The 456912-nt window shown below is 60.8% G+C and carries 439 protein-coding genes, 2 tRNA genes, 1 pseudogene and 2 riboswitches (2 of these 444 running past the window's edge); of the genes and pseudogenes, 174 read left to right on the top strand and 268 right to left on the bottom strand.

The features are described from left to right. Positions 1–148 carry the 5' end (the start) of a PAS domain S-box protein gene (locus tag AAGF34_RS13680; RefSeq protein WP_342616282.1) on the bottom strand. The gene continues 1397 nt to the left of window position 1, outside the view, so only the first 148 of its 1545 coding nucleotides appear in the window; it begins with the start codon at positions 146–148; its stop codon lies beyond the left edge, outside the window. Between the two features lie 520 nt (positions 149–668). Here AAGF34_RS13680 and AAGF34_RS13675 point away from each other — a divergent pair. Next, positions 669–1295: a glutathione S-transferase family protein gene (locus AAGF34_RS13675; protein ID WP_342616281.1), complete on the top strand. Its 627-nt coding sequence runs from the start codon at positions 669–671 to the stop codon at positions 1293–1295. A 43-nt stretch (positions 1296–1338) separates the two neighbouring features. Here AAGF34_RS13675 and AAGF34_RS13670 read toward each other — a convergent pair whose 3' ends face one another. The 4 genes from AAGF34_RS13670 to AAGF34_RS13655 form a co-directional block, all read right to left on the bottom strand. Next, positions 1339–1683: a multidrug efflux SMR transporter gene (locus AAGF34_RS13670; protein WP_342616280.1), complete on the bottom strand. Its 345-nt coding sequence runs from the start codon at positions 1681–1683 to the stop codon at positions 1339–1341. A gap of 204 nt (positions 1684–1887) precedes the next feature. Then, positions 1888–2553 carry a hypothetical protein gene (locus tag AAGF34_RS13665; RefSeq protein ID WP_342616279.1) on the bottom strand — a complete coding sequence of 222 codons (666 nt, stop codon included), beginning with the start codon at positions 2551–2553 and terminating at the stop codon, positions 1888–1890. Between the two features lie 173 nt (positions 2554–2726). After that, positions 2727–3941 (bottom strand): MFS transporter, encoded by a 1215-nt coding sequence (locus AAGF34_RS13660; RefSeq protein WP_342616278.1) that lies wholly within the window; start codon positions 3939–3941, stop codon positions 2727–2729. Positions 3942–3968: 27 nt separating this feature from the next. After that, on the bottom strand, positions 3969–4424 hold the full coding sequence (locus AAGF34_RS13655; protein ID WP_342616277.1) for a GNAT family acetyltransferase: 456 nt from the start codon (positions 4422–4424) through the stop codon (positions 3969–3971). A gap of 443 nt (positions 4425–4867) precedes the next feature. Between AAGF34_RS13655 and AAGF34_RS13650 the strand changes: the two genes are divergently transcribed. Then, positions 4868–5617, top strand: a complete 750-nt coding sequence (locus AAGF34_RS13650; protein ID WP_342616276.1) for a response regulator transcription factor — start codon at positions 4868–4870, stop codon at positions 5615–5617. A 129-nt stretch (positions 5618–5746) separates the two neighbouring features. Here AAGF34_RS13650 and AAGF34_RS13645 read toward each other — a convergent pair whose 3' ends face one another. Further along, positions 5747–6676 (bottom strand): LysR substrate-binding domain-containing protein, encoded by a 930-nt coding sequence (locus AAGF34_RS13645; protein WP_342616275.1) that lies wholly within the window; start codon positions 6674–6676, stop codon positions 5747–5749. Positions 6677–6880: 204 nt separating this feature from the next. On the opposite strand from AAGF34_RS13645, the gene AAGF34_RS13640 reads away from it, so the two are divergent. From AAGF34_RS13640 to AAGF34_RS13615, 6 genes are read left to right on the top strand one after another with little or no spacing between them, the layout of a single operon-like run. Further along, complete coding sequence (locus AAGF34_RS13640; RefSeq protein WP_342616274.1) at positions 6881–8038, top strand: ABC transporter substrate-binding protein; 1158 nt, start codon at positions 6881–6883, stop codon at positions 8036–8038. Between the two features lie 12 nt (positions 8039–8050). Beyond that, positions 8051–9076: an ABC transporter ATP-binding protein gene (locus AAGF34_RS13635; protein ID WP_342616273.1), complete on the top strand. Its 1026-nt coding sequence runs from the start codon at positions 8051–8053 to the stop codon at positions 9074–9076. A gap of 16 nt (positions 9077–9092) precedes the next feature. Continuing rightward, a complete protein-coding gene (locus AAGF34_RS13630) occupies positions 9093–10016 on the top strand; it encodes an ABC transporter permease (RefSeq protein ID WP_342616272.1) in 924 nt (307 codons plus the stop codon). Continuing rightward, entirely contained in the window at positions 10006–10800 is a 795-nt protein-coding gene (locus AAGF34_RS13625) for an ABC transporter permease (protein ID WP_342616271.1), read from the top strand. The genes AAGF34_RS13630 and AAGF34_RS13625 overlap by 11 nt, the downstream gene beginning before the upstream one ends. A 30-nt stretch (positions 10801–10830) precedes the next feature. Then, positions 10831–12270 (top strand): gamma-aminobutyraldehyde dehydrogenase, encoded by a 1440-nt coding sequence (locus tag AAGF34_RS13620; protein ID WP_342616270.1) that lies wholly within the window; start codon positions 10831–10833, stop codon positions 12268–12270. 35 nt (positions 12271–12305) lie between these two features. After that, on the top strand, positions 12306–12839 hold the full coding sequence (locus tag AAGF34_RS13615) for an ester cyclase (protein ID WP_342616269.1): 534 nt from the start codon (positions 12306–12308) through the stop codon (positions 12837–12839). A gap of 85 nt (positions 12840–12924) precedes the next feature. Here AAGF34_RS13615 and AAGF34_RS13610 read toward each other — a convergent pair whose 3' ends face one another. Continuing rightward, positions 12925–13899 carry a quinone oxidoreductase gene (locus AAGF34_RS13610; protein WP_342616268.1) on the bottom strand — a complete coding sequence of 325 codons (975 nt, stop codon included), beginning with the start codon at positions 13897–13899 and terminating at the stop codon, positions 12925–12927. 95 nt (positions 13900–13994) lie between these two features. On the opposite strand from AAGF34_RS13610, the gene AAGF34_RS13605 reads away from it, so the two are divergent. Further along, on the top strand, positions 13995–14849 hold the full coding sequence (locus AAGF34_RS13605) for a LysR family transcriptional regulator (protein WP_342616267.1): 855 nt from the start codon (positions 13995–13997) through the stop codon (positions 14847–14849). A gap of 57 nt (positions 14850–14906) precedes the next feature. On the opposite strand, the gene AAGF34_RS13600 is transcribed toward AAGF34_RS13605, so the two are convergent. Further along, on the bottom strand, positions 14907–15908 hold the full coding sequence (locus AAGF34_RS13600) for an NAD-dependent epimerase/dehydratase family protein (protein WP_342616266.1): 1002 nt from the start codon (positions 15906–15908) through the stop codon (positions 14907–14909). A 99-nt stretch (positions 15909–16007) separates the two neighbouring features. Here AAGF34_RS13600 and AAGF34_RS13595 point away from each other — a divergent pair, with 99 nt between their 5' ends. Beyond that, on the top strand, positions 16008–16898 hold the full coding sequence (locus AAGF34_RS13595; RefSeq protein WP_342616265.1) for a LysR family transcriptional regulator: 891 nt from the start codon (positions 16008–16010) through the stop codon (positions 16896–16898). A gap of 86 nt (positions 16899–16984) precedes the next feature. On the opposite strand, the gene AAGF34_RS13590 is transcribed toward AAGF34_RS13595, so the two are convergent. Genes AAGF34_RS13590 through AAGF34_RS13575 form a run of 4 tightly spaced genes read right to left on the bottom strand, consistent with a single transcriptional unit; the run spans position 16985 to position 20397 of the window. Then, entirely contained in the window at positions 16985–17989 is a 1005-nt protein-coding gene (locus AAGF34_RS13590; protein WP_342616264.1) for a TRAP transporter substrate-binding protein, read from the bottom strand. A gap of 22 nt (positions 17990–18011) precedes the next feature. After that, positions 18012–19289: a TRAP transporter large permease subunit gene (locus AAGF34_RS13585; RefSeq protein WP_342616263.1), complete on the bottom strand. Its 1278-nt coding sequence runs from the start codon at positions 19287–19289 to the stop codon at positions 18012–18014. Next, positions 19286–19927 (bottom strand): TRAP transporter small permease, encoded by a 642-nt coding sequence (locus AAGF34_RS13580; RefSeq protein ID WP_342616262.1) that lies wholly within the window; start codon positions 19925–19927, stop codon positions 19286–19288. The genes AAGF34_RS13585 and AAGF34_RS13580 overlap by 4 nt, the downstream gene beginning before the upstream one ends. Then, positions 19900–20397: a gluconokinase gene (locus AAGF34_RS13575; protein WP_342616261.1), complete on the bottom strand. Its 498-nt coding sequence runs from the start codon at positions 20395–20397 to the stop codon at positions 19900–19902. The genes AAGF34_RS13580 and AAGF34_RS13575 overlap by 28 nt, the downstream gene beginning before the upstream one ends. Before the next feature lie 169 nt (positions 20398–20566). Between AAGF34_RS13575 and AAGF34_RS13570 the strand changes: the two genes are divergently transcribed. The 3 genes from AAGF34_RS13570 (at position 20567) to AAGF34_RS13560 (ending at position 24122) form a co-directional block, all read left to right on the top strand. Continuing rightward, a complete protein-coding gene (locus AAGF34_RS13570; RefSeq protein WP_342616260.1) occupies positions 20567–21592 on the top strand; it encodes a LacI family DNA-binding transcriptional regulator in 1026 nt (341 codons plus the stop codon). 223 nt (positions 21593–21815) lie between these two features. Then, complete coding sequence (locus tag AAGF34_RS13565; RefSeq protein ID WP_342616259.1) at positions 21816–22994, top strand: cation:proton antiporter; 1179 nt, start codon at positions 21816–21818, stop codon at positions 22992–22994. A gap of 12 nt (positions 22995–23006) precedes the next feature. Next, entirely contained in the window at positions 23007–24122 is a 1116-nt protein-coding gene (locus tag AAGF34_RS13560) for a YbdK family carboxylate-amine ligase (protein ID WP_342616258.1), read from the top strand. A gap of 49 nt (positions 24123–24171) precedes the next feature. On the opposite strand, the gene AAGF34_RS13555 is transcribed toward AAGF34_RS13560, so the two are convergent. From AAGF34_RS13555 to nirK, 15 genes are all read right to left on the bottom strand, one after another. Next, positions 24172–25989: a VWA domain-containing protein gene (locus AAGF34_RS13555; protein ID WP_342616257.1), complete on the bottom strand. Its 1818-nt coding sequence runs from the start codon at positions 25987–25989 to the stop codon at positions 24172–24174. A gap of 2 nt (positions 25990–25991) precedes the next feature. Continuing rightward, positions 25992–26804 carry a CbbQ/NirQ/NorQ/GpvN family protein gene (locus tag AAGF34_RS13550; protein WP_342616256.1) on the bottom strand — a complete coding sequence of 271 codons (813 nt, stop codon included), beginning with the start codon at positions 26802–26804 and terminating at the stop codon, positions 25992–25994. A gap of 26 nt (positions 26805–26830) precedes the next feature. Next, positions 26831–27124: a cytochrome C oxidase subunit IV family protein gene (locus AAGF34_RS13545; RefSeq protein ID WP_342616255.1), complete on the bottom strand. Its 294-nt coding sequence runs from the start codon at positions 27122–27124 to the stop codon at positions 26831–26833. Next, on the bottom strand, positions 27124–27732 hold the full coding sequence (locus tag AAGF34_RS13540) for a cytochrome c oxidase subunit 3 (protein WP_342616254.1): 609 nt from the start codon (positions 27730–27732) through the stop codon (positions 27124–27126). Before AAGF34_RS13540 ends, AAGF34_RS13545 begins: the two co-directional genes overlap by 1 nt. A 32-nt stretch (positions 27733–27764) precedes the next feature. After that, on the bottom strand, positions 27765–29162 hold the full coding sequence (locus AAGF34_RS13535; protein WP_342616253.1) for a cbb3-type cytochrome c oxidase subunit I: 1398 nt from the start codon (positions 29160–29162) through the stop codon (positions 27765–27767). A gap of 55 nt (positions 29163–29217) precedes the next feature. Continuing rightward, entirely contained in the window at positions 29218–29643 is a 426-nt protein-coding gene (locus tag AAGF34_RS13530; RefSeq protein WP_342616252.1) for a cytochrome c, read from the bottom strand. 237 nt (positions 29644–29880) lie between these two features. Then, on the bottom strand, positions 29881–31365 hold the full coding sequence (gene ubiD, locus AAGF34_RS13525; RefSeq protein WP_342616251.1) for a 4-hydroxy-3-polyprenylbenzoate decarboxylase: 1485 nt from the start codon (positions 31363–31365) through the stop codon (positions 29881–29883). 6 nt (positions 31366–31371) lie between these two features. Then, the gene (locus tag AAGF34_RS13520) at positions 31372–31959 is read right to left on the bottom strand and encodes a UbiX family flavin prenyltransferase (protein ID WP_342616250.1); all 588 of its coding nucleotides are present in this window, start codon (positions 31957–31959) and stop codon (positions 31372–31374) included. A 28-nt stretch (positions 31960–31987) separates the two neighbouring features. Continuing rightward, a complete protein-coding gene (locus tag AAGF34_RS13515; protein WP_342616249.1) occupies positions 31988–32470 on the bottom strand; it encodes an SCP2 sterol-binding domain-containing protein in 483 nt (160 codons plus the stop codon). 15 nt (positions 32471–32485) lie between these two features. Beyond that, positions 32486–33406, bottom strand: coding sequence for a U32 family peptidase (locus tag AAGF34_RS13510; RefSeq protein ID WP_342616248.1), 921 nt, complete (start codon positions 33404–33406; stop codon positions 32486–32488). Between the two features lie 28 nt (positions 33407–33434). Beyond that, positions 33435–34475 (bottom strand): peptidase U32 family protein, encoded by a 1041-nt coding sequence (locus tag AAGF34_RS13505; RefSeq protein WP_342616247.1) that lies wholly within the window; start codon positions 34473–34475, stop codon positions 33435–33437. Next, entirely contained in the window at positions 34472–34747 is a 276-nt protein-coding gene (locus tag AAGF34_RS13500; RefSeq protein ID WP_342616246.1) for a copper-binding protein, read from the bottom strand. The genes AAGF34_RS13505 and AAGF34_RS13500 overlap by 4 nt, the downstream gene beginning before the upstream one ends. Continuing rightward, the gene (locus AAGF34_RS13495; RefSeq protein WP_342616245.1) at positions 34744–35325 is read right to left on the bottom strand and encodes an SCO family protein; all 582 of its coding nucleotides are present in this window, start codon (positions 35323–35325) and stop codon (positions 34744–34746) included. The genes AAGF34_RS13500 and AAGF34_RS13495 overlap by 4 nt, the downstream gene beginning before the upstream one ends. A gap of 59 nt (positions 35326–35384) precedes the next feature. Further along, a complete protein-coding gene (locus tag AAGF34_RS13490; protein WP_342616243.1) occupies positions 35385–36176 on the bottom strand; it encodes a formylglycine-generating enzyme family protein in 792 nt (263 codons plus the stop codon). Between the two features lie 20 nt (positions 36177–36196). Beyond that, positions 36197–37687: a copper-containing nitrite reductase gene (nirK, locus tag AAGF34_RS13485; RefSeq protein WP_342616242.1), complete on the bottom strand. Its 1491-nt coding sequence runs from the start codon at positions 37685–37687 to the stop codon at positions 36197–36199. Between the two features lie 205 nt (positions 37688–37892). Between nirK and norR the strand changes: the two genes are divergently transcribed. Then, positions 37893–39422 carry a nitric oxide reductase transcriptional regulator NorR gene (norR, locus tag AAGF34_RS13480; RefSeq protein WP_342616241.1) on the top strand — a complete coding sequence of 510 codons (1530 nt, stop codon included), beginning with the start codon at positions 37893–37895 and terminating at the stop codon, positions 39420–39422. A gap of 58 nt (positions 39423–39480) precedes the next feature. Here norR and hemN read toward each other — a convergent pair whose 3' ends face one another. From hemN to dctP, 12 genes are all read right to left on the bottom strand, one after another. Beyond that, positions 39481–40869, bottom strand: coding sequence for an oxygen-independent coproporphyrinogen III oxidase (gene hemN, locus AAGF34_RS13475; protein ID WP_342616240.1), 1389 nt, complete (start codon positions 40867–40869; stop codon positions 39481–39483). Positions 40870–40951: 82 nt separating this feature from the next. After that, a complete protein-coding gene (locus AAGF34_RS13470; RefSeq protein ID WP_342616239.1) occupies positions 40952–41362 on the bottom strand; it encodes a hemerythrin domain-containing protein in 411 nt (136 codons plus the stop codon). 150 nt (positions 41363–41512) lie between these two features. Then, entirely contained in the window at positions 41513–42427 is a 915-nt protein-coding gene (locus AAGF34_RS13465; protein ID WP_342616238.1) for an acyltransferase domain-containing protein, read from the bottom strand. After that, positions 42424–43338 carry a triphosphoribosyl-dephospho-CoA synthase MdcB gene (gene mdcB, locus AAGF34_RS13460; RefSeq protein ID WP_342616237.1) on the bottom strand — a complete coding sequence of 305 codons (915 nt, stop codon included), beginning with the start codon at positions 43336–43338 and terminating at the stop codon, positions 42424–42426. The genes AAGF34_RS13465 and mdcB overlap by 4 nt, the downstream gene beginning before the upstream one ends. Continuing rightward, a complete protein-coding gene (gene mdcG / locus AAGF34_RS13455; protein ID WP_342616236.1) occupies positions 43335–43997 on the bottom strand; it encodes a malonate decarboxylase holo-[acyl-carrier-protein] synthase in 663 nt (220 codons plus the stop codon). The genes mdcB and mdcG overlap by 4 nt, the downstream gene beginning before the upstream one ends. Positions 43998–44022: 25 nt before the next feature. Beyond that, complete coding sequence (mdcE, locus tag AAGF34_RS13450; RefSeq protein ID WP_342616235.1) at positions 44023–44733, bottom strand: biotin-independent malonate decarboxylase subunit gamma; 711 nt, start codon at positions 44731–44733, stop codon at positions 44023–44025. Next, positions 44730–45635 (bottom strand): biotin-independent malonate decarboxylase subunit beta, encoded by a 906-nt coding sequence (locus tag AAGF34_RS13445; RefSeq protein ID WP_342616234.1) that lies wholly within the window; start codon positions 45633–45635, stop codon positions 44730–44732. Before AAGF34_RS13445 ends, mdcE begins: the two co-directional genes overlap by 4 nt. Next, complete coding sequence (gene mdcC / locus AAGF34_RS13440; protein ID WP_342616233.1) at positions 45632–45955, bottom strand: malonate decarboxylase acyl carrier protein; 324 nt, start codon at positions 45953–45955, stop codon at positions 45632–45634. The genes AAGF34_RS13445 and mdcC overlap by 4 nt, the downstream gene beginning before the upstream one ends. 12 nt (positions 45956–45967) lie before the next feature. Then, complete coding sequence (gene mdcA / locus AAGF34_RS13435; protein ID WP_342616232.1) at positions 45968–47644, bottom strand: malonate decarboxylase subunit alpha; 1677 nt, start codon at positions 47642–47644, stop codon at positions 45968–45970. Position 47645: 1 nt separating this feature from the next. Beyond that, positions 47646–48995: a TRAP transporter large permease gene (locus tag AAGF34_RS13430; protein ID WP_342616231.1), complete on the bottom strand. Its 1350-nt coding sequence runs from the start codon at positions 48993–48995 to the stop codon at positions 47646–47648. Continuing rightward, positions 48992–49561: a TRAP transporter small permease gene (locus tag AAGF34_RS13425; RefSeq protein ID WP_342616230.1), complete on the bottom strand. Its 570-nt coding sequence runs from the start codon at positions 49559–49561 to the stop codon at positions 48992–48994. The genes AAGF34_RS13430 and AAGF34_RS13425 overlap by 4 nt, the downstream gene beginning before the upstream one ends. Further along, on the bottom strand, positions 49558–50583 hold the full coding sequence (gene dctP, locus AAGF34_RS13420; protein ID WP_342616229.1) for a TRAP transporter substrate-binding protein DctP: 1026 nt from the start codon (positions 50581–50583) through the stop codon (positions 49558–49560). The genes AAGF34_RS13425 and dctP overlap by 4 nt, the downstream gene beginning before the upstream one ends. A gap of 137 nt (positions 50584–50720) precedes the next feature. On the opposite strand from dctP, the gene AAGF34_RS13415 reads away from it, so the two are divergent. Next, entirely contained in the window at positions 50721–51386 is a 666-nt protein-coding gene (locus AAGF34_RS13415; protein WP_342616228.1) for a GntR family transcriptional regulator, read from the top strand. Positions 51387–51411: 25 nt separating this feature from the next. Here the strand turns inward: AAGF34_RS13415 and AAGF34_RS13410 are convergent, their stop codons facing one another. Together AAGF34_RS13410 and AAGF34_RS13405 are read right to left on the bottom strand one after the other, a co-directional pair. Beyond that, positions 51412–52602, bottom strand: a complete 1191-nt coding sequence (locus AAGF34_RS13410; RefSeq protein ID WP_342616227.1) for a DUF5666 domain-containing protein — start codon at positions 52600–52602, stop codon at positions 51412–51414. Continuing rightward, positions 52599–53417, bottom strand: a complete 819-nt coding sequence (locus tag AAGF34_RS13405) for a DUF6502 family protein (protein WP_342616226.1) — start codon at positions 53415–53417, stop codon at positions 52599–52601. Before AAGF34_RS13405 ends, AAGF34_RS13410 begins: the two co-directional genes overlap by 4 nt. Positions 53418–53740: 323 nt before the next feature. Between AAGF34_RS13405 and AAGF34_RS13400 the strand changes: the two genes are divergently transcribed. From AAGF34_RS13400 to AAGF34_RS13385, 4 genes are read left to right on the top strand one after another with little or no spacing between them, the layout of a single operon-like run. Next, positions 53741–54355, top strand: a complete 615-nt coding sequence (locus AAGF34_RS13400) for a hypothetical protein (protein ID WP_342616225.1) — start codon at positions 53741–53743, stop codon at positions 54353–54355. A 2-nt stretch (positions 54356–54357) separates the two neighbouring features. Further along, positions 54358–54648 carry a hypothetical protein gene (locus AAGF34_RS13395; RefSeq protein ID WP_342616224.1) on the top strand — a complete coding sequence of 97 codons (291 nt, stop codon included), beginning with the start codon at positions 54358–54360 and terminating at the stop codon, positions 54646–54648. 35 nt (positions 54649–54683) lie between these two features. Beyond that, positions 54684–55559: an HprK-related kinase A gene (locus tag AAGF34_RS13390; RefSeq protein WP_342621090.1), complete on the top strand. Its 876-nt coding sequence runs from the start codon at positions 54684–54686 to the stop codon at positions 55557–55559. Beyond that, entirely contained in the window at positions 55556–56632 is a 1077-nt protein-coding gene (locus tag AAGF34_RS13385) for a nucleotidyltransferase family protein (RefSeq protein ID WP_342616223.1), read from the top strand. Before AAGF34_RS13390 ends, AAGF34_RS13385 begins: the two co-directional genes overlap by 4 nt. An 82-nt stretch (positions 56633–56714) precedes the next feature. Here the strand turns inward: AAGF34_RS13385 and AAGF34_RS13380 are convergent, their stop codons facing one another. The 6 genes from AAGF34_RS13380 to AAGF34_RS13355 all read right to left on the bottom strand — a co-directional run bounded on the left by AAGF34_RS13380 (position 56715) and on the right by AAGF34_RS13355 (position 64209). Then, complete coding sequence (locus AAGF34_RS13380; protein ID WP_342616222.1) at positions 56715–61085, bottom strand: PilC/PilY family type IV pilus protein; 4371 nt, start codon at positions 61083–61085, stop codon at positions 56715–56717. Between the two features lie 33 nt (positions 61086–61118). Then, positions 61119–61715 (bottom strand): pilus assembly PilX N-terminal domain-containing protein, encoded by a 597-nt coding sequence (locus AAGF34_RS13375; RefSeq protein ID WP_342616221.1) that lies wholly within the window; start codon positions 61713–61715, stop codon positions 61119–61121. Next, positions 61712–62680 (bottom strand): PilW family protein, encoded by a 969-nt coding sequence (locus AAGF34_RS13370; protein WP_342616220.1) that lies wholly within the window; start codon positions 62678–62680, stop codon positions 61712–61714. The genes AAGF34_RS13375 and AAGF34_RS13370 overlap by 4 nt, the downstream gene beginning before the upstream one ends. 89 nt (positions 62681–62769) lie before the next feature. After that, on the bottom strand, positions 62770–63432 hold the full coding sequence (pilV, locus tag AAGF34_RS13365) for a type IV pilus modification protein PilV (RefSeq protein ID WP_342616219.1): 663 nt from the start codon (positions 63430–63432) through the stop codon (positions 62770–62772). Continuing rightward, positions 63384–63842, bottom strand: a complete 459-nt coding sequence (locus tag AAGF34_RS13360) for a GspH/FimT family pseudopilin (protein WP_342616218.1) — start codon at positions 63840–63842, stop codon at positions 63384–63386. Before AAGF34_RS13360 ends, pilV begins: the two co-directional genes overlap by 49 nt. Positions 63843–63849: 7 nt before the next feature. Continuing rightward, a complete protein-coding gene (locus AAGF34_RS13355; protein WP_342621089.1) occupies positions 63850–64209 on the bottom strand; it encodes a type IV pilin protein in 360 nt (119 codons plus the stop codon). A 584-nt stretch (positions 64210–64793) separates the two neighbouring features. Here AAGF34_RS13355 and AAGF34_RS13350 point away from each other — a divergent pair. From AAGF34_RS13350 to AAGF34_RS13320, 7 genes are all read left to right on the top strand, one after another. After that, positions 64794–65945, top strand: coding sequence for a PEP-CTERM sorting domain-containing protein (locus AAGF34_RS13350; RefSeq protein WP_342616217.1), 1152 nt, complete (start codon positions 64794–64796; stop codon positions 65943–65945). An 84-nt stretch (positions 65946–66029) separates the two neighbouring features. Continuing rightward, the gene (locus AAGF34_RS13345; RefSeq protein WP_342616216.1) at positions 66030–66290 is read left to right on the top strand and encodes an SWIB/MDM2 domain-containing protein; all 261 of its coding nucleotides are present in this window, start codon (positions 66030–66032) and stop codon (positions 66288–66290) included. Positions 66291–66465: 175 nt separating this feature from the next. Continuing rightward, positions 66466–67542 carry a hypothetical protein gene (locus AAGF34_RS13340; RefSeq protein WP_342616215.1) on the top strand — a complete coding sequence of 359 codons (1077 nt, stop codon included), beginning with the start codon at positions 66466–66468 and terminating at the stop codon, positions 67540–67542. 33 nt (positions 67543–67575) lie between these two features. Next, complete coding sequence (locus tag AAGF34_RS13335) at positions 67576–69177, top strand: methyl-accepting chemotaxis protein (RefSeq protein ID WP_342616214.1); 1602 nt, start codon at positions 67576–67578, stop codon at positions 69175–69177. A 147-nt stretch (positions 69178–69324) separates the two neighbouring features. After that, positions 69325–70353, top strand: a complete 1029-nt coding sequence (locus AAGF34_RS13330; RefSeq protein ID WP_342616213.1) for a transglutaminase domain-containing protein — start codon at positions 69325–69327, stop codon at positions 70351–70353. A 66-nt stretch (positions 70354–70419) separates the two neighbouring features. Beyond that, entirely contained in the window at positions 70420–71181 is a 762-nt protein-coding gene (locus tag AAGF34_RS13325; RefSeq protein WP_342616212.1) for an MgtC/SapB family protein, read from the top strand. Between the two features lie 164 nt (positions 71182–71345). Continuing rightward, positions 71346–72467, top strand: a complete 1122-nt coding sequence (locus AAGF34_RS13320; RefSeq protein ID WP_342616211.1) for an MFS transporter — start codon at positions 71346–71348, stop codon at positions 72465–72467. A 10-nt stretch (positions 72468–72477) separates the two neighbouring features. Here AAGF34_RS13320 and AAGF34_RS13315 read toward each other — a convergent pair whose 3' ends face one another. From AAGF34_RS13315 to pal, 4 genes are all read right to left on the bottom strand, one after another. Next, the gene (locus tag AAGF34_RS13315; RefSeq protein WP_342616210.1) at positions 72478–73722 is read right to left on the bottom strand and encodes an MgtC/SapB family protein; all 1245 of its coding nucleotides are present in this window, start codon (positions 73720–73722) and stop codon (positions 72478–72480) included. Between the two features lie 34 nt (positions 73723–73756). Then, positions 73757–75520, bottom strand: a complete 1764-nt coding sequence (arsA, locus tag AAGF34_RS13310) for an arsenical pump-driving ATPase (protein WP_342616209.1) — start codon at positions 75518–75520, stop codon at positions 73757–73759. A gap of 171 nt (positions 75521–75691) precedes the next feature. After that, positions 75692–77551 carry a dihydroxy-acid dehydratase gene (ilvD, locus tag AAGF34_RS13305; RefSeq protein WP_342616208.1) on the bottom strand — a complete coding sequence of 620 codons (1860 nt, stop codon included), beginning with the start codon at positions 77549–77551 and terminating at the stop codon, positions 75692–75694. Between the two features lie 159 nt (positions 77552–77710). After that, positions 77711–78262 carry a peptidoglycan-associated lipoprotein Pal gene (pal, locus tag AAGF34_RS13300; RefSeq protein WP_342616207.1) on the bottom strand — a complete coding sequence of 184 codons (552 nt, stop codon included), beginning with the start codon at positions 78260–78262 and terminating at the stop codon, positions 77711–77713. A gap of 238 nt (positions 78263–78500) precedes the next feature. Between pal and AAGF34_RS13295 the strand changes: the two genes are divergently transcribed. From AAGF34_RS13295 to AAGF34_RS13280, 4 genes are read left to right on the top strand one after another with little or no spacing between them, the layout of a single operon-like run. Beyond that, positions 78501–79331 (top strand): serine hydrolase, encoded by an 831-nt coding sequence (locus AAGF34_RS13295; RefSeq protein WP_342616206.1) that lies wholly within the window; start codon positions 78501–78503, stop codon positions 79329–79331. A 51-nt stretch (positions 79332–79382) separates the two neighbouring features. Further along, positions 79383–79901 carry an OmpH family outer membrane protein gene (locus AAGF34_RS13290; protein ID WP_342616205.1) on the top strand — a complete coding sequence of 173 codons (519 nt, stop codon included), beginning with the start codon at positions 79383–79385 and terminating at the stop codon, positions 79899–79901. Positions 79902–79917: 16 nt separating this feature from the next. After that, the gene (locus tag AAGF34_RS13285) at positions 79918–80583 is read left to right on the top strand and encodes a response regulator (protein ID WP_342616204.1); all 666 of its coding nucleotides are present in this window, start codon (positions 79918–79920) and stop codon (positions 80581–80583) included. Further along, positions 80580–81983, top strand: coding sequence for an ATP-binding protein (locus AAGF34_RS13280; RefSeq protein WP_342616203.1), 1404 nt, complete (start codon positions 80580–80582; stop codon positions 81981–81983). Before AAGF34_RS13285 ends, AAGF34_RS13280 begins: the two co-directional genes overlap by 4 nt. On the opposite strand, the gene AAGF34_RS13275 is transcribed toward AAGF34_RS13280, so the two are convergent. Genes AAGF34_RS13275 through ytfE form a run of 3 tightly spaced genes read right to left on the bottom strand, consistent with a single transcriptional unit; the run spans position 81970 to position 85393 of the window. After that, a complete protein-coding gene (locus AAGF34_RS13275) occupies positions 81970–83139 on the bottom strand; it encodes an NnrS family protein (RefSeq protein WP_342616202.1) in 1170 nt (389 codons plus the stop codon). The genes AAGF34_RS13280 and AAGF34_RS13275 overlap by 14 nt on opposite strands. 33 nt (positions 83140–83172) lie before the next feature. Continuing rightward, positions 83173–84630 carry a cytochrome c oxidase accessory protein CcoG gene (gene ccoG / locus AAGF34_RS13270; RefSeq protein ID WP_342616201.1) on the bottom strand — a complete coding sequence of 486 codons (1458 nt, stop codon included), beginning with the start codon at positions 84628–84630 and terminating at the stop codon, positions 83173–83175. Between the two features lie 28 nt (positions 84631–84658). Then, positions 84659–85393, bottom strand: a complete 735-nt coding sequence (ytfE, locus tag AAGF34_RS13265; RefSeq protein ID WP_342616200.1) for an iron-sulfur cluster repair protein YtfE — start codon at positions 85391–85393, stop codon at positions 84659–84661. A 93-nt stretch (positions 85394–85486) separates the two neighbouring features. Between ytfE and AAGF34_RS13260 the strand changes: the two genes are divergently transcribed. After that, complete coding sequence (locus AAGF34_RS13260; protein ID WP_342616199.1) at positions 85487–85957, top strand: Rrf2 family transcriptional regulator; 471 nt, start codon at positions 85487–85489, stop codon at positions 85955–85957. A 13-nt stretch (positions 85958–85970) separates the two neighbouring features. Here AAGF34_RS13260 and AAGF34_RS13255 read toward each other — a convergent pair whose 3' ends face one another. Further along, entirely contained in the window at positions 85971–87122 is a 1152-nt protein-coding gene (locus tag AAGF34_RS13255) for a CBS domain-containing protein (protein WP_342616198.1), read from the bottom strand. Between the two features lie 53 nt (positions 87123–87175). Between AAGF34_RS13255 and AAGF34_RS13250 the strand changes: the two genes are divergently transcribed. Further along, a complete protein-coding gene (locus AAGF34_RS13250) occupies positions 87176–87580 on the top strand; it encodes a SirB2 family protein (RefSeq protein ID WP_342616197.1) in 405 nt (134 codons plus the stop codon). Positions 87581–87586: 6 nt separating this feature from the next. Here the strand turns inward: AAGF34_RS13250 and AAGF34_RS13245 are convergent, their stop codons facing one another. The 12 genes from AAGF34_RS13245 to AAGF34_RS13190 form a co-directional block, all read right to left on the bottom strand. Then, a complete protein-coding gene (locus AAGF34_RS13245) occupies positions 87587–87991 on the bottom strand; it encodes a ribonucleotide reductase subunit alpha (RefSeq protein ID WP_342616196.1) in 405 nt (134 codons plus the stop codon). Then, positions 87988–88581 (bottom strand): nitroreductase, encoded by a 594-nt coding sequence (locus tag AAGF34_RS13240; RefSeq protein ID WP_342616195.1) that lies wholly within the window; start codon positions 88579–88581, stop codon positions 87988–87990. The genes AAGF34_RS13245 and AAGF34_RS13240 overlap by 4 nt, the downstream gene beginning before the upstream one ends. A gap of 36 nt (positions 88582–88617) precedes the next feature. Further along, the gene (locus AAGF34_RS13235) at positions 88618–89484 is read right to left on the bottom strand and encodes a peptidylprolyl isomerase (RefSeq protein WP_342616194.1); all 867 of its coding nucleotides are present in this window, start codon (positions 89482–89484) and stop codon (positions 88618–88620) included. A gap of 356 nt (positions 89485–89840) precedes the next feature. Next, positions 89841–90566, bottom strand: coding sequence for a respiratory nitrate reductase subunit gamma (gene narI, locus AAGF34_RS13230; protein ID WP_342616193.1), 726 nt, complete (start codon positions 90564–90566; stop codon positions 89841–89843). Beyond that, positions 90563–91246, bottom strand: a complete 684-nt coding sequence (narJ, locus tag AAGF34_RS13225; protein ID WP_342616192.1) for a nitrate reductase molybdenum cofactor assembly chaperone — start codon at positions 91244–91246, stop codon at positions 90563–90565. The genes narI and narJ overlap by 4 nt, the downstream gene beginning before the upstream one ends. Positions 91247–91256: 10 nt before the next feature. Beyond that, on the bottom strand, positions 91257–92789 hold the full coding sequence (gene narH, locus AAGF34_RS13220; RefSeq protein ID WP_342616191.1) for a nitrate reductase subunit beta: 1533 nt from the start codon (positions 92787–92789) through the stop codon (positions 91257–91259). 12 nt (positions 92790–92801) lie between these two features. Then, entirely contained in the window at positions 92802–96674 is a 3873-nt protein-coding gene (locus AAGF34_RS13215) for a nitrate reductase subunit alpha (protein WP_342616190.1), read from the bottom strand. 358 nt (positions 96675–97032) lie between these two features. After that, on the bottom strand, positions 97033–98661 hold the full coding sequence (locus AAGF34_RS13210; protein ID WP_342616189.1) for an antiporter: 1629 nt from the start codon (positions 98659–98661) through the stop codon (positions 97033–97035). Between the two features lie 21 nt (positions 98662–98682). Then, positions 98683–99951, bottom strand: coding sequence for a nitrate/nitrite transporter (locus AAGF34_RS13205; protein ID WP_342616188.1), 1269 nt, complete (start codon positions 99949–99951; stop codon positions 98683–98685). Between the two features lie 158 nt (positions 99952–100109). Further along, entirely contained in the window at positions 100110–100796 is a 687-nt protein-coding gene (locus tag AAGF34_RS13200; protein WP_342616187.1) for a response regulator transcription factor, read from the bottom strand. Next, complete coding sequence (locus tag AAGF34_RS13195; RefSeq protein WP_342616186.1) at positions 100765–101001, bottom strand: DUF3079 domain-containing protein; 237 nt, start codon at positions 100999–101001, stop codon at positions 100765–100767. The genes AAGF34_RS13200 and AAGF34_RS13195 overlap by 32 nt, the downstream gene beginning before the upstream one ends. A 36-nt stretch (positions 101002–101037) precedes the next feature. After that, the gene (locus AAGF34_RS13190; protein WP_342616185.1) at positions 101038–102981 is read right to left on the bottom strand and encodes a type IV pili methyl-accepting chemotaxis transducer N-terminal domain-containing protein; all 1944 of its coding nucleotides are present in this window, start codon (positions 102979–102981) and stop codon (positions 101038–101040) included. Positions 102982–103161: 180 nt separating this feature from the next. Between AAGF34_RS13190 and AAGF34_RS13185 the strand changes: the two genes are divergently transcribed. Beyond that, entirely contained in the window at positions 103162–104745 is a 1584-nt protein-coding gene (locus AAGF34_RS13185) for a methyl-accepting chemotaxis protein (RefSeq protein WP_342616184.1), read from the top strand. Between the two features lie 14 nt (positions 104746–104759). Here AAGF34_RS13185 and AAGF34_RS13180 read toward each other — a convergent pair whose 3' ends face one another. The 3 genes from AAGF34_RS13180 to AAGF34_RS13170 all read right to left on the bottom strand — a co-directional run bounded on the left by AAGF34_RS13180 (position 104760) and on the right by AAGF34_RS13170 (position 108189). Next, entirely contained in the window at positions 104760–105779 is a 1020-nt protein-coding gene (locus AAGF34_RS13180; RefSeq protein ID WP_342616183.1) for a substrate-binding domain-containing protein, read from the bottom strand. 244 nt (positions 105780–106023) lie between these two features. Beyond that, positions 106024–106425, bottom strand: coding sequence for a DUF779 domain-containing protein (locus AAGF34_RS13175; protein WP_342616182.1), 402 nt, complete (start codon positions 106423–106425; stop codon positions 106024–106026). A 243-nt stretch (positions 106426–106668) separates the two neighbouring features. Then, complete coding sequence (locus tag AAGF34_RS13170; RefSeq protein ID WP_342616181.1) at positions 106669–108189, bottom strand: aldehyde dehydrogenase family protein; 1521 nt, start codon at positions 108187–108189, stop codon at positions 106669–106671. A gap of 299 nt (positions 108190–108488) precedes the next feature. Here AAGF34_RS13170 and AAGF34_RS13165 point away from each other — a divergent pair, with 299 nt between their 5' ends. From AAGF34_RS13165 to AAGF34_RS13135, 7 genes are all read left to right on the top strand, one after another. Further along, entirely contained in the window at positions 108489–110408 is a 1920-nt protein-coding gene (locus tag AAGF34_RS13165) for a sigma-54-dependent Fis family transcriptional regulator (RefSeq protein WP_342616180.1), read from the top strand. A 30-nt stretch (positions 110409–110438) separates the two neighbouring features. Next, positions 110439–111380 carry a LysR family transcriptional regulator gene (locus tag AAGF34_RS13160; protein ID WP_342616179.1) on the top strand — a complete coding sequence of 314 codons (942 nt, stop codon included), beginning with the start codon at positions 110439–110441 and terminating at the stop codon, positions 111378–111380. A 140-nt stretch (positions 111381–111520) separates the two neighbouring features. Beyond that, positions 111521–112033 carry a formate dehydrogenase subunit gamma gene (locus tag AAGF34_RS13155; protein WP_342616178.1) on the top strand — a complete coding sequence of 171 codons (513 nt, stop codon included), beginning with the start codon at positions 111521–111523 and terminating at the stop codon, positions 112031–112033. After that, positions 112030–113586: an NADH-quinone oxidoreductase subunit NuoF gene (locus AAGF34_RS13150; protein WP_342616177.1), complete on the top strand. Its 1557-nt coding sequence runs from the start codon at positions 112030–112032 to the stop codon at positions 113584–113586. Before AAGF34_RS13155 ends, AAGF34_RS13150 begins: the two co-directional genes overlap by 4 nt. Before the next feature lie 23 nt (positions 113587–113609). After that, positions 113610–116501: a formate dehydrogenase subunit alpha gene (fdhF, locus tag AAGF34_RS13145; RefSeq protein WP_342616176.1), complete on the top strand. Its 2892-nt coding sequence runs from the start codon at positions 113610–113612 to the stop codon at positions 116499–116501. A 7-nt stretch (positions 116502–116508) separates the two neighbouring features. Beyond that, positions 116509–117339: a formate dehydrogenase accessory sulfurtransferase FdhD gene (gene fdhD, locus AAGF34_RS13140; RefSeq protein WP_342616175.1), complete on the top strand. Its 831-nt coding sequence runs from the start codon at positions 116509–116511 to the stop codon at positions 117337–117339. Between the two features lie 2 nt (positions 117340–117341). Further along, entirely contained in the window at positions 117342–117566 is a 225-nt protein-coding gene (locus AAGF34_RS13135; protein WP_342616174.1) for a formate dehydrogenase subunit delta, read from the top strand. Between the two features lie 11 nt (positions 117567–117577). On the opposite strand, the gene AAGF34_RS13130 is transcribed toward AAGF34_RS13135, so the two are convergent. Then, entirely contained in the window at positions 117578–118564 is a 987-nt protein-coding gene (locus tag AAGF34_RS13130) for a TraB/GumN family protein (RefSeq protein WP_342616173.1), read from the bottom strand. A 56-nt stretch (positions 118565–118620) separates the two neighbouring features. Between AAGF34_RS13130 and AAGF34_RS13125 the strand changes: the two genes are divergently transcribed. Further along, positions 118621–119631, top strand: a complete 1011-nt coding sequence (locus AAGF34_RS13125) for a hypothetical protein (RefSeq protein ID WP_342616172.1) — start codon at positions 118621–118623, stop codon at positions 119629–119631. Positions 119632–119666: 35 nt separating this feature from the next. Here the strand turns inward: AAGF34_RS13125 and AAGF34_RS13120 are convergent, their stop codons facing one another. The 7 genes from AAGF34_RS13120 to AAGF34_RS13090 form a co-directional block, all read right to left on the bottom strand. After that, positions 119667–120422, bottom strand: a complete 756-nt coding sequence (locus tag AAGF34_RS13120; protein WP_342616171.1) for a transporter substrate-binding domain-containing protein — start codon at positions 120420–120422, stop codon at positions 119667–119669. A gap of 7 nt (positions 120423–120429) precedes the next feature. After that, positions 120430–123591, bottom strand: coding sequence for an EAL domain-containing protein (locus tag AAGF34_RS13115; protein ID WP_342616170.1), 3162 nt, complete (start codon positions 123589–123591; stop codon positions 120430–120432). Positions 123592–123619: 28 nt separating this feature from the next. Beyond that, positions 123620–124435, bottom strand: a complete 816-nt coding sequence (locus AAGF34_RS13110; protein WP_342616169.1) for a transporter substrate-binding domain-containing protein — start codon at positions 124433–124435, stop codon at positions 123620–123622. Next, a complete protein-coding gene (locus AAGF34_RS13105) occupies positions 124420–126180 on the bottom strand; it encodes a methyl-accepting chemotaxis protein (protein ID WP_342616168.1) in 1761 nt (586 codons plus the stop codon). Before AAGF34_RS13105 ends, AAGF34_RS13110 begins: the two co-directional genes overlap by 16 nt. A gap of 223 nt (positions 126181–126403) precedes the next feature. Next, on the bottom strand, positions 126404–127720 hold the full coding sequence (locus tag AAGF34_RS13100; protein WP_342616167.1) for a cytochrome c: 1317 nt from the start codon (positions 127718–127720) through the stop codon (positions 126404–126406). Continuing rightward, complete coding sequence (locus AAGF34_RS13095; RefSeq protein ID WP_342616166.1) at positions 127717–129489, bottom strand: GMC family oxidoreductase; 1773 nt, start codon at positions 129487–129489, stop codon at positions 127717–127719. The genes AAGF34_RS13100 and AAGF34_RS13095 overlap by 4 nt, the downstream gene beginning before the upstream one ends. Positions 129490–129494: 5 nt before the next feature. Beyond that, positions 129495–130229, bottom strand: a complete 735-nt coding sequence (locus AAGF34_RS13090; protein WP_342616165.1) for a gluconate 2-dehydrogenase subunit 3 family protein — start codon at positions 130227–130229, stop codon at positions 129495–129497. 106 nt (positions 130230–130335) lie between these two features. Here AAGF34_RS13090 and AAGF34_RS13085 point away from each other — a divergent pair, with 106 nt between their 5' ends. After that, positions 130336–130779 (top strand): OsmC family protein, encoded by a 444-nt coding sequence (locus AAGF34_RS13085; RefSeq protein ID WP_342616164.1) that lies wholly within the window; start codon positions 130336–130338, stop codon positions 130777–130779. Between the two features lie 21 nt (positions 130780–130800). Here the strand turns inward: AAGF34_RS13085 and AAGF34_RS13080 are convergent, their stop codons facing one another. The 10 genes from AAGF34_RS13080 to AAGF34_RS13035 form a co-directional block, all read right to left on the bottom strand. Beyond that, positions 130801–131796 (bottom strand): HD domain-containing phosphohydrolase, encoded by a 996-nt coding sequence (locus AAGF34_RS13080; RefSeq protein ID WP_342616163.1) that lies wholly within the window; start codon positions 131794–131796, stop codon positions 130801–130803. 4 nt (positions 131797–131800) lie between these two features. After that, positions 131801–135979: a response regulator gene (locus tag AAGF34_RS13075; protein ID WP_342616162.1), complete on the bottom strand. Its 4179-nt coding sequence runs from the start codon at positions 135977–135979 to the stop codon at positions 131801–131803. Positions 135980–136104: 125 nt separating this feature from the next. Further along, entirely contained in the window at positions 136105–137547 is a 1443-nt protein-coding gene (locus AAGF34_RS13070; protein ID WP_342616161.1) for an FGGY family carbohydrate kinase, read from the bottom strand. Between the two features lie 6 nt (positions 137548–137553). Continuing rightward, the gene (rhaM, locus tag AAGF34_RS13065; RefSeq protein ID WP_342616160.1) at positions 137554–137874 is read right to left on the bottom strand and encodes an L-rhamnose mutarotase; all 321 of its coding nucleotides are present in this window, start codon (positions 137872–137874) and stop codon (positions 137554–137556) included. Beyond that, a complete protein-coding gene (locus AAGF34_RS13060; protein ID WP_342616159.1) occupies positions 137871–138842 on the bottom strand; it encodes an ABC transporter permease in 972 nt (323 codons plus the stop codon). The genes rhaM and AAGF34_RS13060 overlap by 4 nt, the downstream gene beginning before the upstream one ends. Then, on the bottom strand, positions 138839–139822 hold the full coding sequence (locus AAGF34_RS13055) for an ABC transporter permease (protein WP_342616158.1): 984 nt from the start codon (positions 139820–139822) through the stop codon (positions 138839–138841). Before AAGF34_RS13055 ends, AAGF34_RS13060 begins: the two co-directional genes overlap by 4 nt. Further along, on the bottom strand, positions 139819–141354 hold the full coding sequence (locus tag AAGF34_RS13050; RefSeq protein WP_342616157.1) for a sugar ABC transporter ATP-binding protein: 1536 nt from the start codon (positions 141352–141354) through the stop codon (positions 139819–139821). The genes AAGF34_RS13055 and AAGF34_RS13050 overlap by 4 nt, the downstream gene beginning before the upstream one ends. Positions 141355–141724: 370 nt before the next feature. Next, positions 141725–142717: a rhamnose ABC transporter substrate-binding protein gene (gene rhaS / locus AAGF34_RS13045; RefSeq protein WP_342616156.1), complete on the bottom strand. Its 993-nt coding sequence runs from the start codon at positions 142715–142717 to the stop codon at positions 141725–141727. Positions 142718–142837: 120 nt separating this feature from the next. Then, positions 142838–144127 carry an L-rhamnose catabolism isomerase gene (gene rhaI, locus AAGF34_RS13040; RefSeq protein ID WP_342616155.1) on the bottom strand — a complete coding sequence of 430 codons (1290 nt, stop codon included), beginning with the start codon at positions 144125–144127 and terminating at the stop codon, positions 142838–142840. Between the two features lie 25 nt (positions 144128–144152). Then, positions 144153–146261, bottom strand: a complete 2109-nt coding sequence (locus AAGF34_RS13035; RefSeq protein WP_342616154.1) for a bifunctional rhamnulose-1-phosphate aldolase/short-chain dehydrogenase — start codon at positions 146259–146261, stop codon at positions 144153–144155. A 188-nt stretch (positions 146262–146449) separates the two neighbouring features. Here AAGF34_RS13035 and AAGF34_RS13030 point away from each other — a divergent pair, with 188 nt between their 5' ends. Together AAGF34_RS13030 and AAGF34_RS13025 are read left to right on the top strand one after the other, a co-directional pair. Beyond that, positions 146450–147478: a LysR family transcriptional regulator gene (locus tag AAGF34_RS13030; protein ID WP_342616153.1), complete on the top strand. Its 1029-nt coding sequence runs from the start codon at positions 146450–146452 to the stop codon at positions 147476–147478. Between the two features lie 59 nt (positions 147479–147537). Further along, entirely contained in the window at positions 147538–148122 is a 585-nt protein-coding gene (locus tag AAGF34_RS13025) for a cyclic nucleotide-binding domain-containing protein (RefSeq protein ID WP_342616152.1), read from the top strand. On the opposite strand, the gene AAGF34_RS13020 is transcribed toward AAGF34_RS13025, so the two are convergent. From AAGF34_RS13020 to AAGF34_RS12995, 6 genes are all read right to left on the bottom strand, one after another. Then, positions 148107–148820 carry an ABC transporter ATP-binding protein gene (locus AAGF34_RS13020; protein ID WP_342616151.1) on the bottom strand — a complete coding sequence of 238 codons (714 nt, stop codon included), beginning with the start codon at positions 148818–148820 and terminating at the stop codon, positions 148107–148109. The genes AAGF34_RS13025 and AAGF34_RS13020 overlap by 16 nt on opposite strands. Beyond that, positions 148817–149578: an ABC transporter ATP-binding protein gene (locus AAGF34_RS13015; protein ID WP_342621088.1), complete on the bottom strand. Its 762-nt coding sequence runs from the start codon at positions 149576–149578 to the stop codon at positions 148817–148819. The genes AAGF34_RS13020 and AAGF34_RS13015 overlap by 4 nt, the downstream gene beginning before the upstream one ends. A gap of 8 nt (positions 149579–149586) precedes the next feature. Then, on the bottom strand, positions 149587–150465 hold the full coding sequence (locus tag AAGF34_RS13010; protein ID WP_342621087.1) for a branched-chain amino acid ABC transporter permease: 879 nt from the start codon (positions 150463–150465) through the stop codon (positions 149587–149589). Further along, positions 150465–151346, bottom strand: coding sequence for a branched-chain amino acid ABC transporter permease (locus tag AAGF34_RS13005; RefSeq protein ID WP_342616150.1), 882 nt, complete (start codon positions 151344–151346; stop codon positions 150465–150467). The genes AAGF34_RS13010 and AAGF34_RS13005 overlap by 1 nt, the downstream gene beginning before the upstream one ends. An 86-nt stretch (positions 151347–151432) precedes the next feature. Further along, complete coding sequence (locus tag AAGF34_RS13000; protein ID WP_342616149.1) at positions 151433–152587, bottom strand: ABC transporter substrate-binding protein; 1155 nt, start codon at positions 152585–152587, stop codon at positions 151433–151435. Between the two features lie 193 nt (positions 152588–152780). Next, positions 152781–153716, bottom strand: a complete 936-nt coding sequence (locus AAGF34_RS12995; protein ID WP_342616148.1) for a LysR family transcriptional regulator — start codon at positions 153714–153716, stop codon at positions 152781–152783. Between the two features lie 73 nt (positions 153717–153789). On the opposite strand from AAGF34_RS12995, the gene AAGF34_RS12990 reads away from it, so the two are divergent. The 7 genes from AAGF34_RS12990 to AAGF34_RS12960 all read left to right on the top strand — a co-directional run bounded on the left by AAGF34_RS12990 (position 153790) and on the right by AAGF34_RS12960 (position 158478). After that, a complete protein-coding gene (locus tag AAGF34_RS12990; protein WP_342616147.1) occupies positions 153790–154197 on the top strand; it encodes a DoxX family protein in 408 nt (135 codons plus the stop codon). Positions 154198–154226: 29 nt separating this feature from the next. Continuing rightward, positions 154227–155177, top strand: coding sequence for a glutathione S-transferase family protein (locus AAGF34_RS12985; protein WP_342616146.1), 951 nt, complete (start codon positions 154227–154229; stop codon positions 155175–155177). A gap of 30 nt (positions 155178–155207) precedes the next feature. Continuing rightward, a complete protein-coding gene (locus AAGF34_RS12980; RefSeq protein ID WP_342616145.1) occupies positions 155208–156092 on the top strand; it encodes a pirin family protein in 885 nt (294 codons plus the stop codon). A gap of 30 nt (positions 156093–156122) precedes the next feature. Beyond that, a complete protein-coding gene (locus AAGF34_RS12975) occupies positions 156123–156524 on the top strand; it encodes an OsmC family protein (RefSeq protein WP_342616144.1) in 402 nt (133 codons plus the stop codon). A 117-nt stretch (positions 156525–156641) separates the two neighbouring features. Then, entirely contained in the window at positions 156642–157025 is a 384-nt protein-coding gene (locus AAGF34_RS12970; RefSeq protein ID WP_342616143.1) for a methylglyoxal synthase, read from the top strand. 77 nt (positions 157026–157102) lie between these two features. Further along, positions 157103–157684, top strand: a complete 582-nt coding sequence (locus AAGF34_RS12965) for a TetR/AcrR family transcriptional regulator (protein WP_342616142.1) — start codon at positions 157103–157105, stop codon at positions 157682–157684. A gap of 86 nt (positions 157685–157770) precedes the next feature. Next, a complete protein-coding gene (locus AAGF34_RS12960; protein ID WP_342616141.1) occupies positions 157771–158478 on the top strand; it encodes an SDR family oxidoreductase in 708 nt (235 codons plus the stop codon). A 27-nt stretch (positions 158479–158505) separates the two neighbouring features. Here the strand turns inward: AAGF34_RS12960 and AAGF34_RS12955 are convergent, their stop codons facing one another. The 7 genes from AAGF34_RS12955 to chvE form a co-directional block, all read right to left on the bottom strand. Further along, complete coding sequence (locus tag AAGF34_RS12955; protein ID WP_342616140.1) at positions 158506–159135, bottom strand: 2-dehydro-3-deoxy-6-phosphogalactonate aldolase; 630 nt, start codon at positions 159133–159135, stop codon at positions 158506–158508. Next, on the bottom strand, positions 159132–160067 hold the full coding sequence (locus tag AAGF34_RS12950; RefSeq protein WP_342616139.1) for a 2-dehydro-3-deoxygalactonokinase: 936 nt from the start codon (positions 160065–160067) through the stop codon (positions 159132–159134). The genes AAGF34_RS12955 and AAGF34_RS12950 overlap by 4 nt, the downstream gene beginning before the upstream one ends. A gap of 2 nt (positions 160068–160069) precedes the next feature. Next, positions 160070–161506, bottom strand: a complete 1437-nt coding sequence (locus AAGF34_RS12945) for an aldehyde dehydrogenase family protein (protein ID WP_342621016.1) — start codon at positions 161504–161506, stop codon at positions 160070–160072. Between the two features lie 8 nt (positions 161507–161514). Continuing rightward, positions 161515–162444, bottom strand: coding sequence for a dihydrodipicolinate synthase family protein (locus tag AAGF34_RS12940; protein ID WP_342621015.1), 930 nt, complete (start codon positions 162442–162444; stop codon positions 161515–161517). An 11-nt stretch (positions 162445–162455) separates the two neighbouring features. Further along, positions 162456–163649, bottom strand: a complete 1194-nt coding sequence (gene mmsB / locus AAGF34_RS12935; protein ID WP_342621014.1) for a multiple monosaccharide ABC transporter permease — start codon at positions 163647–163649, stop codon at positions 162456–162458. 2 nt (positions 163650–163651) lie between these two features. Then, complete coding sequence (gene mmsA, locus AAGF34_RS12930) at positions 163652–165163, bottom strand: multiple monosaccharide ABC transporter ATP-binding protein (RefSeq protein ID WP_342621013.1); 1512 nt, start codon at positions 165161–165163, stop codon at positions 163652–163654. A 105-nt stretch (positions 165164–165268) separates the two neighbouring features. Continuing rightward, positions 165269–166303, bottom strand: a complete 1035-nt coding sequence (gene chvE / locus AAGF34_RS12925; RefSeq protein ID WP_342621086.1) for a multiple monosaccharide ABC transporter substrate-binding protein — start codon at positions 166301–166303, stop codon at positions 165269–165271. Between the two features lie 189 nt (positions 166304–166492). On the opposite strand from chvE, the gene AAGF34_RS12920 reads away from it, so the two are divergent. Further along, the gene (locus AAGF34_RS12920) at positions 166493–167461 is read left to right on the top strand and encodes a LysR family transcriptional regulator (protein ID WP_342621012.1); all 969 of its coding nucleotides are present in this window, start codon (positions 166493–166495) and stop codon (positions 167459–167461) included. An 18-nt stretch (positions 167462–167479) separates the two neighbouring features. On the opposite strand, the gene AAGF34_RS12915 is transcribed toward AAGF34_RS12920, so the two are convergent. Then, the gene (locus AAGF34_RS12915) at positions 167480–168253 is read right to left on the bottom strand and encodes an SDR family oxidoreductase (protein ID WP_342621011.1); all 774 of its coding nucleotides are present in this window, start codon (positions 168251–168253) and stop codon (positions 167480–167482) included. A gap of 140 nt (positions 168254–168393) precedes the next feature. On the opposite strand from AAGF34_RS12915, the gene AAGF34_RS12910 reads away from it, so the two are divergent. The 4 genes from AAGF34_RS12910 to AAGF34_RS12895 all read left to right on the top strand — a co-directional run bounded on the left by AAGF34_RS12910 (position 168394) and on the right by AAGF34_RS12895 (position 172179). Continuing rightward, positions 168394–170118 (top strand): IlvD/Edd family dehydratase, encoded by a 1725-nt coding sequence (locus AAGF34_RS12910; RefSeq protein ID WP_342621010.1) that lies wholly within the window; start codon positions 168394–168396, stop codon positions 170116–170118. Between the two features lie 5 nt (positions 170119–170123). Then, the gene (locus tag AAGF34_RS12905) at positions 170124–171029 is read left to right on the top strand and encodes an SMP-30/gluconolactonase/LRE family protein (RefSeq protein WP_342621009.1); all 906 of its coding nucleotides are present in this window, start codon (positions 170124–170126) and stop codon (positions 171027–171029) included. A 137-nt stretch (positions 171030–171166) separates the two neighbouring features. Further along, positions 171167–171748: a DJ-1/PfpI family protein gene (locus AAGF34_RS12900; RefSeq protein ID WP_342621008.1), complete on the top strand. Its 582-nt coding sequence runs from the start codon at positions 171167–171169 to the stop codon at positions 171746–171748. A gap of 62 nt (positions 171749–171810) precedes the next feature. Continuing rightward, a complete protein-coding gene (locus AAGF34_RS12895; RefSeq protein ID WP_342621007.1) occupies positions 171811–172179 on the top strand; it encodes a ribbon-helix-helix domain-containing protein in 369 nt (122 codons plus the stop codon). 7 nt (positions 172180–172186) lie between these two features. On the opposite strand, the gene AAGF34_RS12890 is transcribed toward AAGF34_RS12895, so the two are convergent. The 9 genes from AAGF34_RS12890 to AAGF34_RS12850 form a co-directional block, all read right to left on the bottom strand. After that, positions 172187–172543, bottom strand: coding sequence for a hypothetical protein (locus AAGF34_RS12890; protein WP_342621006.1), 357 nt, complete (start codon positions 172541–172543; stop codon positions 172187–172189). 162 nt (positions 172544–172705) lie between these two features. Beyond that, positions 172706–173599, bottom strand: coding sequence for a 2-hydroxy-3-oxopropionate reductase (locus AAGF34_RS12885; RefSeq protein ID WP_342621005.1), 894 nt, complete (start codon positions 173597–173599; stop codon positions 172706–172708). A gap of 29 nt (positions 173600–173628) precedes the next feature. Further along, positions 173629–174411, bottom strand: coding sequence for a 2-dehydro-3-deoxyglucarate aldolase (gene garL / locus AAGF34_RS12880; protein ID WP_342621004.1), 783 nt, complete (start codon positions 174409–174411; stop codon positions 173629–173631). A gap of 11 nt (positions 174412–174422) precedes the next feature. Beyond that, positions 174423–175967: a galactarate dehydratase gene (gene garD / locus AAGF34_RS12875; RefSeq protein ID WP_342621003.1), complete on the bottom strand. Its 1545-nt coding sequence runs from the start codon at positions 175965–175967 to the stop codon at positions 174423–174425. A gap of 2 nt (positions 175968–175969) precedes the next feature. After that, positions 175970–177322 carry a TRAP transporter large permease gene (locus tag AAGF34_RS12870; protein ID WP_342621002.1) on the bottom strand — a complete coding sequence of 451 codons (1353 nt, stop codon included), beginning with the start codon at positions 177320–177322 and terminating at the stop codon, positions 175970–175972. Next, positions 177313–177807, bottom strand: coding sequence for a TRAP transporter small permease (locus tag AAGF34_RS12865; protein WP_342621001.1), 495 nt, complete (start codon positions 177805–177807; stop codon positions 177313–177315). The genes AAGF34_RS12870 and AAGF34_RS12865 overlap by 10 nt, the downstream gene beginning before the upstream one ends. A 2-nt stretch (positions 177808–177809) precedes the next feature. Further along, a complete protein-coding gene (locus AAGF34_RS12860; protein ID WP_342621000.1) occupies positions 177810–178796 on the bottom strand; it encodes a TRAP transporter substrate-binding protein in 987 nt (328 codons plus the stop codon). 35 nt (positions 178797–178831) lie between these two features. Continuing rightward, positions 178832–179737 (bottom strand): SMP-30/gluconolactonase/LRE family protein, encoded by a 906-nt coding sequence (locus AAGF34_RS12855; protein WP_342620999.1) that lies wholly within the window; start codon positions 179735–179737, stop codon positions 178832–178834. A 4-nt stretch (positions 179738–179741) separates the two neighbouring features. After that, positions 179742–180569 carry an NAD(P)-dependent oxidoreductase gene (locus AAGF34_RS12850; RefSeq protein WP_342620998.1) on the bottom strand — a complete coding sequence of 276 codons (828 nt, stop codon included), beginning with the start codon at positions 180567–180569 and terminating at the stop codon, positions 179742–179744. A gap of 83 nt (positions 180570–180652) precedes the next feature. Between AAGF34_RS12850 and AAGF34_RS12845 the strand changes: the two genes are divergently transcribed. The 4 genes from AAGF34_RS12845 (at position 180653) to ahpF (ending at position 185339) form a co-directional block, all read left to right on the top strand. After that, positions 180653–181426: a FadR/GntR family transcriptional regulator gene (locus tag AAGF34_RS12845; RefSeq protein ID WP_342620997.1), complete on the top strand. Its 774-nt coding sequence runs from the start codon at positions 180653–180655 to the stop codon at positions 181424–181426. A 12-nt stretch (positions 181427–181438) separates the two neighbouring features. Then, positions 181439–182767 (top strand): glycerate kinase, encoded by a 1329-nt coding sequence (locus AAGF34_RS12840; RefSeq protein WP_342620996.1) that lies wholly within the window; start codon positions 181439–181441, stop codon positions 182765–182767. Between the two features lie 292 nt (positions 182768–183059). Beyond that, a complete protein-coding gene (ahpC, locus tag AAGF34_RS12835; RefSeq protein WP_342620995.1) occupies positions 183060–183623 on the top strand; it encodes an alkyl hydroperoxide reductase subunit C in 564 nt (187 codons plus the stop codon). Between the two features lie 117 nt (positions 183624–183740). Continuing rightward, positions 183741–185339, top strand: a complete 1599-nt coding sequence (gene ahpF, locus AAGF34_RS12830) for an alkyl hydroperoxide reductase subunit F (protein ID WP_342620994.1) — start codon at positions 183741–183743, stop codon at positions 185337–185339. A 4-nt stretch (positions 185340–185343) separates the two neighbouring features. Here ahpF and AAGF34_RS12825 read toward each other — a convergent pair whose 3' ends face one another. The 13 genes from AAGF34_RS12825 to AAGF34_RS12765 all read right to left on the bottom strand — a co-directional run bounded on the left by AAGF34_RS12825 (position 185344) and on the right by AAGF34_RS12765 (position 198533). After that, positions 185344–186876, bottom strand: a complete 1533-nt coding sequence (locus AAGF34_RS12825; RefSeq protein WP_342620993.1) for a diguanylate cyclase — start codon at positions 186874–186876, stop codon at positions 185344–185346. A 160-nt stretch (positions 186877–187036) separates the two neighbouring features. After that, the gene (locus AAGF34_RS12820; protein WP_342620992.1) at positions 187037–187762 is read right to left on the bottom strand and encodes a GntR family transcriptional regulator; all 726 of its coding nucleotides are present in this window, start codon (positions 187760–187762) and stop codon (positions 187037–187039) included. A gap of 34 nt (positions 187763–187796) precedes the next feature. Next, positions 187797–188471 carry an isochorismatase family cysteine hydrolase gene (locus tag AAGF34_RS12815; RefSeq protein WP_342620991.1) on the bottom strand — a complete coding sequence of 225 codons (675 nt, stop codon included), beginning with the start codon at positions 188469–188471 and terminating at the stop codon, positions 187797–187799. Positions 188472–188519: 48 nt separating this feature from the next. Next, on the bottom strand, positions 188520–190112 hold the full coding sequence (locus AAGF34_RS12810) for an ABC transporter ATP-binding protein (protein WP_342620990.1): 1593 nt from the start codon (positions 190110–190112) through the stop codon (positions 188520–188522). After that, positions 190109–190798 (bottom strand): isochorismatase family cysteine hydrolase, encoded by a 690-nt coding sequence (locus tag AAGF34_RS12805; protein ID WP_342620989.1) that lies wholly within the window; start codon positions 190796–190798, stop codon positions 190109–190111. The genes AAGF34_RS12810 and AAGF34_RS12805 overlap by 4 nt, the downstream gene beginning before the upstream one ends. A gap of 11 nt (positions 190799–190809) precedes the next feature. Further along, complete coding sequence (locus AAGF34_RS12800) at positions 190810–191730, bottom strand: ABC transporter permease (RefSeq protein ID WP_342620988.1); 921 nt, start codon at positions 191728–191730, stop codon at positions 190810–190812. Then, a complete protein-coding gene (locus AAGF34_RS12795; protein ID WP_342620987.1) occupies positions 191727–192830 on the bottom strand; it encodes an ABC transporter permease in 1104 nt (367 codons plus the stop codon). Before AAGF34_RS12795 ends, AAGF34_RS12800 begins: the two co-directional genes overlap by 4 nt. 31 nt (positions 192831–192861) lie before the next feature. Further along, a complete protein-coding gene (locus AAGF34_RS12790) occupies positions 192862–193980 on the bottom strand; it encodes a BMP family ABC transporter substrate-binding protein (RefSeq protein WP_342620986.1) in 1119 nt (372 codons plus the stop codon). Between the two features lie 104 nt (positions 193981–194084). Next, complete coding sequence (gene hpxZ / locus AAGF34_RS12785) at positions 194085–194462, bottom strand: oxalurate catabolism protein HpxZ (protein ID WP_342620985.1); 378 nt, start codon at positions 194460–194462, stop codon at positions 194085–194087. Between the two features lies 1 nt (position 194463). Further along, positions 194464–195861: an AtzE family amidohydrolase gene (locus AAGF34_RS12780; RefSeq protein WP_342620984.1), complete on the bottom strand. Its 1398-nt coding sequence runs from the start codon at positions 195859–195861 to the stop codon at positions 194464–194466. Continuing rightward, the gene (locus tag AAGF34_RS12775) at positions 195858–196085 is read right to left on the bottom strand and encodes a DUF4089 domain-containing protein (protein ID WP_342620983.1); all 228 of its coding nucleotides are present in this window, start codon (positions 196083–196085) and stop codon (positions 195858–195860) included. Before AAGF34_RS12775 ends, AAGF34_RS12780 begins: the two co-directional genes overlap by 4 nt. A 12-nt stretch (positions 196086–196097) precedes the next feature. Then, positions 196098–197798 carry an allophanate hydrolase gene (gene atzF / locus AAGF34_RS12770; protein WP_342620982.1) on the bottom strand — a complete coding sequence of 567 codons (1701 nt, stop codon included), beginning with the start codon at positions 197796–197798 and terminating at the stop codon, positions 196098–196100. A 93-nt stretch (positions 197799–197891) separates the two neighbouring features. Further along, positions 197892–198533, bottom strand: coding sequence for an NAD(P)-dependent oxidoreductase (locus tag AAGF34_RS12765; protein WP_342620981.1), 642 nt, complete (start codon positions 198531–198533; stop codon positions 197892–197894). A 112-nt stretch (positions 198534–198645) separates the two neighbouring features. Here AAGF34_RS12765 and AAGF34_RS12760 point away from each other — a divergent pair, with 112 nt between their 5' ends. Then, a complete protein-coding gene (locus tag AAGF34_RS12760; RefSeq protein WP_342620980.1) occupies positions 198646–199551 on the top strand; it encodes a LysR family transcriptional regulator in 906 nt (301 codons plus the stop codon). A gap of 14 nt (positions 199552–199565) precedes the next feature. On the opposite strand, the gene AAGF34_RS12755 is transcribed toward AAGF34_RS12760, so the two are convergent. Then, positions 199566–199793 carry a DUF2789 domain-containing protein gene (locus AAGF34_RS12755; protein WP_342620979.1) on the bottom strand — a complete coding sequence of 76 codons (228 nt, stop codon included), beginning with the start codon at positions 199791–199793 and terminating at the stop codon, positions 199566–199568. Between the two features lie 103 nt (positions 199794–199896). On the opposite strand from AAGF34_RS12755, the gene AAGF34_RS12750 reads away from it, so the two are divergent. From AAGF34_RS12750 to AAGF34_RS12730, 5 genes are read left to right on the top strand one after another with little or no spacing between them, the layout of a single operon-like run. After that, positions 199897–200661 (top strand): ABC transporter ATP-binding protein, encoded by a 765-nt coding sequence (locus AAGF34_RS12750; protein ID WP_342620978.1) that lies wholly within the window; start codon positions 199897–199899, stop codon positions 200659–200661. A gap of 11 nt (positions 200662–200672) precedes the next feature. Then, complete coding sequence (locus AAGF34_RS12745; RefSeq protein ID WP_342620977.1) at positions 200673–201266, top strand: CbiQ family ECF transporter T component; 594 nt, start codon at positions 200673–200675, stop codon at positions 201264–201266. Between the two features lie 35 nt (positions 201267–201301). After that, on the top strand, positions 201302–201871 hold the full coding sequence (locus tag AAGF34_RS12740) for a biotin transporter BioY (protein WP_342620976.1): 570 nt from the start codon (positions 201302–201304) through the stop codon (positions 201869–201871). Beyond that, entirely contained in the window at positions 201868–203313 is a 1446-nt protein-coding gene (locus AAGF34_RS12735) for an AMP-binding protein (RefSeq protein WP_342620975.1), read from the top strand. The genes AAGF34_RS12740 and AAGF34_RS12735 overlap by 4 nt, the downstream gene beginning before the upstream one ends. Further along, on the top strand, positions 203292–204446 hold the full coding sequence (locus AAGF34_RS12730; RefSeq protein ID WP_342620974.1) for a thiolase family protein: 1155 nt from the start codon (positions 203292–203294) through the stop codon (positions 204444–204446). The genes AAGF34_RS12735 and AAGF34_RS12730 overlap by 22 nt, the downstream gene beginning before the upstream one ends. A 9-nt stretch (positions 204447–204455) precedes the next feature. On the opposite strand, the gene AAGF34_RS12725 is transcribed toward AAGF34_RS12730, so the two are convergent. The 3 genes from AAGF34_RS12725 to AAGF34_RS12715 are packed head-to-tail and all read right to left on the bottom strand — an operon-like array spanning position 204456 to position 206463. Next, positions 204456–205133 carry a nitroreductase gene (locus tag AAGF34_RS12725; protein ID WP_342620973.1) on the bottom strand — a complete coding sequence of 226 codons (678 nt, stop codon included), beginning with the start codon at positions 205131–205133 and terminating at the stop codon, positions 204456–204458. A 54-nt stretch (positions 205134–205187) separates the two neighbouring features. Beyond that, positions 205188–205943, bottom strand: a complete 756-nt coding sequence (locus AAGF34_RS12720) for a hypothetical protein (RefSeq protein WP_342620972.1) — start codon at positions 205941–205943, stop codon at positions 205188–205190. Next, a complete protein-coding gene (locus AAGF34_RS12715; RefSeq protein ID WP_342620971.1) occupies positions 205903–206463 on the bottom strand; it encodes a LysR family transcriptional regulator in 561 nt (186 codons plus the stop codon). The genes AAGF34_RS12720 and AAGF34_RS12715 overlap by 41 nt, the downstream gene beginning before the upstream one ends. A 98-nt stretch (positions 206464–206561) precedes the next feature. On the opposite strand from AAGF34_RS12715, the gene AAGF34_RS12710 reads away from it, so the two are divergent. From AAGF34_RS12710 to AAGF34_RS12690, 5 genes are all read left to right on the top strand, one after another. Next, positions 206562–207551 (top strand): zinc-dependent alcohol dehydrogenase family protein, encoded by a 990-nt coding sequence (locus AAGF34_RS12710; protein WP_342620970.1) that lies wholly within the window; start codon positions 206562–206564, stop codon positions 207549–207551. A 110-nt stretch (positions 207552–207661) separates the two neighbouring features. Beyond that, the gene (locus tag AAGF34_RS12705) at positions 207662–207949 is read left to right on the top strand and encodes a DnaJ domain-containing protein (RefSeq protein WP_342620969.1); all 288 of its coding nucleotides are present in this window, start codon (positions 207662–207664) and stop codon (positions 207947–207949) included. Between the two features lie 4 nt (positions 207950–207953). After that, positions 207954–208532 (top strand): hypothetical protein, encoded by a 579-nt coding sequence (locus AAGF34_RS12700; protein ID WP_342620968.1) that lies wholly within the window; start codon positions 207954–207956, stop codon positions 208530–208532. 106 nt (positions 208533–208638) lie between these two features. Then, positions 208639–209385 (top strand): hypothetical protein, encoded by a 747-nt coding sequence (locus tag AAGF34_RS12695; protein WP_342620967.1) that lies wholly within the window; start codon positions 208639–208641, stop codon positions 209383–209385. A 20-nt stretch (positions 209386–209405) separates the two neighbouring features. Continuing rightward, positions 209406–210647, top strand: a complete 1242-nt coding sequence (locus AAGF34_RS12690) for a hypothetical protein (RefSeq protein WP_342620966.1) — start codon at positions 209406–209408, stop codon at positions 210645–210647. On the opposite strand, the gene AAGF34_RS12685 is transcribed toward AAGF34_RS12690, so the two are convergent. Further along, complete coding sequence (locus tag AAGF34_RS12685; protein ID WP_342620965.1) at positions 210644–213970, bottom strand: error-prone DNA polymerase; 3327 nt, start codon at positions 213968–213970, stop codon at positions 210644–210646. The genes AAGF34_RS12690 and AAGF34_RS12685 overlap by 4 nt on opposite strands. 193 nt (positions 213971–214163) lie before the next feature. On the opposite strand from AAGF34_RS12685, the gene AAGF34_RS12680 reads away from it, so the two are divergent. Both AAGF34_RS12680 and AAGF34_RS12675 read left to right on the top strand, forming a co-directional pair. Next, complete coding sequence (locus AAGF34_RS12680; protein ID WP_342620964.1) at positions 214164–215090, top strand: histone deacetylase family protein; 927 nt, start codon at positions 214164–214166, stop codon at positions 215088–215090. Between the two features lie 4 nt (positions 215091–215094). Next, entirely contained in the window at positions 215095–217785 is a 2691-nt protein-coding gene (locus AAGF34_RS12675) for a bifunctional acetate--CoA ligase family protein/GNAT family N-acetyltransferase (RefSeq protein WP_342620963.1), read from the top strand. Between the two features lie 29 nt (positions 217786–217814). Here AAGF34_RS12675 and aqpZ read toward each other — a convergent pair whose 3' ends face one another. Together aqpZ and AAGF34_RS12665 are read right to left on the bottom strand one after the other, a co-directional pair. Next, a complete protein-coding gene (gene aqpZ, locus AAGF34_RS12670; protein WP_342620962.1) occupies positions 217815–218516 on the bottom strand; it encodes an aquaporin Z in 702 nt (233 codons plus the stop codon). A gap of 91 nt (positions 218517–218607) precedes the next feature. Then, entirely contained in the window at positions 218608–218904 is a 297-nt protein-coding gene (locus AAGF34_RS12665; RefSeq protein ID WP_342620961.1) for a hypothetical protein, read from the bottom strand. Between the two features lie 146 nt (positions 218905–219050). Between AAGF34_RS12665 and AAGF34_RS12660 the strand changes: the two genes are divergently transcribed. After that, on the top strand, positions 219051–219650 hold the full coding sequence (locus tag AAGF34_RS12660) for an OmpW family outer membrane protein (protein WP_342620960.1): 600 nt from the start codon (positions 219051–219053) through the stop codon (positions 219648–219650). Positions 219651–219689: 39 nt separating this feature from the next. On the opposite strand, the gene AAGF34_RS12655 is transcribed toward AAGF34_RS12660, so the two are convergent. The 5 genes from AAGF34_RS12655 to AAGF34_RS12635 all read right to left on the bottom strand — a co-directional run bounded on the left by AAGF34_RS12655 (position 219690) and on the right by AAGF34_RS12635 (position 224328). Beyond that, positions 219690–221087 (bottom strand): DNA polymerase Y family protein, encoded by a 1398-nt coding sequence (locus tag AAGF34_RS12655; protein ID WP_342620959.1) that lies wholly within the window; start codon positions 221085–221087, stop codon positions 219690–219692. Continuing rightward, the gene (imuA, locus tag AAGF34_RS12650; protein WP_342620958.1) at positions 221056–221757 is read right to left on the bottom strand and encodes a translesion DNA synthesis-associated protein ImuA; all 702 of its coding nucleotides are present in this window, start codon (positions 221755–221757) and stop codon (positions 221056–221058) included. Before imuA ends, AAGF34_RS12655 begins: the two co-directional genes overlap by 32 nt. Before the next feature lie 65 nt (positions 221758–221822). Further along, positions 221823–222305 carry a hypothetical protein gene (locus AAGF34_RS12645; RefSeq protein WP_342620957.1) on the bottom strand — a complete coding sequence of 161 codons (483 nt, stop codon included), beginning with the start codon at positions 222303–222305 and terminating at the stop codon, positions 221823–221825. A gap of 38 nt (positions 222306–222343) precedes the next feature. After that, on the bottom strand, positions 222344–222994 hold the full coding sequence (locus AAGF34_RS12640) for a hypothetical protein (protein ID WP_342620956.1): 651 nt from the start codon (positions 222992–222994) through the stop codon (positions 222344–222346). A gap of 101 nt (positions 222995–223095) precedes the next feature. Continuing rightward, positions 223096–224328, bottom strand: a complete 1233-nt coding sequence (locus AAGF34_RS12635) for a multidrug effflux MFS transporter (protein ID WP_342620955.1) — start codon at positions 224326–224328, stop codon at positions 223096–223098. Between the two features lie 139 nt (positions 224329–224467). Here AAGF34_RS12635 and AAGF34_RS12630 point away from each other — a divergent pair, with 139 nt between their 5' ends. Together AAGF34_RS12630 and AAGF34_RS12625 are read left to right on the top strand one after the other, a co-directional pair. Beyond that, complete coding sequence (locus AAGF34_RS12630) at positions 224468–226147, top strand: AMP-binding protein (protein WP_342620954.1); 1680 nt, start codon at positions 224468–224470, stop codon at positions 226145–226147. Between the two features lie 55 nt (positions 226148–226202). Next, on the top strand, positions 226203–227420 hold the full coding sequence (locus AAGF34_RS12625; RefSeq protein WP_342620953.1) for an EAL domain-containing protein: 1218 nt from the start codon (positions 226203–226205) through the stop codon (positions 227418–227420). Between the two features lie 11 nt (positions 227421–227431). Here the strand turns inward: AAGF34_RS12625 and AAGF34_RS12620 are convergent, their stop codons facing one another. Next, entirely contained in the window at positions 227432–228358 is a 927-nt protein-coding gene (locus AAGF34_RS12620) for a PfkB family carbohydrate kinase (RefSeq protein WP_342620952.1), read from the bottom strand. 143 nt (positions 228359–228501) lie between these two features. On the opposite strand from AAGF34_RS12620, the gene AAGF34_RS12615 reads away from it, so the two are divergent. Further along, on the top strand, positions 228502–229179 hold the full coding sequence (locus tag AAGF34_RS12615) for a transaldolase family protein (protein WP_342620951.1): 678 nt from the start codon (positions 228502–228504) through the stop codon (positions 229177–229179). A gap of 106 nt (positions 229180–229285) precedes the next feature. Here AAGF34_RS12615 and phaP read toward each other — a convergent pair whose 3' ends face one another. Then, positions 229286–229831 carry a TIGR01841 family phasin gene (gene phaP / locus AAGF34_RS12610; RefSeq protein WP_342620950.1) on the bottom strand — a complete coding sequence of 182 codons (546 nt, stop codon included), beginning with the start codon at positions 229829–229831 and terminating at the stop codon, positions 229286–229288. A 160-nt stretch (positions 229832–229991) separates the two neighbouring features. Continuing rightward, a complete protein-coding gene (locus AAGF34_RS12605; RefSeq protein ID WP_342620949.1) occupies positions 229992–232436 on the bottom strand; it encodes an adenosylcobalamin-dependent ribonucleoside-diphosphate reductase in 2445 nt (814 codons plus the stop codon). Between the two features lie 225 nt (positions 232437–232661). On the opposite strand from AAGF34_RS12605, the gene AAGF34_RS12600 reads away from it, so the two are divergent. After that, positions 232662–234899: an NADP-dependent isocitrate dehydrogenase gene (locus AAGF34_RS12600; protein WP_342620948.1), complete on the top strand. Its 2238-nt coding sequence runs from the start codon at positions 232662–232664 to the stop codon at positions 234897–234899. A 48-nt stretch (positions 234900–234947) separates the two neighbouring features. On the opposite strand, the gene AAGF34_RS12595 is transcribed toward AAGF34_RS12600, so the two are convergent. Together AAGF34_RS12595 and AAGF34_RS12590 are read right to left on the bottom strand one after the other, a co-directional pair. After that, the gene (locus tag AAGF34_RS12595) at positions 234948–236180 is read right to left on the bottom strand and encodes an FAD-binding oxidoreductase (protein ID WP_342620947.1); all 1233 of its coding nucleotides are present in this window, start codon (positions 236178–236180) and stop codon (positions 234948–234950) included. Positions 236181–236262: 82 nt separating this feature from the next. After that, positions 236263–237393, bottom strand: a complete 1131-nt coding sequence (locus AAGF34_RS12590) for a branched-chain amino acid ABC transporter substrate-binding protein (RefSeq protein WP_342620946.1) — start codon at positions 237391–237393, stop codon at positions 236263–236265. 164 nt (positions 237394–237557) lie between these two features. On the opposite strand from AAGF34_RS12590, the gene AAGF34_RS12585 reads away from it, so the two are divergent. Next, complete coding sequence (locus AAGF34_RS12585; RefSeq protein ID WP_342620945.1) at positions 237558–238583, top strand: proline racemase family protein; 1026 nt, start codon at positions 237558–237560, stop codon at positions 238581–238583. Between the two features lie 7 nt (positions 238584–238590). On the opposite strand, the gene AAGF34_RS12580 is transcribed toward AAGF34_RS12585, so the two are convergent. After that, complete coding sequence (locus AAGF34_RS12580; RefSeq protein WP_342620944.1) at positions 238591–239283, bottom strand: YceH family protein; 693 nt, start codon at positions 239281–239283, stop codon at positions 238591–238593. Between the two features lie 228 nt (positions 239284–239511). Between AAGF34_RS12580 and AAGF34_RS12575 the strand changes: the two genes are divergently transcribed. From AAGF34_RS12575 to hemP, 6 genes are read left to right on the top strand one after another with little or no spacing between them, the layout of a single operon-like run. Then, the gene (locus AAGF34_RS12575; protein WP_342620943.1) at positions 239512–241668 is read left to right on the top strand and encodes a TonB-dependent siderophore receptor; all 2157 of its coding nucleotides are present in this window, start codon (positions 239512–239514) and stop codon (positions 241666–241668) included. 22 nt (positions 241669–241690) lie between these two features. Then, positions 241691–242374 (top strand): Fe2+-dependent dioxygenase, encoded by a 684-nt coding sequence (locus tag AAGF34_RS12570; RefSeq protein WP_342620942.1) that lies wholly within the window; start codon positions 241691–241693, stop codon positions 242372–242374. Further along, positions 242371–243045, top strand: a complete 675-nt coding sequence (locus AAGF34_RS12565; RefSeq protein WP_342620941.1) for a TonB family protein — start codon at positions 242371–242373, stop codon at positions 243043–243045. Before AAGF34_RS12570 ends, AAGF34_RS12565 begins: the two co-directional genes overlap by 4 nt. A 16-nt stretch (positions 243046–243061) precedes the next feature. Beyond that, complete coding sequence (locus AAGF34_RS12560; RefSeq protein WP_342620940.1) at positions 243062–243790, top strand: MotA/TolQ/ExbB proton channel family protein; 729 nt, start codon at positions 243062–243064, stop codon at positions 243788–243790. Positions 243791–243794: 4 nt separating this feature from the next. Continuing rightward, entirely contained in the window at positions 243795–244217 is a 423-nt protein-coding gene (locus AAGF34_RS12555; RefSeq protein ID WP_342620939.1) for a biopolymer transporter ExbD, read from the top strand. Continuing rightward, on the top strand, positions 244214–244420 hold the full coding sequence (gene hemP, locus AAGF34_RS12550) for a hemin uptake protein HemP (protein WP_342620938.1): 207 nt from the start codon (positions 244214–244216) through the stop codon (positions 244418–244420). Before AAGF34_RS12555 ends, hemP begins: the two co-directional genes overlap by 4 nt. 23 nt (positions 244421–244443) lie before the next feature. Here hemP and AAGF34_RS12545 read toward each other — a convergent pair whose 3' ends face one another. The 9 genes from AAGF34_RS12545 to aliA all read right to left on the bottom strand — a co-directional run bounded on the left by AAGF34_RS12545 (position 244444) and on the right by aliA (position 252826). Further along, positions 244444–244875 (bottom strand): 5-carboxymethyl-2-hydroxymuconate Delta-isomerase, encoded by a 432-nt coding sequence (locus AAGF34_RS12545; protein ID WP_342620937.1) that lies wholly within the window; start codon positions 244873–244875, stop codon positions 244444–244446. An 11-nt stretch (positions 244876–244886) separates the two neighbouring features. Continuing rightward, entirely contained in the window at positions 244887–246077 is a 1191-nt protein-coding gene (locus AAGF34_RS12540) for an ABC transporter substrate-binding protein (RefSeq protein WP_342620936.1), read from the bottom strand. A 55-nt stretch (positions 246078–246132) separates the two neighbouring features. Beyond that, complete coding sequence (locus AAGF34_RS12535) at positions 246133–246831, bottom strand: ABC transporter ATP-binding protein (RefSeq protein ID WP_342620935.1); 699 nt, start codon at positions 246829–246831, stop codon at positions 246133–246135. After that, the gene (locus tag AAGF34_RS12530; protein WP_342620934.1) at positions 246828–247547 is read right to left on the bottom strand and encodes an ABC transporter ATP-binding protein; all 720 of its coding nucleotides are present in this window, start codon (positions 247545–247547) and stop codon (positions 246828–246830) included. The genes AAGF34_RS12535 and AAGF34_RS12530 overlap by 4 nt, the downstream gene beginning before the upstream one ends. A 12-nt stretch (positions 247548–247559) precedes the next feature. After that, a complete protein-coding gene (locus AAGF34_RS12525) occupies positions 247560–248555 on the bottom strand; it encodes a branched-chain amino acid ABC transporter permease (protein ID WP_342620933.1) in 996 nt (331 codons plus the stop codon). Between the two features lie 10 nt (positions 248556–248565). After that, positions 248566–249417, bottom strand: coding sequence for a branched-chain amino acid ABC transporter permease (locus tag AAGF34_RS12520; RefSeq protein ID WP_342620932.1), 852 nt, complete (start codon positions 249415–249417; stop codon positions 248566–248568). 27 nt (positions 249418–249444) lie between these two features. Beyond that, the gene (locus AAGF34_RS12515; RefSeq protein ID WP_342620931.1) at positions 249445–250251 is read right to left on the bottom strand and encodes an SDR family oxidoreductase; all 807 of its coding nucleotides are present in this window, start codon (positions 250249–250251) and stop codon (positions 249445–249447) included. 173 nt (positions 250252–250424) lie between these two features. Then, entirely contained in the window at positions 250425–251201 is a 777-nt protein-coding gene (locus tag AAGF34_RS12510) for an enoyl-CoA hydratase (protein WP_342620930.1), read from the bottom strand. Next, positions 251198–252826: a cyclohexanecarboxylate-CoA ligase gene (gene aliA, locus AAGF34_RS12505; RefSeq protein WP_342620929.1), complete on the bottom strand. Its 1629-nt coding sequence runs from the start codon at positions 252824–252826 to the stop codon at positions 251198–251200. The genes AAGF34_RS12510 and aliA overlap by 4 nt, the downstream gene beginning before the upstream one ends. 288 nt (positions 252827–253114) lie before the next feature. Here aliA and aliB point away from each other — a divergent pair, with 288 nt between their 5' ends. Continuing rightward, positions 253115–254263 (top strand): cyclohexanecarboxyl-CoA dehydrogenase, encoded by a 1149-nt coding sequence (gene aliB, locus AAGF34_RS12500; protein ID WP_342620928.1) that lies wholly within the window; start codon positions 253115–253117, stop codon positions 254261–254263. 19 nt (positions 254264–254282) lie between these two features. Here the strand turns inward: aliB and AAGF34_RS12495 are convergent, their stop codons facing one another. Then, positions 254283–254753 carry a MarR family transcriptional regulator gene (locus AAGF34_RS12495; protein ID WP_342620927.1) on the bottom strand — a complete coding sequence of 157 codons (471 nt, stop codon included), beginning with the start codon at positions 254751–254753 and terminating at the stop codon, positions 254283–254285. Between the two features lie 99 nt (positions 254754–254852). Between AAGF34_RS12495 and AAGF34_RS12490 the strand changes: the two genes are divergently transcribed. The 8 genes from AAGF34_RS12490 to AAGF34_RS12455 are packed head-to-tail and all read left to right on the top strand — an operon-like array spanning position 254853 to position 263078. Then, a complete protein-coding gene (locus tag AAGF34_RS12490) occupies positions 254853–255620 on the top strand; it encodes a glucose 1-dehydrogenase (RefSeq protein ID WP_342620926.1) in 768 nt (255 codons plus the stop codon). 34 nt (positions 255621–255654) lie between these two features. Continuing rightward, a complete protein-coding gene (gene badI, locus AAGF34_RS12485) occupies positions 255655–256437 on the top strand; it encodes a 2-ketocyclohexanecarboxyl-CoA hydrolase (RefSeq protein ID WP_342620925.1) in 783 nt (260 codons plus the stop codon). A gap of 24 nt (positions 256438–256461) precedes the next feature. Next, positions 256462–257610 carry an acyl-CoA dehydrogenase family protein gene (locus tag AAGF34_RS12480; protein ID WP_342620924.1) on the top strand — a complete coding sequence of 383 codons (1149 nt, stop codon included), beginning with the start codon at positions 256462–256464 and terminating at the stop codon, positions 257608–257610. 34 nt (positions 257611–257644) lie between these two features. Then, the gene (locus AAGF34_RS12475) at positions 257645–258394 is read left to right on the top strand and encodes an electron transfer flavoprotein subunit beta/FixA family protein (protein WP_342620923.1); all 750 of its coding nucleotides are present in this window, start codon (positions 257645–257647) and stop codon (positions 258392–258394) included. Positions 258395–258420: 26 nt separating this feature from the next. Then, complete coding sequence (locus AAGF34_RS12470) at positions 258421–259353, top strand: FAD-binding protein (RefSeq protein ID WP_342620922.1); 933 nt, start codon at positions 258421–258423, stop codon at positions 259351–259353. A gap of 11 nt (positions 259354–259364) precedes the next feature. Continuing rightward, positions 259365–261413: a 3-hydroxyacyl-CoA dehydrogenase NAD-binding domain-containing protein gene (locus tag AAGF34_RS12465; RefSeq protein WP_342620921.1), complete on the top strand. Its 2049-nt coding sequence runs from the start codon at positions 259365–259367 to the stop codon at positions 261411–261413. Positions 261414–261437: 24 nt separating this feature from the next. After that, positions 261438–262640 carry a 3-oxoadipyl-CoA thiolase gene (pcaF, locus tag AAGF34_RS12460; RefSeq protein WP_342620920.1) on the top strand — a complete coding sequence of 401 codons (1203 nt, stop codon included), beginning with the start codon at positions 261438–261440 and terminating at the stop codon, positions 262638–262640. Positions 262641–262658: 18 nt separating this feature from the next. Further along, the gene (locus AAGF34_RS12455; protein WP_342620919.1) at positions 262659–263078 is read left to right on the top strand and encodes a thioesterase family protein; all 420 of its coding nucleotides are present in this window, start codon (positions 262659–262661) and stop codon (positions 263076–263078) included. Between the two features lie 119 nt (positions 263079–263197). Here the strand turns inward: AAGF34_RS12455 and AAGF34_RS12450 are convergent, their stop codons facing one another. Next, the gene (locus AAGF34_RS12450; RefSeq protein WP_342620918.1) at positions 263198–264106 is read right to left on the bottom strand and encodes a helix-turn-helix domain-containing protein; all 909 of its coding nucleotides are present in this window, start codon (positions 264104–264106) and stop codon (positions 263198–263200) included. A 106-nt stretch (positions 264107–264212) separates the two neighbouring features. On the opposite strand from AAGF34_RS12450, the gene AAGF34_RS12445 reads away from it, so the two are divergent. Genes AAGF34_RS12445 through AAGF34_RS12430 form a run of 4 tightly spaced genes read left to right on the top strand, consistent with a single transcriptional unit; the run spans position 264213 to position 267948 of the window. After that, entirely contained in the window at positions 264213–265028 is an 816-nt protein-coding gene (locus tag AAGF34_RS12445; protein ID WP_342620917.1) for an SDR family oxidoreductase, read from the top strand. A gap of 24 nt (positions 265029–265052) precedes the next feature. After that, positions 265053–266759 carry an FAD-dependent oxidoreductase gene (locus tag AAGF34_RS12440; RefSeq protein WP_342620916.1) on the top strand — a complete coding sequence of 569 codons (1707 nt, stop codon included), beginning with the start codon at positions 265053–265055 and terminating at the stop codon, positions 266757–266759. Beyond that, positions 266756–267130, top strand: a complete 375-nt coding sequence (locus AAGF34_RS12435) for an NIPSNAP family protein (protein WP_342620915.1) — start codon at positions 266756–266758, stop codon at positions 267128–267130. The genes AAGF34_RS12440 and AAGF34_RS12435 overlap by 4 nt, the downstream gene beginning before the upstream one ends. 2 nt (positions 267131–267132) lie before the next feature. Next, positions 267133–267948: an SDR family NAD(P)-dependent oxidoreductase gene (locus tag AAGF34_RS12430; RefSeq protein ID WP_342620914.1), complete on the top strand. Its 816-nt coding sequence runs from the start codon at positions 267133–267135 to the stop codon at positions 267946–267948. Here AAGF34_RS12430 and AAGF34_RS12425 read toward each other — a convergent pair whose 3' ends face one another. Together AAGF34_RS12425 and speB are read right to left on the bottom strand one after the other, a co-directional pair. After that, entirely contained in the window at positions 267949–269070 is a 1122-nt protein-coding gene (locus AAGF34_RS12425; protein ID WP_342620913.1) for an extracellular solute-binding protein, read from the bottom strand. It lies immediately after the preceding gene. Positions 269071–269088: 18 nt separating this feature from the next. Then, complete coding sequence (speB, locus tag AAGF34_RS12420; RefSeq protein ID WP_342620912.1) at positions 269089–270051, bottom strand: agmatinase; 963 nt, start codon at positions 270049–270051, stop codon at positions 269089–269091. A gap of 89 nt (positions 270052–270140) precedes the next feature. Between speB and AAGF34_RS12415 the strand changes: the two genes are divergently transcribed. Together AAGF34_RS12415 and AAGF34_RS12410 are read left to right on the top strand one after the other, a co-directional pair. Next, complete coding sequence (locus AAGF34_RS12415; protein ID WP_342620911.1) at positions 270141–271028, top strand: LysR substrate-binding domain-containing protein; 888 nt, start codon at positions 270141–270143, stop codon at positions 271026–271028. A gap of 26 nt (positions 271029–271054) precedes the next feature. Further along, complete coding sequence (locus AAGF34_RS12410; protein WP_342620910.1) at positions 271055–271720, top strand: DUF1345 domain-containing protein; 666 nt, start codon at positions 271055–271057, stop codon at positions 271718–271720. 12 nt (positions 271721–271732) lie between these two features. On the opposite strand, the gene AAGF34_RS12405 is transcribed toward AAGF34_RS12410, so the two are convergent. From AAGF34_RS12405 to AAGF34_RS12375, 7 genes are all read right to left on the bottom strand, one after another. Continuing rightward, positions 271733–273307 carry a CoA-transferase gene (locus tag AAGF34_RS12405; protein WP_342620909.1) on the bottom strand — a complete coding sequence of 525 codons (1575 nt, stop codon included), beginning with the start codon at positions 273305–273307 and terminating at the stop codon, positions 271733–271735. A gap of 191 nt (positions 273308–273498) precedes the next feature. Beyond that, a complete protein-coding gene (locus AAGF34_RS12400; protein ID WP_342620908.1) occupies positions 273499–274659 on the bottom strand; it encodes an acyl-CoA dehydrogenase family protein in 1161 nt (386 codons plus the stop codon). A 148-nt stretch (positions 274660–274807) separates the two neighbouring features. Beyond that, the gene (locus AAGF34_RS12395; protein ID WP_342620907.1) at positions 274808–275620 is read right to left on the bottom strand and encodes a TIM barrel protein; all 813 of its coding nucleotides are present in this window, start codon (positions 275618–275620) and stop codon (positions 274808–274810) included. A gap of 22 nt (positions 275621–275642) precedes the next feature. Beyond that, positions 275643–276269, bottom strand: coding sequence for an NIPSNAP family protein (locus AAGF34_RS12390; RefSeq protein WP_342620906.1), 627 nt, complete (start codon positions 276267–276269; stop codon positions 275643–275645). A gap of 124 nt (positions 276270–276393) precedes the next feature. Beyond that, the gene (locus AAGF34_RS12385) at positions 276394–278124 is read right to left on the bottom strand and encodes an FAD-dependent oxidoreductase (protein ID WP_342620905.1); all 1731 of its coding nucleotides are present in this window, start codon (positions 278122–278124) and stop codon (positions 276394–276396) included. A 23-nt stretch (positions 278125–278147) separates the two neighbouring features. After that, positions 278148–278981 carry an IclR family transcriptional regulator gene (locus tag AAGF34_RS12380; protein ID WP_342620904.1) on the bottom strand — a complete coding sequence of 278 codons (834 nt, stop codon included), beginning with the start codon at positions 278979–278981 and terminating at the stop codon, positions 278148–278150. Beyond that, complete coding sequence (locus tag AAGF34_RS12375; RefSeq protein ID WP_342620903.1) at positions 278978–280033, bottom strand: Gfo/Idh/MocA family oxidoreductase; 1056 nt, start codon at positions 280031–280033, stop codon at positions 278978–278980. Before AAGF34_RS12375 ends, AAGF34_RS12380 begins: the two co-directional genes overlap by 4 nt. Before the next feature lie 128 nt (positions 280034–280161). On the opposite strand from AAGF34_RS12375, the gene AAGF34_RS12370 reads away from it, so the two are divergent. Together AAGF34_RS12370 and AAGF34_RS12365 are read left to right on the top strand one after the other, a co-directional pair. Further along, complete coding sequence (locus AAGF34_RS12370) at positions 280162–280956, top strand: ThiF family adenylyltransferase (protein WP_342620902.1); 795 nt, start codon at positions 280162–280164, stop codon at positions 280954–280956. Between the two features lie 2 nt (positions 280957–280958). Continuing rightward, positions 280959–282677 carry an FAD-dependent oxidoreductase gene (locus AAGF34_RS12365; RefSeq protein WP_342620901.1) on the top strand — a complete coding sequence of 573 codons (1719 nt, stop codon included), beginning with the start codon at positions 280959–280961 and terminating at the stop codon, positions 282675–282677. Positions 282678–282687: 10 nt separating this feature from the next. Here AAGF34_RS12365 and AAGF34_RS12360 read toward each other — a convergent pair whose 3' ends face one another. Further along, positions 282688–283923 carry an MFS transporter gene (locus AAGF34_RS12360; RefSeq protein ID WP_342620900.1) on the bottom strand — a complete coding sequence of 412 codons (1236 nt, stop codon included), beginning with the start codon at positions 283921–283923 and terminating at the stop codon, positions 282688–282690. Between the two features lie 171 nt (positions 283924–284094). On the opposite strand from AAGF34_RS12360, the gene AAGF34_RS12355 reads away from it, so the two are divergent. The 3 genes from AAGF34_RS12355 to AAGF34_RS12345 are packed head-to-tail and all read left to right on the top strand — an operon-like array spanning position 284095 to position 287247. Next, positions 284095–285318, top strand: coding sequence for an efflux RND transporter periplasmic adaptor subunit (locus AAGF34_RS12355; RefSeq protein WP_342620899.1), 1224 nt, complete (start codon positions 284095–284097; stop codon positions 285316–285318). Positions 285319–285326: 8 nt separating this feature from the next. After that, a complete protein-coding gene (locus AAGF34_RS12350) occupies positions 285327–286568 on the top strand; it encodes an FtsX-like permease family protein (RefSeq protein WP_342620898.1) in 1242 nt (413 codons plus the stop codon). Further along, positions 286513–287247, top strand: coding sequence for an ABC transporter ATP-binding protein (locus AAGF34_RS12345; protein ID WP_342620897.1), 735 nt, complete (start codon positions 286513–286515; stop codon positions 287245–287247). The genes AAGF34_RS12350 and AAGF34_RS12345 overlap by 56 nt, the downstream gene beginning before the upstream one ends. A 3-nt stretch (positions 287248–287250) precedes the next feature. Here the strand turns inward: AAGF34_RS12345 and AAGF34_RS12340 are convergent, their stop codons facing one another. The 16 genes from AAGF34_RS12340 to AAGF34_RS12265 form a co-directional block, all read right to left on the bottom strand. Continuing rightward, positions 287251–288204, bottom strand: a complete 954-nt coding sequence (locus AAGF34_RS12340; RefSeq protein ID WP_342620896.1) for a TIGR02285 family protein — start codon at positions 288202–288204, stop codon at positions 287251–287253. A gap of 329 nt (positions 288205–288533) precedes the next feature. Then, a complete protein-coding gene (locus tag AAGF34_RS12335) occupies positions 288534–289034 on the bottom strand; it encodes a heme-degrading domain-containing protein (protein WP_342620895.1) in 501 nt (166 codons plus the stop codon). Positions 289035–289046: 12 nt separating this feature from the next. Beyond that, positions 289047–290327, bottom strand: coding sequence for a glycerate kinase (locus AAGF34_RS12330; RefSeq protein WP_342620894.1), 1281 nt, complete (start codon positions 290325–290327; stop codon positions 289047–289049). Continuing rightward, positions 290314–290628, bottom strand: a complete 315-nt coding sequence (locus AAGF34_RS12325; protein WP_342620893.1) for a Dabb family protein — start codon at positions 290626–290628, stop codon at positions 290314–290316. Before AAGF34_RS12325 ends, AAGF34_RS12330 begins: the two co-directional genes overlap by 14 nt. Further along, positions 290625–291794 carry a dihydrodipicolinate synthase family protein gene (locus AAGF34_RS12320; protein WP_342620892.1) on the bottom strand — a complete coding sequence of 390 codons (1170 nt, stop codon included), beginning with the start codon at positions 291792–291794 and terminating at the stop codon, positions 290625–290627. The genes AAGF34_RS12325 and AAGF34_RS12320 overlap by 4 nt, the downstream gene beginning before the upstream one ends. 14 nt (positions 291795–291808) lie before the next feature. After that, positions 291809–293422, bottom strand: a complete 1614-nt coding sequence (locus AAGF34_RS12315) for a GMC family oxidoreductase N-terminal domain-containing protein (RefSeq protein ID WP_342620891.1) — start codon at positions 293420–293422, stop codon at positions 291809–291811. Further along, on the bottom strand, positions 293419–294186 hold the full coding sequence (locus tag AAGF34_RS12310) for a 3-ketoacyl-ACP reductase (protein WP_342620890.1): 768 nt from the start codon (positions 294184–294186) through the stop codon (positions 293419–293421). Before AAGF34_RS12310 ends, AAGF34_RS12315 begins: the two co-directional genes overlap by 4 nt. Further along, on the bottom strand, positions 294183–295688 hold the full coding sequence (locus AAGF34_RS12305) for a GMC family oxidoreductase (RefSeq protein WP_342620889.1): 1506 nt from the start codon (positions 295686–295688) through the stop codon (positions 294183–294185). The genes AAGF34_RS12310 and AAGF34_RS12305 overlap by 4 nt, the downstream gene beginning before the upstream one ends. Positions 295689–295698: 10 nt before the next feature. Next, positions 295699–296814: an ABC transporter ATP-binding protein gene (locus AAGF34_RS12300; RefSeq protein WP_342620888.1), complete on the bottom strand. Its 1116-nt coding sequence runs from the start codon at positions 296812–296814 to the stop codon at positions 295699–295701. A gap of 3 nt (positions 296815–296817) precedes the next feature. Further along, positions 296818–297681: a carbohydrate ABC transporter permease gene (locus tag AAGF34_RS12295; RefSeq protein WP_342620887.1), complete on the bottom strand. Its 864-nt coding sequence runs from the start codon at positions 297679–297681 to the stop codon at positions 296818–296820. Further along, positions 297674–298540, bottom strand: a complete 867-nt coding sequence (locus AAGF34_RS12290; protein ID WP_342620886.1) for a sugar ABC transporter permease — start codon at positions 298538–298540, stop codon at positions 297674–297676. The genes AAGF34_RS12295 and AAGF34_RS12290 overlap by 8 nt, the downstream gene beginning before the upstream one ends. A gap of 75 nt (positions 298541–298615) precedes the next feature. Next, complete coding sequence (locus tag AAGF34_RS12285; RefSeq protein WP_342620885.1) at positions 298616–299854, bottom strand: ABC transporter substrate-binding protein; 1239 nt, start codon at positions 299852–299854, stop codon at positions 298616–298618. Positions 299855–299967: 113 nt separating this feature from the next. Beyond that, positions 299968–301473: an aldehyde dehydrogenase family protein gene (locus AAGF34_RS12280; RefSeq protein ID WP_342620884.1), complete on the bottom strand. Its 1506-nt coding sequence runs from the start codon at positions 301471–301473 to the stop codon at positions 299968–299970. A gap of 31 nt (positions 301474–301504) precedes the next feature. Then, the gene (locus AAGF34_RS12275; protein WP_342620883.1) at positions 301505–302284 is read right to left on the bottom strand and encodes an enoyl-CoA hydratase/isomerase family protein; all 780 of its coding nucleotides are present in this window, start codon (positions 302282–302284) and stop codon (positions 301505–301507) included. A gap of 3 nt (positions 302285–302287) precedes the next feature. Next, positions 302288–303874, bottom strand: coding sequence for an acyl CoA:acetate/3-ketoacid CoA transferase (locus tag AAGF34_RS12270; protein ID WP_342620882.1), 1587 nt, complete (start codon positions 303872–303874; stop codon positions 302288–302290). 8 nt (positions 303875–303882) lie between these two features. Beyond that, entirely contained in the window at positions 303883–304911 is a 1029-nt protein-coding gene (locus AAGF34_RS12265) for a Gfo/Idh/MocA family oxidoreductase (RefSeq protein ID WP_342620881.1), read from the bottom strand. A gap of 111 nt (positions 304912–305022) precedes the next feature. Between AAGF34_RS12265 and AAGF34_RS12260 the strand changes: the two genes are divergently transcribed. Together AAGF34_RS12260 and rpoH are read left to right on the top strand one after the other, a co-directional pair. Beyond that, complete coding sequence (locus AAGF34_RS12260) at positions 305023–306039, top strand: LacI family DNA-binding transcriptional regulator (protein WP_342620880.1); 1017 nt, start codon at positions 305023–305025, stop codon at positions 306037–306039. Between the two features lie 137 nt (positions 306040–306176). Then, entirely contained in the window at positions 306177–307118 is a 942-nt protein-coding gene (gene rpoH / locus AAGF34_RS12255) for an RNA polymerase sigma factor RpoH (RefSeq protein WP_342620879.1), read from the top strand. Between the two features lie 73 nt (positions 307119–307191). Here rpoH and AAGF34_RS12250 read toward each other — a convergent pair whose 3' ends face one another. The 5 genes from AAGF34_RS12250 to AAGF34_RS12230 are packed head-to-tail and all read right to left on the bottom strand — an operon-like array spanning position 307192 to position 311242. Continuing rightward, on the bottom strand, positions 307192–307800 hold the full coding sequence (locus AAGF34_RS12250) for an SCO family protein (protein WP_342620878.1): 609 nt from the start codon (positions 307798–307800) through the stop codon (positions 307192–307194). An 11-nt stretch (positions 307801–307811) separates the two neighbouring features. Continuing rightward, entirely contained in the window at positions 307812–308708 is an 897-nt protein-coding gene (cyoE, locus tag AAGF34_RS12245; RefSeq protein ID WP_342620877.1) for a heme o synthase, read from the bottom strand. After that, entirely contained in the window at positions 308705–309814 is a 1110-nt protein-coding gene (locus tag AAGF34_RS12240) for a COX15/CtaA family protein (RefSeq protein ID WP_342620876.1), read from the bottom strand. Before AAGF34_RS12240 ends, cyoE begins: the two co-directional genes overlap by 4 nt. A gap of 5 nt (positions 309815–309819) precedes the next feature. Then, positions 309820–310512, bottom strand: coding sequence for a hypothetical protein (locus tag AAGF34_RS12235; RefSeq protein WP_342620875.1), 693 nt, complete (start codon positions 310510–310512; stop codon positions 309820–309822). Next, positions 310505–311242 carry an SURF1 family protein gene (locus tag AAGF34_RS12230; RefSeq protein WP_342620874.1) on the bottom strand — a complete coding sequence of 246 codons (738 nt, stop codon included), beginning with the start codon at positions 311240–311242 and terminating at the stop codon, positions 310505–310507. The genes AAGF34_RS12235 and AAGF34_RS12230 overlap by 8 nt, the downstream gene beginning before the upstream one ends. A 15-nt stretch (positions 311243–311257) precedes the next feature. Between AAGF34_RS12230 and AAGF34_RS12225 the strand changes: the two genes are divergently transcribed. Next, the gene (locus AAGF34_RS12225) at positions 311258–311482 is read left to right on the top strand and encodes a twin transmembrane helix small protein (protein WP_342620873.1); all 225 of its coding nucleotides are present in this window, start codon (positions 311258–311260) and stop codon (positions 311480–311482) included. A gap of 75 nt (positions 311483–311557) precedes the next feature. On the opposite strand, the gene AAGF34_RS12220 is transcribed toward AAGF34_RS12225, so the two are convergent. The 7 genes from AAGF34_RS12220 to AAGF34_RS12190 all read right to left on the bottom strand — a co-directional run bounded on the left by AAGF34_RS12220 (position 311558) and on the right by AAGF34_RS12190 (position 317359). Further along, on the bottom strand, positions 311558–312439 hold the full coding sequence (locus AAGF34_RS12220) for a cytochrome c oxidase subunit 3 (RefSeq protein WP_342620872.1): 882 nt from the start codon (positions 312437–312439) through the stop codon (positions 311558–311560). Between the two features lie 45 nt (positions 312440–312484). After that, positions 312485–312703: a DUF2970 domain-containing protein gene (locus AAGF34_RS12215; protein WP_342620871.1), complete on the bottom strand. Its 219-nt coding sequence runs from the start codon at positions 312701–312703 to the stop codon at positions 312485–312487. After that, positions 312703–313302, bottom strand: coding sequence for a cytochrome c oxidase assembly protein (locus AAGF34_RS12210; protein ID WP_342620870.1), 600 nt, complete (start codon positions 313300–313302; stop codon positions 312703–312705). The genes AAGF34_RS12215 and AAGF34_RS12210 overlap by 1 nt, the downstream gene beginning before the upstream one ends. A 3-nt stretch (positions 313303–313305) precedes the next feature. Next, positions 313306–313422: a cytochrome oxidase small assembly protein gene (locus AAGF34_RS12205; protein ID WP_342620869.1), complete on the bottom strand. Its 117-nt coding sequence runs from the start codon at positions 313420–313422 to the stop codon at positions 313306–313308. A 4-nt stretch (positions 313423–313426) separates the two neighbouring features. Then, entirely contained in the window at positions 313427–315049 is a 1623-nt protein-coding gene (gene ctaD / locus AAGF34_RS12200; protein ID WP_342620868.1) for a cytochrome c oxidase subunit I, read from the bottom strand. Between the two features lie 54 nt (positions 315050–315103). Next, on the bottom strand, positions 315104–316294 hold the full coding sequence (gene coxB / locus AAGF34_RS12195; RefSeq protein WP_342620867.1) for a cytochrome c oxidase subunit II: 1191 nt from the start codon (positions 316292–316294) through the stop codon (positions 315104–315106). Positions 316295–316471: 177 nt separating this feature from the next. Then, entirely contained in the window at positions 316472–317359 is an 888-nt protein-coding gene (locus tag AAGF34_RS12190) for a biotin synthase (RefSeq protein ID WP_342620866.1), read from the bottom strand. Between the two features lie 185 nt (positions 317360–317544). Between AAGF34_RS12190 and AAGF34_RS12185 the strand changes: the two genes are divergently transcribed. Next, on the top strand, positions 317545–318093 hold the full coding sequence (locus tag AAGF34_RS12185) for a phosphoribosyltransferase family protein (protein WP_342620865.1): 549 nt from the start codon (positions 317545–317547) through the stop codon (positions 318091–318093). A 6-nt stretch (positions 318094–318099) separates the two neighbouring features. Beyond that, positions 318100–318561, top strand: coding sequence for a tRNA (uridine(34)/cytosine(34)/5-carboxymethylaminomethyluridine(34)-2'-O)-methyltransferase TrmL (gene trmL / locus AAGF34_RS12180; RefSeq protein ID WP_342620864.1), 462 nt, complete (start codon positions 318100–318102; stop codon positions 318559–318561). A gap of 15 nt (positions 318562–318576) precedes the next feature. Here trmL and AAGF34_RS12175 read toward each other — a convergent pair whose 3' ends face one another. Next, positions 318577–319197 carry a ParA family protein gene (locus tag AAGF34_RS12175; RefSeq protein WP_342620863.1) on the bottom strand — a complete coding sequence of 207 codons (621 nt, stop codon included), beginning with the start codon at positions 319195–319197 and terminating at the stop codon, positions 318577–318579. Between the two features lie 106 nt (positions 319198–319303). Between AAGF34_RS12175 and AAGF34_RS12170 the strand changes: the two genes are divergently transcribed. Both AAGF34_RS12170 and AAGF34_RS12165 read left to right on the top strand, forming a co-directional pair. Continuing rightward, complete coding sequence (locus AAGF34_RS12170; RefSeq protein WP_342620862.1) at positions 319304–319738, top strand: DUF1841 family protein; 435 nt, start codon at positions 319304–319306, stop codon at positions 319736–319738. A gap of 9 nt (positions 319739–319747) precedes the next feature. After that, on the top strand, positions 319748–320875 hold the full coding sequence (locus AAGF34_RS12165; protein ID WP_342620861.1) for a GGDEF domain-containing protein: 1128 nt from the start codon (positions 319748–319750) through the stop codon (positions 320873–320875). Between the two features lie 37 nt (positions 320876–320912). On the opposite strand, the gene AAGF34_RS12160 is transcribed toward AAGF34_RS12165, so the two are convergent. Then, on the bottom strand, positions 320913–321578 hold the full coding sequence (locus AAGF34_RS12160; protein ID WP_342620860.1) for a c-type cytochrome: 666 nt from the start codon (positions 321576–321578) through the stop codon (positions 320913–320915). A 117-nt stretch (positions 321579–321695) separates the two neighbouring features. Between AAGF34_RS12160 and AAGF34_RS12155 the strand changes: the two genes are divergently transcribed. From AAGF34_RS12155 to AAGF34_RS12140, 4 genes are all read left to right on the top strand, one after another. Further along, the gene (locus AAGF34_RS12155; RefSeq protein ID WP_342620859.1) at positions 321696–322550 is read left to right on the top strand and encodes a MoxR family ATPase; all 855 of its coding nucleotides are present in this window, start codon (positions 321696–321698) and stop codon (positions 322548–322550) included. 31 nt (positions 322551–322581) lie between these two features. Then, complete coding sequence (locus AAGF34_RS12150; RefSeq protein ID WP_342620858.1) at positions 322582–323178, top strand: GNAT family protein; 597 nt, start codon at positions 322582–322584, stop codon at positions 323176–323178. 18 nt (positions 323179–323196) lie between these two features. Then, positions 323197–324411, top strand: a complete 1215-nt coding sequence (locus AAGF34_RS12145; RefSeq protein WP_342620857.1) for a VWA domain-containing protein — start codon at positions 323197–323199, stop codon at positions 324409–324411. A gap of 319 nt (positions 324412–324730) precedes the next feature. Continuing rightward, a complete protein-coding gene (locus AAGF34_RS12140; protein ID WP_342620856.1) occupies positions 324731–324988 on the top strand; it encodes a hypothetical protein in 258 nt (85 codons plus the stop codon). Positions 324989–325383: 395 nt separating this feature from the next. On the opposite strand, the gene AAGF34_RS12135 is transcribed toward AAGF34_RS12140, so the two are convergent. Continuing rightward, complete coding sequence (locus AAGF34_RS12135; protein ID WP_342620855.1) at positions 325384–325782, bottom strand: hypothetical protein; 399 nt, start codon at positions 325780–325782, stop codon at positions 325384–325386. Positions 325783–326024: 242 nt separating this feature from the next. Between AAGF34_RS12135 and AAGF34_RS12130 the strand changes: the two genes are divergently transcribed. After that, positions 326025–326153 carry a hypothetical protein gene (locus tag AAGF34_RS12130; protein ID WP_342620854.1) on the top strand — a complete coding sequence of 43 codons (129 nt, stop codon included), beginning with the start codon at positions 326025–326027 and terminating at the stop codon, positions 326151–326153. 318 nt (positions 326154–326471) lie between these two features. Here AAGF34_RS12130 and AAGF34_RS12125 read toward each other — a convergent pair whose 3' ends face one another. Together AAGF34_RS12125 and AAGF34_RS12120 are read right to left on the bottom strand one after the other, a co-directional pair. Further along, positions 326472–328424: a hypothetical protein gene (locus tag AAGF34_RS12125; RefSeq protein ID WP_342620853.1), complete on the bottom strand. Its 1953-nt coding sequence runs from the start codon at positions 328422–328424 to the stop codon at positions 326472–326474. 396 nt (positions 328425–328820) lie between these two features. Continuing rightward, entirely contained in the window at positions 328821–329525 is a 705-nt protein-coding gene (locus AAGF34_RS12120) for a hypothetical protein (protein WP_342620852.1), read from the bottom strand. 372 nt (positions 329526–329897) lie between these two features. On the opposite strand from AAGF34_RS12120, the gene AAGF34_RS12115 reads away from it, so the two are divergent. Beyond that, positions 329898–331370 carry a M48 family metalloprotease gene (locus AAGF34_RS12115; RefSeq protein ID WP_342620851.1) on the top strand — a complete coding sequence of 491 codons (1473 nt, stop codon included), beginning with the start codon at positions 329898–329900 and terminating at the stop codon, positions 331368–331370. Positions 331371–331605: 235 nt separating this feature from the next. Further along, on the top strand, positions 331606–332088 hold the full coding sequence (locus AAGF34_RS12110) for a hypothetical protein (protein ID WP_342620850.1): 483 nt from the start codon (positions 331606–331608) through the stop codon (positions 332086–332088). 69 nt (positions 332089–332157) lie between these two features. Here the strand turns inward: AAGF34_RS12110 and AAGF34_RS12105 are convergent, their stop codons facing one another. The 20 genes from AAGF34_RS12105 to AAGF34_RS12010 all read right to left on the bottom strand — a co-directional run bounded on the left by AAGF34_RS12105 (position 332158) and on the right by AAGF34_RS12010 (position 344679). Then, a complete protein-coding gene (locus tag AAGF34_RS12105) occupies positions 332158–332361 on the bottom strand; it encodes a hypothetical protein (protein ID WP_342620849.1) in 204 nt (67 codons plus the stop codon). Positions 332362–332781: 420 nt separating this feature from the next. Beyond that, positions 332782–333045, bottom strand: a complete 264-nt coding sequence (locus tag AAGF34_RS12100) for a hypothetical protein (protein WP_342620848.1) — start codon at positions 333043–333045, stop codon at positions 332782–332784. Positions 333046–333698: 653 nt separating this feature from the next. Beyond that, positions 333699–333971 carry a hypothetical protein gene (locus AAGF34_RS12095; RefSeq protein WP_342620847.1) on the bottom strand — a complete coding sequence of 91 codons (273 nt, stop codon included), beginning with the start codon at positions 333969–333971 and terminating at the stop codon, positions 333699–333701. A 180-nt stretch (positions 333972–334151) separates the two neighbouring features. Then, on the bottom strand, positions 334152–334391 hold the full coding sequence (locus tag AAGF34_RS12090; protein ID WP_342620846.1) for a hypothetical protein: 240 nt from the start codon (positions 334389–334391) through the stop codon (positions 334152–334154). Beyond that, positions 334378–334803 (bottom strand): DUF5681 domain-containing protein, encoded by a 426-nt coding sequence (locus AAGF34_RS12085; protein WP_342620845.1) that lies wholly within the window; start codon positions 334801–334803, stop codon positions 334378–334380. Before AAGF34_RS12085 ends, AAGF34_RS12090 begins: the two co-directional genes overlap by 14 nt. Positions 334804–334834: 31 nt before the next feature. Then, positions 334835–336925, bottom strand: a complete 2091-nt coding sequence (locus AAGF34_RS12080) for a hypothetical protein (protein WP_342620844.1) — start codon at positions 336923–336925, stop codon at positions 334835–334837. After that, entirely contained in the window at positions 336926–338752 is a 1827-nt protein-coding gene (locus AAGF34_RS12075) for a hypothetical protein (protein ID WP_342620843.1), read from the bottom strand. It lies immediately after the preceding gene. Between the two features lie 23 nt (positions 338753–338775). Next, on the bottom strand, positions 338776–339354 hold the full coding sequence (locus tag AAGF34_RS12070; protein WP_342620842.1) for a hypothetical protein: 579 nt from the start codon (positions 339352–339354) through the stop codon (positions 338776–338778). A gap of 14 nt (positions 339355–339368) precedes the next feature. Continuing rightward, positions 339369–339656 carry a hypothetical protein gene (locus AAGF34_RS12065; RefSeq protein WP_342620841.1) on the bottom strand — a complete coding sequence of 96 codons (288 nt, stop codon included), beginning with the start codon at positions 339654–339656 and terminating at the stop codon, positions 339369–339371. Between the two features lie 64 nt (positions 339657–339720). Next, the gene (locus tag AAGF34_RS12060; protein WP_342620840.1) at positions 339721–340107 is read right to left on the bottom strand and encodes a hypothetical protein; all 387 of its coding nucleotides are present in this window, start codon (positions 340105–340107) and stop codon (positions 339721–339723) included. Next, positions 340104–341057, bottom strand: coding sequence for a DnaB-like helicase C-terminal domain-containing protein (locus AAGF34_RS12055; protein ID WP_342620839.1), 954 nt, complete (start codon positions 341055–341057; stop codon positions 340104–340106). Before AAGF34_RS12055 ends, AAGF34_RS12060 begins: the two co-directional genes overlap by 4 nt. Next, a complete protein-coding gene (locus tag AAGF34_RS12050; RefSeq protein WP_342620838.1) occupies positions 341048–341521 on the bottom strand; it encodes a hypothetical protein in 474 nt (157 codons plus the stop codon). Before AAGF34_RS12050 ends, AAGF34_RS12055 begins: the two co-directional genes overlap by 10 nt. Then, a complete protein-coding gene (locus AAGF34_RS12045) occupies positions 341518–341844 on the bottom strand; it encodes a hypothetical protein (RefSeq protein WP_342620837.1) in 327 nt (108 codons plus the stop codon). The genes AAGF34_RS12050 and AAGF34_RS12045 overlap by 4 nt, the downstream gene beginning before the upstream one ends. Positions 341845–342208: 364 nt before the next feature. After that, on the bottom strand, positions 342209–342424 hold the full coding sequence (locus tag AAGF34_RS12040) for a hypothetical protein (protein ID WP_342620836.1): 216 nt from the start codon (positions 342422–342424) through the stop codon (positions 342209–342211). Next, complete coding sequence (locus AAGF34_RS12035; protein WP_342620835.1) at positions 342421–342747, bottom strand: hypothetical protein; 327 nt, start codon at positions 342745–342747, stop codon at positions 342421–342423. The genes AAGF34_RS12040 and AAGF34_RS12035 overlap by 4 nt, the downstream gene beginning before the upstream one ends. Before the next feature lie 9 nt (positions 342748–342756). Then, positions 342757–342972, bottom strand: a complete 216-nt coding sequence (locus tag AAGF34_RS12030) for an AlpA family phage regulatory protein (protein WP_342620834.1) — start codon at positions 342970–342972, stop codon at positions 342757–342759. Between the two features lie 242 nt (positions 342973–343214). Further along, positions 343215–343532: a hypothetical protein gene (locus tag AAGF34_RS12025; protein ID WP_342620833.1), complete on the bottom strand. Its 318-nt coding sequence runs from the start codon at positions 343530–343532 to the stop codon at positions 343215–343217. Further along, positions 343525–343860: a hypothetical protein gene (locus tag AAGF34_RS12020; RefSeq protein ID WP_342620832.1), complete on the bottom strand. Its 336-nt coding sequence runs from the start codon at positions 343858–343860 to the stop codon at positions 343525–343527. The genes AAGF34_RS12025 and AAGF34_RS12020 overlap by 8 nt, the downstream gene beginning before the upstream one ends. Next, complete coding sequence (locus AAGF34_RS12015) at positions 343850–344431, bottom strand: hypothetical protein (RefSeq protein WP_342620831.1); 582 nt, start codon at positions 344429–344431, stop codon at positions 343850–343852. Before AAGF34_RS12015 ends, AAGF34_RS12020 begins: the two co-directional genes overlap by 11 nt. Before the next feature lie 68 nt (positions 344432–344499). Continuing rightward, positions 344500–344679 (bottom strand): hypothetical protein, encoded by a 180-nt coding sequence (locus AAGF34_RS12010; RefSeq protein WP_342620830.1) that lies wholly within the window; start codon positions 344677–344679, stop codon positions 344500–344502. Positions 344680–345100: 421 nt separating this feature from the next. Here AAGF34_RS12010 and AAGF34_RS12005 point away from each other — a divergent pair, with 421 nt between their 5' ends. Further along, positions 345101–345886 (top strand): hypothetical protein, encoded by a 786-nt coding sequence (locus AAGF34_RS12005; protein ID WP_342620829.1) that lies wholly within the window; start codon positions 345101–345103, stop codon positions 345884–345886. 118 nt (positions 345887–346004) lie between these two features. Here the strand turns inward: AAGF34_RS12005 and AAGF34_RS12000 are convergent, their stop codons facing one another. Together AAGF34_RS12000 and AAGF34_RS11995 are read right to left on the bottom strand one after the other, a co-directional pair. Further along, the gene (locus AAGF34_RS12000) at positions 346005–346343 is read right to left on the bottom strand and encodes a hypothetical protein (RefSeq protein ID WP_342620828.1); all 339 of its coding nucleotides are present in this window, start codon (positions 346341–346343) and stop codon (positions 346005–346007) included. Continuing rightward, positions 346340–346570, bottom strand: a complete 231-nt coding sequence (locus tag AAGF34_RS11995; protein ID WP_342620827.1) for a hypothetical protein — start codon at positions 346568–346570, stop codon at positions 346340–346342. Before AAGF34_RS11995 ends, AAGF34_RS12000 begins: the two co-directional genes overlap by 4 nt. 461 nt (positions 346571–347031) lie before the next feature. On the opposite strand from AAGF34_RS11995, the gene AAGF34_RS11990 reads away from it, so the two are divergent. After that, the gene (locus AAGF34_RS11990) at positions 347032–347445 is read left to right on the top strand and encodes a hypothetical protein (RefSeq protein ID WP_342620826.1); all 414 of its coding nucleotides are present in this window, start codon (positions 347032–347034) and stop codon (positions 347443–347445) included. A 156-nt stretch (positions 347446–347601) separates the two neighbouring features. On the opposite strand, the gene AAGF34_RS11985 is transcribed toward AAGF34_RS11990, so the two are convergent. Then, complete coding sequence (locus AAGF34_RS11985) at positions 347602–347922, bottom strand: YnfA family protein (RefSeq protein WP_342620825.1); 321 nt, start codon at positions 347920–347922, stop codon at positions 347602–347604. A 106-nt stretch (positions 347923–348028) separates the two neighbouring features. On the opposite strand from AAGF34_RS11985, the gene AAGF34_RS11980 reads away from it, so the two are divergent. The 4 genes from AAGF34_RS11980 (at position 348029) to AAGF34_RS11965 (ending at position 350752) form a co-directional block, all read left to right on the top strand. After that, positions 348029–348199, top strand: coding sequence for a hypothetical protein (locus AAGF34_RS11980; protein ID WP_342620824.1), 171 nt, complete (start codon positions 348029–348031; stop codon positions 348197–348199). Between the two features lie 219 nt (positions 348200–348418). Then, the gene (locus AAGF34_RS11975) at positions 348419–348652 is read left to right on the top strand and encodes a hypothetical protein (RefSeq protein ID WP_342620823.1); all 234 of its coding nucleotides are present in this window, start codon (positions 348419–348421) and stop codon (positions 348650–348652) included. A gap of 776 nt (positions 348653–349428) precedes the next feature. Then, entirely contained in the window at positions 349429–350115 is a 687-nt protein-coding gene (locus AAGF34_RS11970; protein ID WP_342620822.1) for a hypothetical protein, read from the top strand. Between the two features lie 7 nt (positions 350116–350122). After that, positions 350123–350752 (top strand): Fic family protein, encoded by a 630-nt coding sequence (locus tag AAGF34_RS11965; RefSeq protein ID WP_342620821.1) that lies wholly within the window; start codon positions 350123–350125, stop codon positions 350750–350752. A gap of 233 nt (positions 350753–350985) precedes the next feature. Here AAGF34_RS11965 and AAGF34_RS11960 read toward each other — a convergent pair whose 3' ends face one another. From AAGF34_RS11960 to AAGF34_RS11935, 6 genes are all read right to left on the bottom strand, one after another. Beyond that, the gene (locus tag AAGF34_RS11960) at positions 350986–352500 is read right to left on the bottom strand and encodes an IS66 family transposase (RefSeq protein ID WP_342621033.1); all 1515 of its coding nucleotides are present in this window, start codon (positions 352498–352500) and stop codon (positions 350986–350988) included. 81 nt (positions 352501–352581) lie between these two features. Beyond that, on the bottom strand, positions 352582–352914 hold the full coding sequence (gene tnpB, locus AAGF34_RS11955; RefSeq protein ID WP_342616766.1) for an IS66 family insertion sequence element accessory protein TnpB: 333 nt from the start codon (positions 352912–352914) through the stop codon (positions 352582–352584). After that, positions 352911–353318 (bottom strand): transposase, encoded by a 408-nt coding sequence (locus AAGF34_RS11950; RefSeq protein WP_342616765.1) that lies wholly within the window; start codon positions 353316–353318, stop codon positions 352911–352913. Before AAGF34_RS11950 ends, tnpB begins: the two co-directional genes overlap by 4 nt. 50 nt (positions 353319–353368) lie before the next feature. Further along, entirely contained in the window at positions 353369–354595 is a 1227-nt protein-coding gene (locus AAGF34_RS11945) for an integrase arm-type DNA-binding domain-containing protein (protein WP_342620820.1), read from the bottom strand. Between the two features lie 176 nt (positions 354596–354771). Then, positions 354772–354846 (bottom strand) — tRNA-Arg (locus AAGF34_RS11940). Positions 354847–354892: 46 nt separating this feature from the next. Continuing rightward, the gene (locus AAGF34_RS11935; protein WP_342620819.1) at positions 354893–357004 is read right to left on the bottom strand and encodes a methyl-accepting chemotaxis protein; all 2112 of its coding nucleotides are present in this window, start codon (positions 357002–357004) and stop codon (positions 354893–354895) included. Between the two features lie 163 nt (positions 357005–357167). Between AAGF34_RS11935 and AAGF34_RS11930 the strand changes: the two genes are divergently transcribed. Beyond that, positions 357168–358130 (top strand): chemotaxis protein, encoded by a 963-nt coding sequence (locus AAGF34_RS11930; RefSeq protein WP_342620818.1) that lies wholly within the window; start codon positions 357168–357170, stop codon positions 358128–358130. A 30-nt stretch (positions 358131–358160) separates the two neighbouring features. On the opposite strand, the gene AAGF34_RS11925 is transcribed toward AAGF34_RS11930, so the two are convergent. The 4 genes from AAGF34_RS11925 to AAGF34_RS11910 form a co-directional block, all read right to left on the bottom strand. Further along, entirely contained in the window at positions 358161–360371 is a 2211-nt protein-coding gene (locus AAGF34_RS11925) for an EAL domain-containing protein (protein ID WP_342620817.1), read from the bottom strand. Then, positions 360364–363408: a response regulator gene (locus AAGF34_RS11920; protein ID WP_342620816.1), complete on the bottom strand. Its 3045-nt coding sequence runs from the start codon at positions 363406–363408 to the stop codon at positions 360364–360366. Before AAGF34_RS11920 ends, AAGF34_RS11925 begins: the two co-directional genes overlap by 8 nt. A 29-nt stretch (positions 363409–363437) precedes the next feature. After that, positions 363438–364241: a transporter substrate-binding domain-containing protein gene (locus AAGF34_RS11915; protein WP_342620815.1), complete on the bottom strand. Its 804-nt coding sequence runs from the start codon at positions 364239–364241 to the stop codon at positions 363438–363440. 220 nt (positions 364242–364461) lie between these two features. Continuing rightward, positions 364462–365982: a PLP-dependent aminotransferase family protein gene (locus tag AAGF34_RS11910; RefSeq protein ID WP_342620814.1), complete on the bottom strand. Its 1521-nt coding sequence runs from the start codon at positions 365980–365982 to the stop codon at positions 364462–364464. Between the two features lie 185 nt (positions 365983–366167). Here AAGF34_RS11910 and AAGF34_RS11905 point away from each other — a divergent pair, with 185 nt between their 5' ends. After that, positions 366168–366503, top strand: coding sequence for a DUF2917 domain-containing protein (locus AAGF34_RS11905; protein WP_342620813.1), 336 nt, complete (start codon positions 366168–366170; stop codon positions 366501–366503). On the opposite strand, the gene AAGF34_RS11900 is transcribed toward AAGF34_RS11905, so the two are convergent. Further along, entirely contained in the window at positions 366460–366603 is a 144-nt protein-coding gene (locus AAGF34_RS11900; RefSeq protein ID WP_342620812.1) for a DUF3149 domain-containing protein, read from the bottom strand. The genes AAGF34_RS11905 and AAGF34_RS11900 overlap by 44 nt on opposite strands. 168 nt (positions 366604–366771) lie before the next feature. Continuing rightward, positions 366772–366874, top strand: a riboswitch (guanidine-I (ykkC/yxkD leader). Between the two features lie 53 nt (positions 366875–366927). Between AAGF34_RS11900 and AAGF34_RS11895 the strand changes: the two genes are divergently transcribed. The 17 genes from AAGF34_RS11895 (at position 366928) to AAGF34_RS11815 (ending at position 385945) form a co-directional block, all read left to right on the top strand. Further along, positions 366928–367773: an ABC transporter permease gene (locus tag AAGF34_RS11895; RefSeq protein WP_342620811.1), complete on the top strand. Its 846-nt coding sequence runs from the start codon at positions 366928–366930 to the stop codon at positions 367771–367773. A 5-nt stretch (positions 367774–367778) separates the two neighbouring features. Further along, positions 367779–368618, top strand: coding sequence for an ABC transporter ATP-binding protein (locus AAGF34_RS11890; protein WP_342620810.1), 840 nt, complete (start codon positions 367779–367781; stop codon positions 368616–368618). A gap of 158 nt (positions 368619–368776) precedes the next feature. Further along, on the top strand, positions 368777–369430 hold the full coding sequence (locus AAGF34_RS11885; protein WP_342621085.1) for an urea amidolyase associated protein UAAP1: 654 nt from the start codon (positions 368777–368779) through the stop codon (positions 369428–369430). A 41-nt stretch (positions 369431–369471) separates the two neighbouring features. Then, a complete protein-coding gene (locus tag AAGF34_RS11880; RefSeq protein WP_342620809.1) occupies positions 369472–370125 on the top strand; it encodes an urea amidolyase associated protein UAAP2 in 654 nt (217 codons plus the stop codon). Further along, complete coding sequence (gene uca, locus AAGF34_RS11875) at positions 370126–373767, top strand: urea carboxylase (RefSeq protein WP_342620808.1); 3642 nt, start codon at positions 370126–370128, stop codon at positions 373765–373767. A 34-nt stretch (positions 373768–373801) separates the two neighbouring features. Continuing rightward, positions 373802–375616: an allophanate hydrolase gene (gene atzF / locus AAGF34_RS11870; RefSeq protein WP_342620807.1), complete on the top strand. Its 1815-nt coding sequence runs from the start codon at positions 373802–373804 to the stop codon at positions 375614–375616. A gap of 148 nt (positions 375617–375764) precedes the next feature. Continuing rightward, positions 375765–375887: riboswitch (guanidine-I (ykkC/yxkD leader) on the top strand. A 54-nt stretch (positions 375888–375941) separates the two neighbouring features. Beyond that, positions 375942–377003 (top strand): ABC transporter substrate-binding protein, encoded by a 1062-nt coding sequence (locus AAGF34_RS11865; protein ID WP_342620806.1) that lies wholly within the window; start codon positions 375942–375944, stop codon positions 377001–377003. Positions 377004–377127: 124 nt separating this feature from the next. Continuing rightward, positions 377128–378162 carry a fatty acid desaturase gene (locus tag AAGF34_RS11860; RefSeq protein ID WP_342620805.1) on the top strand — a complete coding sequence of 345 codons (1035 nt, stop codon included), beginning with the start codon at positions 377128–377130 and terminating at the stop codon, positions 378160–378162. A gap of 13 nt (positions 378163–378175) precedes the next feature. Further along, positions 378176–378964, top strand: coding sequence for an SDR family oxidoreductase (locus tag AAGF34_RS11855; protein ID WP_342620804.1), 789 nt, complete (start codon positions 378176–378178; stop codon positions 378962–378964). Continuing rightward, complete coding sequence (locus AAGF34_RS11850) at positions 378961–379722, top strand: 3-oxoacyl-ACP reductase family protein (protein ID WP_342620803.1); 762 nt, start codon at positions 378961–378963, stop codon at positions 379720–379722. The genes AAGF34_RS11855 and AAGF34_RS11850 overlap by 4 nt, the downstream gene beginning before the upstream one ends. Then, entirely contained in the window at positions 379719–380639 is a 921-nt protein-coding gene (locus AAGF34_RS11845) for a DMT family transporter (protein ID WP_342620802.1), read from the top strand. Before AAGF34_RS11850 ends, AAGF34_RS11845 begins: the two co-directional genes overlap by 4 nt. Beyond that, positions 380636–381400: a creatininase gene (locus AAGF34_RS11840; RefSeq protein WP_342620801.1), complete on the top strand. Its 765-nt coding sequence runs from the start codon at positions 380636–380638 to the stop codon at positions 381398–381400. The genes AAGF34_RS11845 and AAGF34_RS11840 overlap by 4 nt, the downstream gene beginning before the upstream one ends. Before the next feature lie 16 nt (positions 381401–381416). Next, complete coding sequence (locus AAGF34_RS11835; RefSeq protein ID WP_342620800.1) at positions 381417–382070, top strand: isochorismatase family cysteine hydrolase; 654 nt, start codon at positions 381417–381419, stop codon at positions 382068–382070. Further along, positions 382067–382873 carry an N-acyl homoserine lactonase family protein gene (locus tag AAGF34_RS11830; protein ID WP_342620799.1) on the top strand — a complete coding sequence of 269 codons (807 nt, stop codon included), beginning with the start codon at positions 382067–382069 and terminating at the stop codon, positions 382871–382873. The genes AAGF34_RS11835 and AAGF34_RS11830 overlap by 4 nt, the downstream gene beginning before the upstream one ends. After that, positions 382866–383579, top strand: coding sequence for a hypothetical protein (locus AAGF34_RS11825; RefSeq protein ID WP_342620798.1), 714 nt, complete (start codon positions 382866–382868; stop codon positions 383577–383579). The genes AAGF34_RS11830 and AAGF34_RS11825 overlap by 8 nt, the downstream gene beginning before the upstream one ends. A 525-nt stretch (positions 383580–384104) precedes the next feature. Further along, complete coding sequence (locus AAGF34_RS11820; RefSeq protein ID WP_342620797.1) at positions 384105–384254, top strand: hypothetical protein; 150 nt, start codon at positions 384105–384107, stop codon at positions 384252–384254. A 29-nt stretch (positions 384255–384283) separates the two neighbouring features. Continuing rightward, positions 384284–385945, top strand: coding sequence for an NRAMP family divalent metal transporter (locus AAGF34_RS11815; RefSeq protein WP_342620796.1), 1662 nt, complete (start codon positions 384284–384286; stop codon positions 385943–385945). 53 nt (positions 385946–385998) lie between these two features. On the opposite strand, the gene AAGF34_RS11810 is transcribed toward AAGF34_RS11815, so the two are convergent. The 6 genes from AAGF34_RS11810 to mnmH all read right to left on the bottom strand — a co-directional run bounded on the left by AAGF34_RS11810 (position 385999) and on the right by mnmH (position 392379). Further along, entirely contained in the window at positions 385999–386652 is a 654-nt protein-coding gene (locus AAGF34_RS11810; RefSeq protein ID WP_342620795.1) for a c-type cytochrome, read from the bottom strand. A gap of 14 nt (positions 386653–386666) precedes the next feature. Next, positions 386667–388046, bottom strand: coding sequence for a cytochrome C (locus AAGF34_RS11805; protein WP_342620794.1), 1380 nt, complete (start codon positions 388044–388046; stop codon positions 386667–386669). Between the two features lie 324 nt (positions 388047–388370). Next, positions 388371–388832, bottom strand: a complete 462-nt coding sequence (locus tag AAGF34_RS11800) for a hypothetical protein (protein WP_342620793.1) — start codon at positions 388830–388832, stop codon at positions 388371–388373. 949 nt (positions 388833–389781) lie between these two features. After that, the gene (locus AAGF34_RS11795; RefSeq protein WP_342620792.1) at positions 389782–390402 is read right to left on the bottom strand and encodes a LysE family translocator; all 621 of its coding nucleotides are present in this window, start codon (positions 390400–390402) and stop codon (positions 389782–389784) included. Positions 390403–390485: 83 nt separating this feature from the next. Beyond that, positions 390486–391289, bottom strand: a complete 804-nt coding sequence (locus tag AAGF34_RS11790) for an AraC family transcriptional regulator (RefSeq protein WP_342620791.1) — start codon at positions 391287–391289, stop codon at positions 390486–390488. Positions 391290–391323: 34 nt separating this feature from the next. After that, the gene (mnmH, locus tag AAGF34_RS11785; protein ID WP_342620790.1) at positions 391324–392379 is read right to left on the bottom strand and encodes a tRNA 2-selenouridine(34) synthase MnmH; all 1056 of its coding nucleotides are present in this window, start codon (positions 392377–392379) and stop codon (positions 391324–391326) included. Positions 392380–392420: 41 nt separating this feature from the next. On the opposite strand from mnmH, the gene selD reads away from it, so the two are divergent. Continuing rightward, positions 392421–393506 carry a selenide, water dikinase SelD gene (gene selD, locus AAGF34_RS11780; protein WP_342620789.1) on the top strand — a complete coding sequence of 362 codons (1086 nt, stop codon included), beginning with the start codon at positions 392421–392423 and terminating at the stop codon, positions 393504–393506. Here selD and AAGF34_RS11775 read toward each other — a convergent pair. Genes AAGF34_RS11775 through AAGF34_RS11765 form a run of 3 tightly spaced genes read right to left on the bottom strand, consistent with a single transcriptional unit; the run spans position 393503 to position 396070 of the window. Next, positions 393503–394609, bottom strand: a complete 1107-nt coding sequence (locus AAGF34_RS11775; RefSeq protein WP_342620788.1) for a transglutaminase-like domain-containing protein — start codon at positions 394607–394609, stop codon at positions 393503–393505. The genes selD and AAGF34_RS11775 overlap by 4 nt on opposite strands. Positions 394610–394664: 55 nt before the next feature. Beyond that, positions 394665–395189 (bottom strand): TlpA disulfide reductase family protein, encoded by a 525-nt coding sequence (locus AAGF34_RS11770; protein ID WP_342620787.1) that lies wholly within the window; start codon positions 395187–395189, stop codon positions 394665–394667. A gap of 2 nt (positions 395190–395191) precedes the next feature. Continuing rightward, complete coding sequence (locus tag AAGF34_RS11765; RefSeq protein WP_342620786.1) at positions 395192–396070, bottom strand: pirin family protein; 879 nt, start codon at positions 396068–396070, stop codon at positions 395192–395194. Between the two features lie 116 nt (positions 396071–396186). Between AAGF34_RS11765 and AAGF34_RS11760 the strand changes: the two genes are divergently transcribed. Then, positions 396187–398001 (top strand): diguanylate cyclase, encoded by a 1815-nt coding sequence (locus AAGF34_RS11760; protein ID WP_342620785.1) that lies wholly within the window; start codon positions 396187–396189, stop codon positions 397999–398001. 192 nt (positions 398002–398193) lie between these two features. After that, complete coding sequence (locus AAGF34_RS11755; RefSeq protein ID WP_342620784.1) at positions 398194–399837, top strand: GGDEF domain-containing protein; 1644 nt, start codon at positions 398194–398196, stop codon at positions 399835–399837. Here the strand turns inward: AAGF34_RS11755 and AAGF34_RS11750 are convergent. The 7 genes from AAGF34_RS11750 to AAGF34_RS11720 are packed head-to-tail and all read right to left on the bottom strand — an operon-like array spanning position 399834 to position 405543. Further along, entirely contained in the window at positions 399834–400571 is a 738-nt protein-coding gene (locus tag AAGF34_RS11750; protein ID WP_342620783.1) for a lysophospholipid acyltransferase family protein, read from the bottom strand. The two genes, AAGF34_RS11755 and AAGF34_RS11750, sit on opposite strands and share 4 nt — an antisense overlap. A 10-nt stretch (positions 400572–400581) precedes the next feature. Then, entirely contained in the window at positions 400582–401874 is a 1293-nt protein-coding gene (locus tag AAGF34_RS11745) for a dihydroorotase (protein WP_342620782.1), read from the bottom strand. A 10-nt stretch (positions 401875–401884) separates the two neighbouring features. Further along, entirely contained in the window at positions 401885–402955 is a 1071-nt protein-coding gene (gene hisC / locus AAGF34_RS11740; RefSeq protein WP_342620781.1) for a histidinol-phosphate transaminase, read from the bottom strand. A gap of 8 nt (positions 402956–402963) precedes the next feature. Continuing rightward, a complete protein-coding gene (locus tag AAGF34_RS11735) occupies positions 402964–403926 on the bottom strand; it encodes an aspartate carbamoyltransferase catalytic subunit (RefSeq protein WP_342620780.1) in 963 nt (320 codons plus the stop codon). Between the two features lie 2 nt (positions 403927–403928). Next, entirely contained in the window at positions 403929–404525 is a 597-nt protein-coding gene (pyrR, locus tag AAGF34_RS11730; protein ID WP_342620779.1) for a bifunctional pyr operon transcriptional regulator/uracil phosphoribosyltransferase PyrR, read from the bottom strand. Beyond that, positions 404525–404947, bottom strand: coding sequence for a Holliday junction resolvase RuvX (gene ruvX / locus AAGF34_RS11725; RefSeq protein WP_342620778.1), 423 nt, complete (start codon positions 404945–404947; stop codon positions 404525–404527). Before ruvX ends, pyrR begins: the two co-directional genes overlap by 1 nt. Further along, entirely contained in the window at positions 404944–405543 is a 600-nt protein-coding gene (locus AAGF34_RS11720; RefSeq protein ID WP_342620777.1) for a YqgE/AlgH family protein, read from the bottom strand. The genes ruvX and AAGF34_RS11720 overlap by 4 nt, the downstream gene beginning before the upstream one ends. A 21-nt stretch (positions 405544–405564) precedes the next feature. Between AAGF34_RS11720 and AAGF34_RS11715 the strand changes: the two genes are divergently transcribed. Further along, complete coding sequence (locus tag AAGF34_RS11715) at positions 405565–407034, top strand: deoxyribodipyrimidine photo-lyase (protein WP_342620776.1); 1470 nt, start codon at positions 405565–405567, stop codon at positions 407032–407034. Between the two features lie 10 nt (positions 407035–407044). Here the strand turns inward: AAGF34_RS11715 and AAGF34_RS11710 are convergent, their stop codons facing one another. The 6 genes from AAGF34_RS11710 to AAGF34_RS11685 form a co-directional block, all read right to left on the bottom strand. Continuing rightward, positions 407045–412867 (bottom strand): Hpt domain-containing protein, encoded by a 5823-nt coding sequence (locus AAGF34_RS11710; protein ID WP_342620775.1) that lies wholly within the window; start codon positions 412865–412867, stop codon positions 407045–407047. 27 nt (positions 412868–412894) lie between these two features. Beyond that, on the bottom strand, positions 412895–415102 hold the full coding sequence (locus AAGF34_RS11705; RefSeq protein ID WP_342620774.1) for a methyl-accepting chemotaxis protein: 2208 nt from the start codon (positions 415100–415102) through the stop codon (positions 412895–412897). Positions 415103–415113: 11 nt separating this feature from the next. After that, a complete protein-coding gene (locus tag AAGF34_RS11700; RefSeq protein WP_342620773.1) occupies positions 415114–415647 on the bottom strand; it encodes a chemotaxis protein CheW in 534 nt (177 codons plus the stop codon). A gap of 8 nt (positions 415648–415655) precedes the next feature. Further along, the gene (locus AAGF34_RS11695; protein WP_342620772.1) at positions 415656–416021 is read right to left on the bottom strand and encodes a response regulator; all 366 of its coding nucleotides are present in this window, start codon (positions 416019–416021) and stop codon (positions 415656–415658) included. Beyond that, positions 416021–416419, bottom strand: a complete 399-nt coding sequence (locus AAGF34_RS11690) for a response regulator (protein ID WP_342620771.1) — start codon at positions 416417–416419, stop codon at positions 416021–416023. The genes AAGF34_RS11695 and AAGF34_RS11690 overlap by 1 nt, the downstream gene beginning before the upstream one ends. Positions 416420–416485: 66 nt before the next feature. Beyond that, positions 416486–416638: a rubredoxin gene (locus AAGF34_RS11685; RefSeq protein ID WP_342621084.1), complete on the bottom strand. Its 153-nt coding sequence runs from the start codon at positions 416636–416638 to the stop codon at positions 416486–416488. A gap of 142 nt (positions 416639–416780) precedes the next feature. Here AAGF34_RS11685 and AAGF34_RS11680 point away from each other — a divergent pair, with 142 nt between their 5' ends. From AAGF34_RS11680 to AAGF34_RS11655, 6 genes are all read left to right on the top strand, one after another. Beyond that, positions 416781–417692: a bifunctional hydroxymethylpyrimidine kinase/phosphomethylpyrimidine kinase gene (locus tag AAGF34_RS11680; RefSeq protein WP_342620770.1), complete on the top strand. Its 912-nt coding sequence runs from the start codon at positions 416781–416783 to the stop codon at positions 417690–417692. Positions 417693–417705: 13 nt separating this feature from the next. Then, on the top strand, positions 417706–419001 hold the full coding sequence (gene hemL, locus AAGF34_RS11675) for a glutamate-1-semialdehyde 2,1-aminomutase (RefSeq protein ID WP_342620769.1): 1296 nt from the start codon (positions 417706–417708) through the stop codon (positions 418999–419001). A 19-nt stretch (positions 419002–419020) separates the two neighbouring features. Further along, positions 419021–419623, top strand: coding sequence for a hypothetical protein (locus tag AAGF34_RS11670; RefSeq protein ID WP_342620768.1), 603 nt, complete (start codon positions 419021–419023; stop codon positions 419621–419623). A 13-nt stretch (positions 419624–419636) separates the two neighbouring features. Further along, a complete protein-coding gene (locus tag AAGF34_RS11665; RefSeq protein ID WP_342620767.1) occupies positions 419637–419855 on the top strand; it encodes a hypothetical protein in 219 nt (72 codons plus the stop codon). A gap of 114 nt (positions 419856–419969) precedes the next feature. Then, positions 419970–420752, top strand: coding sequence for an SDR family NAD(P)-dependent oxidoreductase (locus AAGF34_RS11660; protein ID WP_342620766.1), 783 nt, complete (start codon positions 419970–419972; stop codon positions 420750–420752). A 14-nt stretch (positions 420753–420766) separates the two neighbouring features. After that, entirely contained in the window at positions 420767–421927 is a 1161-nt protein-coding gene (locus AAGF34_RS11655) for an MFS transporter (protein ID WP_342620765.1), read from the top strand. Positions 421928–421990: 63 nt separating this feature from the next. Here the strand turns inward: AAGF34_RS11655 and purH are convergent, their stop codons facing one another. Genes purH through dusB form a run of 3 tightly spaced genes read right to left on the bottom strand, consistent with a single transcriptional unit; the run spans position 421991 to position 424873 of the window. Continuing rightward, complete coding sequence (purH, locus tag AAGF34_RS11650; protein ID WP_342620764.1) at positions 421991–423586, bottom strand: bifunctional phosphoribosylaminoimidazolecarboxamide formyltransferase/IMP cyclohydrolase; 1596 nt, start codon at positions 423584–423586, stop codon at positions 421991–421993. A 4-nt stretch (positions 423587–423590) separates the two neighbouring features. Beyond that, complete coding sequence (locus AAGF34_RS11645; RefSeq protein WP_342620763.1) at positions 423591–423827, bottom strand: helix-turn-helix domain-containing protein; 237 nt, start codon at positions 423825–423827, stop codon at positions 423591–423593. After that, a complete protein-coding gene (gene dusB / locus AAGF34_RS11640) occupies positions 423824–424873 on the bottom strand; it encodes a tRNA dihydrouridine synthase DusB (protein ID WP_342620762.1) in 1050 nt (349 codons plus the stop codon). Before dusB ends, AAGF34_RS11645 begins: the two co-directional genes overlap by 4 nt. Before the next feature lie 123 nt (positions 424874–424996). Between dusB and AAGF34_RS11635 the strand changes: the two genes are divergently transcribed. After that, positions 424997–425464, top strand: a complete 468-nt coding sequence (locus tag AAGF34_RS11635; protein WP_342620761.1) for a YqaA family protein — start codon at positions 424997–424999, stop codon at positions 425462–425464. Further along, complete coding sequence (locus tag AAGF34_RS11630) at positions 425464–426066, top strand: hypothetical protein (RefSeq protein WP_342620760.1); 603 nt, start codon at positions 425464–425466, stop codon at positions 426064–426066. The genes AAGF34_RS11635 and AAGF34_RS11630 overlap by 1 nt, the downstream gene beginning before the upstream one ends. Here AAGF34_RS11630 and AAGF34_RS11625 read toward each other — a convergent pair. Further along, positions 426063–426962: a DMT family transporter gene (locus AAGF34_RS11625; protein ID WP_342620759.1), complete on the bottom strand. Its 900-nt coding sequence runs from the start codon at positions 426960–426962 to the stop codon at positions 426063–426065. The genes AAGF34_RS11630 and AAGF34_RS11625 overlap by 4 nt on opposite strands. Positions 426963–426974: 12 nt before the next feature. Continuing rightward, on the bottom strand, positions 426975–428066 hold the full coding sequence (gene ychF / locus AAGF34_RS11620; protein ID WP_342620758.1) for a redox-regulated ATPase YchF: 1092 nt from the start codon (positions 428064–428066) through the stop codon (positions 426975–426977). A gap of 168 nt (positions 428067–428234) precedes the next feature. Between ychF and AAGF34_RS11615 the strand changes: the two genes are divergently transcribed. Beyond that, positions 428235–429377, top strand: a complete 1143-nt coding sequence (locus AAGF34_RS11615) for a site-specific integrase (RefSeq protein ID WP_342620757.1) — start codon at positions 428235–428237, stop codon at positions 429375–429377. A gap of 206 nt (positions 429378–429583) precedes the next feature. Here AAGF34_RS11615 and gvpU read toward each other — a convergent pair whose 3' ends face one another. The 3 genes from gvpU to AAGF34_RS11600 all read right to left on the bottom strand — a co-directional run bounded on the left by gvpU (position 429584) and on the right by AAGF34_RS11600 (position 431905). Further along, a complete protein-coding gene (gene gvpU / locus AAGF34_RS11610) occupies positions 429584–430075 on the bottom strand; it encodes a gas vesicle accessory protein GvpU (protein ID WP_342620756.1) in 492 nt (163 codons plus the stop codon). Between the two features lie 245 nt (positions 430076–430320). Beyond that, positions 430321–430665 carry a hypothetical protein gene (locus AAGF34_RS11605; protein WP_342620755.1) on the bottom strand — a complete coding sequence of 115 codons (345 nt, stop codon included), beginning with the start codon at positions 430663–430665 and terminating at the stop codon, positions 430321–430323. 271 nt (positions 430666–430936) lie between these two features. Further along, complete coding sequence (locus tag AAGF34_RS11600; RefSeq protein ID WP_342620754.1) at positions 430937–431905, bottom strand: DUF2971 domain-containing protein; 969 nt, start codon at positions 431903–431905, stop codon at positions 430937–430939. A 328-nt stretch (positions 431906–432233) separates the two neighbouring features. Here AAGF34_RS11600 and AAGF34_RS11595 point away from each other — a divergent pair, with 328 nt between their 5' ends. Next, the gene (locus tag AAGF34_RS11595; RefSeq protein WP_342620753.1) at positions 432234–433454 is read left to right on the top strand and encodes a hypothetical protein; all 1221 of its coding nucleotides are present in this window, start codon (positions 432234–432236) and stop codon (positions 433452–433454) included. A gap of 891 nt (positions 433455–434345) precedes the next feature. Then, a complete protein-coding gene (locus tag AAGF34_RS11590; protein WP_342620752.1) occupies positions 434346–435020 on the top strand; it encodes a recombinase family protein in 675 nt (224 codons plus the stop codon). Between the two features lie 41 nt (positions 435021–435061). Here AAGF34_RS11590 and AAGF34_RS11585 read toward each other — a convergent pair whose 3' ends face one another. Together AAGF34_RS11585 and AAGF34_RS11580 are read right to left on the bottom strand one after the other, a co-directional pair. After that, positions 435062–435412, bottom strand: coding sequence for a hypothetical protein (locus AAGF34_RS11585; protein WP_342620751.1), 351 nt, complete (start codon positions 435410–435412; stop codon positions 435062–435064). Further along, on the bottom strand, positions 435412–435729 hold the full coding sequence (locus tag AAGF34_RS11580; RefSeq protein ID WP_342620750.1) for a hypothetical protein: 318 nt from the start codon (positions 435727–435729) through the stop codon (positions 435412–435414). The genes AAGF34_RS11585 and AAGF34_RS11580 overlap by 1 nt, the downstream gene beginning before the upstream one ends. Before the next feature lie 81 nt (positions 435730–435810). On the opposite strand from AAGF34_RS11580, the gene AAGF34_RS11575 reads away from it, so the two are divergent. Next, positions 435811–436287 (top strand): helix-turn-helix transcriptional regulator, encoded by a 477-nt coding sequence (locus tag AAGF34_RS11575; RefSeq protein ID WP_342620749.1) that lies wholly within the window; start codon positions 435811–435813, stop codon positions 436285–436287. 208 nt (positions 436288–436495) lie between these two features. Continuing rightward, the gene (locus AAGF34_RS11570; RefSeq protein WP_342620748.1) at positions 436496–438010 is read left to right on the top strand and encodes a hypothetical protein; all 1515 of its coding nucleotides are present in this window, start codon (positions 436496–436498) and stop codon (positions 438008–438010) included. 124 nt (positions 438011–438134) lie between these two features. Here the strand turns inward: AAGF34_RS11570 and AAGF34_RS11565 are convergent, their stop codons facing one another. The 5 genes and pseudogenes from AAGF34_RS11565 to AAGF34_RS11545 all read right to left on the bottom strand — a co-directional run bounded on the left by AAGF34_RS11565 (position 438135) and on the right by AAGF34_RS11545 (position 442659). After that, positions 438135–439268 (bottom strand): YaaC family protein, encoded by a 1134-nt coding sequence (locus AAGF34_RS11565; RefSeq protein WP_342620747.1) that lies wholly within the window; start codon positions 439266–439268, stop codon positions 438135–438137. 271 nt (positions 439269–439539) lie between these two features. After that, positions 439540–439638, bottom strand: a pseudogene (locus AAGF34_RS11560) (GTPase); the annotation flags it as partial. Between the two features lie 243 nt (positions 439639–439881). Continuing rightward, positions 439882–440628: a class I SAM-dependent methyltransferase gene (locus AAGF34_RS11555; RefSeq protein WP_342620746.1), complete on the bottom strand. Its 747-nt coding sequence runs from the start codon at positions 440626–440628 to the stop codon at positions 439882–439884. Beyond that, positions 440625–440948 (bottom strand): hypothetical protein, encoded by a 324-nt coding sequence (locus tag AAGF34_RS11550; protein ID WP_342620745.1) that lies wholly within the window; start codon positions 440946–440948, stop codon positions 440625–440627. The genes AAGF34_RS11555 and AAGF34_RS11550 overlap by 4 nt, the downstream gene beginning before the upstream one ends. Before the next feature lie 70 nt (positions 440949–441018). Then, positions 441019–442659, bottom strand: coding sequence for a TonB C-terminal domain-containing protein (locus AAGF34_RS11545; protein WP_342620744.1), 1641 nt, complete (start codon positions 442657–442659; stop codon positions 441019–441021). A gap of 212 nt (positions 442660–442871) precedes the next feature. On the opposite strand from AAGF34_RS11545, the gene AAGF34_RS11540 reads away from it, so the two are divergent. The 7 genes from AAGF34_RS11540 to miaB all read left to right on the top strand — a co-directional run bounded on the left by AAGF34_RS11540 (position 442872) and on the right by miaB (position 449426). Beyond that, positions 442872–444008, top strand: a complete 1137-nt coding sequence (locus tag AAGF34_RS11540) for an FAD-dependent monooxygenase (protein ID WP_342620743.1) — start codon at positions 442872–442874, stop codon at positions 444006–444008. Positions 444009–444036: 28 nt separating this feature from the next. Next, entirely contained in the window at positions 444037–444765 is a 729-nt protein-coding gene (locus AAGF34_RS11535) for a DsbC family protein (RefSeq protein WP_342620742.1), read from the top strand. Next, positions 444762–446585, top strand: a complete 1824-nt coding sequence (locus tag AAGF34_RS11530) for a peptidase M61 (protein ID WP_342620741.1) — start codon at positions 444762–444764, stop codon at positions 446583–446585. The genes AAGF34_RS11535 and AAGF34_RS11530 overlap by 4 nt, the downstream gene beginning before the upstream one ends. 30 nt (positions 446586–446615) lie before the next feature. Further along, positions 446616–447395, top strand: a complete 780-nt coding sequence (locus AAGF34_RS11525; RefSeq protein ID WP_342620740.1) for an enoyl-CoA hydratase — start codon at positions 446616–446618, stop codon at positions 447393–447395. 59 nt (positions 447396–447454) lie between these two features. Beyond that, positions 447455–447531: transfer RNA gene (locus tag AAGF34_RS11520), tRNA-Met, on the top strand. 96 nt (positions 447532–447627) lie between these two features. Then, positions 447628–447984: a hypothetical protein gene (locus tag AAGF34_RS11515; RefSeq protein ID WP_342620739.1), complete on the top strand. Its 357-nt coding sequence runs from the start codon at positions 447628–447630 to the stop codon at positions 447982–447984. Positions 447985–448085: 101 nt separating this feature from the next. Continuing rightward, positions 448086–449426 (top strand): tRNA (N6-isopentenyl adenosine(37)-C2)-methylthiotransferase MiaB, encoded by a 1341-nt coding sequence (miaB, locus tag AAGF34_RS11510; protein WP_342620738.1) that lies wholly within the window; start codon positions 448086–448088, stop codon positions 449424–449426. Here the strand turns inward: miaB and ffh are convergent. Then, positions 449423–450796 carry a signal recognition particle protein gene (gene ffh / locus AAGF34_RS11505; protein ID WP_342620737.1) on the bottom strand — a complete coding sequence of 458 codons (1374 nt, stop codon included), beginning with the start codon at positions 450794–450796 and terminating at the stop codon, positions 449423–449425. The two genes, miaB and ffh, sit on opposite strands and share 4 nt — an antisense overlap. Before the next feature lie 80 nt (positions 450797–450876). Between ffh and ccsA the strand changes: the two genes are divergently transcribed. From ccsA to AAGF34_RS11475, 6 genes are all read left to right on the top strand, one after another. Continuing rightward, positions 450877–451674 carry a cytochrome c biogenesis protein CcsA gene (gene ccsA / locus AAGF34_RS11500; RefSeq protein WP_342620736.1) on the top strand — a complete coding sequence of 266 codons (798 nt, stop codon included), beginning with the start codon at positions 450877–450879 and terminating at the stop codon, positions 451672–451674. Next, the gene (locus AAGF34_RS11495) at positions 451671–451898 is read left to right on the top strand and encodes a PP0621 family protein (RefSeq protein ID WP_342620735.1); all 228 of its coding nucleotides are present in this window, start codon (positions 451671–451673) and stop codon (positions 451896–451898) included. The genes ccsA and AAGF34_RS11495 overlap by 4 nt, the downstream gene beginning before the upstream one ends. After that, complete coding sequence (locus tag AAGF34_RS11490; RefSeq protein WP_342620734.1) at positions 451898–453643, top strand: ATP-binding protein; 1746 nt, start codon at positions 451898–451900, stop codon at positions 453641–453643. The genes AAGF34_RS11495 and AAGF34_RS11490 overlap by 1 nt, the downstream gene beginning before the upstream one ends. Further along, positions 453640–455100, top strand: coding sequence for a sigma-54 dependent transcriptional regulator (locus tag AAGF34_RS11485; protein WP_342620733.1), 1461 nt, complete (start codon positions 453640–453642; stop codon positions 455098–455100). Before AAGF34_RS11490 ends, AAGF34_RS11485 begins: the two co-directional genes overlap by 4 nt. After that, the gene (gene ampD / locus AAGF34_RS11480; RefSeq protein ID WP_342620732.1) at positions 455093–455686 is read left to right on the top strand and encodes a 1,6-anhydro-N-acetylmuramyl-L-alanine amidase AmpD; all 594 of its coding nucleotides are present in this window, start codon (positions 455093–455095) and stop codon (positions 455684–455686) included. The genes AAGF34_RS11485 and ampD overlap by 8 nt, the downstream gene beginning before the upstream one ends. A gap of 406 nt (positions 455687–456092) precedes the next feature. Further along, positions 456093–456912 carry the 5' end (the start) of a ribonucleoside-diphosphate reductase subunit alpha gene (locus AAGF34_RS11475; protein ID WP_342620731.1) on the top strand. It continues 2111 nt past the right edge of the window, so 820 of the gene's 2931 nt are visible here — the first part of the coding sequence; its start codon is at positions 456093–456095; its stop codon lies off the right edge, out of view.

Raw genomic sequence — 456912 nt, 5'->3', positions numbered from 1 at the left:
CAGGAACTTCGCAAATCAAGGATGCCACCCTTACCAAGGCGTCAAATTCCGCCTCGGGTTCGGAGTCAAGTACATCAAGGCTGCGCAGAGCCTTCAGTCGCTCGTCCTCATTTTCGTCACGAGCTGCAGGGGTGTATGCGTATTCCAACGTGTCTCCAAATTCTCGCGCCGTCATGAGTCTTCTGAACCACTACTCAGTAAGCAAAAACGTCAAAATTTTGTTTTAGATACCATTTAAACCTAACTTCGCTCAGGAACTAAGGGAGTTGGCGCGACTCAAAGCAAAAGTTGATCAGGTTCCATTTAACATTGGAACTACATTGCATATTGTGAAAAAATTCTCAATTTGGCAAATCGGAATGACTGTTTTCTGGCCCAGTCCTTGCCGGTATGAAAGGCAACTGCGGAGCAAACCTACTAGGGGTCTCCAATCCAGGAGTAGGCCAAGACCCAACATACGTGACAAATCGCAAAATGGCAGCTTTGCCCACCCTACTGACATCGGTCAACGACTATTGCAAGTCGGCAAATTCACCCACTTTCTTGCACGCTCACAGATCAAGCTTGCGCGTAATGGCTGTTGCGCAGAATGGTTTTTGTGCGTCACCGGATACATTCAGGGCTCCTTGAAAATCGCATTTGAAATTCCAATACATAGGGAACCGTCCATGATCCTCGTCGGCCAATATGACAGCCCCGTCACCCGCCGCGTCGCTATTGCGCTGCATCACTACCGCATACCCTTCACTCGCGACACCCGCTCAATTTTTGGCGATGCGGCGGCAGTGGGAAAGATCAGTCCCTTAACCCGCATTCCAGCCCTCGTCCTTGACGATGGCGAGGTGCTGATCGACAGCGCCGCCATCCTTGATCATCTCGACGAACAGGTGGGCGATGCGGCGCTGATTCCCGCCTCCGGCCCCACACGCCGACGCGTCCTCCAAATGACGGCATTGGCACAAGGCACCCTCGAAAAGATCGCGGCTGTGGTCTATGAGAGGCATTTCCATTCCACCGAACATCGAAGCGCCGACTGGCTTGACCGTTGCCTTGGACAGGCCCGCGCTGGCCTCGATGAACTGACACGGCGCCTTGCCACACCCTATGCCTGCGGGGCAACGCTCACCCATGCCGATGTCATGATCACCACGCTGATCTGGTACATGCGAGATCGGATGGACCAAGTGTTGTCACCCACCGCACACGCTGCACTGATCACCCTGGCCGAACACTGTGAAACCCTGCTCGCCTTCCAAGCTGCCGCATTGAGCGACTTCGAGAAGATGCCGCGATAGCGGTCTCAGTTTTTTTCTCAGCAATAGAGGCAATGAGCGTGCTCTACGCTGTCCCAATAAGCTGCAAGCCAACTATGCCTGCCACTACCGCGCCGATACAGATAAAGCGCATAAGTGTTGCAGGCTCGCCCAGCCAAAGCACACCTATAAGCGCCGTTCCAGCAGCTCCAATACCCGCCCAAACTGCATAGGCAGTTCCAATTGGAAGAATCTCAAGCGTAGTGCTCACAAGCCAAACGCTTAAAACTGCTGAACAGACGGATACAGCGCTGTAAAACGGGCGACTGTAGCCATCCGAGAACTTCATCGAAATAGAAAACACTATTTCAAGTGAACCAGAAAAAAATATAACGACCCACGCAAGCGCTGGCGAAGAAACCGTAAACACATTACATCTCCACATAGGAACCAAATGGCACTGCCGACGCTGGACTTTACACAGTTACTTAGATGCGTAGAGGTCCGCTTTGGAGCGCACAAAAGGACCGCTTCCGGTCCAAATTTACCAGTCGCGACCGGTCGGAATTGGCCAACGTTAGGTACCGCAATTACCGTCTGAGGAATGTTGTGTGCGTCCGAACGCACGCCGATTTCAGGACTGCTGTTTTGCAGCGACAGGATAAAGCTGATCCAATAATGCAGCAACCTTTGGAAGGAGCTGTCTTTTGTCCGGGAACAGCAATTCGGCCTCAGCAACAAGCGGCTTTGCGTAAAGGGCCTCGTACACCCGCTTAACAACGCCCGGTGCGACAAGTTCCCTGTCAAACCCGGGCACGATGCCGGCTAACTGGTAGCCAAATTGCTCACAGAGCATTTGGACGGGTGGATAGTGCAATGTAACCATTGCGTAGGAATACTCACAACCCATTGCCCTGCCGACTGGTTCTAGAAGTTGGAAGAGCCAGTGAAACACACCGCCTTTCCGGTGCGCAGGACAGATGACGGTCAAACGGTTCTGAATCGTCAGGGTATCCTGGTCTCTCGCATTGGCTGACATCCCGATCACCTCCTCGCCCTTTCTGATAACGCATACCGCGACGTCAGTTTCTGATTCTCCACGTAGGGACACTTCCTTAAGATAGAAGGCCTCTCGTGAATACGGAGCGGAAGCTCCAACAGACACTGAGGGATGCCATGACTTGATTAATTCGATGATGGTGAGAATGTCCTTACGGTGAAGAAACTCAAGGCTGTAGCCCTGCGGCGCAGGCACCATCGCTTCCATATCTGCAACGGTAGGCCATCTCATGTGTGTCATCGCCATCTCCTTTTGTGTTGAATTCAGGGTGCAATTAGATGCAACGATCGGGCAAGCAAAGGTTCTCAGTTACCGCAATCGCCAAAAAATTTTCAGTGGCATCGTACTGGAGTCCGAAAACATTGCGAAGCGACTCTTGAACTCGCACAACTCCCAATTCATATGCGTAACGACTAATTCCAATTTGTCGTAATGTGAGACCAGCGTCCAAACGAATACCAGAATGCGAAGAGTGCAACGGTGGCCAGCGTGCAAAAACAATAGATTACTTGATTAAGTCCTATTAACGCCGACATTGGCCCCACACCAATCAGCGCCAAGGATGCAGCTTGCGAAACCAGGAATGCGTTGCCCATAACCCTGCTTCGGAATCGGTCGTCCAGATTGCTTTGAAGAAGGATGAGCGTAGACGTCAATGTGGATTCAGCTGCTATCCCAAACACCAGTCTGCTGATGGTTGCTTGCCAAATGCTATTGGTTGCCACAAAGCTTATGGTGGTAACAACAGCAAATGCAAAGCCCAGCTGGATGATGTACCAGCTCTTTTGGTGCGAACGACTTCTCGACAACGCAATAGAGGCCAGCGCCGCACCAACGCCAGTCACTCCTGCTAGCAGCGCCAAGCCACTGGATGCGGCAGTGGGGAATATCCTGTCGGCGAAAACCGGCATCAGTTTGCCGGTGAGTCCACGCAGACCATCATTGAAAAATGTAAGTAAAAGCAGGAGACCGACCATTGGATGCTTCATCGCATATCTCAAGCCGTCCAGGTAGTCGCCCAGAACGCTGGTTCCAGAACTTGCGACAGGCGCCACCGGGCTCGTGAGTCGCATCTTCGCAAGGACAACCAAGAACAGCAGATATGCAAGCGCGTTGACCAGAAAAGAGATGGAGACTGGGAACTTCGCAAGCAGAACACCCGCCAGTGCAGGTCCCAAGAACATGGCTAGTGTCCGATATGAAGAGCTGAACGCAATCGCCGCGGACAGGTTCTCTCGGCTCACCGCACGAGGGAGCAGTCCGTAACTGGCGGGCACACTGAAGGCGAGAATTGCCCCTTCCGCAAATGTAAGCGCGGCCAGCATGGGAACGTTGAGCACTTCAAAGTACGACGTCACTGCAAGCGCCATTCCCTGAACGAACGCCAGAAAATATGCAACAAGCAGTATCTTGAGCCGACTGTGCCGGTCGGCCAAAACACTGGCCCATGGCCCAAAGATGAAATAGGGAACAACACTCAAGAAACTGACCAGACCGAGCGTACCTGCAGAATGGGAGAGCTTCCATGTCAACCAGGATACCGCGAGGCCCTGCACAAAAAAGCAAAGCCAAGACGTTATGGAGGCGATCGAGTACAGCCTGAAATTGCGCTCTTGATAGAGACTCATCAGGGCACCACTCGGAAGCCAGCTGACTCAGAGTTGAGACGCTAAATTGGTGGGCGGGACATTGACATGCAAAATCCTGCCCATGCTCACACGCGGCTCGATAACATAGCCAAGCGACTTGTAGAAAGCCGCGGTTGCTTCGTTCGAAGCAAGCAGCTGAAGGTTCACTTTCATGCAGCCGGCTGCAATAAGGGCAGCTTCGGCAGTTTGCACTAGTCTGCGCCCCAACCCAGACCGTTGCCGCTCAGGATGTACAGCAACGGCGTAGAGCCATCCCCTATGCCCGTCGTAGCCTGCCATGACGGTACCAATGACCCCCGTGCCCTCCGTCGCAACAAAAAACAATCCATCCCTGTTTGCGATCTTTTTGGCGATCGTCAGGGTGGGTTCGTTGTGCGCAGTTTCGTAACCAAAGACAGTGCGCCAGAGTTCAATGATTTGCATGCGGTCAGTTGAGTCCTTGTACTCACGAATCTCCGTCATCGTCGCTCCTTAAGATGTTGGGCAAGTGGCGTGAAAACGCATTGAAAGAATGATGGCAAACCAAGTTGTCCAAATGGTTTTCTTTGCAAGTCGCATATAAGTATCTCAGAGTCGGCAGGTTGCCTCTTGTCGTCATGTACTACAAGAAGCTCCTGAAGCGTTCAGCTGTGCCATAGTCTCGCTCAAGAAACTGACTATATAGACGACACACAAAGCTAGCTACGACCTTGAATGTGTCGTCTCTCCATTGACTCAGAGAAATACATGCCTGCAGATCACCAAAATGGTGTCCCGAAACCATCAATGCCCAAGATCAGCATGGAGCACTAGGCCTTTCGAGATAAATTTCTTAAAGCAGGAAATGGCACCTTTTCCCCCATCTTCTATTGCTTTAGGAAATTTATATAGCCAAGTATTGCGTAGAGAATCATCTGGATTAGAAGATGAAGTTAGCGAAATATTGGCTATATATGCTGCAAATCCTGATTGTTGACGATGATGAAGAAATTAGACAGTTGCTGTCCGATTACTTGACCCGATATGGTTATGGTGTGCACTGTGCCAAGGACGACACGGAGATGTATCGGCAGCTGGCAAGAAACACCATTCATCTCGTCGTGCTGGATTTGACCTTGCCGAACGGCGTTGATGGCTTGTTCCTGGCACGCGAGCTATACCGCCAATCCAATTTGGCCATCATCATGCTAACCGCCCGTAGCAGCCCATATGACCGCATCGTGGGATTGGAGAGCGGTGCTGACGACTACATGATCAAACCCTTTGAACCGCGTGAGCTGGTGTCACGCATAAAGTCTGTCATGCGTCGACATGCCATGCCGGAGGAACTGCATGCAAGCACGACGAGCGATGGCGTCGTCTGTTTCGACGGATGGGAATTGCACTGCAGCAACCGTTGCCTTTACACCCCCGAAGGAATGGTCTTGGCGTTGTCCAAGGCGGAATTCCGCCTGATGTGCACCTTCTTGCATGCACCCCACAAGGCGTTCCATCGTGAACAGTTGATCCGATGCGTACGCAACGATGACGGTGGTGCCGACGAACGCAACATCGATCTGCTGGTCTCCCGCCTGCGTCAAAAGCTGGCCTGCGCCCCCGAAAGCGGGAAATTGATCAAGACCATACGCGGTGTGGGCTATATGTTTGACGCCAAATCAGTGTACGGGCAGTGTTAGCAACAGCGGGTAGTCCGACAGCGCCCGAAAGCCAAGTGCATCACCATCACAGGGTGGGTGGCATTGCTTACCCTGTGGACAAAGGACATGACAAGCCAGTTTGGCCACCGAGCGCCAAACGCAATCTCCTCAGCGGTGATGAACTCCGCCGGCCAGCATGTGTCCGTCCAATGTGGGCCGCACGGCGGTGAGAAAGTTGCTCAGGGCTTCGGGCTGAACCGCGCCCTTGCGCCATGCGAGGCCCACCTCCAGATGCGGCAGCGGGCGGGCCAGCGGGCGGGCTTCTATGCGGTCTCCTTCCAAAGACCAGGGCCGGTACAGCATATCTGGCAACACGGAGCATCCCGCCCCCGTTGCCACCAGACTGCGTACCGCTTCCACGGATGACGTGCGGATCAGCACGTTCAGATCATCACCCGCAGCGTTCCACAGCGCAGTCGCGGCATCACCCAGCTCATCCACTTGCAGCAATACCAGCGGTTGCCGCGCCAGCTCCACCGCCTCCACCTTTTCTTCTCCTGCAAGCCGGTGATTGACCGGGCACCACACACGCCATCCCGAACGCAGAATGGTTTCCGTCTCCAACGCTCGGTAGTTCTGCAGTTGCGACACCACGATCAACGCCACATCCAGCTCCCCACTGACCAGCAGGTGCTCCAGATAGTCCCTCCGGTCTTCGGTGATCTGCACATGGATACGGGGAAACACGCGTTTGAATCGGTCCAGCAGAAACGGCAGGTAATAGCCCACCATCAGGCTGGTGACACCGATATTGAGACTACCAGTCACCGTGTGTGGCCGCGACGCTAGCGCGTCCCTGGCGTTGCGCATGGCCACTTCAATTTGATGGGCGTGGCGCAGAAACTGGTGACCCGCATGGGTCAGTGACATACCTCGGGCACGCCGATCGAACAGCAAGGTGCCCAGGTCGGCCTCAATTTGGGCTATGGCCTGGGACACCACGGACTGGGATACGCCCAATTCATGGATTGCCGCCGATATGGAGCCGGATTCGGCCACCGCTATGAAATACCGAATGCTCTTGAAAGAAGTGCTCATATCGCCAAACTGGGCACCGTTTTGGCCCATTCAGGGGGGTAAACCCTGCAAGGCACCATCAAGAAGCCTAGGGTTAACCATTAATTTTACTGAAATTGGTACGAGGTTTCTGTTTTACCGATGGATTGTATTGCCCAGGCGGTGTGGCAGTGGCGTAAGGCGCTACCTAAGATGCAGGCTCCGTTTACCACCTGGAGATCCCAAATGCCCCATACCCGCGCACTAGCTACCGGCATGCTGGCCGTCGCTGTAGCCGCATCCAGCATCGCTGCCCCGCCAACAGCCATCGGCAAAGGCGAAGGCCAACTCAACATCATCGCGTGGGCCGGCTACGTAGAGCGCGGCGAGACGGACAAGGCATACGACTGGGTAACCGGTTTCGAAAAGCAGACCGGATGCAAAGTCAACGTGAAGACCGCCGCAACCTCCGACGAAATGGTGTCGCTGATGAAACAGGGCGGCTACGACCTAGTGACTGCTTCGGGCGATGCCAGCCTGCGCCTCATCGCATCCAAGCTGGTGCAGGAGATCAACCCGGCCCTGGTTCCCAGCTACAAGAATATCGATGCCCGCCTGCAGAATGCGAGCTGGCACACGGTAGATGGCAAACACTACGGCGTACCCTACCAATGGGGCCCCAACGTGCTGATGTACAACACCAAGGTCTTCCCCAAGGCACCTGACTCCTGGTCGGTGGTGTTTGAAGAACAAAAGCTGCCCGATGGCAAGTCCAACAAAGGGCGCGTGCAGGCCTATGACGGCGCCATCTACATCGCGGATGCTGCGCTGTACCTGATGACCAAAAAGCCGGAGCTGGGCATCAAGGACCCCTATGAGCTCAACGACAAACAATATGCCGCCGTGCTGGAACTGCTGCGCGCCCAGAAAAAGCTGACCCACCGCTACTGGCATGACTCCACGGTGCAGATGAACGACTTCAAGAACGAAGGTGTGGTTGCCTCCGGATCCTGGGGCTACCAGGTCAACACCTTGGCTGGCGAAAAGCCGCCACAGCCCATCGCATCCACCATCCCCAAGGAGGGTGTAACCGGCTGGGCGGACACCACCATGCTCCATGCATCCGCCAAGAACGTGAACTGCGCCTACCAGTGGATGGAACATTCGCGCAGCGACGGCCTGCAGGCGCCTTTGGCAGAGTGGTTCGGCGCCAACCCCGTGCGGGCCGCCGCCTGCAAGGCCAAGGCCCCGGGTGGAAGCGACTTCTGCAAGGACAACGGCTATGACCGCTTCACCCAGGTCAAGTTCTGGAAGACACCCCAGGCCCAGTGCACCACCCAGGGTAAGTGCGTGCCGTATCCCAAATGGACCATGGACTACATCGCCATCATGGGCGGACGCTGAGCAAAGGGAAACATGCCGGTCGCTATCGAGTTCAAGGACGTATCGCGCCACTACGGTGACGTCAGGGCCCTGGATCGCGTGAGTTTCGCGGTCCAGGAAGGGGAGTTTTTTTCCATGCTGGGACCATCGGGTTCCGGCAAGACCACTTCCCTGCGCCTGATGGCGGGCTTCGAGCAGCCCAGCAGTGGCAGCTTGCAGCTGATGGGGCAGGAAGCGTCCGGCACCCCACCCTATGCCCGTGATGTGAACACCGTGTTCCAGGATTACGCTTTGTTCCCGCACATGAATGTGCTGGACAACGTGGCCTATGGGCTCATGGTGCGCAAGATGGGCAAAACCGAACGCTACGCACTGGCGCGCGAGGCGCTGGCCTTGGTGGCCCTGCCCGATCATGGGCAGCGCACGCCGGGGCAACTCTCCGGCGGTCAACGCCAGCGTGTGGCACTGGCGCGTGCTTTGGTCAATCGCCCGCGCATTCTGTTGCTGGATGAGCCACTGGGGGCGCTGGACCTCAAACTGCGCGAGCAAATGCAGGTTGAGCTCAAGGTACTGCATCGCAAACTGGGCATCACCTTTATCTACGTCACACATGACCAGGGTGAGGCACTGTCCATGTCGGATCGCATTGCCGTCTTCAACCATGGTCACATCGAACAGATTGCCACACCGCGCGAGCTCTACCATCGCCCGCGCACGCGATTCGTGGCGGACTTTGTGGGTAGCTCCAACGTCATTGACAGCCCGTTGGCAAAGACCATTACGGGCCAGAGCCAGGCCTTCGCGGTTCGGCAGGAGAACATCTCCATCGCCAGCAGCGCAATGACCGTGCCTGCGGGACACCTGCAAGTCGAAGGCGAGGTGCTGGCTATCCAGTTTCTGGGTGCGCAACAGCGCATCGAAGTGCAGGTTGGCAATCAGATTCTGACAACTTTGCAGGCCGAAGGTGAGGCTGCCAGCGCGCTGGCGGCGCACACCCAGGCCGGGCAACGCGTGCATATGAGCTGGGCGCCGGAACACATGGTGAAGCTCGATGCCTGAACTGGCCCTCTCCGCCATGGCCGCTCAGACAGGCCTTCGTCGCAGCATCTCCAACCTGCTCTACCAGCGGCGTTCACTGACTCTGCTGCTGCTGATCACTCCACCGTTGCTGTGGTTCGGCGTGGTCTACGTGGGCTCACTGCTGACGCTGCTGAGCCAGAGCATTTTTACGTTCGACGACATGGCCATGGCCGTGGTGCCGGAACTGACAACCGCCAACTTCGTCAACCTGCTTGACGCGGCAAACCTGGACATCGTCTTGCGCACACTGGGGATGTCCATCGCCGTCACGCTGGGCACTGCAGCGCTGGGATTTCCCATGGCCTACTACATGGCGCATTACGCGAGCCCGGCAGAAAAGGGCTTTTTCTACGTTGGCGTGATGTTGCCCATGTGGGCCAGCTACATCGTCAAAGCCTATGCATGGACAGTGCTGCTGGCCAAGGGCGGTGTGATTTACTGGGTCCTGAACCAGCTAGGGCTGCTGGGTTTGCTCGAAGCCGTGTTGCGTATTCCCGTTATTGGCGGCGATACGCTGGCCACCTCGCAGTTGGGACGCTTTCTGGTCTTCACCTACATCTGGCTGCCGTTCATGGTGCTGCCCATTCAGGCGGCAATTGAGCGGGTGCCGGCCAACCTTTTGCTGGCATCCAGCGACCTGGGTGCCCGACCCTGGCAGACCTTCCGCACCGTACTGTGGCCACTGGCATTCCCCGGTGTTGCTGCGGGCTCCATCTTCACGTTCTCTCTGACACTGGGTGACTACATCATTCCCCAACTCATTGGCCCGTCAGGACTGTTCATCGGCAACATGGTCTATACGTTGCAGGGAACCATCGGCAATCTGCCCATGGCCGCGGCGTTCACCTGTGTGCCCATAGTGTTGATCACACTCTATCTGTCACTGGCGCGCCGCTTGGGAGCCTTCGATGCCCTCTAAAACCCTGCTGCGCTTTGCTGCCTACGGTGGACTGGCCTTCCTGCACCTGCCGTTGCTGTTCATTGCGCTGTATGCCTTCAACAGCGCCGACAGCGGCTACAGCTTTCCCCTCACAGGCTTGACCCTGCGCTGGTTCATCCGGGCTTGGGAACGCACCGACATCCGTGAGGCCATCACGCTGTCGTTGTCGGTGGCTGCAGTCGCCACTGCCATTGCCATGGTCCTGGGCACGCTGACTGCCGCGGCCCTCAACCGCGACCGATTTGTGGGCAAGGAAGCTTTCACCACGCTCCTGATCATGCCGATTGCACTGCCCGGCATCGTGACGGGCATTGCGTTGCTGGCTGCATTCAAGCTCATGGACTTCAACCCGGGGTTCTGGACCATCGCCATAGGCCATGCCACTTTCTGCGTCGTCATCGTGCACAACAACGTGGTGGCCCGGCTGCGCCGCATGCCCGCGCGTCTGATGGAGGCGTCCATGGATCTTGGTGCCGACACGCTGACCACCTTGCGATACATCGTGCTGCCCCAGTTAGGTACAGCCCTGCTGGCTGGCGGCATCCTGGCCTTTGCACTGTCGGTAGACGAGCTGATCGTCACTACCTTCACCGCAGGCAGTGAAAAGACCCTGCCGTTGTGGCTGCTCAACCAGCTCAGCCGTCCACGTGAAGTGGCCATCACCAATGTGGTCGCCCTCATCGTGATGTTGATCACCATGCCCCTCATTCTGCTGGCATGGCGCCTGACGCGCGATTCTGAAACACCGCCGCATTCCCGCTAATCCCTTGTTCCACTGCTCCACCTCATTACCATGGCCGCACAACGTTTTCCTACCCAACTCATGATCAATGGCACCACTTTGACCGGCGAAGGCCGCGTCGAGCAGGTGCTCAATCCATCCACTGGCGAACTGCTGTGCGAAGTGCGGGAGGCTAGCGCCGACCAGCTGCGTCAGGCGGTGGATGCGGCCAGTCAGGCCTTTCCCGCATGGGCCGCACTTACTCCAAAGGACCGCAGTGCCTATTTGTTGAAAATTGCCGACGCCATCGAAACCCATGGTGATGAATTCGCCATGCTGGAGTCACTGAATTGCGGCAAACCACTGGCGGCAGCGCGCAACGACGAAATTCCGGCCATCGCCGACGTCTACCGCTTCTTTGCTGGCGCCATCCGCAACCTCATGGGCAGTCTCAGCGGCGAATATCTGGCAGGCCATACCAGCATGATCCGGCGTGACCCGCTGGGCGTGGTGGCCTCGATTGCCCCCTGGAACTACCCGCTGATGATGGCCGCCTGGAAGCTGGGTCCGGCCATCGCGATGGGCAACACGGTAGTGCTCAAACCCTCCGAAAACACGCCGCTTTCCACCCTGCGCCTGGGCGAACTGCTGGCCAACATCCTGCCACCTGGCGTGGTCAACGTGGTGGCCGGGCGTGGCGACACCGTGGGTGCGCCGCTGATCCGCGACCCGCGCGTGCGCATGGCATCGCTGACGGGTGACGTATCCACAGGCAGCAAGATCATGGAAGCTGCGGCCCGGGGCATCAAGCGCACGCATCTGGAGTTGGGCGGCAAGGCGCCCGTGATCGTGCTGGACGACGCCGATCTGGGCAGTGTGGTCGAAGGCATACGTACCTTTGGCTACTACAACGCCGGCCAGGACTGCACGGCAGCATGCCGCATCTATGCCGGCGAAAAGATCTATGAGCGCCTGGTGGCAGACCTCAGTTCGGCTGTGTCCGACATCAAGCTGGGGCTGCAGCAGGAGCCGGGCGTGGAGATGGGACCGCTGATTTCGGCGCGTCAACGGGACCGCGTTGCCAGCTTTGTGGATCGCGCCAGCCAGTTGGCGCATGTGGAAATCACCACCGGCGGCAGCACCTGGGGCAGCAAGGGCTTCTTCTACAAACCCACCGTCGTGGCCGGTGCGCAGCAGGACGACGAAATCGTACGCAGCGAAGTGTTTGGCCCGGTGGTGTCCGTCACCCGGGTCAAGGATGCCGACCAGGCCATCACCTGGGCCAATGACTCCGAATACGGACTGGCTAGCTCGGTCTGGACTCGCGACGTGGGCCAGGCGATGCAGATTGCATCGCGTCTGCAATATGGCTGCACCTGGGTCAACACCCATTTCATGTTGGCGTCGGAAATGCCGCACGGTGGCATGAAGCACTCCGGCTACGGCAAGGACATGTCAGTCTACGCACTCGAGGACTACAGCTGCGCACGCCACATCATGGTCAAGCACTGAATCGCCAATCCCCACTTTTTCAACCAGGAGACAACATGACTTTGAATCGCATATTTCACATGGCCCGCATCGCATTGCTACCTGCCCTGCTGGCCGCCTTCAGCGTTGCACACGCCGATCCACTCAAGATCGTGCAGAAATACATGGCGGCATGGAACGCGCACAACTACAACGAGGCGGCACTCAGCCTTGACTACGACGTGGAGTATTTCGACGCCACCGTGGGCACACCGCAGTTCGGCATCGTGACTGCACGTGACAACGTGATCAAGTTCTTCATCATGGCGCTGCCGAACCTGCAGTGGAAGATGGAGGGCAAGCCGATCGTGCAAGGAGACTCCATTGCCTTCCGCTGGGTCTTTACGGGTACCAATACGGGCATTCCATTTGAGTGCGAGAAGCCCACTGGCAAGCCACTGGAACTGCATGGCGTCTCCATGATTCACACCAAAGCTGGCAAGATTGCGTACCAAGGCGACTTCTACGACGCCAAGACGTTGCGCGACCAATTGGGTCTGCAACCCACCTGCCCGGCACCTGCCGCGGCAGAAGCTGCACCTGCTCAGTAACTACGCAAAGGAATATTTCCGCCCCCGATGTAACCAATGCAGAAACAAGTAGTTGTTCCTGCATTGGTTGTGGCTTGTCAAACACTCAGGGAATCAACAACAACCCACCTGCCGATTGCCCGGACTCCAACAGGACGTGCGCAGATGCCGCATCGGCCAGAGCAAAAGAGCGCTCGGCATGTGCGGTCGCCACTCCGGACGCAATCATGTGCAATGCAGCTTCGGCGCCAACGCGATAGCTCGTCTTATCGCTGGCATAGGCCATTACACTGGGACGCGCCAGCGACAGTGACCTGGTCGGCCCCAAGGCCTCTACTGGCAGGGCAGGGATGGCACCTCCCGCCTGGCCAATGCTGGCAACAACGCCAAACTTGCGGACGCATGCCAATGTCCGCACCAGAGTCTGGCCGCCGATGCCATCGATGGCGTAGTCCACGCCCCGTCCTGCAGTTATGGTGGCAACCGCGCTGGCCACGTCGGCATCGCGCCCCACGATTACATGGTCGGCACCAGCGCTGCGCGCGATTTCGGCTTTTGCATCGCTTCCAGTCGTTCCAATCACCTGGGCGCCAAGATGTTTCGCCCAACGCACGAGCACCTGCCCCAATCCACCCGCCGCGGCATGAACAAGCAGCACCCTACCTGGCCCGACCGGGAACACGCGGGTCAACAGCATGTGCGCCGTCAGCGCCTTGAAGAATGAAGTTGCGGCAGTAGTCATCGGCATGCCTTCGGGCACGGGAATGGCCATGTGTGCTGGCAACAGACGCGTGCTCGCATAGGCACCAACCGGAGGCCCGCCGTAAACAACGTATTCTCCAACCCGTAGCCCGTCGACCCCGGATCCGACAGCCTCAATCACCCCAGCGGCAGCAACCCCAGGCACATGCGGCGCCGACAACGGATACAAGCCGCTACGCTGGTAGATGTCGATGAAATTCACGTCTATGGCCAGATGGCGAATGCGCACAGCGTCTGGGCCCGGGCTCTCCGGTACATGGGGAACAGCCTGCAACGCGGTAGCGTCGCCGGGTTGGGGGACGGTAATCCGGATGTCCATGAAAGAAACTCCTAGAAAGAAAGACGGCGAAGCTTAGCCCTCCTCTTCCGTGATAAAAAGATCAAATAGCAAGCATTCAATGGGAGAAAATTAACATGTTGGACTGGGAGAACCTGCGCCATCTGTCGGCATTGGCCAAGGGTGGGTCCCTGTCTGCCGCGGCACGACTGCTCAGCGTGGAACATGCCACTGTTGCCCGCCGCATCGCCGCGCTGGAGGCCGAACTGGGTGTTCGTGTTGTGGATCGTCGGGGGCGCAAACTGTTGCTCACCGCCGAAGGCGACCGCCTTGCGGCCATCGCCGATCGCATGGAGCGTGAGGCCATGGCGGCAGAGCGTTTGGCTGCATCCAGCCGCCAGGGCGTTGCCGGAACGGTCACCTTGAGCGCTCCCCCCGCCTATGCCGCAGCGGCGCTTATCGAGCCGCTCGCGCGCCTGCAGCGGGAACAACCAGACCTCACGATAGAGATGATTGGCGAAGTGCGCAAGGCATCGCTGGAACGACGCGAAGCGGATCTCGCAGTGCGGCTTGACCGTCCACGCGACGGCAATCTGTCCATCGTTCGGCTGGGAAAGATCGCCTTTCGTCTCTACGCAAGTCCGCAGTACTTGGCCACGACCAGTCCCGCCAACTGGAGTTTCATCGGTTATGGGGACGAGTTGATGAGGGATGCCCCGCAGTCCCGACACCTCAACCTTCTGCGGGAAGGACGGCCCATGCGCTTCTTGACGAACACCGTCGAGATTCAATTGTCGGCCGCACGTGCGGGCGCAGGCGTGGCACTGCTCCCGGACTTTGTGGTGAACAACGAAGCGGGCCTGGTCCTGGCTGATGACCATACCCCAGCGTTGAAGCGTGAGATCTGGCTGGTCGTCCACACGGATGTTCGGACGGCACCAGCGGTGCGTGCCGTGGTCGATGCATTGAAGGCAGCACATCAGCTGGACTGATCACGATGCGGAGAGAACATGCATGCCGTCCTGAACGGCCTGCACAAGTCGACAAAATCAAGACGCGACAGTAGCAGCTGCGCTACTTGTCGCGCTCACCAAACAGCCCATGCCCACCAGCGCAGCCTCCACGGCTTCGTCCAAGGGCGTATGGGGTTCACGTCCCAGCGCAGCCACCAGCCTCGCGTTGTCCATGCGCACAGGCGTCTTCCACAAGTAGCGCATTTCACGCAATTCGCGCAATGTGGTTACGAACGGTGCCGCCAGCGCGATCAGCCACCAGGGAAACGCGCCCATGGAGGGTTTGGCGCTGCCTCGGCGCACGACGACCCGGGTAATCGCTTCGGCCATCTGGCGCCCATCGGCATCCCAATGACCGGCCATGTGGAAGGTCGCGAAGGGCTCCAGTGTGTCTCGCCTTTGCACCAGTTCCAGCATGGTGCGGGCCACGTCGGGCAGGTAGGACCATTGGTGCCCCACGCCGGGAGCGCCTGGCAGGCTGATGGATTTGACCGGCTGCCCCGGTTTGACCAGCCCCTGCGAGAACCAGTTGTTGCCTGGCCTGGGACCAAAGAAATCCCCGGCGCGCACCACAATGACTTTGCAGCCCCGGCTGCTGGCCTGGCGCAGGCGCTGTTCCAGCTGAACACGAATGGCTCCTTTGCGGGTGAGAGGCTCCTGCACCGAGTCTTCCCGCAATGTGAGGAAAGCGCTGGGGCCGTAGTTGTACACCGTTCCAGGCAATACGATGGTGGCACCCTGGGCACACGCAGCGGCGATGGTGTTGTCCACCATGGGCAGGACCAGCTCGGCCCAACGGCGATAGCCCGGCGGGTTGACGGCGTGCACGATGACCGAGCAGCCTTGTGCTGCAGCCATGACATCAGCGCGGACCATGGCGTCTCCGCGCCCCCACTCCATACCGTCGCGTAACGCCAAAGCCTGTGTTCCTCCGCGGTGCAGTGCGCGGACTTTCCAACCCGCATCGCGCAGCTGCCGTGCCACTTCGCCCCCGATGCCGCCTGTTGCTCCCAAGACCAACGCCGTGTTGTCGCTCATATCGTTACTCCATCAAAGTGATTTGCAATGGACGGAGTCTGAATCCAACGGAGTTCACAATCAATTGACTAACTTGTGATAGTCGCTATACATTTATGTATGACCAACGACATCGGCTGGGAACTCTACCGTTCGTTTCTAAGTGTGCTGACAGAAGGTTCCCTCTCGGGCGCCGCCCGTGCCATGGGAATTGCGCAGCCTACTGTCGGACGCCACATTGCCGCCCTGGAGAGGTCGTTGGGCGTCACGCTGTTCACCCGTTCCCAGCTGGGACTGCTGCCCACTGAAGCGGCGCAGTCGCTGGCCCCCTTTGCACAGACCATGCGAAGTTCGGCAGCCGCACTCAAACGGGCGGCGGAGGGTCAAGGCGAAGGCATACAGGGCACGGTGCGCGTAACAGCCAGCGAAGTGATGGGCGTGGAAGTGCTGCCGCCCATTCTGGCCCAACTGCAGAGCGAACACCCGGGCCTGAAGGTGGAGCTGATGCTGAGCAACCGCGTGCAGGATCTGCTCAAGCGCGAGGCAGACATTGCCATCCGCATGACCCAGCCCAAACAACAACAGCTCATTGCCAGGCGCGTGGGGCAAGTCAATCTGGGTCTGCACGCCCACAAGAAATACCTGCGCAAACGTGGCACCCCAAAATCGTTGGCCGACCTGACCCGACACGCACTGATCGGCTTCGATGAGGAGACGCCGTTCGTACGCGCTGCCCGCAAAGGCTTTGCAGTGTGGCATCGAGATGCCTTTGCCTTTCGTACGGACAGCGACGTGGCGCAACTGGCGCTCATCCGCTCCGGCTGCGGCATCGGCATCTGCCAGGTAGCACTGGCAGCGCGCGATCCCCAGCTGGTACATCTGCTTCCCGAAAGCATGTCCCTGGGACTGGAGACTTGGCTCACCATGCACGAGGACCTGCGACACACCCCACGCTGCAAGACTACGTTTGACGCGCTGCTGCAGGGGATCGAACGTTACGTGTCCGGTTGAATTGTTCTAAGGCGCGTATTGCCAGCTGGAGCCACATTGCGACCGTCAACTGACTTGGCGTTGAAGCCAAGTCAGTCTTTGGCGTCTTACTTGCGAACCTTGGCCAACTCGGCCTGCAGTTCCTTGACCAGCTCAGCGTGGCCATTGGCCGAGAACTTGGCGATGGCCGGGCGCGCTGCGTCTTGCAGGCGATCTGCCTCTTTGGTGCTCAGCAAGGTGACCTGCATGCCCTTTTGCTTGAGCGTATCGAGTGCTTTGGCACCGGCTTCACGGCTGTCCTTGCGTTCAAAGTCGCGCGAGGTGATGGCCGCATCCTGGATGGCCTTCTTCTCGTCAGCGTTCAGGCCATCCCACCACTTCTTGCTGGCCAGCACGATCCAGGGACTGTAGACGTGCTTGGTGATGGTGAGGTACTTCTGCACCTCATAGAACTTGCTCGACTGGATGGTGTTGACCGGATTTTCCTGGCCATCCACCGTGTGCGATTCCAGCGCAGTAAACAGTTCCGAGAAGGCCAGCGGAATGGCGTTGGCACCAAAACCATTGAACATGTCGATGTACACCGGGTTTTGCATCACGCGCAGCTTGATGCCCTGCATGTCTTCCATCTTGGTGATGGGGTGCTTGGAGTTGGTCAGATTGCGAAAACCGTTTTCCCAGTACACCAGGCCGATCAGGCCTTTGGCTTCCAGCTTGGTAGCCAACTTCTTGCCAAAGGCGCCGTCCAGAATGGCATCGGCTTCCTGCTCGCTGCGAAATACGAAGGGCAAGTCGTAGATACCAAACGAGTCATCGATACCGACCAGGGTGGCGGTGGACACCACGGTCATTTCCTGGGCGCCACCGATGAGTGCGTTCTGCATCTGGTTGTCATTGCCCAGGCTGGCGCTGGCAAAGCCCTTGGCCCTGAATTTGCCCCCGGTGCGCTTGGACAGGTCTTCCGCGAAAGCCTTGACTGCGCGCCCCTGGTTGCTGTCTTCCGCCAGGCCGTAGCCGAAGCGGATGATGCGGGTCTGGAAGTCCGCGGCGAAAGCGCTTGCACACGAAGCGGCAATGGCTGTGGCAAGTACGAGTTTTGCGATTTTTTTCATGGTCAGTCTCGGTTGTGAAGGGTTAATGGAACCAGGTCATCGGAACGGTGATGAAGCCGGGGAAGGCAACAAACAGGAATACCAGTACGGCTTCGGCCAGCAGGAAGGGCCAGACGCCGCGCGTGGCGCTCTCCAGCGAAATCTTGGCCACACCGCACACGACGTTGAGCACGGTACACACCGGCGGATGGATCAGACCCAGCGTGCCAACCAAAATGAACATCACGCCAAAGTAAGTCGGATCGATACCCGCCACGATGACGATGGGCATCAGCACCGGGCCCATCACCAGAATGGTGGGGGTCAGGTCCATCACATTGCCAATGAGCAGCAGCAACAACATGATGGCCGCCATCAGCACACGCGGGTGACCCATCATTGGGCCCAGGAAGTCCGTGACCTGGGCTGGCAGATCCGCCAGCGTCACCATGTACGAGGACACGAAGGCCGCGGCACACAGAAACATCACCGTGCTGGTGGTGCGGCCTGCATTGACCATCAGGCCTTTCAGATGCTTGAGCTTCACTTCGCCGTACACGAACAGGCTGACGAACAAGGCATACACGGCAGCTACGGCCGACGCTTCGGTCGGCGTGAAGATGCCGCCCCGCAGACCACCGATGATGACGACCGGCAGAACCAGCGCCCACAGTGCATCGGTAAAGGCATGCAGACGCTCGCCCCAGGTCTGCTTGCGCTGCAGATTGACCTTCATGGTGCGCGACAGCATGGCCCAGACCAGCACCAGTCCGCCCGCACGTAGCAGAGCGGGCACGATACCGGCGACAAACAGCGCGCTCACCGACGTATTGGTGGTCACACCAAAGATGATGAACGGCATGGACGGCGGAACGATGGGGGCGATCACGCCACCGGCTGCGATGAGTCCGGCCGAGCGCGCCACGGGGTAGCCGTTGTCGCGCATCATCGGGATCAGCAGGGTGGCCACTGCAGCAGTATCCGCCAGTGCCGAACCGGAAAAGCAGCCCAGCAACAGCGTGGCGGCGATGGCCACATAGCCCAGTCCACCCTGGATGTGGCCGACCATGCTGACCGCCAGGTTGATGATGCGTTTGGAAATGCCGCCCGCATTCATCAGTTCGCCCGCCAGGATGAAACAGGGCACTGCCATCAGCGGATAGATGTCCGCACCGGCAATCATGTTCTGTGCCACCAGCTGGGCATCGAAGAAGTTCAGCTGGTACATCAGGGCCACGCCCGTGAGCATCAGGGCAAACGCAATCGGCATGCCCAGCACAATCAGCACGATCAGCGTGCTCAGGAAGATCAGGATGCTCATTGCACATCTCCTTGTGCGTTCGCATGGGCGACGTGCCCATCCGACGACTCGGTTTGCGCTGGCGGGTCGCCGGCCATGACCGCACCCGGATGGTTGATGACAATCTTCAGCAGGTTGGACGCCACGATCAGGATCATGGAAGCGGCGCAGACCAGGCCTGCGGACGCGATGAATGCATTGGGAAAACGCAGCACGGTGGAGTAGTTATGCAGGCCGATCTCGGTCTGTGTCCAGCTGCCCACCAGGAACAGCCAGAGCGCATACAGCGTCAGCAGATGCGTGATCACAGCGCAGATTTTGCGGGCCCAGCGCGGCAAGCGCGCCTGCACCAGCTCAACCCCCAGATGGGCGCGGCGGCGCAGCGTGAGGATGGCGCCCAGAAACACCAGCCAGACGAACAGCAGGCGCGAGAGTTCTTCCGCCCCTGCAAAGCTGGTACCCAAGGCGTAGCGGCCCAGCACGTTGGAAAACACCAGCAGCACAATCAGCCCCAGGGCCAGTGCCATCAGCTTCTCCACCAGGTGCTCGACTACGAGCATGTTCAAAGTCATCACGTTCTCCAGTTTCTTAAGTGTGGGGTGGGTCGGGTTCAGTCGATGGATAGCCGCATTCAGACCGGTGCCTGCCGATGCAGCCACTGCGACACCTGCGTTTGCAGGGACTCCAGTGGCGCGGCGGCATCCAGCCGGATCACGCCAGCCTCGCCCACGGGCGACTCCAGCGTGGCGAATTGGTTGTCCACCAGGCCGGCGTTGAAGAAATGCGAAGCTGCGCGCGCCACGACGCGACGCTGTGCCTCTTCCCTGCCAATTTCCAGAAAGGCAAATTGCAGCGTCGGCACGCTCTGGCGCAGACGATCGCGGTAGGACTTCTTCAATGCGGAACAGGTCAACACCACGCCCTCCGTATGTTTCTGGATTTCCGCGGCAAGCACGGACAACCATCCGGCACGGTCCTCGTCGGTCAAGGCAATGCCCTTGGACATCTTCTCGCGGCTGGCCGGACTATGGAAGTCGTCACCCTCAATCAAGGCGCAGGATTCCGCTCGAGCCAGGGCTTGCGCCAGACTCGACTTGCCGCATCCGGCAACCCCCATAATGACAATCATCGGTCTCATTTTTTGGTTAGCGCTATCCTGACAAATTCAAAAAAAGAACACTCGATCTGCAGCAAAATATGGCTAATATTGGCAATCGAGTATTTTCGGATAGCGCTATCCTAAACGAGATGGCGACAATCCATATCAGTAAAAACCCTGTGACTTGACCCACATCATCATGAAGAAAGAAAACCCGCGGCAAAGGGCTACCGGACGCATCACGCTGGCAGATGTTGCGGCGGCGGCAGGTGTGAGTGCCATGACTGCATCACGCGCCCTGAGCGGCAAGCGCGCTGTCGACCCGGTACTGGTGGAGCGGGTGCGGGCGGTTGCGGAAAAGCTGGGGTACGTACCCGACCCCGCTGCCCGCGCGCTGGCTTCGCATCGCAGCAACCATGTGGCTGTCCTGATTCCTCTGCTCTCCAACGAACTTTTCGTGACGCTGCTGGAGGCGGTGCAACTCGGTCTGCGCCGCGAGGGTTTCCAGACCTTCATCAGCGTGACCCACTACAACCCGGCAGAAGAAGAGCAGCTGCTGCGCGAACAGCTGATGCACCGCCCGGCAGGCCTGCTTGTCACCGGCTTTGACCGGACTCCCGCAGCGCAAAAGCTGATTGAAAGCAGCGGCGTGCCCTGCGTCTACCTGATGGAGACCTCCACCCGCACGGATGTGTACAGCGTGGGCTTCTCGCAGGAGGATGCCGCGTATGACATGACGCGGCACCTGCTGGCCAAGGGCAGAAAGCGCATTGCCTTTGCCGCCGCTCAGCTGGATCCGCGCACCCTGCAGCGGCTCAATGGTTGGCGCAAGGCCCTGACCGAGGCCGGTCTGTATGCGCCCACACTGGAGTGGATGAATCCTGCGCCCTCCAGCATGGAGCTGGGTGGCGTCATGTTCGAACAGATCATGGGGCAGCAGCCCCCTCTGGACGCCATCTTCTTCTGCAACGACGACTTGGCGCAAGGCGCCCTGCTCACGGCCAACCGGCTCGGGGTAGAGGTGCCCGCCCGAGTGGCAATCGCAGGTTTTAATGACCTGCGCGGCAGCGACCTGATGAACCCGCCGCTGACCACGGTGCACACGCCGCTGGACAAGGTGGGCGAGGCCTCCGCGACCATGCTGTTGAAACTGATGCGCGAGGAGCCCGTCGAAACGCACAGTCTGGATCTGGGCTATAGCCTGGTACCGCGCCAAAGCACTTGAATGTTCGGGGGCGGTCTGCCCGCAGCACCAGCAACTGCCGTTTCCACGTACGCCCGACAGCACCGCAACAGTCACTTACAACTGGTTGCAGCTTCTGACAAACAGCCGACGTAGCATGGCGCGATGATCAACAAATCGTGCCCTGAATGAACAGCGCTCGAGGTGGAGAGAACCATGCATTGGCTGCAGGCCGCATGTGCGACACCAGCACGGATGCCATGCCATGAACCAGCTGGTCCCCCTGCTCATGGATGCCGCTTGGCCCATCACCATTCTGGTCGCGTGGCTCGCGGGCGAATACGGCTACCAGCTGGCCAAGCTGCCACGGCTCAGTGCATACGCCCTGATCGGCTTCCTGCTGGCCCCGGGACAACTGGGCCTGCTGCCACAGACCCAATCGGGCATGGTGCTGCTGATCGCCACCATGGCCTTCAGCCTGATCCTCTTTGAATGCGGCTACCGCATCAATTTGCGCTGGCTGCTGGTGAACCCCTGGATTGCGGTGAGCAGTCTTGCCGAGTCAGGCCTGTGTTTTGCGGCCGTCTATTTCGTGCTGACTGCCTATGAGCAACCGATGACCAACGCCCTGTTGCTCTCGGCGCTGGCCATGGCCAGTTCACCGGCAACCATGGTGCGCGTGATTACCGAGTCGCGCAGCTCAGGGCAGGCCACCGAGCGGCTGCTGCACCTCTCGACCATGAACACGGTGCTGGCGGTATTCGTCTTCAAGATCATTCTGGGTTGGGCAGTGCTGCAGACCTCCGGCAACATCTGGAAGGCAGCCTACAACAGCCTTGTGGTGCTGGCGGCCTCCGTGCTGCTGGGTTTGCTGGCCGGCATGCTGGCACCGGTGCTGCTGCGTATCACCAAGCGTGCCAGCCAGGACAGCACCCTGGCCTTCACGATCGTGCTGCTCTGCCTGGTAGCGCTGACTTACGGCATGCGGCTCTCGCCCGTGCTGGCGGCGCTCACCTACGGGGTGCATGCACGGCACCGGCGCATGGTGCTCAACTCCTCCCAGCGCGGGTTTGGCGCATTGGGTGAGCTGTTCTCCATCTTGCTGTTTGTATTCATTTCCTCGCGGTTGACATGGCCGCAGGTAGTCGCGGGCGCCAGCCTGGGCCTGGCTTTCATTCTCGCCCGCCAGTGCGCCAAGATCCTGGGCATCGGTCTGTTCTCCCATGCCAGCGGCATCCACTGGCGCAAGGGACTGCTCATAGGCCTGGCGTGTGCGCCCACGCCCGCCTTTGTGATTCTGGTGTTGGAGCAAACCAACTCCCTGAGCAGCAAGATGGTGGATCAGCTGATCCCATTGGCCACCGCCACGCTGGCGCTGGAAATCCTCGGACCTATCCTGGTGCAATGGTCACTGGCCTGGGCCCATGAAACGCCGAAGCCCTGAAGCGAGCAGCCCATGCCTCTGGAATCCTTCAAATCGTCACAGTCCTTGAGCCTGGGGGTGGAGCTGGAACTGCAGCTGGTCAGCCTCAGCGATTTTGACCTGACCGAGGCCAGTCCGGACATGCTGGAGTTGCTGCGGCGCAAGCCCTTTCCGGGCACCGTGACGCCCGAGGTCACCGAAAGCATGATTGAGATTGCCACCGACGTGCACACCGGTCATACCACCCTGCTCGCCCAGCTGCGGCAGATACGGGACACCCTGCTGCAGGCCGGTGACCGCCTCAATATCGGCATCTGCGGTGGCGGCACGCACCCGTTTCAGCATTGGTCTGAGCGGCGCATATTCCAGAAGCCCCGCTTTCTCGAAGTCTCCATGCTGTATGGCTATCTGACCAAGCAGTTCACCATCTTTGGCCAGCACGTGCATGTAGGTTGCGCCAGCGCGGACGAGGCGCTGTATCTGCTGCATGCACTCAATCGCTATGTGCCGCACTTCATCGCGCTATCAGCCTCCTCGCCTTTTGTGCAGGGCAATGACACCTTGTTCGAGTCGGCGCGGCTGAACTCGGTATTCGCCTTTCCGCTGAGCGGGCGCGCGCCCTTCATGCTGCGCTGGGAAGACTTCGTGTCGCAGTACTTCGCCAAGATGGAATTCACCGGCGTGGTCAAGAGCATGAAGGACTTCTACTGGGACATACGCCCCAAGCCCGAGTACGGCACGATCGAGCTGCGGGTGTGCGACACACCGCTTTCAGTCGAGCACGCCGCAGCCCTGGCGTGCTACCTGCAGGCACTGTGCAGCTACTTGCTGCAGCGGCGCGAGCCCCCGCCGGCGGAGGATGACTATCTGGTCTACAACTACAACCGCTTTCAGGCTTGCCGCTTCGGTCTGAGCGGCACCGTCGTGCATCCAAAGACCTATGAGCAACTGCCTCTGGTGGATGACATTGCCTCGGTATTGGAGCGCATCCAGCCTCAGGCCGAGGCGCTGGGCAGCACGGCCGCTCTGCAGCATATCTCCCAGACCCTGAAGGAAGGCAGCGACGCGCGGCAACTGCGCCTCGAACATGCCAGTCGCGGCAGCCTGGAAGGTGTGGTGGATTCCGCTCTTCAGAGGTTTCGCCAGTAGGCCAGGGCCTGCGCAAGCATTGCTGTTGCCCGTACCGCGCAGGTGCTCGCTAACGCGTCAGTTGCGCGTACAGCAGTGCCAGGCGTCGTGGGAGCTCGGCTGGCCTTTTGACAATGGTGAAACTGTGCTTGCCAAAGATGTGCGGCAAGTAGTCCTCTGCCGTCTGGTCCACCGTGACACAGAAGGGCCGCAGACCCTGCTTGCGTGCCTCGCTCAGCGCGTAGCGCGTGTCCTCGATGCCGTAGCGGCCTTCGTAGTAGTCGTTGTCATTGGGCTTGCCGTCGGTCAGGATCAACAGCAAGCGTTCGCGCGACTTTTCCTTTGCCAGCAAGGCGCTGGACTGGCGCACCGCCGCGCCCATGCGGGTGTAGAAGGCTGGCTTGATCTGTTCGATGCGACCGCGGATGCGTGCGTTGAATGGCTCGTCAAAATGCTTCAACTCCACCATGTTCACGGCATGCCGCTGGCGTGAGCTGAATCCATACAGGGCAAAGCGGTCGCGGGTGTCGGACAGGGACTCGGCAAAGAGTGAAAGACTGTCGCGAATGACATCTATCACGCGCAGCTTCTCGCTGATGGCTGCGTCGGTGGACAAAGACAGGTCGGCCAACAACAGGCAAGACAAGTCACGCTGGTTGCGCCGCACCTGCTGGTAGCAGTCCTGCTGGTCGGATCCGCTGTCGGTGCGGGCACGGATCAAGGCGTCCAGATCGATCTCGTCACCGTGCGACTGGCGACGGCGGACCTGGCGCTCGGGTGCGAGCATCGCCAGTTGGTGATGCAGACGGCGTTGCTCCTGGCGCAGACGCTCAGGCAACGCACGTGCCGGTGCGTCGGGCATGCTGCTGATGCGCACGCTGCAGTGCGCGGGCAACAATACCTGCCGCTTGTAATCCCATTCGGGCAACAGAATGGCGGGCTCCGCGCTGGTGGGGCCAGTCTCCTCGCGTGCGGCATGGTCCAGGTTCATGCGCAGGGCGCGAGCGACCGGACGCTGATCCGCCGAAACGCTCAAGGTGTCGAGATCGTCGGCCGCACGGGCCAGGTCCTCCTCCTCGTTCTCCTGCACGTCGTGCTGCACTTTGGCATATTCGGACCAGCTGAAGATGGACTCCGGCCGGAACATCATCAGGCCGCCAGGGCGCTCGGGCATGTCGGCGTCTTCTGCCACGCGGCGCTTTTCATCCTGCTGCTTGCTGCTGCCCGCACGGGTTGCTTCGTCCGGCTCCATTGCCTGCGAGCGGGCGACACCCATGGCACCTCGCGCATCCGGCGCCAGCCAGAGCAACACCGGCTCCGGCGCACGGGCACCCGGAATCAGCGTCACGGCACTGTCCGGATGCCGCAGCGCCTGGCGGATGCTGCGCTCAGCCTGCGCCTCGGCAGGTGGCAGGGTTGCGGGGTCGGGGCGGCGCTGCAGTTCGGCCTGCACCAGCTGCCAGTAGCTGGCCGCCAGACCACGGTAGTTTTCCAGCAGATGCATGGTGCCTTGCTGGTTGCGCGTGACCCAGCTGCCGTGCTCGGGGACCACGGCGCACAACGCAGTCTGCCAGCGGTACAACGCCTGATTCAGTTCAACGGTGGCATAGGCGTCCGCCAAGCCTGGCAGGCGCAAGGCCTGTGCGTCCACGCCGGCCAGTTCCACCTTGGCACGAACACCGGCCATGCGCTCAATCACCGAGCGGCGTGCACCGTGGCGGGTTCCGGCCGTGGCATCCACTTTCAGGCCATGCGCCCCACCCAGCGCGCGAAACAGCAGCCCCAGCTCGCCCCGCATGGGATCCAGTGCAACGGACCCGCCGTGGCCTTTCTGCCCCGCCATGCGCGTGAGCAGCTGGTGCCACCACAGGCCAACATGTTCTTCCATGCCTAGTCACCCAAGATGGCTTGCACCACCTGCATCAGTGCACGCACCATCTCGGGGTCGTCGGTAACGCATTCGATCATGCCGACGCGGCAGGCCAGTTGCGGGTTGCAGCCTTGCACGATCAGGCGGGCAACATCCACCAGAAGGCGCGTGCCGGGTGCCTCTTCCAGATCGTGGTCGGCGGTCTGCCGCAGCGCGCGGGCCAATGTCACCAACTGCTTGGCCAGGGCCGATGCAATGCCGGTTTCGCCCACCACAATCTGCTGCTCCAGGGCCGCATCCGGGAAGTCAAAGGCCAGCGACACAAAGCGCTGGCGCGTGCTGGGTTTCAGGGCCTTCATCAGGTGCTGGTAGCCCGGGTTGTAGGACACCACCAGCATGAATTCGGGTGGTGCCTCCAGCACCAGCCCCAGGCGATCTATCGGAAGGATGCGCCTGTCGTCCGAAAGCGAATGCAGCACCACCGTGGTGTCCTTGCGTGCTTCGACAATCTCGTCCAGATAGCAAATCCCGCCTTGGCGCACGGCCTGGGTGAGCGGTCCATCCACCCAGTAGGTGCCATCAGCTCCTATCAGATGGCGCCCCACCAGATCGGCAGCGCTCAGATCGTCATGGCAGGACACCGTGAACAGGGGGCGCTTCAGGCGCGCGGCCATGTGCTCCACAAAACGGGTCTTGCCGCAGCCGGTCGGCCCTTTGAGCAGTACCGGCAGATGGCTGCGCCAGGCCATTTGAAAGACCTCGACTTCCTGATCGACGGCCACGTAGGCCGGGATGTCGGAGGCATGGGGTTTGTGCAAGGATAGAAGCGTCATGGTGTGCACCTGTGCAGTGTTCAGAGTTAGTCAAGCAGGAATGCCAGGCCGATGGCCACGGTCACTCCCAACAGATACAGCGCCATCAAGGCGCGCCAGAACCTGCGCACTTGGCGCAAGCCCATGAACTGGTCCACCAGCAACTGGCCCTTGAGCCACATGGCAGCCAGCACCAGGGGCACAAAGGTCCCCTCGGAAAACCGGCTCAGGCCGTAGTAGCTGAGCAGCGTCAGTAGCAGCAGCGCACTCCAGACGGCTGGCAGATGCTGCGCGGGCGCGCGTTGCAACGCCGCGGTAGTGGTGTTGTCAGGGTGTGCCATCAGTGCAATACATAGACCAGCACGAACAGGATGATCCAGACCAGATCCACCATGTGCCAGTAGGAACTGGCGGTCTCCACGCCGACATGGGAGGCAGCGCTGTAGCGCCCCAGCCAAGTGTTGTGGATGACCACCGACACAATCACCATGGCCATCAGCACATGCATGAAGTGAAAGAAAGTGAGCGACAGATAAAACATGTCGAAGAGGTTGCGCGAGAGCTGCATGCCAATCGCTGCGTCGTGACTGAACTCCATGGCTTTGAGGGTCAGGAATACCGCACCCAGCGCCCAGGCGCCACATAGCCAGAGCATGCAGGCGCGCACCCGGTTGGCCCGAATGGCGGCGCCGGCACAGGCCACCGCATAGCTGCTGCTGATCAGCACCAGGGTGTTGATCAAGCCGCCCTGGCGGTCCAGCAGAGCCTGCTCGCTGTTGAACAGGTCTATGTGCGACCGCCGTGCCAGCGCATAGGCCAGGAACAGCACGGCAAATACCAGCAGCTCGGCAAAGATGAAGATCCAGACTGCCAGATCACCGGGAAGGGCTGTGCGCGCTCCCCGGCTGCTGCTGCCCGCTGTGCGGGCACTCAATGTGATGCTGTTCATGGCGTCTGGTGGCAGCAGGTGAATGGATGCCTTCAGGCAACCGCACGCTTCACTTCGGCGGCATAGGCGTACTCACCTGGAATGAAGAAGCTGGTCAGGTAGGACAGCAGGCCCAGCAGGAATCCGACGCCAGCGATTTCGCGAATCCAGAAGAATGCCTTGGATGAATCCGCCACTTCCATGAAGCTGGAGGGATTGGCACCCATGCGCTGGGTAAACATGGTCACCAGGCCGGCACCGGTCAGGGCCAGGGTGATGCCCATCATGCTGATCACCATGGTCCAGAAGCCCGTCATTTCCCAGCGCTGCGAGCGCACGCTGTTGGCGGTGCGCCCGCGCAGCAGTGGCATGGCGTACGAGATGATGGCCATGGACACCATGGCATAGGCGCCGAAGAACGCCAGATGGCCGTGGGCTGCGGTGAGGTTGGTGCCGTGGGCGTAGAACTGTACCGGTGCCAGCGTGATCATGAAGCCCCACAGGCCAGCGCCCAGAAAGGCGACGATGGGTGTCCCCATGGCCCACAGCATGGCGGCCTTGTTGGGGTGCTCGCGGCGGCGTTGAAACAGGGTCTTGAAGGCAAACGCGATCAGCATGATGAAGGGAATCGGTTCAATGGCGCTGAAGATGGAGCCCAGCCATATCCAGTACTCGGGCGCACCGGTGTAGTAGTAGTGGTGGCCGATGCCGATGATGCCGGAGACCAGGGTCATGGCAATGATCACGTACAGCCACTTTTCGATGATTTCACGGTCCACGCCGGTCATCTTGATCAGGATGAAACCCAGCAGTGAGCTCAGGATCAACTCCCAGTCGCCTTCCACCCATCCGTGCACCACCCACCACCAGCCGTAGCTGGCCTTGACTGTGTCGTCAGGGAAGTAGAACGCAGGCAGGAACAGCAAGGCCAGGCCCCACAGCGCCACCACCAGGATGACATTGAGCGAAGTCTTGCGACCCTTGATCAGCGTCATGGTGATGTTGAACAGCAACGACAGGGCCACCAGCACGATGCCTATCTTGGTGGGCAGCGGTTGCTCCAGGTAGCCGCGACCCATGGTGGGCACCACCGCGTTGCCGGTTGCGGCCGCCAGCTGGTCATACGGCACGAACAGGTAACCCAGAATGGTTGCCGCCCCTGCAATCAGGAAGATCCAGAAAGTAGCCAGGGCCAGTTTGGGACTGAAGAGCGGCGTCTGCGCTTCTTCGGGCACGATGAAATAGGCTGCCCCCATGTAGGCCATCAGCAGCCAGACAATCAGAAGATTGGTGTGCACCATGCGGCTGGTGCTGAAGGGAATGGCAGGAAACAGGAAGCTGCCATCCAGGTATTGCATGCCGGCCACCAGGCCGAAAAGGATCTGCCCCAAAAACAATGCCAACGCGGCAATGAAATAGGGTTTCGCCACACTTTGAGACGAGTTGTTCATGGTGATTAGGTGTTTCTCATTGGTTGGGTTGTGTGAAGTCCGCGGGGCGCTGTGATCAGCCCTGGGTGTTCGGTGGCCAATGGTTGGTGTCTATGTTGGACAGCCACTTGAAGTAGGCGATCAGATCTTCATACTGGGCATCCGTGAACTGGAAGTGCGGCATCTGGCGGCGACCAGCGATGCCGGTGGGCTGCGTTTGAATCCAGGCCTTGATGAACTCGGGGCCACGGCGCGTGTACACATTGCCCAGCTCGGGTGCAAAGTAGGCGCCCTCCCCGTTGACCGTGTGGCAGCCGATGCAGTTGTTGCTGTCCATCAGGTACTTGCCGCGCTTGACGGCATCGGTCAGCTGATCCGCGTGGTCGCGCACAGGAATCTGTCGCCAGGTATCCACGCTGAGCGCGATGTAGATCACCAGAAAGATGGCGGCGCTGCCCAAAAAGATATTGCGCGCCATTGCCTTGGTGAAGATTTGCTGCATATGTATTCCTCTTCAAGTTGTGTCACATCGACTGACCGGGTTGGTCGTCGACAGGCGAATAGATTCAATCCACTACGCATATCGCAAGCGATGTGCCAGCTAATTTATTCATATAAATCAATAAGTTGCATAATTAATGGTATTTAAAACCCCAATCAAATAGGGTACTTAATACCATTTAATGGGTATTAAAAACCCATTTGCAGGAGAAGATCAGCGGTGCCCGCGACCAGGGGCTCAGGATTGGAGGGACTGCCAGACCGCTTCCATGCGGCGGCTGACTGCGGCGTCCATGGTCATGGGGCGACCCCATTCGCGGCTGGTCTCGCCGGGCCATTTGTTGGTGGCATCCAGACCCATCTTGCTGCCCAGCCCCACCACCGGTGACGCAAAGTCCAGATAGTCGATGGGCGTGTTGTCGGCCAGGAACGTGTCGCGCGTCGGGTCCACACGCGTTGTGATGGCCCAGATCACTTCAGCCCAGTCGCGGATGTTGATGTCTTCGTCGACCACCACAATGAACTTGGTGTACATGAACTGGCGCAGAAAACTCCATATGCCAAACATCACCCGACGTGCATGGCCGGGATAGGACTTGCGTATCTGCACAACTGCCATCCGGTAACTGCAGCCCTCCGGCGGCAGATAGAAGTCAGTGATTTCCGGGTACTGGCGCTGCAACAGCGGCACGAACAGTTCGTTCATGGCCAGGGCAAGCATGGCTGGTTCGTCCGGCGGCCTGCCGGTGTATGTGGAGTGGTAGATGGGCTGGTGCTTGCGCGTGATGCGGTCCACCGTGAACACCGGGAAACTGGCTTGCTCGTTGTAGTAACCCGTGTGATCGCCATACGGACCTTCCAGCGCATGTTGATAGCCGCTGCCATGGGTTGGGTCCGGATAGATGTGCCCCTCGAGCACGATCTCGCTCGAAGCCGGTACCCGCAGATCGCTGCCCAGGGCCTTGACCAACTCGGTACGGCAGCCACGCAACAGCCCGGCAAACTGGTACTCGGACAGGCTGTCAGGCACAGGCGTGACGGCACCCAGAATGGTGGCGGGGTCAGCCCCCAGGGCGACGCAGACCGGATACGGCTCGCCGGGGCGGGCCAGTCCATGCTCGCGAAAGTCCAGTGCGCCACCACGCTGGGGCAACCAACGCATGATGAGCTGGTTGCGCGCGAGCACTTGCTGGCGGTAGATGCCCAGGTTTTGCCGCGGCTTGTTGGGCCCCTTGGTAATCACCAGCCCCCAGGTGATGAGCGGTGCAACGTCGCCGGGCCAGCAGTGCTGTATCGGCAGGCTGCCCAGATCCACGTCACTGGCTTCCAGCACTACGTCCTGGCAGGGAGCGCTGCGCTGCTCCTTGGGCGTCATGCTCCACAGCGTCTTGACCAGGGCGCCCAGGCCCATGAACTCCTTCAGGCCGCGCGGCGCCTGCGGCTCCTTCAGGCTGGCCAGCACCTGGCCGAACTTGCGCAATTCGCCCATGTCGTTCACGCCCATGCCCAGTGCCACGCGGCGCGTGCTGCCAAACAGATTGCCCAACACCGGGATGCTGTGGCCCGTGGGATTTTCGAACAGCAGGGCCGGACCATCCGCACGCAAGCTGCGGTCGCACAGCGCCGTCATTTCCAGATGCGGCGATACCGGCTGCGTCACGCGCTTGAGCTCGCCGATCTGTTCCAGCTGGGCAATGAACTCCCGCAGATCACGGTACGCCATGGCAACTCAGTCCACTGCGGTGGCGACTTGCGGCAACCCGGCCCAGCGTGGCGTATGAACCAGCGGCAGACCCAACAAGTCCAGCACGCGACCCACGCTTTGATTGACCATGTCGTCCACGGATGCAGGCCGGTGATAGAAGCTGGGCACGGGTGGGAAGATGATGCCACCCATCTCGGTGACCAGCGTCATGTTGCGCAGATGCGCCAGGTTCAGCGGAGTTTCACGCGCCATCAGTACCAGGCGCCGGCGCTCCTTTAGCATCACATCGGCCGCGCGCGTCACCAGGTTGTCGGACAGGCCCTGTGCCACGGCGCCCAGGGTGCGCATGGAGCACGGCGCAATCACCATGGCGTCACACTGAAAAGAGCCGCTGGCAATCTGCGCCCCCACGTCATGCGAGGCGTGCACCACATCGGCCAACGCATCCAGTTGGGAGCGGTTCATGTCCAACTCATGGCGCAGGGTCAATAGCCCGGAGGGCGACACGGTGAGGTGGGTCTGCACGCCCGGGGTGGCCTTGAGCAACTGCAGAAGGCGCACGCCGTAGATGGCGCCACTGGCACCGGTGATGGCAACAATGATTTTTTTCATGCAAGGGTGCTGACGTGGAATGCGGACTTCAGCGCGCTGCAAACCTGGCCGCGAGACCGGACAGAACGCGCCTGGGATGGAAGGACTCCAGAGTGAACGGCGGCATGTCCATCGCGTCCAGCGTGTTCTTCACCAACAGCCCGAGCTCGGTGTCGCCCTCCATGGCCAGACGCCGACAGAAGAACAGGGTATCCGGATCTTCCTGACGGCGCGCCAGCAGCAGGAAGTCATAGGCGCTGGCGCTGATGGTGAGGTCGGCATCCACCCACTGCGCAGCAGGCTGCCTGGCGACAAAGCGGCCCTTGCACCATTCGAAGTCAAAGACCCAATGGGTGTCGGTCACGCGCAGACGCAGCTTCCTGCCTGCCAGCAGGGGTGCTACATCACCGCCAAGATGCCTGGCCAGCGCCAGATTCAGAGCTGCAACAAACAGCAGCGAACCAGGGTACACCGGCAGGCGCGCGAGCACCTCGCCCAATGGCCTGGGTATGAGATAGGTGGGAGAGGTCATGGTGGTCCTTGTGAATCAATCCAGCGCAACGGATGCAGCAGGCGCTGCGGCTTCCATCCGATCGAGTCCGGGCTTGCCATACCAGTAGCCGTTGCAGGCCTCGCCCGGCAGGTACGCAGCAATGGCCTGCTTCGCCTGGGCCGCCGATTGCCGCCCCCGTAGCACCGCGTCAAAGGCCTGCAGGATGTCTGGCGTATGCCGTGCTTGCGGGCTGACGCGTACCACGTCAACGCCCAGAGCGCGCATGTCCTCCAACTCATCCAGCAGCAGTTGCACGCGGGCCGACTGCGTCTGTACGCCATTGAGTATCAGGAAGCTCGCGTCCTCACGCGTGCGCATCAGGAGGCCGTCGGGATAATCCATGCAGCTGAAGCGGCAGTCATCCTTTGGCACGTTGTGGTGGCGCGCGGTAAAGCAGCGCGCCGAAAAGGCCAGCGGCATGCGACCATAGACAAACACTTCCGTCTGCAGATCGGCCGGACGCCCCCGCAACATGAGGGCAAGGTCTTCACGCCCCATCTCCAGTGGAACCACCCAGCGCTGGGCGCCCAGAGTGGCCAGCCATTGCAGTGTGGGCAGGTTGTAGATGTTGAGGTGGGGACCGGCCACAAAAGGCGATTGGGGCGTCAGGCAATGCACGGCGCCCATGTCATTGGCCTCCACTTGGTAGTCGGTGTTGCGCGCGATCTTGTGCAGCACCGTGACGTCGGCACCAGACTCGATCAGCACCTGCGTGGACAGTACGACCTGCTTGCCGACAGACCGCAGGCGCGCGGCAATCTCCAGCCAGTCATTCAGACGCAGCTCATGGCGGCGCGAACACACGGCTTCGCCCAGGTAGACGATGTCCACCGGCGCGCTTTCAACCATGTCATAGAAGGCCAGTGTGGTTGCACGCGGCCAGTAGTAGAGCAAGGGACCAAGGGCGAGCTTCATGCCTGCGTTCCTCAAACAAGGGATAGGGCTATTTCCAGGGCCGGTGATAAGCGCCCAGGGTGTGCTGCTGGCCTTCGGCCACCTTGTCCAGAGCGCTCATCCAGACTGGCTTGGCACAGTACCGGTGCGGGTTGTCGCGGCAGCTGTCTATGGCCTCGCGCCACACCTTGGTGACCTGCGCCACATACGCTGGACTGCGCTGGCGCCCTTCTATCTTGATGGCGCGCACACCCATGGCCAACAGCTGCGGCAACAGCTCCAGGGTGTTGAGGCTGGTGGGCTCCTCGACGGCGTAGTAGTTCCTGTCCTCGCCCACGTCAAAGCGCCCCTTGCACAGCGTGGGGTAGCCGGCGTTCTCACCGGGTGCGTAGCGGTCTATCAGCACGCCGTTCAGGCGCGACTCGCGTCCCTGCGGCGTTTCCTGCCAACGCACCGCCTTGGGTGGCGAGCACACGCCATGGGTGTTGGGTGCCTCGCCGGTGACGTAGGAGGACAACGCACAGCGCCCTTCCACCATCACGCACAGGCTGCCAAAACCGAATACCTCGATCTCCACCGGCGTCTTCTGCAGCACCTGCTCGACCTGAGCCATGGACAGCACGCGCGGCAGCACGGCGCGGGAAATGCCGAAGTGCTGATGGTAGAAATTGATGGCCTCGTAGTTGGTGGCCGAGCCCTGCACCGACAAATGCAGCCGCAAGCCGGGGTGGTGCTTTTGCGCAAAGCCCATCAGTCCAGGATCGGCCAATATGACGGCGTCCACGCCATTGGCGGCTGCGCGGTCTATGGCACTGTGCCAGGTCTGTACGCTACCGGCCTGCGGATAGGTATTGAGTGCCACCAGCACCTTGGTGCCGTGCGCGTGGGCATAGGCAATGCCGGTTTGTATGGCCGCTTCATCAAAATTGAGACCGGCGAAATTGCGTGCGTTGGTTGCATCCCTGAAACCCAGGTAGACGCAATCTGCGCCGGCATCCACCGCTGCCTTGAGCGCGGGCAGGCTACCGGCCGGACACACCAGTTCCATGGTCCCGGCAGGTGCACCAGTCTTCGGGGTATGGCTGCTCATGGGGTGTGCACCAAGGCGTCAATGCGGAGAAAGTCCCCGTCCGCATGCACGCGGAATCGGACCTTGTCTCCTACCTTGAAGCCCTTCAGCGACACGCGTTCATCAACCTGGAAAGGCATGGTCATCGCCCCCATGCCCAGGCTTTTGATGGCCTCGTGCTTGAGGGTGATCTGGTGCAATTCCGGCCCATCAACGATTTGGGCGCGCACCCATTCGGCAGCGTTGCACGATATGGCGGAGCCAATCAGCGCCAGAGTCAGCAAAATCTTCATGGCCGCTCCTGCTGATGTATGGTTTTCTGCACCAACTGAATGAAGTCGGGATCGGGAACGCCCATCTTTTTGCTGCGGCCAACGATGCGACCCTGGCTATCGAGCAGCACCATCACAGTGGTGTGGTTGAATTCGCCGTCTGGCAGTTGCCGGTACTGAATGCCAAATGTTGCGGCGAGTTTTCGTGAGCCCATGCTGTCTGCGCGCGCCAAGGTCCACGGGCCACCGTCCACTTGCCGCGCTACCGCAACGGACTTCAATTTCTTGACATCGTCACGCTCCGGATCAAAGGTGATGAGCAACAGATCCAGCCGGGACTGTTCGGGTAATGAGAGGCCCTGCTGGGTCAGCACCATGCTGTCGATCAGCATGGGACAGACAAATTTGCACGAGGTGTAGAACATGCTGACCAGCACTGGCTTGCCCAGATGTTCTTTCAACAGGAATGAACGGCCATTCTGGTCACTCAGGGGAACGCCCAGCTGGTACACCGAGTCGGCTGGCAAGACGTGTTCCTGCACCGCGTTTGGAGCGACCGTCTGGGCTGTGGCCAGGTGCGCCAGCGATAGCCCGACCATCAGACAAAGACTTGGGACAAGACGGACTAAACAGGTATGCAAGATGGATGGCATGGTGTTCATTTCAAAGGGCTGCGGGCACACCGGAAACCCAGGTCATTGGTGGAATCGGAACCACCCAGTGAGGAGAGCAGAGCCACGCGCATCAGGATGGCGAAGTTCTCGCGGTCTTGCAGGCTGATGGCACCGGCGCCGCAATATTGCAGCTGATCGGGGTCACCCTGGTTGCGGCTGTCGGCGCTCACCAGCAGGGCGTTGAAGTCTTCCACCCATTCCCAGATCAGGCCGTGCATGTCCTGCACACCGTAATAGTTCGGTGTGCTGCCAACCTGCAGTTGACGGTGGCTGGCCGGTTGGGAGTACCAGCCCAGAATCCGGGCCCGCCAGGCCGGGTCCTTTCTGGCATCCGCGTGGCTTTCGTCGGCGGCGGCAACGTACTCCCACTCGTACCAGGTCGGCAGGCGGGCCTGCTCACTCTCGCAAAAGGCCTGGGCGGCAAACCAGCTGACATTGGTGATCGCCTGTTGCGGCAGCTGACCGGCAGCGGCGTCGTGCGAATGCAGGTAGTTGCCGTCGGCAAACACTGCAGGCACCTGGGCTCGGCTCCATTCCGGATGGGTTTCCAGGAAATGCTGGAACTGCGCCACCGTAACCGGCTGAGCACGCATGAAAAACGCGGCAACGGGAGTGGGCCCGTTATCGCTGCTGCCGCCCGATAGCACGCTGACAATCGATCCCGCCGGCACGTCCAGGTAGGGCACGTCCACCGGTTCGGCCAGGCCGTATTGCGTAGACATGCACACCAGGCTGACCACACAGGTCAGGTGCCGGGCCAGGGTCAGTGCCAACATGACGGACTCTGCTCGGTTGCTCAGTGTTCTGCCACGCTCTTGGCGGCTGCCTTGGCACGCTCGGCCTTGACGTCGCTGGTCTTGACCTGACCGCCCATGTTGTCAAAGGCATTGAGCACATAGGTCAGGATGTTGGCAACCTCGTCATCGTTGAGCTGGTTCATGGGAGGCATCACCGAGTCGTACTCCTTGCCATTGACCGTGACCTTGCCGCTCAGACCGCGCACCACAATGCCCACCGCGCGCTTGGGATCGCTATTGAGAAAGTCCGACTTGGCCAGCGGCGGGAACACGCCGGGCAGGCCGGCGCCATTGACCTGGTGGCAAACCGAGCAGGTGCCGTTGAACAGCGACTTGCCGGCGGCAATCTGATCCTGCACCGTGAGTGTGCCGCTGGCGGCATTGGCGGTGGCCGTGGTGACCGAGGTCATGTTGGGCGCGGCGCGATCGCCGAGGTAGACAGAGTCCACTTCCTTGCCGGAATAGATGCTCTTGTCTTCAGGGCCATCGACCTTCATGATGGCCAGTGCGCCCTTGTTGAAGGCACGAAAGATGGAGTGATCCACCATCACGTAACTGCCGGGCACCTTGGTCTTGTACTCCACCACGGCGGCACCGCCGGAGGGAATCAGCGTGGTCTGCACATTGGTCTGCACGTTGGAGCCCCCCTCAAAGCGTACTTTGTCGAAGATTGCGCCGATCACGTGAAAACTGGAGACCAGATTGGGTCCGCCATTGCCTACAAACAGACGAATTTTTTCATTGGTCTTGGCCTTGAGAGCCTTGTCGCCGGTGAGCGCACCTTCGGCACCGTTGAACAGCACGTAAGTGGGCTTTTCGTCAATGGCCTTTTCCATGTCAAATGGTTGGCTGCCTTTTTCGCGGTACTTGCCGGTGGTGTAGAAATCGCCCTGCATCACGTAGTACTCGTGGTCCACCGGAGTCAGGCCTTCGGGCGGCTCGACCAGTATCAGGCCGTACATGCCATTGGCCACGTGCATGCCCACGGGCGCGGTAGCGCAGTGATAGACGTACAGACCCTCGTTGAGCGCCTTGAATGTGAACTGCGACTCATGGCCGGGGGCGGTGAAGCTGGAGGCGGCACCGCCTCCTGGACCGGTTACGCCGTGCAGGTCAATGTTGTGCGGCATCTTGTTGCCGGGATGGTTCTTCAGGTGGAACTCCACCGTGTCACCTTGGCGCACGCGGATGAAGCTGCCAGGCACCGAGCCGCCGAAGGTCCAGAAAGTGTAGGAAACACCTTCCGAAATCTGCATCTCCTTCTCCACCACTTCCAGCTCCACGATCACCTTGGCAGGAACCTTGCGGTTCGTGGGTGGCGGAACATTGGGCGGGCTGGTCAGGACGGCGTGGATGGGAGCGCCTTGGGGCGGCCCGAAGTCACCGCTGGACTTGGCAACTGCACGTGTGGCCGCCGCAGCGCCAATGGCACCCAGCGCCGCCATTGCAAAGGCTGCACTGCACAAAATCGATTTCACCTGTCTGTTCATTTTGGACTCCTTGGTTTCGACAACGCCAAGTCCGCACAAACGTCTTCTGCTGTAGAAGCCCGCGGACTGCATATGCCTCGGGCCTGCTCACCGCAAGCTGTGTGCCACAAGATTTCTTCATGTAAATCAACAACTTGAGAAATAAGTTGTCATAAGTACCCTGCCCATTCAGGTTATTAGCACCCCATTAAAGGTACTATTAACCATGCTTGATTCCACACTTCTCAGAAATCTTTCCGTTTCCCACGCCGGCCCGGAGCGCATGCAGCGTCTGGTCAGCGCACTGCGAAAGCATTTCCACAGCGATGCCGTAGCAGTCCTTCGGCTGCACGAAGACGCGCTGATCCCGGAGGCGGTGGATGGCCTTGTTCACGAGGCGCTGGGGCGGCGCTTTCAGGTAGCGGCACATCCACGGTTGGCGGCCATTCTGGAAAGCAGCCAGCCAGTCCGCTTTCAGGCCGACTGCGCGCTGCCTGACCCGTATGACGGTTTGCTACAGGTGCATGCCGGTGAGCCGCTCCCGGTCCACGACTGCATGGGAATGAGCCTGACGGTGGACGGTGCGTTGTGGGGCGTGCTGACGGTGGACGCCTTGGGCGTTGACACGTTTGGCGAGCAGCGCGTTGCCGAATTGCGCAGCCACGCCTTGCTGATCGAGGTGGCCGTGCGCATGAACCGGCTGGAAGATGAAACTGCCAGCCTGCGTCAGGGGCGCAACGGAACCAGTTCGGCGCCACTGGTGGATACGCCGGTGGACGAGGAAATCGTGGGGCAAAGCCCGGGCATGTTGAGCCTGCTGCATGAAATTGACGTGGTGGCCAACTCCGATCTGCCCGTTCTGCTACTGGGTGAAACCGGTGTGGGCAAGGAGCTGTTTGCCAGACGCATCCACCGGCACTCTTCTCGTTCCAAGCCGCTGGTGCAGGTGAACTGCGCGGCCTTGCCCGAAACCCTGGCTGAGAGCGAGCTGTTCGGCCATGTGCGCGGCGCCTTCTCCGGCGCCAGCACCGACCGTGCCGGCCGTTTCGAAGTGGCCGACGGCGGCACCATCTTTCTCGATGAAATCGGCGAACTGCCGCTCATCATCCAGGCCAAGCTCCTGCGCACCCTGCAAAACGGTGAGATCCAGCGACTGGGCGAAGACCGGCCGCGCCGTGTCAATGTGCGGGTCATCGTCGCCACCAACCGCGACCTGAAACTGGGCGTCAAAGACGGCATGTTCCGGGCCGACCTGTACCACCGGCTCTCGGTCTATCCGGTCCACATACCGCCGCTGCGCGAGCGCGGCAACGACGCGCTGCTGCTGGCGGGCCGCTTCCTGGAACTCAACCGGGTGCGCCTGGGCATACGCAGTCTGCGCCTGTCATCCGCCGCTGAGACGGAGATCCTGCGCTACCAATGGCCTGGCAATGTCCGTGAGCTGGAGCATGTGATCAGCCGCGCTGCCATCAAGGCGCTCAGCCGGGGCGCGCGCGCATCGGATATCGTGACCCTGGCACCCGATCTTCTGGATCTGGATACCAGCCTGCCCAAGTCGCCGACACCGCAATCGGATCCCTTGCCCGCGGTGGACACAATTCCGGTAAGCCTGAATGAAGCCGTGGCTCAACGCCAGCGCGAAATGATCCAGCAGGCGCTGGCATTGACCGGGTCCAACTGGGCACTCGCAGCACGCCGCCTGGGTCTGGACGCCAGCAATCTGCACAAACTGGCGCGGCGACTCGGGCTCAAATAGCTCCGCAGGCAACGCTGTCCACGCGTTGCCGCGATGCCTGGGTCACCGGCTTGGTGCCTCAGATCAGCTTGGAAAACTTGGCGGTCGATTGGGCAAGATGCTTGTCAAACACCATGCCCACGGCGCGCACGAACATGCGCCCCTTGGGTGTGATTGAAATGCCATGCGCATCCACCACGATCAGGCCTGCATCTTCGTAGAGCGCCAGCTGCTTCAGTTCCTCGGCAAAGTAGCTCGTGAAGTCGATGCCATGCGCCTGGTTGATGGCAGCAAAACTGACGGGGCCGCTGCACATCAACTCCATGATGACCTGGCGACGCAGCACGTCATCCGCCGTAAGCGCAAAGCCCTTCTCCACCGGCAGTCGGCCGACGTCCAGGTGCTCGTAATAGGCCTTGAGGGTGCGCACCGACTGGCTGTAGGAATGCCCCACCTTGCCTATGGCCGACACGCCAAAACCTATGAGATCGCAGTCAGCCCGCGTGGTGTAACCCTGGAAGTTGCGATGCAGGCTCTTGTCCAGACGCGCCTTGTTCAGTTCATCCTCGGGCTTGGAGAAATGGTCCAGGCCGATGTAGATGTAGCCAGCGTCCAGCAGGCGGCGCACGGACATCAGAAAGATCTGCAGGCGCTCCTCGGCGCTTGGCAGTTCGGCCTCCACGATCAGGCGTTGGGCCTTGAAGCGACTGGGCAGATGGGCATAGTTGTAGAGCGCGATGCGCTCCGGGGTGAGCGCAATCACGCGGTCCAGCGTGCGATCAAAGCTCTGCAGCGACTGCTTGGGCAAACCATAGATCAGATCGGCATTGATGGACTCAAAGCCAGCGCTGCGACTGGCTGTGACGGCCTTCTCGACCATCTCGTACGGCTGGATGCGGTTCACCGCTTGCTGCACCGCCGGGTCGAAGTCCTGCACACCGAAGCTGGTGCGATTGAAGCCGAGTTCCGCCAGCAACGCCATGGTGTCCTCATTGACGGTGCGTGGATCGATCTCGATACCGAGCTCTGCATCCGGTAGGAAGTTGAAGTGACTGCGCAGCATGGCCATCAGTTCGCGCAGCTCCTGCGGCGTCAGGAAGGTGGGCGTGCCACCGCCAAAATGCAGCTGCGCCGTGCGCCGGTCCGGCCCTATGTGCGCAGCCACCAACGCCATTTCGGTGGCGAGGTAGCGCAGGTATTCGGTGGTGCGGCCACGGTCCTTGGTGATGATCTTGTTGCAGGCACAGAAGTAGCACAGCGACTCGCAAAATGGCAGGTGCACATAGATCGACAGGGGCGGATTGACGCGGCTGGCACCGTCACGCTGCGACAGGTAGTCGATGTAACTTGCCTCGGTGAAATCGGCTCCGAAACGGTCAGCCGTCGGATAGGAGGTGTAACGCGGCCCCAATTTGTCAAAGCGGCGGATCAACTCCTCGGAAAATTCGATGTCGGGCAGAGTGTTCATGAAATGAGGCGGTAGAGAAGTGGGGCGACGGTTTTCAACAACGTCACAGGAAGCGCGTTGCATTCCAGCATACGCGAGAACGTCAAAGTGCCTCGATTGCCGGATAGAAGACCGTGTTTTCCTTTTGCATTCTTGCATGCACTGTCTTCAGTACCGTGTTTGCATCTGCGCGAAAACCTTCCGGATCGGCCGAGACCCTGCTCGCCTGGTTCCATCGCTCGGCAAAACCCATGTAGGCCGAAGCGATGGCGCCCATTTCATCCTGAAACTTCTTGCCCATTTGCGCCAGCACGCCGTTGTTGCCGTTGCGCAGTGCCGGATAAAGCACCTGGTCTTCCACGGCCAGGTGCAGCTTGATAGTTGAGCTCATGGAAATGATGAGCCGGGCAATTTCTGCCGCGTTCTCGCGAACCCCGGCCTGACTGGCTTTGCGCAGCGCAGCGATGTTGCCGATGATGTCCTGGTGCTGGTGTTTGAATTTGTCGATGTTCATGGCGTTTCCTTCTCAAGTAGACTGCCTTTTAAAGATTCATAATACATGAATCTATTTGAACATCTGGCACCGGTAAACGCAAGAAAACTGCGCAATCTCCGTTTTGGGTGAATGGGTAAATTTGCGGCTTGCAGCCTGTAGGGAAATGCGTCAGTCCAGACTACGCGCGACCCAAAGTGCTGCGCCACGTGGATTCTGGAAATCTTCCAGTGCCCTCGCAGGCAGTGCGGGATGTCGTCGGTTCCACATGGCAGACAGGGCATGGCCCGGGCTGATTTCCAGAACGCAGCGGACGCCGGTTTCGGCCAATGCATCCATGCAGGACGCCCAGTCCACCGTGTTGCTGATTTGCGCACCCAATGCACCGCGCAAATCATCCACGCGTCGGCACACCCTGGCGTGTGCGTTCACCACGATGGGAAAGCCCGGTGGCTGCAGGGCTACGCTGTCCAGTCGCCGTGAAAAGCCCTGTGATGCAGCTGCCATCAAAGGGGTATGCGAAGCAACGGAAATATCCAGGCGCTTGCAGCTCGCCCCGGCAGCATCCAGCGTGTCTTGGGCCCTATCCAGATGCGCTGTCAACGCGCCAAATATGGCATGGTCCCAGTCGATCGCAATGGCGCAGTGCAAGTCCGGGTGGTTGTGCAGAACCTTCTCCATGGCAATGCCTGAGACAGACATCAACCCTGAAGGTTTTCCAGCTGCTGCCAGATCCATGAGGTCGGCGCGCAACACGGATAGTTGTACGGCATCTGAAGTCGTCAGCACACCCGCGCAGGCGTAGGCGGCCATCTCGCCCACGCTGTAGCCGGCCACGGCCGCAGGCAAGGCGGGCAGATGGGGCTTGAGCATGTCCCACGATGCCAGCGACGTGGCTGTGATCAGGGGTTGCGCAATATGGTTTGCATTGCGCAAGGATGCATTGACCACCACAGAGCGCCAGGGCACCTGCAGCAGCTGCTCCAGCAAATGCAATGCCTCTGACCCGGACGCATCCGTGGGAAGCCACGGCAGCATGTCCGCATGCTGGTTGCCTTGCCCACCGAAAAGCAAGGCGTAGCTCACCCGTGAACCTGTTCTCTGCCCGTGGCAACAGGGACACTGCGCTCCTGTTCCGAGGTCTGCATGGCATCGACCCAACACGCACAGGCGATGAGGTCAGCGGCACCGCCAGGCGACAGCCGTCGTGCGACAAGCTCTTCATGGATGCGCCGGGCCTGCGCCAACCAGTCTGCCTGTGCCACGCTGCCGCGCGCAAGGAACTGCGTGGCGCGTGTCTTCACCAACTGCATTCCCTCCAACCCACCGCGATGGACCACATTGGTGTCGTCGAGATGCGCCATCGTGCAAAACAGGCTATGCACTTTTGCCGATCGCATCGGGTGGCCCTGTGCGACGGCCGTCTGCAACGCAGGAAGTGTGACTTCAAACAGTGTGGGAAATCCCTCGGCGGCCTCGTCATTGGCGCTGCGCAGCGCAAAGCTCTGGGCTGCGCGCTGCCCATTCGACGTGGGCATCTTCTGCCTGGCCGCCAGCGCGCGCTGGCGCAATGCATCACCCCATTGCAGCAGCAAAGCCGTGCGCAAGTTGACGGCAGAAACCGGCATGGCCCGCGCCTGCAATTGCCCGGCGCCGGCACACAGAAGCCCGAGAGAAAAGATGGCGCCCCGGTGGGTGTTCACGCCACCGGTCGCACGCAGCATGCGCGCTTCCGCGTCCAGCCCCAAGCTCTGCAGCGTTTCAAACGGCGCGCCCTGCTGGCCGGCAATGGCAATCGCGCCAAAGTAGTGGCGCAACGCAAACAGGCTTTTGAAGAACGTGTGGGCCGACATGTCGGCGTGGCTTCCGTTGTCTCTGAAGGACACCAGGCCGGGCTTGGGCTCCAGCGCCACTTCCGCATACAGCGCACGCACTGCACAGCGCGCAGTCTTGTACGCCAGTGGCCGTAGACCCCGAGTGGTGCTGGCGACCTTCATACCATGCAACCTGGATCCAGCGCGGCCAGCATGTCCGCATCCATCAATTGCACACCGCTGCGGCTCTTGACCAGTACACGGTCCACGGCACCGCGCATCCATTGCCCGTATTCGCGCCATGCCATGGCACTGCCATCGGGGAACACCAACTCGCCATCCAGGCGCAGTGGCAGGTGCAGGTCCGCCAGAGCCTGGGTAAGTGTTGCTGCGGCTGCATGGTCCGGCACCGGCACACTGATGTCCAGATCCGAAGTCGGTCGCACATAGTCCAGCCCTGTCAGGAATTGCCAGCCAAAGGAACCGTAGACCGCAGCGGTCCGATGCAAGTCCTCCAGCAAGTCGATCAGCGGTTGCCACCCGGACTGCACGCATTGCATTGCGACCTGCGCCACGGTTGGGAACACGCCGGCACGCAGCAGTGCATGGCATGGCACTTCAAGCGCCAGCTTGCGCCGATTCCATGGGTTCGGTGCGGGCAGCCCCAGGCTCACCGTGGCGGCAGTGTTTTGCACGCGCTGCGTACAGACCACCAGCGGCAATTGCCCGGTGTGCCAGTGCCGCAGAATGGACTGCGCCTGCGCATCCCAGTTGCCGGCGAGCACCTGCTGCCAGCCGTCGTCTGTCAGCCACACCAACTGGTTGCGTTGCAGTGTCTGCATGGTTGGCTCTTGAAAGGCCGCGTAATCAGGCTGCTTCCACCTGCTGCGCCACACGTGCAGCCAGGGCACGCCCACCGCGCTGGGAGCCCAACGTGGCGCGCCGGTCCACGGTATTGGTGTCATTCAGCGCCGCGATCAGGCTTTGCCGCAAGTCGGCACTCCACAGCGACTGGATACCGCCCATGGCCACATAGTTGGCCACACCCGGCGCAAACACCGGATTGGTCTGCGACAGGGCTTGCAGAACCTCTTCACTGATCTTGGTGACGCGGCTCATGGCGGGCAGGCGCATCACGCGAATCTCGGCTTCGGGCAAGGCGTAGCAGGCGTCTGCCATCAGCCCGGAGGTGATGAACCCACCCGACAGGGCCTGGTCATACACCAGCCCGATGACACGGTGGCCCCTGCGGCGGGCCAGGTCCACGCAGCAACCCAGATGCGCCATGTAGCGGTTGATGCACAGCAGCTCGTCGCGGTGGCGCAGCCGTTGGCCTTGGGTGTCCACCAGCAGCAGGATGGCGCGGCCCGGATGGTTCTGCATGGTTTCCAGCACGACCTTGGCCTGAGCCAGAGCGGTATCCACGCCAATGGCGGCATGGTCGGTGGTCCCGACAACCGCGATGCTCTGGTGCTCCGGTCCGACAGCAAGCTGCGCCGTGCCCGTGATCACATCGCCGGTGCGCGTGATGTGGTGATCATCTCCAAACAGGGCGTTCACCAGGTCTTGCCAATTCATAGGGCCTCCGTTGTGTGGGCGTTGGCTCCAGACGCAGCCAATGCCCTGAGCTGTTCCGCCTCCATGTCGGCCACCTGTTCCGGATGGGCCACGCCTAGCCGCTGCCAGATGTCGACAGCGTCTGCGCAATCGCCCACGGTGTTGAGGCGCTGGGTCAACACGCGGTGCTCTTCCAGAAGGCCTTCCAGCGTGAGTGCGCGGCTCTGCCCCAGCAGGGTAATGGCCGCAGCGCGGAACTCTTGCACGTCGTCTTCCACCAGCTGGTCGCAGTCGCCCATCAGGAAGCGGTGCTTGCCGCCCGTGGTGCGCCACACCAGCGCCCGGTCGCGAGAGTCGAACTCTTCCACGCCGTGCGACGACTCGATGACCTCGGGGCCAGACATGGACATGCGGGCCTGGTCACTCATCACCACATGGTCGGCACAGCGTGCGATCAGGCCCATGCCACCAAAGCAGCCGTTGGCGCCACCGATCAGCATGACCACCGGTATGCCAGCGGCGCGCACATCCAGCAAGGCACGCATGACTTCCGACACCGCGATCAGTCCGGCATTGGCCTCATGCAGCCGGACGCCGCCGGACTCGGCCAGCACCAGCACCGCAGCCGGACGCGTCTGCAGCGCGCGCCGAAACAGGCCCACCAGCTTGGCGCCATGCACCTCACCTACGCCGCCGCCCATGAATTCGCCCTCTTGTGCCGCGATCAGCACCGGCTGGCCTTGCAGCATGCCGCTGCCAATCACTACGCCGTCGTCAAACGCATAGGGCACACCCAGCAGCGCCAGGTGCGGACTCACCACCCGCTGGGCCGGGCCCAGGATTTCGGCAAAGGAGCCGGCATCCAGCAGATGGGCAACACGCTGGCGCGCGCTCAGCTCGGCAAAACTCAGGGACGTGCTCATGGTGTGTTGCCTTGTGCAATGGGCAGCGATGCCGCCGCCTGATCGAGCCGCAGGCTGACCACCGCGGGCGTGGCGCCCATGTCGTTGATGGAGACTGCCACACCGCGGAGGTGGTGGCGCGCCTGGAAACTCTGCACCACCGCTTCCCAGATGGGCGCAAACCCATGCGCCGAGGTGTTGATGCAAAACGTGCAATGACCTGGTGCTTTGCCCGGCTCCATCAGCACTTCCAGATTGCCCGACCCGACGACGCCCACCAATATGGCGTCGAACGTCGAAGGACTGCGGTCGCCCTGCAATGCGTATTCCAGCTTTTCCATGATGTGTTCTGCCTACCAGTTGCGAAAGCGCTTGGGCGGGCTGTACAAGCCGCCGGATGCGCGCACCAGATCTCGCATGCTGCGCGCGGCCAGCAGGCTGCGGCTGGCATCGCGCTTGTCAATGCCAAGGTCCTCGGCACGGCGAATCACGCCACGGTCGCGCAGGTTCTCCACCATGCGCACGTCGCGCCCCAGCCCCACCGGCGTGAAGCCGGCCACGCCACGTATGGCTTGCTCGCGCTCTTCGTCGCTGCGGCACAGCAGCAGGTTGGCAATGCCTTCTTCGGTCAGGATGTGGGTGACGTCGTCGCCATAGATCATGACCGGTGGTATCTCCATGTGGGCCTGCTCGGCGAGCTTCCAGGCGTCCAGCGTCTCCACAAACGCGGGCTGCATGTGTTCGCGGAAGGTCTCCACCATCTGCACCACCAGCTTCTGCCCCCGTGGCATGGCATGCACGCCACCGCGCCCTTGCCGCGCCTCGGCACCCGCCTTGAGCCAAGCCGGGGATGCGTGGCGGCGTCCGCGTGCGTCGGCACCCATGTTGGGCGCGCCGCCAAAGCCGGCAATGCGTCCGGCCGTGGCGGTGGAGCTGTGGCCGTTCAGGTCGATCTGCAGGGTGGAGCCAATGAACATGTCACAGGCGTAATGGCCGGCGGCCTGGCACATGGCGCGGTTGCTGCGCAGGCTGCCGTCGGCGCCTGTGAAGAAAACGTCAGAGCGTGCGCGCACATAGGCTTCCATGCCCAGCTCGGAGCCAAAGGAGTGGATGGACTCGACCCAGCCCGCCTCGATTGCGGGAATCAGCGCGGGGTGTGGATTGAGCGCCCAATGCTTGCAGATCTTGCCCTTGAGGCCCAGCGATTCGGCATAGGTGGGCAGCAGCAACTCAATGGCGGCGGTGTCGAAGCCGATGCCGTGGTTGAGCCGCTGCACACCGTATTCGGCATACAGGCCCTTGATGGCCATCATGGCCATCAGCACCTGGATCTCGGAGATCTGCGCCGGATCACGGGTGAAGAGCGGCTCGATCACATTCGGATTGGGTGCCAGGATGACAAAGTCCACCCAGTCGCCCGGAATGTCCACACGCGGCAGCGTGTCCAGCATCTCGTTGACCTGGGCGATGACGATGCCGCCCTTGAAAGCGGTGGCCTCGACGATGGCCGGCGTGTCTTCGGTATTCGGACCGGTAAACAGATTGCCATGGGCATCTGCCGCCTGCGCACACACCAGCGAGACGCGCGGGGTCAGGTCCACGAAGTAGCGGCTGAAGAGCTCCAGGTAGGTGTGGATGGCACCGATCTGTATCTGCCCGGCCGACACCATCTTGGCCAGGCGCCCGGCCTGCGGCCCAGAGAAGGAAAAGTCCAGCCGGGATGCGATGCCGTTGTCGAACACATCCAGATGTTCGGGCAAGGCTAGCACCGACTGCACCATGTGCAGGTCGTGCACGGCACGCGGGTCCAGCTGGGTCAGCGTGCGCGCCAGAAAGTCCGCCTGCTTCTGGTTGTTGCCTTCCAGGCAGACACGGTCACCCGACTCGATGACGGCACCCAGCAACTGAACCGCCAGGGCCGTATCCACCTGCTTGCCGCGCAGTCCTGTACCCAGCGCTGTGGCCGCACGCGCCAGCCTGGCGGCGCGCCCCTGCGCCTGCCGGTTCCAGATTGCATCGGGTGCGTTCATTTCACTTGGCTCCCATCACCAGGGTCGGCAAGCCGGTGGCGATGCCGGGAAACGCGCACAGCAGGAACACTGCAACAAACATCAGCGCGACAAACGGCATCACACCCCATATGACATCCTTCAAAGGGATGTCCGGCGCCACGTTCTTGATGACAAAGATGTTCAGCCCCACAGGGGGATGGATCAGCCCCATTTCCATCACGATGGTCATCACCACGCCAAACCAGATCAGATCAAACCCAGCTGCCTTGAGCGGCGGCAGGATGATGGGCGCTGTCATCAGGATGATGGACACAGGCGGCAGGAAGAAGCCCAGCACGATGACCATCAGCAACACTACCGCCAGCAACACCCATTTGGAGAGCTGCATGCCCACGATCCACTGCGCGGCACTCTGGCTGATGTGCAGATGGCTCATCACGTAGCTGTAGAGCAGCGACATGCCGATGATGAGCATGAGCATGGTGGACTCCTTGAGCGTGGCGCCCAGGATGGGTGCGAGGTCTTTGGGACGCCACAGCCCGTAGACCACGGCCACCAGACCCAGCGCCAGCAGACCGCCCAGACCGGCGGTTTCCGACGGCGTGGCCAGGCCACCGTAGAGTGCAACCATCACACCCAGCAGCAGGACCAGAAAGGGAAGCACCCGCGGCAGCATCTCTACCTTCTGCGCCATGGTGAAGTGCTCTTCCTCCAGGTAAGCAGACTTGGGGCCGCCTTGCTGGTAGATCACCAAGGCCTGCTTGTACTCCTTGCGGGCACGCACCACGGCATAGCCGGCAAACAGGGCCACCATCAAGAGGCCCGGGCCAATGCCCGCCAGGAACAGGCGGCCCAGCGATTGCTCTGCCGCCACGGCGTACAGAATCATCACGATGGACGGCGGCAGCAGAATGCCCAAGGTGCCACCGGCCGCGATGATGCCGGCGGCAAAGCCGGGTGAATAGCCGCGCCTGCGCATCTCGGGTATGCCAGCCGAGCCAATGGCCGAGCAGGTGGCAGGGCTGGAGCCTGCCATGGCGGCAAACAGCGCACAGGCAAATACATTGGCAATGCCCAGACCGCCGGGCACCTTGTGCAGCCAGGCATGGATGGCCGAGTACAGGTCCTTGCCGGCACGGGAGCGGCCAATGGCCGCTCCCTTCAGGATGAACAGGGGAATGGACAGCAGGGTGATGGACGCCATCTCCTCGTACACGTTCTGCGTCACCGTATCCAATGAGGACGCCGGCATGAAGAAGTACATGAACGCCACCGCCACCGTGCCCAGTGCAAACGCGATGGGCATGCCGGAGAACATGACAACCAGGGTTGCCGCGCCGTAGGACAGGCCAATACCTAACTCGCTCATTTCTTGCCTTTCGCGACTTCGCCACCAGTCAGATGCACCAGGGTCTGCAGAACCAGCTGCAGCGTAAGCAAGCTCATGCCCACGGACATGAAGGAATAGGGAATCCACAAGGGCGGTGCAAAGCTGCTGGAAGTGGTCTGCCCTTCACTCCAGGCTTCGTGGAACAGCGTCCACGACTTCCACGAGAAGAAGGTGCAGAACGCAGCGGACACAAAGTCCACCAGCACGGCGCGAATCCGGTTGACCTGTGGTGGCAGCATGCTGATGACTGCCTCGATGCCCACATGCCCGCGCAGGGACTGCACATGGGCGGTGGTCATGAAGGTGGCGCCTACCAGCATGAACACGGCCACTTCGTCCTGCCAGTCGGTGGCGCTCTTGAGCAAGTAGCGCGTCACCACCGAATAGGTCAGCACACCGGAAGTCAATACCAATGCCAACATGGAGACACGCAACACCAAGGCGTTGACCCCATTGACCAGACGCTGCAACAAGGCAACCGCCGCGTTCCTGGGTTGCAGGGTGCCTGGAGCCAGGGACGGCTCCAGTTCGAAGCCGTGGCTCACAGGGTCTGCTCCGCCAGGGCCAGCAATTTGGCGCAGCCTTCATTCTTGGCCGCGTAGTCCTTCCAAGCGGTCTGGCGCGCAATGGCCTGCCACTTCTTGATAGACGCTGCCGACAGGTCCACCACCTTGGCTCCAGCCTTCTGGTAGACGTTGGCAACTTCGACATCGTCCTTCTTGGCTGCGTCCATGGCGAACTTTTCCATGTCGGCGCCCACGGCCATGATGGCGTCGCGCTGGTCCTTGGGCAGGCCGTCGAAGATCTGCTTGGACATCATCAGGGGTTCGAACATGAACCAGTAGGCGCCGGTGCGCCCGGTGGTGAGGGCCTTGGCGACCTCTTCCAGGCGGAAGGAGATGAACGAGGTGCTGGAAGTCATGGCAGCATCCATCGCGCCGGTCTGCATCGCCGCGTAGATTTCATTGGACGGCAGGCTGACCACGGCCGCGCCGGCTTCCTTCAGGATCATGTCCACCTCGCGCGAGCCGCCACGGACCTTCATGCCCTTGGCGTCTTCCGGATCAACAATGGGCTTGCTGCGCGAAGCTACGCCGCCGGCCTGCCAAATCCAGCTCACCAGCTGGATGCCCTTGGCCTGCAGCAGGCGATCCAGCTCCTGTCCCACGGGCTTGGTCTTCCAGCCGTAGGCCTGCTCGTAGGACACCACCAGGCCAGGCATCAAGCCGATGTTGACTTCGGGAATTTCTCCGCCGGCATAGGACAAGGGAATCAATGCCATGTCGAGCGCGCCCTTGCGCATGGAGGAGAACTGCGCGTTGGTCTTCATCAGGGAAGAGCCGGGGTAGATCTCGAACTTCAATGCGCCCTTGGTGCGCTTTTCCACTTCGGCGGCAAAGGTGCGCACCAGACGGTCGCGGAAGTCACCCTCCTTGAGGGTGCCGCCGGGAAACTGGTGGGAAATCTTGAGCGTGGCGCTCTGGGCCCACGCGCTACTGGCATATGCAAAGGGAAGCGATCCCAGTGTCAGGCCGCCAATGGATTGAAGTAGGTGTCTGCGCTGCATGCTAGCTGTCTCCTCGGGTGTGGGTGATTGGGCTTATGTATACATTAATGTAGTTGTTTGTATTTTTATGAGTTACTAGGAAATACCCTTAGGCATCTTCTGAATCCATAAAACTCAAAAAATGGCAGAATGACACCATGAAAATTTCCGACCAACTGCGTGAAAAGATCGAGGAACAGATCGCCACCGGAGAGCTTCAACCCGGCAGCTCCCTGGACGAGGCGACGCTGGTGGAACAACATGGCGTATCCCGCACCCCCGTGCGGGAGGCACTGATTCAGCTGGCTGCCGAAGGCCTGATCGAGATCCGGCCGCGCCGGGGCGCTGTGGTCACCAGCATAGGCCCGACCCGCCTGATGGAAATGTTTGAAGTCATGGCCGAGCTGGAGGCCATGTGCGGGCGCCTGGCGGCGCGGCGCATGTCAGATGCACAGCGCAAAGCCCTGCTGGAAGCACACCACGCCTGCGAAGAGGCGCGCGACCGGGATGATTCCGACGCCTATTTCTATTGCAACGAGCAGTTCCACTCTGCCATTTATGCGGGGAGTCAGAACCAGTTCCTGATCGAGCAGACTTCGCAGCTACAGCGGCGCCTTCGGCCCTACCGTCGTCTGCAATTGCGTGTGCGCAGCCGCCTGGGTGCGTCCTTCAAGGAGCATTTGAGTGTCGTGGAAGCCATCACTGCCGGAGATGCCGAAGCCTCGGAGAAAGCGCTGCGCAGTCACGTGGTGGTCCAAGGCGAACGCTTTGCCGATCTGTTGGCTTCCCTGAACGCCCTGTCTCAGACCGCCCAAACCGCCTGACTCGTTGCGGGAAAGGCCCCGGCGATTACGGATTGAAGGTCACAGTGTCGGCGATCAGGACACCGTTCACCACATGGGACCCTACCACCTTGACTTTTACCTGGTTAGCCAACTGGGCCTGGGTTCCACCGCTATAAGTCACACTGCCGCTGGCATCAATGGCCTGCCCCTGTACCTTGAAGCTGGCAGCGGAAACAAACTGCACGATAGGGCCGGTGGCGGTATAGCGCGCAGGCCCCGCCACACCCGGAATCTGACGGATCACCACACTGCTGGCCACCAGAATGCCGTTGTGGACTAGACCCGTCACTTCCACCTTCACACCGTTGGCAAGCGTGCTGACGGTTCCCCCGGAAACTGTCGCGCTCGACGCGTCCACAGAATACCCCAGCACTTTGAATGAATTGGGAGCGGCGTAAGCGCCAATCACCCCATCCACGCTGAGTGGTGCGCCTTCCACCAGTGTCAGCGGGTACCAGAGCTTGATGCTGCTGGCAGTCAGTACACCGGCAACGGGGGCCGTGCTTGAACGTACGCGCACCACCATGCCATTGCTGATGGAATTCGCATCGATGGCGCCAGTGAATGCGGCCGAGGCGTAATTGATGGTGAGACTTCCCAGAGTGAACTGCTGATGGGTCTTGTCAAGTTGGCTGATCGCACCGCTCATGACCAAGCCACTGGGCGCGCTGGACAGCTTTTCAATGCGGCTCGCACGCAACGGGTCGCTGCCGGAGACCTGCCCGTACACCTTCACCCAGTCGCCGTTGACCAGGCTCCCCAGTCCAGCAACGCCGTCGTACACGGTTTCTGAATCGGTGGCGATATTCAGCCCCTGCACCTGCATGCTTCCTAAGGAAGTGCTGAGATTGCTTACCTGGCCACGTGCGTCTACCTCCGACTCCACGCTGCTGGCAACGCCGGTTGAAAAATCTGCTGAAACAGTGCCGGTCACCTTGACCGACATGCCCAGCCGAAGTTCAGTGTCGTCTGCCAAGGCAGGAGTGACGCCACTGATGTCGTAGCGGGTGCCGTTGACGTAGATACTGCCAAAGCCCGCCACATAGCCGACACTTCCTCCGGATATTCCGGTTCCGCCCGAGCCCACACCTCCGTCGCCGCCGGACGCCAGATTACCAAGCCCGCCGGCGCCACCTCCGCAGGCAACAAGTACCAAGCCTGCCAGGACGAAAATCGTAGCCAGCCATTTTTTCATTGGGTATCCCTCTGCGGTGCTTGAGCTTCTGACTTAGGGCCCTCATACCAAGTGTAAATGCCGACCTTGATGCGCTGATCTCCTTCGGGGGAACGCGCCACGGCCAGCTTCATCTCCTTGACCATCTCCTGATGCAGGCCGGCCCAGCGCTTACGCGCCAATTGATGGATGCGTTCGCATTCTTTCTGCGAAATGCCATCGGCATACACCGCCTGTTCCAACAGCTTCGGGGGATCTGCCAGCACGTTGTGGACAGCCGCTTGCAGATGGTCTCCCGTATGGTCTGCCAGGAAATTGAGCATGTACTGCAGATCATTGGCGGGAATGAACTGATCGGACTTCAGCTCAACGTACCCACGATCTTCGGTCGCCATGCCCAGGCGCAACAAATCGTCCAGCATGGCGCGGTGGTGCACATTGCCACGACTGCCCTGCGCTGCCAGTTTGTCAAAGGACGGCGTTTCGTCGGAACTGGTCAACGCCAGGCGTCTCATGGAGGGATCCTGCGACACCAGATCCATCCAGGCAGTGAGCACCATGGCGGAGGGAGGCAAAGGCGGTGCCGGAGGCTCGGAGGCCATGGCCTCCAGGCGCGCGGTCACATCCTTGCGGTTGATACCGGTGGCAATCGACAACTGACTGACGTTGGAGCGGCCAATGCCGGAGGTCAACATCAGCTGCGCTTCCTCCAACAAAACTGTACGTACAGCCAGGTCAATCTGCTTGTATTTCATGCCCATGCGCAGTCCCAGCCGCACGAGCGGCTTCAGCACCTTGATGAAGGCGTGTGTGGTCCAACTGATCTGGTCATGCATGAAGTGGGGGATCCGCGAATTGCCTCAGATTATCAACAATTTGAAAATGCGAGCCCTCGCAACCCCGTTGCACAGGCAATATGAAGCATCAAAGGGAGCCATCTCCTACAGCTTTTCCATCCATTCATCGGCCGAATCGGGCGAACCGCCAACGGGTCTTGAAGAACTATGTTCACCGTCTATAAAATGTAACATATTCCCATGCAATCGGAGATCGAGGCAAACAACCGGGAAGCTTCACAAAATAAATGTGCAAAAATCACACGCATCAACTATATTAGGTACCAAATCAAATAGTCGCAGGTAATGCGTGGAGTCCCGATATGAACGATCTCGAAGAAAACGATACAACCGTCACATCGTCAGAAGCGTCTGTCGCCAAGGTCAATCAAGGCCGTCGGCGATTGGGCACTGCTGGAACTGCCGTACTGTTGACGTTGCCAGGCCGCTCTGCGGTGGCGGGCTGGGGTACCTGTACCGGTTCTGAGCTGGCCTCCGGCAATCTTTCCCGTACCGGTACGGTCAACCCTTGTGGTTGCAGCCCAGGCTTCTGGTGGAACAACAATGGGGTCGGCCTATGGACTTCCTCACCTACGCTGTATATCAACTATCCCAGGACCGCCAAATTCAACGACGTGTTCGGCGTGAATTTCTATAACGATCCTAATGTGAAGCTGCAGGATGTTGGCCCCGCGTCCAAGAATCCCAACAAGTTTGGCGCCGCTGACAACACCGGGATGCAAGCGGTTGCCGCGCTGCTCAATGCACAGTTTTACGGTGCGCGCTACCCTGTGTTGGGCATGCAGACGGCCTCGGCGGTCATTTCCGCATTCCAGGCAGCCTGTGTGGACAAGAACTCACTGGCAGCGTTTGTAAACAGGGTCGACATCTACGGAAGAACCGCAGACCTCTGGTGCAATGGCAGCCCTGAGAACTAGATTTGATTGATTCGCTCTCGACGCCCGTCTGTGCATTGAAGCTATGTCCCGGAGTGCTTTGGAGAGGCTACTCCGACGGCGTAGCCGTCTTCGTGCCACAAACCAGTGAAAGCCATATTCTTCCCCCCGTGTTTCAGGGGTTGCTGTATGCGCCCCAACGCGTTCAAATCGTTGAACAGGACGACATCATCGAGAATCTGCCAGACCATTTCGATGGCCAGCCGGGGACTCGAGTCTCGCGCTCATTTGTCGAGGAATTGGTAGAGCTCAAAATCTTTGACAGGTTGAATTGAGAGTTTCGGATTTCACACCTGACGGATTGCAACGGGTGCTTTCCGAGACGGGCCTGCTGATTCCCTGCGGCCCGTTCTGCGTCCGTATCCGCTCCAGACTGCCTGGATTGGCCAAGGAGCTGCGGTTGCTCTACCGGGACTTCCCCGTCCTTGGCGAAGACACGTTCGTTGACTTTGAAGTGCAGCTTCGAAGCCCCAATCTGTTGCGAAAGTTCTTCAGACCGCAGATCAGTCTGGATTGCGACGGTAGGATCCCCTTCAAGCCTCTGCCGCTGACGCAAGCCTTCCCGATGCTCGAGTGGGGATTGAACTGGGTGATCTCTTCCCACGCGCACGATCATCTGGCCATTCACGGTGCAGTGGTAGAACGCAATGGTCAATGCCTCATCCTCGCCGCCGATCCGGGATCAGGCAAAAGTACCTTGTGTGCCGCACTGGTTCACGACGGCTGGAGACTTCTATCCGACGAACTGACACTGGTACGCCTGGAGGATGGTCTGGTTCAACCCATTGTGCGACCCATCAGCCTCAAGAACCAGTCCATTGGTGTCGTCCGAGCGCTGGGGAACGAGATTGTGCTGGGCAAGGTTTGCCACGATACGGCAAAGGGCTCCATCGCCCACGTGCGGCCGCCACTGCAGAGCGTTCTATCCATGGAGCAACGGGCTCTTCCGACATTGTTGGTATTCCCCCGCTATCGCAATGGTGCTTCATTGCATAGCGTGCCAGAAGGCAAGGCCCAGGCGCTGCTCGAGATGACGCGACACACCTTCAATTTCCCGGTGCTGGCGGGTGCAGGATTCGAAGCCCTTGGTCGCCTGATTGACCAGGTGAGGGCCTATCGCATCGAATATTCGTCTTTCGATCAGGTAATTCCTGAAATTGACCGCCTCTGGCTAAATTCACCATGAAGCCACGGGCCACAACGCATCTGCTGGTCGACACTTTGCGAGTCCCCGAAATCGCCTTTTCGTATGGCGTCCGGGAATGGGAGGCGCTCGTCTGGCAAAGTCGATCTGCTGAGCTCATGGCGCAGCTCTATGTGGCGCTGGACAAAGCGGATGTACTGGCTGCGGCGCCTGCAGCGGCGCGACGCCATCTGACCATTGCTAAAACCATTGCAGACAAACACACCGCTGCGATTGAAAGCGAGTTGATTGCACTGCGGGAGGCACTGGAGCCTCTGGGAATGCCCGTTGTCTTGCTCAAGGGTGCTGCCTACTGTGGACTGCAGCACCATGCCTCATTGGGGCGACTCTTCAATGACATCGACATCATGGTTCCCAAGCACGCGTTGGCGGCAGCCGAAGAGCGGCTCCTGTGGGCGGGCTGGCTGCCCTCGCACACCAGCGCTTACGACCAGCGTTATTACAGGAACTGGATGCACGAAATCCCGCCCCTGGAACACAAGCATCGCGCGACAGTGCTGGACGTGCACCACACCATATTGCCCCCCACTTCCGGAATCAAGCCCGACCCCAAAGATCTGTTTGAAGCATCCATACCTCTGTCGGGAAATTTGTCATTCTTCAGGGTATTGGGTCGGGCGGACATGGTCATTCACTCGGCATGCCACTTGTTCTTTGGCGAGTTCCACAAAGGCTTGCGCGATCTTCACGATCTGCACCTGTTGCTTTCTGATTTCGGAGCTGAAGAGCAGTTCTGGCGCGATCTCGTGGCTCGCGCGAACGCATTGAATCTGGCTTTGCCCTTGCTGGATGCGCTCACACAATGCAACCGGCTCTACCACACCCAGGTACCCGCGCGGGTGTTTGCAGATCTGGGGCGCCTGGGTACCAGCCCCTATCCGACCTTCCTGCGCAACTGGCTGTTCGAGCATGCCCTCAGGCCCGTGCACACCAGCGCGTTCGGGTGGACAACCTGGCTTGCACACCGCGCCGTGTTTGTACGCAGCCACTGGTTGCGCATGCCGCTACCTCTTTTGCTGTATCACCTGACGTACAAGGTATTTTTCACAAAATAGTGCATGTGCGCATAAGGTGCAGGAGGATGCATTGGCAGGACCTACGCTTAAAGCGTGGAAATACTGTAATACCAGCAATCCACTAGTAGTTATCTGACTTGTTGGTCCAGTACACCTTGCTGCGCTTTATGGGAAGCTTAGGATTTGCCGATTGTGCATTGACCTGTGAACCTTTACTTCCGTCCTTGGGGGCTACACCAATAACCACGGTCTGTGTCACTGGCGATCCGTTACTCGTAAAAGTGACTCTGCCAAGAACTGGGGAGGGAGGCAATCCACCCCCCAGAAATTCACTCCTAAGTGTGGTTCCACCGCAAATGCCAGCACCGACCCCAAGAGCGCTGGAACCATTGAAAAGATTCAGCTGATATCCATAAGCATGTCCAAGCGAGCTCGTGCACGAAGAACTGCTGGCAGCAGTGGGTTGATTGGTGCTGAATGCAACAGTACCACCAAATATAAGTGCGGAGGTAACGCCTTGTTCTGTTCCAGGATTCGTACTTAATGGCAAGTACCAGTCATATTTGGTAGAGGAGCCAGGAAGCAACGCGGAACTGGTACATGAAGCCGAAGTAGCATCAATAGCCGTCGAAGTCAAATCAAGGTCAATTGCCCCACCACTCCTGGCGCCATCTGATCCGGTTGGATCATCCAGATATACATAAGCGCGATTTGCAACGGGTGTGGTTGCAGGATAGCTTGCCGACAAGGGATGCTCACGATCTCCTGAAACAAGCGCAACATATGCATATTTATTGAAAGGAAGCACAGCAGGCCCGAATAAAAACTTTCTATACCCACCATTTGTATATGCAACCTGTTTGATTGTCCAATTGCAAGCACTAGTGGAACAACTCAGCGGGGTATAGTTTGATGCTGGATTTGCAAAATCTATGCGGTAAATATTTCCACCTGTATCAGACAGGTATCCAGTATCGTAGATACCGTCCTGATTTACATCCACTAAAGCTACATCCCCGACTACGCTACGCATACTAGTACCGGAAGGGCTCATGGATGTCTTCGGTACCGCCAAATTAGCTAGCAGCACACCGGTATCTGCATCAACGATGTATACGCCAGCTCCCTTGGCATTGGAGCAAGAAGGTGTCTTGGACTCGTTATCTTCACATGTGTCGTAACCTCCTCCAAAAACAACGACAGGTTTTGGATTGGCAGGATCGGTCGAATAGCCGGGAAGAATGACGGCTTCCGGAGTGGACCACGTTTGCCCTATCCCGGTAAAACCGTTTGTGCAGTTCAAATCATTTGTGAGATTCGGGCAACCCACTTTCCACTTAAAAACAGGGTTCTTTGGGTCGGAAACATCAAAGGCATAAATCATACGGCCGCCTCGGCGCATGCTTGCAAATATCCACGCCTTGCTGCTTTTGTTATTGCTGTCAAATGTCTGATACAGCCCCACCGTACCATCAAAAAAGAAGTCTTTGGGGGTGGCTCCATTGGTCGCAGACACTCCAGGAGGCAAGGGATAGGGAGTTTGAAGTACTGGAGTGTTATCCATCAGCCTCTGCAATGCCGAAAAAGATTCCGGCGCAACAAATGACCAAAGTTCCTTACCAGCCCCAGTAGGCACCGTAGGGGTGCAAGTTCCTGAATCAGGTGTTGGTGTACAAGTGTAAGCAGGAGCATTTACCGCTTTCAAAGTGCCATCATTTGCTCCATAGTAAACAACTACTCCAGTACCACCTTTACTTACATCACCACCATAATCAACGGGAAGTGGACGCGAGTGCAATACATCGCCATGGATACTCGGTCGATTATTCGATGAACTTGCACTTGGGACTTCTCCAGTAACGTCCAGCCCCTTGATGAAATTGACGATATTGGTATTGGTTGTAGATGACGTACTGCTAAAGGTCTGGGGTGTGAAGTTAACCAGCGAGGAGCCACTCAAGGTATACATATTTCTGGAAGTCTGCCCGCGCAAAACCTCAGCAGCTCCGCCTTTCTCGATAATGGGGCCATCCGGCGAATCTGAATAAAGTGAAGTATTTGCACATCCGCCTTTGGCTTGCGCCGAATCATCTCCGGCTGTCTGCCAGGCCAATCCAGGTGTGGTCGCCTGGGTGATAAACACACGACTCATATCATTAACAGTGTCATACCAATATGAGCTGCCATTTGCCAATGTGGAATCAGTAGTCCAGAAGCTGGTGGCGCACGGGGCGATAAACCCAAGGCTTCCAGAACTCGAAGCATAATTGAAATTTGCATCAACCAGAGTTGTTACACCCGATTTACTGCCTATCTGATACTGCTTCAAATTGCCAAACCATCTAGGGAAGCCCGAGGTATCAGGACGAAACATTCCAATAAAGACTTGGTTTCCGTTTTGTGATCGATTTGTAGCCGAAATCGGCAATGAGGCAGATGCAAAGGAGGAATTTGTTCCCTGAATTTCTGAAAAAATCAAACCCAATGCCGTATTTATTTGCGCAGGATTAACTGCAGTAAAATATTTGCCACCACCATTAATAGCTATGCTGTCATACAAACTACTTTCCGTTGCATTTGGTGCCGCATTGTATACATCGATAGTATAAAAATTTATGGTTTGGGTACCACCACCTATTGGTATACCAGATGTGTGCATAAACCGTGCCCACTCATCCGCGTTATACGTTGCGGTATCAATCGTAGAAACACCAGTAGGTGTTTCTACGCCGGCGATGATATTTCCCAAAACCGGATATACCAGTCCGGAGGGACATATATTGGTTGTCGCCGGATAACTATATGTGCAAACTGTGTTTCCGGTACACGTGGAGGCATAATCACTTGAAGTACTCGTCGGCGCAGAGCTGTAGCATGCTGAAGTGTTTCCTAACCTCGTTGGAGTATTGCTACCGCTGATCGTGCTTGTAGTTACAGTTTTGTTGATGGTTTGCACAACCCCATAGTAATAAGTGGGTGTGGAAGTTGTCACCGTTTTAAGGGGCGAAGCACTGAGAGTAACTACCTCCTTTACTTTGGATCCACTGCAACCCGTATTCGAACCTTGTACTCCGGAGTAGGAGTAGGTATTGCAGTTGTACGTAGTCGTTGTGCTACCTGAAGTTGAATTGGCCGGACAAAATGGCGCAAGTGCAGGATTCAATCCCGCGGCATCTGTAGGAGCCACAAACCCAACACCTCCAATATCTGGCGATCCTGCCGACCACGCCTGGTTTCCATTTGGGTTGTAGCAAGTCGTTGTCGTCGCAGATTGAACGATGGGGGAAACATTGGTTGGCCCGCTGACAGTAATTTGAGGGCTACTTGGGCTGCCCTGACTTCCAAGAGCATATGTGCAGTTGTAACTTGTCGTTGTTATTGTGCTTCCAACTGTTGCTGTCGTGTTCGCAGGGCAACTCAAGCCTCCAGTATCTGTTCCCGTTGTTACAACGGCCGCAGTGGCAGCACTGGAAGTTGTGTAGGAGCTACGAGTAGTGCCATTCACTGTTGTCTGAGTAGTTACTGATGAGGTATTTGAAATTGCAGGTGTGGTTGCATAGACGTCATAGCGAGATTGCCCTGTAGGACAAGCATTCATGGTGGTGGTGCCCGCTGTCCCATATGAACAACTATCGTAACTGGCGGCACATTGTGTTGCATAGTCTGTCGGTGTACCAGTCGGTGCCGATGTGTAACAAGCGCTTGTATTACCCAAAACCGTCGAAATGGTTTTGGTTGCAAGACTAAATCCTGGCAAAGGCAGTTGCTTATTTGGCTGCCCACCCAAAGCATTCAGCGCCGCGTAGTTTGCTGAGGTGTCCTTTGTGGGCCCCCTGGAGTCTGGATTTCCTATAAAAATAACATACACATTTGAACACAAGGTGTTTGTTGACAGCGGCGAACTGAACTGGGTATACGCATTAGATGTGTACCCAGCTGAGTCGGCTAGAGCAGGATTTACAAACGATGGGCCGGCAAATGGAGTTACCCCTGTCAAATAGTTGTAGATATCGTAAAACAAATCTCCATAAGGAATTCCCGAATTCGTTTTGTACCCTGAACTTCCGACATTCGCGGCCAAATCGGCCATTTTTGCAACAAAGGCATTCTTGTTGGTAGCCTGACCATCCCCCACTGGCTTAATGGCAAATGTCACAAATCCACCGTTATCACCACTCTTTAGTGTGTCAAATTGCATTACTCCAACATTGACGTTTCCTTTTAAGCCACTAATTACAGACTGCAGGGCTTGAAACTCCGCCGCTCCTTGAGTCGACGCGTTCGGGAAGTGTTGGTCAGCGCGAGAATAGTTGGATGTATTGTCAACAACAATAAGTACGTTGGGCGCCGCTCCGCTTGTTCCCAGAGCTGTGTATATATCTGTATCCAGTGCATGGCAGACACTTCCCATAAGAGCCAATGCGGCGGATGCAAATAGCTGCCGTAATATTTCTTTATTGAGTATCAATTTACTCCAGAGTCTGTCAGACATTTTTATTCTCCTTCAAATGCTGTCACCCAAACATTACGGTGTTGGGCAGCTTGTTGAACTCTGATCCTGCGAAATAAGTACCCCAACACCTTGGGAAATAGTCACATCGGTACCAGTGGCAGCATCCTGTGCCTCAGCTGTAACATCCCATATGGAGTTGTCACATGTAGAGAGCCCCACGTTGACTCCAGAAACACCACTTGATCCGCTCCCGGGTGGATTCTGAAGACAGCCCGCCCAGGCTGAATCGACGGTATTGTTGGCTTTGATATCACTTAAATAGGCCGCATTTACAGTTGCAGCTGGAATGGGCACTGTTTCCAAACAGATTGGTTTTGCCACAGTCACCTTTATTGGCGAATTGCCACTACCAGTCATATCTACGTTGACGACTGTTGGAGCAGTGGAAGTGGATGCTGCAAATGCGCCGGAATTAATGACAGTTTCTATCGCTGCCTGTGCTGCGTCTTTTGCCTCGTTGGTATGCTGAGCATTGGATACCACAAGCGTTTGACTACTACTCATGTGATAGACCGCAATAGCCAACAGGGACATGATTATCAACATGATCAGGCCGACAACGAGTGTGATGCCAGTCTGTTTTTGTGGGGATGCGGAATGCTCTTTCATTCGAACCTCTGTGCCACATTGGTCAATCGGACAAATGTGTTGTAGACGTGACGTTTGAAGTTGTCGTTGAACGGGCCAATGCTGGTGGCTCCAAGGTTGTAGTACCTGCTGTCGGTGAAGTCAGTTGTCGATAGCGTATTGCGGGCCAGTACGTGTATCCTCACAGCAGTAACGCTTTTCCAACTCGGTGCGTCAGGTAATGTGGATGAAAATTGATCCGGCGATCCGTTTCCATCCGTATCCTGTCCATATTCAAATTGCAGGGAATCAATCCCTTCTACCAGAGGCGTAACGGTAAATCCCGATGTCGTCAGCTCAGCAACATTCAGCGTAGGTATACCGTCGCCAGCCTTATGATTATTGCTGACATAGTAAATATTTGTTCTGTAAGAACGTACGCTGGCCATAGTTACACAGTCCTTGGCAGCAAAATAGGAGGGTGTGCTTCCTGCAATTCCATTGTTGGTGCTGAATACAGCCGGATTGGAACTGATAATAAATTGACTCGCTGTGAGATTGCTCAACTGATTGGCACAGAGTGGTGTCTGAAAATAGTAGTGGCTTTGTTGTGCCGCCGCGGGACAACCCGCCAAGCCCGGCATACATGCACAGCCTGGAGCGCCGGCTATACAAGAGCTTGCTCGTCGGACTACCAGTACGTCGGTGGGGGGACTGGTTCTAATATCCGTCAGGATTGACGACAATCCGGCCGGCAGTGAAGCGCCGTTGTGGTATCCCTGTACTGCCAGAGGCAAGGCTGAAGTTAAATCGGCGACAGTAGTCAACGATGGGTCTGGAATTGACGCCGGTGTCAAACTGGATGGAGGATTGAACTCTCCGTAATACCCAGCCATGCGCAAATCGTCTGCAAGGACTTGTGTCGCATAGCGCCCATTCTCAATTTGTTGACTGGTCTTCTGGCTTTCTTGCCGCGTTGCGCTTGAACGTGCAATGAGCATACTCATAGTCGCGACAACCAGTAGACCAATGGTTATGGCAATCATGAACTCGACCAAAGTGAAGCCACTTTGGTAACATGAACGTGCTCTTGTGCTTAGCATGTCAGACAGGCTATTGTTACGAGACTGTCAATAACGCGGCGCTGCGCCTCTGCTCCATATTGATTTATCCCACACGTTAATGTCGGCGGCGCAAATGTTGCCGTCAGTCCTTGCCAGGCGACCGAAACACGATATTGTGCTGGCGTACTGACAGTGCCAGCGCTGACCTGTTCGATGCAACCGCGCGCTCCGACCATTGCCCCTATGCAGTTGGCGGCGGATGTATTGGTACAGTAATTCGCAACCGTACTTGAACTTTGCTCTGAGGCACCAAGCAGCTCATTATTCCAGTCGCACAGGTCTTTCTGGGCCGCCGTCATGGTACTGGACGAACACGCTGTCGAATTACCTGTGCCATATACGGTGTTGGAAACATAACTCCCTGCATTAGCGCGATTTGAATTGATTCTCGCCGTCATATCCTGCAAAAGCACCAAGGCCTGCGCACGTTGATAGGACTCTGACTCTTGTGTCTGAGCCTTCAATTGCATACCCGCCATGCCCAATATACCGAATGCCAGTATGAGAATCGTAACAAGCACTTCTATCAAAGAAAATCCATTTTCGTTTGTGAAGTGGCGTATATCTATTGAATTCTTTTGCATTTTTAGCAACCGGAAGTATTTGCGTATGGCATGCCCATCAAATTGACGCAAATGGAATAGTTGGTGTTTGTGCCAGCCATCGATATGGTGAATGTATAAGTGCTACTCGCTCTTCCACTTGAAAGATACGTAACGCTCGACGGCCCACTAAATATCAATGTCGAGGAAGCCGCAAAATTTGCAATCGGTGGATTTACTGTGTCGGCCAAATTTGCTATCTGCCAACCAGAACTCCACTGATTGGCAGATACTGGCTGCAACGTAATCGTTGCGTTTCTTTTGAGCGCCTCTGATCTAGCGAGAATTAAAGCGGATGTAAAGGACTGAGCCGCAGTCTTTACCTTCTGAGTTGCTATGAACTGCTGAAAGCTTGGCGCGGCAAGTGTTGCCAGGATGGCAACAATCCCCACTACCACCATGGTTTCGATTAGTGTGAATCCAATGTTTCTGCGCTTTTTCATGACACAGTTACCAGTAGCCTGTTGGTGTCTTATTACCTGTGTTGTCTAACGTTAATGGGCCGTCAGAGCTCTGCGAGCCTATGGCTGTTGCAGTTATTACAAATGTCGGAACTGTGGAACCAGATGGTTGATTTGGGTTTGTGGTAATTGCAAAGCTGTAATACCGAACTAAATTGCTGGGCACTGGATCGTTTAAAGCTGTAACGGTATATGCGTATGATTTACTGTCCGTAAAGTACTGTTGCTCCCGCAGCGCCAAATCCATCATGTACGCCTCCGCGTTAGCTCTATTGCCTTTTCGCAAATAGGATGTGTATGCCGGATATGCGACAGAAGCCAATATTCCGAGTATTGCAACTGTGACCATTAGCTCAATGAGCGTAAAACCTCGCGATTTACTTTGCTTCATCACGGAACCTCACCTCATAAAGCTTTCAAATTCATAGTCTCGATCACACGCAACCGTCCAACTCATACGTGGCGCTGACATGAAGGGACATGCCCAGCAGATTGTGACACATGAATGGGAATATTTCCCATTCGTAGACTACTTTATAGATTTGCGTTTGACCTGGAACTCAGCCAGACCAACGGCATCCAGGAGGCGACGAACGGCAATCGCCATCTACCGTCGACCGTTTCGCGGCTAGTACTGCACCTTTGCTTGTGATCTCAACGTTGCCAGACCGCTAGCCCGGCTCGTTTAGGCAGTGACTGCTCTGCATCAACTTCGAAACTTGAAATTGAACAGCTGCAAGCGCGTATCAGAGTCAGCGTTAACGGGCCCTGGGTCGATTTCTGGAGACTCTGGTCTCTTCGTGTCGAAACTTCTTACAATTTTTTATCAAATTTGCCGTATACGCTCGTAACCTATTGAATTCATTGAAGAGAAATACCTGGCACCTTTCTTGCAAATGTGAAAGTATTACATTTAATAAAGGGGAAAGCACCATGAAAACCACGTTCAAAAACCTTGCCATGTCAGCCGCCATGCTGATGACGGCCGTATCCAGTCACGCTGATCTGGTTAGCCTTCCCGCTTACTCCGCTACCTATCCGACCCCGAACTCGGCTTGCGCCACGTTTGGCAATGTGGTTTCCTGCTCCACTGCGGTCATGGACTACCTTGCTTCCCAGAACACGCCTGGATTCACGGGCTCTTACGGGTTTGCCGCCTCTCAAGGCGCGCTCCAGGGAACGCTTGTCGTGGCATCCAACGGCGGCAACATCCTGAACAACGGCGACTTCGCCGGCCCCACCGAGAACGGCTTTACGACAAACAATGGTGGCACGGTCAAGTACTTTCGCACTGGCGACAACAACGATCCGACCAATAACGGCGCCTTGGCCAACGACACGGCCCACAGCTGGGATATCGGCATTGGCGATCTGATCAACAAACTGACATTCGACAATCTGTACCACCAGTTGATGTTTGCGTTTGACTTCAACAACCCGCAAAACAGCACGGCTTCCCTGCCTATCTGGACCATGGTCACCTTGCGCGACACACAAGGCGTGAAGGCCGATATCAGCTTTGAAACCCAGGCACTGGATACATCCGGCGGCGCCGCAACGATCTTCAAGGACCCGACGGCGTATCACACAACCAAGACATTCAGCGCCACCACGATGAACACACCAGGTGCTGGTGACTTCGCGGTTACCGTCGGCAGCATCTGCGTAGTCAGCAGTACCATTTCCTACCCATCTCCGGATGGATCGACCTGCCCACAAGGGGGACAACTGGTCAATACCAACCGGGCAAGCAACGCAGTCGAGTTCATCAACTATTTCCCAGGCATGGACCTGCAGAGTGCGCTGAGCAATGGCTATGACACGATGTCCATCCAAGTGTGGATGGGTTGCTTCAACAACGGCGTGAGGGGCTCCGGTCCCGCGTTGGCCAATGGCGGTTCGATCGGCCCTTGTGACAGCGGCGGTTTTGGCGACATCTTCATGCTGGCCGGCGCTGCACAACCCGTAACCGATGTACCGGAACCCGGCACGGTCATGCTCCTGGGATTGGCCATGGGTGCATTGGCCTGGAGCGTACGGCGCCGTACGGTATTGCAGGCCAAGGCCGTCAATACCAGCAACTGAGCATTGCGGGCTGGATGGGGGTCGCAGGGCCGCCTGTGCATCAGGCGATACACTTCGCCCTCCCCATCCAAAGGAACCAATCCAATGACAACAGCCCCCAAGAAAGAATCTGCTTTCATGAAAGCCCTCAAGCCCAGCGCCGAGCTGGCAGCGATTGTGGGCCCCGCTCCGCTACCCCGCACCGAAGTGATCAAGAAGCTGTGGGAATACATCAAGGCACATAACCTGCAGAACCCCGCCAATAAGCGCAACATCCTGTGTGATGCAAAGCTCAAGGCCGTACTTGGCAAACCCGAAGTAACGATGTTCGAACTGACAGGTCTCGCCGGCAAGCACCTCTCGTAAAGATTTGCCGGAAGTGGCGCAGCAATTGCGCCACTCTCGATTGATTTCACCTCCTGATCCCGGCATCAGGACAGGCCACCCCGCATGCAAGTATGTGGAAAGTACTACTGTGAAGCGTCGCCCCCGTGTGATTTGATTGCGCTCCCCGCAACAACATTCCAACGAGGGAGACAACATGCAACTGCGTAGGCTCGCTGCCCACATTCTTCTTGCCAGCGCCACCGCATTGTCCGCAAGCGCATTTGCCTTTGACGGATGGAAGCTGGAAAGCGCGACCGCCATTCCAGGCAAGAACTCCGCCTGGGACTATGTATCCCTGGATGCAGCAAACAACCATCTGTTCATTGGCCGACGGGGCAATGGACTGCAGGTGTTTGACATCGCTTCGGGCAAGGTCATCAAGGTCATTGGCAATACCGCCAGCGACAGCGCCAATGGGGCGCTGCTGATCCCGGCCTTTGATCTGGGTTTGTCGTACAACGAAAACGGCACACTGACCCCATTCAAGCTCTCCACACTGGAAGCACAGGCAGACTTGAAACTGGGCGAGGAACTCGACTCTGCACACTACGACCCCGCCACCCAACGGGTTGTGGTGAATATGGCCGCCGGCGCGGACGGAACGGAACTGATCGTCCTTCAGATCCCTTCCCTGCAAAAGGTCGGCACCATCAAGGTAAGCGCCAAGAAACCGGAACATGCGGAAGCGGATGGCAAAGGCAATTTCTACCTCGCCTCACGAGACGAGAACGCGGTATATCGCTTGGATACCAAGGAACTGAAGGTGACGGCCAAGTGGCCAACGCCCGGTTGCGCCCAGACCAATGGCTTGGCCATTGATTCCGCCAGGGATCGCATTTTTGTTGGCTGCCGCGGCAGCGCCACGGTCAAACCCAGCTTCCAGGTTCTCAATGGCCAGACAGGAGCTGTGATCTACACCGCAGAGATAGGCGGTGGCAACGATGACGTGGTCTACGATCCGGATCTCAGGCGGATATTCCTGGCCAACGGCGTGAATGCCGTTCTCAACGTGTTCGAGCAGGTGGATGCCGACACCTACAAACCGGTCGAGGCGCTGGGCACCCAAGCCGGCGTGCGTACCATGGCCATGCACCCCAAGACAAAGAAGATCTATGCCGTCACGGCAGAGGGCAGCGCGGACTACGCCAAGAAGATAACGACCAGCGTTTCACCGTACTACGCCAATACATTCTTTGCGGACAAGTTCTTTGTTCTGACCTACTCGAAGTAGTCGCCTGCAACGGGACAGCCTGGGAGCACAGCCATGCAACTCAACCGATTCAGAATTGGTTCTCGCCTGATCTTCGGGTTCGGGCTGGTTCTCCTGCTGTCCCTTTCCATGGGGTTGCTGGCACTGTTTGAACTCATGCAGGTCAATCAAGCCACCAAGCTCATTGCGGCCAGCAACCTGCCCAGCGTTGCACTGGCCGGGCGATTGCAGGAATCCATCAGCGAAATCCGGCTGCTGGAAAACCGCCACGTTCTGACCTTCGACGCGGATGAGAAAGATGATCTGGACAAGGTCATTGGTGCTGCCCAACAGCGTTTCTCCGGTTACTTCAACAGCTATGACAAGCGCGAGCTGCCTGCCGACGAGCGGGCTGCATTCGAAGACTTCAGACGCGCACTCAAGGCTTACGAAGAGACGCAACCGAAACTGATTGAACTGTCCAAGAGAGGGATGACCGAGCTGCCCCTGTCCCGAACATTTCTGATCGGCGATTCACAAAAAGCCTATGCAGCAGCCAGCGCCGCACTGACCAAATTGGTCGCACTCAATGAAGCGGCCTCGGCCACCAGCTTCGAGGCTTCGCAATCCACCTTCCGGCATTCGACCCAGCTGGTAGTGGGTATCTTGGTTGCGTTGCTGGCCTTTGGCGCACTGTTAGCCATCCGCATCACCCGCTCCATCGTGCGACCCGTGCAAAAGGTACAGCAGGCCGCAGAAGGAATCGCCCACGGCGACTTGTCCGCCAACCTGGTTCTGGAAGGTTCGGACGAAATGGCAGACTTGATGCAAGCGGTCAGCAAGATGCAGACTGCACTGCACCACTCCATTGCCCAGGTGGCCAACGTGGCCCAGAGCGTGCAAAGTGCCAGCTCCGAGATCGCCTCCGGCAACCAGGACCTGAGCCACCGCACCGAACATGCAACTGCCAATCTGGAAAAGGTCGCATCCCACATGGGCACTCTGACACAGACCGTTCAGCACAGTGCCAGGTCCGCTGTCGAAGCGAACCAGCTGGCAGTGTCCGCGGCACAGGTTGCTGGCCGTGGTGGTGAAGTGATGGACCAAGTGATTGAAACCATGCAGCTCATCGATGCATCATCCCGACGCATAGCCGACATCATCGGCGTCATCGACGGCATTGCCTTCCAGACCAACATCCTGGCGCTCAATGCCGCAGTGGAAGCAGCCCGTGCGGGTGAGCAAGGCCGCGGCTTTGCCGTCGTGGCCAGCGAGGTGCGCAGCCTCGCCGGCCGTTCGGCCGATGCAGCCAAGGAGATACGGTCGCTGATTCTGGCGAGCGAAGCCCATGTGAAAAAGGGCTCGGGTCTGGTATCCCATGCCGGACAAACCATGCTGGAAATCAATGCGTCGGTGCAGCAAGTGTCCACCATCATCGGCCAGATCAGCACAGCGGACTCTGCACAGAGCGAAGGCATCGCCCAGGTGGGCACCGCCATATCCGAACTGGACCACCTTACCCACCAGAACTCTGCTTTGGTGGAGGAAAGCGCCGCGGCAGCCAAAGGCCTGAGCGACGAAGCGCAGCGCCTCAGCCGGACCATCGCCGTGTTCAACTTGGGTGACGCGGGCGCAGGCCTTGCACGACTGCCCCTGGCGGAGGTTGATCGCACGTGAGCCAGTTCCCCTAGCGCAATACGCCGGGGCTAACCCCAGGCCACCTTTGTCGCTTCAAAAAAATGCTCGGCAACGGCTGCGTTCCGTCGGATACTGGCGGAACAGGGTAGGAAAATTGCCCAAGGCAGGCACTGTGGGGAGAACCACATGAAGTCGACAATATCAATTTCTGAGGGTGCAAGGTGGGTGCTGGCAGCATGCGTGTGTGCCTGCTCCGGCCTTGCGACTGCGCAATCGGCGCTACCGATCCCCGCGGAGGTGGATGCACATGCACTGCAGGCAACGCCGGATGTGGAGAAATCTCCTGAAGCGCTCGCCGCCTACCTGACCAGCGGGCTCAGCAGTGATCGCCAGAAGGCGCGTGCCATCTTCCGCTGGATCACGGACCGCATTGAATACGACGTCGCCAGCTATTTCAGCGGTGACCTCAAGCCCATGGACGCGGCCGAAATTCTTGCCAAACGCAAGGCTGTTTGCGACGGGTATTCCATGCTCTTCAGCCAACTGGCCAGGTTGGCCAACCTGCAAGTCAAGAACATCACCGGATATGCAAAGGGCGCGCCCAGCGGACGTGTGGAGAGTGCACAGATTCCCAACCATGTCTGGAACGCCGTTCTTGTAGAAGGACGTTGGTACGCGCTGGATGCAACCTGGGGTGCAGGCTATGTTGATACAGCGGGCTTTCATCATGTCCAGGACGACTTCTACTTTCTCGTCCCACCCGAGCGGCTGCTGGTTTCGCACTACGCTGTCAATGATGAGCTGGGTGTGGAACGCGCGGCCAACCTGGACAGCGCAGAGTTCAGGCGTCTCCCCAAACCGCCAGCGCGCCTGATGCAGGCCGGTTTTGATGGAAGGACTGCGCTTGAACACGCCCGACAAAATGGCTTCAAACGCTTTGTGGAAACCTTTGACCTGCCATACGGGAGCTTTGAAGTTCTGGATGCGCCGGTCGAGTACCATCTGCCACGCACCAGCCAGCGCCTGCTGATTCACTCCAATACCTTTGATCAACTGGCTGCCGTCCAGGGCTCCAATTTCAGCTACTTCACCCCACCGCACGACGGAAATTTCGAGCTGACTTTCCAGCCTGAATCCGGTCCCCTGTACATCATGGCGCGCAGGCCCGATTCTCCGGAGTTCCGCGCGCTTCTGGGATACCTGGTGGGTGAGTAACGAAGCCGGTCGCAAGACCGTTTGCGCAAGCGGCTGGCGGTAGACTGCGCGTGTAAGGAAAACAATATGAAAGAGCTGCTCGGCGAGTTGATGGCTGGTTACTGGTCACCCCAGGAGTTGACTGTCAACCTGATCATCTTTGCCAATCTGTTTGGCGCCCTGTTGCTGGGGCTTTTCGTGGGGTACGAACGCTCCTACCACGGCCGTGCCGCAGGAATGCGAACCTACGGCCTGGTCTGCATGGCCTCTTGTGGCCTGACCGTCATCGTCGGCTATCCGGCGTTCTGGTACGGAGGCAGTTCACTGGGATCACTGGCCGGACATCTCCCACCCGACCCGACGCGTGTCATCCAGGGCATTGTTACCGGGGTTGGCTTTCTGGGTGCGGGCGTGATCATGAAGGAAGGCATGAACATCAGTGGACTGACCACGGCTGCCTCGATCTGGTCGTCCTCCGCCATCGGCATTCTGGTGGGCATCGGCTTTTATTCCGCCGCCATTCTGCTCACCCTGCTGTCTGCCGCATTGATGATGTGGGCTTCCATTCTGGAAAAGTCGCTGCCTTCACGCCCTGCTGTCTCCATCCGTATGACCTTCCGCCCCGGCTTTGTACCCAGTCAGGCGGTGCTGCAAAAAGTGGCGTTGGAGCGTGGCTACGAAATTGCCAATGGCACCCTGAGCATTCAATGCGTAGGTGAGCGCGAAGAATGGCGCTTTGTCGCCATTTCCCTGGACCGCAGGAAAGGCGTACCAATCTCCGAGCTGTCCCAGGAACTCCGGCATTTTGAAGGCGTGGACGAGTACGGTCTTTCTCACGCCCGGAACTAGCAGATGAATGCCTTCTGGTTGCATCGGCAATTCTTCTGGTGCCAATGACAGGCAGCATTGCGCCCTCCGTTGACAACGCGCTAGCCGAACCAATGCGGTCTGGGCAGGCACGCCGAAAGCGTGCATTGCTGGCCGCCAGTACCGCCCATGCGGCACATGACGGCATGAGTGACCTCATCTACGTGTTGCTACCCATCTGGCAATCGCAATTTGCCCTTTCCTACGCCGCAGCGGGCTTGATGCGCGCCATGTACTCGGGTGTGATGGCCACATTCCAGATGCTCGCCAGCAGGATTGCGGCGCGCATCGGTCGCAAGGGGTTGCTCGTGGCAGGCATGGCCATGTCGGGCCTGGCCTACCTGATCGCGGGCCAGGCTGGCACGCTGGCCGCCCTGCTGCTGGCATTGATGCTGGGAGGTCTGGGTGCAAGCACACAGCATCCTCTGGCATCGTCGTTGGTGGCACAGGCGCATGAGGATGACAAGGACGCCTCCCGCATGGCACTGGCGACCTACAACTTTGCGGGGGACATTGGAAAGATGCTGGTCCCCGCAGCTGTCGGGTTGGCACTGGGCTGGTTCAGTTGGCAGCACTGTGCAAGCGCCACTGGACTGCTGGGTCTGGGCATGGCGGGTCTGCTGGCCTGGCTGATCCCGACCCTGACGACCACGACCGCCCAGCGCCCCGGCACCGCAGGGGTTGCCGCTACACCATCGGTTGCAGCACCCGCGCAGAGCTACAGCGTCGGGTTCAAGGCATTGCTCTGCACGGCAGTGATCGACAGCGCCACCCGCATGGGCTTCCTCACCTTCCTGCCTTTTGTGCTCCAGACCAAAGGGGCGAACACGGCCACGACCGGCATCGCCCTGACCTTGTTGTTTGTGGGAGGCGCAGTGGGCAAGCTGGTCTGCGGTTATCTGGGGCGGCGCTTGGGCATGGTCAAGACCGTCTGGCTGACGGAAGCTGCTACGGCCGTCATCATCCTGGCGGTGCTGGTGCTGCCGTTGCAGTTGGCATTGGCCACCTTGCCGCTGTTGGGCGTGGCGCTCAACGGCACGTCATCCGTGCTGTACGGCAGCGTTCCGGAACTGGTGCCCGCTTCCGTGCGCGAACGGGCATTTGCGCTGTTCTACACCGGAACCATAGGCGCTGGCTCCATCGCACCGGTGGCATTTGGCTGGCTGGGAGACCAGATCACCATCCCCCATGCCATGCAATGTGTCGCAGCTTTTGTCTGCCTGACCTTGCCCTTGGTGTGGATTGCCAACAAGTCGCCAACACATTGATCCGCAGACCTCACGCTGCAACCACCCAGTACCCCGCCCAGACCGCCAGAATCATGGTGGCCAGCCCCGGAACGATCTTGCGGGCATAGGCCATTCCCGCGGCATGGTAGGCAACCACCGCCTTGGTCAGCGTATTGGCGGTCAAGCCCAGCAAGATGGGAAGCACGGCTTGCGTGGCCTGGATTTTTCCGGATGCAACCAGGGAGGCGGCCGACGCCGCCGTGGCATGCGCATCGGCCAGGCCCGCAACCACTGCACCCAAGACCAGCCCCTGGTCGCCCAGCCAGGCATTGAGGCCTGCAGACACGATCATGACGCCCCCCAGCAACAATGCAAAGGTCACCGAGGTCCGAAGATTGAATGCCCGGCCACTGGCCTGCTCCATGGGCTCGTGGGAATCATCGCGTCTGGCACGCCACAAGAAATACAGTCCGTAAAACAAAGCGACCGCACCACCGGCAAGAAGGGGAAGCGCCAACAACCTGAGCAGCCCCGGTTGCACCAGGCCAATGAGAACAGACATTTGAACGAAGGTGGCGATCGACGAGAGAACCGCACCCGCCACAGCCGGTGCGGCCACGGAACTGTCTGCCACGGAACGCTGCCCCATGGAATGGATGGTGGCCGTGCTGGACACAAAGCCTGCAGCGAATCCAGCGAGCGGCAGTCCGTGGCGCGGCCCCAGCCAGCGCGTGCCCACGTACCCAGCCGCGCTGATCGCCATCACCACCACCACCAGCATCACCAGATTGCGCGGATTGAGTGCATGAAACGGGCCCATGAACTGGTCCGGCACCAGGGGCATGACGATCAAGGCCGTTGCCGAGAAGATCAGCGTGTCTTCCAGGTCCTGCGCAGTCAGCAGGGTTTTCACAAAGTGATGAATGGCGTTGCGCGCCACCAGAAGGAGTGCGAGCAATACGCCTACGCCCGCTGCCAACAGCGCATTCTTCACAGCCATGCCGCCCAGCATGCTGGTCAGCACCAGGGCGAACTCGGTGGTGAGGCCGGGGTCTTCCTTGTGGTTGGCGCGATAGGCAATCATGGCCGCGCAACCCGTCATGAAGACCACCAGGGCCAGCAGTTCCACATCCCCTATCAGCATGCCGACAGCACCCATGATGGAGGCAATGGCAAAGGTGCGTATGCCTGCGGCACTGCGGTCCGGACTGCTGCCCTTTCTGCGCTCGCGCTCGGCACCTACCAGCAAACCAATGCCCAGAGCAACACTGAGTGCAACAAATGTGGAAGACATGCCTTTATTAAACCCTGAACGGATGCAAGCCCGATCAGGCGGAATTGGGAGTCACCAGGTCAGACAGCGCAGCCACTCCCACCGGGGCACGCACCCTCCATGGAACCAGATACGTTCGTCGGGAAAGTCCTTCGCGGACGCGGTCCACCTGCACTTGCTCGCCCTTGAGCCGTGCCGCCAGCAAAGGATCACGGGTACCGGCCGCAAGCACACTCTTGTTGATCACCCAGGCGAAGGGCTCTATCTTGGCCCTTCGCAGATCATCCTGCAGAGCCTGGGCCTGCGACACCGGAGTGGTCTCAGGCAATGTCACCAGGATGATGCGGGTGTAGTCGGGATCCTGCAGTCGCATCAGCGGAGTCACCAGACGGGCGCTGGGTTGCCCTTCAAATTCCCGCATCATTTGCCGGTGGTACGCACCCGTCGCGTCCATCAGCAGCAGCGAGTGACCAGTGGGCGCGGTATCGAGCACCACGAATGCGCTACGGCCTTCTCCCACCACACGGGAAAACGCATGGAATACTGCAACCTCTTCGGTACAGGGAGAACGCAGGTCTTCCAGCATCAGCGCCTTCTCTTGCGCATCCAGTTTGGCGCCTTTGGTGGCCATGATCTTGTCGACGTAACGCTGGGTTTCCACCAGCGGGTCAATGCGATCCACCTGCAGGCCTGGCACTTCTCCGGCCAAAGTGACCGAGAGGTGTGCGGCCGGATCCGTGGTGCTCAGGTGTACCGACTTGCCGCGCTGCACCAGCCCAATCGACAAGGCTGCGGCAATGGTGGTCTTGCCCACGCCGCCTTTGCCCATCACCATGATCAGTCCATGTTCCGACTTGGCCAATTCATCAGCCAAGGCTTCCAGCCCGGCTCCATGAACTTCCCTGTGCAGCGAGGGAACCGGGTCCGTACCGGCTGGTATGTCGGTTTGCCCCAATAGGGCCCGAAGTGCCGGCAAACCGACCATGTCAAATGCGCGCAAGAGCACACGCTCTTGCGGCAAGGCGCGCAAATTCTGCGGCATGGAATCCAGCACCTGGGCACCCAACTGCTCCATGGCGCAGGCAACCGCATCGTCACGCACGCTGGCGTGAAAGACACCATTCACAACCAGGCGCTGGTTGTGCAGTCCGAGCGCGTGGAGCTCATCGGATGTGCGTGCAGCTTCGGCTATGGCGCCTGCTTCCGGCCGGGTCACCAGCACCACTGCCGTAAGCATGGGATCACTCAACGCATCCAGGGCCGCCTTGAATCGGGTCTCCTGCATCTTCAGACCAGAGTGCGGTCCCAGGCACGATGCGCCTCGGTCATTCCCTGCCAGAAAGCCGCTCCACGCCTTGGGCAGGCTGAGCAGACGCAATGTGTGTCCAGTCGGGGCCGTATCGAAAACGACGTGGTCATATGGCTGCTCCCTGTCCGACAACAGCGCTGCAAACTCGTCGAAAGATGCAATCTCGGTGGTGCACGCGCCTGACAGCTGCTCGCGCACGGTGGCCAACTCGGCTTCCGTGGACTCCGCAGCCATCTGAGCCACCACCCTCTGGCGGTAGGACTCCGCCGCGTGGCCGGGATCAATGTTCAGGACCCAGAATCCGGGTGCACCAGGGACTGGCGTCGGTGTATTCCTCAGTACTACACCCAGCATTTCATCCAGGTTGGAAGCAGCATCAGTACTCACCAACAGTACACGCTTGCCCCTGTCAGCCAGGGACAGCGCTGTGGCGGTAGAAAGCGACGTCTTGCCAACCCCGCCTTTGCCGGTGAAAAAGAGATATCGCGTGGGAGCAACAGGAACGTGCATGGATTCACCTCGGACTGACACGGATGGATCTTTCATGTTCTCACAGTAAAGTGCTTGTGCCCATGTGTCAGACCAGCCAATTGCGCGCTTTTTTGCGCACCATCAATACCGCATACTGTCCATAAAAAAGCCCGCATGTGCGGGCTCTTCGTGGATCGGTGTGACGGGGGGTCAGTCGTCCAGCAGAGACAGGTCGCGCACGGCGCCCTTGTCGGCCGACATCACCAGCTTGGCATAGGCCTTGAGCGCGGCAGACACCTTGCGTGGACGTGGCAGTGCGGGCTTCCAGCCCTTGGCATCCTGCTCGACGCGGCGGCGCGCCAGCTCTTCATCGCTCACCAGCACATTGATGGAACGGTTCGTGATGTCGATGCGGATGCGGTCGCCCGTGCGCACCAGGCCGATGGCGCCACCTGCTGCCGCTTCGGGCGAGCAGTGGCCAATGGACAGGCCGGAGGTGCCACCGGAGAAGCGGCCGTCGGTCAGCAAGGCGCAGAGCTTGCCCAGGCCCTTGGACTTGATGTAGCTGGTGGGGTAGAGCATTTCCTGCATGCCGGGGCCACCCTTGGGGCCTTCGTAGCGCACGATCACCACGTCACCGGCCTTGACCTGGTCGTTCAGGATGTGTTCCACCGCCTCGTCCTGGCTTTCCACCACATGGGCCGGGCCTTCGAACACCATCAGGCTGTCATCCACACCAGCGGTCTTGACCACGCAGCCATTGAGCGCAATGTTGCCGGTCAGCACGGCCAAGCCGCCTTCCTGAGAGAAAGCATGGTCGCCCGAACGGATGCAGCCCTCGGCGCGGTCCACATCCAGGCTGGGCCAACGCGCGTTCTGGCTGAAGGCCACCTGGGTCGGAACGCCGCCGGGACCGGCCATGTAAAAGGTCTTGACCGCGTCCGACGGATTGCGGGCAATGTCCCAGGTGTCCAGCGCGTCCTTGAGCGTCTTGCTGTGCACGGTGGGGGTGTCGGTGTGCAGTTTGCCGGCACGGTCGAGTTCACCCAGGATGGCCATGATGCCGCCTGCGCGGTGCACGTCTTCGATGTGGTACTTGTTGGTGTTGGGCGCCACCTTGCACAGCTGTGGCACCGCGCGCGAGAGGCGGTCAATGTCAGCCATGGTGAAGTCGATTTGCGCTTCCTGCGCAATCGCCAGGATGTGCAGGATGGTGTTGGTCGAGCCGCCCATGGCAATGTCCAGCGTCATGGCATTCTCGAAGGCCTTGAAGCCCATGGAACGCGGCAGGACGCTGCTGTCTTCCTGCTCGTAGTAGCGCTTGCACAGTTCCACCACCAGGTGGCCGGCGCGCTTGAACAGCTGCTCGCGGTCTGCATGGGTGGCCACCACGGTGCCGTTGCCGGGCAGGGACAGGCCCAATGCCTCGGTCAGGCAGTTCATGGAATTGGCGGTGAACATGCCCGAGCAGGAGCCGCAGGTGGGGCAGGCAGAGCGTTCCACCTCGGCCACGTCGGCGTCGCTGACCTTGTTGTCGGCGGCCATCACCATGGCGTCGATCAGGTCGAGCTTCTTGAACTCCATCTTGTGCGTGGTCGTGTTCTCCAGCTTGACCTTGCCGGCCTCCATAGGGCCGCCGGAGACGAATACCACCGGGATGTTCAACCGCATGGCTGCCATCAGCATGCCGGGGGTGATCTTGTCGCAGTTGGAGATGCACACCATGGCGTCGGCGCAGTGGGCGTTGACCATGTACTCCACGCTGTCGGCAATGATGTCGCGGCTGGGCAGCGAATACAGCATGCCGTCGTGGCCCATGGCGATGCCGTCGTCCACGGCAATGGTGTTGAACTCCTTGGCCACACCGCCCGCAGCCTCGATCTCGCGGGCAACCAGCTGGCCCAGGTCCTTCAGGTGCACATGGCCTGGCACGAACTGGGTGAAGGAGTTGACCACCGCGACGATGGGCTTGCTGAAGTCAGCGTCCTTCATGCCGGTGGCGCGCCACAGCGAGCGGGCACCCGCCATATTGCGACCGGCGGTGGAAGTTTTGGAGCGGTATTGGGGCATTTGAGATAGCTTTCGGGCTGATGGGGCGGGAATCACAGGCCTATTTACCTGTAGAACCTCCGATTTTATGCCGCCAGCTAGAGATACTGCTGCCCCAGGTGTTACTCCGGCTGGGCAGGCCGGGTGCGATCCATGTGCGATGCACCCGCCCGGTACGGCTTACTTGGCCGGATAGTCCAGGTCCACGCGGCGGTTCTGGGCATGCGACTGTTCGTCATGGCCCAAAGCCTTTGGCTTTTCCTTGCCAAAGCTCACTGCTTCCATTTGCGCGTCCTTCACGCCATAGACCTTGAGCGCGCGCACGACAGCGTCGGCACGGCGTTGGCCCAGTGCCAGGTTGTATTCGGCTCCGCCTTGTTCATCGGTATTGCCTTCCACCTTGATCTTGACGTCGGCGTGTGACGCCAGGTATTTGCCGTGCATCTCCAGCACGCGCTGACCTTCGGGCTTGACGGCGTACTGGTCAAAGTCAAAGTACACGCTCTTTTCCTTGCTCAAGGGGTTGGCCGGATCCAGGTAGGCAGCCAGCTCGGCCTTGGTGACGGGGGCGGGAGTGGCAGCCTGGGGTGCTGGCGCGGGAGCAGGTGCCGATTTGACTGCAGGTGCCGCAGGGGCAGGTGCAACAGGTGCTACCGGTGTGCTGCTGCAAGCGCCCAGAAGAATGGCCGTTGCCATCGAACCCACAAGTGCCAGGCGGTTTACGTATCTCATTCAAACTCCATGTGTTAGTGATGCGGTCAGGTACCCGTGCACGCCAAGCGCATGCAGGAGCCTTGCGCCATTCTTGCCCACTTTTTCGGCATATTGAACGCGCACGCCCTTGTAGCGCGGCGGTTTAAGTCTCACTTAAGTCGCAACCGGCAGGCTGAAGAGGCAAAATACTGCACCGCCACATTCCAGCGCGCCCTGTTGCAGGGCCATGCTTTTTCACTCCGCCCCTATCGGTTCCATGACATCCAAGCTCATCACAACACTCTGTGCCTCCATCCTGTTGGCCTTCGGCACATGCCAGGCAGCCACGCTGCAGTCCGAACACGCCATCGTGGTCAGTGATGACACCGGCCAGGTGCTGATGTCCAAAGGAGCAGACGCGGTCGTTCCCATCGCCTCACTGACCAAACTGATGACGGCCATGGTGGTGCTCGACAGCAAGCCTGACATGAACGAGAGCATCTCGATACAGGCCGCTGATGTGGATGTGCTCAAGCACAGCAAATCCCGCGTGCCGGTGGGCACCACGCTCAAACGCAAGGAAATTTTCGAGCTGGCCCTGATGTCCTCGGACAACCGCGCCGCCGCCTCCCTGGCCCGAACCTACCCCGGCAGCACGGCCGCATTCCTGCAGGCGGTGCAGGCCAAGATCAAGGCGCTGGGCCTGCACAACACCACCATCAAGGAGCCCACCGGGCTCTCGCCGGAAAACACATCCACCGCTGCCGATCTGGCCAAGATGGCCCAGGCGGCTGCGCAGTATCCGCAGATTGCCAACATCACCAGCGACAAATCCGAAGTGATACGCATGAATGGCCGGGCCTTTACAGTGCACAACACCAACCACCTGGTAGGTGCTGCAGGCTGGAACGTGCTGCTGTCCAAGACCGGCTTCACCAACGAGGCGGGACACTGCCTGATCATGCGCATCAAACAGGCAGGCGCACACGCCACGCTGGTATTGCTCAACGCCGGCGCCAGCACCATCCGCATGCGTGATGCCGCCCAGATCCGCAAGTACCTCAGCCAGCACCAGACGGCATTGGCCCGCACTGGCAAGACGGTCTAGCGCCCGCAGCTCCAGACAACGCTACCTATGAACGGTCACCAGCCCAACGCCATGAAGCACCTGATCCGAGTGGCCCTTTGCCTTGCCGCCTGGCTGCTCGCCGGCTCCATGGCATGGGCGGACGCCAGCACCCTTCCGGTTGCAACCCTCAATGCCCACAAGATACTGAGCGACTCCAGGGTTGCCAAGGAAGCCCAGGCCCGCTTTCGGGCCGACTTCGAGCCGCGCGACAAGGAGATTCAGGATCTGGCCGCTTCCCTCAGGGACAAGTCGGCAGATCTCGAAAAGAACGGCCCCAGCCTCACGCCATCCCATATCCTGGAAAAGCAGAGCGCCATTGCCGAACTCTCGCGCGAACTCAAACGCAAGCAGCAGCAGTTCGTCGAAGACCGCGACGCCCGCAAGCGTGACGATATCCAGCACGTGTTCGATATCGCCAACCAGGCGGTGAAGAAGTTCGCGGCAACTGCCCATGTGGACATCGTGTTCCAGGACGTTGTCTACGCCAATCCCCAAACCGACATCACGCCCCAAGTCATAGCCATCATGGACTCCGACACCTTCAAGTAGGTTTGCAGGCACCGACATGCGCTTACTTCTGGTGGAAGACGACACGATGATCGGCGAATCGGTGCTCGATCTTCTGCGGGACGAAGGTTATGCCGTGGACTGGGTGAAGGATGGCGAAATGGCGCTCACCGCCGTGGAAACCCAGCACTACGACCTGATCCTGCTGGATCTGGGTCTGCCCAAGTGCGACGGACTCACCGTACTCAAGACGCTGCGCCAGCGCAAGAACCGTACACCGGTTCTGGTGGCCACGGCGCGCGATGCCGTGGCCCAGCGCATTGAAGGGCTGGACTCCGGCGCCGACGACTACATCGTGAAGCCCTATGACCTGGGCGAAATGCTGGCACGCATCCGCTCGCTGGTACGCCGATCGGTGGGGCGCGCCGAGCCGTTCTACGAGAGCGCGGGCGTCACCATAGACCCCGCCACCCGCGAGGTCACGGTAGAAGGCCGGCCTGTGGTGGTGTCGGCAAGGGAGTGGGCCATTCTGGAACTGCTGCTGGCGCGCCCGGGCATGGCACTATCGCGCAAGCAACTGGAGGAACGGCTCTACAGCTGGAAGGACGGCGTCAGCAGCAATGCGGTCGAGGTCCACATCCACAGCTTGCGCAAGAAGATCGGCGCCGATTTGATCCAAAACGTTCGGGGAGTGGGTTATCTGATTGCCAAAGGCAGCCCGTGAAGCGCAAGTTCACCAACTCCTTGCGCGCCCGGCTGCTGCTGCTGCTTTTTGCTGCGGTGGTGATCACCGCTGGCATCCAGTCGTTCATTGCCTATCAGACCACGCTGGACGAAACCAACGAGATCTTTGACTACCAGATGGAACAGATGGCGCTGTCCCTGCGCCCGGGCCTGAACGCGGATGTGTACGGCAGCAGCGGGTTCCGCCAGGACGAGACCGACAGCTTCGAATTCATCGTCCAGGTCTCCACGCTGGACCACCGCATCCTGTTCCGCTCATCTTCTGCCGTGTTGCTGCCCGACCGCGACAGCACCGGCCACACGCTGTTCGACACCCGTGGCAGCACCTACAAGCTCTATACCCTGCGCCACGGCAGCCAACTGATCCAGGTGGCACAAGACCGGGCTGCACGGCGCAGCCTGGCCAGGAACCTGGCGTTTCGCACCACCATGCCCATCGTGGTCATGGTCCTGCTGCTGTTGCTCATGGTGTGGTGGGTGGTGACCTCTTCGCTTGCGCCGCTCAACCGGGTACAGCGGCAGATTGCGTCGCGCGAGGCGGAATCCCTCGCCGAGGTGGATACCGGCGGCCTGCCCAACGAAATACGCCCCCTGGTGGAAGAGCTCAATCTGCTGTTGCGCCGCATGCGCCACGCATTTGATGCGCAGAAGAATTTCGTAGCCGATGCGGCGCATGAGTTGCGCTCACCGTTGTCGGCGCTGAAGCTGCAGGTGGAGCAGCTACGGCGCTCCGGCACGGAGAAGGACCGGGAAGTTGCCATACGCCGGGTCGGCACAGGGATTGACCGGGCCACCCGGCTGGTGGAGCAGCTGATGGTGCTGGCGCGCCAGCAGGCCGGCTCTGGCAACGGCAGCGACATCAAGCCCGTGGAGATCAACCGCATCTGCCTGGTCGCCTTCAACGACATCTACCCGCTGGCCCAGCAGAAGGAAATCGACATGGGTTTGCAGCAGGCGGATGAATGCTATGTGATGGGGCAGGAGGAAGCGCTTCGCATCATGCTGCGCAACATCCTGGACAACTCCGTCAAATATTCACCTGCGCACAGCAAGATCGACATCACGGTGCAGCTGAGCGGGCGCTCGGTGTGCCTGCTGATCGAGGACAGCGGCCCCGGAATACCGGAGAGTGACATCGAACGGGTGATGGACCGCTTCTACCGCATTCCCGGCAACGCGGTATCCGGCAGCGGCCTGGGCCTGTCCATCGTCAAGACCATTGCCGACATGCACGCGGCACGAATCGAGATCCGCAAGTCCCAGCAACTGGGTGGACTGGCTGTAGCGGTGACCTTTGATGCCCATCGTCTGCTGACGGCGGCGCCGGAGCGCCCGCATCAGCATGCGGACGCGCCAGCACGGAACGTCAGTCGCGGCTGAGAATGGGCCAGTAGCGCCAGGTGTAGACGGCAAAGCCGGCGGACCACAACATGGCCGAGAGCACGACCGCCTGGATGATGAGAGAAGGCGCGAGCAAGGGCACGAACACGCGCACCAGCGCGGCGGCTGCCACCAGGGCGTAGCAGCTCACCTCTGCTTTGCCAGCCACCAACTTCCTGCCGGTATGGCCCAAGGCGGTACGCGTCATCATGCCGATCACCATGCCGCCTATGGCACCCGCCGTCAGTGCGTGGGTAGCTACCGAAGGCGAAATCCACCCCAGCGCGGCCAGGGCACGAAAAGCCAGGTGCAGGGGAATCCAGGCATAGGCCGCGTGCAGCACCCAGACCAGCGGCGTATGCAGTGTCTTCCAGGGCTGCCACAGCCACAGGCGTGTGCCATGCGCCAGCATGGTCAGCAGCGCCAGCGTTGCAAACCAGACGCCTGACACATGCAGCGCATCGGCCACGATAAGCGCCAGGATCAGCCCCAATGCCACTTTCTCGACGCGGGGGTCGCGCACGGCCTTGGCGCCGGGGATGGCGTTGTTGGTGAACATGGGGATCACCCGTCCGCCCATGACGCACAGCACGAACAGCATCACGTCCAGGCCCAGCGCAATGCCAGCCCAGCCCGGCACACGCAAGGCGCTCAGGGCATTCAGGTGCACCACGAGCTGGGCCAGCGAGAGCAGCACCAGCAGAGCCACAAAGAAATAGTTGCGCTTGTTGCGCGCCCGGTAGAGCGGCACACCCAGCGCCACCGCAGCCGCCAGCGGGAACGCGGCATTCACCACCGCCGCCAGCCAGCCCCAGGGCGAGAGCACCAGCACCCGGCCCGCCACCCACAGCGCCGCCAACGCCATCAGATAGCCGCCCTTGGGCGTAGGCTGGCCCGACCAATTCTGTCCGGCCGTGAGCAGAAAACCGGTCAATACGGCCAGGGTGAAGCCAAACAGCATTTCATGCGCGTGCCACATCGGCCCTTGCAGATAGGCGTACGGCAGCAGACCGCTGAACTGCAGCCCCCAGACCAGGATGGACAGCGCCGCAAAGCTGCTCGCCAGCAGATAGAAAGGGCGAAAGCCAAGGTCCCACAAGGCAAAGCGGGCCTGGCCGCGACGCGGGGGATTCTGAATCTGTAACAGTGTGGCCATGATGGAGACCGGTTGTGTTGAGGAAAGTTGCGCCTAGGGCAGCACGTAGAAGGTCGATTTTTCGTGCGTGCTTTCGTCCCGCTCGCCCACGGCGGTATGCACCACAAAATCAATCGGTAAGGTCTTGCCGCGGTACTGCGCGGCCACCTCGGCGGGCAGAGTCAGGCGAATGGGCAGTGAAGCAATGCCGGTGGCATCCACCGTCAATTGCGCATCGGACGACACGCGCAGGCTGGGCACACCGCTCGCGCTGACGCTGTAGCGCTGTGCCTGCTCCAGACCGTTCATGACCTGCAGGCGGTACACGTTCTCGATGTCGCCGCGCCCCACTTCGCGTGCCAGCGAACCGCGGTCCTTGATGACATCCACCGAGAAGCTCGTGCGCGTGGACAGGCTGAACACCAGGGCCGAGCACACCACCAACAGCAGGCTGCAGTAAATCCACACACGCGGTCTGCTGATGCGCTTGACGATCTGGCCGGCGGTGAGCTGCTGCGCGACACCGTGACCGGAGGTGTAGCGTATCAGCCCCTTGGGATAGTCCATCTTCAGCATGACCTGATCACAGACGTCGATGCAGGCGGCACAGGCAATGCACTCGTTCTGCAGCCCTTTGCGAATATCGATGCCGGTCGGGCAGACCTGCACGCACAGCGTACAGTCGATGCAGTCGCCCAGGCCCAGCGCAGCCGGGTCGGCGCCCCGTGCACGCGAACCGCGGTTTTCCCCGCGCCGCTCGTCATAGGCGATCACCATGGAATCCATGTCGATGAGCGCACTCTGGAAGCGTGCGTAAGGGCACATGTGTTTGCAGATCTGCTCACGCATGAAGCCGGCATTGCCGTAGGTGGCCAGCGCGTAGAACAGGATCCAGAACCATTCCCAGGACGACAGGGTAAAGCCCGCCAACTCGCCCAACAAACCGCGGATCGACGAGAAGTAGCCCACGAAGGTCAGACCGGTAGCCAGCGCGATGGCCATCCAGGCCAGTTGCTTGCCGCCTTTGCGCAGCAGCTTGTTGAGGCTCCAGGGTGCGGCGTCCAGACGCATGCGCGCCTGGCGGTCGCCTTCGGTGCGGCGCTCCACCCACAGGAAGATTTCGGTGTAGACCGTCTGGGGACAGGCGTAGCCGCACCACAACCGCCCGGCCACCGCAGTGAAGAAGAACAGCGCCAATGCGGCAATGATCAGCAGCACCGCCAGATAGATAAAGTCCTGCGGATGCAGCACCAGGCCCAGTACATAGAAGCGCCGCTCGGCCAGATCGAACAGCACGGCCTGCCTTCCGTTCCACTGCACCCAAGGCAGACCGTAGAAGACGATCTGCGTCACCCAAACCATCAGCCAGCGCAAGCGGGCAAACTGGCCGGTCACGGAGCGCGGATACACCTTGGCTTGCTTCTCGTACAGCGAAAAGCTGGCGTCCTCATTGCTACCCGCGTTGACCTGCAGGATGGGAATGACCTTGCGGCCTGCCAGTTCAGTTGCCATTGTCAGAACCCTTGCGGCGCCGCACAGTTCAACCGCAAGAGCCGCAGCAGGCGGACTTGGCCGGTGTCGGCGCGGGCACTTCAAACTGGTTGAACAGGATGTTGTTTTCCAGATGGATGTGGTTGATCAGGTCTTCGTGCAACTGGGCAACGCCACTGTAGAGCGCGCGCCAGGTGTTGCAGGCGCCCTGCGGTGCCTCGGCGTTGTTGGTCAGCCTCATCAGCTGTTCCAGCATGGCGCCATGCTGCGTGTGCTCTGCGCGCATCACACCTATGGGCTGTGTCACAAAGGGATTGCCGCCGGCCTTGAGCATGGGGAACAGCATGTTCTCCTCCTTCATCATGTGCGACAGCAGGTCCTGCTCGGCTTCTTCCAGCAAGGCAGCCAGTCCGGCGGGAACGCGCGGATGGTCGCGGTGCACCGCCTCCACACGCCGCGCCATGCGAATCAGTTCGGGCAACTGCTCACGGTGCACTGCGTGGTAGCGCTCCAGGATATGGTCGATCAGGCTGGACGCATCGGCCGATACCAAGATGCCATCCGGGCGCTGCAGCGCTGCCAACTCATCCATCACCGTGTCGCGGTTCAGCCCCTTGTCGGCAAGTGCCTGGGCCAGACTGACCTGGCCGCCACAACAGAAGTCCAGCTTGTATCGCCGAAAAATGGCAGTGGCGCCGGGAAGTTGGACCGCGATGTGACCAATGGCGTGCTGGTCGTCGAGGACAAACGCCTCGGTCTGGGTGCTGGGCAAACGTGCATTCATGGGGAGGCTCCTTATAAACATTCATTTAACATGAATGTATTCTATACGATATGATTCATTCAAGATGCATCTTTACTTTTCAATGGCGACACCATGCGACTGACCCAGTGGACCGACTACTCCTTGCGCGTACTCATGTACTGCGCAGCCTGTGAGCACCGCGAGCTGCCGGTGACAATCACCGAGATTGCCGACAGCCATGGCATTTCGCGCAGCCACCTGACCAAGGTGGTTCACCAGCTGGGCGCCCATGGCCTGTTGGACACCACCCGCGGTCGCGGTGGCGGCATGCGTCTGTGCAAGCCGGCAGCGCAGATCAACGTCGGCGAAGTGGTGCGCCAGACCGAGACCGATTTCGCCATGGTCGAATGCTTTGATGCGCAGACCAATCAATGCACCCTGAGCCCCCAGTGCCGCCTCAAGGGCGTGCTGCAACAGGCCACCGACAGCTACCTGGCCGTACTCGACGGCGTCACCCTGGCAGACCTGATTGCGCCAGCACCATCCCGTGCCAAGGCCACGCCGGTGGCCATGCCCGTTTCCCGCCAGGCACGCAAGGCGTAAGCAGACTGAACACTCACGTACGCGGAATCGCCTCGGACATGGCCAGTCGCTTGTAGAGTGCTGCCAGCATGTCGGACTGGGTCACGATGCCCACCACCTTGCGGTTGTCATCCACCACCGGAATATGGGCCATGCCTTTTTCCGACACATGTGCCACCAATTGCGCCACCGGCGTAGAAGGTGTTGCCGAAAACACCTGCGACGTCATGATCTGCCCCACGACTTCGGCCTTTTCCGAGGTCAGACCCGGCGTGCGCCGCAGCAGACCCTGCAGACGCATGGCCAGCCCCGCCGCCGAGGTGTCATCCATCTGGCGAAAGAAGTCCGCGACCGTGGCGATGCCTATCAGGTTGCCATAGGTATCCACCACCGGCAAGGACTTGATCTTGTGCAGCCGCAACATGTTCCAGGCCTGCTCCAGATCGGTATCGAAGTGCACCGTCATCACATCGCGCGACATGATGTCGGCGCAGGTGAGTCCCACGTGGCGGCCAAACGCATGGTCGACCGCCAGGTTGTAGATCGCCACCAGCTCGTCTTCCTGCACGTCCACAAAGGTATCCAACGTGGCCAGCGCACTGGCCAGGTCTTCATGGTCCAGCCCGGTGCGGCGCAGGGGGGCCTCGTCCTGCGTGCGGTGCAGGCTGGGCGCGGGAACCTGTGCGTGGTAGGGATAGGGTCGGCGCAAAATGAAGTTGCTCACCAGCATGGTCGTGCCCAGGGCGATGCCGATGTTGAGGACGACCTGTACCGCCAGATGGGCCATGCCGTCACCCGAATGCGGCCCATCCAGCACGATCAGCAGGGCCATGGCCGCGCCGGGCGGATGAATGCAATGCAGGCGCACCATCAGCCAGACGCTGGCAGCAATCGCCACCGCCACGGCGAGCTGCACCGGCGTGAGCCAGAGCGAGCAGACGAAGCCGACCAGGCAGGAGATCAGGTAGCTGCCCAGAATGGGCCAGGGCTGGGCCACCGGACTGTGCGGCTGCACGTACAGGATCACGATGGTGCCAGCCAGAGGCACCAGCACCCAGTGGCCGCCAGCGCCTGCGTTGACCGCATGCAGGAACACGGCGCACAACCCCATGCCCATGAACGCACCCAGTGCGTCACGCCAACGTTCGGAGTTCAACAGAATATGTATGCGGTTCAGGGCTTGCATGGGTATTGTTGGAGTTCGGACTCGGACACGCAGTGCATCGCTACACTGCGCGCATGGATTACATCGTTATCAAACTGCTGCACCAGTCTGCAGTGATTCTCTCCGGTCTGGGGTTCGCCGTGCGTGGCATGGCTTCTTTGCGGGGTGCGCAATGGACCCAGGGTCGGCTGGCCAAGACGCTGCCGCACATCGTGGACACCATCTTGCTGCTCTCCGCCCTGACCCTGGCAGGCATGCTGCGCCTCAACCCCGCACACACACCGTGGCTGCTGGCCAAGATACTGGGCCTGCTGCTCTACATCGGTCTGGGCGTGGTGGCATTGCGCGTAAAGCTGGCATGGAAGATCCGCGCCACGGCCTGGGTGCTGGCGCTGGCGGTGCTGTTCTGGATTGCCTCCGTGGCCATCCTGAAGAACCCCTGGGGTTTTCTGGTCCTCGTGCTGCCAAGCTACACCTGACACGCGTCACTCCAGAGCTACGGGAATGCCCTGTGGGTCGAATGCCAGATAACGGTGCACATCGCCTCGCTTGATGGCTTCCACCATGGCCTGCAAGGAGGTCTCCACCTGCTGGGGGTCCGGTGCGCTGTGGGCGGTACCCGACATGGCCCCGGCAAATACCAGATGCCATGTTTGTCCGAACTGCGCCGCCTCCTGCACCAGGGAGTCAAACGATGGCACTTCGTCCGGGCTTTTGTCCACGCACATGGACGGCACCAGCGCACCGCCCTGCCCTGCCTCGAAACCGGCACGCTGCTCCGCGCTGGCGTCGTCCGGCAGCTCTGCGCCAGCAAAGACAAACAGCAGCCGCTGCTGCAGGGGTTGTGCACGCGCGGCCTGCAGCAGGTCGGTGAAATGTTCGATATTCATCGGGACTCCGTTGATAAGTAGCTCACGTACTGGTCCGGCGTCGGCCTGACACGCGCCGCCTTGGCGCGCTGGGCCGTGCCCACACTCAGAAAACAAATGGCATGGTCGCGGGCACCCAATCCAAACAGGCTGCGCAGGCTGGATGACTTCAGGGCCTTGCCGCTGGTCAGGGCGGAGGCAAAGCCCAGCGCGGTGGCCATCAGCAGCATGTTCTGCACGGCGCACCCGGCGGAGACCACGCGCTCGAGCAGATCGATCTCTGCATCACCACGCGCGTCTTCCACCACCAGCATCAGCAGCAAGGGCGCACGCATCGCCTTGTCGCGCGCTTGCTGCAACTGCTCCGGCAGTGCTGCAGGATCGCGCTCGGCCAGCGCATCGGCAAATGCGGTACCCAAAGCGGCCCGCTCTGACTCAGCAATGACGACCAGACGCCAGGGCAGCAACTGCCCATGGTCCGGCGCATGCGCTGCGGCTTCCAGTATGCGCACGAGTTGATCCGCATCGGGTCCAGGCGCCATCAGCCGCTTGGGCAATATGGTCTGGCGCGACTGCAATAGTTGGGAAAGCAAACCGGCAATGTCAGGCATCCGCACTCCTTCAAAACGCATGGTGCAGCCCGATTGTCACTGCACCAGAGGCGAATCCGCAGAGTTCAGTTCAACACCTTCCACCAGGGCCTGCCCCACCAGCAGGCTCATGTACTGGTGCAGCGCCTTGGCACGCGATTGCATGGCCAGCTGCGCCGCCACGCGCTCGCGCACTTCGTCGTAATCCAGCGTGCGTCCATCGCGGCGCTCCAGCACGTCGATGATGTGAAAGCCATAGCGGCTGTGGATGAGGCGTGGCTGCACGCCCAGGCCCACGGGTGTCTCCGTCTGGAAGAACAGCACCTGCGCCAGCTCCGGCGCGCAGTCGTCCGGCCCCACCCAACCCAGGTCACCGCCCTGGGTGCTGGTCGGGCAGTTGGACAGTTCGGCGGCCAGCTTGCCAAACAGGTCCACCGGCACGTTCTTGCCCAGCAGGCTGATCAGCGCCTTTTCCGCATGCACCGTGAGCGCCTGCACATTCACACCGGCGGTCACCGCAAACAGGATGTGGCGCATGTGCACCGCCTGCCCCACCACGAACTGCGACTGACGCGCCTCGAAGTAGCGTCGGCATTCCTGCGCAGTGGGTTGTGGCACCTGCACCGCGGCATCCACCATGGACTCCAGCACCGCGCGCTCGGCGTCATCCAGCTCCGGCGCAGTGAGCACGGCCTTGCGTGGCAGCAGACCGGCCTGCACGGCCTGCTGGCGCAGCAGTTCGGTATAGGCGCGCTCGCGCAGGGTGTCTTCGTCGGGGCGGTTGCCGGGCGTATGCAATGTGATGCCGTTGATGGCGGCCACCGGCTGTGCGCTGGCAGCTTCTGCCGCTTGATTGGCCTTGGCGCCGCAACCGCAGGTGCCTGTGCCGCCGCAGCCGTGGGTGCTTGCTTGGGAGGTGTTCATGTTGCTGTCCTACTCATTGGGTTGATGGGTTGCTGGTGTTTGCATGCTTGCTTGGGGGGTGGCCGGTGTCAGCGGGGTGGGCGTTTCCGTCCGTGTCCCCCGGCCTACGGCCTCCTCCTTTACCTACCGGAAACGCCCACCCCGCTGCCATCTGCAGCCGGCGGCGTTGGCACGCGATGACTCCAATACCTCGTGTGCCAACCACCTCGCTGGACATAGGTCGGCATGGCACTCCGTTCCCGCAGGTAAAGGAGGAGGCCGAAGGCCGGGGGACACGGAAGGAACGGAGTGCCATGCCGGCCTGTGTCTGGACGCAATGCAAGCAAACAAACAAGGACTTCATGTCACTTCAACGTTCAGCGAGCACTACGGCTCAATGGCTCACGCTCCACCAGCCCCACGCGTCGGCTGCGCACCAGCTGGTAAGGACGCACCAGATACGCCGCAGCACCAAAGCCACTCCACACATGCACCAGACGGGTAAACGGAAAGACCAGAAAGATGGTCATGCCCAGGAACATGTGCAGCTTGAACACGATGCTGGCCTCTGCCAACAGCTCTGGCGCACCGGCGCGGAAGGTCACGATGTGTTGTGCCCAGCCGGCCAGCTTCATCATCATGCTGCCATCCAGATGCTCCGCCGACAGCGGGATGGTGGCCAGGCCCAGTGCCAGTTGCAGCCACAGCAGCACCAGCAGCACGATGTCACTGGTCTTGGAGTTGATGCGGATGCGCTCGTCGCTCAGGCGGCGGTGCAGCAGCAGGCTCACGCCGATGAAGCCCAGCACCCCAAACGCACCACCAGACACCATGGCCATGATCTGCTTGTTGCCGGCGCTGATGAAGGGCTCATAAATGAAGTGGGGTGTGAGCATGCCCACGGTGTGGCCCATCAGCAGGAACAGCACGCCGACGTGGAAGAGGTTGCTGCCCCAGCGCAGCTGGCCTGCACGCAGCAGCTGCGAAGAGTCGCTCTTCCAGGTGTACTGGTCGCGGTCGAAGCGGACCAGGCTGCCCAGCAGAAAGATGGTCAGACAGATGTACGGGTAGTAGCCGAACAGCAGGTTGTCGAGGTAGGTCATACGGGTGCTCCTTGGGTTTGCGAGGCGGCTGCCTTGCGCACAAAGTGCAGAGGCTGCGCTTCTCCGGGTTTGGACTGTCCTTTGGTGCTGCAGCCATCAAAGGCCTCCGGCTCCTGCCAGACGTCGTCCATGGCTTCGTCCGCCACAATGGGCACGGCCTGCACGCGCTGGCCGCACAGTTCCAGCACCGCGGCCACCGGTGCGGCATACGGGCTGCCACGCTGCAGCAGTGCGCTGAAGATGGCGGTGAGGATGTGCGCCATTTCGCCCAGAAAATCCGCTGCCAGTTTAGCCGGTTGGGTGGAGGCAAACTCCAGCACCACACACAGGTGGTCGGGCAACTCTTCGGGCGCCATGAACAGGCCGGACTTCTCATAGGTCTGCATCAGATCGATCATGGCCGGCCCGCGCTCGCGCGAGTCACCATGGATGTGCTCAAACATATGCAGCGAGGTGGCACGGCCCCGGTCAAAGGTTTCCACATAGCGTGCTTCCACGTCCATGGGGTCCATGCGATTGAGCTCTGCAGCCAAGGCGTGCAGCTCCTCGCGCCGCGCGGCAGGAATGGCGGCCTCCTGGTCAATGGCCTGCATCAGCTCACTCAGATGGCTGCGCAGGGTGGCGTCCGGATAGCCCAGCAACAGAGCCAGGGCACGCAGGGAATAGCGGTTGTCTTTCATGGCAGGCTCCTTAGACCATGGATTTGATGGGGATGGTTCTTGGCTTGGTTCCGCCAAATAGACTGGTCTCGGAGGCTCCATCGGAGCAGCCGTTGCCAAACGAGAAGCCACAGCCACCGCGCAGATCAAAGGCGTTCTCTGCGTACTCGCGGTGCGAAGTCGGAATCACGAAGCGGTCTTCGTAGTTGGCGATGGCCATGATCTGGTACATCTCCTCCACCTGCGCCACGGTCAGACCGGTTTGCTCCAGCACGGCCAGGTTCTGTTCCTGGTCCACATGCTTGCTGCGCTGGTAGGCACGCATGGCCAGCATGCGCTCCAGGGCGCGCACCACGGGCTGGGTGTCGCCAGCGGTAAGCAGATTGGCCAGGTACTGCACCGGGATGCGCATCTGCGCGATGTCAGGAATCTCGCCGTTCACGCCAATGTGGCCGGCATTGGCTGCGGAGGTAATGGGCGAGAGCGGCGGCACATACCAGACCATGGGCAGCGTGCGGTACTCAGGATGCAGCGGCAGCGCCACCTTCCAGTCCACCGCCATCTTGTAGACCGGGCTGTTGCGGGCGCCAGCCAGCCAGGTTTCCGGAATGCCGTCCTTGCGCGCCTGCTCGATCACCTTGGGGTCATGGGGGTTGAGGAAGATGTCCAGTTGCGCCTGGTACAGGTCCTTCTCGTCCTTGACGCTGGCAGCTTCGGCAATGCGATCGGCGTCATACAACACCACGCCCAGATAGCGGATGCGGCCCACGCAGGTTTCCGAACACACCGTGGGCTGACCGGCTTCGATGCGCGGATAGCAGAAGATGCACTTCTCGGCCTTGCCGCTCTTCCAGTTGTAGTAGATCTTCTTGTAGGGGCAGCCCGAGACGCACATGCGCCAGCCGCGGCACTTGTCCTGGTCGATCAGCACGATGCCGTCGTCTTCGCGCTTGTAGATGGAGCCGCTGGGGCAGGACGCCACGCAGGCCGGGTTCAGGCAGTGTTCGCACAGGCGCGGCAGGTACATCATGAAGGTGTTCTCGAACTGGCCGACCATGTCCTTTTGCACCTGGTCGAAGTTGGCCAGGTTGGCGTCCTTGCTGCGCTTGCTGAATTCGCCGCCCAGGATTTCCTCCCAATTGGGGCCCCACTCGATTTTCTCCATGCGCTTGCCGGTGATCAGGCTGCGCGGACGGGCGGTGGGTGCGTGCTTGGTCTCGGGTGCCGACTGCAGGTGGTCGTAGTCGAAGGTGTAGGGTTCGTAGTAGTCGTCAATCTGCGGCATGTTGGGGTTGGAGAAGATGCGCATGAGCAGCTTCCACTTGCCGCCCTGGCGCGGCTCGATGGAGCCGTCGGCCTTGCGAACCCAGCCTCCGTTCCATTTGTCCTGGTTTTCCCACTCCTTGGGGTAGCCAATGCCGGGCTTGGTCTCCACGTTGTTGAACCAGGCGTACTCCATGCCGGGGCGGCTGGTCCAGACGTTCTTGCAGGTGACCGAACAGGTGTGGCAACCGATGCACTTGTCCAGGTTCAGCACCATGGCGATTTGGGCGCGTATTTTCATGTTGTGTACTCCTCAGGCCTGGATAGTTGCGGGGGCTTCGCCGTCGAGCCAGTCGATCTTGCGCATCTTGCGCACCACCACGAACTCGTCGCGGTTGGTACCGATGGTTCCGTAGTAGTTGAAGCCGTAGCTGAACTGCGCGTAGCCGCCGATCATGTGCGTGGGCTTGGTCACAATACGGGTCACCGAGTTGTGGATGCCGCCGCGTGTGCCGGTGATTTCTGCGCCGGGGGTGTTGATGATCTTCTCCTGCGCGTGGTACATCAGCACCATGCCCGGATTCACCCGCTGGCTCACCACCGCACGGGCCGCAATGGCGCCGTTGGTGTTGAAGAGTTCCACCCAGTCGTTGTCGACGATGCCGGCCACCTTGGCGTCATCCTCGCTCAGCCAGATCACCGGGCCGCCCCGGTTGAGCGTGAGCATCATCAGGTTGTCGGTGTAGGTGCTGTGGATGCCCCACTTCTGGTGCGGCGTGATGAAGTTCAAGGAGATTTCCTTGTTGCCATTGGGCTTGCGGTCCATGATGTCGCCCACGGTCTTCAGGTCCACCGGCGGACGGTAGCTGGTCAGCCCTTCGCCAAAGGCAATCATCCACGGATGGTCCAGGTAGAAGTGCTGGCGACCGGTCAGGGTGCGCCATGGGATCAGCTCATGCACATTGGTGTAGCCCGCGTTGTAGGAGACGGTCTCACTCTCGATGCCGCTCCAGGTCGGGCTGGAGATGATCTTGCGCGGCTGCGCCTGGATGTCGCGGAAGCGGATCTTCTCGTCCTCGCGGTGGATGGCCAGGTGCGTATGGTCGCGTCCGGTGATTTTGCTCAGCGCCTCCCAGGCTTTCACTGCCACGTGACCGTTGGTCTCGGGGGCGAGCTGCAGCACCACTTCGCAGGCGTCAATATCGCTCTCGATCTTGGCCATGCCCTTGGTGACACCTTCGGCATGCACACGGCCATTGAGATCACCCAACTGTTTGACTTCGGTCTTGGTGTCCCAGCCTATGCCCTTGCCGCCATTGCCAACCTTGTCCATCAACGGCCCTAAGGCGGTGAAGCGTTTGAAGGTGTTGGGGTAGTCGCGCTCAATCACCGCAATCTGCGGCGCCGTCTTGCCGGGGATCAGGTCGCACTCGCCGCGCTTCCAGTCTTTCACGCCAAAGGGCTGGGCCAGTTCGGAGGGCGTGTCGTGCATCAGCGGCGTGAGCACCACTTCCTTCTCCACACCCAGATGGCCCACGCAGACCTTGCTGTAGGCTTCGGCAAAGCCCTTGTAGATTTCCCAGTCGCTCTTGCTCTGCCAGGCCGGGTCCACCGCGGTGGACAGCGGGTGGATGAAGGGATGCATGTCGCTGGTGTTGAGGTCGTTCTTCTCGTACCAGGTGGCCGTGGGCAGCACGATGTCGGAATACAGGCAGGTGGTGCTCATGCGGAAGTCCAGCGTGACCAGCAGGTCCAGCTTGCCTTCGGGCGCATCCTTGTGCCATTGCACTTCGGCGGGCTTCGCATCGTCCTTGCCGAGGTCCTTGCCCTGCACACCGTGGGTGGTTCCCAGCAGGTGCTTCATGAAGTATTCATGGCCCTTGCCGCTGGAGCCCAGCAGGTTGGAGCGCCAGACAAACATGTTGCGCGGCCAGTTGGCAGGGTGGTCCGGGTCTTCACAGCTCATCTTGAGCGAGCCGTCCTTGAGGGACTGGACCACATAGTCCTTGGGGTCCATGCCGGCTGCGGTGGCGTCCTTGACCACCTGGAAGGAATTGGTCTGCAGTTGCGGCGCGCTGGGCAGCCAGCCCATGCGTTCGGCGCGCACGTTGTAGTCGATCAGGCTGCCACCGTATTTGCTCTTGTCGGCCAGCGGCGAGAGGATTTCCTCCACACCCAGTTTCTCGTAGCGCCACTGGTCGGTGTGGGCGTAGAAGAAGCTGGTGCTGTTCATCTGCCGGGGTGGGCGCACCCAGTCCAGGGCAAAGGCCAGTGCGGTCCAGCCGGTTTGCGGGCGCAGTTTTTCCTGGCCCACGTAATGGGCCCAGCCGCCGCCGCTCTGGCCTATGCAGCCGCACATCATCAGCATGTTGATGATGCCGCGGTAGTTCATGTCACTGTGGTACCAGTGATTCATGGCCGCACCGATGATGACCATGGACTTGCCCTGGGTCTTATCGGCGTTGTCGGCAAACTGGCGCGCCACGGCAATCACCTGGTCGCGCTTGACGCCGGTGATCTTCTCCTGCCAGGCGGGGGTGTAGGGCACGTCGTCGTCGTAGTTGAGGGCGGCGTTCTCACCGGGGATGCCACGGGCCACGCCGTAGTTGGCCACGGTCAGATCAAACACAGTGGCGATCAGCGCATAGCGTTCTTCGCCGGCCTTGCCCAGCTTGATGCGACGCACCGGCACCTTGCGCACCAGAATGTCGTCCACCGCCTGGCCCTGCTTGTTGGCGCTGAAGTTGGGTGTATCGATGCCACCAAAGTACGGGAAGCCCACGTCGCCCACTTCGTAGTCAGGCTGCGCGCCCTCCATCAGGCTGAGCTTGAGCCGTACGTCGCTGCCATTGCGTGCTTCCTTGTCTTCCAGATTCCATTTGCCCACGTCGGCGCGGCCTTCGGCGCCCCAGCGGAAACCAATGGAACCGTTGGGCACCACGACCTTATCGTTCTCGTCCAGCGCCAGCGTCTTCCACTCAGGATTGTTGGCCTGACCCAGCTTGCCGTTGAAGTCACTGGCACGCAGATAGGCGCCGGGCACCAACACGGTACGGCCATCCGGCAGCTTGCGCTCTTCGAGCTGCACGAGGTTGGGCATGTCGGTGTAGCGGCGCACGTAGTTATCAAAGTACTGAGATCGATAGCCCCCCTGTGCGCCTTGCGGCGCCTTCCCCCCAAGGGGGACGGACTCGCTTGGGGCGGCCCGGCGCTCGTCCCGCTCGCCGAAGTAGAACTCCTTGAGGATCACATGGCCCATGGCCATGGCCACAGCGGCATCGGTGCCTTGCTTGGGGTGCATCCACAGGTCGGCCAGCTTGCTGATCTCGGCATAGTCGGGCGTGATGGCCACCGTCTTGGCGCCCTTGTAGCGCACCTCGGTGAAGAAGTGGGCATCCGGTGTGCGCGTCTGCGGCACGTTGGAGCCCCAGGCGATGATGAAGGTGGAGTTGTACCAGTCGGCCGACTCCGGCACGTCGGTCTGCTCACCCCAGACCTGCGGGCTGGCCGGTGGCAGGTCGCAATACCAGTCATAGAAGCTCATGCACACGCCACCGATCAGGCTCAGGTAGCGGCTACCGGCGGCATAGCTCACCATGCTCATGGCGGGAATGGGCGAGAAGCCGATCACGCGGTCCGGGCCGTATTTCTTGGCGGTGTAGACGTTGGCGCTGGCGATGAGCTGGTTCACTTCATCCCAGGTGCTGCGCACAAAGCCACCCAGGCCACGCTGCTTGACCCACTGGCTGCGCGCATCGTTGTTCTCCACGATGCTGGCCCAGGCATTCACCGGGTCCTTGGCGACAGCCAGCGCCGCACGCCATTGCGTAAGCAGGCGGGCACGCACCATGGGGTATTTGACGCGGTTGGCGCTGTACAGGTACCACGAGTACGACGCGCCACGGGCACAGCCACGGGGTTCGTGGTTGGGCAAGTCGGCGCGGGTGCGGGGGTAGTCGGTCTGCTGGGTTTCCCAGGTGACGATGCCACCCTTGACGTAGATCTTCCACGAGCAGGAACCAGTGCAGTTCACGCCATGGGTGCTGCGCACGATCTTGTCGTGTGCCCAGCGGTCGCGGTAGGCGTCTTCCCAGGTGCGGTCTTCACCGGTGGTGACGCCGTGGCCGTCGGAAAAGCTTTCTTTGGGGGCCGAGAAGTGGCTCAGGCGGTCCAGGAAGTGGCTCATTGTGTTCTCCAGTTTGAATACGGGTTTGCGGTCTTGTTGTTCATGGGTGTGACTGCCTTTGCATGCCTGCTTGGGGGGTGGCCGGTGTCAGCGGGGTGGACGTTTCCGTCCGTGTCCCCCGGCCTTCGGCCTCCTCCTTTACCTACCGGAAACGCCCACCCCGCTGCCATCGGCTGCGAACAGTGTTGGCGTGCGATGGCTTCAATCCCTTGTGTGCCTACCACCTCGCTGGACGCAGGCCGGCATGGCACTCCGTTCCTGTAGGTAAAGGAGGAGGCCGAAGGCCGGGGGACACGGAAGGAACGGAGTGCCATGCCGGCCTGTGTCCTCCCTGAGGAGGTGCCAAAGAGAAGCGCGTTCATGGATTCTTGAACTCCGAATCCGCCCGCAGATAGAACCACCAGTTGAGTACCAGGCACAGCGCATAGAACACCGCAAAGCCGTACATGGCAATCTGTGGCGTACCGGCCTTGATCTGCGCACCGATCACCACCGGCGCAATGAAGGCACCGTATGCGGCAATGGCCGAGGTCCAGCCCAGTACCGGGCCCGCCTGGGTGCGGTCAAAGATCACACCGATGGTGCGGAAGGTCGAACCATTGCCGATGCCGCTGGCCGTGAACAGCACGATGAACAGCGCCATGAACGGCATGAAGTACTGCTCAGGTGTGGCCGAACCGTAAGCCAGCAACATCACATAGCCCACCGCCACCGATGCCAACACCATCACTGCAGAGATGGCCTGCGTCACGATGGAGCCGCCCACCTTGTCGGAAATCCAGCCGCCCACAGGCCGCACCAGCGCGCCCACGAACGGGCCGATCCAGGCATAGGTCAGTGCAGACGGTGCATGCGGGTTCTTCAGGGTGTGCTGCATCACGCCGGCGGCATCGGGCACGTGGCTGATACCGAAGATCACGGTGATGGACAGCGGCAGCGCCATGGAGAAGCCGATGAAGGAGCCGAAGGTCACGATGTAGAGCAGCGTGAGCGACCATGTGTGCTTGTTGCGAAAAATAGCAAACTGCTTGGCGATGTTGTCCTTCATGGCGCCGAAGGCGGCCAGTCTCATCACCATCAGCGTGCTGACCACGATCAGCGGCATGGCGATCCACATGTTGAGCACGCCAAGGCCCGTGGGTGCGGGCAGGTACAGGTACAGGCCCAAGCCAGCGGGAACAAACGACAGGGTGTAGAGCCAGATGATCTTGATGAAGGCCGCAATCGTTCCGCCCGCATCGGGTGTGACCGTCTTGAGGTTGTTCATGCCGAAGAAGCACAGCACCGACAGCGGCACCAACGACAGCAGCCAGGCAAAGCCGGCGTTCTGTATCCAGGTGGGCGTACCGGCGGCAATCTTGCCGAAGATCCAGCCACTGTCCTTCACCAGCACCATGGAGTCACCGCCCATGCCGCCGAAGATGCTCAGCGTCATCACCAGCGGAATGACGATCTGCATGGTGGTCACGCCAAAGTTGCCCAGGCCGGCATTCAGCCCCAGTGCCGTGCCCTGCAGGCGCTTGGGGAAGAAGGTGCTGATGTTGGACATGGAGCTGGCAAAGTTGCCGCCGCCCACGCCCGACCACAGCGCCATCAGCTGGAAGGCCCAGAGCGGCCACTCCTTGTGCTGCAACACCAGGCCGGTGCCCAGCGCAGGCGCGAGCAACATGGCGGTGGTGAGGAAGATGGTGTTGCGGCCACCGGCCACGCGGATCAGGAAGGACGCCGGAATGCGCATGGTGGCGCCAGCCAGCCCGGCGATGGCCGTGAGCGAGAACAGCTCAGGCTGGGTGAACGGAAAGCCCAGGTTGAGCATCTGCACGGTGATGATGCCCCACATGCCCCAGATGGCGAAGCCGCACAGCAGGGCCGGCACCGAGAGCCAGAGGTTGCGGTAGGCGATCTTCTTGCCCGTGGACTCCCAGAATTGTTCGTCTTCGGGGCGCCAGTCGGCGATGTCTGCGCCGGTATGTGCTTGGGTTGTCATAACTGCTTTCGTGGAGATAAATCAGGTGTGGGCTGGCAGGGAGCGGTCGTTCTTGCCCATGACTTCGCTGCCACGCACTTCGGTGCGGTACATCCAGATCAGCGAGACCCAGACCACGCCATACATCAGCATGAAGGCGCTGGAGCGGATGCCGGTGAGGTCCATCAGCGCACCGAACAGAATGGGCAACACAAAGCCACCCAAGCCACCGGCCAGGCCGACGATGCCGCTGATGGTGCCGATGTTGTGGGAGTAGTCGTCGCTGATGTACTTGAAGACGCTGGCCTTGCCGAAGGCAAAGGCGATGCCCAGGATGAACATCAGCGCGGTGAACAGGTAGACGTTGAGGCCGATGTGGAAGGTCTTCAGGCCGTTGACGGTGGCGATGCTGAAATCGGTCTGCGGATAGCTCAGCAGGAACAGGCAGATCCAGCTCACCCACAGCACCCACCAAGTCACACTGTGGGCACCGTACTTGTCAGACAGCACACCGCCAAAGGCGCGCAGCACGCCACCGGGCAGCGAGAAGCAGGCAGCCAGCAAGGCGGCCACGCGAATGTCCAGACCGAACTCGCCCACGTAGTACTGCACCATCCACAGGGCCAGCGCCACGTAGCCGCCGAACACGATGCTGTAGTACTGGCAGTACTTGACCACCTTGGGGTCCTTCAGCGCCTTGAGCTGGTCACTGAACGTCAGTGTGTGGGGCACCAGGTGGCTGGGGTCGCTGTAGCTGAACAGCCAGAACAAAATCAATGTGCCCAGCATGATGGCCGCATAGACCTGCGGCACCATGGTCCAGCCAAAGGCCACCAGCAGCACCGGTGCAATGAACTTGTTGACCGCCGAGCCGGAATTGCCGGCACCGTAAATGCCCATGGCCGTGCCCTGACGGTTCTTGGGGAACCAGCGCGCCACATAAGGTGTACCCACCGAGAAGGACCCCCCCGCCAAGCCGACAAACAGGCCAATGGTCAGAAAGTGCCAGTAGGCCGTGGCGTAGCCCATCATCCAGATCGCAGGCACGGTGATGGCCATCAGCGTGGCCATGACGATGCGTCCGCCAAAACGGTCGGTCCAGATGCCCAGGGGCACGCGGATCAGCGAACCAGTGAGCACCGGCGTGGCCATCAACAAGCCGAACTGGGTGGAGTTGAGGTCCAGCATCTTCTTGATCGGAATGCCGATGACGCCGAACATCATCCAGACCATGAAGCAGACCGTGAACGACAGCGTGCTGACGATCAACACCGACCATGCACGTTTTGCGTTTCTGATTTCCGTAGCCATGATTGCTCCTTGAGATGGTCATGACTTTCGTTGTTCAGCCCGCTTTTGAACATCCTCCCTTGGCACAGCGCACGGGCGCAAAACGAACTAGGGCGCCACATGGCGCCCTAGTTCCGAAGTAGTAGTGCCCGGTCAAAAGCGGCACTGTCTGATCTGTATCAACCCCAACCGCGTGCCGCTGCGTATATCGCCACCTGGACCCGTGAGCTCAGATTGAGCTTGCGAAAAATGTGCTGCACATGCACCTTGACCGTGGTCTCGGCAATGTCGAGTGCACGGGCAATGCCCTTGTTACTGTCGCCGCGTGCGATCAGCACTAGGATCTCGCGCTCGCGTGCCGACAGCGACTCCAGGGTGACGTCCTCTGCCAAGGGCTGCGGCTGCAAGGCTGGCGTGCTGGCCGCGCTCTCGGGAGCAGGGGCCTTGGAGCGAAAGGCCGTAACGAACTTGGTCATCATGTCCGGGCTGATGACGCATTCACCGGCCAGCACCTTCTCGATGGAGTCGCAGAGCTGTTCGGTCTCCACGGTCTTGAGCAGATAGCCGTCGGCACCGGCCAGCATGGCAGCGGCCAGGTCTTCCTCGTTCTCGCTCACGGTGAGCATCAGGATGCGCACGCCGGCATAGGCGTCCTTGAGTGCCGGGATGCCATCGATGCCGCGCACACCCGGCAGATGGTTATCCAGCAGGATGACATCGGGCACGTCGGTGCAGCAACGCAGCGCCTCGCCCATGTCACCGGCCTGACCGGCCAGGCGGAAGCGCCCGTCCTGCGACAGCAGCGCTACCAGTCCGCGCCGGAAAAGCGTGTGGTCATCGATGACCAGCAGTTTGATGGGGTTCATGGTCGGTATTGTCGGTGCTCGGTTCTTCATCCTGATAATCATGGCCCCATTCCCGCCAACCGGGCCCGAACAGTTCCACCGGATGCTGCGTCCGATCCGAGCCGTTGCCGCACAGCATGTTGTCCGCTGCACAGTAGCGGTCACAGCCCCAGCACAGGCGATCGGGATTGGCGGGGTTGTCAGGAAAACGTTTTTTGACCGGCATAGGTTGTCCGAAAAAGTGAGGGGAAAAAAGGTTGGACTATTCGGTGGCCATCTGGATGGATGCAAGCTCCTCTGCATCCAGCGACAGGCCGCCCGCGTTGGCGCCAGATACGGGATGGGCCGGCAAGGTCAGCTGCACCGTCGTGCCTTGCCCCAGTTCGGACCGCACCTGCACGGTGGCCCCGATGCGGCTGGCACGCTCCTGCATGATCTTCATGCCCACGTGGGTGCTCTGACGGTCGCGGATCTCTGGACCGAAGCCGCGGCCATCGTCGCGCACCACAAACCGCCACTCTTCTCCCTTGGTGACATCCAGATACACCTGTGTGGCCTGGGCATGCTTGCGCACATTCGACAATGCCTCCTGCACCACGTGCAGCACCTGGACCTGCACGTCCGCCGGCAGCGGTATGCCCTGGCCGCTGACCTGGAAGTGGGTGGTCATTCCGGTCTGGTGCTTGAACTTTTGCAGGGTCTCCTGCAGCGCCGCTTCCACGTCGCCGGTATTGGTACGGGTGCGGAAATGCACCAGCAGCTCACGCACGTCGTTGATGCTCTCGCGCAGACCGGTGTCCAGTTCATCCAGTGCTGTCTGCACCTTCTCCTGCTGCGCATTGCGCGAGGCATTGCGCAACAGCTGCACCTGGATCTTGAGGAATGATAGTGACTGGGCAATGGAGTCGTGCAGCTCGCGGGCCAGCAGTGCGCGCTCTTCACCGACCGCAGCCTCACGCTCCAGCGCCGCTGCCCGCAAACTCTCCAGACCGCTGGCCAGATGGCTGGCCAAGGCGTCCAGCAGGTCCTTCTCTTCCGAACTCAGCTCCACACTGCTGCGAAAGAACAGGTCGATTTCTCCCAGCAAGCGCTGCTGCAGCCGCACCGGGACGCTGACGATGTTTACGTACCCCGCACGCGCGCAGGCACGCATGGGGGAGGCCTCGTGCTCGACAATGGGGATGACGCGGGTACGCGCATCCGGCTTCAGGTTGCCACAGGCGCAGGCGCCTGCCAGCAAGCTGCGTTCGGCCTCCAGCATTTCGTGCGGAAAGCAGTCCGATGCCAGCATCAGGTAGCGCTGGTTGGCCTCATCCGACCAGCGCACCGCCACTGCGTCCGCACCCACCACCGCACGTACGCGCTTGGCAAAGCCGCGCGACAGCTCTTCGATGCTGGCAGCGCTGGCCGAAAACGCGCTGATCTCATAGAGCGATTCCAGCCGTGCACGCTGTGCCTCGATGTGCTGCGTCTTGACCTTGACCTGGGTCTCCAGCCCCTCGTACAAGCCTTGCAGTTCGGCGGCCATGCCATTGAAGCCGCTGGCCACCTGGCCAAACTCATCATCGGTATCCACCTCCACACGTGCGGCAAAGTTACCGGACTGGATGCTGCGCAAGGCCTGCTGCAGACTCTCCAGCGGATTGATGACGTAAAGGTACCCGGTGTAGAGCATGATGACCGCGCCAGCAATCGCCAGCGCCATCATGACGAACTGGAACAAATTGAGAATGGCCGTCAACCGCGAGAGCTGCTGCTCGATGGCGGTCACCAGCTTGTCGACTGCCGCCACCGTCTCGGAGGTTGCCGCCAAGGACTGCTCTACATCGGGCGGGTTCTCCCCCATCCAGATGCTGCGGTTGGTCGCCCAGTGCGACTGGACATCGCGAAAGCGCGCGCCCACCTCGTCGTTGAGGGGCATGAACAGCGGCCGAGCTGGATCACCGGCCTTGAGCAGGGCCAGGCTGCGACTGAATTCATTGACCAGGTCCGCCACCGCCTTTTCGGAATGTTTGGACTGTGCCGTGCTGTTGAGGCGCCAGATCTGCATGCGCATGCGGCCTGCCTCGTTGACCGCCGCAGCCCCCCCTTCCAGCTGCCAGGTGACCCACAGCGTCAGGCCGATGGACAACAGCGCAATGATCAGCAGCACCGACCCGATGGTGACCAGTTTGGTGGAGAGCGAATGCCGTCTTTGCATGGCCATAGACTAACCGCCGTTCTTCTCGGATTCAAGGAAATCGTGTGCTTACTTCCGATAGCTGCTCCGGGTAGTGCCAAAGAGGTATGTCCATGGCGGGCCTTTGCGACTAGATTCCAAAGCATATAAAAAATGCCTGGCTGGTCAGACCACACTGTGGATAGGGGAACTGAAGTGAACATGTTTATGAATCTGAAGATTGGAGCGCGCCTGTCCATCGGCTTTGGCGCCTTGATCGTGATGATGCTTGTGATGGTGGCGGTGGGACTCATGCGCTTTTCTGAGGTCAACACGGTCAACAGCCGCATCATCGAAAAGGACTGGGTCAAGGCCGAAGCGGCCAACGTGATCAATGCAACTACGCGTGCCAATGCACGCTACACCATGGAGCTGCTGATTTCCGACCCGGTGCATGTCGCCCGGATCAAGCAATCCATCGAAGCCAACAAGCAGGTCATCAACGCAGCACTGGACACACTCACGCAACTGGTCCAGCTCCCCGAAGGCAAGGCTTTGCTGGAAACGCTGGTGCAGCGCCGCAAGGCCTACGTGGCCTCCTTTTCCAAGGTTGCCGCCCAGGTGGACGCCGGTGACAAGGATGCGGCCATCGTCACCATGACCAGCGAAACCCTGCCGGCCCTGGATGCGTTGCAGGAGCCCATCGTGGCCCTGACGGAGCTGCAGAAGAAGATCGTGACCAACAGCAGCACCGAGGTGCGTGAGCGCATCCAGTCGGCCACTGTGTTGCTGCTGCTCCTGGGCGCCTCGGGCTTGCTGGCAGGCAGCCTGTTTGCGTGGTTCACCACACGGTCCATCACGCGCCCCATCTACGAGGCGGTACACATTGCGCGCACAGTGGCGGCCGGCGACCTGACCTGCGAGGAACAGGCCTACTCCAAGGATGAGTGCGGGCAGTTGCTGCAGTCCCTGCAGGACATGAACAACAGCCTGATTCACATCGTCAACCAGGTGCGCAACGGCACCGAGTCCATGGCCATCGCCACCCATGAGATTGCCGATGGCAATACCGATCTGTCATCACGCACGGAAGAGCAGGCCAGCGCACTGGAGCAGACGGCCGCATCCATGGAAGAGCTGGCCTCCACGGTCAAACAGAACTTCGAATCCGGCAGGCACGCCAATCAGCTGGCCGAGTCGGCGGCGCAGGTGGCCGCCAAGGGTGGTACCGTGGTGGGCCAGGTGGTGCAGACCATGGAGGCCATCAATACCTCCTCCCGCAAGATATCCGACATCATCGGTGTGATTGATGGCATTGCCTTTCAGACCAACATCCTGGCCCTCAATGCTGCGGTGGAAGCGGCACGCGCCGGTGATCAGGGCCGTGGCTTTGCGGTCGTGGCATCGGAAGTGCGCTCGCTTGCCGGTCGCAGCGCCACCGCTGCCAAGGAGATCAAGAGCCTGATCACCAGTTCGGTTGGCAATGTCAGCGAGGGATGCAAGCTGGTCGAGCAGGCTGGCAGCACCATGGACGAGATCGTGGTGCATGTGCGGCGCGTGGCGGACCTGATGGGCGAGATCACGGCCGCCAGCCGCGATCAGACTTCCGGTATCGAACAGGTCAATCAGGCCATAGGCCAGATGGACACCGTCACGCAGCAGAACGCTGCGCTGGTGGAAGAGGCCGCCGCAGCGGCACAGTCATTGGAGCACCAGGCCCGCACGCTGGTGCAATCGGTGAGCGTATTCAAGCTCGGTGCACGCGCAGCCACTGCGTTGCCGCTGCACCTGCCGCGCCTGCTGCGGGCCTGAGCCTGGTAGCGGATCTATTTGCAGGCAGTTACCTTGGGATCGGTCACGCCCTTGCACAGCTCTTCCTTCTTGATGTGGCCAGCCTTGACCACCACATCCAGATTGGCTTGTGTCACAGGGATGGGCTTCAAGAAGATGGACTTGAGCGTCACCTTCTTCTCACCACCCGCCCAATCCACGGCACCGGTCACCGGCTTGCCCGCACCCAGCTCTACTGCGGCACGTGCTGCAGCCACTCCCAGGTCAGCAGAGTTCTTCCACACCGACACGGTCTGTGTACCCAGCGCCACGCGGTTCAGCGCAGCCAGGTCGCCATCTTGTCCTGAGACCGGAATGCCTTGCAGACCCTTGGCAGTCAACGCGGCAACCACACCACCGGCCATGCCGTCGTTCTGCGCAATCACGGCGTCCACCTTGTTGCCGTTCTTGGTCAGAATCTGTTCCATGTTCTTCTGGGAATTCTGCGGATTCCAGTCCGCGGTGTACTCCTCACCCACAATCTTCACGTCGCCGCGCTTGAGGTAGGGCTCCAGCACCTCCTGCGTGCCCTCGCGCAAAAAGGCGGAGTTGGCATTGCCCACGTCGCCCTTGATGATGGCGTAGTTGCCCTTGGGCTTCACGGCCAGCACCGCACGCGCAAGCATGCGGCCCACTTCCTTGTTGTCGAAGGTGATGTAGGTGACACCGGGCGCCTCGAACAGGCGGTCATAGGCGATCACCGGAATCTTCAGCTGGTTGGCCTTGTTGATGGCAGGAAGAATCGCGTCCTTGTCGCGGCCCAAGATGATCAGCACCTTGGCGCCCTTGGCGATCAGGCCGTCAATGTCCACCAGTTGCTTCTCGGTGGAAGCACCGGCATCGGCCATGATGTACTTGGCGCCATGCTTGGCCAGCTCAGCCTTGATGGCAGCCTCGTCGGTTTTCCAGCGCTCTTCCTGGTAGGCATCGAAGCTGACGCCCACGGTGAGTTGCGCAAAGGCGCCGGCCGACCCGATGGCCAGCACCAGTGCGGCCAGGTTGCTTTTGAGTTTCATGCTTTTCTCCTGAATAGCCTCGTGGAGGCTTGTTGTTGAAATGAATGGCACATGCCACCGACAGGTGGCCTCTGAACTTTCTTGCATGGATAGCGCTATCCAATCCGGGTTTAAAAAGAGTGCCCTCTCTTTAACCTGTTCAAGAACAGGGGCAGATAGGCACTTTTGGATAGCGCAATCCTACTGTGCGACCCACTCTGGAGAATCAGTAAAAACCCTCGCCACGGTGACTTTCCAGATCACTTCAGCGTGAATGGACCGGCACATCCAGCCCGGTCCTGAGCTGCTGGCCTTCGAGCTCGGCGAGTTCTTCCGCCGTGAACACGCGCGAGCGGGTATGAAAGGCCTTGCCTTCGGGCCCTTCCAGCGAAAAGGTTCCGCCAGTGCCCTCGATCACATCGATGATGAGCTGCGTGTGCTTCCAATATTCGTACTGGGCCAGTCCGATGTAGAACGGACAACCACCCACATCACCCAGGTACACGTCCCCCGCGCCCATGCTGATCTCGCCAGGCAGGTAGCAGTTGGCCGCGCTGTTGTCGCAACAACCGCCGGACTGGTGAAACATCAGATCGGGGCCGTGCTTGGTCTTCAGGAACGCCACCAGTTCCAGGGCGGCGGGAGTGGCTACGACTTTTTCAACCATGTTTGTCTCCGGTTTGCATGTAGCGTTGTTGGCGCGCGCAGCTTCATGGACTGCGTGGGCGGCCACCTCATGCTGGAGTACCAGAAATCGGCGGCCGCCCTGCCCGGCTGCTGCGCCGAGTCTTTGGCAAACCGGCACCGCCCTGCGTGTCCACATCCAGAACGCGACGGAACCGGCTTTGCCGGGCCGCAGCGTTGTCCCCCTCAGGGGGAAGACGCGCCGCAGGCGCGGCTCAGGGGGAGCTTAGAAGAACCCGAGCTTCTGTTCGCTATAAGAAACCAAGAGGTTCTTGGTCTGCTGATAGTGGTCGAGCATGACCTTGTGGGTCTCGCGGCCAATGCCGGATTCCTTGTAGCCGCCAAACGCAGCGTGCGCAGGATAGGCGTGGTAGCAATTGGTCCATACGCGGCCAGCCTTGATGGCGCGGCCCATGCGGTAGGCCACGTTGCCGTTGCGGCTCCACACACCGGCACCCAGGCCGTACAGCGTGTCGTTGGCAATGGCCAGGGCTTCGGCTTCGTCCTTGAAGGTGGTCACGGCCAGCACCGGTCCGAAGATTTCTTCCTGGAAGATGCGCATCTTGTTGTGGCCCTTGAACAGCGTGGGCTGCACGTAGTAGCCGCCTTCGAGCTCACCACCCAGATGGGCTTGCGAACCACCGGCCAGCACTTCGGCGCCTTCCTGCTTGCCCAGGTCCAGATAGGACAGGATCTTGGTGAGCTGTTCCTTGGAAGCCTGCGCGCCCATCATGCTGTCGGAGTCCAGCGGGTTGATGTGCTTGATGGCCGCCACGCGCTTGAGCACGCGCTCCATGAACTTGTCGTAAATGCTTTCCTGGATGATGGCGCGCGACGGGCAGGTGCAGACTTCGCCCTGGTTGAAGGCAAACAGCACCAGACCTTCCACGGCCTTGTCCAGGAAACCATCGTCCTTGTCCATGATGTCGGCAAAGAAGATGTTGGGCGATTTGCCGCCCAGTTCCAGCGTGGCGGGGATCAGGTTGTTGGCGGCTGCCTGTGCAATCACGCGGCCTGTGGTGGTGGAACCCGTGAACGCAATCTTGGCGATGCGCTTGCTGGTGGCCAGGGGCAGACCGGCTTCACGGCCATAGCCGTTGACGATATTCAATACACCTGGGGGCAGCAGGTCGGCAATCAGGTCCACCAGGATCAGGATGCTGATGGGTGTGGACTCTGCCGGCTTGAGCACCACGCAGTTGCCCGCGCCCAGTGCGGGGGCCAGCTTCCAGGCTGCCATCAGGATGGGGAAGTTCCAGGGAATGATCTGGCCCACCACACCCAGCGGTTCCTGGATGTGGTACGCCACGGTGTTCTCGTCGATGTTGGAGAGCGCACCTTCCTGTGAACGCACACAACCGGCAAAGTAACGAAAGTGGTCCACCGTGAGCGGGATGTCGGCATTCAGGGTTTCGCGGATGGCCTTGCCGTTGTCCACGGTCTCGGCATAGGCCAGCAGTTCCAGATTGGCTTCAATGCGATCTGCAATCTTGAGCAGGATGTTGGCGCGCGTGGCGGCATCGGTCTTGCCCCATTGGTCAGCCGCGGCGTGGGCTGCGTCCAAAGCCAGTTCGATGTCTTCCGCCGTGGAGCGTGCAGCCTTGGTGTAAGGCTTGCCGGTAATCGGCGTGATGACATCAAAGTACTGGCCCTTGACGGGTGCCACGAACTTGCCGCCGATGAAGTTGTCGTAGTGGTCCTTGTAGGCTACCTTGGCGCCGGCAGCACCGGGCAATGCGTAAATCATGTTGTCTCCTGAATGGATGGTTTGGTTGGAATGATTCCCTTGCGGGCGCATCTACTTATCAAGACCTGTGCCATCTGCGCCGCAAAACCTACAGCGTTGATTTCATTGGGCTTATTGCCACCTATGCGTGCACATGCATAGGCACAAATGCAACATGCAGCTGTCCGCCTTCGGACAACTGTCCAGAAACGTGACAGTTGAACGGACAATGCGAAGCAAGCGGCGAGGGATGCACCCCGGCTCTCCTACACTGGCCGCACGCAAGAGCCGGGACATCGCAGCCCGGCCGAGGAGACAGCATGAAACATTCAACACCGACACCGGTGCTGCGTCAGGCGCGGCAACACCTCATTGAACATGGCACGCCCTTGCCCGGCACGGTGAATGAACGCCTGTGGCACTCCTGGCAACGCAGCCTGGCTGCGGGCCTGTTGCCCATGGGGCGGCTCACCGCCACCGACCACGCCGCTGACAGCGAACTGCGCCAGTCGCTGGCACGCAACCACGAATTGCTGGCCCACTCCCGACCGGTGATGGAGTACCTGTTCGAGCAGGTGCGCCATATCCAGAATGTGGTGATACTGGCCGACAGCCGTGGCACCCTGATGCACACCCTGGGCGATCCCTTCTTCCTGTCCAAGGCTGAGCGTGTATCGCTCACGGCCGGCGCTTCCTGGCGCGAAGAGCACCGCGGAACCAACGCGATAGGAACCGCCATTGCCGAAGAGAGCCCGGTGGAAATCCACGGCGCCGAACACTTTCTGGAGCGCAACGGCTTTCTGACCTGCGCGGCCGCACCCATCATGTCTTCCTGTGGCAATGTCATTGGCATCCTGGACATCTCGGGCGAACAACACAGCGGCCACCCCATGACACTGGGCTTGGTGAGCACCGCTGCTCGCATGATCGAGAACCGGCTCATGATTGCCACTTCCAAGCGGCATCTGCGCATCCACATGCATGCGCGCGCCGAAGGCATAGGCACCGTGGCCGAAGGCATTGCCACCTTGTCGGACGACGGCTGGATCATCGGCGCCAACCGGCAGGCGCTGTCGCTGTTGCGCATGAACGCCAAAGCCATAGGTGCCACGCAACTCGGCAGTGTGTTGGACGTGCGCCTATCGGACCTGCTGACGCGGCACCGCCAAAGGCCAGCTCAGGCCTTGCAAGTGCATCTGCATGACGGCACTACGCTCTTTGTCCAGATGCAGGCCGATGCCGCCGCCCTGCCACCGCAGATTCTGGTACCCGCAAGCGCTGCCCCTGCAGTGGCCAAAGACGCCCTGACTGCACTGGACACCGGCGACCTGCAATGGCGCGGCGCTGCCGACAAGGCGCGGCGCGTGCTGGACAAGCCCATCCCGGTGCTGATACAGGGCGAGTCTGGCGTAGGCAAGGAATACTTTGCGCGCGCCATGCACGACTCCAGCAAGCGCGCCAGCGGCCCGTTTGTGGCCATCAACTGCGCCGCCATCCCCGAGAACCTGATCGAAGCCGAACTGTTTGGCTATGCGCCGGGCGCCTTCACCGGCGCGCGCAAGGAAGGCAGTCTGGGCAAGCTGCGCGAGGCCAATGGTGGCACCCTGTTCCTCGATGAAATCGGCGATATGCCCCTGTCCATGCAGACCCGTCTGCTGCGGGTGCTGCAGGAGAGATCCGTGGTGCCACTGGGTGGCAGCAAATCGATTGCGGTGGACTTTGCGCTGGTGTGCGCCACCCACTGCAACCTGCGCGAAGCCGCCAGCCGCGGCGCCTTTCGCAGCGACCTGTACTACCGCATCAACGGCCTGACGGTGCAGCTGCCCGCGCTGCGCGAGCGCACCGACTTTCAGGCGCTGGCCGAGCGCCTGCTGGCCGGGCTGCATCCACAGCGCGCGGTCCATCTGCAGCCTCAGGTGCTGGACAAGATGAGCCAGTACGCCTGGCCGGGCAATCTGCGCCAGTGTGCCAGCGTGTTGCGCACGGCCTGCGCCATGCTCGATGACGACGAGTCCAGCATCGAGTTCAAGCACCTGCCCGATGACATCGTGGAAGACCTGCTGGCGCCGCAGACGCGCGCCAGCCAGGTCAGCGAAGTGCGCGAACCTCACAACCTGCAGGAGCTGTCGCGCTATGCGGTAAAGCAGGCCCTGGAAGCCAGCCGCGGCAACATCTCCCTGGCTGCGCGAACGCTGGGCATCAGCCGCCAGACCCTGTACCGCAAGATGCAGGCGCAGTAACACTGCGGCGATCTTGCGCACCAATACCTTATGAGTCTTTTCACATCCCTGCGCTATCTGGTCGCCCTGCACCACCACAAGCACTTTGGCCGCGCCGCCGAGGCCTGCCACGTCACTCAGCCCGCTCTCTCCAATGCCATACGCGCGCTGGAGAAAGAGTTCGGCACCGCCATCGTGAAGCGCGGCCGCGCCTTCGAGAGCTTCACGCCCGAAGGCGAACAGATCTTTCTCACCGCACAGCGCATGCTGCACGAGCAGGAGCTGCTGCAGCAGTCCCTCAAGAGCGCCGAGAGTGCGCCCGCTGGCGCCTTGACCTTGGGTGCCGTGCCGTCGGTCATGCCGATTGCCGCGCGGTTTTCCGGCATGCTGCAAAAGAAACATCCGGGCATACGGGTGACCTTGCGTTCGCTGAGTTCGCAGGACATCGAAACCGGTCTGGAAAACCTGTCGCTCGATCTGGCACTGGGCTACACCGACCGTATCAGGCCCGGGCCACTGACCACGCTCTGGCAGTACGACGAACGCTACTTTCTGCTCCGGCGCGCAAGCCAGGCATCTGCCAGCGGACTGCAGATCACCACGCAGGCGTGCCGCTGGGCGGACGCCGCTTCCCACGCTTTGTGCCTGCTCACTCCGGAAATGCACAACCGCACTATCGTCGACGATGCCTTCCGACAGGCCGGTGCACGCGTCGAACCCGTCATCGAAACCAACTCCATTCTTGCGCTGGGCTTGGCAGTGCTGGATGGCAACGTGTGCAGCGTGCTGCCTGGCGCATTGGTCGGTGTGCTCAACGGCCATGGCGCGCTGGAGGCCGTGCCCCTGAACGCACCGGATGTGGTCACGCCGATTGGATTGATTTACGTCGACTCGCACCAACCCAGCCACACCCTGAGCGCCGCACTACGCCTGGCCACGGACCCGGCATGGGCCAGCCATGTGAAAAGCAACTCGGGTTTGCTGCGCGCCTAGGCCTGTTTTTGCTATGCACGGCGGTGCATACATCACGCAGGGTAATCGGGGCATGTGCAGAATAAATTAGCCAGCCAGGTCATGTCTGTTGGACACTGCGCTGCCCGCCCTCGGTGGACAGCCAAACTGCAGGAGACAAAATGACCGAAAGAGCGATCAAAGACACTGTTGGCGCCTCGCATGCCGAGACGATCCAGCGCCTGATCGAAGCCAGAAAAGATACGCCGGGCGCCCTACTGCCCCTGCTGCACGATATCCAGGACACGGTGGGCTACATTCCCGCAGACTGCGTGGCCTCGATTGCACAGGCGCTCAAGCTCTCGCGCGCCGAGGTGCATGGCGTGCTCACCTACTACCACCACTTCCAGACGGAGCCCGGTGGTCGCCACGTGGTCCAGGTCTGCCGCGCCGAAGCTTGCCAATCGATGGGGGCCGACGCCTTATGGTCCCACGCCTGCCAGCGCCTGTCGCTGACAGCGGACGATGCGCTGCACGGAGCCACCACGCCGGATGCGGCCTTCACACTCAAGCCCGTGTACTGCCTGGGCCTGTGCTCCACCTCTCCGGCCATCGTGGTGAATGACCGCCTGCATGCGCGCGTCAGCTGCGACGACTTCGACCGCCTGCTGGACACCGCAAGGAGTGCAGCATGAGCATCACCCTCTGTGTTCCCTGCGACTCCGCTGCTCTGGCATTGGGCGCCGATGAAGTGGCGCAAGCCATACAGACCCAGGCCGCAGCGCGGGGCATTGCGATTGAGATAGCGAGAACCAGTTCGCGCGGCCTGTTCTGGCTGGAGCCGCTGGTGGAAGTGCAGACCGCGCAGGGCCGCATCGGTTACGGCCCGGTCCAGGTCAAAGACGTGCCCAGTCTGTTCGACGCCGCATTCCACCACGGTGGCGCCCACCCCTTGGGCCTGGGGCCGGTGGAGGAAATCCCCTACCTCAAGCACCAGGAGCGCCTGACCTTTGCGCGCATGGGTGTGACCCGCCCCCTGTCGCTGGAAGACTACCAGAGCCTGGGCGGCTACGAAGGGTTGCGCCACGCACTGCAACGCCCGGACGCAGAAATCATCCAGGTGGTGCTGGACTCCGGCCTGCGTGGCCGCGGTGGTGCGGCTTTTCCGGCAGGCATCAAATGGAAGACGGTGGCCGGTGCCGCAAGCCATCAAAAATACGTGGTGTGCAATGCCGATGAAGGGGACTCGGGCACCTACTCCGACCGCATGACCATGGAGGGCGACCCCTTCATGCTGATCGAGGGCATGACCATTGCCGCCATCGCCGTCGGCGCCACCGAGGGCTATGTCTACATCCGCTCGGAATACCCACACGCCGTGGCCACCATGCGCGAGGCGGTGGCGCTTGCCACAGCAGCCGGCTTCCTGAGCAACAACATCCTGGGCACCGGCCACCGCTTCCATCTGGAAGTGCGCAAGGCCGCCGGTGCCTATGTATGCGGCGAAGAAACCGCCATGCTGGAGAGCATCGAAGGCAAGCGCGGCGTGGTGCGGGCCAAGCCCCCCATTCCCGCGCTCCACGGACTCTTTGGCCAACCCACGGTGATCAACAACGTCATCACTTTTGCCACCGTTCCCCTCATCCTGGCCAAAGGTGCAAAGTTCTACAAAGACTATGGCGTGGGCCGCTCCCACGGCACGCTGCCCATGCAACTCACCGGCAACGTGAAACACGGCGGGCTGATCGAGAAGGCCTTCGGCGTCACGCTGCGGGAACTGATTTTTGACTACGGCGGTGGCACTGCTTCAGGCCGCCCGGTCAAGGCCGTGCAGGTGGGCGGGCCGCTAGGCTCCTACGTGCCGCCCGAGCACTGGGATGTACCGATGGACTACGAAGCCTTTGCCGCCGTTGGCGCCACGGTGGGCCACGGTGGCATCGTGGTCCATGACGACAGCGCCGACATGGCACAGCTGGCGCGCTACGCCATGGAATTCTGTGCAGTGGAATCCTGCGGCAAGTGCACGCCGTGCCGCATCGGCTCCACCCGCGGCGTGGAAGTCATAGACCGGCTGGTGGGTGACCAGAACCGGCCACAGCAGGTCAAGCTGCTGCGCGATCTGTGCGACACCATGCAGAACGGCTCGCTCTGCGCCATGGGCTCGATGACGCCCAACCCGGTCCTGTCCGCACTCAACCACTACCCGCAGGATTTTGGTCTGGCCGCGCCCCAGACCAAGGCTGCCTGAAACGTATCCACAAGGAATCGACCATGCTTGAACACCAAACCGTTGTCGACTTCGGCACGCCGCGCCGCGAGTCCACCCAGCACGTGACGCTGGAAATTGACGGCGAACGCGTCACCGTGCCTGCGGGCACTTCGCTGATGCGTGCCGCTGTGGACGCCGGCATCCAGGTGCCCAAACTGTGCGCCACCGACACGCTGGAACCCTTTGGCTCCTGTCGCCTGTGCTTGGTGGAAATCGAAGGCCGCAGGGGTTTTCCTGCGTCCTGCACCACACCGGCCGAAGCCGGCATGAAGGTGCGCACCCAGACACCCAAGCTGCAGGAGCTGCGCAAGGGTGTGATGGAGCTCTACATCTCCGACCACCCGCTGGACTGCCTGACCTGCTCGGCCAACGGCGACTGCGAACTGCAGACCATGGCTGGCGTAACCGGCCTGCGCGAAGTGCGCTATGGCGTGGGTGCCCAGAACGGTGGCGCCCACCACCTGGACAGTGCCAAGGACGAGTCCAACCCCTACTTCACCTATGACGCCTCCAAGTGCATCGTGTGCAACCGCTGCGTGCGTGCCTGCGAAGAAGTGCAAGGCACGTTCGCGCTGACCATCAGCGGCCGCGGGTTTGAGTCGCGCGTGTCGCCGGGGCAGGACCAGCCTTTCATGGAGTCCGAATGTGTGAGCTGCGGCGCCTGCGTGCAGGCCTGCCCCACCGCTACGCTGCAGGAGAAGTCCATCATCCAGCTGGGCCAGCCCGAGCACAGCAAGATCACCACCTGCGCCTATTGCGGCGTGGGTTGCGGCTTCAAGGCCGAGATGAAGGGCAACGAAGTGGTGCGCATGGTGCCGTGGAAAGACGGCAAGGCCAACGAAGGCCACGCCTGCATCAAGGGCCGCTTTGCCTGGGGCTATGCCACCCACAAAGATCGCATGACCAAGCCCATGATCCGCAAGGCCATCACCGACCCGTGGAAAGAGGTCAGCTGGGAAGAAGCCATTGGCTACGCCGCCAGCGAGTTCCGCCGCATCCAGGCCAAGCATGGCAAGGACTCGGTGGGCGGCATTACCTCCTCGCGCTGCACCAACGAAGAAACCTACCTGGTGCAAAAACTGGTGCGCGCCGCCTTTGGCAACAACAACGTGGACACCTGCGCACGCGTGTGCCACTCGCCCACCGGTTACGGGCTGGGCCAGACCTATGGCACCTCGGCCGGCACGCAGACCTTCAAGTCGGTGGAACAAGCCGACGTGATCCTGGTGATGGGTGCCAACCCGTCGGCCGCACACCCGGTGTTTGCCTCGCGCATGAAGAAGCGCCTGCGCGCCGGTGCCAAGCTGATCGTGATCGACCCGCGCCAGATCGATCTGGTGGACGCGCCCCACATCCGCGCCGATTACCACCTGCAACTGCGCCCCGGAACCAACGTGGCCGTCATCACCGCGCTGGCCCATGTGGTGGTCACCGAAGGTCTGCTGGCCAAGGACTACATCGACGCGCGCTGCGACACCAAGTCGTTCCAGCAGTGGCGCGACTTTGTGGCCCTGCCCGAGAACTCGCCCGAGGCCATGGCCGAGGTCACCGGTGTGCCCGCGGAGCTGATGCGCGGTGCGGCGCGCCTGTATGCCACCGGTGGCAATGCGGCCATCTACTACGGCCTGGGCGTGACCGAGCATGCCCAGGGCTCCACCACCGTGATGGGCATTGCCAACCTGGCCATGGCCACCGGCAACGTGGGCCGTCCCGGCGTGGGCGTGAACCCGCTGCGCGGCCAGAACAATGTGCAGGGCGCCTGTGACATGGGCTCCTTCCCGCATGAGCTGCCGGGCTACCGGCACATCTCCGACAGCACGGTGCGCAGCCAATTCGAGGCGGCCTGGGGCGTGCACCTGGAGCCCGAACCCGGCCTGCGCATTCCCAACATGCTGGACGCGGCGCAAGCAGGCAGCTTCATGGGTCTGTACTGCGAAGGCGAAGACATCGTGCAGAGCGACCCCAACACGCAGCACGTGACGGCAGCACTGGCGGCCATGGAATGCATCGTGGTACAGGACCTGTTCCTCAACGAGACGGCCAAGTACGCCCATGTGTTCCTGCCCGGTTCGTCCTTCCTGGAAAAGGACGGCACCTTCACCAATGCCGAGCGCCGCATATCGCGCGTGCGCAAGGTGATGCCACCCAAGGCGGGTTACTCTGACTGGGAAATCACCATGCTGCTGTCCAACGCCCTGGGTTACCCCATGCACTACAACCACCCCGGCGAAATCATGGCCGAGATCTCCGCACTCACCCCCAGCTTCCGCGGTGTGAGCTACGAGAAGATCGAGCAGCACGGCAGCGTGCAATGGCCATGCAACGAAGACACGGCGGAGTTGGGCACTGAGACCATGCACGTGGACGGCTTTGTGCGCGGCAAGGGCCGCTTCATCGTCACACAGTACGTGGCCACCGACGAGAAAGTCACGCGCAAGTTCCCGCTGATCCTGACCACCGGGCGCATCCTGTCGCAGTACAACGTAGGCGCACAGACCCGCAGGACCGAAAACATGCAGTGGCACGGGGAAGACCGACTGGAAATCCACCCGCACGACGCGGAAGAACGCGGCATCCGCGAAGATGACTGGGTGGGCGTCGAGAGCCGCGCCGGCCAGACCGTGCTGCGTGCCGTGGTGACCGAGCGGGTGCAGCCCGGTGTGGTCTACACCACCTTCCACTTCCCCGAGTCGGGCGCCAACGTCATCACCACCGACAACTCCGACTGGGCCACCAACTGCCCCGAGTACAAGGTGACCGCGGTGCAGGTAATGCCGGTGGCGCAGCCCTCGGACTGGCAGAAGTCCTACAACCGCTTCAACCGCGAGCAGCTGACGCTGGCGGGCCTGCAGCCAGAGGCAGCACCCGACTTTGCAACCACCACGGGCCGCTGAGCACACCATGGACATGTGCAACCTGGCCTTGCCAGCCCCCGGCACCTACCGCACGCTGGAGGTGACCGGCAGGCGCGACGGCTACCTCTTCCACGACCAGGACTGCGTGGCCGAAGAGGTGCCCGTGGCGTTCGAGTACAACGGCATTTCGCATGCGGTGATGATGGCCACGCCCGATGACCTGGAAGACTTCGCGCTGGGCTTTTCCCTGTCGGAAGGCATCGTGGAAAGCGCACAGCAAGTGCACGATCTGGAGGTCAGCAGCACAACGCAGGGCTGCACGTTGCATATCCGGATTGCCGCTTCACAGTTCGCACGCCTGAAGGACATGCGGCGCAACCTCACAGGTCGCACCGGATGCGGGTTGTGTGGCACCGAAAGCCTGGCGCAGGCCGTGCGCATACCCCGGTCGCAGGCGCAACATGTCCGCTTTGGCGCGAGCGCGGTCGCCAGCGCCGTGCAGAACCTGCGCGCGCGCCAGATGCTGCTATCGGTTACCGGCGCCACCCACGCCGCGGCCTGGTGCGACCCCAGCGGCAACATCGTGACACTGCGCGAGGATGTGGGCCGCCACAATGCGCTGGACAAGCTCATTGGCGCGCTGGCGCACGCACGCGCGGACGCGGCCAGCGGCTTTGTTGCCGTCACCAGCCGGGCCAGCTACGAGATGGTGCAAAAGACCGCATGCGCCGGCATAGGCACGCTGGCCGCCGTATCGGGCGTCACCGGCCTGGCCGTGGAAGTGGCACAGCAAGCGGGCCTCACGCTGCTGGGCTTCGCCCGGGGCGACAACCTGACGGTCTACACACACCCCGAACAGTTTGAGTGGAAAACATAGCCATGGCAGAAGACAACCTCACCCGCATGGGCAACCAGATTGCCACCTTCTTTGACAGCATGCCCGACCGGCAGGAGGCCTTGCTCGACTTGGCCACCCACCTGAAGAAATTCTGGGAGCCACGTATGCGCCGCGACTTTCTGGCCCGCGTCGATGCGGGCAACGTGGTGAACGTGCACCCGCTGCTGCTGGCTGCTGTTCAGCAGCACCGACAGGTCGTGGAATAGCGCCTCACGTCTCAGAAAATCCGCTTCACGGCAAAGCCCTTTTGCGCCAGCAGCGCGGGCAAACCTTTCTCGCCAATCAGGTGCAGGGAGCCGACGGCAACAAACAGCTTGTGGCCGGCGCCATGGAGCTCTTCTATGCGTGCGGCCATCTTGGGGTTGCGGTCATCCACCATGCGCTGCATCTCCTGTCGTTCCATGGCGCTGTTCAGGCATTGACACCACTGGGGGTAGGTATCCAGCGCAGTCTGGTCGCTGGCAGCCCAGGCGTCGGCCAGCTTCACCAGAATGTGCAGCCCGCGCTCGAATTCCTCCGCTGTGAAGTCGCCCCGTGCCAGTGCCTCTTCAATGTCCGCGTTGCTGGCACGCAGGGCCCGCAACTGGTCCTCTGCAGTCTCCAGTGCCTCTATCGCCTTGCCCATCTTGTGGCCTGCCTGGATCAGCATGGCGTCGATGCCGAACGCGGGCTCCAGCCCGTAGCCCCGTGCCATCGCCAGGGTGATGGCCATCACCTGGTATTCGGGCCTGACCTTTTCCAGGTCTGCGGCATTGAGGCACAGCTCGCGCGCCTTGGCCTTGGACCACTGGCTGAATGCTTCGGGCGGAGGCACCTCATCCAGCCGGGTCCGCTCCTGGGCAATAGATTGCATGGTGGCGTCATCCAGCAGGTTGAGCTCCAGCGCCATGGTGTCGCTTGCCTGCACGGCCCGCACCAACTGCGGCCCCGGAAACACCCACTCCAGCTTGGCAACGTGGATGGTGCCGTAGAGGTAGGAAACCCTGCCAGCCTTGGAGACTTCCCAGAGAAAGCCGCGGTCTTTGGCCACGCGTTGCGCTGCCTGGATCTGTTCGACAGAAGGCTCTTGTAGAGGGGGCGGGCAAGCCGCCTGCACAGGTTGACACGTCAGGTACAGCACGGCTCCGGCCAGGGCCAGCAAGCGTTTGATGAGGATGGGAAAAGGTTTTGAACCGTGGTGGGAGAGTTTGTGCAGGATGTCCATCTGCACATTCTCCCTTACCGGGTTTGCAGGTGTTGCAATGGCAGACAAGCTGCCACATGATCACCATTCGTAAGCCGATGGAGATCAATCGATCGGCGCTGCCAGGAGCCCGAAGAATGTGGAAGCGCTTTGTGGTTCGTTGCTGCTTGCGTAAAAACGCTTGGTCCATGCTGCGGGCCTTGCTAGGCCCGGCGTTGACTTTGGCGCTATCCCAAGTGCTTGCCCCCGTGGCGCACGCAGCGGATGGGGCACAGGCTTGGCACTTTGCCGTCAATGGCCCGGAGACACCTGGTGACCAACGCTACCGATACCACTGGAGCGTCCTCAAGGCGGCGCTGGAAGCCACGCGACCGACCTTTGGCAACTATTCGGTGACCATGGCCGAACACATGACGGAGGCCCGGCAGATTGCGGAGATGAAAGAGACCCGAGGCCAGATCAACACCATGGTGCTGGACAGCACAACCGAGCTGGAACGCGATCTGATTGCCGTCAAGATACCGGTGGACAAGGGCTTGGTGGGATACCGGGTGTTTCTGATCCGCGCGGAAGACCAGCCCCGCTACTCCGCAGTCAGAACGCTGGACGATCTGCGTCAATTCAGCATGGGTCAGGGCAAGGACTGGTCCGATGTTGCCATCTACAAGACTGCAGGATTCAAGGTTGAGCGGGGTGTGAGCTACGAGGGGCTCTTTGAGATGCTGATGAACAAGCGGTTTGATGCATTCGGCCGTGGCGCCACGGAGGTGATGGATGAGTTCCAGGCGCGGCAGAAAAGGTATCCGGGCATGGCCATCGAGAAAGACCTGCTGCTGTACTACCCCATGCCGGTGTATTTCTGGTTTCCAAGGACCGAGACTGGCCGGCTCCATGCCAATCGGGTCGAAACCGGCATGAATGCCATCGTCAGGAATGGAACGCTGGACCGACTATTCAAGCAGAACTTTGCGCCCCTGATCAAGGCGCTGAACCTGCAAAACAGGCGCCTGTTCCGGCTCACCAACCCGGACCTTCCGCCCGATCAGCCTTTCAGCAATGCGCAGCTGTGGTTTGATCCCCTGCCCTGATCAAACCGGCACAGGACTGGTCCGGGTACGCCTACTCACTTTTTGCCCACACTCGCTTTGCAGCGGCCAATGCTCTCGTTCAGCGGCTTCAGCAAACCCTTGGGGTCTTGCTTGCTCAGATAGATGCCAGTCATTCGGGATCTTCCGTCGGTCACTATGGAACCCGGCGGCCACAGGTTCTTTTGCTCGCCATAGATCGAGCGGGGAACCACCACCACGTCCACCTGGGCGCGCGCCAGCAGCCGGGGCAGTTCCTCATAGGAATAGGCGCCACTGACGCTGGCATAGCCTTCGGCGAGATAGTCGGCGTGCTGTGGCGAGCCCAATCGCGCCACGATGCGCAGGCTCTTGTCGCGCATGTCCACCGGACGCATGGATACCAACACATCCGGGTTCTGCCACATCGGGCTGCTCTGCAACATGCTGGCGGCACGCTCGGCCGTGAACCCCATGGGAAAGATCATGTCCAGCTCCTGCGCCTGCAGCATCTGGATGACCCGGCGCGTCGGGTAACTCAACCAGGTGATTTGGGCGTTGAGTTTGCCGGATACGCAATCCATCAGACTCCTCTTGGCGGGGTCATTGATCTTCAGGTGGCTGTCGTCCAGCACTTCGTATCCCGGCAATGCAGCGGGCACACCCACCGTCAGCTGGCGGACCGGACTGACAGCCTGTGCCTCAGGGATCAATACCCCGGTCGCCAGCACGCAGGCGGTGTAGCCCAAGCTGGCAATCTTCCGCAACGCGCCTGCGTGGCGACTTCTGTCGGGATGCGCGCCGGGCTCGGTCATCACGCTCTCAAGGCAGCAGATCGGATGCCAATGATCGCGTGGTCCAGGCCGCGTCGGGCCGCCAGTTCGCGACCCAGGCAGAGAAATCCGCACCCGGCATGGGTCTGGCAATGCCGAACCCTTGGCCCAGTTCGCAGCCCAGCTTGAGCAGGGCAGCACCGTGTTCCACCGTTTCCACACCCTCGGCAATGACCTGGCGCTTGAAGGCCTGCGCCAGCCCGATGACGCCTTCCAGTATGGCCAGATCGTCTGGGTCATCCAGCATGTCGCGCACAAAGCTACGGTCGATCTTGAGATAGGCAACCGACAGCCGCTTCAAATAGGTGAGTGAGGAGTAGCCGGTACCAAAATCATCCAGGGCGAACATCACGCCGATGTCGCGGCAGGCATCGATGACGCGCGATATCCGTGTCAGGTCTTCCAGCGCACTGGTCTCCAGCACTTCCATTTCCAGACTTCCGGCCGGTATGTCCGGGTGGCGGGCAAGGCTCTCCCGCAAGCGGGCGACGAAATCCGTCTGCTGCAACTGGCGCGCGCCCACGTTGACACTGACCGGAATGAACAGGCCCTGCGCACGCCAGATCTCCACCTGGATCAGGGCGGATTCAATGACCCATTCCCCCACATCAACCGCCAGCGGATGGTCTTCGATGAGTGGCAGGAACACCGCAGGCGGCAGCAGACCGCGCTGCGGGTGTTGCCAGCGAATCAGTGCCTCGGCTCCCACCACCTCGCCGGTGCGCATGTTCACCTTGGGCTGGTAGTGCAGCACAAACTCACCCAGCGCCAGCGAATGGCGTATATGTTCCAGACTCTCGTGATAGCCGCGCAGACTGCGGTCCTGGTCTGCGTCGAAGATGTGGTAACGGTTCTTGCCGGCCTGCTTGGCCTTGTACATGGCCTGATCGCCCTGGCGCAGCAACTGATCTGCATCCACCTCTTCCGCCTGCGGAAAGAAGGTGACGCCTATGCTGGCCGACACCTGCAGCACTTTCTCACCCACGTGCAAGGGCGCATCGGCTGCCGCCAGCAGGCGGCTCAACAGCGGGGCGCCGGCGGAAACGTCGGGCAGGTCCAGCAGCACGGCAACGAATTCATCGCCCCCCAGGCGCGCCAGCGTATCGCCTTCACGCAAGGCCTGTTGCATGCGTGCGGCAAGAATGATCAGTACCTGGTCACCAATCTCATGGCCATGGCTGTCGTTGATGGCCTTGAATCCGTCCAGGTCCAGATACGCCACCGCCAGCAGTTGCTCGCGCCGCTGGGTCTGCACCATGGCCTGGTGCAGACGGTCCGCCAGCAGCACCCGGTTGGGCAAGCCCGTCAGCACATCAAAGTGCGCCATGTGTTCGAGCTGCTTCTCGTGCGCCTTGATGGCCGAGATGTCGGTGAACAGCGCGACATAGTGCAGGGTGACATTGCGCACGTCGTCCCGTACGGCACTGATGGTGAGCATCTCCGGATAGACCTCGCCGTTCTTGCGCCGGTTCCACAGCTCGCCATACCAATGGCCTTTGTCGTTCAGATCCTTCCATAGGGCGGCGTAGAAGCTCTGCTCATGCAGACCCGACTTGAGCATGTTGGGCCTGCGTCCCAAGGTTTCACTGCGGTCATAGCCGGTGATGCGGGAGAAGGTGTCGTTGACATCCATGATGGTGCCATCCGCCGCAGTGATCATGATGCCCTCGCGGGCGTGCGAAAAGACGCTGGCAGCAAGCAGCAGCTTTTCCTCCGACTGCTTGCGCCCGGTGATGTCGCGGAACGACCAGAAGCGTCCGACGATGGTGTCACCTATTCTTTGCGGCTGCGAATAGCGCTCAAATACGCGTCCATCCAGAAGCAGCAACGTGTCCTCGCTCGACGCGTCCGGATGGTCATACAACTCCTTCACTTTTTCCAGAAAGACCTCGGGCTGTGCCACCTGTGACTTGACATGGTCGAGGACCGGATCCTTCACCTCGGTGTTCAACAGCACCTGGGGAACTCGCCAGAGATCCACGAACTTCTGGTTCCACCGCGATATTTTTCCCTCACGGTCCACCACCAGGATTCCATCCACGGTGGACTCCAGCACCGCGTTGGTCAATGAGTTGGAATACGACAAGGCCTCTTCCGCCCGCCTCTTCTCGGTAATGTCCTCAAACACCCAGATACTGCCCTCCAGGGGCTGCGCGGAATCCAGCGCACAACCGCGCATGCGTGCCAGAAACACCGTGCCGTCCTGCCGCTTGAGCGGCTGCTCCCCTTCATAGCGGCCGGTCGAGGACGCAATCGCCTCATAGATTTTCCGGGCAGTATCGGCGTGGTGCTCTTCAGACAGGTAGACCTCCCGTATGTGCATTCCACCCATCGTGCCGGATGCATAGCCAAACATTTGCTCCGCATAGCGATTGGCAAGCAGGACGATGCGATTGCGCACAAACAGGACGCCGACCTCCACGTTGTTCAGGATGGTGCGCTGTTCCGCAAACGATGTTTGCAGACCCCGGCGCATCTGGTCCATCTGTTGCGCCAGCCGGCCGATTTCGTCCGTCTGCCTCCAGTCCAATGGCAAGTCCAGATTGCCGCCTGCGAGCTGATCGGAAAACGCCGTCAGGCGCGACAGCGGCTTGAGGACGCGCACACGTATCGCAATCAGGATCAGTACCAGTGCCAAAAAGAATTGCCCCAGCAAGACCGTCAGATTGGCATTGCGGTCAGACGCGATCTCGCGCTGTTGCAGACCGTTGTCGATCTCCAGCTCAACCGACCCCAGAACCGTTCCGCGGCGTATCAGCTCGCTGCTGCGCACACGGGCTTCACCCAGCCGCCGCTCGGGCCGTTCGATGTTCAGAATGGGCTTCACACCCTGGTCGCGAATGGTGATGCGGACCACTTGCGGGTCCAGCAGTGCGGCGGCCGCAATGGTCTCGATCATCTTGCTGTCCACATTCCATACGGGATCCACCAGGCTGCTGGTCAGCAGACCCATTTTGTCCACGATATGGCTTTCGGCTTCACGGGCCATCTTTTGCTGGCGCAAACCGGCAAACAACATGCCGCCGATGATGGCCGGCACCAGCAGCCCTATGCACATTGCAACGACGATTCCCACGCTCAGGCTGCGCGCCCTGAGCCCTGCCAGCAACGCGGCCAGTGACCCGGCGGAGGATCGTTCGTGGGTCTTCATGAACAAGCCAGTCTGCTGGGTCGTTGCATCACGGGTCTTCGGACAAGACTGGGCGCTGTTTCCACGCATGGATGCTTTGCCGTATCAAACCATCTATTGCGCCACTCTTGCGCAGTGCTGCCAGCCGCTCGTCTATGGCGGCGAGCTTGTCGGCACAACGCCCATTGCGCGTCAATGCAATGAAGTTCAGGGTCTCCGCCGCGTACGGCTTCAGGGCCACGATCTTGTCCTCGTCGCCCCTCTTGAGCAGGAACGCCATGCCGGCGTAGTACCCGGTGATGAAGTAGTCGATCCGGCCCAGCTTGAGCTTGTCGAAATTGTTCTCCGGCGAATTGGCCTCTTCAAACGTCAGGTGTTCCCGCAGGTATTCGTCCAGGCCGTTGCCGAAGAGGTTTCCACTGGTGATGCCGCCACGAAGACCCACCAGATCGCTGCGATCATGGAACACGAACGCATGCTTGCGGGCTACAAATACCGCCACCGGGTTGGCGAACGCCGGCGTATTGGGGAACAACAGAAACTGTTCTCGCTCCGGTGACTTCTTGAGCGTCACCACCATGTCCACCTCGCCGCGCTGGGCCAGCAGCATCACGCGAGGAAACGGCCCCACGTAGCGGACCTCATAAGGTATTTTCAGGTCATCCAGTACGCGCCTGGCAATGGCGATGCTGGCGCCCTGCAGTGTCTTGCCGTCATACCAGTGCAAGGGCGGATAGGCCGGATCAGCCGTCAGCACCAGGCGTGAGCACTCCGCATGCGCCAGCCCCATCCACGCACACGCGAGGGTGCCCAGGAATACGCGCAGGCTGTATCTTGTGCCGCGACAATTTAGAAGGTTTCCCATTCCTCATCCGCTCCTGCTGCAACCGCCCGCGCTACGGGAGCCGGCTTCGCAATCAAAACGGGCTGGGGCTTGGCCTTGGCAGCAGGCGCCTGTATCTTGGGTTTTGCAGTGGCGGGGGCGGCAACCGCCTTGCGCACCCCCATGGGCAAGGGGCTTGCAGAGGGTGCAGCGATGGGAGTACTTGCTGCAGCCACGGTGTATTGGGGGTCCAGCTTGAATACGGCAACCGTCTCCACCAGGTCATGCGCCTGGGTCCGCAGGCTGCTGGCAGCCGCAGCCATCTGTTCCACCAGAGCGGCGTTTTGCTGTGTCACCTGATCCATCTGATTCACCGCGTCACCGATCTGGGCCACCCCGGCGGCCTGCTCCACGCTGGCTGAGCTGATTTCGCCCATGATGTCGGTCACGCGGCGTATGCTGGACACGACCTCGGTCATGGTGGTGCCGGCCTTGTCCACCAGCACGCTGCCCTGCTCCACGCGTTCCACGCTGGTATTGATCAGCGACTTGATCTCCTTGGCTGCATCGGCACTGCGGCCGGCCAGGGAGCGCACTTCGGACGCCACCACCGCAAAGCCGCGCCCCTGCTCGCCGGCACGGGCCGCTTCGACCGCTGCATTCAATGCAAGGATATTGGTCTGAAAGGCAATGCCGTCGATGACGCCAATGATTTCACTGATCTTGCGGCTGGAATCATTGATGCCTTTCATGGTCTCCACCACCTGGCCCACGACTTCACCACCCTGGATCGCGACACTGGACGCGGTGTGGGCCAGCTTGTTGGCCTGCGTGGCTGCGTCGGAATTCTGCTTCACCGTGGTGCTGAGTTCCTCCATGCTGGCTGCCGTCTCTTCCAGTGCGCTGGCCTGATTCTCGGTACGTGCACTCAGGTCGTTGTTGCCATGGGCGATTTCCGCACTGGCTGTGGCCACTCCGTCAGATCCCCGCCGCACCGCGGCCACGGTTCTGGACAGGCTGTGCTGCATGGTCTGAATGCTCTTGAGCAACTCGGCGATTTCGTCGTGCCCCTTCGCATCAATCGCCTGCGACAGGTCGCCCGAGGCCACCACCGCTGCCGCGTCGCTGGCCTTTCTGACCGGCCCCACAATCATCCGGGTGACGACCCACCCCAGCGCAACCGCCAGCAGGACCACGACGGCAATGGCAATCTCGGTGGCGGTACGGGCAATGCTGGCGTTGGCCATGCCCGCAGCAGCGGCATCGTTGGCCAGCTTGACGTTGAACTTGACATGTTCATCCAGTGCGGCGCTGGCTGCAGAGAAGTTCTTGCGGGAATCGGCGAACAGCAATGCGATTGCATCCTTCAGACCTTGCTCACCTTGCATGGCCATGGGGACCAGCTTCGCCGTGGTATCCATATAGGCCTGTGTCTTGGCCATGTCGTCCTTGAACAAGTCACCGTCTTCCGGTGTGGAGATCAGTGGTTCGTAGGATTTGAGAAGTGCCTTGGCCTCGGTCATCGACTTCTCTATACGTCCCTTGAGTGCCTCCTGCTCCTTGGCGTCAGCGACCAGAAACTGGGTTTCCAGTCGGCGCACGTCACTGACTTTTCCCTTGATGTTGTAGATGACTATGACACTGGGCAAGGAGTTGTCGCCGAGATCGACCAACGCAGACTGGATCAGAGAAAGTCGCGTGATCGCGAAGACTCCCAACGCGATCGTCAGCAGCGCCATCGCTGCAAATGCAAGACCCAACTTGGCACCCAACTTGAGTTTGGTCATATGCGAGTCTCCAATTATTTTTTTGCAATACTACTCCTGCTTAACCCGCATAGCCAGTGAATGTTTACCCCTATCGGCCGCCTGTCTGGGTGGACCTTTTTCGAGGCTAGACCGGCGGTTTTTCCGTCAGGTCCTGGATCAGGAAACGGCCGTAATGTTGGGCTGAAACAGGCTGCAAGGCATGCAGGTGCCTACATCTGAAGCCACTATGTGGGGATGGCACTTACCTGTCCGTTGCTTGGATCACTTTGCTGGCACTTCTGACCTGCGCGACCGATTGCGCGGTGACTGCGTCCGCGTTGTTGCCCCAGCTGCTGCGTACAAAGCTCAGGACGTCGGCAATATCCGTGTTGCTCAGGCGCCAGCCAAAGGGCGGCATGCCCAGTTCGGACGGTGCCGTCACGGTGTAAGGCATGGCAGAACCCTGCAGCACGATGCGCACCAGCGACGTGGTGTCGCCCGCAGCAACGGCGCTGCTGTGCGACAGCGTCGGGAAGGTGCGCCCCGCGCCCTGCCCGTCCGAGCGGTGGCAGGCACTGCAGTTATTGAGGTAAATCAAGGCACCCCGTCGACTCGCCAACTTGGTCATGTCCCCTTGACGCAAGGCCAGCGTGGTGGGGTCCTGCGGATCGGGTGCGACGGGCTTGCTGCCGCCAGCTTCGCTCGCACCCAATGACTTGAGGTACACGGCGATGGCATTGGCGTCCGGCAGTGTGAGGTATTGCGTGCTCTGTGAGACGACGCCTGCCATCGCCCCGAAGGCCGCGGTCTGCGCATTGCGACCGGTGTGCAGGTACTGCACCAGCGCGGCCTGCGACCAGGAAGCAAGTCCGGCCTGGGTGGTCTCATCCAGCTCGCGCAGCGGCAGCGCATACCAGCCGTCAATCGATGCCCCCGCAAGAAAGTGCGCGCCGTCCTTTTCACTGGACGCCTTTTCGGCACCGATGAAGTTGCGCGGGGTATGACAGGCACTGCAGTGCGACAGCCCTTGCACCAGATAGGCCCCCCGGTTCCATTCGGCACTGGCCGACAGCACGGGCGCAAACCGCCTGTCCTGCAGATTGACCATATTCCACAGTGCCATCAGGCCGCGCATGCTAAAGGGCCAGGCCAGCCGGGTGACCACATTGTCCTGCTGCTCGGGCTTCACAGCTTTCATGAAGTAGGCATAGAGATCGAGCACGTCGGCATCCGTCATCCGGGTGAACTGCACATAGGGCATGGCGGGGTAGAGGTAGTGGCCATCCTTGGCACGCCCCTGGCGCAGCGCTCTGGAAAACTCTTCGGCACTGTAGTTGCCGATGCCGCTGGTGCGGTCCGGTGTGATGTTGGTGGAGACGATGGTGCCGAAGGGCGTGGCCATCGCCAGCCCGCCCGCAAACGGCAAGCCGCCTGCGCGGGTATGGCAACTGATGCAGTCAGCCGCGCGTGCCAGATACTCGCCACGCTGCACGTCGGTATCCGATGGAGCGGTGGCTGCGAAGGCAGATGTTGCCCCAATCAGGAGCAGGGCAAGGCAGCAGCGCAGGAGCCGGTTCATGCCAGCGCTCCGGGATTCTTGAGGTAACGGTCCTTGATCATCGCTGCCGACCAATAGGCCAGTGCCGCCACCATGCCGGTGGGGTTGTAGCCGAAGTTCTGCGGAAAGGCACTGGCACCCATCACAAACACATTGGGCACGTCCCAGCTCTGCAGGTAGCGGTTCACGGCGCTGGTGGCCGGGTCCGTACCCATGGGCGCGCCGCCCGTGTTGTGGGTGGACTGGTAGGCACGCAAGTCGTAGTGGTCGCCCGGCTTCTTGACGCTGACCGTGACTTCACGCGGTCCCATGGCCTTTGCAATTCCCTCGATCTTGCCCACGACGAACTGGCTCATGGCAATGTCATTGGGCTTCCAGTCAAAGGTCATACGCAGCAGCGGCTGCCCGTATACGTCCTTGTAGGTGGGGTCCAGGTCCAGGTAGTTGTCGCGGTAGGCCATGACCGAGCCCTGACTGCCCACGCTGGTGGTGTAGAGGTAGTTGTCCTTGATGGCGCGCTTCCAGCCTGTGCCCCAAGCCGGCGTGCCGGCGGGAACGCTCATCTGCTGCAGCGGCCGCCCTCCGGTGTTGATGCAGTTGATGGATGCGCCTCCCACAAAGCCCAGCGGGCCATGGTCGAAGTTGTCACCGTCAAAGTCGTCAATCACGCTGCCGCTGGCGCCCGCGCCCACGAAAGGATTCATGGGCAGGTCCTTGTTGAAGAACAGATTGACGCCACCGCCCAGCTGGTAGGCGTAGTTGCGCCCGACCACACCGCTGCCGCTGGCCGGGTCGTAGGGCTTGCCAATGCCAGAGAGCAGCATCAGCCGCACGTTGTGGAACTGGTAGGCACACAGCACCACCAGGTCGGCCGGCTGCTCGACTTCTGCGCCTTGCGCATCGATGTAGGTCACGCCGGTGGCGTGCTTGCCATCGGCTGCCATGTTCACGCGCAGCACATGCGCACGGGTGCGCAACTCGAAGTTGGAGCGGTGCAGCAGCGTGGGCAACAGCGTGGTTTGCGGCGAGGCCTTGGCATAGTTGTAGCAACCATAGCGCTCACAGAAGCCGCAGAAATTGCACGGACCCAATTGGGCTCCGTGTGGGTTGGTATAGGGACGTGACGCGTTGGCCGCCGCTTGTGCAAACGGGTGGTAGCCCAGCTCACGCGTGGCCCTGTCAAAGAGCAAGGCGCTGTTGAGCGAGGCCAGTGGTGGCAGGGGATACTCGTTGCTTCTGGTCCCTTCGAAGGGATTGCCGCCCGCCTGGATGACGCCCCCCAGATTGCCGGCCTTGCCCGACGTTCCGCAGACTTTTTCGAACTGGTCGAAGTACGGCTCCAGCTCTTCATAGCTCACACCCCAGTCCTGAATCTGCAAGTCCTTGGGTATGAAGTTCTTGCCATAGCGTTCGGCATAGCGACTGCGTATGCGCAAGTCGTCTGGCAAGGGCCGCCAGTGGTGACCGTTCCAGTGCACACCGGCGCCGCCCACACCTTCACCAGGCAGGAACGAGCCTAGTTGCCGGTACGGTACTGCGGTGTCTCCAAGGCCGTGGCGCACCGTCACCGTCTCTTTGGCCAGGTTCTGGAACAGTTTGCCGCGTATGCCATAGGTCAACTCGTCGGTGATGCGCGGATAGGCGAAGTCCGGGTTGGTGTCGCGCATTTCGCCGCGCTCCAACGCCAGCACATGCAGGCCCGCCTGGGTGAGCTCCATGCCCATGATGGCGCCGGTCCAGCCAAACCCCACCAGAACGGCATCGACCTTGGGCATCTTTTTGCTAGCCATGGCATTCACCCCTGCGGACCATTGATGCTGACGGGCGGTAGCGGATAGCGTTCGCCGGGCCGCCCTACCCAATCGGCATAGTCGGCACGTGCCCCCGGAAAACCGATCATCTTCCAAGCCGCTGCATTCTTGTTGCCGCCGTGCATGGGGTCGCTCAGATAGCCTTCCCGTGTGTTCTGCAGCAGAAAGCCAAAGAAGGCCCGTGCGTTGACCCCTTCCAGTGCGATGGCACCGGACTCCAACCCCTGCAGCAGCTTGTCCTGCGCAGCCGGCTGCAGCAGCGCGAAGGTCTTGCTGCCCAGCTGGGTTTCGCAATAGCGGTCGGTTGCTGCAATGCCTGCACGGTACACATCGCGTGGTGGCAACCGGTCCTGGTAGCCGAACTCCGGCGGGGACTCTACATACGGCCCCTGCATGTACCAGAGCGCAGCGTTGCCAAAGATGGCGTCCATCTGGCGATCAATGAATTCCGGAACACCCGCTTCCAGTGCACCCGGGCCACTGTCGTCGGCGGGAATCAGACGTGCCACGGCAGCCTGAAGGAATACCCATTCAGTCGGATGGAAGTAGGCCGGTTGGTAGGTTGCCGTGGACGACGTGGCGCCTGTCTTGTCCGTGGCAGCGGCACTCCCCTTTTCCTGTGCAGCGCTAGTCAGCACCAATGTAGCCGTGGGCAGTATGACCACGGACTTGCGCAGAAAAATGCGGCGACTGAGCGCCTGGTTGGGTGGGGTGTTCATGGGCTCAGGTTACTGCCCGGCACTGGCACGGCTCCGTGCGTTGGCGCACCGAAATCGCTCAACCCAACCGATAGGCTGGATGCCACTCAACCACGAAGGAATCGACATGACCGAAAAATCCGCCAGCGTCCATTGGCTAGGTTCCGGCAAAGAAGGCAAGGGAGAAATCAGCACTGAAACCGGCGCGCTGGCCAACTACCCTTATGGCTTTGCCAGTCGCTTCGGAGAAGAACGCAAGGGCACCAATCCGGAAGAGATATTGGCCGCAGCACACGCGGCATGTTTCACCATGGCGTTTTCGTTTGCCTGCGAGAAGGCCGGTTTCGCCACGCAGATGGTGGATACCCGGGCCCGCGTCCGGCTAGTGGCCGCAGGCGAAGGTTTTGCCATCGACCAGATTGCCTTACATATGAAGGCGAGCGTAATCGGCATGGAGGACGCACGCTTTCAGGAATTGGCCGATCTGGCCAAACACAATTGCCCGCTCTCCAAGGCACTGACGGGCGTTCCATCCATCACCCTGGTGGCCGAGCTGCTGCCGCCGCAATGATTGGCGCCTGAACTTCTATCGCTACTTGCTCGCGCCCTCCGGCGTCTCCCAGCGGGCGCGTATGGCTTCAATGGTGGGGATGATGGAGAAGAACACGTCGATCAGGCGGGGATCGAAGTGCTGGCCAGCGCCTTCGCGCAGTATCTGCAGGGCGCGCTCCGCCGACCAGGCCTCCTTGTAGGGCCTGCGCATGGTCAGCGCATCAAAAACGTCGGCAATGGCAACCATGCGCGCCTCGATGGGAATGGCCTCGCCAGCAAGGCCTTCCGGGTACCCCGAGCCATCCCATTTTTCGTGGTGGTACATGGCGATCGAGGCGGCCATCTTGAACGTGTCCGAGGTGCCTTTGGCCAGGATGTCGCGTCCCAATTGGCAGTGCGTGCGCATCACCGTCCACTCTGCCGCGTTCAGTGGACCGGGCTTTTGCAGGATTTCCTTGGGTATGCCAATCTTGCCGGTATCGTGCATGGCCGCAGCGCGCTCGATATCGCGGCAGTAGTCTTCGGATTTTCCGGCGGCGCGGGCCAGCGCTTCGCTATAGGCGGCCATGCGCCAGATGTGCACGCCGGTATCTTCGTCATTGAAGTGCGCGGCCTCGCCCAGCATGGAAATGGCCTCGCGGTAGCTCTGCTCCAGCCGTTCGACACGCACCATGGAGAGATGCGCACGTACCCGCGCCGCCACGATGGGCGGGCTGATGGGTTTGACGATGTAGTCCACCGCACCCAGCGCAAACCCTTTTTCTTCCATCTTGCGGTCTGACATGCTGGTGACAAAGAGGACGATCGTCTCGTTGGTCAGTGGGTCGGCCATGAGCTGGCGACACACTTCATAGCCATCGATGTCGGGCAACTGGATGTCCAGCAATACCATCGCCGGTTGATGCTTCCTGGCGGCCAGCAGCGCATCGGCTCCAGTGGCGGCAAACACCAGGTCGTATTCGCCGGAGAGGATCTCACCCATCAGGGCGAGATTCGCGGGTTCATCATCGACGATCAATATGGGTCGCTTCGACATCTGTCTATTGGCCTTTCAACACGATATGGAATTGGTCTGCCAGTGCAAGCACCGCTTTCTCCGCCAGCCTGAACTGGAAACCTGCAACGGCTTCACGCACGGCCTTGAGTGGCACTTCGCCAACCAGGGCGGTCAGCTCCTTGAGCAAGGGATCTGCACCGAAGGGGTTGTCACTCGCCAGAATGGCAATGAGCTGCTCCAGCAAGGTCGCAACATGGCCGAGGTCCGGCGCGGCGTGACTGTGCGGCGTTGCAGCTGACTGCGCAAGTTCGCCCAGATACTGCTGTATCGACGCCATCACCACTGCAAGAGCTTCCTTGAGCGCAGCACGGGCCAGCACCGTGTCTTCACCGGACCGCAGCTGGAACTGAAGCACCTTGGCCGCCTTGCCAACTTCATGCATGCCTAGATTGCCGGCCACTCCGCAGAGCTTGTGCACAAAGCCGGCCAGACTCTCATCGGCAGGCTGGTCCAGCAGCGCAATGCGCGGGCTGTAGTCCGCAACAAACTTGCCCAGATACAGCTTGTACTGGTCGGCACTGCGCCATAGCCTGATCGCGTCGGCCACATCCAGCCCGGGAAATACCGGGCTGGAGCGGGAATCTGTCACCCTGCGTTGCGGGTCGGAAGAATCATCCACAGTGCGCTGCATCTGTGAAAGTATGACGGAGATGGCCTTCTCCACATCCATCGGTTTGGAGAGATGGTCGTTCATGCCGGCGTTGATCGCATTCTCGCGGTCCTGCGCAAAGGCACCGGCACTCAGGGCAACAATGGGCAGCTTTGTAAAACGTGCATCCAGACGTATCCGCTGCGTTGCCTGCCCACCATTCATGTTGGGCATCTGCACATCCATGAGCACCACGTCGATGTCGTTGGGGTGGGCAAAAAGCCAGTCGATGGCTGCCTGCCCGTCTTCGGCCGTGACCACTGTGGCCCCCTCGCCTTCAAAGATCAGCTTGGCCACCTCCAGATTGACGTCACTGTCGTCCACCACCAGAAGACGCACTCCCTGCAGGCGCTGCGGTGCCGCACTGCCGCTGGATGGCTCAAACACGGTGCGCTTGCGCAATGCCGACATCACCGCATCGAACAGCGCAGACGCACTCACCGGCTTGTTGAGCACGGCATCGGCAAGCTCCGCGTCTGGATGGGCCAACACGTCATCCCGCGAATAGGCCGTGGCCAGGATGATGATGGGGCCCTGGCCGCCTTCCAGGTATTCGTGCACGCCCCGAGCGACGGAGAGACCGTCCAGATCCGGCATCTTCCAGTCCAGCACCAGAACCTCCGGGGGTTGGCCGGACTGCTTGCGGTTGACCACATGCTGCAGCGCTTCCTGACCACCGCAGACCACGGCCGGGTTCCAGCCCAGCGCCAGTGCGGTGGTACGAATGGCATCGCGCGAGATCTGGCTGTCATCGGCAATGAGCAAATCCAGGTCCCGCAGTCTGCGGCCCATCTCGGTGACCTCGCGCGCCCAGGGGAACTCCACGGTGAAGAAGAATTCGCTGCCCACGCCGGGCGTGCTGTGCGCCTCCAGCGTGCCGCCCATCATGTCCACCAGCTTGCGGCTGATGGAAAGACCCAGCCCGCTGCCACCGTATTTGCGGGTGGTAGACGCGTCGGCCTGGCTGAAGGGCTTGAATATTTCCGCCATGGCCGCTTCCGAAATGCCTATACCGGTATCGCGCACCGCGAACCGGAGGGTGACGGACACTTCGTCCCTGCGCACCTTGCCCACTTCCAGTCGCACGTAGCCGCTGTGGGTGAACTTGATGGCATTGCCCACCAGGTTGCTCAGCACCTGTCCGAGCCGGGTGGGGTCCCCCACGATCGGATGGATGTGGTCCGGCGGCGGCGCAATGGCCACCTCCACATCCGGGCGATTCGGGTCGCCAATCATGATGGTGGCCACACTGTCGAGCACATCACCCAGGGTGAAGGCGGTGTGTTCCACGCTCATCTGGTTGGCTTCTATCTTGGAGAAGTCGAGGATGTCGTTCAATATGCTCTGCAGGGTCTTGCCGGTCTGCGAGATACGCCGCACCAGTCTCCTTGCCTCCTCGTTCAAGGGCATGCGCTCCAGCACGTAGGCCAAGCCCAGAATGCCGTTCATCGGCGTGCGGATTTCATGGCTCATGTTTGCCAGGAACTGGCTCTTGGAAAGGGTGGTGGCCTCAGCCAGTTCCTTGGCCGCCAGCACCAGTTTCTCGGATTCCTTCTTGTGCGTCACATCGGTGTAGGTGACGATCATGTGGTTGGAGGCCAGTGGCTCCCCGATGACTTCAAAGGTCTTTCCGTTGGCATAGCGACGTTCAAAATGCAGGGGCTTGCGACTGTCCAGGCTGTCCACATACGACTGCACGACTTCGGCCAGCGGCTTGTCACCGAAGTCTCCGCGCTGGTGCTTGAAGCGCAGGAAATCCGTATGGAATACCGCCTCGCCCAGGAACAGTTCCGGTGGCAAGTCCAACATGCTCTCCAGCAGCTTGTTGTGCAGGACGATGCGGTGATCGGCATCGAAGACCAGCACACCAAAGGGCAGCTTGTCCATGACCTCGTGCAGGAACTGGTACAGCTCCATCAACCGCCGGGTCTGCTCCATGCGCTCACGGTCGTCGGTCAGCGTGCTGCGGCTGTAGAGCGGCAAGCCGTTGGCGTCACGTACCAGATTGGCATCCACCCGGAATGGTCGGATGGAGCCATCCTTGCAGACGAACTCCAGCTCGAAATTGCGCAAGGTACCTTCCTGTTTGAACTTCACAAACCGCTCACGCACTTGCTGTGCGCTGGACGGACTGAGAAAGTCAAAAATGGGGCGGCCGACAAACTCCGCTCTGTCATAGCCCAGATAGTCCAGTTCGGTTGCGTTGACGTTCACCAACACGCCATCGGCATTGAGGGTGTGGTAGCCGCAGGGTGCCTGGTCGTACAGGTCCTGCACTTCGCGCGTGCGCTGTGCCACTTTGGCTTCCAGGTCTTCGTTCAGGCTGTGCAGCTCGTCCCTGGCCTTTTGCAACTCCCCCCGTTCCTGCTGCAGGGTCTGCTGTTGCGTCTGGATGCTGGAGGTCAGCCGGTTGAAGCTGGCAATCAGACCGCGTATCTCCGTGTCGCCCACCTGCGCTATCGGCTCCAGCACACGTTGCCCGCTGGACATGGCATCCATGCTCTGCCCAACCTTTTTCAGGGGTTGCAGCAGCTTTCTTGATAACAGCAGTGCGACGGTCACACCCAACAGGGTGGTGATCAACGAAATCCAGCTCAGTGCGCGCAGCATCTCATCGGCAGATGCAAAGGCAATGCCAGTAGGAAGCGCCACCACCAGCTTCCAGTCGGTGCGCTCTATCGGCGCCACCGAATACAGCTTTTCAATTCCCTTGCGGCTTTTCCCGATGAAACTGGTCTCGCCCTTCCTAATGTTGCGTCCGACTTCGTTATCGATCAATGGCAGTTTGACGCTGGCCGGATCGGAGCTGGCAATGACGGCCTCGTCGGACAGGGACACAACGTAGATCTCGTTGTTGCCCATGACTTTGGCATTCGTCAACAGCCCCAGGAAATCGGCAGACGCCATATCGACCCCACCGACCAGCGCACCGACAAATTCCGATCGAGCATCAAAGAGGGGGACCGTGAAAGTGACGACAGTCTGCTTCAAGACGCGTGCCAATACTGGGGAGCTGACGTAGGTTTTTCCGCTTTCCTTGACTTGCTTGAAGTACTCCCTGTCGGCATAGCTCTTGCCCTTGCGTCCGGGAATTTCGGGGAAGTCCCCAACCACCACCCCATTGGCATCCAGCACGAATGCGCCCGCAGAGAACTGGATGGGAAGCGTGTACCGCTGCGACAGATACTGCGACGCATAGACCGGATCGCGCAACCGCGCGGAATCGAATCGGCTTGCCAGCACTTCCAGAAGCTGAATCTCGTTGCTGACCTTCTGACTCACGCCCTGCGCGTAGACACGGGCTGCCGAGTTCTGCGGGTCCACCAGGAATTCGCGCTGGCGCTCATACAGGTATTTTCCGGCAAGGTTGCTTCCGCCCCATATAAAGACGACAACCAGCAAAACCGGCAATACCGAAAGTTTGAGCTGTAAAGACTGGAGCCAACTCTTGGGTCGGCTCATCTGGTCCAGATTCATCTGCCCCCCTAAACAATCCTGTTCAGTGGCTTCCATTCTGCGCCACAACAGGGCCTGCGGCTAATGTGACGGCAAAGGAATAGACGCCATAGGGTTACTTAAGTCTCGCTTAAGCACCCTTGAAAGAGCAGATGCAAGTGCGAATGCACTTGAGCGCCGGTCTACAGCCGGGCCAGCCAGTTGCCATGGTAGGTATCCAGCCCGCGCACATGCGCGACGGACACAGGCTCCAGCAAGCCGGACTGTGCCGCATCTGCGTCCTGCGCCAGACACCAGGCGCCTCTGGCTGTGCCCTCCACCGTGTCCACGCTGGCGAAGCAGTTGGCGCCGGGCAACAGCGCCTGCAACGCTGCCAGGTAGACGGCGTTATGCGCTAGCGGGCCTTCCACAACCACCCGGTGCGCACTCAGGTTGGTGCCCCACAGGGCATGGATCAACCAACACGTCATCTGGGCGCAATACAGTGCCGCCAGTGCAGCACGTTGCACTTCTGTCAGCACAGTCCCCGTTGGCATGGGCAAGGCCTGTGCATGGCGTACCACCGAACCCGCGCGCCCTGCAAAGGGGCCGCCCTGCGCTGCAAATGCCGGCAATGCCATGAGCTGCTCATCGATCAGGGACTGCACGACCTCCCAGGAGGCGGCATCTGGACTGGCGCCATCGAGCAACACGCCAAACTCGCGCCCGCCCATGAAGCGGGCTGTCGGTGTCATGCGCCCCGTGACATCCACATTGGCCAGCATGTCCTTTTCAGCCGTCAGATCGTGCGCGGATGCGCCGGGCGCCATCAACACGGTCCAGGTGCCGGACGACACCAGGGTCAAGGATTGCGGTGCAGCGTCTGCTGCGGCAGTACGTGGCAGATAGCGCGCCAGACAGGCATTGCTGTCGTGCACACCCACATGGACCTGGGCCCTGGCAGGCAGGCCCCACTGCTGCGCCACTTCGGCGCGCACCGGCCCTACGACCTCCCAGGCTTTGCGGAGCGGCGCAAACAGCGCAGCCCAGCCCCGCTCCTGTGCCAGCCGAGAATAGCTGGCGGTGTTCGGATTCCACAGATGGGTGTGGCAACCCAGCGAAGACACTTCGCTGCAGGCCACGCCGCTGAGCAGCCAGGCCCAGTACTGGGCGTAGGGCATCAGGCAGCGGGTGCGTTGCCAGGCTTCGGGATGGTTGTTCTGCATCCAGCCCAGCTGGCGTGCGGCATTGAGCCCGGCGGGAAGTTCGGGCGAGAGCGTCTCGGCAAAGGTGCTGCCATCGGCAAAGGCCTGTTGCAATGCGCTGTCCTGCGCCACCGCTTCGTATTCATAGTCCAGCGGCTCCCAGGCCAGGCCCTTGTCGTCGAGCGCCACCAAGGCGGCGCCATGGGTGGAGGTGATCACATGGCCGCAGCGCTGCGCATGGGGGGACGCCGCCATGGTCTGCTGCATCCATTGCGCCAGACCGTGCACATCCAGCGCCGGATAGCCCAGCACACTTTGCACGCTGGCATTGGCGCGGCTGTGGCGCTCCACCACCGTGCCCTGCTTGTCCAGCAACAGCAGCTTGGCGTTGCTCTTGCCGATGTCGATGACCAGCGTCAGATCCGCTGCAGTTGCATCCATGGGTGTTCAGTCCATGTGGAACATGCAGGGCAGCGGTTCCACCACGGGTGATCCGTCGGGGTTGGCGCGCATGATGTCACCCATATAGGCCCACCAACGTTGCATCACCGGGTGTGCGGGCAGCGCATCCATGCCATGGGTGGCAGTGCGCCGCAGGGTGGCAAACAGCACGTGGTGCTCTTCGTCCAGGTAGATGCTGTAGTCGCTCACGCCGCTGGTCTTGAGCAAGGCGCTGAGCTCGGGCCAGATGGCATCGTGACGGCGTTTGTATTCCTCGGCCTGACCGGGATGCAGGAACATGCGAAAGCCAATCTTTTCGGTACTCATGCGTGGGCTCCCTTTCTTCCATTGCGTTTGAGCAGGCGGGGCAGCACCATGGACACGATCAGCAGCACGCCGATCACCATGGACATGACGATGCCGGTCACATTGGCCATGCCCATGCCAAAGGTGAACAGACCCAGCAGCAGCACCGCCAGCATGGTGCCCACGATGCTGCCGCGCCCGCCTTCGATGGCCACGCCGCCCAGGATCACCATGGTGATGGCATCGAGCTCCCAGCCCATGGCAATGTTGGGGCGCGTGCTGCCGATGCGCCCGGTGAGCAGGATGGCCGCAATGGCAGCCATCAGGCCGGCAAACACAAACAGCAGGAAGCGGTAGCGGTCCGCCTCAATGCCCGAGAAGCGCGCAGCCACCGGGTTGGCGCCAATCGCATAAATGCGTCGGCCCATGATGGTCCGGTGCAACACCAGCCCCACGCCCAGCGCAAACACGCACAGCAGCACGAACTCGATGGGCACCACCAACCAGCGCACGCCGATGACTTCGCCCAGATAGGCATTGCCCAACGTGGAGAACACTTCCGGATAGCCCGAGATGGACTGGTCGCCCAAGGCCACCAATGCAAGACCGCGGTAGAGCGACAGCGTGCCGATGGTGACCACGATGGAGGGCAGCTTGTAGCGCGTCACCAGCAGACCATTGAAGGCGCCCGCCACCACGCCTGTCAACAGGGCCGCAGCCGCAATACCCCAGGGGCCCAAACCGGCGCGCATGCTGTATCCCATGGCCAGGGACGACAGCGCCAGGATGGCGGCAATCGACAGGTCAATCTCACCGCAGACGATCAGCAGCGCAATGGCCAAGGCGAGCAGGCCTTTCTCGCTGAAGTTGAAGGTGCTGTCGGCCAGGGTGTCCACACTCATGAAACCGGTCTGCGTGGCACCAAACACCGCCAGCAGAACCACCAGCAATGCCAACAGCACGCGCTCCCATGTATTCCAGGCCTTCATGCCGCTGCTCCCTGACGTTCCAGAATCTGCCGGCCGGCGCGGCGCTCCGAGCGCGCATTCACGGCCACCGATATCAAAATCACCGCACCCGAAATGGCCTGCTGCCAGAAGGGTGACACCTGGATCACCGGCAAGGCACCATTGACCACCCCGATGAACAGCACACCCAGCGCCGCCCCCAGCACCGTGCCCACACCGCCGCCTATGCTCACGCCGCCAATCACGCAGGCCGCCACCACGGTCAGCTCATAGCCTGCGGCCAGCTCGGTATAGGCAATCGAATAGCGCCCCACCCACAGCAATCCGGCCAGACCGGCCAGCATGCCCGAGAGCGTGTAGACCATACGCAGGCGGCGCGGCACCGAGATGCCGATGTAGGTGGCCGCGTGCGGGTTGCCGCCCAGCGCATAGATCTCGCGTCCTTCCTTGCGCAGCTTGAGAAAGACCGCCGAGAGCGCCAGCACAATGAGCGCAAACCACACCAGCGCGGGCAGCCCCAGCCAGACTTCGCGCGGCAGGCCCTTGATGCCCTCGTGGATGTCCTGGTCCGAAATCCAGGCGCCCTTGGCCGCCACAAAGATGGCACCGCGATAGGCCGACAGCGTGCCCAGGGTCACCACGATGGGCGGCAGGTTGAAGCCGGTAATCAACCAGCCGTTGACTGCACCCAGCAGCCCGCCCACGCCCAGCGCCACCAGCATCAGCAGCACGATGGACATCTGCGGAAAACTGCGGCCCAGCAGCGCGCACACCATGCCGGTGAGCGCAAGGTTGGAGGCCACCGACAGGTCGATGCCACGGGTCAGCAGCACCATCATCTGGCCCATGACCAGAATAGCCAGGATGGCCGAATCGTTGGCAATGTCCATGCCATTGCGCAGCGTCAGGAAGACCGGCGCACGCGCGCCCACCACCAGCGTGATGACGGCAATGATGGCCACTAGCAGCCACTCACGACGGATGTTGAACAGGTTCTTCATGCCACGGCCTCCAGGGCATGGTGCGCAGCCTGTGCACTGCTGCCGTCCAGCCCGGACGCCGCTGCCACGATAGCCTCGGCATGCATGTCCCCGCGAGCAAACTCGGCCACTTGCAGCCCGTGGCGCATGACGATCACGCGGTGCGCCAGGTTCATCACCTCGGGCAATTCGGAAGACACCAGAATCACGGACAACCCCTCTTTCACCATCTCTGCAATCAGGTGGTACACCGCCTGCTTGGCGCCCACGTCAATACCCTTGGTGGGCTCGTCCAGGATCACGATCTTGGGGTCCAGCCCCAGCCACTTGGCAATCACCACCTTCTGCTGGTTGCCACCGGACAGGCCGGAAAGCAGGGTGTACGGCGAAGCAGTCTTAATGCGCAGACGCTCGGTCATGCGCTGGCACAGGGCCGACTCCTTGAGGGCCGACAACCAGGGCCCGGTGGCAAAGCGCGCCAGGCCCGCCAGGCTGATGTTGTCCTGCACCGAAAAGCTCAATATGCCGCCCTGTCGCTGGCGCTCCTCCGGCACATAGGCAATGCCAGCGGCAATGGCGTCGCCGGGGCGGCGCGCGTCCAGCCTGCGGCCCAGCACTTCAAAGTCGCCACGGGCGGCCGGGTTCAGGCCCATGAGGGCCAGCATGGCTTCGCTGCGCCCGGCGCCCACCAGTCCGTAGAAGCCCAGGATTTCCCCGCGGCGCAGGTTGAAGTGGATGTCGCAGAACTCGGTGGGGTGCGACAGGTTTTTCACCGACAGCACCTCGTCTCCCGGCACCGAGTCGATGTGTGGGTAGATCTGGTCGATGGCACGTCCGGCCATGAGGCGCACCAGCTCCTGTTCGGTGGCATCGGCAATGCGACCGCTGCCTACGGCAGCGCCATCGCGCAGCACCAGGTAGCGGTCAGCCACGGCAAAGATTTCATCGAACTTGTGGGTAATGAAGATGATGCCAACGCCCTGGTCGCGCAGCTTGCGCACAATGCCGTAGAAGTCACGTATCTCGGCCTGCGACAGGGCCGCGGTGGGCTCATCCAGGATCACCACCAGCGCCTTCTGCGACAGCGCCCGCGCAATCTCCACCAGATGCCGTTCGGCCAGGCTCAGGTCCTTGACCAGGGTGGTGGCGGTGAAGCGCGCGCCAATGTCATCCAGCACGGCCTGGGCCTGCACGTTCATGGCAGCCCAGTCGATAAAGGGGCCACGCATGAGGTGGCGGCCCACAAAAATATTCTCGGCCACGCTGAGTTCTTCGAACATCACCGTTTCCTGGTGCACAGCCAGGATGCCTGCGGCCTGGGAGGCCTGTGCATTGGCAAAGCGCTGCGGCACACCCTGCAGGGTGATGGCGCCCTCGTCCATAGGGACTACGCCGGTGAGCATCTTCACCAGCGTGGATTTGCCGGCGCCGTTTTCCCCGACCAGAGCCAGTACCTCGCCGGCATACAGCGTGAGGTCCACGCCACGCAGGGCACGGGTCGCGCCGTAGCTCTTGTGGACGCCGCTTAGGGCTAGCAACACTTCATCGGACATCAAAGGATTCTCAGTTTCAAAATCGTCATGCTCGCATGGATTGGGGTACGCCGCTGCCAGCCTTTGTGCTTGTCAGGTTGCGTACGCCGATGGCAGCGGGGTGGCCGTTTCCGTCCGTGTCCCCCGCCCTGCGGGCTCCTCCTTTACCTACCGGAAACGGCCACCCCGCCGCCATCGGCAGGCCACGCTGTTGGAACGCACAGAACGAACGACCGTGGCACGCTAACACAGTTGGCTGACACAGGACGGCGTGGCGCTCGGCGCCGGTAGGTAAAGGAGGAGGACTGGGCCCCGCCCAGTCCGGGGGACACGGACGGCGCTGAGTGCCACGCCGGCCTGTGTCCACCACCAACAAAGCAAACCAGATGTGTCAGAAGAACTTGGCAAACTTCTCCACGTTGGAAGCGTCATAGGTAAAGGGCTCAGCCATCGCAGCCTCGCCATTGGCATCCAGCGTCACGGTACCGACGCGACCCAGCGACACCTTGTCACCCGCCTTGCCAGTGACCTTGCCGGAGATGAACTGGCTGGCCGCCATGATGGAGGAGTAACCCAGATCGATGGGGTTCCAGATCGCAAAGGACTTCACCGCGCCGCTCTTCACATGGCCCGCCATTTCAGAGGGCAGACCCAGGCCGGTCACGTAGATGCTGCCAACCTTCTTCTCGTCCTGCACGGCCTTGGCCGCTGCGGCCACACCCACGGTGGTGGGGGCAATGATGGCCTTCAGGTTGGGGTAGCTCTTGAACAGGCCCTGGGCTTCGCGGTAGCTCTTGTCGGTCTGGTCGTCACCGTAGACCACGCTGACCAGCTTCAGACCCTTGTAGGCGGGCTGTGCCAGCACCTTCTTGGCTTCCTCGATCCAGATGTTCTGGTTGGTGGCTTGTGCAGTGGCCGACAGGATGGCGATCTCGCCGTTGTCACCAATGGCCTGCTGCGTCATCTTCACCAGCTTTTCGCCGATCAGCGGATTGCTGGAGGGGTTGAGGTGCATCAGGCGGCCGTCCTTGCGCACGCCGGAGTCAAAGGAGATGACCTTGATGCCACGGTCCATGGCGCGCTTGAGCGAGGGTGCCAGCGCATCAGGGTCATTGGCGGAGATGACGATGGCCGAGACCTTCTGGGCGATCAGGGAGTTGACGATTTCGATCTGGCCTTCGGCGGTGGCCTTGGCCGGGCCGGTGTAGATCACCTCCACGTTCTTGAGTTCCTTGGCGGCTTCCTGCGCACCCTGGTTGGCCGCGTCGAAGAAGCCATTGCCCAGGCTCTTGACGACGAGCGCAATCTTGTCGGCTGCCATGACAGGGCTGACCAGCACTGCGCTCAAGGCAACGGCCAGCAAGGTCTTCAATTGTTTCTTCATTTATGTCTCCTGGATGTAGTTACTGAAAAAAGACCCGAAGGCCGGTCTCGATGCCTGCAGGTGCTTGACGCACCAACGCAGGACTCGATGGGGAGCGGTGCATGCCCTTTGCATGCACCTTCAAACAATGCCGCCACTACCACCGGCCACCGCCGGACGGTCCTTGGCAACCTGCTGGCGATAGCCGCTGGCGCGGTAAGCGCCTACCGGGTCAATCGCACCGCCGGCTTCCAGGCGCACGCGCTGCAGGATGGGGGTGACGTCGGTCTCGAAGCCGCGCTTGAGCGCCTGCGTGGCCAGCAGTGCATCGTTGGCTTGCTGCGCGGCGTCCAGCGCGGCGCGGTCCACGATAAGGGCCTGCGCATAGCTGCGCTGTACCTGGGCGGCGCTGGTCATCAGGCTCTCGATAGGGTCTGTGACGTTGTGGCTCTGGTCCAGCATGTAGGCTGGGTTGAAGCCGGCCACTTTCTCGTGCGCGGCAGACACCAGTTCGTTGAACACCAGGAAGAGGCGGTAGGGTGCCACGCTGCCGGCATCCAGATCGTCGTCGCCGTACTTGCTGTCGTTGAAGTGGAAACCCGCCAGCTTGCCCGCGGCAATCAGGCGGGCCACGATCATCTCGATGTTGACGTTGGGCGCATGGTGGCCCAGGTCCACCAGGCACTGGGCCTTATCCCCCAGAGCACTGGCTGCCATGAAGCTGCTGCCCCAGTCCTGGATCACGGTGCTGTAAAAGGCGGGCTCGCAGATCTTGTGTTCCAGGAACATGCGCCAGTCGCCGGGCAACTCGGCGTAAATCTGGCGAGCGCTTTCCAGGTAGCGGTCAAAGGCACGGCGGAAATGCTGCTGGCCGGGGAAGTTGCTGCCGTCTCCAATCCACACGGTCAGCGCCTTGCTGCCCAGCGCCTTGCCGATTTCGATGCACTCGATGTTGTGCTCCACAGCCTGTGCGCGCGTAGCGGCATCCGCGTGGGTCAGGCTACCGAATTTGTAGCTGTGCGCCTGGCCTTTTTGGTCGGAGAAGGTGTTGGAGTTCATGGCATCAAACGCCAGGCCGTAGCCGCTGGCGGTCTGGCGCAGCTCGTTCCAGTCACTGCACTTGTCCCATGGGATGTGCAGTGACACCGTGGGTGTAGCGCGCGCGAGCTGCTGGATCACACCGCAGTCTTGCAGCTTGTCAAACACGTTGCGGGGCTCGCCCAGCCCGGGGAAGCGGGCAAAGCGTGTACCGCCGGTGCCCACGCCCCAACTGGGAATGGCCACACCGAATTGGGCCACCTGCTGCTTGATGGTGTCGATGTCGATATTGCGACGCGCCAGTTGCTCGCCCAGGTACTCGTAATCGGTATCGGCATGGCGCTTCACCGTGGCGTTGTGCTCCTGGATCTGGTTGGTGGAAAGTATGGGCATGGCAGTCCTTGAAAGCGGTGAAAAGTTAGCGCGTGAAAGCCGCGAGGTTACCGGCATCCACGTTGAGGATGTTGCCGGTGCTCTTGGCACTCAGATGTTCGGCGCAGAAGAAATAGGTGGCCTCGGCAATGTCTTCGGGAAACACGCTGCGCTTGAGCATGGAGCGGTCACGGTAGAAGGCTTCCAGGTCCTGCTCATCGACCTTGTTGGCAGCGGCGCGCTCCTGGCTCCAGCTGCCCGTCCAGATCTTGCTGCCGCGGATGACGGCATCGGGGTTGACCACGTTGCAGCGTATGCCCAGTGGTGCGCCTTCGAGCGCAAAGCTGCGGGAGAGCTGGATTTCTGCGGCCTTGGCAGCGCAGTAGGCCACCGCCTGGTTGCTGGCCACCATGCCGTTCTTGCTGGCGATGAACACCATGGAGCCGCCCACGCCTTGCGCCTTCATCAGACGGAAAGCTTCGCGCCCCACCAGGAAGTAGCCGGTGGCCAGAATGCTCTGGTTGCGGTTCCACAGCGCCAGCGTGGTGTCCTCCAGCGGCGAGGCCGAAGCAATACCGGCGTTGGACACCAGAATATCGACGCCGCCAAACTCCAACGTGGCGCGGGCATAAGCTGCCATGACCGACTCTTCGCTGGTGACATCGCACACCACGCCGCGCACCACGTCCTTGCCGTATTTTTTGGACAGCTCGGCAACGGTGGTATCCAGCGCTGCGGCATCGATGTCCAGCAGCACGGCGCAAGCGCCTTCCTGCAGCTGGCGCTCCACGATGGCGCGGCCAATGCCGCCTGCTCCACCGGTCACCAGCGACACCTTGCCCACCAGCGGCTTGGCCTTGGGCATGCGCTGCAGCTTGGCTTCTTCGAGCAGCCAATATTCGATGTCAAACGCTTCCTGCTCCGGCAGCCCCACGTAGGTGTCCACCGCGTTGGCGTCGCGCATCACGTTGATGGCATTCACATAGAACTCGCCGGCAATGCGGGCGGTTGCCTTGTCCTTGGCAATGGAGACCATGCCGATGCCGGGCAACAGGACGATGACCGGGTTGGCATCGCGGATGGCCGGGCTGTCGGCGCGCTTGCAACGCTCGTAGTAAGCGGCGTAATCGGCGCGGTAAGCCACCAGCTTGGCTTCCAGCGCTTCGGCCAGCGCCTTGCCTTCAAGGGTGTAGACCGACTCTTCCACGATCATGGGTCGGATCTTGGTACGCAGGAAATGGTCCGGGCAGGACGTACCCAGCGCGGCCAGCGGCACCAGGTCGCGGCTGTTGACGAATTCCATCACGGTGTTCTGGCGGTCTACATGCAGCAGCTTGTGGCCGGACTTGGACGTCAGACCGCGCAACACCGGCAGGAGGCGGGCCAAAGTGGCGTCCTGCTCGGCGGTGCCCAGCGACTTGCGCGCCTCACCGCCAAAGCTCACCGCCTTGCGCGCCACGCGTTCCTCGGCCAGCCAGTTCTGTGCATGCTCGATCACACCGACCGTGTTTTCGTAGCAGGATTTGGAATCTGCACCCCAGGTGAACAGGCCATGCCCGGCCAGTACCAGTCCACGCTGGTCGGGGTGCGCGGCCTGGTAGCGCTGCAGCATCAGACCCAGCTCGAAGCCGGGCTTGCGCCAGGGCAGCCAGCCCACGGTGCCGTTGAAGATCTTCTGCGTCAGCGCTTCGCTGTTGGCCATGGCGGCAATGGCGATCACCGAGTCCGGGTGCATATGGTCCACATGGGCAAACGGCAGGTAAGCATGCAAGGGCGTATCGATGCTGGCGGCGCGCGGGTTCAGGTTGAAGGTGCAGTGCGGCAGATAGGCCACCATTTCATCTTCGTGTGCGGGGCCACGGTAGATGCCTTGCAGCGCCTGCAGCTTGTCCAGATAGAGCGTGGAGAAGCCATCCAGCTTCATGGAGCCCACGTCACCCCCCGAACCCTTGACCCACAACACCTGCACGGGTTGGCCGGTCAGGGGATCGGTCTGGGTGATTTTTGCCGAGGTGTTGCCGCCACCGTAGTTGGTGATGCGCAGGTCGGAGCCCAGCAGGTTGGAGCGGTACAGCAGAAGACCGGGTGCGTCGAGAGAGGCAGCATGTTTCGGATTCCATTTCGGGAAAGGCTTGGGGGCAGGGGTTTGGGTCATGTCTATGCAGTGGCTACGAATTGAGGGTGAATGTAGGTGGCTTCATCCATAGCCGCAATGCATATATTTTTATGAAATTCATAAGCAACACTGATACATTCAGCATGCCCGCAAACGTCCACAGGAAGCCCGGTCCGCACTGTCACGGAGGCGTCTGGCGAAGGCATTGAAACCAAGGGAAAACACCAATGAAACAGCACGCCAGCAAAGCCCCTAAAAAGTCAGCAGCCTCAGGGATTTCCCGCAAGGAAAAAACGCCCGTCGCAGATACGCCCTTCACCGGGCGTGACAGCTACCTCAAGAACCTCACGCTACGGCAGTTGCGCCTGTTCGAAGCGGTGGCTACCCACCTGAGCTATTCACGCGCTGCCGAGCAGATGAACGTGACGCAACCGGCAGTCTCCATGCAGGTGCAGCAGCTCGAATCCGACCTGGGTCTGCAACTGCTGGTCAAGGTGGGCAAGAAGGTGACCCTGAGCCAGGCCGGTGAAGAGATGCTGCGCCAGTCGCGGCGCATCCTGAGCCAAGTGCAGATTGCGGAAGAGGCGGTGGCGGCCTTTCACACCACCGAAGGCTCCAAGGGCGGTTTTCTTCATCTGGGCGTGGTGCCCACCGCGCATTACTTTGCACCCAAGCTGCTGATGGCCTTTGCCCAGGAGTGGCCGGGCGTCAAGTTCAAGCTCACGGTGGACCGGCGCGACGCGATCCTGGGGATGTTGCAGGACCATCAGCTGGATGTGGCCATTGCCGGCTATCCCCCCTCCGAGGCAGACCTGGAGGCAGAGGCCTTCGCACAGCATCCGCATTGCATCGTGGCCGCAGCCAACCACCCGCTGGCAAAGAAGCGCCGAATCACCTGGGAGGCGCTGAAGGACGAGCCCTTCATCTTCCGCGAACCCAACTCGGCCACACGCCAGTTCTTCGAGCACCTGGTGCAGGCGCAGTCGCTGCAGGTGAAGGTGTCCATGGAGCTGTCGGGCAACGAGACCATCAAGCAGGCCGTGATGGCCGGCATGGGCATCAGCTTTCTGTCGGCACACACCTTCCAGATCGAACTGGAAGCCGGACGCCTGTGCGTGCTGCATCTGGAAGATATGCCCAAGATGCTGGACTGGTGCCTGCTGCACCGGCGCGACTCTTTTCTCTCGGGGGTGAACGATGCATTTCGCACCTTCGTCATGCAGCACGGCGCCGGATTGGCACAGTGCCGCATCTGAGCACCGATTCGCGCTAGACTGGCTTCTCCTTTCCGTCTGGAGGCCTTCACGGTTCCGCCATGGCTACAAGAGTCGACCCTGAAATTGCAAACCTGCTCTCCGAGAACGTGGGCGCGCGCAAGGTTTACGTAGAGCCGATTCCGCCCAAAGCCGTCACGCCCACCATTCGCCTGGACCAGCAGATCATCAAGAAGATCGCCGACCGGGTGGCTATCTTTGCCCATCTGCCGCAGGATGGTCTGCTGGCGGCCCTGGCGCTGGGCGAGGTTCAGCACTACCGGGCGGGCGATGTGCTGTTCCGCGAGAAGGACCTGGGCCGTTCGTTCTACGTGGTGATCGTGGGTGCCGTGGATGTGGTGAAGGAACGCGAGGGGCGTGCCGTGCGCGTGGCCTCACTGGGTGTGGGCGAATGCTTTGGTGAAATGGCGCTGGTGCGGGACGACCTGCGCACCGCCACCGTGTTGGCGCAGGTGGACTGCGTGACGCTGTGCTTCCAGCGTGCACGCATCGATGCCTACGCCAGCATCGCCTCGGTCATCTACAAGAACATTGCCGGAGTGCTGGCACGCCGTCTGGACGAGCGCAACAGCTCGATGGCGGACCGCATGGTGCAGGACAGCCCTGGCGATCAGCCGCCCAGGTAGGCCTCTTCCACCTTGGGGTCAGCCAGCAGATTGGCACCGGTATCGGACAGCACGATCTTGCCGGTCTCGATGACAAAGCCGTGGCGCGCGATCTTGAGTGCCTGGCGCACGTTCTGCTCCACCAGCAACAGGCTCAGACCCGCCTGGTTGATTTTGACCAGGGTGTGGAATATCTCCTGCACCAGGATGGGGGCCAGCCCCATGGAAGGCTCATCCAGCAACAGCAGTTTGGGCTTGGCCATCAGGGCGCGGCCAATGGCCAGCATCTGCTGCTCGCCACCGGATAGGTTGCCAGCGTATTGGGCCGAGCGGTCCTTGAGACGCGGCAGCAGGTGGAAGACTTCCTCGAGTGTGCTGGCAATGCCGCTCTTGTCTTTGCGGGTGTAGGCGCCCAGCTGCAGATTCTCCAGAACCGTCATGGTGGAGAGGATGGCGCGGCCTTCGGGCACCTGCACCACACCCCGCTGCACGATCTGGTCCGGTGAGAGGCGGGTAATGTCCTCACCCTCGAATTCCACGGTGCCACGCTTGGGGCGCAGCAGGCCGGAGATGGCAAGCATGGTGGTGCTCTTGCCCGCACCATTGGCACCGACCAGGGCCGTGATCTCGCCCTGCTGCAGCTCCATCGAAATGCCTTTGACCGCTTCGATATGGCCGTAGGCAACCGCCATATCCGTCACGCGCAGGCACACGCTCATGCCGCATCCTCCTTGCCCAGATAGGCTTCAATCACTTCGGGGTTGTTGCGGATCTGGTCGGGCGTACCTTCAGCGATGATGCGACCGAAGTTGAGCACCGCAATGCGGTCGCACAAGCCCATCACGAAGCGCATGTCATGCTCGATCATGAAGACACCGTAGCCGCGCTGGCGGATGTTGCGGATCTCTTCCATCAGAATGGTCTTTTCCGAAGGGTTCATGCCGGCCACCGGCTCGTCGAGCAGCAGCAGCTTGGGTTCGGTGGCCAGGGCACGGGCAAACTCCAGCTTGCGCTGGTCGCCATACGACAGGTTGTCGGCCAGGGTGTCGGCCTTGTGGTCCAACCCCACCCAGGTCAGCAGTTCCAGTGCACGTTCGCGGGCACGCTTCTCGGCTGCGCGGTAACCCGGCGTATTGAACAGCATGCCGAAGGTGCCGTAATGAAGATGGTCGTGCAAACCCACCATCACGTTCTCCAGCAGATCCATCTCCTTGAAGATGCGGATATTCTGGAAGGTGCGCGCAATGCCGCGCTGGGTGATGCGGTGGGACGGCAGGCCCACCAGGTCTTCCCCCTGGAAGGTGATGCTGCCGCTGTTGGGCTGCAGCAGCCCGGTCACCAGGTTGAACACCGTGGTCTTGCCGGCACCGTTGGGGCCAATGAGGCCGTAGATGGTGCCTGCGGGCACCTCGAAATTCACGTCATGCAAGACATGCAAGCCACCGAAGTGCTTGCCGACATTGCGGATGGACAGCAACCCGGCGCTCATGCGCGGCCTCCTTCATTGCGACTGGACTTGTTGCGGTTCAGCCAGGCGCGTACGCGGCGTGGCTCCCAGATGCCCTTGGGCAGGAACAGCACCACCAGCACCAGAACGGCGCCGTTGACCAGCGAACGGAAGTCGTGCAGGAAGCGCAGCAGCTCGGGCAGCAGGGTCAGAATGGTGCCGCCCAGAATGGGCCCCACCAAGCCGGACGTGCCGCCCAGCACCGTCATGGTGAGGAAGTCCACAGCGGTCTCGAAACCGTATTCGCGCGGGCTGATGAAGAAGGTGAAGTGGGCATTGAGTGCACCGCCCACACCGGCAATGAAAGCGCCCAGCACGAAGGCCAGCAGCTTGTAGCGCGCCACATTGATGCCCATCAGGCGGGCGGCCACTTCGTCTTCCTTGATGGCTTCAAAGGCGCGACCTACCTTGGAGCGACGCAGGCGTGCCAGGCCGTAAATGGTCAGGCCCAGCAGCACCACGATGTGCCAGCCTTCGGTGGATTGGGGAATGCCGTTGAGGCCTTCCGGCCCACCGGTGATCTCCAGGTTGAGCACGGTGATGCGCACCACTTCACCAAAGGCCAGTGTGGCCATGGCCAGGTACACGCCTGAGAGGCGCAGCACCGGCACACCGATGATCAGTGCCACCAGCGCGGGCGCCAGGCCACCAGCCAGCAGCACGGCAGGAAAATCCCAACCTGCCTGCAAGGTCAGCAGCGAGGCCGTATAGGCACCGATGCCCATGAAGGCCGCATTGGCCAGCGAAAGCAGACCGCAGGAAAGTGTCAGCCACAAGGACAGCGCCAGCATGGCGTGCACACCCACGGTGAACACCAGCGTGCTGTAGGTGGACCAGAAATCGTTGAGCCAGGTCATCATGCCTTCCTCTCCAGCTGACGCCCGAACAGCCCCGAGGGCCGTACCAGCAGGATCAGGAACAGCAGGCCGAAGGCCACCGCGTCACCCATCTGGCTTGACAGGTAGGCCTTGCTGATCACCTCGGCAAAACCAAGGAACAGGCCGCCTATGAGCGCGCCACGGATATCGCCCATGCCGCCCAGGATGATGACCGCAATGCCCTTGTGCAGCATGGGCTGGCCCATCTGCGGCGTGATGGCATTGAAGTCCAGACCGATCAGCACACCGGCAATACCGCCCAGCGCAGCCGCCACAAACGAAGTCGTGTGAAACAGCGTCTCCACCGGAATGCCCAGCAGCCAGGCCGCCTTGGGTGACTCGGAAATAGCCCGCAGCGCACGGCCCAGCTGGGTACGCTTGAGGATGGAGAACATCACCGCCATGAGCACGAAGGCGATCAGCACAATGCCGACTTCCAGCGCACGCACATGCACATTGCCGACGACGAACTCGCCAGCGGGCAGCGTCTCTTCCGGAAAGCGCAGGGCTTCAGCTCCAAACAGACCCTGTGCCGTGGTGGTGAGCATGATGCTCACACCGATGGTGGCAATCATGGGGATCAGGTGGGGCGCATTGCGCATGCGCAAGGGCTTGAGGATCAGCACGTCCACCAGCATGCCGATGATGCCGCTGACCAGCATGGCCCCCAGCATGGCCAGCCAGAGCGGCAACTGAAACCGGGTAACCAGGCCCAGCGCCACATAGCTGCCCACCATGAACAGTGCGCCGTGCGACAGGTTGATGACAGCCAGCACACCAAAAACCAGCGTGAAGCCCAGGGCGAACAGGGCGTACACGCTGCCTAGCGTGAGTGCGTTCAGAAGTTGTTGTTCTAGCATGGGGATTTGAAAGTCAATGGGGCCCGGTAAGGGCCCCCTGGAGCAGCAAGGCCAAATGCCTCACCTTTGGACAGACAAAGCCCGTCTTATTTGCCTTCAAACAAGGTGAACTTGCCGCTGCGCACCACATAGATGAAGGGCTTCTGGTCGGCATCCCAGCCGCCCGGCTTGCCATCCTTGGTCTTGGCAGGACGGAACTTGAACGGACCGGTAGCGCCGTTGATGGTGGTCTTGGGCAATGCGTTCTTGAGTGCTTCGCGGTCCGCGGCCAGATCACCCGTCAACTTGACGTCCTTGAGCGCAGCTGCGGCAATGTTCAGCGCATCGTAGGCCTGGGCCGCGAACTGGTTGGGCTCGGCGTTGTACTTCTTGTTGTAGGCGGCCACAAAGGCCTTGTTCACCGGAGCCGGGTTGGTGTTGGACCAGGGGCTTCCAACAAAGGTGCCTTCGCCAGCCAGGCGGGAGATTTCAAACAGCTTGGGCGAGTTGAATCCGTTGCCGCCGATGAAAGGCGCCTTGATGCCCAGACCGCGGGCCTGGATCATGATGTTGGCAGCTTCTTCGGCCAGGCAGGAGCAGACCACGGCGTCGGGCGCGGAAGCTGCGATCTTGGTGAGCTGGGCCTTGAAGTCCACGTCGCCCTTGACATAGGTCTCGGTGGTGGTGACAGGCAGGTTGCGCTCGGCCAGCACACCCTTGAACACGTCGTAGCCGCTCTTGGTGAAGGCATCGTCATTGCCGTAAATCACGGCGACCTTCTTGAGGTTGTAGAACTTCTGTGCGGTTGCCACGGTGACGGGCAGCACGTCGGACTCCATCACGGAATTGCGGAACACGTAGGGGCCAATGTCGGTGATGCCGTTGGCAGTCACCGAGGTGCCGAAGATGGGGGTCTTGGCAGCGTTGGCCACCGGGCCGCCCGCGAACATGGAGTTGGACAGTGTGGGGCCGAAGACCATCAGCACCTTGTCCTGGAACACCAGCTTCTTGACCACGTTGATGGCTTCTTCCTTCTTGCCCTGTTCGTCTTCGATGACGAGCTGGATCTTGTCGCCATTGACGCCACCCTTGGCATTGATTTCATCCGCTGCGAGCTGGAAGCCGTTGCGGATGGCAACACCGTATTGCGCTGCGCCACCGGAGAGGGCTTCGGCCACACCGAACTTGATGTCTGCAGCCTGAACCAGTCCGGCAGCTACAAGGGAACCAACGAGAGCGAGGGATTGGGGTAGATAACGCATGTATGTTCCAGCTAAGTCAGTGGCGAAAACTGCCCGGCATCTCGCACAAGAGCCGGCCAGGCAATCGGAAAATAGAAGAACCCAGAACAGCCACCATCTGCAATGGGTCGCAAGAGGCGAGCCCGCATTCTAGCGTGCCTTGGTTTGCCAAAGGGTAGGTGCTTGTCCCGTACAAGACCTGCACGCGCGCGGCTCAATTGCTTTCGCCAGTGCCATCGCCCAAGGCCGCCTGCAGCATCTCGATGAAGGCGCGGGTCTTGGCCGGCATGAGGCGACGCCCCACAAAAACCGCCCAGGCTGCGTCGGATGGCAGACACCACGCAGACAGAACGCGGCGCAGCTTCCCACGCTTGACCAAGGCCTGGGCAAACCGGTCCGGCACCGCGACGATGCCAGAGCCCCGGGTGGCCATGCGCACCAGCATGTCGGGCGAGTTGGCGGCAAAGGAGCTGGGCGGCGCGCCCTCCCAGCGCTGGTCATCCTTCTGCAGCGTCCAGATCAGGGGCTCGTTGTTGCGCTTGAGGAGCAGCAGGCCCCTGTGCTTTTCCAGATCCTGCGGAGTGCGGGGTGTGCCATGTTCGGTCAGGTACGCAGGCGATGCATACAGGCCATTGGTCATCGTGGCCAGTTTGCGCGCCACCAGCGTGGCGTCATCCTGCAGCACACCGAAGCGCAAGGCAATGTCAAACCCTTCGGCCAGCAAGTCCACGCGCCGCGGCGACAAATCCATTTCCAGCGAAACGCCCGGATGCATGGCCGAGAAGGCGGCCAACATATCTTCCAGCAGGTACACCGCCACCTCGCTGGGCATGGACACGCGCAGGCGTCCGGTGGGCTGGACCTGGCGATGCTCGCGCAAGGCGGCCACGGCATCCACTTCTGCGGCCACCTGGCGGGCGTGCTCGAGCAACTGCAGACCGAACTCGGTGAACGACGAGCGCCGGGTGGACCGCACCATCAGCCGCTCGCCCAGTTGCTCTTCCAGAAAGGACACGCGGCGCGAGACCGTGGACTTGGGCAAGCCCAGCCGCTCGGCGGCCTTGCTGAAGCTTCCGGAATCGGCCACACGGGCGTAGATCAACAGATCGTTGGGATTCAATTGTTCCATGAATGGAACGATGTTACCCATTTAACCGACTTCTGCAAATGTTTCAACAACAATACAGTTCACCCATCAACCACTCTTTTTAAAGGAAATCACTATGTCCAAGTCCCTGCAAAACAGCCTCAACCTGGGTGCCCGCATTCTGCTGGCCGCCCTGTTCCTGCCCGCCGGCATCGGCAAGCTCACCGGCTTTGGCGGCACCGTCGGCTACATCGCCTCCGTTGGCTTGCCCTTGCCTACCCTGGGTGCCGCTTTGGCCCTGACGGTGGAAATCCTCGGCAGCCTGGCATTGCTTGCCGGATTCGGCACACGTGCAGCCGCCCTGGTGCTGGCCGTATTCACCCTGGTCGCCAGCTTCTTCTTCCACGCCTTCTGGGCCGTACCCGCCGACCAGGCCTTTGTGACACAACTGCTGTTCTTCAAGAACATTGCAGTCGTGGGCGGTTTGCTAGCCGTGGCCGCCAATGGCGCTGGCGACTGGAGCCTGGACGCCCGCAAGCAATAGGCCAGTAATCCAATCAAGGAGCACACACCATGGAATCCACCGCAACCACCGGCAACACCTGGACCCGACAGATCGCAGATGACGGCTCCTTTGTGCGCCGTCCCACGGGATTCCATGGCGCCGTCACCGCCCAGGCGGGACGGCACCAAGCCGAAGGCGGCCGCTACCACCTGTATGTGTCCCTGGCCTGCCCCTGGGCCCACCGCACGTTGATCGTGCGGGCCCTCAAGGGCCTGGAGAACGCCATCAGTGTGGACGTGGTCCACCCGTTTCTGTCGGACAGTGGCTGGTCCTTCGGTACCGACTTTGCCGGCGCCACCGGTGACCGTGTGGGAGGCAGGAGCTACCTGCAAGAGGTGTACCGCCAGGCTGAGCCCGGTTATGACGGCATCGTCACCGTGCCGGTGTTGTGGGACAAGAGGCTGGGCACCATCGTCAACAACGAGTCGTCCGAAATCATCCGCATGCTCAATACCGAGTTCGAAGAATTTACGACGCACGCCGGGCTCGATTTGTACCCAGAGGCCCTGCGCAGCGAGATCGATGCCGTCAACGCCTGGACCTACCCGAGCATCAACAACGGCGTCTATCGCAGCGGTTTTGCACGCAGCCAGTCGGCGCATGAACGTGCGGTGAACGAACTGTTCGCCGCGCTGGACCGCGCCGAGGACATCCTGTCGCGCCAGGACTATCTGGTGGGCAATGTGTTGACCGAGGCCGATGTGCGCCTGTTTCCGACGCTGATCCGCTTTGATGCGGTGTACCACACGCACTTCAAATGCAACCGCAAGCTGATTGCGCAATACCCGGCGCTGCACCGCTACATGGCGCGCATCTACCGGCTGCCCGGTGTGGCAGGCACGGTGAATCTGGATCACATCCGCTACCACTACTACGCGTCGCACAAGCACATCAATCCCAGCGGCATTGTTCCGCAAGGTCCTGACGTGTTTCAGCAACTGACAGCAGCCCGCATCTAAACCGCTCACCAATTGAAGAAAGGCCATCGTATGAACACCGCAGCATCCACCTCAACAACCCCAGTTACCCAATCGCGCACGGTCGAGCGAATGGTCGCCGGCCAGGCCACATCGGACGGCGCAGGCGTCAAGCTGACCCGCGTGCTCACGCAAAACCTGCAGCACCGTCTGGACCCGTTTCTGATGCTGGACGCCTTTGGCAGCGACAAGGCCGACGATTACATTGCAGGCTTCCCTGACCACCCGCACCGCGGCTTCGAGACGGTGACCTACATGATTGCCGGGCGCATGCTGCACCGTGACAGCGCCGGACACGAAGGCTTGCTGCAGAACGGTGGCGTGCAGTGGATGACAGCCGGCAAGGGCGTGATCCACTCGGAGATTCCGCAGCAGGAAGAAGGCGTGATGGAGGGCTTTCAGCTCTGGCTCAATCTGCACAGCAGCGAGAAGATGAACACACCTTGGTACCGCGACTTCCAGGATGCCAACCTGCCCAAGCTGGTGACCGATGACGGCGTGGCTGCCACCGTGATCGCCGGCCACAGCCATGGCGTGCAGGGCGCGGTCACACGCGACATCACCCAGCCGCTGTACCTGGACCTGCATATGCCCCAGGGCAGCCAGTTTGAGCAGCCACTGCCGGCCGATCACAATGCCTTCATCTATGTGTATCGCGGGGAGGTCAGCATCGGTGACACCACCGTACCCGTGCAACGCATGGCCATATTGGCCAACACGGCACAGGCGGATGGCGTGGTGATCAAGGCCAGTGCAGATGCCAAACTGATCCTGATTGCTGGCAAGCCCTTGAAGGAGTCCATCGTGCAATATGGTCCGTTTGTGATGAACTCGCAGCAGGAGATCTACCAGGCGCTGAGCGACTTCCGCGACGGAAAGCTTGGAGAGACTGCCTGAAGCGGAACCACTTTTGAAAGAAGAACGGACATGACCATTGAAGCCCGACTGCACCGTGCCAACGGCGCACTCACCACCCTGAGCAACGGCCGCCACGTGTGGAATGCGGACGTCGACAAGGCCACCGGCTCCGATGATCGTGCGCCGGACCCGCACGATCTTTTGGATTCGGCACTGGCGGCCTGCACCACCCTGACGCTGGAGGTCTACATCCGCCGCCGTCAGATGGCGGTGACCGATCTGCGCGTCACGGTGGACCGTGTGGAAGGCAAGGACGAACAAGGCCAGCCCTTCTACCAGATGCAACGCCGTATCCACATCGATGGCGATATCACTGAGGCAGAGCGGCAGCGGCTACTGGAGATCGCCAACAAGTGCCCCATCCACAAGCTGCTCAGCGGCGATATCCGCATCCAGTCAGAATTGTCTTGAATGGACGCGGTTGGCCTGCAGCATGTGCGAACGCTGTGGATCTGAGCTACGAAAGTTCTTTGCATGTAACCCGCTGCGAACTATATTGGGTGCAGTTCCTTCACTGCCCCACCCCCTATGCCACTTCGTATCGCCCTGATCGCCCACGACAACAAGAAAAACACCATGGTTGAACTGGCCAGAGAATTCGCTCCGTTCCTCAGCCGTTGCGAACTGTGCGCCACGGGAACCACGGGCGGCAGGTTGGCCAACGAAGTTGGACTCCGTGTGGAGCGCATGCTCAGCGGCCCCATGGGAGGCGACTTGCAGATCGGCGCGCGCCTGGCGATAGGCGGGCTTGACGGCATCATCTTTCTGCGCGACCCCATGACGCCACAGCCGCACGAGCCCGATATCAATGCACTGGTACGCGCAAGTGACGTACACGATGTGCCCTGCGCCACCAACCTGTCCACTGCACGGCTCATGCTGGCGCAATGGTGCGCACAGGAATCGGCTTAAGGCGTATTTCCCCACACCGTCCGTGGTTTATTCGGGCGCAAAATATGATGATCATCATATTTTGATACATTGCGGCCATGCAAATCAAACCCAGTCGCCGCGAAGCCACCCATGAACGCATTCTTGAAGTTGCGTCCTTGGCACTGCGCCGCAATGGGTACAGCGGCGTGGGCGTGGCTGACGTGATGAAGCAGGCTGGTCTGACCCATGGCGGGTTTTACGCCCACTTCCCTTCGCGTGACGCCTTGCTGGCCGAAGCCATTGCGCGTGCCGGACGGGACAACGCCGACGGCACGATGCGGCGCATCGCACGCAAACAGGCTGGCGGCAAGAGCACCTTGCGTGCGCTAATTGAAGACTATCTCTCGGAAGCCCATTTGCGGGATGTCGAAGGCGGCTGTGTCGTGGCGGCGTTGAGTTCCGAAATGCCCCGGCAGTCGCCAGAGCTGCAGCAAGCCGCGTCCGAGCGCGTACGCAGCCTGGTCAATCTGGTGTCACACGCCCTTCCCCCGGGCGGCACTGCCGATCAGGCCATGGCCATTGCCGGCAGCCTGGTGGGCAGCCTGCAATTGGCACGCACCCTGGGCTCCAATGCGCAGGGCAAGGCCATGCTGGCCGCTGCGCGCAATGCGCTGCTGGCGCAGTACGCCTCCGACTGAACAAATCCTCTCCATTCGTTTTGCCGTTTCTTTGTCCAAAAATATGATGATCATCATATATTCAACCCACCATCCAAGGAGTTCCCATGAAAGTAGCTGACGCAACCATTCTGATTACCGGTGCCAACCGCGGCCTGGGCCTGGCATTTGCACGGGAGGCGCTGGCGCGCGGTGCGCGCAAGGTGTATGCCGCTGCGCGCGATCCATCCACGGTGACGCTGCCCGGCGTGATTCCGGTGAAGCTGGACGTGACCAATCCTGAAGATGTGGCTGCTGCCGCGAAAAATTTCCCGGATGTCACGCTCCTGATCAACAACGCCGGCATTGCCGCCACCGGCAGCGTGTTGGCACCGGACAGCATTGCCTCCGCACAGCGCCACTTTGATACCAATGTGTTCGGCCCTATCCGGCTGACCCAGGCTTTTGCGCCCATTCTGGGGGCCAATGGGGGCGGAGGCATTCTCAATGTGCTGTCCATTGCCAGCTGGATCAACGGGCCTTTGCTGGGCGTCTATGCCATGAGCAAGTCGGCTGCCTGGGCCATGACCAACGGCACGCGCATTGAGCTCAGTGCGCAGAAAACCCAGGTGCTGGGCCTGCACGTCGGCTTTATCGATACCGATCTGACGCATGGCTTCGATGTACCCAAAGTCTCCCCCGAAGCAGTGGTGCGCACCGCGCTGGATGCGCTCGAGGCAGGTGCCAGCGAGGTACTGGCCGATGACGTGACGCGGCATGTCCATGCCGGCCTGTCGGCCAACCCGGCGGTCTACCTGCACGCGCTGGAACGCTGAAGACGGGGCCCAACGGCCCGCGGCACTTCAGCCTTGCCAGGCCTGGATGAAATGCGCGGCTGTCTCCGCAACAGCCTGCGCAGTTTTGCCGGGTGTATAGAGCTGGCTGCCAATGCCGAATCCGGTCGCCCCGGCCCGTTTCCAGGCTGCCATGTTGACCGGGTCAATGCCACCCACTGGCCACACCTCGGTGCCTGCGGGAAGTACGGACTTGAGGGCCTTGAGGCCCGCGAGACCCAGGGTGTCGGCAGGGAATATCTTCAGCGCATGGGCACCCGCCTGCAGCGCGGTGAAGGCTTCGGTGGGCGTGACCACACCGGGCGCACTCAGCATGCCCAGCTCAACCGCGCGGGCGATGACCCGGGCATCGCAGTTGGGCGCCACCATGAGGCGGCCACCGGCCGAATGCACGGCGTCAACGTCTGCCACCGTGAGCATGGTGCCGCCACCCACCAGGGCGTCGGCAGGCAGGGTGCGCACCAGCAGGTCGATGCACTCCAGTGCTTCGGGGCGGTTCAGCGGAACTTCCAGTGCACGAAAGCCGCTGGCATACAAGGCCGCACCCACGGCCTCTGCGTCTTGCACGGTCAGCCCGCGCAGGATGGCAACCAGGGGGAGCTTGCGGGTTTGGACCAATAACTGGTGGGGAGTCGTCACGTGTTTTTCCAATGGGTTTGCAAATGGGACAGAGCCCCGATAAAGGCCTGCTCCGCATCAATCAGGTGGCAGTGCAGGCCGAGTTGTTCTGCACTGGCGCGGTACAAGGTGGCCAGTGCGGGCGAGCCGATCAGGTAAAAGTCCTGCACCGACGATGTGGCACCAGGGCGCCCCAGTACGTCATGCATTTCGTGCCCGATCAGCAGACCACTCAAATAGGCGCGGGCACTGCTGGATACCATGTCGCCACACACCACCCGTGCACGGCAGCCAAACAGCAAGTGGCTGAGCGAACCTTGCGCGGACGCTTGCACGCCGTCCGCAAAAGCGGCCTGGTCCCAGGATGCTTCCTCCGCACCAATGGCCGCCGCGATGGTCCCCTGCTTGCTCAGCAAGTCAAACAGTTCACCGGTCATATAGGTGCGCAGCTGCTGAATACGCCCGGCCCTCAGCTCCACCCACTTGCTGTGGGTTCCGGGCAGCACAAACCAGCCGCTGTGGTGACCCAGCGTGACTGCGCCCAGCAGCTGCGTTTCTTCGCCGCGCATCACATCCGGCTGACCGTGGCTGTCGCGCACACAGTAGCCCGGCACGATCACGGCTTGCAAGTCCAGACGCCCAGCGGGCACGGGATACAGATGCTTCGCCAGATCAGTCAGCAGCACGGATTCATCCACATAAGGGACCTGCACCCAGCCCAGCGCACTGCCCACCATGCCGGACATCACCACCTGGGTCGTGTCGACATCCAGCGCCTGCAGTGCCTGGACCAGCGCCTGTTCAAAGCGACCCTTGCTGGCTAGCGCACCTTCGCCGTCTGCATGGGTGCGCAGGCATTGGCCCTGGTCATTGAGGGCATAGGCGCGACGATGGGTGGTGCCCCAGTCAACGCCTACCATGGCAAGCTGCTGCGGCATTTCGGAAACCGACACGCTCAAGCCAGGGTATAGGCCGTCTTGACCACGGTAAAGAACTCCTTGGCATAGGTGCCCTGCTCGCGCGAGCCATAGCTGGAGCCCTTGCGGCCACCGAACGGCACGTGGTAGTCCACCCCGGCCGTTGGCAGGTTGACCATCACCATGCCCGCTTGCGAGTGGCGCTTGAAATGCGTGGCGTATTTGAGCGAGGTAGTGGCAATGCCGGCTGACAGGCCAAACGGCGTGTCGTTGGCCACAGCCAATGCTTCGTCATAGTCCTTCACGCGGATGACGCTGGCCACCGGGCCAAAGATTTCTTCGCGGTTGATGCGCATCTGCGGCGTGCTGTCCACCAACAAGGCGGGAGCCATGTAGAAGCCCTCGGTGTCGCGTTGCAAGCGATCTCCACCTGCGAGCAGCGTGGCACCTTCGCTCTGGCCGATATCCACATAGGACATGTCCTGCTCGAGCTGGGCCAGCGAGGCAACCGGCCCGATGTCGGTCCCTGCGGCGCAGGCGTCGCCCACCTTGATGCTGGCCATGCGCTTTTGCATGGCGTCAATGAAGGCGGGGTAGATCTTGTCGGTCACGATCAGGCGGCTGGACGCTGTGCAGCGCTGACCGGTGGAGTAGAACGCGCTCTGCACGCACAGCTCCACAGCCACACCCAGATCGGCGTCGTCCAGAACCACCTGCGGGTTCTTGCCGCCCATCTCGAGCTGCACCTTCTTCATGTTGATCGCACACGCTGCCGCAATGCGTTGCCCCACACCGACCGAACCGGTAAAGCTCACGGCAGCAATACCGGGATGGTTGACCAGCGCATCGCCAATGACACTGCCGCGCCCCATCACCAGGTTGAACACGCCTGCCGGAATGCCGCTGCGGTGGATGATGTCGGCCAGCGCCCAGGCGCAGCCCGGTACCAGGTCGGCCGGCTTGAGCACAACGCAATTGCCATAGGCCAGGGCAGGTGCAACCTTCCAGGCGGGGATCGCCATCGGAAAATTCCAGGGGGTGATCAGGCCGATCACACCCAGAGGCTCGCGGGTGATTTCCACGCCAATGCCGGGGCGAACCGAAGGCAAAACCTCGCCGCCCAAGCGCAGGCATTCACCGGCGAAGAATTTGAAGATGTTGCCAGCACGTGCCACTTCGCCAATACCCTCGGCGCGGGTCTTGCCCTCTTCGCGCGACAACAGGGTTCCGAGTTCCTCACGGCGGGCCAGAATTTCCGTGCCGATCTTGTCCAACGCATCCGCACGTGCCTGCACGCCCGAGGTGGACCATGCGGGAAAAGCCTTCTGCGCGGCAGCCACGGCCATATCGAGCTGTGCCACATCGGCCTGGGCATAGTCGCCCAGGCTGTCCTGCAGGTTGGAGGGGTTGATGTTGGGCGCGTAGTTGGGCGCTGCCAGCCATTCGCCGGCAATGAGGTTGTGGTGTTGTGTCATGGTTTCTTTCAGTGTCCCCAGCGCAAAACCAGGGGGTCCAGTCGCCGTGCAACTTCCAGCAGCCCCTTGCGGACTTCCGGATGCATGGCGGGAAAGGGGTGGCGCGGCGCTTCGCAGGCGATTACGCCGCCCTCGCGCATCAGTGCCTTGGCGGTCAGTATGCCGCCCTGGCGGTTTTCATAGTTGATCAGCGGCAGCCATTGTTGGTAGAAGGCGGCGGCCGTGTCACGGTCGCCGGCAGCATGCGCATCCACAATGCGACGTATGCCATCCGGATAGGCACCACCGGTCATGGCGCCAGTGGCACCTGCGTCCAGGTCGGGCATGAGCGTGATGGCTTCCTCACCATCCCAGGGACCTTCGATGGCAGCGCCGCCCAGGCGAATCAACTCACGCAGCTTGGAAGCCGCACCTGCCGTCTCGATCTTGAAGTAGCTGACATGCTCAATCTCCTGCGCCATGCGTGCCAGGAAGGGTGCAGACAAGGGCGTGCCGCTTACAGGCGCATCTTGGATCATGATGGGGATGTCGATGGCGTCCGACAGCCGTGCATAGAACTCGTAGATTTGCGCTTCCGACACGCGGATGGTGGCGCCGTGGTAGGGCGGCATCACCATGACCATGGAGGCGCCCTGCTGCTGCGCGCGCACGCTGCGATCCACACAGACCTGGGTGCTGAAGTGGGTGGTGGTGACGATTACCGGCACGCGCCCCTTCACATGGGCCAGGATGGCGGAAGTGAGCACTTCGCGCTCCGCATCCGACAGCACAAACTGCTCCGAAAAATTGGCCAAGATGCACAAGCCCGTGGAGCCGGCATCAATCATGAAATCCACGCAGCGCAGCTGGCTCTCCAGGTCCAGTGCGCCATCTTCGGTAAACGTGGTGGGAACGACCGGGAATACGCCCTTGTAACGGGCTGCAGTAGTTGTTGTCATGGAGACTCGCCTTACTTCTTCTTGTTGTACACGTCCACGCATACGGCTGCCAGCAACACCAGGCCCTTGATGACCTGCTGGTAGTCGATGCCAATGCCCATGATGGACATGCCGTTGTTCATCACACCCATGATGAAGGCGCCAATCACCGCACCCAGCACCTTGCCCACACCGCCGGAAGCCGATGCACCTCCGATGAAGCAGGCCGCAATCACGTCGAGCTCAAAGCCCAGACCGGCCTTGGGTGTAGCGGTATTGAGTCGCGCTGCAAAGATCAGTCCGGCCAGGGCCGACAGCACGCCCATGTTGATGAAGGTGTAGAAGGTCAGCCGCTCGGTCTTGATGCCCGACAGGCGTGCGGCCTTCTCGTTGCCTCCCAACGCATAGATGCGTCGGCCCAGCGTGGTGCGGGAGGTGACAAAGTCGTACACCAGCATCAGCAGCAGCATGACGATGAGCACATTGGGCAGACCCTTGTAGGAAGCCAACAGGTAGCTGAAGGCGGCAATCATCCCGGCGAACACCAGGTTCTTGATCATGAAGAACACCACCGGCTCGCTTTCCATGCCATGGCGTACCCGGGCGGCGCGGCCGCGGATCTTGGAGACCAGCAGTATCAGCGCCATCAGCAAACCCGCAATCAGCGAGGTGATGCGCAAACCTTCACCGTGCAGGGGATCGGGAATGAAGCCGGTGCTCAGGAGCTGGAATTGCTCCGGGAACGGGCCCACGGATGAGCCCTGCAACACCGCCAGCGCCAGCCCCTTGAACACCAGCATGCCAGCCAGCGTGACGATAAAGGACGGTATCTTGTAGAACGCCACCCAATACCCTTGTGCCGCACCGATGACGGCACCCAGCACCAGGCAGATAAACCCTGCCAGCGCAAAGTTGACGTTGTGGTTGACCATCAGCACCGCGGCACAGGCTCCGACAAAGCCGCTGACCGAGCCCACCGAAAGGTCGATATGGCCGGCCACAATCACCAGCAGCATGCCCAGCGCCATCACGATGATGTAGCTGTTCTGCAGGATCAGGTTGGTCAGGTTGAGCGGCTGGAACAGGGTGCCATCGGTTTCGATCTGGAAGAACACCATGATGACCACCAGGGACATCAACAGCCCGTACTCGCGCACGTTGTTTTTCAGGAAGCTCAGACCGCTGATCTGCCCCTGCTCTTTGTTTTGTAGGGTTTGGGTTGCCATGTTCAGTTCACTCCGGATGTCACAATCGATCGCATGATTTTTTCCTGTGTCGCTTCGGCAGCCGAGAATTCGGCCACGAAAGCTCCCTCGTTGAGGACACAGATTCGGTCGCACATACCCAACAGCTCGGGCATCTCGCTGGAAATCATCAGCACGCATTTGCCCTCTGCGGCCAGCTGCGCGATGATGGTGTAGATCTCGTATTTGGCACCCACATCGATGCCGCGCGTGGGCTCATCGAGTATCAGCACCTCGGGGTTGGAGAACAGCCATTTGCTCAGCACCACCTTCTGCTGGTTTCCGCCCGACAGGTTGACGGTACGTGCGTACACATCGGGGCTGCGGATATTGAGCTTGCGCCGGTACTCTTCTGCCACCTTGAATTCCTGGCCTTCGTGGATCACGCTGTTGCTGGACACCGCCTCCAGATTGGCCAGCGTGGTGTTCCAGGCGATGGTTTCTTCCAGGACCAGGCCGTAGCCCTTGCGGTCTTCCGTCACATAGGCAATGCCGTTGTCGATGGCCTTCTGCACGGTGCTGGTATCCACGGGCTTGCCGTGCACGAACACCTGGCCACTGATGTCGCGCCCATAGGTGCGACCAAAAATGCTCATGGCCAGCTCGGTGCGACCGGCGCCCATCAGTCCGGCGATGCCAACGATCTCACCCTTGTTGACATGCAGGTCCACGCCCTTGATGACGACACGCTCGGGATGCACGTCGTGGTGGACCTTCCAGTTCTTCACCTCGAACACCTTGTCGCCGATCTGGGGCGTGCGCTTGGGATAGCGGTCGGCCATCTCACGCCCCACCATGTGGCGGATGACGACGTCTTCGCTGATCTTGCCGGCGCTGCAATCCAGCGAGGCTACGGTAGCACCATCGCGCAACACCGTGATGCTGTCGGCCACCTTGGAAATTTCGTTGAGCTTGTGCGAAATCAGAATGCAGGAAATGCCGTGACCCTTGAGGTCCAGCAACAGCTCCAGCAGCGCGTCGCTGTCGGTCTCGTTCAAACTGGCCGTGGGTTCGTCCAGGATCAGCAGTTTGACTTCCTTGGACAACGCCTTGGCGATTTCAATCAGTTGCTGCTTGCCCACACCCAGATTGGTGATGAGCGCATTGGGAGACTCGTTGAGCCCGACCTTTTTCAGCAGGGCCTGGGTCTTGACATAGGAAGCGCTCCAGTCAATCACGCCACCATGGGACTGCTCGTTGCCCAGAAAGATGTTTTCGGTAATCGAGAGCAGCGGTACCAGCGCCAGCTCCTGGTGGATGATGATGATGCCCTTGTGCTCGCTGTCGGCGATGCCACGGAACTGGCAATCCTCGCCCATGAACCGAATCTGGCCTTCAAAATCACCGTGCGGATAGACACCGCTGAGCACCTTCATCAACGTCGATTTGCCGGCGCCATTTTCTCCAACGATGGCATGGATTTCACCGGACCTGACGGTCAGGTTGACATCACTCAAAGCACGCAAGCCGTGGAATGACTTTTTGATTCCACGCATTTCAAGAATAGGGTCTGCCATTGCCTTGTCTGTCTCTCTTCTTGTACGAAATAAAAAGGCCCTGTGCGTTGCTGCACAGGGCCTTTGACTGTAGCCCTGAAACGCTTACTTGAGTTGTTCTTCCTTGATATAGCCGCTGCCGATCAGCACCTGCTTGTAGTTGGAAAGATCCACAGGGATGGGTTTGAGCAGGTAGGAAGGAACCACCTTGACCTTGTTGTTGTAGGTCTTGGTGTCGTTGATTTCCGGCTGCTTGCCGCTCAGCACCGCATCCACCAGGTTGGCCGTGACTTTGGCCAGCTCACGCGTGTCCTTGAAGATGGTGGAGTACTGCTCCTTGCGGATGATGGATTTCACCGAAGGCACTTCCGCATCCTGGCCGGTCACGTAGGGGTAGGGCTGCGATGCCGAGCCGTAGCCCACGCCTTTGAGGGAAGACAGGATACCGATGCTCAGACCGTCATAGGGGGACAGCACAGCGTCCACGCGCTTGTTGCCGTAGTAGGCGCTCAGCAGATTGTCCATGCGGGCCTGGGCCACGGCACCGTCCCAGCGCAGGGTGGACACCTTGTTCATGCCCAGCTGCTTGCTCTGCACGACCAGCTTGCCCTTGTCGATGTACGGTTGCAGCACGGACATGGCGCCGTCATAGAAGAAGAAGGCGTTGTTGTCATCCGCAGAGCCGCCGAACAGTTCGATGTTGAACGGGCCCTTGCCTTCTTTCAGGCCCAGCGCCTTTTCCAGGGACTGTGCCTGCAGCACGCCAACCTGGAAGTTGTCGAAGGTGGTGTAGTAGTCCACATTCTTGCTGCCCACGATCAGACGGTCATAGGCAACAACCTTGATGCCCTTGTCAGCGGCCTTTTGCAGGGCGTTGGACAGGGTGGTGCCGTCAATGGAAGCAATAACCAGCGCCTTCACACCCTTGGTGATCATGTTTTCGATCTGGGCCAGCTGGTTGGGGATGTCATCGTCGGCGTACTGCAGATCCGTCTTGTAGCCCTTGGCTGCCAGCGCTGCCACCATGCTGTTGCCGTCACTCACCCAACGGGTGGAAGTCTTGGTGGGCATTGCCACGCCGACTGTGCCTTTGTCCTGAGCCTGTGCAACGGGCGTTCCGATTGCAAAACCCAGCACCAAAGCGGCGGCCAAAGTCTTGAGAGTTGTTCTACGAGCAGTCACTGTGCGTCTCCTGTAATTGATTGGTGTCATTTCTAGCGTCTTTGCCTTCTGGCTCAGATGGCGAAATCATATGGACAAGTTCGATGCTTATCCAATATAGTTTGACCAATATCCAATACACAAATTGAGATTGGTAATAACCCTAATATGACAAATTACACCCATTGGTTCCTGAGGGCCCGCCTGAAGACGCGCCAACTGCTGCTGCTGGTGGCTTTGTCGGAGGAAGGCAACATCCACCGCGCGGCCCAGGTGCTCAACATGACGCAGCCAGCCGCGTCCAAGCTGCTCAAGGATCTGGAGGATGTGCTGGAGGTGTCTCTGTTCGAGCGCCTGCCGCGGGGCATGCGCCCCACTTGGTATGGCGAAACCATGATCCGGCACGCCCGCGCCGCGCTGGCCACGCTCAACCAGGCCCATGACGAGCTGCAGGCGGCCAAGAACGGTCAGTTCGGGCAGGTCAACATCGGCTCCATCACCGCCCCGGGGCTGGCCCTGCTGCCGCCCACGGTCGCCTCGGTCAAGCAGGCACATCCCAATCTGCACATCACCATCCAGATCGAGCCCAGCAATCTGCTCATCGAGCGCCTGAACCGGGGCACGCTGGACATTCTGGTGGGGCGGCTTTCAGCTGAGCACGACCAAGGCGCACTGCGTTACGAAGTGGTTACCGACGAGCCGGTTTGCGCCGTGGCGCGTCCGGGCCATCCCTTGTTTTCGGTGAGCAAACTGACGGTGGAAGACATGTTGGGCTACGGCTGGATCGTGGCTCCCGCTGGCAGCGCGCTGCGGCATCGGTTTGACCTGATGTTCCAGGAGCTCAACCTGCCGCACCCCACCAACAGCGTGGAGACCAGCTCGCTGCTGTTCATCGCCAAGATGATGCAGCAAAGTGACATGGTCAGCGTGATGGCTACCGACGTGGCGCGCTATTACGCGGACCACGGGCTTTTTTCCATCCTGCCCATCACCCTGCCCTGCGACATGGAGCCCTTCGGCTTCATCACCCGGCGTGACCGCCTGCTTTCGCCGGCCGCTCAGGTGGTGCTGCGCAGCCTGAAGGCGTCGGCCATGGTGGTGTACGGCAAGCAGTTCGATCTGGAACTGCCTGCCTGAAGGCAGCGTATGCGCAGGCTAGTTCCAGCCAGCGTCGACCTTGAACTCCTGCGCGGTGCACATGGCTGCGTCGGCGGATGCCAGGAACAGCACCATGCGCGCCACGTCCGAAGGCTTGAGCTTGTCCGGCAGGCACTGATTGCGCTTGATTTCCGCCTCGCCCTCGGCATTGAGCCACAGGGCAATCTGGCGCTCGGTCATGACCCAGCCCGGCGACACGGTGTTGACCCGGATGCGGTCTGCGCCCAGACTGCCCGCCAGCCCGCGGGTGAGGCCATTGACCGACGACTTGGCAATGGCGTAGCAGGGATAGGCACTGCCTTTGGTCTGCCAGCCGGTGGAGCCCAGGTTGATGATGGAACCGCCGCCCAGACGGCGCATGCCCGGCACCACGGCCTGGATGGCAAAGAAGGCGGGGCGCTGGTTGACGGCCATGCGTTCGTCCCAGTACTCGGGCGTCACCGATTCCAGCGTATGGCGGTCGTCACGGGCCACGTTGTTCACCAGGGTGGAAAAGTCACCCAGTTCCTGCTGGGCTGCGGCAATGGCGGCCTGCAGCGCGGCCACGTCGCGCACGTCGCAGGCGCGCCACCACACCGGGGTATGACCACGTTGCGCCACGCGCTCGGCCAATGCCTGGCTTTCGGTGGCCGCCATGTCGACAAAAGCCACCTGTGCCCCCTGTTCGGCAAAGGCTTCCACCATGGAAGCACCGATGCCGGTACCCCCTCCGGTGATGAACACCCGTTGGCCACGCAGGCTGGGAAATGTGGCCAAGGTTGATGCGGTCATAAAAGAGCTCCTATTGATGTATTGCAATTTAAATATGGTTATCGACTATTAATTCATTTTCTATTATCACTATGCATGGTTAGCATCCAACTTGTCAAGAACCAAGGGGGTACTACCTCCGCCACAAAAGAGGCATACACATGGACACACCAAAACCCCCGTTCCGCCGCAGCCACGCCTGGTTTGGCAAGCAGGACCGGGATGGATTCGTTCACCGCAGCTGGCTCAAGAACCAGGGCTATCCGCACGACCTGCTGGATGGCCGCCCCATCATCGGCATCTGCAACACCTGGAGTGAACTCACTCCCTGCAACGGCCACTTCCGCGAGCTGGCCGAATTCGTCAAACGGGGCGTCTACGAGGCCGGCGGCTTTCCGCTGGAGTTCCCCGTCATGTCGCTGGGCGAAACCCAGTTGCGCCCCACCGCCATGCTGTTCCGCAACCTGGCCAGCATGGACGTGGAAGAAAGCATACGCGGCAACCCCATAGACGGCGTGGTGCTGCTGATGGGTTGCGACAAGACCACCCCTTCCCTGCTGATGGGCGCTGCAAGCTGCGATCTGCCCACCATCGGCCTGTCCGGCGGCCCTATGCTCAACGGCAAGTTCCGTGGCAAGGACGTAGGCTCCGGCACCGGCGTGTGGAAGATGTCCGAGATGGTTCGCGCCGGCGAAATGACCATGCAGGAATTCACCTCCTGCGAAAGTGACATGCACCGCTCCAAGGGCAGTTGCATGACCATGGGCACCGCCTCCACCATGGCCAGCATGGTTGAAGCACTGGGCATGTCCCTGCCCGAAAACGCCGCCCTGCCCGCCGCCGATACCCGCCGCAATCGCCTGGCACAGCTGACAGGCCGACGCATTGTGGAAATGGTCAAGCAGGACATCCGCATGTCGCAGATCCTGACCCGCGAAGCCTTTGAAAACGCCATCCGTACCAACGCTGCTATTGGCGGCTCCACCAATGCGGTGATCCACCTGCTGGCCGTGGCCGGACGCATGGGCATTCCCCTGACCCTGGACGACTGGGACAAGCTGGGTTCGGAGGTCAACTGTCTGCTGAACCTGCAGCCTTCTGGCCAGTACCTGATGGAAGACTTCTGCTACGCCGGTGGCCTGCCTGCCGTGTTGCGCGAAATTCTGCCCCTGCTGCACGGTGACGCGCTCACCGCCAACGGCAAGACCTTGCGTGAAAACGTGGAAGCAGCCCCCTGCTACAACCGCGAAGTCATCAAGACCATGGACGAGCCCTTCATCCCCGCTGCAGGCATTGCGGTGGTGCGCGGCAATCTGGCGCCGGACGGTGCCGTGATCAAGCCGTCCGCAGCTTCTCCGCACCTGCTGACACACCGTGGCCGCGCCGTGGTGTTCTCGTCCATTGAAGACTTCCACGCCCGCATTGATGATCCCGATCTGGACATCGACGAGAACTGCGTCATGGTGCTGCAGAATTGCGGCCCGCGCGGCTACCCCGGTATGGCCGAAGTGGGCAATATGCCACTGCCACCCAAGGTGCTGCAAAAGGGCATTACCGACATGGTGCGCATCTCGGACGCCCGCATGAGCGGTACCGCCTACGGCACCGTGGTGCTGCACACCAGCCCCGAAGCAGCAGCCGGTGGCCCGCTGGCCCTGGTGCGCAATGGCGACATGATTGAACTCAATGTGCCCGAGCGCAAGCTGCACCTGGACGTGTCCGATGAAGAGCTGGCCATTCGCCGTGCCGCCTGGGCTGCGCCCGAAAAACCGGCACGCGGCTATTACAAGCTGTATGTGGACCATGTGCAGCAGGCCCACCTGGGTGCCGACCTGGACTTCCTGGTGGGCAAGAGCGGTGCCGGCGTGCCGCGCGATTCCCATTGAGCACCGTGGCTAACGCTGCATCGCGCGCACCCGTGCTGGGTCAGGCCCACGTGGTCTGGCCTGCCCAGGCCGAACTGGGTGAAGGCACGCTGTGGTCGGTACGTGAGCAGGCGCTGTACTGGGTGGATATCCTGGGTCGGCGCCTGTACCGCTACAAGCCAGCGCAACAGACACGCGACAGCTGGTCCTTTGAAGAAGAAATCTCCGCACTGGCAGAGCGGCGCGATGGCACGGGCCTGCTGGTCACCCTGCGCCACGACTTTGCCTATTTCGACCCACAAACAGGCGACCTGCAGCGGTTGCACCGCGCCGAAACGGACAAGCCGGGCAACCGCTTCAATGACGGTAAATGCGATGCACAGGGCCGCTTCTGGGGCGGCACCATCGACTTTGCCTGCGAGCAGGCCACGGGCGCCATCTACCGCTTCACTGCATCCGGCGAATGCCAGACCATGCACCCCGGCTATGTGGTGAACAACGGCCCCACCTGGTCGCTGGACGGGCGCACCATGTATCTCAACGATACGGTGCGAGGACGTGTGCAAGCATTCAATTTCGATCCGGCAAACGGCACCCTGCACAACGAGCGCAACTGGCTGCCGTTGGCGCCTGTTGACGGCTATCCGGACGGCATGACCACGGACGCGCAAGGCCGTCTATGGATCGCGCACTGGGGTGGCGCCTGTGTCACCTGCCACGACCCGGTCACTGCGCAGGAACTGGCACGCGTTGCCTTGCCCACCAGCCACATCACCAATTGCGTGTTTGGTGGCCCGGACCTGCGCACGCTCTATATTTCGAGTGCCCGTGTCGGACTCAGCCCCGAGCAACTCGCCGCCGAGCCGGACGCCGGCGCCCTGTTCAGCGTGGATACCGATTGCGTGGGCCTGCCCAGCCCCCTGTTCGGCTAAATCCACCAGGTATCACGCTGCGGTTGGGGTACCGTGCCACCCCCTAGGGAAAACACCGAGGCAGGTAGTAATGCATTACTACCCGTTCCTTGGGTGCACTCCTACACTGAAATCTCCCAACCAACCAGGAGACATTCATGTCCAAGAAGATTTTGATGCTGTGCGGCGATTACGGCGAAGACTACGAAACCATGGTCCCGTTCCAGACCATGCTGTCCATTGGTTACACGGTGCATGCGGTATGCCCGGACAAAAAAGCCGGCGACTACGTCATGACCGCTATCCACGACTTTGAAGGCGCCCAGACCTACAGTGAAAAACCCGGCCACCGCTTCACGCTCAACGCCAACTTTGCCGAGGTCAACACCGCCCACTACGACGGCCTGCTCATCCCCGGCGGCCGGGGTCCCGAATACATTCGCCTCAACCCGCGCGTGATTGCCATCACCAAGGAATTTGCCGATGCGGGCAAACCCATTGCCGCGGTCTGCCACGGCGCCCAGATACTGGCTGCCGTGCCCGGCATCATCCGTGGCAAGCGCATCAGTGCCTATCCGGCCTGCCGTCCGGAGGTGGAGCTGGCAGGTGCGACCTATGCGGAAATCGCCATTGACGCCGCGGTCACAGACGGCCAATATGTAACGGCGCCGGCTTGGCCCGCGCACCCGGCCTGGCTGTCACAGTTCTTCGCCCTGCTGGGCACCAAGATCAGCCATTAGCAACGCAAGGCGGCCCCGGCAGCTGTGCCCGGGGTTCGCTGCAGAAACACAGGATGCTCCGCATGTGCCAGATATTTGTGCAAGCCAACCCGATGAGCTACGAGGCTACGACCCGCAGCATCCGACTGCATGGCGTGGTCACCAGTGTGCGACTGGAAAACCTGTTCTGGGACACGCTGGAAGAAATTGCCACGCGCGACGGCATGAACGTGCCGCAGCTGCTCTCCAAGCTCTACGACGAGCTGCTGGCGCACCGCGGTGACATCCCCAACTATTCCAGTTTTTTGCGGGTCTGCTGCCAGCGCTATCTGGCACTGCAGGTGGACAACCGCATTCCCCGGGATTTGAGCATCCCCATCCGTTCGTTGAACCCGCACGCAGTGCTGCACGGCGCGCGTCCCAACTTGGTGGAAGTCAAGGCCAACGCCTGAACGGGGCCTAGCGGGAGAACCAGCGGGTGGACGCGGACATAAAGAGCCGCGAAGTCACAAACACATCAATGGGCGCGGTCAGGCAAAAGCTGATCACGTCCAGACGGGTCAGGCCGGAGTCATCCAACGCCATCAGCGAATACGACAACACCAGTAACAACAGGTACGCGGTTCTGGCCCAAACCCGCGCAGCGGCCACCTGAAGATAGACGATTACGGCAGACGAGATGATGAAGCTGGAGAACAGCAATGCGTGCCAGTCCATACCGTCCTCGCATACCAGGGCCTGATACACATTGAAAGACTGTCCGATGACCACGCTAAGCCACATGCCCACGATGGCGTAGCGCACGGCCTCGGGCATGCCGCTCCTCGTTGTCGGGGATGGGGAATGGGTTGGATCGGCGCTACGCATGGGTGCTTCAGGATGGAAGTCCAGTTTAACAAACACCGCTATTCGTCAAGTGGTGGCCTTGCTGCTGCGCCAGCACGCAGCAGGCCCCACGATCGCCAAGCCTGCGGGCAATCAGGCGGCGTCTGGAGCCACTTGGTGATTGCCCATGATCTCCAGTGCACGCACCAGACCGGAGTGATCCAGATTCTGCAAGCCATTGGCGCTGCACACCTGCATCAATTGGGCGGCACCTGCCGTTTGCGGCAAGGCCAGCCCCAGCTCGCGCGCGCCCTGCAACGCCAGCCCCAGGTCCTTCTGGTGCAAGCCGATGCGAAAGCCCGGGTTGAAGGTGCGTTTGATCATGCGCTCGCCGTGCACCTCCAGAATGCGGGAGGCCGCAAAGCCACCCATCAACGCCTGCCGCACCTTGGCTGGATCAGCGCCGGCTTTGCTGGCAAACAGCAAGGCTTCACCCACCGCAGCGATATTGAGTGCCACGATGATCTGGTTGGCCACCTTGCAGGTCTGGCCGTCGCCATTGCCACCCACCAGCGTGATGTTTTTGCCCATGTGCTGCAACAACGGCAGCAGACTGGCAAAGGTGGCTTCGGAGGCGCCCACCATGATGGTCAGGCTGGCCGCCTTGGCGCCCACTTCACCACCGGACACCGGGGCGTCCATGTATTCGCAGCCCAGCGCATTAATGCGTGCAGCGAAAGCCTTGGTCAGCACCGGCGAGATGGAACTCATGTCCACCACGGTCTTGCCCGGCGTGAGACCGGAAGCGACGCCGTTCTCGCCGAATAGAACGGTTTCAACGTCGGGCGTGTCGGGCAGCATCAGAAATACGATGTCCGCCTTCTGCGCCACTTCCTGCGCACTGCTGCAGGGCAGACCACCGGCTTTGAGCAGGTCTTCGGGAATCTGGTTGCGGGTGTGCAGGTGCACGGTGTGCCCGGCGGCGATCAGGTGCCCAGCCATGGGGGCTCCCATGATGCCCAGGCCGATGAATCCAAGAGTAGTCATTGCGTAAGTTCTCTGCGGTGTTGAAAAAATCAGACTGTGTAGCGGTCACGCAGTGCCTGGGTTCCCTGCCGGAACACACCCAGGTCGCTGCCCACAGCTACAAAGGTCGCACCCATCTCCATGTAGCGCCGTGCATCGGCCTCTACCGGAGCCAGGATGCCGCAGGCCTTGCCCGCGTTGCGTGTGACCTCGAAGATCCGTGTAATGGCTGCCTGCACATCCGGGTGCCCCGCATTGCCAAGGTGCCCATACGTGGCGGCCAGATCGGATGGCCCCACGAATACACAGTCCACGCCTTCGGTGGCAGCGATATCGCCTACCGCGGCAACGCCCTGCGGACTTTCAATCTGCACGGCCACCATGATGTGGCGATTGATTTCCTGAAAGTAGTTGGGAATCGAGCCGTAGCGGTTGCTGCGCTGGGACACCGACACACCACGCACGCCTTCGGGTGGATAGCGCGTGGCCGCCACGGCACGCGCCGCATCGGCTGCACTGTGCACCATGGGAATGAGGAAGTTGTAGAACCCTGCATCCAGCAGTCGCTTGATCTCCACCTCATTGTTGCTGGTGGGCCGGACAATCGGTGCGCTGCGGCTGTCTTTGAGCGCCATCAGTTGCGGCACAAAGGTAAGAACGTCATTGGGCGAGTGCTCACCGTCCAGAAGAATCCAGTCAAAGCCTGCAACGCCCAGCACCTCAGTGGTGATCGGACTGGCCAGCGAACACCAGCAGCCGATCAGGCGCTGGCCATTGTTCAAAGCCTGCTTGAAGGAGTTGGGAAATGATTGATAGGGTGTATGTTGTGTCATGGCAATGTGCTTCAAGTAATCGGTGCGGGATTGAACAGCACCAGCGCGTTATGCAGCTTCCAGTGCTCGGCCCAGGTCTTCTTGCGGCCGCTGGCGACCTCCAGCATCAGACGGAACAGCTCCCAGCCCACGTCGGCGATGGAGGCTTCGCCATCGGCAATGCGTCCGGCGTTGAGGTCCATGAGGTCGTGCCAGCGCGTGGCCAGCTCGGTGCGGGTGGCCACCTTGATGACCGGTACTTCGGCCAGTCCGTAAGGCGTCCCGCGTCCGGTAGTGAACACGTGCAGGTTCATGCCGGCTGCCAATTGCAGGGTTCCGCAGATGAAGTCGCTGGCTGGTGTGGCAGCGTAGATCAGACCCTTGGTGCTGGCCTTTTCGCCGGGCGAGAGCACGCCGCTGATGGGTGCCGTGCCGGACTTGATGATGGAGCCCATGGCCTTTTCCACGATGTTGGACAGACCACCGGCCTTGTTGCCCGGCGTGGTGTTGGCACTGCGGTCGGCGCTGCCTCGGCCCAGGTAGGCGTCATACCAAGCCATCTCGCGGGCCATGGCCTGCGCCACCTCGGGCGTGGTGGCGCGCGCCGTCATCTGCTCCACGGCGTCGCGCACTTCGGTGGTTTCCGAGAACATCACCGTGGCACCTGCGCGCACCAGCAGATCGGTGGCAAATCCCACCGCGGGGTTGGCGGTCACACCCGAGAAGGCATCACTGCCTCCGCACTGCACGCCCACCACCAGTTCGCTGGCGGGCACCGTCTCGCGGCGGCGGGCATTGAGGCGCTCCAGATGGGCAGCGGCGGAATCCATGATGGAGTCCACCATGGACATGAAGCCCACATGCTTGTCGGCCTGCAGACAAACCACATCAAGAGCCTCGTCACTGCGCAAGGGAATGCTGCCAGCCGGCAGCAGGCGCTCGGGCTGCAGTTTTTCGCAGCCCAGGCTCACCACCATCACCTCGCCACCGAAGTTGGGGTTGCGACTGATATTGCGCAAGGTACGGATGGGGATGATGGCGTCCGGCGCGTCAATGGCGACGCCGCAGCCATAGCTATGCTCCAGCCCCACCACGTCGTCCACGTTGGGATAGCGCGGCAACAGTTCAGCCTTGATGCGCCCCACGGCAAACTCCACCACGCCCGCCACACACTGCACGGTGGTGGTGATGGCTAGGATGTTGCGCGTGCCCACCGATCCGTCGGCATTACGGTAGCCTTCAAAGGTGTAACCCGACAGCGGCTCCTGCGCCACGGCCTTTGCCGTGGCCATGGGCAGGTCACTGAGACTGCGCGCTGCAGGCATGTGCAACAGGCGCTCGTGCACCCAGCTGCCGGCTGCAATGTCCTGCAGAGCGTAACCAATGGGCACGTTGTAGCGCAACACCGGCGCATCCTTGGCGATGGCGCGCAGCGCAACCTTGTGCCCCTGCGGCACGCGGTCACGCAACACCAGACCATCGGCCAGCACCGTACCTGCGGCCAGGCCGCCATCGTTGGCGACGATGGCGACGTTGTCATCCGCATGCATGCGGATGGTCAGCGGAGGCTTAGTCATGCTCATAGCACCAGATGCCCTGTGATTAGCGTGGGCAGCCAGGTCGAGAACGACGGCACGTAGGTCACCAGCGTGATGGCCACAAAGATGGCGAAGTAATAGGGCCAGGCCGTCTTGGTGGCTTCACCGATGGAGATGTTGCCGATGGCGCAGCCCACAAACTGCACCGTACCCACCGGCGGGTGCACCAGCCCCAGTGCGCAGTTGAGCAGCAGCATCATGCCGAATTGCACCGGGCCCACACCCATCTGGATCGCCAGCGGCAGGAACAGCGGCGTGGTGATCAGGATATGCGCTGCCATGTCCAGAAAGATGCCCAGCACGATCTGGATGATGTTGATGTACAGCAGCATCAGCCAGGGCGATTGCGTGGCCGACAGCAGCGCGGCTTCAATGGCGTCGGGGATTTCCAGATAGGCCATCTGGTAGCGCAGCATGTTGGACACACCGATGAGCAGCAGGATCACACCCGTGGTCTTGGAGGCCTTGGCCAGCGACTTGAGCAGCTTCTCCTTGGACATGGTGCGGTAGATGAACACCGTGAGCAGCAGCGAATAACTCACCGCGATGGCCGCCGCTTCGGTGGCTGTGGCCACCCCTTTCATGATGCAGGCCAGAATGATCACCACCACCATCAGCCCCGGCATGGAGGCGATGAAGGAGCGCAGCACGGCCGACCAGCCCGGAAACTTTTCCAGCAGCGTGGAGCCGTCGGGCCGCTTGGGGTAGCCATACTTGACCGCCTGCCAATAGGCTGTGATCAGCATGCAGACCATGATCCAGAACACCGGGACCAGGCCGGCAAACATCAAGTCGCCAATGGACACGCCCTTGATGACGTGACCGTCGATCATGCCGGTGGCCGCTTGCGCTGCAAAGGCATAGATGATCATGTTGTGCGAGGTCGGCATTAGCGCGCCCGACAACGATGCGTGCGTGGTCACATTGACCGCGTAGGCAGCGCTGTAGCCCTCGCGCTTCATGATGGGAATCATCACACCGCCCATGGCCGAGGTGTCGGCCACCGGCGAGCCGGACACACCGCCAAAGAGCGTGGATGCCACCACATTGGCCAGCCCCAGTCCACCGCGCCAATGCCCCACCAGACTGCGGGCAAAGTCCACGATCTTGTCGGCAATGCCCCCGTGCAGCATGAGCTCGCCAGAGAAGATGAAGAAGGGAATGGCCAGGAACGAGAACACGTTCATGCCCGAAACCATCATCTGGATGGCGGTCTCGAACGGCAGGCCTTCCACCGCGAAGGTGGCCAGGCAACTCAGACCAATGGCAAAAGCCACCGGCACGCCCAGCAACAGGAAGGCAACAAAGGCCAGACAGAGTACGGTCAGTGCCATGAGGGAGCTACTTTCTTTCCGGTAAACAAAGCCACCAGATGCTCGATGGAAAACAGGGTGATCAACACACCGGACATCAGCACCGGCAGATAACGGTAGGCCTCGGACAGGCCCAGTGTGGGAATGGTGCTGGCGTGGGTGGACACGGCCATCAGGGTGCCCCCTGCCAGCAGCGCCATGGCAAACACGATGATGAAACCGTGCACCACCACCTTGCACCAGAACTGCGCGATATCAGGCAATGCCTTGACCAGCGAGTCCAAGCCGATGTGGCCGGCGTCACGCACACCGGCCGATGCGCCAAACATGGCAACCGAAATCACCAGCAACAAGGCGAGCTGCTCCACGTAGGCCGGTGCGTCATTGAAGACATAACGCATCACCACACCGTAGATCACCACACCCAGCAAACCCACCAGGCAGGCGCACGCCAGCAATAGCGTCCAGCGTGACAGCCTGGAGTTCAGAAAAGTCAGGACGCCCACGATTATTTGGCGTTGACGATTTCTTGCACCAGTGCCTTGAGCTCAGGCGTGTTGGCGAACTTGTCCCACACGGGGCGTTCCACGTCCACAAAGCTCTTGCGATCGATTTCCGAGGCGGGAACGATCTTGGCTCCACCCTTGATAACCGCTGCGCGGGCGTCCTTCTCCTTGGCTTCCCACAGGCCAACGTAGTACGGCACTGAGGCCTTGGCGGCCTTGCGAATGGCCGTCTGCTCTTCCGGTGTCAGCGTTTCCCAAATTTTCTTGGAGAACACCAACACTTCAGGCCCCATGGAGTGCATGGTTTCCGAATACACGGGTGCTGACTCGTAGTGCTTGGCCTCTTCATAAGAAGGGTAGTTGTTCTCGGCAGCGTCCAGCAGGCCGGTCTTCAAACCGGTGTAGACCTCGGCAAATGGCATAGGGGTTGCGGACGCACCCATGGCGCCAATGGTGCTGACCCACAGGTCCGAGGGTTGCACGCGGATCTTCATACCCTTGGTGTCGGCAACGGATTTGATGGGCTTGTGGGCATAGATGGAGCGTGCGCCGCTTTCATACAGTGCCAGTCCCACGAAGCCAGCCTTGTCGAAGGCCGCGAGGATCTTGTCGCCTTGCGGACCGTAAATCGTCTTGCGGAAATGTTCGATATCGCGGAACAGGAAGGGTAGCGAAGGAATCATGGACTCCGGCACGATGCCGTGGAAGGCAGCCGTGTTCACGCGCACCATGTCCAGCGCACCGATCTTGACCTGCTCCACAGTGTCTTTCTCAGAGCCCAGCGAGCTGTCACCGAACACCTTCACGTTGTCCTTGCCGCCAGTGGCCTTGGACAGCTCGTCACCCATGAACTTCACCGCCATGTTGGTGGGGAATTCCTTGTTGTGAACGTCGGCCGAACGGAAAGTGCGGGCCATGCTGGCGGTGGCAGAAAGCGCCAACACCGCGATGGCGATCTGGGTGGTCAAGGTTTTGAATGGGAAGCGCATGATTTCTCCTCTTTGGTTGAAATGGGAACGTGAACTCAGAAGACCGTGCAGGCCGGCTCGGGCTGGCCTTGCACGTCACTCAGGTGAATGGCAAACAGCCCGCCGTCCAGGGCGTCAGGCTCGGTGGTGTTGGCAGGGCGGATGGAAGCCACATACAGGGTGCGTAGGTCGGCACCGCCGAAGGCGCACATGGTGGGTTTCTTCACCGGCACGGCAATCGAACGGTCCAGCCGACCTTGCGGCGTGTAACGGTGCACCAATCCGGCGTCGATACCGCAAATCCAGTAGCAGCCATCGGTGTCCATGGCGGCGCCATCGGGTCGGCCCAGGAAAGCTGCCATGTCGATGAACGGACGCGGGTTGCTGGGCAGTCCGCGCTCCGTGTCGTAGTCGTAGGCCCAGACCTTGCGCACCGCACTGTTGGAGTCAGACAGATACATGGTGCGGCCATTCGGACTGAAGGCCATGCCATTCGGAGTGACAAAGCCGCTGAGCACCGGTGTCAGCGCACCTCCGTGGCCCAGGCGGTAGATCTGGCCCAGCGGCTTGGCTGCCGCCATGTCCATCACCATGGTGCCCGCCAGAAAGCGCCCTTGGCGATCGCAGCGGCCATCGTTGAAACGCATGCCATCCTGGGTGTGCGGCACGCTTGCCACACGCCGGAACCCGAGCACATCTTCACTGCGAGTGTCTAGCTCAAACATGCCGGTTTGCGCACCGGCAAACCACTGGTGGCTGGAGGCACCACGGGTGATGCAGGCCAGCATCTCGGGCGCTGCCCATTGGTGCTGCCGGCCCGTTGCAGGGCTGTAGCGGTACAACGTCTTCTGCGGAATGTCGACCCAGTAGAGCGCCTGCTCCTGGGCATGCCAGACCGGGCACTCACCGGTCGCATTCCTTACGTCGAGCACCAGCTCGGCGCTCGCAAGAGTGGTAGGCATGGTGTTATTTGCCGCGCAGATGGGCCGTCATGGGAATGCCGGCCATCAGAAAGGTGCCGCCCTGGTACTGCACCGTGGGGTCGGTCAGATCCGGCTCCGGAGTGCGGGCGTAAATTTCCTCGCGGAAGCCATCCGAGCTGTCCTGCGGCGCGTAGCCCACGTGGCGCACGCTGGCGTTGTCGTACCAGGATACAGCGTTGTTCGACATGCCGAAAATAATCGTGTGGCCCAGCACCGGGGTGGTCAGGCAGGCGGTGATCAGGCGATGCAAATCGTCAAAGCTCAACCAGCTCGCCAGCATGCGACGGTCCCTTGGCGCGGCAAAGGCCGAGCCGATGCGCACGCAGGCGGTCTCTATGCCATAGCGGTCAAAGTACATGCGCGACAGGTCTTCGCCAAAGGCCTTGCTCACGCCATACAGGCTGTCGGGCCGGGGCGGATGCGCCGGGGTGATGGTTTCGCCCTGGCGATAAAAACCCGTCACATGGTTGGAGCTGGCAAACACCACGCGCTTGACGCCGTGTTGGCGCGCCGCTTCGTAGAGGTTGTAAACACCAATGATGTTGCCTTGCAGGATGGGATCAAACGGCCCTTCCAGCGATACGCCGCCCATATGCACGATGGCCTGGCACCCCTGCACCGCCGCATGGACGGCCGCCGCATCGGCCAGGTCGGCTTGTACGATTTCCTCGCCGTCCTGCGCCGGGCCCAGGTCCACCCGGTCCGACAGGCGCAACACGCTGCAATTGGCCTTGAGCCGCTGGCGCAGTGCGGTTCCGACGCCGCCTGCGGCACCGGTCAGCAGCAAAGTGTGGTGTACTTTGATCGTCATAAGATTTAAAATTCTTGTCTGTCATATGTTGTCTGATGTGTTAAATTGTCGAGACGCCCGATAGCCAAGTCAAGGACTTTTCCATGGACCTAGTACAAACCCCTAGCCCCGCCCCGTCCGGCCCCCCGGTGGACCAGACACCTCTCGCAGCTCGCCCGCGGCGTGTGAAAGGGTTGGTCAATGAAGTGATGGAAAGCCTGGCAGGCAGCATCCGCTCCGGCGCCATCAAGCCGGGCGAAAAGCTGCCCACCGAGTCCGAAATCGTGGCCCGCTTTGACGTCAGCCGCACCGTGGTGCGCGAGGCGATATCCCGCCTGCAGGCCAACCGGCTAGTGGAGACGCGCCACGGCGTGGGCACCTTTGCACTGCCACCCGAAGACACCAAGAACTTCAAGATTGCCGACGTCGATTTCGCCACCGTTGCCGACGTGATCGCCCTGCTGGAGTTGCGTATCAGCCTGGAGACAGAGGCCGCCGGCCTGGCCGCGCAGCGCCGCACCGAACAGAATCTGCAGTCCATGCAGGCCATGCTGGATGCCTTTGTCATTGCCATCGAGGAAGATTCCGACGCAGTGCCGTCCGACTTCAATTTCCACATGGAAGTGGCGCGCGCCACCGGCAACCGCCATTTCGCCGATCTCATGACCTACCTGGGCACCATGATCATTCCGCGCACCCGGGTCAACACACCCAACAGCGCGCCGGAAGGGCGTCTGGCCTATTTGCGCCGTGTGCATAGCGAGCACGAAAGCATCTTCAGCGCCATCCGAAACCAGGATACCGACGCCGCCCGCGCCGCCATGCGAACCCACCTGGCCAACAGCAAAGACCGACTCAAGAATCGCAAGCCCAACTAATCAAGTTGTATGATGACTGATGAGAATACGCCATTTTCGGACCCTAGACATGCTCCGCTCGATTTCCTGAGCCATCTCTATGCTGTCGCCGTGCGGCGCGCCATGCCGCTGCACACCATTGGCGCATTTCTGCCATCCCCTTCGGGACGCACGGTAGTGGTGGGCGCGGGCAAGGCGGCTGGCGCCATGGCCCATGCGGTGGAAGCCCTGTGGCCGCAGGATGCGCCGCTGTCGGGCCTAGTGGTGACGCGCTATGGGCACACGCCGCAGCGGCCTGCCGGGATACCGGCGCGCATCGAAATCGTGGAAGCGGCACATCCTGTGCCCGACGCCGCTGGATTGGCCGCTGCCGAACGCATGATGGAACTGCCGCGCAACCTCACCGCGGACGATCTGGTGCTGTGCCTGATTTCAGGCGGCGGGTCGTCCCTGCTCACCTTGCCCGCCGACGGTCTGACCCTGGCCGACAAACAGCGCATCAACCAGGCACTGCTGGACAGCGGCGCCAGCATTGGCGAAATGAATTGCGTACGCAAGCACCTCTCGCGCATCAAGGGCGGGCGCCTGGCGGCCGCCTGTGCTCCGGCGCGCGTGTTGACCCTGCTCATCAGCGATGTGCCGGGCGATGACGCCAGCGTGATTGCCAGCGGCCCTACCGTGCCGGATGCCAGCACCTGCGCCGATGCCCTGGCTATCCTGAAGCGCTACAACATTGCGGTGCCGGAACAGGTCCTGGAGCATCTGCGCACGGGAGAACTGGAAACCCGCAAACCCGCCGATCCGGTCTTTGCCAACAGCCAGGTGCACCTGATCGCCACGCCCCAGCAATCGCTGGAGGCCGCTGCACAGGCTGCGCGGGATGCAGGCATCGCCGCCTACATATTGAGTGACGAAATCGAAGGCGAATCGCGCGAGGTCGGCAAGGTCCACGCCGCGCTGGCGCGCGCCGTGGCACAGAAGGGCCAGCCCTTCCAGAAGCCGTGTGTCATCCTGAGCGGCGGCGAGACCACAGTCACCATCCGTCCGCGTGCGCCGGGTGCCCCCCGCGGACGCGGCGGGCGCGCCGGCGAATTCTGCATGGGACTGGCGCAGGCGCAGCAAGGTCAAGCGGGTGTGTATGCACTGGCTGCTGACACCGACGGCATTGATGGCGTGGAAGACAACGCCGGCGCCTTTGTCACACCCGACACACTGGCCCTGTCCACCCAAAAGGGCATCAAGCTCAGCGACCACCTGGACCGCAACGACGCCTATGGTTTCTTTGAGGCGCTGAACGCGCTGTTTGTTACCGGCCCCACCCATACCAACGTCAACGATTTCCGGGCGATTCTGGTCCTCTGAAAAACGCTTGGCGGCGGTTTTTCCTACCACAATCGCGGAAACGATCTGCATCCTTTTTAGGCATCGCAAGCCAGCCCAATAGGCATGCGGGTTTGGCACATCTGTCCCGGAGTTATCAACAGACCCATTCACACGAACTGGGGATGAATCCGGGGCCTAAAACCCAGTCCATGTTATCAATCGGCCCCATTGAGACAACCAATTGGGTTTCAAGCTTTTCTATGGATATGATTCACGCCAATGAGTCCCACTCATTCGATAGTTTTTACTAACCAGGCAGAAAAGGAACCCTATGTCTTTGATCAACACCCAAGTTCAACCCTTCAAGGCCCAAGCCTTCCACAACGGCAAGTTCATTGAAGTGACCGAAGCTTCCCTGAAGGGCAAGTGGTCCGTGCTGATTTTCATGCCCGCCGCTTTCACCTTCAACTGCCCCACGGAAATTGAAGACGCTGCTGACAACTACGCCGAGTTCCAGAAGGCCGGTGCCGAGGTCTACATCGTGACCACCGACACCCACTTCTCCCACAAGGTCTGGCACGAAACCTCCCCCGCCGTGGGCAAGGCCAAGTTCCCGCTGGTTGGCGACCCCACCCACGCCCTGACCAACGCATTCGGCGTGCACATTCCTGAAGAAGGCCTGGCATTGCGCGGCACCTTCGTGATCAATCCCGATGGCGTGATCAAGACGCTGGAAATCCATTCCAACGAAATCGCCCGTGACGTGTCTGAAACCCTGCGCAAGCTCAAGGCTGCCCAGTTCACCGCTTCCCACCCTGGCCAAGTGTGCCCCGCCAAGTGGAAGGAAGGCGCTGCCACCATCACTCCGTCCCTGGATCTGGTCGGCAAGATCTAAGCAGTATTTCTGCTGGAGGGGGTGCGCTTCGAGGGGCGCCCCTTCTGGCAGAGGTATTGCTTCCTCCACTCCCCCACCCCATTTGCAAGATATTCGTAACCAGACGAAGGAACTGCCATGCTCGACGCACAACTGACCACACAACTTCAAGGCTATCTGCAGAACCTGCGCCAGCCTATCCGCCTCATCGCCTCGCTGGACGACAGCGCCAAGGCGCAGGAACTGCGCGAACTGCTGGTGGAGATAGCCGCCCTGTCCGACAAGGTCACGCTGGACGAATCCGGCACCGACGCGCGCCGCCCCTCGTTTGTCATTGCCAAGGAAGGCGAAACCCGCGGTGTGCGCTTTGCCGCCATCCCCATGGGCCATGAATTCACCTCGCTGGTACTGGCCCTGCTGTGGACCGGCGGCCACCCGCCCAAGGTGAGTGCCGAGGTACTGGACCAGATCAAGAGCCTGGACGCCACGATGAACTTCGAGGTTTACATGTCCCTGACCTGCCACAACTGCCCAGACGTGGTGCAGGCCGCCACCCTGATGACCATCTTCAACCCCAAGATCAACACGACGGTGATTGATGGCGGCATGTACCAGAGCGAAGTGGATGCGCGCCAGGTGATGGCCGTGCCCATGGTGTTCATGAACGACGCCCTGTTCGGCTCCGGCCGCATGACGCTGGAAGAAATCGTGGGCAAGCTCGACAGCCACTCCGCCAGCCGCGAAGCCGCCAAGCTCAGCGAGAAGGCAGCCTACGACGTGCTGATCGTGGGTGGTGGCCCGGCCGGTGCTGCGGCTGCGGTGTATGCCGCACGCAAGGGCATCCGCGTGGGCGTGGCAGCCGAGCGCTTCGGCGGCCAGGTGAATGACACCATGGCCATCGAGAACTACATCTCGGTGCTGGAAACCGACGGCCCCAAATTTGCCGCAGCCTTGGAAGCACAGGTGCGCCACTACGACGTGGACATCATGAACCTGCAGACCGCCAGCCGCATTGTTCCCGCTGCCACGGCAGGTGGGTTGACCGAAGTCCACATGACCAACGGCGGCGTACTTAAGGCGCGCAGCCTGATCCTGTCCACCGGCGCACGCTGGCGCAATGTGAACGTGCCCGGTGAAGCCGAGTACAAGAACAAGGGCGTGGCCTATTGCCCGCACTGCGACGGTCCGCTGTTCAAAGGCAAGCGTGTGGCGGTGATTGGCGGGGGCAACTCCGGCGTGGAAGCGGCCATCGACCTGGCCGGTGTGGTGCAACACGTCACCCTGGTGGAATTTGCCGACGCGCTCAAGGCCGATGCGGTGCTGGTCAACAAGCTCAAGAGCCTGCCCAATGTGGACATCCACGTGAACGCACAGACCACCGAGATCACCGGCGACGGCTCCAAGGTCAACGGCCTGCACTACAAGGACCGCGCCACCGGTGAGCTGCACAAAGTTGCGCTCGAAGGCGTGTTCGTGCAGATCGGCCTGGTGCCCAACTCCGAGTTCCTCAAGGGCACGCTGGAGTTGAGCAAGTTTGGCGAAATCATCGTGGATGCCAGGGGCCACACCAGCCTGCCCGGCGTGTTTGCCGCGGGTGACGTGACCACCGTGCCCTACAAGCAGATCGTGATTGCGGCCGGCGAAGGTGCCAAGGCAGCGCTCAGCGCCTTCGACTACTTGATCCGTCAGCCGGTGGTTGCACCTGCAACACCACAGGCGGAAGCCGTCGCCGCCTAGAACTTCACGGGGTGTAATGCCCTATGTAGCCGGCCTCCAGCTGGGCCTTGCGGTCGGCACCCAGGACATGCTTGGCGATCAGGTCCTGGGCCAGGTAGTTCAGGAGTTCGCCGATAGGCAGATTGGTATTGCGGTAGCGTCCGATCAGATCGACCGCCTTGTCCATCAGATGCTGGTGCAGCTTGGCATGTTCCTGCAATCCGGGAAAGCCGATGGCGGCCAGTACCCGTTCCTCGCATTCGAAATGTTCGGCGACATGGCGCATCAGGTTGTCCACCAACGTGGCGACCTCGCTGCGGGGATGTTGCTCCCGGATGGCGGCGCAAACCTGGTTGACCTGCGCAAACAACTGCGCATGCTGTGTGTCGATTTCCGAATGGCCGGACTCATACGCTCGCTGCCACACCAGCTCCTCCATGTCTTCGGGAACAGAACCGACCGGGCTTGCATCTGCTGCCACCTCGGGCGCAGCCTGGACACGGTTTCGGCCACCCCATTTGGCGTAGTACAGCGCTTCGTCCGCGGCACGGATCAGGCGCTCTGCACTGGCCCGCTCCAGATGGGTGCTCACCGCCAATCCGATACTGACTGTCACCACCCCGCTGGAAGATCCATCATGGGCAATACCCAGACGCTGGATGGCTGAGCGCAGCTCTTCTGCCATGCGCCGGGCCTGCACCGCGTCGGTATCCGGCAGTACCAGAGAAAACTCTTCTCCTCCGTAGCGCGCTGCCAGATCACTTGCACGCTTGGCACTGGACTGCAATGCCCGCGATACCGACTTGAGACACTCGTCCCCGGCCAGATGGCCGTAATGGTCGTTGAACTTCTTGAAGTGATCGATATCCACCATGATCAGCGCCAGGGGCTTGCCCTCGCGCACACAGCGGGCAATCTCCCGCTCCAGGGTGCTGTCCAGGTAGCGGCGGTTGAACAGATCGGTCAGCGGGTCCCGGATGGCCTGTTCGGCAAGGCCATTGCGCAGGCTTTCAATTTCCACCAGTGTTTCCTGCAGTTTCTGGTTTGCCTGCAGCAATTCAACCTCGCGTGTTTTCAGTTCCTCCCGCGCCAGCCTGAGCTGGGCATTGCGGGTATAGGCAAAGTTGCCCACGGCCAGGATGTATCCGGCCAGCCCCACGGTGCAGACCAGGGTGGCGGACCAGACGGTTACGGGAGAAAAATGGAATCCACCCATCGCCACCCCGGTGAGTGCGCCCACGGCCAATGCCAGCAAGGTACTGCCTATGCTTTTCCATCCCCGGTTGGCAGCGTTGTTGCTCAAGGTACCCAGGATCACGGAAAAACACAGCCAGTCGGAAAATTCGATGCAGGCGCAAAAGACGCCCAGCAGGACCGAGTCCAGCACCAGGCTGCGCATGGCAAACAGAATGGGCGTCTGGGACCTGCGCGCAAGCTGGTACTGGACATGGGGATAGACCAGCAGCAGCGCTATCAGAAAGGTCCAGGAGATCGGGCCATACCCCTTGCCGCTGATCTGAAAACAACTGGCTATGAATACCAGGGCGAGAGACACCATTCGCATGCGGTAGTGCGTGCGTATCAGCCACAACCCCTTTTTATGCGAATCTCCCATTCGTTCCTTTGTAGGTCTGATTCATTCTACGACCGGAAAATGACGGTCGGGGCCAAATCAGGAGGGAACTTCAAGGCAAGTGGGCGCTTCTCCCGGGCCAGCGTTACTTGGCCTGCCGGGCCATGAAAACCTGGTGCAAAGTGATCTTGCGCACCTCGGACTGGCTGGTCTCGATATGCGCCCGCAACAGCATGGCGGCTTGGTCCCCGCGCTTGCGCTGTATCAGCTTGAGAATCTTGGCGTGCTCGTCGTAGGTGGCATCGATGCGCGCCTGTTTGGTGAAGTCCAGCCGCCGGATGATCCGTATCCGGTCTGTCACCTCCCTGTGCACCCGGGCGATCTCCTGGTTGCCCGCGGCCTCCACCAGGGCGCAGTGGAACTCCTCGTCCCATTGGCTGACTTGTGCCGTGTCATGGCTGCGCTCACTGGCGGGCACCAGCCAAATCGCTGCCAACCCGTCTATCAGTTCCTGACCTTTGCGGCTTCGCGCAACGCCTTCGTCGCACAGCCGCTTGACCGCATCGAACTCCAGCAGCATGCGCAAGTCGTAGAGCTGCTCGAACTTGTCGAAGTCAAACGGCAGCACGCGCCAGCCACTGCGAAACAGCACCTCCACATAGCCTTCCTGCTGCAGCCGGTACAGGGCCTGGCGCACTGGAGTGCGTGACACCTTCAGGCGCAGGCACAACTCGTTTTCGGTAAACCGGTCACCGGGAATCAGCCGGAATTCGGCAACATCCTTTTTGATCTTGTCGTAGACATCGTCAGCTACCGAGTAGCGTGCCGCTGGCACTGGTGCGGGTGAGGTTTGGCCGGTTTCTGTAGTCATCACCACAAACTCTACCACTCGCAATGCATGGCAATTACTCCAGCACGGCCAGCAGCTGTGCACTGGGCGCCGTCCAGCCCACGATGGCGCCCTGGGCGTGGATCATGGCGATGGTGGATGCCTTGAACTCCGGTAAGTAGCTCTCGGTGCAATCCGTCAGCAGCAGGCTGTCGTAGCCCCGGTCGTTGGCCTCACGCATGGAGGTCTGCACACATACCTCGGTGGTCACGCCCATGAAGATCAGGTGGGTGATGTCCAGCTCCTGCAGCATCTCGTGCAGACCGGTTCCATAGAACATGCCTTTGCCGGGCTTGTCAATGACGATCTCGGAGTCCAGGGGCATGAGTTCATCAATGATCTGGTTGCCCGGCTCGCCCGCCACCAGGATGCGGCCCATGGGCCCTTCGTCGCCGATGCGCAGCGTGGGGTTGCCCCGGTTGCGCTTGGCCGGTGGGCAGTCCGACAGATCTGGTAGATGGGCTTCGCGCGTGTGGATGACCTGCCCGCCGGCGGCACGCCAGGAGGTCAGCACTTCCTTGCAAGTGGGAACGATGGCGGTGAGCAAGGACACATCGTTGCCCAGCGTCTCACCAAAGCCGCCGGGTTCCACAAAGTCGCGCTGCATGTCGATGATGACCAGCGCCGTCTTCTGCAGATCGAAGGGATACGCAAACGGCGTTGCGTTCACGCTGAGGAGTGTGTTTTCCATGGCTTGTTCCATATCGTTGTGACAGCTTGGGATGCGCGAGTGCACCCCCTAGTGGTGACCGCCGCCCATGTGCGCGCCCAGCTGCTGGCGGTCGGCCTGTGCGGCGGTGGTCTCGAAGACCACACGCCCTTCGCTCATGACCACGATGCGGTCCGACAGTTCCAGCAGCTCGTCCAGGTCTTCGCTGATCAGCAGCACACCGGCGCCACGGTTCTTGACCTGCACGATGCGTTCATGGATGTCGCGCACGGCAGCAAAGTCCAGCCCGAACACCGGGTTGGCGGCAATGAGCACATTGATCTGCCCGGCCAGCTCACGCGCCAGCACGGCACGCTGCACATTGCCGCCTGAGAGGCTGCGGATGGGCGCATTCTCGCCCTGGGTCTTCACGCCGTACTCGGCAATCCAATCGCGCGCGCGGCTGCGCCAGGTGGCGTAACTCAGGATGCCACCCAGAAAGCGTGAGCGGCTCAGGGGCGGTTGGTCGAAGTCGCGCAGGGCCATGTTCTCGGCCACCGACAGATCGCCCACGCAGGCATTGCGCAAGGGCTCCTCGGGCAGGCTGCGCACCATGAAGCGGCGATTCTCTTCGCGCGTGGCGTTGTAGGCGTTGCCCCCCACCTGCACCGTGCCCGCGCTGCGCGGGCGCTGGCCCACCAGCGCCTCCACCAGTTCGCGCTGGCCGTTGCCGGACACGCCGGCCACGCCCAGTATCTCGCCCGGCTGCACCTGCAGGTCCACACCGTGCAAGGCCAGGGTGCCACGATCACCCAGAGCGGTCAGCCCTTGCACCGACAGCGCAGGCTGCGCACCAGCCGCAGCAGGCGTGTCTGTGGGTAGAGCAACCGGCTTCTCGCTCGCCACCTCGGGCTCTGCGGCGCTCTCCCCCATCATGGCCTTGGCCAGCAGCGCGGGGTTGGAGTCAGCCACCAGGCAGTGGTGCACCGCACGCCCCTTGCGCAACACGGTCACCGCGTCGGCGTAGGCCATGACCTCGCGGAACTTGTGGGTGATGATGATCACCGAGCACTGGCCGCTACGCGCAAACGCACGCACATGGCCCAGCACCTCATCGGCCTCCTGCGGTGTCAGCACCGAGGTAGGCTCGTCCAGGATCAGCAGACGCGGCTTGAGGTAGAGCTGCTTGAGCAGTTCCAGCTTCTGCTTTTCACCGGCAGCGAGTTCCGACGGCCTGGCATCCAGGTCCAGCGTGAACGGTGTGGTGGCCAGGAAAGCCTTGAGGTCCTCGCGCTTGGTCTTCCAGTTGATCAGCGCAGGGACTTGGTCACCTGCCAGCAGCAGGTTCTCTGCCACGCTCATGCCAGGCGCCAGCGTGAAGTGCTGGTACACCATGCCGATGCCCAGCTCGCGCGCCACCACCGGGTTGGCGATGTCCTGCTCGCGCCCGTCGATCAGGATGCTGCCCTCCTCGGCCCGCTGAAAACCGGCCACGCATTTGACCAGCGTGCTCTTGCCCGCGCCGTTCTCACCCAGCAGGGCATGCACGGTGCCAGGCTCCACCCGCATGCTGACATGATCCATGGCGGTGAAGCTGCCAAAGCGTTTGGTCAGCTCATAGGTCTCCAGCGCCAGCGCGCCGGTAGGCGGCTTCTGCGGCGGAATCACGTCGCGCGTGCTCATGCCAGCGCCATCAGCAGTTGGCCAGAGCTGGCATGCGCACCAAACACCCCGCCCTGCATGGTGATCATCTTCAGCGCCGCCAGGTGGTTGCCGTGGTCGGTAGCCGCGGTGCAGTCCGACAGCAGCAGACACTCAAAGCCGCGGTCATTGGCATCGCGCATGGTGGTGTGCACACACACGTCGGTGGTGATGCCGGCCAGGATGATGTTGTGGATGCCACGGGTGTGCAGCACCAGCTCCAGATCGGTGGCGTAGAAGGATCCCTTGCCGGGCTTGTCGATCACCACCTCGCCGGGCAGCGGCGCCAGCTCGGGAATGATTTCCCAGCCCGGCTCGCCACGCACCAATATGCGTCCGCAGGGGCCAGGGTCACCAATGCCCACGCCGTTGGTGCCGATCTGGCGCGAGCGCCAGCGCTTGTTGGCCGGCAGGTCAGACAAGTCGGGCCTATGGCCCTCGCGGGTGTGCATCACCGTGTAGCCCAGCGCGCGCATGCGGGCCATGACCTGCTTGAGCGGCTCAATGGGCGCGCGCGTGAGCGAGATGTCGTAGCCCATCTTGTCGACGTAGCCACCGGGGCCGCAGAAGTCGGTTTGCATGTCGATGACGATGAGCGCCGTGTTCTGCGGACGCAGGTCGCCATTCCAGGGCCAGGCGTAGGGGTTGGCGTGGACAGTGGTGGTCACGGTGAAAACCTTTAGCGTGTGGAGGAGAGTTCGCCCGGGCTGCCCACGGCCACACTGCCGGGCTTGCAGGTGATGACCAGAATCAGCAGCGTGAGCACATAGGGCACGGTGTTGAAGAGGTGGTAGCCCCAGCTGATGCCCACCGACTGGAAAGCCGGGCCAATGGCCCCCGCACCGCCGAACAGGGCTGCCGCGCCCAGGCAGCGCAGCGGGCTCCAGCGCGCAAAGATCACCAGCGCCACCGCAATCAGGCCCTGACCGCTGGAGATGCCTTCGTTCCAGCTGCCGGGGTAGAACAGGGTGAGCGACGCGCCGCCCAGCCCCGCGATCATGCCGCCCAGCGTGGTGGCCACCAGACGAATGGTGTTGACCGAATAGCCCAGCGCACGCGCTGCATTGGCGGAGTCGCCGGCCAGGCGGATGAGCAGGCCAAAGCGGGTGCGTGCAAAGCCCCACCACAGCAACACGGCAATGGCGATGCCCACCGGCAGCAGGGCGTTGATCTGCAGTGCGGCGCGCACCGAGGAAGAGTCGCTCCAGTTGCCCAGCTCGATGGCCGGAATCTGCGGCGCCTGCGGCTGGATCAGCGGCTTGCCCAGATAGAAGGCCAGCCCGGTGCCCAGCAGCATCAGCGCAATGCCGGTGGCCACGTCATTGACACGCGGCAGCGAACACAGGGCGCCGTGCAACGAGGCCAGAAGTCCGCCTGCCACCGCGCCAGCCAGCACGCCGATCCAGGCATTGCCGCTCAGGTAGGCACCCCCAAAGGCAGCCATGGCCGCCAGCACCAGCACGCCCTCCAGCCCCAAGTTGATGCGGCCCGACTTTTCGGTCAAGCACTCCCCCAGGCTCACGAAGAGAAACGGCACGCCCACGCGCAGGGCGCCACCGCCAATGCCCGCCAGCAAAGAAATCCACATATCGGTGGTCATACAGTCTTGCCCTCGTTGCTGGTGCTCGTGGCCGCTGCGGGAGCTGCCCCGCTGAAGCGCGACAGCGGCAAGCTGATGATGGTTTTCCAATCCATGTCGCGCAGCGCTTCGCTGGCTAAGATCAGCACAAAGGCAATGCCCTGCAGCACCTGCACCGACGCGTCCGGCAGACTCAGGCGACGCTGCAACAGGCTGCCGGCAGCACCAAAGCCACCAAACAGAATGGCCACCGGAATCACCGCAAACGGGCTCTGCCGCGAGATGAAGGCCACCAGAATGCCCGCATAGCCGTAGCCGGCAATCAGCGAGGCGTTGGCATTGGTGTGCACTGCGGCTACTTCCACTGCGCCGGCAAGTCCTGCCGATGCGCCACCTACCGCGCAAGCCAGCAGCACCAGCTTGCTGGCTGGCAGGCCAACCAGTTGCGCAGTGCGTGGATTGCCGCCGACCACACGCACCGCAAAACCCGATGTTGTCTGGCGCAACCAAAGGCCGCAGGCTAGGCAGGCGATGACGCCCAGCACCAGGCCCCAGTGCACGTCCGAGCCGCCAATGCCGCCAATGCGTATGCCTTCGCTCAAAGCATAGGTGGACGGCTTGTTCAGGCTGGCCGGGTCACGCAGCATACCCTCCACCAGATGCTTGAACAGACCGATGGCGATATAGGCCAGCAGCAGGCTGCTGATGGTTTCGTTGATGCCGCGGTACTGGCGCAGCCACCCCACCAGCATGATCCACAGCGCACCGGCTACCGCACCCGCCATAAACACCATGCAGGTCCCGACAATGTTGTCGGGCACGGGCAGCGCGTAAGGCAATGCTGCACAGGCCAAACCACCCAACACCAACGCCCCCTCCCCGCCAATCACCACCAGCCCGGCGCGGGCCGGTATCACCACACACAGCGCGGTGAGCATCAGCGGTGCCGCGCGTTGCAGCGTGTTCTGCCAGGAGAACCAGTCGCCAAACGCGCCCTTGAACAGGATCACCCACACATCGACCGGATTCACGCCCGACAGCGCGACAAAGCCACCAAACACCAGCAGTGCCGCGGCGATGGCCAGGATCGGCAACAGAATGTCCTTGAGAGATTCGCGCACGGCGGCTCCAGTCGATGCAGGGTTGGTTGAACTAGATGGAGCCCACCACGCCTTCCACGAGGTAGTTCATCTTTTCCAGTTCCAGATCGGTCTGGACAAAGGTCTTGCCAGCAGGCACCACCACATTGCCCTTGTTGTCCTTGATGGGGCCCTTGAAGATGTCGAACTTGCCGGCAACCATCTTGGCCTTGACGTCGTCAGCCTGCTTCTTGGCCGCGTCGGTCACCATGGAGCCGTAGGGCGACATCTTCACGTAGCCTTCCTTCAAGCCACCACGGATGAAGTTGGGATGCGGCTTGCCAGTCTGTGCGGCTTCCACCACGGCCTTGTAGGCGGTCAGCCAGTTCCACTCGGCACCGGTGAGGTAGGCATTGGGCGCCAGCTTGGCCTGCGAAGCGTGGTAGCCGCAAACGAACTTGCCGCGCTTGGCCGCCGTTTCCACGATGACCTTGGGGCCGTCCACGTGCATGGTGATGACGTCGGCGCCCTGGTCGCACAGGCTGTTGGTGGCTTCGGCCTCCTTCACGGCCATGGACCAGTCGCCGGTGAAGATCACGCTGCAGGTGATGCCGGGCTTGACCGAGCGCGCGCCCATCAGGAAGGAGTTGATGTTGCGCAGCACCTGCGGAATCGGCTTGGCCGCCACGAAGCCGATCTTGCCGCTCTTACTCATGTGGCCGGCAATCACGCCGTTGAGGTACTGGCACTCGTCGATGTAGCCGAAGTAGCTGCCCACGTTCTTGGGGTGCTTGCCTTCGGTCCACATGCCGCCGCAATGGGCAAAGCGCACATCAGGGTACTTGGCAGCCAATGCCAGGATGTGGGGATCAAAGTAGCCGAACGAGGTGGGGAACAACACCGAGGCGCCGTCCTGCGCAATCATGCCGGTCATGGTCTTTTGCACGGCGGCGGTTTCGGGCACGTTCTCTTCTTCCACCACTTTCACGCCGGGCAGCTTCTTGATTTCTGCGGCGGCCTGCGCCTGCGCCTGGTTGTAGCCGTAGTCGTCCTTGGCACCCACGTAGATCACGCCGATGGTGATGGGCTTTTGTGCCAGCGCACCGGTGCTCCAAGAACCCAAGGTGCTTGCAGCGCCTAGAGCGGCAAGGGTCTTGAGTGAATCGCGGCGATTGGTGTTATTCAGATCCATGTTCGTACTTCCTTTGCAGAGTTGAAAGTTGTCCAAAAAGGTGCGGTCGAGGGGAATATCTTCTTGGATACAAGATGGTGTGCAAATTCCATGCCGGAAATACTTCAACCTTCCAGCAGACTCACATGCGCGCTCACCACTTTCCAGCCTGCGCCTGTGCGCATCCAGGTCTGGCTCTGGCGTCCGCTGCGGCTGGCGCCGGTGCGCTGGAATTCGATGTTCACCGTGGCGAAGTCGTGCCCGTAGGTGGTGATGACGGTACGCAGGTTGGCGCGCGCAAGACCGGCTGCCGGACGTGCCGCGCGAAAGGCCTGTATCGCCTGGTAGCCATAGAGGTTCTCACCCACGCCGTAACGCAGGGTGTGCGGGCTGTCCCAGAACAGTTCGTCCAGCACCGCCACATCATTGCTGACCAGGGCTTGCTCGTAACGCGCGCTGACCTGTTCGACCTCACGCAGCACTTCGGGAATGTTGATATCCATGTCAGAGCTTCACTTGTTTGAGATGGGCCACGCCCGCGTCCTGCAGCACCTGCGCGACGCGCAGGGCCAGGTCTTCACGCCAGGGCGCGGTGATGATCTGCACACCAATGGGCATGCCGCCGGTGCCGCCCGGCCACATCGGTGCCGTGACCACCGGGCAACCTGAAAACGAAATCGGCTGGGACAGCAGACCAATGGAGGGTCGGCAGGGGTACTGCTGTCCGTTGATCTCTATCCACTCGGCGCCCAGCAAGGGCGCGCTCAAGGGCGTGGCCGGTGCCAGCAGCACGTCCCAGTCGGCAAACAAGGCATTCACCCGGTCCCGGTAGACCCGTCGGAACTGCTGGGCGCGCAGATACCAGGCAGCAGGCTGCAGGGCACCAGCGATGAAGCGGTCCACCGACAGCGGCTCGAAGTCCGCCATCTGCTTTTTCAAATCTGCCAGATGCAGGCGTCCACCTTCGCTGGCGGTGGTGATGAAGGCAGCGGAGCGCGCCAGTGCCGGCTCCGGCCAGACCACGCCCGGCGTGGCACGCAGCACACTGGCCGCCAGCGCGGCAACCTGGCGTGCTGGCGCTGTCGCCAAGTCTTCAAAGTAACCGCCCAGGCTGCCAATGCGCAGCCCCTGCACACCTTGCCCCAGCGATGAGAACGTGGGCTGCACGCGCTCGGCCCGACTGGCCGGGTCGCGCGGGTCGGGTCCCTGCAAGGCGTCGTAGGAAAGCGCCAGGCTTTCCACCGAATCGGCCAGCGGCCCCAGGTGGTCAATGCTTTGCACAAACGGATAGGTGCCATGGCGCGAAAGGCGCCCGAACGTGGGCTTGAGCCCCCACACGCCGCAAAAGGACGAGGGCACGCGGATGGAGCCGTTGGTGTCGGAAGCCAGCGCAATCGGCACCTGCCCTGCCGCTACGGCGGCGCCCGAACCACCGGAGGAACCGCCGGCAGTGCGCTGCAGATCGTGCGGGTTGTGGGTTGCGCCGTAGTGGCTGTTCTCGGTGGTGAAGCCGTAGGCGTACTCGTCCATATTGAGCGCGCCCACCAGAATCGCACCGGCCTTGTGCATTTGCTGCACCAGAAATGCATCCTGCCGCGCAGGCGCGTGGCTACGGTTGACCTTGGAGCCAGCCAGTGTGACTTCACCCTGCACGTCAAACAGGTTCTTGACGGCATAGGGCACGCCGGCCAGGGCCGGCAGAATCTCGCCGGCTGCGCGTCGCGCGTCCACCGCGTCGGCTTCCTTTCTGGCGCGCTCCAGCGTGCGCACCGCGAAGGCGTTGATACGGGCGTCCGTTGCCTCTATGCGCTGAACGCAGGTCTCCAGCAGTTCGCGTGCGCTGACATACCCCTGCGCAACGCTGCGCGCCATGCGGGCGGCATCCGGCCTTTGCAGCGTCATGGCGTCCCCTGGTCGGAGCCGTCCGTGGCCGCGGGAAACGGTGCGGGCGAGAAGATTTCGCAAATCTCGTCTTCCAAGGCCAGAGGAAAGTCCTCCAGTTGCCGGGCGAGCTGCGCCGTGCGGCTCAGGTGCTTGGCCACGGCGTAGGCGCGCGCATCATCCAGCGGCAGGGCCAGGAATTTGGCCGAGGCCTGCACATAGGCCACTACATCCCCGTCATTCATGGACATCTCCTTTCAGGGCTTCAAGGACGCAAGGTAGTTGCGCCAACCACCGAAAGCAGAAATATCCAACGCGCCTTCCAGCGCATACGGTTCGCAGATAAAGCCTTGTACCGTGCTGCCATCTTCCAGACGCAGCGTTCCTATTCCCAGTGGCTCCGGTATCAAAGCAACAAAAGAGCCAAGGTTGGCCAGCGGCATTTCCCACACCTCCACGGCGATGCGGCTTCCAGCTCCCGGAGCAACCCGCAACAGGCCCGGCTTGGGCGGGACGGTGCCGGGCAAGGCATACAGCTTGTAGTCGGCAGCGGTGCGTGTGGCTGCCAGCAGCCGGGCATTGCGCTGGGTCAGCTGGCCGTTGAGCGGCATGCCCGAGAGATGCGCACCGACAACGGCCACGCGCACCGAATCGGTCCCGCTGATACCGACAATCTTCAGGGGCGGTGGCAGCGGGGTTTGCAAGGCTCCTTGCAGGAGGCCGGTGGCATGGTGGTAACGCTGCCCCAGTTCGGCCAGTTGCCAGTCGCTGGCGCACGGGCCCACCAGGGTGATGCCAAAGGGCAAACCATCCGGGCGCATTTCGCTGGGCACGGCCAGTGCCGCGTAGTCCAGTAGATTGACGAAATTGGTATAGGCCCCGAGGTTGCGGTTCAGTGCCACCGGATCGGCCAGCATCTGCGCAATGGTGTAGTGCGTGGGCGCGGTGGGCACCAGCAGCACATCGATGCGGTCCCACATGGCATCGGCCTGCTGACCCAGCGCACGCAAACGGGTTTGCGCGGCATAGACATCGGCCGCGTCGTAACTGCGGCCCTTGCCAATGATGCTGCGCACCGGCTCCACCACGTGCTCCTCGTTTGCATCGAAAAAACGGCGTATGGCGGCATAGCGCTCGGCCACCAGGGCACTCTCATAGAGCAAGGAGGCGGCCTGCGCCAACGGCGCAAAGGGGATGGTGACGGGCGTGCCGCCCAGCTCGGTCATGCGCTGCACGGCGCGGCCAAACGCCTGCTCGGCCAGCACATCCCCGCAAAACTCCAGCACGTCCGGCACGCCAAACCGGAACGCCGCCGGCAGCGCGGTACTTTTGAGTTGCAGCTTGCGGGAATACGGGTCTTTTGCGTCGTAACCCATGGCGGCCTCCAGCACGCGCGCCGCCAGCCCCACGGTCGTGGCAAAGATGGATATGCAGTCCACACTCTGCGCTGCAGGCACCAGACCAAAGGTGCTGATCAGGCCCTTGGTAGGTTTCAGACCTACGATGTTGTTCAACCCGGCCGGCACCCGCCCCGACCCCGCCGTGTCGGTTCCCAAGGAAAAGTGCACCTGGCCTGTGGCCACCACATAGGCAGAACCCGAACTGGAGCCGCCGGACACATAGGCCGGGTCAAAGGCATTGGGCACTGCGCCGTATGGCGAACGGGTTCCGTTCAGGCCGCAGGCGAATTGGTCCAGATTGGTCTTGCCCGCAACCGTCGCCCCCGACCACAAAAGCTTGGACACCACGGTGGCGTGTTCGGTTGGCAGATACGAGAACTCGGCGCAGGCCGCAGTGGTCGCAAGCCCCGCTACATCAATGTTGTCCTTGGCGGCAAAGCGCAGGCCCTGCAGGGGGCCCGATCCGCCAATTGCTATTTCGGGCGCCGCCCTGCGTATCCAGGCATTGCCCGCATCCACTGGGTGAGACCCTGCATCGTTCAGATTTTGTTGCACCATTTTGAAGCATCCAATCTTGTATCCAAAGATGCATCGCAAAACTTGTGCCACAAAAAAAGAGCGCCCTGAGGCACTCCTTTTGTTCAGGCTCGCCTAGTTGGCGACCGTGAACCGCTTCTGGATATGTTGCGGCTTTTCCATCTCGTCCACGATGGCCACGGCAAGGTCCTGCACCGAAATGCCTGAGGGTGCATCGCCAACTCCGGGCAGCGGGCTATCGGCACCGACGCGGTACTTGCCGGTACGCTCGCCGGGCGTCAGCAGGATCGGGGGCGAAAGAAAGGTCCAGTCCAGGCTGGTTTCCTTTTGAATCAGGTTCAGCGCTTCGCGCGCTGCCAGTGCACCTTGCTTGTATTCCGCAGGGAACGGAGGCGTGTCCACCAGCTGCACACCGGGTGCAACAAACAGACTGCCCGCACCGCCCACGACCAGTAGCCGCTTGACGCCCGCCTGTTTGACGCCCGCAAAGATGGCCTGTGTGCCCTGCAGGAAGAGGTCATGGATGCGGGGCTCTGTCCAGCCCGGGTTGTAGGCGCTGATGACCGCGTCATGGCCTGCAACGGCTTGGGTGACTTGCGCTGGGTCCAGCACGTCCGCCTTCACCACGGTCACGCCGGGCTGCGCGGCGACCTTGGAGGGGGTGCGTGCCAGCACCGTGACCTGGTGGCCGCGGCTGCTGAGTTCCGCCAACAACGGGGTACCAACGTAGCCCGTACCAATCAATGCAATCTTCATGTGAATACTCCTGGTTGAATCAAGTCCATAGTGTGCGACCTTCATAAACTGCCGACTAGATCCCATAATCCGTTAACACAATGAAGTACAACTAAACAATTCAAGGCGTCCCATGGAGCAATACAAACGCATGGCCCTGTTTGCCGAAGTGGTGACGGCCGGGTCGCTGACCGCCGCCGCGCGCAAACTGGGCATGACACCTTCGGCGGTGAGCCAGCATTTGCGTGCACTGGAAGGGGCCCTGGGCCTGGCACTGCTGCACCGGACTACGCGCAAGCTCACCCTTACCGAGGCCGGCGCGCGCTATTTCGAAGGCTGTGCTGCCATGGTGAACGCAGCGCGATCGGCCGAACAGGCCCTGGCACACCACCGTGATGAACCCGAAGGCGATTTGCGCATCACCGCCCCCATCGGGTTTGGCGGCCTGCTGGCGCGGGCCCTGTACCCCTTGCGCGACTACCCCAAGCTGAGCCTGAGCCTGCTGCTGGATGACACCGTGATGGATTTGGTCGAGGAGCGCATCGACATCGCATTGCGGGTGGGTAACCTTGCCGACTCCAGCTTGGTCGCGCGGCGGCTGGGCGCCATACCTGTACAGCTTTGCGCGGCGCCGTCCTACCTCGCGACCTATGGCTGGCCGCAACATCCGAAAGACCTGGAGCACCATGCCTGGCTTGGCGTGCGCCCCATGGGCGTTGCAAACACCACCCTGTTATGGACCGGCCCCCGCAACGAACAGGTGAGCGTCAAGGTGAGCGGAAGGGTTCAGGCTTCACAAGTCACAACCCTGCATGCACTCTGCGTTGCCGGTTGGGGCATCAGCCTGATGGTCAGTGAAGATGAGCGTCGCGCCATTGCCGACGGCCGGCTGGTGCCCCTGCTGCCCGACTGGAAACTGCCGGACTTCGAGGTCCATGCCATCACGCCCCGACGTGGCGAGCAACCCGCCAAAGTGCGCCATGCCATGAGCCTGTTGGCCCACTACATCGGCAACCTGACGCCAGTGCCTGCGGCTTGATGCCGGTTGGCGCCTCAGCTCAGGCGCACGGCCAGCGCGTCGGCGGCTTCTGCCCAGTCCGAGTCGTCGGCCAGGGCCTGTGCCAGAAACTGGGCCTGTGCCGGACTCCAGAACGGCGCCTTGCACAGGGAAACGCCTTCGGGCAGGCGATGGCGGGCGACAAAGGCATCGATTTCCGCTGGTGACGAGGGCAGCCCCAGTTGCTCGAACAGTTGGGCGATATGGTGTTTGCTGGTGTCCATGGGGATTCTTCCGTTTGGGTTTCAAGTAACCCCAATGATCCCGCAAACCGCATGTGCACGCTTGCGGCCAGGGCTTGGAGCAAAGTTGCATCAAAATCGCCGGGTGCCTTCGTCTAACTTCACACCCTCTTCCTCCAACGCCGCAGCACCGGGATTGCCGCGCTTGCAGATCACCAACGTCAGCCTGACACGCGGCAATACGCCGGTGTTTTCCGGGCTGAACTTGCAACTCGATACCGAGCGCATTGGCCTGATCGGCGACAACGGTTCGGGCAAGAGCAGCCTGTTTCGCATGCTGTGCGGGCTGGATGTGCCGCAGTCCGGCAGCGTGCAGGTGCGCGGGCTGCAGGCCAGCCAGGTCAGCAGCAAGCGCCCCGGCCTGGTGGGCATGATGTTCCAGAACCCGGATGAACAGATCATCTTCCCCACCGTGGAAGAAGAACTGGCGCTAGGCCTGAGCCCCCGCGGTGTGGCACGGCGCGACGCCATTGCCCAAGCCCGGGTCTTTCTGCAATCCCGTGGGCTGGAGTCCTGGGCCAGCCGCACCATCGGCAGCCTGAGCCAGGGCCAGCGCCAGCATGTGTGCTGGCTGTCGCTGATGATTGCCTCGCCCGAACTGCTGCTGCTCGATGAACCCTTTGCCAGCCTGGATCTGCCGGGCCAGGCGCTGCTGGAGGCGGACATAGCACGCACGCCGCAGCAGGTGATCGTCTCCACCCATCTGCTGGACCATGTGCGCGGCTTTGAGCGCGTGATCTGGCTGGACAAAGGCCAGGTCCGCGATGACGGGCCAGGCCAACAGGTGTGCGCCGCCTACGAAGCAGGCGTGAAGCAACGCGTCGCGTCCCAAGCCGTCACCATCCAGTAACCGAGCACACCATGGGAAGCCTTTACAGCGAACACCGCACCTGGCTGCACAGCGTCCCCGCTGGCTGGAAGCTGTTTCTGTTCGCGTTGCTGGGCACGCTGCAATACGGCGTGGACAACCTCACCGTCCTGGGCTGGGGGACCGCACTGTGCGCCGTGATGTTTGCGTCATTGGGCCGCGCCGTGGCACCGGCGCGCAAGCTGCTGCTGTCTTTGCTGCTGGCCTGCGCACTGATCCTGGCGTTCCATGGCTTCATGCACCAGGTGCAGGTGGGTGTGGTGAGCACGCTGCGCCTGTTCAGCGCGTCCCTGCTGGGCATTGCGCTCACGCTCACCACCCGCAGTGGCGACTTGCTCAACGTGCTGGAACTGCTGCTGTCGCCACTGCAACGCCTGGGTGTCAAGACCGAGCGGCTGGCCTTGCTGCTGGCCATGATGCTGCGGTTTACCGAACACTTCTTCGTCGTGTGGAAGCGCCTGGACGATGCGCACCGCGTGCGCACGGGCAAGGCCGGTGGCCTGCGCCTGCTGGCGCCTCTAACCATCCACATGCTGGTTTCAGCCCGGCGCCTGGCGGATACACTCGAATTACGCTTGGGCGAGTGACGCCCTTTCCTGAACCCACTACAAAAAAGTCGTTTATGAAATCATCCCGCTCCCTGGCCCTGGTGGCCCTGTTTGCCGCACTGCTCGCTGTGTTCGGCCTGATTCCCAAAATCGATCTGCCGCTGGGCGTTCCCATCACCTTGCAGACGCTGGGCGTGATGCTGGCCGGCTGCATGCTCGGCCCCAAACGCGCGCTGCAGTCCATGCTGCTGTTCCTGTTGGCCGTCGCACTGGGCCTGCCTCTGCTGTCGGGCGGACGCGGTGGCCTGGGCGTGTTCATGGCGCCTTCTGCCGGGTACCTGATCAGCTGGCCTTTTGGTGCGCTGGTCACTGGCTGGATCATGTCCAACCTGCCACGCAGCACGCCCAACCGCGCAGCCGGCAGTGCATTTACCGCATCGGCCTTGGGTGGTCTGCTGGTGGTACATGCCTTTGGCGTGACGGGTCTGGTGATCATCGCCAAGCTGAGCTGGATGCAGGCGCTGCTGGGCACGCTGGTGTTCGTGCCCGGTGACCTGATCAAGTGCGCGGTGTGCGCCATCGTGGTCCATACCGTGGCACGTGGCGTGCCCGATTGGCAATTCGGGGGTCGTGCGCTGAAATGAATGCGGCGCAAGCCTCGGGGCTGGTGCATGCGCCTTTGGAGGAATGGGCACGCTCCCGTGGCGATGCAGTTGCCATTGCCTGCGGCACACAGACCCTGAGCTTTGCCGCCTTGCACGCCGCAGTCACGCAGCGCGCACAGCACCTCACACACACCCACGCACCGGCCACCGTCATGGTGGACCCGGCGCAGGACTTGCCGCAGCGGCTGGTGGACTTTTTGGGCATTGTGGCCAGCGGCCGCTGTGCCGCAGTGGCCGACCCGGACTGGACTGCAGCCGTCTTGCACAACGTGCAGGCCGCCATCCCGCAACAAGGCTGCGACATGTCAAGCGCGCAGCCCGACTCCGCGTTCTACGTGGGCTTTACCTCCGGCAGCACCGGCGTCCCCAAGGGTTTCAGGCGCAACCACCGATCCTGGGTGGAGAGCTTTCGGGTGTGTCTGCAAGACTTCGGACCCGACGCGGGCACGCGCATCCTGGCACCGGGGCGCGACTCGCATTCGCTGTTTCTGTTTGGCATGTTGCTGGGCCTGTGGACCGGCGCGGGCGTGGTGGTGCAGGAGAAGTTTTCGGCAGCAGCCGCGCTGGACATCCTGCGCCAGGGCGACACGCCCAGCATGATCACCGCGCCCAGCCAGCTCATCCTGATGCTGGACGTGGCGCGGCACCGCAAGCTCGCACCCATTGACGCGGTGCGCCTCATCATGATCAGCGGCGCGCGCTGGATGCGCAGCCGCACGGCCGAGCTGCGTGCGCTGTTTCCCAAGGCCCGCATCATCGAGTTCTATGGCGCGTCCGAGACCAGCTTCATCGCCTGGATGGACAGCGACGACAACGCATCGCCCGCCGTGGTGGGCCGCCCGTTCAGCAATGTGCAGTTGCAGATACGCGAGGCCGACGACGACGGCGTGGGCATGATCTATGTGCACAGCCCCATGGTGTTCATGGACTACTTTGGCACCGCCGACGACACCGCCGCGTTGCGCGATGGCGAATGGCTTTCGGTGCGCGACCTGGGCCGACTGGATGCGCACGGTTTTCTCAGCCTGGCCGGTCGGCAGAACCGCATGATCGTCACGCAGGGCAAGAACCTGTTTGCCGAAGAGCTGGAGGCGGTGCTGGAATCGCACGCAGCCATTGCCGCAGCCTCAGTGCACGGCGTGGACGATGCGCGGCGCGGTGCGCTGGTGGTGGCCGTCATCCGCTGGGTGCCCGGCGCATCGACCGCGTTGCCCACGGCACTGGACATCAGCGCCTGGTGCAAGCGCACGCTGGAGGCCTACAAGGCACCGCGCAAGGTCTTCGTCTGCACCGACTGGCCGTTGACCGCCGGTGGCAAGACGGACCACCGCAAACTGGGCCAAAGCCTGCAAGCGCATCTGCACAGCAATGCATCCACCACCCCACCACAAGGTCTGCCATGCCTGCACACACTGCACTGATTGCGGCCTGGGCTCGCAGCGCGGTGGCGCCGCATGGCGGAGCCTTTCGTACGCTGCAGCCGCATGAGATCGCAGCGCCGGTACTGCGGGCACTGCTGCAGCGCGCAGGCGTAGGCCCGCAGGCCGTAGATGCTGTGGTGTTGGGCAATGCGCTGGGCGCGGGTGGCAACCCGGCACGCATGGTGGCATTGGCCGCCGGCCTGCCCGACCGTTGCGCGGCCTTGTCGGTAGACACGCAATGCTGCGCGGGTCTGGATGCAGTCGCCATGGCCGTGGGCCTGCTGGCCTCGGGTCAGGCACGCGTGGTCATCGCCGGGGGTGTGGAGGCCTGGAGCCGCGCACCGATACGGCAGACGCGCCCCCTACATGTGGGCGCGCCCGCCGTGCCCTATGAGCGCCCCGCCTTTGCGCCCGACCCGGCGCGCGACCCGGACCTGTTGGAGTCCGCCGCTGCCTATGCGCGACAGCATGGCTTCACCCGCGTGCAGCAAGACGCTTATGCAGTGCACAGCCACCAGCGCGCGCTGCATCACCAAGCATCCATGGCCGCAGAAATCGTGCCGGTGCTGGGCCTGGACCACGACGCCTACGTGCGCGCCATCACACCCGAACGCGCTGCGCGCATGCCCCTAGCCATCAAGGGCGATGTGCCCGACGACTGGGCCATGAGCACGCTGGCGGTATCGGCCAAGGCCGATGGCGCGGCACTGGTGCTGCTGGCCACCGAGGATGCGTGCCAAGAGCTGAGCATCACGCCGCAGGCCGCGTGGCTGGCATCAGCCTTTGTGGGGGGCGACCCCGCAACGCCGCTGTTGGCCGCGCAGGCTGCAACAGAGATCGCCATGCAACGCGCTGGCGTGCAAGCGGCCAGCGCGCTGCGCGTGGTGGAGTTGCACGATGCGTTTGCGGTACAGGGCTTGCGCTTTTGCCAAGGCCTAGGCCTGGACCCGCAGCTGATCAACCGCCGTGGCGGCGGCATGGCGCGCGGCCACCCCATTGGCGCATCGGGCGCGATTGCACTGGTGCGCCTGCTGGCCGACCTGCAGCAGGACGAAGCTGCGGGTGCGCTCGGGCTGGCTGCGGTGGCCGGTGCCGGTGGCATTGGCGCGGCCACCGTGGTGCAATGGCTGTAATTTTCCGGGTCAGCCAATCACGCGGAAGTATTCGTCCAGCGCGCAGCGTGTGGTGACGGTGCGGTTCACCGGCGCGTCTTCATCCGCATAGCCCAGGGCCATGCCGCACACCACCACACTCTTGTCATCCAGACCCAGGTGGCGGCGAATCAGGCTGGGGTAAGACGCCAGAGCACCCACCGCACACGTTGCCAACCCACGCGCATGCGCCGCCAGCATCAGGCCGTACAGCGCCATGCCCAGGTCCATGTAACCGCCGCTGCCAAAGTCGCGGTCAATCGTCACCACCAGCGCCACCGGCGCATCGAAGAAACGGAAGTTGCGCTCAAACTGCTGGTCCCGCCCGGCCCTGTCATCCCGCTCGATCTGCAACGCGCCATACAACGCCCGCGCCGCCGCCACCTGCCGGCGCCTGAGCACCGAAGGCATGGGCTTGGGAAAGTACGCGTAGTCCTCCACCTCCTGCTGCCCCGCACGGAATGCCTGCACCAGGTCATCACACAGCACAGCACGCACCGCGCCCTGCACCGCGTAGAACATGCCGGGCTGCAGGTTTGCCCCGCTGGGCGCCTGACGCGCGCTCTGCAACACGTCGCGCAGCACGTCATCGGCCACGGGGGTGGGCTGGAAGGCGCGGATGGAGCGGCGGGAGTTGACGAGAGTGTGGAAGGGAGCAGGCGGCGTCACAAAGGGTCGAAAAGGAAAATGGGGCAACCCCCATTATCTGCCCCACGGTCACGCCTAATCGTCTCTGTCCCATGCCTGCATCAGATCGGGCGGAATCATGGTTGCAACCTCTGAGAAGCGTTTGCCCCACATACGGTCCGCTTGCTTGATGAGAATGGCGACGGGGCTGCTCGGTTCATGGTGTTCAATCCATGCGCGCACTTGCTGCAGGAGCACACGAATTTGTTCCCGCTCTTGGGCAACATAGCCCTGCGTTTGCAGAGGTAGGGTCATGGCGACTGATCGCGTGTCACGTTCGGATGCGCCGTGATCACTGAACAGCAATGCTGCGTCTTGCGCACCGGACATTCCTGAAGCTGCAAGCTTGTGTGCATCTTCTTGTCGGACTTCGTCTGCGTAAGTCTTGACGCCGCGCTCCGGCGCGTCGGCAAAGGAAGCCAGTGAAGACAGCAGCCGCAGCAACGCCCCCAGATCAGGTGCATCTTCATGCAACGAAGCTTTGCTCCATCGGTCAATGCCCTGCACGCACTGGCCACAATGCAGCAAGGCATGCAGGCTGGCGTCTCCCCGCGTGAACAAGTCTGCCAGTTGGCGTTTGACGCCGTCCGGGTCCAGCGCATAGGGTGGACGCGGGAAGGCAAAGGCACGCTCCACATCACGCACACTCAGACGAAAGGCCGTACTGCTGCTGACAAGCACATCGCGTACATCACCCAACAAGCCGTCAGGGTCACACAAGGCGGCCAGGGCGTTGGATCGCACAGCAGGATCATGCTGACCCCAAGCGGCATCCAGCACCGCCCTTCGCATGGCTGTTCCATTTATCAGGTACTCCGTACACCGCGTATTCGGTCTGCAGCAGTTTTCTGCTGACTACGTCAGGGTCCTGAAATGGAAGAATTCGCATCACACAATCGGCCTCCCTGTGCGGAAGGCTATACAGGCGCGGCTCCGTCAACAGTTCAACCACGATCCCGGGATACAGCTGAGAGAATTCGGCAATCACCGGGGTCAACAGCAAATTTCCAAACCAGTCGGAGCAGGACACCCTGAGCAAACCGGACAGCAATGCCTCCGCTCCAGACAATTCGCGCTCTGCGGCGATTGCCTCCGCCTCCATTCTTTCTGCGCGCAACAGAAGCGCTTGGCCTTCATCGGTTGGAACAAAACCGAATTGCGTGCGTTGGAAGAGTACGTGACCCACCGTTTTTTCCAAGGACTTGAGCCGTCGACCCATGGTAGGTTGTGTTTGACCCAACGCGCGCGCAGCTGCCCCCAGCGTTCCCTCCCGCGCAATGGTCATGAAAACTCGAAGATTATCCCAGTCCATAAGTCATGCATTTTTGCATGGAAACATTACGCGAATATGGATTCCCATACTAATTTTGCTAGCCTACATTCGCTTCTTCAATCAACTGGAGATACCAAATGTCAGTCCAAACCATGCGTGCATTGCAAGTAGACACACCAAACGCCGCCCTCAAACACATTGAACTGCCTCTGCCCAACGCCGGGTCTGGGGAAGTTGTCGTCAAAATCCGCGCCAGTGGCGTAAATCCCCTGGATATCAAGATCCGGGCAGGCTCCGCCGCACATGCGCAACATCCGTTCCCAGCCATTTTGGGAATGGACTTGGCTGGCGAAGTCCATCAAGTCGGAGAAGGGGTCCGCAATTTCTCCGTGGGCGACCGGGTGTGGGCCATGGCCGGTGGAGTGGGCGGTGTTCAAGGCTCAATGGCAGAGTACGCCAGCGTCGACGCCCGCCTCCTGGCCAAAATGCCTCGGAATCTTTCGATGCGGCAAGCCGCAGCCATGCCGTTGGTTGCCATTACCGCTTGGGAAGGCATTGTGGACATAGCCAACGTTAAAGCCGGGGACAAGGTCCTTGTGATCGGTGCGGCTGGTGGCGTGGGTCACATGGCACTTCAATTGGCAAAGGCGCGCGGCGCAGAAACCTACGGCCTTGACAGCGCAGACTCTGCTGGGTATTTGCGCTCCATTGGCGCCACTCCGATCAACCGGGAAACACCTGTCAGCCACTTCGCCGAACAATACACATCCGGAAAAGGTTTCGATGTTGTCTATGACTGTGTAGGTTCCTTGGACACCGCCTTTCAGGCTGTCAGAACTTTTGGAACCGTAACAAGCTCCCTGGGCTGGGGGACTCACTCCCTGGCACCTCTATCGTTCCGTTCTGCGCGGTATGCCGGCGTGTTTACCTTGCGCCCCCTTCTTACGGGGCAAGGCAGAGAAGCACACGGGAATATCCTCTCGGAAGTGACAAAGTTGGTGGAAGCAGGAAAGGTATCTCCACGCCTGGATGACCATCCATTCTGGCTCCATGACGCAGACACGGCACATGAGTGGGTTCGCTCGGGTCAAGCCAATGGCAAAGTGGTGATAACGGTCTCTGAATAGCAAAGACCGGGTGCACCTCAGTCACGGGAACTAAAATACGGCCTTGCCTGCCCGCTGGGCAAGCTCCTCCTGAACGCAGGCCGTTCCCCCAAACCTCCACCCGCTGCCGCATGAAAGACCACTACACCGCCCTGGGCCTGACCAGCTCTGCGACGCGGGCCGACGTCAAGAAGGCCTTTCGCCAGAAGGCGTCGCAGTACCACCCAGACCGCAATACGGATGCGGATGCACCGGCACGCTTTCGCGCCGTGCAGGAGGCCTATGAGGTGCTGTCGGACGATGCCAAGCGCCAGGCCTACGACGACAACCGCCGCCGCAATCTGCTGGACAACCCGGCCGAGACGGCACGCGACATCTGGCAGGCCTACTTTGAACCCCTGCGCCAAACGGCGCGCTGACACCATGAACATCTCTCCCTTTTTCCACAACCTGCGCTCCGCCTACCAGGCCGAACTGGATGATCTGCGCTCCGACTCCGAAGGGCACGACGTGCTCAAAAAACGCCTGGCTGAGAAGCGACGCGAGCTGGGCTTTCTGGTCCAGATGATGGAACTCAGCCCGGAGATGGTCGCTGTGGTCTTGCACCAGGCACTGCGCTTTGCCAGCCCCGCCGCCATGGACCATCTGGTGGCGCAGGATGCGGATGACCTGCCGGACTGGGACAGCATCAGTGGCACGGTGGATGTCGCCCCCTGGGCGCAAGAGACCGTGCAAACCATTTTGAAGGAACCCATGGGCGAATGGTTCATGACCATCGCCAGCGCGCTGGAGTACATGCAGCACAAACCGCTGTCGGCGTCCGAGCGGGCGCAACTGGAAGACCAGGACGAAGACGGTGCCGAAGACCACGATGCGCGCCGTGAAGAACGCCACGACGACAACCACACCGAAGACCACGACGAGGAAGAAGCCGATGCACAGGCCCGCGAGGACGCCGGCAACGACTGGCTGGCCGAGCAAGGCTTTGACCGAAAAGAATAAGGCCCCCACGGTCGCCCACTGCGTGTGGCTTCCTGTCCCCCAGAGGGGCCGCAAGCCAGCTTGGGGCGGCCCGGTGCTGGCTTAATGTACTGAAGAGGACGAATATATGAATGCGCTTGCCCTGATCCAAAAAACCCAAAGCCTGATCGCAGCGGGTGACATCGTGGCCGCCGAAGCGGCGCTGGTGGAGCTGGCCGATACCGAAGGCGACCGCGCCCTGATGGTGGTGCTAGAGCAGTTGCCGCCCAAGGACATCCTGGCGGTGATTCGCGAGTACGACAACTCCAAGGAATCGGTCATCAACCTGCTGGTCACGCCCGAGCAGTTTGCGCGTGCCGTGGTCATCGAGAAACAGTACAAGGACCTGAGCCGCACCCACCTGCGCGGCATGATGAACTCCATCATCTTCCGCGAAGACTCCGACCCGGTGGAGTTTCTCAACGCCATCGGCGACCTCGAAGGCGGCTCCGAAGCGCTGGCCGACTACTTCACCGAGAAGTGGAGCCGCATCGAGGCCTTTGCGCGTAGCGGCACTTTTGATGCCGTGGAAGATGATGGCGACATCCTGTCAGAGACGGCCCTGCTCGCCAATGCCTACATCAAGCCGCGCGTCGAAGAGGACGAGGTCGCCGACCAGGACTGGATGCAGATGGCTTGGCTGCTGCGCCACGACTGCCCCGACCTGTTCGTGGAAATGCTGCTGGTGCTGCGCGCCAAGGCCCGTGCACACGATCTGGGCCTGGGCGATGAAACTGAGGCCGAAGAAGATGATGGCAAGGTGGAGACCAGCGATACCGATCGCGGCAAGGCCACACCGGCTGCGCTGGAAGGTGATGAAGAGTCGGCCATTTGATGCAGGGGCACCAGCACACCATGTCCGACGACCAAGGCGCCACCCCCGCAGTCCAGCACGTTGCGCTGTTTGATGCCCGCCCCTTCTTCGAGAAGGTGCTGGTCTACGGCCTGCAGCACGGCCTCATCGACCAGGCCAAGCTCGACGCCATTCAGACCGACGCGCCCAAGGGCATGGTGCAGATTGCGCGCTACTTCGGCAGCGAGTTCCTGCGCCCGGAGCTGGAAAAGGCGCGCGACCGCATCGTCAACCTGGTCAGCCTGAGCCTGGAGCTCAGCAGTGGCGGGGACCTGCGCAAGGCGGCCGAGACACTGCGTGACAACAGCTTTCTGTCGCGCTCCAAGAACGCCTCGGACATGCTTAAGGCGTTGATCGCCATGCCACAAAGCAGCCACTTTGGCATGAACGAGCACGGCGGCTTCACCGACGATCACATCCCGCAACTGGCCAAATGGTCCTTGCGCAGTCTGGCCGACTACCAGTCCGAACTGGCCAAGCGCCAGCAGGTGGCCCAGGTCATCCAGGCCGCGCTGTGGTTTGCCGAGCAACTGGACATGGACGCCGAGGAACTGGAAGACGCGGGCCGTGATGCCGAGGCGGTGATACGCACCGCGCTGCTGGCGATGGCCACCCGGCAGACACGTTTCCCAGACTGGGTGACCTTCCAGAAAACAATAGCCGCGCTGCGCAAGAAGGCGGCTGCCTCCAAGGTCACCAGCCTGTCCATCCCCCTCCCCAAGGAGCTGCCTGCCGAATTCAAGGCAGTGGTGGACGGTGTGCGCAAAAGCATCGTCTCGGACATGCCCAAGATATTGGACAGCACCTTGCCCGCGCGCAAGCTGTTTGACCAGACGCCGGCCTTCATGGGTCGCTACTTCTGGGTGGAAGACGCCTTGAGCGAAGTGGATGACTTCGACCGTGCTGCCTCTGCCGCCTGGAACAAGGCCACCGGCGGACACAGCGATGACAGCTCCCTGCTCACGCTGTTCCTCAGCATTGCCGCAGGCAGCGCCCACAAGACCCTGTTGACTCCCAAAGCCGCAGCGGCTCTGGTACGCAAGATCCGCAAGTCCGGCCTCAAGCCCGAACTGGTGACGCAGTACATCCTGGGCAATGCGCCCGCCGAGTTCCAGAACGACTACCTGCAGATGTGGCAGGACTTCCTGGAAGACGCGCAAGGCCGCCTGCTGAGCGACCATGACTACGAGCTGCATGACGCCATGGCGCTGTTGCGGCGGGACTGCAATATCGCGCCGGGCTAATGGAAGTCCCGACTCACCGTACTCAGTTCCCCCAGCAGGTGCGTCAGGTCCACCAGCCGCTTGGCCACCACGTGGCGCACCTCGCCGCCGCTCTCATCGTCACGTTGCCACACGCCGTACACCGCCATCAGGCGAGCGTGATAGATCACATCGCGAAAGCTTTCTTTCACCGCCTTCCAGACAATCACGTTGACGCTGCCGGTTTCGTCTTCCAAGGTGACGAAGACCACGCCCTTGGCGGTCTGCGGCTGCTGCCGAGCGGTAACGATGCCGCAGGCGCGCACCAGGCGGCCGCTGGGGTAGAAGCGCATCTGCTCGGCGGTTAACAGCCGCATGGCACGCAACTGCTCGCGCAGCAAGGCCACCGGATGGGTGCGCAGCGTAAGGCCCACTGCGGCGTAGTCAAACACCACCTCCTCGCCCTCTTCGGCGGCCTGCAGTTGCAGCGCCGCTTCTTCAATCGGCACGCCTTGCAGCAGGACTGGCGCGGCACGCAGGGCGGAGGCGTCCCACACCTGCTGGCGGCGGTGGCCGCTCAGGCTTTGCAGGGCGTCTGCACTGGCCAGCGCGCGCAGGTCGGCTACATCCAGCTGGCAGCGCAAGGCCATGTCTTGCGTATTCGCAAAAGGTGCCTGCTGCCGCTGCTGGCTGATGCGCTCGGCCACCTTTTCTGAAAGCCCCTTGACCATGCGCAGGCCCAATCGCACGGCAGGCTGCTCCGGCACGCCTTCGGCGCGATTGCGCGCTGCAGGCGCATCCGGCTCGCAGGCCTCCAGGGTGCAGTCCCAATCGCTGCGCACCACATCGGCCGCGCGCACCTGCACACCGTGGCGCTGCGCGTCCTGCACCAGTTGGGCCGGGCCGTAGAAGCCCAGCGGCTGGCTGTTGAGCAAGGCGGCCAGAAAGCAGGCGGGCTCATACCACTTGAGCCAGCTGCTCGCATAGACCAGCAGCGCAAAACTGGCCGCATGGCTCTCGGGGAAACCGTACTCCCCGAACCCTTCAATCTGCTTGAACAGGCGCTCGGCGTATTCCCGCGGATACCCCCTGTCCTCCATGCCCCCCACCAGCCGGTCATAGAACTTGTGCACACCGCCCTTGCGCTTCCAGGCCGCCATGGAGCGGCGCAACTGGTCCGCCTCGCCGGCGGTAAAGCCCGCGGCCAGCATGGCGATCTGCATCACCTGCTCCTGGAAAATGGGGACCCCCTTGGTGCGACTAAGCGCTTCATCAAGCTGGGGGAACTCGGACTTTTGCTCCCCTTCGCGGGCCCGTGCCTTCAGGTACGGATGCACCATACCCCCCTGTATGGGCCCAGGCCGCACGATGGCCACCTCCACCACCAGGTCATAAAACTCTTGGGGCCGCAGGCGCGGCAGCATGCTCATCTGCGCGCGGCTCTCGATCTGGAACACGCCAATCGTGTCGGCGCGGCTGATCATGGCGTACACCGCCGGGTCTTCGGCGGGAATGTCCTGCATGCACTTCGGGCTGCCGCGCGTCTGCCCAATCAGCTGCAGGCAGCGGCGTATGGCGCTGAGCATGCCCAGGGCCAGCACATCCACCTTCAGCAGACCCACGGCATCCAGATCGTCCTTGTCCCACTGGATGACGCTGCGGTTTTTCATGGACGCGTTCTCCACCGGCACCAGCCGCGTCAAAGGCCCCTGCGTGAGCACAAAACCGCCCACGTGCTGGCTCAGGTGCCGCGGAAAACGCTGCAGTTCGCTGGCCAGGCTAAGCCAGAGTTGCAAACGGCGTGGAGGGGGAATCATGAAACCATCCCCCGCGCCCGGAGCCTGGAGGGTGGGGTGCTCAGCTCCGTGTCCCCCGCCCGCTTTGCAGGCTCCTCCTTTACCTGCGCTGAGCGCCCCACCCTCCAGGCTCCTTGAATCGGTGGTATCCGCAGAACCCGAAGAACCCGCTCTTTCAATGGCACTCTGCAGCCGCTCCACCAGCAACTCACGGCTGTACATGCCCGGATGCTCCTTGGCCATGGCGTTGATCAGCACCTCCGGGATTTCCAGTGCGCGGCCCACATCGCGCAAGGCACTGCGCGGGCGGTAGTGGGCCACCACCGCGGTGATGGCGGCGCGGTCGCGGCCATACTTTTCGTAGATGTACTGGATGACCTCCTCGCGGCGCTGGTGTTCAAAGTCCACGTCAATGTCGGGCGGCTCGTCACGCTCGCGGCTGATGAAGCGCTCGAACAGCATCTTCATGCGCGAGGGGTCCACCTCGGTCACCCTCAGGCAGTAGCACACTACCGAATTGGCCGCCGACCCCCGCCCCTGGCACAGGATGCCCCGGCTGCGGGCAAAGCGCACCAGGTCGTGGACGGTGAGAAAGTACATCTCGTAGGACTTCTCGGCGATCAGGGCCAGCTCGTGCTCCATCTGCCTGCGCACATCCTCAGGAACCCCTCCTGCAAAGCGCTCGCGCGCACCCTCTTCGGTGTACTGGCGCAAGGTCTGGGCCGGAGTGTGACCGGGCAACACAGCCTCCATGGGGTACTGGTAGCGCAGCTCCTGCAGGGTGAAGGTGCAGCGCGCCGCAATCTGCAGCGTGGCCGCCAGCAGTTCCGGGGGAAAGAGCGCCGCCAACCGCGCACGACTGCGCATATGCAACTCGGCGTTGGCCTGCAGTTCAAAGCCACACTGCGCCACCGGCAGCCCCACGCGCACCGCGGTCAGCACGTCGTGCAAGGGCTTGCGCGAACGCACATGCATGTGCACATGGCCGGTGGCAACCAGCGGCAGGTCTGTGAGCCGGGCGAGCTGCTCTACGCGGTACTGGCGCAAGGCATCGTCACCACACAGGCGGTGCGATACCGCCAGCCAGGTGTTGGCCCCGTAGAGTGTGCGTACGCCGCTGCACACCGCATAGGCCGATTCCATGGTCAAGGCATCCAGCCCGGTCAGCAGGATTTCGCAATCAGCCAGGGACTGCTGCTGCACATCGGCCCAGGTCACGCGGTACCGCCCCTTGGCCGCCGCCATGCGGGCATGTGTGATGAACGCACACAAATTACCCCAGCCCTGCAGGTTGTGCACCAGCGCCACCAGCGTGAACACACCACCACCTGGCAACTGCACCCGGAATTCGGCGCCCAGCACAAGGTGCACGCCCAGCTGCCGCGCCTCCTCATACGCGCGCACCACGCCAGCAACCGAGCATTCGTCCGTGATGGCCAACGCCTGGTAGCCCAGCGCGCGGGCGCGCTGGACCAGCTCCTCCGGCTGCGAGGCGCCGCGCTGGAAGCTGAAGCTGGAGAGGCAATGCAGCTCGGCGTAGGCGGGGAATGGGGAGGCGGCGGACGGCATAAATACTGTATTTATACACAGTATCCGCAAACCCCTGCCCCACGTCAAACAAGCCGCTGTCAGGGCTTTGTCAATTTGGGGAGCGACGCTCGAAGGCGCACTTCTTGATGATGTGCGTCAATTCCCCAAAACCAAGACTGGCCTAGACTCCGCAACAGCACCTCAAGCGCCAGCAGTCATCAGGAGATTTGCCTTGCTATCCGCCTACATCACGCACGTCGACTGCACACGCCATGAAATGGGCGCGGGGCACCCGGAATGCCCGGAACGTCTGGGGGCCATCAATGACATGTTGCTCACCAAAGGCCTGCTGGATTACATGCACAGCTACGACGCGCCCCTGGCCACCGAGGCGCAGCTAGCGCGCGCCCACACGCCGAACTACATCCACACCATCCTCAACTCGGCGCCCGAGGAGGGCTACCACCGCGTCGATCCGGACACCAGCATGAACCCCTATACCGCCCTGGCCGCACTGCGCGCTGCGGGTGCTGCGGTGCAAGCCACCGATCTGGTGCTGTCGGGCGAAGTGCCCAGCGCGTTTTGCTCGGTACGCCCACCCGGCCACCATGCCGAACGCGGCGCGGCCATGGGGTTCTGCTTCTTCAACAACGTGGCCGTAGGTGTGCTGCACGCCATCGAACACCACGGCCTGGAGCGCGTGGCGCTGATCGACTTTGACGTGCACCATGGCAACGGCAGCGAAGACATCCTGCAGAACAACCCCAAGGTGCTGATGTGCTCGATCTTCGAGACCGGGCTCTACCCCTTCTCGGGCGAGAACAGCACGGCCCACAACATGGTCAACATCGGGCTGCCACCGCGCTCGGGCTCCGACAAGTTCCGCGAAGCCGTGACCACCCACTGGATACCCGCGCTGGATGCCTTCAAACCCCAGCTGATCTACATCTCCGCCGGCTTCGACGGTCACCGCGAAGACGACATGGGCAACCTGGGTCTGGTGGAAGCCGACTACGAATGGGTGACCAAGCAACTCATGTCCGTGGCCCAGCGCCATTGCCAGGGACGCGTTATTTCCTGCCTTGAAGGAGGCTATGTCTTGAGCCCGCTGGCACGCAGTGCCACGGCACACGTCAAAGTTCTTATAGGCGCTGATTGAGACCATGGACAAACACTACCTCTCCCCCCTCTTTGCCCCACAATCGATTCTGGTCTTCGCCGGCTCCACCGGGAACCCGGAGAGCCTCACACTGCAGGCCAGCCAGCTGATTGCCAACCTGAAGGCGCAGACCTACAAAGGCACGCTGCACTTTCTGGACATCCACAGCAGCGGCACGCTGGCCGAGCTGGCGCAAAGCCGGGCGGACTTGGCCATCATCGCCTTGCCGGCGGACGAGGTTGTCGCCGCACTGGAGGTGGCCGGGCGCATGACCTGCCGCTCGGCCGTCATCATTTCCAGCGGCATCAGCGCCGAACAGGCAGCAGCCTTGAAGAAAGTGGCCAAGCGCGAAAACGTGCAACTGCTGGGCCCCAACTGTCTGGGCTTTCAGAACCCGCTGCTGCAACTCAATGCCAGCGTGGCCGGCGACCTGGCCAATAGCGGTTCGCTGGCACTGGTGTCGCAATCGGGCGCACTCACCGCCTCCATGCTGGACTGGGCCAGCAAGAATGCGGTCGGGTTTTCATCCGTGGTTTCACTGGGCCCCAACACCGCAGTGGACATTGCCCAGGTACTGGACTACCTGGCCAACGACGCCCGCACACAAAGCATCATCGTGTACCTGGAAGGCATCTCCAATGCGCGCCGCTTCATGAGTGCCCTGCGCTCAGCAGCCAATGCCAAACCGGTGATCGTGCTCAAGGCCGGGCGCAAACCTGCGGGCAACCAGGCGGCGCAAACACACAGCGGCACCATCGTCGGTAGCGACGACGTATTCGACGCCGCCCTGCGGCGTGCTGGCGCCGTGCGCGTCACCTCGTTTGTGGAACTCTTCTCCGCGGCCAAATGCCTGGCCTCGCGCTACCGCCCGGTGGGGCAGCGCCTGGCCATCGTCACCAATGGAGGTGGCCCGGGCGTGCTGGCGGCAGACTGGGTCAATGAAATCCATCTGCACCTGGGCAAGCTCTCGGAACAGTCAGCCGCCGACCTCAAGGCCAAGGTGCCGGAACTGGCGTCGCTGACCGACCTGATCGACCTGTCGGAAGAGGCCTCGGCCGAGCACTACAAGGCCGCCGTCATTGCTGCCGACCACGACGCCTCCATAGACGGCGTGCTGGTGATCTTCTCGCCCAAGACCGGCGCAGACTCCATCGGCATCGCCAAGGCCATGGCGGAGATCAAGAAGTCCATGGGCAAACCGCTGCTGTCCTGCTGGATGGGTGATGCCACCGTGGGCGAGGCACGGGCCCTGCTCAACGCAGCGGCCATTCCCACCTTCCGCACACCGGAGGCGGCCGTGGGTGCCTTTGGCAACATCGCCACCTTCTACCAGAACCAGCGCCTGCTGCAGCAGACGCCGCCCCCCTTGTCCACGTTGGGCAAACCCGACATCGAAGGCGCGCGCCTCATCATCGAGAGCGTGCTGGCCGAGCGGCGCAAGGTGCTCACCGAGATGGAATCCAAGACGCTGCTGTCGTGCTTCCACATACCAGTGACGCAAACCATTCTGGCGCGCAATGCCAGCGAGGCCATGATGATTTCGGCGCAGCTGGGATTCCCGGTGGCGCTCAAGATCGACTCGCCCGACATCAGCCACAAATCGGATGTGCAGGGCGTGGCGCTCAACATCATGAACGCCACCAGCGCGCGCGACAACTACAACGACATGGTGGAGCGGGTGCGGCGCATCATGCCGCAGGCCCGCATCAATGGCGTGACGGTGCAGAAGATGGCCCATGCGCGCCGTGGCCGCGAAATCTATGTGGGCCTGGTCACCGATGATCCGTTCGGCCCGGTGATCGTGTTCGGCGCGGGCGGCACCATGATCGAATTGCTCAACGACCGTGCCATGGAATTGCCACCGCTCAACCAGTTCCTGGCGCGCCGCCTGATAGACCGTTCGCGCGTGTCCGAGACCCTGGGCGAATGGCGCGGCGCCACCGCAGTGGACATGGACGCGCTGGAGCAGGTGCTGTTGCGCGTATCGGAAATGGTGTGCGAATTGCCGCACCTGCGCGAGATGGATATCAACCCCATCATCGTGGACGAGTCTGGTGCCGTGGCAGTGGATGCGCGCATCGTCATTGACAACGCGCCCCAGGCCAGCAGTGGCCGCGCCAGCGACTACCACCACCTCTCCATCCTGCCCTACCCGGCCCGCTACGAGAAAACGCTGCCCCTGCGCGGTGGTGGCGAGTACACGATTCGCCCCATCCACCCGGACGACGCCACCATGCTCAAGAAGCTGGTGAGTGAGCTCTCGCCGCAGAGCCGCTATTTCCGCTTTGTATCGAGCATGGCCGAGTTGCCACCCGCCATGCTGGCGCGCTTCACGCTGATCGACTACGACCGCGAGATGGCGTTGGTGGCCATCATCAAGGAACGCACCGCCGACCAGGATGGTGAAATCACCGAGACCGAGCGCCTGGTGGGTGTGTCACGCTATGTGACCAACCCCGACCAGTCGAGCTGCGAATTCGCGCTGGTGGTGGCGGACGACTTCAATGGCAAGGGCATGGGCTCACGCCTGATGGAAAGCATCATGGACGTGGCCCGCGAAAAAGGCCTGAGCGAAATCGAAGGCCTGGTGCTGGCCAACAACTCCGGCATGCTCAAGCTCATGCGCGGCCTGGGTTACCACGTGAAGAGCTATCCGGATGATCCGGATTTCAAGCTGGTCACGCACAGTCTCTAGGCTCTTCACATCCAGGCCACGCTTTTGTCTCACGCTTCTTCGGACAGGAGGGCGTTGTAGACCAGCGCCCCCAGCACCGCACCGGCAATCGGTGCAACCCAGAACAGCCACAAGTCACCCAATGCACCGGTTTGCGCAAACAGCGCAGGGCCGGTGCTGCGCGCCGGGTTGACGGAGGTGTTGGAGACGGGAATCGACACCAGGTGAATCAGCGTCAGGCACAGGCCAATGGCCAGACCACCAAAACCACCGGCGGCTTTTTCCGCAGTGGCGCCCAGAATGACGACCAGAAAGATGGCCGTCATCACTACCTCACACACCAGCACGGACAGCATGCCGAAGCCGCCGGGCGAGTTGGCACCGTAGCCATTGCTGGCAAAGCCCCCCACGCCCTGGAAACCGGTCTTGCCGGAGACGATCACGTACAGCACTGCGGCGGCGGCAATCGCCCCCAGCACCTGCGCAATGATGTAGCCCGGCAACTCGGCGGCGGAGAAACGCTTGCCTACGACCAGACCAATCGATACCGCGGGGTTGAAGTGCCCGCCCGAGATGGGGCCGAATGCGTAGGCGCCCGTGACCACGGTCAAGCCGAAGGCCAGAGACACACCCAGCAGGCCAATGCCTACCCCTGGAAACGCAGCCGCCAGAACGGCGCTGCCGCAGCCCCCCAGTGTGAGCCAGAAAGTCCCCAGGAATTCGGCTGACCACTTTGCTTTGTTACCGACCATTGTTATTGCTCCTTTGCTGCGTCAGTTGAAGTTACATGCAAACGGGGCGAAATACGCCCCGTTTGCATTAGATCATTAGATGATTGATTGCCTACTTCGCGCAAGCCTGGCCCTTGACCGGGTGGTTGCCTTTGGCCTTGGCTTCCGCCTCGCTCATGTATTCGCCGGACTTGGTCTTTCCATAGAACTTGGAGCCTTCACAGTGGTAAGTCTTGGAGCTGCTATTGACCCAGACCTTACCTGCGCCACCAGCAGTGGCTATCTTGGCGGGAGCAGCGACACTGGCTTTGGCTGTAGGCGCAGTGGTGGTGGCCGTTTGAGCCCATGTGGCTGCGGCACAGAGTATGCCGATCACGATGACCAACGAACGCATTCTTGTTTTTTTCATGGTGTTTACTGCCGTGGCACATGAAACGTAGCTTGTGTATATGCGCTTTCTCTACTGGCTTTGATTTTTCGCAAACACATCCATATGTATCTATTGTGAAATTGCTACTAGGTATTTCCCTAGGCAACTACATAAAGGTATTCCATATGAAAAAACACGTTCTGACCGCTTTGGCTATCGCTGCCGCCTCTTTGGTAAGCACGCAGGCATTTGCACAAGCCAAGGAAGGACCGTGGATGGTTCGCGCACGCGCAGTCAGTCTCTCCAGCGCCAATACAGACTCCACCGGCTTGGGCTTGAGCGTCAATGACATCGTTCTGCCCGAAGTGGACTTCAGCTACTTTTTCACACCGAATATCGCCGCAGAACTGATTCTGACGGTGCCACAACAGCATGATGTGCGTTTGAACGGCAACAAGATCGGCACACTCTCGCAACTGCCTCCCACTCTGCTGGTGCAATACCACTTCAACCTCAACGGCTACAAGCCTTATGTGGGTGCCGGTATCAACTACACCAAGTTCACTGCCAATGACATTCTGGGCGGCGCGGTGACGACCGACGGCTCCAGCTGGGGCGGCGCGTTGCAAGTGGGCGTGGACATTCCTCTGTCGGGCAATATGTACTTCAACTTCGACGTGAAGAAGGTCCTGATTGGTACCAACATCAACGCGGGTGGCAATAGCCTGGGTTCGTTGCGCGTGGATCCTCTGCTGGTCGGTGTGGGTCTGGGCTGGCGCTTCTAAGCCGGCTTTCACAGCTTCACAGCAACCACGGCGTTTGCATCAAGCAAACAGGCCGTGCAGGAACCAGCGCAGACCCGGCTCCGCGCTGGTTTTTTTGTGGGCGTGTGTGCGCCCCAGGCGTTCACGGTAAATCCACACCAGACCGGCATGCTCGCTGCGCGCCACGAAGTAGTCGCGCAGTGCGATGCTGTTGTCTTCGAGCCAACCGGCTTCAATGCGCTGCGGCCCGGCCAGCAGTATCAGAGGGCCGTGGTACTGCGGGCATTGCTGCTTGACGCCAAGCGGCAACGGCACCGGTAGCAGCCATGTGGGCAACAGCGCGTTGTCCAATCCCGCATCACCTCCCATCTGCGCTGCGCCATGTGTTGCGTTGGCGCGCACGCATGTCGGAGCAGACGACGGTTTGCCGGATGCGGATGACCAAGGTGCCCACACTTGCATGTGTTCCGGGCAGTGTCGTTCCTGCTGCTGCACGCACGTTACCTGCTCGCGCCCCAGGCGTGCACCCAGGCGTTCCAGCATCTGGTGCAGGCTGTCGCCCTTGCGCACGTCCTCTGGCAACAGACTGTGCGACTCGCCGTGCAAGGCCTGTGTTTGCACGGTACGCAAGTGCAGATAGAGCACAGGTGCCGGCAGTGTGACCTGCGCCAGTTGCTCACCCAGCAGGCGCTGCAGGTGTTGCATATCCTGCGTGGGCTCTGCCGTGCGCACCAGCATGCGCCCTTGTGAACTGCCATCATGGTAGGCATCGATGTGCTGGGCGTTGGAGCGTCGTGCATCCAGTTCCCACAGCAACTCCAGTTCCTGCACGCCACGCTGGCGTGCACGCAACCACACCAGCAATTGCGCCAGCAAGCGGCGTGCACCGAACAGCAATGCACTGGCCGACTCCACTGCAGCAGACAGTTCCAGCCGCTGAGCAAACACATCGGGCAATGTGAGCCACGGATAGACCTCGGGGCGCTGACCATAGGCGCAATCCAGCGCGTCCACCAGCCCCGCACCAAAGCGCCGCACCAAGCCGCCGCGTGGCAGGGCACGCAGCTGCCCCCAAGTGTTGCAACCCAGACGCTGCAGGGTTGGCAGGTGCTCGCGCGCGGCCGCCAGGGTATGCAGCGGCAAGCTGTGAATGGGCGCGTCCGGCGCACGGGCCCACAGCCGCGCCAGGGCCAGCAGAGCAGTCGCCCCTTGTGCATGGTCCAGCATCACACACGCCTCGCTTTCCAGCAACTGCTGCAGCAGCGCTGCGCGGCCGCCAAAGAGCCGCTCGCTTTGGGACACCTCCAGCACCAGCGATGTGTCCATGCGCGCCACCAGCGGGGTGAAGCGCAAGGCCCACCAGGCCAGTGCCGTGTCCGCATCTACCAGTACCGCAGCATCTGCGCCGGCAACGGGTACAAGCGGTTTATGCGAAGGCTGCAGTGCGATCCAATGCATAGGCCTGGCTTGATGCGAGTTGTACCTGCATGCGCGCCGAACGCGCCTGCAGATGCAGCGGTTTGTCCAGTGGCGGTCCCCGGCGCTTGAGCAGATGGATCTGCAGCGCGTCCGCTTCCTGCTGGGGCTGAACCTGCAGCCGCAGCGCTGCCGGTGAGGCATCTGCAAACGCAGAGGCCGGCCGCATGACAAACAACAATTTGCTGTGCTCTGCCGCGGCCATCTGCAAGCGCCTGAGCTGGTCGCTGCGCACCTGTGGCAACCACGCCAGCACTGCGTCCACATCGGCACAGCGCAGCGCCTGCTCGCAAGCCCACAGGCGAGAGCCCACGGGCTGCGCGCCAACCGACAGCAAGCGGTGCGCAACCAGCCCCTGGGCCGCCAGAGCAGGCACAAACGGCACATGCGGCGGCGCCACCAGCACCACCGGACCTTGCCCGCAATGCGCCAGCGCGGGCAGCAACAGACGCCACTCACAGTGCACGCCCACAGGCTGCAGGATTTCCGTCAGCGCCCCCACCGGCCAGCCCCCACCGGGCAGCTGCGCATCCAGTACCGCATCGCCCGTGGCCTGCACCTGCTGCACAGGCGAAGCCAGCGCGTGCGCGTGCCAGACATCGGCATGGATGCCGTGCAGCGAATCGGCGGAGGTACGCGCCAAGGCAGACATGGCAAGGCTTACTTCGAAATACTGTACATTTAAACAGTATAACGATGCAGCCCTTTTTAAGCCACCTACCGCATCAAATCTTCGATGGCATCAACCACCATATTGGAGCCCACCGCCACCAGCAGCACATCGTTGAGGACACGCACATAGCGGTAGCCCGCAGGCGGAAGACCTATTCGGACCACCACATCTTGCGGCACGGGGTAGACCACCACGTCACGCTCCAGCCGCTGTCCAAGCTTCCATTTCTTGGCTTGTCCGGGCGGTTGGCATCCGTTGTGTTTCTTGGCCAGTCCCGGAGGGCACTTGCCAGCCCGCCCCTGGGCTTCGTAATACTCGGATGCAGCGGCACGCTGGCGCTCACCGAAATAGGCTCCGATCTGGATATCCACGTTGGCCTGCTCTTCCTGCGCCTGCTTCTTCTTGCCTTTGCCATTGCCAGCCCAGTCGGGTTTTTCAGCCAACACGGGTGAAGACAGCGCTGCAAGGCAAAGCAGCAGTACGAGTGAGGAAGTTTTCAGGGTAGAGGGGTTGTTGAAGTGGGTCATGGTTTATTTTCGTTGGGGTTGGTATCTGAAAAAACGCGCTATTTTTTGCCGCCGCCGTGGCTGCCTCCGTCACCGCCGCCGTTGCCACCCGCATGCGACCCATCGGCGGAATCACCCTTTCGGGCATTCTCTCGGCTATTGGATTCATGCTTTTCCTTCTGGCCGGCTTGATCGGTCTTGGAAGCGCTGACCAGCGCGCCCAGCTTGAAGCCCAATGCATGGGCAATCTGTCCCCATCCCATACCGGCACTTCGCTCAGACAGCACACCCGTCATCTGAACTTGTGAACCGGTGGGACTGGTGACGCTGCCCCCATTCAGGGCCGCCGCCAGTTGCGCCGGGCTTGGCTGGGTAATGCCTGCCTTGCTCAACTCGGCCTTTGCCAGGGAAAGTGCAATATTCACCTCCCCCGGGCTCAGCTTGGCCGTCGCCGGAGTGAACGTGACTGGCTGATTGGTTGGGGTTTGCACGCCAGTTGGAGCCAGTGTCACGCTCTGACCGCTTTCCAGGCCCTGAACCAGTGCCTTTGCGTTGCTTTGAGAGCCCGCAAAGGTGCTGTAGGAGCTGACCAACCGGGATGTGGACGTTGTTGCCACGGGCCTGTCTTCCACCTTGACAAGGGCTGTCTGCGCGGATGCGCCGAACAGACTGCAGACCAGTAACACTGTTGCAATGGATTGCTTGGACATGGAAATCTCCTCCAAATCGGCAAATGTGCCGTTTTCCCATTCTATGAGTCAGCAGAGGAAATTCCGGGGATGTAATGTTTGCTTACAACTCTTCCCGACGCTCACACATGCACCGTGTGTTGCCCGATCTCGGGCCAGCGCCGACGGATCACCAGCCAAGCCACCACGCCAATGCATGCCAGCCCGACCGACGTGGCTGCCAGTGCAACGGTGGAGTGCATGACCAGGGGCGAGATCAGACCAGCCACCACGCCATTGGCCGTGGAGCCAATGAACATCTGCAGGCTCGACGCCATGCCGCGCCGCTCAGGGTGCAGGTCCAGCACCAGCAGAGTGACCACCGGCACCATCATGGCCCAGCCAAAGGCGAAGATGCACATGGGCAACATGGCCCATCCCACATGCGGGGCAAACAGCATATTGGCCAGCAGATTGATCACACCAATGCCCAGCATGATGAGAAAACCATTGCGGATCTGGCGCTTGGGACTGAGCTTGCCAGCGACCTGCCCGCTCACCCACGCCCCGGCCATGATGCCGCCTATGGTCAACAAGAAAAACCAGAAGAAATGCGCTGGCGGCAGCCCCAGATGATCCCCCAGGAACACAGGCGCGCTCAGCACATACAGAAACATGCCGTTGAACGGGATGCCGCTGGCCAGCGCCAGCAGAAAGAAACGCGGATCGGAGCCCAGCTTCCAGTACCCCGCCAGCAAATTCCTAGGATGGAAATGCTGGCGTTGCGCCACATGCAGTGTCTCGGGCAACAGGCGGTAGATGGCCAGCCACAAGACCACCCCGACGCCGCACAGAAACCAGAAGATGGCCTGCCAGCCGGCGTGCACCAGCAACCATCCGCCCAACATGGGCGCAATGGCTGGCGCCGCACCAAAGAAGATGGTGACCTGGCTCATGACCTTCTGCGCCTGCGACGGGGGATACATGTCGCGCACGATCGCCCGTGACACCACGATGCCTGCGCCCGTGGACAGCCCCTGCACGGCACGGAAGAAGACGAGTTGCCCGATGCTATGGGCCAACGCGCAACCGATCGAGGCCAGCGTGAAGGCGGTCAGGCCCCACAGCACCACCGGTTTGCGCCCCACACTGTCGGAGATGGCGCCATGAAACAGGCTCATGAACGCAAAGCCAAACAGGTAGGCCGACAAGGTCTGTTGCATCTGCACCGGCGTGGCCTGCAGTGACAAAGCGATTCCTGAAAAGGCCGGCAGATAAGTGTCTATGGAGAACGGCCCCAGCATGCCCAGCAGGGCCAGCAATATGGCAAATGCCCACTGCGGTGCGCGCCATATGGTGTGTGCGTCTGGATTCATTACGTCATTGGAACACGCCGCCGCAAAGCCCCTGCGCCGCTGGCTCTTGGGGCTAACGTGAATAGGGAAATCACCGAATCGCCTCGGTGATTTATCCGGACAATGCCTGTCATACCCACAAGAAAACAAGGAGAGGTACGTGGCGACAAGTAATCTGATGCTGGACTATGTTTACGCGCATGAAGCTGCGCGTTCGGACCACATCTTTCTGTCGCAACCATTGGGCGGTGGCCAGGTGAAAGACTACACCTGGGCCCAGACCATGGACCAGGCACGGCGCATGGCCACGCACATCAAGTCGCTGGGCCTGGAGCCAGGCGCGCGCATTGCCATACTGTCCAAGAACTGTGCCCACTTCTTCATCGCCGAGTTGGCCATCTGGCTCGCAGGCGGCACCACCGTTGCAATCTACCCGACAGAAACTGCCACCACCATCCGCTTCGTGCTCGAACACAGCGGCGCCAGCCTGCTGTTTGTTGGCAAGCTCGACACATGGCAGCAGCAGGCCGCAGGCGTGCCAGCCAGCCTGGCCTGCATTGCCATGCCACTGGCACCCGCGACTCCATTCGAAAGCTGGGACTCGATTACCCGACGCACTTCACCACTGACCGGCAAGGTCCAGCGCGCGCCCAACGACATTGCCTTGCTGATGTACACGTCCGGCTCCACCGGCGAACCCAAGGGCGTGATGCACAGCTTCCAGGCCGCCACCGATGCCAGCGTAGGCATGTTCCATTACTTGCAGCAGTACCTGAAGGCGGAAGAGGAAATGCGGGTGCTGTCCTACCTGCCGCTGGCGCATATTTTTGAACGTGCCTGGATCGAATGCGCCTCGCTGGTGGATGGCCGCACGCATGTCTTCTTCGCCGAATCGCAGGAAACCTTTCTGGCCGACCTCAATCGTGCGCGGCCTACCGTATTCCAGTCGGTGCCACGTTTATGGCTGAAGTTCCAGCAAGGAGTTTTTGCCAAGATCCCCGCCAAAAAACTGGACCGTTTGCTCAGCATTCCGCTGTTGGGAAGGCTGGTTGGGCGCAAGGTGCTCAAAGGCCTGGGGCTGGATCAAGTCATGCTGGCTTCGAGCGGCTCTGCTCCGATTCCCGCCGAGCTGATCCACTGGTACCGTCGCCTGGGTCTGAACCTCATGGAAGGCTACGCCATGACCGAGGACTTTGCGTACTCGCATGCCTCGACACCGCAATTCAATGCGCCGGGCTGTGTAGGCATCCCTTTGCCTGGCGTGGAAGTGCGAATGGGTGATGACGGCGAGGTGCTGATCAAGTCGCCCGGCTGCATGGTGGGCTACTACAAACGGCCGGAGCTCAATGCGGAGGTGTTTACCCAGGACGGTTTCTTTCACACCGGAGACAAGGGCACCCGCACTGCTGACGGTCTGCTGATGCTGACCGGCCGCGTGAAAGAGATCTTCAAGACATCCAAGGGCAAGTACGTGGCGCCGGCCCCCATAGAGAATCTGCTCAACACCCACCCACTGGTCGAAATGAGCATGGTCTCGGGCATGGGCCAGGCATCGGCTTTCGGCATGGTGGTGTTGGCGGAAGATGTGCGGCCCCGCGTTGGTACACCCGAAGTGCGGGCCGAGGTGGAGCGCGCCTTGACCCAATTGCTCAAGGACACCAACAGCGTACTGGCCGAATACGAGAATCTGCGCATGCTGGTGGTGGTGCCGGAGCCCTGGTCGGTGGAAAACGGGTTCCTCACCCCGACCATGAAAATCCGACGTAATCGCATCGAAACCTCTGTAAATCCCCAATTGGCAACGTGGTACGAAAACCATGCTTGCGTTCACTGGGCCTGAATGCAGTTGACCACCTGGGCCAAGCCGTGCACGATGCGGGCTCCTGGGGGGAGTAATGAACGCAAGTACGAGCGGCTTCAAGCGAGAGTATCTGGATACCCATGCCACGGTGTTTCAAACTGGTGATTCGGGGGATGCAGCCTACGTCATTGAAAGTGGTTGCGTCGAGATACTGAGCGGCCCGCCGGACACGCCCGTGCGTCTGGCGGTACTGGCTGAAGGCGCCATGTTCGGTGAAGTGGCCTTGCTGGACCACCAACCTCGCACAGCCACCGTCAAGACCCTCATGCCCACCAGCCTGATCCGCATTGACCGTGTGCACGTGGAGGAACTGCTGGTGCGCGCAGATCCGGTAATCCAGTACTTGCTGCGCCTGTTGCTGGAACGCTTTCGCAGCAGCAGCGGCAAGACCCCATCTGCGTCCGGCACGCCGGCCAACCTCAACGTCGCCGGTGAGCACTATTCCACGCCCGACCTGCATGCAGCGGCCGTGAGAACCCTGTCCCTGGCGCACGACCTGTCCGCGGCCATTGGCTCAAGCCAACTGGAGCTGTTTTACCAACCCATCATCAGCCTCTCCAGCAACACCGTGAACGGCTTTGAGGGCCTGGTGCGCTGGCGCCACCCGACCATGGGGCTGGTCAATCCCGACGAGTTCATTCCCCTGGCTGAGAAAACCGGCCTGATCCACCGCATCGGCGACTGGGTGCTGCGCCGGGGCATGCTCGACTGGCCCCGCCTGCGGGAGCTATGCAATCCAGCGCCGGGACAAACGCCCTTTGTCAGCCTCAACCTGTCGGGCCCGGAGTTGTGCCAGGACGGCATTGTGGAAAGTGTGCAGCAGCGCCTGGGCGCCATGGACATGCCGCCCCACGAGCTGCGTATAGAACTCACCGAAACCACGGTCATCACCAGTCTGGACCAAGTGACCGACATCACCCAGCGTCTACGCGCCTTGGGCGTGGGCATTGCATTGGACGACTTTGGTACCGGCTATGCGGGCCTGGATTATTTGCAAACCCTGCCGTTTTCCAGTCTCAAGATCGACAAGAGTTTTGTGCAGCAGATGCACACTTCGGAGCGCAGCTTTCAGATCGTCAAGGCCGCACTGGAGCTCTCCAAACGACTGGGCCTGAGCAGCGTGGCAGAAGGCATCGAAGACCGCGAGACGGCGACGGCACTACTGCGCATGGGATGCGATTACGCCCAGGGTTATCTGTTTGCCAAACCCATGCCATTGGAAATGGCCTGCCAGTGGACACCCCGGTTCTGACGACAGAAGCGCTACTGTTGTTGTGACGGTCCGAACAGCTCGGCTCGCGTGGGCGGCTGGCAGCCCGCGCGCGTGCAGTTGATGGCCGCCGCACGCATGGCGTTTTGCAGAGTGGATGCGACCCGCGCGCCAGCGCCGTTCTGCTCCAGCGTCCATTCGGCCAGGCAGTTGCCCCAGAACGTGTCCCCAGCTCCCACCGTATCCACCACACGGACCTTGGGCGCCACATCTTGCGCCACCTGGCCATCCACACTAAGCCAAGCGCCGTCTGCACCAAAGGTCAACGCAACCCGGCTGGCACCGTGGGACGCAAACGACTTGGCAATGTCCGCTGCCGTGTGCTTGCTGGCATCGGCAAATCCCAGCAACTGCAGATCCTCGTCGCTGGCCTTGACCCAGTCGGCCAGAGACACCACCGACGTGACCGCAGCCACATACTCCGACAGATCCGCTGCCAGCTTGGGGCGCAGATTCACATCCACACTCACTACCCAACCCTGGGCCTTTGCGCCTTGCAGGACCGCCAGCACCTTTTCGTGCTCGGGCGGCACCAGCATCAGGGAACCGGTATGCAATACGCCTGGCGTCCCCACCGAAAGCGCGCGCAGGACTTCGTCCACACGGTAATCGCGGTCGGCAATGCCTTCGCGGTAAAAACCATAGCTGGGCTGTCCGTTCTTCACCTGGACCACCGCCAGCGAGGTCGGTAGCCGGCTACTGCCCAAGGTGGTTTGCACCTGGTCCTTGCGTAACTGGGCCAGCATCTGTTCACCAAACTGGTCCTGCGAAAAACGATTCAGAAAGTGAACGTTTGCGCCCCGCAGTGCCGCTGCCCGGGCCAGATTGAACGGGCTGCCGCCCACATGGGGATGCAGCAGACCGTCTGGCGTGGCAACACAGTCCATCAAAGCTTCACCAAGTACGTAAATGGATGTCATGGGATGCGCTATACCAAAGGATTGAGGGGATGGAACATGGATGATGCCGGGGTTGTATGACACCGGCACGCCACCGGGCGCTGAATGCCAGCGAATTTTGCCACTACATTAGCCATTCGCCGACCTACGCAAAGGTAACTACCGTGAAACTGTTTCTTGATTCCGCCCTGCCCGCTTCCTGGGCCCTGCCCGCTTCCTGCCCTCCGGTGCAAGGGGTGACCACCAACCCCAGCCTGGTCCTGCAGGCCGGGCTGAGCGTGACGCTGTCAACTTACACCGGGCTGCTGCAGGCTGTGGCAGACGCGGGCTTGCCCGAGCTGATGCTGCAACTGCCAAGGCCTGATGCCACGGAGGCTCTTCAGTGGCTGGACGTGCTGGGCGCCAAGGCGGCGGATGTGGGCGTGACACTGACCATCAAACTGCCTTGCCACACGGACTGGCTGCCTTGCATCCGGGCCATGCAGTCGCGCGACCAGGCTATATTGTTGACCGGCCTGTCCAACCCCGTACAACTGCTTTGGGCGCAGGCCCACCAGGCCCAGTATGTGGCGCCGTATATTGGCCGCCTGGTAGCAGACGGACGCGATGTCTGGCCCCTGATGCAGGCCTGCGTGGCCCTGCAGAACGAAGGCCCGGCACTGCTGGCTGCCAGCATCAAGTCGCCCGATGTGCTGGCGCGGCTGATTGCCTGTGGCGCAGCCGCAGCCACCTTGCCGCCGTCGAGTCTGGTGGAATGGGCAGGCGACGCACTGACCGAAGCGGCCATGGCCCAGTTCGAAAAAGATGTGGCCTCCAGCCAATCCAAGCCTGCACTGAGCTGAGCCGGACCGTCTGCGCCCGCCGTGGAGCAGGCATGAAAAAGGCCACCCGCTTGCGCTGGTGGCCTTTTGTTTTTGGAGCCGCAAGGGCTCCGTTAAGCGGCTTGAATTACTTCTTGCGGCTGTTGGTCTTCACGGCATTCAGCACGTTGTCGGTCACGGCATTGGCTTGCTTTTCGGCAACTTCCACAGCCTTCTTGGCAGATGCCTTGGCGGTGTCCAGTGCGTTCTGGCTTGCGGCCACAGCGGACTTCACCACGGCCACCACGGACTCAGTACCGGCAGGTGCATTCTTGGCCAAGTTGTCCAGCGCAGCGGTAGCGGACTTCTGGGCTTCGGCAAACTTGCCTTCGGCAGCAGCAGTCAGTTCAGCGCTGGTTTCGGAGGCGATGGCATAGACAGAGCGACCGTAGGCGATGGACTTTTCAGCCAGGGGCTTGATCAGCGAAGCTTGGGCAGCCAGTGCGTCAGTGGGGGACTTGGCGCTCAGCACGGAAGTCAGGTCAGCCGTGTCAAACAGGGCGGACTTGGTCGCAGCCAGGTTCAGTGCGACCAGCTTTTCAAAACCGGCAAATGCGGAAGCAGCCAGGGCTTGGGCTTCAGCAACGGCTGTCTTGTTGGCGGCCAGGATTTGTTCAACGTTCAATGTAGTCATGAGATTCTCCAATAAGGGTTAAGAAACTTCTGCGCTACAAACTTTGACCGGATCACCTATGCTGCAGTGCAGCATGGACGCAATCTTACGGCGATTTCTGCCGTATGCAAGCATTTTTTGCTGCAATGCAACATATTAGAGGCAAACTCCTAGACCCCGCTCAACCACAGGTACCCACGTGACCGCACTGGGTGCAGTAATCGCAACCGTCCTTGCGGATCACCGCATAGGCTCCGCATTCACCGCACTTCTTGCCCACCATCGCCGGCGGCATGGCCGGTGTGGCCACCACCGGAGCAGCGGGTGCAGGCGCTACCGCAGTGTCGGCATGGCTTGCGCTCTCGTTGCGGTGCGCGATGATCTGTTGAATGGCATAGGCAATGGCCGCTACCTCGGAGTCATGCCACAGGGGCACCAGGCCGCCATCGGCCTTCTGGTAGGTGCCCAGCCGCACCGGACCACGGTCCCAGGCGACCTTGCGCATATCGCGCAGCGCACGCTCCAGAAAGCCGCCACGCGCCGCCAGAGACAGCAGGCGCATGCTGGAGGTGATCCACTGCTGCGACTCCCCGCTCTGTCCCAGGGGCATGAAGAATTCGATGGCGCGTTGCACCGTGCCCTTGCCGTCGGCCGTGGGTACCGGCAGGAAGGAGACCACGATGTACAGCGTTTTGTGACCTTCCTGCGTCCAGTACTCCACCTTTTCGGCAACAGCAGACAGGCCACCTTTGGGTCGCTTTTCGATCACTGTGCGCATGGGGTCGGCCGGAGCGGCCATGGAATCGGCAGCTGGCGGCGGCTTGGGTGTGCCGGTATCCAGCACGGAACCCAGGATGGCGTTGGGTCGGTAGGTTGCCAGTCCCTTGAGACGGGCACGCCACGCCTGCTGGTACAGGCCCTTGAAGTCCTCGTATGGGTAATCGGCGGGCACGTTCACGGTCTTGGAAATGGCCGTGTCCACCAGCGGCTGCACCGCTTCCATCATGGCAATGTGGTCAGATGCCGCCATGTCCAGCGCGGACACAAAATAGTCGGGCAACTTGTTCACATCACCACCCAGCTCGCGGTACAGGCGCCAGGAATGGTCTTCCACCGCGTATTCGCTGGTGCTGCCATCGGATTCCCGTTTCTTGCGACGGTACATCCAGGAAAACGCTGGTTCGATGCCGTTGGATGCGTTGTCTGCAAATGCCAGGCTTACGGTGCCCGTGGGCGCGATGGACAGCAGGTGGCTGTTACGGATGCCATGTTCACGGATGGATGCCTGGATGTCGGCTGGCAGGCGGCTGGCAAATGTGCCTGCCTTGAGGTAGCCCTCAGCGTCAAACTTGGGGAAGGCGCCCTTTTCCTGCGCCAGCTCGACCGACGCGCGGTACGCCGCATCGCGCATGCAGGTGGCAATGCGCTTGGCCATTTCGCGGGCTTCGGCCGAGTCATAGCGCAGGCACAGCATGGTCAGCGTGTTGCCCATGCCGGTGAAGCCCACGCCAATGCGGCGCTTGGCGGCAGCTTCCTCACGCTGCTGCGGCAGCGGCCAGAAAGTCACGTCCAGCACGTTGTCGAGTGCGCGCACCTGCGTTGCCACCGATTTGGCAAATGCCTCAAAGTCGAACGCCGCGATGCCGTCAAAGCCAAAGGCATTGCGCACAAAGCGCGTCAGGATGATGGGACCCAGATCACAGCAGCCATAGGGTGGCAGTGGCTGCTCACCACAAGGGTTGGTGGCTGCAATGTCTTCGCAATACGACAGGTTGTTGTCTTCGTTGATGTGGTCCAGGAACAGGATGCCGGGCTCGGCAAAGTCATAGGTGGAGCGCATCACCGTGTCCCACAGCTCGCGGGCAGGCAGCGTGCGGTACACCCACATGCCGTCGGCACGCTGGTAGGCACCTTGGGCCATGAGATCGGCACCGGGCTTGGCGCGGTGCACCAGCTCCCAGGCGGCGTTGTCGTCCAGCGCGCGCATGAAGCTGTCGGGCATGCCAACTGACACGTTGAAGTTGTTCCAGCGCCCCGGCGTGCGTTTGGCGGTAATGAACTCCAATACGTCCGGATGGTCGATACGCAACACACCCATCTGCGCGCCCCGGCGTGCCCCGGCGCTCTCCACTGTGGAGCAGGACTGGTCGAACACATTGATGTAGCTGCAGGGGCCGGAGGCCATGGAGTGGGTGCCCTTGACCTCGGCGCCCTTGGGGCGGATGCGCGAAAAGTCATAGCCCACGCCACCGCCACGGCGCATGGTTTCTGCGGCCTCGCGCAAGGCCTCGTAGATGCCGGGGTAGCCCGCGTCGTCCACGCCCTGGATGCAATCACCCACGGGCTGCACAAAGCAATTGATCAGAGTGGCCTGGATGTCGGTCCCGGCGGCACTCATGATGCGCCCGGCACCAATGGCGCCTGCGTACAGGTTTTCCAGGAACACGGCTTCGAAATGGCCGCGCTCCGACTCCTTTTCCACACTGGCCAAGGCACGGGCTACGCGCCGAAACACGTCTTCCAGTCCCGTTTCACCCGGTTTGAGGTATTTCTCCTTCAGCACGTCGTGGCTGATGGGTTGCACGTCGCTGTGGCTGGAAGCGGTTTGGGAACGGTCACGTTTCATGAAAATGTCTTTCTAGGGGATTGCGCAGGGCAGTGTTGCCGAACTTGCAGGCCATGGTTTTGAGGCAGGTCAGTGACCATGCTGCCAGGATAGCTGAGCGGGAATTTTGCTTCCACCAGTATCTGTCAGAGACATGCAGGTTTTGAACGGGATAATAGGGGGTTGATCACAATTCAGCGGTTTTCTTCTTTTTACCCCATATCCCTTTCGCTCAAGAGGACATCAATGACGACACAAAAGTCAAAAATCATCTACACGCTGACCGATGAGGCCCCTTTTCTGGCCACCTGCGCGTTTTTGCCCATCATCCGCACCTTCGCCGCTCCGGCCGGCATTGAGGTAGCTGAGAGCGACATTTCCGTTGCGGCCCGCGTGCTGGGCACCTTCCCGGAATATCTGACAGAGTCCCAGCGTGTTCCCGACAACCTGGCCGAACTGGGCAAGCTGACCTTCAAGCCCGAAGCCAACATCATCAAGTTGCCCAACATCAGCGCCTCGGTGGGTCAGCTGATTGCATGCATTCGCGAACTGCAGAGCAAGGGCTACGCCATTCCTGACTATCCGGAAGATCCCAAGACCGAAGAAGAAAAGGCCATCCGCGCACGCTACGCCAAATGCATTGGCTCTGCCGTGAACCCGGTGCTGCGCGAAGGCAACTCGGATCGCCGCGCACCCAAGGCCGTCAAGGAATTTGCCCGCAAGAACCCGCACAGCATGGCCGAGTGGAGCCAGGCATCGCGCTCGCACGTGTCCCACATGCACCATGGCGACTTCTACCACGGCGAAAAGTCCATCACGCTGGACCGCGCCCGCAACGTCAAGATGGAACTCATCACCAAGAGCGGCAAGACCATTGTCCTCAAGCCCAAGGTGGCCCTGCTGGACCGTGAAGTCATTGACTCCATGTTCATGAGCAAGAAGGCGCTGCTGGAGTTCTACGAGAAGGAAATCGAGGACGCACACAAGACCGGCGTGATGTTCTCCCTGCACGTCAAGGCCACCATGATGAAGGTGTCCCACCCCATCGTGTTCGGCCACTGCGTCAAGATCTTCTACAAGGACGCATTTGCCAAGCACGGCGATCTGTTCAAGGAACTGGGTGTCAACGTCAACAACGGCATGGCCGACCTGTACGCCAAGATCGCCACACTGCCGCAAAGCAAGCAGGACGAGATCAAGCGCGACCTGCACGCCTGCCACGAGCACCGCCCCGAACTGGCCATGGTGGACTCTGCCAAGGGCATCACCAACTTCCATTCGCCCAACGACGTGATCGTGGACGCTTCCATGCCCGCCATGATCCGCAACGGCGGCAAGATGTGGGGCGCCGACGGCCGCCTGAAGGACGTCAAGGCCGTAATGCCCGAATCGACCTTCGCCCGCATCTACCAAGAGATCATCAACTTCTGCAAGTGGCACGGCGCCTTCGATCCCAAGACCATGGGCACGGTGCCCAATGTCGGTCTGATGGCCCAGCAGGCCGAGGAGTACGGCTCGCACGACAAGACCTTCGAGATCCCCGAAGACGGCGTGGCCAACATCACCGATCTGGAAACCGGCGAAGTGCTACTGAGCCAGAACGTGGAAACCGGCGACATCTGGCGCATGTGCCAATGCAAGGACGCTGCCATCCGCGACTGGGTCAAGCTGGCCGTAACCCGCGCCCGCAACTCCGGCATGCCCGTGGTGTTCTGGCTGGACAGCTACCGTCCGCACGAAGCTCAGCTGATCACCAAGGTCAAGATGTACCTGCATGAGCACGACACCACCGGCCTGGACATCCAGATCATGAGCCAGGTGCGCGCCATGCGCTACACACTGGAGCGCGTCATCCGCGGTCTGGACACCATCAGCGCCACCGGCAACATCCTGCGCGACTACCTGACCGACCTGTTCCCCATCATGGAACTGGGCACCAGCGCCAAGATGCTGTCCATCGTGCCCCTGATGGCAGGCGGTGGCATGTACGAAACCGGCGCTGGCGGTTCTGCGCCCAAGCACGTGCAGCAACTGGTGGAAGAAAACCACCTGCGCTGGGACAGCCTGGGTGAGTTCCTGGCGCTGGCAGTTTCGCTGGAAGACCTGGGTCTGAAGACCGGAAATAAGCAGGCCGTGATCCTGGCCAAGGCACTGGATGCAGCCACCGGAAAACTGCTGGACAACAACAAGGGCCCGTCGCCCAAAACCGGCCAGCTCGACAACCGCGGCAGCCAGTTCTATCTGGCCACGTACTGGGCGCAGGAACTCGCGGCGCAGACTGAAGACAAGGCACTGGCCGCACAGTTCACCAAGCTGGCCAAGACCCTGACCGAGAACGAAGCTACCATCGTGGCCGAACTCTCAGCAGTGCAAGGCAAGCCGGCGGACATCGGCGGCTACTACCTGGCCGACAAGCAGAAGGTCACGGATGTCATGCGTCCGAGCGCAACTTTCAACGCCGTGCTGGAAAAAGCAATGGCCTGATTTTTCGCCGTGAAGTGACAGGAACGGGGGCAGCAATGCCCCCGTTTTTTATTGGAAGCGCGTTGCCGCAAATGGCTTCAGATCCAGCACCGACTCCCTAGCGGCGATCTGGTCTGCTACCACCATGCCGCTCAAACCACCCAGCGTCAATCCAATGTGCTGATGGCCGAAGGCGTAGATGACCCGTGCGGACGCACTGGATCGGCCCAGCACCGGCAGGCCATCCGGCAAGGTGGGGCGGAACCCCAACCAGGGCGCGGTGGGTGAGCCCAGTTGCGGCAGTGCGCGCTGGGACGAGAAATGCAGGAGGTCCAGCAGGCCCGGATGTTTTGCTGGCCCCAGTCCCGCCAACTCCACGGCCCCCGCGACGCGTATGCCTTGCTTCATCGGCGTCATGTAGAAGCCGCGCTCCGCCCAGCCCACCGGTCGGGATATCAGATGCGAAGTACCCGGATACATCAGGTGGTAGCCGCGCTCTGCTTCCAACGGAACCTTATCGCCACACTGCGCGGCCAAGGGACCGGAATGGGCACCGGCACACAGGGCAACATGGTCGTGCTGTATCTCGCCGTCTGCTGTTCCCAGTATCACGTTGTCTGGCAGGGGCTTGAGCGACTGCACCTGCGTAGCGCGAACCTGCAGCCCCTTATCCAGCAGCCAGCTCTGCAAGGTATGCAGAAAGGCCGAAGGATCCGACAGATGCCAGGAGCCTTCAAACAATGCGCCGCGTTCAAACAGAGGCTGCAGCGATGGCTCCAAGGTACGTACTTCGGCCTTCTGCAGAATGCGCGTCTTCACGCCCAGGGCGCTACGCAATTCCAGAGTGGGGCGGGATGCCTCAAAGTTGGCCGCACTCGAATACAGGTACAAGCACTCGCGCGGACAGATGAAGCCGTCCAGACCGGCTTGCGCCACCATGTCGGTGTACCCGCTCTGCGCACGACCCAGCAGCTGCGCCAGCGCCGTGGCCGAACGGGTGTAACGCTGTGTGGTGGAGCTGCGCAAAAAGCCCAGCAGCCACGGCATGAGTTGCGGCAGATAGCCCCAGCGCAAACGCAGGGGACTGCTGGGCGAGAACAGGTAGCGCGGCAGATCGCGAAACACCGTGGGGTTGTTGACCGGTATGCAGGCGTAGTTGGCAAAGGTGCCGGCATTGCCAAACGACGCACCACCAGCCGCACCGACCGGGTCATACAAGGTGACTTGGTGTCCATCCCGCATCAGCCAATAGGCCGATGACAAACCCACAAATCCCGCACCGATCACCGCAACGTTAGCCATAGTTCCCTACCTGCTCTGTCAATGAAAAAAGGCAGCAGCCATTACAGCTGCTGCCTTGATCACGCGTAAAGCGTGCCGATGATTATTGCACCGGTGTAGGCATGCCTGCCTTGAACGTGTAGACGGTGATAGGCGCCTTTTGCAGGTTGCCCTTTTCGTCATACGCGTAGGTGGTCACGATGCCCTTGTAGCTGGCCTTGTGCAGCTCTGCACTGACCTTGGCTGCGTCGGTAGTGCCCAGCTTGGACATGATGCTGGCAACCATCTGGGTCTGGTCGTAGAAGGAAGCAGCGTAAGCATCCGGATCCTGGTTGAAGCGCTTCTTGTAGGCTTCCTTGAATGCAGGACCCGCAGCAACCTTGTCCAGAATGGCGCCGCCCTGTGCGCAGTACACGGTGTCGTTGGCAGCATCACCAGCCAGCTTGCCGGTCTCAGCCACGCAAATGGCATCGCCACCCAGCAGCTTGGCCTTGATGCCCAGACCCTTCATTTGCTTGGTCAGAGGACCAGCTTGTCCAGCGTAACCGCCGTACATGATCACGTCAGGGTTCTTGGCCTTCATGTTGGTCAAGATGGCGTTGAAGTCGGTAGCTTGGTTGGTGGTGTATTCCTGACCCACGATGGTCAGGCCCAGTGCCTTGGCTTCCTTGATGAACTCTTCAGCCAGACCTTGGCCGAAAGCGGTACGGTCGTCGATCACGCCGGCAGTCTTGGCCTTCATGGTGTGGAAGGCGTACTGTGCCAAGCTGGTACCAATCAAGTTGTCGCCGGCAATGATACGGAACACGCTCTTGTATCCGCCCATGGTGACCTTGGGGTTGCTGCCCACGGTGGACAGAATGGCGCCGCCTTCGTCATACACCTTGGAAGCAGGAATGGCCACACCGGAGCAATAGGGGCCCATCACGAACTTGATGCCAGCATCGGTCATCTTCTGTGCCACGGCCACACCGGCCTTGGGATCGCACTGGTCGTCTTCAGACACCAGCTCCAGCTTCAAGGTCTTGCCAGCAACCGTCATTTTCTTGGCGTTGATGTCGTCAACGGCCATGCGGATACCGTTTTCATTGTCCTTACCAGCAAAGGCATTGGAACCGGAGAGTGGGCCAGTGTGGCCAATCTTCACGGTAATGTCTTCTGCGTATGCAGAGCCTGCCATGCACACGACGGCTGCAGCTGCCACCAGGGGCATAAGCTTGGATTGAAATTTCATACGAACTAACTTTCTATTAAGAAAAAAAACACAGTTCCGGTTATGCAAGATGCGGGCCTAAACTTGTAGCGTGTAAACCCTTAAGTCATGCTTTTAGTTGGTGCACTTTTGATGCAAGTCTAATCATGACATGATGCACACAGCACAAATCACTATTTATAGCCATGAAGACCAACAAAGTTATCCACGTGGTGAGCTGCCATGCAGCGGGTGAAGTCGGCGATGTCATCGTCGGTGGAGTCGCGCCGCCACCAGGGGACAGCATCTGGGAGCAGTCGCGTTTCATCGCGCGTGACGAGACACTGCGCAACTTCGTTCTCAACGAACCGCGCGGTGGCGTGTTCCGTCATGTCAATCTGCTAGTACCCCCGAAAAACCCGGCTGCACAAATGGGCTGGATCATCATGGAGCCCAGTGATACACCGCCCATGTCGGGCTCCAACTCCATCTGTGTGGCGACCGTTTTATTGGAGACCGGCATCATCCCGATGCAGGAGCCTGTGACCAAAATGGTGCTCGAACCACCTGGTGGATTGATCGAAGTCACGGCCACATGCAAGGGCGGAAAAGCCGAGCGCATCGCAGTTCGCAACGTGCCGTCGTTTGCAGCTAAATTGGATTCGCATTTGGAGGTAGCAGGACTTGGCACTTTGGTAGTAGATACGGCATACGGTGGTGATAGTTTTGTGATTGTGGATGCACAAAAACTGGGCTTTTCCATAACACCGAATGAGGCGCGCGAATTAGCTGAACTAGGTATGCGCATCACACAGGCAGCGACTGAACAACTAGGTTTTGTGCATCCCACCAACCCGGACTGGAAACATATATCTTTCTGCCAGTTCGCCGGTCCGCTCAAGCAGGAGAACGGTATCTGGACGGGCGCCAATGCGGTTGCCATTCGTCCCGGAAAAATAGACCGCTCCCCCACCGGCACCGGTTGCTCTGCACGCATGGCCGTACTGCATGCCAAGGGTCTGATGCAAGTGGGGGACCGCTACCTGGCACGCTCCATCATCGGCAGTGAATTTGCATGCCATATTGAATCAGCGACCACGGTTGGCGGTCAGAGCGCAATCCTGCCCGTGATATCGGGCACTGCGTGGATCACGGGCACGCACCAGCACACGCTGGACCCTACGGACCCTTACCCTTCGGGCTACCGGCTGTCCGATACCTGGCCGATGTAGACCGGCTTTAGTTCGGGGTGTCGGCCGCAGCGTCCGCCGAGATCCCCAACTCGCCGCAGAGCTTGTGCACGATGCTGCGCAACTCGGCCACTTCTCGCTCCAGCCTTTCGATGCGCTCGTTGTTGCCGCTTGCGCCGTGGCTCACGCGACCCGATTCCAGGGCCTGCACATCCACTTCACCACACAACAGATGTGCCCAACGCTGCTCACGGGTGCCGGCAAGGCGTGGCAACTTGACGACCAATGGCCCGCCTTTTTCTTCTGAACGCTCCAGCAGCTCCTCCAGGAAACCTTCAACGGAAGAGATGTCCGCAAATTTGTACCAGCGCTCGGTATTGAGCCGCAGCTCACCGGCTGTCTGCGGTCCGCGCAGCATCAGCATGCCCAGCAACACCGCCGCTTGCTCATACACACCAACGCCGCGCTGAAAGTTGTGGGTGAACTTGGTGGTGCGTCCACCGGTCGTCTCGTGCACCAGCCCTTGCTCGCGCAGACTGGCCACCGCACTGGCCACCTGGGACTCACCGAGTTCCATCAAGGGGTCGCGACTGGTCTTCTGGTTGCACCCCAGCGTCAGCGAATTGAGGGACAAAGGGTAGCTGTCGGGCACAGTGCGCGCTTTTTCCATCAGCGTGCCCAGGACGCGGGCTTCAATATCGGTGAGCAAGGGACGGACGGGAGTCGGTGTGGGAGTGGTCATAAGACAGATGTTGTTTTTCGACCCATTCTATAGACCGGTTTGATATTCGTTAATGCGAATGGTTCTCATTTGTGTATAATGTAAAGCGTCCGTTAACCCCAGCCAGCCACATCACGCAGCATCCCGCTGTCCGTGCCATAGCCAGCCAAATCAAACCCAAAGGTCTGTTTAGCTATGCCACGTTCTCTTTCTTCCAAAAAACGCCTTCGCAACGCCGCCGCGATGCCTATGCACTGCTCGCCGACATCTGCCGCTGCCCTGCTGCCACTGGGGGCGCTGTTGCTCGCCGGTTCGCTCAACGTATGTGCCCAGACCGTGCAGGACACTCCCGCAGGTGAAGAGACCAAAACGCTCAAGCCGGTCACCATTTCCGGCACACGGGATCGCAACAGCCAGACATACCAGAGCGGCGTGGTGTCGGTGGGCAAGACACAGGCAGCCGCCAAGGACATCCCGCAATCGTTGACGGTTGTCACCGAAAAGCTCATCCACGACGAAGGCAAGGACACGCTCAAGGGCGCCCTGCAAAACGTCCCCGGCATTACCTTTGAAGCCGGCGAAGGCGGGCGCATCGGCGACAACATCCGCCTGCGTGGCTTTACCGTGGCTGGCGACATCTATCTGGACGGCATGCGTGACATCGCCCAGTACAACCGCGACACCTTCAACCTGCAGAACATCGAAGTGCTGCGCGGCTCCGCCTCCATGCTGTTTGGTCGCGGTTCTACTGGCGGCGTGGTCAACCAGGTCAGCAAGCAGGCACACAAGGGCACCGCATCGGAGATCAACACCACCGTAGGCACCGGCAACTACCTGCGCCTGGATGGTGACTTCAACGTCGCCACCAGTGAAGATTCGGCATTGCGCTTCGACCTCATGTCCACCGACTGGGATGGCCGCGCAGACAAGGCTGGCACCCATCGCCGCGGGCTGGCCGCCGATTACGGCATTGGTCTGGGCACCACGGACGAATGGCACTTCAGCGTGTACCACCTGGACTACAACGACAAGCCGGATCTGGGCGGCCGCTGGCTGCAGGGCGCGCCGGCACCACTGCCCACCGACAAGTGGTATGGCGTGGATTCCGACTACCAGCGCGACAGTGCCGATATCGCCACCGCTTCGTACACACACTACTTTGATGACGGCAGCAGCCTCAAGACCAAGGTGCGTGACGGCCAATACCGTCGGGACCTGTGGGCAACACAGCTCAACGCCTTTGCGAATACCGTCACGCAAGACAACCTGAACGGCAACACCACCGTCAACCGCGGCAACCAGACCCGCGCCGGTGAAGAGCACCACACCTTCTTGCAGAGCGACTACCTGACCCGAGGCGAATGGTTCAACCTGAAGCAGGAACTGCTGCTGGGCGCTGAATACGCACTGGAGCGCTCCACCCGCTATACCTACTCCAACGTACCGGCCAAACCGGCCACTACTGTGGCCGCAGCCAGCAATGCCGCAGTCGCAGACACTCGCATCAAGAACTGGGCCAACACGTTCAAAGCCACCACGCTGGGCCTGTATGTCCAGGATACCGTCTCCCTCACCGACTTCTGGAAAGTGGTGGCGGGTCTGCGCTGGGACCAGTTCGGCGGTGACTATGACCGCCTGACCGGTGGCACCCTGTCACGCACCGACTCGGTCTGGAGCAAGCGCCTGGGCCTGATGTACCAGCCCACGGAAACGGTCAGCTATTACGCTTCCTACGGCACCTCCTTCAACACCTCGGGCGACCTCTACCAGTACGACGCCAACACGGCCAACACACCACCGGAGAGCAGCCGCAACATAGAAGTCGGCATCAAGTGGGAGCTGGCCGATGGCGACCTCTCGGTACGCACGGCACTGGCCCGCACCGACAAGTACAACGAACGCAATACCGACATCAACCAGAGCACCGGTGAATACCTGCTCTCGGGCCAACGCCACACCGACTCGCTGGAGTTTGAAGTCCAGGGCAAGCTGACTGAACGCTGGGAAATTTTTGCCGGATTGGTGTTCATGAACGGTGTGATCGACCAGGCGGGATCCAGTGCCGCGTCGCAAGCCACGGTCGGCCTCAACCCCGGTCTGACACCTGCCAAGCAAGCCAATCTGTGGACCACCTACCGCCTGGATGACAAATGGCGCGTTGGCGGCGGCATCACAGCGGTGAGCGAAAACCATCCGGCCTCTTCGAGCGCTGCAAGCCTGGCCAACACTGCGCCCGGTTATGTGAAGGCCGATGCCTTGGTCGAATACCAGATCAACCCACGCAACGCCCTCAAGCTCAATATCGACAACGTGGGTGACACCGTCTACTACAGCTCGCTCTACCAAGGCTGGCCCAGTCTGGCACCGGGACGTAGCGTGCGTCTGACCTGGACCGCCAACCTCTGAACCCGACAGGAAACCTCTCACCATGCTGCTGCGAATCCACCAGGCACTGACCGCTGACGAACTGCACCAGATCCGCCATCTGCTCCTGAGCGCAGATTGGGTCGACGGGCGCGTCACCGCAGGCACCCAGAGTGCGGCCGTCAAGAACAACCGGCAACTGCCGGAAGACTGCGCCAACGCGCAGCAGGCCCGGCACCTGGTGTCGGTGGCGCTGGCGCGCAATCCGCAGTTCGTCACCGGCGCCCTGCCCAAGACGGTCTACCCACCGCTGTTCAACCGCTACGGCGGCGAGAGCAACGCCTTTGGCGACCACATCGACAACGCGGTGCGCACGCACGCGGCCACGGCCAAGCATGTGCGCACGGACATCTCCTGCACGCTGTTCCTGAGTGACCCGGACAGCTACGACGGTGGCGAGCTGGTGGTGCAGGATACCTACGGCGAACAGCGCGTGAAGTTCGACGCGGGCGACCTGGTGATGTACCCCGGCACCTCGGTGCACCGGGTCGAGCCGGTGACCCGCGGCGAACGCATCGCCAGCTTCTTCTGGATCGAAAGCATGGTGCGCCAGGACGCGCAGCGCCGCCTGCTGTACGACATGGACATGGCCATCCTGGACCTGCGCCGCAAGGGTGGCGACACCGCGGAAGTGGTCAAGCTCACCGGCTGCTACCACAACCTGCTGCGCATGTGGGCCGATACATGAACGCAGCCGTACGTCACCGCCGCCCGCTGCTGTTTGCCCTGGTGCTGCTGAGCCATGGTGCAGCGCTCTGGGCCTTGCAGCACGGGTTGCAGCGTGTGCCGGAAGACGTGGTCACCCCCGCTGAAATGCTGGTGGAGGTCATGCCTATGGAGACACCGCCTGCACCTCCGGCACCGCAACCCAAGGTGGTCAAGCCCACTGCGGTGGCACAGCCCAAGCCCGCGCAGCCGGCGCCTCCAACACCTGCCCCTGTGCCGGAAATGACGCCTGCACCAGCGCCCGTCACCGCCGTTGCCGCAGGGCCGGCCACACCCAACACGCCCACCGCCGTGGCAGCCGCACCGGCGGCCCCTGCGGTGGCCGCTGCACCGGCAGCGCCCGCACCGGTCGTGCAACCGCCCTCGTCCGATGCCGATTATCTGCACAACCCCAAGCCCGCCTACCCGGCCATGAGCCGCCGCCTGGGCGAAACCGGCAAGGTGGTGGTGCGCACCTTGATTGGTGCCGATGGCGTGGCGCAGCAGGCCGAAGTCCTGCGCTCCAGCGGTTTTGAACGCCTGGACCGTGCGGCTGTGGAGACTGCCTTGAAGTGGCGCTACGTGCCCGGCAAACGTTCCGGAATTCCCGAGGCCATGTGGTTCAACGTCCCTCTGGTCTTTGTTCTCGATTAATTTTTTTGGAGTCTTTATGCAAACCCCCATCGGACTAATTTCTTTGTGGAGCCAGGGCGACTGGATCATCCGGCTGGTCGCTTTGCTGCTGCTGGCCATGTCGCTGGCCTCGTGGATGGTGATCCTGCTCAAGGTCATTGACCTGATCCAGTTCAAGCGACTGGCGCGCAGCACCGAAGCCTTCTGGCACAGCCCGGACTTTGCGCTGGGTCTCAACGCCCTGGGGCCACAGGCGGCCAACCCGTTTGTGCAACTGGCGCGCTCAGGCTTCGAGGCCAGCAGCCACCACCGCAACACCCAGGCGCAGCTGCACGATGCACTGGACATCAGCGACTGGATCAGCCGCGCACTGCGCAACGCCATGGATGACAGCACGGCGCGTCTGCAATCGGGCTTGGCCATTCTGGCTTCGGTCGGCTCCACCGCGCCTTTCGTGGGCCTGTTCGGAACGGTCTGGGGCATTTACCACGCGCTCATGGGCATTGGCGCCAGCGGCCAGGCCAGCATCGACAAGGTGGCCGGCCCCATCGGCGAATCCCTGGTGATGACCGCCCTGGGTCTGGCCGTGGCCATCCCCGCAGTGCTGGGCTACAACGCACTGGTGCGCGGCAACAAGTCGGCACTCACCCGGCTCACCCGCTTTGCACACGACCTGCACGCTTACTTCGTCACAGGTGCCCGCGTGGGAGCCGTGCAACCGGATGGACATGCGGCCAACGTCGTGCTCAGCATGAAGAAAGCCTGATGCCATGGCCTTCGGAATACAGGATGCAAGCACCGACGCCGACAGCGAGGTGATGAACGAGATCAACATGACGCCGCTGGTGGACGTGATGCTGGTGCTGCTGATCATCTTCATCATCACCGTGCCGGTGATGAAACATGCAGTGGCGGTGGATCTGCCCGTGGCATCCAGCCAGCCGCTGCAGCAAAAGCCTGTCGTGCTGCAACTCAGCGTGGACGCACAGGGCACCTTCTTCCTGGACCGCCAGAGCGTGGATGCCACGCAACTGGCCAACACCCTGCGGGCCGAGAGCGGCAAGGAACCGCAACCGGAGCTGCACATTCAGGGCGACAAGGCCGTGCGCTATGAGTACGTGGCCCAGGCCATGGCCATGGCCAAGCAGGCCGGCTTGCGCAAGATCGCATTTGTGACGGAGCCCGCACGTTGAAAGATCCAGCCCGCACGCCCCACGCACCGAAGGAGCGGCAGGCCGCACCTGCGGCCACTACCGGCGAGTCGGTCGCCGGTGAGCGCAAGCTGGTGCAACTGTCCGATTTGCTGGGCAATGCGCAAGGCATCAACATCGCCTATGGCGAGCAGGTCTACCGGCTACAGATCACCAAGGCGGGCAAGCTCATCCTGACCAAGTAGTGCCCCGGCGCCCTTGCGCGCAGTCAGCCCTTCGCGCTTGCCTCGGGCGCCGGAAAGCGGCGCAGCACCGCAGACGTGTCGGCCCCATCGGCCAGATTGTTTTGAAACAAGGTGAGCGCGGGGTCAAACTCCATGACCTCCAGCTGGCAGGCCATACGCCTGCCCTCAAAACTGTCGCCGACGGCATCGAGCAAAGCATCAAACAGCAGCGCGGCAATGTGTTGGCGCAACGGCAGATCGCGCCCCGGGCCAATGCGCACCACCACCTGGATGAAGCCGTTGGCCGGGTCCCCATTGCCCACCCGGTAGTGCGGGACCGGGCGGGCAAAGGTACGGATGCCCCACACCGGAAATATCCCGGACCGCACCGCCGCGCCATGCAATGTGTCCACGAGCTCGCGCTCGTCGACCAGTGTCTGCAAGTTGGCGGTGTAATCGATCAGGATATGGGGCATGGGTCAGCAGCTTACATCTTGCACAGAGGCGATGCTGCAGGCGTGAGCGAAGGAGCAAACGTTTGCTCGATCACCGGTCGCAGCACACCATCCACCACCTTGGCACGGCCCACGAAATTGGGCAATACCAATTGGTTGTCCGCGGCACGCATCTGCACCGAGCCGTAAATGCTGTCGATGGTGGTGCCTGACAGGGCCTTGGCCACGTCACCGGGTTTGGTGCTGCCGGCCTTCTTCACACCCTCGAACATGACCTGTGCACCGTTGTAGGCCTGGCCTTCGTTGTCGGTGGGCAGGCGGTTGAACTTGGCCTTCCATGCAGAGACGAACGCCTTGTTGCGCGGGTTGTCGATATCGGGGGTGTAGCCGGTGGTGCCTGGCGTGCCTTCCAGTGCCTTGTCGGTACCGTTGATCATGAAGTTGAGGATCAGCGAATGGCCGATGAGCTTGGTCTTGGGGATCAGGCCGAACTCCTGCGCCTGCTTCACGAAGGCGATGGCGTCACGCCCGGTTTCGGCCACCCAGATGGCGTCCACATTGGCGTCCTTGAGCTGGGCGATGAAGGGCGAAAAGTCCTTGGTGCCCAGCGGCGCGTACAGATTGAGCTTGACTTCCTTGCCCTGGCCCTTGACGGCCTTGGTGAAGGACTCGGAAGAGTCACGTCCCCACACGTAGTCCGCCGCCAGGGTGGCATAGGTCTTTTCCTTGAAGCTCTTGGCCCATTCGCTGATCATGGCGATGTCCATCGCATCGGAATGGTTGGTGCGGAACATGCGCGGCTTGCAGGAGTCGCCGGTGATCTTGTCGGACTTGCTGGCCACCACAAAGTACGCGGCGTCCCAGCGGTCCAGGTTGGCACCCAGCGCCAGCGAGATGGACGAAGGAATGGCACCTATCAGCAGGTTGTAGCCATCGCGTGCCAGCTTCTCGGCTACACGCCGACCCGCGTCGGGCGTGCCTTCGTCATCGGCTTCTGCCACTTCCACCTTGCGGCCGTCCACGCCACCCTTGGCGTTGGCTTCATCAATGGCGAACTTGACCGCGCGAATCACTTCTTCGCCCTGCTGCGCAAACACGCCAGACTTGGAGCTGACCAGTCCGACCTTGACCGGGTCCTTGCCCTGCGCCAATGTCACGCCAGGCAAAGCGGCCAGCAGCGCCAAGACGATGACAGTGCGGCGGGGAAAGTTCATAGATTTCATGGGTTGTCTCCTCTGTAGTGGATGCCGGATACGGTCCGGTGCCGGTTGAAATGCGTCAAACCATCACGTGTTCATGCAGCTCGTTGAGGCTGCCTGCATGCACCTCGCCCTGGGCGATGGCAGCGCCCTTGGCCATGGCCACATAGCGTCTGGCCACCCGGGTGACCAGGGTCATGTTCTGCTCGATCAGCAGCAACGCCGTGCCCTGATCGGCGACCTTGTTGAAGATCTCGCCGAGCTGGTCCACGATGACTGGTGCCAGACCCTCGGTGGGCTCATCCAGCAGGATCAGCGAAGGGTTGGCCATGAGCGCGCGGCCCACCGCCAGCATCTGCTGCTGTCCACCCGAGAGGGCCGTGCCCGGTGTATGAGCGCGCTCCTGCAGGATGGGAAACAGCTTGTAGATTTCCGGCACGTTCCAGAACCCCTTGCGAGCCACGGCCGCGCCCAGCTGCAGGTTCTCTTCCACCGTCAGATTGGCCACGATGCAGCGCCCCTGCGGCACCACCGCAATGCCGTGTTGTGCTGCCATGTAGGTGCGTGGGCGGTTCACGGTGCGCCCTGCCATCTGGATGGCGCCGCCCTTCATCGCTGCCAGCCCCAGCACGGTGTTGACCACCGTGGTCTTGCCCACGCCGTTGCGGCCAATGAGCGCCACGCGCTCGCCTTCCTTTACCTCAAGTGACATGCGGTGCAGGATGTGGGCCGCGCCGTAGAACGCGTCCACCTGATCGAGTTGCAACAGGGTCTTCATGCGGCGCTCCCCAGATAGGCTTCGCGCACCCGCGGGTTGGCACGCACCTCGGCCGGTGTGCCCTGCGCAATGACGCGGCCCAGTTCAAACACGGTGATGGCGTCCGAGATGCCAAACACCACATCCATGTCGTGCTCCACCAGCAGCACCGAGACGTTGCGCCGCGAGGTGAGCGCCTGCAGATGGCGCGCCAGGTCCAGCGACTCCTGCACCGACAGACCCGCCATGGGCTCGTCGAGCAGCAGCACCGCCGGGCGGCCTACGAGCGCCAGTGCCAAGTCCAGGCGGCGCTGCTCGCCATAGCCCAGGTCTTGTGCGGTGGAGTGGCTCAGGTGCGCCAGCGAGAGCTCGTGCAGCACGTCATCGGCATCGGCACCGGAGTCGGGCACGCCCACCATGTGCGAGGCCAGCTCCACCTGCTTGCGTACCGGCATCTGGCCAAACACGCTGGTGCGCTGGAAGGAGCGCGAGAGCCCGCGCATGCGCCGCTGCACCGCATCGGTGTGGCTCACGTCCTGGCCTTGGAGCATGACCTTGCCGCGGGTGAGCGGCTGGCGCCCGGTGATGGCGTTGATCACCGTGGTCTTGCCCGCACCGTTGGGGCCGATCAGGCCACGGATCTGGCCTTGCTTCAGGGTGAGCGACACGCCGTCGAGTGCCTTGACGCCGCCATAGTGGATGGCCACATCGTCGGCCTGCATTACATAGTCCGTCATGGGGTTTCCTTCCTAGTGGCGCACGGTGGCAGCGGTGGGGACAGCGTGGGGCTTGTGGGCCAGGCGGCGTCCCAGCAACAACCTGTCCAGAATGCCGGCGATGCCGCTGGGCGAGAACACAATCACGGCGATCAGTGCCACACCGAAGATGGCCATCCAGTGGCTGGCGTAGTCGCCCAGAACGTCCTTGGCCAGGAAATACACCACCGCACCCAGGGCCGGGCCCCACAGCGCCTTGTAGCCACCTACCACCACCATCATCAGCGCCACACCCGAGAGGCTCCAATGCAGGCTCTCCGGCGACACAAAGCCGGTATTGAGGGCCGAGAGCAAGCCGGCCACGCCAGTGACCAGGGCCGACAGCGCATACACCGCAGCGCGTGGCAGCAGGGTACGAATGCCGATGAAGCGCGCACGCTCCTCGTTGTCGCGCACGGCCTCGGTGATGCTGCCAAAGCGTGTGGCCAGCAGCAGGGTGAGCAACAGGATGACGATGACCAGCGTGCCCCAGCTCAGCATGAACATGCTGCTTGGCCGCGTCAGCACCGACATGGATACACCAAACAGGCTGGAAGGCCATTCGATGTTCATGCCGTCTGCCCCGCCGGTAAGCCCGCGGGAACGTGAGGCCGTCAGAAAGAACATCTGTCCCACCGCCAATGTCAGCATGCCAAAGGACACGCCGGGCACCCGCACGATCACCAGCCCGATGGCAAAGGCCACCAGCAGCAAACCCGCCAGCGTGAGCACAATGGCCATTTCTGCCGGCACGGCCTTGGCCTGCAGCAACAGGCCCACCGCGTAGCCCGAGCTGCCAAAGAACAGGGCGTGGCCGAAGCTGACCATGCCGTTCTGGCGCAGCAGCAGCCCCACACCGATGGCAAACACCGCATAGATGGTGGCCTGTGTCAGCAGCGAGAGCACGGTACCCGAGCTCACGAAGCTCATCACCGCAGCGCCCAGTGCCAGTGCGCCAACCGTGGTCAGGGAGATTTTTTGTATGGACATGGTGTGCTCCTCAGGTACGGCTACCGGCAAAACCTGCGGGCTTCCAGATCAGGATGCCCACCATGATGGCGAAGGGCAGCACGGCAGACTCATCGGGCAGATAGACCGCGCCCAGCGACTGCACCATGCCCAACACCAGAGCGGCCACAAAGGCACCGGCCAGCGAGCCCAGGCCGCCCACCACCACCACCACGAAGGAATCGATGATCACGTCGCTGCTCATGCTGGGCGAGAGCGACAGAAACGGCGCCGCCACCACCCCGGCCAAACCCGCCAGTGCGGTACCCAGTCCCACCACGCCAGCGCTCAGGGCATCGGTGTTCACGCCCTGCATGGCCGTGGTCGTGGGGTCGGTGCTGGAGGCGCGCACAAACAGGCCCACCTTGGAGTAGCGCAGCCACAGGCTTAAGCCCAGCGCCACGGCCAGACCAACGGCAATCACCGCGATGCGGTAGGCCGGCACGGGTGTGCCCCACAGGTCCACCGAAAAGTTCAGCGCAGCCGGTGCCTGCACCGACAGATTGCTCTTGCCCCACACGGTTTGCACGAAGTCTTCGATCACCAGCAACAGGCCGAAGGTGACCAGCACCACGGTGAGCGGGTCGCGGTCCTGCAAGAGGCGAAAGCCGTAGCGGTCCAGCAGCACGCCCAACGAAGCCATCACCAGCGGTGCACCCACCAGCGCCACCCAGAAGTTGCTGGCGCCGGCAATGGAGTAGCCGATGTAGGCACCCAGCATGTAGAGCGAGCCGTGCGCGAAGTTCACCACCCGGCGCAGTCCGTAGATGAGGGCCAGCCCTGAGCACATCACGATCAGCAATGCGCCGTAGGTCAGTCCGTTGAAGAGATTGATCGTCAGCAAAATGGTCTCCGTTTTTTCATCATCTTTTTATGCAGAGGGAAGTTCGGCCAGCGCCGATTCCGGCGCGCCGAAGCAGGTCCAGCCACCGTCCACCGGCAACACGATGCCGGTGATGTAGCTGGCGCGGCGCGAGGCCAGAAAGCAGATGGCATCGGCAATTTCCGCCGGCTCGGCCATGCGGCCCAACGGCGTGCGGTGGGCAATGCCACGCGCATCGAGCATGCCCTTGCGGTGGAGGTCGGCCACCAGTGCCGTGTTCACGTAGCCGGGTGCCACCGCATTCACACGGATGCCGCTGCGTGCCCACTCGCTGGCCAGCGCCCGGGTCATGCCCAGCACACCGGCCTTGGCAGCGCTGTAGGCATTGCGCATAGGCAAGCCGACGGTGCTGGCAATAGAGCCCAGGTTGACAATGGCACCGCGCTGCTGCCCCACGGGCACTTGCGCCTGCAGCATCACACGACCCACGGCCTGGCTCATCAGAAACGTGCCTCGCAGATGCACGGCCAGAACCCGATCGAATGCAGCGCTGTTCTGGTCTATCGTGGCGCCGGCCTGGTCACCAATGCCAGCGTTGTTCACCAACACATCCACTCGTCCAAATCGGGCCACCACGACCTGCACTGCCGACGTCACGCTGGCGTCATCGGTGACGTCACAGGCCATGGCCATATGGGCGGCACCCAATTCGGCGGCGCGGGCCTGCACCGCATCCGCACGCAGGTCCAGCAACACCACGGTGTGGCCGTCGCGTGCCAGCGCCTGTGCCGTAGCCCAGCCGATGCCGTCGGCGGCGCCGGTCACGATGGCTACGGTGGTGTCTGCAAGAGTCATTGTGTCTCGTTATAAAATAGGGGCGGAACAGCAAGTCTTGGGGCTGTGCCAAAGGTGCCGAATTTTGTGGCGCCACCCGGACAAGTGCTGCAACGTTTCGTGCCAATAACCGGACATTTCATGCACGGCCCTGGGAGCGTTTTCCCTAGGTCGGCGGCGCTGGCGTGTGGGGCTTAACGATGGATGAAACGCGGCTCGCGTTTCTGTACGAAGGCCTGCATGCCTTCCTTCTGGTCAGCCAGGGCAAAGGTGGCATGCAAGGTGCGCCGCTCAAACAGAATGCCTTCGCTCAGTGACGATTCGTAGGCACGGTTGACCGACTCCTTCATCATCATCAGCGCGGGCAGTGAGAAGCCGGCTATCTTTTCAGCCGTACGTAGCGCGACGCTGAGCAATTCATCCGCAGGCAGCACGCGTGACACCAAACCAGCGCGCAAAGCCTCGTTGGCATCCATCAGGCGCCCGCTCAGGCACAGGTCCATGGCCAAGGCTTTACCTACTGCCCGTGGCAGGCGCTGCGTGCCGCCTGCTCCGGGAATGGTGCCTATCTTGATTTCGGGCTGGCCAAAGCGTGCCGTCTCGGCGGCAAATACCATGTCGCACATCATGGCCAGCTCGCACCCGCCGCCCAGGGCAAAACCTGCCACGGCCGCAATCACCGGTTTGCGAAAGGTACGCAGGCGCTCCCAATTGCGCGTGATGAAATCACTGCCATAGGCATCGGCGTATTCCATGTTCTGCATGGCCACGATATCGGCCCCGGCAGCAAACACTTTCTCGCTGCCCGTCAGAACCACGCAACCAATGTTGGCATCTGCCTCGAACGCGTTGAGCGCGTCGCGCAAGCCATCCATCACCGCATCATTGAGTGCGTTCATGGCTTCGGGGCGGTTCAGCGTGATGATGCCGACACGCCCACGCACCTCGCTCAACACCGCAGCGGCGCTCATGCCTGACCTCCAAAGACCTTGGCCGACTCGCGCAGCTTGAACTTCTGCAGTTTGCCGCTGGGCGTCTTGGGCAGGTCTTCCATCAGCTCCAGGCGCTCAGGATGGTATTGGCGGGTGACCTGATGTTCGGATAGATAGCGGCTCATCTCCTCCAGCGAAAAGCTGTGGCCCGGGCGCAGCGTGACAAAGGCGCAGGCACGCTCGCCCAGGCGCGCATCGGGATAACCCACGATGGCCACCATGGCCACGGCCGGATGCTTGTAGAGCAGGTTCTCGATTTCCATCACCGGAATGTTCTCGCCGCCACGAATGATCAGATCCTTGCTGCGGCCATTGATGCGGATATAGCCCTCGGCATCGATGTAGGCCATGTCCCCGGTTTCAAACCAGCCATCGGCATCGGTGGCGTTCAAGTGCGGGCGTTTCAGATAGCCCGCGAACAGCGAGTTGCCCCGCACCAGCAATGCGCCGGTCTGCCCGGTGGGCAAAGGCTTGCCGTCGGCATCCACCACCTTCACCTCAATGCCGTCGAGCGGCTTGCCATCGGTGCTGCCGGACTTCTCGCTGGTGCGCTCGGGCTCGGTAACGGTCACGGCGCCGCACTCCGTCATGCCCCAGGCCGAGCTCACGCGCAAGCCCAGCACGCGCAAGGCGCGTTCAATCAGCACCGGAGGAATCGGCGCACCGGCACAACAGAAATTGGTAAAGCGTGGCGATACCGGGCCGCCCGCTTCGGCCGCCGCACACAGGTCGGAGACAAAGGGGCTGGATGCCATGCTGAAACTGACGCCCTCCCGGCGCACCAACTCCAGCGCCTGCTTGGCATCCCAGATGTCCTGCAGCACGGTGGTGGCGTTGAGGATGAGCGGAATCATCGCCAGATAGCCGAAGCCGGTCAGGTGGGCCATGGGCGAAGCGCCCAGGATGACGTCATCACGACCCAGGTGGTAAGCGCCAATGAAACCGTGCAGATTGGAGAACAGGGTGTTGGACGTGTGGGTCACGCCTTTGGGCTCGCCGGTGGTGCCTGATGTGTACATCAGCAGCGACACATCGTTGGACCCCAGTGTGGTGGTCGGCAGCGCCGTGTCGGTATCGGCCAGCAAGGCGTGCTCAAAACTGTCTTGCCCTTGACCGTCCACCACCACCAGTCGCGGCTTTGCTTCCAGTTGAGGCAACAGGTCGTGGGCCATGTCTTCGTAATCAAAACCCTTGTAGCGCTTGGGCACGATGAACAGCCGGGACTCGCCGAAGTCCAGCATGAACTTGAGTTCGCGCTGGCGGAAGATCGGCATGATCGGATTGGCCACCGCCCCCACCCGCGCACATGCCAATGCCACGGCAATGAACTCCCACCAGTTGGGCAACTGAAAGCTCACCACGTCGGAGTGCCCCACACCCAGACGGGTGAAGTTGCGCGCAATGCGCACCACGCGTGACTCCAACTCGCTATAGCTCAGGCGCGCAGCGTCTGCACGGTCACTCCGGTAGCCCACTACGGCGGGCTTGTCAGGACACTCGCGCAGTGCCTGGGCCATGAAGTCGTTGATGGTCTGGTTGCGCCAGTAACCGGCTTCGGTCATGGCCTTGAGGCGTCCAGCGATGAGTACGGGATCAAATTGCATGCGGGTCTCCACTATGGCGGCGGACGTCGAAAAAGGAAAGCGTCGCCGGTATTGAGACAATGTATTGTCGTAAATGATTTTCCGCAATAGGCCGGAACCAACTTTTCTGAAGATTTATCTAAGTATTTTCCCTAGTGTTTTTCACTCTTGTTTATTATTTTTGTGGGCATTTTCGAGAGAAGGCCTGCACATCGCATCACAAACACCCAAATAGCATTTTATGTAAAGATATTTACTTATATGCACCAAACTGCCTAAACTTCAAAACATCACAAAAGGAGCAAACGGATGGACTTTCAAATCAGCGATGACCAGCAGGCACTGGTCGACAGTGCGCGCCGTTTTGCGGTGCAAAAGCTGGCACCGGGCTACAAGGCAGGGGACAAGAGTGGTCGCGTGGACCGCGCCATGGTCAAGGCCATGGGAGACCTGGGCTTTCTGGGGCCGGAGCTGCCTGAGCAATATGGCGGCATTGGTGTGGACTGTGTCACCAGCGGCCTGCTGCTGGAGCAGATTGCCTATGGCGACTTCAACATGTCGTACATCAATCTGCTGACCTCGCTGTGCGGCCAGATCATCTCCACCCATGCCCAGGAGTTTCTCAAGGAGCGCTGGCTCCGGCCCATATTGGCTGGCGACCAACTGGTGGCTATTGCCCTGACCGAGCCCAGCGCCGGCTCCGATGCAGCCCGTCTCAAACTCAAGGCGGTACGCGATGGCGATCACTTCGTCATCAATGGCGAGAAGACGTCCATCTCCCTGGCTGACCAGTCGGATGTGGCCGTGGTGTTTGCCCGCACCGGCAGCGATGCCGATGGCGCCAAGGGCATCAGTGCCTTTCTGGTGCCCATGGACCTGCCCGGCCTGACCCGTACTGCGTTTGACGACGTGGGTACCCGTGCGGTGGGCCGTGGCTCCATCTTCTTTGACAACGTGCGTGTGCCCGCCGACCACATGCTGGGCACCGAGGGCAAGGGCTTTATTCAAGTGATGCAGGGCTTTGACTACAGCCGCGCATTGATAGGCCTGCAGTGCCTGGGTGTGGCCCGCGCCTCGCTGGACGAGGCCTGGGAATACGCCAAAGGCCGCGAGACCTTCGGCCTGTCCATCATCGAGCGCCAGGGCGTGAGCTTCCCGCTCGCCGAGAGCGAGACCTATCTGGAATCACTGCGCTGGCACTGCCTGCGCACCCTCTGGCTCAAGGACAACGGCAGGCCCCACTCGGCCGAAGCGGCCATGTGCAAATGGTGGGGGCCCAAGCTGGCCTGCGAAATCATCCACCAGTGCCTGCTGACCCACGGCCACGGCGGCTATGCCAGTGACTACGCGTTTGCGCAACGCTACCGCGACGTGCTGGGCCTGCAGATTGGCGACGGCACCGCCAACATCATGAAGATGATCATTGCCCGCGAAAAATCGGGCATGCGTCTGACCTGAGGCCTGAGCGATGAACGCCTCAGAGCTTGGACATATTGGTCTGCAACTTGGTGAAGTAGTGGATGAACGCCAGTCGGTCATCAAACGACAGGTCCTTCAAGGCCTTGTCATAGAACTGGTGGATCGGGTCCTGCAGCTTGAGCCACAAGGCCTGCCCCTGCTTGCTGAGCTTGACCTTGCGCGAGCGCCGGTCCTCTTCGTTGGTGGCGCGCTCGATCAGCCCGTCGCGTTCCAGCCGCGAGAGCACGCCGGTGAGGTTCTGGCGGCTCACCAGCAGCAGCCGCGACAAGTCGTTGATGGACATGCCCTCTTCTGCCTGCGGGCGCGACAGGGCACCCAACACCGACCACTGCTGCGTCGTCACACCGAACTCCTCAATCGCCTGCGTGCCCTTGGTGTGCAAGGTGTTCGCCACCTGAAAAAGGCGAAAGAACAGACGGTTGTTGATCTCGTGAACGGCGTGGTCTTTTTCGGAGCGAAGGTCGGACATGGAACGGTTTCGCAGACGTGAATGGAATGAATCAGGGGCGATGGTAATGGAAGCCTCCACCCCTGCAGATCAATTTTTACTTTTTAACAGGAGATAGCAATGCGTGGATTGAAAGACAAAGTCGTACTGGTCACCGGCGGCGCCGGCGGCATTGGTGCAGCAACCTGCAAACGGTTCGGCGAAGAAGGTGCCAAGGTAGCCGTGGTGGACATCAACCAGGCCGCGGCCGATGCGGTGGTGAAAGAAATCGTCGTCGCTGGTGGAACGGCCCAGGCCTTCGCGCTGGACCTCACCAAGCAGGACCAGGTGGTAGCCGGTGTAGCCCGCATTGAAGCGGCACTGGGCCCCATCGACGTGCTGGTGAACAACGCCGGCTGGGACCGTGCGGGCAATTTCCTCAAGACCGACAAGGCGCTGTGGGAACAGATCGTGGCCATCAACCTCTACGGCTCGCTGTACATGCACCACGCCGTGCTGGCCGGCATGTCCGAGCGTGGCCGCGGCCGTGTGGTGAATGTGGCCTCGGACGCGGCACGCGTGGGCTCCACCGGCGAAGCCGTGTATGCGCTGTGCAAAGGCGGAATGATTGCGTTCTCCAAGACCATCGCACGTGAACTGGCACGCAAGCAGATCAATGTGAACGTGGTCTGCCCCGGCCCGACCGACACCGCCCTGTTCGCCGACTTTGCCGGCGAAGGCGAGCAAGCCGACAAGCTGCGTCAGGGCCTGGCCCGCGCCATTCCCTTCGGCCGCCTGGGCCAACCCGCCGATCTTCCCGGCGCCATTTCCTTCCTGGCCAGCGACGACGCGGCCTTCATCACCGGCCAGGTCATAAGCGTGTCCGGCGGACTGACCATGGTCGGCTGATCCCCATCCCCTTCAACATGCACAAGGAAACCCCATGAACTACACCGACATCCTCTACACCAAGGCAGACGGCATTGCCACCATCACCATCAACCGGCCCAAGGCCTACAACGCCTTCACAGCCAACACCTGCGAAGAGATCATCAGCGCCTTCAAGGACGCGGACTTTGACCGCAGCGTGGGCGTGGTGGTGCTCACCGGCGCAGGCGAAAAGGCCTTCTGCACCGGCGGTGACCAGGGCACGCAGGACGGCGGCTATGGTGGCCGCGGCGTGATCGGCCTGCCGGTGGAAGAAATGCAAAGCGCCATCCGCGACTGCAACAAACCCGTCATCGCCCGCGTGAATGGCTTTGCCATCGGCGGCGGCAATGTGCTGGTCACCATCTGTGACTTGGCCATCGCCTCCGAGAATGCCCAGTTGGGCCAGGTCGGCCCCAAGGTCGGCTCGGTCGACCCCGGCTTTGGCACCGCCCTGCTGGCACGCGTGGTCGGCGAAAAGAAGGCCCGTGAAATCTGGTACTTGTGCCGCCGCTACAGCGCGCAGGAGGCGCTTCAGATGGGACTGGTCAACGCCGTGGTGCCAGCCGACCAGCTCGACGCCGAAGTGCGCAAATGGTGCGACGAGATCCTGGAGAAGAGTCCCACCGCACTGGCATTGGCCAAGAAGTCCTTCAACGTGGACACCGAAATGATCCGCGGCATGGGAGGCCTGGCCATGCATGCGTTGAAAATGTATTACCAGACCGAAGAGTCTGCCGAAGGCGGCAATGCCTTCCGTGAAAAGCGCAAGCCCGACTTCCGCAAGTACGCCAAGTAGACCCACCACGCACAGGATGACACCATGATCAGAGACCCGGAAACCATCAAGCTGCTGCAAGACAGCATTGCGCGCTTCGTGAATGAACGTCTGGTACCGCTGGAAGCCCAGGTGGCCGAAACCGACCAGATTCCCGACGACGTCGTGGCGGACATGAAGGAACTGGGTCTCTTTGGCATGTCCATCCCCGAAGCCTATGGCGGCATGGGCTTGACCATGGAAGAAGAAGTGCTGGCCGGGTTTGCGGTGGCGCAGACCTCGCCCGCCTTTCGCTCGCTCTTTGCCACCAACAACGGCATAGGCGCACAGGGCATCGTGCTGGATGGCACACAGGCACAGAAGGACTTCTATCTGCCGCGCATTGCCACCGGTGAAATCATCGGATCGTTTGCGCTCACCGAACCCGATAGCGGATCGGACGCCGCCAGCCTGCGCACCACTGCAGTCCGAGAGGGCGACGTCTATGTGATCAACGGCACCAAGCGCTACATCACCAACGCGCCCGAGGCCGGCATCTTCACCGTGATGGCGCGCAGCGACACAACCCGCAAGGGCGCGGACGGCATCTCTGCCTTCATCGTCGAGAAGGGCACACCGGGGTTGTCACTGGGCACCATCGACAAGAAGATGGGACAGAAGGGAGCGCACACCTGTGACGTGATCTTCGACAACGTGCGCGTGCCCGCAACCAACCTGATTGGCGGCGTGGAAGGCATAGGCTTCAAGACCGCCATGAAGGTGCTGGACAAGGGCCGCATCAACATTGCCGCGGCCAGCGTGGGTGCAGCCGAGCGCATCCTGCGCGATGCGATCCGCTACGCCAAGGAGCGCAAGCAGTTCGGAAAGGCCATCGGCGAGTTCCAGCTGATACAGGCCATGCTGGCCGACAGCCATGCCGACATCTATGCCGCGCGCTGCATGGTGCTGGATGCCGCACGCCGACGCGACGACGGCCACAACGTCAGCACCGAGGCGGCCTGCGCCAAGATGTTTGCTTCCGAGATGTGCGGCCGCGTGGCCGACCGCGCCGTGCAGATATTTGGCGGTGCCGGTTATCTGGCCGAATACGGCATCGAGCGCTTCTACCGCGATGTGCGTCTGTTCCGCATCTTCGAAGGCACCACCCAGATCCAGCAACTGGTGATCGCCCGAAACCTCCTGCGCGACGCCTGAATCTCCCCCGATATCTTCTTCACAAGGTAACAACATGAAAGCAATGGTCGCGGTCAAACGCGTGGTGGACTACAACGTCAAGGTGCGGGTCAAAACCGACGGCACAGGCGTGGATATTGCCAACGTCAAGATGAGCATGAACCCCTTTGACGAGATCGCTGTGGAAGAGGCGGTGCGCCTGAAGGAAAAGGGCGTGGTCACCGAGATCATCGCCGTCTCCTGCGGTGTAGCCCAGTGCCAGGAAACCCTGCGCACCGCCATGGCCATTGGCGCAGACCGCGCCATCCTGGTGGAAACCGCTGCCGACCTGCAACCCCTGGCGGTTGCCAAGCTTTTGAAGGCTTTGGTGGACAAGGAACAGCCCGGCCTGGTGATCCTGGGCAAGCAGGCCATTGATGACGACTGCAACCAGACCGGCCAGATGCTGGCGGCCCTGGGCGACTGGCCCCAGGCCACCTTTGCAAGCAAGGTCGAAGTGGTGGATGGCAAATTGAAGGCCACGCGCGAAGTGGACGGCGGCTCCGAGTCCCTGTCCTTGACCCTGCCGGCCATCATCACCACCGATCTGCGCCTGAACGAGCCGCGTTATGTGACGCTGCCCAACATCATGAAGGCCAAGAAGAAGCCGCTGGAGACCGTCAAGCCCGAAGACCTGGGCGTGGATGTGAACCCGCGCATCAAGACATTGAAGGTCAGCGAGCCCCCGGCTCGCAGCGCCGGTATCAAGGTGCCTGATGTGGCCACATTGGTCGACAAGCTCAAGAACGAGGCGAAAGTCATCTAAGAACACCGCGACAAGGAACACACACCATGACATCCCTCGTTATTGCCGAACACGACAACGCCAGCATCAAGCCCGCAACCCTCAACACCATCACCGCTGCCACCCAGCTCGGTGGCGATGTGCACGTGCTGGTGGCTGGCCACAACGCCGCTGCCGCAGCCGCACAAGCCGCCCAGATCAGCGGTGTAGCCAAGGTCATCCATGCCGATGAGGCCGGTCTGGCCCACGGCCTGGCAGAAAACGTCACCGCCCAGGTGCTGGCCATTGCAGCCAACTACAGCCACATCGTGCTGGCTGCCACGCCCTCGGGCAAGAACATTGCGCCGCGCATTGCCGCCAATCTGGATGTGGGTCAGGTGAGCGACATCACCAAGGTGGTGAGCCCCGATACCTTTGAACGCCCCATCTACGCGGGCAACGCCATTGCTACGGTACAAGCCACGGACGCGACCAAGGTGTTGACCGTGCGCACCACGGGCTTTGACCCGGCAGCCGCCACCGGTAGCAGTGCGGCAGTGGAAACTGCAAGTGCAGTGGCTGCAGCAGCGAGCGTCACCTTCCTGGGCTCGGAGATTGCCAAGAACGATCGCCCGGAGCTGACCAGCGCCAAGATCATCGTCAGCGGTGGCCGCGCCCTGGGCTCCTCCGAGAAGTTCACGGAAGTCATCACCCCGCTGGCCGACAAGCTCAATGCAGCCATGGGTGCAAGCCGTGCGGCGGTGGACGCGGGCTACGCGCCCAACGACTGGCAAGTGGGCCAGACCGGCAAGATCGTGGCGCCGCAGCTCTACATTGCCGTGGGCATCAGTGGCGCCATCCAGCACTTGGCCGGCATGAAGGACTCCAAGGTGATCGTGGCCATCAACAAGGATGGCGAGGCTCCGATCTTCTCCGTGGCCGACTATGGCTTGGAGGCGGACCTCTTTACCGCGGTGCCCGAACTGACAGCTGCGCTCTAGGAACCACCCGCATGTACGAACCGCATGACGGCGTGGCCGTAGTACGCCTGGACAACCCTCCCGTCAACAGCCTGGGCCACCCGCTGCGACAGCACATCCACACCGCCGTGCAGGCCGCACTGGCGGATGCGGATGTGCGCGCCCTGGTGCTGGTCGGCAACGACAAGGCCTTTTCCGCCGGTGCCGACGTGACGGAGTTCGGCAAGCCCGCACAGGCCGCCTACCCCATCCTGCCGGATGTGCTCGCGCAGCTGGACGCGTCGACCAAACCCGTCGTGGCAGCCATCGGTGGCATGGCACTGGGCGGCGGACTGGAGCTGGCGCTGTGCTGCCATGCCCGCGTGGCATTGGCCTCTGCCAAACTGGGTTTGCCTGAAGTGAATCTGGGGCTGATACCCGGTGCCGGTGGCACACAGCGCCTGCCGCGTCTGGTCGGTGTGCACCTGGCGCACAGCCTGATTCACAGTGGCGCGCCGCAGACTGCCCGCCAGCTGGAATCCAGTGGCTTGCTCGACAAGGTGGTGGACGATGGCTTGCTGAAAGCGGCCTGCGCTCTGGCCCTGGAGCTCGGTCGCCATCCACAGGGATTGATACGGGCACGTGACCGCGCACCGGACGTACAAGCCACGCACCGCTTCATTGCAGAGCAGCGCGACAAGCTCACGCCGCGCCAGCGCAAACAGCCTGCCTCCAATGCCGTGCTGGATGCGCTGGTCGCCAGCGCCGGTGACTTTGATGAAGGCCTGCGCACCGAGCGCGCATTGTTTCTGGAGCTGCTGGGCAGCACAGCCGCCAAGGCCTTGCGCTACCAGTTCCTGGCCGAACGGGAAGCCGGCAAGCCTGCGGCCGCCGGCCAGGCCACTGCCCGCGCCGTGCACAGCGTAGCGATCGTGGGTGCCGGCACCATGGGTTCGGGCATTGCCATCAGCGCGCTGGACGCCGGCCTGAATGTGGTGCTGCTGGAGCAGGATGCGGCCGCGCTGCAGCGCGGTCAGGCCCGCATCAGCCTGCACTACGCCACGCGCGTATCCGCGGGCAAGATGAAGGCCGCCCTGGCTGCCGCCAATGAAGCGCGCCTGAACCCGACGACCGATTGGAGCCAGATCGCGCAAGCCGACCTGGTCATAGAAGCGGTGTTTGAAGACCTTGCCGTCAAGCAGGAGGTATTCAGGACAATCGACACCCACGCGCGCGCCGGCGCAGTGCTGGCCACCAACACTTCGTACCTGGATGTGGACGCCATTGCCAACGCCACCAGCCGACCGCAGGACGTGCTGGGCCTGCACTTCTTCAGCCCCGCCAATGTGATGAAGCTGCTCGAAGTGGTGCGCGGCAGTCGCACCGCGCCCGATGTGCTGGCCACCGGCATGGCGCTGGGCAAGACCCTGAAGAAGATACCGGCCCAGACCGGCAATGCCTTTGGCTTCATCGGCAACCGCATCTACAACGCCTACCGCAAGCAGTGCGAGTTCATGCTGGAAGACGGCGCCCTGCCCGAGGAGGTGGACGCCGCCCTGGAAGACTTTGGTTTTGCCATGGGCCCGTTCAAGGTGGCCGACCTCTCGGGCCTGGACATCGCCTGGCGCATGCGCAAGTCACAAGCGGCCACGCGGGACCCACGCGCGCGTTACGTGGACATCCTCGACACGCTGTGCGAACAGGGACGCCTGGGCCGCAAGAGTGGCGCGGGCTACTACACCTATACCGACGGCAAGCCGTCACCCACGGTGGACGCTGCGGTGCGCCGGATCATTGAAGAGGCGTCCGCACGCCGTGGCATACAGCGACGCACGTTCGCAGCCGACGAGATCGTGCGCCGCGCCCTGTTGGCCATGGTGAACGAGGCTGCGCTGCTACTCAGCGAAGGCGTGGCCAGCCGCGCCAGCGATGTGGATGTGGTCCTGGTGCAGGGCTACGGCTTTGCGCGCTGGCAAGGTGGCCCGGTGTTCTGGGCACGCCAGCAGGACCAGGCCAATCTGACGCGCGATCTGCAGCAGTTGGCGCTGCAGTCCGGCCATGGATTTCATGTGGCCGATCTCTCTGTTCTCTTTTCAACCTGACGCTGCACCGCGTACACACACGACATGAACCACGCCTTTATCTGCGATGCCATCCGCACGCCCATAGGCCGCTATGGCGGCGCACTCAGCAGCGTGCGCACCGACGATCTGGCCGCTTTGCCCATCCAGGCGCTGATGCAACGCAACGCGCAGGTGGATTGGAACCAGCTCAGCGATGTGTACCTGGGTTGCGCCAACCAGGCCGGCGAAGACAACCGCAACGTGGCCCGCATGGCCATCTTGCTGGCTGGCTTGCCGGTGGAAGTGCCGGGCGCCACCCTGAACCGCCTGTGCGGCTCCGGCCTGGACGCGGTTGGCACTGCTGCACGGGCCATACGTGCGGGCGAGGCCGACATGCTGATCGCCGGTGGCGTGGAGAGCATGAGCCGCGCGCCCTTTGTGATGCCAAAGGCCGAGAGCGCCTTCAGCCGCAACAACGCGGTGCATGACACCACCATCGGCTGGCGCTTCATCAACCCGGCCATGAAAGCGCGCTACGGTGTGGACTCCATGCCCGAGACGGCCGAAAACGTCGCCAGGGAATTCGGCATCAGCCGTGCAGACCAGGACCTGATGGCCCTGGCCAGCCAGACCCGTGCACTGGCCGCGCAGCAGGCAGGCCATCTCGCGCGCGAGATCGTGCCCGTCACCCTGCCGAGCAAGAAGGGCGAGCCCATCGTCGTCCGCCAGGACGAGCATCCGCGTGCCACCACGCTGGAAGCCCTTGGCAAGCTCAAGCCCATCGTCAGCCCCGACGGTAGCGTGACTGCAGGCAACGCCAGCGGCGTCAACGACGGAGCCTGCGCCCTGCTACTGGCCGACGAAGCCACGGCTCTACGCAACGGTCTGACGCCGCGGGCACGCATTGTGGGCATGGCCACCGCCGGCGTGGCGCCGCGCGTCATGGGCATAGGCCCGGCACCTGCCACGGAAAAGCTGCTGGCGCAAAGCGGCCTGACACTGGCGCAGATGGACGTGATCGAACTCAACGAAGCCTTCGCCGCACAAGGGTTGGCGGTGCTGCGCATGCTGGGTCTCTCTGACGATGATGCGCGCGTGAATGCCTGGGGAGGCGCTATCGCGCTGGGCCATCCCCTGGGCGCAACCGGCGCGCGCCTGGCCACTACCGCGGTGAACCGCCTGCATACCGGCGGCGGCCGCTACGCCCTGTGCACCATGTGCATTGGCGTGGGCCAGGGCATCGCGCTGATTCTGGAACGTGTCTGAGCAAAGGGAGGAGCGGCCATGGGCAAGACGGTGGTGTACGAAGTGAAGGTGATGTTCGGCGACTGCGATCCCGCAGGCATTGTGTTCTTCCCCAACTTTTCCAAATGGATGGACGCTTCTTCGCTGAACTTCTTCATGCAATGCGGCGTTCCGCCCTGGCGCGAACTCGAGAGGATCAACGGCATCATCGGCACGCCTCTGCTGGAGATCAACACCCGCTTCAAAAGCCCCGCCACCTACGGCGAGACGCTGCAGGTGCATACCTCGGTGATCGAATGGGGCTCCAAGGTGCTGACGCAGAAGCACGTCATCATGCGGGGCGACACCCTGATCTGCGAAGGCACCGAGAAGCGCGCGTTCTGCGTGCGCCTGACCGGTGAGTCTTATCGCATCAAGGTGGTGCCAATTCCGCAGGACATCCGCGAACGCTGCAGCTGAAATTTGCCAATTGCGCGTCGTCGCGCGTGGGGCCGGGGTAACGGCCTCATGCGTCTGGGGTCGCAAAATCGGCCGTCACCCCGGCCCCACGCGCGGCGGCGCTCCCTGGGATTGAGACGTTACAGCGACTGCAGGCTCAACATCGCGTCGAGTGCCTGTGCGCGAAACTCGCGCGGGCTGCGGCCTGTGTGCTTGCGAAAGAAGCGGCCGAAGTATGTCTCGTCGGCAAAGCCCAGGCTGAAGGACAGCTGCTTGATGGAGCTAATGGTGTAGACCAGATCACGCTGGGCCTCATGCACCACGCGCGCGTTGATCACGTCCATGCTGGACATGCCCAGTTCCTCGCGGCACAGACGTGTGAGCTGGCCGGCGGTGATGCCCATCATTTCGGCATAGGCAGAGACAGACAGATGCTTCTTAAAATTCTGCTCCACCAGCGCGCGGAATTTTTCGATCTGCGCGACCTTGCGCGTGTTGGCCTTGGGAATGGCCTGGCGCTGTGCATCCGACAATCTGGCGATCTGCACGCACAGGGCGGTGAGCAGCGACATGCCCGCAGCCATCTGGCCCTGGGCATGGATCTGCGTTTCGCGCTCGATGGCCAGGAAGATCGGCATCATGGCCTGGGCGTGCACGTTGTCGGCATTCACCGGGATCAAGGCGGGTTTGCGCACCAGCGTCAGCAGGTCCGGCATCAGCAATGCAGCCACCGATTCCAGCGGCCCTTGCGCGGCCGTCACCACCGGACCGTTGGTGGTGGTGTCGAACACGAAGCCATGCACGGTTTGTGCAGGAATGACGATCAGGCAGGGTGCGGTGGCCGTCAGCCGGGCACCGTCCAGGATGACTTCACAGCCGCCTTCGGTGAGATACAGGATCTGGATGAACGCATCGTGCTTGTGCGGACTGATGTTCCAGTTGTATGGACGAGAGCGTTTGGGGATCCACTCGAAGTCGAACAGGTTGTTCCAGCTGGCCTGCACCTGGTCACCGTAGAGCGCGTAATTGGGAATAACTTTGGTGGCCACAGTGCGTCCGTGAGTGATGCACGAATTGTCTGAATCTTGGCGGGAATTGTCAAACCGCGCAGCACGGCGAAACAGAACAATCCGGCATCCCCCAAGAAAGAACGAAATGAACAAGAGACAAGGCGACTGGTTGGGTCTGCAAGAACAGGTATGCGTGGTCACCGGTGCGGCCAGCGGCATTGGCGCTGCGGTGGCACGCGAGCTGGCCGCGTGCGGTGCCAAGGTGGCACTGCTGGACCGCGACGGTGACGGATGCAACAGGCTGGCAGCAGAACTCGGTGCCGCAGGCGCAACAACACTTGCGGTGCCGTGCGACATCAGCAACGAAGCGCAGGTGCAGGCCGCTGCGGCGCAGGTGCTGAAAACGCTGGGGCCTTGCCATGCATTGATCAACAACGCCGGCATGCTGCGCTCCGGCACATTGAACGATGTGAGCCTGGAAGACTGGAATGCGGTGCTCGCCGTCAACCTCACCGGCTACCTGCTGTGCGCGCGCACCTTTGCCGCGCAGATGCGTGAAGTCGGCGGCGGCAGCATCGTGCATGTGGCATCCATCTCGGCCCTCACGCCGCAGACCAGCAGCGGCGCCTACAGCGCCAGCAAGGCCGGTGTGCTGCTGATGTCGCGCCAGATGGCGGTGGAATGGGGGCCGCAGGGCATTCGCAGCAATGCGGTCTGCCCCGGCATGATCCGCACTGCGCTCTCCGCCAAGTTCTATGAGGTGCCGGGCTTTGAAGCCAAGCGCGCCGCCGTCACTGCCAGCCGCCGCGTCGGCGAGCCGCAGGACATTGCCGATGTGGCGGTGTTCCTGGCCAGCCCGCGCTCGGCCTATGTGAATGGTGCCCAGCTGTCGGTGGATGGCGGCATGTCGTCCATGCTGATGGACATGGTGCCGCGCCCTGGCTTCAACACCACTGCCTGATAAACAAAAAAGAGGAGCAACACTATGTCGAACAACTTTGCATGCGATCTGGTCATCGTGGGATCGGGCGCCGCAGGCCTTGCCACTGCCATCACCGCCAAGAAGCGCGGGCTGGATGTGGTGGTACTGGAAAAGGAACCCGTCTTTGGCGGCACCACCGCACTGTCCGGCGGTGTGCTGTGGATTCCCATGGGGCCGCATGGCCGCAAGCAGAACCCGGCCGATACGCGCGAGGCGGTGCGCCGTTACATGATGGAAGAGACCGGCAGCTACTTTGATGAAGCCGCCGTCAACGCCTTTCTGGACTACGGCCCGAAGATGGTGGAGTTCTTCGAGCGCGAGACTGCCATGCAGTTCGTGCCCACGCTCTACCCGGACTACCACCCCACGGTGCCGGGCGGCGTGGACATAGGCCGCTCCATCCTGGCCAAGCCCTTTGACATCCGCGGCCTGGGCAAGGACATGGCACGCCTGAAGCCACCGCTCAAGACCATCACCTTCATCGGCATGATGTTCAACTCGTCCAATGCCGACCTCAAACATTTCTTCCAGGCCACCAAGTCGCTCACGTCCTTTCTGTATGTGGCCAAGCGTCTTGCCACCCATTTAAAAGAACTGGCGGTCTATGGTCGCGGCATCCAGGTGACCAGCGGCAACGCGCTGGCCGCGCGGCTGGCCAAGTCGGCGCTGGACTTAGGGGTTCCCATTCGTACCAGCACGGCAGCGCGCCGCATGGACCTGCAGGATGGCAAGGTGCGTGGCGTCATCGTCCAGGGCGAAGGCGGCGAATACACCATCACCGCACGCCACGGTGTGGTGTTGGCCTGCGGCGGCTTTCCTCATGACGTCAAGCGCATTGCCAAGGCCTATCCGCATGTGGCGCGCGGCCACCAGCATCTGTCTCCCACACCGGTCAGCAACACCGGCGATGGCCTGGCCATGGCCGAAGCGGTGGGTGCTACCGTGGACATCGTGTTCAAGGACAGTGCGGCCTGGATGCCGGTGTCCCGCGTGGACTACGGCAAGGGTGAGATCGGTGTGTTCCCGCATCTGCTGGACCGCTACAAGCCCGGCATCATCGGCGTGCTGCAGAACGGCAAGCGCTTCTGCAACGAGTCCGAGTCGTACCACGACGTGGGAGCTGCCATGGTGCGTGCCTGCGCGGGCCAGAAAGAAACCGCCATGTGGCTGGTGTGTGACAAGACCACGCTGGGCAAGTACGGCATCGGCTTTGTGAAACCGTCGCCCATGCCCTTCGGCAAGTTCCTGCGCAATGGCTACCTCATCAAGGGCAACACCCTGACCGAGCTCGCCCACAACGCGGGCATCGATGCCGCAGGTCTGGAAGCAACCGTGCGTGAATTCAACACCGGTGCGGTCAAGGGCGTGGACACGCAGTTCGGCCGCGGCACCACCAGTTTCAACCGCTACCTGGCCGACCCCGCCAACCTGCCCAACCCCTGTGTGGCGCCGGTGCAGAACGGTCCCTTCTTTGCGGTCAAGGTCATCATGGGCGACCTGGGCACCTTCGACGGCATCAAAACCAGTGTGGTGGGCGAGGTGCTGCAGCGCGACGGATCGCCCATACCCGGCCTCTACGCAGTGGGCAATGACCGCGCCAGCGTGATGGGTGGCAACTACCCCGGCGCCGGCATCACGCACGGACCCAACATGACCTTTGGCTACGTCACCGCCAACCACATTGCCGATCGGGCCGGAGCAAAGGCATGAGCGCCCCTGCACTGCCGCAGACACTGCAACCCCATCTGCAACGCCCGCTGGTGGACCACCGCATCTACACGATTGCGCTGCGCAAGATGCCGGAGTTCCTGGAGGTCTTCAACCGCCTGGCTATGCCGGTGCTGATGCAGACCCTGTGCCACCCGGTGGGCTTCTACACCAGCCTGGTGGGGCCGCAGAACCAGTTCATCCACCTCTGGGCCTACGAGGATCTGGCCGACTACGAACGCCGCTGCCATGCCCGCGATACGCATCCGGACTTCCCGGCCTACATGGCCGCGTCCGGGCATCTGATCACGGCGCAGGAGACGCGACTGATCAAGGGCGTGGCCATGCCCGGCCTGGTGCTTCCCAAGGTGTGAGCATGGCCGCACCACGACAACACGCATTGGTCACCGGCGCAACCGGGGGCATTGGGCGCGGCATCTGCCTGGCCCTGATTGCGCAGGCACAACGCGAAGGTCATGCGCTGCACATTTCAGCCGCCGCATCGCAACCGGGCGAGAAGCTCGACGCGCTGGTGGCCGAACTGCGTGCCCTGGGCATCAGCGCCCATGGCGTGGCCGGCGACATCACCGATCCGGCCCAGTGCGCCAGGCTGGTGTTCGAGGCGCACGGCCACGGCGGCGACATCAGCACCCTGGTCTGCAATGCGGGCAAATCCGGCCCCGGCAAACTGGCCGACTTGCCCATGGCCGAGTGGGACCTGACCTTCAACCTCAACACCCGTTCTGCGTTTCTGCTGGCGCAGGCAGCACGCGAACAACTGGTGCGCACGCGCGGCAGCATTACCGCCGTGGCGTCCATGTCCGGCCTGTCACCACACCCCGGCTACGGCGCCTATTCGGCGGCCAAGGCAGCCCTCATCATGCTGTGCCGCCAACTGGCACAAGAGTGGGCAGCCGACGGCATCCGCGTCAACACCGTATGCCCCGGCATGATCCGCACCCCGCTGACCGAGCCGGTGTACCAGGACGCTGAAACGCTGGCGCGCCGCGAGGCGCTGGTGCCGCTGGGGCGCATAGGCCGTGCCGACGACGTGGGCCAGGCCGTGGCTTGGCTCAGCAGCGCGGCTGCCAGCTACATCACCGGCCAGAACCTGGTGGTGGACGGCGGCGTGAGCGAACACATGCTGGCCATGATTCCCGGGCGCCCCGGCAAGCCGCCGGTGCAGCACTGATCACAGCCCGGTCTTGAACCGGGTGTAGAGCCGCGTCATCAAGCGGCGCGTGTCGGGCTTGCGGACTTCGTAGAACTGCGCCTTGTTGGCCAGATAGTCGTCTGGCGGGAAGGCGATGGCATTGGCCAACACTTCGGGCCTGATGTATTTGCGGGCCGCCAGATTCGGGCTGGTGAACATCACCTTGTTGGTGATCTCGGCCTGCACTTGGGGCCGCAGGATGTAGTTGATCCAGGCGTGGGCATTTTCGGGGTGCGGCGCATCGGCGGGAATCATCATGGACTCGAAACCGAACTGGCTGCCGTTGGGTGGCAGCGGCGCTTCGATGTGCACCGACTTGCCGCCTTCCCGGGCCTTGTTGTTGGCGTTGTTGAAGTCGCCGCTGTAGCCAAGGGCCACACACAGGCTGCCGCTGGCCAGGTCGTTGATGTAGCCGTTGAAGCTGAACAGGGCGATGTCCTGGCGCACCTTCTGCAGCATGGCAAAGGCCTCGTTGTAATCGGACTGGGTGTTGCTGAACGCCGGCTTGCCCACATAGATCAGCGCCGAGGGGAACAGGTCGCTGGCACTGTCCAGAATCGAGATGCCGCACTTCTTGAGCCGGTCTGCGTAATGCGGGTTGAACACCAACTCGAACGGATTGGCCGGAATGGCTTCACCGCCCAGCGCCGCTTTCACCTTCTCGGCGTTGTAGCCGACGCTGACTGCGCTGCCCAGCCAGGGCACCATGTACTGGTTACCTGGGTCGAGCCTGGCCATCATCTGCATCACCGCGGGCTGCAGATTGCTCCACAGCGGCAGCTTGCTGCGGTCCAGCTTTTGCACCAGACCTCCGTCCATCAGGATGCGACCGAAGTCACTGGAGGGCACGATGATGTCGTAGCCGGTGCGACCGGCAATCATCTTGGCCAGCAGGATTTCGTTGGAGTCGAAGTTGTCGTAGCGCACGCGGATACCGGTCTCGGCTTCAAAGGCCTTGACGGTGTTCTCACCGATGTACTCCGACCAGTTGTAGATGTTGAGGACTTTCTCATCCGCTGCGCGGGCACCAGGGCTGGCCAAGGCCAGCAGGGCCATCACCACCGGTGCCAGGCCGCGCTTCATGAAGGAATGCAGTTTCATACGGTTTCTCGCTTGGGTTCAGTGGTTGGAAGCATGCTGCTCGGCCAACAGGCACAGCATCTCGGCGGCAATCTGCGCGGCAGCCAGCGCGGTGATATCGCTGTGGTCGTAGGCAGGTGCCACTTCCACCACATCCATGCCCACCCAGCGCAAACCCACCAGCTTGCGCAGAATGGCCAGCGCCTGTGCCGAACTCAGGCCACCCGCCACGGGGGTGCCCGTGCCCGGCGCGTACGCCGGGTCTAGGCAATCGATGTCAAAGGTCAGGTAGGTGGGGTGGTCGCCCACGATGCTGCGCACCTTCTGCACCGTGGCGGCTACGCCGTGCTCGTGCACCCAGTCGGCGCCCAGCACCTGCACACCCATGAAGTCCTCGTTCCAGGTGCGTATGCCGATCTGCACCGAGCGCTGCGGGTCTATCAGCCCGTCCTTGATGGCCTTGTAGAACATGGAGCCGTGGTTCAGGGACAGCGGCTCGTCATCCGCCCAGGTGTCGCAGTGCGCATCGAAGTGGATGATGGACAAGGGCGCACCATGTTGCTCGGCATGGGCCTTGAGCAGCGGGTAGGTGATGTAGTGGTCGCCCCCCAGTGTGAGCATCTGCGCGCCGGAGGCCAGTATCTTTTGTGCATGCGCATGGATGCTGGAGAAGACGGTGAGCGGGTTGTGCGGGTCCAGCCAGCAGTCGCCGTAGTCGATGACCGACAGGCGATCACACGGCCCATAGCCCCAGGGGTGCAGCATCTCGTTCATCTGCACCGAGGCAGCCCGTATGGCGGCCGGCCCCAGACGGGCGCCGCTGCGGTAGGTGGTGGCCAGGTCCAGCGGCACGCCGGAGACCACCACATGGGCATCGCTCAGATCCTTGGTGTACTGGCGGCGCATGAAGGAGAGCACGCCGGCAAAGGTGTTTTCCTTTTCATAGCCTCTTTGGTTGCTGCGGGTGATGGCGCTATCGCCATGGGTGGTGGGGTCGGTCATAGGGGTTCCTGTCATGCAGGCAATGGTCCGGGATTTACCCCGCCCAAGCAATTAGCTATGCTTGGTTAGAAATTAATTTAATTAATACTATGAGCCAGCCACTGCCCCCATTCAAGAGCCTGGTGGCATTCGATGCCGCCGCCCGCCTGGGCAGCTTCTCCCGCGCGGCCGAAGAGCTGTCGCTGACCCAGTCAGCTGTCAGCCAGCAGTTGCTCAAGCTGGAGGAGTCGCTGGGCCAAAGCCTGTTCTTTCGCAATGGCAAGGGCGTGGGGCTCACTGCCGCTGGCGAACTGCTGCACGAGACCGTGCGCGAGACCCTGTCTCGCCTCTCCGCCGGGCTGGACCGGATCGAACCCTACAAGAGCCAGGACTCGCTGCTGATTGCCTGCCCGGCCGACTTTGCCCAGGGCTGGCTACTGTCGCGCCTGGACGCCATGCGGCGCGACCATCCGGGTGTGGAAATCTGGTTCATCACCGCCAACACGGTGCGCGAGATCGACCGCATCGACGTGGACCTGGTGATCTCTCGCCGCCCCATCCACACCGCCGATGTGGAATGTGCCGCCTTGGTGGAAGACTATGCCGTGGGCCTGTGCGGCCCGCTGACCGCGCAGCGCATAGGCGCCACGCCCTACCCCAAGGTATTAGAAAAAGCACCGCTGCTGATGCTGGAGAGCGAACCCCAATGGGACGGACGGCTGTCGACCCCAGCCTTGAAAAAACTGCGCATCACGCGCGGCGCCACCATGGACGACAGCCGCCTGCTGCTGGAAGCCACCATGCGTGAGCAGGGCATCAGCCTGATGTCGCACACCATCGCCGAGCAGGCCCTGCGCGAGCAGCGCGTGGTGATGCTCACGCAGATCCCCACCGTGTCGCGGCAGCGTTTCTGGCTGATGCGCTCTCGGCTTACACCGCGCACGCCGTTTGCCAACTTGGCGTTTCAATGGTTGCTCAAGGCCGCACGCGAACCCTGAGCGCGCGGCAGGTATAGTGCCCCGACATGGTCAACATCCCCCCCTTTCGCATCCTGCTGGCCCGGCCCCGTCTGTTGATCAGCATCGGCATGGGTCTGGCCACCTACCTGTGGTTGCCGCAGTCCATTGCGCACCAGATGGTGACCCGCGCCCTGATCGGCTGGAACGTCACCGCGGTGCTGTATCTGTTGCTGGCCCTGGTGATGATGGCGCGCTCCTCGCACGACCGCATGCGTGAGCGGGCGCTCAAACAGGACGAAGGCAGCACAGTGATTCTGGTGCTGGTGATCACGGCGGCCATGGCCTGCGTCGGTGCCATCGTGGCCGAGCTGGGCATCGTCAAGGAACTGCAGGGAGAAATACGCTACGCCCACATCGCGCTGGCGGCGCTGACGATTGCGACCTCCTGGGTGTTCACCCAGACCATGTTTGCCCTGCATTACGCGCACGATTACTACGCCACGGCCACCCGAGGCGCCCATGGCGGCCTGGACTTTCCCGGCAACGAGCCGCCCGACTACGCCGACTTTCTGTACTTCGCCGTGGTGATCGGCACCTCGGCCCAGACCGCCGACGTGGCACTGAGCAGCCGCCGCATGCGCAGGACCGGCATCGTGCATTGCATGCTGGCCTTCTTCTTCAACACCACGCTGCTGGCGCTGACCATCAACATCGCATCCGGCCTGTTCTGAGGCCGCAGCCCCTTAGGCGGCGCGGAAGTGCGCGCTGTCCATCACACGCAGCGGCTGTGCCACCTGGGGCGTGAATTCCATCTGGTCCAGGATGTCGCGCTGCAGGTCAATGCCCGGTGCGATTTCAAACAGCTCGATACCTTGCGCCGTGAGCCGAAAGCTGCCGCGCTCGGTGAGGTAGAGCACCTCCTGTCCGCGCACCAGACCCTGCGGTCCGCTGAAGGTGATCTGGTCCACGCGCTGCACCAGTTTCTTCACGGCCCCCTGCTGCAGCACCCGCATCTGCCCGTCACCGGTCTGCAGCTGCACCCCCTTGGCCGCCAACGTGCCGCAGAACACCACCTTGCGGGCGTTCTGGGCAATGTCGATAAAACCGCCGGGTCCCACGGTGATGCCGCCCAGGCGCGAGACGTTGACGCTGCCCTCCTGGTCGAACTCGCCAAAGCCCAGAAAGGCCACGTCCAGCCCGCCACCGCCGTAGAAGTCGAACTGCGTGGCCGCGTCCAGCATGGCCGTGGCATTGCGCGCGTAGCCGAACAGCACGCCGTCCATCAACGTACCGCCGTAGGTGCCGTGCTCGATGGTCTGGTAGATGCGGTGGTGCTCGTTGCGCGCGGCAATCATCTTGGCCACCGCGTCGGGCACACCCACGCCGTAGTTGATGATGGGGCGCGCCTTGCCGGTGTTGAAGATCTCCTGATAGGCGCGGCGTGCCACCGCCTGCCGCTCGCCAAAGGCTTCCTGCGCGGCAGCCACTTCGGCCGCATGGTCGGCGGCTTCACTGGCCGCACGCTCCTGCCCCGTGAGCTCGCCACTGAAGGCCGGATCAAACGGAATGGCATAGCTGACCTGCTGGTTGGCATCCACCACGATGGCGTCCATCCAGGCACCGGGAATGCGCACCTCGCGCGCCTTGAGCGCGCCCTTGGGCAGACGCTCGCGCACCTGCACGATGACCTTGCCGCCGCTGTTGCGCGCAGCCAATGCCAGCGACTGCGCGTCCAGATTGGCCGCCTCGTGCTCGAAGCTGATGTTGCCCTCTTCATCCGCGGCACTGGCACGCACGATGGCCACATGGATGGGGAACGGTTTGTAGCGCAGGTACTCGTGACCATCCATCTGGATGACCTCGGCCAGATCGTCACGGGCCGCTTCGTTCATGCGGCCACCACCATGGCGCGGGTCGCACACGGTGCCCAGGCCCACGTGGGTGATGAGGCCGGGCCGGCCCGCGCCGATCTCGCGCATGAGCTGGCTGGAGACGCCGCCGGGCAGGATGTAGGCCTCGATCTTGTTGTCGCGTGCAAGCTGCTGCATGGCCGGTGACCAGACCCAGTGGCCGCCTATGACCTTGCGCACCAGGCCTTCGTGGGCAAAGCAGTTCATGCCCTTGGTTTTCTTGTCGCCTATGCCCAGGGCGTGAACGAAGCTGAGGTTGCGCGGGGATTGGGTAGTGAGGAAGCGGTGTTGCACGGCCTCAAACATATGGGTGGCTTCCATCAGGCCACCACCGCCGCCCATCAGGCCTATGGTGTCGCCGTCGTTGATGAGGTTTGCCGCTTCGGCGGCTGTCATGAATTTGCTCATGGTCTTGTCTCTTGTTGGGTTATGGGCTGGCGTCGAAAAGCCAAAGGTGTTTGCACGAGGGGTAGTCCTCCGCTGCGCGCCGCAGCCGGAGCAAGGGGATGGGCGGGCGACGATTTCTGGTACTCCAGCATGAGGAGTCCGCCCATCCCCTTGCTCCGGCCCACGCCAACGCCACCCCGCATGAGCGCAAACTACCGATTCACATCAAACAAAGCAGCACCCTTCTTCAGGGTGCTCTTGGCAATGACCCCGCGGTGAATCTCACTGGTGCCATCAAAGATGCGGTAGATGCGCGCATCGCGGTAATAGCGTTCAATCGCCAGCTCCTTGCAGAACCCCATGCCACCGAAGATCTGCACCGCCCGGTCTACCACGCGCCCCAGCGTCTCGGCCGCATGCACCTTCACCATGGCCACCTGCTCACGCGCATCCAGCCCCTGGTCCATCATCCAGGCCGCGTGGTACACCATCCAGCGCGCCGCGTTGATCTCGATCACGCTGTCGGCGATCTGCTGCTGCACCATCTGGAAGTCACCGATACGGGTGTTGAACTGCTTGCGGTCGTTTGCATAGCCCACCATCAGCTCGCACACATGGCTGGCCTTGCCCACCGCGCGGGCGCCCACCTGGGCCAACCGCACCACATTGAGTGCACCCATGGCGAGCTTGAAGCCCTGGCCCACTTCGCCCAGCAGAGCGGCATCTTCCAGCGCCACGTTGTCGAAGAACAGTTCCAGATGCGGCGTGCCACGCAGGCCCATCATTTTCTGGTCCTTGCCCACGGTGAAGCCGGCCAGGCCCTTGTCCACCATGAACATGCTGATCTCCTTCTCGCCGGTCTTGGCCGAGACCAGGAAGAAGTCGCTCCACTCGCCGTCGCTGATGAAATGCTTGCTGCCGTTGAGCACCCAGCCCGCATCGGTCTTCTTTGCGTTTGTCTTGATACCGGCCGCGTCCGATCCGGCGCCGGGCTCGGTGATGGCGATGGCGCAGGTGCGCAATCCTTCCACCGTGGGCTTGAGCCAACGCTCCACCTGTGGACCTTTGCAATGCAACAGCGGTTCATACACATTGCCGAAGGCGCGACGAATCAGGTAGTCGCTGGTGTGGCCGAACTGCTCTTCGCACAGGATGCGGTCCAGCACCGAGAGGCCGCCACCACCCAGCTCCGCCGGCATGTTGAGCGCGTACAGGCCCAGTGCCTTGGACTTGGCATGCAGGGCCTGCGCCTTGGCTGGGTCCAGCGCGCCGTGCGCTTCGAGTTCATCTTCCAGCGGCTTGCATTCTTCGGCGATGAATCGACCCACGGTGTCGATCATCATCTTCTGTTCTTCGTTCAGGGAAAAGTCCATGGTCTTGCTTTCGGTATTTCAAAGGGAGTCGGGTGGTTCGGCTAAGGAAACACCGGAACTCAGGCGCTGCTGAACCAGCGCGCTCCAAAGAAAAACGGCAGACGCGAGATGCGGTCAACGGCAATCAGCATGGCAAGGCCCTGGTTCTCTAACCGCGTGGTTCCACGAACGGGCGGCTGGCGGCCATGCAGATGGCAGCCCACTCGCTCGGGTCGGCATGGGCTTCGCGCGCAAGGTTCACCACCTCCACACTGATGGGCAGGTCTGCCGGCAAGGCGTCAAACAGGCCCTGCACGTCAATGGTTCCGTCGCCGGGCAACAGGCGCTCGCAGCGCGCCGTATGGATCATTTCTTCGGTGGTGAAGTGGGTGCCGGCCACCGCATCGCAGATCTGCGCGTAATGCAGCAGCGCGCGCGGAATGGCACGTATGTCATCCAGCGTGGTGTGTGAGCGGCCCACATGCAGGGCGTCCACCAGAATGCCCGCGTTGGATGGCATGCCAGCATTGCGGATGATGCGCAGGGCGCTGTTGGCATCGGGCACTGCCGTCCAGGGCATGAACTCCAGGTCTGCGGTCATGCCGTAGGGCTGCATCACTTCGCACAGGCGCGCGTAGTTGGCCGTGAGGCGCGCTTCGTCTTTGTCATCGCCCGCCACCAGAATGGCTTTGGCTTTCAACGCCGCACCGGCGTCGTACAGGGCGTCCCATGTGTGCGGGTCGAACTGTTCACCGATGCGGATGATCTCCAGATCAAACACACCCACGCCTGTGTCCTGCTGCGCGGCCAGCGTCTCGCGCAGCACGTCGGGCTGGCCCAGCAGATGCTGTTGCGGCGCGCCCGGCGCATTGGGCCACAGGCGCAGACCCACAAAGGCGTAGCCGTTGGCCGAGGCAACCCGGATCGCCTCGGGTGGCGTGCAGCGGTGGGAAGTCAGATAGGCAAGAGAGTAGGTGCGCATGTTCAGAAGCCCTGGGAGTGCGTCATTTCAAAGGGGAAACCGGTGTAGGCAGCGCAATGGTGGACACCATATTGGTGGTCAGATGCGCCGGGCCGCCCTTGGGTGGCCAGATGCCTTGCGCAACCGCATCGGCGCGTGCCTTGCTGCGCGCATCCAGCGTGGGGTAGGCCCAGATGTTGGTGAAGCGCAGCGGGCCATCCAGTGCCACCATGGCCACCACGCAGGGCGAGAGTTTTTCGCGCGGCGGCACGTATTGCTCCCACAGGTCAATCGTGGGCTGCACGCCGCCGGTCTTGATGCCGTAGGTGCGTATCTCGTACACCGGCCCCACGATGCCGGACTCGGCACTGGGGCGCACTGGCTTCATCCAGGGGAAGCCTTTGTAGCTGTGCTGTTCCAGCGTCTGAAAAATGTCGCCGCAGCCGAGCGGACTGGCGCTCTTCTGCGTGCGCTCGCGCTCGGCTTGCAGCGTGGCTAGATCGGCAAAGCCACGCAGCACGATCATCTGGTTGAGCACGCCGATGTCGGTAAACCAGCAACCCAGCAGTTCGCCCTGGGCGTCCGCAGAGGTGGCATAGGCCTGCACGTTGGTGGCAGCGGTGCCTGCGGTGCCGAAAGGCAGGGTCATGGTGGCGAGTTCGTAGTACATGGTGGTTGGATCTCTTGGTTAGTGGTTTTCAAGGTGGGGCTCAGTGGGGGGCGGGGAGGAGTGGGTAGGCCGTTTCGGTAGGTAAAGGAGGAGCCCGAAGGGCGGGGGACACGGACGAAACGGCCTACCCACTCCTCCCCGCAGCGTGGTGCGCCGCGATAAAACCGAAGGTCATGGCCGGCCCCAGCGTGATGCCGCCGCTGGGATAGTTGCCGCCCATCATGCTGTTCATGTCGTTGCCACCGGCATACAGGCCAGCGATGGGCTTGCCTTGTGCGTCAAGCACCTGGGCCTCGTTGTTCACGCTCAGACCGGCAAAGGTACCCAGGCTACCCGCGACCACCTCGACGGCATAGAAAGGGGCGCGTGCAAGCGGCGCCATGCAGGGGTTGGACAGGCTCTGGCGTTGTGCTTCCACGGAATCGCCCTGGATGCGGTTGTAAGGCGTCTGGCCTTTAGCAAATTCCTGGTCCACACCGGTCAGCGCCATCTGGTTGTAGCGCTGCACCGTGCGCTCCAGCCCCAGCACGCTGATGCCACAGTTGTTTGCCAGCTCGGCCAGTGTGGTGCCGCGCTGGAGGTAGCCGTTGTCCAGCATGGGGCTCAACGGCATGGGCGCAGGCTTGACTGCGCCCAGCCCATAACGCCGGATAAAGGCGTGGTCGCACACCAGCCAGGCCCGCACCGTCTGCCCTTTGGGCGTGACGCGCAGCAGGCCTTGCATGAAGTCGTGGTACGAATCGGCTTCGTTGGTGAAGCGCTCGCCCTTGTCTGTCACTGCTATCAGCCCCGGCTTGGCACGTTCGATCAGATGCGGGAAATGCGCCACGCTGCCGTCGGCGCGCGGCACCAGCGATACCGGTGCCAGTGCGGCGGCCTGCACCAAATCTTTGGCCACCACACCACCCGTCGATTCGCCCAGGCGCAGGCCATCGCCGGTGTTGCCACGCGAGGCGGCGGACCAGTGCTCCACACCCGTTTCAGCGTGGGGCAGCAGTTCCTTCTTGCGTTGCACGTCATGCGGAAAGCCGCCACAGGCCAGCACCACGCCGCAGCGCGAGCGCACCGTGACATCGCCCTGTGGGCCAGCCAACACGGCACCCACCACTCGGGCGTCCTCGGTCAGCAGGCGCTTGGCGGGGCTGCTGGTGCGGATGTCCACGCCCTTCTCGAAAGCTGAAGCGGCCAGCGCGGCCACCAGCGCATTGCCGTTGACACGGCGCATGCCACGGCCATGCAGCAGCAGGTCGCGCCCGTAGCCCAGCACCCGACGCGCCACGTACCAGAACGAAGCAGGTTTGCGCAGCGCATTCAGAAAATGACGCAGCTCCGCACCTGATGCAATACCCATGCCCCACAGCGTGGTCTCCGGCAGAGGCGGCTTGAGCGCAGCGATGCGCGGCCCCAGCCGCCTGGCGTCAAAGGGCGCCGCGCAAATCGAGCGTCCGCCCGTGGATGCATCGGGCGTGTTGCCATGGAAGTCGGGGATGCCATTGCCATCAATGAATTGCAGCGCCGTGTTGTTGCGAAAGAACTCCACCATCTTCGGCCCGGCCTGCAAGAACGCCAGCGCACGGGCTTCGTCAAACTGCGCGCCCAGTTCATGGCGCAGGTAGGACAGGGGCACGCTGATGTCTTCCACAATGCCCGCCTCGGTGGCCAGCGGGTTGCGCGGTATCCACATCCAGCCCCCCGACCACGCGGTGGTGCCGCCGTATTGCGGGTCCTTCTCGGCCACGATGACCTTCAGCCCCAGATGCGCGGCAGTGACCGCGGCGGACAACCCACCGGCGCCGGAACCGATGACCAACAGGTCGCAGTCCAGCACCGGCGTTGCGTAGGAAGTTGCAGACATGGTTTATAGAAACGCGCTTTGACTCAGGGTGCGTAGATGGGCGTGCGTCCGGCACTGGCCGGCACGCCGGAGTGCATGCCCGTCTTGGCAAAGAAGGGCGATGCACTGCTGGCGGCTGCCAGTTGATGGGCCACGTTCACCAGTTCAGCCGCCAGGCCTTGCATGCGCTCCAGCGACAGGCGCACGGTGGGCCCCGCGATGGTCAGCACACCGATGGCCGGCTGGTTGGCAAAGCGCACCGGCGCAGAGATGGCGCTCAGGCCCAGGGAATAGGTATCTATCGTGATGCTGTAGCCGCGCGCACGCGTGGCCTGCACCTGGGTCATGACTTCCTGCAGGGTGGTAGGCGCGTTGGGACCAAACTCTTCGGGCTTGCCCAGCCCCTGGCGGGATACGCAGGCCAGCGCATCGTCATCGCTCATGGTTGAAAGCCAGGCCCAACCGGAGGATGAGCACGACAGGCGCGCATCACTGCCCATGTCGGGGTCGTAGCGCAGCCCTTGGCGTGCGCCCTGGGCTCGCGCCACCCAGGTCAGGCGCTCGCCGTCCACCACCGACAAACGCGTCAACTCACCCGAGACTTCGGCCAGGTGATTGAGCAACGGCTGGGCAATATCCACGATGCCGCTGTTGCTGAGGTAGGACAGGCCCATGGCCACCAGCTTGGTGGTGAGGATGTAGTCGCCGTGGTCGCGCGTCTGGCGCACGTAGCCGTACTTCACCAGATCGGCCAACAGGCGGTGCGTGCCGCTGCGGGGAATGTTGAGCTGGTCGGCAATGGCGGCAAGCTCCAGGCCTTCGCCATGCTTGGACAGCAATTCCAGAATGCCCAGGGTTCTTTCCAGCACGCCGCTCATGCTGCTGCCCCTGGCAGTTGTACGGTGTTGCCGGTACTCGCCGCCTCGCTCACCGCCAGCGTGGCCTGCAGGGTGCGCAGGCCGTCCAGCGCACTGCACAGCGGCGCCTCGGCACCGGCAATGACGGCTGCAAAGTGCTGCAATTGCATGGTGTAGGGATCGTCCTTGTGGACGAAGGTTTTCTCCTGCGTCATCTCGGCGTACCAGCTGCGCTCGCCGCGGTAGCTCCAGAGCTGCAGGTCAGGCAGCGAGAGCGAGCCATGCGTTCCGGCAATGAAGTGCGACTGCACGTTCTGGCGCGGGTACTGGTCCTGCTCGGCGGCACAGAAGTCCCAGCACCAGGGCGCGGTGGCAGTGTCAGACAGCACCACCGTGCCCAGCGCACCATTGGCAAAACGCAGCACGGCAGCGGCCGTGTCTTCCACCTCAAAGCCGCGCACCGCGTTGCTGCCCAGTGCCTGCACTGTGGTGATCTCGCCGCACAGAAAGCGCAGCATGTCGATTTCGTGGATCAGGTTGATCAGGATGGGGCCGCCGCCCTTGCTGCGGCGCCAGGCGGCATCAAAGTACGTATCGGGCTTGAAAAAGGTGGCCATCACATTGGCACTGACCATGCGGCCCAGGGTGCCGTCCTGCACGATCTTGCGGGCACGCCGGTTGATGGGGTTGTGGCGGCGGTGGTGCCCCACCAGCACGGGCACGCCCGTGCGCGCCTGCACATCCACCAGCTGCTGTGCCTCGGCCACGGTATCGGCCACGGGCTTTTCCACCAGTGCCGCAACACCACGCTCCAGGCAGTCCACGGCTTGGGTGATGTGCAGGGAATTGGGTGTGGCCACGATGGCACCCTGGGGTTGGATGCTGTCCAGCAAGTCCATGTGGTTGGCAAACCAGGGCACGTTCAGGCTCTGCGCCATAGCCTTGGCCGCGTCGCTGGGGTCGGCAATGCCTGCCAGATTCAGGTTGCTGCTGCGGGTGATGCGGTCGATATGGGTGCGGCCAATGCCGCCGGCGCCGAACAAGGCAATCTGGGTCTTGGAAGAAAGGGACATGGTTATGGCGATCCGTGGTGTTTGCGCCAGTGTAAATAAAATCGGAACATAAATCAATAGTTGAACATCATTCCACTTTTATGTACCATTCACCCACTTTTTCAAAAAACCATTTGCGAGACCTCTCCATGTCCGACCCGCTCAACGGTGCTACCCGTGTCCATTTCATCGTGGGTGACCCAATCGCCCAGGTAAAGTCCCCCGCCGGCGTAACCCAGGCCTTTCACGACCACGGCAATAACGCCTACGTCATGCCGGCCCATGTGGCTCCTGCCGATCTGCCCGCCTGGGTGGCCGGCGTGTCACTGGCCAAAAATGTGGACGGCATCATCGTCACCGTGCCGCACAAATTTGCCTGCCACGACCTGTGCGGCAGCACGTCAGAGCGCGCCGCATTCCTGCACACCGTCAACACCATGCGCCGCAACCCCGACGGCAGCTGGCATGGCGACATGTTCGACGGCCTGGGCTTTGTCTCCGCCATGCGTGACAACGGCTGCGAGCCCCAGGGCAAGAAGGCTCTGCTGGTGGGCGCTGGCGGCGCCGGTTCGGCCATTGCCCATGCGCTGGTCACGGCCGGTGTGCGAGAGCTGGCCATTTACGACGAGGACAGCACGCGGCGCGAGACCCTGATCCAGCGCCTGGCCGGTCTCCAGCGTTGCCCAGTGACCAGCGGCAGCGCCGACCCCAGCGGCTTCGATGTGGTGATCAACGCCACCCCGGTCGGCATGAAGGACGGCGACCCCTATCCACTGCAGGCCGACAAACTCAGCGCAGACATGTTTGTCGGCTGCGTCATCACCCAGCCCGCCATCACGCCGCTGATTGCCGCGGCGCGTGCCAAGGGCTGCAAGACCATGACCGGGGCGCACATGTTTGGCCGCGTGCGTGACCTGATGGTTGACTTCCTGCTGGGCAGATAACCATGGAAGTGCTCACAACCCTGCCTGCCACCGCCGGCTACGACGTGGTGGTCATAGGTGCCGGCGGTGCCGGCATGTCCGCCGCGCTGTTTGCCGCCATGGACGGCGCCCGGGTGCTGCTGGTGGAACACACGCAGTACGTGGGCGGCACTACCGCCTGGTCGGCCGGAACCACCTGGGTTCCGGGCACGCACCATGCAGCCAAGGTGAACCCCGCCGACACGCTGCAAGCCGCCCGCACCTACCTGGACGCAGCCATCGGCAACCATGCCGCACCCGCCATGCGCCAGGCCTTTCTGGACCATGGAGCCGCTGCCGTCAAGCGCCTGGAGGCACAGAGCGATTTGCAGTACCGGCCCTACCCCAAACACCCCGACTACATCTCCGACCTGCCCGGTTCCACCCTGAACGGGCGTGCACTGGAGCCGCTGCCGTTTGACGGGCGGCTGCTGGGTGATCTGTTCGGTCTGATCCGCCCACCCATTCCCGAATTCACCGTGCTGGGCGGCATGATGGTGGACCGCACCGACATCAACCACCTGCTGGGCATGACGGGCTCCTGGGCCTCGTTCCAGCACTCCGTGCGCATCATCCTGCGCCACGCCGCAGACCGGCTGCGCTACCCGCGCGGCACACGGCTGGTGATGGGTAACGCCCTGATTGCACGGCTGCTGTATTCGCTCTCCAAACGACCCAACGTGACACTGGCGCTCAACACTTCGCTGGAGCAGCTGGGCGATGCGGACGGCCCGGTGCATAGCGTGGTACTCCGCCAGAACGGCAAGCTCTGCACGGTGCAGGTCAAGGGTGGTGTGGTGTTGGCATCGGGCGGCTTCAACCGCAATGCCGCCGAACGCCAGAAGCGGCTACCCGGCGGCAATGAAGCCTGGTGCCCCGGTGCTCCCGGCCACACCGGTGTGGCACTGGAGCTGGCGCGCCAACACGGCGCCCACTTTGCCACGGGAGGCAAGAGCGACGCCTTCTGGGCACCGGTGTCGCTGCGCAAGCGCGCCGACGGCAGCACCGCCGTGTTCCCCCACTTTGTGATGGACCGCGCCAAGCCGGGCTTTATCACCGTCAACCAGGCAGGCAAGCGCTTCGTCAACGAAAGCACCTCCTACCATCTGTTCGGCCTGGCCATGCAGGAGGCCCACAAGACCAGCCCGTCCGTGCCAGCCTACCTGGTATGCGATGCCGAGGCCCTGCGCAAATACGGTGTCGGCATGGTGCGCCCGGGCGGCAAGGGACTGGCACCCTTTCTGGCCGATGGCTACCTGACCGAAGGCGCCACACTCGAAGAACTAGCAGCCAAGCTGGGCGTGGATGCACAAGGACTGGTCGCCAGCGTGCAGCAGATCAACCGCTATGCCGAAACCGGCGTGGACCCGGACTTCGGCCGCGGCGTGACGGCCTACCAGCAGAACATCGGCGACGCCACGGCGGGCCACAAGAACCCCAACCTGGGCCCGATTGCCACTGCACCGTTTTACGCGGTCAAGCTCTACCCGGGCGACATAGGCGCTTCCACGGGCCTTGCAACCGACACCCAAGCACAGGTGCTGGGCGACGACGACCAGCCCATAGGCGGGCTCTACGCGGTGGGCAACGACATGCACTCCATCATGGGCGGCGTCTACACCGCTCCGGGCATCACCATCGGGCCGGGTTTGGTGTTTGGCTGCATCGCAGCGCAGCACGCCGTCGCGCGCGCCAGGAGCTGATACACCAGGATCAGGAGCGCGCTCTGGCTCCGGCTGAGCGCGACCAGAACAGCCAGATCAGCAATTGCAAACCAATGGCCAATGCGCCGTTGGCAAACAGGGCCTGACGCACGCCGAGCAGGCTGACGGACAGCCCGGTGAGCAATCCACCCAAGGCCATGCCGCCGCGCATGACCAGCATGAACAGGCTGACACTCTGGCCACGCACTTCCGCCTGCGCGGCGGACTGCAGCAAGGTGTTGGCGGATGTGTTGCTAAGCGTCATGGCAAAGCCCGCGCAGGCGAACAGCAGCGCCAACTCCCAGGGTGACGTGCATTGCGAAGCCAGCATGACCACCAGGCCGTAAGCAATGGCAAAGCCGGTGCTGATGGCGCGCCGGTCGCGCTGGGCGTCCAGCCCCAGCAGTGCGATGGCGCCCAGCAAACCGCCTACACCAAAGGCCCCGACCGCCATGCTGAAGTGGCTCACATCCCCATGCATGGCCTGCTGCACCAGCACCGGACAGAACACCACAATCGGCGCGCACAGCACCGCCGAAACCAGCACGGTCGCCAGCGCTGAGCGCAACAGCGGCTGGGCCAGGACGGCGCGCACATTGCCCACCATGCGCAGCCAGGCAAAACCAGAAGAAGCGTTGGCCCCATTGTTAGCAGGCGGCAGCACCCACAACGCCACCAGGATGAAAGGCAGGTACGACGCGGCGCTGACGCTGAAGGCACCCGCTGCCCCCATGCTGCCCATCAGCACCCCCGCAATTGCCGGCCCTGCGATGCGTGACAGGTTGAACTGGGTGGAGTTGAGCGCAATGCCGGTGGCGATTTGGCGCTTCTCCACGATGCTGGGAACGATCGACTGGAAAGACGGCATGGACAAGCCGTCGGTCACGCCGACCACCAGCGACAGGCCAATCACCATCCAGGGCTGCACCGCATGGAAATACAGCAGCAACACAATGGCCACCGGGCACAGCATCTGCACCGACTGGAAGCGCAGAATCGTCATGCGCCTATCCGCCGTATCGGCCAGCGCGCCACCCACCAGTGTCAGTACGAAGACGGGGGCCGCCAGCGCGAATGCATCCAGCCCCAGCAGCATGGGCGAAGCGCCCAGGCTGAGCAGCAGCCAGGGCTGGGCCACCTGTTGCGCCCAGGTGCCGATGTTGGAAAGCAGCGAAGCGCACCAGAAGGTACCGAAGCGCCGGGTGCGCAGCAGGCGCAGCGATTCACTGAAAGCGGTGGCAGACATCGCCCATTATTGACTTGCAGCCAGCCAGGTCCTGGCGGCGCACCCTGGGTAAAGACAAGTTGCGCGGCGGCTTTTCTTGTCCCAAGTCAAGGAGCGATGGCGACCAAGGCGTCACCATTGCTGCACGACAGGTAGTTGCGCGCCGCGCTGCCGGCTTCGCTTCCCACATCCATGACCAAGATCTCCTTTCCATCGAAACTGCGCTGGCGGCATATTGCTGCGGCCCTTGCCTTGCTGGCAGTCGTCTACTTTGCCGTCACTTGGTGGCTGGGCCCCAAGGTGAATGTGGAAACCGTGGTGCGACACGACTTTGTCCAGTCGGTGGTTGCCAGCGGCCATGTGGAAAGCCCGCACCGCGTGGACATTGGCTCCCAGATCACCGCAACGGTGACGCGTGTCCCCGTCAACGAAGGGGACAGCGTCACGGCAGGAACGTTGCTTATAGCCCTTGCCAACTCCGAACTGCAGGCCACCGAACGCCAGGCCGATCTGGCTGTCATCCAGGCACAGGGCAAACTGCGCCAATTGCAGGAGGTACAGGCACCTGTGGCGGAGCAGGCCTTGCGCCAGGCGCAGTCCAGCCTGGACAACGCCAACGCCAGCTACAGGCGCAACCAGGACTTGTTCAAGCAAGGTTTCATAGGTCAGGCGGCGCTGGACGACTCCCGCAAGGCGGCGGAGCTGGCCGATGCACAGTTTCACTCCGCGCAAAAGCAGTTGGAGACCACCGGCAAGTCCGGCAGCGATTACGCACTGGCCCTGAGTGCGGTGGAAGAGGCGCGCGCTGCGGCCGATGCCGCGCACGCACGCGCCAAGTACGCGTTGGTGCGGTCGCCGCTGGACGGCACCTTGATCGGACGCAGCGTGGAAGTGGGTGACGTGGTGCAACCCGGCAAGGTGCTGATGACACTGTCCCCCAAAGGCAAGACCCAGGTCGTGGTGGCCATCGACGAAAAGAACCTGCATCTGATCCGCTTGGGCCAGAAGGCCGTGGTGTCGGCCGATGCGTATCCGCAGCAGAAATTTGAAGCGCAGCTGGTGTATATCAACCCTGGCGTGAATGCCCAGACCGGTGCGGTGGACGTCAAGCTCGATGTGCCACAGCCGCCCGAGGTGCTACGCCAGGACATGACAGTCTCGGTCGATATCGAAGTGGCACGCCGCCCCCGTGCATTGATGCTGCCCGCCTCTACGGTGCGGGACGCAGAGAGCGCTGCACCCTGGGTATTGCGCGTGCAGGACGGGCGCGCCGCCAAGGTGCTGGTGCAGATCGGTCTGCGCAGTGGCAGCATGCTGGAGGCGCTGCAGGGCGTGCAGGAGGGTGATCTCCTGGTATCGGGATCGCCCAGCGTGAAACCCGGGGACCGGGTGCGCGTCGCCGCCACAGTGCATTAGGAGCCGGTGTGTTCACAAGCTGGTTGCCGTTTGAATGGATTGTGTCCATCCGCTTTCTGCGCGAGGGGCGGTTGCAGACTGTATTCATCATCGCCGGGGTGGCCATTGGTGTGGGCGTGATCGTCTTCATGTCGGCACTGCTGGCCGGTCTGCAAAGCAACTTCATCCGCCGTGTGCTGTCCACCCAATCCCACATCCAGCTGCTGCAACCCCAGCAGGTGACGCGCCCGCAACGCAACGGCAGCGATGCACCCAAAGGCCAGCTGGAAGGCGCCATCATCCAGCCGCCGTTGCAACAGGCCAAGTCGATAGACCAGTGGCAGGCCGTGGTCAGTCAAGTACGCGCCCTGCCTGGCATCAAGGTGGTGTCACCGGTGGCCAGCGGCTCGGTGCTGGCCGTGCGCGGCAGCGCCACCAAGGCGGTGACGGTCTCCGGCATTGAGCCTGACACCTACTTCCGCATCGTCGACTTCAGCGACAAGCTGGTACGCGGCAGTCTGCGATTGACAGGCTCGGACATCCTCATAGGCACCGAACTCAGCAACGACCTGGGCGTGGACGTGGGTGACAAACTGCATGTGACTGCAGCCAACGGCAGCACCTCCGCACTCACCATCACCGGCATCTTTGATCTGGGCAACAAGGGTGCCAACCAGCGCAGCACCTTCACTACCTTGCGCATGGCGCAAAGCCTGCTGGACATGTCGGGCGGCGTGACCAGTGTCGAAGTGACCGTCAACGACATCTACGCCGCCGAAGTTATGGCGCAGCGCATCGCAGCGGCCACCGGCGTGGAGGCCGACAGCTGGATCAAGAACAGTGCCCAATTCTTTGCCGCAGTGAGCGCGCAGACCACAGCCAACACGGCCATCCGCTTCTTCGTCGGGCTGTCGGTGGCTTTCGGCATCGCCAGCGTGCTGGTGGTATCGGTGGTGCAGAAGTCGCGCGAGATCGGCATTCTGCGCGCCATGGGCATCTCGCGCAGTCAGATCCTGCGGGTGTTCCTGTTGCAGGGTGGCCTGTTGGGCTTTGGCGGCTCGCTGGTGGGCTGCGCCATCGGTGCCACGGCACTCAGCCTGTGGCAGAAGCTGGCGCGCAATGCCGACGGCACGCCGCTGTTTCCGCTGGAGTTTGATCCCCAGCTCTTCGCGCTGGCCCTGGTGCTGGCCACGTTGACCGGCCTGTTGGCCGCCTATGCGCCAGCCCTGCGGGCAGCGCGCCTTGATCCGGTGGTGGCTATCCGTGGCTGAAGAAACCGTTGTCCATCTGCAGGGGGTACGCAAGGCCTTCAACCAGGGCACGCCTTTTGAGACCGAAGTGTTGCATGGCATTGACCTGAAGCTGCAGCGCGGTGAGTTCTGCGCCGTGGTGGGGCCGTCGGGTTCCGGCAAAAGCACCTTGCTCAACATCGTGGGCCTGCTGGACCGGCCAAGCTCCGGCAGCCTGCAGATCAGCGGTGAAGAAACCACGGTGCTCAACGACAGCTCGCTCACGCGGCTGCGTGGCCACACCATTGGCTTCGTGTTCCAGTACCACCATCTGATCACCGCCTTTACTGCGCTGGAGAACGTGATGATTCCCATGCTGGGCGCGGCCGGTTTCCCCAATCCGCAGATGCGCGAGCGGGCGCTGCAGCTGATCGACAGCGTGGGCCTGACGCAGTGGAAGGACAACATGGCCGGCAACATGAGCGGCGGCCAGCAGCAACGCGTGGCCATCGCGCGCGCCCTGGCCATGAACCCGGCTGTGCTATTGGCCGACGAGCCCACCGGCAACCTGGACACCAAGAGCGCCGACGCGGTCTTCTCGCTGCTGAGAAAGGTCAACCAGGAGCAAGGCACCACCATCCTCTTCGTCACCCACAACCCGGACCTGGCCCGGCGCTGTGACAAGACCATCCAGGTGGTGGATGGCATGGTCATCGAATAATGGCTAATCGTCGAATTGGCTCGGATCAGAGAGTTTGGACCGCTGACGGAAAAATTCCTCTTGAATTTTTCTGTAACGTATGGCCGCACTTGGCGTTTGCCATTTCCATTGAATGGCCTGGAATTCCGGTAGGGCGGCAAACTTGATCATCAATGCATCTATCCTCTTGATGGTTCGCCTCCCCCACTCTGTCTTGGGGCAGGAAAAGCCGAACTTCACCATGGCATTTCCGGCCACCGGTGCAGTGATGAAACCGGCGCTACGCAATTCCGGATTTCGATTTAACTGGTACGCAAAGATCGTGTCATATTCCAGAAAGTAGTCTCCACGTCCCAATGCAACCATCTTGAGCAAGTTGGAACCAGCGTCTGCTCTAAGGACTTCGTGGATGCCTGAGTTTGGACTGCGTCGACTTAACAATGCATCCAACACAGGACCATAGCTGCGTTTTTGCTCGATTAAGCCCTTCATGTCAGCTCTATCGAACAGCGTCGCAGGCAGGATCTCTCCGTTGGAGTTTTTTGCAAGCTTGGCAATGATTTGGGGACGGGCAATCAGTTGTGGCGGAGCCACCAGAAACGCAGGGGAGTGGTATGAAAATTTCGCCCGCTCCGGAGTGTTCACACTGCCTGCCAGGCAGCTTTCTACGCCATTACTTAAATTGGACAGCGCACGTGGTGTGCTGACAACCGTGAATTCGTGTTTGGCATCGGGCCACTCATCCATCAACATTTGAATAATGGCATCCATTGTCCCCGTGGTTGGTCTGCCGTTATCCAGCATCCATATGGGTGCGATATCCTGCACCATCCAGTTGATAGTTGGTAACTCAGTGGCATTGCCCATTCGCGGGCAGCAAAGTCCCCACGCAATCGCTCCGATCGCAAGCGCCATACGGCGACGCGACACATATTCCGAAGTGCCATGAGATTCTTTGGATTCTGGTGTGCGGGGCATGCCTGACCTACCTCCTCTGATTGAACGTGCGCCCTTTGCGGGGAAGAAAATCCAACATCTTCAACGTCGCAAATGGTGACAATCGATACACCGCCCCCAATCCCCGCATTGCAGAACTTCATGCAATTTGCCAACCACCTCCAACTTTCTGTGACTGACGCGAGGAGCCTGTGACGCTATGAATGTCTGCGCACAATTATTTTGATTTTCTCACTTCCTGTCTCAAAGTATCTGGAAGGTTTTACAAGTGCGTGTTCGTGAAGAACTATTCATGCATGCAGGCCTCGTCGGCACTGCGTTGCCTTTCACCCCGTGTGCAAGGATGTTCTTCAGGGCAGCACAAGGCCCTCAATGGAGACGCCCAACATGTCGGCCAGCACCTGCACCACCACGCGGTGGTCGTCACGCTGCGGCAGGCCGGAGATGGTTACCGTCCCCAGATAGCCCACGCCCCGCACCCGCACCGGAAAGCTGCCACCGTGGTGGGCATAGTCGCGCAGGGGTAGGCCCGACTGTGTTTGCAGGGTCTCCCCGTCCTGCAGCGCCAGCCCCACGGCATACGAACTGCGCTGCTGCAGTTCAGTGGTGTTGCGTTTGCGGCGGGCCCAGTCCGTGTTGTTGGGTGAGGTGCCCGGCATGGCGTAGAAGAAGACAGTGTCGCGGGCCAGGCGTATCTCTATGGTCACCGCCAGACTCTGCGACTCGCAATGCGCCTTGAGGGCGTTGCCCAGGTTCCACGCAACCGTGTTGTCAAAGGTTTCAAACTGCAGCAGCGCTTCCTGCCGGGCAATGATCGCCAGATCACGCGGCGCGTCGGTGGGTATGTCCATGGGGTGTGTGTCTCAGAGGATCAGAACGGCTCTGAAGTCATTGATGTTGGTGAAGGTCGGCCCGGTATGAACCAGCGTGCCAGCAGCATCGAGAAAGCTGGCGCTGTCGTTGCCGTCCAGGCACTGCAGGGCCGAGAGGCCGCGCTGCGCGCCCAGCGCCAGGGTCTGGTCGTTGATCCAGGCGCCCGCGGCATCGGCCTTGCCGTCCAGCCCATCGGTGCCGGCGGAGAGGGCGAGGATGCGCTGCACGCCCTTCTGGTCTTTCAGGGCCAGGGCCATGGCCAGAGCGAATTCGGTGTTGCGACCGCCACGGCCCTTGCCGCGCACGGTCACGGTGGCTTCGCCGCCGGAGATCAGTACACAAGGCGCCTTGAAGGGAACATCGTGCTGCGCCACGCTCAGGGCAATCGCCGCATGGGCCTTGGCCAGATCCCGGGCCTCGCCTTCCATGGCGTCGGAGAGGATGTGACACGCCAGCCCCAGACTGGCCGCCTTGCGGCTTGCTGCCTGCATGCCGTCCCAGGCACTGGCAACCACCGCGTGGGTGTTGGCAGCAAGCCGCGCGTCACCCGGCTTGACCGACTCCCAACGCCCTGCCTGCAGCGACTCCAGCACCGCCGGGAGATGGGTGATGCCATAGCGCTGCAGCACGGCCAGGGCATCGGCGCAGGTGCTGGCGTCCGGCAGGGTCGGCCCGGATGCGATGAGCGTGGGCTCGTCGCCGGGGATGTCGGAAATCAGCAGGGTGACCACGCGCGCCGGATAAGCCGCGGCGGCCAGGCGCCCGCCCTTGATGGCCGACAGATGCCGGCGCACGGTATTGATTTCGGAGATGGACGCCCCGCGCAGCAGCAACGCCTTGGTGATGCTTTGCTTGTCTTCCAGCGTGAGCCCATCCGCAGGTTTGGCGCACAGCGCAGAGCCACCGCCGGACACCAGGGCAATGACCAGGTCGTCGCTATGCAAACCGCTGACGGCCTGCAGCAGCGCATCACCGCCGCGCACGCTGCTCGCATCCGGTACCGGGTGGCTGCCTGTCAACACGCGGATGTTGCGCAGCGGGCGCGTAGCACCTTCGGGCACCACCACCACACCGCTCACGGGCCCTTGCCAGTGCGCCTCCACGGCCTGTGCCATGGCAGCGGCGGCCTTGCCCACGCCCACCACCACCGTGCGCCCCAAGGGCGGCGGCGGCAGAAGCGGCGGAATCACCTGCAGCGGATCGGCCGCATCCAGCGCGGCTCGGTAGAGCTGCATGAGCACATCGTGCGGCGCCATCTCAGCCCAGGTCATAGTCGATCACCAGCACATCCTCCAGATACGGCTTGAGGCGCTCCACAAAGGCCTGGTGTTGCGGGTGCGGGAGATAGTGCGCGCGTGCCGCGGCATCGACAAAGGTCAGCACGAAGGCGTGGGTGAAACCACGGTTCAGCCCTTCGGGGCTGTTGTTCTCGCCGGCCTCAAAGGCGCTGACGCCCTCGATCAACTTCGGCAAGGCGGCAAAGGCCTGGGACAGTTCCGCGATCACCGCCGCAGTGGCGCTGGCGTTGAACTTGAACAGGACGATATGGCGAACGGGTAGGGATGGTGTCATAGGCCGCACTGTACTGCCAGCAGCTGTTGCATGCGTGCCAGCGCCAGGTCGGGTTGCGCCAGCACGCCGCACTGGTCGGCCAGCTCGAACACGCGGGCGTAATGCGCAATGCCGCGCGATGCCTGCGCCCCGGCAGCCATGGAGAAATGGCGCTGATGTCCGTTGAGCCAGGCCAGGAACACCACGCCGGCCTTGTAGTGGCGCGTGGGCGCGCGAAAGATTTCGCGCGACAGGGCGACGGTGGGGTCCAGCAGTTCACGGTAGCGTTGCGTGTTGCCTGCTGCCAGCTCGCCCAAGGCCACGGCTGCCACCGGCGCGATGGGGTCGAAGATGCCCAGCAGCCCGTGCGAATGACCCTGCGCGTCGCCCGCGATCAGTTCGGCGTAATTGAAGTCGTCACCGGTGTACATCTTCACCCCCGCGGGCAGACGACGGCGCAGCTCGATCTCCCACTTGGCTTCCAGCAGGGACACCTTGATGCCCTCGACCTTGGAGGCGTTGGCACGTATCAGTGCGGTCACCGTGTCCAGCGCGGTGGGGATGTCACTGCTGCCCCAGTAGCCCTTGAGTGCCGGGTCGAACATCTCACCCAGCCAGTGCAGGATCACCGGCTTGTCGCTGTCCTGCAGCAGGCGGCCATACAGGCGGTGGTAATCATCGGCGGACCTGGCGGCACGCGCCAGGGCGCGGCTGGCCATGAGGATGGCGGTGCCGCCTTCGGCCTGCACCACCTCGAACTGCTCGCGGTAGGCGCGCTCGACCTGCTCCAGTGTCACCTCGGGTCCGGCTGCGAGCTGGTCGGTGCCGACGCCGCAGGCCAGATCGGCACCGGGCACGGTGCGCGCATGGCGGATGGAGCGCTGGATCAGCTCGCGCGCCACGGCCCAGTCCACCCCCATGCCGCGCTGCGCGGTATCCATGGCCTCGGCCACCTTGAAGCCCAGACGGTACAGGTGGTCGCGGAACGCCAGCGTGGTGTCCCAGTCCACCACGGGTGAATCGTCAAACGGGTTCTGCGTGGCACACGGGTTGATCACCACGTGGGATGCGGCATACACCGTGCGGTTGAACGCTGGCAGTGCGCGCGCCGGCGCGATGGGCTGCGCCTTGGGCGTGTAGGGCTTGAGACTGCCGTCGGCCTGGGGAAGTTGGAGCGTGTGTGTCATGGGAATGCGTAGCGTCAGAGTTTTCCGAGGATGTGGTCCGCCCCTTTTTCGGCGACCATGATGGAAGGGGCATTGGTGTTGCACGAGGGCACGCGCGGCATTACCGAAGCGTCCACCACGCGTATGCCTTGCAGGCCGATGAGCTTGAGGTCGGGCGTGACCACACTGTTGCGGTCCGTGGCCGGGCCCATCTTGCAAGTGCCCACCGGGTGGTGATCGGTCTTGGCGTGTTCGCAGGCGTAGCGGAACAGGTCTTCGTCGCTGCGCAGGTTCGCACCCGGCAGCACCTCGGCCTTGACGTAGCGCTGCAATGCCGGCTGGCTGAGGATCTCGCGTGCCAGGCGCAGCCCCTTGATGCCCATGGTGCGGTCATACGGGTCGGACCAGTAATTGGGGTCCAGCAGCGGCGCGGCAGACGGATCGGCGTTGGCCAGACGCACGGTGCCGCGCGAGCGGGGCCGCAGGTAGGCGGAGTTGAGCGTCACGCCCGAGTTCTTCATCTTGGCCACACCGGCTTCGATGCCCGAGCCCAGGCCCAGGTGGAACTGGATGTCGGGCGAGCGGGCGCGCTCCTTGGGATCGGCATACCAGAAGCCACCCGTCTCGAACAGGCTGGAGGCCACCGGCCCTTTCTTGAACAACAGGTACTGCAGGCCGGCCCAAGCGGCATGGTGCGGCTGGTTGTATTTGTCGTAAGTGTGGTCACCGGTGCATTCGGCAATCACGAACAGATCCAGGTGGTCCTGCAGGTTGGAGCCCACGCCGGGCAGATCGTGCAGCACCGGCACGCCCACCGTGCGCAGATGATCGGCCGGGCCTATGCCCGATTGCATCAGCAGCTTGGGCGAGCCCATGGCGCCGGAGGAAACAATCACCTCGCGATTGGCGCGCAATACGGTGCCAGTCCTGCCGCCGCCCTGCACCACTTCCACACCCACCACGCGGTCGGCCTCCATCACCACCCGCGTGGCCATGGTGTGCAGCATGACCGACAGGTTGGCGCGATCGCGCACCGGCTTGAGGTAGGCGATGGAGGTGGACGAGCGGCGCGCGTTGAGCTGCGTGAGCTGGTAGTAGCCCAGGCCACCCTGCGTTTCGCCATTGAAGTCGGGGTTGAAGGGAATGCCCAGCTCCTGCCCCGCCTGGAAGTAGGCCTCGCAGATGGGCAGCGGGCTGATCGGGTTGGACACGCCCAGCGGCCCCTGGTAGCCGTGGTAGCGGTTGGCAAAGCGCTGGTTGTTTTCGGCCTTCTTGAAGTAAGGCAGCACGTCTTCATAGCCCCAGCCGGTGGCGCCCTCCTCGCTCACCCATTCGTCGTAGTCGGCGGGCACGCCACGGGTGTAGAGCTGGGCGTTGATGGACGAGCCACCCCCTATGACCTTGGCCTGTGTGAAACGCAGCACGCGGTTGTTCAGGTGCTTTTGCGGTACCGTGTGCCAGCCCCAGGAACCTATGCCCTTGGTCATCTTGGCAAACCCTGCGGGCCAATGGAAGAACGGGTGGCCGTCGCTGCCGCCGGCTTCCAGCAGCAGTACCTTGATATGAGGGTCCTCACTCAGGCGCCGGGCCAGAACGCAACCGGCCGAACCGCCGCCGGTGATGATGTAGTCGAAGGAATCGGTAGTCATAGTCGTGGAAGGGAAAGGCCGCCGTCCACATGGACGACGCTGCCGGTACAAAAGCCCAATTTACCCTGCGCCAGGGTGGCAACGGCCTGAGCCACATCGGCGGGAAATCCCCAGCGCCCCATGGGCACCAGACCGGCAGCGATGCGTTCGTCGTACTTCTGCGCCACCGGGCCGGTCATGGGGGTCTTGATCACGCCGGGGCGCACTTCGAACACACCGATCCCATGAGGCGCCAGGCGCAGGGCAAACAGGCGCGTGAGCATGCCCAGCCCGGATTTGGACAGGCAGTATTCGGCGCGCTCGATGGAGGCCATCTCCACGCTCACCGACGACACGGTGACGATGGAGCGCGCATGGTCCGTCGTGGTGGCCAGCATGTGGCGGGCCACGGCCTGGGTGAGGAAGAAGGTGCCGCGCAGGTTGACGTCCAGCACCGTGTCAAAGGACTGGGGCGTGACCTCCAGCAGGTCACCCCGCGCGGGGGATGGAATGCCCGCGTTGTTGACCAGGCAGCTGATGGGACCGCCCCACTGCGCAATGCGCTCCACCAGTGCGGCGTGGCCCTGCACATCACCCAGATCAGACGCAAAGAAAGAGGCCTGCACACCCTGGCTGCGCACCGCCTGCAGCACCTCCTGCGAGCCCTCGGCATCGATGTCGGTGATGGCAACGTGGAAGCCGCGCTGTGCGAACTCCAGCGCAATGCCGGCACCTATGCCCCGGCGCGCGCCGGTCACCACCACCAGGGGTTTTGCGTCCGTCATGCCAGGACCTTTTCACGGATGTGGTTGCCGACGCGCAAAGCCTGTGCGGCCACGGTCAGCGCCGGGTTGACCGCCGCGGAGGACGGGAAGAAGCTGGAGTCCATCACAAACAGGTTGTCGTGGTCCCAGGCCCTGCAGAAAGGGTCCAGCGCCGAGGTCTGCGGGTCATTGCCAAAGCGAATGGTTCCGCACTGGTGCGACACCACGTCGGTCCCGAAAGGCGCGGACAGCACCACCGGGTAGCCGGTGGCGCGCAGTATGGATTTGCACTTGGCCACCCAGCGCCTGTGGGTTTGCAAGTTGCTGCGGTGCCAGTGCAGGTTGATGGCGCCATCCGGGCGCAGGGTCACGCGACTTTCGGGATGCGGCAGGTCCTCGCTCTGCGCATACCAGTCCACGCTGCGCTGCGCCAGCGCGTGGCGGATGAAGCGGGGCACATGGCCCAGGGCGCCGCGCAGCATGGGCTCCTTGATCTTGCCCAGCAGCTGCAGGCTGCCCAGCGGGGTGTCGCCCTCGCCTTCGCCGAAGTAGTAGTCGTGCACCGCCAGCGTCTTGGGAAAATGGGTGGTGTTGATCTTCCAGGGGTGCACCGCCATCAGTGCGCTGGTGTTGTGCGTCATGTAGTGGCGCCCGACCACGTCGGAGCTGTTGGCCAGGCCGCGCGGGTTGTGCGCATTGGCCGAGCGCAGCAGCAGCGCTGCCGAGTTGATGGCACCGGCGCTCAGCACAAAGGTGTTGGCAACGATGCGCTGGCGCACGCCGCCCACCACCACCACGGCCGCGACGATGCGCCGACCCGTGGCATCGGTCTCCAGCGTTTCCACCAACGCATCGGTCATGAGTTCCACATTGGCGCTGCGGCAAGCGGGCTGGATCAGACGGGTTTCGGCATCGCCCTTGGCATTGATCTGGCAGGGAAAGGCATCGCAATTGGCGCAGCGCTGGCAACGGCCACCGGGGCCGAAATCCACCGCACTGGGCATGGGAAACGGTTGCAGACCCTGCGCGCGCAAGCGCTGTGCGATGGCATCAATCACCGGCTCATGCGGAATGGGCGGGTGCGCATAGCCACTGGAGCGGGGCGGCTCCGATGGGTCGGCCCCTGCCTGGCCGCGCACGCCAAACAGCTGCTCGGCTTTGCCGTACCAGGGCTCCAGGTCCTGGTAGCCAATCGGCCATGCGGGTGAGACGCCTTCGGGGTGCCGGACTTCCTCGAAATCGCGCGCACGGAAGCGGAACATGGCGGTGCCATAGAACTTGGTGCTGCCGCCCACGAAATAGAACATGCCGGGCCGGAACGGCCGCTCGTCCGCCCACCAGGTTTCACTGGTGTGGTAGCGGTGCTCGCAGAACACCGCCACCGGGTCCCAGTTCTGCGGCTCGCGCGGCAGGGTCGGGCCGCGCTCCAGAATCAGCACCTTGGCATTGCTGCCGGCCAGCTGCAGCGCCACTGCGCCGCCGCCCACACCGGACCCCACAATGACCACGTCATAAGCCTTCATGGCACGTCTTTCAGGCAATCAGTGTTTCGGACTTGGCGTCAAAGCACACCAGCTTGGTCAGGTCCACGGTGAACTGGGTCTCCTTGCCTATGCCCAGGGCAACGTCCGGGTCCAGGGTGGCTGTGAACTCATGTCCGCCGAAGTTCAACAGCGCCAGTGTCTCCGCGCCGGTCGGTTCTGTCACTTCGATCTTTGCGGTAAAGGCACGCTGCAGTTCCTTGTGGACCAGGTGCGGCGTGGGCAGGTTGATGGTCTCGGGGCGTATGCCGGCAATCACGTCCTGGCCCAGGTAGGGGCGCAGATAGGAGAACTGCTCGGACAGGGGCAGACTGATCTTCTGCGCGTCGCCCGTCTGGAACTCCAGCGCGACGACGCCGGCCTGCTCTGCCACGCGCGCCTTGGCCAGGTTCATGCGCGGCGAGCCCATAAAGCCTGCGACAAAGGTATTGGCCGGGCGGTTGTAAACCTCGTGGGGTGTGCCCAATTGCTGCACCACGCCGCCCTTCATCACGGCGATGCGGGTGGCCAGCGTCATGGCCTCGATCTGGTCATGCGTGACGTAGACGATGGTGGACTTCAGTCGCTGGTGCAGCTTCTTGATTTCGGTGCGCATGTCCAGCCGCAGTTGCGCATCCAGGTTGGACAGCGGCTCGTCAAACAAGTAGAGCTTGGGCTCGCGCGCCAGTGCACGCCCGATGGCCACACGCTGGCGCTGACCGCCCGAGAGCTGGCGCGGCTTGCGCTCCAGCAGATGCTCGATCTGCAGCAGCCGGGCCACGCTCTGGACCCGCTCGGCACGCACCGACTTGTCGACCTTGCGCATCTCCAGCGGGAACTGGATGTTCTGCGCCACGGTCATGTTGGGGTACAGCGCATAGGACTGGAACACCATGGAGATGTCGCGCTCAGCCGGGGCCACGTGGGTGATGTCCTTGCCGGCCAGCTTGAGCAGTCCGCCGGTGGGCTCTTCCAGCCCGGCAATGATGTTCATCAGCGTGCTCTTGCCGCAGCCGCTGGGGCCGACCAGCACCAGGAACTCACCGTCCTGCAGCGAGATCGACACGTCGTGAAGAATGTGGACCGGTCCGAAGCTTTTTTGGATGCTGACCAGATCGAGTGAAGCCATGTGTTACCCCTTGACGGAACCGGCCATCAGGCCGCGAACAAAATATTTACCAGAGACCAGATACACCACCAGGGTAGGTATGGCCGCGATGAAGGCGCCAGCGAAATGCACGTTGTATTCCTTGACGCCAGTGGAACTGCTCACCAGGTTGTTGAGTGCCACGGTCAACGGGAAGGACGTGAAGTCGCTGAAGGACGCGCCAAACAGGAACTCGTTCCAGATGTTGGTGAACTGCCAGATCACGGTGACCACAATGATGGGCGCGCTGTTGGGCAGCAGGATGCGGTGCAGCACACCAAAGAAGCCGGCGCCATCCATGCGGGCCGAGCGGATCAGCTCATGCGGAAAGGCCGCGTAGTAGTTGCGGAAGAACAGCGTGGTAAAGCCGATGCCATAGACCACGTTGACGAAGATCAGCCCCTTCACGGTACCGGCCAGGCCCAGCATGCCCAGCGTCTTGGCCATGGGAATGAGCACGATCTGGAACGGAATGAACACCGAGAACAGCATGGCCGCAAACAGCGCGTCGGCAAACTTGAAGCGGAACTGCGTCAAGATGTAGCCATTGAGCGCGCCGATCAGCGTTGAGATGACCACGGCCGGGATCACCAGCAGGAAGGAGTTGATGAAGTAGGGCTTGAGGCCCGTGGCCTGCACCCCGATCTGCGACTTGCTCCAGGCCATGAGCCAGGGCTCCACCGTCCACTGCACGGGCAGCGCCATCAGGTCGCCACTGCGGATTTCGTCGAGTGGCTTGAGCGAGTTCACCACCATCACATACACCGGCATGATGAAGGCAAACGCGGTGATGGCCAGGACCAGGTACAGCGCGGCGCGTGCGACCTGCTGAAAAAGCGTCTTATCCATGGTGGACCTTTCGCAGTTCGCTGTAGAGGTAAGGCAGCACCACCACGGCAATGCCCAACAGCATGAGCACCGAGCTGGCAGCGCCCACCGCCATCTCGTTGCGGGTGAAGGTGTATTGGTACATGAAGACCGAGGGCAACCAGGTGGAACGACCGGGCCCGCCGTTGGTCAGCGCGATGACCAGGTCGTAGGACTTGATGGCCATGTGCGCCAGGATCACGAAGGCCGAGATGAACACCGGCCCGAGTTGCGGAATGATGATGCGGTGGTAGATCTGCCAGGCCTTGGCGCCGTCCAGACGCGCGGCATTGACCTGCTCGCTGTCCACGCCGCGCAAGCCAGCCAAAAACATGGCCATGACAAAGCCTGTGGTCTGCCAGACAGCGGCAATCACCACGCAGTAGATGGCCATATCGGAGTCCTTGATCCAGCCGAAAGAGAAGTTGGCGAATCCCAAGGTGTGCAGTGTGTGCTCCAGCCCCACACCGGGGTCCAGCAGCCACTTCCAGGCGGTGCCGGTCACGATGAAGGACAGCGCCATGGGGTAGAGAAAGATGGACCGGAAGGCACTCTCGGCGCGTATCTTCTGATCGATCAGGATGGCCAGGCTCAGGCCCAGTGCCATGGCAATCAGGATGTACAGGCTGGCGAAGATCCACAGGTTGCCCAGCGCCACGCTCCAGTTTTCCAGCCCGAAGAGCCGCGTGTAGGCAGCCGTTCCGTTCCACTCCAGCACGGGCAATATGGTCGATGGCGTGAACGACAGGTACACCGTGAACATGATGTAACCGTAGACGCACACCAGCACCAGAAAGGCGCTGGGCGTGATCAGCAGCTTGGGTAGCCAACCAGCTTTCATTTGAATATCTCCATGTGTTTGCAGACCAGCGCCGGGCAGGGCCGCAGCCCCACCCGTGCGCGGCAACCGTGCGGCTTAGTTCTTGGCAGCCGATGCCATTTCGGCAGCAGCCTTCTTGGAGTCGATCTGGCCGTTGAACTGGCGTGTGATCACGTCGTAGAACGCGTTCTTGATGGACGCGGGAACAGCGTGGCCGTGTGCCATGGAGCCCACCAGGTGGTCGGACTTGTTGGCTTCTGCCAGATCCTTGATGGCCTTCTTGCCGCAGGCATCAAAGGCGGTGTCGGGCACATCGGTGCGTGCCGGGGCCGAACCCTTGACCACGTTGAAGGCGGACTGGAAGCCCGGCTCCAGGATGGCGGTGGCCAGCTTGTTCTGCGCAGAGACCTTGTCAGCACCCACCTTGAAGAGGGCAAACTGGTCGGCATTGAAGGAGACTATGCCTTGGGTGCCCGGTGTACGGAAGCAGGTAAAGTCTTTCATGGCCACTTTCTTGGCGCCCACAAACTCGCCCTTGGCCCAGTCGCCCATCATCTGGAAACCAGCCTTGCCGCTGATCACCATGCCACTGGCGACGTTCCAGTCACGCCCCGAGAAATCCTTGTCCACGTATTTGCGCAGCTGCGTCATGCGGTCGAAGGACTTGACCATGGTGTCGGAATTCAGGGCCTTGGAGTCCAGATCAATGAAGGCCTTCTTGTAGAAGTCCAAACCACCGGTGGCCAGCACCACGCCGTCAAACACAGTGGCTTCCTGCCAGGGCTGGCCGCCATGGGCCAGACCGATGAAACCGGCCTTCTGCACCTTGTCCAGCGCTGCAATGAACTCCTCCCAGGTCTTGGGCTCGGCGGTCACACCCGCCTTGGCCAGCACTTCCTTGTTGGCCCAGACCCAGTTGGTGGAGTGCACGTTGACAGGAGCGGCCACCCACTTGCCGTTGTACTTGGAGAAGCGTTGCAGCGCCTGCGGAACCGTCTTGTCCCAGCCCTCCTTGGCTGCGATCGCATTCAAGTCGGACAGCACGCCCTGCTTGGCCCAGTCCTGGATGTCAAAGCCCAGCATCTGCACGGCAGTGGGCGGGTTGCCGGCGGTCACGCGGGCGCGCACTGCAGTCATGGCCTGCTCGCCACCGCCACCGGCCACCGGCATGTCGTTCCACTTCACGCCTTGCTTCTCCAGGTTGCTCTTGAGCACACCCAACGCTGCGGCCTCACCGCCCGAAGTCCACCAGTGCAGGACTTCCACAGACTCCTCGGCCATCACCGGTGCCGCAAATGCTGCGGCAATCAACATACCCAATACTTGCTTTTTCATGCGATATCTCCTGTCAGTTTTTGAATGTGCGACGCCACTGAAGCGCACGCTGAGTTGCCACATCGTGGCGTTACCCACCTGGGCCCCTGCGGGTCCGGGTGAATCCGGTTGCATCAGCGCGGCACGTACCAGTCGGTACGCGCACCCAGATGCATTTGAAGGGTCTTGGTCTCGGTGTAGTCCTCGGTCGCAAAGCGGCCCAGCTCACGGCCTATGCCGCTCTCGCGGTAACCGCCGAACGGCAGCTCGGCATGGCCTTCCAGAAAGGTGTTGACCCAGATGGTTCCGGCCTTGATGCGCCGGGCCGCAGTCATGCAGGTGCTGAAATCCTGGCTCCACACCGCGGCCGACAGACCGTAGAGGGTGCTGTTGGCCAGCGCCACGGCTTCGTCCAGATCCTTGAAGGTGAGCACCGCCAGCACCGGGCCGAACACCTCTTCCCTGGCAATGGCCATGCCAGAGGTCACACCGGTGACGACCGTGGGCTCGATGAACATGCCACGACCCTGTATGCGCGCGCCGCCCAGCGCCACGTTGGCGCCGGCGGACTGGGCCGCTGCGACGTGGTGCAGGATGGTCTCCATCTGCTTTTCGGTGGTGATGGCACCGACCTGCACGCCGCTGATGAGCGGGTCACCGACCTTGACGTGGCGGGAGCGCTCGATGACGGCGGCGCTGAAGTCCTTGGCGATGGATTCCTGCACCAGGATGCGGCTGCCGCTGTTGCAGCATTGACCGGCGTTGAAGTAGATGCCGTACACGGCGGCATCCACTGCGGCGTCCCAATCGCAGTCGGCAAAGATGATCTGCGGGTTCTTGCCACCCAGCTCCATCGACACCTTCTTGAGTGTGGCCGCCGACTTGGCCACGGCCGCCTTGCCCACGGCGGTAGAGCCGGTGAACGACAGCATGTCCACATCCGGGTGCGTGACCATCACGTCACCCACCACGCTGCCACGGCCCACCAGGATGTTCACCGCGCCTGCGGGCACACCAGCGTCGAGCAGGATCTGGCCCAGCATCACCGTGGTCCCGGAAGTCACTTCGGCCGGTTTCACCACCGCGGTACAACCGGCGGCCAGGGCAAACGGCAGCTTCTGGCTGACGATGAGGAACGGAAAGTTCCAGGGCGTGATCACACTCACCACCCCGATGGGGTCGCGCAGCACCACACCCAGGGTGTTCTCGCCCAGGGTGTTGTAGCTGTCGCCGTGCAGATTGCGCGCCAGCGTGGCAGCGTATTGCCACAGGTCGGCAGACCCTTCGATCTCGGCCAGAGCCTGGGCCAGGGGTTTGCCGTTTTCCAGCGTTTCCATTTCGGCCAGGGCGTGCTTGCGCTCCAGGATCAGGTCGGCTACCCGGCGCAGGATGCGGGCGCGCTCGGCGCCCTTCATGCGCGGCCAGGTGCCGTGGTCAAACGCCTTGCGCGCGGCAGCAATGGCGCGCTCTGCGTCGGCCACACCGGCCTGGGCATAGACGGCGACCAACTGGTCGTGCGCGGGGGACTTGCGTTCCAGGGTGCTGCCATCAGCGGCGTCAGACCATTGGCCGTCGATCAGCAGCTTGCCCTGGAACACGGGGCGATCGGTCAGGGTATTTGCGGTAAGGGGGGTGGACATGGTGCTATTTCCTGTTGCGGTGATTGGCGGATCAGCGGCCGGCGTAGGCGGCCTTGCGTTTTTCGGTGAAGCTGCGGATGCCTTCCTTGGCATCCTCGGTGCTGGCGGCCAGCGCGCCGGCCATGGCTTCGAGCACGGCGTCCCGGTCTTCGCCGGTGGCGGCGTTGACCAGTTGTTTGGTCAGTTGCAGCGAAATGGGGGCCTTGGTGGCCATGTCGGCGGCCAGCGCCTGCGCGCGCGCCATGAGCGCGTCGGCCTCCACCACTTCGTGCACCAGCCCGGCCTGCAGGGCCTGGCCGGCCGACAGGCGCTGGCCGCTGAGGGCCAGGTACTTGGTGTGGCTGCCACCTATGAGGCGCACCATGCGCTGCGAGCCGGACCAGCCCGGGCAGGTGGCGATGGATGCCTCGGGTAGCGCATATTGGGCGCCGGTCGTGGCGACGCGGATGTCGGCACTGATGGCCAACTCCAGTCCGCCGCCAAAGGCGTGGCCGTTGATGGCGGCAATGACCGGCTGGCGCAGCCGAGCCCACTGGTCGAACACCTGGTGCCCGCGCTTGACCCACTGGCGCCACATGTCCAGCGGTTCCAGCGCGGCCCATTGCGTGATGTCGGCACCCACGCAAAAGGCACGGCTACCGGCGCCAGTGAGGATGACCACGCGGATGTCGCGGTCCGCATCAATGGCCCGCGCATGCGCTTCCAGTTCATCCAGCATGTCCGGGGTCAGGGTGTTGAGCTTGGGTTCGCGGTTCAGGGTGACGATGGCCACCGCGCCGACGCGCTCCAGCAAAGTCCAGGTGTGTGTCATGCGTTACTTCCCGGGTTGGAGTTGCAGGCCCATGGGGGCATCGGTGAAGAGGGCCGCATCCATCACTTTCAGCGCAGGGCTCACGCGCAGTGCGACCTCGGACTGGTCCAGCACGTCGCGCTGCAGGTCCACGCCCGGCGCGATTTCGGTCACCGTCAGCCCGTCTTCTTCCAGGCGGATGACGCAGCGCTCGGTGACATAGGTGACATGCTGAAGGCGCTGGCGCCCCACCACACCGCTGAAGGTGATGTGCTCGCCCTTGCGCACGAACTTGCGCGTCTTGCCCTCTTTGAGAATGGTCAGCTTGCCGCTGCCTACTTCCAGTTGGGCGCCCGCGGTAAAGAAGCCCGAGAACACGATGTTGCGGGCGTGTGCCGTGATGTCCACAAAACCACCGCAACCTGCCGTGAGATAGGGTTTGGCGCCCAGCTTGGAGACATTGACGCTGCCGTTTTCATCCACCTGCAAAAAGGACAGCAAGGTGGTGTCAAAGCCTGCGCCCTGGAAGTAGGTGAACTGGTTGCTGGAGGCCATGATGGCATCCGCATTGGAGGCGCAGCCAAAGGCAAAGCCCAGCAGCGGCATGCCGCCCACGGCGCCCTGCTCGATGGCCCAGGTCACGGCGCCGTGCAGGCCCTCCTCCAGCAGGATGCGCGGCACGTTGGCGGAGATGCCAAAGCCCAGGTTCACGGCGGTGCCGTCCCGGAGTTCCAGCGCGGCGCGGCGTGCGATGACTTTCTCGGCGCTGAAGGGCTGAATCTCGAAGGTACTCAGCGGCTGCAGTATTTCGCCGCTGATGGCGGGGTCGTACACCGTCTGCGTGGTCTGCCACTGATCGGGGTCCACCACGATGTAGTCCACCAGATTGCAGGGAACATGCACGTCGTGCGGACGCAGGCTGCCTTCCTTGACTACGCGCTTGACCTGGGCGATCACGACGCCGCCGTTGTTGCGGGCAGCCAGCGCCTGATCCAGGCCGCCCAGCAGCGCGCCTTCGTGCTCGTAGGTGAGGTTGCCTTTTTCATCGGCCGTGGTGGCGCGGATGATGGCGACGCGCGGGACGATGGCCGGGAAGTAGAGCCAATCCTGACCATCGAAGTGTTCCCTGCGTACCACCGGGCTCGCGGCGGCCTTCTCGTTCATGGCGCAGCCTTGCTGGGCCGGGTCCACAAAGGTACCCACGCCCACCTGCGTGAGCACGCCCGGACGACGCGCGGCGGCGTCGCGGTGCATGTCAAACAGGATGCCGCTGGGGATGTTGTAGGCCGCGATCTGGTTGTCGACAATCATTTTCCAGATGGCGGGCATGGGCAGCGAAGACGGTCCGCTGGGGTAGGAACCGGCCAGGATGCGGCTGAGCAGACCGGGTTTTGCAATGTGGTCTATGCCCTTGATGCCGTACATGTCGCCCGCAGCAATCGGGTTGAGCGTGGTGATATTGCGCGGCGCGCCCTCTTCGTCAAAACGCTCGCCAATGCCCTGGAGGACCCGATCCGGGCAGCCCAGGCCACTACTGGAGCTGATGCTGACCACATCGTTGTCATGTATCAGGGCGGCAGCCTGACGCGCGGAGATGACTTTGTTTCTCATGGCTGTGTTCATTCGATCGTGAGAGGGAGGACGCTCTGGCGGCTGCCGGTCTTGCAGGCGTCGAGCACGGCGAGCGCGCCCGCCAGCGACTTGACGCCATCCAGCGCCGTGGCCGCAGGCGCGCCGCGGCCCAACATGGCTTCGCAGAAAGCCGCCACACCACGTGCATACAGGCTTTGGTGGTCGATGGCGATGACCTGTTCGCCCTCGGCATTGCGCAGGATGACTTCGCCCACGGGTTGCTGGGTCATGACATTGCGTCCTATGAGCGACCCTGCTTCGCCGTGGTATTCCACACCAGTGCCAGCGTGCTTGACGGTGAACGCGTCGTGTACCTGCGCCAGCACGCCGTTGGCAAAGCGCAGCACGGCCATGGCACCGTCTTCCAGTCCCTGTTTGGCCATGGCGGCGGACTGGGACATGCCCACGACCTCCACCAGCTCGCTGTCCAGTGTGAAACGCAGGGTATCGATGTCATGCACCGTGATGTCCAGAATGACACCACCACCTGCCTGGGGCTTGTCCAGACGCCATCCCTGCAGGTGCGGCGGCAGATACACCGCGTGGAACACGCGCGCGAACAGAAGCTGGCCAATGGCGCCTTGGCGGATCAGCTCACGCATCTTGCGGTGGGTGGCGGCGTTGCGCAGGTGGTGGTTGGTGGCCATCACGACGCCCGCCTGCTGGCAGGCCCGCACCATGATCAGTGCATCTTCCGTGCTCAGCGCCAGAGGCTTTTCACACAACACGTGTTTGCCTGCCGCCGCTGCGGCCAGAACCTGGTCGCGGTGCAGCTCGTTGGTAGTGCTGATGTAGACCGCATGTACGTCCGGGTCGGCCAGCAATGCGTCCAAGGAACTGTAGGCGCGCGGTATGCCCAGGTCGTGCGCAAACTGTTCGGCGCGCGCCTGCTGGCTGCTCATCACCGCCTGAACGGTGTGACCACTTTGGGCACGGATGGCATCGACCATGTACTGGCGGGCGATGGTGCTTGCGCCCATGAGGCCCCAGCCGGTAGTAGCTACTTGTTGGTTCATTTTGCTTTTTGCCGTATGCTTATTGGAACGTTGCAACAGATGAATTATTGGAACGTTCCAAAGCATTTGACAAGTGTTAATTCAAGAACCTAGGGAAAACACCAATCCGCCATGGCTACCAGACCACCGAGCACGCGCACCATCACCATCGTCGATGTGGCTGCCGAAGCCAATGTTTCCAAGTCCACCGTCTCCCTGGTGCTCAAGGGCAGCCCTCTGATCAAGGGTGAGACGGCAGACCGTGTCAAGGAGGCGGCACAGAGGCTGGGCTACGTTTACAACCGGCGCGCCGGGGAACTGCGCGGCAACGCGTCCAACGCCATTGGCGTGGTCATCAATGATCTGATGAACCCCTTCTTTGCCGAGATCCTGGTGGGCATAGAACGCAAGCTGGTGGAAGCCGGTTATGTGGTTCTCATGGCGCATACGCGGGAAGACGTTGTGCTGCAGGACAAAGTGCTGCAATCCATGCGTGAGCAGCATGCCGCCGGGATCATGCTGTGTCCGGCACTCAACACGCCGCGCTCCATTCTGAAAACCGTCCAGAGCTGGGGCATCCCGCTGACCGTGTTTGTGCGCAATCTGGGGCCTGGAAGCTACGACTTTGCCGGCGGGGACAGCGAGCGCGGCGTCTACCTGGCCACCACCCACCTGATCGAGGCCGGGCACAAACGCATCGGCTTTCTGGGTGGCCAGAACGGCGTGGTGTTTACGCAGCGACTGTCCGGCTACAAGCAGGCGCTACAGGCCCATGGCATGGAATTCAAAGAGGAGTTGGTCATCCATGCCAACCCCAACCGGGAGGGCGGCCACCAGGCCATGAACGCCTTGCTGGCCGTCACCCCACCCGTTACCGCAGCGGTGGGCTACAACGACATCGTGGCCTTTGGCGCTTTGTCGGCACTAGGCGAAAAAGGACTGCGGGCCGGCTCCGATATCGCCCTGTTCGGCTTCGACAACGTGCTCGACTCCGCCCACTCCAATCCCCCCTTGAGCACGGTGGACATACGTCCCAGCGAGCTGGGCGAACAGGCCGCCGCCATCCTGCTGCAGCGTATTCAGAATCCGAATGCCAAGCGCATGATCTACACCTCGGCTCCGGAGCTGGTGATTCGCCAGACCGGCTGAACAAAGGGGTGTGGTCCAGCGGCCCAAAGCGGACCATTTGGGCGATAGCCCCAGTCGCTTTACACCATTGACACGAACAATTAGCACTCTCTATACAGGAGTGCTAATATCATGCCGTGAACACAAGGAGTTCTGCCATGACTGCTTCCCTGACCGTCCCAACCAACGCACTTTCGGTGGCCAATCCCTGGTCGCTGGTGCCGCCGTTGGGCAATCTGGATGCCTATATCTCTGCGGCCAACCGCCTGCCTATGCTCACTCTGGAAGAAGAGCAGGAATACGCACGCAAGTTCAAGCAGGACAACGATCTCGAAGCCGCCGGAAAACTGGTGCTCTCGCACCTGCGTCTGGTGGTTTCCGTATCCCGTCAGTACCTGGGCTACGGACTGCCCCACGGCGACCTGATCCAGGAAGGCAATGTGGGCCTGATGAAGGCGGTCAAGCGTTTTGACCCCGATCAAGGCGTGCGCTTGGTGAGCTATGCCATGCACTGGATCAAGGCCGAAATTCACGAATACATCCTGAAAAACTGGCGCATGGTCAAGGTAGCCACCACCAAGGCCCAGCGTAAGCTGTTTTTCAATCTGCGCTCCATGAAGCAACGTTTCAAGAGCGACGACGCTGCGGCCGACCTGGGCACCCATCGCGACACACTGAACCCCGAGCAGATCGACGCGATGGCGCGCGAGCTCAACGTCAAGCCGGAAGAAGTGATCGAGATGGAAACGCGGCTTTCCGGCGGTGACGTGTTGCTGGACCCCAGCCCGTCTGACGACGGTGAAGACGCCTTTGGCCCGATCGCTTACCTGACCGACACCAACCACGAGCCGGTGGCCATGATCGAAGCGCGTCAGCGCGACATTCTGGCAACCGACGGCATTGCCACGGCACTCAGCAGCCTGGATGCACGCAGCCGCCGCATCGTGGAAGAGCGCTGGCTCAAGGTCAATGACGACAACTCCGGCGGTATGACACTGCACGACCTGGCCGCCGAATACGGTGTCAGTGCCGAGCGCATTCGCCAGATCGAGGTTGCGGCCATGAAGAAGATGAAGACGGCGCTGGCCGCCTACGCCTGATCACCTAGCAACATAAAACAAAGCCCCCGCAGCCCTGAACTGCGGGGGCTTTTTTTGTTCATGCCCTGCGCGTTTACGCGCCTTTGAGCAGGGTCTGGATGTCCTTGATCACCGCATCCTTGGGGCTGCCGTAGCGAGAGAATAAACGCAGTTGCCCTTTGGGGTCGTAAATGTAGCTGCCAGCCGAGTGGTCCATGCTGTAGCTGGTGGGCGTCTTGCCTTCCACCTTCTTGTAGTACACCTTGAAGTCCTTGGCTACTTGCTCCAGCTTCTGGGGCGGCGCGTAGAGAGCCAGGAAGGTCGGATCAAAGTTTTCCATGTAGGCTTTGAGCAGTTCCGGGGTATCGCGTTCGGGATCAACCGACACAAACAGCACCTGCAGCTTGTCGCCATCGGCGCCCAGCGCCTTTTTGACCTCGGCCATGTCGGCCATGGTGGTGGGGCACACGTCGGGACATTGGGTATAGCCAAAGAACATCACCACCACCTTGCCGCTGAAGTCCGTCAGGTGGCGCAACTTGCCGTTGTGGTCGTTCAACTCGAAAGCTTTGGCGTAATCGGCGCCGGTGACATCCACCGCGGAGAAGGAAGGTTTGGACTCGAAGCAGCCCCCCAGCAGCACGCTGGTAGCAAGAAGGGTTGCAGCGGCCAGGCGCTGCAGGGTTTGGCGTATATGGGTCATAGAGCCGTCAATCAAAGCAGATAGTGGTCCAATAGTAGCGCCGCGAACAGGGCGCTCAGGTGGATCAGGGAAAAACGGAAGGTCTTGCGCGCCAGCTCATCCGAATAATTGCGCAGCAACTTCCAGCCATACCAGCAAAAGCCCACGCTCAACGCCACGGCCACGGCCAAGTACAGCCAGGAGCTCATGCCGTAGACAAATGGGAGCAGACAGGCCGCAAACAACACAAAGGTGTAAAGCAGGATGTGCAAGCGGGTGAATTCGCTGCCGTGTGTGACCGGCAGCATGGGCAATCCGGACTTGCGATAGTCTTCCACGCGGTACAGCGCCAGGGCCCAGAAATGCGGTGGCGTCCACAAAAAGATGATGAGAAACAGGATGATGGCTTCGGGCCCTACGTCACCCGTCATGGCAGCCCAACCCAGCACCGGCGGCATGGCACCAGAAGCGCCGCCGATCACGATGTTCTGCGGCGTCAGCGGCTTGAGAATGACGGTGTAGACGACCGCGTACCCGACAAAGGTGGCAAAGGTCAGCCACATGGTCAGCGGGTTCACCCATAAGTACAACAACGTTGAACCCGCGATGCACAGGATGGCGGAGAACACCAATGTTTGCGTGTCACTCAACTGCCCGCGCGCCGTGGGCCGCCAGGAGGTGCGTTTCATCTTGGCATCGATTCCTTTTTCCACGATGCAGTTGAAGGCGGCAGCAGCTCCCGCCACCAGATAGATTCCCAGACAAGCCATTGCCGCCACGCCGACCTGTGCTGCACTGGGAACACCAGGAACAGCCAGCACCATGCCGATGAGCGCGCAAAACACAATGAGCTGAATCACGCGGGGTTTGGTCAGCGCATGGAACTGGCGCAGCACCGTCATATTGATCATGTAGAAGTTCGCAATCATTCAGTCACCTTTGCCTTGCACAGCGCAAGCATCCACACCAGCGCAGCCACCATGCCGGCGGCTCCACCGGTATGCAAAATGGCGGCCGCCATGGGCCAGCCCAGCACCACATTGCTCAATCCCGTGGCCAGTTGCAACAAGACCAAAGCCCCCAGCCAGCGGGCTGGTCTTTGCAACAGATCGTCTTTGCGCAGCCACCACGCCAGTGTGGTCAGAGCCAGTGCGGTGACCATGGCCAACAGGCGATGGGCCACGTGTATCGCAGTCATGGCCTGAAAGCTCAGGACGGTACCATCGGCGCTTTCGCCCAGCGGGCGCCAGATTTCAAAGCCACGCGCAAAGTCCATGGTCGGCCACCACTGTCCCTGGCAGCGTGGAAACTCGCTGCAGGCCAGCACGGCATAGTTGGTGCTGACCCAGGCGCCTGATGCCGCTTGAAGCACCAGTAGCGCGAGTGCTGCCGCGATCCATCGCGGCGCCACGGACGGTGCGGTGCGCGGACCGGAAGTCGACATGGCCGCGCCTTGCAGCGTCAGCAGTGCCAACAGGAAATAGGCTCCCAGCAAATGCAGGCTGACAATGGCGGGAAAGAGCTTCATGGTCACAGTAAGCGCGCCAAAGGCACCTTGCACACAGACCCAGACAAAGGTGAATGTAGGCAACCAATCTGCCCATGCAATGCGACGCTTCGCCCGTCGGATGGACATCCAGGACATGACCATCAGCACTGTGATGAGTGCACCTACCGCCGTGGCCAGATAGCGGTGCACCATCTCGACCCAGGCCTTGGACACGGTGACCGGCCCGCTGGGCATTTCGGTCTGTGCAGCATGGATGGGCGCATGTGCGGCCAAAGGACTCGCTTCACCGTAACAGCCCGGCCAATCGGGACAACCCAGCCCGCTGTCGGTGAGTCGGGTAAATGCGCCAAACAGGATCAGATCCAGCGTGAGAAACAGCGTCACCAGGGTCAAGGCGCGCAGCCGTGCTCGGGGAGCGGCTTGCTGGTGACGCAAACCAATCCAGGCGACTGGCGCCAGTGCCAGTAGCAGACCCAGGATCAGGATGGGCAATACCGGCGCAAGGTTGTAGAGCGGAACCGCCATGGGATTCAGGGACGACCAGCCTTGTCCCAACCTTCGGAACCGCGCATCAAACGTTCCAGGTCCTTCTTGATCTTAGGCGCAGTTTTCAGGTCCACTTCAGGGGCGAAGCGCATCATCCAGTTGCCCATGGGATCCACCACGTAAAGATGGTCTTCCAGCTGGGCGCCAGCTTGCGGAGCCAACCATTGCGCCAAGGCGGCCTTGGGGACGCGTATCACCGTGGCGCTGCGCAAGGCGGGCTGCAGTGTGTCTGCAACCGGTGCTTCATCGTCCACCAGCCAGACCCAGTCCACGCGGTCCTTGTCCTTGCCCAGACCTTCGCGCAATTGCCGTTGGAAATACAGGCGGTTGGTGCAGGCGGCATCGCACGCGCCGCCTGCCACGCTGACCAACAACCATTGGTCCTTGAGCGTGCGCAGATTGACCGGCTTGCCGTCCAGTGAGGTTCCCATCACGTCAGGCAGTGGCCTTTGCGGGTCGATCAGTTCGCCGTAATTGCGACGGCCGTCGGGACGCACCACGTAATAGGTGAAATAGGAAGCGACTACCGGTGCGGCACAGATCAGAAACACCAAGGCCATCTTCCAGCGCCCCACCCGGGTACGCGCAGCTGGATCAGCGGCAATCTCGGACGGTGTGGGCATGGAGTACACGGTCAGGCCCAGAGGCTGGTCTTCTTGCGGACTATCACTATGCATGAGGCTTCGAATCCTTGGAGCGGAAGTAAAGAGGTTTGAGAAACTGGAACCAGAGATACAGCAAGGCCATCAAGGCGGCCATACCAAACCACTGCAGGGCATAGCCGTAATGCTTTTCTACCCCTAGATTGACTGCGGGCCAGACGCGTTGCAATCCTTCGCTGCCGGGCCCCGTCTGAACCAATGTCACGGAAAGAAGCGGCAAACGGGTTTGTGCCCGGTACTGCTCCATGTTCAGATTCTGCCGTATCGGGGTCGTGGCGGGGCTGCCAAGCTCGAATAGCTTGCTGGGGGGCGGGGCAACCCGCCCTTCCACCGTCACCCAGCCGGCTGGTGTTTGCACCGCTGGCAGGGCGTCGCGTTGCTCAAAGTTGCGTGGGGCCCAGCCCCGCTGCACCACAATGGCCTGCTTGTCACCGTCCAGCATCAAGGGAGTGAGGACGAAAAAGCCCACCTTGCCATCCATTTGCCGGTTGTCCAGATAGACGGTCTGATCGGCCATCCAGTGCCCGCGCAGCTGCGCGTGCTCATGAATCAATACGCTTGGATCCGGGCTTGCAAGCAGTGTGGGCGTATCCAGGTAGTGCTTGGCACCTTGCGCATCCATGCTGGCCTGCAATGCCTCCTTTTCGGCCGCCCTGTGCAATTGCCAGCGCCCCAGGGAGCCGGTCACGCCGATGCCGACAACGGTGGCCAGTGTGATCCAGAAAAACCGCAGCCTGCTATTCACGGGATAATCGCCAGCATGTCATACCTTGTTGCACTGGTCTTTCTGGCCATTATTGCCAGCCTTGCGGCAGCGCTATTCTTCATGCTCCGAGGTGGAAGCCAGAATCCTGCGGACAAATCCAAACGCATGGCACGTGCCTTGGCGCTGCGGGTGGGCTTCTCGGTGCTGTTGTTCCTGTGCATTCTGCTGGCCTGGATGATGGGCTGGATCCATCCTACAGGCATACAGAGCGGGCAATAGAACTGTTGAGCAAGTGAAGGGACACCAATCAAAAAGGCACCGCGCGCGGTGCCTTTTTTTGGGGAGCTGCTGGACTTAGAGCCAATACACCAGAACATACAGTCCCAGCCAGACCACGTCCACGAAGTGCCAGTACCAGGCCGCCCCCTCAAAACCGAAATGGTTGTCGGCGCTGAAGTGACCCTTTTGCAAACGCAGGGTGATGAACAGCAGCATCAACATGCCCACCAGAACGTGGAAACCGTGAAAGCCAGTCAGCATGAAGAAGGTGGAGCCGTACACGCCGGAGCTGAGCTTGAGGTTCAGCTCAGTATAGGCATGGTGGTATTCATAACCCTGAACGCACAGGAACGTGATACCCAGCAATACCGTCATCCACATAAAGCCGATGGTCTTGCTGCGCTTGCCAGCCAGCAAGGCATGGTGTGCAATGGTCAAGGTAACGCCCGAGCTCAGCAGCAAGGCCGTGTTGATGGTGGGCAGGGGCCAAGGGCCCATGGTGGTGAAGGGTTCCACAGTTCCTGCAGGAGAGGCTGTCACGCCGGCAGCCAAGCTGGGCCAGACCGCCTTGAAGCCGGGCCAGAGCATGGAGTTGTCCAGGCTTCCCAGCGCAGGCACCGAGTGCGAACGGGCCCACCACAGTGCAGTGAAGAAGGCGCCGAAGAACATCACTTCCGAGAAGATGAACCAGCTCATACTCCAGCGGAACGACAGATCGATCTTGCGACCGTACTGACCGCCTTGGCTTTCCTTGATGGCATCACCAAACCACTGGTACAGAACGCCCAGCCACCAGATCAGGCCAGCGAACAGCGAGTACTTGCCCCATTGAACACCGTTGACCCATTGGCCTGCACCCAGAATGACAAAAAACAGGCCGAGTGCCGCCATGGCCGGATGACGCGATGGCCCGGGTACGAAGTAATACGGTGTTGATCCGTGTGTCGTTGAACTCATTTCGGCTCCATTCCTTCTTCTTAAAAACGTTTCAGCGATAGCGCCCTATTTGGCGACCACCCAATTGACCAAACCAATCAGCGACACCACAAACAGCAGCACCGCCACGAACCCAACCAACACCACATGCACTGGATTGACCTTGGCCAGATCATCCTGATAGCCCTTGCGGCTGCGTATGCCCAACAAGGACCATGCGACCAGCTTGATGCTGCGCGCAAATGAAGTGCGCTGCGCCGGAGCAGATGGCGGTTCGCTGGCCATCAGGTTCCCAATCCTGCCACGGGTGCCGGCTTCACGCTGGCCACAGGTGCCGGGGGCGTGCCACTGCCCACTTCAAAAAACGTGTACGACAAGGTGATAGTCTTGACGTCCTTGGACAGCTTGGAGTCCACCACAAACACCACCGGCCAAGTTTTCTTTTCACCCGGTTCCAGCGTGTACTGGTTGAAGCAAAAACACTCCACCTTCTGAAAATGCGCTTGCGCCTGCATAGGCGCGTAACTGGGAATGGCCTGCGCCGACATGCGACGGTTCTGCACATTCTGGAATTCGTACATTACCGTGGTCAGTTCACCCGGATGCACTTGCACCGAACGCTGCGCCGGTTTGAACTCCCAGGGGCCGCGCGAATTCGCATCAAACTCGACCGTGATGGTGCGACTCAAGTCGACCTGGGTGTTGGCCGCCACCTGGGCTTTCACTCCGGGGATGGACTGCTCACCCAGCGCCAACACGTTGATTCCGGTCAGCTCACAAATGGATTTGTACAGCGGCACCAATCCATAGCCGAATGCGAACATACCTGCCGTGACCACGGCAAGCTTGCCCATCATCTGGAGGTTGAGTCGCTGCAGATTCATCGCTCAATGGCCCAGCAGAATCATCTTGGCCATGAATCCCACAAAGAAGACCGCAGCCACAGACGCCAGGATCAGGCCCATGCGCAGATTAGCCTTCTTTTGCTCAGGAGTTTGTGCCATGGGCTCAACCAATCACGCGGGTTGCAGTGGCGTCCAGTTTGGGCGGGTTTTCAAAGGTATGGAAAGGAGCCGGAGAGGGAACTTCCCACTCCAGACCTTCGGCGCCTTCCCAGGGTTTCTGGGGCGCTTTTTCACCCTTGCCACGCATGGTGGGCACCACAATGAAGAAGATGAAGAACACTTGTGCCAGACCAAAGGCAAAGGCGCCAATGGAAGCCACAGCATTGAAGTCGGCGAACTGCATGGGGTAGTCAGCATAGCGACGTGGCATGCCGGCCAGACCCAGGAAGTGCATGGGGAAGAAGGTGACGTTGAAAGCAATCAGCGACCACCAGAAGTGGATCTTGCCGCGTGTCTCGTTGTACATCACTCCGGTCCACTTGGGGCTCCAGTAGTAATAGCCAGCGAACATGGCATACAGGGATCCGGCAACCAGCACATAGTGGAAGTGGGCCACCACGTAATAGGTATCCTGCAACTGGATGTCGATAGGTGCCATGGCGCAGATCAGGCCGGTGAAACCACCCATGGTGAACACGAAGATGAACCCCACAGCAAACAGCATGGGCGTTTCAAAGGTCATGGAACCGCGCCACATGGTGGCAATCCAGTTGAAAATCTTCACCGCGGTAGGTACCGCAATCAACATGGTGGCGTACATGAAGAACAACTGCCCAGTCACCGGCATGCCGGTGGTGAACATGTGGTGCGCCCAGACGATGAACGAAAGAATGGCGATCGAAGAGGTGGCATACACCATGGAGGCATAGCCGAACAGACGCTTGCGGGCAAAGGCCGGAACGATCTGGCTGATGATGCCGAAAGCCGGCAAGATCATGATGTACACCTCAGGGTGACCGAAGAACCAAAAGATGTGCTGATACATCACCGGGTCGCCGCCACCAGCCGGATTGAAGAAGCTGGTGCCGAAGTGGCGGTCCGTCAGCGTCATGGTAATGGCACCTGCCAACACGGGCATGACGGCAATCAGCAGGTAAGCGGTGATCAACCAGGTCCAGGCGAACATGGGCATCTTCATCAGCGTCATGCCGGGAGCGCGCATGTTGAGGATGGTCACGATGATGTTGATCGAGCCCATGATGGAAGACGCGCCCAGGATGTGCATCGCAAAAATGCCGGCGTCCATGCTGGGGCCCATTTGCAGGGTCAGCGGCGCATACAGCGTCCAGCCCGCAGCGGGTGCGCCGCCGGGCATGAAGAAGGAGCCTGCCAGCATCAGAGCCGCAGGAATCATCAGCCAGAAGCTGAAGTTGTTCATGCGGGCAAAGGCCATGTCACTGGCACCGATCTGCAGTGGGATCATCCAGTTCGCAAAACCCACGAAGCCCGGCATGATGGCACCGAACACCATGATCAGACCGTGCATGGTGGTCAGCGAGTTGAACAGCTCGGGGTTGACGAACTGCAGCCCTGGCTGGAACAGCTCGGCACGGATCAGCAACGCCAGCACCCCGCCGATCATCAGCATGGTCAGGCTGAAGATCATGTACAGCGTGCCGATGTCCTTGTGGTTGGTTGCAAACACCCAGCGACGCCAGCCCGTAGGGGCGTGGTGATCGTCATGGTGCTCATGGGCGTGATCGTGGTGGCCTAGAACTGCGCTCATTGTTTCTTCCTTCTCAATTCACTTCATGGGGCTTGCGTTGGTTGCCGAAGGCAACTACTTGCGCAAGGCCATCACGTCGGCAGGCTGCACCAGCTGACCGGTTTTGTTGGACCAATGGTTCTTGGTATAGGTGATCACGGCTGCGATCTCGGTGTCGTTCAGAGTCTTCCAAGACGGCATGGCACCATTGTTCTGGCCATTGAGCAGCACCTGGATCTGCTTGGACTTGTCTGCGTCCAGCACCACGGCCGCGCCATCCAGAGGCTTCACCGTGCCGCCGCCCTTGCCGCTGGCCTGGTGGCAGGACACGCAAGCACCCGGCGTGTTGTAAACCTTTTCACCACGTGCCATCAGATCTTCCAAGGTCCAGACCTTGGTGGGATCATCTGCCTTGGCTGCCATCTTCTTCTGTTCGGCTCCAACCCAGGCGGTGTAGTCTTGGGCGGACAGCACCTTCACGTGAATCGGCATGTAGGCGTGCTCCTTGCCGCACAACTCGGCGCATTGGCCATAGAAATCACCCGTCTTCTCGGCACGGAACCAGGTGTCACGTACAAATCCGGGGATGGCATCCTGCTTAATACCGAAAGCCGGCACCATGAAGGCATGGATCACGTCGTTGGCGGTGGTGATGATGCGGATCTTCTTGCCCACGGGAACCACCAAGGGGTTGTCCACCTTGAGCAGGTAATCGTTGACGACCTCGCCCTTCTTGGGGCCGCCGTTGTTGGACATTTCGCGCTGCTCCACGTCCAGCGTGGAAATGAAACCGATGCCCTCGCCTTCGCCCTTGAGGTAGTCGTAGCCCCACTTCCACTGCATGCCAGTGGCCTTGATGGTGAGGTCGGCATTGGTGGTGTCCTTCATGGCGACCACCGTCTTGGTAGCCATCAGACCCATGACCACCACAATGATGAAAGGTGCAGCCGTCCAGGCAATTTCAACCGCCACGCTTTCGTGGAACAGCGCAGCCTTGTGGCCCACAGACTTGCGGTGCTTCCAGATGGAATAGAACATCACGGCAAACACCGCAACGAAGATCACGACGCAAACAATCAACATGAACCAGTGCAACCACGCCTGATCTTCAGAAATTTTGGTCACACCCTGGGTCAGGTTCAACTGGTTAACCGACGGGCCTCCCGGCAAATCTTCGACCGCGCGTGCCAGCGTGAATGCTGCCGACCCGGCCCAAGCGGTGGCTGATATCAAAGCCGTCGCCAACCAATTGAAAACGCTCTTCATCGTTCGTACCTCTGTGTGCTGCTGCGTGCCGTCTCACTCACTGGCGTCCCTTAGCAGTTATCGGGACTCAATCACTTGATTGCCAGAAATTCTTTCGGGCGATTGTAGCCCAGCAGACCGCCCCCTAAGGTCAACGTAAGGTGCTTATGTCAAGCACGAAAGTCAATGGGAGTGGAACTAAGGTTTGATCTTGCGCAATGATTGGCGCAATTCATCCAAAGAGACCCGTGTTTCAGGGCGTACCGACATGCGCGCTGCGGGTTTGAAGGCATGTCCATAGATCACTTCGAAGGTCAGCGTGAGGCGACCATCCGGACCCCTCAATTGCCGCTCCAGTGCCTCGCTTAAGGAGCGGCGCCAATTGCGCCCGCGCAAGGCCGCAAACCGGTCTATGTGCAAATTACGCCCCAATCCACGCAGCTCCGCAAGCAGGGTTTCCCCAGTGGAGTAACTGAGTGTGATGTGCTCCATATCCATGATCGGCTCGGCAAATCCGGCGTGCACCAGCATGTCGCCCCAGTCGTGCATATCGGTAAACGCATGACTGGGCGGCGCCCACCCCAGTGCCTCATAGACCGTGCGCAGCTCACGCAGCGTATCGGGCCCCAGGCAGGAGAACATCAGAAAGCCGTCCACCTCCAGTGCGCCATGCCAGCGCTGGATCAGGGCCTGCGGATCGGCATCCATGTGCAGCGCCATGTTGGCCCACAGCATTTGCACCGGCTGCACAGGCGCATCAAATTGGACCCCGGCCTGCAACCAGCGGGCTGGGCGCCACCAGGCCTGCTGCAAGTGCTGCTGCGCCAGCTTCACTTGCGCAGGCGTTTCCTCCCGCACGTAGCTGTGGGCCTTGGGGTAACGGCGAACCAGCTGCTCATGTACCTGCCGCCCACCTTGCAGCGGCCCCCAGTGCATCCAGCTTGCGGGGGTACGTACTATCCATTGCAGACGATCCTCCATGCGCCGCGCCACTTCCTCGTGCAGCCAGGGCGATTCGGTGGGCAGATGGCGCGCCCAGCGGCTGGCGGCCGTCGGGTCTATGGAAGGAGGGCGTTTGGTGTTCATCGTTCTCGCAAATGGCTGAGGATCAGTATATTGGCGCCATGTTTCGCCAGTTGCTTGCCGGGATATCCCGCCACATCCCCAGCCAGTGTGCGGTCTGTCACGCCTGGCCGACGCGGGCAATTTGCGAACCCTGCGTACAACGCTTCGGGCAACCGGTGCATCGCTGCCCCACCTGCGCATGCTCCTTGCCCGATACCCTGATGCAATGTGGCACTTGCGTGGCAGAGCCGCCGCCATTGGATGCCGTTCTGGCCGCCGTGACCTATGACTTCCCATGGGCGGGGTTGATCGTCCAATTCAAGTTTCACCAGGGCACAGGATGGGCTCCCGGTTTTGCCGCACTGATGCGCAGCATGCCCTGGGTCGAGCCCGCTCTGGATTGCGCAGACTGGGTGATCCCCATGCCGCTGTCACCGACGCGACTGCAGCAGCGCGGCTTCAATCAGGCCCTGGAGCTGGCACGCGGTCTGGGCACCTCCAAACTGCAACACGACGTACTGCTTCGGATCAAGGAAGCCCCGCCACAAAGCACTTTGCCTCGCAAGGAGCGGTTGACCAACGTACGAGGCGCCTACGCCTTGGCGCCCGAATTCGCGCCTGCCGCCAAAGGCAAACGCATTGTCCTGGTGGATGACGTCATGACCACTGGCGCTTCCCTGCACGCTGCAGCACGGGCGTTACGCCGCGCGGGTGCGGCACACATCACTGCCATCGTACTGGCCCGTGCGGAATAATCGGGCATGTTCAATATCGTTCTCGTAGAGCCGGAAATCCCCCCAAATACCGGCAACATCATCCGCCTGGCGGCCAACACTGGATGCCATCTGCACCTGGTGGAGCCGCTGGGCTTCTCCATGGATGACAAACACATGCGACGTGCAGGCCTGGACTACCACGAGTACGCCAACCTCTGCCGCCACGCCGACTGGTCAACCTTTCTGCAGTCGGCTCAACCCGATCCTGCACGGATATTCACCTTGACGACACGGGGAACGCGTAGCCCGTTTGACCTGGCCTTCCAGGCAGGTGACTGGCTGGTGTTCGGCTCCGAGACCAAAGGCTTGCCCGACAGCGTGCGTGCGTTCTTTGCACCGCAACAGTGCCTGCGCCTGCCCATGCGCGAAGGTCAGCGTAGCCTGAACTTATCCAACGCGGTTGCCGTCACCGTCTTTGAGGCTTGGCGCCAGAACGGCTTTGCCTGAAGTCGGCAGAAGTCCTCAACGCTGGTCCAGCCACTGGCCGATCGGCTCCCACAGCTCCAGGTCACGTTCGACCTTGTGGGGAGCCACATCAAACAGCGTGAGCCCCTGGGCCGTCAGATGGATGAAGTTCTGGGTATCGCGAACGTAGCCCACCATGGGCAGCCCAATGGACTGCACAAACTCTGCGAGCTTGTCTGCGGCAATAGTCCGAGCATCTACCCGCATGCCGATGATGCCGACCCGGGCCTTGGCCGCGTGCGAATTGGCGGCCAGCTCGTCCAGAAAAGCACGGGTGGCATACATGTCAAAAATGCTGGGTTGCAGCGGCACCAGCACTTTGTCCGCCAGCTTCATGATGTCCTTGAACCGGCGGCCGTGTAGCCCGGCGGGAGTATCCAGCACCACGTGGGTAGTTCCTTTAGGGGGCTTGGCGACGTTCTCGCTGTCAAACTCCCACGTGCTGATGGTGCGGGCTGAAGGCGGGCGCAAACTCAGCCAAAGCCTGCTGGACTGCTGCCGGTCGGCATCCCCCAGCATGACCGCATGCCCCTTAGACGCGAAATAACCAGCGACCTGGGTCGAGAGGGTGGATTTCCCCACACCTCCCTTGGGATTGGCAACGACAACCACCGGCATAACCACCTCCGTAGCAATGAATGTAATGCCCTAATGGTACGAGTTTGATATAGGACAGTGGTTTGCCCACGCCCTTTAACCGAGGTCATGCTACGCTTGCCCCCCCATGTTCAGCCCCTCCCAAGAAGACGTCCGTCGCTTTTTCTGCGAAACCTTCGCCAAGGCTCGCGAGGGCAAGCCGCTGGAGGCGATCGAAATCATCGCCGCCCGCTGGATGGACGAACACCCTGAATACCACGCCGACTTTGCGGATGTTGACGCTGCGCTGGCCTCCATGTCCACCGTGGATGCCGGACGCACCAACCCGTTCTTGCATCTGTCCATGCACCTGTCCATCAGCGAGCAGTGCAGCATTGATCAGCCGCGTGGAATCCGTCAGGCCGTGGAGCTATTGACGCACAAGCGCAACTCCTTGCACCTGGCCCACCACGAAGCCATGGAATGCCTGGGCAAAATGCTGTGGGAAAGTCAGCAGGCCGGTCGACCGCCTGACGGCGACAGCTATATCGCCTGCATACAACGCCACGCCACAAAGGACTGACAGAGGCCTATGGAATCCTTTCAATGGGATCAGTGCTTTGTCACCGGCCAGGCCATGGTGGACGAACAGCATCACTACTTGGTTGACCTGATCAACCAGTTTGGCGACCTGCTGATGCAGCCGGAAGGCGCAAGCGCACAGGAAATCGAAGCCCTGTTCGGAGAGCTCACGCGCTACACCCAATACCACTTCAAGGAAGAAGAGGCATTGATGACCGGCGCGGGCCTCGATCCGATCCAGCTGAGTCACCATCTGAGAGAGCACACTCAATTCCTGAGCGATCTCGACCACATGCATGCGGAAGTCGCGGGCAACCAGTCCGAGGCTGCACACGCGTTGCTGCAATACCTGGCCAACTGGCTGGCGTATCACATTCTGGGCTCAGACCAGATGATGGCCGGAGCCATTCGCGCCATTGCCGAAGGTGTGCCGCCGCACGAAGCCTACCTCGCCTTTCATAAGAACAGGGACCCAGCCACTGCTTTGCTGCTGCAGGCCATGAACCGGTTGATCGAGCAGGTATCCGAGCGCAGCCGTGCCCTGTTCGAGCTCAATCAGACGCTGGAAGCCCGCGTCAGGGAGCGGACCCAGGCGCTCTCTGACATGAATGAGCAGTTGGAAAGCATGGCCATGACCGACGTGCTCACGGGTCTGCCCAACCGCAGGCACGCCATGCGCATTCTGGACACCGAGTGGAAGAAAGCACAGGCAACGGGGTCCGCCCTTTCCTGCATGATGATTGACGCGGATGGCTTCAAGAGAATCAACGACACCTGCGGTCACGATGCTGGCGATACGGTGCTTCGCACCCTGGCGCGCTGCATGACGGAGGCCGTGCGCAATGACGACGTGGTATGCCGCCTGGGCGGAGATGAGTTCCTGATTGTGTGCATGAACACCAACTTGCAAGGCACCCTGACGTCGGCCGAGAAAGTGCGCGAAGAAGTCTCTGCTCTACGAGTACACGCGGGTGGGGGTGAATGGCTTGGTAGCGTCAGCATTGGCGTGGCCCACGTCAACCCGGAACTGCAATCACAAGGCGTTGATGCGTGGCTGAAAGCTGCCGATGCAAGCGTTTACCTGGCTAAGCGTCGTGGCCGCAACTGTGTGGCCACGGTACAGGATCACGTCGCCTGAATGAACGGGGGCAGAAGCCCCCCCCCCCAATGCATCCTTAGCGGAAGCGGCTTTCGGGAACCGTCTTGAGCTCGCTTGGCAGGCTACCAACGTAGGCTGCTAGTTCCTTGAGCTCCGCGTTGGAGAACTGCTTGGCTACGCCGCCCATGATGGCGTTGCCGCGACCCACTTGTGCATTGCCTTCGGCCTTGTAGGACTTGAGCGCGACAAACAGATAGTCGTCATGCTGACCGGCAATGCGCGGGTAGCTGGGATCGATCGGGGCGCTGAAGCTGGCGCCGTGGCAGGAGGTGCAATTGCCCTTGGCAACCAGCTCGGCCGCCTTGCCAGTTGCTGCGGGCGCTGCTGCCAGTGCGGCGGCGCCTTCCACCACACCATTGGTGGAATAGAAAGCCGCCAGATCAGCGATGTCCTGGTCCGTCAGGGAAGCCGCAATGCCGCGCATGGTCGGGTGCTTGCGATCACCTTTCTTGTAGGCATTGAGCGCGCTGGCAATGTACTTGGCACTTTGACCGGAGATCTTCGGCACCTTGTGCACTTCGGGGAAACTGGCCTGGTAGCCGATGATGCCGTGGCATCCAATGCACATGGCGTTTTTCTTGGCGCCCGCCTTGGCATCACCTTGGACTTCCTGCGCTTGCGCAGTCACGAGGGTCACACAGGAGACAAGCGTGGCAGCTACGATCAAGAGAAGTTTGTTCATTTTGCAGAGACAATCCAAGAGTGATTGGTATAAATTGACTGGGCGGATTATATCGACCCACCCCCGCCATTTGCACAACGTTTGATCCCGATCAACCCTAATGTTTCTAACTTTGCTATGAAATTTACCGGCTCCCCCAATTACGTCGCCACGCAGGATCTGATGCTGTCGGTGAATGCCGCCATCACCCTGCAGCGCCCGTTGCTGGTCAAGGGCGAGCCCGGCACCGGCAAAACCATGTTGGCCGAAGAGGTGGCGATGGCATTGAAGATGCCGCTGCTGCAGTGGCACATCAAGTCCACCACCAAAGCCCAGCAAGGCCTGTACGAGTATGACGCAGTCAGTCGCCTGCGCGATTCGCAGCTGTCGGACATCGATGGCGGAGAGCGTGTCAAAAACATCCACAATTACATTGTCAAGGGCGTGCTGTGGCAGGCCTTCACTTCCGAGCAACCGGTCGCCCTGCTGATCGACGAGATCGACAAGGCCGATATTGAATTCCCCAACGACCTGTTGCGCGAAATCGACCGCATGGAGTTCTACTGCTACGAGACGCGCGAGCTGATCAAGGCCAAGCACCGCCCCCTGGTGTTCATCACCTCCAACAACGAGAAGGAACTGCCCGACGCCTTCTTGCGCCGCTGTTTCTTCCACTACATCAAGTTCCCGGATGCCACCACCATGCAAAGCATCGTGGACGTGCACTTTCCTGGCCTCAAGCGCGAACTGCTGAATGCCGCCATGAAGACCTTCTTCGAGATCCGCGGCCTGCCAGGACTCAAGAAAAAGCCTTCCACCAGCGAACTGCTGGACTGGCTCAAGCTTCTCATGGCCGAAGACATCCCGCTCGAAGCCCTGCATGGCAAGGATGACAAGACGAGCATGCCGCCCCTGGTAGGCGCACTGCTCAAGAACGAACAGGACGCCACCCTGTTTGAGAAGCTGATGTTCATGCAACGCAACAACCGATAAGACACCCACCATCCCAACACAAGGAATCGCCATGGCATTTGTAGAGCCCGTCAACCTGTCCGCCCGCGGCGTGGAACTAGTCCCCCTGTCCCTGGAGCACGAAGCCGGTCTGCGCGCCGCCGCCGCAGACGGAGAGCTCTGGAACATCCGCGTCACTTCCGTGCCCGAACCCGAGCAGACCCGCAAATACATTGAAGACGCCTTGGCCATGCGTGAAGCAGGCAACCGTTTTCCCTTTGTTGTGATTGAGTCTTCCACCGGCAAGGTGCTGGGTAGCAGCAGCTACCACGACATCGTGCCCGCCGTAAAACGCGTGGAAATCGGCTGGACCTGGTACGCCAAGAGCGTGCAGCGCAGCCATGTGAACAGCACCTGCAAACTGCTGCTCATGACCCATGCGTTTGAAACCCTGGGCTGCCACGTGGTCGGATGGCGCACGGACAACTTCAACTTCGCCTCGCAGGCCGCCATTGAGCGCCTGGGCGCCAAGAAGGATGGCGTCTTGCGCGGCCACGCATTGCGCCGTGACGGCACCATCCGCGACACCGTGATGTACAGCCTGCGCAGCGGCGAGTGGCCCGAAGTCAAGGCGCAGCTGCTGCATTCGCTCAACAAGCCACGCGGCTGAGGACAGCCCTCACGCACCATGCTGCTCGACTTCTTCTACACCCTGCGTGCGGCCAAGCTGCCAGTCTCCGTCAAGGAGTACCTCACGCTGCTGGAGGCGTTGCAAAAAGGCGTGGTCGGCCCGCGCGTGGCCGCACCTGGCAGCAACGAGGATGGCACTGGCTACCAGGTAGATGACTTCTACTACCTGAGCCGCACGGCGCTGGTGAAGGACGAGAAGCACTACGACAAGTTCGATCGTGCCTTTGCGGCCTACTTCAAGGGTGTGGAGCTGGTGACCGATTTCACCCAGGACATTCCACTGGAATGGCTTCGCAAGAACCTGGAACTCAACCTCAGCCCCGAGGAACTCGCCAAGATCGAGAAGATGGGCTGGGACGAGCTGATGGAAACGCTCAAGAAGCGGCTGGAAGAACAGAAGGAACGCCACGAAGGCGGCAACAAGTGGATAGGCACCGGCGGCACCTCGCCCTTCGGCGCCTACGGCCAGAACCCCCAGGGCATACGCATAGGCCAGGACAAGAACCGCAGCAAGAGCGCGGTCAAGGTCTGGGACCAGCGCGCCTACAAGGACTATGACGACACCCAGGAGCTGGGCACGCGCAACATCAAAGTGGCGTTGCGTCGCTTGCGCAAATTCGCCCGCGAAGGCCATGAGGAAGAGTTGGACCTGGACGAAACCATCAGCAAGACAGCGGCCAACGCCGGCTATCTGGACATCAAGATGCGGCCCGAACGCCACAACAACGTCAAGGTGCTGCTGCTCATGGATGTGGGCGGCACCATGGACGAACACATTGCGCGCGTGGAAGAGCTGTTTTCCGCCACCAAGACCGAGTTCAAGCACCTGGAGTTCTACTACTTCCACAACTGCGTGTACGACTTCATGTGGAAGAACAACCGGCGCCGCTATGCCGAGAAGTTCGAGACCTGGGACATCATCCGCAAGTACAACAAGGAATACAAGCTCATCTTCGTGGGCGACGCCACCATGAGTCCCTACGAAATCCTGCAGCCCGGCGGCAGCGTGGAATACAACAACGAAGAGGCCGGAGCCGAGTGGCTACAGCGCCTGACCCACGCCTTCCCCAAGTTCGCCTGGATCAACCCCGAACCCCAGGGCGTATGGCAATACCGCCAGAGCATTTCGCTCATTCAACAGTTGGTCAGCCAGCACATGTTCCCGCTCACCCTCAAGGGCCTGGAAGATGCCATGCGGCACCTGAGCAAATAACGCGACGGCTTTACTTGCCCGGCATCACCCCGTCGAGGGCTCCGCCTGGGCACAACCGCGGGGAAAGCTGTGTACAAACCGCACAGACCTGTGGATAACAGCGCATTTCTCCACCTTCTTCTGGAATTTGTTCTAAATTGTTGTCGATCTCCGGATACGCATTGACAAGACAACCCGCTGGTGAAATATTCCCCCTTACGAAAGAGAATTGCCGAGGTCCTTCCGAGTGCCAGTGGGCGTCAAGGTTTGCAACCGAGTGCAAGCACCCGGCTCCCAGCTGTTTGAGGTCAACCAACCCACTTCTGAGAGGTGATGCGCCATGCTTGACAACAATTTCGCTTTTGCGGTGGTTCGCTCAAAGTACCCCCATGTCGGGAATTTGATCGAAGAGCACTGGGAAGAGCCGGACTTCGGCGCCGTGATGGATGAATTGTTAAATCCGGACCCCAGACGCCAGGGGTTCCCCAGTGCCGTGTTCAACGCCCTTCGCTCTTTGGCGCTCATGCACGAAATGGAAGTCATCCACGCCGCACGCCAAGGTGAACATCCGCAGCTGATCCTGAATCTGGAACATTGACCGGGTTGGGTAGGCGCTTTGCCCACCAGTCGTGAACGTACTTGGCTGGGGCTTGCGATGGGGTGCGACTGCGTGAGACGGTCCGGTGGTCAAAAACAGGAACCACAAATTAGGCTACAGACCGCATGGATGCTAGGCTTTCATCAACATCCATTTGAAACTACCAACAAAAATACCAACAATTATAAAAGCGTCCCCATATTGGCCGCTTTCGGATCGGCAAGGCAATTGTGGCACGAAGTGAACAATTCATCGTCCTTTCGCTGCGTTTTGCCACAAAATTGAGCACGCCCGCCAAAGCCACACCCCGACACGCTTTGCAATGCAAACAGCTCAGTTACCCACAGCCTGATGCACCGGAACGGTGGACAAGATGGTGGTGTACGTTAACCAAATCAATCATCTTCATGCTTGCGCTTCTTGCGATTGTCATGACCACGGTCATGATCCCCTTCACGATCTCCGTGCTCTCGCCGGTCCTGCTCGTATCGCTCCCTGACCCAGTCTTCGCGGACGAAATAAACAGGGCGCCCACACGCGTCGTATTCGCGGCAATGCTTGTCCCAGTGCTTCTGGTGGCCAGGGGGCACATACAGATACAGCGGCTCTCTGACCGGTGATTGGATGATCACAATAGGCTGCTGGTTGATCACGCGCGGCGGCGGATTGTTGCCAATGTTGATCTGGCCGTAAACACCAGGTTGGCTGATCCCGATGGACACACCAACGCTGGTTTCAGCGAAGCTGCTAGATACGGCGCAGATGCCAATTGCCAGTGCGAGAAATCGTTTCATGGTTGTCTTCCGTATTGAGTGATTTTTCTTAAACGGACTGCCGTCGAGTTCGGTGGACTTACGAATACAAAAGAGCAAACCCTGCGCAGTGGCTGGGTTAAATTCCAAGTTTATCAAGCCTTGTGAGGCCCAGTATTGAAGCTTTTCCCGTGTTCACGGAAATCGGGAGCTATTGGCACAACTTTGGCAACCAGCAAACCTCGCGCAGACGGGGATTGTGCTTGCGAGGCAAAATCCAATTGATGATTGATTCCGTCGCCCTAATTGAGGCTCTGCAGGCCTACCGCAAACGTCTCTTGGCCGCTGGCCACACACTCAAGGCGGCGGCTGTTGCGCATTGCATATCCATCGTCAAGCGCATGGATAAGTAGCAAAGTCCACTTACAGGTGGTGTAAAGATCGCCCTCTGCCTTTCGGGGTGAAGGGCTTTTTGGCGTTTGGGAAAAAGAAACCGGGCACGCTGGCCGGCGTGGAACATCTTGCGATGCCGCGCCCAGGGAGGAAATGTGCGTGTGACACACAGAGAGAGATACTACAGCGACCACACGCGCAATTGCCACTTATGACGTCGCCTGATACCGTCCGGCACCTAACATCCTGTTTCCTGACGTACATAGGACGTTAGAACTCTATCAATGAATGCCAGGAAGGTACAAGAACGAAGCCTTCCTGGCATCAAACGTCAATACCTACTTATCAAACACGTAGACCATGTCGCGCTGACTACTGTCCAAAGTTCGCAATGCTATCAAGAGACCTCGAGCGCTACCGTTACTTCCAGCAGCGAGTGCGGAGATGGTTTGATTGGCCCCGCTCAAGACGGATGGGTTGTAGACGATGGAAAGAGAACCCTTCGGAACAGATTGCGCCAGACCATAACTACCATTCGCAAGAACGCTCATATTGACGCCGCTGACTTGAGTAGCTAACGGGTTTTGAATCCAGTCAACCGTGGCTTGCTGGAGCGTTCCGGTAAGGGAACCCGTCGGACTCATCAGGTTGTTGGAATTGCTCCCCAACGTATTCCATTGCTGACTAATTCCAGACGTTGCCGGTATCAAATCGCTTAAAAGAGTCTTCTTAATGGTTACTGTCGCTGTGTTTGACCCACCATAGTAAAGGTTGAACGTATAGGTCGCACCCTTTGCAACGAGCAAAGAGTCGCTTTGCGCTGAGGCAGACTGATCCCATACTGGGCCGGTAGGATTGGCGTGTAGCGTTGTCGCATTTGTGCCAGTAAGTCCATTGGTCCTGGTAAACCAATAGTTCGGACATTCAAACGAATTGTTTGTACCTGTATTCCCGCAACGACCAGAGTTTGTAGTCGATGTGATAGAGGTCGCGATATCCATATAGATTTGTCCGGGTTCGTTGGTTGAATCCGGCGCGATCAAACTAATACCTCCATTTGGCAAGCCGGGCCCCGTTACGACGGCGGCGGTCAATGGCTGACCACTATTGATACTGCCTGGCCCTTGAGTATTGATAGAGAACACCAACCCAGTCTGGTAGCGGCTGAAAGTTCCGTTGAGTGGACTTGGATTCAGTTCTGTCACCATTCGCAATTTAGTCCGTATGGCGATATCGACTGATTGCTGATTGCCTGTTACATACCATTGACCATTGATATAGGTCGCCAGTGTGATGAAGTTTCCAGGATTTCCAGTGGCATCGGTATACACGAGGTTGAGGACTGCTCGGTCATAAATGGCAATGCCGGTTCCGCTATTGTTCGCAGGCAGCATCTGCATCACAGAGGCAGCCAGAAATTTGGCACTGATCCCATTCGTGACATCCATGGAGGAGGAATTTAGTAAGCCGTAGAAATGTTGCGCCGCCAGGTAGCCGTTGTGCATGTAGGTGGGAACACTACCGTTAGCACTTGAGAGCAGGTTGCCAAACGTTTGGCAAGTGCTGCCAAGGCTAGTCCAAGCGGTGCCCCCTTGGGTTGAAGGCAAGTTTGTATTGGCGCCAGTGATGCGCGCGCTGGCAGTTGTACCCGAGAAACAAGCATTTAGCGCAGATGCAAGATTGCTGTTCAAAGCACTAAGCTGACCGAATTCAGAAATGGCTACAGTGGGAGCAGGAACCGTAGGGGGATTGCTAGTGCTGGGGCCTGCGACTGGGATTGGCATCGAATTGCTGCCATCAATCAAATTGAATACGGAGGCGTTACTAGACTGATCAGTTGAAACGACGACCACGTCTAATATTGCGTCGGCAGGATTACCTGTCTGGCTGGCAGATGCGGCAGTAATCGGTGTGGTCAGCGGGTTGTAATTACTTATCCCAAGGCTGGCGGCTATCGGCGCCAGCTGGGTGGCCACGTTGGTGACAACGGCTTCAAAATTGCTGACTACGGAGGGGGTCAATGCCGAACCACCGGAGGTGGCGCTCAAGCCTGCTTGCGACGCCATCACAGTCGTAATTGGCGTGACATTCGCTGTGGAGGTAGTGCCTGCTGAGGGTGTCGTCGTAGCCAAACTCACCATCGGCGCATAGTTACCGGAATTGTCAGTCGCCACAATCAGGAAAGGAGCGCTTTCGCCGCTGTTCAAGACACAGCTAAATTTGCCGTTGGCATCGGTTGTAAGGCTACTGAGCGTGGGGTTGCATGCGGCATTGCCGCTGCTGTCTGTCACCGTGACGGTAGCTCCGGCCAATGCGGCCCCGGTGGCAACACTGCCACTGAGGGTGTTTGAGCTCCCCGCGCTACTGCTGCCTCCTCCTCCGCCGCCCCCGCAGGCGACAAGTAAGACCGCACACAACACAGTCGACGAACGTATTACCCTCTTTAGTATTGAACTCATGATTTCCCTGTAGTTAATTTTCCCGCCATATTAAAACCGAAAATCTGGTCTCAAGAGGCCTATGTCACTCGCTTGCCTTAACGATTCCCCGAATAGGCTATCACTTCATTTGTGCCTGTATGGAACATGTCCTAATCCCTTGAAATCAGTATTGACGGATCTTTAAGACCAGTCCAGATGAGATAGCACTTTCGGTAACATAACTTGGCACGTTACTATGCGCAGCCATTACTTAAACAGCCCCTTGATAGCCTTGCCCGCTTTTTCAAAGGCACCGCCGATGGATTTCATCAGACGGTCGAAACTCAGAGAGGCTTTCAATCGCAGTTCAAGTGCATCAGTGATCTCCCGGCCCAACTCACCAGGTGTGATTCCGCCTTGGGCCTTGCCAAGGTCGTGCAGATGTAGGTCAGGAAGCTCGGCGGTGATGGTCTTGTCGCCCACAAAAGGCGCCGTGGCGTGCGCTTTGGCATCGCTGATGATGAACTCCTGCACGATAAGCCTTTTGCCTTTGGAATCTTTGGAGGACGGACCCAAGTACTTTGCGATGTTCTGCTGAATCGCGTCAAAGTTGGTCATCGTGTCACCCTTTTCATAAATTACATCAGGTGATACAACGATGACCCTCTTGATCACCACCACGTCTTGCGTAAGCGAAGGCAGCTCCACTTCAAGCTCCACCTCGCCCACTTTCAACGCATAAGGCGATTTAAAGCTTACCGGGTTGCCGATCAACAGTCCACTAAGCGTACCTCGCCCATCACTGGGTTCGATCTTTACGTGTTCCACCTTCACGGTCGCCCCTGTCATTGCACTGCCGTAGGTGTCAATGCCGCTCTTCACCAAGTGGTCTAGATTGGTGTGCAGCCAATAGACACTGCCAAAGATGGCCAACAAGATCAAAGCTGAGAGGGAGAGGAGAGCTTTTTTCATATTCCGCTCGTCATTTCAATCATATTGCGGGGCATAGGAATACCTGCTAGCCCTTGTTCCAGAAAATATTGCGCCGTTCAAGGCAGTTTAACGAATCCAAAGAGGGAGAAATCAGACGTCCTTTTGTGGGATGCCAGGACGATCGCACGATGAACATTCAAGCAATTTGGGCGATTTTGGCCCATTGGCAGTATCAATTTTGTCAAAGCAATGGACGCACTAAACAAATGTTGTTCCCCTGCGATGATCGGGCTCGATGTGAAGATAAGATGAATACACCTTGTACTAGTGCTCCAAGGTACTTTGGTCAACGTCGACTGCAAATCGCACGATCCAAGACCATTGAAAAACAATTAATTTCAGGAGGAACACATGTCGGAACTTGTCTACCCGCGCGAAAAGACATTGGGCAATATCACTCTGGTATTGGGTCTCATCGTTTGGCTTCTGCTTATTGCGGGAACCTTTGGTGTGGCGCTGTTGTACCTGCTCTTGGGCTTTATCGGATACTGCTTCGCTCAATCCGCTTGGGTCGCCCATATTCGAGGTACAGCTGTACGCATCACCTCCGAGCAGTTTCAAGATTTGCATCAGCGCCTGGAGTACTGCAGCAGCAGATTGGGCGTCGATCCAGTACCAGAGGCCTACATCCTTCACGGTAACGGCGTTTTCAATGCCTTTGCAACCCGCTTCTTTGGAAGGAACTTTGTGGTCTTGTTTAGCGACGTGGTTGACGCGCTAGAACACGACCCGAGCGCCATCAACTTCTACATAGGTCATGAGCTGGGACATATTAAGCTCAAGCACCTAACTGGCGGTCTGTGGCGCATGCCAGTCTTGTGGTTGCCGCTACTTGGTGCCGCCTACTCTCGTGCGCGAGAGTACTCTTGTGACCGCCATGGGCGTGCTTGCTGCGCCGAAGCTGAATCTGCCGGAAGAGCACTGGCGGCACTGGGTGCTGGCGCTAAACGCTGGGCGGCAGTTGATCTGCAGCAATACACACATCAGGCCCAAACCAACATCGGTTTCTGGCCGTCATTTCACGAGCTCACCGCTGGCTATCCCTACCTGACCAAGCGAGTGGCCCGCACCCTGCACCCCGAAGCCACCATGCCAAGTCGCAACCCGTTTGCGTACGTGTTGGCGCTTTTTGTGCCTTTCGGTGGTCGTTCTGGTGGCGGGGCTGCTGGACTCATGATTGTTGTTGCGATCATCGGAGTTCTAGCGGCTGTCGCTTTGCCCGCCTACCAGGATTACACAATGCGTGCAAAGACTGCCGAAGTCGTCCAGTCCTTGTCTGGGCCACGTGCTGCGCTGACCGAGCGATTGGCCACCAATTCCAATGCCGGTTTGCTGACCCCGCAAGAAAGCACCAGCATCAAGTCACGGTCAGCAGCCACGAGGTACGTCGAATCAATTGATGTTTATTCCACCGAGCAGTACGCCGATGTCGTGGCAACAGCCAATGTCGACAACGTGAAAGGCCACGTGTATGTCTTTACCCGCGACGGCGGAAAGTCTTGGAACTGTGGTTCTACTGACTACCCTGACAAATACCTTCCCACCTCTTGCCGCGACAAAGAGGGCAACAACCGCCCTGCGCCACCCGCTCCGAAGCAATCCAACAGTATCGGTATGTGGGAGAAGACCTACGCTCAAATGACGTACAACGGCTGCGTGCAAAGTCGCACCAAGACAGATCCGGACGGCGCGGCAAAGTTCTGCCAATGCATGGTCTACAAATTGGCAGAAGTAGTGCCCCAGGTTGAAATGCAACGCCAGCCAAGCTCATCTGAAACTCAGATGGAAATCGAAAAGGCTGGCAAGGTTTGCGTGGCTCAGTAGGCGCCAAGACGACTCCAGCCACCACGCCAATGCGGTCACACTAAATGAACAATCCAAGCAAGAGCCAACACCTCTCTCTGCCCTAAGAGCGTTGACTGCCACCGCTGATGCAGTAATTCCCTTCCAATGCAATGAAGACCAAGAAATTCACTCTTTTGGGGGATGGGCATTTGCTGATCTCTAAGTTACCGTCACGTTTTGATAAGCACAAATAAAAGCAGAGAGGAAATTTTTGATGCGATTAAGAATTGCGGCCGGACTTGCCGTCCCGCTGATACTGGGCGCTTGTGCCCACCCCACAGTAGTACAAAGCATGAAGCCTGGTGATAGCGGCTTGAGTTGTGCGCAACTGCAGAATGAGTATGCGGATGCAGAGCGTTTTCGAGATGAAGCGGACAAGGAAAAGAGTATTACTGGTGGGAATGTAGCTCGGGCAATTTTCTTCTGGCCAGCCATTCTCGGTACGGCATCCAATGCGAACGAGGCCATTGCGGCAGCTGACTCACGCAAGGTGCATCTGGCCAATCAAATGGCGAACAAGAATTGCGGAGCAGTTGCAGCAGGCATATCGAATGCTGGTCAGGACCCCAAGGTTTTGGCTTCAGGTGGAACCACAAAAGAGGCACAACTTATCGAGTTAAAGCGTCTTTTCGAAGCAAACCTTATTTCAAAAGAGGCGTACGCTGAAAAGCAAAAGTCGATTCTGGATGCACCTTGAAACGGTTTAAGCACCGGAATCGATATGCAAATGTATGGGGAAACTACCCCCAAAACTCCCAATAGGTAACTATCCCCTGCGCCGAAGTCCATCCCGATACAGCAAGCCGCCAATCTCCCCCAGTACGGCGAGATCATCCTCAGTAAGCCTGTCCTGGTTGGCTTCGATCCACGCTGCCAGCATGCCGATGGCATCGCCCGCAGTGGCTTTGCTACCTTGCATGTCGAGAATCTCTGCCCGTTGTTGAAATAGGGCGATTAGGGGATGGATCATTTGCAGCACTCCTATGTTCCTATCTGTCCTGGGCGTTGCCTTTGGACGTCATCGCGTCCATTGACATTCCACGCCACTCTGATTTGCCTCTAACGGATTGGTGTTGGAGTAGCCATTCCCGGATCTCTTGCTAGTGAGCAAACATTGCCGTACCACCACCGACGAGTAGGAACACAGCCAATCCCGTGTGGAACCGCGAAAGCACCTTGTGAACACCAATCCAGTCAGTAGGCCATGCAAGCCAGCCTGCATTTGGGAACATCATTGACATCACTGTGATGCAGTCAAACGCTGGCCATACCCCATATCGCAGCCACTCATACGCCTGCCACCCAAGACTGGCGATGAGAAACAGAGCCGCCAGTCCCGAAAGTCCTAACCACACGTCCTCTGTAGACGAACTCACCGGCAATCTGCAATCTACTTGCAAATGACCTGTCCGTAGGAATTGGCCGTGCACCGTGGCTGGGATTGCCCGTAAGGATCGACCGTCCCCTCTTTGCCCGTGTAGGGATTGACATTGCCTTTTGTACTGTAGTTATCCAACTTGGTTCCGTTCGGGTTGGTGGCGTAAGTTGGCGCAACGTAGGTTCCGTCTTGCTTGACATAGCCATTGACTAAATGACTTCCGGCAAATGCTGCGAACGACAGCCCGATACACATTGCGACTAAAGCTTTTTTCATGTTTAACTCCCTTTTTTCCCACGAACCGCGTGGAGACGGATGATGTACCTGACGCAATACGAAGCGTGCAAGTCAGATCACATTACTTCCTTTGAAGGGTCATAACCAAAGCAAACATTGCAGTCGCAATGGCGAGAGAAACATGGATGTGGCCTAGCGCTGTATGCAGTCCCTGCCAATTCAGTGGATCACAGTACCATCCCCCGACCATCGAACAGCCGACAGTGGCAATGTCCATTGAAGGCCACGTTCCAGACTTCAACCATGTAACCACTTGATAGAGTGGGACCAGCACAACAATTAGCAACGGAGTGCAGATAAGGGCCATCAGTCCCCACTTGGTAAGGTCGTCACCGTTGTATTGGCGTTCGGCTTGCATGATCATCCCCTGGCTGAGTAATGCGATCAGTTTCCAGTAAATTGAGGGAATGCACAAGTGCCAGTACACCCACCAATGAATGAATTTCTCAATGCGGAGGAGTTAATCTCCTTGATTGGATATTCACGAAGAGCCAGACAAGCAGCGTGGCTAAAGGAGCGCGGGATTGCCCATAGGCTTGATAGAAACAGAATCATTGCCAGCCGCGTGCACGTTCGTTCTTGGTTGGAAGGGAAAGCCTTCCATGCATCGGGTGGACTGCGATTGGATCTAGTCAGATAGCATCAGCACATTCTCGATCATGTGACGCCTTGCAAAAAAGCATTGGCACCCGATCCTTTGTGCGCTGCGTTTCAGATGCCGCACGCTTCTTGAAGACTTCAACCGTTTCGTCCGGAAGCCGACTCCAATGGTTGCCATGGTTGTCGTAGATGTAGGTCATCTCCTTGCCTACCTCGCCCACGCCAACAAAAATAATGAAGATGGTTTTGTCAACTTGGGGTGTGATTTTCTCAAGTTCTGCGATTCGTTTTTCAAGCGTGTGCATGTTTGGTCTCCAAATGGTTAATGGGCATGGTCTTCAATACTTCCGCAAGTGAGCAGCGTGGATGTCTGCATGCGCTGGACTTCTGTCCATCCAACGCCAAGACTTCGCAGTCAAGGCATGCATGTTGGTTTGGGCGCTCAAGCTGCGCAATGCGTTGTTTAATGTTTGACATGGTTTCGATCAGTAGCAAAGAAACACGTTGCTGCATCCTGCCTTGGGCGGTTGCACCTGGTTCACTGCACGATCTTTCAGGCTTTTCTCTGACTCGAAAGGCTCGCGCTTCCACTCTCGATTGCCACTCGTTACGCGCTCAATTTCGTTGGCTTTGGCGCCCAGCCCTACGATATGAATGAATATCGGCCCAATGCGACGTGGTTCGATCTGCTCAAGTAACGAGATGCGTTTTTCAAGGTTTTGCATTTGATTCCTCCAGTTTTGCAATACGGGCTTCCAATTCATCGAACTCAGCAATCTTTGCCACCGTGCCCAATGCGGTGATCAATTGCGCAGCTTGTGTCGGGGCGAGCTTTCCAGCAGCAGCCGCAGAGAGCACCGCTTCCGCTTTGGCTGTCAGAGTCCCACCTTCTGGCAATTCAAGCTCTACGGGCTGTTCCGTGGCCTTGATGGGCGCGTAACCACGCTCCAGCAGAAGCCGCATGGCCTGTATGTCGCCACCTCTAGCCATTTCCTTCAACTGTTCAATCATTTCCGGCATGAAGTCTTGTAGGTCAGCGCGCAGTTTTTGCAGTGCCCCTGTTCCTGGTTTGCGTCCGGCTGGGTTGCCAGACTGCCCGGGCTTGAAGCTAGTCTTATTGGATTTGGGGTGAGTCATCCCTGTTTGATCCCTTCTGTTTCAGGCAGCATCAGTCGTTCAGCAGACCGGGGAACTGCATAGGCGTCGCCAGTTGGCTACCAATGCGCAGCCCAAGAAGACCGCCAAGCTGTTGTGTCATCAGGCTGTTGCGCCGATTGATATCGTTGGTGATTGGCAGGATAGCCCCGAGGTTGTCTTGTGCCAGCGCACCTTTTGACATGAGGATTTGCCCAATCTGGTCACGCACGGTCTGTGGAGTGGAAACACTGTTCCAAGCCTTTCCAGCAGCGGCCAATGCGCCAGTGATGTGACCGGCCTTAGCAGCAGCCACAGCGCCACCAGCATCAGCCAGGGCAGATGTGTCTAAGTCCCCTGCACCGTACTGACGTGCGGCAGTCTGAGAACCACGTCCAACAGTCTCAAACCCTTTCATGCTGGCCTCTTTGGCAACGTTCGCAGCAAAGGAACGGTACGCCAATTCATTGCCGAAGATGGCCTTTAGCTTGTCCTGCATGGCGGGCTCTTTCCACATGTTCAGGATCTGAGTCTGTCCTGCCTGTGTGCCCAGCTTATTGCGTAGCGCTTCAAATGCTCCCAGCTTGAACGCCTGGGCTTCAGAATCAGACATGCCACTGGTCATGCGACCAATCGTCACACCATCCTTGGAAATTGCTGCACGGCCTTGATTGGCAGCATCGATCAGTGCAGACGGACCCGCAAAGGCATCCCGAGCAGTCTTATAAAGAGATGTCCCGGTGTCGGGATTGGTTGTTGCGTTATCCAGTTCGCCGACAAGCTTTGTCTTAAGGCTTTGGTAGGCATTGCCCAATGGGGTAAGCGTTCCGTCCGGGTTCATGGCCTTGCGGCTGGTCAGTATCTGATCAATGCCCTGCTTCACATGGTCAAGATCACCCATGTTCCAGCTTGCCGGGTTGTTGGCATCCAAAGTAAACGGCATCTGTTTTGCAGTGGCCATCTCACGACCAAGAGAAGTAGCCCCAAGCTGGTCTGCTGTCTGCACAATAGATTGCAGATTTGAACTAGGCGAAATGGAAACCTGTTGCAACTGGTTGTACAGAGGTGCGGAGGCTTTAGCACGGTCGGCCACCCACTGGTCAAGTTGGGAGTTTAGATTTTGGCCCTGTGTGTCCAGTGCGTCGCTGGCGGCATTTATCAGACGATTGCCCCTACCGGCTTGACGATCATGGATTAGCTGCTCTGCGGCGTCTTTGGTGCGCCCTGGTAGGGTTGCCATTGTGTCGAGTAGCTGGTTCGTGCTTTTCCCCGCAGCGTCGGTAATGGTTGCGTCCGGCCCAAGCGTGTTCAGCCTAGCTGACACCTGGTTGACCGGGTTTGCCTGACCACTCTTGAAGACATTGCCCCGTGCATCGTTGGCAAGTGCCTGTGCAACCTTCTGTTGCGCATAGTTGTATGCGGATGAAGAAGAGACGCGCTGGGCAATATTTCCACCGACAGCCCCCACCCCACGTGCAACAGGAATGGATGCACCACCATACAAAGCCCCGCCAACGGCCCCCTGCCCCGCATCGGCCAATACGCCAGAGGTATCCTCAGCCGTGGAATTTCCTGCGCCAGACACTGCGCCAAATGCCCCACCAGTAGCCGCGCCCTTCGCGGTTGACGCAACCACACCCGATCCTTGCAGGAATTTTGGCAAGTAAGGCAGAACCTTGGATCCAGCATTTGCCAGACTATCGGATGCAAGCAGCGGAGCGGACGCCATTGTTTGCGTTACGGCGGTCGTTACAGGATTTTCCTGCTGTTGCTGATCTTGAGCACCGCGCAGGCCATCGCGAACCAATCGGTAGTTCTCCGAAAAGGACTTCCCGCTGTGAGTCAATCCAGTGGCATCAGTAATTGCCTGAATTCCCGCTCCAAGTCCGCCTAGCGCCTCGTCATAGAAGCCCATAAAGGGTCCATTCAGTACAGACGCCAATCCTCGAACCGCACCGGGCAATTGCTTTCCAGCCTCGTAATTCTTGTTTACAGAAGCCGGTGCAGTAGCCTTGGCCGGAACATCATGTGCTTGGTTTACTGCATTCCAGTCGATGGAACCACCACCAGAAGCAGGAGTTGCGCTCGGGTCTACACCAACTTCATCCCAATTGATTGCACCCATTTAGAACGCTCCCATCTTGTCGAGTTGTTGAATGCTTTGCAGACGCTGCTGCCAGTCATTGGGGTATTGCGCTTTGAACTGGGCAATGAATTGCCTTGTCTGACCTGTACGTGATGCCGCCGCAAGTTGCTGACCTGCGCTCACCAGGCTTGGGGAAGCAATCTGATTGAAGTCATTGGCAATCTTTGGGATGTTCTCCAGGCCACTCGACGATGCGTTGGTGATGACCTTTGCACGAGCGTCACTGACCGACAAAGTATTGCGGAGCATGGGCAACACTTCCTTGATGGCCTGATTTGTCATTTCGCCATTGGGATAAGCCTTAGACCAGTTAGCAAGGTCAGCGTCCGAGCGTGTACCGCGTGCCCCTGCCAGGTTGGCAGCTAACTTGCGCATAACGTCCTGATTGGTCATTGCACCACTCAGATCAATGCCGGGCACGAGTGCTTTCCACCTGGCAATGTCAGCGGACATGGGTCCGAACTTCGCGCCACTGTTCAGGAGGTTGTCGATCTCGTCAAAATAGGCACTGGTCTGACGATTGGCAGCGGCATCTGCTTGCGCATTCTTGAGAAGCTCACTGCCCTGGTTTTGCATCAACTGCACATTGTTGGTTGCACCAACGGGAGGTCCTGCCCTCATGGGACTCTTTCCGACAGCGCTGCCACCATTGCCAAAGACACCATTCACGCCGTTCTCATGGAACATGATCCCGGTGCCAATTGCCTGGCGGACTGCGGGGTTTGACAAATTGATTGGCTGATTTGGATCGATGCCAAGACGCTTTGAAACGTCACTGATGTACGCCGCTGTGTCGTTTTCGTTCGGTGGTGCCCACTTAGTGATGACTCCTGCCAACGTGTTCACGCCCTTCATGCCGTAGTTCTTCAGATTGTTGTCGAGCGCGGCCAATCCTTGGTCCATAGAACCGAATTGCGCAAGCTTTCCACCAGGCATCAGAGCGCCAGGATTGTTATTGCGAACGGGTGCAGGTCCTCCGGTAACAGGAGCACCGCCAGAAGTAGCGGCGCTTAGCTTGTTGGTGTAGAACGCATTGCCTTGATCGTCATAGGCGATCTGTGGTTCAGCCTGATTTCGTCCAGCAGCTCCAGCATAGGCATTAATCTGTTCAACATCAGAAGCACCCTGCAATGGCCTGACTCCAACAACCTGCCCGTTCTGGATGATAGGTACAGCGTTATCAGGGATCTTGGGCGCCATAGACACCACTTCACCGCGCTCGTTGTACATGGGTGCACCAGCACGTCCAGCAACCAATGGAATGTTGTTGGACTTGTAAATGTTCTGCTGGATCAGTTGGCGTCCGATATCCGTCTTAGGGTCGATGCCAGCTGCAACCAGGTTCTTAACAAAGTCTGTTTGTGCACCAGCCTTGTCGAGGTACGCCTTCATGTAACCTTGCGGCCCAAGCATGATCGCGGCATTGCGGCTTTCTTCGTAGCTCAAGCCAGGTATCAGCGGAACACCACCGGGGACCTGTTGCGACGGTTGTTGCGACGGTTGTTGTGGGGATTGTTGCGGTGCCGATTGAGGCAGGCCACCACCGACCGGAGTGCCTTGTGCAGGCTGAACCTGCGACGAGCCACCGTCACCGGCCCACATGCCCTGCCAATTCTTCATGTTCTGGAGCTGCATCTGCTGTTGCTGCAAATCAGCGTCCATTACCTTCTGCTCAGTATTTGCACGCTTCATGCCCTGTGCAGCATTCACGCCTTCCATCAAGCGCTGACCAAATCCTGCACCATCGGCGCGAGGTGATCCAGCAGCAAGTAACCCAAGCCCTATTTGTGCCTGGGGATCATCCATAAGGTCACTTAACAATCCCATGATTAGCCTCGCTTTTGAAACCGCAGGGAGTTGATCTCTTGGAGGAAGTTCTTCCCGTACTTCTTGACAGCCTCTTTCGACATCACGAATTCACCAGTCTTAGCTGACACAAATGCGTTGTCCTTTGAGCCATCGTTGCGAGGAGCAACAACCTTTTCGGGCGTGATCATTCCGCCTTTGGAGAATCCCTGCATGGCAGGGTCCCCCGAATAGCCAGCAGCATTCAACGAGTCAGCCATTTGCGCATTAACCTCCGGGCTATTCATGTCAGGCGATTGACCCGGTGCAGAACTAAGCAACCCACCACCGGGGGGGCTTTGTTGAGGCAATTGCTGACCACCACGTGGCGCCCACATGTTTTGCCATGCCTTCAAAGTTTGCAGCTGCATCTGATTGCCCTGCAGTTGCGCATCCAACAGCTTCTGCTGCAACCCTGATCGACGCATTCCTTGGGCATAGTTAACGCCATCAAAGAGACGTTGACCGAACCCGGCAGCATCCGCACGTGGTGCAGCAGCGGCCAGCATTCCCATGCCTATTTGAAATTGCGGATCGTCACTTAAGGTATCGAAATTTGCCATGATATGAATCCCGGTTATTGAGTTGTTTCGTGATCTTCTGCCCAAGGAACCATGTCGATAAGCTTGCTTATCTCTGGAACCTCATGCCATACACCCTCTGCTACTTGCGTAGAGAACATGAATTGGCCGGGTCCTGCAACCACAGTTGCATTCGCTGAGTCCAGCAAGTGAATTAGCCATGGGGCTTTGGAGACCAGGGTCTGATTGACGAAATCCATAAAGAGTTCGTGCCGTTCGTGATCGGTAGTCGGCTTGGGCTTGGGTTTTGCCGATTGCCAGATCGTTGTCATTTGTGCTGTCATGTGTATCCGTTGACTTGTCTAATGGTGAAGATACGCTGCAAAGAATCACAAGAAAATGTGAATTTCAGTGACGCGGGAATTGATGTTTTTTTGCCTTAGATATTTCGTTTTCCAAGGTTCGCATGCGGCCTCTGAACTCCGGGCTGTTTACGCGCATCACTCGCAAACCGTGCTTTTGAAAGAGGTCCGTGTAATAGACCTCAATCAGCTCAGGCACAGAACGATGCTCGTGCCCATGTGTCTCCAAGTACCATTTCTCCATAGAACAGAATGTCTTCCAGATGGTCAGGTAGTAGTCTCGATCACGCTTCAACGGCCTGCCACGCTTGGGCTTTGAGACCGGTTCGGGTTGTGGTTGTGGTACTGGCTTTATCTCCGCAATGATGTGATCCATGGAAAAAATGCCGCAAAAGCTCGCAGCCTGTTCAACTGGATTAGATTGCGTGATCATTGAGTCACCTCTTCCGTGCTATTTGTGATGAACTTGTATGGCAGGACAGGCGAAGTTCTGTCTTCACAAAAGCGAAGGCTTGAAGGGTCGTGCCAAAGCTTCAGCGACCCTTCCCATGCGCCGCTGCGTTGCTTGTCGCACTTCAGAATTGCGCACGGTTGCTCTCTGGCCTCCGAGTCATTGGGGTTGGCATCCAAGCGCGCAAATTTGGATTTGTTCATCCACACCGCAAAGATGTTCGATGCCTGGTCGGAAATGGAGCCGGACCCTCGAATGTCATATCGCGTTGGAACTTTGTTTTCACCATCGGCGGTGCTGGGCTTGCGGTCATGGGCAACGACATGGACATGCAGCCCCGTTTCTTGGGCCATGCGGCAAATGTCTGTGCTGAACTGCTTTTGTTCGTCCAAGCGTTCTTCAGAGTTGCAGATCATCATCCAGGAATCCAGGAAGATGTGAGTTCCTTGCAGCTCATCCTTGAAGTACCGGCATAGGCCTAGTGCCTTTTCTGGCGATATGCGGCCCACATGGTTGAAGAGCCAGAGCTTTCCGTCTGTCCATTCGTGGAACCTGTCAATCAACTCTGGCACCGGATCGTGCAAGCCCGTGCCCTGCCTCGTCATACGCGCCATGGTCTTGTGAGGCAGCATCTCCAGGCTGGCAATCAAGACGCGTTCACCCTGTGCCGCAAGGTCTAGTGCAACCTGACTCGTGAACATCGACTTACGGTGCCCGTTGAACCCGTGCCACACAGAGACCTCAGATGGACGGAAGTGGATCAATCCCTTTGCCTTGCGCATCAACAGGCCGGGATGTTTCGATTCAGGCGCACGCGGGTCCAATTCGGCCTTTACATCTTCGGCAAAGTGAGCGGCGCTCTGCACCTTGGCTTTGAATTCGGTTTCTTCAAGGTACGCCTCGAAGTCAATGTCATCGGGGATCAGTTCCATACGGCCTCCGGCACTTCTTTGCTCTGCAACTTCTTTTGAATAGCGGCTTGATGGCACGCCACGTCTTTGGCCTTCTGGAGCTCACGATGCCAATCGCCGCTACTTAGCCAATCCCGCACCCAATTCACAGGCCATACGACGGTTTTAAGTGGCTTGGTGAACAGGATTAGGCAGCCCTGCTGGGTTTCAACGTCGATCAGGTCGAGTTGCGACGGTCCGGAGCGTTCAATGTCGTGCAGGAGTTCGGCAACGTCATGGATCTTGTTTTTCAGAACGATGACCCGTAGCCCCTTGATGAAGTCCCAGCGATAGGACGCTCCGATTTCTGGGAAAACCTGCGGATTTGTGCAATCCTGCTTGTCGCACAGGCAAACGAGCACCGTGTCGGCAGGCTTCATGCCTTGCAGGCGTGCCCCGGCAATTCCTTCTGCGTCACCAGGAGGGTAAGGAAGTGGCTTGGTCATCGCGCCCCCTCCCACGCTAGTTTGTCAGAGTTGGCCTGACCAACCGCCTCATCTTCCCAGCGTCCCTGGTTTAACCAAGTGGCAGGGTTGGGGATGAACTGCCCCTTATCCTTTTGCCATTGCTCTGAAGTAGTCTGGACCTGAACCGCACCGATCATCTTGTCCAACAAGGTTTGATCAGGCTTACGCTTCTCGAATGCTTTTCTGGCTGCGTCCTTGGCAACCTTCTTGGGATAGGCTTTCCAAAACTTCTCAAACAAAGGCAGCAGGTCAACACTGGCTGAGCGCGATTTCGCGCGCACTGGTGGTTCTTGGTGTTTCAATGATGGTTTGTCTGCAATGGGGTGCAGGGGGTTCGCGCAGTGGATTGCAGCCCCCCGGCAACCGGCTGCACCCCTGCAGTGCTTTGCAGCCCTGCAATCGATTGCAGCCCTTTGACATTGATCTTGTAGAGGTTGCAACCCTTCGGACCTGCACCCATACGCACGCTAAGCTCGCCAGAGTCTTGGAGCTGCCGCAATAGGTAATTAGCATTCCTCGGCTTAATCCGGCACTTTCTGGCCAAGGTAGCCACCGATGGATATGCTCGTCCATCGTCATCCGAGAAGTCTGCGATGGCCAGGGCCATAAGCAGCGTACTGCCGCTGTGTTGCGAGCTCTTCCAGACAAGAGACATTACCTGGACGCTCATACCGGCACCTCCGTTACGGGTTTTCCGGTAACACGCTGCAGCCAATCCTCTACTTCCTCCAACGTGTCCAACTGCTTTGTCATTGCCCAGCGTGTAGCCACATAGACGGGCGTGCCGTAGTCGCCTTCAAGGCGGTGGAGTGTCACACCGTGGAGCGCAGCGATTGCCTGCAATGTGGCAAATTCCTTTGCCTGACCTACCGTGCCGCTCATTGGCCACCTCCCAGCTGGCGCAACAGCATTTGGGCAGCGCGCATATCAGCCAAGGTGCGCGTCATACCCATGGCCGGATGTGTCAGCAGCAGCGTGTCGCCGCTCAGCGGATAGAGCCCATAACCAAGATCGCGGTACTTGCGCGCCAGACGGTTGAATGGATTCGGAATAACTTCTAATAGAAGACAGTGCTCCTCATTGTCATTACAATGGAGGCCTGCGTTTTGGAAAGCTCTGGAGCCTGCAGCATGTGGCGTGCTGCGGGCTTCGTCATTTTTGGGTGTGACTTCCCCTGCCGATACGGCACTGTGGATGGAATGCATGGCTGCACCTCACTGTGCTGCTTGACTAGCCAACCACTTGCGGATGGCCCCTACCTGCCATGCACTCACGCGCTCTGACAAATGGACCGGTTTTGGGAAGGTCCCCTCTTTAATTTTCCGATACATGGTGGGCGCTGAGAAAGGCGCAATTTGTAGCACTTGCGGTTTGCGCAGGTATGCGCCATCCGGCAGGTCGTCGAAATTCATTGGGGTCTTAGCTGTCATACAAGCTCCTGCGCCATCTCGGCGTTAACTGGTTGATGATATTTGGGATGCCGGTAAGCACCTCAGCGTTGATGTTAAGCGCGTCCGTTGATCCCGCACCATACTGAATCGCCACATAACATGCTGAATTGTGACGGGGGCACGCTGAACCCGTACCGCTCTTTTTTACTTTCTGCGTGTCGGATTTGGAAAAAAAACCCGCACGTGGCGGGCTTTCCTATTCCTTCAACGTCCAACCTCCTTCATGGGTACTGCAGTCCATTTACAAGGCGCTCCCTAACGCCGTCAACGGGATTTGACTGGAGGACGTCCACCAACAGGCCGGACAATTCGCTGAGTTTCTTCTCCCTGGCTTCAATCGCTTCCAGCACATCCTCATAGTTGGACCTCCGCAGTTTCTGCTCTCCGACCGCCTCAATGGCATTGAGCGTGGATCGCCACTGCTCTGCCTGCTTCTGGGTCGGAAAGATAAAACACGGAATTCCTCTTCCCACCAAAGACGCCGCCTTTACCGCCTGGTTGCCAACCAATATGACCGGGGGATTTTCGGGGTTAGCCATACTTAACCTTCATGCTTTTACATTCCCGGAAATGAGTGGCCAACCGCCCATAACCGTACATCTGCTCTGCCATGTGTGCCAGGCCATAAGCAACATTCCTCACTTCATCCTGACTTATGGCCTGTGTTCCATCAGCCGAAGATGCCAATGCCGTGGCAGTCGCCGCAATGGTCAATGGAATGGTGTCCAGGCAGTTGTCCGCATGCATGCGGATTGCCTCGCGCATGTCATCAGGTAGCTTGCCTTGCTCGTCCAGGGAAACCAGCATGTTCGACAAGTCTGTGAGGGCCTCGTCTGGGTTTCTAAACCATCCATTGTTATTGGCCATTGGATACTCCCTGCTCTTGCGTCACCTTGCTTTTGCGTCCGCGCTTCATGCGTTGCGGAATGATGGTGCTCTTGAATGCTTGGAATGCCTTGTCTTCATGGGCCTTCCAGTAGCGGTCCCAGTTAGCGCTTTGCTGGCGTTGACCTTCATAGGAATGCCGGAACAACTCAGCCTCAAGTGCGGCCCTCTTTTTCATGATTTCACGCGCTCCAAAGTCCGGACGCACCTTGCGCTCCCAGCGCAGATTCCAATAGTCACCCTCAAGCCAGAGTTTCATCGGCCCCTTCATGCCATCAGGCCGGGTACGTTTCAGCTCGAACCTGAGCAACCCACTTTCCCACCTCACCGAACAACCACCTTCGGGCCATGCTGTTCCGGCTGGAACAATTTCCTCGGCTTCAAGTTGTGCGCGCGTCCCTCGGTACTCCGAAAATTCCAAGTCATAAGGGCGAATAATTACCGTCAATGAGCTATCAATAAACTGCTCGATGCCATTGGATTGCGCAGCATCCTGCGCTACATTCTCACTAGCCATTTTCAAAGCCTCTCTTTGATTTTGGTCAGACAGCATTGGTGGGTCCAATCACCTTTGCTGTCGCCTTAGTGCCCTGCAAGATCCGGCGCAGGGCTTGCCGGGTTCTATTCCTTTGCTTGGTCTATCTTCTTTCTCACCCAAGGCGCTCCACCCAAGCGGGCGAGTTTGTCTTTCTGCTTCTGCAGCATCTTGATGGTTACCGGTATCAATGGTTCTCCCTCGGCCAAAGGCTTGCGCCCCTGTCCTCTTCCGGCTCCACCTCTTCCGACAAGTTTCTTTTCCATATTGATATGGTAATACTTTATCTATTCATGTGCAAGGCGTTTGGCTCACTTTAATGTGCGCCGGGGCGTAATCCCCAACTTCTCGAACGTTTTCCGAAGTGAGGATTCGCCATCTGGGTTGCGGATGCTGACGGACCGGGGTCGCAAGCGTGGCAGCGGTAAAGGGGGCAACGGGTTCACCTTGCACGACTGTTTGTAGGCCTGCAGATCATCAAGCTCGAACACTATGCGGGTCCCGAATCGGTAACAGGGAATTGGGCCTCCAGGAGCTGCGAGCTTGTAAACCATGCCCCGCGACACACCAAGAAAGTCAGCCGCCATAAGTACGTCATAAGAGTGAGATCCCATTCAGGTTCCTTCGCCGGTTGCTACTGGCAAGATGATGAGGCACTCCAACGAATTTCGAAAGTGATTTACAGGTATGACCGATGAAGAACTCGACAAGCAGTGGCTCATTGAACGGTGCGAGGAAGAGGAAGGCGCGCAAAACCGAATTGAAGTGGATAAGTCAACATCCAACCTTCATCCACTGGTCTCAGAATTGCGGGACGACCCTAAGCGTTACGAAGGCAGGCGCAGTCGTTACTTTTCTGACCGAAGTAATGCAATCCTGAGCGCGTTGATCCATGCCGCCGAAAGGCGAAATTGCAGGGTCAGCGTTTCGACTTGGTACGGCAACGTACTTTTTGATCTTGAGACGACCCAAATCGGCATCTACTTGCGGCTAAATAAGGAATGCCGACTGACTCTCACATGCGAGCGAACAGGAGGGGGAAGGAAGGACTTTGTAGATTCAGACAGAAGACAAATTGAAGGTCGACTGAACGAAGTCTTCATATTGCTTTATGGCTATGTCTATGACCGAAGAGAGCCTGATCGTCAATTGAAAGCCAAGCGCGAACAGCACGCCATTGCAAATCGAGTCTATGAGGAGATAACCAGGCAACGCGCAATTGATGCTACGGCACGAAAGCTTGCAGAAGAGCAAAAGAGGCAGGAGGCAGCAAAGGAGCAAGCCCTTCTTGAAGAAGCCAGACTGTGGCGAGACTCCCAATTGCTCCGATCCTATGCTGAAAGCATTCGTGTCTTGACCAATGGGCAGCACTCACCAGAATTGGTCCAGTGGCTTGAGTGGGCTACCGCGACCGCAGATCGCATTGATCCAGTGCCTAAGCGTGTGAATTCACTTTGCGGTGAGCAAGTCTAGATGAGCGCATATCTCACACCAGAAGATCTGCTAATCGTGACAGGCTACGCACGCCCAAGCCGACAAGCTCAGTGGTTGAAAGAACATGGAATTCCTCACCGCAAGGACGGCTCAAGAATCATCGCTTCACACCGCGACGTTCAGGCGTGGAAGAAGGCAAGCACATTGTTTCCGGCGTGTTTGATAGGAGTCTTATCAAGTAATCAGACTGGCGCGCAAGGGATTGCCAGTTGGCGGATTGATCTTTTGTGATTCCCATATCTGCCAGCGTCGCAGCTTCTCGGCGGTCGTTAGCTTCGACCACCGGGCCGTTCATGCGGACACCAGTAGCCTTTGGCGTCTGCGCCAGCATTTCCCCGGCCCTTCGTTGCGCACGCACACGTATTTCTGTTGCGTACTGGATTAGCTGGCTGTCATTGGCTTGGCGAATGCCGATTTTCGCGACAGCAGCCTTCAAACCAACCCTGCCTCGCGCATCTTCTTATTCAAAGCGGCAGCCCTTTCGGCCTGACGCTTTACATGGGCTTCAAAGTCGGCTTTCCTGACATAGAGCGGGCCTTTTTGGGTGCCAGACAGCCTGAATGCCGGGACTGGTAACAAACCCAATGATGCCTTGCGGCGGGCTACCAAATCGGACAGCCCCAGGTCTTTGCAAATATCCGAAAGCAAAAGAAGATCGTCCATTTCAATTCCCCTCAGTGTGCTTGAGAAACTACCAAAGTTGCAAATTTCGCCACCAACACGTATTGTGTTTGTCTGGATTTTGACAGGGAAAGCATGCCTTGATGGAGCCACACTCGACGGACAAATACAGCATGTTCTTGTCTCAAGAAGAGCTGGTGGAGCTGACTGGATACAAGACTGCCAGCAAGCAACGCGAGCACCTTAAATCGCAGCGGATAGCCTTTCACACCAATAAATGCGGGCAGCCAAAAGTTGCACGTACCATCATCGAAGGAGTCAGGAGATCGGTGCCCAAGCCTGAAGCAACGTGGAGCCCGTCATGGGCAAAAGATGCATAGCCCACTGAGGTGCGCATCAATCCCTACCTTCGTCATAACGTTGGCGCTCTACGTACCTGTTTTCTAGCACCGTTCCAGTCAGGACGACAATTGCATAATGAATGCAAGTCACACGAGAACCAATTGAAAGCGCACTACTTGATGATCTCCAAAGTTACAACGGTTGGTATCAGTTTCAGTTTGCTATGTTGCACCATACTCGCCCAGGAGAATCCATCTGCTGATCAGAATCAGCAGTATCTGGCTCAAGCAGCGTCCATCGGCGTCTACTTTGGTGGTACTGCCTCTCAATTTGACATGTGTGTTGACAAAGGATTTCTGCCACCGCCTAAAGCAACCGCGGAATCGCAGGTAAATGAATATTTGGCCAAACCGGATCGTGGCAAACAAGAGTTGGCAATGGAGCCATATTTCCGCAAGGGTTGGGACATGGCAAGACAACAACTGCATGAGCCAGGCTTTGCCATGACAAAAGAGCGATGCGATTTCATCAAGTCACAATGGGAGAAGTACGTGACAATGTTTAGCCTTCGATAACCTTTTTACCTCTGGCTTAGAGGCGTCAACGCGAATCTGCCGCTCCGTTACAGTGCCGACGGTGGAACACCTTCCGACCCCATACCTTCGGGTGTGATAAGGGCTAGCAGTGGTGGGTCCACCGCGCTGGCAGCCAGATTGCAAGCGTGGACCGGTTCACCGTACTGGCTGGAACATGATGATGCCCATGCCCAGCAACGCCACCCCACCGCCAACCAGGTCCCATGTTGTTGGACGCACCTGGTCTGCCGCCCAAAGCCATCCAAGCGCCACGCAGATGTAAACACCACCGTAGGCGGCATACACACGCCCCGCAGCCGTTTCATGCAGGGTCAACAGCCACGCGAACAAGGCCAGACTCAACGTACCAGGAATCAGCAACCAAGCCGACCTGCCCTGTTTGAGCCACAGGTAAGGCAGGTAGCAGCCGGCGATTTCTGCGAGTGCAGCGGCAATGAATAGCAACAGGGTTCTCATGCCGCCATTGTGACGATGCTTACGGACTGCTTAAGCTTTACACGCCCGCACTTTCGCAAGGCGAGTTATCTGCCGATAGTAGAGTTTCCACAAATAAGGAAATTTCATGTCCATCTCTCCTGTAAGCGGCCAGACACCTGCAGCACCAGTCCAAAAAGTTGGCACTGACGCCGACGGCGACAACGACGGCAGCAAGAAGGCCGCCCCTGCGGCGCCAACAGCTCAAGTTTCCAAGCCTACGGAGACCATGGGTAACAACGTGAACACCTATGCGTAGAGGATTTGAGAAGCCATAGCTGAAGAAAGCAGGGCCCAGCTCACATGCTGGGCCAAAGCCAACAGAAGATTGCACGCCTAGGGTAAGCGTGCGGGATGTGCGCGCCTATTTGCCCACAACGCGCTATCTGCCTTACTTCATTGTCAGTTGACGAATCTGTCAGAAGGACTATGTTGTTAGTGTGGCCGAGCGCCACAATTTGCAGAGAGGAGGTGTGACATGCTTGAAGACAGCATTGCCTTCGCGATAGTCAACGGACGGTTTCCTCGTGTCGGTCACATGCTTCAGGAGCATTGGGAAGACCCAGATTTCATGACCTACATGGAAGACTTGCTCCAAGGAGACCAATTTCGCAAGCGCTTTCCAAGAGAGGTGGACAATGCACTCCACTGCCTGATGGTTGAGCACGACGTCGAGTTTCCAAACTTCACCAGCGCCGATCGCGATTTTTGACCACTGCCCTGCCTAGCTCTCGTCCTCTGCACTAGAGAGGCACAAGTTAACGCGTGTGTGCAGAACTTAGTTTCCTCCTAAGGCGCCAGTTTCCAGAGTGGACACCGGTCATAACGCTTTACATAAATTTGCGAGAAATTGGCATGTTTATTCGACCACTGCATCCCATAACCGTTTTCGCAAGAAGGTCATGTGTCTTGCGCTTTATCCCTAGGTTCACGCCTATTTCGCCCTTATCCGTCAAAGGTTAAGGGCGTTTTCTTTCACACTGAGTGATTCAGTTAAGAAAAACCCGGCGCATGGCCGGGTAGAACATCAAGCAACTGATGCTCGCCCAGGGAGGTGAGGCGCGAGTGACGGATCACTGGGATGGAGTGTCGTGCAGGCTGGCGCATCTGGTCCGCTGAAAAGCGGGGCGATTCAGAGACTACTCTGCTGGCAACAAAACCCGCAGTCTTTTGCTTTGGACATCGTTGCGAAATGTAAAGGTTCTGATCATCATAGAGGTCTTGGGATCTCAATTTTTAAGTTATACACAGCTTGTTAACTTTTTATACACATCGCCATACCCAGCATTTACGCGACTTAACAGACATTCTGTGCATTTATACAGGTTGCTTATCACCACCCTGATTACTATATTATTAATAGCATACACATCACTCCTGGCAAGGAAGATATGCCGTTTATAAGCCTGGATATTGCTGGTTTTTCCCAATATTGCGTATAGGATTGGCAGATCACACTTGTGGATAAGTTTTCTTTGGAGTATTGCCATGCATGCTGCGTCGATGCATTACGACGTGAAGGGTGTTGCTCGGCTCGAAATCAGTCGACTTGAGACGTCCAACGGATGGTCAAAAGTTAAGACTACGGTTTTTGGCGGCCTGATGGCCGTCTCTCCTCGGCGCTTAGTTGAGGCAGTGGCCAGCCATTTGAGCAACGCCTTCGTACAATTGATTAAACGAGACACATTGAAGGTTCAATCCTTTACGCTCCAATTCAAAAACATCAAAGTCGGCCTTGCGCAAGAGATAGCAGAGTCCGGTGAAATCCCTGGGCCATTTATAGTTGCGGCGTTGTCGAAACTGCAGACCACACTGCAGGCTCAGCAGATATCTCTGGACAAGGTATCTACGCAGCTTCAAGAGATCAAAAAAGATACGCGCGTTTACCAAGAGGTGCGCAAGCAGATGGCTGCACTCGTTGAATTAAGCGATGCGGTGCATCAACTTCACCTTGTTGCAATCGGTGCAGGCGCGATAGCAGAAATGTCTTGGGCCGAGAGCGTCCAGGCTTCTCATCAAAATTTCTTAGCAGTAACCAAGTCCTTGGCCGCTGCTGACGAAGAGTTGGATCCGGAGTTGCTAGCTTTGGCAGAGGAAGCCGTCGCTGCAGCTGAAAACAGAAAATCAATGGAACCGAGCTGGGCATCAAACTTAGCTAGGAGCCCCTACCACTGACAGGTAGATGCAGCACGAAGACTGTAACAACTGGGATTACTCAAAGCATCCGGACATACAAACTGTCGTCGATTCCTGCACCGAAATCTTGAAAGAGCTTTCAGCGGATCCGCTACAGCACCAACCCGGCCTACTAGATACCAGATACCTTCATCGCCGTATGTTTTTCCGTACGGCTCCGCAGGCGTGTCCCTGCGTGGCAGGCAATTACCGAGGATCAGATTTCGATTGCCTGCGAAGTTATATGGTCTACTTTGGCACGAACTTCGGAACTCCACCGACTTCGGTATCAATTCTGATGGAAGATTTCCATAACGAACTATCAGTCGCCGTTCAGCAATTGGATGCGATTGTGGAGAAATCTAGCCTCTCGAAGTCTAAAGCAGGAGACCTCGTGAAAGTTGTATCGGTCGCTGCAGCCATGATTACCCGTTTTTTTACGATCCATCCGTATGCAAACGGGAACGGTCATATCGGGAGGTTAATGGTGTGGATTCTCCTTGCCCGCTTCAATAGGACCCCTGTGAGTTGGAAGCTGCACAAAAGTCCACCGGGGTATGGAGACCTCTTAAATCTCTACCGTGCTGGGCAAAAAAAACCATTGGAACGATTCATTTTGCAGAGCGTTATTGCGTAAATCCGAATCGTCTAGGGCAACAGTAACCCTACTCTTCCAGAAAATTTACCTGCTGCGCCGTCCAATTGCTCGCTTACTCACTGCCTCAACATCAATTCTGGACATCCATAGCTCAGGAGCAGAATCAAGCCAATCCGTTCTCCTTGAGACGAATTATGCAGTCCTGATTGGAATGACTTCTGTAAGCGCGCGGCCAACCCATGTTGACCGCTGAGAGCTGCCGCGGTAGTCCGTCAGGTGGTAGTGGATTGCCAGCGATGCGGCAATAGCTCGCCGATCTGGCTGGCCCGTTGTGTAGGCAGCCGGGTGAGCACATCTTTCAGGTACGCATAGGGATCATGCCCATTCATGCGTGCTGACTGGATCAGGCTCATGACTGCCGCAGCCCGTTGGCCTGCGCGCAGACTCCCGGCAAACAACCAGTTGTTGCGGCCAATGGCAATGGGGCGGATTTGGTTCTCGATCCAGTTGTTATCCGCGGGAAGCCGTCCGTCATCGACGAACCGGGTGAGCGCCTCCCATCGCCGCAAGCTGTAGTCCAATGCTTTGGCGGTGGCTGAACTGGCGTGCACCTTCTGGCGCTGCAAGCCCATCCATTCATGCAAGGCATCGAGCACGGGCTTGGCCTTTTGTTGGCGGATGCGCTGGCGTTCCATTGCATCCAATTCCTTGACCTCGCGCTCGATCTCGTAGACCAGTGCAAACTGTGCCAGCGCAAACTCGGCGATATAGCTCTTGCTGGCGGCGTGCAGATCGAAGAACTTGCGCCGCGCATGGGCCAGACACCCCACCTCCGTCACACCGCTGGCGATCAGTGCTTTGTAGCCGCTGAAATCATCGCAGGTGAGACTTCCGCGCCAGTCCTCCAGGAACTTGCGTGCATGCTCGCCAGCCCTGGACTCGCAGAAGTCATACACCACGGCCCTCATGTCCTCGAAGGCTCCGGGCGCATAAGCCCATAGGTAGGCGCGATGCGTCTTGCCATCGCCTGGCTTGAGCATCGACACTGGCGTTTCATCAGCATGCAGTACACGATGTTGCAGCATCTCAGCCTTCAGTGCATCGACCAGGGGCTGCAGGCGCACGCCACAAGTTCCCACCCATTGCGCCAGAGTGGAGCGCGGGATGGCCAAACCGGCCCGACCGAAGATGCTCTCTTGGCGGTACAGCGGCAGATGGTCCGCGTACTTGGCCACCAGCACCTTGGCCAGCAGTCCGGCGGTGGGGATACCCTTGTCGATAACGTGCGCTTCGATCGGCGCCTGGGTGATGGTCTCGCACTTGGCACATGCCCACTTGCCGCGCACATGACGCTCCACGGTAAAGACGCCGGGCACATAGTCCAGCTTCTCCGCTACGTCCTCGCCAATGCGCTTGAGCTGGCAGCCACATTGACACGTGGTGGAGTCGGGTTCATGGCGAATCTCCCGGCGTGGCAGGTTGACCGGCAACGGTTGGCGTTTGGCCTGCCGCTTGTCCTGCGCAGGAGATACCGGCAGGCTTAGCTGCTCAATCTCTGCGGCCACGGCTGCCAGGTCCGCATCGATCTCGTCTTCGAGCAGGCTGCGCTGATCGGCGCTGAAGCGTTCAGACTGGGCGGCGAATTTCATGCGCTTGAGCAGCGCGTTCTCGTAGGTGAGTTTTTCGTTGAGGGCCTGGCTGTGGCGCAGTTCCGTGAGCAGTCGGGCTGTCATCGCGCGCAACTGCTCGGCGTTCAGGTTCTCCAGGGATTGCGGCTCCACCACCATGACCACGACTGTGCCAGAGTCGCTGTGTGCAGGCCATTGGCGCATGCCCCAATTGGCAGGTAGGGCCTATGCCGCCCGCGATCACACCACGGTAATGGCGCCGGCCTGTCCCACGCGTTTCCAGGGTAGGCCCAGCACCAAGGCATCGAGCTGGACTCGGTCCAGACTGCAGTGGGTGTCGCAGTCAGATGCCCATATGAACTTGCCCTGGTGTAGCCGGCGTGCAGCCAGCCAGATGCCAATGCCGTCATGCACCAGGATCTTGAGCCGGGTGGCGCGCTTGTTGGCGAACACATAGGCATGGTGAGGCTGTGCGGCACCGAAGACAGCGATCACGCGGGCCAGCGCTGTATCGGTTCCAGCGCGCATGTCCAGCGGTGCAGTCGCCAGCCAGACTGAGTCGATGCGGATCAACGCAGCAACTCACGCAGCACTTGTGCACATTGCGCAGCGCCCGTAAGTGGCCAGCGCACGCTCACGGTGGCACCGCCGCGCTGGATTTCAATGTGGATGGTCTCACCGGTGTGAGCAGGCTGCGGTGCCTCTGGTAGGTGCTTCATCGCTATGGCATCCGCATTGCCTGCCCCTGAAAGCTGCAGCGGCACGAAGGTTGCTGCCGTCTGTTGCAGCTCGGTCAGCACCCTGCGTTGGCGCTCCTCGCGTATCCAGCGGTGCACCATGTTCGGGTTGATGCCATGGCCCAGCGCAATGCCCGCCAGGGATGCGCCTGGCTGGCGACACTGCTCCAACACCGATGCCTTGAATTCCACGCTGTACTCGCGCCGCTTGAGGCGCTGCACTGTCGACACTTGATCCATAGTCTCCACGATCTCCTTCGTGGGGACGATGCCTGATCACCAAGGTCGATTCAATATGGGATGGCCGGACGCTTACTGACTTCCGCACCAACGCGCAGCTTGTCCAGGTAATCAGCCCAACGCTGCATCATTTCCCTTCTCGCTGGAAGGTGCGCAGTGCGGTTGTAGGCGCGCCCATTGGGATCTTTGACCGCATGGGATAGCTGATGTTCGATCAGGTCTACACGCTCGCCTAAAACCTCGTCCATGATGGTGCGTGCCGTAGCCCGGAAACCGTGAGCGCTGTGCACCTCTTTGGCGTAACCCATACCCCGCAAAGCGGCGTTTATAGTGTTCTCGCTCATGGGTCGCTCGCCTGTGCGAAGGCTTGGGAACACATACCGACCATGGCCGGTAACAGGGTGGATGTCCCGCAGTATCTCCACCGCCTGTTTCGACAACGGAACCAGGTGGTCAACTTTCATCTTCATTTTGCTTGCCGGAATGCGCCACTCTGCGGCGTCCAGATCCATCTCGGCCCATTCTGCCGTGCGCAACTCACCAGGACGCAAGAACACCAGCGGCGTGAGCTTCAACGCTGCCACGGTGTACGGGTGCCCGGTGTAATCAAAAATGGAGCGCATCAGCTGCCCCACCTGCTTAGGGTCGGTGATTGCTGCGTAGTGCGTTCCGGTCTTGCTGGCCAACGCTTCGCGCAAGTCTGCAGTTACGTCACGCTCAGCCAGTCCCGAGACCACGGCATAGCGAAACACCTGTCCGCACAGTTGTTTTAGCCGGTGCGCCGTATCGATGGCTTCACGGGCCTCCACCTTGCGAATGACCTTTTCCAGAATGTCACGAGGACCGATGCTCGTTATGGGCATCTTTCCGATGTAAGGGAAAGCATCGTTCTCTAGCCAGGCCGTCACCTTGTCCTGGGTGATTTGCGCACGGTTTGCCTTGGTCTTGACCAGCCAGTCACGCGCCACCACTTCAAAGGTGTTCGCAGCCGCGGCCAGTTTCTCGGCCTTTTCTTCACGTTTGGCCACACCCGGGTCAACGTCTTCGGCCAGCGTTTCCTTGGCATCGTCGCGGCGCTTGCGGGCCTTCGCCAGTGAGACTTCCGGATACACCCCCAGGGCCAACGTTTTCTGCTTGCCTGCAAAGCGGTAGGCCATGCGCCAGTACTTGCCTGCGGCTGTGATGTGCAGGTACAGACCACCGCCATCAGAGTACTTTTCGCCTGCAGCAGAGCCTTTGTGCTTGGTGTTCTTAACGAAGGTGTCAGTCAGTGCCATGGAGCCCCAGTTTGTTGGTATGTCGATTTTCAGGAATTAGAAATACCAACAGAAATACCAATCTTTTGTTGGTATGTCATGGTACTGCTTGAGACTACGTGAGGCAACAAAAAACCCGCCATGCCTAGGAAACATGCGGGTTTTGAGAGTTCTTGAGACGCTGTGAGATCGTCCGGTGGTCCCAACAACAGGAATCGAACCTGTATCTGAGTCTTAGGAGGACCCCGTTCTATCCATTGAACTATGTCGGGAGACAGAGCTGGATTGTAGCCAGACTGCTCGTCGAAGCCTCACGCACTAGAAGGTTTCCCACTCACCATCCGCCGCTGCGGAAGCAACTCTGTCCATGACCTTGGGCGGTGGCGCCTTCAACGCCGGGCTGGCGGGCTTGGCAATTTCGCGTTTGAGCTGCACAACCAGTCGGGTGACCTCGTTGGACGCGTTGGAAAACGCTGTACCACTCTCCAGCATGGCGTCCACGTCGCCGCTACCTTGATTGACCGCGCGAGCGACCTTGCCAGCCTCCTGGTGGAAGGCCTTGTGCCCTGCCACCAGGCTCACAAAAGTGGGCTGGCTGGCAAATTTTGCACTTCCTTTGCCCATCAACCACTTGCCCATTTCGCAGCAATCGTCCCGGGCAATGGTTTCTGCATCCAGCTTCTCGTGTTTGGAGGCCGCAGCCCTTAGCTTGGTGCGCCAATCAGCATGGGCCTTGATGGCATTGTCCAGATTGATGCCTAGACCATCTGAATCACCCCGGGAGCCGCCTGCGGGCAGGGGTTTGGGGGCAGACGGCGCAATCGCGCGCGGTGCGCTGGCAATGGCTGCGGCTGGTGCCATATCGGGTGCCGGCACAGGACGATAGACGCTCTCGTTCCCCGCCAGCTTGAAGACCGCCACGGTCTGCACCAGCTCCTGTGCCTGTGCTTTGAGACTGCCGGCGGCAGCCGCCATCTGCTCGACCAGTGCGGCGTTCTGCTGGGTGGTCTTGTCCATTTGGCCCACTGCCTCCCCCACCTGAGCGACACCTTGATTCTGCTCGTTGCTGGCAGCACTGATCTCGCCCATGATGTCTGTCACCCGACGGATGGAGCTGACCACTTCGGTCATGGTTTCGCCCGCCTTGTCCACCAACACCGTGCCCTGCTCGACACGCTCGACGCTGGCGTTGATGAGATTCTTGATTTCCTTGGCAGCCTCTGCGCTGCGCCCGGCCAGAGCGCGAACCTCAGATGCCACTACGGCAAAGCCGCGGCCCTGTTCGCCCGCACGCGCCGCTTCCACGGCCGCATTGAGCGCCAGGATGTTGGTCTGGAATGCAATGCCGTCGATAACGCCGATGATGTCGGAGATTCGGCGCGAAGACTCATTGATGCCGCGCATGGTGTCCACCACCTGACCCACGACTTCGCCGCCCTGGATCGCAACTGTCGACGCGCTGCTGGCCAACTGGTTGGCCTGGCGCGCCGATTCCGCATTCTGTTTCACGGTGGCGCCCAGCTCCTGCATGCTGGCCGCCGTCTGCTCCAGTGCACTGGCCTGTTGCTCGGTACGTGCAGACAAGTCGTTATTGCCTTGCGCGATCTCGGCACTGGCTGTTGCCACGGCCTGTGAACCCTGGCGCACACTGCCTACGATGCGCGCCAGACTGCCGCGCATCTCGGAGAGCGCCTGCAGCACTTGCGCGGTTTCGTCATTGCCTTCCACGCGGATGTCGCTGGCCAGATCACCGCTGGCCATGGCTTGCGCGGAAGCCACGGCACGCCGGATGGGCACCGTGATGGAGCGCGTGGACAGGATGGCCAGCGCCAGACCCAACACCACCGCAACGGCAGCCCCCACACCCAGAATCCATTGCCCGGTGGCACCTACGGAAATGGTCTCCTCCTGGCTGGAAGTCAGTGCCTTTTCAGTCTGTTGGGAGAATGCGGCCAGTGCCTTGAGGTAGGTCTCTGCAATGGGCCGCAGATCGTGATCTATCAGGGGTGCAACATCCTCCCCTGCCTTCTTTTTCTTCAGCAGTTCGGCCCGTGCATTGCGATAGGCCTCACGACTCTTGGCCACATCGGCCATCAGCGCCTTGCCGGCATCATCCTGCACCAGCGTTTCCAGCTTTTTCTGGATTTCGGAGATGGACTTGGTGGTGGCGTCCATCTCCTTCTGCAGGACATCCACATACCCGGCATCGGCAGACCGCATGGAAGCGACGGCGCGTACCCAGTTGATGTTGATGCTGGCCTCCCACTGGTGCGCCAGCGTGCTACGTTGCACCTGCACTTCCACCAGATCATGGCTGGCAGATTTCAGGGCTCCGAGACGGGCCATCCCAATGATGGCCAGAAACACGGTGATGACGAGAACCAGACAAAATGCCAAGCCCAGACGCGTGCCGACTTTGAATTTGTCCATAGTGCGTACCTGATAAAGATGTCCCTGATAACGGATTCATTCTAGATGTCAAAATGGCTGCTAAAACCGAGACAAACCCTGTACAAACAGAAATACGCAAGCCAGCCCCGAGTTGATGCATGATTGAAGCTATCGACCTATAGACATCAGAGAGACTCCCACCATGGCCACCTCATTTGCCTCCGAGAAGGAAAAACGCAACGCCAGCTCCAGCAACAACATGTTCGAGTTGCTGCTGTTTCGCCTGGGGCAACCCAGTGGCGCGCTCAAGCACGAACTGTTCGGCATCAATGTATTCAAGGTGCGCGAGATCATGGTAATGCCGGAAATCACTTCCATGGTGAATGCCGGGCCCAACGTCATGGGCATTGCCAATGTGCGCGGGCAACTGATTCCGGTCGTCAACCTGCCCAAGATTGTGGGCTGCACGCCAGCCAAAGGCACAGGCATTCTGCTGGTGACCGAGTTCGCCCGCACCACGCAAGCCTTTGCCGTCGAAGAGGTGGTGGAAATCGTGCGTCTGGACTGGAAACAGGCACTCTCCGCTGAAGGCACCGGCGGTGGGCTGGTGACCAGCCTCGCACGTCTGGACGGCGACAAGGAAAACAGTCGCCTGGCCCAGGTGCTTGATGTGGAGCAAATCCTGCGCGACGTATTCCCCGACCAGCACCACACCTTCCGCGAAGACACGATCATGCCCAAGGGCTCCATTCCGGCAGGCTCCGTGATTCTGGCCGCTGACGATTCCGCAGTGGCACGCATGATGATTGAACAAGCCCTCAAGGCCATGAACCTGCCGGTCATCATGACCAAGAGCGGCAAGGAAGCCTGGGAAAAACTGGACAGTCTGTATGCACAGTCCAAGGCCCAGGGCATCCCCATTCGCGACCGTGTGGCACTGGTGCTGACCGACCTGGAAATGCCGGAGATGGATGGCTTCACCCTTACCCGCAACATCAAGGATGATCCGCGCTACAGCGGCATTCCGGTGATGGTGCACTCCTCGCTCTCAGGAACCGCGTCGGAGAACCATGCCAGAAGCGCAGGCGCAGATGCCTATGTGGCGAAGTTCGTGGCCGAGGAACTGGGCAGCAATATCCTGAAAGTAGTTGCCGGTTCGCGCTAGGCGCCCAGACGGCACCCGCGCGTGCGGCCCTCAGCCGCCGTGCGAAAAGCTGGAAGGTTTGTAGCTCGCCAGGAACTCCGTCAAGGCTTCTGCCGGCAAGCCGCGACTGATCAGGAACCCCTGCATCACGTCACAGCCCATGCCCGACAGGTACAAGGCTTGCTCTTTCGACTCCACGCCTTCGGCGATGATTTCCAGTCCCAGGCTGTGCCCCATGGCGACAATGGCCTTGACGATGGAGGCATTGCTGGCATTGGTCGTGATGTTCTTCACGAATGACATGTCCACCTTGAGCTTGTGCACCTTGATCTGCTGCAGATAGGAAAGCGATGAGTAACCGGTGCCGAAGTCGTCGATCGACAGGCGCACACCCAGCTGGCGCAATTGGGCCAGGGACTCGATGGACTTCTCGCGGTTGGACATCAGGAAGCTCTCCGTGATCTCCAGTTCCAGACGCTCAGGTGCAATGCCCGTGGTGCGCAACGCAGCTGTGACCGACTCCACCAGATTGCCGCGGCTGAGCTGAACGGCCGATACATTCACCGCCGTATGCAAAGGCGCAATACCCGCTGCGGACCAAGCCTGTATCTGTCGGCAGGCCTCATTCAGAACCCAGTCCCCCAGGCGAACAATCAGGCCGCTTTCTTCGGCGAGTGGTATGAACTCATTGGGCGGAACCAGACCACGTTCTGGATGCATCCAGCGCACCAGGGCCTCCACTCCCACGACTTGGCCGCTGGCCAACGCCACTTGCGGCTGGTAGTGCAGGCGCAATTCGTTCTGGTCCAGCGCCCGTCGCAGGTTGGCTTCCAGGTTCAAGCGCGCACGGGCCTGTCGCGACATGTCGGGCGAAAAGAAACGCAAGGTGCTGCGCCCCTCGGCCTTGGCGCGGTGCATGGCAGCGTCCGCATTGCTCAGCAGCTGCTCTGCAGTGGATGCGTCATCGGGAAACAGGGCGATGCCAATGCTGGCACCTACATAGATGCTGTGGTCATCCACGACGAACGGCAGGGTCAACGCGTCAATCATGCGCTGCGCCTGCAAGTCCACCCAGGGATCGGGCGAAGTGCTGTCCAGGATGATGTTGAATTCGTCTCCCCCCACCCGCGCGATGGCATCGCTATCGGGAAGCAGTCCTTGCAGGCGCTGGCTGACTGCCAGCAACAGCTTGTCACCCACGCTATGCCCCAGACTTTCATTGATGGTGGCGAAGTTGTCCAGGTCCAGGGTGAGCAGCGCAAACTGGCTCTGGTTGCGCTGTGACTGTGCAATGGCATGCGCCAACTGCTCCGCAAACAACACACGATTGGGCAAGCCGGTAAGCGTGTCCCGGTGCGCCAGGATCCGGTACTTCTCCTCACTGATCTTGAGCAGGGCCGTGCGCTGCGCTACCAGGTTTTCCAGAAAGCGGCGCAGACGCGCCAGCTCCAGATGGGTCTGGATGCGTGCCCGCACCTCATCCACATCAAACGGCTTGGTGATGTAGTCCGCCGCCCCCAGCGCAAAGCCCTTGACCTTTTCTTGCGGCGCATCGACCACGGTCACAAAGATCACGGGAATGCCATTGCCTGTAGGCATGGCCTTGATGCGCCGGCAGATTTCGTAGCCGTCCAGTCCGGGCATGCGGATGTCCAGCAGGATCAGGTCCGGCGGTTCCCCGTGCTGCACGATGTCCAGCGCCTTGAGGCCACTGTTGGCCACCATGATCCGGTATTCGCTGGAGAGCGCCCCCACCAGCTCGTGGATGTTTTCCGGCACATCATCCACCACCAGAATGGATGCGGTCTGGCCCGTGTCGCGCTGAGCTGCAATGTCAAACAGCACCGGGTGGCTGCGGATGCGGCGCAACTCCAGCAGATTGCGGATACGCACCTTGAGCAGGTCGGGATTGACCGGCTTGGTGATGTAGTCCGCCACACCGAGGGACAATCCGCGCGTCTGGTCTGCCGCATCGCTCAGTCCCGTCAGGAACATGACCGGTATGTTGGCGGTGGCGGCATCTATCTTCAGTTCGGAAAGTACGGAATAGCCGTCCATTCCCGGCATCTTGATGTCCAGCAAGATCAGGTCCGGCTGGGGCGCACGCCTGGCCAGCTCCAGTGCCTTCTGGCCGTTGACAGCCGCCGAAATGGTGTAGTCATCGCGCAGCACGCTCATCAATGCGTGCAGGTTCTCCGGAACATCGTCAACAATCAATAGCCGGGGCTTGCCATTGTTCAACACTTGGTCGGTTTCATTCATGTTGTCTGTCCAGTTGCTTGGCTTGCAGTGCCTTCAGCAGGTCTTGCGCCGCATCGATATCAAATACGTCCACCAGTCTCGCAAGTTCTGCCACTTCGGCTTCCATGGCGGTCTTTAGCGTACCGGCGCGCAGTTGTGCAATCAGTCCATCGGCGGCACCCAGATCGTAATCCAGCGCATGGCCCAACCGTTGCAGCAACGACTGCCATTCCGTGGTCGACAGTGTCTGGGGCTTCTCGGCGACTGCGGGCATGGTGCTCAGCAGCACTGCATCTATGTCGCGCAAGACGTTCACCATCAGGGCATGGGCATCGTCCATGTCCTGGGGCGCAGGCACGCGGCCTTGCTTGAGCGTGCTCTCCAGAATCTTCAATTTGTCATAGAGCAGATAGGCTCCCAGATTGCCAGCCACGCCCCGCAGTGCATGGCACAGATGCTCCGCGACCTGCACACCCTGGTTCTGGCAGGCCGCACGCAAATCTTCGATGGCCTTGGGATAGTGGTCGCGAAAACGTTGCAACTGCCTGCAATAGGCGTCCAGATTGCCACCGATGCGCCGCACCCCCTCCACCGCATCCAGACTGGAGGCAGCCAGCAGCTCGTCGGGTAGCTCCACGTTCTTGCGTGCCACCTCCGTCGGCGCAAATCCCATGCCCTGCCGGGGCAGGCGAACCCATTGGGACAAGGTTGCCATGAGCCGTTCCGGCGATATGGGTTTGGTGACGTGGTCGTTCATGCCGGCGGCACGGCTCTGGTCTGCGTCCTTGGCCATGGCCAAGGCGGTCATGGCAATGATGGGAATGTCACGGAAATACGCCCCGTTGGGCTGTCCGGCCAATGCACGGATCCGTCGCGCAGCCTCCAGCCCATCCATCACCGGCATCTGGACGTCCATCAGCACGGCGTCGTAGCTAGAGGCCTGCACCTTCATCACCGCCTCCTGGCCGTTGACAGCCTCGTCCACTTCAATGCCCTCGCTGCGCAACAGCTCGGTTGCAAACTCGCGGTTGATATCGTTGTCTTCCACCAGCAGCAGGCGCGCCCCGGCCAGTTGGGTCTGGGACAGGCCCAGCGGTAGCTTGTGTTTGCCGCTTTCGCCGTCGCTGAGAATGCGCCGACGTCCCAGCACGGACAAGATGGTGTCCAGCATGGACGATGGCGTCACCGGCTTGACCAGAAAACCATCCACTCCGGCCTGTTCGCACAGACGCATCACGTCCTCGCGCCCATAGGCCGTCACCACCACGATTTTGGGCTTGTGCGCAATGGCGGCGCTGCCGTGCACACGTCTGGCCACTTCATCGCCATTCATTCCGGGCATGCGCCAATCCATCAGCAGCAGGTCACAGGGTGAGCCCGGTTTTTCCAGCGCCGCCAGCACGGCGGGGCCGTTGGATACGGCCACCACATCCATCTGGAAGAAGCGCAGCATCTCCGACAGGATCTCCAGCGAAACCTGGTTGTCGTCCACCAGCAGCACGCGCACGCCCTTGAGCAAAGGCCCGACCTGATCCACCAGCTGACGCTGGTGCAGCAGGGCACCCTGCGCAATCTGCAGCCGCACAGTAAAGCACACCGTGGTGCCGCGGCCCAACTCAGACTCCTCCAGCCAGATGCGCCCGCCCATCAGGCTGCACAGGTGCTTGCAAATGGCCAGGCCCAGACCCGTTCCGCCAAATCGGCGCGTGGTGGTCTGGTCGGCCTGCGTGAACTTCTCAAACAGTTTGGGCTGCACGTCGGGTGCAATGCCGATACCCGAATCGCGCACGGTGAATTGCAGCATGACGTCCGACTGCGTGCTGCTGATGCACTGCAAGGACAGCTCCACCTGCCCCCGCTCAGTGAACTTCACCGCATTGCCGCACAGATTGATCAGCACCTGCCCCAGGCGCAAGGGATCGCCGATGAGCCGGGGTGGAATGCCCGGGTTGTAGCGGATGAGGAATTCAATCCCCTTGTGCTCGGCCTGGAAGCTCAGCGTATCGGCAAGCTGCTCCAGCACTGCATCCAGACCGAACTCCACCTGCTCCATATCCAGCTTGCCGGCTTCGATCTTTGAAAAATCCAGAATGTCACTGATGATGCCCAGCAGGGAATTAGCCGCGCCCTGGGCCTTGGTAAGACGGTTGCGCAGACCCTGGGGCATGTCCTCCTTCAGTGCCAGGTACAGCATGCCCAGGATGGCGTTCATGGGTGTGCGGATTTCATGGCTCATATTGGCCAGGAAGTCCGATTTAGCCCGGGTCGCAGACTCGGCCTGCTCCTTGGCTTGCCGCAGCTCCAGGGTGCGCTCAGCCACGATCTTCTCGAGGTTCTGGTTCAGCGCATTGAGCTTCTGCATGGACTCGAACAGCCGGAAGCGGCTCACATCGAACGCCTTGACCAGTTCACCCAACTCATCCACAAAGGGGTAGTGCAAAGGCTCCAGCGGCACCGCCTGCGGCTGGTTGCGCCCATCCGCCACCGCCCTGGCCAGACGCGTCACGTGATCGGAGAGCTTGCGCCGCACGGCCCACCTGAACAGCAGCCACAAGGCCGTGGTCACCACCAGCGAATTGAGCAGGATGACGAGGACGCCGTACTTGGTGCGGTCCCAGATGACCTTGCGATCCGAGTACATCTTCAGGGTTCCGATCAAATTGTCACGACCCCGCATGGATTGGTGGTACAGGGGGAGCCGGATCAGCTTCTCGGCGTTGGGAAAAATGCCTGCCGCATCGAGGTCCGTCGAAGGCACATGGCCATCCTCGGCCAGCACTTCACCCGTGCTGCTCTCAATCTGAACGCCAGAAACAATCGCGTTTTGGCGAACCCCTTGAACAAGGGTTGCCAGTTGCGCCGAATCCAGCTGCCACACCGCACCAACGACGGTCGGCGAGATGGTGCGCCCCAACGTGGCCAGATCGCTTTCTATGTCCCGCCCCACATTGGCATATTGAATGACAAGCTGCACGCCCGTCATGCCGATAGCAACCAGCAAATACCAGGGAAGCAGGGTGTAGATGAGGCGCTGAGAAAGTGTTTGCGTAAACTGCATCGGTATTCTTTGCCGTGATGCCAGGCATCTTAGTGCCACCACCAGCTGGTATCCGTAGGCGGTGTTCCGGGCGGCAAGATCGGGTTGGTCATGCGCACTACCGTGCGCTTCTCTTTCGCCAAAGTGGCGATTTCGTTGGCGTGGTACGTCTCGAACAGCTGGCGAAACGACCCGTCTGCCAGCGCTGCCCGCAAGCCGCGCTCGATCTGCCCGGCCAAGGATTTGTTCTTCTTGTTGACCCAGAAATACACTGGATAGGGAAAGAACAAGGCCTTGCTTTGCTCCACGGCCAGCAGCGGATAGCGGACCTTGCGCTCCTCCAGCTCGCGCGCCGCCTCGTTCAATCCTCGGGGAAACGCATCAAAGCGCTTGGCCGATAGCATGACGAAGAGGTTCTCGTAGTTGGGTGAAGTCTCCACCGAGAACCCGTTGGCACGCATGACCGGCAGATCGGCCCATTGGCTGTTCAGGCCAAATACCAGTTGCTGCTGCAGTGCGGCAGCGTCCATGCGGGCAATGCGGTCCTGATCCGTCGCGCGGATCACAAAAATGCGAAACCCGACGATGCCGCGCAGGATGTCGATCTTGATCGGCAGCATCTGGCTTTCGCGTTCCACATTGGTTCCCAGCGCGATCACATCCAACTCGCCGGATTGCAGCAACTCCATGCCGCGGTTTTGTGTGATGTCTTCCTGGTAGGGCGTCAGCTGGTAGCTTGTGCTGGCGCCGCGCACATGGGACAACGCCAGCTCCAGCAACTTCCAGCGGTACTCGTAGATGGGCCCGGTCGGGAACACCGCAAGCCTTGTTTCTGCGGCCCAGGCGACGTGCAAGGGTTGAAATCCCCCCCACGCAAGCAGCAAAAGTGACAACAAGCACCGCCACCGGCCGAAGCAAAGTACGCGAACCTTCATATTCCCGCTTTCAAGGTCTTTTCGGACGCCATTGAAACCATCGACCTGTGTCGATGTTCCCTCCCCCCACAACTATGGGCGTCTTCAAATACCTATGCAAGACCTTTTTGCATGCCCTGCGCGCGCAGGATGCCTCGGCTCACCACAAATCGTAGGCTGAAACGTCCGCCTTGCTGATGAAGTCCATGCGCGATGCATCCATCGCAGCACGGCTGGTTTCATCGTCCAGCCCCTCCACCAGCTGGCAGGCCAACCGCCCCACCTGCGTCAGGGCCGCCTGCTCCTGCGGCCCCCAGGCGCCGGCAAAACTCAGGCGCAAGCAATGCCGGTAACGGTGGCTGGTGCAAAACAGCTGGCCCGGCCCCACGGTAATGCCTTGCGCCTTGCACAACGCAAACAGCACCATGGTGTCCACCTCACCGGGCAGCTCCACCCACAGCGTGTATCCGGCAGGTGGATCATTGACGCGGGTACCCACCGGAAAGCTGGCCTGGATCAGCTTGCGGGCCTGGCCCAGACGCTGTTTCATGAGCGCACTCAAGCGGCGCAAATGCGCCTCGTAACTGCCCTGCGTCAACAGGTCGGCCAGTGCATATTCCAGCACCGCGTTGGTGGAGGTGCCCTGCACCCGCTTCAGCGTAGATAGCTCCTTGCTCCAGCGCCCGGCCTCAACCCAGCCCAGACGGATGCCGGGCGACACGGTCTTGGCAAACGAGCCGCAGGTCATGACCCAGCCTTCGCTGTCAAAGGCCTTGACCGCACGCCGCCGGAAGTCGGTGGCCAGCAGGTCATTGAACACCACGTCCTCGATCAGCGGCACCTGGTACTGGGCCACCAGCCGCGCCAGCGCGCGCTTGTGCGTCAGCGGCATGATGGAGGCCAGCGGATTGGATAGCGTGGGCACCAGCAGCAAGGCCTTGATCGGCTGCGTGTCCAAGGCGAGCTGCAGCGCGGGCAGCGACACGCCGGTGCGCGGGTCTGTGGGCAAGGCAATGGCCTTGAGGTTGAGCGACTCCAGCAAATCCAGAAAGCCGAAGAACGTCGGACTTTCAATGGCCACCAGGTCACCGGGCTTGGTCACCGCCTGCAGGCACATGGCCACCGCGTTGATGCAGCCCGATGTGATGACGATGTTCTCGCCCTTGAGCGCACAGCCCAGATGCAAGGCGCGCAAAGCCACGGCATTGCGCAGGGCCAGCGTGCCGGACGAGCTGCTGTAATCGGTAAAGGTGTCGCGCTTGAGCCGCGCGGCGCGGCTGACCGCCACGCGGATACGATCATTGTCGAAAAAGTCCTTGTCCTTGGGGCTGTATCCGGCAAAGCTGACCGCCGGCCTTTCCAGGACGTTCGCTGCGTTGTCCGGCTGGCCCTTGGGCACTTCAGGCGCATGCTGGATGGCCCGCACCACGCCGGCTGCCTTGGCCCGGCTGGCAGTGGTCACGAAATAGCCCGACTTGTGGCGCGGCGTCACCACGCCGTGCTCTTCCAGATAGCGATAGGCCTGCACCACAGTGGCCACCGACACATGGTTCTGTGCTGCCGAATCGCGCACCGAAGGCAGGCGCTGCCCGGTTTGCAGGGCGCCAGACGCGATCAACTGCGCGCAGCGCAGTGCGATCTGCAAATACAGGAGGGGCGCCTCGGTTGCCATGCGTTCCATGGTAACGCCAACACCGCTCCGTGGTGCCCCAACCGCAGGCAAAAAAGCAGTACAGATGAACCCGAACCAGACCAGCACAGATGCATCGCCGCTTCTGTGTGCACCGGTACAGGTTGTCCTTCTGTATATATGGGCAAGAGCCGCACATCGGCAGACAGTTGAGCCATCACTACCGGAGAAAACCCATGTACCCTCAGCAGCCCGAGCCGTCCGTCCTATTACCCCGTCAGACCCGCCTGATCAATGCGGGTGAAGGCTTTCGTCTGGAAGTCCTGGGCGGCAGCCTGTGGCTGACCCGGCCCTGCGATGCGGTGGACCGTTTCCTGGCAGCCGGCTCCGTCATGGATCTGCATGAGGACCTGGTACTGATCCAGAGCGACTGGAGTCCGGCAAGCACACCGGCACAGCCAGCGCTTTACCGGCTGGTACCACTGACCCAGCAGATACAGCAGGGCACGCGACCGCGTGCCAGCCTGATCAAACGCTGTGGTTGGCTTCTGCTTCGTCCATTTTCCGCTTGAAGAAGCGGGCGTACCAGACGGCCATGCCCAGCACGATGACGATCACGGCCAGACTCATCAGGCCGTAGTCGGTTGAGAGAAGGTCTTGCATCAATTTCATGGCTTACTCCTTTGCAATCTGGTTTGCAGAATACGCACGGGGGCAAAGGGGGCTGTGATGTGCATCAAACAATGTGCACAGTCTGGTGCACGCGAATGTTGGCATTGATATTGCTCAGCTGTTTGCGAGAGGAAAACGCCAAGCCTTAATCATTTTTTAGTTTCAGTCATTCAAGACAGCTAGGGTTCCGGGTGCCATGCGCACTGCCTGGTCCAAGAGCGGTCGGCTGCACGCAAGTGCGGTTCCACGGAGGGATAAAAGCCCGGGAGATCACGGTTAACGCCGCCTGACCTCTCGCGTTTTTGTTTTTACCTGGAGCCTGATTTGCAAAATACACAGTCCCTCTATCTGCCGCCAGACGTTGCACCACGGGTCAAGAAACCCAGCATCTGGTCGATTGCAGCCTCCATCTCCCGCACCCAGTACTGGCTCTTTGCCGGCTTGGGCCTGCTGCTGCCCCTGGTGGCCTGGGCCGTGCTCACGGAGTCGGGCTATGTGGACCCGGTGTTCCTTCCCGGGCCGGTACAGGTGGTCACGCGGCTATTTGGCTGGATGATGGAGGACGACCTCTGGGGCGACACCATGATCAGCATGTACCGGGTGCTTGCCGGGTTTGTCCTCTCGGCCGTATTTGCCCTGCCGCTGGGCTTGCTGATAGGCGCTTTCAAGCCGATTGAGGCGATCCTGGAGCCGCTCACCGACTTCATCCGCTACATGCCGGCCGTGGCCTTCATTCCGCTGGTGATGCTGTGGCTGGGCATTGGCGAGAGCGCCAAGATTTCCATCATCTTCATAGGCACCTTCTTCCAGATGGTGCTGATGGTGGCCGAGAACGTGCGGCTGGTGCCACGGGCGCAGATCGAGGCGGCGCAGACCATGGGTGCAGACCGCGGTGAGATCGTGCAGCTGGTGCTGCTGCAGTCGGCCAAGCCCGCCATCCTGGATACCCTGCGCCTGACCATGGGCTGGGCCTGGACCTATCTGGTGGTGGCCGAACTGGTGGCTGCCAACTCCGGCCTGGGCTACTCCATCCTCAAGGCGCAACGCTTCCTCAAGACCGACACCATCTTCGGCGGAATCATCCTGATCGGCCTGATCGGCCTGCTGATGGACCAGGCCTTCCGCTGGTTGCATCGCCGCTCCTTCCCCTGGCTGCACAGCAAAGGTTAATGACCATGTCCAAAGTAGCCATACACAATCTGGGCAAATATTTTGGTGCACCCAGCACCAATGCAGTGCCCGCACTGCAGGGCGTGAACCTCTCCGTCGAAGAAGGCGAGTTCGTGACCCTGGTCGGCGCATCGGGCTGCGGCAAGTCCACGCTCTTGCGCATACTCGCCGGGCTGGAGACGCACACCAGGGGCAGTGTGGAATGCAACGGCCTGCCCATCGAAGGTCCAGGCGCGGACCGCGCCATGGTGTTCCAGCACTACAGCCTGTACCCGTGGCTGACGGTGATGCAGAACATCAAGTTCAGCCGGCGCCTCAAGGTCAAGCGCGAGAACCTCACTTCTTCGGATGTGGAAGCTGCCTCGGGACGCGCCGACGCGTTGCTGGACCTGATCGGCCTGTCCAAGGTGGCCGATGCCTATCCCAACCAGCTGTCGGGCGGCATGCAGCAGCGCGTCGCCATTGCCCGCGCACTCATGGGCAAGCCCGCCATGCTGCTGATGGACGAGCCCTTTGGTGCGCTGGATGCGCAGACGCGCGAAGTCATGCACGACCTGATCCTGCACATCCACCGCATCGAGAAGACCACCATCGTCTTTGTCACCCACGATGTGGACGAGGCCATCTACCTGGGCCAACGCGTGGTGCTGATGCAGCCGCGCCCGGGACGCATCCACAGCATCTACCCGGTGCCCCTGCCTTCGGCGCGCAACCAGGAGATGAAGCACAGCACCGAGTTCCGCGCCCTCAAGGCCGAGATCCTGGCGCGCATCCGCGAGAGCTCCGGCATGGCCACCGACCAGGACCTGCTCGACAAGCTCAGCCGCACTGCAGCCATCAGCTGAATCCCATTCACCCCAGACGTTGAACCCGTATGCAAACCTCTTTTGAAACCCTCTCGCCCCTGGCGCGCGCTGCCGTGCCGGACCACTCCACCGCCTTTGATCCCAGCCTGATCCTGTGGACCGAAACCGTGCCTGGCGGCACCGCCTGGTCTGCGCGCATGCGCCGCGGCAACACGCTGCGCATCACCGATGTGCGCGGCAGCGCCAACGTCTCCATGCTGCTCTACAACGCCGAAGAAAAGACCGAGCGCTACAACATGCCCGACACGCTCAAGGCCCAGCACACCGCCTACCTCACTGCCGGCCATGTGTGCTACTCCGACATGGGCCGCGTGCTGTGCTCCATTGCCGCCGACACCTGCGGCTGGCACGACACCGTGTGCGGCGCCTCCACCGAGGCCGGCGTGCGCGCCAAATATGGCGAAGCACGCTACCAGGAACACCGCAACGCCATGCACCGCAACGGCACCGACAGCCTGGTCAACGAGCTGGAAAAGTGGGGCCTGTCCAAGCGCGACATGGCCGCCAACCTGAACCTCTTCAGCAAGGTGCAGAGCGATGAAGAAGGCTGCCTGCAGTTCGCCACCGCGCACCGCGCAAGCGGCCAGTACGTGGACCTGCGCTTCGAGATGGACACCCTGGTGGTGCTCTCCACCGCGCAGCATCCGCTGGACCCTAACCCGGCGTATGCGCCGCAGGACGTGACCCTCACCGTATGGCGCTCCGGCACTGCCGGTGCCGACGACCCCTGCCGCCTGCACTGCCCCGAAAACGGGCGCGGCCTGATCAACACCGAGCGCTACTACCTCTGAGCGCGCAGCCCCCATAGACCACCGAATCCAAAGGCAACACCATGCACACCGTAGAAAGCAGCTACAGCGCTGCCACCGCTGTCTTCAACACCATCCACCCCGCCGGCGAGCCCTGGGTGCACACCGTGCGCCGTGGCCAGATCTTTCGCATCGTCGACCTCGAAGGCAACCAGGCCGTGGACACCTTGTTTTACAACGCCGCCGACCCCAGCGAGCGCTATAGCCTGACCCACACCATCCAGGCGCAAGGCGCGCTCTACCTCACCGTGGGCACCACGCTGATGTCCAGCGAAGGCCGGCCCATGCTGACCATCGTGGCCGACACCTGTGGCCGCCACGACACCCTGGGTGGCGCCTGCTCCTGCGAGAGCAACACCGTGCGCTACGCACTGGAAAAGCGCCACATGCACAGCTGCCGCGACAACTTCATGACCGCCATTGCCAAGTCCGGCATGGAAGGCCTGGCCTTCGAGAAGCGCGACGTGGTGAGCAACATCAACTTCTTCATGAACGTGCCGGTCACGCCCGAGGGCCAGCTCACGTTTGAAGACGGCATCTCCGCCCCCGGCAAATATGTGGAAATGCGCGCCGAGATGGACGTGGTGGTGCTGGTCTCCAATTGCCCGCAGCTCAACAACCCCTGCAACGCCTACAACCCGACACCGGTGCAGTTTCTTGTGTGGGACGGCGCTTGAATGTTCACCAAGGTTCTGATTGCCAACCGCGGCGCCATCGCGTGCCGCATCATCCGTACGCTGGACAGGCTGGGCATCCAGTCGGTGGCGGTGTACTCCGAGGCGGACGCGCACTCCATGCATGTGGCCATGGCCAGCGAGTCGGTCTGCATAGGCCCGGCGCCCGCGGCACAAAGCTATCTGGTCGGCCAGAAGCTGATTGACGCCGCGCTGCAGACCGGCGCGCAGGCCATCCACCCAGGCTACGGTTTTCTCTCGGAAAACCCCGGCTTTGTGGAAGCCTGCGAGGCCGCAGGCCTGGTGTTCCTGGGGCCCACGCCGCAGCAGATGCGCGTGTTCGGCCTCAAGCATTCAGCACGTGCGCTGGCCACCGACGCCCAGGTGCAACTGCTGCCTGGCACCGGCCTGCTGGCCAGTGCCGAAGAAGCCCTCGCCGCCGCGCAGACCATTGGATACCCGGTCATGCTCAAGAGCAGCGCGGGTGGCGGCGGCATCGGCATGCAGATGTGCCGCGATGCCAATGAACTCAGCGCTGCCTTCCAGACCGTGAGCCGTCTGGCGCAGGCCAACTTCTCGGATGCGGGCGTGTTTCTGGAACGCTTCATCAGCGATGCGCGCCACATCGAGGTGCAGATCTTTGGTGACGGCAAGGGAGCCGTGCAGGTGCTGGGCGAGCGTGACTGTTCGCTGCAGCGGCGCAACCAGAAAGTGGTGGAAGAAACACCCGCCCCCAACCTGCGCGAGGAAGTGCGCCAGGCCCTGCACGACACGGCGCGGCGGCTGGTGCAGTCGGTGCAGTACCGCTCAGCCGGCACGGTGGAGTTTGTGGTGGATGCGCGCACCCAGGACTTCTACTTTCTGGAAGTCAACGCGCGGCTGCAGGTGGAGCATGGCGTGACCGAAGCCGTGACCGGCGTGGACATCGTGGAGTGGATGGTCAAGCTGCCCACGGGCGACCTGCCTGCGCTCGACACCCTGACGGTCACACCCAAGGGCCATGCCATCCAGGCCCGCCTGTATGCCGAAGACCCGTACAAGAACTTCCAACCCTCCACCGGCGTGCTGACCGAAGTCGTGTTCCCAAGCGATCTGCGCGTGGACACCTGGGTGGAGCGTGGCACCGAAGTCGGCGCCTCCTACGACCCCATGCTGGCCAAGCTGGTGGCCCATGGAGCCGACCGCAGCGATGCCATCGCCAAGCTGTCTGCCGCGCTGCACACCAGCCGCATTGCCGGGCTGGAATGCAATCTGCAGTACCTGCGTGCGCTGATGACCTTCGCACCCTTTGTACAGGCCACGCACACCACGCGCAGCCTGGCCGACTTCAAGGTGGCCAGCCACGCGGTGGATGTGCAAAGCGGCGGTGTGCACACCATGGTGCAGGACTGGCCCGCGCGCCTGGGCTATTGGGATGTGGGAGTGCCGCCCAGCGGCCCCATGGACGCGCTGGCCCTGCGTGCGGCCAATGCCATCGTGGGCAATGCGCAGGGCGCAGCCGCCCTGGAGGTCACCGCCGCCGGCCCTACTCTGAGCTTTCGCTCGGCCATGCGCATTGCCGTGACTGGCGCGCCGTTGGACGTGCTGCTCGACGGTCAACCGGTTGCCATGTGGTCCGCAGTGGAAGTGGCCGCAGGCCAGGTGCTCAAGATCGGCCGGGTGCAGAGCGCTGGTGTGCGCGCCTATCTGGCGGTGCTGGGCGGCTGGGATGTGCCCGACTACCTGGGCAGCAAATCCACCTTCACCCTGGGACAGTTCGGCGGCCATGGCGGGCGCGTGCTGCGTGCCGGTGACGTGCTGCACGTGGCAGCACCCGACACGGCAGCTGCCGCTGCACTGAACGCCGCACAGATAGACGCAGTGCGCCCCGCATACGCCACGCACTGGGACATTGCGGTACTGGTGGGGCCGCACGGCGCGCCCGACTTCTTCACGCCCGACGACATGCAGATGCTGCTCGCCACCGACTGGGAGGTGCACTACAACTCCAGCCGCACCGGCGTGCGCCTCATTGGCCCCAAGCCACAGTGGGCGCGGCGCGATGGTGGCGAGGCCGGGCTGCACCCCAGCAACATCCACGACAACGCCTACGCCATTGGCGCCATCGACTTCACCGGCGACATGCCAGTGATCCTGGGGCCGGACGGCCCCAGCCTGGGCGGCTTTGTCTGCCCGGCCACGGTGGTGCGTGCCGAGCTGTGGAAGCTGGGCCAGCTCTCGCCCGGCAACACCGTGCGCTTCCGCCCGGTGTCACTGGACATGGCCAATGCCCTGGCGCTGGCACAGGACGCGCTGCTGGCGGGTCGCGCCACGCCGCTCACGCCGACACAGCAAACGGGTGCGTTGGCATTGCCCGATGCCGCCGTGCTGCTGCGCCACAAGGCATCCGACGATGCAGAGGAAGTGATGTTCCGCCGCTCGGGCGACTGCAATGTGCTGATCGAGTTTGGCGCGCTTACGCTGGACCTGACCTTGCGCTTCCATGTGCATGCGCTCATGACGCGGCTGCAGGACCTGTGCCGCAGCGGCGCATTGGCGGGCATCGTCGACATGACGCCGGGCATCCGCTCGCTGCAGGTGCACTACGACCCCAGCGTGATCGCCTTGCCCGCGCTCATGCAGGTGCTGCTGGATACGCTGCCCGCCGTGTTCAGCGCAGCCGAGGCCGACATCGAAGTGCCCAGCCGCACCGTGTGGCTGCCGCTGTCCTGGGATGACGAAGCCACGCGCCTGGCCATCGAGAAATACATGCAATCGGTGCGTGCCGATGCGCCCTGGTGCCCGAGCAACATCGAGTTCATACGCCGCATCAACGGTCTGCCCGACTGGCAGGCGGTGTACGACATCGTGTTTGAAGCCAGCTACCTGGTACTGGGCCTGGGCGATGTGTACCTGGGCGCGCCCGTGGCCACCCCCATAGACCCGCGCCACCGCCTGGTCACCACCAAGTACAACCCGGCCCGCACCTGGACGCCGGAGAACGCGGTGGGCATAGGCGGCGCCTACATGTGCGTCTACGGTATGGAAGGCCCCGGCGGCTACCAGTTCGTGGGCCGCACGGTGCAGATGTGGAACCGCTGGCGCGATGCGCGCAATGGCGCGCAGGACTTCGAGGCCGGCAAGCCCTGGCTGCTGCGCTTCTTTGACCAGATCCGCTTCTACCCGGTGAGCGCCGAAGAGCTGCTGCAGTGGCGCAAGGACTTTCCGGCAGGCAAGGCCAAGCTGCGCATCGAGGAAGGCAGCTTTCGCCTCTCGGAATACCAGGCCTTTCTGCAGGCCAACGCCGATTCCATTGCCGCCTTCAAGCAGGTGCAGCAAAGCTCCTTTGAAGCCGAGCGCGAGCGTTGGGCTGCAGCCGGTCTGCTGGAAACACCGCAGGCGGAAGCCGACGCTGTGGACAGCGGCCTGGCCGCACTGGCCGATGCCTTTGCCGGCGAGGTCATCACCTCGCAGGTATCGGGCGGCGTGTGGTCCATCCTGGCCAAGGAAGGTGCGCAGGTGAAAGCCGGTGACCTGCTGCTGGTGGTGGAGTCCATGAAGATGGAAATTTCCATGAGTGCACCCTGCGACGGCACGGTGCACAAGGTGTTGTGCACCGAAGGCCAGCCCGTGAGCGCGGGCCAGGCCCTGGTGCTATTGAACTGAATGAACCCGAAACATAAAACAAGCTGGAGCCTGTATGCGTCTTGACTTATCCCTCTCCCATTTGCGCAGCCGCTATCTGGACGGCAGCCTCACCCCCTTGGCCCTGGTCGAAGCACTGCACGCGCAGATGCTGGCCGAGGACGCGCTGGTGGACCGCCACATCTGGATTCACCGCCTCTCTCTCGAAGCGCTGCAAGGCTATGCCCGCGCACTGCAGGGCCGCGCCCCCAAGGACCTGCCGCTGTACGGCATACCCTTTGCCATCAAGGACAACATCGACTTGGCCGGTGTACCCACCACTGCCGCCTGCCCCGATTACGCCTACACGCCCGAGAAAAGTGCCACCGTAGTGCAGCGCCTGATCGAAGCCGGTGCCATCCCCGTGGGCAAGACCAACCTGGACCAGTTCGCCACCGGGCTGGTGGGTGTGCGCTCGCCGCACGGCGCCTGCCGCAATGCCTTCAACCCCGACTATGTATCGGGCGGCTCGTCGGCCGGCTCAGCTGTATCAGTGGCGTTGGGCCTGGCCAGCTTTTCGCTGGGCACCGACACGGCAGGATCGGGCCGCGTGCCTGCAGGCTTCAACAACCTGGTGGGCCTCAAGCCCAGCTGCGGACGCCTTCCCACCACCGGTGTGATTCCGGCGTGCCGCACGATTGACGTGGTGTCCATCTTCGCGCTCACTGCCTCAGACGCAGCCAGCGTGCTGGCGGTGGCCGAGGGTGAGGACGGCATCGATTCCTTTGCGCGCCGCATGCCCGAGCCGGGCTTCAACTTTGGCGCAGCACCGGCCTTCCGCTTTGGTGTGCCGCGCGCAGAAGACCTGGAGTTCCACGGCAACGCCGAAGGTCCGGGGCAGTTCAAGGCAGCTGTGGCCATGCTCGAAGCGCTGGGCGGCACCGCGGTGGAGTTTGACCTACGGCCGTTCCGCGCCGTGGCCACGCTGCTGTACGAAGGCCCCTGGGTGGCCGAGCGTTACGCCGCCATCCGCCCCTTCATCGAGGCCAAGCCCGAAGCCCTGCACCCGGTCACCCGCGCCATCACCGAAAAGGGTATTCAGATCAGCGCGCCCGACACCTTTGCTGCGCTCTACAAACTCAAGGATCTGGCGCTCAAAACCAAACCGCTGTGGGACAGCGTGGACTTCATGCTCACGCCCACCTCCAGCACGCCTTACACCATTGCCGATGTGGAGGCCGACCCGATACGCCTGAACTCCAACCTGGGCCACTACACCAACTTCGTCAACCTGCTGGACCTCTCGGCGCTGGCCGTGCCTACCGGCTTTTTCTCCAGCGGCCTGCCCTGCGGCGTGACCATGGTGGCACCGTGTGGCAAGGACTTCGCGCTGCTGACGCTGGCGGCCAGGCTGCATGCAGTCGCCGTGCCCACCGTGGGCGCTACCGAACATGCACCGCACAAGCTGGGCGTGGCACCCGATGCCACGCTGTTCCCCTCACAGCAGATCCAGGTGGCCGTGTGTGGCGCACACCTGAGTGGCCTGCCACTGAACCCGCAGCTCACCTCACGCGGTGCACGTCTGCTGCGCTCGGTCAACAGCGCGCCCGACTACAAGCTCTATGCCCTGCCCGGCGGCCCACCTTACCGTCCGGGCATGGTGCGCGTGGCCAGCGGCGGCGCGCCGATTGCCATGGAAATCTGGGAGATGCCCGCAAGCCAGTTCGGCTCGTTTGTGGCCGGTATTCCGGCACCCTTGGGCATAGGCACGGTGAAGCTGGAAGACGGCAGCAGCGTGCAGGGTTTTGTGTGTGAAGCCATTGCCGCCGATGGTGCCGAAGACATTACGCACCATGGTGGATGGCGCGCATTCCTGGCGAGCAAAAAATGAGCGTTGATGGTGCGCAAAGCCTTGTGCACAGGGCTTTTGCGTGCCACTTTCAGCGCATTGATCTGGCACGCATGTTGCTCACTTTGTAGTCGCAGGTTGAGCGGTTCGGTATGTTGGAAAACATGCAAAACTTGCTTTACTCATGTTCAGTTAGGTGCACTAGGGTTCCGGTCCTGCAAGCATGCTGTTGCAGTGATGTCTGGTCCGAGAGTGCACCGGCTCTGGTGGCAGAAGCACCGGGGCTCCACGGAGGGATAAAAGCCCGGGAGAGCGACGTACATATCGTCTCTTCCTGCTTTTTTTCATTCACTTCTGGAGCTTCGTCATGGTCACCTTCTCTCCTCTCCTGGCATCCTCTGTTGCATCCAATGGCGCCCAGCCCCGTACGCGCACATGGATGAAGCGTCTGCTCAAACCCCTGGCCAGCCTGGCTCTGGTGGCCGCTGCCGGTAGCGCACTTGCTGCCGGCCCCACACCGCTGAAGATCGGCACCGTGGTGTGGATCGGCTACGGCCCGTTCTATGTGGCCGAGGCACTGGACCTCTACAAGAAATACAACCTCAAGGTCTCGCTGCAGGTGTTCACCGACCCGGCGCTGATTCCTTCGGCCATTGCCAGCGGCGCCATCGACGGCGGCATGCTGACCTATGACCAGGTGGTGGGCCAGGTGGCTGCCGGACAAGCCCAGAAGGTGGTGATGCCCATCGACTACTCCAATGGTGGCGACGCCATCGTGGCCGACAAGACCATTACCAAGGTGGCCGACTTCAAGGGCAAGAAAGTGGGCTTCAACCCGCTCTCGCCGTCGGACTTCCTGCTGTCCTACGCGCTCAAGACCGCGGGCCTGACCGACAAGGACATCACCCCCATCAGCATGACGCCTGAAGCCGTGCCCGCTGCCATGGCTTCCGGCCAGATGCCCATTGGCGTGACCTACGAGCCCAGCCTGTCGCAGATCGTGAGCCAGGGTGGTGGCAAGAAGTTCAAGGTGGTGTTCTCCAGCAAGAATGCACCCGGCCTGATCGCCGACGTGCTGGTGTTTGACGACAAGGTCATCAAGGCCAAGCCCACCGAGATCTCCGGCATCATCAAGACCTATCTGGACGGCCTGGCCTACATGAAGGCCAAGCCCGATGAGTCCTACAAGATCATCGGCAAGTTCATGGGCGTCACAGCCAAGGAAGTCAAGGAACAGCTCACCGGCGTGTACAACATTCCTGCCGCAGAAATGCCCAAGGCGTTTGTGAAGTCGGCTGACACCACCTCCTACTACGGCAGCGGTGACGTCATCGGCAAGCTGCTGCTGGCCAAGGGCCAGATCAAGGCAGTGCCCGCTACCGAAGCCACCATCGATGCACAGTTTGTGACTGCGCTGACCAAGAAGTAATCCGCACCGGGGGCCCTTTGTGGCCCCCTGGTTTTTTTGCCGGCATGTCCGGCACCCCTGCGCGACGGCTTGCCCACGCGCAGCGGGACCGGCTGTGTCCATTGATTGATGGGGAGACTTCAACGTGCAATCCATTTACCGTTATCCCGATGGCGTGTGGCCCAACACGCTGGCACTGGCGGCCACCGTGCTGCTGTACCCATTGGGCCTGGGCCTGATGTTGGCCAACGCCTGGGGTTGGAACATTCTGGGCCTGGCCTGCATGGTGCTGAGCCTGACCTGGTCGGCCTACTTCATCCACGAGTTCGCGCACCACGCCATCTTTCGCCGGCCCGAGACCAATGCGCGCTGGGGCACTTTCATGAGCTGGCTCAATGGCAGTTGCTATGCGCGCTATGAAGACATGCGGCGCAAGCACATGCGCCACCATGTGGAGCGTGCCGACGTGGTCACCTTCGATGCCAAGGGCTATCTGCTGAAGGCACCGGCCTGGCTGCGCAACACCGTGCTGGCACTGGAGTGGGCCTACTTCCCCGCAGTGGAATACCTGATGCGCGGCTTTGTGATCGCCATGCCATTCCGCAAGGACCTCAAGGGCCACAACACCGGCGGCAAGCTGCGCATGGTGGCCATCATCGCGGTGCGCTTCTCGGCGCTTGCCCTGCTGGGCTGGGTGTCGCTCAAGGCGTTGATCCTGTATTGCGTGGCGGTGCTGATCTTCATCACCCTGCTGCGCTTTGCCGACTGCTTCCAGCACACCTACATTGCCTACCCCATCCTGGACGACACACCGCTGCCCAAGGAACTGGTGCGCGACCGCGTCTACGAGCAGGCCAACACCTACTCCGACGTGGTGGGCGTGGCCAGCGGTCTGGGCAACAACGTGCTCAACATGCTGTGGCTGAACTTTGGCTTTCACAACGCCCACCACGAGCGCCCCACCGTGCCCTGGTATCGCCTGCCGGCTTACCACCGCGAGCTGTATCCGGCGGACTATGCGCAGGTGGTCACCGTGGGTGAGCTGCTGCGCAGCTTCCATGTGAACCGCCTCAAACGCATCCTGGCGGACGACTACGGCGCGGTGGCACCCGTGGGTGTTCCCGGCCGTGCCAACACCTTTGTGGGTGCGGTGGGCGTGTCGTTTCTGACGGCTGTCTGAGCCCTTCACGTCCATGACTTCCAACTACGGACTGCAGGGCCGTGTGGTCGTGCTCACGGGTGCGGCCAGCGGCATTGGCCGCGCACTGGCCCAGGCCTTTGCAGCACAACACGCCGAGCTGGTGCTGGTGGACCGCACCGCCGATGCGCTGCATGCGGTGGCCGCTGCGCTGGCGCCGCAATGCAAAGTCACGGCGCACGTGTGCGACCTGTCGGACGACGCGGCTGTGGCAGCCCTGAGTGCACAGCTGGCGGAACAACACCCCCAGGTGCATGTGCTGGTCAACAACGCGGGCGCCGAATACCCCACGCCACTGGCCGACACCGCGGTGGATGCCAACTCGCGCTGGGCCCGTCTGCTGGACAACAACGTGACCAGCATGGCGCGGCTCACGCGTGCCCTGCTGCCCTTGCTGCACAGCGGCGCCAGCATCATCAACCAGTCGTCCATCTGGGGCCGCACCGGCGTGGCCGACTTCTCGGCCTATGTGGCCAGCAAGCATGCGGTGATAGGCCTCACACGCGCGCTGGCCTGGGAGCTGGGGCCGCGCGGCATACGCGTCAACGCGGTCTGCCCGGGCTGGATACGCACCGATGCCGCCATGGCGTCGCTGCACAGCATGGCGCAGACGCAGGGGCGCAGCGAGGCCGAGGTGGAGCGCGAAATATTGGCGGGCCAGGCCCTGAGCGGCATGCTGTCGCCCGCCGACATTGCCGGGGTCTATCTGTTTCTGGCCAGTGACGATGCGCACTGCATGACCGGGCAAAGCCTGGTGGCCAGCAATGGCGAGGTGATGGCATGAGCGCACCCCACACCATGAACCTGCAGGGCCGCACCGCACTCATTACCGGTGCTGCCACCGGCATTGGCCGCGCCACCGCACTGCTGTTTGCGCAGGCTGGCGCAACGGTGGTTGTCAACCATCTGGGCCGCGCGGAAGCGGCACAGGAAGTAGTGCGCCAGATCACCGCCCACGGCGGCAAGGCCTGGATGGTGGAGGCTGATGTCACCCATGCCAGCGCCGTCAGCGCCATGGTGGCACAGGTGCAGTCGGTGGGGCCCATCGACATCCTGTTGAACAATGCCGGCATCATTCAGGAGAAGCCTTTTTTGGAGACCACGGAAGACGACTGGGACCGCATGCTGGATGTGGACCTGAAGTCGGTGTTCCTGATGTGCCGCGCCGTGCTGCCGGTCATGGTGGCACAGGGCCAAGGTGTGGTCATCAACACCGCGTCGGACCTGGGCTACCTCGGGCGCGCACAGTTTGCCCCGTACTGCGCGGCCAAGGCCGGCGTCATTGGGCTTACGCGCTCGCTGGCGCGCGAGTTTGCCCCGGCTATACGCATCAATGCGATTGCGCCGGGGCCGGTGGATACGGCCATGGTGTCGCTGGAGTCCATGAGTGCGGAGACTATTGAGCTGGAGTTGGCCATTCCGCAGCACCGCTTTGCCCAGCCCGAAGAAATCGCCGCCACCGCGCTGTTCCTGGCCAGCGACCTCTCGCGCTTCTACTGCGGTCAGGTGCTGGGGCCCAACGGCGGATCGGTGATGCCGTGAGTGCCGTCTGGGTTCTGCTGTTTTCTTCCTCGCTGTGGGGCCTGACCTGGTGGCCGCTCAAGAGCTTTGCGGCGGCGGGCCTGTCCGGCCCTCTGCTGGCCATGCTGACCTACGGCTTTGCCGGGCTGGTGGGCCTGCCCTGGCTGCTGAAGCTGCGCCAAGCGTGGCGCGCACAGACCGGCCTGCTGGTGTGGATTGCACTGGTGGGCGGCTGGGGCAATACCGCGTTTGTCAGCGCCATGGTGCTGGGCGATGTGGTGCGGGTGATGCTGCTGTTCTACCTGGCGCCGGTGTGGTCGGTGCTGGGTGGGCGACTGTTCCTGGGCGAGCGGGTCTCCAGGCGGCGCGCGCTGGCGGTGACGCTGTCGCTGTGCGGCGCGTTTCTGGTGGTGGGTGGCATGGCGGCCTTTGCCGCGCCGCCCAGTGCGGCGGACCTGCTGGCCATCACCGCAGGCCTGGCCTTCTCGGGCAACAACATCCTGGCGCGCAAGGCGCAGGGCGTGCCCACTTCCAGCAAGACCATTGGCCTGCTGCTGGGCTGCGGCATCACGTCCGCGCTGATGCTGGCTCTCATGGCAGCGCTGGGCGCACCGTCGGGCAACTTGCCCAGCGCAGCGGTATTCAGCCTGCGCATCGTCCTGTTGCTGGCCGCGTTCTCGCTGCTGTGGATGGCGCTGGTCACCTTTACCTGGCAATGGAGCGTGACCCGGCTGGAGGCCGGGCGCTCTGGCGTGATTGCCATTGCCGAGCTGGTGGTGGCGCTGCTATCGGCCACGCTCTCGGGCTTTGAGACCATGACACTGCTGGAGTGCATGGGCGCCGCACTCATCGCCTCGGCCGCCGTGCTGGAGGCCACCGACAACGCTACACCCCCTTCCCCACTTTCATCAACCTCTCTTGCAAAGGACACCGTATGAGCACCATCTGGATGAACCAACTCTCGTGGGTGGACTACGAAGCCCGCATCCGCAACGAGCAGCCGCCCATCTTCCTGCCAGTGGGCGCGCTGGAGCAGCACGGTCCGCATCTGCCGCTGGGCACCGACGGCTTGCTGTCGGCAGCCGTTGCCGCCGACACGGCAGCCCAAGTGGGCGGGCTGGTGGCGCCCACGCTGTCGTATGGCTACAAATCGCAACCCAAGTGCGGCGGCGGCCAGCACTTTTGCGGCACTACCAGTGTGGACGCAGCCACGCTGATTGGCTCGGTGCGTGATGCGGTGCGCGAGTTTGCACGGCACGGCGCCACCAAGCTGGTGATTGTCAACGGCCATTACGAGAACCAGTGGTTTCTGATCGAGGGCATAGACCTGGGCCTGCGCGACCTCGGGCCTGGTGCCAAGCTGCAGGTGATGCGGCTGGAGTACTGGGACTTTCTGACCGAAGCCACGCTGGCCAGTGTGTTCCCCAACGGCTTTCCCGGCTTTGCGCTGGAGCATGCAGCGGTGATTGAGACGTCCATGATGCTGCACTACCACCCGTCCCTGGTGCGCACCGACCTCATCCCCGAAGACCCGCCCGCCGACTTCCCACCCTACGACGTCTACCCCACCAAAAAGCACTGGGTGCCGCTCTCGGGCGTGCTTTCTTCCGCCAAGGGATCGACGGCAGAAAAAGGCCAGGTCATGGCGCACGAGCTGGCGCAGCGCATGGCCGTTGCGGTGGCCGAGGCGTTCCAGTAAGGCAGGACACGCAACCATGCTGAGCGCCACATCCACCGCGCTGCTGGTCATCGACATGCAGCGCGACTTCCTCGACCCGCGCGGCTATGCGGCGCAGGCCGGGCTGGACATCACACGCCTGCGCCAGACCATAGCGCCGGCGCAAGCCCTGCTAGCGGCGGCGCGCGCTGCGGGCATGCGCGTGCTCTTCACCCGCGAAGGCCACAGGCCCGACCTGAGCGACTGCCCGCCCACCAAACTGGCACGCAGCCACGCAGCGGGCGCCGCCATTGGCTCACCGGGTCCGTTGGGGCGGTTGCTGGTGCGCGGCGAGTACGGCCATGACATGGTGGACGAATGCGCGCCGCTGCCCGGCGAACAGGTGATCGACAAACCCGGCTACAGCGCCTTCCACCAGACCGACCTGGACCAGATCCTGCGCGCGCAGGGCATACAGACCTTGCTGGTGTGCGGCGTGACCACCGAGGTGTGCGTAAACACCAGCGTACGCGTCGCCACCGACCTGGGCTACCACTGCATCACCGTGGCCGATGCCTGTGCCGCATCCGAGGCGCACCTTCAGCGGCCCGCGCTGGACATGCTGCAGGTGGAAGGTGGCATATTTGGCGACGTGCAGCCCTGCGCCGCAGTGCTGGCACGCATGCCCGCCACTTTGGAGACACCTACATGACACAGGTCCGCAAACTCTGGCCCCTGCTCACCGCCACGCACCGCTACGAAAAAACCATCTCCACCTACAACCGCGGCCATGGCGAGTTCATCGATGCGCCCATCCTGGCCTACCTGATAGAGACGGCCAACGGACGCATCCTCTACGACGTGGGCTGCGACCACCGCAAGATCAACGACCCGACATTGCGCAAACGCTTCTACGAAGACTCGGCCCTGGGCATGGCGCCACCGCGCATGGATGAGGAGCAGCGCATTCCGCACCACCTGGCGCGCCTGGGCCTCACACCGGCGGACGTGGATGTGATCCTCATCGGCCACCTGCACTTTGACCACGCGGGCGGACTCAAGGAGCTGCGCCGCTGCGGCTGCGGCGCCGAAATCCATCTGCAGTTCGACGAGAAGGAAGCTGCGGACACGGGCGAAGACATTGCCGTGTGGGGCGACGACCTGACCGACGACGCAGGCACGCCGCTGCAGTTCAAACTGCAGCGCGGCGAATACAGCGTGGTGCCCGGCGTGCAGGCCATCAGCACGCCGGGCCACACCGCCGGACACATGTCCATGTGGATCGAACTGCCCAAGGGGCCACCGGTGCTGCTGGCGGGCGATGCGGCCGACCTGGAAGAGAACATCGCAGAAGAGATCGCCCCCGGCGGCCTGTGGCGCGGCAACGAGGCGCAGGCCATTGACAGCATCCGCAAGCTCAAAGCCCTGGCGCAGGAGACTGACGCCTGGATCTGGCCCAACCACGACATGACTTTCTACAACCGCCTGCACACCTTCCCCCAAGCCTATGAATGACCTGAACCTCTCCACCCCCGGCTGGCCCGCACCCGCCCCCAGCACGGGCGAAGTACCCGAACGCTACTTCGGCGTCTGGTCGCGCACGCTGCTGGAAACCCCGGACACCCGCGACACCACCACCCTGGTGCGCTGGATGCAGCTCGGCGAGTGGCATGTGGACCTGCGCGTGCCACAGTCACCCGACCGCCCCTTGCAGGGCTTCAGCGGCACCACCCGCATCACGCAAGTGGGCGACAAGGAAATGTGCACCTGGCAACGCCTGGTGGACTACCAGCCCCCACGCGCCACGGTGGACGAAGGCTGGATGGAATTCGAGACGACTGAACGCGTGCTGGAGCGCGGCATCCACAGCACCTACTTCGAGATATGGGACCGCTTGTCTGGCTCTGTGGGCAAGCGCATCGCATTGTCAGAGCCAGCGCGCGACGATGGCCGCGCCAGTGCGCGTATCTTTGTCTCCGGCAACTACCTGATGCGCGTGCGGCCGTGCGAGCCGATTGGGCCGGCGTTTGAGATTACGTTTGGTAGTTGGGATGGTGGGGTGTTCAGGATTGAGGCTTCGACGGTTGGGGCGTTGCGGGGGACGGTCGAGACGCTGGAATTGCGGCAGGTGGATGGGGGGCGGGCGGTGGTTACTGCTGCTGGGCACGTGGGGGAGTGGGGGGTGTTGGAGTGGTGGGCTGGGGCGTTGGACCGAATTTAGGGCGATAGCGTTCAAAAGGGAGTCAGACACTGAGGATTACGGCGGCCACAGTTGTGACGGTCAAGCCTTCGGGGTAGCGTTGCAAAAGATAGGGTGGGATTGGCCGGTTGGGAAGACCGCAAGCTTGGAAGGAGAGTACTTCGCAGAGCATCTTTACAAATCTAAACCAAATTTCGCCCAACAAGCGTGCCGTGTCGATTGACTCAGATTTCGGTCAATACGACAATACGCGCCTCTCAACAACGGAGTAATCCATGGAATCTGGCCCTAGTACCGGTTCGCCCAAGGCGAGCCCTCCAGCGCGTACGTAGGCGGCCTTTTTCCGCATCGTCTCGCTGGTTTCAGCAGGACGATGTGTTGCAGCTTTCTCTTTCGGTGTCAGTTCTTGGCACTGCAGTGCATCTCCTCGGTTTTTTGCATTTGCGCAATGCGTTTGTGCTGAAGCGTTCGCCTGAGCGTTTTCGGTAGCAAAGACGTGTGCGCTTTGACGTCGATCCTGTGGATCGCCTTCACAAAGGAGTTGCCATGAAATTCAATATTCACTTTGTCATCAAGGCTCTGGCTTTGGTTTGGACATGCGTATCTACAACCCGACCCAAGGCTGACCAGCACCACGACCCTGTCGCGGCCGCTCCGTATGGAGCCTTGTTTTCCATCTTGACCAGCGCTCGCTGATCGCGCATGCCTACAGAGGAGAAATCAATATGACCCCAATCAACGCAATGAACGATTCCGTCAAAGTGGGCTCCAGCGCAGTGCTCGACAGTGCACATGTGGGAGATATTCGTGGAGCGTTTGGAACCATCAAACTAGGGGATACCGGTGTGCGCGCAACATGGAAACAGCGCTGGCACACCTTACTGGCAATACTTGGTCCCGGTCTGATAGTGATGGTAGGAGACAACGATGCGGGTGCATTCGGCACCTATACGCAGGCCGGACAAAACTACGGCACATCCTTGCTATGGACCCTCTTGTTGCTTGTACCTGTCCTTTATGTCAACCAGGAGATGGTTCTTCGCCTGGGAGCCGTCACGGGAGTTGGGCATGCTCGGTTGATTTTTGAGCGCTTTGGAAAGTTCTGGGGGGCTTTCAGCGTAGTCGATCTGTTCTTGCTCAATGCCTTGACCATCGTTACCGAATTCATCGGTATCAGCCTCGGATTGGATTATCTGGGCGTCTCGCGCATATGGGGTGTCGCAATCGCAGCGCTAATCATCATCGGAGCAGCCAGCACCGGGGACTTTCGTCGCTTTGAACGATTCTCCTTGTTTCTTGTTTTTGCGAGTCTGCTACTGATTCCCATCGTGATCATGGTCCATCCAGCCCCGACCCAGATCGCTCATGACTTCTTTGTGCCCCAAATGCCCAAGGATAGCAAGCTGAGCGAAGTCATGCTGCTGATCATTGGCATTGTCGGGACCACCGTCGCCCCTTGGCAATTGTTCTTTCAGCAAAGCTATGTCATCGACAAGCGAATCACCCCGCGCTTCATCCGATACCAGCGCATGGACCTTTGGCTGGGCATCTTCCTGGTGGTCGTAGGCGCCGTTGCCATGATTGCCTTTGCGGCGCAGACCTTTGGCGGGCAGCCGGAATTCGGCAATTTCACCGACGCACTGGGTGTCGCCAATGGGTTGGAGAAATACTATGGTCGTGTGCCAGGCGTATTTTTCGCCATTGCACTCATCGACGCTTCCATCATTGGTGCATTGGCGGTATCGCTTTCAACGGCTTACGCCATTGGTGATGTATTTGCAGTGCGTCACTCCCTGCACCGCAAGCCCGGCGATGCCAAGGCCTTCTATGCGGTCTACATAGGGCTGATCATCGTTGCTGCCGCCTTGGTACTGACTCCTGGCACGCCCTTGGGACTTCTCACCAACCTCGTGCAGACCTTGGCAGGCGTGTTGCTTCCTAGCGCTACTGTCTTCTTGCTCCTGCTGTGCAACGACAAGGCGGTACTGGGCCCTTGGGCCAATTCCAAAGGGCTCAACTGGTTCACCGCAGCCATCATTGCTGTACTGGTGATGCTTTCGGTCATTCTGACTGCGGCCGTGCTCTTCCCAGACATCAGCGATGCACACATTCTTGGTGTCCTGGTTGGTGGAACGGTACTCGGCGCAATCTTGGCATTAGCCGTCAAGGTCTATGAGCGCTATCAAGGCGTTCAAGTTTCCGAAGACACGCTCCTTCCAATGACGCAAGTAGAGCGAGACAACTGGAGAATGCCCGCCATGGACATGTTGACGCCGGCACGCCTCAGCTTGTCCAGCCGCATGTGGATGCTGGTGCTGCGCGCCTACCTGGTTATCGCGGCGGGATTACTAATCGTAAAACTCGTTTTGCTAGCCATGCCTGCCTGATTGAAGCGTGCGCCCAAATGCTGTATGTAGGCGCAAGCGAATGATCGAAGTTGCTATCTTGGCGATCCGATCGACGCCAAATATTGCGCTACAGCTTCCATATCCTGATCTGATAGCGCGTGCGTGATTTGCTTCATAGCGGCACCACGAGGACGTTGGTCCGTGTGCTTGAACACTTTGAGCTGCTCCACGACATAGCTTGCATGTTGGCCGGCCAAGCGTGGGAATCCACCATTGCCTTCGGCCTTCGGTCCATGACACGCCATGCAGGCTACGACTTCGTTCTCGGGAATTCCGTTGTTGAAAATTTGCTCTCCTCGGACCAATAGCGCGCTCTGACCAATATGTGCCCGCATAGCAGGCTGACTGGAGAAGTAATCTGCAAGCTCGTCAACCTGACCTGCAGTCAGGTGGGTAAAGCCCCACATGTATTGGGTGCCACGGGAGTCACTTCTGTCGTGGCCCTTGAAATCGGCCAATTGGGCTGCAAGGTACTCCTTTTGTTGACCTGCCAGTTTGGGAAATGCCGGTGATGTGGACTCACCTGTCACTCCGTGACAGTTGGAGCACACCTGAACGGCTACAACCTTCCCGGGCACACCCGGGTTTGCAACATCACGGCTACTGCCAAGGCTGGTGCAGGCGGACATCGTCAGCACCGCGGCCACAACGGTGAAGGATTTCAATAAAAGCTGTTTGGTCTTCATCATCGTCTCCCCAATTAGAAAGCGGCCCACAGATACACATATGTGGAATTGTTGTCACTGGCATTTCGACCAGCACCGTCGTAATTTGATGTACTTCCCAGATATTTGGTGAAGATATTGAATTGAACGCCCACGCGCACGTTCTGATTGATCAGGTAGAAGAACTCTGGTGTCCACACCTCAGAATCCGGAACACTCGTCGCGTTGTAGGTGTAAACCGCTGCGTCTGCGCTACCTGTTACGTTTCGGTAGGTCAAACTTGCGCCGTATGTCTGCCGATAGACATAACTCGCCTTTGCAAAGAGGGTATTTAATGTCGCAGATCCGCTGTAAGTTGGCGTAACTTGGTTGTCATCAATGTTTTCCTGTATTGCACGTATTTGTGCAGTAAACGTATGTGGAGCTAACAAGTACTGATACTGAGCGTCTATGCCCACATCCCGGTAGTGCAAGCTTCCAAGAGACGCGTCAGGAATTGCATCCGCATTGTCCACTAGCGTTTTAGCATCGAATCCAAAAGCACCTACCATGATGTTGTGAGCATCCCATTCCCGCGTGTATGCAAGGCGCCAGTACAGGTTGTTGCCGTCAACATAGGTACCGGCAAATGGATGACTGGTGTCTCCGCTTTGCGTTGGATAGCTCAGGAAGGAAAGCCCACCCTTGGCAGCCTGGTATGAAGTCAGTTCGGCGTAGTAAGTCTTATCGAGGTAGATATAACCACCAATACCTGCTACCTTTTGAGAGAGCCCGCCCTCGAGCAAGGTCGTGTACGGCAGCCCCCCAAACGCTCCCTGTGTCGTGCTCATATAGGGAGAAGACCATGCTGGCGCGCTGTTCCAAACGTCTTGAACCGACGGATTGTTGTTGAGTGTGAGCCCCCAAACCAGATCTCTATTGACATCAACCGTTCGATCGGCATACCGCAGATCAAAGTTGTCGGCTGCAAAACTTCCCCCATCTGGAAAAGACTGGGTGTACTGCGCAAATCCGCCGATGTTGTCAGTAACCTTGCCGGCCAAAAAGACACTGGCACTCTCAATAATGGTTTGACCATCCCGGCTTGAGGCCATGGCTCCATACCCGTCTGCCGCTGGATTTTGCGTTGTGGTGTTGGTTGCCACCACCATTGCCGACAGCGGATTGCCACCTTCACCCAAGGTGTATCCGGTCAGCTTGAACATCCGCCCATAGGGAGTCAATTCGGGGTACTGACCTCCCGCATGACACGCCACGCAACTTTGTCCCGTTTGTCGTGCGAACGTTGGTACAGCCAATGCTGACTGACACGCAATCAGCGATACCAGCCCGACAAGTCCAGCAATGGCCGACTTTCTCCATGTCCCCAACCACAAAGATCGAGCAACGCCACAAACGCATTCAACCAATTTCATTTTCGTCTCCTGCCAATTTGCCGAAACAACTTCGACATGGGTCAATGCTGATCCGATGCAGGCAGAAAATATTGACGTAGCGCAAGGTGATTAGGCAAAAAACCAGCTTTACATTAATTTGCAAAGACGCACATTTCAAGAGTATCGAACTGTCGACAATATGCACTGCGGGGGATTGGCGCCCTCGCTCTACATGTTATTGGCGAAAGCTTTTCAGAACCCTCCATCCGTCATGTGATGGAGGTTTTTTTTCGCAAGCTGCTAACTTGGTACTCCCATCAATGGATGCAGAGTAGCGGCAACTCATTCACCATGGGTACAGCGCTATTTTGTTGGCGCAAGGCACTCATAAATGTCTTCGCCCTTTGGCTGGTAGAACGGGCACTTGCGCAATTTCGCAATAGTCATCGGCTCATCGCCTCCCGCAAAATTGACTTCGAAGTCGCCGTGCGGCGCATTTACGATGACAAATTCAGATACCAACGCGCAGTTCTTTGAATCGCCCCCGGGTCCAGGCGTCAGGTCATAGCCAACCGTTAAGTGATTGTCCGTAAACTTGAACTTTGCGGCCTGTGGCTGTTGCCCGCAAACCACCGGGTCAAAGACTGTCACTACAAGCTTGTCATACAGGCGATACGGTGTCACCACCTCCTGTTGTTTGTCCTTCGTGTTCTCAATCTGGATGGCCTTGAAGATCAACGATGGAGTTCCTGTGGATACGGGCAACTCTGCAAATGCAGACATAGATAACAACGCTACACCAACCAATATTGCTGTCTTTTTCATAAGAAACTCCGAAGTTATTCAATACCTTTACAAGCGCCACGCGCACCTTAGGGTATGACTCTGTTCGGAAATCCTTTCGTTGCGATAGGTCAAGGTCTTGTCAGATGACAACACTTCCCATCGGCACACCATTCTTGGCGGATCAGTTCAATTTACCCCTTTGCCCATATACCCAGCCCTCCCACCACCCCCAAGGTGCAGACGATTCCAGTCACTACGACAAAAGCCCAGAGGTACCCAAACAGAATCCTTAATCCTACTCGCCGTGTCAACAGTGTTACCTTGTCTTTCTGTTGATTCGTTGGAAGGTGGAGGCAGGGTCCGCAGCCTCAGTGTGAGGAAAGTGGGCTCTGGTGGTGTAAGACGTATGGGCTCTGGATTCCGCCAGCCGGCGACGAGAAGACTGCAGTGCAGTACCACCGATACGAGCAGCGCAAACAGTATGCGCCGGCTCGTTTCGGGGAGAGGCGAAGTGGATGTGTTGGGTGAAGACAGAGAAATATTCACGTCTTTCTCGTCGTCAAATGCTGAGTCGGATTGCTCTTACAAGAAGTAAGAGCCTCAGTCTAGCGCAAGATGTTGCGCCTCTTCTGGAGACGCTGAGTGCTTAATTACGCTGCTGTTTTTGCTGATTCAACCACCTACACGCTGGCTGCGGCGACGCAAGCCCAAACACGAGAGTAGGCACGCTAAGGCGTCTTTGATCGCATCGAAATATATGCTTCGGGAAGACCTGCGTGAAGGTCTGTTTGCAGTTTGGTGACCTATCACTCGCAACGATTGGAGCCGAAGATGCAGTGCCCTACAAACAAACTCACGGGAACGGAGGCTACAAGCCAGGCCACGAAGATTTGGGAAAGTGTCAACGAATCCATTTGGTGTGCTCCTTTTGAAAGAGCACGCAGGATCGCAAAATGGTGTCGTTGACACGAGCATTGTTATGCTGAGTTTACGGTGTGCCCTCGGTCCATGCCAACCTTGCCGCCATGAAGACGAAGGCCACTGCAAAGCTCTTGCGCAGCCCGGCCTGCACGGTAGGTGTCTGAATCACGATGCTCCGAAAGCCGTGAGCCAACATGCCGTAACCCACGAAAACCGCCAAGGTCATGGTCATGAAAACGGCACTCAGCACGCCAAATGCCACAAGAGGCTGCGCAGCGGAAGCGTCCATAAATTGGGGTAGGAAGGCCAGAAAGAAGAGCGAGAGCTTGGGATTGAGCGAGTTCAGCAAGATGGCCTTGGTTACCAGACTCCATACACGGACAGGCGGGCGTGCTTCGTCAACCGTGAAGGCAGTTCGGTCACGCCAGGTCAACACGGCCAGATAGAGCAGATACAGCACGCCCAGCACCTTGAGCGCCTGAAAAGCAAGGCTGCCAGCGTGCATGGCTGCGGCTAACCCAAGGCCTGCAGCCAACATGTGCGGCAAGATGCCCAGCGTGCAGCCCATCGCCGCATACACACCCGCCAAGCGCCCCTGCGACAGCGCAGTGGAAACCGTGAGCAACACGCCGGTTCCAGGAGTGACGACCACCACCAACGAGGTCACAAGAAATTCAAGACTGATCATGAAAGGCCCTTCCGCCATGAAGAACACACCCGGTGGTGTGTTGGGGCCATCTTCGTTGCGGGTGGGCCGTCGGGTCTTGAACGTTATTGCAGCCTGTGCTGCGCGTGTTGCCACATGCCCGGTGTGTAGCCGAGGAACCGTTGAAAGGCGCGGGTCATGTGGCTCTGGTCGGCAAAGCCACAGGACAGGGCCGATTCCGTGAGCGAATATCCCTTGGCTATCCGCGCCTGTGCGCGGTGCAGCCGTTGCTGCTGCAGCCAGGCAAAGGGCGGCAGACCAAACGTCCGCGCAAACTGGCGCACCAACTGGAAACGCGAAAGCCCTGCTAACTTCGACAGCGCTTCAAGCGACGGCGGCGCGTCCATCTGGTCCAGCAGACTCTCGCGGACCGCGCACAACGTAGAGGGAAGCACATCGGGCAGTGCCCGGTTGCCATAACGCTGCACCAACATGCCCAGGGTGTGGGTGAGCATTTCCTCTGCGCCAGAGTCCGGCCCCTGTGTGGGCGCCCAGTGCCGTAGCAGTGCATCAACCGTCTGGCGCAGCTCGGCATCCTCCAGCACGGGGCGGGTCAACTCCACAGTATCCAAGCCCACCGCATCCGCCATGAGCTGCGTAGAAACATAGACCATACGCCAACACCGTGGACGCCGCTGCAGGGGCACACCATCGTGTATCTCACCGGGGTTGGTGGTGATGACGTTCCCGGCAAGTGATTCCACTGGTCCGCGACCACTGGCAGAGACCTGACCACCCGCATCCATCAGCCCGAATCCAAAACTGTCATGGCAATGCCTGTCAAAGGCGCGATTGCTGTGCATGTGCACCGCATGCACGCCCGAGACCGGGCCGTTTAGTACAACGCAACGGTGCAATGGCGGGGACATGGCGGCTAGGGGCGAATTGATTGGAAGAACAGACTCAGGACGCAGCAGCCCCAATAGCCCGAGCCAGCGCTTCAATCCCCTCGACCGACAAATCCTGCGCAACAAAAGTAGCCTGCGGTGTACTGGCCTCGGCGTGGTTGTTCAGCGAGCGCAGGTAAAACCGGTCGTAGTGCTGGGACAGCAGCTCGGCCACCAGGGTGGCAAATTCCTTGCTGGCTGCCAGTGACTTCCAGCGGCTCACGGTTTCGCCGCCGCACAGTTCCTTGAGACGGTCCAGTTGCTGCTCCAGCACCGGGCCGCTCAGGAAGTAGTCATAGTCGCGCAGCAGGAACTGCACGCGCTCTTCCATGCTGGCTTGCACGCGCACCCAGTTGCCGCTTTGTATGCCCTGGAACACCGCATCGGGCACGCGCAGCTGCCCCACGCGCTTGCTCTCGGACTCCACGAACACCGGGCGCGCCGGATCAAAACGCGACACTTCGGCGAGTACCAGGGTTTCGAACATCTTTTGCGAAGGCTGCGGCTGCCCCGGCAGGTCGCCCAGCACCGAGCCTTTGTGTTGCGCCAGCGCTTCTAGGTTCAATACCTGATGACCCAGGCGCTCCAAAGCTTCGAGCACCCGCGTCTTGGCGCTGCCGGTGGGGCCAGCCACCACGGTAAAGCGCAGGGCCTGTGGCAGGCTGCCCAGTTGCTCGATCACATGGTGGCGCCAGGACTTGTAACCGCCCTGCAGGCGCTTGGCCGACCAGCCCACCTCGCGCAGGATGTGGGTGAAAGCGCCGCTGCGCTGGCCGCCGCGCCAGCAGTACACCAGCGGCTTCCAGTTCTTGGGTTTGTCGGCGAAGTAGGTCTCGATATGGTTGGCCACATTGCGCGCCACCAGCACCGCGCCGACCTTGCGCGCCTCGAAGGGTGACGCCTGCTTGTACAAGGTACCCACAATGATGCGCTGTTCGTCGTCCAGCACAGGGCAGTTGATGGCTCCGGGAATATGGTCTTCGGCAAACTCGGCGGGGCTGCGCGCGTCGATGATGGTGTCGAACTCGGCCAGCTGCTCAACAGTCGCACGGGTATGATCAATTGAAGTCAATGGGTGTCCCGTTGCATGTTGAATCAGAGACGCAATTTTATATGCCGACCACCAGCTCCCCCTCCTCCCTTGCCAACCCCGAAACCGTGGCGGCCATTCGCCTGACCGAATTCAGCCATGGCGGCGGCTGCGGCTGCAAGATCGCACCGGCGGTGCTCTCGCGCCTGCTGGCCAGCAGCAACATGCCGCTGCTGCCGCCGGACCTGCTGGTGGGCACCGAGACCAGCGACGATGCCGCGGTCTACAAGCTCAACGACCAGCAGGCCGTCATCGCCACCACCGACTTCTTTACGCCCATCGTGGACGACCCGTATGACTTTGGCCGCATTGCCGCGACCAACGCGCTGTCGGACGTGTACGCCATGGGCGGTACGCCCTTGTTTGCGCTGGCCCTGGTGGGCATGCCGCTGGGCAAGATTCCGGAAGAAGCAATCCGCCTGATCCTGGCCGGTGGGCAGGACGTGTGCAAGGCCGCGGGCATTCCGGTGGCGGGCGGCCACAGCATTGACACGCTGGAGCCCATCTACGGTCTGGTCGGTATCGGCCTGGTGCACCCCGACAAGGTCAAGCGCAACAACGCGGCACAGGCCGGCGATGTGCTGATCCTGAGCAAGCCGCTGGGCGTGGGCATGCTGTCTGCGGCGCTCAAGAAAGGCACGCTGTCTGCGCAAGGCTACGCCGACATGGTGCGCTGGACAACCAAGCTCAACACACCCGGCATCGCACTGGCCGAACTGCCCGAGGTGCACGCCATGACCGACGTCACCGGCTTTGGCCTGGCCGGCCATCTGCTGGAAATTTGCCGCGGCTCATCGCTGTCTGCGCAAGTGACATTTGATGCAGTCCCCGTGATTCCGCTGGCCGCAGAGATTGCACAGAGTGGCATCGCCACCGGAGCCTCCAAGCGCAACTGGGATGGCTACGGCAGCAGCATGCTGTTGCCCCCCGGATGCGAGCTGTGGAAGCAGAACATGCTGTCGGACCCGCAGACCAGCGGCGGCCTGCTGATTGCCTGCGCGCCGCATGTGGCGGATCAAGTGCTGGGCATCTTGCGTGCGGAAGACTTCAGCGAGGCGGCGGTGATTGGCCGCCTAGCCACCGGAGCGGCACAGGTTCAGATCATTTAGGCCGAAAGTTCCTTGGCGGAGATGGTGTAGCGGAAGCTGTCGGGCGCCAGCTCGTCAAAGCGACCGTTGCCGTTCTCGCCTTGCGGATACATCAGGAACGGCAGTGTCTGCGGCCGCGAGTAGTTGGGCAGTTTCAGGTCGTGGGCGGTGTTCCAGCCCACCCAGTTGCCTTCCCAACCTCCGAACAGGCCTTTGGCCACGGGTGCAGAGACCGGGTTGGAGACGTCCTTGATCCACTCGGGTGTTTCCTGGCGCATCACCTTGAGCACGTCGGCCGGGTCCATTGCCACCCAGCCATATTCCTTCAGGAAGACTTCGGCGCGGCAATGTTGCGCGCCCTTGAGGCTGGCGGAATTGCCGCCCAGCTCCTTGTAGCCAAAGGCGGAAGGCGCCACACGCAAGCCATAGATGTCGCGCGCGGGCACGCCCACCGCACGGCACAAGCCGACAAAGATGGCGTTCAGATCGGCGCACTTGCCGCCCAGGTTGCCGCTCTCCAGCATGGCCTTGATGTCGCCCACACCGCAACCGCGTGTGCTGGGTTCACGGTAGGCGTTGTCCACCACCCATTGATAAATGGCGCGCACCTTCTCGACATCGCTGCCCGCGCCCTGAATGGCCTTCTTGGCGGTTTCCAGTACCACGCCGTCAATCGGCAGAAGCTCGGTGGCGGCCAGGTTGGCGCGCAGAACGGCGGGGTCTTCGTGAGCAGCGACCTTGTGCGACCAGTCGATGGCGCGGTTGCGCGTCTGCACGGTGCTGGTGAGCGACAGCGTGGGCGCGGCCACGTCGGCCGCAAACTCGGCGTACAGCATGCGTGTGCCGGTCCTGGCGTCAGACACCAGGCGCGCACTGGTGGCGTTGCCGCTCCAGCTGTTGAGACCAGCGCGTTGGAAGTCGTTGTCCAGATCAGGCACCGGCAGCCAGATGCGCGTGACACCCTTGGCATCTGCGACCTGGACATTGGTGGTGACTTCAAAGGTGCGCCAGCCCTGAACCTGCGGCTCGAAGCGGCGCTCGGCAGCAAAGGCGCGTTCAAGAATGGTGGGGGTGGCGATGGCGGCGCATCCGGCTTGCAGCATGCGGCGGCGTGTAAGGGTCATGGTGGAACTCGCAAATGGTTGGCGTATCAAGGGGGCCAACTGTACCCAACTCCGACTACAGCCTGGTTTCGATCTTCTGTCGCACCGCCGAGTCAGCCCAGTCCACCTCACCCTGGACCGACCATTGCGCGCGCCCGGCGCGGTCTATCAGCAAGGACGTGGGAAAGGTGCGCACACCCCAAGCCAGGCTCACATCGCCATACGAGTCGCGCAGCACCATAAAGTCCAGCCCCAGCACGTCGCGGTAGCGCTGCACCGCGTCGCGAGACTCCCGGAAGTTCACCGCGACCACCAGCAGATTGCGGTCGCGGTACTGCTTTTGCAACGCCTGCAGCGAGGGCATTTCAGCGCGGCAGGGCTCGCACCAGGTAGCCCAGAAGTTGAGCAGCACGGCCTGCCCCTTGACCTGCGTAAGGTCCCAGGTTGCACCGTCCAGCGTGGGCAGGGTCAGCGATGGCGTGCGACGGGATGCCGGCCAGGGCGACCAATGGGCCGCATCGGTGGATGCGGCATGCGCCACACCGGCCAGCGGCGACAGTGCCAAGGCGCGCAGCACCGTGCGGCGATGGGCGCGCACCATGCTCAGGCAGCGGGCCGCGGCGCGGGATAGGGAATGAACTCGGTCTCGCCGGGGATGGGGTCAAAGCGCTGGGCGATCCAGTCTTCCTTGGCCTGCGTCAACCGCTCCTTACGGCTGGAGACGAAGTTCCAGGCGATGAAGCGGTGGCCCAGCGGCTCGCCACCCACCAGCACCACGCGCGCCGCGCCGCTGGCACGCAAGGCAGGCGTGCTGCCGGTTGGCAGCACCACCATCTGGTGCTGCGCCAGGGGCTCACCGTCCAGCGTGCAACTGCTGTCCAGCGCATACAGCGCGCGCTCGGAATAGTTGGCCGGAATCTGCAATGCGGCACCGGCTTCGAGCGCCATGTCCAGGTAGATGGTGGGCGACTTGGCCGGTACCGGCGAGGTGGCACCAAATGCAGACCCAGCCATGACCGTCACGCGCGCACCGGGCAGCTGCACCTTGGGAATGTCCTGCGCATCGAAATGCAGCAAAAAGGGGGCGCACTCTTCCTCTTCAGCTGGCAGGGCCATCCACAGTTGCAGGCCGTGCGACACGCGGGGTTTGTCGCGTAGGTCATCGGGCGTGCGCTCGGAATGGACGATGCCCTTGCCCGCCGTCATCCAGTTGAGTTCTCCAGGCTCCATGCGCTGCACGGCGCCGGTGGAGTCGCGGTGCATCATGGCGCCTTCAAACAGATAGGTGACGGTGGACAGGCCGATATGCGGATGGGGCCGTACATCGTGGTTGTCGCTGGGCTGCGCATGCACCGGGCCGAAATGGTCAAAGAAGATGAACGGCCCGACGGCCTGGCGCTGCGCCGAGGGCAGGAGTCGCCGCACGATGAAACCGCCTCCCAGATCGTGCTGGTGGGGTGTGAGCGTTTGATAGGTTTGCATGGGCGGCCTGTACGGTTGATGGCGTGATTATTGCCGGATGCCCCGTGATGACAAGCCGATTTGTAAGGTGTTTTTGCGGGCTCAGGAGTACCATTGCGCATGGGGGGAGAGAAACTGTGACTGCTTCTGACAGATCCGGCGCCAACGAAGTCCTGAACCGCGAAGAGGCCCAGTTCCGTACGCAAGTACTGGAACTGCTGGTGGAAAACGCCCCCCTCACCCGCATTTTTGAAGTGTTGCTGCATGGCTTTGAAGCCCTGCGCCCTGGCGCCCTGTGCAGCCTGATACGGTTGGACGAAGAGGGCAAACGCGTTGCCCATGCCATGGGCCCCAGCCTGCCGGATTTCTACACCTCGGCCCTGGTCGGGCTGGAGATCGGCCCTGCGGCCGGCTCCTGCGGAACCGCCGCCTACACGGCCAGTCGCGTCGTAGTGGAAGACATCGCCACCCACCCCTACTGGGAACCGTATCGTCCGCTGGCACGCCAGGCGCGGCTGGCGGCCTGCTGGTCCCAACCCATCGTTTCATCTTCCGGCAAGGTGCTCGGCACCTTTGCCATCTACTACCACGAGCCGCGGGCGCCGGAGGAAGTGGACCTGGTACTCATCCAGCAGTACGCCGCACTGGCCTGCATTGCCATCGAGCGTGACACCGAAGGTCGCCAGTTGCGCGAGAGCGAGGCCCGTTACCGCACGCTGGTGGAGTTTTTGCCCATGGGCATCATCGTGCACCAACATACCCATGTGGTGTACGCCAACCCGGCAGCAGTCCAGATTTTGCGCGCCCCCAGTGCGCAAGCATTGATGGGCCTGCCCATCATGGAGATGACCCATCCGGACTTCCGGGAAATCACGCGACAACGGATCAAGGACCGCGAGAAAACCGGCTTGAATTCGCCTGCACTGGACATGAAGCTCTTTCGCGTGGACGGTTCCGTCGTCGACGTGCAGATGACCGGCACCCTCATTCAATACGGTGGGGCGCCTGCTGTGCTGGCCAGTCTGACAGACATCACTGAACGCAAACGCTCCAGAGACAAACTGCAACTGGCGGCCAATGTGTTCAGCCATGCGCGCGAGGGCATTGTCATCACCGACGCCGACACCCGTATCGTCGAAGTCAATCGCACCTTCACCACCATCACGGGCTATGAGCGCGAAGAGGTAATGGGAACCCAACCCTATGTCTTGCGGCCCGGCCCCCATTCGGATGGCTACCTGGAGACCATCTGGAAAGGGCTCAAGGGCGAAGGACACTGGAGCGGCGAAATCTGGAGCGTGCGCAAGAACGGTGATGCCTACGTGGAAATGCTCACCATCAGTGCAGTGACCGATGCGCAAGGCAAGGTACTGAACTACGTGATGCTGTTTACCGACATCACTGCCATGAAGACCTACCAGAAGCAGCTGGAGAACCTGGCGCACTTTGACACCCTCACCCATTTACCCAACCGACTGCTGCTGGCGGACCGCTTGCACCAGGCCATGAGCCAGAGCCAGCGGCGCAAGCAGGCGCTGGCCGTGGTATTCCTGGACCTGGACGGATTCAAGCTGGTCAACGACACCCATGGTCACGATGTGGGCGACGAACTGCTGGTCGTGCTGTCCCAGCGCATGAAAGGCGCCCTGCGCGACGGCGACACCTTGGCACGCCTGGGCGGCGACGAATTCGTCGCGGTGCTGGTGGACCTCGACCACAGCGACGACTCTGAGCCTGTGCTGGATCGTCTGCTGCAGGCTGCCAGTGAACCCGTCACCGTGGACGGGACCCAGCTCCAGGTGTCGGCCAGCATGGGCATTGCAGTCTATCCACGCGATGGCACACACCCAGATCTGCTGCTGCGCCGTGCCGATCAGTCGATGTACCGTGCCAAGATGGCCGGACGCAACCGCTTTCACTTTTTTGACGAAAGTCAAGAAAAACCACACTAGATCCTGCCACACCGCCCGTGTGCTTGGCGTGACCCGTGCGCCCATGGGCTTGACCTTCCGCGCTATTTGGCCAAACGGTAACTTCGGTTACCCCAATGCACTCTAGAATTCGCTCTTCAAAATCAATGTGGTCGCTGTACGGAAACGGCGCCATTGCAGTCTGCGGTCACAGTCATCCATTGGAAGCGGGTCATGCATTTCAAGAACTTCCAATCAGTGAAGTACACGCACAGTCTGGTCATCAAACTCATCGCGCTCGCAATCACCCTGGTTCTGACCGGCAGCGTGGTGCGCTATCTGGTGATCCAATCCACGCTGAAGAGCGGCATCACCGAGGTCGTCAATGCGCAGCAGCTCTCCATGGGCAAGTATGTTGCCGAGGACATTGACACCAAGATCAGGGCACGCCGGCAGTTTCTGGAACGCCTGAGCAAGGAGCTGCCCCGGCATGCGCTCTCCCACCCGGAAGAACTGCGAAACTGGCTGAAGTCCAATGATGCGATTGCCCCCCTGTTCAGCTTCGGGGTGGTGGTGGTCGCAGAAGATGGCAGGGGCGCCATCGCCGACTACCCGGTGCTGCCCGGCCGCTCCGAGCTCGACTTCAACGACAGGGACTGGTTCCGTCAGGCGCGCGACAAGGGTGAGTTCGCCATTGGCAGACCCAGCATAGGCCGCGCAGCCAAGGTGGCCGTCATCAACATGGCGGTTCCTATACGCAACGACCAGCAGCAGATCATCGGCGTGCTGATGGGGGTGACTGCATTGAATTCACCCGGCTTTCTGGATCTGGTCCAGAAGGGCATCGTCGGCAACAGCGGTGGCATGTTGCTGATTTCCCCGCGCGACAAAATGTTCGTCACCGCCAGCAACCCGGACATGCGGCTCAGCCCGACACCCGCCGTGGGGCGCAACCCGCTGCACGACAAAGCCATGCTGGGCTGGCGAGGCACCGGGGTGACTGTGAATGCCCAGGGCAAGGAGGAGTTGGTGGCCGTCACGGACGTACCCAGCGCCCAATGGTTTCTGGTGGTGCGCACCCCCAGCAGCGAGGCGTTCAGGACTGTAGACAAGCTTTTGTCCCAGGTCATGAAAGGTGGCCTGGTGGTGAGCCTTCTGGTCATCCTGTTTCTGGTCGTCATCCTTGCCTACATCTTCCGGCCGCTGGTCGACTCGGCAGCGCAGATGCGGGCCATGGCCAAGGGCGACACTCCTCTGGCTCCGCTGCCGCTGATACGCCATGACGAAGTGGGCGCCATGGTCAAGAGTTTCAACGAACTGGTGATCCGCCTGCTGCAATCGCAAAAGCAGATGAGCTATCTGGCGCACCACGACCCGCTCACCGGCTTGCCCAATCGCATGGCCTTTCAGGCCAGCATGGCGCAGAGCCTCGCCCTGGCCGAACGCCAGAAGGGCAGCCTGGCGGTGCTGTTCATGGATCTGGATGGTTTCAAGCTGATCAACGATACCCACGGCCATGACGTCGGCGATCTGCTGCTGCAGCAAGTGGCCGCGCGGCTGCGCGAATGCGTGCGCGCCTCCGACATCATCGGGCGCATTGGCGGCGACGAATTTGTCCTGCTGATGACCGACAACCCCAGCGCGGCGGAAGCGGGCCAGATCGCCAGGAAGCTGATTGCCAGGGTGAGCGAGCCTTACACGGTCGGAAGTCGTTTGCTGGTCATAGGCGCCAGCATCGGGATTGCGCTGTATCCAGAAGACGCGGACAGCGCAGACCAGCTTCTGGTGCTGGCAGACAGCGCCATGTACGTCGCCAAACGGGGCGGCGGGCAACGCCACCACACCTCGGGCGACTCGTCCAACTCTTCGACCTACTAGGACGTCTGGCGCAGGGCCACAACGGCTTGGCGCAGGTCTTCGGCCCAGGTGCGCCTATCGCGCCCCTGCGCGGTCTGGCTTTGTCCGTATTGCACGATGGCCTGCAGTCGGTCGGTACAGGCGGTGCGCCAAAGCGATTGCACCAAGGTGTCGTCGCCGATGTAGCACGGCACCAGGCTGGCCTGACCGGTGACGCCATCCGCAAAACCCAGCGCCACCGGTTGCACCGGCACATTCACGGAAATGGCCGCCTGCAGCAAATTGGCATGGAAGGGCAACACCTGGGTTCCGTCGCCGGTGGTGCCTTCAGGGAACACGGCCAGCACGTCGCCCGCACGCAGCTGATCGGCCATCTGGTGCACCACGCGCATGGCATCACGCCGAGACGCGCGCTCAATGAACAGGGTGCCGGCCCCGGCGGCCAGCATGCCGACCAGCGGCCAGTGCCGCACATCACTCTTGGAAATAAAACGGCAGTGCCGTACCGCCTGCATGGCCACGATGTCCAGCCAGGAGATGTGGTTGGCCACCAGCAATACCGGGCCATCGGCAGGCACGCCCCGCACCACCAACTCGATGGACAGCTTGTTGAGCAGGGCTTTCGCCCAGACCTGCGCACGCGCATCCCGCTCCTGCTGCGACAGCCGGGGAAAGACACGCCAGATGGTCCACAGGCCGTGCAGGATGTGCAGCAGCACCTGTAGCAATCGCCAGACGGCCTTTGCGCTGCGCACAGGCTGCGGCTCAGGCGCGGTAGGCGATGCGCCCGTCCACCAGCGTGGCGCGCACCCTGCCGGGCAGCTCATAGCCGCCAAACGGTGTGTGCTTGCCCTGGCTGCGCAGCGCATCGGCAGTCACGGTCCAGTGCGTCTGCGGATCGAACACGCAGATGTCGGCTGCAGCACCGCTGGCCAGCGTTCCCAGCACATGGCTCAAGGCCCCCAGTGAGGTGCCCATGACACTGGCAGGGCGGCGCGTAATGGTGGCCAGCGCGGCCGACAGGCCGATGCCGCTCTCCTGTGCCCATTTGAGGGTCAGGCTGAGCAGCAGCTCAACGCCGGTGGCGCCCGGCTCGCTCTCTGCAAAAGGCAGGGCCTTGTTGTCTTCGTCCACCGGCGTGTGGTCCGACACCAGCGCGTCTATCGTGCCGTCCGCCAGCGCTGCACGCAAGGCATCGCGGTCGGGCTGCTGGCGCAGTACCGGGGTGACCCGCATGCGGCTGTCAAAGTAGCCGATGTCCACGTCGGTCAAGTGCAGCGAATTGATGCTCACGTCGCAGGTCACGGGCAGTCCTTCGGCCTTGGCCTGGCGCACCAGCTCCACACCGGCCGCGCTGCTGATGCGGCACAGGTGCACCCGGGTGCGCGTAGCGCGCACCAGTTCGAAAATGGTGTGCAGCGCAATCGTTTCGGCTGCCACCGGCACGCCGCTCAAGCCCATGCGCGTGGCCAGTGGCCCGCTGGCCACCACACCCTTGCCCAGGTACAGCTCCTGGGGGCGCAGCCACACCGCATAGCCAAAGGTGCCGGCGTATTGCAGCGCCCGCTGCAGGGCCTGGGTGTTGGCCACGGGCACGTCGGCTTGGCTGAAGCCCACGCAACCAGCCTCGGTCAGTTCCACCATTTCGGTGAGCACTTCGCCCTCCAGCTTGCGGGTCAGCGCGCCCAGGGGGAAGACGCGCGACTGGTGCAAGCGCTCCGAGCGGTAGCGCAGCATTTCCACCAGACCGGGGACGTCCAGTACCGGCTCGGTGTCCGGTGGACAGACCACGCTGGTCACGCCGCCCGCCACAGCGGCGGCCAACTCGGATACCAGCATGCCTTCGTGCTCGTGGCCAGGCTCGCGCAAACGCATGGACAGATCCACCAGACCGGGGGCCACCACACAGCCGCTTGCGTCGATGACGGTATCTGCCACAAAGCCCTGGGGAATGGCGCCGGTGGCGAGGATCTTGCCGTCTGCGACCGCAACGTCGGCGGTGGCGTCATAGCCGCTGGCCGGGTCGATCACACGTCCGCCTTGAATCAGGATATTCATACAAAGGCCTTTACTTGGGGTTGGACACGATCTGGCGCAGCGCGGCAATCAACGTCTCGCATTCCTGCTGGGTGCCGATCGATATGCGCAGGTAGTCGGCAATGCGCGCTTGCGTGAAGTGCCGCACCAGGATGCGCCGCTCGCGCAGCTGCGCCAACAGCCATGCGGCCTGGTGCTGCGGATGGTGGGTGAAAACAAAATTGGCGCTGGAAGGCAGCGTGGCAAAACCGAGCGTTGCCAGCTCAGCCGTCAGCCAGTCGCGGCTTTGCACCACGGCAGAGGTGATCTGCTCGAAATAGGCCTGGTCTTCGATGGCGGCCTGTGCACCTACCAATGCCAGGCGGTCCAGCGGATAGGAGTTGAAGCTGTCCTTGACCCGCGCCAGCCCTTCGATCAGGGCCGGATGACCCAGCGCAAAGCCTACGCGAAGACCGGCCAGTGCACGTGACTTGGAGAGCGTCTGCACAACCAGCAGGTTGTCAAATTCGGGAATGAGTGCCGCAGCGCTTTGGGCGCCGAAGTCTACATAAGCCTCGTCCACCACGACAACCGATGCGCGGTTGGCCTGTAGCAGGCTGCGCAAGGTATCCAGCGACAGGGCCACGCCCGTGGGCGCATTCGGGTTGGGCAGCACGATGCCACCGTTGGGCACTGCGTAGTCGGCCAGATTTACCGCAAAGTCTGCTGTCAGCGGAACTTGCCGGTAGGCAATGCCGTACAGGCCGCAATACACCGGATAGAAGCTGTAGGTCACATCCGGGTAGAGGATGGGCAGCTCATGCTTGAGCAAGCCCAGGAAGGCATGGCCCAGTACTTCATCGGAGCCGTTGCCCAGGAATACCTGCGCCGGGCTCAGGCCAAAGTGCTTGGCAATGGTGGCCTTGAGTGCGGTGCCGTTGGGGTCCGGATAGAGGCGCAGCTTGTCGCTGGTGGCCTCGCGAATGGCTTGCAGCGCCAGCGGTGAAGGCGGATAGGGGCACTCGTTGGTATTGAGTTTGACCCAACCATCGGTCTGCGGCTGCTCGCCCGGCACATAGGCCTTGAGCTTGTCGATGCCAATGCTCCAGTATGAAGATGTCACGGTGTTGCTCATGCTTCGTTGCCCGCCACAATGCTCATCACCGCCATGCGCACCGCGATGCCAAAGGTCACCTGCGGCAGGATCACGCTCTGCTTGCCATCCACCACCGCCGAGTCGATTTCCACCCCGCGGTTGATGGGGCCGGGGTGCATCACGATGGCATCGGGCTTGGCCAGTTGCAGCTTCTCGGGTGTGAGGCCAAAGCTCTTGAAGAACTCATGGCTGGAAGGCAGCAGCGCGCCGCTCATGCGCTCGTTCTGCAGGCGCAGCATGATGACCACGTCACAACCGCGTATGCCCTCCTCCAGCGTGTGGAACACGCGCACACCCATCTGCGCCATGTCGCCCGGCACCAGAGTCTTGGGCCCGACCACGCGCACCTCGGCACAGCCCAGCGTGGTGAGCGCATGGATGTCGGAGCGCGCCACACGCGAGTGCAGCACGTCGCCCACGATGGCCACCGTGAGGTTGGAAAAATCCTTCTTGAAATGCCGGATGGTGTACATGTCCAGCAAGCCCTGCGTGGGGTGGGCATGGCGGCCGTCACCGGCATTGATCACGTGCACATGCGGCGCCACATGCTGGGCAATCAGGTAGGGCGCACCCGACTCGCTGTGGCGCACCACGAACATGTCGGCGGCCATGGCGCTCAGGTTGGCAATGGTGTCCAGCAACGACTCGCCCTTGGAGGCGCTGGAGCGCGCGATGTCCAGGTTGATCACGTCCGCCGAAAGGCGCGTGGCGGCAATCTCGAAGGTGGTACGGGTGCGCGTGGAGTTCTCGAAGAACAGGTTGAACACGCTTTTGCCGCGCAGCAGCGGCACCTTCTTCACTTCACGGTCATTGACCGAGACGAAGTTGGTGGCGGTGTCCAGGATGTGGGTGAGGATGTCCTTGGGCAGGCCCTCCACTGAGAGCAGGTGGATCAGCTCGCCGTTCTTGTTGAGTTGGGGGTTGCGCTTGTAGAGCATGGTCAGGCCTTCTTCACTTCAAAACGGAACACGCCGTCTTCGGACCGTGCCAGCGACAGCGACTGGTCATCACCCAGCGTGACGCGGGCTGCCGCAAAGTCCGCCTGCACCGGCAGCTCGCGCCCGCCGCGATCCACCAGCACGGCGAGCTGCACGCTGGCCGGGCGGCCGTAGTCGAACAGCTCGTTGATCACGGCACGCAGGGTGCGGCCGGTGTAGAGCACGTCGTCCAGGATCAGGATGTGCGCATCGTTGACGTCAAACGGGAGCTGGGTCTGCGCGCTGTTGGACAGGCCACGCTTGGAAAAATCGTCGCGGTGCATGGCCGAGGAAATCACGCCCGGCTTGCCCGGCAGATTCAAGTCACGCTGCAGCCGCTCAGCCAGCCAGGCGCCACCGGATGTGATGCCCACCAGACGCGTGTCGGCATGGCGCACCATCTGCACGCCGCGCAGCAGTTCGCGGTACAAGGCCTCCGCGTCCAGGAATAGAGCCCCCACGCTCGTCGCTGCGCGACCTTCGCTGCCCCCCGAGGGGGCGCTCGCGCCTTGGGACGGCCCGGCGGCGCTCAGGGCCCCTTTGTCGTTGTCGTGGCTCATCACAGACTCCTTAAAAACTGTTCAAGAATGATGCAGGCCGATGCCGCGTCGGCATCCTTGGCGCCGCTGGCAATGGCCTCGGTGGTGCTGTAGCGCTCGTCCACTTCAAACACCGGCAGCTTGAAACGGCCGTGCAGCTGGCGCCCGAACTTCTTGGCGCGTGCGGTGTTTTCATGCGCGGCGCCGTCCGGGTGGTAGGGCACGCCGATGACGATGGCATCGGGCTGCCACTCCTGGAGCGCTTTGGCGATCTGCACGAAGCGTGCATCTCCCTGCGCGTGAATGGAGCCTTGCGGCTGTGCTGTGCCCAGCAAGCGGTTGCCCACGGCCACGCCGGTGCGCTTCTCGCCGAAGTCAAAGGCAATGAAGGTGGAGAGCGTGGCGGGTACGGACATGGGCGTGCTGACGGGAGCCACGCTCATGCATGCCCCACCTGGTTGGAAATCATCCAGGACTGCAGTCCCAGCAGCCCCAGGGCGCGCTCGTAGCGCTCCTCTACGGGCGTGTCGAAGATCACGCCGCGGTCGGCGTCTACCGTGAGCCAGCTGTTTTCGCTGAGTTCAGACTCCAGTTGTCCCTCGCCCCAGGCGGAGTAGCCCAGCGTGATGAGGACGCGCTTGGGGCCAGCGCCGCTGGACAGGGCTTCGAGCACGTCCTTGGAGGTGGTCATCTCCAGCCCGCCGGGAATGGTCATGGTGGAGGCGTACAGGGTTTCGTTCTTGGCATCTTCACCGATGTAGATCGGCTCGTGCAACACAAAGCCGCGCTCGGTCTGCACCGGGCCGCCCTGGTACACGGGCTCGGCCTGCAGGTCTTCCCGCTTGAGCGGCAGCTCCACCTTGTCGAACAGGGCCGGCAGCTTCATGTCGGCCGGCTTGTTGATCACCAGGCCCAAAGCACCGCGCGAACTGTGCTCGCACACATACACCACGCTCTTGCCAAAAAGGTCGTCCTCCAGCCCGGGCATAGCGATGAGGAAATGGTTGGTGAGGTTGATGGGTGCAGAATCGCCGGACATGGCTTCATTTTAACGGCTCGCATGCATACCCCTTTTCACACCGGTCTGGTCTGGCTGCGGCGCGACCTGCGTCTGCAGGACAACCCGGCGCTGGCCTTGGCGCTCAAGCAATGTGCCCAGGTGCACTGCGTGTTTGTGTTCGACAGGGCGATTCTGGAATCCTTGCCGCGCCAGGACCGGCGGGTGGAGTTCATCCACGCGTCCCTGCTGGAGCTGGACCAGGCTTTGCGCGCTGCTGCAGGCCAACCCGGAGCGGGCCTGATCGTGCTGCACGGCCTGGCGGAAAAGGAAATACCGGCATTGGCCGCTGCACTCAAGGCCCAGGCCGTGTTTGCCGCCAAGGACTACGAGCCGCAGGCTCTGGCCCGTGATGCGGCAGTCCGCCACGTGCTGCTGGCGCAGGGCATTCAATTGGCACAGGTCAAGGACCATGTGATTTTTGAAGAGTGTGAGGTGCTGACCCAGACCGGCAAACCGTATGGCGTGTTCACGCCCTACCTGCGCGCCTGGCTGGCCAAGCTGGGCGATGCGCCCTTGCCTGAGAGCAAATTCCCCGCGCACTGCCCGCAGCTGGCGCCCCGCCCTGCGCCCCATGACCATGTGCTGCCTGCGCTGCAAGCCATTGGCTTTGAACCCACCAACCTCCTGTCGCTGGCTATTCCTACCGGCATGTCGGGTGCCGCGTCCCTACTGGACGACTTTGTGGTGCGCATGGACCGCTACGACGAGACGCGCAACTTCCCGGCGGTGAAGGGGCCCAGCTACCTGGGCGTGCACCTGCGCTTTGGCACGGTGTCGTTGCGCCATCTGGTCAACCTGGCCCGGCGCCGCATCGCCAAGGGCAGCTCGGGCGCGCAGACCTGGCTGTCGGAACTGGTGTGGCGCGACTTCTACTTCCAGATCCTGGCCAACTACCCGCATGTGGCCACCGGCGCCTTCAAGCCCGAATACGATGCCATCGAGTGGGAAGAAGGCGCACTGGCCGAGGAACGCTTTGCCGCCTGGTGCGAAGGCCGCACCGGCTATCCCATCGTGGACGCGGCCATGGCCCAGATCAACCAGACCGGCTATATGCACAACCGCCTGCGCATGGTGGCGGGCAGCTTTCTGGTCAAACACCTGGGTATCGACTGGCGCTGGGGCGAGCGCTACTTTGCAGAAAAGCTCAACGACTTTGACCTGAGTGCCAACAACGGTGGCTGGCAGTGGGTGGCATCCAGCGGCTGTGATGCGCAGCCCTACTTCCGCATCTTCAATCCGGTCAACCAGAGCGAGAAGTTCGATGCCCAGGGCAAGTTCATCAAACGCTACCTGCCGGCGCTCAAGAACCTGGGCGACAAGGCCATCCACGCACCGTGGCAAGCCAAATCACTGGAGCTGCAGAGCGCCGGTGTGGTGCTGGGCCGCGACTATCCACAACCGGTGGTGGACCACGCCACTGCGCGCGCCCGCACATTGCTGCGCTATGGCGTGGTGAAAAAAGCCGCCTAGCAGCCAGTCCCTAGACTTCTACCAGGTCCGTGCAGTACGAGCGGATCAGCGCCAGCAGCTCGTCTTCCGCATACGGTTTGCCCAGGCAGTGGTCCACGCCCAGCTCCACGGCATGGTCGCGGTGCTTTTGCGCAATGCGCGATGTGATCATGATCACCGGCAGGTCCCGCAGCGACTCATCCGCACGGATGTTGCGCACCAGCTCGAAACCGTCCATGCGCGGCATCTCGATATCGGACAGCACCACGGCGGGTTTCTCTTCACGCAGCACTTCCAGCGCGTGCAGGCCGTCGTTGGCCAGTGCCACGCGGAAGCCCTCGCGCTTGAGCAAGCGCTGGGTCACACGGCGCACGGTGATGGAGTCGTCCACCACCAGTATCAAGGGCGCGAGTGCTTCACCTGCATGGATGGCAACCGGTGTTGGCGCGCCATCCACCGGCGCAGCCCGTGCGGCAGCAGACAGGGCATTGGCCTGCGCGCCGTAGACCGTGGCCAGAGCCACCGGGTTGTAGATCAGCACCACCGCGCCCGATGCCAGCATGGACATGCCGGCCAGGCCGGGCAGTTGGGCCAATTGCGGCCCCAGGTTCTTGACCACCACTTCGCGGTTGCCCAGCACCTCGTCCACATGCAGGGCCAGACGCTGGCCGGCGCTGCGGAAGATGGCCACCGGCAGGTTGCGTGCCTGCGGATCGGTGCTGCGCCCGGAACCCTGCAGCAAGGCTCCGCCCCAGAAGAACGGTATGGGCTGGCCATTCCAGCTGTAGCTGCCTTGCTGGTAGGCGGCATCCACCTCGGACAGCGGCACGCGCAGCACTGTCTCCATCAGATTGGCTGGTACGCCAATGGTGAAGTCTCCCAGGCGCAGCAGCACCACTTGCGTGACCGCAGTTGTGAGCGGCAATATCAGCCGGAACGTAGTGCCCTTGCCGGTCTCGGTCTGCGTCTCCACACGACCGCCCAATGCGTTGAGTTCAGTCAACACCACGTCCATGCCAATGCCGCGCCCGGACAGCTCAGTGACCTGGGCTGCGGTGGAGAAGCCGGGCGCAAACAGCAGCTTGGCCGCTTCCTGGTCGCTGAGCTGCGCGTCCGCTGCAATCAAGCCATTCTCGACGGCCTTGGCGCGAATCTTGTCCAGATGCAGGCCACCGCCGTCATCGGCGAATTCCACCGTGACATCGTTGCCCTCCTGATGCACCCGGATATGGATATTGCCCATGGACTCCTTGCCCGCCAGATGGCGCGCCTCGGCACTCTCGATGCCATGCGCCACCGCATTGCGCAGGATGTGCTCAAAGGCTGGCGTCATGCGGTCCAGAATGCCGCGGTCCATTTCGATGTTGCCACCGGCAATGTCGAGCTTGACCTGCTTGCCGGTTTCCTTGGCGGCCTGGCGCACCACGCCATACAACCGTTCGGAGATGCCCTCGAATTCGACCATGCGCGTGCGCAGCACGTCACGCTGCAGTTCGCGTGCCTGGCGCCCCTGGGCCATCAAGTCGTCTTCGGCGCCTTCCACGGCGCGCTGCATATTGCGCTGCACGGTGGCCACGTCGTTGACCGACTCGGCCATCATGCGCGTGAGTTCCTGAACGCGGGTGAAGCGATCGAACTCCAGCGGGTCAAAGCCCTTGCTGTCGTCCGTGGTCAGGGCCAGGCGCGACTGCATCTGCGATTCGGCCTGCACTTCCACATCGCGCAGCTGCTGGCGCAAACGGTCCAGGTTGCTGGTGAGTTCGGTCAGTGCGCTGCGCATCTGCACGATGCGGCTGTCCAGCCGCGAGCGGCTGATCATGACTTCACCCGCCTGATTCACCAGCCGGTCCAGCAACTGGGCGCGCACCCGCACCGACTGCACCGGCAGGCTGCGCGGTGTGGCACGCGTGACCTGCTCCACCGGCACTGCGGGCCCGCTGACAGAAGGTGCCACCACCTGTGGCTCCGGCGCCAGGGGATCAAGCAATGCACCGATCGCTGGCGGCGGCGCCTTGCTGACGTCTTCGCGGGGGGCCAGATCCAGCGCATCGAGCGTGTTTTGCAAGCGGTCCAGGCGACCCAGCAAAGGCTCCAGCAGACTGGTCTGCAAATCGTCGGTGCCCAGCGCCTCCACATCCGATTCCATGCGGTGCGCCATTTCACCCAGACGCAGTGCGCCAGCCAGACGCGCGCTGCCCTTGAGGGTATGCAGCACGCGCAGCGCTTCGGCGCGCGCACTCAGGTTTTCAGGGCGTGCCACCCATTGGCGCAGCGCTGTACCCAAGGCCGGCAGCAGCTCGGCGGCTTCTTCCTGGAAGATGGGGAACAGATCGGCGTCCAGGTGGTCCTGTGCGTCGATGCCGGGCTCCAGCGACGCGTCCTGCACTACTGGCTCAGCCACTTGGGGTGCGGGCGCTTCGGCTTCGGCTTCGACCGCAATCTGCGGCTCCAGCGGAGAGGCCCGCGTTTCAATCATTTCCTGCGAATCGAAATCGTCCGAATCGGCGAATTCCTCCGCAATCAACGTCGCATCGAATTCGGTGGCCAGGATGTCCTGCAGCTCTTTCAGAACGGCCTCGTCCGCGGTCTTGAGGAAGCCGGCGGCAAACTGGTGCAGCAAGCGGCGAATGTCCTCGGCGGCTTCGTTGAATACCCTGGCGTATTCCTCATTGCCCTGGTCGTGCAGGCGCACATGCTCCAGCGCGTGTTCCAGCGTTCTCGCCACTTCCGCCAACGCGGTGAACCCCACCGTGGCCGAACTGCCGCCCAGTGAATGGGCCAGCATCACGGCCGTCTGCGGCAGGGGTTTGTGCAGCTCCAGCGACCATTCATTGAGCTCGGTGATCAGTCGACGTGACCATTCGTCGGCTTCATTCAGATACACGTTGTAGAGCGGAATGCTCAGGCGCAAATCGCCAATCACCTTGGTCTGCTCGTCTTCGGCATGCGCCATGGTGGGCTCGGCGTGGACCACCGGTTCATCGATCACCGGTTCCGGGACCAACTGCTCGGCCACCACGGCCTCTTGTACTGCGGGCTCCGGTGCCACAGGCGCCGGTGGCACGGGCTCGGGCTCGACTTGTTCGAACTGCTCGGGGAAGTCCAGATCAAAGGTCGCGGGTTCCGGCTCGGGCTCGGACTCGGGCGCTGGCGCTTGCACGTGCGCAACAGGTTCTGGTGCGCTGGGCTGGCTGACGTCAAAGTCGAAATTACCCAGATCAAAATCATCCGGACTCACCGAGTCAACGGCATCCTGTGGCAGCGGCGTGGATGCCGGAGTTTCGAACATCTGCGTGCTGGCGAAGTCCAGCTCCGGCGGCAGCTGTCTTTCTTCATGACCGGGATGCAGCGGATCATCAAACACCGCCGTTGCCGCAAATTCGGGCCGGGCAATGCCCAGTTCGACATCCGGCAAGAGGGAGTCGATCTCTTCACCCGAGCGGGTGTGCATGAATTCGGACTCGGCGGCTTCGGACTGTTCTTCCAGCGGCGCCAACGGATCTTGCGCGAAGGCCGGCTCCGGCGCCAAGGGCTCCTGAGACACCGGCTCGGGTTCGGGCTCCACCCAACCGGGGACCTTCAGCGGTACCAGCGCACCGTCCAGACGCAGCGCGTCTGCGGCGGCACGGAACGCCGCGGCACTCCATGGTGCGTCGGCCTTGTTCGCGATGTCATCAATCCAGCGGCCAAACGCAGCCACAGCCTGGGTCGACAGAGTCAACAGGTCCTGGCTGGCTGGCTTCTGCTCGGCCAGCCAGGCATTGAGCAATTGCTCGAACGCCCACGCGGCCTCACCGAACTCATTCAGGCGCACCATGCGCGAACTGCCCTTGAGCGTGTGGAAGGCGCGTCGCACCGTGGTCTGGTCGGCCAGATTGGCGGGGTCGGACATGAGTTGCTGCAAGGCTGCCTCGCCATTGGCGACCACCTCGCGCGCCTCCTCCAGAAAGATCTCGCGCAACTCTTCGTCGTCGTCCTCTTCCTGCGCCACGGGCTGCACAGGCACTGCGGGCGCTGCTTCGACCAGCGTTGCCGACTCCGATGCGGGCGGCGTCTCTGCCACGGCAACAGGCGCCGCTTCAGGCACCACCGTGCGTTCCCGCCCCATCAATGGTCTGAGTTCACCCGCCTCTTCGTCGTAGACAAAGAGTTTTTTGGCCATGGCCCGCTGGTAGCTCAACATGTCGATGAGCAGCCCCATCGCGCCCAGGCTGTTGCCCAGTTTCTCGAACAGACCGGTACGTGCTGCGGCGATGTCCACATCGCCAATGAGCAAGCGGTCCACGCTGGCACGCATGCGCAACGCAGCCAGGGCCGGCTGATCCAGCCCCAGGACGGAGAACACGCCGCGCATTTGTGCCAGGCGGCTGGGCACGTCGCGCAGAGGCGCCAGGTCCAGCGGGTTGCGGAAGAACTGGTCCAGCCCGGTTTCGACTTCGCCCAGCGAAGTGCGCAATTCATCGACCACGCTGCCCATGGTCTGGCGGTCGCTCACGCGGCGGTAGAGCTCCTCCATCCAGGCTTCCAGCGGCTCGGGCTCTGCGCCCTCGCGCACGGCTTGCAGGCGCTGGGCCAGGCGGTTGCTGCGCTCCACCATCTGGTCGTCGGTCGGGTCCAGGTCTTCGTAGGCAGCCTCCAGGTACAGCACCGAGGTCGCCACTTCCATGGCGACTTCCGGAGAAGGTGCCGCGCCCGATCGGGCTGTGGCTTCCATGACGCTGGTGAGTGTCTGGGCCAGCGCGCGGTTTTGTGGATGCAGCTTGAGGATGGAATCCGCCACCGCACCAAACTGTTCTGCCGCTGCGGCAAGACGGCTGGTGTCACCACCGGCCAACGCGGACCAGGTTTCTGCGGCTGTGGCAATGCGCTTGCGCGCCAGTGCCAATTGCGCCGGGTCGAAACGCCCGAACTGGGCCAACTCGTAATCAACCGCCACACTGTCTGACAGGCCATAGGCCGCGCGTATCGCAACCAGTGCGCCCGACTCCAGCGACTCCGCCGGTTGAGCCTGGGCACAGAAGAACACCAGATCCTGCGCCAGGCGTTCGGAGGGAGTGGACTCCCCCTTGGCCAGCGTGGCGTATTGCTGCAGGATGCGTGACGCTGTGCGCTTGGTGTAAATGTCAGCGGGCAGCAGGGTGTGGCCCATGGCCTCGAAATAGGCCGCCGCAATCATCCAGAAACTGTGAGACTCCAGCGCCTTCTGGCCCGCGGCCAGCGCGGTGCAGACCTGCGCCATCTTGAGCGCGGCGGGCGCATCCGCCGCCTTCACGATCTTCAGCACCGCCTGGTCCATCAGCGCACGCACTTCGGGCGCGTAATGCAAAGGCCGTTGCGTGGGGTCCTGCGGTATGGGCAGCCAGCGCCATTCGTTGGCCCAGAGGTCGGCCGGGTGGATGCGCTCGGCACCGGCCAGTTCCATCACGGCGCGGTACTGCGGGAACAGCGCGACGCTGGAAGCCGTCTTTCCCTTGAGCACACCCTCCAGGAATTCGGTCAGGGCAAAGCTGGCACGCTCGATCCGCAGGGCCGCGTCGTCACTGCACTGCTCCGGGTGCTGCACAAACTTCTGCACCGCAGACTCCATGGCATGCAGCAGCTTGGCGGGTGCGGCCATGCCCACCATCTCCAGTGCACCCACAGCCTGGTGCAACTGCTGGCGCGCCACGCGCAGGTGGCTGGCATCGAGCTCGCCCAGGCCCGAACCACGCGCCAGTTCGGCATCACGCACAAAACGGTGCATGGCCTTGGTAGCGCCGTCCAGTGACTTGCGCAGCTCATCCAGAACCCACGCCAGTGGGCCCAGATCGTTCAACACCGGATCGCCGGATGCTGCAGTAGAAGTCGATGACATGGGATGGGTCTCCGTGACTTGCAAGCGTCAGACAATCTTGAAGCGCGACACCGACTGGCGCAACTCTTCTGCCATGCGCGAGAGCTCGCGCACCTGACCCGCCGTCACCCGCGTACCGTCGCCGGTCTGCTCGGTCACGGCAAAAATATGCTGGATGTTTTCGGCCACTTCATTGGCCAGACCCGCTTCACGCGAAGCGGAGTTGGATATCTGCTCGATCAGGTCGGCCACACGGCGCGACACGCGGTCGATTTCGGTCAGCGCGGTACCGGCGTTGTCCGACAGCTTGGCGCCCTCTACCACGCCTTGGGTGGAGCGCTCCATGGCGCCTATGGCATCCTGGGTGTCGGTCTGAATGGCCTTGACCAGTGCAGAGATCTGGCGCGTCGCATCGGCGGAGCGCTCGGCCAGCCGCTGCACTTCTTCTGCCACCACCGCAAAGCCGCGTCCGGCATCCCCCGCCGATGCGGCCTGGATGGCGGCATTGAGTGCCAGCACATTGGTCTGCTCGGTAATGTCGGAGATCAGTTCGGTGATCTCGCCAATCTCCTGGGACGACTCGCCCAAACGCTTGATGCGCTTGGACGTGTCCTGGATCTGGTCGCGGATGGAGTTCATGCCGCCTATGGCGTTCTGCACTGCGGTCAGACCCGACTCGGCTGCCAGCAACGACTGGCGCGCCACGCGCGCCGACTCCTGCGCCTGGGCCGACACATCGTTGATGCGTCCGGCCATTTCCAGCACGCTCTGGCCGGTGGCGTGGATTTCGTGGAGCTGTTCCTTGGACGCTGCCAGCAACTCGGTGGACGTGGCATCCACTTCCGCAGTGGTCTGTGCCACCTGCGCCGCCGTGTTCTGCACATTGGCAACCAGGGAGCGCAACTCTTCCACGGTGTAGTTGACGGAGTCGGCAATGGCGCCGGTGATGTCTTCGGTGACGGTGGCTTCCTGGGTCAGATCGCCTTCGGCCACGGTCTGCAGCTCATTCATCAGGCGCAGGATGGCAGCCTGGTTGGCGTCATTGACGCGCTTGGCTTCCTGCTCGTGCTGCTCGGCCTGGCGGCGTTGGGCTTCTGCTTCCATCTGGCGTTTGCGGCTGTCATGCCGTTGCACCACGGATAGCCCAGCCGCCGCCAGCGCGGCCACCACCGCAGCCAGCACCAGCAACACGATGACGCCCGCGCCCACGCTGGCATGTGATGCCAAACGATCCTGCACCTGCTCCAGGGCACGTCGCATCGGCTCGCTGTCGGTCACCAGACTGCGTTGGGCCTCCCGTGCGGCACCCAGCACCGGCAGGTTGCCAAGCACTGCAGCGCCCTGCGCACTGAGTTCTTCAAACTGTTTGAGTACCGACTCCGCAGCGTCGTGCGTGGTGCCGTCCTTGGCCGTGTTCAGAAGGGTCTGCGCCAGTTCCTTGAAAGTGGCCATGTCTTTCTGCAACTGGCCGGACGCACCGGGCGTCACGGTTTCCGTCACCAGCAACTCGTTGGAGAGCTTGTCGATGCGCTGGGACAGCATGCCCAGCTGTCCGGCTGCGGCAATCTCCGATGCCGGAGCGCCCAACTGCACCTTGAGGCTGGCCATACCTTGCGCCGACTCCAGCAGTTTGGCTGCCTGGGTGTGGATCAGGGGTAGCGCCAGCGCGACCTGGGTCAGGGGCTTTTGTGCTTGCAGGACTGCCTGGGCCGATTTTTCAGCCCGGTCCACCAGGGGCAAAACGGCATCGAGCTCGGGTGCACTGCCGGCATCGTGCAAGGCGCGCGCCGTGCGCACGAAAGCTTCGGCACTCTCGCTGACATCGGCCACGGCCTGGGCATTGCCCGCCAGCGCCTGGGTGGCTGCCTTGGCCAGCCGCTGCGATTGCATCAGAGCCTGCCCGGTACTGCCCAACTGCAGAGCCGTCTTGTCCGCCTGTTGCAGCACAAAGGTAGTCACACCGACCAGCAGCAACAGGGACGCACCCAGCGCAAGCCCAAGAAGGCGCAGCTGCTGTGCAATGGGCCGCGCACCCAGCAGGGGCAAAGCCACCAGATCGGGATTCGGCGCAACCGGCTTGCCCGGTGTGGGCGCGGGGGCTGCCACCCGAGGCGCCTCGGGCGGGAATTCCTGTATGGTTTCAGGAGAGTCGCCGTCGGGCCCATCGTCCGGCATAGCCAGGCTCAGACGGGATTCCCTTTCGGCTTCCGGTGCCTTCTTGGCAAAGAGGTTCTTGATTTGGTCAGTGACGGACATGGTGGGCACCTCTAGATCCCGATGTGCAGAAAGGGCGGAAATTGGGCCAACGCCTGCAGGTTCAATTCCTGCCAACGCTGTCCCTCGGCATCGAGAAAACAGTTGCCAAAAAACGGGGGCTCTCCCGCCACTGGCGCAGAAATGGAGGCATAGGCGTCGTTGCCACGCAAGCCCGCCAGACTGTCCACACGCAACGCGCAATTCACTTCCAGCGTGGCATTCAGCGTGACAACACTGGCGTCCTGTCGGGACGGGGCGGGAACCACCGCCGGCCCCTGATTGGCCGCGACAAAGGCTGCCAGATCCACCAAACCATAGAGATTGCCGCGCACATTGAGTACGCCCTCAAACCAGGCTCGCGTATAAGGGACACGCTGCACCGGTGGCAGCGGCACGATTTCGCCAGCCTGCCCCAAAGGCAGAAGGTAGTTGTGGCCGCCGGCACGCACCGCCAGCCAGGCCACCGACATGCCCTCGGTCTGTGCTGCCTGCAAGCGTTTGGCCAGTCGTGCCTGAAGTTCCCGGAGTGCTTCGCGCGTGGCCATCGACGGGGTCAGCCCAATGCCTTGATTTTTGCGAACAGTTCGACGGAGTCCACCGGCTTGGTGATGTAGTCGCGCGCGCCCTGTCGCATACCCCAAACGCGGTCGGTCTCCAAGCCTTTGCTGGTACACATGATGATGGGAATGCCGGTGAACTCAGGGGAACGACTGATGGAGCGCGTGAGCTGAAAGCCGTTCTGTCCCGGCATCACCACGTCCATGAGAATCAGGTCCGGCCTGTCCTCTGCCAGCCGCGCAAACGCCTCGGTGGCATTCTCGGCCGAGCGCACCACATAACCGTTGCGCTGCAACAGGTCGGTCATGAACATGGTCTCGGTCTTGGAGTCGTCGACGATCAATACTTTCTGGATGGCCATCAGGCAACTCCCTGCACGGCAGCACCAAACTGCTGCACGGCCTGCAGCAACTGCTCTTTGGAAAAGGGTTTGGTCAGGTAGTCCTGGGCGCCGGCCATACGACCGCGCGCCTTGTCGAAGACGCCATCCTTGGAAGACAGCATGACCACCGGAACGCCGGAAAACTTGGCATTGCGCTTGATGATGGCGCAGGTCTGGTAACCATCCAGGCGCGGCATCAGGATGTCGCAAAAAATCAGATCTGGCTGGTAATCATTGACCTTGGAGAGGGCATCAAATCCGTCTTCTGCCAACAGGACCTCATGACCGCCCTGCTTGAGAAAAATTTCCGCACTGCGCCGTATGGTGTTGCTATCGTCCACCACCAGCACTTTCAATGCCGTATCTTGGGTACTCACAAGGCCTCACTCCTCTCCTGATCACACTGTGCCACCCGACTGTTTTGCGGGTCAGGGCACACCGCGCTAAATCTGAACCAGTTCGAAATCTTCCTTGCGGGCACCGCACTCGGGGCAGACCCAGTTCATGGGCACGTCAGCCCATCGTGTTCCGGGGGGGATTCCATGTTCCGGGGCACCCAAGGCCTCGTCATAAATCCAACCGCAAATCAGACACATCCAAGTTTTAGTTTCGGTCACAGCTTATAGGGCCTTCGAATAGAATGCAACGATTGTATAGAGGCAACAGACGCACAAAACGCCACTGTCCGCGCTAACCCTGCCATTCTGCCTGATGGCAATCTCAAGGACAGGTACACACATGACCGCATCCCCCATTCCCGAACCCGAAGCTGGTGAACGCGATGACGGACCTTCCGCATGCGTAATGGTCTTCAATGCCAGCGACCCCAGTGGTGCAGCCGGACTCACTGCCGACCTGATGGCCATTGCATCGGTCGGGGCACATGCCTTGCCCATCATGACTGGCGCCTATGTACGCGACACCTCCGAGGTGTTTGACCACTTTGCACTGGATGACGAGGCCGTGACCGAGCAAGCTCGCGTGATTCTGGAAGACATTCCGGTGCAGGCGATCAAGGTTGGCTTCGTCGGCAGCCCCGAAAACCTCAGCGCGATTGCCGAACTGGCTTCCGACTATGCCGAGGTTCCTCTGCTGACCTACATGCCCGACCTGTCGTGGTGGCGTGAAGACCAGATTGACATGTATCAGGACGCCTGCAGCGAACTTCTGCTGCCGCAGACCACCGTGTTGGTGGGAAACCACAGCACCCTCTCGCGCTGGCTGCTGCCCGACTGGAGCGCCGATCGCGGCCCCAGTGCACGTGACATTGCCCGCGCCGCCAACGAGTTTGGTGTGGCCTATACGCTGGTCACCGGCATTCCGTTGCCGGACCAGTTCATCGAAAACGCCTTGTGCTCGCCCACCACCACCTTGTGCTCACACAAGTTTGAGCGCTTTGAGGCGGTCTTCACCGGCGCTGGCGAGACCCTCTCGGCTGCCGTGACGGCCCTGATCGCCAGCGAAACCGAATTGACCGAGGCCGTGGCCGAGGCCCTGAGCTACCTGGACCGCTGCCTGGACAGCGGCTTTAGGCCCGGCATGGGCAACGTCATTCCCGACCGTCTGTTCTGGGCTCAGCCCGATGAAGACGAAGAAGAGGACGCCCAGGAGTCCAGCTTTGAAATTTCGCCCAACGACACCCGCCACTGAAGACCCAACCGATATGACAGACCGCAACCAATCCCTGTTCGACCGCGCCCGCAAGGTCATCCCCGGCGGCGTGAACTCGCCCGTACGCGCATTCAAAGCCGTTGGTGGCACACCGCGCTTTGTGAAGCGTGCGCAAGGCGCCTACTTCTGGGATGCCAACGACAAGAAGTACATCGACTACATCGGCTCCTGGGGCCCAATGATTCTGGGCCACGGCCACCCTGCCGTGCTGGAAGCCGTGCAAAAGGCCGCCGTCGAAGGTTTCTCCTTCGGCGCACCGACCGAGCGTGAAGTGGAACTGGCAGAAGCCATCCTGGCGCGTGTGCCCAGCATGGAGATGGTGCGCCTAGTCAGCTCCGGTACCGAGGCGGGCATGAGCGCCATCCGCGTCGCCCGTGGTGCCACGGGCCGCAGCAAGCTCATCAAGTTCGAAGGCTGCTACCACGGCCATGCCGATGCCCTGCTGGTCAAGGCCGGTTCGGGCCTGGCCACTTTTGGCAACCCCACCAGCGCTGGCGTTCCGCCCGAAGTGGTGCAGCACACGCTGGTGCTGGAGTACAACAACCTGCAGCAACTGGAAGAAGCCTTTGCCCTGCACGGCAAGGAACTGGCCTGCCTGATCATCGAGCCGATTGCCGGCAACATGAACTTTGTGCGCGCTTCCGTGCCCTTCATGAAGCGCTGCCGTGAGCTGTGCACGCAATATGGCGCGCTACTGATTCTGGATGAGGTGATGACCGGCTTGCGCGTGGCCTTTGGCAGCGCACAAAGCGTGTATGCCCGCGACATCCCCGGCTTTGAACCCGATATGACGGTACTGGGCAAAGTGATTGGCGGCGGCATGCCCTTGGCGGCCTTTGGTGGCAAGCGCGCCCTGATGGAGCAACTCGCCCCCCTGGGCCCGGTGTACCAGGCAGGTACGCTGTCGGGCAATCCGGTAGCCACGGCCTGCGGTCTGGCCACCCTGGCCGAGATCGGCAAACCCGGCTTCTACGAAGACCTGAGCCGCAAGACCCAATCGCTGATCAGCGGCCTGACTACTGCGGCCACCAAAGCAGGAGTCCCGTTCTGCGGCGACAGCGAAGGCGGCATGTTCGGCTTCTTCCTGTTCCCCGAGCTGCCGCAGAACTATGCCAAGGTGATGACCACCGACAACGCACGGTTCAACACCCTGTTCCACGGTCTGCTGAACCGTGGGGTGTACATCGCCCCCGCCCTGTACGAAGCTGGCTTCATGAGCGCGGCCCACACCGATGCCGACATCGCGGAAACCGTGCAGGCGGCCAGCGAGATATTTGCCAGCTTCTGAAGCATAAGGAGCATCACATATGGCTTGTGCAATCGCCCGGTTTGCAGCGCTTTGCGGCGCAATCGTTTTCCTGGCCGCAAGCCTTATCCCATCCGCTGCGGCGCAAGAGCCCGAATGGGGTGTTGGAGCCTACATTGGCAAGTACTACGACACCGAGCCAGCTGGTGCGTTGACCGGCCGCGCAGGTTTTGAAGACCACTACCTGCTGGCACTCACGGGTAGCAAGACCCTTTGGCGAGCAGACACACTGCCCCTGACGCTGGAACTGGATGGCATGGTGGGCTGGCAGGAAGGCAAGGCATCACTGAGTGAAATTGCCCTAGCCCCGGCCTTGCGCTGGAGTGGACTGTCCTTGGGCGACTCCCTGCGCATTGACTTGCGCGCCGCTCCACTTGGCATCAGCTACACCAGCAGCGTCAGCCCCCTGGAGCGTGGCCGCAACGGACAAGGCAGCCAGACCTTGAACTGGCTGTTCCTGGAGGCTACGTTCTATCGACCCTCCGACAAAAATAACGAGCTCTTTGTGCGCCTGCACCACCGTTGCGCCATCTACGACGTGCTCAATGACTACGGCGCCAATGGCGAGGACTTCCTGAGCCTGGGCTTCAGGCGACGGTTTTGAGCGTTCGCCGCGCATGGACCTGACCCTGCCCACGCCGGCCTATCTGTTGGGCGGACTGCTGTTCGGGATTTACGGTTATGTCGCCTTCCGCCGTGGCAGAAAAGTCCAGAGCAACCCGCTCAAGTGGACCGGCGTGACCCTGATGCTCTACCCCTACGCCGTCACCCAAACCTGGATGCTGTGGGCGATTGGTGCGGCTCTGTGTGCCGTGGTCTACGCCAAGTGGGAGTGACCGCCTAAAGGGGCTGGTGGTCACTGGACCTTTTGACCGCTACAAAAGGGGTACTGGGCAGGCGATGCGCTTGCGATACAACCTGGGGCCCGTCGTTCACCAAAGCGCAAACCCATGCACCCGCTGTTCAATCTCCAAAGCCAGGTCGCCCTCATCACCGGAGCCGGAAGCCCGGACGGGATCGGCTTTGCCTGCGCCAACTTGTTGGCGGAAATGGGCGCACAGGTAGCCATCGCTGCAACCGGCCCGCGCATACACGACCGCGCCAGGACCCTTCAGGCAAAAGGCCGGCAGGCAAGGGGTTACTCGGCGGACCTGACAGACCGGGTTGCCACCGCCGAACTGGTTGTCCAGGTGGAACGCGACTTTGGACGCATTGATCTGCTGGTCAACAATGCTGGCATGTCCAAGGAAGGATCGCCCGAGGTCTTTCAACTGTTTGATGCCATGGACGACCACGAGTGGGACGTGTCCATCGCCAGAAATCTGACCACGGGCTACAACGTGACCAGGCGCGTCATACCGGGCATGCTGAAGCGCCGCTATGGCCGCATCGTCAATATCGCGTCCACTACAGGCACCATGGGCAGCAATCCGGGGGAAGCGGCATACAGCGCAGCCAAGGCCGCCATGGTTGGCATGAGCATGGGCATTGCATTGGAAGTTGCCGCCCAAGGTATCACGATCAACACGGTGGCACCCGGATGGGTTGCCACTGCCTCCCAGACGGAGACGGAACGCAAGGCGTCCATGCACACCCCCATGGGGCGGGCGGCCACGCCTGCGGAAATTGCGGCCATGGTCGCCTTTCTCGTGAGCCCGGGCGCCAGCTACATCACCGGTCAGCTGATGGTCGTCGATGGGGGCAACCACTTGCAGGAAAACAGAGCGGCATAGCTGCAAACGCCCTTATGTCTGCCGAAACTGAATTTGACTGGCGCACCATTGCTGCGTTGAACGCAGTGTCCACCCTGGCGCAGATAGGCCAGTTTGGCATTGCTTTTGTGGTGTTGCCCGTGTGGCTTGCCGAACATGGATTGGACGCCGCCCATCTGGGCATGTTCGCGGCCTCCCTGTGGCTTGGCCAACTGCCCGGCCTGGCCATTGCGCCCTGGCTTTGCAAACGCTTGGGGCCTATGTGGGTCATCGTGCTGGGCTTGGCTTGCACGGTGTGTGCGCTACCGTGGATGGCGTTTTCGGTATGGCCGTATTGGATGGCAGGGGGAATGCTTTGCGGTTTCGGCTTGGGGCTGCGCTGGATTGGCGTGGAACCCTGGCTGTACCGCATCGCGCCCGCCGAAGCGCGTGGGCGCCTGGTCGGATTTCATGAAACGCTGATTGCGCTGGCCCCCATCGTGGCCCCGATGCTGGCCAGCTACCTGGGCCTGCAAGGCAACGCTGTTTTCTGGATCGGGAGCGCTTTTACATTGGCCGCAATCGTGCCCCTGGCGTTTGCCAGCGCTGCACCCAAGGAGTTGCAACACCACCCCGTTGAAAAGACACCCGCACAGGCCACCGCAGCACTGCGCGATACCGTGTTCCGCCAGGGCTTGGTCATCGCACTGCTGGGCGGCATGCTGGAAGCCGCCGTGTCCGGACTGTTTGCTCCGTTTACCCAGGGGCGTGGATTGGATGTGGGACAAACCGCAGACCTGTTGGCCGTTTTCGGCCTGGGCGGCCTGCTCATGCAGTACGGCGTGGGTTGGCTGGCCGACCACCGCGGAGTGGGCTTTGCAGCGATAGCCTCTGCGGCGGGCATTGCCGTGGTCAGTGTTGCGCTGCTACTGCCGTTGAACTACCCGATGATCGTGATTGCGGTGTTCCTGTTGGGCGGCTTTATCACGGCCTTGCTGACCTTGGCACTCATTGCCAGCACGCTGGCATCGTCGGGCAACATCGCCAAAAATGTGAGTGCGATTTCCATGCTGTACACGGTCAGCGCGGTTGCCGGGCCCTTGATGGCAGGCGCCGCCATGAAGTCCACGCACAGCGATGCATTGATGTGGTTTGCAGCTACTGCGGCCTTGATCATGGCCGGCCTTTTGGTAAGAACCTCCAGCCCTGCCCCGTAGCGCAAACGCTGCGGTCCGCTCTGATCCAACCGGACCAGAGCGGACGGGGCAAGCCCGTCGACCTTAGTGGCGGAAGTGGCGGATGCCGCTGTAGACCATGGCCACGCCGCGCTCGTTGGCGGCTGCGATCACTTCATCATCGCGCATGGAGCCACCGGGCTGGATGACGCAGGTAGCTCCCGCATCCACCACCACGTCCAGACCATCGCGGAAGGGGAAGAAGGCATCGCTGGCCACCACGGTGCCATTCAGCGACAGACCGGCATGCTCGGCCTTGATGCTGGCAATGCGGGCCGAGTCCAGACGGCTCATCTGGCCGGCGCCCACGCCCATGGTCATGCCGCCCTTGCAGAAGACGATGGCATTGCTCTTGACGTACTGCGCCACCTTCCAGGCGAACAACAGGTCTTGCAGTTCTTCCGGCGTTGGTTGCTTGACGGTGACCACCTTGAGGTCCGCCAGGGTGAGCTGATGGTTGTCAGCCGTCTGCAGCAACAGGCCCGAGCCGATGCGCTTGGCATCCATCAGATTGCGTCCCTGCTCCCAGGCGGTGTTGCCGCCCTTGGGCAAGTCGATCTGCAGCACGCGCACATTGGCCTTGGCCGCGAACACGGCCAGCGCTTCGGGGGTGTAGGCCGGGGCCATCAGCACTTCCACGAACTGCTTGGAGATTTCCTTGGCGCCGGCTTCGTCTAGCGGCGTGTTGAGGGCAATGATGCCGCCGAAGGCCGAAGTGGGATCGGTCTTGAAAGCCTTGCTGTAGGCTTCCAGCGCATTGGCGCCCACCGCCACACCGCAAGGGTTGGCGTGCTTGACGATGACGCAGGCCGGGGTATCAAAGCTCTTGACGCATTCCCAGGCGGCATCGGCATCAGCGATGTTGTTGTAGCTCAGCTCCTTGCCCTGGAGTTGCTTGGCCGTCACCAGCGAACCGGGCGCCGGATAGAGGTCGCGGTACAGGGCTGCCTGCTGGTGCGAGTTCTCGCCATAGCGCAGGTCCTGCAGCTTCACGAAGCGACCATTGCTCTGGCCAGGGAACTGGGCCAGCGCGGGTGCTTGACCAGCGGGCACGCCGTCACCGAACTGCACCGAAGACAAGTAGTCGCTGATGGCACCGTCGTATTGGCTGATGCGGTTGAACGCCGCCACGCTGAGCGCGAACTTGGTCTTCTCGCTGACCTTGCCGGAGGCCTTGAGTTCGGCAATCACGGTGGCGTACTGCGACGCATCGGTCAGCACCGCCACGTCCTTCCAGTTCTTGGCCGCACTGCGCACCATGGCCGGGCCGCCGATGTCGATGTTCTCGATGGCGTCTTCCAGGGTGCAACCGGGCTTGGCCACCGTGGCTTCGAAGGGGTACAGGTTAACTACCAGCACGTCAATGGTGTCGATCTGGTGTTCGGCCAGGGCGGCCATGTGTTCGGGCAGATCGCGGCGTGCCAGCAAGCCGCCATGCACACGTGGGTGCAGGGTCTTGACGCGGCCGTCCAGCATTTCCGGGAAGCCGGTCATCTGTGCCACTTCGGTAACGGGCAGGCCGTTGTCGGCCAGCAGCTTGGCGGTGCCGCCAGTGGAGAGCAACTTGATGCCTTGCGCATGCAGTGCCTGCGCGAGTTCGAGGATGCCGGTCTTGTCAGAGACAGAAAGCAGAGCGTTCATGGTTTTACTTCAGTAGTTTGTGTTCGAGGAGTTTCTTGCGCAGGGTGTTGCGATTCAGGCCCAGCCACTCGGCCGCCTTGGACTGGTTGTGGTCGGCATGCGCCATCACCACTTCCAGTAGGGGTTTTTCGACGATGCGCACCATCATGTCGTGCAGGCCATCGGGCTCGGTACCACGCAGATCGCGGAAATAGACTTCCAGACTGCTGCGAACAGTCTCTTCAATTTGCTTCTTGCTCATGCTGTCTCTTGTCTCAGGTTTTCTTCGTCGTTCTCTGCCGCGATTCCCGCTGCGGGAATGCGATCCATCTGCGCGTTCAGTTGGTCCATGAAGCGCTCCACCGCTTGCACCTGTTGCTGGCATGCGTCCAGCGTATTGATGTGCGCCCGGAAGGCCTCCCCTCCGGGCAGCGCACGCACATACCAGCCGATGTGCTTGCGTGCGGAACGCACGCCGATGAATTCACCATACAGGTTGTAGTGGTCATGCAGATGTTCCACCAACAGGCGTTTGACCTCGCTGACCAGCGGAGGTGCCAGATGTTCCCCTGTCTTCAGGTAATGCGAAATTTCACGGAATATCCAGGGGCGGCCTTGCGCTGCGCGACCGATCATCACGGCGTCAGCACCGGTCCTGGCAAGCACGTCACGGGCCCGCTCGGGTGAGTCGATATCGCCGTTGGCCACCACTGGTATGCGCAGTGCGGCCTTGACGGCGGCCACCGTGTCGTATTCGGCCTGCCCCTTGTAGCCCTGTTCGCGCGTGCGCCCATGCACGGCCACCATCTGCACGCCTGCGCTCTCGGCAGCGCGCGCAATCACCAGTGCATTTTTGTGGCTTTGGCACCAGCCGGTGCGCATCTTCAGTGTGACCGGCACATTGCGCGAGGCACAGGCATTGACCACGGCTTCGACGATTTCAATAGCCAGGGCCTCGTCCTGCATCAGCGCGGAACCGGCCCATTTGTTGCACACCTTCTTGGCCGGGCAGCCCATGTTGATATCGATGATCTGCGCGCCGCGATCGATGTTGTAGAGCGCGGCCTCGGCCATCATGGGGGCATCGGTGCCGGCAATCTGCACGGCGATGGGGCCGGGCTCGCCTTCGTGATTGGCACGTCTGGAGGTCTTGAGGGTATTCCACAGGTCCTTGCGCGACGTCACCATCTCGCTGACCGCATAGCCCGCCCCCAGGCGCTTGCACAACTGACGGAAGGGCCGGTCGGTCACCCCCGCCATGGGTGCCACCATGAGCGGATTAGCCAATGCAAACGGACCAATATGCATATTGTTGTGAAGAAGACGGAGGTGGGGGTGGGTAGCGTTTGCGAAAGGCCTGACAGCATTCTACCTGCTCAAAATTTCAGCAATTGAAATTTTTTATTCCGCAGTTCCTATACTCCGTGGCAAATGGAAGCCTGGATCAATCACCTCATCACCCTGCTGGCCTTGCCGCAGTACAGTCTGGGAACGGTGTTTGTGGTGTCCTTCGTGTCTGCCACTCTGCTGCCTCTGGGTTCGGAGCCGGTGGTGTTCGGATTGATCAGACTCAATCCGGAGCTGCTGTGGCAGGTCATCGGCGTAGCCACGCTGGGCAACACACTGGGTGGTGCCGTGGACTGGTGGATGGGCTATGGCGCCCACCAGGTGGCCGACAAGTACAGCCACTCCAAAATGCATGTGCGCGCCCTGGACTGGCTCAGGAAGCTCGGTCCCAAGGCCTGCCTGCTGGCGTGGTTGCCTCTGGTGGGCGACCCCTTGTGCGCCGTTGCAGGATGGTTGCGCCTGCCGTTCTGGCCCTGCCTGTTGTACATGGCGATTGGTAAATTCATACGTTACGTGCTCATGACGTCCACGCTCTTGGGAATATTTGCTTGATGGAACTCCTTCTCTTATCGCTGGCCCTTGGTGGCGCGTGGTTTGTCAACAAACGATCGCAACTGCGCCGCATCCATCTGCTGGCCGGCATCCTGGGGCAGTTCCAGGTGGAAAGACTGATGGAAACCGTTGCTGACGGCTATCTGCGCGCACTGGGCGAAAAAGACCCACAACGCAGCCAGCAGGTGTGGGGCGTTCTGGATCAAGCCGAAATCACCTTGCGTGACCAGATCCGCAGCTTTGCCGACATGGTCACCAAGCTGGACGCAGCACCAACGCGCTTTAGCACGCTGCCCATCGCCGTGCCCTATGCAGTGCAACTGTTTCCGCAATCCAGCGCCGATCTGCGCGCCCTGCTGCGCATCCACAGCGAGGGTGTGGACCGTCTGGTGCGCAACGAAGCCGGACTGGCGCAAAGGGACAAGGCCTATATGCTCACCGCCGAGCTGCTGCTACTGCAGCACAGTTGCCACTGGTTCTGTCGCTCCAAGGCCGTGGCAACGGCGCGCATGATGGCGCGCCACCGCACACCCCATGCCCAGCTCGTGGCCTCCGTATCCGAGCAGACGCGCCAGGCCTACAACCGGTTGATGTCCGCCTAACGGGACAACACCAAAGCGGTTCCCACCACGGTCAGCGCGGCGCCCAACCAGGCACCCGGCGCAGGAGCCCGACGCAGACGCCACCACAGCAGGGGCAACACCACCACGGGTGACACGCTGGAGAGAATGGCCACCATGCCCACATCGCCATGCTTCAGTGCCCACAGGATCAGGCTCATGCCAACACCCATACCGAGAAACCCGATGAATCCCACCAGCAACAGAACCCGCGGCGTGGCGGGGTTCTGGGCACGGGCTGCGGGGTAGCCCGACCACAACAGCACCAGTTGAGCCACACAGGTCACGCTGACGCGCACCGCGGTGGCCGCAATCGGGTCCACACCGCTGACCATCACCGGCTTGGCAATCAGGGAACTGCTGGCCTGGCACAGCGCCGCCAGCAATGCCAGCGCCACGCCCAGGCCCCAACCACCTCGGTTGGCCTCCCATTCGTGCACTTCATTCTTGTGGGTCCCCAAGAGCGTCGCCGTCATCACGCCGCCCATCACCAGCACCCCGCCCAACATGGCCTGCAGGCCCATGTGTTCGTCCAGAAAGACATAGCCCAGCACGGCGCTGAAGAAGGCATGCGTGGCAAACAGCACGCTGGTGCGGCGTGGTCCCAGACGGTTCATGGCGGCAAAGAGCGCGGTGTCGCCGACAAAGATGCCGATGAACCCACTCAAGGCCATGACTCCACACTGCGCCCAGCTGAGGCTGTGCCAGGTGCCGCTGACCAGCACCACCGGCCACAGCAGGAAGAGCAACAGCCCCATGCGCCAGCGGGTGAATGCCAATGCCCCGAGATGGCGCGCCGACCCCGCCGACATCACGCTGGTAAAAGCCCAGCAGACGGCCGCGCCCAGGGCCATCAGGTCATAGACGGAAAACGGCAAGGGCGCGTGAAATCAGGAGCTGAACAGGAAGTTCATCACGTCGCCATCCTTGACGACGTAGTCCTTGCCTTCGGCGCGCATCTTGCCCGCGTCCTTGGCACCCTGCTCGCCTTTGTACTGGATGAAGTCATCAAAGGCGATGGTCTGGGCACGGATGTAACCCTTCTCGAAATCGGTGTGAATCACGCCGGCAGCCTGCGGGCCGGTGTCGCCCACGTGGATGGTCCAGGCGCGCACTTCCTTGACGCCTGCCGTGAAATAGGTCTGCAGGCCCAGCAACGCGTAGGCCGAGCGGATCAACCGGTTCAGGCCCGGCTCGTGCAGGCCCAACTCTTCCAGGAACATCTGGCGGTCCTCGTCATCCATTTCCGACATCTCGGCTTCGAGCTTGGCGCAAATGGCGACCACGGGAGCCTTTTGCGCATTCGCAAAGGCGGTCAGGCGGTCCAGCATGGGGTTGTTCTCGAAGCCGTCCTCAGCCACATTGGCCACAAACATGGCGGGCTTGGCCGTGATCAGGAAAAACTGCTTGAGCTGCAGCTGTTCTTCCTTGCTGAAGTCGATGGTACGCACCGGCTTGGCTTCGTTGAGTGCAGTCTGGCAGCGCTCCAGAATGGCCACCTGTTTGGCGGCTTCCTTGTCACCCGAGCGTGCCAGCTTGGTCACGCGGTGCAAAGCCTTTTCCACGGCACCCAAGTCGGCCAGGCACAGCTCGGTCTGGATCACTTCGATGTCGGCAATCGGGTCCACCTTGCCCGCCACATGCACCACGTTGTCATCCTCGAAGCAACGCACCACATTGATGGTGGCATCCGTCTCTCGGATGTGCGAGAGGAACTTGTTGCCCAGTCCTTCACCCGTGCTGGCGCCAGCCACCAGGCCCGCGATGTCCACAAACTCCACGATGGCCGGAACAATGCGCTCGGGCGAAATGATGGCAGCCAACTGCTGCAGCCGAGGATCCGGCACCTCCACCACGCCCACATTGGGCTCGATGGTGCAGAAGGGATAGTTCTCCGCCGCAATGCCCGCCTTGGTCAGCGCGTTGAACAGGGTCGATTTGCCGACGTTGGGCAAGCCCACGATGCCACACTTCAAACTCATGAAATATCCTTATATCTAGAGGCCCCGCCTGCACCCTCGATCCCAAAGTGGGCGCGGTGGAGGCGCCAGTCCCCTTCAAAACGTGGAGATGGCGACGGACAACACGAAGTACCGACAGCGCTACGCGACCTCGGTTTTTTGTCCTCGTTTTGTCATGGGGAATAGGCCGTGATTGTACTTATCAGCGAATCCATGCTTTCCAAGGCCACCGCCACAGATGGCAGGATCATTCGGGACAGGGTTCTGAGTGGGTTTGGCGTGCGTCTGAATGCTCGCAAACGAACCTTCCTGATTGCCACCAGCGTGAAGGGTAGGCAGTTCCGCATGATGCTGGGTCATTGGCCTTTAATGACCGTCAGCGAAGCCAGAGCAAAGGCCATGACCGTTCTGAGGCAGTGCAGAGACGGTGAAACACCCAGCCGCAGGGTGGCACCAGACCTTCCAAACCTGCGCGAGGCCTTTGTGGCGTACTGCAAGGCCAAGAGCATCAAGGCGTCCAGCCAGCGCAGGTATGACTCGTTCTTTCGTACCCACTTCGGTGACTGGCTGGATCAGCCGATCAGTCACATGGCGCATGGCGCGTTTAGAGAACGGTGCCACGATTTTGCCCAAGAAAAGGGTTCCGCCCTAGTTGAGCTAGGTCGAGGCATCGTGGGCGCCCTGGTCAAGTACGTGAATGCTGTTCATGGTTTACAGCTTGAATCACCCTTTGTGAAGCTGGCTGCGGCTGGGTTGATGCCAGAGCGCTCCCAGCCCCGTGCACGTCGGTTGCAAGAGTCAGACTTACCGGCTTGGAGGGAGGCAGTGGACAAGCTGGGCGAGAAACAGCGTGATTTCTTGCTCCTGACGCTCTACACGGGCTTGCGACGCAACGAATGCAGGGAGTTGACCCGGCAGCAAATTGACCTTGCCAAGGGCGTTTTGACCATCCCCATGACCAAAAACGGGAAGCCCCACTCTTTGCCGATCACGCCGATGATGCGGGAAATTCTGAAACGACGCTGCAAGGGATTGGAACCCGATGCACAACTGTTCAAGGGAGTTAGTGCGGAGCACCTGTACAGGATGGCGATGCGGCTGGGGTCACCGCGCTTCATGCTGCATGACCTGCGCAAGATGCTTGCCACCGTGGGTGAGAAGCTGGGGCTTGGCGATGCTGTATTGCGTCGAATTCTGAACCACACCGCGCCGAAGACCGATGTCTTACACAGGCACTATGTTGGGTTGAATGAAGGCGATGTGACCAGTGCGCTGGAGCAGGTTCAGGAGACTTTGGTGGGGTTGATGCGGAACGCCCACCACGGGGTCTAGGCCGCGGTTTGGGAGTGCCTTACTGAGGTTTGAAGGGAATGCAGCTTGAATCGATTGGATGGCTCTGGCTCTATTACCAGACCCAAGCAATGCCCACAAGGTCTGCAATTTGGCTGTTTAGGGCTGGAAGCGGAATTACGTTGTGCTCAAAAGCGGTCATTCAATTCACGTGGATGCCCGTTACTGGTAAAGGCTTAATGGTTGAATTAGCTGTTTGACGCACTCAAGCTGCCAAGCGTAAAACCACCAACCTCACATATTCGACCGCGCCACCACACACCTCTATTGCCAGGAATTGGATTGCCTGCCGTATTAAAAAAGCGAGTTTCCTTTAAGTGAATAAATTGTGGCGGAGGAAGAGGCTCTTCATTTTCACCGTCGGACTTGTATGAATCGCCATAGGATGAAATATGGGTCTTAATTGTTTCCGCTTCTTCTGTATCGGCAAATGCATTTGCCAACTCTGAAGCAAAACCTTCAAAATATTGCTTGTGACTAACCAAGACCCCGGATACAAGCATTCCACTTACTTGCAAAGTGATCCCAACTTGGAATGCTGACTTGTTAGTCAAATTCACTAGTGATTGAAGAAACCAATCAGTTTCAGCCACTAGGATAGGAGTGTTATCGTTTGCCGCATTCGACATTTTTAAATTCCCTGTTGTTAAATTGCCAGTGAATAAAAGGGATCTTCCCATCAACCGCAAGCCACGGCCCGAGTTAGTTACAGTAAGCAGGACTTTTTTAGTGCTGAGCGCTTATTGCAGTAAATTGAAAACTATCACTTTGACTCCATTGTGTCAGTTCGGGTGCTGTCCGACCATCCCCCATTTGGGTGAACTTGAAAATCTGCTTTCGGGCAGGAAGTAACGTGTCAGCTAATGGCCAGGTCTCGCCGCTGAGATTGAGCATGGCAATGTCGGCTTTCGAGACGAAGCCGCCTTCATTTTGGCCACAGCATGGTGGCGATTTCTTCGGCTTCGGTCTTCGCTGCAGCCAAGCTGGTGAACAGCTTCACCGGCTTCTCGCTGGTCCATTTCTCTCTGGGATCGGGATCGCTCGCCAGAATGGCATTGAGGCGCGCTGTGCCCTTGTCGCCCGCAACGTTCCAAATCCAGCCATCCACAGTGAGATAGTAAGAGTTCTCTTTCGGCTCGATACGTGCGACGACACGGTTGGTCGCATCAACCGCTACAGCACCCTTCACCCCTCCGTTAGCGTCTGCCCAACTCAAGGGCGGCGTAGGCGGCATGTGCGACTCTCGCCAACGCCCAATGATCGTTGCCATGCTCTTACTTCCTTTCCAATCTGGATTGTGACCAGCCACCATGAAATCACCAACGTCGTCCAGGAGCCAAGTGCAGCTTTGCAAGGCGCCGCTCAAATCGAAGGCCCTAGCTGGACGGCGGCAACGCAACATACAGGCCGACATCCTAAGCGCTGACCGAACCAGATTGCAACCCATCAAGGGGGCAAGGAAGCGTTTTGGCCTGTCCGGTCAGGCAGTTGACGGATGCACCTTGATTGAAAGGGATTGGGAACGCCCCCTCTCGACCAGTTCAGGTTGCCCTAAAGGGTATCTCAGACGCAACCACCCTGGCGGCGAGGTTTGCGTGTCCCAAGTTTGCCAACATCTGCTTCAACGAATTGACCCCCAGAACGCTGGCAATCGACGGCCCCAGAATTATGCGATCGATGATTTTTTCGAGAGAAAGATCGTCGGCTGTCACCCCTTCGATCTTCCTGATAGGGAGTTTGAGTTTGGGTTCAATGCCCCTGTTTGTTGCCAAGTGCCCAAAGAATGGCTGGAGCTTTTTCTCATTGTCTCGGTCGCTCATGTAAACGATTCGCCACTCGCGCTCTTCCTGGAACCCCGAGTGCTTGCTGAACAGTGCAAACGATTTGAGCCGGTGAAACCACGCGTAGGCCACAGAACTTAGGTCGTCAGTTGTTTTGGCGTGCTCCGTGACTATCTTCGCGAGTAAGTCAATCTTTTGATGTATCCAGGCGAAGCGTTTCTCCTTGGTTCCATAGTGAACCTTCCCCACTATTAACGGGGAACCCGGATTTACATTGATATTGTTTGTATCTACAACAATGGCCGCGCCGGAACCACCATTTCCGTAACCACGCCACATTGACAGCAGGCCATCGTTGTCATCTGCAGTGTGCTCCGAGAAGCACATTAGATAAGTGTTCAAAACATGATTCTTGTCAAAGTCGTTGAAATGTTGATCAAAGGCATCTACCAAGTGCTTATGACGCCCGTCGCTCTCACATGCTTTCTTTAGCAATTCGCTTCGACGGAATTCTGCTGCGCCTTCGATCATGCCGAACCTGAGTTCTTCCAAATCGTTCATATAGAGCGGATTCGAGAACCAAAACTCTCTGTTTGCAATGATCCGCTCAAAAGTTTGAATGGATGTGTAATGAGCAAGCAAAAGACGCGTTGCTGGGAATGACCGCTCCTCGTCGAAGTCAGCCCAAAGCTCTTTGCTTGCAATGTCAAATGCGTTTGAAATACTCATCCCCCTGTTCAGTTACCTGACGCCGAATTTGGTCGCACCATTGCAGCTTATCGCAGTTCGGGGAATATGCATTCGGCCAGGCAATAGGGTGTATACAGGAGGCTTTGATGCGTTGATGGGACATGCTCGCCACTGGGTCTATGCAGCATGGACGACCGGGAATGACCGCACACCGAACGCCCCACCAAAGATTAGCTGTCAACCGATCGTTGGCGCGTCAACAGGTTCAAACTTTATTTTCAAAATGTGTAGTTTTTTTTATAAAACACGCCGCCGCCAACGTCCGCCTAGTAACTTATGTGCTTCTGCAACAAATGAAAGGAAGCTCATGACTCAAACAATCGACACGACACTTTCACCAATCGATGGTATCCGAAAGACTGCCCCAGCTTGTTTTGGCGCGGCAACTGCTTTCTCTCATGAATCACCCATATGCACGTCTTGTGGGGCGTTCAGCGCCTGCGATGATGAATGCCTTGTTACGCTTGAATTGATCAAGGTGCGCGTGGACGTGACCGCCCATATGAAACGTCACATGGCCGGAAGAAAGAAATTGGGACGCTCGACATCAGTGCCCATGCCAGATGTGAGCTGCGAACGACCATCGGAACCAGAACCTACTGTGGCAAGTGCCGAAGGCGAAGACCTGAAAGAAGCCTCAGCCGTCATAGCCAAAGCCAAAGCGGCAACCGTCGAACTGGCTCCGACTGACGTTGTACCAACGATTGCCACTTCTGAGCCAGTCAGTACCCCTTCGGCAACAGTTGAACTCCCTACAGTGACGGCTACACGCACTTCAGGGTTTCCAGTGGAGAGCATTCACGCGCTCCCGCCGGTTGACAATCCCCGCGCTCAACTTGCTGCCCTGACTAGCGCGCTTGCGGTACACGGTGACTACTATGCCATCCGTCAAAAGTTCTGCGAGCTTTCGATTTTGATCAATCTGGAGTCAAGCATTGCGCCAGAATTCAGGCCAAAACCCAAGGTCGGCGAAGCAAAGGGTAGCCCCATTTACTTTGAAATTCATCGTGACCAGTTGGTGATTGATCTGCATTGGCTGCATACCATGAAGGAACGGGTAACTGTCAGGGACGAGTCGCTCCAGCATCTTTTTTATCCAGGTGGCGCCTTCCCTTTTGATCTGGCTTGGTCTTTCGCCAGTGAAAAGTGGAAAAGCCGACATAGGGTGGACGAAGTTCTGTACCTTACGCCCCGGCTGCAGTGTCAATTGGTGACCCTGAAGGGCACCGACGTGGCGGATCGACTGGAAAGGGTGATGGAGTCCACAAAGCACGGTAGTACGCGCATACCACCCAAGATTGCATCCGTTCGCAGGCAGCTCAATGAGTGGGCAGAAAGAGACGTGCGTATTGAAAAGCACATACCGGATTACGAGGCATTGTGGAAGGCACGAGAGCTTTTGGGTGAAGGGGCACTTGTAAAGCATGTGGCGGAAATCTTCGCCCTGAGCACCGGCCGTACCCTGGATGTGAAGACCGTGCGGGACAAACTCACGACACTGGACAAACACGTCACGGGCATTATTTGATTGTCGCGGGTCACACTGGGGTGGCCCAGAAGGGGGGATCGAGGGGGACATGAACGAGGGGATCACTCACACCGAGCCTCATGTTTTCCCAATGAAGGAGGCCAGTTCCCCCCTCCCGCTGCTGTCCATAATAGGTAAGCAGGTAATGACCTAAGCAAGTAAGCCGGTATTGTGGAAGGTAGATAACTAAAGGGCCAGACCAGAGGCCTGTTGTGTCGCCTGCGGCTCCACATCGGCCTCTGGTTGCGCTTCGCTGCGCTCGCGCATTGACTTCAGATCACCAACGGGATGGGGGTTACATCCGAAGCAAATTTCAGAACATGACGGAGTAGGCTTACCTTGCTGTCAGAAGTGAGCTGAACACTGTGCGGAATGCGCCGCTATCGCGGCTCTTCCGCAAGTGCAGCGTTACTCGGTTGGTACGACATACCTCGCCGCGCTGGTGGGCACGGTGGGAGCGAAGCGACCACCCTGCCATCCAAGGCGCCGATGGTGATTGCCATGCCTATGTATAAGGATTACCTTTTTGGCGTCGGAACGAAGAAGGCTCTACATTGACGCAGTGCGTTTTACAGCCGGACTTCGCTTAATCCAGGATTCCATGCTGACAAACGGTCCAAATGCTTGCCGCTGCGCCCGATCACACATGCGGTGACGTTTACCGCCGCTGCTGTTGTCATCCCCAATGTCGCCCGAGTCAGCAGCAGAGTACACAGAACAGGCCATATAGCTCAAAAGTAAACGATCCGGCAGCATTCGGTAAAGGCAGTAAACATCCTCGCCAAAACAACAGTCCGTCAGCCTCTCCTTGTAGGCCCGATTACGGCATCCAACAATCTGTATACACGTAGGACGTTCGTCCTTGAACGTGGACAGCAACTGGAGATCACCATGGCAGACCAATACATTACCTACTTCAGAGTTTCAACCCAAAAGCAAGGCGCGTCCGGTCTGGGTCTTGATGCCCAACGTCAGACAGTTACGCAGTACCTCGCAGGCGGCTCCAAAACCGTCCTGGCTGAGTTTGTCGAGGTCGAGACTGGCAAGGGGGCAAACGCCCTGGATCGCCGCCCTGAGCTGCGTCGTGCCCTCGATCTGTGCAAGAAGTCAGGAGGCACACTGCTGATCGCCAAGCTGGATCGACTTGCCCGCAATGTTCATTTCGTCAGCGGCTTGATGGAGAGTAAGGTCAAGTTCGTGGCGTGTGACCTGCCAGAAGCGAATCAGCTGACCATCCACATCATGGCTGCATTCGCAGAGCATGAGGCACGCCGAATCAGTGAGCGCACCCGTGATGCCCTTGCGGCCGCAAAGGCCCGCGGCGTAGTTTTAGGAGCGACTGGGCCAGCCAACCTCAAGAGACATACCCAAGAGCGTCAAGCCGCTGCCGGAGCGTTCAGCGCCCGTTTGATGCCCTTGCTGAATGGGTTTGCTGCCCAGGGTTTGAGCAGGCGGGCGATGGTGGTTCAGTTGAATGACCTTGGCATCAAGGCACCGCGGGGCGGCACTTGGTCATTGGGTCAGGTGCAGCGGCTGTTCCACAGTGGCTTCGCTTCGCCGTGCTGATGGCCACGTCTTGAAGGTGCGTCATGCGGTCGCCAAGACACTCAATTGCCGGCTTCCATCTTGGATTTCGTCTGCATACATGCTCCATAGAAGAACATTTCGACCTGATCCGGTGTGATTTCGGGCGAGTCAACATAAACCGTTTTCAGCATCATGAAGCCCATTTCGCGCTCTTCTTGACTGTTGGATGGAGCCTTGCTGAGTTGGGCCTTCATATCCTTGTATGTCACACCACGATCCCTTGCCCTGGCGAGTGCGCTCGCTAATTTCCCTGACGACAAGCAATACTTTTCATTCAAGGCTGAGTGCGCAGCCGATGCGCACCCGAAGGTCAGAGCGACAACACCCATTACCTTCAAGAGGTAGCCACGATTAACGTTAAGAGCCTTCATCACTCTGACATGCAGCCAAGCTGCACCAGTTTGTAAATGCCAGCCTCAGTGATCTTTGGAAAGTCAACGTAAGCAATCTTTGCAGACGCCTTCAGGTCGCGCTTCCATTTTTGCCTTTCGGCAGTACTGAGGTTGGCCTGGTCTACTGCTGCATCGATCGTGTAAAGGGTGGTCGCATATGGCTGCCTAGCCTCCCGATCTCCGACGTATTCGGTCGCCATTTGTGCGACCGTGTTGCAGTACTTCTCTGTATTGGCCATTGCACCTCCGGCGAAGGTGGACGACATGGCGATGGCTAGCAAAAGTTCCCGTTTCATTCTTCCCTGCTCTTGTATTTGACTCGAATTGGCACGATTAGTGAGTGGCCAATAAGTAGACGTTAACACAGAGTCCAGAGGGTGAAAGAACCCCTGCGCAAAAAATTCGCCGCCAGAGTGAAGGCCATCAGACATGCATCCGGCATGTCTCAAGAAGCATTCGCGGACAAGTGCGGTTTTGCGCGCAGCTACATGAGCCGCATTGAACGTGGAGGAGCCAATCCATCCCTGGACGCCCTTGAGACAATTGCAGAGGCCCTTGGTATCGAGGTCAAGGCGCTGTTTGAATCAGCCAGCCCCGCTTCTGCAAAGAAGAAAGCAGCTCCGATCACCGTTCCATTCGCAGCCGATGGCACCTGCTTCAATCCGTCTTTGAAACGCAAGCGAACAGGACGGTTTACGGTCGGGGAGAAAGGCCACTTGATTGACTTTGACGACTTTGAGGCCGCACTGGCTCACCTCAAGGCGATGAAACAGGCTTACTGGTTGCGACCAAACAGCGCTGGGAACTGGGGCATTGTGACTGCGGTACGTTGGGATGCTTTACCAAAGAAGTAAAGAGTGCACCCAATACCGACCGGACAACACTAAGGCAACTACACCGACTTACTGTGGTCTTTTGTCGCAATGCTGCAAAAGTGCTGCGGCCGTTTTTAAATTAATTTCCTTCTCGTCTTAAAGATTGTGCGCAATAGCATAATCTTATGCATCTACGGCGTCTGGGCTGAGTATCAAATTAGCCCCACCGCATTCACAAGGCCAATCAATGTCAACGATGCATATCAAACCGCAACTTAGGCTCAACTTGGGCGATGTCAATTTGTTCGGCAACGACGCCGCCGACCTTGAGCAAAGAGAGCTTTTCTTTTCATACGCAGTTAAAAGACCTGAACTCGAAGACTTCTTGGATCCTGAACGTCCCATTCAGGTTATTCGAGCCTACAAAGGCGAAGGGAAATCTGCACTATTAAGAATAGCAGAACGCAACCTCACCCCGATTCAAAATGAAGAACTTGTAATTTCTGCAATTGGACCCGATCACTCCCCTAACATTGAAGGTTTAGATTCGGACTTATGGACTCGTGAATGGAAGAAAAGTCTGCTTAGGCTTGTTGCCAACGAGATTGGTTCTCGCCTAGGGGCCGCATTTACAGACGATGCAATTTCTCTCGTCGAGGAAGCCGAGTCAAACGGCTTCAAGCAAAGAAGTTTTGTGTCTGCAATTGTTGATAGATTAAAATCCAAAGAAGTCCCTATGGATCGGATTAGGCTACCCGTAGCGGATTATCAAAAATTAGTTACGAGATATCTAAATGGACGCCCTTTGATATGGATTGTTGTTGACGATATTGATCAGAACTTCGCCAATACTGAACGCTGGCGCATTAAGCTAGGTTCATTCTTTACGGCCTGTCGTCAAATAGTAGGCGTTATACCTGAGCTACGTATTCGGACGGCAATTAGACCGAATGTATGGGCAATTATTAAGCGAGAGTTTGAGTCACTGTCTCATATTGAACAATACATGCACGACCTGTCTTGGAGTCAGGATCAGTTTCGTGAATTATTGGCAACACGCATCAAATCATATTTAATACGCACAAATCAGTGGTCATTGGTTCAATCAGTGATTCCATACGAAAAATCCGCTGCTGAGCTTGCCATAATTTCCATGGCCTTTGATGCGCCAATGCCATGGGGTGGAAGCGACCGCACACGCTCGCCGCATACGGTCCTATGGACACTTACGGCCCACAGACCGCGTTGGCTTGTAGAGCTTTGCAAAGAGGCAGGAAAAGCAGCAGAAAAACGAGGAGCAAAAAAAATAGGGTTCGACGATATTAAGACACAACTATCTTCTTTTGGTCGAAAACGCATAGAGGATACTGAGGCTGAATTTAAGTCACAGTGCCCGCAAATTTGCGAGCTGCTGGGAGCATTTTCACGTCAACCGGACATCTATTCCACCGATGAATTGCTAAAGACCATACACAATAGAATAATCCAAGCGGTCCACCCCACACTGACTGGCCATATCGGGAAGCCATCTGATCTCGACGTTGCTCACTTCCTTTTCCAAATAGGTTTTCTCTCTGGGAGGCGAGATTATGGTGAGCATAGAGGATATGATCATGTGCTTTACCGCGAGCAGCCAGGTTTGCTTCGCTCACGCACCAATATAGATGACGGACTCAGATGGGAAATAAATCCCATTTATCGTGAAGTGTTAAATCTTCGACCCACACTAGATAAACAGCACACGAAGAGTGGTCATAGATAGGCTCCAACGCTTTTAAAGTACTTTTTGGTCCAAGCCTCAAAACCGCACAAGCTCAAGCGACATACATAAAGCGCAAAAAGTGCGGCCAATGCCTTTGATGCTATTACCGAAGGACGTTCTTACCTTAGTCAGGGCGTATGATTCGACTCACCAGCTTCAGCATCATTGACTGGCTAGTCGTCAAAAACCGCTCGACTAATGCAAGCATTTGATCGTCTGCTTGTCTAGCAGCGCTTACAGAACGAGACAATGAATGCATCCAAATAGCAGGACGATACCGCACTAAGCTGCTCAATAGGTGCAAGGCAAGATATTGCAAAGCATATACCGACAAAAACTTGCCTTCAATCGGCTGAATTACTCCAGTGTTGGCGCTTTCGTCATACCCACCTAACGAAGGGTCCAGGTAATCAGTTATGGTCAAAAAGCGTTTCTGATCACTGTATTGAAAAGCTGATCGAAAATCTCGTCCATTCTGTATCAGCACGCCATCCGCTAGATCATCTCCTTCGTGCTGGAAACTCTCAAATTGAATAACAGTATTGCCCCATGCAAACCCGACATTAGTCACAGTCCATTGGCTTAGAAAAGGCGCAAGTGTTCGCCAGCGTGCAACTACTGAACGCAAGGTGTCAATGTCATCGCAAATTTGCGGGTCGTCAGCGCGGATATGCCATGCTCCTGAAGTAAGTAGCGGCGAAGAAAACAGTACCGTGTCTGATTTTGCACGCTCCATAAAGGTCGCCTCATACAACGACTGCAAGTCTGGAATTCGCGAAAAAATATCTTTCAAATAGAGGTTTAAACCCGCCAACCCAGTCGATGGTGTGCATGGCAACCGAAACGTTTCGCGACTGGTGTCAGTGCCGATATAGATCAATCGGTTGACGCTAGCCACACAATCATTGAAATGCTGGAATACACCGCCACTATCAACGGAAATGGAAAGGTCTTTCAAGAGCGCATTGGCCGCAGATGTATCCTTTATTCCATGACGCTGTGGAAGCGAATTCAAAGCCACGCTTCTGTTCATGGATAGAGAAACTGCTTTCCCAAAGGCCACCGTACCATAGTAAATCTGTAATGGCCGAATTTCCAGCGGAGCCGATTCGCCAGCAGCGTAAAAAAGCCGACCTTGCCTCAAACAAGCTGCTATCCCATTTGCCTGTTCAGCATTTGGCCTCCAGCCCTGGCTTCGTTCAACAGCCTGTCGTAGGTTGGACGCGCTCTCCAAAAACTGAAGGTCGTGATTGCTCATTTCCACTGAGACTCCCTTGTATTTGCATTGACAGTGAAGTTGTCGCAACAAAGTAGCTCTGCCCAGCACGGCAGTCGCCCCTCCGCATTGCATACCAACCTAACAAGCCAGCCACGTTTATAGCCGACAAAAAACAAAGGCCATCCTAAGATGGCCCATACCTGTTTGATGCTTCTGTCAGCAGGATTCTTTGTCCTGGCTTTACCAATCGGCGTCTATGAAATCTCGGAAGTCCTCGTGGCCATTGGCCTTTTTATTTCATCCAGCCTGCGGGATAGTTCTCCGCCGCAATACCCGCCTTGGTCAGCGCGTTGAACAGGGTCGATTTGCCGACGTTGGGCAAGCCCACGATGCCACACTTCAAACTCATACAAAAATCCTTAATAAACAAGGCCCCAACTACGCCAGAGCGCCCAGTGCAGGCGTGGTGGAAGTGCCGGACATTCGCACAGTGCGGAGCTGGCAGTGGACAAGACGCGGCGCCGACAGCGTGGAGTCCGCCCGGTTCGGGTCCTGGTTTTGTCCTGGGGAATAGGCGCAGATTGTACTTAGGTGCCTTCCCGCCGACTCCTTGTGTGCCGCACCCCCGGAAATGCGGGACATGGAAGGCATGTCACCTCGCCAATATGGCAAGCCCCTTTTCATACGGCAAATGGCTGCACGTGAATTCCGGGTATTGCTGCAGCCAGCGTTGCACGATGGCCCGTTCATCTGGTCGATCAGCGTCATCCAGCATCACGGTACATGCAGGGGCCAATCGGGTTTGCAGTTGCACCAACGCCGGGAATCGGGATTGCGGGGCCACATGGCTGGGGGGGCCATCAACGACCAACAATTCAACAGCTGACGCATCGGGTGGCAATCCGGAAATGTCATACCAGGGACTAGGCGCAGCCCCTTTCACCAGAGGGGCATCAATGACGGTAGCCCAGGCAGACACGCCGTTGGCGGCCAACATGTCCCGCGTCTTCATTGCGTATTGCGGATCGTGCTCGAGGCTGAAAACATGGCCCGCGCCGAGTAACGACAGGCTACGTGCAATCACCAAGGTGGAGACGCCGGAGCTGCACTCCATCACCACCTTGGGCTTCCTTTGTGAAATGTGATTTGCCACCATTAAAAGAAAGTCGGGCGACCCGGCCCAGCCGCGCATGGGTGGCAATGGCTCGGGTAGTTTCAGTATCCGCTCGAGCGCGAGCAGGGCCTGCATCTGCGCAAAGAGCACGTCCCCCTCGCGGCTAGCAGCATCCAGGATTTTGAATCCCTGCAAATGGACTCTTCGAATCTTGTGGGCACAGTAGAACAGGAGGACAAGACATGCCAGCAAAAGTACCAGGACGGCGAGCGTAAATAGGTTCATGTAGACAATATTTCCTTCAATTGCCGTTTGCGCAGCCCTTGCGGCATCTCCAGAGTGGCCCTGTCCCAGCCCTCCATCTCGATGATTTTTTCCATGCAGTCCTGCATGATGGCGTGCGACTGAATCGTGCTTTGCGATATCAGTTCATGCACCGCGATGTCGCTGTCGGCCTGGCCCGAGCAATGCAGTTGGTAGCGGTACAGCTCGCGCAACTTCAGTATGGCCTGCGCCACTTGCGCCGGGCAAGCACACATATAAATCAAGGCCTGTTCAATTACGGACCCCAGCTCTGCCTGCGTGAATCGCTCTTCGTATTCCATTTTTTGAACTCCATGAACGCCTATGCACTCGCCTTGCATTCCAACGGTTCCATTCTGCTACCGAATTGCATCAGTACAACCGGATGGCCATGTCGACATTCCAGGTGCGACGGATCTCGATCACATCGTAGTCCCGGGACAGTCCCTGCGGAAACTGGGAATACGGAGCCTGGCTTTGCACCACCTGCCGAATGGCCTCATCCAAGGCTGGCACGCCACTTGACATGACAAAGGTGATCGACTCCACCGAGCCGTCACTACGCAGCGCCACCGTGACCAGCGGATTGGTGTGGGGCTGCTTCGCCGCTTCGCGGACCATGTCAAAGGTCATGTTTAGCTCGATCTTTCGGCTCCACGCCTCGGCGTAGCGAATGAGTTCGGCATTGGGGTCACTGCGTCCAAACAGGCGCCCCCTGCGTGCCGTGCTGATGGACAAAGGGAGCAAGGGGGAGTTGCGCGCAGCCTGTGCCGCCGCATCGCGCTGGGCCGCCTCTTCGTTAAGCTGCTGCCCCATTTTCCGACGCGCATCCAGGCGCTTCGCGTCCTGCTCGGCGCGCAGGGCCAACTGGCGCGCCTTTTCCTGATCGGCCGCCTCTTGCCGCGCGGCCAATTGCGCAGCTTCCTTGCGTACCGCATCCATGCGATCTGCCTCCTGACGTGCGGCATCGAGTCGCGCAGCTTCCTTGCGAGCAGCCTCTGCGCGCTCCAACTCCTGACGCACCGCATCCTGCTGTGCAGCCGCAACACGGGCGGCCTCCAATCGCTCAGCGTCCTTGCGGGCCGCCTCCTGCCGGGCTGCCGCCTGTTGAGCGGCTTCAGCCCGTTGCGCTTCCAGACGCGCGGTCTCCTTGCGAGCTGCCTCCACGCGCTCGGCTTGCGCCCGCTCCGCATCCTGACGGGCAGCCTCCTGTTGCGCCGCCGCCCTGCGCAAAGCATCCTGCTGCTCGGCTTCCTTCCGGGCCGCTTCCTGACGTGCGGCCTCTTGCTGCGCAACAAGCTTGCTGGCTGCCTCCTGGCGATCGGCCTCTTGGCGGGCAGCTAGTGCGCGGGCGGCGTCCTGTTGTTCTGCCATCTTGCGCGCTATCTCCAACGGGTCCGGCGGAGGCGGCGTCTCCTGATCGGTCCGCGCGGATTTGACTGCCTCCATGATCCGCTCACCAGCCGGCGGATCAGGCTGCTTGGGCAATGCCGTGTTTGCATCCGGCATCACGGGTTTTGCAGGTTCTGGAGTGGGTATGTTGGGCGCCGCAACGGGTGGCGACGGCGGTGCGGGGGGCACTACCGCGATGGCGGCGGGATTGGCCCGCTCTGCCAACAGCACCGGAGCTGGCTGCACGGGGCGAATTTCTTCAGAAGGCAAGTTGACGGGTGGCGTCGTCAACGTGACTACAGGCTCCGTAGGCGCCAAGGCTTTCGCCCCCACCACTTCCAGCACTTTGGTCTCCGGCTGGGCTTCGGCTTGAACTGCCCCACCTGCAGTGGATTCAGTTTTTTCCACAGACTGCAATGGCACAAGCACCAGATGCAAATCGTCGGCATGCAAGCGTCTTTCTCTCCAGGGAAATTCAAAGCCTGGCAAACCCAGCCCATCACCGTAGAACGTCAGACTCAGCACCAGTACATGGAACAGCAGAGAAACCAGCAGCGCAATGCTGACAGGCTTGTACTCATGTTTCGGGGCTGGAATTGATCGAACTACGGGAGTATTCAAGACGAGCACTCCCCATGCGGGACTAGACTCCCGCGCCACTGCCGGCACACGCTGCCCTTGGCCATTGGAGTCGAGTCAACATGCATCTTGGAGGCCGTGTCCCTGTGGAGTATTTGCGGTCAGTCGGCGATTGTCGAACAAATCCCCGCTTGGACACCAAGTGTATGCAATGCCAGGAGTGCTTCAGTGCACCAGCCTTCTACAATGATCCCATGTCGAAAACTTATGACGTTTGTATCCGTGGCGCCGGCATTGTGGGGCGCAGTCTGGCGTTGCACCTGGCGGCCAAGCGGCTGCGTGTTGCCTTGTATGCGCAGGACGCGCCCGCGGACGCGGCCCACTCGGATGTGCGTGCCTATGCGCTCAGCCCCGCGTCGCGCAGCGTACTGGAGGCTGTACGTTGCTGGCCGGACGCCCTGCATGCCACCCCTGTCACCCGCATGCAAGTGCAAAGCGAGCAGCACGAGCCCGTCGTGTTCGACGCGACACAGCATAGCGTGGATGCCTTGAACTGGATCGTGGATGTGCCAGTGCTCGAAGGCTTGCTCAAGGAGGCCGTGCGCTTTCAACCCCTGATCGAGATGGTGGATACACCGGCCAAGGCAGAACTCACGGTGGTGTGCGAAGGCCGTGCCAGCGCCACGCGGCGCGAGTTCGGTGTGGAATTTGATGCCAAGCCCTACAACCAATGGGCTTTGGCTGCCCGCGTGGAATGCGCAGTGCCGCATGCCCAAGTGGCGCGCCAGTGGTTTGACAATGGCGACATCCTCGCCTTGCTGCCGCTGGGTGGTGCTCAAGGAAATGTGTGTGCTCTGGTATGGTCCCTGCGCCCCGAGCGCGCACAGGAAATGCAGGCGGCGACTGCGGCGGACTTTTGCGCCGAACTGGAAGCTGCCAGCCACGGCGCCCTGAGTGCATTGAGTCTCAGCAGCGAACGCAAGGTTTGGCCATTGCAGGCCGCGCAGGCGCGCCGCTGGGTGGGCCATGCGCACGGCGCCAGTTGGGCATTGGCCGGCGACGCCGCCCACAACGTGCATCCACTTGCGGGCCAAGGCCTGAATCTGGGACTGGGAGATGTGGCCGAACTCGTGCGCATCCTGGACCAGCGCGCCTACTGGCGCAGTGTGGGTGACCCCAAGTTGCTGCGCGCCTACGAGCGTGCACGCAAGGCCGATTTCGCAGTCGTTGGCGGCTCCGGCGACGCACTGCAACAGATATTCCAGCAAAACCATCCCACCTGGCAAACCTTGCGCAGCATTGGCATGCGTGGCTTCGAACGTAGCGGACCGCTCAAGCGCTGGGTTACCGGCCGTGCCATGGGCACGATGCACAACGCCAGCGCCGCCTGATCTCCTCACCCCTTACCCAGAGAACCCTATGAAAACCGCCACTATGCGCCGCTTCGGCCTTGCCTTGTTAGCCCTTGCAGTCTCGGCAGCCTGCCTTGCCCAGGAAGCCACCATCCGCAAGAACATCACCCAGCGCTTCCCGGAACTCAAGGCCATTGACGAGGTCAGCAAGACCGGCATGCCCGGTGTCTACGAAATCCGTGTCAACGGCACCGAGGTCTATTACACCGACGCCCAGGGCGACTACCTGATGGTGGGCAGCCTGTATGACACCAAGCAGCACCGCAACCTGACCGAAGAACGGGTGGACAAGCTCACCGCCATCAAGGTGGATACCCTGCCCTACAAGGATGCGTTCACCATCGTGCGCGGCACCGGCGAGCGCAAGCTGGTGGTGTTTGAAGACCCCAACTGCGGTTACTGCAAACGCTTTGAACGCGAACTGCAAACGGTCAACAACGTCACTATCCACATGTTCCTCTACCCCATCCTGGGGCCGGACTCCCTGGAAAAATCCAAGGCCATCTGGTGTGCCAAGGACCGCGGCCAAGTCTGGCAAGACTGGATGGTGCGCGAGGTGCCCATTCCAAACTCCGTGCAGATGTGTGACACCAACGCGCTCAAGCGCAATGTGGAACTGGGCCGCACCTACAAGATCAATGGCACACCTACGCTGATCTTTGTGGACGGTACGCGTGTACCGGGCGCCATTGACGCCAAGCAAATCGAAAAACGCCTGGCTGAAGCCAAGTCATGAGCCGGGGGAAAGCTCCCGCGGACCGCGCACAAGGCATTCATTACCAGGTTGAAGTTGCCGACCTGCACGCGCATCTTTTCAATGTCACGCTGACGATTCCAATGCCCCAGGCCGAGCAGCTCTTGCAGCTGCCGGTGTGGATTCCGGGCAGCTATCTGGTGCGCGAGTTCGCCAAGAACCTGCAGAAGCTCCAATGCCGGCAATCCGGCCGGGTCGTGGCGTCCACGCAGCGCGACAAGGCCAGCTGGCTGGTGAGCTGCAAGCCCGGCGTTGCGCTGCAGGTGCAGTATCAGGTCTACGCCTTTGACAGCTCGGTGCGCACCGCCTGGCTGGACGCCACACGTGGCTTCTTCAACGGCACCAGCCTGTTCCTGAAAGTGGCGGGTGCCGAGGGACTGCCTCATACCGTGGATATCGCCGTGCCTGCGCAAGCCCCAGCCTGGAAGCTGGCTACCGGCCTTGCCCCGCTGCGCGTGCTCAAGTCCGGCTTTGGCAGCTACCAGGCCGACGATTACGACGCGTTGGTGGACTGTCCGGTGGAGATGGGCACCTTCTGGAGCGCCGAGTTCGAGGCCTGCGGCATACCGCACCGCTTTGTGGTGTCCGGTGCCACCGAGAGCTTCGATGGCGACAAGCTGGTTGCCGACACCAAGGCCATTTGCGAAGCAGAGATTCGCCTCTGGCACGGCGCACTGGCCAAGGGCGCCAAAGCGGCACCCTTCAAAAGCTACCTGTTCATGCTCAATGCGGTACACGACGGCTACGGCGGCCTGGAGCACCGCAATTCCACGGCATTGATCTGCAACCGCAAGGACCTGCCGCGCAAGGAGCGCCAGACCCTGGCGCCCACCAAACACAAGCAGCCTGAGGGCTACACCGTGTTGCAGGGCCTGATCAGCCATGAGTACTTCCACACTTGGAACGTCAAGCGCCTGCGCCCTGCTGAGTTTGCGCGTTACGACTACGCACAGGAGAACTACACCGAGCTGCTGTGGTTCTTTGAAGGTTTCACCAGTTACTACGATGACCTGCTGCTGCGCCGCGCTGGCCTGATTGACAACGCCATCTACCTCAAACTGCTGGGCAAGACCATCAACCAGGTACAGCAAACGCCGGGCCGCCTGGTGCAAAGCGTGGCGCAAGCCAGTTTTGATGCCTGGGTGAAGTACTACCGCCAGGACGAAAACACGGCTAACGCCACCGTCAGCTACTACACCAAAGGGTCGCTGGTTGCGCTGTGCCTGGACCTGACCTTGCGCGCAGAAGGCCACACCACACTGGACGCAGTGATGCAGTCTCTGTGGGCCCGCTGCAAGGCCGGCCCCATGACGGAGCAGGACCTGCTGGCCGTACTGCAGGATTTGGGCAAGCGCTCGTTTGCCAAGGAAATCAGCCACTGGGTGCATAGCACGCAGGAGCTCCCGGTTGCCGAGCTGCTGGAGCGCAATGGCGTGCAGGTGCACCGCGAGCCGGACCAAGTGGCGCAACAGTTGGGCTTGCGTGTCAAGGAGTCTGGCGGGGTGACGATTCAGCAGGTGCTGCGTGGCGGTGTGGCCGAAAAAGCCGGTTTCGCCGCAGGCGATGAATGGCTGGCCGTGCAAGCTGATGTTGCCAAGGCCAGCGGCCCCTGGCGCATGCTGACGTTGGACGATCTGACGCTGTACTGCGGCAATGCGAAGAAGGTGGTGGTGACGGTAGCACGCGACAAGCTGTTGCTCACACTCAAGCTGTCCATGCCGATGCCCAGCACGGCGGTACGCCTGGCCCAGCGCGATGCCGATGCCGTCAACCGCTGGCTGGAGCGACCCGCTCCGCTATAGTTTTGATTTCCCGTTTAGAGAGACCACCCCATGAACTACGAATGCATCAACACCCGTGTGGAAGGCGAGAAGGCTGCCATCATCACGCTCAACCGTCCCAAGCAGCTCAATGCCCTCAATGAGCAGCTGATGATCGAGCTAGGCCATGCGCTCAAGACCTTTGATGCCGACGAAGCCATCGGCTGCATCGTGATCACCGGCAGTGAGAAGGCTTTTGCTGCGGGTGCCGACATCACCGCCATGGCCACCAAGACCTTTACCGAGGCCTACCGTGACGATTTCATCACCCGCAACTGGGAAATCATTCGCAGCATCCGCAAACCTGTGATCGCTGCGGTGAGCGGCTTTGCGCTGGGCGGCGGCTGCGAGTTGGCCATGATGTGCGACTTCATCATCGCCTCCGACACAGCCAAATTCGGCCAGCCTGAAATCAAGCTGGGCATCATCCCCGGTGCCGGCGGTACGCAACGCCTGCCCCGCGCCGTGGGCAAGTCCAAGGCCATGGATCTGGCCCTGACCGGTCGCATGATGGACGCCGCCGAAGCCGAGCGCGCTGGCCTGGTCAGCCGTGTGGTTCCGCAAGACAAATTGATGGATGAAGCGCTGGGCGCCGCCCTGATGATTTGCGGCTACTCCCAGATTGCCACCATGGCGGCCAAGGAGACTGTCAACCGCGCCTTCGAAAGCGGCCTGTCCGATGGCCTGATGTTCGAACGCCGCCTGTTCCACGCGCTGTTTGCCACCGCCGACCAGAAGGAAGGCATGGACGCCTTCGTGAACAAGCGCAAGGCTGAATTCCGCAACGCCTGAAGCCCGATCAAAAGGCCGCTGACAAAAGTCCGTTTGGACTTGCTATAATTGCGGCCTTCGGTGATATAGCTCAGTTGGTTAGAGCGCAGCATTCATAATGCTGATGTCGGTGGTTCAAATCCACCTATCACCACCAAATTCCCCAAGCCCGCTGTCCTTTTGGCGGGCTTTTTGGTTTCTGGACGCGTGATAGCATCCCGACCATTCCCTCCACAGCCTCTGGATACACACCATGAACCGCTGCAACTTCAAACACCCGTCGCGTCTGCGGCGCACCTTGCTGGCCCTGCCCTTGCTGGGCCTGGCCGCTCTGTCGCAGGCGCAAATCAATGTGCGCCCCTTCCCGCCCAACGCCATGCGCGGCACCATGGTGGTGACCTATCCGCCCATCATCCAGATGGATGGCAAGGCTGACCGGCTTTCTCCCGGCTCCCGGATCCGGGGAACCAACAACCTGCTGGTGCTGTCCGGTTCCATCGTGGGCCAAAGCCTGGTGGTGAACTACGTGCGCAACCCGACCGGTGAAGTGCACGACGTCTGGATACTGACCGACGCGGAAGCCGCGCTCAAACTGCCCACCCAGCAGTAGCACTTTGCAGCCGCCATGGCGGCTGACACTGCTTCGCCGCCTGCGCGGCAGCCCCTCTTTGCAGCACGTCGCTGCACCCTTGTATTTCGCGGAGTTGCTCCATGTCCAAAAAAGTCTTTATCAAAACCTTTGGCTGCCAGATGAACGAGTACGACTCGGACAAGATGGCCGACGTGTTGGGCGCGGCCCAGGGCTACGAGCCCACGCAGGACGTGGAAGAGGCCGACCTGATTCTCTTCAACACCTGCTCCGTGCGGGAAAAGGCCCAGGAAAAGGTGTTCTCTGACCTGGGCCGTATCAAGCACCTCAAGAAGAAAGGCGTGCAGATCGGCGTAGGTGGCTGCGTGGCCAGCCAGGAAGGTGCGGCCATCATCGCCCGCGCACCCTATGTGGACGTGGTGTTTGGCCCGCAAACCCTACACAGGCTGCCGGAGATGCTGGCGGCACGCGCGGCCCAGAACAAGCCGCAGGTGGACATCAGCTTTCCGGAAATTGAAAAGTTCGATCACCTGCCGCCCGCCAAGGTGGAAGGCGCATCCGCTTTTGTGAGCATCATGGAAGGCTGCAGCAAGTATTGCAGCTACTGCGTGGTGCCCTACACCCGCGGCGAAGAGGTGAGCCGCCCGTTTGAGGACGTGCTGGTAGAGGTGGCCGGGCTGGCCGACCAGGGGGTCAAGGAAATCACCCTGCTGGGCCAGAACGTGAATGCCTGGCGTGCGCCCATGGGTGCTGGCGGCTCTGAAGTTGCGGACTTTGCCACCCTGCTGGAATATGTGGCCGACATTCCGGGCATTGAACGCCTGCGCTTCACCACCAGCCACCCCAATGAGTTCACGCCTTCCCTGATCGCCGCGTACGACAAAATCCCGAAGCTGGTCAGCCATCTGCATCTGCCGGTGCAGCACGGAAGCGACAATATCCTGATGGCCATGAAGCGCGGCTATACCGCCATGGAATACAAGAGCACGGTGCGCAAATTGCGCGCCATCCGTCCGGACATGGCCATGAGCAGCGACTTCATCGTCGGCTTCCCCGGAGAAACGGAAGACGACTTCAACAAGATGATGAAGCTGATCGACGACATCGGCTTTGACAACAGCTTCAGCTTCATCTTCAGCCCGCGCCCCGGAACACCTGCGGCCAACTTGCACGATGACACGCCGCACGATGTGAAGCTGCGCCGCCTGCAACACCTGCAGGGCGTCATCAACGCCAACATCACCCGCATCAGCGAAAGTCGCTTGGGCACGGTGCAGCGCCTGCTGGTGGAAGGGAGCTCCAAGCGCGACAGCGGTGAACTCATGGGCCGCACCGAGTGCAACCGGGTCGTGAACTTTGCCGGCCAACCCCGGCTGATCGGCCAGATGGTGGATGTGCGCATCACCGAGACGCGCAGCTACACCTTGCGTGGTGAAGTGGTGACGACGGAAGCGCTTGCCTAGAAAGGCATGCCGGGCATGCCTTTCATGCCCTTCATTCCACCCAGGCGCTTCATCATCTTCATCATGCCGCCGCCCTTCATCTTCTTCATCATTTCCTGCATTTGCTCGAATTCCTTGAGCATGCGGTTGACCTCCTGCACCTGAACACCCGCGCCCGCGGCGATGCGGCGCTTGCGCGTGGCCTTGATGAGCTCGGGCTTGGCGCGCTCCAGCGGCGTCATGCTGTGGATGATGCCTTCCTTGCGTTTGATGTCCTTTTCGGCGCGCTCCATGTCGACCTGACCAGCCTTGGCCGTCATGGCGGCGGGCAGCTTGTCCATGAGACTGGAGAGCCCGCCCATCTGCTTCATCTGCTGAATCTGCGCCAGGAAGTCGTTGAGGTCGAAACCGGCACCGCTCTTGACCTTGGCGGCCAGTTTCTGCGCTGCTTCGATGTTGACGCCGGAAGTGACCTGCTCCACCAGCGCAACGATGTCGCCCATGCCCAGAATACGCCCCGCATGGCGCTCTGCATCGAACACTTCCAGGCCGTCAAGTTTTTCGCTCACGCCGGCAAACTTGATGGGCGCCCCCGTGACTTGACGCACCGACAACGCTGCACCACCGCGCGAGTCGCCATCGGTCTTGGTCAGCACAATGCCGGTCAACGGCAGCGCGTCCTTGAATGCCTTGGCCGTGTTGACCGCGTCCTGCCCCTGCATGGCGTCGACCACGAACAGCGTTTCCACCGGGTTGAGGGCGGCGTGCAGCTGCTTGATTTCCAGCATCAAGGCTTCGTCAATGGCCAGACGCCCCGCGGTGTCCACCAGCAACACGTCAAAAAAGTGCTTCTTGGCGTAGTCCAGGGCTGCCAGGCCGATGTCCACCGGCTTCTGGTCTGGCGTGCTGGGGAACCACTCGGCGCCGGCCTGCGCTGTCACCGTCTTCAACTGCTCGATAGCGGCCGGGCGGTACACGTCGCCCGAGACCGTCAGCACCTTTTTCTTGCGCTTTTCGATCAGGTGCTTGGCCAGCTTGCCGGTGGTGGTGGTCTTACCTGCGCCCTGCAGACCCGCCATCAGAATCACCGCGGGCGGCTGGGCCGCCAGATTGATGTCGCTGATGCCCTCTCCCATGGTGGCTGCAAGCTCACGATTGACGATGCTCACCAGCACCTGACCGGGTTGCAACGAGCCCAGCACTTCCTGGCCCAGCGCCTTTTCCTTGACGCGTGCAATGAAATCACGCACCACCGGAAGTGCCACATCGGCCTCCAGCAGCGCCATGCGCACCTCCCGCAGCATGTCGGAGACATTGCTTTCGGTGATGCGCGCCTGCCCGCGAAGTTCCTTGACGAGGCGGCTGAGTTTGTCGGTGAGTGCGGAGGCCATGGGTGAAAAGTCCGGCAAGCCGGAACCTGTATTTGGGCGCCAGACGGAGCTGGCGGAATGCAAAACGCTAAACTGTGCACATGATTTTAGCCAGTGCGTCCCCTATCCCGCTGATTCTGTCGGTTCTGTCCGCGCTGGCCTATGCTTTTCCAGCCGTTCTGGTCAACCGCATGGGAGTGCGGTCCGCCCATTTGTGGGTGGGAGTAGCCTGGCTATTGCAGGGGGCTTTGCTGGCGCTGGCACTGCTGGGCGATCCGCCGCACTTCGGTTTTGCCACGGCCCTCTCGGTCACCGCCTGGCTGGTGGCTGCGGTATATGCGGTGGAAAGCCTGATTTACCCGCAGCTCCCGACGCGCTGGACGCTCAGCACCATTGGCGCCATTGCTGTCATGCTGGCCTATTTGTTTCCGGGCAGTGTCATGCCCGCCACCACCTCGGTCTGGCTTCCGGTGCACCTGGCTTTTGGTGTGGCCTGCTACGGCCTGTTCGGCATGGCGGTGGTGCATGCATGGTTCATGAACCACGCGGAGCGACGCATTCGCTCTGGCAAGGACTCCCACAGTGGACTGCCGCTTCTGACCCTGGAGCGGCTGACCTATCGCTTCGTGGGTGCCGGATTCGTGCTGCTCAGTGCCACGCTGGTGGTCGGCATGCTGTTTGGCGAGGTGGTCTATGGCCACGCTTGGCGCTGGGACCACAAGACGGTGTTCTCGGTACTGTCATGGCTGACCTTCGTGGTGCTGCTGGTCGGACGCATTGGTTTCGGCTGGCGCGGCAAGCGGGCCACCACGGTGTTGTACATGGGGTCGGCATTTTTGCTGCTGGCCTATGTGGGGTCACGCTTTGTGCTGGAGATCATTCTGGGACGCGCACCGTGAAGTTCCTACTGCTGTTCTTCATCTTCATGGTGTTTGCATTCCAGTGGCGTCACTCCCGTGCCAACAAGGTGAACAAGGCAGTGCGCAAGAGTGCGCCCCCCCCAGGTGCCGCGGCCATGGTGGTATGTGCGCACTGCGGTGTGCATCTGCCGGCGACCGAGGCCGTACACGGCGCACAGGCGGTGTACTGCAGCGCCGCGCACCGCCTGGCCCGGGAGCCCTGATGTCCGTGTCTGCCCGCGTGCGCTCCTGGCTGGGACCGGTAGCAGCGTCGGGTACGGATATCCATACGGACGATACACGCGAGTTCTCTCGTATCTGGCAGGGCTTCATGACGGCCCGTCTGACGCTGGGTCTGGTGCTGGTGGCCATGCAGATCACCATGCGGGCCACTGGCTCTACACACAGCATCTGGCTGCTCCTCATCAGTGTGGCGTATTTCGCCAGCACCCTGACCACCGGACTGTTTGGCAAACCTCTGTTTCTCGGTGATCGGTTCAACCGCCACTGGATCCGGCTGGTCGGGCTGGACGTGCTGGCGTTTTCTTCGCTGCAAATCCTGCAGGGCAGCCCGGTCAACTACACGCCGTTGTTTGCCCTGCCAATCTTGTTGGCATCGGTGCTGGGGTCCTTGCGACTGGCGCTCGGTACCGCCGCCGGGGTGACGGTGCTGCTGCTCGGCAGCACCCTGCCCGAATTACTGCAGGTCAGCACCGGCACCACTGTCACGCTGCTGCAGGCCGCCCTCACTGGGGCGGGCTACTTTGCCATCGCTTTGCTTGCCAATCAGCTGTCCACCCGTTTGGCCAGTGAGGGTTTGCGGGTACGCAGCAGCCAGGCGGCAGTCAACCTGCAACGGCAGGTCAACGAACTGGTTATTGAGTCCCTGCCCGATGGGGTGCTGATTGTGGACCGGCAGGGCGCCATCCGCGCGGCAAATCCGGCAGCACGCGCATTGATGGCGGACGCCACGGAGTCGCCGGAATCATTCAGCCATCTGCAGCAAAGAGCCGAATGGCAACCCCTGCTTGATTTGACGCAGCGCAGCTTTGCCCTGGCAATGGCCCAGGAAGAGGACATCAGTATCCGCTCCCCCGAAAGGGGTCCGCGTCGCATCCATGTGAGCACCCGGCCCACCAATCCGCAGGCGCTTGGCGGGGAGAGTTTGTGCGTGCTGTTCATGAAGGACCAGAGAGAGCAGGAAGCACGCATGCGTACTGAAAAGCTCGCCAGCATGGGCCGCATGTCCACAGCGGTGGCGCACGAAATCCGCAACCCCCTGGCAGCAATTTCACAGGCCAATGCGCTGCTGGAGGAAGACCTGAGCGAACTGCGTCACAAGAAGTTGACCCGCATGGTGCATCAGAACACGCAGCGCCTGTCCAAAATCGTGGACGACATTCTGGATGCGGCGCGGGCACAACCGCGGGAAGGTGGGCTCACGGCATTGCATGTGGCGCTGAACTCGACCACCCAACGCATCTGCAACGAATGGGGGGAGCAAAACCACTGCCGTCAACGCCTGCTGTGCACATTGGCAGATGTACCCACCACCGTGCAATTTGAAGGTGACCATCTGCGCCGCGTGCTGGTCAATCTGCTGGACAATGCACGCCGCTTCTCCAGCGACGTGCCTCACAATATCCGGGTACAGACTTATGTCCCCCAGGGAGAATTTGCCACTCTGGAGGTTTGGAGCGAAGGCCCGCCACTGGACCAGACCGTGGAGCGTCACCTGTTTGAACCTTTTTTCTCATCCGAGAGCCGCTCCAGTGGCTTGGGGCTTTATATTTGTCGCCAACTCTGTGAAGGGCACGGAGCCAGCATTGCCTATGAACGCAGCCGGCGCGCAGTCGATGGCCAGATGGTGGATGGAAATGCCTTTGCCATCACCCTGGTACGCGTCGCCGGTGCCGTCCCGGACAATGAGGAAGCAATCCCATCCGTATGGCCTCCACACACCCATTGACTGACATCCAAATCCTGGTCATTGACGACGAACCAGATCTTCGTACGCTGTATGAGCTCACGCTGCTACGCGAGGGCTACCAGGTGGATGCCGCCGCGACCATACAAGAGGCGTGGGAGCAGCTCAACAGGCAGCGATTTGATCTGGTAATCACCGACATGCGCCTACCGGATGGCTCCGGCATCGATCTGCTCAAGGGATTGCGCGCGCAGCAGCGGCAAGAGCGTTGCATCGTGATCACCGCGTATGGATCTGCCGAGAATGCGGTGGACTCCCTCAAGGCGGGTGCATTTGACTATCTCACCAAGCCGGTGGACCTCAAGCAGTTCCGCGCAGTGGTGAGCGCCGCGGCATTGGGCGCACGCACGGCCGCGGCAACGGCCTCCGACGTCCTGCCTACGCCGCCAGATACACCAGCTGCAGCGCTAGGCGGAAAGGGGGAGCAGGCACTGCAGCGCCTGGTGGGCGACTCGCCAGCAATGCGCGCCGTGCGCGAGCGCGTTGCCAAAGTGGCGCGCAGCATGGCGCCGGTGATGGTGCGCGGCGAATCCGGGACCGGCAAGGAACTGGTAGCCCAGGCACTGCATGCCAACAGCCACCGCCGCGATGGCCCATGGGTTGCAGTGAACTGCGGTGCCATCCCCGAGAACCTGCTGGAAGCGGAGTTCTTCGGTGCCAAGAAAGGGGCCTACACCGGCGCCACACATGACCGTGAAGGCTTCTTCCAGGCGGCCAACGGAGGCACCTTGTTTCTGGACGAAATTGGCGATCTGCCGCTGCCCATGCAGGCCAAGCTGCTGCGAGCCATCCAGGAGCGGCGAATACGCCCCCTGGGCAGCACCCAGGAGGAAATTGTGGATGTGCGCGTCGTCAGTGCAACCCACAAGGATCTGCCCAGCGAAGTCGTCGCAGGCACTTTCCGTCAGGACCTGTTCTACCGCCTCAACGTGATTGACATAGACATCCCACCTCTGCGCGAGCGCCCGGAGGATTTGCCTGCGCTGTGCCAGACATTGCTGGAGCGCATTTCCCGGGATTCCGACCTGCCCATGCGGCAGGTCCCCGCCCACACCATGGCGCGCCTGGCCGGACTGCCCTTGCTGGGTAACGTGCGTGAACTGGAAAACATTCTGCACCGTGCGCTGGCCCTCAGCGAAGGCAACGCCCTCGAACTCTCGGGCATAGAGCTTGAGCGCTGCATGCCCTCCCCCCAACGCACTTCAACGCCTCCCCAGGCGGTGGAGACCCCGGCGGCCAAAGCGCCCTTGCCGGACGACCTGCAACGCTATCTGGACGAGCAGGAGCGCAGCATCCTGGTGCGTGCGTTGCGGGAAACCGGATTCAACCGTACCCTGGCAGCCAAACAGCTGGGACTGACGTTGCGACAAATACGCTACCGCATAGCCAGGCTCAAGATCGATGCACCAGACGTGAGCGGCGAGGATTCCGATGAATAGCCCCCCTGCCGTGGACCCGATCACGTGGCGAGATGGCTGGTACGCCTTTGCACGCCGCTGTGATTCGCCCAATTTCGGACCACGCCCCAAAGACGTGGCTGTCGATCTGGTGGTGCTGCACTCCGTCAGCCTGCCACCCGGCGAGTACGGAGGAGATGCGGTGCAGCAGCTTTTTTGCAATACGCTGGACTGGAACGCACACCCTTACTTCAAGCAAATGGAAGGTCTGCAGGTTTCCGCGCATTTCTTCATTCAGCGTGGAGGCGAGTTGTGGCAGTTCGTCAGCTGCGATGACCGGGCCTGGCATGCAGGGCAGTCGCGCTTTGGCGAGCGAAGCAACTGCAATGACTTCTCCATAGGCATAGAACTCGAAGGACTGGAAGGCAACACCTTCGAGCAACCCCAGTACGAAACCCTGCTCGCCCTGTTGCCCGCGATCGCTGGCCATTACCCGGTTGCGCACATCGCGGGACACGAACACATTGCCCCGGGACGCAAATCCGACCCCGGTCCCGGCTTTGATTGGGACTATCTGCGTAACCGTTGCGGCTTTTTACCCCCGTATTTTCCCGATAAGCATATGTGATGGGCGGCTGACAGGCCGACCTGGTGCAGCCGGCATCCGCAGGTGCACACTTATCTGACAAAAACGCCGGCCACGAAAGGTCTTGCGCGGCGCGCTTTTGGCGACAAAAACGTCCGCCAAGCCGCGCCAAATCGACGTCCTTTTTGTTGGAGCCGCATTTCATGCGGGCTGGGCGCGGGCGGAGAGAAAAAGTCCTGCATTGCAAGACCTTGTTGCAACTTTTTTCAGTCGCAATGGGCCATCCCGCATCGTCGTTGGATACACTACAGGTAGTGGCTTGCCATCAACCATGACCCCAGATATAGTGTGTTACGTTCACACGGATACACAAGGGGATCGCACCGATGACAGGCCCTTCCCGACTTCCCTGAACCCCAACAATAAAACTGATTTAGAAGAGGAAATCATGCAGTCTTACGCATCTCCAAGCACCCCACTGTCCACCGGCGTCCTGAGTACCCAGGCTGCTCCCTCATATGCCGACGCGCAGGCCCATCCGTTGGCCCATTACCAGATCATCCGGCGCAACGGCGCAGTGGTTCCGTTTGAACCCAATAAGATCGCCGTGGCGATGATGAAAGCCTTTCTGGCCGTGCACGGCACACAGGGTGCAGCGTCGGCCAGCGTGCGCGAAACCGTGGATGGCCTGACGCAGCAAGTCATTCGCGCGCTGATGCGTTCACGCCCGGGTGGCGGCACTTTCCATATTGAAGATGTGCAGGACCAGGTGGAACTGGGACTGATGCGCGGTGGCCACCACGAGATAGCCCGCGCCTATGTTCTGTACCGCGAACGCCGCACCCAGGAGCGCGCCAAGCAGGTGGAACAGGTCAAACCCAAGGCGGCCACTATCCACGTCACCGAAGACGGTCAGCGGGTGGAGCTGGACCTGGACCTGCTCAAATCCCGCATCGAGACTGCTTGCGCCGGCCTGGGCGCCGACGTCAAGGCCGATCCCATCGTGGCCGAGACCATGCGCAATCTGTACGACGGCGTTCCCATGGACGAGGTCTACAAGGCATCCATCCTGGCAGCCCGCACACTGATCGAGAAAGATCCGGACTACACCTACGCCACTGCGCGCCTGTTGTTTGTCACCATCTCGCGCGAGATTCTGGGCCGCGACGTGGCCCAGGCCGATATGGCACAGGCCTATGCCGACTACTTCCCCGGTTTCATCAAGAAAGGCGTGGATGCCGAGCTGCTGGACGAAAAGCTGCTGCAGT

The organism is Rhodoferax sp. GW822-FHT02A01, assembly GCF_038784515.1.
Classification (GTDB): domain Bacteria; phylum Pseudomonadota; class Gammaproteobacteria; order Burkholderiales; family Burkholderiaceae_C; genus Allorhodoferax.
Note: the sequence above shows the minus strand (reverse complement) of the source record. Positions and strands in the feature narration are given on the sequence as shown.

Bases quoted from the DNA above. Each gene is read 5' to 3' on its own strand.
- AAGF34_RS13675 (WP_342616281.1), top strand. From the start codon at position 669: ATGATCCTCGTCGGCCAATATGACAGCCCCGTCACCCGCCGCGTCGCT.
- AAGF34_RS13665 (WP_342616279.1), bottom strand. From the start codon at position 2,553: ATGACACACATGAGATGGCCTACCGTTGCAGATATGGAAGCGATGGTG.
- AAGF34_RS13660 (WP_342616278.1), bottom strand. From the start codon at position 3,941: ATGAGTCTCTATCAAGAGCGCAATTTCAGGCTGTACTCGATCGCCTCC.
- AAGF34_RS13655 (WP_342616277.1), bottom strand. From the start codon at position 4,424: ATGACGGAGATTCGTGAGTACAAGGACTCAACTGACCGCATGCAAATC.
- AAGF34_RS13650 (WP_342616276.1), top strand. From the start codon at position 4,868: ATGAAGTTAGCGAAATATTGGCTATATATGCTGCAAATCCTGATTGTT.
- AAGF34_RS13645 (WP_342616275.1), bottom strand. From the start codon at position 6,676: ATGAGCACTTCTTTCAAGAGCATTCGGTATTTCATAGCGGTGGCCGAA.
- AAGF34_RS13640 (WP_342616274.1), top strand. From the start codon at position 6,881: ATGCCCCATACCCGCGCACTAGCTACCGGCATGCTGGCCGTCGCTGTA.
- AAGF34_RS13635 (WP_342616273.1), top strand. From the start codon at position 8,051: ATGCCGGTCGCTATCGAGTTCAAGGACGTATCGCGCCACTACGGTGAC.
- AAGF34_RS13630 (WP_342616272.1), top strand. From the start codon at position 9,093: ATGGCCGCTCAGACAGGCCTTCGTCGCAGCATCTCCAACCTGCTCTAC.
- AAGF34_RS13625 (WP_342616271.1), top strand. From the start codon at position 10,006: ATGCCCTCTAAAACCCTGCTGCGCTTTGCTGCCTACGGTGGACTGGCC.
- AAGF34_RS13620 (WP_342616270.1), top strand. From the start codon at position 10,831: ATGGCCGCACAACGTTTTCCTACCCAACTCATGATCAATGGCACCACT.
- AAGF34_RS13615 (WP_342616269.1), top strand. From the start codon at position 12,306: ATGACTTTGAATCGCATATTTCACATGGCCCGCATCGCATTGCTACCT.
- AAGF34_RS13610 (WP_342616268.1), bottom strand. From the start codon at position 13,899: ATGGACATCCGGATTACCGTCCCCCAACCCGGCGACGCTACCGCGTTG.
- AAGF34_RS13605 (WP_342616267.1), top strand. From the start codon at position 13,995: ATGTTGGACTGGGAGAACCTGCGCCATCTGTCGGCATTGGCCAAGGGT.
- AAGF34_RS13600 (WP_342616266.1), bottom strand. From the start codon at position 15,908: ATGAGCGACAACACGGCGTTGGTCTTGGGAGCAACAGGCGGCATCGGG.
- AAGF34_RS13595 (WP_342616265.1), top strand. From the start codon at position 16,008: ATGACCAACGACATCGGCTGGGAACTCTACCGTTCGTTTCTAAGTGTG.
- AAGF34_RS13590 (WP_342616264.1), bottom strand. From the start codon at position 17,989: ATGAAAAAAATCGCAAAACTCGTACTTGCCACAGCCATTGCCGCTTCG.
- AAGF34_RS13585 (WP_342616263.1), bottom strand. From the start codon at position 19,289: ATGAGCATCCTGATCTTCCTGAGCACGCTGATCGTGCTGATTGTGCTG.
- AAGF34_RS13575 (WP_342616261.1), bottom strand. From the start codon at position 20,397: ATGATTGTCATTATGGGGGTTGCCGGATGCGGCAAGTCGAGTCTGGCG.
- AAGF34_RS13570 (WP_342616260.1), top strand. From the start codon at position 20,567: ATGAAGAAAGAAAACCCGCGGCAAAGGGCTACCGGACGCATCACGCTG.
- AAGF34_RS13565 (WP_342616259.1), top strand. From the start codon at position 21,816: ATGAACCAGCTGGTCCCCCTGCTCATGGATGCCGCTTGGCCCATCACC.
- AAGF34_RS13560 (WP_342616258.1), top strand. From the start codon at position 23,007: ATGCCTCTGGAATCCTTCAAATCGTCACAGTCCTTGAGCCTGGGGGTG.
- AAGF34_RS13555 (WP_342616257.1), bottom strand. From the start codon at position 25,989: ATGGAAGAACATGTTGGCCTGTGGTGGCACCAGCTGCTCACGCGCATG.
- AAGF34_RS13550 (WP_342616256.1), bottom strand. From the start codon at position 26,804: ATGACGCTTCTATCCTTGCACAAACCCCATGCCTCCGACATCCCGGCC.
- AAGF34_RS13545 (WP_342616255.1), bottom strand. From the start codon at position 27,124: ATGGCACACCCTGACAACACCACTACCGCGGCGTTGCAACGCGCGCCC.
- AAGF34_RS13540 (WP_342616254.1), bottom strand. From the start codon at position 27,732: ATGAACAGCATCACATTGAGTGCCCGCACAGCGGGCAGCAGCAGCCGG.
- AAGF34_RS13535 (WP_342616253.1), bottom strand. From the start codon at position 29,162: ATGAACAACTCGTCTCAAAGTGTGGCGAAACCCTATTTCATTGCCGCG.
- AAGF34_RS13530 (WP_342616252.1), bottom strand. From the start codon at position 29,643: ATGCAGCAAATCTTCACCAAGGCAATGGCGCGCAATATCTTTTTGGGC.
- ubiD (WP_342616251.1), bottom strand. From the start codon at position 31,365: ATGGCGTACCGTGATCTGCGGGAGTTCATTGCCCAGCTGGAACAGATC.
- AAGF34_RS13520 (WP_342616250.1), bottom strand. From the start codon at position 31,959: ATGAAAAAAATCATTGTTGCCATCACCGGTGCCAGTGGCGCCATCTAC.
- AAGF34_RS13515 (WP_342616249.1), bottom strand. From the start codon at position 32,470: ATGACCTCTCCCACCTATCTCATACCCAGGCCATTGGGCGAGGTGCTC.
- AAGF34_RS13510 (WP_342616248.1), bottom strand. From the start codon at position 33,406: ATGAAGCTCGCCCTTGGTCCCTTGCTCTACTACTGGCCGCGTGCAACC.
- AAGF34_RS13505 (WP_342616247.1), bottom strand. From the start codon at position 34,475: ATGAGCAGCCATACCCCGAAGACTGGTGCACCTGCCGGGACCATGGAA.
- AAGF34_RS13500 (WP_342616246.1), bottom strand. From the start codon at position 34,747: ATGAAGATTTTGCTGACTCTGGCGCTGATTGGCTCCGCCATATCGTGC.
- AAGF34_RS13495 (WP_342616245.1), bottom strand. From the start codon at position 35,325: ATGGTCGGGCTATCGCTGGCGCACCTGGCCACAGCCCAGACGGTCGCT.
- AAGF34_RS13490 (WP_342616243.1), bottom strand. From the start codon at position 36,176: ATGTTGGCACTGACCCTGGCCCGGCACCTGACCTGTGTGGTCAGCCTG.
- nirK (WP_342616242.1), bottom strand. From the start codon at position 37,687: ATGAACAGACAGGTGAAATCGATTTTGTGCAGTGCAGCCTTTGCAATG.
- norR (WP_342616241.1), top strand. From the start codon at position 37,893: ATGCTTGATTCCACACTTCTCAGAAATCTTTCCGTTTCCCACGCCGGC.
- hemN (WP_342616240.1), bottom strand. From the start codon at position 40,869: ATGAACACTCTGCCCGACATCGAATTTTCCGAGGAGTTGATCCGCCGC.
- AAGF34_RS13470 (WP_342616239.1), bottom strand. From the start codon at position 41,362: ATGAACATCGACAAATTCAAACACCAGCACCAGGACATCATCGGCAAC.
- mdcB (WP_342616237.1), bottom strand. From the start codon at position 43,338: ATGAAGGTCGCCAGCACCACTCGGGGTCTACGGCCACTGGCGTACAAG.
- mdcG (WP_342616236.1), bottom strand. From the start codon at position 43,997: ATGCAGACACTGCAACGCAACCAGTTGGTGTGGCTGACAGACGACGGC.
- mdcE (WP_342616235.1), bottom strand. From the start codon at position 44,733: ATGAATTGGCAAGACCTGGTGAACGCCCTGTTTGGAGATGATCACCAC.
- AAGF34_RS13445 (WP_342616234.1), bottom strand. From the start codon at position 45,635: ATGAGCACGTCCCTGAGTTTTGCCGAGCTGAGCGCGCGCCAGCGTGTT.
- mdcC (WP_342616233.1), bottom strand. From the start codon at position 45,955: ATGGAAAAGCTGGAATACGCATTGCAGGGCGACCGCAGTCCTTCGACG.
- mdcA (WP_342616232.1), bottom strand. From the start codon at position 47,644: ATGAACGCACCCGATGCAATCTGGAACCGGCAGGCGCAGGGGCGCGCC.
- AAGF34_RS13430 (WP_342616231.1), bottom strand. From the start codon at position 48,995: ATGAGCGAGTTAGGTATTGGCCTGTCCTACGGCGCGGCAACCCTGGTT.
- dctP (WP_342616229.1), bottom strand. From the start codon at position 50,583: ATGCAGCGCAGACACCTACTTCAATCCATTGGCGGCCTGACACTGGGA.
- AAGF34_RS13415 (WP_342616228.1), top strand. From the start codon at position 50,721: ATGAAAATTTCCGACCAACTGCGTGAAAAGATCGAGGAACAGATCGCC.
- AAGF34_RS13410 (WP_342616227.1), bottom strand. From the start codon at position 52,602: ATGAAAAAATGGCTGGCTACGATTTTCGTCCTGGCAGGCTTGGTACTT.
- AAGF34_RS13405 (WP_342616226.1), bottom strand. From the start codon at position 53,417: ATGCATGACCAGATCAGTTGGACCACACACGCCTTCATCAAGGTGCTG.
- AAGF34_RS13400 (WP_342616225.1), top strand. From the start codon at position 53,741: ATGAACGATCTCGAAGAAAACGATACAACCGTCACATCGTCAGAAGCG.
- AAGF34_RS13385 (WP_342616223.1), top strand. From the start codon at position 55,556: ATGAAGCCACGGGCCACAACGCATCTGCTGGTCGACACTTTGCGAGTC.
- AAGF34_RS13380 (WP_342616222.1), bottom strand. From the start codon at position 61,085: ATGTCTGACAGACTCTGGAGTAAATTGATACTCAATAAAGAAATATTA.
- AAGF34_RS13375 (WP_342616221.1), bottom strand. From the start codon at position 61,715: ATGAAAGAGCATTCCGCATCCCCACAAAAACAGACTGGCATCACACTC.
- AAGF34_RS13370 (WP_342616220.1), bottom strand. From the start codon at position 62,680: ATGAGTATGCTCATTGCACGTTCAAGCGCAACGCGGCAAGAAAGCCAG.
- AAGF34_RS13360 (WP_342616218.1), bottom strand. From the start codon at position 63,842: ATGAAAAAGCGCAGAAACATTGGATTCACACTAATCGAAACCATGGTG.
- AAGF34_RS13355 (WP_342621089.1), bottom strand. From the start codon at position 64,209: ATGGTCACAGTTGCAATACTCGGAATATTGGCTTCTGTCGCATATCCG.
- AAGF34_RS13350 (WP_342616217.1), top strand. From the start codon at position 64,794: ATGAAAACCACGTTCAAAAACCTTGCCATGTCAGCCGCCATGCTGATG.
- AAGF34_RS13345 (WP_342616216.1), top strand. From the start codon at position 66,030: ATGACAACAGCCCCCAAGAAAGAATCTGCTTTCATGAAAGCCCTCAAG.
- AAGF34_RS13340 (WP_342616215.1), top strand. From the start codon at position 66,466: ATGCAACTGCGTAGGCTCGCTGCCCACATTCTTCTTGCCAGCGCCACC.
- AAGF34_RS13335 (WP_342616214.1), top strand. From the start codon at position 67,576: ATGCAACTCAACCGATTCAGAATTGGTTCTCGCCTGATCTTCGGGTTC.
- AAGF34_RS13330 (WP_342616213.1), top strand. From the start codon at position 69,325: ATGAAGTCGACAATATCAATTTCTGAGGGTGCAAGGTGGGTGCTGGCA.
- AAGF34_RS13325 (WP_342616212.1), top strand. From the start codon at position 70,420: ATGAAAGAGCTGCTCGGCGAGTTGATGGCTGGTTACTGGTCACCCCAG.
- AAGF34_RS13320 (WP_342616211.1), top strand. From the start codon at position 71,346: ATGAGTGACCTCATCTACGTGTTGCTACCCATCTGGCAATCGCAATTT.
- AAGF34_RS13315 (WP_342616210.1), bottom strand. From the start codon at position 73,722: ATGTCTTCCACATTTGTTGCACTCAGTGTTGCTCTGGGCATTGGTTTG.
- arsA (WP_342616209.1), bottom strand. From the start codon at position 75,520: ATGCACGTTCCTGTTGCTCCCACGCGATATCTCTTTTTCACCGGCAAA.
- ilvD (WP_342616208.1), bottom strand. From the start codon at position 77,551: ATGCCCCAATACCGCTCCAAAACTTCCACCGCCGGTCGCAATATGGCG.
- pal (WP_342616207.1), bottom strand. From the start codon at position 78,262: ATGAGATACGTAAACCGCCTGGCACTTGTGGGTTCGATGGCAACGGCC.
- AAGF34_RS13295 (WP_342616206.1), top strand. From the start codon at position 78,501: ATGACATCCAAGCTCATCACAACACTCTGTGCCTCCATCCTGTTGGCC.
- AAGF34_RS13290 (WP_342616205.1), top strand. From the start codon at position 79,383: ATGAAGCACCTGATCCGAGTGGCCCTTTGCCTTGCCGCCTGGCTGCTC.
- AAGF34_RS13285 (WP_342616204.1), top strand. From the start codon at position 79,918: ATGCGCTTACTTCTGGTGGAAGACGACACGATGATCGGCGAATCGGTG.
- AAGF34_RS13275 (WP_342616202.1), bottom strand. From the start codon at position 83,139: ATGGCCACACTGTTACAGATTCAGAATCCCCCGCGTCGCGGCCAGGCC.
- ccoG (WP_342616201.1), bottom strand. From the start codon at position 84,630: ATGGCAACTGAACTGGCAGGCCGCAAGGTCATTCCCATCCTGCAGGTC.
- ytfE (WP_342616200.1), bottom strand. From the start codon at position 85,393: ATGAATGCACGTTTGCCCAGCACCCAGACCGAGGCGTTTGTCCTCGAC.
- AAGF34_RS13260 (WP_342616199.1), top strand. From the start codon at position 85,487: ATGCGACTGACCCAGTGGACCGACTACTCCTTGCGCGTACTCATGTAC.
- AAGF34_RS13255 (WP_342616198.1), bottom strand. From the start codon at position 87,122: ATGCAAGCCCTGAACCGCATACATATTCTGTTGAACTCCGAACGTTGG.
- AAGF34_RS13250 (WP_342616197.1), top strand. From the start codon at position 87,176: ATGGATTACATCGTTATCAAACTGCTGCACCAGTCTGCAGTGATTCTC.
- AAGF34_RS13245 (WP_342616196.1), bottom strand. From the start codon at position 87,991: ATGAATATCGAACATTTCACCGACCTGCTGCAGGCCGCGCGTGCACAA.
- AAGF34_RS13240 (WP_342616195.1), bottom strand. From the start codon at position 88,581: ATGCCTGACATTGCCGGTTTGCTTTCCCAACTATTGCAGTCGCGCCAG.
- AAGF34_RS13235 (WP_342616194.1), bottom strand. From the start codon at position 89,484: ATGAACACCTCCCAAGCAAGCACCCACGGCTGCGGCGGCACAGGCACC.
- narI (WP_342616193.1), bottom strand. From the start codon at position 90,566: ATGACCTACCTCGACAACCTGCTGTTCGGCTACTACCCGTACATCTGT.
- narJ (WP_342616192.1), bottom strand. From the start codon at position 91,246: ATGAAAGACAACCGCTATTCCCTGCGTGCCCTGGCTCTGTTGCTGGGC.
- narH (WP_342616191.1), bottom strand. From the start codon at position 92,789: ATGAAAATACGCGCCCAAATCGCCATGGTGCTGAACCTGGACAAGTGC.
- AAGF34_RS13215 (WP_342616190.1), bottom strand. From the start codon at position 96,674: ATGAGCCACTTCCTGGACCGCCTGAGCCACTTCTCGGCCCCCAAAGAA.
- AAGF34_RS13210 (WP_342616189.1), bottom strand. From the start codon at position 98,661: ATGACAACCCAAGCACATACCGGCGCAGACATCGCCGACTGGCGCCCC.
- AAGF34_RS13205 (WP_342616188.1), bottom strand. From the start codon at position 99,951: ATGGCTACGGAAATCAGAAACGCAAAACGTGCATGGTCGGTGTTGATC.
- AAGF34_RS13200 (WP_342616187.1), bottom strand. From the start codon at position 100,796: ATGAACCCCATCAAACTGCTGGTCATCGATGACCACACGCTTTTCCGG.
- AAGF34_RS13195 (WP_342616186.1), bottom strand. From the start codon at position 101,001: ATGCCGGTCAAAAAACGTTTTCCTGACAACCCCGCCAATCCCGATCGC.
- AAGF34_RS13190 (WP_342616185.1), bottom strand. From the start codon at position 102,981: ATGGCCATGCAAAGACGGCATTCGCTCTCCACCAAACTGGTCACCATC.
- AAGF34_RS13185 (WP_342616184.1), top strand. From the start codon at position 103,162: ATGAATCTGAAGATTGGAGCGCGCCTGTCCATCGGCTTTGGCGCCTTG.
- AAGF34_RS13180 (WP_342616183.1), bottom strand. From the start codon at position 105,779: ATGAAACTCAAAAGCAACCTGGCCGCACTGGTGCTGGCCATCGGGTCG.
- AAGF34_RS13175 (WP_342616182.1), bottom strand. From the start codon at position 106,425: ATGGTTGAAAAAGTCGTAGCCACTCCCGCCGCCCTGGAACTGGTGGCG.
- AAGF34_RS13170 (WP_342616181.1), bottom strand. From the start codon at position 108,189: ATGATTTACGCATTGCCCGGTGCTGCCGGCGCCAAGGTAGCCTACAAG.
- AAGF34_RS13165 (WP_342616180.1), top strand. From the start codon at position 108,489: ATGAAACATTCAACACCGACACCGGTGCTGCGTCAGGCGCGGCAACAC.
- AAGF34_RS13160 (WP_342616179.1), top strand. From the start codon at position 110,439: ATGAGTCTTTTCACATCCCTGCGCTATCTGGTCGCCCTGCACCACCAC.
- AAGF34_RS13155 (WP_342616178.1), top strand. From the start codon at position 111,521: ATGACCGAAAGAGCGATCAAAGACACTGTTGGCGCCTCGCATGCCGAG.
- AAGF34_RS13150 (WP_342616177.1), top strand. From the start codon at position 112,030: ATGAGCATCACCCTCTGTGTTCCCTGCGACTCCGCTGCTCTGGCATTG.
- fdhF (WP_342616176.1), top strand. From the start codon at position 113,610: ATGCTTGAACACCAAACCGTTGTCGACTTCGGCACGCCGCGCCGCGAG.
- fdhD (WP_342616175.1), top strand. From the start codon at position 116,509: ATGGACATGTGCAACCTGGCCTTGCCAGCCCCCGGCACCTACCGCACG.
- AAGF34_RS13135 (WP_342616174.1), top strand. From the start codon at position 117,342: ATGGCAGAAGACAACCTCACCCGCATGGGCAACCAGATTGCCACCTTC.
- AAGF34_RS13130 (WP_342616173.1), bottom strand. From the start codon at position 118,564: ATGGACATCCTGCACAAACTCTCCCACCACGGTTCAAAACCTTTTCCC.
- AAGF34_RS13125 (WP_342616172.1), top strand. From the start codon at position 118,621: ATGATCACCATTCGTAAGCCGATGGAGATCAATCGATCGGCGCTGCCA.
- AAGF34_RS13120 (WP_342616171.1), bottom strand. From the start codon at position 120,422: ATGACCGAGCCCGGCGCGCATCCCGACAGAAGTCGCCACGCAGGCGCG.
- AAGF34_RS13115 (WP_342616170.1), bottom strand. From the start codon at position 123,591: ATGAAGACCCACGAACGATCCTCCGCCGGGTCACTGGCCGCGTTGCTG.
- AAGF34_RS13110 (WP_342616169.1), bottom strand. From the start codon at position 124,435: ATGGGAAACCTTCTAAATTGTCGCGGCACAAGATACAGCCTGCGCGTA.
- AAGF34_RS13105 (WP_342616168.1), bottom strand. From the start codon at position 126,180: ATGACCAAACTCAAGTTGGGTGCCAAGTTGGGTCTTGCATTTGCAGCG.
- AAGF34_RS13100 (WP_342616167.1), bottom strand. From the start codon at position 127,720: ATGAACCGGCTCCTGCGCTGCTGCCTTGCCCTGCTCCTGATTGGGGCA.
- AAGF34_RS13095 (WP_342616166.1), bottom strand. From the start codon at position 129,489: ATGGCTAGCAAAAAGATGCCCAAGGTCGATGCCGTTCTGGTGGGGTTT.
- AAGF34_RS13090 (WP_342616165.1), bottom strand. From the start codon at position 130,229: ATGAACACCCCACCCAACCAGGCGCTCAGTCGCCGCATTTTTCTGCGC.
- AAGF34_RS13085 (WP_342616164.1), top strand. From the start codon at position 130,336: ATGACCGAAAAATCCGCCAGCGTCCATTGGCTAGGTTCCGGCAAAGAA.
- AAGF34_RS13080 (WP_342616163.1), bottom strand. From the start codon at position 131,796: ATGTCGAAGCGACCCATATTGATCGTCGATGATGAACCCGCGAATCTC.
- AAGF34_RS13075 (WP_342616162.1), bottom strand. From the start codon at position 135,979: ATGGAAGCCACTGAACAGGATTGTTTAGGGGGGCAGATGAATCTGGAC.
- AAGF34_RS13070 (WP_342616161.1), bottom strand. From the start codon at position 137,547: ATGGATGCAACTGCAGCGGATCTGACGCTGGTCATCGACATCGGCAAG.
- rhaM (WP_342616160.1), bottom strand. From the start codon at position 137,874: ATGAGTACCGAAAAGATTGGCTTTCGCATGTTCCTGCATCCCGGTCAG.
- AAGF34_RS13060 (WP_342616159.1), bottom strand. From the start codon at position 138,842: ATGAAGGCCTGGAATACATGGGAGCGCGTGCTGTTGGCATTGCTGGTG.
- AAGF34_RS13055 (WP_342616158.1), bottom strand. From the start codon at position 139,822: ATGAAGAACCTGTTCAACATCCGTCGTGAGTGGCTGCTAGTGGCCATC.
- AAGF34_RS13050 (WP_342616157.1), bottom strand. From the start codon at position 141,354: ATGTCCGATGAAGTGTTGCTAGCCCTAAGCGGCGTCCACAAGAGCTAC.
- rhaS (WP_342616156.1), bottom strand. From the start codon at position 142,717: ATGAAGAAACAATTGAAGACCTTGCTGGCCGTTGCCTTGAGCGCAGTG.
- rhaI (WP_342616155.1), bottom strand. From the start codon at position 144,127: ATGCCCATACTTTCCACCAACCAGATCCAGGAGCACAACGCCACGGTG.
- AAGF34_RS13035 (WP_342616154.1), bottom strand. From the start codon at position 146,261: ATGACCCAAACCCCTGCCCCCAAGCCTTTCCCGAAATGGAATCCGAAA.
- AAGF34_RS13030 (WP_342616153.1), top strand. From the start codon at position 146,450: ATGAAACAGCACGCCAGCAAAGCCCCTAAAAAGTCAGCAGCCTCAGGG.
- AAGF34_RS13025 (WP_342616152.1), top strand. From the start codon at position 147,538: ATGGCTACAAGAGTCGACCCTGAAATTGCAAACCTGCTCTCCGAGAAC.
- AAGF34_RS13020 (WP_342616151.1), bottom strand. From the start codon at position 148,820: ATGAGCGTGTGCCTGCGCGTGACGGATATGGCGGTTGCCTACGGCCAT.
- AAGF34_RS13010 (WP_342621087.1), bottom strand. From the start codon at position 150,465: ATGACCTGGCTCAACGATTTCTGGTCCACCTACAGCACGCTGGTGTTC.
- AAGF34_RS13005 (WP_342616150.1), bottom strand. From the start codon at position 151,346: ATGCTAGAACAACAACTTCTGAACGCACTCACGCTAGGCAGCGTGTAC.
- AAGF34_RS13000 (WP_342616149.1), bottom strand. From the start codon at position 152,587: ATGCGTTATCTACCCCAATCCCTCGCTCTCGTTGGTTCCCTTGTAGCT.
- AAGF34_RS12995 (WP_342616148.1), bottom strand. From the start codon at position 153,716: ATGGGTAACATCGTTCCATTCATGGAACAATTGAATCCCAACGATCTG.
- AAGF34_RS12990 (WP_342616147.1), top strand. From the start codon at position 153,790: ATGTCCAAGTCCCTGCAAAACAGCCTCAACCTGGGTGCCCGCATTCTG.
- AAGF34_RS12985 (WP_342616146.1), top strand. From the start codon at position 154,227: ATGGAATCCACCGCAACCACCGGCAACACCTGGACCCGACAGATCGCA.
- AAGF34_RS12980 (WP_342616145.1), top strand. From the start codon at position 155,208: ATGAACACCGCAGCATCCACCTCAACAACCCCAGTTACCCAATCGCGC.
- AAGF34_RS12975 (WP_342616144.1), top strand. From the start codon at position 156,123: ATGACCATTGAAGCCCGACTGCACCGTGCCAACGGCGCACTCACCACC.
- AAGF34_RS12970 (WP_342616143.1), top strand. From the start codon at position 156,642: ATGCCACTTCGTATCGCCCTGATCGCCCACGACAACAAGAAAAACACC.
- AAGF34_RS12965 (WP_342616142.1), top strand. From the start codon at position 157,103: ATGCAAATCAAACCCAGTCGCCGCGAAGCCACCCATGAACGCATTCTT.
- AAGF34_RS12960 (WP_342616141.1), top strand. From the start codon at position 157,771: ATGAAAGTAGCTGACGCAACCATTCTGATTACCGGTGCCAACCGCGGC.
- AAGF34_RS12945 (WP_342621016.1), bottom strand. From the start codon at position 161,506: ATGACACAACACCACAACCTCATTGCCGGCGAATGGCTGGCAGCGCCC.
- AAGF34_RS12940 (WP_342621015.1), bottom strand. From the start codon at position 162,444: ATGACAACAACTACTGCAGCCCGTTACAAGGGCGTATTCCCGGTCGTT.
- mmsB (WP_342621014.1), bottom strand. From the start codon at position 163,649: ATGGCAACCCAAACCCTACAAAACAAAGAGCAGGGGCAGATCAGCGGT.
- mmsA (WP_342621013.1), bottom strand. From the start codon at position 165,163: ATGCGTGGAATCAAAAAGTCATTCCACGGCTTGCGTGCTTTGAGTGAT.
- AAGF34_RS12920 (WP_342621012.1), top strand. From the start codon at position 166,493: ATGACAAATTACACCCATTGGTTCCTGAGGGCCCGCCTGAAGACGCGC.
- AAGF34_RS12915 (WP_342621011.1), bottom strand. From the start codon at position 168,253: ATGACCGCATCAACCTTGGCCACATTTCCCAGCCTGCGTGGCCAACGG.
- AAGF34_RS12910 (WP_342621010.1), top strand. From the start codon at position 168,394: ATGGACACACCAAAACCCCCGTTCCGCCGCAGCCACGCCTGGTTTGGC.
- AAGF34_RS12900 (WP_342621008.1), top strand. From the start codon at position 171,167: ATGTCCAAGAAGATTTTGATGCTGTGCGGCGATTACGGCGAAGACTAC.
- AAGF34_RS12895 (WP_342621007.1), top strand. From the start codon at position 171,811: ATGTGCCAGATATTTGTGCAAGCCAACCCGATGAGCTACGAGGCTACG.
- AAGF34_RS12890 (WP_342621006.1), bottom strand. From the start codon at position 172,543: ATGCCCGAGGCCGTGCGCTACGCCATCGTGGGCATGTGGCTTAGCGTG.
- AAGF34_RS12885 (WP_342621005.1), bottom strand. From the start codon at position 173,599: ATGACTACTCTTGGATTCATCGGCCTGGGCATCATGGGAGCCCCCATG.
- garL (WP_342621004.1), bottom strand. From the start codon at position 174,411: ATGACACAACATACACCCTATCAATCATTTCCCAACTCCTTCAAGCAG.
- garD (WP_342621003.1), bottom strand. From the start codon at position 175,967: ATGACTAAGCCTCCGCTGACCATCCGCATGCATGCGGATGACAACGTC.
- AAGF34_RS12870 (WP_342621002.1), bottom strand. From the start codon at position 177,322: ATGGCACTGACCGTACTCTGTCTGGCCTTTGTTGCCTTCCTGTTGCTG.
- AAGF34_RS12860 (WP_342621000.1), bottom strand. From the start codon at position 178,796: ATGCGCTTCCCATTCAAAACCTTGACCACCCAGATCGCCATCGCGGTG.
- AAGF34_RS12855 (WP_342620999.1), bottom strand. From the start codon at position 179,737: ATGCCTACCACTCTTGCGAGCGCCGAGCTGGTGCTCGACGTAAGGAAT.
- AAGF34_RS12850 (WP_342620998.1), bottom strand. From the start codon at position 180,569: ATGACGATCAAAGTACACCACACTTTGCTGCTGACCGGTGCCGCAGGC.
- AAGF34_RS12845 (WP_342620997.1), top strand. From the start codon at position 180,653: ATGGACCTAGTACAAACCCCTAGCCCCGCCCCGTCCGGCCCCCCGGTG.
- AAGF34_RS12840 (WP_342620996.1), top strand. From the start codon at position 181,439: ATGACTGATGAGAATACGCCATTTTCGGACCCTAGACATGCTCCGCTC.
- ahpC (WP_342620995.1), top strand. From the start codon at position 183,060: ATGTCTTTGATCAACACCCAAGTTCAACCCTTCAAGGCCCAAGCCTTC.
- ahpF (WP_342620994.1), top strand. From the start codon at position 183,741: ATGCTCGACGCACAACTGACCACACAACTTCAAGGCTATCTGCAGAAC.
- AAGF34_RS12825 (WP_342620993.1), bottom strand. From the start codon at position 186,876: ATGGTGTCTCTCGCCCTGGTATTCATAGCCAGTTGTTTTCAGATCAGC.
- AAGF34_RS12820 (WP_342620992.1), bottom strand. From the start codon at position 187,762: ATGACTACAGAAACCGGCCAAACCTCACCCGCACCAGTGCCAGCGGCA.
- AAGF34_RS12815 (WP_342620991.1), bottom strand. From the start codon at position 188,471: ATGGAAAACACACTCCTCAGCGTGAACGCAACGCCGTTTGCGTATCCC.
- AAGF34_RS12810 (WP_342620990.1), bottom strand. From the start codon at position 190,112: ATGAGCACGCGCGACGTGATTCCGCCGCAGAAGCCGCCTACCGGCGCG.
- AAGF34_RS12800 (WP_342620988.1), bottom strand. From the start codon at position 191,730: ATGACCACCGATATGTGGATTTCTTTGCTGGCGGGCATTGGCGGTGGC.
- AAGF34_RS12790 (WP_342620986.1), bottom strand. From the start codon at position 193,980: ATGGATCTGAATAACACCAATCGCCGCGATTCACTCAAGACCCTTGCC.
- hpxZ (WP_342620985.1), bottom strand. From the start codon at position 194,462: ATGGATATCAACATTCCCGAAGTGCTGCGTGAGGTCGAACAGGTCAGC.
- AAGF34_RS12780 (WP_342620984.1), bottom strand. From the start codon at position 195,861: ATGACGCTGCAAAGGCCGGATGCCGCCCGCATGGCGCGCAGCGTTGCG.
- AAGF34_RS12775 (WP_342620983.1), bottom strand. From the start codon at position 196,085: ATGAATGACGGGGATGTAGTGGCCTATGTGCAGGCCTCGGCCAAATTC.
- atzF (WP_342620982.1), bottom strand. From the start codon at position 197,798: ATGGTGCAACAAAATCTGAACGATGCAGGGTCTCACCCAGTGGATGCG.
- AAGF34_RS12765 (WP_342620981.1), bottom strand. From the start codon at position 198,533: ATGAAGATTGCATTGATTGGTACGGGCTACGTTGGTACCCCGTTGTTG.
- AAGF34_RS12760 (WP_342620980.1), top strand. From the start codon at position 198,646: ATGGAGCAATACAAACGCATGGCCCTGTTTGCCGAAGTGGTGACGGCC.
- AAGF34_RS12755 (WP_342620979.1), bottom strand. From the start codon at position 199,793: ATGGACACCAGCAAACACCATATCGCCCAACTGTTCGAGCAACTGGGG.
- AAGF34_RS12745 (WP_342620977.1), top strand. From the start codon at position 200,673: ATGGGAAGCCTTTACAGCGAACACCGCACCTGGCTGCACAGCGTCCCC.
- AAGF34_RS12740 (WP_342620976.1), top strand. From the start codon at position 201,302: ATGAAATCATCCCGCTCCCTGGCCCTGGTGGCCCTGTTTGCCGCACTG.
- AAGF34_RS12735 (WP_342620975.1), top strand. From the start codon at position 201,868: ATGAATGCGGCGCAAGCCTCGGGGCTGGTGCATGCGCCTTTGGAGGAA.
- AAGF34_RS12730 (WP_342620974.1), top strand. From the start codon at position 203,292: ATGCCTGCACACACTGCACTGATTGCGGCCTGGGCTCGCAGCGCGGTG.
- AAGF34_RS12720 (WP_342620972.1), bottom strand. From the start codon at position 205,943: ATGCGAAGGGCGGTGCTGGATGCCGCTTGGGGTCAGCATGATCCTGCT.
- AAGF34_RS12715 (WP_342620971.1), bottom strand. From the start codon at position 206,463: ATGGACTGGGATAATCTTCGAGTTTTCATGACCATTGCGCGGGAGGGA.
- AAGF34_RS12710 (WP_342620970.1), top strand. From the start codon at position 206,562: ATGTCAGTCCAAACCATGCGTGCATTGCAAGTAGACACACCAAACGCC.
- AAGF34_RS12705 (WP_342620969.1), top strand. From the start codon at position 207,662: ATGAAAGACCACTACACCGCCCTGGGCCTGACCAGCTCTGCGACGCGG.
- AAGF34_RS12700 (WP_342620968.1), top strand. From the start codon at position 207,954: ATGAACATCTCTCCCTTTTTCCACAACCTGCGCTCCGCCTACCAGGCC.
- AAGF34_RS12695 (WP_342620967.1), top strand. From the start codon at position 208,639: ATGAATGCGCTTGCCCTGATCCAAAAAACCCAAAGCCTGATCGCAGCG.
- AAGF34_RS12690 (WP_342620966.1), top strand. From the start codon at position 209,406: ATGTCCGACGACCAAGGCGCCACCCCCGCAGTCCAGCACGTTGCGCTG.
- AAGF34_RS12685 (WP_342620965.1), bottom strand. From the start codon at position 213,970: ATGCCGTCCGCCGCCTCCCCATTCCCCGCCTACGCCGAGCTGCATTGC.
- AAGF34_RS12675 (WP_342620963.1), top strand. From the start codon at position 215,095: ATGGACAAACACTACCTCTCCCCCCTCTTTGCCCCACAATCGATTCTG.
- aqpZ (WP_342620962.1), bottom strand. From the start codon at position 218,516: ATGGTCGGTAACAAAGCAAAGTGGTCAGCCGAATTCCTGGGGACTTTC.
- AAGF34_RS12665 (WP_342620961.1), bottom strand. From the start codon at position 218,904: ATGAAAAAAACAAGAATGCGTTCGTTGGTCATCGTGATCGGCATACTC.
- AAGF34_RS12660 (WP_342620960.1), top strand. From the start codon at position 219,051: ATGAAAAAACACGTTCTGACCGCTTTGGCTATCGCTGCCGCCTCTTTG.
- AAGF34_RS12655 (WP_342620959.1), bottom strand. From the start codon at position 221,087: ATGCATTGGATCGCACTGCAGCCTTCGCATAAACCGCTTGTACCCGTT.
- imuA (WP_342620958.1), bottom strand. From the start codon at position 221,757: ATGTCTGCCTTGGCGCGTACCTCCGCCGATTCGCTGCACGGCATCCAT.
- AAGF34_RS12645 (WP_342620957.1), bottom strand. From the start codon at position 222,305: ATGACCCACTTCAACAACCCCTCTACCCTGAAAACTTCCTCACTCGTA.
- AAGF34_RS12640 (WP_342620956.1), bottom strand. From the start codon at position 222,994: ATGTCCAAGCAATCCATTGCAACAGTGTTACTGGTCTGCAGTCTGTTC.
- AAGF34_RS12635 (WP_342620955.1), bottom strand. From the start codon at position 224,328: ATGAATCCAGACGCACACACCATATGGCGCGCACCGCAGTGGGCATTT.
- AAGF34_RS12625 (WP_342620953.1), top strand. From the start codon at position 226,203: ATGAACGCAAGTACGAGCGGCTTCAAGCGAGAGTATCTGGATACCCAT.
- AAGF34_RS12620 (WP_342620952.1), bottom strand. From the start codon at position 228,358: ATGACATCCATTTACGTACTTGGTGAAGCTTTGATGGACTGTGTTGCC.
- phaP (WP_342620950.1), bottom strand. From the start codon at position 229,831: ATGACTACATTGAACGTTGAACAAATCCTGGCCGCCAACAAGACAGCC.
- AAGF34_RS12605 (WP_342620949.1), bottom strand. From the start codon at position 232,436: ATGAAACGTGACCGTTCCCAAACCGCTTCCAGCCACAGCGACGTGCAA.
- AAGF34_RS12600 (WP_342620948.1), top strand. From the start codon at position 232,662: ATGACGACACAAAAGTCAAAAATCATCTACACGCTGACCGATGAGGCC.
- AAGF34_RS12595 (WP_342620947.1), bottom strand. From the start codon at position 236,180: ATGGCTAACGTTGCGGTGATCGGTGCGGGATTTGTGGGTTTGTCATCG.
- AAGF34_RS12590 (WP_342620946.1), bottom strand. From the start codon at position 237,393: ATGAAATTTCAATCCAAGCTTATGCCCCTGGTGGCAGCTGCAGCCGTC.
- AAGF34_RS12585 (WP_342620945.1), top strand. From the start codon at position 237,558: ATGAAGACCAACAAAGTTATCCACGTGGTGAGCTGCCATGCAGCGGGT.
- AAGF34_RS12580 (WP_342620944.1), bottom strand. From the start codon at position 239,283: ATGACCACTCCCACACCGACTCCCGTCCGTCCCTTGCTCACCGATATT.
- AAGF34_RS12575 (WP_342620943.1), top strand. From the start codon at position 239,512: ATGCACTGCTCGCCGACATCTGCCGCTGCCCTGCTGCCACTGGGGGCG.
- AAGF34_RS12570 (WP_342620942.1), top strand. From the start codon at position 241,691: ATGCTGCTGCGAATCCACCAGGCACTGACCGCTGACGAACTGCACCAG.
- AAGF34_RS12565 (WP_342620941.1), top strand. From the start codon at position 242,371: ATGAACGCAGCCGTACGTCACCGCCGCCCGCTGCTGTTTGCCCTGGTG.
- AAGF34_RS12560 (WP_342620940.1), top strand. From the start codon at position 243,062: ATGCAAACCCCCATCGGACTAATTTCTTTGTGGAGCCAGGGCGACTGG.
- AAGF34_RS12555 (WP_342620939.1), top strand. From the start codon at position 243,795: ATGGCCTTCGGAATACAGGATGCAAGCACCGACGCCGACAGCGAGGTG.
- AAGF34_RS12545 (WP_342620937.1), bottom strand. From the start codon at position 244,875: ATGCCCCATATCCTGATCGATTACACCGCCAACTTGCAGACACTGGTC.
- AAGF34_RS12540 (WP_342620936.1), bottom strand. From the start codon at position 246,077: ATGAAATCTATGAACTTTCCCCGCCGCACTGTCATCGTCTTGGCGCTG.
- AAGF34_RS12535 (WP_342620935.1), bottom strand. From the start codon at position 246,831: ATGAAGACCCTGTTGCAACTCGATCAGGTGGACGCGTTCTACGGCGCG.
- AAGF34_RS12530 (WP_342620934.1), bottom strand. From the start codon at position 247,547: ATGACGGACTATGTAATGCAGGCCGACGATGTGGCCATCCACTATGGC.
- AAGF34_RS12525 (WP_342620933.1), bottom strand. From the start codon at position 248,555: ATGTCCATACAAAAAATCTCCCTGACCACGGTTGGCGCACTGGCACTG.
- AAGF34_RS12515 (WP_342620931.1), bottom strand. From the start codon at position 250,251: ATGACTCTTGCAGACACCACCGTAGCCATCGTGACCGGCGCCGCCGAC.
- AAGF34_RS12510 (WP_342620930.1), bottom strand. From the start codon at position 251,201: ATGAGCGCCGCTGCGGTGTTGAGCGAGGTGCGTGGGCGTGTCGGCATC.
- aliA (WP_342620929.1), bottom strand. From the start codon at position 252,826: ATGCAATTTGATCCCGTACTCATCGCTGGACGCCTCAAGGCCATGACC.
- aliB (WP_342620928.1), top strand. From the start codon at position 253,115: ATGGACTTTCAAATCAGCGATGACCAGCAGGCACTGGTCGACAGTGCG.
- AAGF34_RS12495 (WP_342620927.1), bottom strand. From the start codon at position 254,753: ATGTCCGACCTTCGCTCCGAAAAAGACCACGCCGTTCACGAGATCAAC.
- AAGF34_RS12490 (WP_342620926.1), top strand. From the start codon at position 254,853: ATGCGTGGATTGAAAGACAAAGTCGTACTGGTCACCGGCGGCGCCGGC.
- badI (WP_342620925.1), top strand. From the start codon at position 255,655: ATGAACTACACCGACATCCTCTACACCAAGGCAGACGGCATTGCCACC.
- AAGF34_RS12480 (WP_342620924.1), top strand. From the start codon at position 256,462: ATGATCAGAGACCCGGAAACCATCAAGCTGCTGCAAGACAGCATTGCG.
- AAGF34_RS12475 (WP_342620923.1), top strand. From the start codon at position 257,645: ATGAAAGCAATGGTCGCGGTCAAACGCGTGGTGGACTACAACGTCAAG.
- AAGF34_RS12470 (WP_342620922.1), top strand. From the start codon at position 258,421: ATGACATCCCTCGTTATTGCCGAACACGACAACGCCAGCATCAAGCCC.
- AAGF34_RS12465 (WP_342620921.1), top strand. From the start codon at position 259,365: ATGTACGAACCGCATGACGGCGTGGCCGTAGTACGCCTGGACAACCCT.
- pcaF (WP_342620920.1), top strand. From the start codon at position 261,438: ATGAACCACGCCTTTATCTGCGATGCCATCCGCACGCCCATAGGCCGC.
- AAGF34_RS12455 (WP_342620919.1), top strand. From the start codon at position 262,659: ATGGGCAAGACGGTGGTGTACGAAGTGAAGGTGATGTTCGGCGACTGC.
- AAGF34_RS12445 (WP_342620917.1), top strand. From the start codon at position 264,213: ATGAACAAGAGACAAGGCGACTGGTTGGGTCTGCAAGAACAGGTATGC.
- AAGF34_RS12440 (WP_342620916.1), top strand. From the start codon at position 265,053: ATGTCGAACAACTTTGCATGCGATCTGGTCATCGTGGGATCGGGCGCC.
- AAGF34_RS12435 (WP_342620915.1), top strand. From the start codon at position 266,756: ATGAGCGCCCCTGCACTGCCGCAGACACTGCAACCCCATCTGCAACGC.
- AAGF34_RS12430 (WP_342620914.1), top strand. From the start codon at position 267,133: ATGGCCGCACCACGACAACACGCATTGGTCACCGGCGCAACCGGGGGC.
- AAGF34_RS12425 (WP_342620913.1), bottom strand. From the start codon at position 269,070: ATGAAACTGCATTCCTTCATGAAGCGCGGCCTGGCACCGGTGGTGATG.
- speB (WP_342620912.1), bottom strand. From the start codon at position 270,051: ATGACCGACCCCACCACCCATGGCGATAGCGCCATCACCCGCAGCAAC.
- AAGF34_RS12415 (WP_342620911.1), top strand. From the start codon at position 270,141: ATGAGCCAGCCACTGCCCCCATTCAAGAGCCTGGTGGCATTCGATGCC.
- AAGF34_RS12410 (WP_342620910.1), top strand. From the start codon at position 271,055: ATGGTCAACATCCCCCCCTTTCGCATCCTGCTGGCCCGGCCCCGTCTG.
- AAGF34_RS12405 (WP_342620909.1), bottom strand. From the start codon at position 273,307: ATGAGCAAATTCATGACAGCCGCCGAAGCGGCAAACCTCATCAACGAC.
- AAGF34_RS12400 (WP_342620908.1), bottom strand. From the start codon at position 274,659: ATGGACTTTTCCCTGAACGAAGAACAGAAGATGATGATCGACACCGTG.
- AAGF34_RS12395 (WP_342620907.1), bottom strand. From the start codon at position 275,620: ATGCGCACCTACTCTCTTGCCTATCTGACTTCCCACCGCTGCACGCCA.
- AAGF34_RS12390 (WP_342620906.1), bottom strand. From the start codon at position 276,269: ATGTACTACGAACTCGCCACCATGACCCTGCCTTTCGGCACCGCAGGC.
- AAGF34_RS12385 (WP_342620905.1), bottom strand. From the start codon at position 278,124: ATGTCTGCAACTTCCTACGCAACGCCGGTGCTGGACTGCGACCTGTTG.
- AAGF34_RS12380 (WP_342620904.1), bottom strand. From the start codon at position 278,981: ATGAGCGGCGTGCTGGAAAGAACCCTGGGCATTCTGGAATTGCTGTCC.
- AAGF34_RS12375 (WP_342620903.1), bottom strand. From the start codon at position 280,033: ATGTCCCTTTCTTCCAAGACCCAGATTGCCTTGTTCGGCGCCGGCGGC.
- AAGF34_RS12370 (WP_342620902.1), top strand. From the start codon at position 280,162: ATGTCCGACCCGCTCAACGGTGCTACCCGTGTCCATTTCATCGTGGGT.
- AAGF34_RS12365 (WP_342620901.1), top strand. From the start codon at position 280,959: ATGGAAGTGCTCACAACCCTGCCTGCCACCGCCGGCTACGACGTGGTG.
- AAGF34_RS12360 (WP_342620900.1), bottom strand. From the start codon at position 283,923: ATGTCTGCCACCGCTTTCAGTGAATCGCTGCGCCTGCTGCGCACCCGG.
- AAGF34_RS12355 (WP_342620899.1), top strand. From the start codon at position 284,095: ATGACCAAGATCTCCTTTCCATCGAAACTGCGCTGGCGGCATATTGCT.
- AAGF34_RS12345 (WP_342620897.1), top strand. From the start codon at position 286,513: ATGCGCCAGCCCTGCGGGCAGCGCGCCTTGATCCGGTGGTGGCTATCC.
- AAGF34_RS12340 (WP_342620896.1), bottom strand. From the start codon at position 288,204: ATGCCCCGCACACCAGAATCCAAAGAATCTCATGGCACTTCGGAATAT.
- AAGF34_RS12335 (WP_342620895.1), bottom strand. From the start codon at position 289,034: ATGGACATACCCACCGACGCGCCGCGTGATCTGGCGATCATTGCCCGG.
- AAGF34_RS12330 (WP_342620894.1), bottom strand. From the start codon at position 290,327: ATGACCTGGGCTGAGATGGCGCCGCACGATGTGCTCATGCAGCTCTAC.
- AAGF34_RS12325 (WP_342620893.1), bottom strand. From the start codon at position 290,628: ATGACACCATCCCTACCCGTTCGCCATATCGTCCTGTTCAAGTTCAAC.
- AAGF34_RS12320 (WP_342620892.1), bottom strand. From the start codon at position 291,794: ATGACACACACGCTCCAACTTCCCCAGGCCGACGGCAGTCTCAAGCCC.
- AAGF34_RS12315 (WP_342620891.1), bottom strand. From the start codon at position 293,422: ATGACTACCGATTCCTTCGACTACATCATCACCGGCGGCGGTTCGGCC.
- AAGF34_RS12310 (WP_342620890.1), bottom strand. From the start codon at position 294,186: ATGACGGACGCAAAACCCCTGGTGGTGGTGACCGGCGCGCGCCGGGGC.
- AAGF34_RS12305 (WP_342620889.1), bottom strand. From the start codon at position 295,688: ATGAAGGCTTATGACGTGGTCATTGTGGGGTCCGGTGTGGGCGGCGGC.
- AAGF34_RS12300 (WP_342620888.1), bottom strand. From the start codon at position 296,814: ATGGCTTCACTCGATCTGGTCAGCATCCAAAAAAGCTTCGGACCGGTC.
- AAGF34_RS12295 (WP_342620887.1), bottom strand. From the start codon at position 297,681: ATGGATAAGACGCTTTTTCAGCAGGTCGCACGCGCCGCGCTGTACCTG.
- AAGF34_RS12290 (WP_342620886.1), bottom strand. From the start codon at position 298,540: ATGAAAGCTGGTTGGCTACCCAAGCTGCTGATCACGCCCAGCGCCTTT.
- AAGF34_RS12285 (WP_342620885.1), bottom strand. From the start codon at position 299,854: ATGAAAAAGCAAGTATTGGGTATGTTGATTGCCGCAGCATTTGCGGCA.
- AAGF34_RS12280 (WP_342620884.1), bottom strand. From the start codon at position 301,473: ATGTCCACCCCCCTTACCGCAAATACCCTGACCGATCGCCCCGTGTTC.
- AAGF34_RS12275 (WP_342620883.1), bottom strand. From the start codon at position 302,284: ATGACACACACCTGGACTTTGCTGGAGCGCGTCGGCGCGGTGGCCATC.
- AAGF34_RS12270 (WP_342620882.1), bottom strand. From the start codon at position 303,874: ATGAGAAACAAAGTCATCTCCGCGCGTCAGGCTGCCGCCCTGATACAT.
- AAGF34_RS12265 (WP_342620881.1), bottom strand. From the start codon at position 304,911: ATGAACCAACAAGTAGCTACTACCGGCTGGGGCCTCATGGGCGCAAGC.
- AAGF34_RS12260 (WP_342620880.1), top strand. From the start codon at position 305,023: ATGGCTACCAGACCACCGAGCACGCGCACCATCACCATCGTCGATGTG.
- rpoH (WP_342620879.1), top strand. From the start codon at position 306,177: ATGACTGCTTCCCTGACCGTCCCAACCAACGCACTTTCGGTGGCCAAT.
- AAGF34_RS12250 (WP_342620878.1), bottom strand. From the start codon at position 307,800: ATGACCCATATACGCCAAACCCTGCAGCGCCTGGCCGCTGCAACCCTT.
- cyoE (WP_342620877.1), bottom strand. From the start codon at position 308,708: ATGATTGCGAACTTCTACATGATCAATATGACGGTGCTGCGCCAGTTC.
- AAGF34_RS12240 (WP_342620876.1), bottom strand. From the start codon at position 309,814: ATGGCGGTTCCGCTCTACAACCTTGCGCCGGTATTGCCCATCCTGATC.
- AAGF34_RS12235 (WP_342620875.1), bottom strand. From the start codon at position 310,512: ATGCATAGTGATAGTCCGCAAGAAGACCAGCCTCTGGGCCTGACCGTG.
- AAGF34_RS12225 (WP_342620873.1), top strand. From the start codon at position 311,258: ATGTCATACCTTGTTGCACTGGTCTTTCTGGCCATTATTGCCAGCCTT.
- AAGF34_RS12220 (WP_342620872.1), bottom strand. From the start codon at position 312,439: ATGAGTTCAACGACACACGGATCAACACCGTATTACTTCGTACCCGGG.
- AAGF34_RS12215 (WP_342620871.1), bottom strand. From the start codon at position 312,703: ATGGCCAGCGAACCGCCATCTGCTCCGGCGCAGCGCACTTCATTTGCG.
- AAGF34_RS12210 (WP_342620870.1), bottom strand. From the start codon at position 313,302: ATGAATCTGCAGCGACTCAACCTCCAGATGATGGGCAAGCTTGCCGTG.
- AAGF34_RS12205 (WP_342620869.1), bottom strand. From the start codon at position 313,422: ATGGCACAAACTCCTGAGCAAAAGAAGGCTAATCTGCGCATGGGCCTG.
- ctaD (WP_342620868.1), bottom strand. From the start codon at position 315,049: ATGAGCGCAGTTCTAGGCCACCACGATCACGCCCATGAGCACCATGAC.
- coxB (WP_342620867.1), bottom strand. From the start codon at position 316,294: ATGAAGAGCGTTTTCAATTGGTTGGCGACGGCTTTGATATCAGCCACC.
- AAGF34_RS12190 (WP_342620866.1), bottom strand. From the start codon at position 317,359: ATGAACACCAAACGCCCTCCTTCCATAGACCCGACGGCCGCCAGCCGC.
- trmL (WP_342620864.1), top strand. From the start codon at position 318,100: ATGTTCAATATCGTTCTCGTAGAGCCGGAAATCCCCCCAAATACCGGC.
- AAGF34_RS12175 (WP_342620863.1), bottom strand. From the start codon at position 319,197: ATGCCGGTGGTTGTCGTTGCCAATCCCAAGGGAGGTGTGGGGAAATCC.
- AAGF34_RS12170 (WP_342620862.1), top strand. From the start codon at position 319,304: ATGTTCAGCCCCTCCCAAGAAGACGTCCGTCGCTTTTTCTGCGAAACC.
- AAGF34_RS12165 (WP_342620861.1), top strand. From the start codon at position 319,748: ATGGAATCCTTTCAATGGGATCAGTGCTTTGTCACCGGCCAGGCCATG.
- AAGF34_RS12160 (WP_342620860.1), bottom strand. From the start codon at position 321,578: ATGAACAAACTTCTCTTGATCGTAGCTGCCACGCTTGTCTCCTGTGTG.
- AAGF34_RS12155 (WP_342620859.1), top strand. From the start codon at position 321,696: ATGAAATTTACCGGCTCCCCCAATTACGTCGCCACGCAGGATCTGATG.
- AAGF34_RS12150 (WP_342620858.1), top strand. From the start codon at position 322,582: ATGGCATTTGTAGAGCCCGTCAACCTGTCCGCCCGCGGCGTGGAACTA.
- AAGF34_RS12145 (WP_342620857.1), top strand. From the start codon at position 323,197: ATGCTGCTCGACTTCTTCTACACCCTGCGTGCGGCCAAGCTGCCAGTC.
- AAGF34_RS12140 (WP_342620856.1), top strand. From the start codon at position 324,731: ATGCTTGACAACAATTTCGCTTTTGCGGTGGTTCGCTCAAAGTACCCC.
- AAGF34_RS12135 (WP_342620855.1), bottom strand. From the start codon at position 325,782: ATGAAACGATTTCTCGCACTGGCAATTGGCATCTGCGCCGTATCTAGC.
- AAGF34_RS12130 (WP_342620854.1), top strand. From the start codon at position 326,025: ATGATTGATTCCGTCGCCCTAATTGAGGCTCTGCAGGCCTACCGCAAA.
- AAGF34_RS12120 (WP_342620852.1), bottom strand. From the start codon at position 329,525: ATGAAAAAAGCTCTCCTCTCCCTCTCAGCTTTGATCTTGTTGGCCATC.
- AAGF34_RS12115 (WP_342620851.1), top strand. From the start codon at position 329,898: ATGTCGGAACTTGTCTACCCGCGCGAAAAGACATTGGGCAATATCACT.
- AAGF34_RS12110 (WP_342620850.1), top strand. From the start codon at position 331,606: ATGCGATTAAGAATTGCGGCCGGACTTGCCGTCCCGCTGATACTGGGC.
- AAGF34_RS12105 (WP_342620849.1), bottom strand. From the start codon at position 332,361: ATGATCCATCCCCTAATCGCCCTATTTCAACAACGGGCAGAGATTCTC.
- AAGF34_RS12100 (WP_342620848.1), bottom strand. From the start codon at position 333,045: ATGAAAAAAGCTTTAGTCGCAATGTGTATCGGGCTGTCGTTCGCAGCA.
- AAGF34_RS12095 (WP_342620847.1), bottom strand. From the start codon at position 333,971: ATGCACACGCTTGAAAAACGAATCGCAGAACTTGAGAAAATCACACCC.
- AAGF34_RS12090 (WP_342620846.1), bottom strand. From the start codon at position 334,391: ATGCAAAACCTTGAAAAACGCATCTCGTTACTTGAGCAGATCGAACCA.
- AAGF34_RS12085 (WP_342620845.1), bottom strand. From the start codon at position 334,803: ATGACTCACCCCAAATCCAATAAGACTAGCTTCAAGCCCGGGCAGTCT.
- AAGF34_RS12080 (WP_342620844.1), bottom strand. From the start codon at position 336,925: ATGGGTGCAATCAATTGGGATGAAGTTGGTGTAGACCCGAGCGCAACT.
- AAGF34_RS12075 (WP_342620843.1), bottom strand. From the start codon at position 338,752: ATGGATGATCCCCAGGCACAAATAGGGCTTGGGTTACTTGCTGCTGGA.
- AAGF34_RS12070 (WP_342620842.1), bottom strand. From the start codon at position 339,354: ATGGCAAATTTCGATACCTTAAGTGACGATCCGCAATTTCAAATAGGC.
- AAGF34_RS12065 (WP_342620841.1), bottom strand. From the start codon at position 339,656: ATGACAGCACAAATGACAACGATCTGGCAATCGGCAAAACCCAAGCCC.
- AAGF34_RS12060 (WP_342620840.1), bottom strand. From the start codon at position 340,107: ATGATCACGCAATCTAATCCAGTTGAACAGGCTGCGAGCTTTTGCGGC.
- AAGF34_RS12055 (WP_342620839.1), bottom strand. From the start codon at position 341,057: ATGGAACTGATCCCCGATGACATTGACTTCGAGGCGTACCTTGAAGAA.
- AAGF34_RS12050 (WP_342620838.1), bottom strand. From the start codon at position 341,521: ATGACCAAGCCACTTCCTTACCCTCCTGGTGACGCAGAAGGAATTGCC.
- AAGF34_RS12040 (WP_342620836.1), bottom strand. From the start codon at position 342,424: ATGAGCGGCACGGTAGGTCAGGCAAAGGAATTTGCCACATTGCAGGCA.
- AAGF34_RS12035 (WP_342620835.1), bottom strand. From the start codon at position 342,747: ATGCATTCCATCCACAGTGCCGTATCGGCAGGGGAAGTCACACCCAAA.
- AAGF34_RS12030 (WP_342620834.1), bottom strand. From the start codon at position 342,972: ATGACAGCTAAGACCCCAATGAATTTCGACGACCTGCCGGATGGCGCA.
- AAGF34_RS12025 (WP_342620833.1), bottom strand. From the start codon at position 343,532: ATGGCTAACCCCGAAAATCCCCCGGTCATATTGGTTGGCAACCAGGCG.
- AAGF34_RS12020 (WP_342620832.1), bottom strand. From the start codon at position 343,860: ATGGCCAATAACAATGGATGGTTTAGAAACCCAGACGAGGCCCTCACA.
- AAGF34_RS12015 (WP_342620831.1), bottom strand. From the start codon at position 344,431: ATGCTGTCTGACCAAAATCAAAGAGAGGCTTTGAAAATGGCTAGTGAG.
- AAGF34_RS12010 (WP_342620830.1), bottom strand. From the start codon at position 344,679: ATGGAAAAGAAACTTGTCGGAAGAGGTGGAGCCGGAAGAGGACAGGGG.
- AAGF34_RS12005 (WP_342620829.1), top strand. From the start codon at position 345,101: ATGACCGATGAAGAACTCGACAAGCAGTGGCTCATTGAACGGTGCGAG.
- AAGF34_RS11995 (WP_342620827.1), bottom strand. From the start codon at position 346,570: ATGGACGATCTTCTTTTGCTTTCGGATATTTGCAAAGACCTGGGGCTG.
- AAGF34_RS11985 (WP_342620825.1), bottom strand. From the start codon at position 347,922: ATGAGAACCCTGTTGCTATTCATTGCCGCTGCACTCGCAGAAATCGCC.
- AAGF34_RS11980 (WP_342620824.1), top strand. From the start codon at position 348,029: ATGTCCATCTCTCCTGTAAGCGGCCAGACACCTGCAGCACCAGTCCAA.
- AAGF34_RS11975 (WP_342620823.1), top strand. From the start codon at position 348,419: ATGCTTGAAGACAGCATTGCCTTCGCGATAGTCAACGGACGGTTTCCT.
- AAGF34_RS11970 (WP_342620822.1), top strand. From the start codon at position 349,429: ATGCATGCTGCGTCGATGCATTACGACGTGAAGGGTGTTGCTCGGCTC.
- AAGF34_RS11965 (WP_342620821.1), top strand. From the start codon at position 350,123: ATGCAGCACGAAGACTGTAACAACTGGGATTACTCAAAGCATCCGGAC.
- AAGF34_RS11960 (WP_342621033.1), bottom strand. From the start codon at position 352,500: ATGGTGGTGGAGCCGCAATCCCTGGAGAACCTGAACGCCGAGCAGTTG.
- AAGF34_RS11950 (WP_342616765.1), bottom strand. From the start codon at position 353,318: ATGGATCAAGTGTCGACAGTGCAGCGCCTCAAGCGGCGCGAGTACAGC.
- AAGF34_RS11945 (WP_342620820.1), bottom strand. From the start codon at position 354,595: ATGGCACTGACTGACACCTTCGTTAAGAACACCAAGCACAAAGGCTCT.
- AAGF34_RS11935 (WP_342620819.1), bottom strand. From the start codon at position 357,004: ATGGACAAATTCAAAGTCGGCACGCGTCTGGGCTTGGCATTTTGTCTG.
- AAGF34_RS11930 (WP_342620818.1), top strand. From the start codon at position 357,168: ATGGCCACCTCATTTGCCTCCGAGAAGGAAAAACGCAACGCCAGCTCC.
- AAGF34_RS11925 (WP_342620817.1), bottom strand. From the start codon at position 360,371: ATGAATGAAACCGACCAAGTGTTGAACAATGGCAAGCCCCGGCTATTG.
- AAGF34_RS11920 (WP_342620816.1), bottom strand. From the start codon at position 363,408: ATGCAGTTTACGCAAACACTTTCTCAGCGCCTCATCTACACCCTGCTT.
- AAGF34_RS11910 (WP_342620814.1), bottom strand. From the start codon at position 365,982: ATGGAACGCATGGCAACCGAGGCGCCCCTCCTGTATTTGCAGATCGCA.
- AAGF34_RS11905 (WP_342620813.1), top strand. From the start codon at position 366,168: ATGTACCCTCAGCAGCCCGAGCCGTCCGTCCTATTACCCCGTCAGACC.
- AAGF34_RS11900 (WP_342620812.1), bottom strand. From the start codon at position 366,603: ATGAAATTGATGCAAGACCTTCTCTCAACCGACTACGGCCTGATGAGT.
- AAGF34_RS11890 (WP_342620810.1), top strand. From the start codon at position 367,779: ATGTCCAAAGTAGCCATACACAATCTGGGCAAATATTTTGGTGCACCC.
- AAGF34_RS11885 (WP_342621085.1), top strand. From the start codon at position 368,777: ATGCGCCGCGGCAACACGCTGCGCATCACCGATGTGCGCGGCAGCGCC.
- AAGF34_RS11880 (WP_342620809.1), top strand. From the start codon at position 369,472: ATGCACACCGTAGAAAGCAGCTACAGCGCTGCCACCGCTGTCTTCAAC.
- uca (WP_342620808.1), top strand. From the start codon at position 370,126: ATGTTCACCAAGGTTCTGATTGCCAACCGCGGCGCCATCGCGTGCCGC.
- atzF (WP_342620807.1), top strand. From the start codon at position 373,802: ATGCGTCTTGACTTATCCCTCTCCCATTTGCGCAGCCGCTATCTGGAC.
- AAGF34_RS11865 (WP_342620806.1), top strand. From the start codon at position 375,942: ATGGTCACCTTCTCTCCTCTCCTGGCATCCTCTGTTGCATCCAATGGC.
- AAGF34_RS11855 (WP_342620804.1), top strand. From the start codon at position 378,176: ATGACTTCCAACTACGGACTGCAGGGCCGTGTGGTCGTGCTCACGGGT.
- AAGF34_RS11850 (WP_342620803.1), top strand. From the start codon at position 378,961: ATGAGCGCACCCCACACCATGAACCTGCAGGGCCGCACCGCACTCATT.
- AAGF34_RS11840 (WP_342620801.1), top strand. From the start codon at position 380,636: ATGAGCACCATCTGGATGAACCAACTCTCGTGGGTGGACTACGAAGCC.
- AAGF34_RS11835 (WP_342620800.1), top strand. From the start codon at position 381,417: ATGCTGAGCGCCACATCCACCGCGCTGCTGGTCATCGACATGCAGCGC.
- AAGF34_RS11830 (WP_342620799.1), top strand. From the start codon at position 382,067: ATGACACAGGTCCGCAAACTCTGGCCCCTGCTCACCGCCACGCACCGC.
- AAGF34_RS11825 (WP_342620798.1), top strand. From the start codon at position 382,866: ATGAATGACCTGAACCTCTCCACCCCCGGCTGGCCCGCACCCGCCCCC.
- AAGF34_RS11820 (WP_342620797.1), top strand. From the start codon at position 384,105: ATGAAATTCAATATTCACTTTGTCATCAAGGCTCTGGCTTTGGTTTGG.
- AAGF34_RS11815 (WP_342620796.1), top strand. From the start codon at position 384,284: ATGACCCCAATCAACGCAATGAACGATTCCGTCAAAGTGGGCTCCAGC.
- AAGF34_RS11810 (WP_342620795.1), bottom strand. From the start codon at position 386,652: ATGAAGACCAAACAGCTTTTATTGAAATCCTTCACCGTTGTGGCCGCG.
- AAGF34_RS11805 (WP_342620794.1), bottom strand. From the start codon at position 388,046: ATGAAATTGGTTGAATGCGTTTGTGGCGTTGCTCGATCTTTGTGGTTG.
- AAGF34_RS11800 (WP_342620793.1), bottom strand. From the start codon at position 388,832: ATGAAAAAGACAGCAATATTGGTTGGTGTAGCGTTGTTATCTATGTCT.
- AAGF34_RS11795 (WP_342620792.1), bottom strand. From the start codon at position 390,402: ATGATCAGTCTTGAATTTCTTGTGACCTCGTTGGTGGTGGTCGTCACT.
- AAGF34_RS11790 (WP_342620791.1), bottom strand. From the start codon at position 391,289: ATGTCCCCGCCATTGCACCGTTGCGTTGTACTAAACGGCCCGGTCTCG.
- selD (WP_342620789.1), top strand. From the start codon at position 392,421: ATGCCGACCACCAGCTCCCCCTCCTCCCTTGCCAACCCCGAAACCGTG.
- AAGF34_RS11775 (WP_342620788.1), bottom strand. From the start codon at position 394,609: ATGACCCTTACACGCCGCCGCATGCTGCAAGCCGGATGCGCCGCCATC.
- AAGF34_RS11770 (WP_342620787.1), bottom strand. From the start codon at position 395,189: ATGGTGCGCGCCCATCGCCGCACGGTGCTGCGCGCCTTGGCACTGTCG.
- AAGF34_RS11765 (WP_342620786.1), bottom strand. From the start codon at position 396,070: ATGCAAACCTATCAAACGCTCACACCCCACCAGCACGATCTGGGAGGC.
- AAGF34_RS11755 (WP_342620784.1), top strand. From the start codon at position 398,194: ATGCATTTCAAGAACTTCCAATCAGTGAAGTACACGCACAGTCTGGTC.
- AAGF34_RS11745 (WP_342620782.1), bottom strand. From the start codon at position 401,874: ATGAATATCCTGATTCAAGGCGGACGTGTGATCGACCCGGCCAGCGGC.
- AAGF34_RS11735 (WP_342620780.1), bottom strand. From the start codon at position 403,926: ATGCTCTACAAGCGCAACCCCCAACTCAACAAGAACGGCGAGCTGATC.
- pyrR (WP_342620779.1), bottom strand. From the start codon at position 404,525: ATGAGCCACGACAACGACAAAGGGGCCCTGAGCGCCGCCGGGCCGTCC.
- ruvX (WP_342620778.1), bottom strand. From the start codon at position 404,947: ATGAGCGTGGCTCCCGTCAGCACGCCCATGTCCGTACCCGCCACGCTC.
- AAGF34_RS11720 (WP_342620777.1), bottom strand. From the start codon at position 405,543: ATGTCCGGCGATTCTGCACCCATCAACCTCACCAACCATTTCCTCATC.
- AAGF34_RS11715 (WP_342620776.1), top strand. From the start codon at position 405,565: ATGCATACCCCTTTTCACACCGGTCTGGTCTGGCTGCGGCGCGACCTG.
- AAGF34_RS11710 (WP_342620775.1), bottom strand. From the start codon at position 412,867: ATGTCATCGACTTCTACTGCAGCATCCGGCGATCCGGTGTTGAACGAT.
- AAGF34_RS11705 (WP_342620774.1), bottom strand. From the start codon at position 415,102: ATGTCCGTCACTGACCAAATCAAGAACCTCTTTGCCAAGAAGGCACCG.
- AAGF34_RS11700 (WP_342620773.1), bottom strand. From the start codon at position 415,647: ATGGCCACGCGCGAAGCACTCCGGGAACTTCAGGCACGACTGGCCAAA.
- AAGF34_RS11695 (WP_342620772.1), bottom strand. From the start codon at position 416,021: ATGGCCATCCAGAAAGTATTGATCGTCGACGACTCCAAGACCGAGACC.
- AAGF34_RS11685 (WP_342621084.1), bottom strand. From the start codon at position 416,638: ATGTGTCTGATTTGCGGTTGGATTTATGACGAGGCCTTGGGTGCCCCG.
- AAGF34_RS11680 (WP_342620770.1), top strand. From the start codon at position 416,781: ATGACCGCATCCCCCATTCCCGAACCCGAAGCTGGTGAACGCGATGAC.
- hemL (WP_342620769.1), top strand. From the start codon at position 417,706: ATGACAGACCGCAACCAATCCCTGTTCGACCGCGCCCGCAAGGTCATC.
- AAGF34_RS11670 (WP_342620768.1), top strand. From the start codon at position 419,021: ATGGCTTGTGCAATCGCCCGGTTTGCAGCGCTTTGCGGCGCAATCGTT.
- AAGF34_RS11665 (WP_342620767.1), top strand. From the start codon at position 419,637: ATGGACCTGACCCTGCCCACGCCGGCCTATCTGTTGGGCGGACTGCTG.
- AAGF34_RS11660 (WP_342620766.1), top strand. From the start codon at position 419,970: ATGCACCCGCTGTTCAATCTCCAAAGCCAGGTCGCCCTCATCACCGGA.
- AAGF34_RS11655 (WP_342620765.1), top strand. From the start codon at position 420,767: ATGTCTGCCGAAACTGAATTTGACTGGCGCACCATTGCTGCGTTGAAC.
- purH (WP_342620764.1), bottom strand. From the start codon at position 423,586: ATGAACGCTCTGCTTTCTGTCTCTGACAAGACCGGCATCCTCGAACTC.
- AAGF34_RS11645 (WP_342620763.1), bottom strand. From the start codon at position 423,827: ATGAGCAAGAAGCAAATTGAAGAGACTGTTCGCAGCAGTCTGGAAGTC.
- dusB (WP_342620762.1), bottom strand. From the start codon at position 424,873: ATGCATATTGGTCCGTTTGCATTGGCTAATCCGCTCATGGTGGCACCC.
- AAGF34_RS11635 (WP_342620761.1), top strand. From the start codon at position 424,997: ATGGAAGCCTGGATCAATCACCTCATCACCCTGCTGGCCTTGCCGCAG.
- AAGF34_RS11630 (WP_342620760.1), top strand. From the start codon at position 425,464: ATGGAACTCCTTCTCTTATCGCTGGCCCTTGGTGGCGCGTGGTTTGTC.
- ychF (WP_342620758.1), bottom strand. From the start codon at position 428,066: ATGAGTTTGAAGTGTGGCATCGTGGGCTTGCCCAACGTCGGCAAATCG.
- gvpU (WP_342620756.1), bottom strand. From the start codon at position 430,075: ATGGGAAGATCCCTTTTATTCACTGGCAATTTAACAACAGGGAATTTA.
- AAGF34_RS11605 (WP_342620755.1), bottom strand. From the start codon at position 430,665: ATGGCAACGATCATTGGGCGTTGGCGAGAGTCGCACATGCCGCCTACG.
- AAGF34_RS11600 (WP_342620754.1), bottom strand. From the start codon at position 431,905: ATGAGTATTTCAAACGCATTTGACATTGCAAGCAAAGAGCTTTGGGCT.
- AAGF34_RS11595 (WP_342620753.1), top strand. From the start codon at position 432,234: ATGACTCAAACAATCGACACGACACTTTCACCAATCGATGGTATCCGA.
- AAGF34_RS11590 (WP_342620752.1), top strand. From the start codon at position 434,346: ATGGCAGACCAATACATTACCTACTTCAGAGTTTCAACCCAAAAGCAA.
- AAGF34_RS11585 (WP_342620751.1), bottom strand. From the start codon at position 435,412: ATGAAGGCTCTTAACGTTAATCGTGGCTACCTCTTGAAGGTAATGGGT.
- AAGF34_RS11580 (WP_342620750.1), bottom strand. From the start codon at position 435,729: ATGAAACGGGAACTTTTGCTAGCCATCGCCATGTCGTCCACCTTCGCC.
- AAGF34_RS11570 (WP_342620748.1), top strand. From the start codon at position 436,496: ATGTCAACGATGCATATCAAACCGCAACTTAGGCTCAACTTGGGCGAT.
- AAGF34_RS11565 (WP_342620747.1), bottom strand. From the start codon at position 439,268: ATGAGCAATCACGACCTTCAGTTTTTGGAGAGCGCGTCCAACCTACGA.
- AAGF34_RS11555 (WP_342620746.1), bottom strand. From the start codon at position 440,628: ATGAACCTATTTACGCTCGCCGTCCTGGTACTTTTGCTGGCATGTCTT.
- AAGF34_RS11550 (WP_342620745.1), bottom strand. From the start codon at position 440,948: ATGGAATACGAAGAGCGATTCACGCAGGCAGAGCTGGGGTCCGTAATT.
- AAGF34_RS11540 (WP_342620743.1), top strand. From the start codon at position 442,872: ATGTCGAAAACTTATGACGTTTGTATCCGTGGCGCCGGCATTGTGGGG.
- AAGF34_RS11535 (WP_342620742.1), top strand. From the start codon at position 444,037: ATGAAAACCGCCACTATGCGCCGCTTCGGCCTTGCCTTGTTAGCCCTT.
- AAGF34_RS11530 (WP_342620741.1), top strand. From the start codon at position 444,762: ATGAGCCGGGGGAAAGCTCCCGCGGACCGCGCACAAGGCATTCATTAC.
- AAGF34_RS11525 (WP_342620740.1), top strand. From the start codon at position 446,616: ATGAACTACGAATGCATCAACACCCGTGTGGAAGGCGAGAAGGCTGCC.
- AAGF34_RS11515 (WP_342620739.1), top strand. From the start codon at position 447,628: ATGAACCGCTGCAACTTCAAACACCCGTCGCGTCTGCGGCGCACCTTG.
- miaB (WP_342620738.1), top strand. From the start codon at position 448,086: ATGTCCAAAAAAGTCTTTATCAAAACCTTTGGCTGCCAGATGAACGAG.
- ffh (WP_342620737.1), bottom strand. From the start codon at position 450,796: ATGGCCTCCGCACTCACCGACAAACTCAGCCGCCTCGTCAAGGAACTT.
- ccsA (WP_342620736.1), top strand. From the start codon at position 450,877: ATGATTTTAGCCAGTGCGTCCCCTATCCCGCTGATTCTGTCGGTTCTG.
- AAGF34_RS11490 (WP_342620734.1), top strand. From the start codon at position 451,898: ATGTCCGTGTCTGCCCGCGTGCGCTCCTGGCTGGGACCGGTAGCAGCG.
- ampD (WP_342620732.1), top strand. From the start codon at position 455,093: ATGAATAGCCCCCCTGCCGTGGACCCGATCACGTGGCGAGATGGCTGG.